Source organism: Pseudomonas sp. Marseille-P9899, from assembly GCF_903166565.1.
GTDB classification, from domain to species: Bacteria; Pseudomonadota; Gammaproteobacteria; order Pseudomonadales; family Pseudomonadaceae; genus Aquipseudomonas; species Aquipseudomonas huaxiensis.
The window spans coordinates 626,030-1,082,793 of record NZ_CAESCG010000002.1; the positions used below are offsets into that span (position 1 = coordinate 626,030).

419 protein-coding genes, 8 tRNA genes, 1 other RNA gene, 4 pseudogenes and 1 riboswitch (2 of these 433 running past the window's edge) are annotated in these 456,764 nt (G+C 62.1%); of the genes and pseudogenes, 271 read left to right on the forward strand and 161 right to left on the reverse strand.

Translation table 11 applies throughout. The features are described 5' to 3' along the window. Positions 1-160: the 5' portion of a hypothetical protein gene (locus HWV67_RS12155; protein WP_175651407.1), read on the reverse strand. 155 nt of this gene lie to the left of the window's left edge; the window shows 160 of its 315 coding nt (coding positions 1-160); its start codon is at positions 158-160; the stop codon falls past the left edge of the window. Positions 161-868: 708 nt separating this feature from the next. On the opposite strand from HWV67_RS12155, the gene HWV67_RS12160 reads away from it, so the two are divergent. The 3 genes from HWV67_RS12160 to cysC all read left to right on the forward strand — a co-directional run bounded on the left by HWV67_RS12160 (position 869) and on the right by cysC (position 3,411). Then, the gene (locus tag HWV67_RS12160) at positions 869-2,284 is read left to right on the forward strand and encodes an amino acid permease (RefSeq protein WP_175651408.1); all 1,416 of its coding nucleotides are present in this window, start codon (positions 869-871) and stop codon (positions 2,282-2,284) included. A gap of 99 nt (positions 2,285-2,383) precedes the next feature. Further along, a complete protein-coding gene (arfB, locus tag HWV67_RS12165) occupies positions 2,384-2,797 on the forward strand; it encodes an alternative ribosome rescue aminoacyl-tRNA hydrolase ArfB (protein WP_175651409.1) in 414 nt (137 codons plus the stop codon). A gap of 17 nt (positions 2,798-2,814) precedes the next feature. Then, positions 2,815-3,411, forward strand: a complete 597-nt coding sequence (cysC, locus tag HWV67_RS12170) for an adenylyl-sulfate kinase (protein ID WP_175651410.1) — start codon at positions 2,815-2,817, stop codon at positions 3,409-3,411. Positions 3,412-3,480: 69 nt separating this feature from the next. On the opposite strand, the gene HWV67_RS31680 is transcribed toward cysC, so the two are convergent. From HWV67_RS31680 to phhA, 4 genes are all read right to left on the reverse strand, one after another. After that, a complete protein-coding gene (locus tag HWV67_RS31680) occupies positions 3,481-3,612 on the reverse strand; it encodes a hypothetical protein (protein ID WP_256680101.1) in 132 nt (43 codons plus the stop codon). Positions 3,613-3,833: 221 nt separating this feature from the next. Next, positions 3,834-5,027 carry an amino acid aminotransferase gene (locus tag HWV67_RS12175; RefSeq protein WP_175651411.1) on the reverse strand — a complete coding sequence of 398 codons (1,194 nt, stop codon included), beginning with the start codon at positions 5,025-5,027 and terminating at the stop codon, positions 3,834-3,836. Then, positions 5,027-5,383: a 4a-hydroxytetrahydrobiopterin dehydratase gene (locus HWV67_RS12180; RefSeq protein WP_110969543.1), complete on the reverse strand. Its 357-nt coding sequence runs from the start codon at positions 5,381-5,383 to the stop codon at positions 5,027-5,029. Before HWV67_RS12180 ends, HWV67_RS12175 begins: the two co-directional genes overlap by 1 nt. 42 nt (positions 5,384-5,425) lie before the next feature. Continuing rightward, positions 5,426-6,214, reverse strand: a complete 789-nt coding sequence (gene phhA / locus HWV67_RS12185) for a phenylalanine 4-monooxygenase (protein ID WP_175651412.1) — start codon at positions 6,212-6,214, stop codon at positions 5,426-5,428. Between the two features lie 271 nt (positions 6,215-6,485). Here phhA and HWV67_RS12190 point away from each other — a divergent pair, with 271 nt between their 5' ends. After that, positions 6,486-8,045 carry a sigma-54-dependent transcriptional regulator gene (locus HWV67_RS12190; protein WP_110969541.1) on the forward strand — a complete coding sequence of 520 codons (1,560 nt, stop codon included), beginning with the start codon at positions 6,486-6,488 and terminating at the stop codon, positions 8,043-8,045. Positions 8,046-8,146: 101 nt separating this feature from the next. Here HWV67_RS12190 and HWV67_RS12195 read toward each other — a convergent pair whose 3' ends face one another. Continuing rightward, complete coding sequence (locus HWV67_RS12195) at positions 8,147-8,407, reverse strand: DUF2790 domain-containing protein (RefSeq protein ID WP_095156824.1); 261 nt, start codon at positions 8,405-8,407, stop codon at positions 8,147-8,149. A gap of 404 nt (positions 8,408-8,811) precedes the next feature. On the opposite strand from HWV67_RS12195, the gene acs reads away from it, so the two are divergent. The 13 genes and pseudogenes from acs to astE all read left to right on the forward strand — a co-directional run bounded on the left by acs (position 8,812) and on the right by astE (position 23,520). Continuing rightward, on the forward strand, positions 8,812-10,767 hold the full coding sequence (gene acs / locus HWV67_RS12200; protein ID WP_110969540.1) for an acetate--CoA ligase: 1,956 nt from the start codon (positions 8,812-8,814) through the stop codon (positions 10,765-10,767). 570 nt (positions 10,768-11,337) lie between these two features. Then, positions 11,338-12,123, forward strand: coding sequence for an ABC transporter substrate-binding protein (locus tag HWV67_RS12205; protein ID WP_175651413.1), 786 nt, complete (start codon positions 11,338-11,340; stop codon positions 12,121-12,123). A gap of 89 nt (positions 12,124-12,212) precedes the next feature. After that, a complete protein-coding gene (locus HWV67_RS12210; protein ID WP_110969538.1) occupies positions 12,213-12,902 on the forward strand; it encodes an ABC transporter permease in 690 nt (229 codons plus the stop codon). After that, positions 12,899-13,597: an ABC transporter permease gene (locus HWV67_RS12215; protein ID WP_175651414.1), complete on the forward strand. Its 699-nt coding sequence runs from the start codon at positions 12,899-12,901 to the stop codon at positions 13,595-13,597. The genes HWV67_RS12210 and HWV67_RS12215 overlap by 4 nt, the downstream gene beginning before the upstream one ends. A gap of 66 nt (positions 13,598-13,663) precedes the next feature. Continuing rightward, a complete protein-coding gene (locus HWV67_RS12220; protein ID WP_095156828.1) occupies positions 13,664-14,428 on the forward strand; it encodes an ABC transporter ATP-binding protein in 765 nt (254 codons plus the stop codon). A 135-nt stretch (positions 14,429-14,563) separates the two neighbouring features. Next, positions 14,564-15,544, forward strand: coding sequence for a transcriptional regulator ArgR (gene argR / locus HWV67_RS12225; protein WP_110969536.1), 981 nt, complete (start codon positions 14,564-14,566; stop codon positions 15,542-15,544). A gap of 341 nt (positions 15,545-15,885) precedes the next feature. Next, positions 15,886-17,106 (forward strand): aspartate aminotransferase family protein, encoded by a 1,221-nt coding sequence (locus HWV67_RS12230; RefSeq protein ID WP_175651415.1) that lies wholly within the window; start codon positions 15,886-15,888, stop codon positions 17,104-17,106. A gap of 132 nt (positions 17,107-17,238) precedes the next feature. Continuing rightward, positions 17,239-18,258: an arginine/ornithine succinyltransferase subunit alpha gene (aruF, locus tag HWV67_RS12235; protein WP_095156831.1), complete on the forward strand. Its 1,020-nt coding sequence runs from the start codon at positions 17,239-17,241 to the stop codon at positions 18,256-18,258. Between the two features lie 72 nt (positions 18,259-18,330). Beyond that, positions 18,331-19,356: an arginine N-succinyltransferase gene (gene astA, locus HWV67_RS12240; protein WP_175651416.1), complete on the forward strand. Its 1,026-nt coding sequence runs from the start codon at positions 18,331-18,333 to the stop codon at positions 19,354-19,356. Then, positions 19,353-20,818 (forward strand): annotated as a pseudogene (gene astD / locus HWV67_RS12245) (succinylglutamate-semialdehyde dehydrogenase). Before astA ends, astD begins: the two are co-directional and overlap by 4 nt. A 25-nt stretch (positions 20,819-20,843) precedes the next feature. After that, complete coding sequence (gene astB, locus HWV67_RS12250; protein ID WP_175651417.1) at positions 20,844-22,193, forward strand: N-succinylarginine dihydrolase; 1,350 nt, start codon at positions 20,844-20,846, stop codon at positions 22,191-22,193. A gap of 14 nt (positions 22,194-22,207) precedes the next feature. After that, a complete protein-coding gene (locus HWV67_RS12255; protein WP_175651418.1) occupies positions 22,208-22,498 on the forward strand; it encodes a topoisomerase II in 291 nt (96 codons plus the stop codon). 11 nt (positions 22,499-22,509) lie between these two features. Then, entirely contained in the window at positions 22,510-23,520 is a 1,011-nt protein-coding gene (astE, locus tag HWV67_RS12260; RefSeq protein WP_175651419.1) for a succinylglutamate desuccinylase, read from the forward strand. A gap of 69 nt (positions 23,521-23,589) precedes the next feature. On the opposite strand, the gene HWV67_RS12265 is transcribed toward astE, so the two are convergent. Next, positions 23,590-24,096 (reverse strand): 6,7-dimethyl-8-ribityllumazine synthase, encoded by a 507-nt coding sequence (locus HWV67_RS12265; RefSeq protein WP_110969529.1) that lies wholly within the window; start codon positions 24,094-24,096, stop codon positions 23,590-23,592. A gap of 96 nt (positions 24,097-24,192) precedes the next feature. Then, a riboswitch (FMN riboswitch) is annotated at positions 24,193-24,345 on the reverse strand. A 225-nt stretch (positions 24,346-24,570) separates the two neighbouring features. Between HWV67_RS12265 and alaS the strand changes: the two genes are divergently transcribed. The 8 genes from alaS to mgtE all read left to right on the forward strand — a co-directional run bounded on the left by alaS (position 24,571) and on the right by mgtE (position 31,354). Continuing rightward, entirely contained in the window at positions 24,571-27,195 is a 2,625-nt protein-coding gene (alaS, locus tag HWV67_RS12270) for an alanine--tRNA ligase (protein ID WP_175651420.1), read from the forward strand. A gap of 86 nt (positions 27,196-27,281) precedes the next feature. Beyond that, complete coding sequence (locus HWV67_RS12275; protein ID WP_095156839.1) at positions 27,282-28,517, forward strand: aspartate kinase; 1,236 nt, start codon at positions 27,282-27,284, stop codon at positions 28,515-28,517. A gap of 180 nt (positions 28,518-28,697) precedes the next feature. Continuing rightward, on the forward strand, positions 28,698-28,886 hold the full coding sequence (csrA, locus tag HWV67_RS12280) for a carbon storage regulator CsrA (RefSeq protein WP_010226667.1): 189 nt from the start codon (positions 28,698-28,700) through the stop codon (positions 28,884-28,886). 72 nt (positions 28,887-28,958) lie between these two features. Continuing rightward, positions 28,959-29,049, forward strand: a tRNA-Ser gene (locus HWV67_RS12285). Positions 29,050-29,157: 108 nt separating this feature from the next. Next, positions 29,158-29,234, forward strand: a tRNA-Arg gene (locus tag HWV67_RS12290). Positions 29,235-29,309: 75 nt separating this feature from the next. Beyond that, positions 29,310-29,386 (forward strand) — tRNA-Arg (locus HWV67_RS12295). Between the two features lie 77 nt (positions 29,387-29,463). Continuing rightward, a tRNA-Arg gene (locus tag HWV67_RS12300) sits at positions 29,464-29,540 on the forward strand. A 371-nt stretch (positions 29,541-29,911) separates the two neighbouring features. Continuing rightward, positions 29,912-31,354 (forward strand): magnesium transporter, encoded by a 1,443-nt coding sequence (mgtE, locus tag HWV67_RS12305; RefSeq protein ID WP_095156840.1) that lies wholly within the window; start codon positions 29,912-29,914, stop codon positions 31,352-31,354. 123 nt (positions 31,355-31,477) lie between these two features. On the opposite strand, the gene HWV67_RS12310 is transcribed toward mgtE, so the two are convergent. After that, on the reverse strand, positions 31,478-31,804 hold the full coding sequence (locus HWV67_RS12310; RefSeq protein ID WP_003254499.1) for an Arc family DNA-binding protein: 327 nt from the start codon (positions 31,802-31,804) through the stop codon (positions 31,478-31,480). A 339-nt stretch (positions 31,805-32,143) separates the two neighbouring features. Between HWV67_RS12310 and phnN the strand changes: the two genes are divergently transcribed. Beyond that, positions 32,144-32,740 carry a phosphonate metabolism protein/1,5-bisphosphokinase (PRPP-forming) PhnN gene (gene phnN / locus HWV67_RS12315; RefSeq protein WP_175651421.1) on the forward strand — a complete coding sequence of 199 codons (597 nt, stop codon included), beginning with the start codon at positions 32,144-32,146 and terminating at the stop codon, positions 32,738-32,740. Here phnN and HWV67_RS12320 read toward each other — a convergent pair. Next, complete coding sequence (locus tag HWV67_RS12320) at positions 32,737-32,925, reverse strand: hypothetical protein (protein ID WP_175651422.1); 189 nt, start codon at positions 32,923-32,925, stop codon at positions 32,737-32,739. The genes phnN and HWV67_RS12320 overlap by 4 nt on opposite strands. Positions 32,926-33,219: 294 nt before the next feature. On the opposite strand from HWV67_RS12320, the gene HWV67_RS12325 reads away from it, so the two are divergent. After that, a tRNA-Arg gene (locus tag HWV67_RS12325) sits at positions 33,220-33,296 on the forward strand. 183 nt (positions 33,297-33,479) lie between these two features. Here HWV67_RS12325 and HWV67_RS12330 read toward each other — a convergent pair. The 13 genes from HWV67_RS12330 to HWV67_RS12390 all read right to left on the reverse strand — a co-directional run bounded on the left by HWV67_RS12330 (position 33,480) and on the right by HWV67_RS12390 (position 42,654). Then, positions 33,480-33,794, reverse strand: coding sequence for a phage head closure protein (locus HWV67_RS12330; protein WP_175651423.1), 315 nt, complete (start codon positions 33,792-33,794; stop codon positions 33,480-33,482). Beyond that, on the reverse strand, positions 33,794-34,075 hold the full coding sequence (locus HWV67_RS12335; RefSeq protein WP_175651424.1) for a head-tail connector protein: 282 nt from the start codon (positions 34,073-34,075) through the stop codon (positions 33,794-33,796). The genes HWV67_RS12330 and HWV67_RS12335 overlap by 1 nt, the downstream gene beginning before the upstream one ends. Next, positions 34,072-35,568 (reverse strand): terminase large subunit, encoded by a 1,497-nt coding sequence (locus tag HWV67_RS12340; RefSeq protein WP_071552399.1) that lies wholly within the window; start codon positions 35,566-35,568, stop codon positions 34,072-34,074. Before HWV67_RS12340 ends, HWV67_RS12335 begins: the two co-directional genes overlap by 4 nt. Then, positions 35,565-36,026 carry a TerS protein gene (locus tag HWV67_RS12345; protein ID WP_175651425.1) on the reverse strand — a complete coding sequence of 154 codons (462 nt, stop codon included), beginning with the start codon at positions 36,024-36,026 and terminating at the stop codon, positions 35,565-35,567. The genes HWV67_RS12340 and HWV67_RS12345 overlap by 4 nt, the downstream gene beginning before the upstream one ends. A gap of 376 nt (positions 36,027-36,402) precedes the next feature. Beyond that, a complete protein-coding gene (locus HWV67_RS12350) occupies positions 36,403-37,638 on the reverse strand; it encodes a phage portal protein (RefSeq protein WP_175651426.1) in 1,236 nt (411 codons plus the stop codon). Then, on the reverse strand, positions 37,635-38,153 hold the full coding sequence (locus HWV67_RS12355; protein ID WP_169900650.1) for an HK97 family phage prohead protease: 519 nt from the start codon (positions 38,151-38,153) through the stop codon (positions 37,635-37,637). Before HWV67_RS12355 ends, HWV67_RS12350 begins: the two co-directional genes overlap by 4 nt. 2 nt (positions 38,154-38,155) lie before the next feature. After that, positions 38,156-39,370, reverse strand: coding sequence for a phage major capsid protein (locus HWV67_RS12360; protein WP_175651427.1), 1,215 nt, complete (start codon positions 39,368-39,370; stop codon positions 38,156-38,158). A 158-nt stretch (positions 39,371-39,528) separates the two neighbouring features. Next, a complete protein-coding gene (locus HWV67_RS12365) occupies positions 39,529-40,431 on the reverse strand; it encodes a hypothetical protein (protein WP_175651933.1) in 903 nt (300 codons plus the stop codon). A 257-nt stretch (positions 40,432-40,688) separates the two neighbouring features. Further along, complete coding sequence (locus tag HWV67_RS12370; protein ID WP_256680103.1) at positions 40,689-41,447, reverse strand: hypothetical protein; 759 nt, start codon at positions 41,445-41,447, stop codon at positions 40,689-40,691. Positions 41,448-41,561: 114 nt separating this feature from the next. After that, positions 41,562-41,942, reverse strand: coding sequence for a DUF3077 domain-containing protein (locus tag HWV67_RS12375; protein ID WP_175651429.1), 381 nt, complete (start codon positions 41,940-41,942; stop codon positions 41,562-41,564). Then, the gene (locus tag HWV67_RS12380; RefSeq protein WP_175651430.1) at positions 41,939-42,151 is read right to left on the reverse strand and encodes a hypothetical protein; all 213 of its coding nucleotides are present in this window, start codon (positions 42,149-42,151) and stop codon (positions 41,939-41,941) included. Before HWV67_RS12380 ends, HWV67_RS12375 begins: the two co-directional genes overlap by 4 nt. Positions 42,152-42,274: 123 nt before the next feature. Further along, the gene (locus HWV67_RS12385; protein ID WP_175651431.1) at positions 42,275-42,457 is read right to left on the reverse strand and encodes a hypothetical protein; all 183 of its coding nucleotides are present in this window, start codon (positions 42,455-42,457) and stop codon (positions 42,275-42,277) included. Further along, the gene (locus HWV67_RS12390) at positions 42,454-42,654 is read right to left on the reverse strand and encodes a helix-turn-helix domain-containing protein (RefSeq protein WP_175651432.1); all 201 of its coding nucleotides are present in this window, start codon (positions 42,652-42,654) and stop codon (positions 42,454-42,456) included. The genes HWV67_RS12385 and HWV67_RS12390 overlap by 4 nt, the downstream gene beginning before the upstream one ends. Positions 42,655-42,817: 163 nt before the next feature. Here HWV67_RS12390 and HWV67_RS12395 point away from each other — a divergent pair, with 163 nt between their 5' ends. Next, entirely contained in the window at positions 42,818-43,327 is a 510-nt protein-coding gene (locus HWV67_RS12395) for a hypothetical protein (protein ID WP_169900661.1), read from the forward strand. Here HWV67_RS12395 and HWV67_RS12400 read toward each other — a convergent pair. Further along, a complete protein-coding gene (locus HWV67_RS12400; RefSeq protein ID WP_175651433.1) occupies positions 43,320-44,531 on the reverse strand; it encodes a tyrosine-type recombinase/integrase in 1,212 nt (403 codons plus the stop codon). The genes HWV67_RS12395 and HWV67_RS12400 overlap by 8 nt on opposite strands. A 173-nt stretch (positions 44,532-44,704) precedes the next feature. After that, complete coding sequence (locus tag HWV67_RS12405; protein WP_306167779.1) at positions 44,705-45,394, reverse strand: MarR family winged helix-turn-helix transcriptional regulator; 690 nt, start codon at positions 45,392-45,394, stop codon at positions 44,705-44,707. Positions 45,395-45,430: 36 nt separating this feature from the next. Here HWV67_RS12405 and HWV67_RS12410 point away from each other — a divergent pair, with 36 nt between their 5' ends. The 5 genes from HWV67_RS12410 to HWV67_RS12430 all read left to right on the forward strand — a co-directional run bounded on the left by HWV67_RS12410 (position 45,431) and on the right by HWV67_RS12430 (position 51,395). Beyond that, positions 45,431-46,384, forward strand: a complete 954-nt coding sequence (locus HWV67_RS12410) for a PDR/VanB family oxidoreductase (RefSeq protein ID WP_175651434.1) — start codon at positions 45,431-45,433, stop codon at positions 46,382-46,384. A gap of 32 nt (positions 46,385-46,416) precedes the next feature. Continuing rightward, positions 46,417-47,496, forward strand: a complete 1,080-nt coding sequence (locus tag HWV67_RS12415; RefSeq protein ID WP_175651435.1) for an aromatic ring-hydroxylating dioxygenase subunit alpha — start codon at positions 46,417-46,419, stop codon at positions 47,494-47,496. 235 nt (positions 47,497-47,731) lie between these two features. Further along, on the forward strand, positions 47,732-49,060 hold the full coding sequence (locus HWV67_RS12420; protein ID WP_175651436.1) for an MFS transporter: 1,329 nt from the start codon (positions 47,732-47,734) through the stop codon (positions 49,058-49,060). A gap of 35 nt (positions 49,061-49,095) precedes the next feature. Next, complete coding sequence (locus HWV67_RS12425) at positions 49,096-50,373, forward strand: OprD family porin (protein ID WP_175651437.1); 1,278 nt, start codon at positions 49,096-49,098, stop codon at positions 50,371-50,373. A gap of 92 nt (positions 50,374-50,465) precedes the next feature. Next, positions 50,466-51,395, forward strand: coding sequence for a LysR family transcriptional regulator (locus tag HWV67_RS12430; protein WP_175651438.1), 930 nt, complete (start codon positions 50,466-50,468; stop codon positions 51,393-51,395). Here the strand turns inward: HWV67_RS12430 and HWV67_RS12435 are convergent. Both HWV67_RS12435 and HWV67_RS12440 read right to left on the reverse strand, forming a co-directional pair. Then, a complete protein-coding gene (locus HWV67_RS12435) occupies positions 51,386-51,829 on the reverse strand; it encodes a GlcG/HbpS family heme-binding protein (protein ID WP_175651439.1) in 444 nt (147 codons plus the stop codon). The genes HWV67_RS12430 and HWV67_RS12435 overlap by 10 nt on opposite strands. Before the next feature lie 2 nt (positions 51,830-51,831). Continuing rightward, on the reverse strand, positions 51,832-53,175 hold the full coding sequence (locus HWV67_RS12440; protein ID WP_175651440.1) for a metal-dependent hydrolase family protein: 1,344 nt from the start codon (positions 53,173-53,175) through the stop codon (positions 51,832-51,834). Positions 53,176-53,437: 262 nt separating this feature from the next. On the opposite strand from HWV67_RS12440, the gene HWV67_RS12445 reads away from it, so the two are divergent. Continuing rightward, positions 53,438-53,815, forward strand: coding sequence for a nuclear transport factor 2 family protein (locus tag HWV67_RS12445; RefSeq protein ID WP_175651441.1), 378 nt, complete (start codon positions 53,438-53,440; stop codon positions 53,813-53,815). A gap of 40 nt (positions 53,816-53,855) precedes the next feature. Here HWV67_RS12445 and HWV67_RS12450 read toward each other — a convergent pair whose 3' ends face one another. Continuing rightward, complete coding sequence (locus HWV67_RS12450; protein ID WP_175651442.1) at positions 53,856-54,794, reverse strand: LysR family transcriptional regulator; 939 nt, start codon at positions 54,792-54,794, stop codon at positions 53,856-53,858. A gap of 399 nt (positions 54,795-55,193) precedes the next feature. Here HWV67_RS12450 and HWV67_RS12455 point away from each other — a divergent pair, with 399 nt between their 5' ends. The 10 genes from HWV67_RS12455 to HWV67_RS12500 are packed head-to-tail and all read left to right on the forward strand — an operon-like array spanning position 55,194 to position 68,071. Beyond that, positions 55,194-56,873 (forward strand): DUF1302 domain-containing protein, encoded by a 1,680-nt coding sequence (locus HWV67_RS12455; protein WP_175651443.1) that lies wholly within the window; start codon positions 55,194-55,196, stop codon positions 56,871-56,873. A gap of 10 nt (positions 56,874-56,883) precedes the next feature. Next, positions 56,884-58,248 (forward strand): DUF1329 domain-containing protein, encoded by a 1,365-nt coding sequence (locus HWV67_RS12460; protein ID WP_175651444.1) that lies wholly within the window; start codon positions 56,884-56,886, stop codon positions 58,246-58,248. A 57-nt stretch (positions 58,249-58,305) separates the two neighbouring features. Further along, positions 58,306-59,406, forward strand: a complete 1,101-nt coding sequence (locus HWV67_RS12465; protein WP_175651445.1) for a WD40/YVTN/BNR-like repeat-containing protein — start codon at positions 58,306-58,308, stop codon at positions 59,404-59,406. Between the two features lie 5 nt (positions 59,407-59,411). Then, positions 59,412-61,835, forward strand: a complete 2,424-nt coding sequence (locus HWV67_RS12470; protein ID WP_175651446.1) for an efflux RND transporter permease subunit — start codon at positions 59,412-59,414, stop codon at positions 61,833-61,835. Further along, complete coding sequence (locus HWV67_RS12475) at positions 61,828-63,024, forward strand: MFS transporter (protein WP_175651447.1); 1,197 nt, start codon at positions 61,828-61,830, stop codon at positions 63,022-63,024. The genes HWV67_RS12470 and HWV67_RS12475 overlap by 8 nt, the downstream gene beginning before the upstream one ends. A 49-nt stretch (positions 63,025-63,073) precedes the next feature. After that, positions 63,074-63,646 carry a cupin domain-containing protein gene (locus HWV67_RS12480; RefSeq protein ID WP_175651448.1) on the forward strand — a complete coding sequence of 191 codons (573 nt, stop codon included), beginning with the start codon at positions 63,074-63,076 and terminating at the stop codon, positions 63,644-63,646. Continuing rightward, on the forward strand, positions 63,643-64,635 hold the full coding sequence (locus HWV67_RS12485; protein ID WP_175651449.1) for a fumarylacetoacetate hydrolase family protein: 993 nt from the start codon (positions 63,643-63,645) through the stop codon (positions 64,633-64,635). Before HWV67_RS12480 ends, HWV67_RS12485 begins: the two co-directional genes overlap by 4 nt. Next, a complete protein-coding gene (locus HWV67_RS12490; protein ID WP_175651450.1) occupies positions 64,626-65,612 on the forward strand; it encodes an NAD-dependent epimerase/dehydratase family protein in 987 nt (328 codons plus the stop codon). The genes HWV67_RS12485 and HWV67_RS12490 overlap by 10 nt, the downstream gene beginning before the upstream one ends. Before the next feature lie 11 nt (positions 65,613-65,623). Beyond that, entirely contained in the window at positions 65,624-66,418 is a 795-nt protein-coding gene (locus HWV67_RS12495) for a cyclase family protein (RefSeq protein ID WP_175651451.1), read from the forward strand. Between the two features lie 15 nt (positions 66,419-66,433). Next, positions 66,434-68,071 carry an arylsulfatase gene (locus HWV67_RS12500; protein ID WP_175651452.1) on the forward strand — a complete coding sequence of 546 codons (1,638 nt, stop codon included), beginning with the start codon at positions 66,434-66,436 and terminating at the stop codon, positions 68,069-68,071. A 202-nt stretch (positions 68,072-68,273) separates the two neighbouring features. Here the strand turns inward: HWV67_RS12500 and HWV67_RS12505 are convergent, their stop codons facing one another. After that, positions 68,274-69,209 (reverse strand): VOC family protein, encoded by a 936-nt coding sequence (locus HWV67_RS12505; protein ID WP_175651453.1) that lies wholly within the window; start codon positions 69,207-69,209, stop codon positions 68,274-68,276. Positions 69,210-69,230: 21 nt separating this feature from the next. After that, entirely contained in the window at positions 69,231-70,388 is a 1,158-nt protein-coding gene (locus HWV67_RS12510; RefSeq protein WP_175651454.1) for an alpha/beta hydrolase family protein, read from the reverse strand. Positions 70,389-71,640: 1,252 nt separating this feature from the next. On the opposite strand from HWV67_RS12510, the pseudogene HWV67_RS32090 reads away from it, so the two are divergent. Together HWV67_RS32090 and HWV67_RS32095 are read left to right on the forward strand one after the other, a co-directional pair. Then, positions 71,641-71,832: pseudogene (locus HWV67_RS32090) on the forward strand (HAMP domain-containing protein); the annotation flags it as partial. 75 nt (positions 71,833-71,907) lie between these two features. Then, positions 71,908-72,693 (forward strand): methyl-accepting chemotaxis protein, encoded by a 786-nt coding sequence (locus HWV67_RS32095; RefSeq protein ID WP_371929305.1) that lies wholly within the window; start codon positions 71,908-71,910, stop codon positions 72,691-72,693. Positions 72,694-72,702: 9 nt separating this feature from the next. Here the strand turns inward: HWV67_RS32095 and HWV67_RS12520 are convergent, their stop codons facing one another. Beyond that, on the reverse strand, positions 72,703-73,626 hold the full coding sequence (locus HWV67_RS12520) for a LysR family transcriptional regulator (RefSeq protein ID WP_175651456.1): 924 nt from the start codon (positions 73,624-73,626) through the stop codon (positions 72,703-72,705). A gap of 187 nt (positions 73,627-73,813) precedes the next feature. Between HWV67_RS12520 and HWV67_RS12525 the strand changes: the two genes are divergently transcribed. From HWV67_RS12525 to HWV67_RS12595, 15 genes are all read left to right on the forward strand, one after another. Beyond that, the gene (locus HWV67_RS12525) at positions 73,814-74,938 is read left to right on the forward strand and encodes an FAD-dependent oxidoreductase (RefSeq protein ID WP_175651457.1); all 1,125 of its coding nucleotides are present in this window, start codon (positions 73,814-73,816) and stop codon (positions 74,936-74,938) included. 61 nt (positions 74,939-74,999) lie between these two features. After that, complete coding sequence (locus HWV67_RS12530; protein WP_175651458.1) at positions 75,000-75,332, forward strand: Rieske (2Fe-2S) protein; 333 nt, start codon at positions 75,000-75,002, stop codon at positions 75,330-75,332. 422 nt (positions 75,333-75,754) lie between these two features. After that, entirely contained in the window at positions 75,755-76,753 is a 999-nt protein-coding gene (locus HWV67_RS12535) for an ATP-grasp domain-containing protein (protein ID WP_175651459.1), read from the forward strand. A gap of 74 nt (positions 76,754-76,827) precedes the next feature. Next, positions 76,828-77,967 (forward strand): trypsin-like peptidase domain-containing protein, encoded by a 1,140-nt coding sequence (locus HWV67_RS12540; protein ID WP_175651460.1) that lies wholly within the window; start codon positions 76,828-76,830, stop codon positions 77,965-77,967. A 70-nt stretch (positions 77,968-78,037) separates the two neighbouring features. Further along, entirely contained in the window at positions 78,038-79,165 is a 1,128-nt protein-coding gene (locus HWV67_RS12545) for a phosphoribosyltransferase domain-containing protein (RefSeq protein WP_175651461.1), read from the forward strand. Continuing rightward, a complete protein-coding gene (locus tag HWV67_RS12550) occupies positions 79,155-79,913 on the forward strand; it encodes a trehalose phosphatase (protein ID WP_175651462.1) in 759 nt (252 codons plus the stop codon). The genes HWV67_RS12545 and HWV67_RS12550 overlap by 11 nt, the downstream gene beginning before the upstream one ends. After that, positions 79,906-81,000, forward strand: a complete 1,095-nt coding sequence (locus HWV67_RS12555; RefSeq protein WP_175651463.1) for a cysteine protease StiP family protein — start codon at positions 79,906-79,908, stop codon at positions 80,998-81,000. The genes HWV67_RS12550 and HWV67_RS12555 overlap by 8 nt, the downstream gene beginning before the upstream one ends. Then, positions 81,000-81,950, forward strand: coding sequence for an HpcH/HpaI aldolase/citrate lyase family protein (locus HWV67_RS12560; protein WP_095156875.1), 951 nt, complete (start codon positions 81,000-81,002; stop codon positions 81,948-81,950). The genes HWV67_RS12555 and HWV67_RS12560 overlap by 1 nt, the downstream gene beginning before the upstream one ends. Next, the gene (locus tag HWV67_RS12565) at positions 81,947-82,660 is read left to right on the forward strand and encodes an HAD family hydrolase (protein WP_175651464.1); all 714 of its coding nucleotides are present in this window, start codon (positions 81,947-81,949) and stop codon (positions 82,658-82,660) included. The genes HWV67_RS12560 and HWV67_RS12565 overlap by 4 nt, the downstream gene beginning before the upstream one ends. A gap of 2 nt (positions 82,661-82,662) precedes the next feature. Then, on the forward strand, positions 82,663-83,253 hold the full coding sequence (locus tag HWV67_RS12570) for a TerD family protein (protein ID WP_175651465.1): 591 nt from the start codon (positions 82,663-82,665) through the stop codon (positions 83,251-83,253). Continuing rightward, positions 83,250-84,431, forward strand: a complete 1,182-nt coding sequence (locus tag HWV67_RS12575) for a TerD family protein (protein ID WP_175651466.1) — start codon at positions 83,250-83,252, stop codon at positions 84,429-84,431. The genes HWV67_RS12570 and HWV67_RS12575 overlap by 4 nt, the downstream gene beginning before the upstream one ends. Positions 84,432-84,481: 50 nt before the next feature. Next, positions 84,482-84,931: a tellurite resistance TerB family protein gene (locus tag HWV67_RS12580; RefSeq protein WP_095156879.1), complete on the forward strand. Its 450-nt coding sequence runs from the start codon at positions 84,482-84,484 to the stop codon at positions 84,929-84,931. 44 nt (positions 84,932-84,975) lie between these two features. Then, positions 84,976-85,980 carry a TerC/Alx family metal homeostasis membrane protein gene (locus HWV67_RS12585; RefSeq protein ID WP_175651935.1) on the forward strand — a complete coding sequence of 335 codons (1,005 nt, stop codon included), beginning with the start codon at positions 84,976-84,978 and terminating at the stop codon, positions 85,978-85,980. Between the two features lie 21 nt (positions 85,981-86,001). Then, entirely contained in the window at positions 86,002-86,577 is a 576-nt protein-coding gene (locus tag HWV67_RS12590) for a TerD family protein (RefSeq protein ID WP_110969486.1), read from the forward strand. Positions 86,578-86,608: 31 nt separating this feature from the next. Further along, complete coding sequence (locus HWV67_RS12595; RefSeq protein WP_095156882.1) at positions 86,609-87,187, forward strand: TerD family protein; 579 nt, start codon at positions 86,609-86,611, stop codon at positions 87,185-87,187. Positions 87,188-87,295: 108 nt separating this feature from the next. Here the strand turns inward: HWV67_RS12595 and HWV67_RS12600 are convergent, their stop codons facing one another. The 3 genes from HWV67_RS12600 to HWV67_RS12610 form a co-directional block, all read right to left on the reverse strand. After that, complete coding sequence (locus HWV67_RS12600; protein WP_175651467.1) at positions 87,296-88,546, reverse strand: VWA domain-containing protein; 1,251 nt, start codon at positions 88,544-88,546, stop codon at positions 87,296-87,298. Positions 88,547-88,676: 130 nt separating this feature from the next. Continuing rightward, positions 88,677-89,576 (reverse strand): DMT family transporter, encoded by a 900-nt coding sequence (locus HWV67_RS12605; RefSeq protein ID WP_175651468.1) that lies wholly within the window; start codon positions 89,574-89,576, stop codon positions 88,677-88,679. Positions 89,577-89,612: 36 nt separating this feature from the next. Continuing rightward, positions 89,613-90,239, reverse strand: a complete 627-nt coding sequence (locus HWV67_RS12610; RefSeq protein ID WP_175651469.1) for a glutathione S-transferase family protein — start codon at positions 90,237-90,239, stop codon at positions 89,613-89,615. Between the two features lie 85 nt (positions 90,240-90,324). Here HWV67_RS12610 and HWV67_RS12615 point away from each other — a divergent pair, with 85 nt between their 5' ends. Next, entirely contained in the window at positions 90,325-91,182 is an 858-nt protein-coding gene (locus HWV67_RS12615; protein WP_175651470.1) for an AraC family transcriptional regulator, read from the forward strand. 15 nt (positions 91,183-91,197) lie between these two features. Here the strand turns inward: HWV67_RS12615 and HWV67_RS12620 are convergent, their stop codons facing one another. Continuing rightward, positions 91,198-91,992, reverse strand: coding sequence for a hypothetical protein (locus HWV67_RS12620; RefSeq protein WP_175651471.1), 795 nt, complete (start codon positions 91,990-91,992; stop codon positions 91,198-91,200). Positions 91,993-92,063: 71 nt separating this feature from the next. Between HWV67_RS12620 and HWV67_RS12625 the strand changes: the two genes are divergently transcribed. Together HWV67_RS12625 and HWV67_RS12630 are read left to right on the forward strand one after the other, a co-directional pair. Further along, on the forward strand, positions 92,064-92,777 hold the full coding sequence (locus HWV67_RS12625; RefSeq protein ID WP_256680105.1) for a TraX family protein: 714 nt from the start codon (positions 92,064-92,066) through the stop codon (positions 92,775-92,777). A 70-nt stretch (positions 92,778-92,847) separates the two neighbouring features. Further along, complete coding sequence (locus tag HWV67_RS12630; protein WP_175651472.1) at positions 92,848-93,603, forward strand: FadR/GntR family transcriptional regulator; 756 nt, start codon at positions 92,848-92,850, stop codon at positions 93,601-93,603. On the opposite strand, the gene HWV67_RS12635 is transcribed toward HWV67_RS12630, so the two are convergent. The 4 genes from HWV67_RS12635 to HWV67_RS12650 are packed head-to-tail and all read right to left on the reverse strand — an operon-like array spanning position 93,582 to position 96,931. Continuing rightward, on the reverse strand, positions 93,582-94,457 hold the full coding sequence (locus HWV67_RS12635; RefSeq protein ID WP_175651473.1) for an aldose 1-epimerase: 876 nt from the start codon (positions 94,455-94,457) through the stop codon (positions 93,582-93,584). The two genes, HWV67_RS12630 and HWV67_RS12635, sit on opposite strands and share 22 nt — an antisense overlap. Beyond that, positions 94,450-95,328 carry an SMP-30/gluconolactonase/LRE family protein gene (locus HWV67_RS12640; RefSeq protein WP_175651474.1) on the reverse strand — a complete coding sequence of 293 codons (879 nt, stop codon included), beginning with the start codon at positions 95,326-95,328 and terminating at the stop codon, positions 94,450-94,452. Before HWV67_RS12640 ends, HWV67_RS12635 begins: the two co-directional genes overlap by 8 nt. A 12-nt stretch (positions 95,329-95,340) precedes the next feature. After that, positions 95,341-96,150 carry an NAD-dependent epimerase/dehydratase family protein gene (locus HWV67_RS12645; RefSeq protein WP_175651475.1) on the reverse strand — a complete coding sequence of 270 codons (810 nt, stop codon included), beginning with the start codon at positions 96,148-96,150 and terminating at the stop codon, positions 95,341-95,343. 52 nt (positions 96,151-96,202) lie between these two features. Continuing rightward, the gene (locus HWV67_RS12650) at positions 96,203-96,931 is read right to left on the reverse strand and encodes an oligogalacturonate-specific porin KdgM family protein (protein WP_175651476.1); all 729 of its coding nucleotides are present in this window, start codon (positions 96,929-96,931) and stop codon (positions 96,203-96,205) included. 362 nt (positions 96,932-97,293) lie between these two features. Between HWV67_RS12650 and HWV67_RS12655 the strand changes: the two genes are divergently transcribed. From HWV67_RS12655 to HWV67_RS12700, 10 genes are all read left to right on the forward strand, one after another. Beyond that, positions 97,294-98,448: a mandelate racemase family protein gene (locus HWV67_RS12655; RefSeq protein WP_175651477.1), complete on the forward strand. Its 1,155-nt coding sequence runs from the start codon at positions 97,294-97,296 to the stop codon at positions 98,446-98,448. A 71-nt stretch (positions 98,449-98,519) separates the two neighbouring features. After that, positions 98,520-100,130, forward strand: a complete 1,611-nt coding sequence (locus HWV67_RS12660; protein ID WP_175651478.1) for an ABC transporter substrate-binding protein — start codon at positions 98,520-98,522, stop codon at positions 100,128-100,130. A gap of 59 nt (positions 100,131-100,189) precedes the next feature. Next, positions 100,190-101,227 (forward strand): ABC transporter permease, encoded by a 1,038-nt coding sequence (locus HWV67_RS12665; protein ID WP_175651479.1) that lies wholly within the window; start codon positions 100,190-100,192, stop codon positions 101,225-101,227. A gap of 44 nt (positions 101,228-101,271) precedes the next feature. Next, positions 101,272-102,882, forward strand: coding sequence for an ABC transporter substrate-binding protein (locus HWV67_RS12670; RefSeq protein ID WP_175651480.1), 1,611 nt, complete (start codon positions 101,272-101,274; stop codon positions 102,880-102,882). Between the two features lie 34 nt (positions 102,883-102,916). Beyond that, a complete protein-coding gene (locus HWV67_RS12675) occupies positions 102,917-103,831 on the forward strand; it encodes an ABC transporter permease (protein WP_175651481.1) in 915 nt (304 codons plus the stop codon). A 12-nt stretch (positions 103,832-103,843) separates the two neighbouring features. Continuing rightward, positions 103,844-104,683: an ABC transporter ATP-binding protein gene (locus HWV67_RS12680; protein WP_095156898.1), complete on the forward strand. Its 840-nt coding sequence runs from the start codon at positions 103,844-103,846 to the stop codon at positions 104,681-104,683. Between the two features lie 10 nt (positions 104,684-104,693). Further along, positions 104,694-105,470: an ABC transporter ATP-binding protein gene (locus tag HWV67_RS12685; RefSeq protein WP_175651482.1), complete on the forward strand. Its 777-nt coding sequence runs from the start codon at positions 104,694-104,696 to the stop codon at positions 105,468-105,470. 24 nt (positions 105,471-105,494) lie between these two features. Next, the gene (locus HWV67_RS12690) at positions 105,495-105,863 is read left to right on the forward strand and encodes a 5-carboxymethyl-2-hydroxymuconate Delta-isomerase (RefSeq protein WP_175651483.1); all 369 of its coding nucleotides are present in this window, start codon (positions 105,495-105,497) and stop codon (positions 105,861-105,863) included. 34 nt (positions 105,864-105,897) lie between these two features. Then, positions 105,898-107,697 (forward strand): glycosyl hydrolase family 28 protein, encoded by a 1,800-nt coding sequence (locus tag HWV67_RS12695; RefSeq protein WP_175651484.1) that lies wholly within the window; start codon positions 105,898-105,900, stop codon positions 107,695-107,697. Positions 107,698-107,883: 186 nt separating this feature from the next. After that, positions 107,884-108,621: a FadR/GntR family transcriptional regulator gene (locus HWV67_RS12700; RefSeq protein WP_175651485.1), complete on the forward strand. Its 738-nt coding sequence runs from the start codon at positions 107,884-107,886 to the stop codon at positions 108,619-108,621. Positions 108,622-108,629: 8 nt separating this feature from the next. Here the strand turns inward: HWV67_RS12700 and HWV67_RS31685 are convergent, their stop codons facing one another. The 11 genes from HWV67_RS31685 to HWV67_RS12755 all read right to left on the reverse strand — a co-directional run bounded on the left by HWV67_RS31685 (position 108,630) and on the right by HWV67_RS12755 (position 123,943). After that, entirely contained in the window at positions 108,630-109,397 is a 768-nt protein-coding gene (locus HWV67_RS31685; protein WP_256680131.1) for a DUF6708 domain-containing protein, read from the reverse strand. A gap of 148 nt (positions 109,398-109,545) precedes the next feature. Continuing rightward, positions 109,546-110,451 carry a DUF6708 domain-containing protein gene (locus HWV67_RS31690; RefSeq protein ID WP_256680106.1) on the reverse strand — a complete coding sequence of 302 codons (906 nt, stop codon included), beginning with the start codon at positions 110,449-110,451 and terminating at the stop codon, positions 109,546-109,548. Beyond that, complete coding sequence (locus HWV67_RS32100) at positions 110,448-111,212, reverse strand: DUF6708 domain-containing protein (RefSeq protein ID WP_371929298.1); 765 nt, start codon at positions 111,210-111,212, stop codon at positions 110,448-110,450. The genes HWV67_RS31690 and HWV67_RS32100 overlap by 4 nt, the downstream gene beginning before the upstream one ends. Continuing rightward, positions 111,199-114,387: a T6SS effector BTH_I2691 family protein gene (locus HWV67_RS12720; protein ID WP_175651487.1), complete on the reverse strand. Its 3,189-nt coding sequence runs from the start codon at positions 114,385-114,387 to the stop codon at positions 111,199-111,201. The genes HWV67_RS32100 and HWV67_RS12720 overlap by 14 nt, the downstream gene beginning before the upstream one ends. Then, complete coding sequence (locus HWV67_RS12725; protein WP_175651488.1) at positions 114,384-115,328, reverse strand: hypothetical protein; 945 nt, start codon at positions 115,326-115,328, stop codon at positions 114,384-114,386. Before HWV67_RS12725 ends, HWV67_RS12720 begins: the two co-directional genes overlap by 4 nt. After that, the gene (locus tag HWV67_RS12730; protein ID WP_175651489.1) at positions 115,325-117,394 is read right to left on the reverse strand and encodes a type VI secretion system Vgr family protein; all 2,070 of its coding nucleotides are present in this window, start codon (positions 117,392-117,394) and stop codon (positions 115,325-115,327) included. The genes HWV67_RS12725 and HWV67_RS12730 overlap by 4 nt, the downstream gene beginning before the upstream one ends. 311 nt (positions 117,395-117,705) lie before the next feature. Then, on the reverse strand, positions 117,706-119,289 hold the full coding sequence (locus tag HWV67_RS12735; protein ID WP_175651939.1) for an aldehyde dehydrogenase (NADP(+)): 1,584 nt from the start codon (positions 119,287-119,289) through the stop codon (positions 117,706-117,708). 36 nt (positions 119,290-119,325) lie between these two features. Then, the gene (garD, locus tag HWV67_RS12740) at positions 119,326-120,879 is read right to left on the reverse strand and encodes a galactarate dehydratase (RefSeq protein ID WP_175651490.1); all 1,554 of its coding nucleotides are present in this window, start codon (positions 120,877-120,879) and stop codon (positions 119,326-119,328) included. 131 nt (positions 120,880-121,010) lie between these two features. Beyond that, complete coding sequence (gene kdgD / locus HWV67_RS12745) at positions 121,011-121,922, reverse strand: 5-dehydro-4-deoxyglucarate dehydratase (protein ID WP_175651491.1); 912 nt, start codon at positions 121,920-121,922, stop codon at positions 121,011-121,013. 252 nt (positions 121,923-122,174) lie between these two features. Continuing rightward, a complete protein-coding gene (locus HWV67_RS12750; protein WP_175651492.1) occupies positions 122,175-123,068 on the reverse strand; it encodes an alpha/beta hydrolase in 894 nt (297 codons plus the stop codon). Between the two features lie 89 nt (positions 123,069-123,157). Beyond that, positions 123,158-123,943 carry an AraC family transcriptional regulator gene (locus tag HWV67_RS12755; RefSeq protein WP_175651493.1) on the reverse strand — a complete coding sequence of 262 codons (786 nt, stop codon included), beginning with the start codon at positions 123,941-123,943 and terminating at the stop codon, positions 123,158-123,160. Between the two features lie 153 nt (positions 123,944-124,096). Between HWV67_RS12755 and HWV67_RS12760 the strand changes: the two genes are divergently transcribed. The 3 genes from HWV67_RS12760 (at position 124,097) to HWV67_RS12770 (ending at position 130,041) form a co-directional block, all read left to right on the forward strand. Next, a complete protein-coding gene (locus HWV67_RS12760) occupies positions 124,097-125,107 on the forward strand; it encodes a LacI family DNA-binding transcriptional regulator (protein ID WP_175651494.1) in 1,011 nt (336 codons plus the stop codon). A gap of 315 nt (positions 125,108-125,422) precedes the next feature. Further along, on the forward strand, positions 125,423-127,837 hold the full coding sequence (locus HWV67_RS12765; RefSeq protein WP_175651495.1) for a membrane-bound PQQ-dependent dehydrogenase, glucose/quinate/shikimate family: 2,415 nt from the start codon (positions 125,423-125,425) through the stop codon (positions 127,835-127,837). A 104-nt stretch (positions 127,838-127,941) separates the two neighbouring features. Then, positions 127,942-130,041: a TonB-dependent receptor family protein gene (locus tag HWV67_RS12770; RefSeq protein WP_175651496.1), complete on the forward strand. Its 2,100-nt coding sequence runs from the start codon at positions 127,942-127,944 to the stop codon at positions 130,039-130,041. A gap of 29 nt (positions 130,042-130,070) precedes the next feature. Here the strand turns inward: HWV67_RS12770 and HWV67_RS12775 are convergent, their stop codons facing one another. After that, positions 130,071-130,610: an RrF2 family transcriptional regulator gene (locus tag HWV67_RS12775; protein ID WP_110969474.1), complete on the reverse strand. Its 540-nt coding sequence runs from the start codon at positions 130,608-130,610 to the stop codon at positions 130,071-130,073. 246 nt (positions 130,611-130,856) lie between these two features. On the opposite strand from HWV67_RS12775, the gene HWV67_RS12780 reads away from it, so the two are divergent. After that, positions 130,857-132,059: an NAD(P)/FAD-dependent oxidoreductase gene (locus tag HWV67_RS12780; protein WP_175651497.1), complete on the forward strand. Its 1,203-nt coding sequence runs from the start codon at positions 130,857-130,859 to the stop codon at positions 132,057-132,059. A 49-nt stretch (positions 132,060-132,108) separates the two neighbouring features. Here the strand turns inward: HWV67_RS12780 and HWV67_RS12785 are convergent, their stop codons facing one another. After that, positions 132,109-132,735 (reverse strand): hypothetical protein, encoded by a 627-nt coding sequence (locus HWV67_RS12785; RefSeq protein WP_175651498.1) that lies wholly within the window; start codon positions 132,733-132,735, stop codon positions 132,109-132,111. A gap of 334 nt (positions 132,736-133,069) precedes the next feature. On the opposite strand from HWV67_RS12785, the gene HWV67_RS12790 reads away from it, so the two are divergent. Next, positions 133,070-133,936: a hypothetical protein gene (locus tag HWV67_RS12790; protein ID WP_175651499.1), complete on the forward strand. Its 867-nt coding sequence runs from the start codon at positions 133,070-133,072 to the stop codon at positions 133,934-133,936. Then, positions 133,933-134,655, forward strand: a complete 723-nt coding sequence (locus HWV67_RS12795) for a TylF/MycF/NovP-related O-methyltransferase (RefSeq protein ID WP_095156909.1) — start codon at positions 133,933-133,935, stop codon at positions 134,653-134,655. Before HWV67_RS12790 ends, HWV67_RS12795 begins: the two co-directional genes overlap by 4 nt. Before the next feature lie 142 nt (positions 134,656-134,797). Here HWV67_RS12795 and lpdA (HWV67_RS12800) read toward each other — a convergent pair whose 3' ends face one another. From lpdA (HWV67_RS12800) to HWV67_RS12815, 4 genes are read right to left on the reverse strand one after another with little or no spacing between them, the layout of a single operon-like run. After that, positions 134,798-136,186, reverse strand: a complete 1,389-nt coding sequence (lpdA, locus tag HWV67_RS12800; protein WP_175651500.1) for a dihydrolipoyl dehydrogenase — start codon at positions 136,184-136,186, stop codon at positions 134,798-134,800. 2 nt (positions 136,187-136,188) lie between these two features. Next, positions 136,189-137,472 (reverse strand): dihydrolipoamide acetyltransferase family protein, encoded by a 1,284-nt coding sequence (locus HWV67_RS12805; protein WP_175651501.1) that lies wholly within the window; start codon positions 137,470-137,472, stop codon positions 136,189-136,191. Further along, a complete protein-coding gene (locus tag HWV67_RS12810) occupies positions 137,473-138,531 on the reverse strand; it encodes an alpha-ketoacid dehydrogenase subunit beta (RefSeq protein ID WP_110969468.1) in 1,059 nt (352 codons plus the stop codon). A 1-nt stretch (position 138,532) separates the two neighbouring features. Continuing rightward, positions 138,533-139,765: a 3-methyl-2-oxobutanoate dehydrogenase (2-methylpropanoyl-transferring) subunit alpha gene (locus tag HWV67_RS12815; RefSeq protein ID WP_095156913.1), complete on the reverse strand. Its 1,233-nt coding sequence runs from the start codon at positions 139,763-139,765 to the stop codon at positions 138,533-138,535. A gap of 199 nt (positions 139,766-139,964) precedes the next feature. Here HWV67_RS12815 and bkdR point away from each other — a divergent pair, with 199 nt between their 5' ends. From bkdR to HWV67_RS12830, 3 genes are all read left to right on the forward strand, one after another. Beyond that, complete coding sequence (gene bkdR, locus HWV67_RS12820) at positions 139,965-140,456, forward strand: Bkd operon transcriptional regulator BkdR (protein WP_095156914.1); 492 nt, start codon at positions 139,965-139,967, stop codon at positions 140,454-140,456. A 252-nt stretch (positions 140,457-140,708) separates the two neighbouring features. Then, the gene (locus HWV67_RS12825) at positions 140,709-141,950 is read left to right on the forward strand and encodes a glutamine synthetase family protein (protein ID WP_175651940.1); all 1,242 of its coding nucleotides are present in this window, start codon (positions 140,709-140,711) and stop codon (positions 141,948-141,950) included. Between the two features lie 160 nt (positions 141,951-142,110). Further along, on the forward strand, positions 142,111-143,439 hold the full coding sequence (locus HWV67_RS12830; protein ID WP_175651502.1) for an MFS transporter: 1,329 nt from the start codon (positions 142,111-142,113) through the stop codon (positions 143,437-143,439). A gap of 40 nt (positions 143,440-143,479) precedes the next feature. Here HWV67_RS12830 and HWV67_RS12835 read toward each other — a convergent pair whose 3' ends face one another. From HWV67_RS12835 to flgA, 4 genes are all read right to left on the reverse strand, one after another. Beyond that, positions 143,480-144,223 (reverse strand): flagellar brake protein, encoded by a 744-nt coding sequence (locus tag HWV67_RS12835; RefSeq protein WP_256680107.1) that lies wholly within the window; start codon positions 144,221-144,223, stop codon positions 143,480-143,482. Positions 144,224-144,298: 75 nt separating this feature from the next. Continuing rightward, positions 144,299-144,766 carry a flagella synthesis protein FlgN gene (locus HWV67_RS12840; RefSeq protein WP_095156918.1) on the reverse strand — a complete coding sequence of 156 codons (468 nt, stop codon included), beginning with the start codon at positions 144,764-144,766 and terminating at the stop codon, positions 144,299-144,301. A gap of 48 nt (positions 144,767-144,814) precedes the next feature. Beyond that, entirely contained in the window at positions 144,815-145,132 is a 318-nt protein-coding gene (gene flgM / locus HWV67_RS12845; RefSeq protein WP_095156919.1) for a flagellar biosynthesis anti-sigma factor FlgM, read from the reverse strand. A gap of 180 nt (positions 145,133-145,312) precedes the next feature. Then, positions 145,313-146,065, reverse strand: a complete 753-nt coding sequence (gene flgA / locus HWV67_RS12850) for a flagellar basal body P-ring formation chaperone FlgA (protein WP_095156920.1) — start codon at positions 146,063-146,065, stop codon at positions 145,313-145,315. A 67-nt stretch (positions 146,066-146,132) separates the two neighbouring features. On the opposite strand from flgA, the gene HWV67_RS12855 reads away from it, so the two are divergent. Continuing rightward, positions 146,133-147,062, forward strand: coding sequence for a chemotaxis protein CheV (locus HWV67_RS12855; RefSeq protein WP_110969464.1), 930 nt, complete (start codon positions 146,133-146,135; stop codon positions 147,060-147,062). A gap of 55 nt (positions 147,063-147,117) precedes the next feature. Next, positions 147,118-147,945, forward strand: coding sequence for a protein-glutamate O-methyltransferase CheR (gene cheR, locus HWV67_RS12860; RefSeq protein ID WP_095156922.1), 828 nt, complete (start codon positions 147,118-147,120; stop codon positions 147,943-147,945). A 95-nt stretch (positions 147,946-148,040) separates the two neighbouring features. On the opposite strand, the gene HWV67_RS12865 is transcribed toward cheR, so the two are convergent. Further along, a complete protein-coding gene (locus HWV67_RS12865; protein WP_256680108.1) occupies positions 148,041-150,668 on the reverse strand; it encodes an autotransporter family protein in 2,628 nt (875 codons plus the stop codon). A gap of 382 nt (positions 150,669-151,050) precedes the next feature. On the opposite strand from HWV67_RS12865, the gene flgB reads away from it, so the two are divergent. From flgB to HWV67_RS13205, 68 genes are all read left to right on the forward strand, one after another. Next, positions 151,051-151,458, forward strand: coding sequence for a flagellar basal body rod protein FlgB (gene flgB, locus HWV67_RS12870; protein ID WP_095156923.1), 408 nt, complete (start codon positions 151,051-151,053; stop codon positions 151,456-151,458). A 3-nt stretch (positions 151,459-151,461) separates the two neighbouring features. Then, entirely contained in the window at positions 151,462-151,902 is a 441-nt protein-coding gene (gene flgC / locus HWV67_RS12875) for a flagellar basal body rod protein FlgC (RefSeq protein WP_009402938.1), read from the forward strand. A gap of 15 nt (positions 151,903-151,917) precedes the next feature. Beyond that, entirely contained in the window at positions 151,918-152,640 is a 723-nt protein-coding gene (flgD, locus tag HWV67_RS12880) for a flagellar hook assembly protein FlgD (protein WP_175651504.1), read from the forward strand. 30 nt (positions 152,641-152,670) lie between these two features. Then, positions 152,671-154,002 carry a flagellar hook protein FlgE gene (gene flgE, locus HWV67_RS12885; protein WP_110969462.1) on the forward strand — a complete coding sequence of 444 codons (1,332 nt, stop codon included), beginning with the start codon at positions 152,671-152,673 and terminating at the stop codon, positions 154,000-154,002. A 90-nt stretch (positions 154,003-154,092) separates the two neighbouring features. Then, positions 154,093-154,272 carry a hypothetical protein gene (locus HWV67_RS12890; RefSeq protein WP_175651505.1) on the forward strand — a complete coding sequence of 60 codons (180 nt, stop codon included), beginning with the start codon at positions 154,093-154,095 and terminating at the stop codon, positions 154,270-154,272. A 204-nt stretch (positions 154,273-154,476) separates the two neighbouring features. Further along, a complete protein-coding gene (locus tag HWV67_RS12895; RefSeq protein ID WP_110969461.1) occupies positions 154,477-155,217 on the forward strand; it encodes a flagellar basal body rod protein FlgF in 741 nt (246 codons plus the stop codon). A gap of 45 nt (positions 155,218-155,262) precedes the next feature. After that, positions 155,263-156,048, forward strand: a complete 786-nt coding sequence (flgG, locus tag HWV67_RS12900; protein WP_095156928.1) for a flagellar basal-body rod protein FlgG — start codon at positions 155,263-155,265, stop codon at positions 156,046-156,048. 33 nt (positions 156,049-156,081) lie between these two features. Beyond that, on the forward strand, positions 156,082-156,777 hold the full coding sequence (gene flgH, locus HWV67_RS12905; RefSeq protein WP_175651506.1) for a flagellar basal body L-ring protein FlgH: 696 nt from the start codon (positions 156,082-156,084) through the stop codon (positions 156,775-156,777). 12 nt (positions 156,778-156,789) lie between these two features. Beyond that, complete coding sequence (locus HWV67_RS12910; protein ID WP_095156930.1) at positions 156,790-157,899, forward strand: flagellar basal body P-ring protein FlgI; 1,110 nt, start codon at positions 156,790-156,792, stop codon at positions 157,897-157,899. Positions 157,900-157,911: 12 nt separating this feature from the next. Beyond that, complete coding sequence (flgJ, locus tag HWV67_RS12915) at positions 157,912-159,114, forward strand: flagellar assembly peptidoglycan hydrolase FlgJ (protein ID WP_175651507.1); 1,203 nt, start codon at positions 157,912-157,914, stop codon at positions 159,112-159,114. A 10-nt stretch (positions 159,115-159,124) separates the two neighbouring features. Further along, a complete protein-coding gene (gene flgK, locus HWV67_RS12920) occupies positions 159,125-161,182 on the forward strand; it encodes a flagellar hook-associated protein FlgK (protein ID WP_175651508.1) in 2,058 nt (685 codons plus the stop codon). A 13-nt stretch (positions 161,183-161,195) separates the two neighbouring features. Then, positions 161,196-162,764, forward strand: coding sequence for a flagellar hook-associated protein 3 (locus HWV67_RS12925; protein ID WP_175651509.1), 1,569 nt, complete (start codon positions 161,196-161,198; stop codon positions 162,762-162,764). A gap of 115 nt (positions 162,765-162,879) precedes the next feature. Continuing rightward, positions 162,880-166,467, forward strand: a complete 3,588-nt coding sequence (locus HWV67_RS12930) for a glycosyltransferase (protein WP_175651510.1) — start codon at positions 162,880-162,882, stop codon at positions 166,465-166,467. Between the two features lie 519 nt (positions 166,468-166,986). Further along, positions 166,987-167,760 (forward strand): glucose-1-phosphate cytidylyltransferase, encoded by a 774-nt coding sequence (gene rfbF, locus HWV67_RS12935; RefSeq protein WP_095156935.1) that lies wholly within the window; start codon positions 166,987-166,989, stop codon positions 167,758-167,760. Further along, entirely contained in the window at positions 167,742-168,824 is a 1,083-nt protein-coding gene (rfbG, locus tag HWV67_RS12940; RefSeq protein WP_175651511.1) for a CDP-glucose 4,6-dehydratase, read from the forward strand. Before rfbF ends, rfbG begins: the two co-directional genes overlap by 19 nt. Then, complete coding sequence (locus tag HWV67_RS12945) at positions 168,821-169,381, forward strand: dTDP-4-dehydrorhamnose 3,5-epimerase family protein (RefSeq protein ID WP_175651512.1); 561 nt, start codon at positions 168,821-168,823, stop codon at positions 169,379-169,381. Before rfbG ends, HWV67_RS12945 begins: the two co-directional genes overlap by 4 nt. Beyond that, a complete protein-coding gene (locus tag HWV67_RS12950; RefSeq protein WP_175651513.1) occupies positions 169,378-170,601 on the forward strand; it encodes a class I SAM-dependent methyltransferase in 1,224 nt (407 codons plus the stop codon). The genes HWV67_RS12945 and HWV67_RS12950 overlap by 4 nt, the downstream gene beginning before the upstream one ends. Next, positions 170,598-171,464 (forward strand): NAD-dependent epimerase/dehydratase family protein, encoded by an 867-nt coding sequence (locus HWV67_RS12955; protein ID WP_175651514.1) that lies wholly within the window; start codon positions 170,598-170,600, stop codon positions 171,462-171,464. Before HWV67_RS12950 ends, HWV67_RS12955 begins: the two co-directional genes overlap by 4 nt. Further along, positions 171,454-172,527: a class I SAM-dependent methyltransferase gene (locus HWV67_RS12960; RefSeq protein WP_175651515.1), complete on the forward strand. Its 1,074-nt coding sequence runs from the start codon at positions 171,454-171,456 to the stop codon at positions 172,525-172,527. The genes HWV67_RS12955 and HWV67_RS12960 overlap by 11 nt, the downstream gene beginning before the upstream one ends. A gap of 20 nt (positions 172,528-172,547) precedes the next feature. Further along, entirely contained in the window at positions 172,548-173,279 is a 732-nt protein-coding gene (locus HWV67_RS12965; protein ID WP_095156941.1) for a cephalosporin hydroxylase family protein, read from the forward strand. Between the two features lie 72 nt (positions 173,280-173,351). After that, entirely contained in the window at positions 173,352-176,234 is a 2,883-nt protein-coding gene (locus HWV67_RS12970; protein WP_175651516.1) for a TIGR00180 family glycosyltransferase, read from the forward strand. Between the two features lie 490 nt (positions 176,235-176,724). After that, positions 176,725-177,897, forward strand: coding sequence for a UDP-4-amino-4,6-dideoxy-N-acetyl-beta-L-altrosamine transaminase (gene pseC, locus HWV67_RS12975; RefSeq protein WP_175651942.1), 1,173 nt, complete (start codon positions 176,725-176,727; stop codon positions 177,895-177,897). Further along, positions 177,894-178,610 (forward strand): pseudaminic acid cytidylyltransferase, encoded by a 717-nt coding sequence (gene pseF / locus HWV67_RS12980; protein ID WP_175651517.1) that lies wholly within the window; start codon positions 177,894-177,896, stop codon positions 178,608-178,610. The genes pseC and pseF overlap by 4 nt, the downstream gene beginning before the upstream one ends. Further along, complete coding sequence (gene pseG, locus HWV67_RS12985; protein ID WP_175651518.1) at positions 178,607-179,683, forward strand: UDP-2,4-diacetamido-2,4,6-trideoxy-beta-L-altropyranose hydrolase; 1,077 nt, start codon at positions 178,607-178,609, stop codon at positions 179,681-179,683. Before pseF ends, pseG begins: the two co-directional genes overlap by 4 nt. Continuing rightward, on the forward strand, positions 179,670-180,722 hold the full coding sequence (gene pseI, locus HWV67_RS12990) for a pseudaminic acid synthase (RefSeq protein WP_175651519.1): 1,053 nt from the start codon (positions 179,670-179,672) through the stop codon (positions 180,720-180,722). Before pseG ends, pseI begins: the two co-directional genes overlap by 14 nt. A 247-nt stretch (positions 180,723-180,969) precedes the next feature. Further along, a complete protein-coding gene (locus HWV67_RS12995; protein ID WP_095156946.1) occupies positions 180,970-181,896 on the forward strand; it encodes a ketoacyl-ACP synthase III in 927 nt (308 codons plus the stop codon). 70 nt (positions 181,897-181,966) lie between these two features. Continuing rightward, on the forward strand, positions 181,967-183,259 hold the full coding sequence (locus tag HWV67_RS13000; protein ID WP_175651520.1) for a motility associated factor glycosyltransferase family protein: 1,293 nt from the start codon (positions 181,967-181,969) through the stop codon (positions 183,257-183,259). Beyond that, complete coding sequence (locus tag HWV67_RS13005; protein ID WP_175651521.1) at positions 183,256-183,516, forward strand: hypothetical protein; 261 nt, start codon at positions 183,256-183,258, stop codon at positions 183,514-183,516. Before HWV67_RS13000 ends, HWV67_RS13005 begins: the two co-directional genes overlap by 4 nt. A 218-nt stretch (positions 183,517-183,734) precedes the next feature. Further along, positions 183,735-184,589 carry a flagellin domain-containing protein gene (locus HWV67_RS13010; RefSeq protein WP_175651522.1) on the forward strand — a complete coding sequence of 285 codons (855 nt, stop codon included), beginning with the start codon at positions 183,735-183,737 and terminating at the stop codon, positions 184,587-184,589. Between the two features lie 69 nt (positions 184,590-184,658). After that, positions 184,659-185,024 carry a flagellar protein FlaG gene (locus HWV67_RS13015; RefSeq protein WP_095156950.1) on the forward strand — a complete coding sequence of 122 codons (366 nt, stop codon included), beginning with the start codon at positions 184,659-184,661 and terminating at the stop codon, positions 185,022-185,024. Positions 185,025-185,104: 80 nt separating this feature from the next. After that, positions 185,105-186,499, forward strand: coding sequence for a flagellar filament capping protein FliD (gene fliD / locus HWV67_RS13020; RefSeq protein WP_175651523.1), 1,395 nt, complete (start codon positions 185,105-185,107; stop codon positions 186,497-186,499). 126 nt (positions 186,500-186,625) lie between these two features. Then, positions 186,626-187,009, forward strand: coding sequence for a flagellar export chaperone FliS (fliS, locus tag HWV67_RS13025; protein ID WP_095156952.1), 384 nt, complete (start codon positions 186,626-186,628; stop codon positions 187,007-187,009). A gap of 23 nt (positions 187,010-187,032) precedes the next feature. Next, entirely contained in the window at positions 187,033-187,329 is a 297-nt protein-coding gene (gene fliT, locus HWV67_RS13030; RefSeq protein ID WP_095156953.1) for a flagellar protein FliT, read from the forward strand. A gap of 168 nt (positions 187,330-187,497) precedes the next feature. Next, entirely contained in the window at positions 187,498-188,973 is a 1,476-nt protein-coding gene (gene fleQ / locus HWV67_RS13035; RefSeq protein WP_175651524.1) for a transcriptional regulator FleQ, read from the forward strand. 202 nt (positions 188,974-189,175) lie between these two features. Next, positions 189,176-190,381 (forward strand): sensor histidine kinase, encoded by a 1,206-nt coding sequence (locus HWV67_RS13040; protein WP_175651525.1) that lies wholly within the window; start codon positions 189,176-189,178, stop codon positions 190,379-190,381. After that, the gene (locus HWV67_RS13045) at positions 190,378-191,769 is read left to right on the forward strand and encodes a sigma-54-dependent transcriptional regulator (RefSeq protein WP_175651526.1); all 1,392 of its coding nucleotides are present in this window, start codon (positions 190,378-190,380) and stop codon (positions 191,767-191,769) included. The genes HWV67_RS13040 and HWV67_RS13045 overlap by 4 nt, the downstream gene beginning before the upstream one ends. Before the next feature lie 116 nt (positions 191,770-191,885). Beyond that, entirely contained in the window at positions 191,886-192,212 is a 327-nt protein-coding gene (gene fliE, locus HWV67_RS13050; protein WP_095156957.1) for a flagellar hook-basal body complex protein FliE, read from the forward strand. A 16-nt stretch (positions 192,213-192,228) separates the two neighbouring features. After that, positions 192,229-194,010 carry a flagellar basal-body MS-ring/collar protein FliF gene (gene fliF, locus HWV67_RS13055; RefSeq protein WP_175651527.1) on the forward strand — a complete coding sequence of 594 codons (1,782 nt, stop codon included), beginning with the start codon at positions 192,229-192,231 and terminating at the stop codon, positions 194,008-194,010. Further along, positions 194,003-195,022, forward strand: coding sequence for a flagellar motor switch protein FliG (fliG, locus tag HWV67_RS13060; RefSeq protein WP_095156959.1), 1,020 nt, complete (start codon positions 194,003-194,005; stop codon positions 195,020-195,022). Before fliF ends, fliG begins: the two co-directional genes overlap by 8 nt. Positions 195,023-195,147: 125 nt before the next feature. Further along, the gene (gene fliH, locus HWV67_RS13065) at positions 195,148-195,945 is read left to right on the forward strand and encodes a flagellar assembly protein FliH (protein WP_175651528.1); all 798 of its coding nucleotides are present in this window, start codon (positions 195,148-195,150) and stop codon (positions 195,943-195,945) included. Next, positions 195,935-197,293, forward strand: a complete 1,359-nt coding sequence (fliI, locus tag HWV67_RS13070; RefSeq protein ID WP_175651529.1) for a flagellar protein export ATPase FliI — start codon at positions 195,935-195,937, stop codon at positions 197,291-197,293. Before fliH ends, fliI begins: the two co-directional genes overlap by 11 nt. Before the next feature lie 6 nt (positions 197,294-197,299). Continuing rightward, entirely contained in the window at positions 197,300-197,752 is a 453-nt protein-coding gene (gene fliJ / locus HWV67_RS13075; protein WP_175651530.1) for a flagellar export protein FliJ, read from the forward strand. Between the two features lie 95 nt (positions 197,753-197,847). Continuing rightward, the gene (locus tag HWV67_RS13080) at positions 197,848-198,153 is read left to right on the forward strand and encodes an STAS domain-containing protein (protein ID WP_175651531.1); all 306 of its coding nucleotides are present in this window, start codon (positions 197,848-197,850) and stop codon (positions 198,151-198,153) included. Between the two features lie 8 nt (positions 198,154-198,161). Beyond that, positions 198,162-199,865 (forward strand): ATP-binding SpoIIE family protein phosphatase, encoded by a 1,704-nt coding sequence (locus HWV67_RS13085; RefSeq protein ID WP_175651532.1) that lies wholly within the window; start codon positions 198,162-198,164, stop codon positions 199,863-199,865. A 25-nt stretch (positions 199,866-199,890) separates the two neighbouring features. Then, a complete protein-coding gene (locus HWV67_RS13090; protein WP_175651533.1) occupies positions 199,891-200,238 on the forward strand; it encodes an Hpt domain-containing protein in 348 nt (115 codons plus the stop codon). A 94-nt stretch (positions 200,239-200,332) separates the two neighbouring features. Further along, positions 200,333-201,646, forward strand: coding sequence for a flagellar hook-length control protein FliK (locus HWV67_RS13095; RefSeq protein ID WP_175651534.1), 1,314 nt, complete (start codon positions 200,333-200,335; stop codon positions 201,644-201,646). A gap of 150 nt (positions 201,647-201,796) precedes the next feature. Next, positions 201,797-202,303, forward strand: a complete 507-nt coding sequence (gene fliL, locus HWV67_RS13100; RefSeq protein ID WP_110969432.1) for a flagellar basal body-associated protein FliL — start codon at positions 201,797-201,799, stop codon at positions 202,301-202,303. A gap of 9 nt (positions 202,304-202,312) precedes the next feature. Next, on the forward strand, positions 202,313-203,281 hold the full coding sequence (gene fliM / locus HWV67_RS13105) for a flagellar motor switch protein FliM (protein WP_095156968.1): 969 nt from the start codon (positions 202,313-202,315) through the stop codon (positions 203,279-203,281). Positions 203,282-203,326: 45 nt separating this feature from the next. After that, a complete protein-coding gene (gene fliN, locus HWV67_RS13110; protein WP_095156969.1) occupies positions 203,327-203,788 on the forward strand; it encodes a flagellar motor switch protein FliN in 462 nt (153 codons plus the stop codon). Next, positions 203,789-204,250 (forward strand): flagellar biosynthetic protein FliO, encoded by a 462-nt coding sequence (fliO, locus tag HWV67_RS13115; protein ID WP_095156970.1) that lies wholly within the window; start codon positions 203,789-203,791, stop codon positions 204,248-204,250. After that, on the forward strand, positions 204,250-205,002 hold the full coding sequence (gene fliP / locus HWV67_RS13120) for a flagellar type III secretion system pore protein FliP (RefSeq protein ID WP_175651535.1): 753 nt from the start codon (positions 204,250-204,252) through the stop codon (positions 205,000-205,002). Before fliO ends, fliP begins: the two co-directional genes overlap by 1 nt. A 24-nt stretch (positions 205,003-205,026) precedes the next feature. Continuing rightward, the gene (gene fliQ, locus HWV67_RS13125; RefSeq protein ID WP_095156972.1) at positions 205,027-205,296 is read left to right on the forward strand and encodes a flagellar biosynthesis protein FliQ; all 270 of its coding nucleotides are present in this window, start codon (positions 205,027-205,029) and stop codon (positions 205,294-205,296) included. A 55-nt stretch (positions 205,297-205,351) separates the two neighbouring features. Then, positions 205,352-206,080: a flagellar biosynthetic protein FliR gene (gene fliR / locus HWV67_RS13130; RefSeq protein WP_256587797.1), complete on the forward strand. Its 729-nt coding sequence runs from the start codon at positions 205,352-205,354 to the stop codon at positions 206,078-206,080. Positions 206,081-206,082: 2 nt separating this feature from the next. Next, complete coding sequence (gene flhB / locus HWV67_RS13135; protein ID WP_175651536.1) at positions 206,083-207,219, forward strand: flagellar biosynthesis protein FlhB; 1,137 nt, start codon at positions 206,083-206,085, stop codon at positions 207,217-207,219. Between the two features lie 140 nt (positions 207,220-207,359). Then, the gene (flhA, locus tag HWV67_RS13140) at positions 207,360-209,489 is read left to right on the forward strand and encodes a flagellar biosynthesis protein FlhA (protein WP_175651537.1); all 2,130 of its coding nucleotides are present in this window, start codon (positions 207,360-207,362) and stop codon (positions 209,487-209,489) included. A gap of 11 nt (positions 209,490-209,500) precedes the next feature. Then, entirely contained in the window at positions 209,501-210,814 is a 1,314-nt protein-coding gene (flhF, locus tag HWV67_RS13145; protein ID WP_095156976.1) for a flagellar biosynthesis protein FlhF, read from the forward strand. 120 nt (positions 210,815-210,934) lie between these two features. After that, positions 210,935-211,768: a flagellar synthesis regulator FleN gene (gene fleN, locus HWV67_RS13150; protein WP_095156977.1), complete on the forward strand. Its 834-nt coding sequence runs from the start codon at positions 210,935-210,937 to the stop codon at positions 211,766-211,768. Further along, complete coding sequence (gene fliA / locus HWV67_RS13155; protein WP_095156978.1) at positions 211,765-212,505, forward strand: RNA polymerase sigma factor FliA; 741 nt, start codon at positions 211,765-211,767, stop codon at positions 212,503-212,505. Before fleN ends, fliA begins: the two co-directional genes overlap by 4 nt. Before the next feature lie 105 nt (positions 212,506-212,610). Further along, positions 212,611-212,985, forward strand: coding sequence for a chemotaxis response regulator CheY (locus HWV67_RS13160; RefSeq protein WP_175651538.1), 375 nt, complete (start codon positions 212,611-212,613; stop codon positions 212,983-212,985). Between the two features lie 18 nt (positions 212,986-213,003). Continuing rightward, complete coding sequence (locus HWV67_RS13165) at positions 213,004-213,792, forward strand: protein phosphatase CheZ (RefSeq protein WP_175651539.1); 789 nt, start codon at positions 213,004-213,006, stop codon at positions 213,790-213,792. Between the two features lie 12 nt (positions 213,793-213,804). After that, positions 213,805-216,021, forward strand: a complete 2,217-nt coding sequence (locus tag HWV67_RS13170; protein ID WP_175651540.1) for a chemotaxis protein CheA — start codon at positions 213,805-213,807, stop codon at positions 216,019-216,021. A gap of 45 nt (positions 216,022-216,066) precedes the next feature. Further along, a complete protein-coding gene (locus tag HWV67_RS13175; RefSeq protein WP_175651541.1) occupies positions 216,067-217,185 on the forward strand; it encodes a protein-glutamate methylesterase/protein-glutamine glutaminase in 1,119 nt (372 codons plus the stop codon). Beyond that, positions 217,185-217,925 carry a flagellar motor protein gene (locus HWV67_RS13180; protein ID WP_175651542.1) on the forward strand — a complete coding sequence of 247 codons (741 nt, stop codon included), beginning with the start codon at positions 217,185-217,187 and terminating at the stop codon, positions 217,923-217,925. Before HWV67_RS13175 ends, HWV67_RS13180 begins: the two co-directional genes overlap by 1 nt. A 2-nt stretch (positions 217,926-217,927) precedes the next feature. Continuing rightward, positions 217,928-218,815: a flagellar motor protein MotD gene (gene motD / locus HWV67_RS13185; protein ID WP_175651543.1), complete on the forward strand. Its 888-nt coding sequence runs from the start codon at positions 217,928-217,930 to the stop codon at positions 218,813-218,815. A 42-nt stretch (positions 218,816-218,857) separates the two neighbouring features. Next, entirely contained in the window at positions 218,858-219,646 is a 789-nt protein-coding gene (locus tag HWV67_RS13190) for a ParA family protein (protein ID WP_175651544.1), read from the forward strand. Beyond that, complete coding sequence (locus HWV67_RS13195; protein ID WP_175651545.1) at positions 219,646-220,572, forward strand: CheW domain-containing protein; 927 nt, start codon at positions 219,646-219,648, stop codon at positions 220,570-220,572. Before HWV67_RS13190 ends, HWV67_RS13195 begins: the two co-directional genes overlap by 1 nt. 65 nt (positions 220,573-220,637) lie before the next feature. Beyond that, the gene (locus HWV67_RS13200) at positions 220,638-221,117 is read left to right on the forward strand and encodes a chemotaxis protein CheW (RefSeq protein ID WP_175651546.1); all 480 of its coding nucleotides are present in this window, start codon (positions 220,638-220,640) and stop codon (positions 221,115-221,117) included. Position 221,118: 1 nt separating this feature from the next. After that, positions 221,119-221,511: a DUF2802 domain-containing protein gene (locus tag HWV67_RS13205; protein ID WP_095156988.1), complete on the forward strand. Its 393-nt coding sequence runs from the start codon at positions 221,119-221,121 to the stop codon at positions 221,509-221,511. 114 nt (positions 221,512-221,625) lie between these two features. Here HWV67_RS13205 and HWV67_RS13210 read toward each other — a convergent pair whose 3' ends face one another. Together HWV67_RS13210 and fliK are read right to left on the reverse strand one after the other, a co-directional pair. Next, positions 221,626-221,961, reverse strand: coding sequence for an EscU/YscU/HrcU family type III secretion system export apparatus switch protein (locus HWV67_RS13210; RefSeq protein WP_175651547.1), 336 nt, complete (start codon positions 221,959-221,961; stop codon positions 221,626-221,628). Continuing rightward, complete coding sequence (gene fliK, locus HWV67_RS13215; RefSeq protein WP_175651548.1) at positions 221,958-223,526, reverse strand: flagellar hook-length control protein FliK; 1,569 nt, start codon at positions 223,524-223,526, stop codon at positions 221,958-221,960. The genes HWV67_RS13210 and fliK overlap by 4 nt, the downstream gene beginning before the upstream one ends. Before the next feature lie 190 nt (positions 223,527-223,716). Here fliK and ccmA point away from each other — a divergent pair, with 190 nt between their 5' ends. The 12 genes from ccmA to HWV67_RS13275 all read left to right on the forward strand — a co-directional run bounded on the left by ccmA (position 223,717) and on the right by HWV67_RS13275 (position 232,741). Then, entirely contained in the window at positions 223,717-224,349 is a 633-nt protein-coding gene (ccmA, locus tag HWV67_RS13220) for a cytochrome c biogenesis heme-transporting ATPase CcmA (RefSeq protein WP_175651549.1), read from the forward strand. Beyond that, positions 224,346-225,014: a heme exporter protein CcmB gene (gene ccmB, locus HWV67_RS13225; RefSeq protein WP_110969416.1), complete on the forward strand. Its 669-nt coding sequence runs from the start codon at positions 224,346-224,348 to the stop codon at positions 225,012-225,014. Before ccmA ends, ccmB begins: the two co-directional genes overlap by 4 nt. Positions 225,015-225,058: 44 nt before the next feature. Further along, positions 225,059-225,829, forward strand: coding sequence for a heme ABC transporter permease (locus tag HWV67_RS13230; RefSeq protein WP_110969415.1), 771 nt, complete (start codon positions 225,059-225,061; stop codon positions 225,827-225,829). Next, complete coding sequence (ccmD, locus tag HWV67_RS13235; RefSeq protein ID WP_095156994.1) at positions 225,826-226,002, forward strand: heme exporter protein CcmD; 177 nt, start codon at positions 225,826-225,828, stop codon at positions 226,000-226,002. The genes HWV67_RS13230 and ccmD overlap by 4 nt, the downstream gene beginning before the upstream one ends. Next, a complete protein-coding gene (gene ccmE, locus HWV67_RS13240) occupies positions 225,999-226,451 on the forward strand; it encodes a cytochrome c maturation protein CcmE (RefSeq protein WP_175651550.1) in 453 nt (150 codons plus the stop codon). The genes ccmD and ccmE overlap by 4 nt, the downstream gene beginning before the upstream one ends. 11 nt (positions 226,452-226,462) lie before the next feature. Beyond that, on the forward strand, positions 226,463-228,436 hold the full coding sequence (locus HWV67_RS13245; RefSeq protein WP_175651943.1) for a heme lyase CcmF/NrfE family subunit: 1,974 nt from the start codon (positions 226,463-226,465) through the stop codon (positions 228,434-228,436). Continuing rightward, positions 228,433-228,969 (forward strand): DsbE family thiol:disulfide interchange protein, encoded by a 537-nt coding sequence (locus tag HWV67_RS13250; protein ID WP_110969413.1) that lies wholly within the window; start codon positions 228,433-228,435, stop codon positions 228,967-228,969. Before HWV67_RS13245 ends, HWV67_RS13250 begins: the two co-directional genes overlap by 4 nt. Continuing rightward, positions 228,966-229,442 (forward strand): cytochrome c-type biogenesis protein, encoded by a 477-nt coding sequence (locus HWV67_RS13255; protein ID WP_095156998.1) that lies wholly within the window; start codon positions 228,966-228,968, stop codon positions 229,440-229,442. Before HWV67_RS13250 ends, HWV67_RS13255 begins: the two co-directional genes overlap by 4 nt. Beyond that, entirely contained in the window at positions 229,435-230,637 is a 1,203-nt protein-coding gene (gene ccmI, locus HWV67_RS13260) for a c-type cytochrome biogenesis protein CcmI (RefSeq protein ID WP_175651551.1), read from the forward strand. Before HWV67_RS13255 ends, ccmI begins: the two co-directional genes overlap by 8 nt. A 12-nt stretch (positions 230,638-230,649) precedes the next feature. After that, positions 230,650-231,060 carry a hypothetical protein gene (locus tag HWV67_RS13265; RefSeq protein ID WP_175651552.1) on the forward strand — a complete coding sequence of 137 codons (411 nt, stop codon included), beginning with the start codon at positions 230,650-230,652 and terminating at the stop codon, positions 231,058-231,060. A 43-nt stretch (positions 231,061-231,103) separates the two neighbouring features. Continuing rightward, positions 231,104-232,042, forward strand: coding sequence for a 2-hydroxyacid dehydrogenase (locus HWV67_RS13270; RefSeq protein ID WP_175651553.1), 939 nt, complete (start codon positions 231,104-231,106; stop codon positions 232,040-232,042). 294 nt (positions 232,043-232,336) lie between these two features. Continuing rightward, positions 232,337-232,741, forward strand: a complete 405-nt coding sequence (locus HWV67_RS13275; RefSeq protein WP_175651554.1) for a GFA family protein — start codon at positions 232,337-232,339, stop codon at positions 232,739-232,741. On the opposite strand, the gene HWV67_RS13280 is transcribed toward HWV67_RS13275, so the two are convergent. Beyond that, positions 232,734-233,243, reverse strand: coding sequence for a M15 family metallopeptidase (locus tag HWV67_RS13280; protein WP_175651555.1), 510 nt, complete (start codon positions 233,241-233,243; stop codon positions 232,734-232,736). The two genes, HWV67_RS13275 and HWV67_RS13280, sit on opposite strands and share 8 nt — an antisense overlap. A gap of 140 nt (positions 233,244-233,383) precedes the next feature. Here HWV67_RS13280 and HWV67_RS13285 point away from each other — a divergent pair, with 140 nt between their 5' ends. From HWV67_RS13285 to HWV67_RS13295, 3 genes are all read left to right on the forward strand, one after another. Further along, positions 233,384-233,722 carry an FKBP-type peptidyl-prolyl cis-trans isomerase gene (locus HWV67_RS13285; protein ID WP_175651556.1) on the forward strand — a complete coding sequence of 113 codons (339 nt, stop codon included), beginning with the start codon at positions 233,384-233,386 and terminating at the stop codon, positions 233,720-233,722. A gap of 290 nt (positions 233,723-234,012) precedes the next feature. Then, a complete protein-coding gene (locus HWV67_RS13290; RefSeq protein WP_175651557.1) occupies positions 234,013-234,708 on the forward strand; it encodes a histidine phosphatase family protein in 696 nt (231 codons plus the stop codon). 44 nt (positions 234,709-234,752) lie between these two features. Beyond that, the gene (locus HWV67_RS13295) at positions 234,753-235,973 is read left to right on the forward strand and encodes a D-amino acid dehydrogenase (RefSeq protein ID WP_175651558.1); all 1,221 of its coding nucleotides are present in this window, start codon (positions 234,753-234,755) and stop codon (positions 235,971-235,973) included. A gap of 20 nt (positions 235,974-235,993) precedes the next feature. On the opposite strand, the gene HWV67_RS13300 is transcribed toward HWV67_RS13295, so the two are convergent. Continuing rightward, on the reverse strand, positions 235,994-236,431 hold the full coding sequence (locus HWV67_RS13300; RefSeq protein WP_110969404.1) for an Lrp/AsnC family transcriptional regulator: 438 nt from the start codon (positions 236,429-236,431) through the stop codon (positions 235,994-235,996). A gap of 135 nt (positions 236,432-236,566) precedes the next feature. On the opposite strand from HWV67_RS13300, the gene HWV67_RS13305 reads away from it, so the two are divergent. Together HWV67_RS13305 and HWV67_RS13310 are read left to right on the forward strand one after the other, a co-directional pair. Beyond that, positions 236,567-237,469, forward strand: a complete 903-nt coding sequence (locus tag HWV67_RS13305) for a DMT family transporter (RefSeq protein WP_110969403.1) — start codon at positions 236,567-236,569, stop codon at positions 237,467-237,469. 32 nt (positions 237,470-237,501) lie between these two features. Next, entirely contained in the window at positions 237,502-238,422 is a 921-nt protein-coding gene (locus HWV67_RS13310; RefSeq protein ID WP_175651559.1) for a class I SAM-dependent methyltransferase, read from the forward strand. Positions 238,423-238,485: 63 nt separating this feature from the next. On the opposite strand, the gene HWV67_RS13315 is transcribed toward HWV67_RS13310, so the two are convergent. From HWV67_RS13315 to gcl, 9 genes are all read right to left on the reverse strand, one after another. Beyond that, on the reverse strand, positions 238,486-240,504 hold the full coding sequence (locus HWV67_RS13315; RefSeq protein ID WP_371929306.1) for a mechanosensitive ion channel family protein: 2,019 nt from the start codon (positions 240,502-240,504) through the stop codon (positions 238,486-238,488). 124 nt (positions 240,505-240,628) lie between these two features. Beyond that, positions 240,629-241,630, reverse strand: coding sequence for a sulfate ABC transporter substrate-binding protein (locus HWV67_RS13320; protein WP_095157011.1), 1,002 nt, complete (start codon positions 241,628-241,630; stop codon positions 240,629-240,631). 91 nt (positions 241,631-241,721) lie between these two features. Continuing rightward, positions 241,722-242,546 (reverse strand): ion transporter, encoded by an 825-nt coding sequence (locus HWV67_RS13325; protein WP_110969400.1) that lies wholly within the window; start codon positions 242,544-242,546, stop codon positions 241,722-241,724. Between the two features lie 402 nt (positions 242,547-242,948). After that, entirely contained in the window at positions 242,949-243,815 is an 867-nt protein-coding gene (locus tag HWV67_RS13330) for an urea transporter (RefSeq protein ID WP_175651561.1), read from the reverse strand. 156 nt (positions 243,816-243,971) lie between these two features. Continuing rightward, positions 243,972-245,387 carry a pyruvate kinase gene (gene pyk, locus HWV67_RS13335; protein WP_110969398.1) on the reverse strand — a complete coding sequence of 472 codons (1,416 nt, stop codon included), beginning with the start codon at positions 245,385-245,387 and terminating at the stop codon, positions 243,972-243,974. Continuing rightward, a complete protein-coding gene (locus tag HWV67_RS13340) occupies positions 245,377-246,657 on the reverse strand; it encodes a glycerate kinase type-2 family protein (protein WP_175651562.1) in 1,281 nt (426 codons plus the stop codon). The genes pyk and HWV67_RS13340 overlap by 11 nt, the downstream gene beginning before the upstream one ends. Before the next feature lie 162 nt (positions 246,658-246,819). After that, on the reverse strand, positions 246,820-247,713 hold the full coding sequence (locus HWV67_RS13345; RefSeq protein ID WP_110969396.1) for a 2-hydroxy-3-oxopropionate reductase: 894 nt from the start codon (positions 247,711-247,713) through the stop codon (positions 246,820-246,822). A gap of 185 nt (positions 247,714-247,898) precedes the next feature. Continuing rightward, a complete protein-coding gene (gene hyi / locus HWV67_RS13350) occupies positions 247,899-248,681 on the reverse strand; it encodes a hydroxypyruvate isomerase (protein ID WP_175651563.1) in 783 nt (260 codons plus the stop codon). Positions 248,682-248,738: 57 nt separating this feature from the next. After that, a complete protein-coding gene (gene gcl, locus HWV67_RS13355) occupies positions 248,739-250,514 on the reverse strand; it encodes a glyoxylate carboligase (protein WP_175651564.1) in 1,776 nt (591 codons plus the stop codon). 256 nt (positions 250,515-250,770) lie between these two features. Here gcl and HWV67_RS13360 point away from each other — a divergent pair, with 256 nt between their 5' ends. After that, positions 250,771-251,211 (forward strand): GlcG/HbpS family heme-binding protein, encoded by a 441-nt coding sequence (locus HWV67_RS13360; protein ID WP_095157019.1) that lies wholly within the window; start codon positions 250,771-250,773, stop codon positions 251,209-251,211. A gap of 84 nt (positions 251,212-251,295) precedes the next feature. Here the strand turns inward: HWV67_RS13360 and HWV67_RS13365 are convergent, their stop codons facing one another. Next, positions 251,296-251,904, reverse strand: a complete 609-nt coding sequence (locus HWV67_RS13365) for a TetR/AcrR family transcriptional regulator (protein ID WP_175651944.1) — start codon at positions 251,902-251,904, stop codon at positions 251,296-251,298. Between the two features lie 177 nt (positions 251,905-252,081). Between HWV67_RS13365 and HWV67_RS13370 the strand changes: the two genes are divergently transcribed. Beyond that, on the forward strand, positions 252,082-252,990 hold the full coding sequence (locus HWV67_RS13370; RefSeq protein WP_175651565.1) for a DUF808 domain-containing protein: 909 nt from the start codon (positions 252,082-252,084) through the stop codon (positions 252,988-252,990). An 81-nt stretch (positions 252,991-253,071) separates the two neighbouring features. On the opposite strand, the gene HWV67_RS13375 is transcribed toward HWV67_RS13370, so the two are convergent. Beyond that, positions 253,072-255,021 carry an LTA synthase family protein gene (locus HWV67_RS13375; RefSeq protein ID WP_175651566.1) on the reverse strand — a complete coding sequence of 650 codons (1,950 nt, stop codon included), beginning with the start codon at positions 255,019-255,021 and terminating at the stop codon, positions 253,072-253,074. Positions 255,022-255,255: 234 nt separating this feature from the next. Between HWV67_RS13375 and HWV67_RS13380 the strand changes: the two genes are divergently transcribed. Together HWV67_RS13380 and HWV67_RS13385 are read left to right on the forward strand one after the other, a co-directional pair. Further along, positions 255,256-255,561 carry a hypothetical protein gene (locus tag HWV67_RS13380; protein WP_175651567.1) on the forward strand — a complete coding sequence of 102 codons (306 nt, stop codon included), beginning with the start codon at positions 255,256-255,258 and terminating at the stop codon, positions 255,559-255,561. A 51-nt stretch (positions 255,562-255,612) separates the two neighbouring features. After that, positions 255,613-257,304, forward strand: coding sequence for a phosphoethanolamine transferase (locus HWV67_RS13385; RefSeq protein ID WP_218585600.1), 1,692 nt, complete (start codon positions 255,613-255,615; stop codon positions 257,302-257,304). Here HWV67_RS13385 and HWV67_RS13390 read toward each other — a convergent pair. The 3 genes from HWV67_RS13390 to HWV67_RS13400 all read right to left on the reverse strand — a co-directional run bounded on the left by HWV67_RS13390 (position 257,288) and on the right by HWV67_RS13400 (position 260,717). Continuing rightward, positions 257,288-258,073: an outer membrane protein OmpK gene (locus tag HWV67_RS13390; RefSeq protein ID WP_175651568.1), complete on the reverse strand. Its 786-nt coding sequence runs from the start codon at positions 258,071-258,073 to the stop codon at positions 257,288-257,290. The genes HWV67_RS13385 and HWV67_RS13390 overlap by 17 nt on opposite strands. Positions 258,074-258,434: 361 nt before the next feature. Beyond that, positions 258,435-259,223 (reverse strand): outer membrane protein OmpK, encoded by a 789-nt coding sequence (locus HWV67_RS13395; RefSeq protein ID WP_095157025.1) that lies wholly within the window; start codon positions 259,221-259,223, stop codon positions 258,435-258,437. Between the two features lie 138 nt (positions 259,224-259,361). Then, positions 259,362-260,717 (reverse strand): nucleobase:cation symporter-2 family protein, encoded by a 1,356-nt coding sequence (locus HWV67_RS13400; protein WP_095157026.1) that lies wholly within the window; start codon positions 260,715-260,717, stop codon positions 259,362-259,364. Here HWV67_RS13400 and HWV67_RS31695 point away from each other — a divergent pair. Further along, positions 260,716-260,850, forward strand: a complete 135-nt coding sequence (locus HWV67_RS31695; protein WP_256680109.1) for a hypothetical protein — start codon at positions 260,716-260,718, stop codon at positions 260,848-260,850. The genes HWV67_RS13400 and HWV67_RS31695 overlap by 2 nt on opposite strands. A gap of 53 nt (positions 260,851-260,903) precedes the next feature. Here HWV67_RS31695 and HWV67_RS13405 read toward each other — a convergent pair whose 3' ends face one another. The 4 genes from HWV67_RS13405 to puuE form a co-directional block, all read right to left on the reverse strand. Next, entirely contained in the window at positions 260,904-262,256 is a 1,353-nt protein-coding gene (locus HWV67_RS13405) for a urate hydroxylase PuuD (protein WP_110969390.1), read from the reverse strand. 48 nt (positions 262,257-262,304) lie between these two features. Next, a complete protein-coding gene (locus tag HWV67_RS13410) occupies positions 262,305-262,808 on the reverse strand; it encodes an ureidoglycolate lyase (protein WP_095157028.1) in 504 nt (167 codons plus the stop codon). A 68-nt stretch (positions 262,809-262,876) separates the two neighbouring features. Continuing rightward, complete coding sequence (gene uraD, locus HWV67_RS13415; protein ID WP_175651569.1) at positions 262,877-263,392, reverse strand: 2-oxo-4-hydroxy-4-carboxy-5-ureidoimidazoline decarboxylase; 516 nt, start codon at positions 263,390-263,392, stop codon at positions 262,877-262,879. After that, positions 263,389-264,318: an allantoinase PuuE gene (gene puuE, locus HWV67_RS13420; RefSeq protein WP_175651570.1), complete on the reverse strand. Its 930-nt coding sequence runs from the start codon at positions 264,316-264,318 to the stop codon at positions 263,389-263,391. Before puuE ends, uraD begins: the two co-directional genes overlap by 4 nt. A gap of 389 nt (positions 264,319-264,707) precedes the next feature. Between puuE and uraH the strand changes: the two genes are divergently transcribed. Next, on the forward strand, positions 264,708-265,061 hold the full coding sequence (gene uraH, locus HWV67_RS13425; protein ID WP_095157031.1) for a hydroxyisourate hydrolase: 354 nt from the start codon (positions 264,708-264,710) through the stop codon (positions 265,059-265,061). Positions 265,062-265,233: 172 nt separating this feature from the next. Here the strand turns inward: uraH and HWV67_RS13430 are convergent, their stop codons facing one another. Further along, positions 265,234-266,469, reverse strand: coding sequence for an NCS2 family permease (locus tag HWV67_RS13430; RefSeq protein WP_225422462.1), 1,236 nt, complete (start codon positions 266,467-266,469; stop codon positions 265,234-265,236). A 468-nt stretch (positions 266,470-266,937) separates the two neighbouring features. Between HWV67_RS13430 and HWV67_RS13435 the strand changes: the two genes are divergently transcribed. Then, positions 266,938-267,708 carry a GntR family transcriptional regulator gene (locus HWV67_RS13435; protein ID WP_175651571.1) on the forward strand — a complete coding sequence of 257 codons (771 nt, stop codon included), beginning with the start codon at positions 266,938-266,940 and terminating at the stop codon, positions 267,706-267,708. A 201-nt stretch (positions 267,709-267,909) separates the two neighbouring features. Continuing rightward, positions 267,910-268,629, forward strand: a complete 720-nt coding sequence (gene aqpZ, locus HWV67_RS13440; RefSeq protein ID WP_175651572.1) for an aquaporin Z — start codon at positions 267,910-267,912, stop codon at positions 268,627-268,629. Here the strand turns inward: aqpZ and guaD are convergent. From guaD to xdhA, 4 genes are all read right to left on the reverse strand, one after another. Beyond that, on the reverse strand, positions 268,626-269,930 hold the full coding sequence (guaD, locus tag HWV67_RS13445) for a guanine deaminase (RefSeq protein WP_095157034.1): 1,305 nt from the start codon (positions 269,928-269,930) through the stop codon (positions 268,626-268,628). The genes aqpZ and guaD overlap by 4 nt on opposite strands. A 10-nt stretch (positions 269,931-269,940) precedes the next feature. Further along, positions 269,941-270,786 carry a xanthine dehydrogenase accessory protein XdhC gene (gene xdhC / locus HWV67_RS13450; protein WP_175651573.1) on the reverse strand — a complete coding sequence of 282 codons (846 nt, stop codon included), beginning with the start codon at positions 270,784-270,786 and terminating at the stop codon, positions 269,941-269,943. A 137-nt stretch (positions 270,787-270,923) separates the two neighbouring features. Next, complete coding sequence (gene xdhB, locus HWV67_RS13455; RefSeq protein ID WP_175651574.1) at positions 270,924-273,320, reverse strand: xanthine dehydrogenase molybdopterin binding subunit; 2,397 nt, start codon at positions 273,318-273,320, stop codon at positions 270,924-270,926. Further along, positions 273,313-274,767, reverse strand: a complete 1,455-nt coding sequence (gene xdhA / locus HWV67_RS13460; RefSeq protein WP_175651575.1) for a xanthine dehydrogenase small subunit — start codon at positions 274,765-274,767, stop codon at positions 273,313-273,315. Before xdhA ends, xdhB begins: the two co-directional genes overlap by 8 nt. A gap of 398 nt (positions 274,768-275,165) precedes the next feature. Here xdhA and HWV67_RS13465 point away from each other — a divergent pair, with 398 nt between their 5' ends. From HWV67_RS13465 to HWV67_RS13490, 6 genes are all read left to right on the forward strand, one after another. After that, positions 275,166-275,825: a GntR family transcriptional regulator gene (locus HWV67_RS13465; protein WP_095157038.1), complete on the forward strand. Its 660-nt coding sequence runs from the start codon at positions 275,166-275,168 to the stop codon at positions 275,823-275,825. 2 nt (positions 275,826-275,827) lie between these two features. After that, positions 275,828-279,316 carry a chromosome segregation protein SMC gene (gene smc, locus HWV67_RS13470; protein WP_175651576.1) on the forward strand — a complete coding sequence of 1,163 codons (3,489 nt, stop codon included), beginning with the start codon at positions 275,828-275,830 and terminating at the stop codon, positions 279,314-279,316. Between the two features lie 201 nt (positions 279,317-279,517). Continuing rightward, a complete protein-coding gene (zipA, locus tag HWV67_RS13475; RefSeq protein WP_175651577.1) occupies positions 279,518-280,384 on the forward strand; it encodes a cell division protein ZipA in 867 nt (288 codons plus the stop codon). A 230-nt stretch (positions 280,385-280,614) separates the two neighbouring features. Further along, positions 280,615-282,972, forward strand: a complete 2,358-nt coding sequence (ligA, locus tag HWV67_RS13480) for an NAD-dependent DNA ligase LigA (RefSeq protein ID WP_175651578.1) — start codon at positions 280,615-280,617, stop codon at positions 282,970-282,972. Between the two features lie 121 nt (positions 282,973-283,093). Continuing rightward, an RNA gene (ffs, locus tag HWV67_RS13485) (signal recognition particle sRNA small type) lies at positions 283,094-283,190 on the forward strand. A gap of 275 nt (positions 283,191-283,465) precedes the next feature. Further along, entirely contained in the window at positions 283,466-284,392 is a 927-nt protein-coding gene (locus tag HWV67_RS13490; protein ID WP_175651579.1) for an AbiTii domain-containing protein, read from the forward strand. Between the two features lie 425 nt (positions 284,393-284,817). Here the strand turns inward: HWV67_RS13490 and HWV67_RS31705 are convergent, their stop codons facing one another. Both HWV67_RS31705 and HWV67_RS13495 read right to left on the reverse strand, forming a co-directional pair. Then, entirely contained in the window at positions 284,818-285,120 is a 303-nt protein-coding gene (locus HWV67_RS31705) for a hypothetical protein (RefSeq protein WP_256680111.1), read from the reverse strand. 76 nt (positions 285,121-285,196) lie between these two features. After that, the gene (locus tag HWV67_RS13495) at positions 285,197-285,433 is read right to left on the reverse strand and encodes a helix-turn-helix domain-containing protein (RefSeq protein ID WP_175651580.1); all 237 of its coding nucleotides are present in this window, start codon (positions 285,431-285,433) and stop codon (positions 285,197-285,199) included. 289 nt (positions 285,434-285,722) lie between these two features. On the opposite strand from HWV67_RS13495, the gene HWV67_RS13500 reads away from it, so the two are divergent. Continuing rightward, the gene (locus tag HWV67_RS13500) at positions 285,723-286,187 is read left to right on the forward strand and encodes a hypothetical protein (protein ID WP_175651581.1); all 465 of its coding nucleotides are present in this window, start codon (positions 285,723-285,725) and stop codon (positions 286,185-286,187) included. A gap of 416 nt (positions 286,188-286,603) precedes the next feature. On the opposite strand, the gene HWV67_RS13505 is transcribed toward HWV67_RS13500, so the two are convergent. Next, the gene (locus tag HWV67_RS13505) at positions 286,604-287,314 is read right to left on the reverse strand and encodes a recombinase family protein (RefSeq protein WP_175651582.1); all 711 of its coding nucleotides are present in this window, start codon (positions 287,312-287,314) and stop codon (positions 286,604-286,606) included. Positions 287,315-287,813: 499 nt separating this feature from the next. Between HWV67_RS13505 and HWV67_RS13510 the strand changes: the two genes are divergently transcribed. After that, on the forward strand, positions 287,814-289,433 hold the full coding sequence (locus HWV67_RS13510; protein ID WP_175651583.1) for a YecA family protein: 1,620 nt from the start codon (positions 287,814-287,816) through the stop codon (positions 289,431-289,433). Positions 289,434-289,564: 131 nt separating this feature from the next. On the opposite strand, the gene HWV67_RS13515 is transcribed toward HWV67_RS13510, so the two are convergent. After that, positions 289,565-289,846 carry a helix-turn-helix domain-containing protein gene (locus tag HWV67_RS13515; RefSeq protein WP_306167781.1) on the reverse strand — a complete coding sequence of 94 codons (282 nt, stop codon included), beginning with the start codon at positions 289,844-289,846 and terminating at the stop codon, positions 289,565-289,567. A gap of 44 nt (positions 289,847-289,890) precedes the next feature. Between HWV67_RS13515 and HWV67_RS13520 the strand changes: the two genes are divergently transcribed. Continuing rightward, a complete protein-coding gene (locus tag HWV67_RS13520; protein WP_175651585.1) occupies positions 289,891-290,235 on the forward strand; it encodes a hypothetical protein in 345 nt (114 codons plus the stop codon). Positions 290,236-290,834: 599 nt separating this feature from the next. Here the strand turns inward: HWV67_RS13520 and HWV67_RS13525 are convergent. The 5 genes from HWV67_RS13525 to HWV67_RS13545 all read right to left on the reverse strand — a co-directional run bounded on the left by HWV67_RS13525 (position 290,835) and on the right by HWV67_RS13545 (position 294,890). Continuing rightward, on the reverse strand, positions 290,835-291,719 hold the full coding sequence (locus HWV67_RS13525) for a hypothetical protein (RefSeq protein ID WP_175651586.1): 885 nt from the start codon (positions 291,717-291,719) through the stop codon (positions 290,835-290,837). A 217-nt stretch (positions 291,720-291,936) separates the two neighbouring features. Then, entirely contained in the window at positions 291,937-292,176 is a 240-nt protein-coding gene (locus tag HWV67_RS13530; RefSeq protein WP_175651587.1) for a hypothetical protein, read from the reverse strand. After that, entirely contained in the window at positions 292,176-293,267 is a 1,092-nt protein-coding gene (locus HWV67_RS13535) for a Rha family transcriptional regulator (RefSeq protein ID WP_175651588.1), read from the reverse strand. Before HWV67_RS13535 ends, HWV67_RS13530 begins: the two co-directional genes overlap by 1 nt. A gap of 49 nt (positions 293,268-293,316) precedes the next feature. Then, positions 293,317-293,511 carry a hypothetical protein gene (locus tag HWV67_RS13540; protein WP_175651589.1) on the reverse strand — a complete coding sequence of 65 codons (195 nt, stop codon included), beginning with the start codon at positions 293,509-293,511 and terminating at the stop codon, positions 293,317-293,319. An 83-nt stretch (positions 293,512-293,594) separates the two neighbouring features. Next, on the reverse strand, positions 293,595-294,890 hold the full coding sequence (locus tag HWV67_RS13545; RefSeq protein ID WP_175651590.1) for a site-specific integrase: 1,296 nt from the start codon (positions 294,888-294,890) through the stop codon (positions 293,595-293,597). Between the two features lie 616 nt (positions 294,891-295,506). Between HWV67_RS13545 and HWV67_RS13550 the strand changes: the two genes are divergently transcribed. From HWV67_RS13550 to HWV67_RS13565, 4 genes are all read left to right on the forward strand, one after another. After that, positions 295,507-296,763 carry a PAAR domain-containing protein gene (locus tag HWV67_RS13550; protein WP_175651591.1) on the forward strand — a complete coding sequence of 419 codons (1,257 nt, stop codon included), beginning with the start codon at positions 295,507-295,509 and terminating at the stop codon, positions 296,761-296,763. Next, positions 296,744-297,331, forward strand: a complete 588-nt coding sequence (locus tag HWV67_RS13555) for a hypothetical protein (RefSeq protein WP_175651592.1) — start codon at positions 296,744-296,746, stop codon at positions 297,329-297,331. Before HWV67_RS13550 ends, HWV67_RS13555 begins: the two co-directional genes overlap by 20 nt. A gap of 50 nt (positions 297,332-297,381) precedes the next feature. Further along, positions 297,382-297,816: a hypothetical protein gene (locus HWV67_RS13560; RefSeq protein WP_175651593.1), complete on the forward strand. Its 435-nt coding sequence runs from the start codon at positions 297,382-297,384 to the stop codon at positions 297,814-297,816. Between the two features lie 192 nt (positions 297,817-298,008). Next, positions 298,009-298,353, forward strand: a complete 345-nt coding sequence (locus HWV67_RS13565; RefSeq protein ID WP_175651594.1) for a hypothetical protein — start codon at positions 298,009-298,011, stop codon at positions 298,351-298,353. 364 nt (positions 298,354-298,717) lie between these two features. On the opposite strand, the gene HWV67_RS13570 is transcribed toward HWV67_RS13565, so the two are convergent. Beyond that, on the reverse strand, positions 298,718-299,167 hold the full coding sequence (locus tag HWV67_RS13570) for a hypothetical protein (RefSeq protein WP_175651595.1): 450 nt from the start codon (positions 299,165-299,167) through the stop codon (positions 298,718-298,720). Positions 299,168-299,325: 158 nt separating this feature from the next. On the opposite strand from HWV67_RS13570, the gene HWV67_RS13575 reads away from it, so the two are divergent. Continuing rightward, positions 299,326-300,231, forward strand: coding sequence for a tetratricopeptide repeat protein (locus tag HWV67_RS13575; RefSeq protein ID WP_175651596.1), 906 nt, complete (start codon positions 299,326-299,328; stop codon positions 300,229-300,231). Positions 300,232-300,283: 52 nt separating this feature from the next. Here the strand turns inward: HWV67_RS13575 and HWV67_RS13580 are convergent, their stop codons facing one another. Together HWV67_RS13580 and HWV67_RS13585 are read right to left on the reverse strand one after the other, a co-directional pair. Continuing rightward, positions 300,284-300,628, reverse strand: a complete 345-nt coding sequence (locus HWV67_RS13580) for a hypothetical protein (protein WP_175651597.1) — start codon at positions 300,626-300,628, stop codon at positions 300,284-300,286. 71 nt (positions 300,629-300,699) lie between these two features. Beyond that, positions 300,700-301,077, reverse strand: coding sequence for a helix-turn-helix domain-containing protein (locus HWV67_RS13585; protein ID WP_175651598.1), 378 nt, complete (start codon positions 301,075-301,077; stop codon positions 300,700-300,702). A gap of 78 nt (positions 301,078-301,155) precedes the next feature. Here HWV67_RS13585 and HWV67_RS13590 point away from each other — a divergent pair, with 78 nt between their 5' ends. From HWV67_RS13590 to recR, 4 genes are all read left to right on the forward strand, one after another. Next, entirely contained in the window at positions 301,156-301,638 is a 483-nt protein-coding gene (locus tag HWV67_RS13590) for a DUF2938 domain-containing protein (RefSeq protein ID WP_175651599.1), read from the forward strand. A gap of 103 nt (positions 301,639-301,741) precedes the next feature. Next, the gene (dnaX, locus tag HWV67_RS13595) at positions 301,742-303,817 is read left to right on the forward strand and encodes a DNA polymerase III subunit gamma/tau (RefSeq protein WP_175651600.1); all 2,076 of its coding nucleotides are present in this window, start codon (positions 301,742-301,744) and stop codon (positions 303,815-303,817) included. A 64-nt stretch (positions 303,818-303,881) separates the two neighbouring features. After that, complete coding sequence (locus tag HWV67_RS13600; protein ID WP_028945400.1) at positions 303,882-304,208, forward strand: YbaB/EbfC family nucleoid-associated protein; 327 nt, start codon at positions 303,882-303,884, stop codon at positions 304,206-304,208. 93 nt (positions 304,209-304,301) lie between these two features. Then, positions 304,302-304,904 carry a recombination mediator RecR gene (recR, locus tag HWV67_RS13605; protein ID WP_095157050.1) on the forward strand — a complete coding sequence of 201 codons (603 nt, stop codon included), beginning with the start codon at positions 304,302-304,304 and terminating at the stop codon, positions 304,902-304,904. A 172-nt stretch (positions 304,905-305,076) separates the two neighbouring features. Here recR and HWV67_RS13610 read toward each other — a convergent pair whose 3' ends face one another. After that, positions 305,077-305,625, reverse strand: coding sequence for an adenine phosphoribosyltransferase (locus tag HWV67_RS13610; protein ID WP_095157051.1), 549 nt, complete (start codon positions 305,623-305,625; stop codon positions 305,077-305,079). A gap of 56 nt (positions 305,626-305,681) precedes the next feature. Then, positions 305,682-306,416 carry a Crp/Fnr family transcriptional regulator FnrA gene (gene fnrA, locus HWV67_RS13615; protein WP_095157052.1) on the reverse strand — a complete coding sequence of 245 codons (735 nt, stop codon included), beginning with the start codon at positions 306,414-306,416 and terminating at the stop codon, positions 305,682-305,684. A 154-nt stretch (positions 306,417-306,570) separates the two neighbouring features. Between fnrA and HWV67_RS13620 the strand changes: the two genes are divergently transcribed. Further along, entirely contained in the window at positions 306,571-307,029 is a 459-nt protein-coding gene (locus tag HWV67_RS13620) for a hypothetical protein (RefSeq protein WP_175651601.1), read from the forward strand. A gap of 14 nt (positions 307,030-307,043) precedes the next feature. On the opposite strand, the gene hemN is transcribed toward HWV67_RS13620, so the two are convergent. The 14 genes from hemN to ccoN (HWV67_RS13690) all read right to left on the reverse strand — a co-directional run bounded on the left by hemN (position 307,044) and on the right by ccoN (HWV67_RS13690) (position 321,176). Then, a complete protein-coding gene (hemN, locus tag HWV67_RS13625; protein WP_110971985.1) occupies positions 307,044-308,426 on the reverse strand; it encodes an oxygen-independent coproporphyrinogen III oxidase in 1,383 nt (460 codons plus the stop codon). 82 nt (positions 308,427-308,508) lie between these two features. After that, positions 308,509-309,192 (reverse strand): sulfite exporter TauE/SafE family protein, encoded by a 684-nt coding sequence (locus HWV67_RS13630; RefSeq protein WP_175651602.1) that lies wholly within the window; start codon positions 309,190-309,192, stop codon positions 308,509-308,511. Continuing rightward, positions 309,185-309,412 carry a cbb3-type cytochrome oxidase assembly protein CcoS gene (gene ccoS / locus HWV67_RS13635; RefSeq protein ID WP_175651603.1) on the reverse strand — a complete coding sequence of 76 codons (228 nt, stop codon included), beginning with the start codon at positions 309,410-309,412 and terminating at the stop codon, positions 309,185-309,187. Before ccoS ends, HWV67_RS13630 begins: the two co-directional genes overlap by 8 nt. Positions 309,413-309,424: 12 nt before the next feature. Beyond that, positions 309,425-311,878: a heavy metal translocating P-type ATPase gene (locus HWV67_RS13640; protein WP_175651604.1), complete on the reverse strand. Its 2,454-nt coding sequence runs from the start codon at positions 311,876-311,878 to the stop codon at positions 309,425-309,427. A 134-nt stretch (positions 311,879-312,012) separates the two neighbouring features. Beyond that, the gene (locus HWV67_RS13645; RefSeq protein WP_175651605.1) at positions 312,013-312,549 is read right to left on the reverse strand and encodes a FixH family protein; all 537 of its coding nucleotides are present in this window, start codon (positions 312,547-312,549) and stop codon (positions 312,013-312,015) included. A 12-nt stretch (positions 312,550-312,561) separates the two neighbouring features. Then, a complete protein-coding gene (gene ccoG / locus HWV67_RS13650; protein ID WP_110971980.1) occupies positions 312,562-313,980 on the reverse strand; it encodes a cytochrome c oxidase accessory protein CcoG in 1,419 nt (472 codons plus the stop codon). A 286-nt stretch (positions 313,981-314,266) separates the two neighbouring features. Continuing rightward, positions 314,267-315,247, reverse strand: coding sequence for a cytochrome-c oxidase, cbb3-type subunit III (ccoP, locus tag HWV67_RS13655; protein ID WP_095157060.1), 981 nt, complete (start codon positions 315,245-315,247; stop codon positions 314,267-314,269). Beyond that, entirely contained in the window at positions 315,244-315,447 is a 204-nt protein-coding gene (locus HWV67_RS13660) for a cbb3-type cytochrome oxidase subunit 3 (RefSeq protein WP_095157061.1), read from the reverse strand. The genes ccoP (HWV67_RS13655) and HWV67_RS13660 overlap by 4 nt, the downstream gene beginning before the upstream one ends. Before the next feature lie 5 nt (positions 315,448-315,452). Beyond that, the gene (ccoO, locus tag HWV67_RS13665) at positions 315,453-316,061 is read right to left on the reverse strand and encodes a cytochrome-c oxidase, cbb3-type subunit II (RefSeq protein WP_095157062.1); all 609 of its coding nucleotides are present in this window, start codon (positions 316,059-316,061) and stop codon (positions 315,453-315,455) included. After that, a complete protein-coding gene (gene ccoN / locus HWV67_RS13670; protein WP_175651606.1) occupies positions 316,061-317,503 on the reverse strand; it encodes a cytochrome-c oxidase, cbb3-type subunit I in 1,443 nt (480 codons plus the stop codon). Before ccoN (HWV67_RS13670) ends, ccoO (HWV67_RS13665) begins: the two co-directional genes overlap by 1 nt. Before the next feature lie 494 nt (positions 317,504-317,997). Further along, positions 317,998-318,933 carry a cytochrome-c oxidase, cbb3-type subunit III gene (gene ccoP, locus HWV67_RS13675; protein WP_175651607.1) on the reverse strand — a complete coding sequence of 312 codons (936 nt, stop codon included), beginning with the start codon at positions 318,931-318,933 and terminating at the stop codon, positions 317,998-318,000. Then, complete coding sequence (locus HWV67_RS13680) at positions 318,930-319,127, reverse strand: cbb3-type cytochrome oxidase subunit 3 (RefSeq protein WP_095157065.1); 198 nt, start codon at positions 319,125-319,127, stop codon at positions 318,930-318,932. Before HWV67_RS13680 ends, ccoP (HWV67_RS13675) begins: the two co-directional genes overlap by 4 nt. 5 nt (positions 319,128-319,132) lie before the next feature. Then, positions 319,133-319,741 (reverse strand): cytochrome-c oxidase, cbb3-type subunit II, encoded by a 609-nt coding sequence (gene ccoO / locus HWV67_RS13685; RefSeq protein WP_110971977.1) that lies wholly within the window; start codon positions 319,739-319,741, stop codon positions 319,133-319,135. A 10-nt stretch (positions 319,742-319,751) separates the two neighbouring features. Continuing rightward, on the reverse strand, positions 319,752-321,176 hold the full coding sequence (ccoN, locus tag HWV67_RS13690; protein ID WP_110971976.1) for a cytochrome-c oxidase, cbb3-type subunit I: 1,425 nt from the start codon (positions 321,174-321,176) through the stop codon (positions 319,752-319,754). 49 nt (positions 321,177-321,225) lie between these two features. On the opposite strand from ccoN (HWV67_RS13690), the gene HWV67_RS13695 reads away from it, so the two are divergent. Continuing rightward, complete coding sequence (locus HWV67_RS13695; protein WP_175651608.1) at positions 321,226-321,948, forward strand: alpha/beta family hydrolase; 723 nt, start codon at positions 321,226-321,228, stop codon at positions 321,946-321,948. Between the two features lie 10 nt (positions 321,949-321,958). On the opposite strand, the gene ppnP is transcribed toward HWV67_RS13695, so the two are convergent. Continuing rightward, positions 321,959-322,243: a pyrimidine/purine nucleoside phosphorylase gene (ppnP, locus tag HWV67_RS13700; RefSeq protein WP_095157068.1), complete on the reverse strand. Its 285-nt coding sequence runs from the start codon at positions 322,241-322,243 to the stop codon at positions 321,959-321,961. Between the two features lie 75 nt (positions 322,244-322,318). After that, positions 322,319-322,870, reverse strand: a complete 552-nt coding sequence (locus HWV67_RS13705) for an exonuclease domain-containing protein (RefSeq protein ID WP_175651609.1) — start codon at positions 322,868-322,870, stop codon at positions 322,319-322,321. A 203-nt stretch (positions 322,871-323,073) separates the two neighbouring features. Here HWV67_RS13705 and HWV67_RS13710 point away from each other — a divergent pair, with 203 nt between their 5' ends. Further along, positions 323,074-323,838 carry a substrate-binding periplasmic protein gene (locus tag HWV67_RS13710; protein WP_256680133.1) on the forward strand — a complete coding sequence of 255 codons (765 nt, stop codon included), beginning with the start codon at positions 323,074-323,076 and terminating at the stop codon, positions 323,836-323,838. Positions 323,839-323,869: 31 nt separating this feature from the next. Here HWV67_RS13710 and HWV67_RS13715 read toward each other — a convergent pair whose 3' ends face one another. The 4 genes from HWV67_RS13715 to dsbD all read right to left on the reverse strand — a co-directional run bounded on the left by HWV67_RS13715 (position 323,870) and on the right by dsbD (position 328,116). Continuing rightward, the gene (locus HWV67_RS13715) at positions 323,870-324,415 is read right to left on the reverse strand and encodes an RNA polymerase factor sigma-70 (protein ID WP_095157070.1); all 546 of its coding nucleotides are present in this window, start codon (positions 324,413-324,415) and stop codon (positions 323,870-323,872) included. A gap of 376 nt (positions 324,416-324,791) precedes the next feature. Next, complete coding sequence (gene dsbG, locus HWV67_RS13720; protein WP_175651611.1) at positions 324,792-325,550, reverse strand: thiol:disulfide interchange protein DsbG; 759 nt, start codon at positions 325,548-325,550, stop codon at positions 324,792-324,794. Further along, positions 325,547-326,389, reverse strand: coding sequence for a prolipoprotein diacylglyceryl transferase family protein (locus HWV67_RS13725; RefSeq protein WP_175651612.1), 843 nt, complete (start codon positions 326,387-326,389; stop codon positions 325,547-325,549). Before HWV67_RS13725 ends, dsbG begins: the two co-directional genes overlap by 4 nt. Further along, a complete protein-coding gene (gene dsbD / locus HWV67_RS13730) occupies positions 326,389-328,116 on the reverse strand; it encodes a protein-disulfide reductase DsbD (protein ID WP_175651613.1) in 1,728 nt (575 codons plus the stop codon). Before dsbD ends, HWV67_RS13725 begins: the two co-directional genes overlap by 1 nt. A 166-nt stretch (positions 328,117-328,282) precedes the next feature. Between dsbD and HWV67_RS13735 the strand changes: the two genes are divergently transcribed. The 3 genes from HWV67_RS13735 to pvdP all read left to right on the forward strand — a co-directional run bounded on the left by HWV67_RS13735 (position 328,283) and on the right by pvdP (position 331,991). Further along, positions 328,283-328,960, forward strand: coding sequence for a response regulator (locus HWV67_RS13735; RefSeq protein ID WP_110971972.1), 678 nt, complete (start codon positions 328,283-328,285; stop codon positions 328,958-328,960). After that, the gene (locus HWV67_RS13740) at positions 328,960-330,285 is read left to right on the forward strand and encodes an ATP-binding protein (RefSeq protein WP_175651614.1); all 1,326 of its coding nucleotides are present in this window, start codon (positions 328,960-328,962) and stop codon (positions 330,283-330,285) included. The genes HWV67_RS13735 and HWV67_RS13740 overlap by 1 nt, the downstream gene beginning before the upstream one ends. 83 nt (positions 330,286-330,368) lie before the next feature. Next, entirely contained in the window at positions 330,369-331,991 is a 1,623-nt protein-coding gene (pvdP, locus tag HWV67_RS13745) for a pyoverdine maturation tyrosinase PvdP (protein ID WP_175651615.1), read from the forward strand. A gap of 30 nt (positions 331,992-332,021) precedes the next feature. Here pvdP and HWV67_RS13750 read toward each other — a convergent pair whose 3' ends face one another. From HWV67_RS13750 to HWV67_RS13760, 3 genes are read right to left on the reverse strand one after another with little or no spacing between them, the layout of a single operon-like run. Next, complete coding sequence (locus tag HWV67_RS13750; RefSeq protein ID WP_175651616.1) at positions 332,022-333,428, reverse strand: efflux transporter outer membrane subunit; 1,407 nt, start codon at positions 333,426-333,428, stop codon at positions 332,022-332,024. Between the two features lie 3 nt (positions 333,429-333,431). Further along, the gene (locus tag HWV67_RS13755) at positions 333,432-335,396 is read right to left on the reverse strand and encodes a MacB family efflux pump subunit (RefSeq protein WP_175651617.1); all 1,965 of its coding nucleotides are present in this window, start codon (positions 335,394-335,396) and stop codon (positions 333,432-333,434) included. After that, complete coding sequence (locus HWV67_RS13760) at positions 335,397-336,575, reverse strand: efflux RND transporter periplasmic adaptor subunit (RefSeq protein WP_175651618.1); 1,179 nt, start codon at positions 336,573-336,575, stop codon at positions 335,397-335,399. It abuts the gene before it with no gap. Between the two features lie 369 nt (positions 336,576-336,944). On the opposite strand from HWV67_RS13760, the gene HWV67_RS13765 reads away from it, so the two are divergent. Both HWV67_RS13765 and HWV67_RS13770 read left to right on the forward strand, forming a co-directional pair. Continuing rightward, positions 336,945-337,430 carry a histidine kinase gene (locus HWV67_RS13765; protein WP_175651619.1) on the forward strand — a complete coding sequence of 162 codons (486 nt, stop codon included), beginning with the start codon at positions 336,945-336,947 and terminating at the stop codon, positions 337,428-337,430. A gap of 93 nt (positions 337,431-337,523) precedes the next feature. Next, a complete protein-coding gene (locus HWV67_RS13770; protein ID WP_175651620.1) occupies positions 337,524-338,834 on the forward strand; it encodes an MFS transporter in 1,311 nt (436 codons plus the stop codon). A 72-nt stretch (positions 338,835-338,906) separates the two neighbouring features. On the opposite strand, the gene HWV67_RS13775 is transcribed toward HWV67_RS13770, so the two are convergent. After that, the gene (locus HWV67_RS13775) at positions 338,907-340,568 is read right to left on the reverse strand and encodes an electron transfer flavoprotein-ubiquinone oxidoreductase (protein WP_175651621.1); all 1,662 of its coding nucleotides are present in this window, start codon (positions 340,566-340,568) and stop codon (positions 338,907-338,909) included. Between the two features lie 545 nt (positions 340,569-341,113). Between HWV67_RS13775 and HWV67_RS13780 the strand changes: the two genes are divergently transcribed. From HWV67_RS13780 to HWV67_RS13820, 9 genes are all read left to right on the forward strand, one after another. After that, a complete protein-coding gene (locus tag HWV67_RS13780) occupies positions 341,114-341,863 on the forward strand; it encodes an electron transfer flavoprotein subunit beta/FixA family protein (protein ID WP_009396278.1) in 750 nt (249 codons plus the stop codon). Beyond that, positions 341,864-342,793 carry an electron transfer flavoprotein subunit alpha/FixB family protein gene (locus HWV67_RS13785; RefSeq protein ID WP_175651622.1) on the forward strand — a complete coding sequence of 310 codons (930 nt, stop codon included), beginning with the start codon at positions 341,864-341,866 and terminating at the stop codon, positions 342,791-342,793. A 159-nt stretch (positions 342,794-342,952) separates the two neighbouring features. After that, positions 342,953-343,744: a substrate-binding periplasmic protein gene (locus HWV67_RS13790; RefSeq protein ID WP_256680112.1), complete on the forward strand. Its 792-nt coding sequence runs from the start codon at positions 342,953-342,955 to the stop codon at positions 343,742-343,744. Positions 343,745-343,753: 9 nt separating this feature from the next. Beyond that, complete coding sequence (locus tag HWV67_RS13795; protein WP_175651624.1) at positions 343,754-344,107, forward strand: DUF4398 domain-containing protein; 354 nt, start codon at positions 343,754-343,756, stop codon at positions 344,105-344,107. Next, complete coding sequence (locus HWV67_RS13800; RefSeq protein WP_175651625.1) at positions 344,104-344,913, forward strand: OmpA family protein; 810 nt, start codon at positions 344,104-344,106, stop codon at positions 344,911-344,913. Before HWV67_RS13795 ends, HWV67_RS13800 begins: the two co-directional genes overlap by 4 nt. Positions 344,914-345,125: 212 nt before the next feature. Then, positions 345,126-346,571 carry an aminotransferase-like domain-containing protein gene (locus HWV67_RS13805; RefSeq protein WP_095157086.1) on the forward strand — a complete coding sequence of 482 codons (1,446 nt, stop codon included), beginning with the start codon at positions 345,126-345,128 and terminating at the stop codon, positions 346,569-346,571. A gap of 69 nt (positions 346,572-346,640) precedes the next feature. After that, a complete protein-coding gene (locus HWV67_RS13810) occupies positions 346,641-347,165 on the forward strand; it encodes a translation initiation factor 2 (protein ID WP_175651946.1) in 525 nt (174 codons plus the stop codon). Between the two features lie 121 nt (positions 347,166-347,286). After that, complete coding sequence (locus HWV67_RS13815) at positions 347,287-347,541, forward strand: YkgJ family cysteine cluster protein (RefSeq protein WP_095157087.1); 255 nt, start codon at positions 347,287-347,289, stop codon at positions 347,539-347,541. A 35-nt stretch (positions 347,542-347,576) separates the two neighbouring features. Beyond that, a complete protein-coding gene (locus tag HWV67_RS13820; RefSeq protein ID WP_175651626.1) occupies positions 347,577-348,179 on the forward strand; it encodes an START domain-containing protein in 603 nt (200 codons plus the stop codon). Between the two features lie 108 nt (positions 348,180-348,287). Here HWV67_RS13820 and gltA read toward each other — a convergent pair whose 3' ends face one another. Further along, entirely contained in the window at positions 348,288-349,577 is a 1,290-nt protein-coding gene (gltA, locus tag HWV67_RS13825) for a citrate synthase (RefSeq protein WP_095157089.1), read from the reverse strand. Positions 349,578-349,928: 351 nt separating this feature from the next. Between gltA and sdhC the strand changes: the two genes are divergently transcribed. The 12 genes from sdhC (at position 349,929) to HWV67_RS13885 (ending at position 364,245) form a co-directional block, all read left to right on the forward strand. Then, positions 349,929-350,315, forward strand: coding sequence for a succinate dehydrogenase, cytochrome b556 subunit (gene sdhC / locus HWV67_RS13830; protein WP_170946391.1), 387 nt, complete (start codon positions 349,929-349,931; stop codon positions 350,313-350,315). Further along, the gene (gene sdhD, locus HWV67_RS13835) at positions 350,309-350,677 is read left to right on the forward strand and encodes a succinate dehydrogenase, hydrophobic membrane anchor protein (protein ID WP_009396297.1); all 369 of its coding nucleotides are present in this window, start codon (positions 350,309-350,311) and stop codon (positions 350,675-350,677) included. Before sdhC ends, sdhD begins: the two co-directional genes overlap by 7 nt. Positions 350,678-350,680: 3 nt before the next feature. Beyond that, positions 350,681-352,453, forward strand: coding sequence for a succinate dehydrogenase flavoprotein subunit (gene sdhA / locus HWV67_RS13840; protein ID WP_095157090.1), 1,773 nt, complete (start codon positions 350,681-350,683; stop codon positions 352,451-352,453). Positions 352,454-352,464: 11 nt separating this feature from the next. Then, positions 352,465-353,169, forward strand: coding sequence for a succinate dehydrogenase iron-sulfur subunit (locus HWV67_RS13845; protein ID WP_095157091.1), 705 nt, complete (start codon positions 352,465-352,467; stop codon positions 353,167-353,169). A gap of 234 nt (positions 353,170-353,403) precedes the next feature. Continuing rightward, complete coding sequence (locus HWV67_RS13850; protein ID WP_175651627.1) at positions 353,404-356,235, forward strand: 2-oxoglutarate dehydrogenase E1 component; 2,832 nt, start codon at positions 353,404-353,406, stop codon at positions 356,233-356,235. Positions 356,236-356,277: 42 nt separating this feature from the next. Continuing rightward, a complete protein-coding gene (gene odhB / locus HWV67_RS13855) occupies positions 356,278-357,501 on the forward strand; it encodes a 2-oxoglutarate dehydrogenase complex dihydrolipoyllysine-residue succinyltransferase (protein WP_095157093.1) in 1,224 nt (407 codons plus the stop codon). Positions 357,502-357,597: 96 nt separating this feature from the next. Further along, complete coding sequence (gene lpdA, locus HWV67_RS13860; RefSeq protein ID WP_095157094.1) at positions 357,598-359,034, forward strand: dihydrolipoyl dehydrogenase; 1,437 nt, start codon at positions 357,598-357,600, stop codon at positions 359,032-359,034. 175 nt (positions 359,035-359,209) lie between these two features. Beyond that, positions 359,210-360,376 (forward strand): ADP-forming succinate--CoA ligase subunit beta, encoded by a 1,167-nt coding sequence (sucC, locus tag HWV67_RS13865; protein ID WP_038613110.1) that lies wholly within the window; start codon positions 359,210-359,212, stop codon positions 360,374-360,376. Continuing rightward, the gene (gene sucD / locus HWV67_RS13870; protein WP_003254203.1) at positions 360,376-361,260 is read left to right on the forward strand and encodes a succinate--CoA ligase subunit alpha; all 885 of its coding nucleotides are present in this window, start codon (positions 360,376-360,378) and stop codon (positions 361,258-361,260) included. Before sucC ends, sucD begins: the two co-directional genes overlap by 1 nt. A gap of 296 nt (positions 361,261-361,556) precedes the next feature. After that, the gene (brnQ, locus tag HWV67_RS13875) at positions 361,557-362,870 is read left to right on the forward strand and encodes a branched-chain amino acid transport system II carrier protein (RefSeq protein WP_175651628.1); all 1,314 of its coding nucleotides are present in this window, start codon (positions 361,557-361,559) and stop codon (positions 362,868-362,870) included. Positions 362,871-363,106: 236 nt separating this feature from the next. Further along, entirely contained in the window at positions 363,107-363,847 is a 741-nt protein-coding gene (locus HWV67_RS13880) for a DUF599 domain-containing protein (protein ID WP_175651629.1), read from the forward strand. Continuing rightward, positions 363,844-364,245: an MAPEG family protein gene (locus HWV67_RS13885; protein WP_175651630.1), complete on the forward strand. Its 402-nt coding sequence runs from the start codon at positions 363,844-363,846 to the stop codon at positions 364,243-364,245. The genes HWV67_RS13880 and HWV67_RS13885 overlap by 4 nt, the downstream gene beginning before the upstream one ends. A gap of 48 nt (positions 364,246-364,293) precedes the next feature. On the opposite strand, the gene HWV67_RS13890 is transcribed toward HWV67_RS13885, so the two are convergent. Next, entirely contained in the window at positions 364,294-364,590 is a 297-nt protein-coding gene (locus HWV67_RS13890; protein WP_095157098.1) for a hypothetical protein, read from the reverse strand. 157 nt (positions 364,591-364,747) lie between these two features. Here HWV67_RS13890 and HWV67_RS13895 point away from each other — a divergent pair, with 157 nt between their 5' ends. The 4 genes from HWV67_RS13895 (at position 364,748) to HWV67_RS13910 (ending at position 368,610) form a co-directional block, all read left to right on the forward strand. Further along, complete coding sequence (locus tag HWV67_RS13895; protein ID WP_175651631.1) at positions 364,748-365,224, forward strand: PaaI family thioesterase; 477 nt, start codon at positions 364,748-364,750, stop codon at positions 365,222-365,224. Next, complete coding sequence (locus HWV67_RS13900) at positions 365,221-365,682, forward strand: PaaI family thioesterase (protein ID WP_175651632.1); 462 nt, start codon at positions 365,221-365,223, stop codon at positions 365,680-365,682. The genes HWV67_RS13895 and HWV67_RS13900 overlap by 4 nt, the downstream gene beginning before the upstream one ends. Positions 365,683-365,791: 109 nt before the next feature. Beyond that, positions 365,792-367,696, forward strand: coding sequence for a molecular chaperone HtpG (gene htpG, locus HWV67_RS13905; RefSeq protein ID WP_175651633.1), 1,905 nt, complete (start codon positions 365,792-365,794; stop codon positions 367,694-367,696). 188 nt (positions 367,697-367,884) lie between these two features. Then, positions 367,885-368,610 carry a dienelactone hydrolase family protein gene (locus HWV67_RS13910; RefSeq protein ID WP_175651634.1) on the forward strand — a complete coding sequence of 242 codons (726 nt, stop codon included), beginning with the start codon at positions 367,885-367,887 and terminating at the stop codon, positions 368,608-368,610. A 44-nt stretch (positions 368,611-368,654) separates the two neighbouring features. Here the strand turns inward: HWV67_RS13910 and HWV67_RS13915 are convergent, their stop codons facing one another. Next, positions 368,655-369,515: a pirin family protein gene (locus tag HWV67_RS13915; protein ID WP_175651635.1), complete on the reverse strand. Its 861-nt coding sequence runs from the start codon at positions 369,513-369,515 to the stop codon at positions 368,655-368,657. A 106-nt stretch (positions 369,516-369,621) separates the two neighbouring features. Between HWV67_RS13915 and HWV67_RS13920 the strand changes: the two genes are divergently transcribed. The 3 genes from HWV67_RS13920 to HWV67_RS13930 all read left to right on the forward strand — a co-directional run bounded on the left by HWV67_RS13920 (position 369,622) and on the right by HWV67_RS13930 (position 372,923). Beyond that, positions 369,622-370,626 carry an amidohydrolase family protein gene (locus tag HWV67_RS13920; RefSeq protein WP_175651636.1) on the forward strand — a complete coding sequence of 335 codons (1,005 nt, stop codon included), beginning with the start codon at positions 369,622-369,624 and terminating at the stop codon, positions 370,624-370,626. Between the two features lie 69 nt (positions 370,627-370,695). Further along, positions 370,696-371,160, forward strand: coding sequence for a DUF3859 domain-containing protein (locus HWV67_RS13925; RefSeq protein WP_095157105.1), 465 nt, complete (start codon positions 370,696-370,698; stop codon positions 371,158-371,160). Between the two features lie 137 nt (positions 371,161-371,297). After that, positions 371,298-372,923, forward strand: a complete 1,626-nt coding sequence (locus tag HWV67_RS13930; protein ID WP_175651637.1) for a methyl-accepting chemotaxis protein — start codon at positions 371,298-371,300, stop codon at positions 372,921-372,923. A 91-nt stretch (positions 372,924-373,014) separates the two neighbouring features. On the opposite strand, the gene fabB is transcribed toward HWV67_RS13930, so the two are convergent. The 5 genes and pseudogenes from fabB to HWV67_RS13955 all read right to left on the reverse strand — a co-directional run bounded on the left by fabB (position 373,015) and on the right by HWV67_RS13955 (position 379,925). Continuing rightward, positions 373,015-374,235: a beta-ketoacyl-ACP synthase I gene (fabB, locus tag HWV67_RS13935; protein ID WP_095157107.1), complete on the reverse strand. Its 1,221-nt coding sequence runs from the start codon at positions 374,233-374,235 to the stop codon at positions 373,015-373,017. An 11-nt stretch (positions 374,236-374,246) separates the two neighbouring features. After that, on the reverse strand, positions 374,247-374,762 hold the full coding sequence (gene fabA / locus HWV67_RS13940) for a 3-hydroxyacyl-[acyl-carrier-protein] dehydratase FabA (protein ID WP_095157108.1): 516 nt from the start codon (positions 374,760-374,762) through the stop codon (positions 374,247-374,249). A gap of 204 nt (positions 374,763-374,966) precedes the next feature. Beyond that, positions 374,967-376,892, reverse strand: a complete 1,926-nt coding sequence (locus HWV67_RS13945; protein ID WP_175651638.1) for a response regulator — start codon at positions 376,890-376,892, stop codon at positions 374,967-374,969. Further along, the gene (locus tag HWV67_RS13950) at positions 376,889-377,782 is read right to left on the reverse strand and encodes an ABC transporter substrate-binding protein (RefSeq protein ID WP_175651639.1); all 894 of its coding nucleotides are present in this window, start codon (positions 377,780-377,782) and stop codon (positions 376,889-376,891) included. Before HWV67_RS13950 ends, HWV67_RS13945 begins: the two co-directional genes overlap by 4 nt. After that, positions 377,782-379,925, reverse strand: a pseudogene (locus tag HWV67_RS13955) (TonB-dependent receptor plug domain-containing protein). Before HWV67_RS13955 ends, HWV67_RS13950 begins: the two are co-directional and overlap by 1 nt. Positions 379,926-380,024: 99 nt before the next feature. Here HWV67_RS13955 and HWV67_RS13960 point away from each other — a divergent pair. The 7 genes from HWV67_RS13960 (at position 380,025) to HWV67_RS13990 (ending at position 390,651) form a co-directional block, all read left to right on the forward strand. Further along, entirely contained in the window at positions 380,025-381,050 is a 1,026-nt protein-coding gene (locus HWV67_RS13960; RefSeq protein ID WP_175651640.1) for an NAD(P)H-dependent glycerol-3-phosphate dehydrogenase, read from the forward strand. 18 nt (positions 381,051-381,068) lie between these two features. Continuing rightward, complete coding sequence (locus HWV67_RS13965) at positions 381,069-381,416, forward strand: DUF4389 domain-containing protein (RefSeq protein WP_175651641.1); 348 nt, start codon at positions 381,069-381,071, stop codon at positions 381,414-381,416. Next, positions 381,413-381,868, forward strand: coding sequence for a phosphohistidine phosphatase SixA (gene sixA / locus HWV67_RS13970; RefSeq protein ID WP_175651642.1), 456 nt, complete (start codon positions 381,413-381,415; stop codon positions 381,866-381,868). The genes HWV67_RS13965 and sixA overlap by 4 nt, the downstream gene beginning before the upstream one ends. A 232-nt stretch (positions 381,869-382,100) precedes the next feature. Then, the gene (locus HWV67_RS13975; protein WP_175651643.1) at positions 382,101-384,050 is read left to right on the forward strand and encodes a hypothetical protein; all 1,950 of its coding nucleotides are present in this window, start codon (positions 382,101-382,103) and stop codon (positions 384,048-384,050) included. A 247-nt stretch (positions 384,051-384,297) separates the two neighbouring features. Further along, positions 384,298-386,490 carry an autotransporter outer membrane beta-barrel domain-containing protein gene (locus HWV67_RS13980; protein WP_256680113.1) on the forward strand — a complete coding sequence of 731 codons (2,193 nt, stop codon included), beginning with the start codon at positions 384,298-384,300 and terminating at the stop codon, positions 386,488-386,490. 167 nt (positions 386,491-386,657) lie between these two features. After that, a complete protein-coding gene (locus HWV67_RS13985; RefSeq protein WP_175651644.1) occupies positions 386,658-388,118 on the forward strand; it encodes a hypothetical protein in 1,461 nt (486 codons plus the stop codon). Positions 388,119-388,128: 10 nt separating this feature from the next. Further along, positions 388,129-390,651, forward strand: a complete 2,523-nt coding sequence (locus HWV67_RS13990) for a hypothetical protein (protein ID WP_175651645.1) — start codon at positions 388,129-388,131, stop codon at positions 390,649-390,651. Positions 390,652-390,727: 76 nt separating this feature from the next. Here the strand turns inward: HWV67_RS13990 and HWV67_RS13995 are convergent, their stop codons facing one another. Next, entirely contained in the window at positions 390,728-395,548 is a 4,821-nt protein-coding gene (locus tag HWV67_RS13995) for an RHS repeat domain-containing protein (RefSeq protein ID WP_175651646.1), read from the reverse strand. 41 nt (positions 395,549-395,589) lie between these two features. Further along, positions 395,590-396,111 carry a hypothetical protein gene (locus HWV67_RS14000; RefSeq protein WP_175651647.1) on the reverse strand — a complete coding sequence of 174 codons (522 nt, stop codon included), beginning with the start codon at positions 396,109-396,111 and terminating at the stop codon, positions 395,590-395,592. Between the two features lie 235 nt (positions 396,112-396,346). Between HWV67_RS14000 and HWV67_RS14005 the strand changes: the two genes are divergently transcribed. The 8 genes from HWV67_RS14005 (at position 396,347) to HWV67_RS14040 (ending at position 410,255) form a co-directional block, all read left to right on the forward strand. After that, positions 396,347-398,743, forward strand: a complete 2,397-nt coding sequence (locus tag HWV67_RS14005; protein ID WP_175651648.1) for a hypothetical protein — start codon at positions 396,347-396,349, stop codon at positions 398,741-398,743. Positions 398,744-398,819: 76 nt separating this feature from the next. Next, entirely contained in the window at positions 398,820-402,128 is a 3,309-nt protein-coding gene (locus HWV67_RS14010) for a hypothetical protein (RefSeq protein WP_175651649.1), read from the forward strand. Positions 402,129-402,210: 82 nt separating this feature from the next. Then, complete coding sequence (locus HWV67_RS14015) at positions 402,211-406,014, forward strand: RHS repeat domain-containing protein (RefSeq protein WP_175651650.1); 3,804 nt, start codon at positions 402,211-402,213, stop codon at positions 406,012-406,014. A 152-nt stretch (positions 406,015-406,166) separates the two neighbouring features. Next, positions 406,167-406,514, forward strand: a complete 348-nt coding sequence (locus HWV67_RS14020; protein ID WP_175651651.1) for a hypothetical protein — start codon at positions 406,167-406,169, stop codon at positions 406,512-406,514. Between the two features lie 120 nt (positions 406,515-406,634). Further along, positions 406,635-407,429 carry an alpha/beta fold hydrolase gene (locus HWV67_RS14025; protein WP_175651652.1) on the forward strand — a complete coding sequence of 265 codons (795 nt, stop codon included), beginning with the start codon at positions 406,635-406,637 and terminating at the stop codon, positions 407,427-407,429. Further along, positions 407,426-408,280, forward strand: coding sequence for an alpha/beta hydrolase (locus HWV67_RS14030; RefSeq protein WP_175651653.1), 855 nt, complete (start codon positions 407,426-407,428; stop codon positions 408,278-408,280). The genes HWV67_RS14025 and HWV67_RS14030 overlap by 4 nt, the downstream gene beginning before the upstream one ends. A gap of 117 nt (positions 408,281-408,397) precedes the next feature. Continuing rightward, entirely contained in the window at positions 408,398-409,192 is a 795-nt protein-coding gene (locus tag HWV67_RS14035) for a DUF4892 domain-containing protein (RefSeq protein ID WP_175651654.1), read from the forward strand. Between the two features lie 13 nt (positions 409,193-409,205). Next, positions 409,206-410,255, forward strand: a complete 1,050-nt coding sequence (locus HWV67_RS14040; RefSeq protein WP_175651655.1) for an AI-2E family transporter — start codon at positions 409,206-409,208, stop codon at positions 410,253-410,255. Between the two features lie 126 nt (positions 410,256-410,381). On the opposite strand, the gene HWV67_RS14045 is transcribed toward HWV67_RS14040, so the two are convergent. The 4 genes from HWV67_RS14045 to HWV67_RS14060 form a co-directional block, all read right to left on the reverse strand. Further along, a complete protein-coding gene (locus HWV67_RS14045) occupies positions 410,382-411,071 on the reverse strand; it encodes a GntR family transcriptional regulator (RefSeq protein WP_175651656.1) in 690 nt (229 codons plus the stop codon). Between the two features lie 17 nt (positions 411,072-411,088). Beyond that, positions 411,089-411,793 (reverse strand): FadR/GntR family transcriptional regulator, encoded by a 705-nt coding sequence (locus tag HWV67_RS14050; protein WP_095159144.1) that lies wholly within the window; start codon positions 411,791-411,793, stop codon positions 411,089-411,091. A 33-nt stretch (positions 411,794-411,826) separates the two neighbouring features. Next, positions 411,827-413,131 (reverse strand): C4-dicarboxylate transporter DctA, encoded by a 1,305-nt coding sequence (locus tag HWV67_RS14055; protein WP_175651657.1) that lies wholly within the window; start codon positions 413,129-413,131, stop codon positions 411,827-411,829. Positions 413,132-413,332: 201 nt separating this feature from the next. Then, a complete protein-coding gene (locus tag HWV67_RS14060; RefSeq protein WP_175651658.1) occupies positions 413,333-413,647 on the reverse strand; it encodes a helix-turn-helix domain-containing protein in 315 nt (104 codons plus the stop codon). A gap of 89 nt (positions 413,648-413,736) precedes the next feature. On the opposite strand from HWV67_RS14060, the pseudogene HWV67_RS32110 reads away from it, so the two are divergent. From HWV67_RS32110 to HWV67_RS14070, 3 genes and pseudogenes are all read left to right on the forward strand, one after another. Beyond that, a pseudogene (locus HWV67_RS32110) lies at positions 413,737-414,159 on the forward strand (PAS domain-containing protein); the annotation flags it as partial. 141 nt (positions 414,160-414,300) lie between these two features. Then, a complete protein-coding gene (locus HWV67_RS14065) occupies positions 414,301-415,398 on the forward strand; it encodes a methyl-accepting chemotaxis protein (RefSeq protein ID WP_371929309.1) in 1,098 nt (365 codons plus the stop codon). Between the two features lie 21 nt (positions 415,399-415,419). Further along, the gene (locus HWV67_RS14070; RefSeq protein WP_175651660.1) at positions 415,420-417,123 is read left to right on the forward strand and encodes a putative bifunctional diguanylate cyclase/phosphodiesterase; all 1,704 of its coding nucleotides are present in this window, start codon (positions 415,420-415,422) and stop codon (positions 417,121-417,123) included. Positions 417,124-417,175: 52 nt separating this feature from the next. Here HWV67_RS14070 and HWV67_RS14075 read toward each other — a convergent pair whose 3' ends face one another. The 8 genes from HWV67_RS14075 to folD form a co-directional block, all read right to left on the reverse strand. Continuing rightward, positions 417,176-417,670, reverse strand: coding sequence for an Lrp/AsnC family transcriptional regulator (locus tag HWV67_RS14075; RefSeq protein WP_095159149.1), 495 nt, complete (start codon positions 417,668-417,670; stop codon positions 417,176-417,178). Between the two features lie 12 nt (positions 417,671-417,682). Continuing rightward, on the reverse strand, positions 417,683-418,519 hold the full coding sequence (locus HWV67_RS14080; RefSeq protein WP_256680114.1) for an ABC transporter ATP-binding protein: 837 nt from the start codon (positions 418,517-418,519) through the stop codon (positions 417,683-417,685). 3 nt (positions 418,520-418,522) lie between these two features. Beyond that, positions 418,523-419,236, reverse strand: a complete 714-nt coding sequence (locus HWV67_RS14085) for an ABC transporter permease (RefSeq protein ID WP_110972870.1) — start codon at positions 419,234-419,236, stop codon at positions 418,523-418,525. Beyond that, positions 419,233-419,958, reverse strand: coding sequence for an ABC transporter permease (locus HWV67_RS14090; RefSeq protein ID WP_175651661.1), 726 nt, complete (start codon positions 419,956-419,958; stop codon positions 419,233-419,235). The genes HWV67_RS14085 and HWV67_RS14090 overlap by 4 nt, the downstream gene beginning before the upstream one ends. 64 nt (positions 419,959-420,022) lie before the next feature. Beyond that, complete coding sequence (locus HWV67_RS14095; protein ID WP_110972868.1) at positions 420,023-420,802, reverse strand: ABC transporter substrate-binding protein; 780 nt, start codon at positions 420,800-420,802, stop codon at positions 420,023-420,025. 267 nt (positions 420,803-421,069) lie between these two features. Next, positions 421,070-422,116 (reverse strand): ornithine cyclodeaminase, encoded by a 1,047-nt coding sequence (locus tag HWV67_RS14100; protein WP_175651662.1) that lies wholly within the window; start codon positions 422,114-422,116, stop codon positions 421,070-421,072. A gap of 25 nt (positions 422,117-422,141) precedes the next feature. After that, the gene (gene ctlX, locus HWV67_RS14105; protein WP_175651663.1) at positions 422,142-423,059 is read right to left on the reverse strand and encodes a citrulline utilization hydrolase CtlX; all 918 of its coding nucleotides are present in this window, start codon (positions 423,057-423,059) and stop codon (positions 422,142-422,144) included. 269 nt (positions 423,060-423,328) lie between these two features. Further along, positions 423,329-424,183, reverse strand: a complete 855-nt coding sequence (gene folD / locus HWV67_RS14110) for a bifunctional methylenetetrahydrofolate dehydrogenase/methenyltetrahydrofolate cyclohydrolase FolD (RefSeq protein ID WP_110972865.1) — start codon at positions 424,181-424,183, stop codon at positions 423,329-423,331. Between the two features lie 284 nt (positions 424,184-424,467). Here folD and HWV67_RS14115 point away from each other — a divergent pair. The 10 genes from HWV67_RS14115 (at position 424,468) to HWV67_RS14160 (ending at position 434,039) form a co-directional block, all read left to right on the forward strand. Beyond that, positions 424,468-424,544, forward strand: a tRNA-Arg gene (locus tag HWV67_RS14115). 42 nt (positions 424,545-424,586) lie between these two features. Further along, a tRNA-His gene (locus tag HWV67_RS14120) sits at positions 424,587-424,662 on the forward strand. 53 nt (positions 424,663-424,715) lie between these two features. Then, positions 424,716-424,800 (forward strand) — tRNA-Leu (locus HWV67_RS14125). A gap of 210 nt (positions 424,801-425,010) precedes the next feature. Then, a complete protein-coding gene (locus HWV67_RS14130) occupies positions 425,011-425,316 on the forward strand; it encodes a DUF6388 family protein (protein WP_175651664.1) in 306 nt (101 codons plus the stop codon). 252 nt (positions 425,317-425,568) lie between these two features. Next, the gene (gene tig / locus HWV67_RS14135; RefSeq protein WP_175651665.1) at positions 425,569-426,882 is read left to right on the forward strand and encodes a trigger factor; all 1,314 of its coding nucleotides are present in this window, start codon (positions 425,569-425,571) and stop codon (positions 426,880-426,882) included. 90 nt (positions 426,883-426,972) lie between these two features. Then, on the forward strand, positions 426,973-427,614 hold the full coding sequence (gene clpP / locus HWV67_RS14140) for an ATP-dependent Clp endopeptidase proteolytic subunit ClpP (RefSeq protein ID WP_095159205.1): 642 nt from the start codon (positions 426,973-426,975) through the stop codon (positions 427,612-427,614). Between the two features lie 109 nt (positions 427,615-427,723). Beyond that, positions 427,724-429,007 (forward strand): ATP-dependent Clp protease ATP-binding subunit ClpX, encoded by a 1,284-nt coding sequence (gene clpX, locus HWV67_RS14145; protein WP_095159206.1) that lies wholly within the window; start codon positions 427,724-427,726, stop codon positions 429,005-429,007. A gap of 152 nt (positions 429,008-429,159) precedes the next feature. Further along, entirely contained in the window at positions 429,160-431,556 is a 2,397-nt protein-coding gene (gene lon, locus HWV67_RS14150; protein WP_095159207.1) for an endopeptidase La, read from the forward strand. Positions 431,557-431,703: 147 nt separating this feature from the next. Beyond that, positions 431,704-431,976 carry an HU family DNA-binding protein gene (locus HWV67_RS14155; RefSeq protein ID WP_175651666.1) on the forward strand — a complete coding sequence of 91 codons (273 nt, stop codon included), beginning with the start codon at positions 431,704-431,706 and terminating at the stop codon, positions 431,974-431,976. Positions 431,977-432,167: 191 nt separating this feature from the next. Continuing rightward, positions 432,168-434,039: a SurA N-terminal domain-containing protein gene (locus tag HWV67_RS14160; RefSeq protein ID WP_175651667.1), complete on the forward strand. Its 1,872-nt coding sequence runs from the start codon at positions 432,168-432,170 to the stop codon at positions 434,037-434,039. A gap of 134 nt (positions 434,040-434,173) precedes the next feature. Here HWV67_RS14160 and fabI read toward each other — a convergent pair whose 3' ends face one another. The 8 genes from fabI to gloB all read right to left on the reverse strand — a co-directional run bounded on the left by fabI (position 434,174) and on the right by gloB (position 444,806). Continuing rightward, positions 434,174-434,968: an enoyl-ACP reductase FabI gene (gene fabI / locus HWV67_RS14165; protein ID WP_095159210.1), complete on the reverse strand. Its 795-nt coding sequence runs from the start codon at positions 434,966-434,968 to the stop codon at positions 434,174-434,176. Positions 434,969-434,982: 14 nt separating this feature from the next. Next, positions 434,983-436,599 carry an ABC transporter ATP-binding protein gene (locus tag HWV67_RS14170; protein ID WP_175651668.1) on the reverse strand — a complete coding sequence of 539 codons (1,617 nt, stop codon included), beginning with the start codon at positions 436,597-436,599 and terminating at the stop codon, positions 434,983-434,985. Position 436,600: 1 nt separating this feature from the next. Next, a complete protein-coding gene (locus tag HWV67_RS14175; protein WP_095159212.1) occupies positions 436,601-437,620 on the reverse strand; it encodes an ABC transporter permease in 1,020 nt (339 codons plus the stop codon). A 1-nt stretch (position 437,621) separates the two neighbouring features. Continuing rightward, positions 437,622-438,695 (reverse strand): microcin C ABC transporter permease YejB, encoded by a 1,074-nt coding sequence (locus HWV67_RS14180; protein WP_095159213.1) that lies wholly within the window; start codon positions 438,693-438,695, stop codon positions 437,622-437,624. Between the two features lies 1 nt (position 438,696). Continuing rightward, positions 438,697-440,550, reverse strand: a complete 1,854-nt coding sequence (locus HWV67_RS14185; protein WP_175651669.1) for an extracellular solute-binding protein — start codon at positions 440,548-440,550, stop codon at positions 438,697-438,699. Beyond that, complete coding sequence (locus tag HWV67_RS14190) at positions 440,547-442,376, reverse strand: extracellular solute-binding protein (protein WP_175651670.1); 1,830 nt, start codon at positions 442,374-442,376, stop codon at positions 440,547-440,549. The genes HWV67_RS14185 and HWV67_RS14190 overlap by 4 nt, the downstream gene beginning before the upstream one ends. Before the next feature lie 119 nt (positions 442,377-442,495). Continuing rightward, positions 442,496-443,926 (reverse strand): transglycosylase SLT domain-containing protein, encoded by a 1,431-nt coding sequence (locus HWV67_RS14195; RefSeq protein WP_175651671.1) that lies wholly within the window; start codon positions 443,924-443,926, stop codon positions 442,496-442,498. A 100-nt stretch (positions 443,927-444,026) separates the two neighbouring features. Continuing rightward, entirely contained in the window at positions 444,027-444,806 is a 780-nt protein-coding gene (gloB, locus tag HWV67_RS14200; protein WP_175651672.1) for a hydroxyacylglutathione hydrolase, read from the reverse strand. A gap of 79 nt (positions 444,807-444,885) precedes the next feature. Here gloB and HWV67_RS14205 point away from each other — a divergent pair, with 79 nt between their 5' ends. The 6 genes from HWV67_RS14205 (at position 444,886) to HWV67_RS14230 (ending at position 450,448) form a co-directional block, all read left to right on the forward strand. Beyond that, on the forward strand, positions 444,886-445,668 hold the full coding sequence (locus HWV67_RS14205; protein ID WP_095159217.1) for a class I SAM-dependent methyltransferase: 783 nt from the start codon (positions 444,886-444,888) through the stop codon (positions 445,666-445,668). Positions 445,669-445,676: 8 nt separating this feature from the next. Then, on the forward strand, positions 445,677-446,123 hold the full coding sequence (rnhA, locus tag HWV67_RS14210) for a ribonuclease HI (RefSeq protein WP_175651673.1): 447 nt from the start codon (positions 445,677-445,679) through the stop codon (positions 446,121-446,123). 91 nt (positions 446,124-446,214) lie between these two features. Then, positions 446,215-446,955: a DNA polymerase III subunit epsilon gene (gene dnaQ, locus HWV67_RS14215; RefSeq protein WP_256680134.1), complete on the forward strand. Its 741-nt coding sequence runs from the start codon at positions 446,215-446,217 to the stop codon at positions 446,953-446,955. 87 nt (positions 446,956-447,042) lie between these two features. Next, entirely contained in the window at positions 447,043-449,292 is a 2,250-nt protein-coding gene (locus tag HWV67_RS14220) for an Orn/Lys/Arg decarboxylase N-terminal domain-containing protein (RefSeq protein ID WP_175651675.1), read from the forward strand. Between the two features lie 58 nt (positions 449,293-449,350). Then, the gene (locus HWV67_RS14225; protein WP_175651676.1) at positions 449,351-449,920 is read left to right on the forward strand and encodes an SPOR domain-containing protein; all 570 of its coding nucleotides are present in this window, start codon (positions 449,351-449,353) and stop codon (positions 449,918-449,920) included. A 102-nt stretch (positions 449,921-450,022) separates the two neighbouring features. Then, entirely contained in the window at positions 450,023-450,448 is a 426-nt protein-coding gene (locus tag HWV67_RS14230) for a GTP pyrophosphokinase (protein WP_095159222.1), read from the forward strand. Between the two features lie 3 nt (positions 450,449-450,451). Here HWV67_RS14230 and HWV67_RS14235 read toward each other — a convergent pair whose 3' ends face one another. From HWV67_RS14235 to HWV67_RS14245, 3 genes are all read right to left on the reverse strand, one after another. Beyond that, positions 450,452-451,141, reverse strand: a complete 690-nt coding sequence (locus tag HWV67_RS14235; protein WP_175651677.1) for an endonuclease — start codon at positions 451,139-451,141, stop codon at positions 450,452-450,454. 5 nt (positions 451,142-451,146) lie between these two features. Then, positions 451,147-451,371 (reverse strand): DUF1654 domain-containing protein, encoded by a 225-nt coding sequence (locus HWV67_RS14240; protein WP_095159224.1) that lies wholly within the window; start codon positions 451,369-451,371, stop codon positions 451,147-451,149. 98 nt (positions 451,372-451,469) lie between these two features. Then, the gene (locus HWV67_RS14245; protein WP_175651678.1) at positions 451,470-451,670 is read right to left on the reverse strand and encodes a hypothetical protein; all 201 of its coding nucleotides are present in this window, start codon (positions 451,668-451,670) and stop codon (positions 451,470-451,472) included. A gap of 147 nt (positions 451,671-451,817) precedes the next feature. Here HWV67_RS14245 and HWV67_RS14250 point away from each other — a divergent pair, with 147 nt between their 5' ends. Together HWV67_RS14250 and rbsK are read left to right on the forward strand one after the other, a co-directional pair. After that, positions 451,818-452,834, forward strand: a complete 1,017-nt coding sequence (locus HWV67_RS14250) for a LacI family DNA-binding transcriptional regulator (RefSeq protein ID WP_175651679.1) — start codon at positions 451,818-451,820, stop codon at positions 452,832-452,834. A 9-nt stretch (positions 452,835-452,843) separates the two neighbouring features. Continuing rightward, the gene (rbsK, locus tag HWV67_RS14255; protein WP_175651680.1) at positions 452,844-453,755 is read left to right on the forward strand and encodes a ribokinase; all 912 of its coding nucleotides are present in this window, start codon (positions 452,844-452,846) and stop codon (positions 453,753-453,755) included. Between the two features lie 6 nt (positions 453,756-453,761). Here rbsK and HWV67_RS14260 read toward each other — a convergent pair whose 3' ends face one another. Continuing rightward, a complete protein-coding gene (locus HWV67_RS14260; RefSeq protein WP_095159227.1) occupies positions 453,762-453,962 on the reverse strand; it encodes a hypothetical protein in 201 nt (66 codons plus the stop codon). A gap of 176 nt (positions 453,963-454,138) precedes the next feature. On the opposite strand from HWV67_RS14260, the gene HWV67_RS14265 reads away from it, so the two are divergent. Continuing rightward, positions 454,139-454,441: a hypothetical protein gene (locus tag HWV67_RS14265; protein WP_175651681.1), complete on the forward strand. Its 303-nt coding sequence runs from the start codon at positions 454,139-454,141 to the stop codon at positions 454,439-454,441. Between the two features lie 138 nt (positions 454,442-454,579). Next, complete coding sequence (locus tag HWV67_RS14270) at positions 454,580-454,900, forward strand: I78 family peptidase inhibitor (protein WP_110970814.1); 321 nt, start codon at positions 454,580-454,582, stop codon at positions 454,898-454,900. Positions 454,901-454,962: 62 nt separating this feature from the next. On the opposite strand, the gene HWV67_RS14275 is transcribed toward HWV67_RS14270, so the two are convergent. Together HWV67_RS14275 and HWV67_RS14280 are read right to left on the reverse strand one after the other, a co-directional pair. After that, positions 454,963-455,175, reverse strand: a complete 213-nt coding sequence (locus HWV67_RS14275; RefSeq protein WP_003179963.1) for a cold-shock protein — start codon at positions 455,173-455,175, stop codon at positions 454,963-454,965. Positions 455,176-455,331: 156 nt separating this feature from the next. Further along, positions 455,332-455,634 (reverse strand): hypothetical protein, encoded by a 303-nt coding sequence (locus HWV67_RS14280; protein WP_175651682.1) that lies wholly within the window; start codon positions 455,632-455,634, stop codon positions 455,332-455,334. A 357-nt stretch (positions 455,635-455,991) separates the two neighbouring features. Between HWV67_RS14280 and thrS the strand changes: the two genes are divergently transcribed. After that, positions 455,992-456,764: the beginning of a threonine--tRNA ligase gene (thrS, locus tag HWV67_RS14285; protein WP_110970816.1), read on the forward strand. 1,150 nt of this gene lie beyond the right edge of the window; the window shows 773 of its 1,923 coding nt (coding positions 1-773); the start codon lies at positions 455,992-455,994; its stop codon lies off the right edge, out of view.

Below are 456,764 nucleotides of genomic sequence, written 5' to 3' on the forward strand. Positions count from 1 at the left end.
CTTTGGCTGCCCAGCGGATTTTCCGCAGGCCACCCGTTTCCTCAAGAAGAGCTCCGGCCGCAGGGTGCTTTGCGAGATAGCTCTGCAGAGCCCGGTACTCTTCATCGTCCAAATGCTCCTTCAGGTCGGAGGTGAAAATGGGTGTTTCGATGAAGATCATGCAATCCCTGCTATACGTCATTGGCGTAGTCGGATGATAGGGGGCGACTCAAAACTCTACAAGCATCCGCATGTGGTGTTTCCTGCTCAGGAGACGAGTGGTGTGAGGGGCTCCGGCCAGCACCAGCGCCGATAAGCCTTCCTTGGCCACCTAACAATCTCTCCCTGGCAATTTTTTGAACCACTTTGTAAATAATTTGTTACGAGGTCGGGCCGCTTCTCCAGCCAATCCGCAGCGCCATTCGTCTTGTAAACATTCCGTGCCGAAAATCCCCTTCCGACCCGCTTTACGTTCGCGTCAACACCTTGCTCCAGCCCCCGTAGCACGGTGTTATGTGCGCCATTGCCATGTGCCTGACCCGCCGCAGAGTGGGGCAGAAAAAAACAACAAAAACGGAGGGCGCCATGTACGCCATTCACCATCCCAGGCTTCATTTCTCCCGCTGGAACGCTGCGTGCCGTCAACAGAACGTTACGCGATGTGTTGACCCTTACGTCAATGCAAGGGTATACAGTGCGCCGCGTTTTACCTGTGACCCTATTGCGTACCGCGCAACCTTGCTGATTCCAGGCTGAGCGACCGGGCCCCATTGCCCGTGTCGAACCGCCCGTTTTCAAGCGCCAAGGTAACCACCTTGTCAATTCCGCTGCGCCACGAGCGTGGTGGGTCCGATCCCGTCACAGATAAAAACAACAGGTGACTTCGTTCATGAGTGGACAAAACCCACATTCAGGTGAGCTCAAGCGCGGCCTGAAAAATCGCCACATCCAGTTGATCGCCCTCGGCGGTGCAATCGGTACCGGTCTGTTCCTCGGCTCGGCCGGGGTGATGAAATCGGCCGGCCCGTCGATGATTCTCGGTTACGCCATCTGCGGCTTCATCGCCTTCATGATCATGCGCCAGCTCGGCGAGATGATCGTCGAAGAGCCGGTCGCCGGCTCCTTCAGCCACTTCGCGCACAAATACTGGGGCGGTTTCGCCGGCTTCCTGTCGGGCTGGAACTGCTGGATGCTGTACATCCTCGTGGGCATGTCCGAACTGACTGCGGTCGGCAAATACATTCACTACTGGTGGCCGGAGATCCCGACCTGGGCCTCGGCCGCGGCGTTCTTCATCCTGATCAACGCGATCAACCTGGCTAACGTGAAGGTGTTCGGCGAGGCCGAATTCTGGTTCGCCATCATCAAGGTCCTGGCCATCGTCGGCATGATCGCCCTGGGCAGCTACATGCTGGTCAGCGGCAGCGGCGGCCCTGAGGCTTCGGTCAGCAACCTGTGGGAACACGGCGGGTTCTTCCCCAATGGCGTTGGCGGTCTGGTGATGGCCCTGGCGATCATCATGTTCTCCTTCGGCGGCCTGGAAATGCTCGGTTTCACCGCAGCCGAGGCCGACAAGCCGAAGACCGTGATCCCGAAAGCGATCAACCAGGTCATCTACCGCATCCTGATTTTCTACATCGGTGCCTTGGTCGTGCTGCTGTCGTTGACCCCTTGGAACAGCCTGGTGGCCAACATCGACGCGTCCGGCGGTTCCTACAGCGGCAGCCCGTTCGTCCACGTGTTCTCGATGCTGGGCAGCAACACCGCGGCGCACATCCTCAACTTCGTGGTCCTGACTGCGGCGCTGTCGGTGTACAACAGCGGCACCTACTGCAACGCTCGCATGCTCTACGGCATGGCCGAGCAGGGTGATGCCCCGGCGGGCCTGGCGAAGATCGACAAACGCGGCGTGCCCGTGCGTTCGATCCTGGCGTCGGCGACGGTGACCCTGGTGGCGGTGCTGCTCAACTACTTCATGCCGCAGCACGCGCTGGAAATGCTGATGTCGCTGGTGGTCGCGGCGCTGGTGATCAACTGGGCGATGATCAGCTACTCGCACCTGAAATTCCGCCAGCATATGGACCGCACTGGCCAGAAGGCGCTGTTCAAAGCCTTGTGGTACCCCTACGGCAACTACATCTGCCTGGCGTTCGTGGTGCTGATCCTCGGCATCATGCTGCTGATCCCGGGCATCCGTAATTCGGTGTACGCGATTCCGGTCTGGTTGCTGGTGATGTGGGTGGGCTATGTGCTCAAGAGCAAGCGTTCCGCAGCGGCGCCTGCCGTGAGCACGGCGGTCAAGTAAGCTTGGGCGTGGCGGTTCGGTGCGCCGAACCGCCGCGAGAAGCCCCAAAACCAGCAACACCGAGTATCCTGACGCCCAGCCACCGATCTGGGCGTTTCCATGCTTGTCCTCTCCAACACTGTCCACATCCCCGACGAAGAAATCGAGTTGAATGCCATCCGCGCGCAAGGCGCGGGCGGGCAGAACGTCAACAAGGTTTCCAGCGCCGTGCACCTGCGTTTCGACAGCCAGGCGTCTTCCTTGCCGCCGTTCTACAAGGAACGTCTGCTGCAGGTCAGTGACAGCCGGATCACCCGCGACGGCGTGATCGTGATCAAGGCCCAGCAACACCGCACCCAGGAGCAGAACCGCGCCGATGCCCTCGAGCGCTTGCGCGAGCTGATTCTTGCGGCGGTCAAGGTGGAAAAGAAACGGCGACCCACGCGCCCGACCCTGGGCTCCAAGACCCGGCGTCTGGACACCAAGAGCAAGCGTGGGGTAATCAAGGCAGGCCGCGGAAAAATCGACTACTGATACGCGAAAGGACTCTCATGGCTTCTGAACGGAATCTGACCTGGCACCCGACTGCCCTCGATCCTGCCACCCGCAACGCCAGCGGCCAGCGCCCGCTGACCCTCTGGTTCACCGGTTTCAGTGGTTCGGGCAAAAGCACCCTGGCCTTTGCCATGGAGCGCGTGCTGGTCGGGCAGGGCATTGCCTGCTGCGTGCTGGATGGCGACAACATCCGTCATGGCCTGTGCAGCGACCTGGGTTTCGATGCCCACAGCCGGACGGAAAACATTCGGCGAGTGGCGGAGGTGGCGCGGTTGATGAACGATGCCGGGCTGGTGGTGATGGCCGCATTCATTTCGCCCTATCGACGTGATCGCGACACCGCGCGGGGGATCATCGGCGCTGAGCGCTTTCACGAAATCCACGTCAGTGCGCCACTCGACGTATGCGAGGAGCGTGATCCCAAAGGGCTGTATCGCAAGGCGCGGGCGGGGGTGTTGAGTGGGTTTACCGGGATCGATGATCCCTACGAAGCGCCGCTGACGCCGGACGAGGCGCTGAATACCGACAGCCTGTCGCTGGAGCGTTGCATGGAGATTCTGCTGGCGCGGGTGCGCGGGGGAGGTTGTTCTTGAGCGTGTGAAAACCGGTTGGTGGGGTGGTCCCCCGTTAACCGAGGTTTTCACACGTCCTGTGGTGCGCGGTTATTCCTGGTCGGCGCTCGGGTTTTCGTCGCCTTGTGGTTCAGCCGCTTGGGCTGTTTCGGCGCTGTGAGTGGCGGGCGTCTGTTCGACGGGGTTCAGGCTTGGGAAGGGAAGATTCGGGATTTCATGCATCTCGTCGTTCCTCGCAAGTTCGATAGTTGAAAGATTACGCGATGGCGCGTGGTTGGCTCCTGAGAAGCCGGGGGCAGGATACAGCAGTCTGCGTGACAGAATGAATTTTCCTGCTGTTTGGTAGGAAAATTACAACATTTGAGCTGTGAAGCTCGCTCCCGCGCACCGGGTGTGCGTAGGAGCGAGCTTGCTCGCGATGGCGGTGTTAACCCGCGACGACCTTAGCCACAGACGTCCGCGATCGCCGCCGCCAGCACATCCAGTCGGGCTTCGTCCGCGCCGGCGACGTTCGCCCGCCCGGTGCTCACCATGTAGATGCTGTGCCGTTCCCGCAGTGCCGCCACGTGCTGTGGCGACAGTCCGGTGTAGGAAAACATCCCGCGTTGCTCAGCGATATGGGCAAATCGCTCGCCCAGGCCGTGGGGCTTCAGCGCGTCCACCAGACCGACCCGCAGCTGGGCGATCCGCTGGCGCATGGCTTCAACTTCTTCGATCCACAGGCTTTTCAGCGCCGGGTCACCGAGAATCTCCGCGACCACCGCCGCGCCGTGATCCGGCGGGGTGGACCACAGGTTGCGGGCGATGAACGCCAGCTGGCTGCGCACATCCAGCAACTTCTGCGCATCAATGCTGCACACCAGCAGGGCGCCGGTGCGTTCACGGTAAAGGCCGAAGTTCTTCGAGCAGGAACTGGTGATCAGCAACTCGGGCAGTTCGGCGGCAAACAGCCGCACGGCCCAGGCGTCCTCTTCCAGTCCGTCGCCGAAGCCCTGGTAGGCGAAGTCGATCAGCGGCAGCAGCGAGCGCCGGCGCACCACCTCCAGCACCGCCTGCCAGTCATCCCGCGACAGGTCGAAGCCGGTCGGGTTGTGACAGCAGGCGTGCAGCAGGACGATATCGCCCTCCGGCGCCGTCTCCAGCGCGGCGAGCATGCCGGCGACATTCAGACGGTTGTCCGCGCCGACATAAGGGTAGTGGCTGACCGTGAGGCCGGCGCTGGCGAAGATAGTTTCGTGAATCGGCCAGGTCGGGTCGCTGAGCCAGATGCCGCGGCCAGGCAGGCACTGGCGGGCGAATTCCGCAGCCAGGCGGAGAGCGCCGGTGCCGCCCGGGGTCTGGGTGGCGCCGACGCGCTGTTCGGTCAGCAATGGCGAGGCGCTGCCCAGCACCAGTTCGCAGAGCAGCCGACCGAACGCGGCATCGCCGTGTCCGCCGACGTAACTCTTGCTGGCCTGCCGATCGACCAGACGCTGCTCCGCCTGTTTCACCGCCGCCGGCACGGGCGTCAGGCCCTGGGCGTCCTTGAACACGCCGACACCCAGGTCGAACTTGGCGGGATTGCTGTCCTTGGCGTACGCCTCCATGAGGCCGAGGATCGGGTCACCCGGAACCCGGGTGATGGCCTCGAAGTGCATCACTTGCGGCCTTCGGCGGTCTGGGCGACCTCGTCGGTGCGCGCGGCCATGATGAAGTCGTTACGGTGCAGGCCCTTGATCGAGTGGCTCCACCAGGTGACGGTGACTTTGCCCCACTCGGTCAGCAGGCCTGGGTGATGGCCTTCGGCTTCGGAGATTTCGCCGACGGCGTTGGTGAAGGCCAGGGCGTGCTTGAAATTCTTGAACAGGAAGACTTTTTCCAGCTGCATGATCCCGTCGCGGACTTCGATGTTCCAGTCAGGAATCTGCGCGATCAGTGCTGGCAGTTCGTCGTCGCTGACTTTCGGCGCATCGGCGCGGCAGGCTTCGCAGTGGGCTTGGTTCAAGGCGTTCATAAGGTTTTCCGCAAGTGGATTGTTATAGGTGTGCAGGGCGGCTCAAGCGGCCACCTTGGGTGGAAATTTCGGCGCGTGCAGGCCGAGCTGCATGGCCTGGCTGACGATGCCCATGATGTCTTCGTGCGCGAGGTCAAACAGGCGCTTGAGATTCGGCAGGGCAAAGTAGACGGGCTGCAGAATATCGATGCGGTAAGGCGTGCGCATCGCTTCACGCGGGTCGAATGGCTGGTGCTCGGGCTCGTCGGAGAGACTGTAGACCGTCTCTTTCGGCGAGGACAGGATGCCGCCGCCGTAGATCCTGCGGCCTTGCGGCGTATCGATCAGGCCGAACTCGATGGTCATCCAGTACAGGCGGGCGAGGTACACGCGCTGTTCCTTGGTGGCGGCCAGGCCGAGCGTGCCGTAGGTGTGGGTGAATTCGGCGAACCAGGGGTTGGTCAGCAACGGGCAGTGGCCAAAGATCTCGTGGAAGATGTCCGGCTCTTGCAGGTAGTCGAGTTCTTCTTCGCTGCGAATGAAGGTCGCCACCGGGAAGCGCTTGCTGGCCAGCAGTTCGAAAAAGGTCTGGAAGGGAATCAGCGCCGGCACCCGGGCAACTTGCCAGCCGGTGGTGGCGCCCAGTACGGCGTTGATTTCGGAGAGCTGCGGGATGCGGTCATGGGGCAGGTTGAGCTGTTCGATGCCGTCCAGGTATTCCTGGCACGCGCGCCCCTCGATCACCTTCATCTGCCGGGTGATCAGGGTGTTCCACACCGCATGTTCCTGCGGCGGGTAATCGATAAAACCTTGCGCATCGGGCTCACGGGCCACGTATTGCGTCTGTTTCATGCTGCTCTCCTGATGAGGGCTCTTATTGTTTTGAAGGCTTGCGCCGTGCCCTTAGAGATAGCCGCTGGCTTTGAATTTTTCAGCTACCTGCGTAGGTGAAGGTCCGCGCCAGCAGGCGGTTTTTGTAACGCAGATTTTACGAGTCGGGCCGTGATGCGCAAAAGCGCGGCCCTGTGGCCCTGTGAAAGCCGGTTTTTGTAACGTATTATTTACAAATTTTCCGACACTCAAGCAGAAAAGTCGTCGGTCTCACTGCTTTGTAGGACCTTTCATGCGTATCAAAGTGCATTGCCAGAACCGCATCGGCATCCTGCGGGACATCCTCAACCTGCTGGTGGCCTATGGCATCAACGTCGCCCGCGGCGAGGTGGGAGGCGAACACGGCAACGCCATCTATTTGCACTGCCCGAACCTGATCAACCTGCAATTCCAGGCGCTACGGCCGAAATTCGAGGCGATCACCGGGGTCTTTGGGGTCAAGCGCGTGGGGCTGATGCCGAGCGAGCGTCGGCACATGGAGTTGAATGCTCTGCTTGGCGCGCTGGATTTCCCGGTGCTGTCGATCGACATGGGCGGCTCGATCGTTGCCGCCAACCGTGCGGCGGCGCAGTTGCTCGGGGTGCGGGTCGATGAGGTGCCGGGGATTCCGCTGTCGCGCTATGCCGAGGATTTCGACCTGCCGGAACTGGTGCGGGCCAACAAGTCGCGGATCAATGGGTTGCGGGTCAAGGTCAAGGGCGATGTGTTCCTGGCGGATATCGCGCCGCTGCAATCCGAACACGATGACAGCGAGGCGCTGGCCGGCGCGGTGTTGACCCTGCACCGCGCCGACCGCATCGGCGAACGTATCTACAACGTGCGCAAGCAGGAACTGCGCGGGTTCGACAGCATTTTCCAGAGTTCGCGGGTGATGGCGGCGGTGGTGCGGGAGGCGCGGCGCATGGCGCCACTGGATGCACCGCTGCTGATCGAGGGCGAAACCGGCACCGGCAAGGAACTGCTCGCTCGCGCCTGCCACCTCGCCAGCCCGCGCGGCCAGGCACCGTTGATGGCGCTCAATTGCGCCGGATTGCCTGAGTCCATGGCCGAGACCGAGCTGTTCGGTTACGGCCCCGGCGCCTTCGAGGGCGCGCGCGCCGAAGGCAAGCTGGGGTTGCTGGAACTGACCGCAGGCGGCACGCTGTTTCTCGATGGCGTCGATGAGATGAGTCCGCGTTTGCAGGTGAAGTTGCTGCGCTTCCTGCAGGACGGCTGCTTCCGCCGCGTAGGTAGCGACGAAGAGGTTTATCTGGATGTACGGGTGATCTGTGCGACCCAGGTGGATTTGTCCGAACTCTGTGCCCGTGGCGAATTCCGCCAGGACCTCTATCACCGCCTCAATGTCCTGTCGCTGCACATTCCGCCGCTGCGCGAATGCCTTGATGGCCTGCCGCCGCTGGTGGAGCACTTCCTCGACCAGGCCAGCCGGCAGATCGGTTGCCCTCTGCCGCGCCTGGCGCCGGCGGCGCTGGAGCGGTTGAGCCAGTACCACTGGCCGGGCAACGTCCGGCAACTGGAGAACGTGTTGTTCCAGGCGGTTTCACTGTGCGAGGGCGGGGTGGTCAAGCCGGAACATATTCGTCTGCCGGACTATGGCGCCCGCCAGCCATTGGGTGAGTTCTCGTTGGAAGGCGATCTGGCGCAAATTGTCGGACGATTTGAAAAGGCGGTGCTGGAATGTTTGCAGGGTGACTATCCAACCAGCCGGGCACTGGGTAAACGGCTGGGCGTTTCCCATACAACCATTGCCAACAAGTTGCGTGATTATGCAATTGGAAAGTCCGGCGAATAATTCGCGGAACTATAAAAAGGCGGGAGTTTTATTAAGAGCGTGTTATCAGGGCGTGGCGCCTCTTTTTAGTAAAAAGAGGCGCGACAGCCACGCAAGGTTGATTAGCCGTTAGAGCAGCCGTTACCCATGACGCGGTATTCGAGGATGTGCTTCTGGCCTTGGGAATCTTCATAGGTCATGCGGGCTGGAACCACTTCGCAGACGTTCGGGATCTCGCTCATCGAAATGACTTTGGCGATGTCCAGATGTTGCGAGTAGCTGTACTGTTCAACCGGGATCTGCTCGGCGGTGGAGTTTGCAACTTCGTCGGCCATTGCCGCTGCGCAAAAACTACCGAGTGCCAATACCAGTAAAGCTTTCATCTTCAATTTACCTGTCCAGGGTCGAAAGAGGGGGCGTAGCGCTTGTGGCGCTACGTTGCAGCAAAAGTAAAACCGGAAAGTTATTTCGGGATTAACGTGCCTTCGTGGGGGCTGTTACCTGAGTTAATCTCGTTGCCGTTGCTGGCGAGGTGAATTTTAGGGCTGGACATGAAACTGAAACAGTCGGTGTTTTGATAAACACTGTTGGCAAATTTTGTAACAATCGACCCCAACGGGCCTTCTGTTTCTTTGGGAGTAGAGGGCGATGCCCGTTCTAGAGCGGTTCCGGCCACGTTGTGGCCGAAAAGACCGCCCTGTTACTACCAACGTCGAATGGCCTGAGAGGCTCTGTTACAGTTAAAACGAGGTCATACAAAAACAACTATTACACCGAGGTAACAAAGATGAGTGCGGCTTCCCTGTACCCCGTTCGTCCCGAGGTTGCGGCGAATACCCTGACTGACGAGGCTACCTACAAGGCCATGTATCAGAAGTCGGTGATCAACCCGGACGGCTTCTGGCGTGAGCAGGCTCAGCGCCTCGACTGGATCAAGCCATTCACCAAGGTCAAGCAGACCTCGTTCGACGATCACCACGTCGATATCAAGTGGTTCGCCGATGGCACCCTGAACGTTTCCTACAACTGCCTGGACCGTCATCTGGCCGAGCGTGGCGATCAGCTCGCAATCATCTGGGAAGGCGACGACCCTTCCGAACACCGCAACATCACCTATCGCGAACTGCACGAGCAGGTCTGCAAATTTGCCAACGCCCTGCGTGGTCAGGACGTTCACCGCGGCGACGTGGTAACCATCTACATGCCGATGATCCCCGAGGCCGTGGTCGCCATGCTGGCTTGTGCCCGCATCGGCGCGATCCACTCGGTGGTCTTCGGTGGCTTCTCGCCGGAAGCCCTGGCCGGCCGCATCATCGACTGCAAATCCAAGGTGGTGATCACCGCCGACGAAGGCCTGCGTGGCGGTCGCCGCACGCCGTTGAAAGCCAACGTCGATGACGCGCTGACCAACCCTGAAACCAACAGCATCCAGAAAGTCATCGTGTGCAAGCGCACTGGTTCCGACATCAAGTGGAACCAGCACCGTGACATCTGGTACGAAGACCTGATGAAGGTTGCCGGCAGCGTCTGCGCCCCGAAAGAAATGGGTGCCGAAGAAGCGCTGTTCATCCTCTACACCTCCGGTTCCACCGGCAAGCCGAAGGGCGTGCTGCACACCACCGGTGGTTACCTGGTCTACGCCGCCATGACCCATGAGCGCGTGTTCGACTACCGTCCGGGCGAAGTCTACTGGTGCACCGCCGACGTCGGCTGGGTCACCGGCCACAGCTACATCGTCTACGGCCCGCTGGCCAATGGCGCGACCACCCTGCTGTTCGAAGGCGTGCCGAACTATCCGGATATCACCCGCGTGTCGAAGATCATCGACAAGCACAAGGTCAATATCCTCTACACCGCCCCGACCGCCATCCGCGCCATGATGGCCGAAGGTCAGGCCGCAGTTGCCGGTGCCGATGGCTCCAGCCTGCGTCTGCTGGGTTCGGTTGGCGAGCCGATCAACCCGGAAGCCTGGAACTGGTACCACCAGGCGGTCGGCAAAGAGCGTTGCCCGATCGTCGACACCTGGTGGCAGACCGAGACCGGCGGCGTGCTGATCAGCCCGCTGCCAGGCGCAACCGCACTGAAGCCAGGCTCGGCGACCCGTCCGTTCTTCGGCGTGGTGCCGGCGCTGGTGGACAACCTGGGCAACCTGATCGAGGGCGCCGCTGAAGGCAACCTGGTGATTCTCGATTCGTGGCCAGGCCAGGCGCGTTCGCTGTACGGCGACCACGACCGCTTCGTCGACACCTACTTCAAGACGTTCCGCGGCATGTACTTCACCGGTGACGGTGCCCGTCGCGACGAAGACGGCTACTACTGGATCACCGGCCGCGTCGACGACGTGCTCAACGTTTCCGGTCACCGTATGGGTACTGCCGAGATCGAAAGCGCCATGGTCGCCCACCCGAAAGTCGCCGAAGCGGCGGTGGTCGGTGTGCCACACGACATCAAAGGGCAGGGCATCTACGTCTACGTCACCCTCAACGGTGGCGAGGAACCCACCGAGGCGCTGCGCCTGGAGCTGAAAAACTGGGTGCGCAAGGAGATCGGTCCGATCGCTTCGCCAGACGTCATCCAGTGGGCGCCGGGCCTGCCGAAGACCCGTTCGGGCAAGATCATGCGCCGTATCCTGCGCAAGATCGCCACGGCCGAGTACGACGCGCTGGGCGACATTTCCACCCTGGCCGATCCGGGCGTGGTTGCGCACCTGGTCGAGACCCACAAGACCATGAACGTCGCCTGAGGCGCCGAATGTTTCGCAGGGTAAGCCAGCAGTCGTTTCGCGGAAGAGCTGTGTAGTACCTCCCGAACGTGGCTTGCCCCGCGATCTTTCGAAGACAACCCAAGGCCCCGCCAGCATGAGCTGCGCGGGGCCTTGGGTTTTTTGTTACTTCGACTTTCATCGGTAACCTTTCTGTCACTGGATTCGTACGAAAACGGGGCATTAGGAAACGTGAATGTGCGCTATTGGTGCGTTATTTCATGAAATTTCCCACACTCAATCGGCTGGACTTGCCGTGATACAAGGCTTTGCCAATAATAGGCCCGCTTATTGCTTCGGTTACAGGTTATTTGTTTTTCGCTTTTGCATAATCCTCGAAAACTGTCAATATCCCCCGGCCATTCTTCCAGCGCTTCTGTAACTACTTGTCGCTTTGAAGAAATATCGGCTTCCGAGCTGTCGTTAAAATGCCGATCACTCGCTCGTGGCACCGGACCGGTGGTCAGGCCCCGCGCAGCTCTGCGTTGTACTCATTCGCATAGTGGGCAGTCGAACTGCCTGGCATTGCCCTTTACCGATTGGAGTTCCCAGATGAAAAAACTCGCACTGCTTGGCGCACTGGCGCTGTCCGTGTTTTCCCTGGCATCGCTGGCTGACGAAAAACCGCTGAAAATCGGCATCGAGGCCGCCTACCCACCGTTCGCTTCGAAAGCACCGGACGGCAGCATCGTCGGCTTCGACTACGACATCGGCAACGCCCTGTGCGCCGAGATGAAGGTCAAGTGCACCTGGGTCGAGCAAGAATTCGACGGCCTGATCCCGGCCCTGAAGGTCCGCAAGATCGACGCCATCCTGTCGTCCATGTCGATCACCGAAGACCGCAAGAAGTCGGTTGATTTCACCAATCGCTACTACCTGACCCCGGCTCGCCTGGTGATGAAGGACGGCACCGCCATCAGCGAAGGCCTGACCGAACTGCAAGGCAAGAAGATCGGCGTGCAGCGCGGCTCGATCCACGACCGCTTCGCCAAGGAAGTCCTGGCTCCGAAAGGCGCCACCATCGTTCCTTACGGCACCCAGAACGAAATCTACCTGGACATCACTGCGGGCCGTCTGGATGGCACCGTTGCCGATGCTACGCTTCTTGAAGACGGTTTCCTGAAGACCGACGCCGGCAAGGGCTACAGCTTCGTAGGCCCGGCCTTCACCGACTCGAAATACTTCGGTGACGGCATCGGCATCGCCGTACGCAAGGGCGACAAGGAAAACCTGGAGCGCATCAACGCCGCCATCGCCGGTATTCGTGCCAGCGGCAAGTACAAAGAGATCCAGGACAAGTACTTCAACTTCGATATCTACGGCCCGGAAAGCAAGTAACCGTCGTCGTGTCACCTGTTCAATGGTGCAAGCAGCAGAAGCGCTGAGGCTTGCACCATTTTTTCATCCCTAAGGTCGAGGACCTCATCATGTTGAAAGGCTACGGGGCAGTCATCCTCGATGGAGCGTGGCTGACGCTACAGCTCGCCTTGTCGTCCATGGCCCTGGCCATCGTGCTCGGCCTGATTGGCGTGGCCTTGCGCCTGTCGCCAGTGCGCTGGCTGGCCTGGCTGGGCGATCTTTATGCCACGGTGATTCGCGGCATTCCCGATCTGGTATTGATCCTGCTGATCTTCTACGGCGGCCAAGACCTTCTCAACCGCGTCGCGCCGCTGTTCGGCTTCGACGACTACATCGACCTCAATCCGCTGATGGCGGGTATCGGCACCCTGGGCTTCATCTTCGGTGCCTACCTGTCGGAAACCTTCCGCGGCGCGTTCATGGCCATTCCCAAGGGGCAGGCCGAAGCCGGCATGGCCTATGGCATGAGCAGCCTGCAGATCTTCTTCCGGGTGCTGGTGCCGCAGATGATTCGCCTGGCGATTCCCGGCTTCACCAACAACTGGCTGGTCCTGACCAAGGCAACCGCGCTGATTTCCGTGGTGGGCCTGCAGGACATGATGTTCAAGGCCAAGCAGGCGGCCGATGCCACCCGCGAGCCTTTCACCTTCTTCCTGGCAGTGGCGGCGCTGTACCTGGTGATCACCAGTGTTTCGCTGCTGGCCCTGCGTTACCTGGAAAAACGCTACTCGGTTGGCGTAAAGGCGGCTGAACTATGATTTTCGACTACAACGTCATCTGGGAAGCCCTGCCGCTGTACTTTGGCGGCCTGCTGACCACGCTCAAGCTGCTGACGATTTCCCTGCTGTTCGGCCTGTTGTCGGCCATTCCCCTGGGGCTGATGCGGGTGTCGAAACAGCCGGTGGTGAACTTCACCGCGTGGCTCTACACCTACGTGATCCGCGGGACGCCGATGCTGGTGCAGTTGTTCCTGATCTACTACGGCCTGGCCCAGTTCCAGGCGGTGCGGGAAAGCTTCCTCTGGCCATGGCTCTCCAGCGCGACGTTCTGCGCTTGCCTTGCGTTCGCCATCAACACCAGCGCCTACACCGCAGAAATCATCGCCGGCAGCCTCAAGGCCACGCCACACGGCGAGATCGAGGCGGCCAAGGCGGTCGGCATGTCGCGCTACAAGATGTACCGCCGGATCCTGCTGCCATCGGCCCTGCGCCGGGCGCTGCCGCAGTACAGCAACGAAGTGATCATGATGCTGCAGACCACCAGCCTGGCTTCGATCGTCCCCCTGATCGACATCACCGGTGCGGCGCGGACCGTCAACGCCCAGTTCTACCTGCCATTCGAGGCGTATATCACCGCCGGCGTGTTCTATCTGTGCCTGACGTTCATCCTGGTCCGCCTGTTCAAGCTTGCCGAACGCCGCTGGCTCGGCTACCTGGCGCCGCGCAAGGGCTGAGGCCCGCGGCAAATTTTTCGCCCTTGGCGTGTGTTCACGACTGAACGCTTTGTGAGAACCGACAGCATGTACAAACTCGAAGTCCAAGACCTGCATAAACGCTATGGCAGCCATGAAGTGCTCAAGGGCGTATCGCTGGCCGCCAAGGCCGGTGACGTGATCAGCATCATCGGCTCCAGCGGTTCTGGCAAAAGTACTTTCCTGCGTTGCATCAACCTGCTTGAGCAGCCGCACGCCGGCAAGATCCTGCTCAACAACGAAGAGCTCAAGCTGGTGCCCAACAAGGACGGCGCGCTCAAGGCGGCCGATCCCAAGCAGTTGCAGCGCATGCGTTCGCGGCTGTCGATGGTGTTCCAGCATTTCAACCTGTGGTCGCACATGACCGCGCTGGAAAACATCATCGAAGCACCGGTGCACGTGCTTGGCATGAGCAAGAAGGACGCGTTGGAAAAGGCCGAACATTACCTGGCCAAAGTCGGCGTTGCCCATCGCAAGGACGCCTATCCTGGACACATGTCCGGCGGCGAGCAGCAGCGCGTGGCGATCGCCCGCGCCCTGGCGATGGAGCCGGAGGTCATGCTGTTCGACGAGCCGACCTCGGCGCTGGACCCGGAGTTGGTGGGTGATGTTCTCAAGGTCATGCAGTCGCTGGCCCAGGAAGGCCGGACCATGGTGGTGGTGACCCACGAAATGGGCTTCGCCCGTGAGGTTTCCAACCAGCTGGTGTTCCTGCACAAAGGCCTGGTGGAAGAAACCGGCAACCCGCGCGAAGTGCTGGTCAATCCCCAGTCCGAGCGTCTGCAGCAGTTCCTTTCGGGTAGCCTGAAATAAGCGCGCGGTTTATCAGACTGCCGCTTTGCACCAAAATAGGTCATGCTGCGCCACCCGCGCAGCCTGCACCAGGCTTTCTCCCGCCCGTCTACGCTGACGGGCGCCAGACTCACTTCAGGTTTCGGACCGCACTTCATGACCAACCAGCGAATCGGTTTTCTCATCTGGCCCAGCACCAAGGCGCTGACCCTTGCGCTGGCCGAAGAGGTGCTGCGTGTGGCGCAGAAGGTGCACCCGGACGTGACCTACGAATTGGCTTTTCTCCAGGCCGAAGCCCCTGCCGAAGGTGACTGGCGTCTGCCGGGCGAGCCGTGGACCGGGCGCCTGGAAAACTGCCAGAAGCTGTTTTTGCTGGCTGATGAACCGCCGGCAGCGGTTGGCGCAGCACTGGCTGGCGCGCTCAAGCAACTGGTGCGTTCCGGTTGTGTCGTGGGCGGCTTGTCGGCGGGGGTTTATCCGCTGGCGCAGCTCGGGCTGCTGGACGGCTACCGCGCTGCGGTGCACTGGCGCTGGCAGGATGATTTTTCCGAGCGTTTCCCCAAGGTGATTGCCACCAGTCATTTGTTCGACTGGGACCGTGATCGCCTGACCGCATGTGGTGGCATGTCGGTGGTGGACCTGCTGCTCGCGGTGCTGGCGCGGGATCACGGCGCGGAACTGGCCGGGGCGGTGTCGGAGGAACTGGTGGTCGAGCGCATTCGCGAAGGCGGCGAGCGTCAGCGCATTCCGCTGCAGAACCGCCTTGGCTCCAGCCATCCGAAGCTGACCCAGGCCGTGCTGCTGATGGAGGCCAATATCGAAGAGCCGCTGACCACCGATGAAATTGCCCAGCATGTCTGTGTGTCGCGTCGGCAACTGGAGCGGATCTTCAAGCAGTACCTGAATCGTGTACCGAGCCAGTATTACCTGGAGCTGCGCCTGAACAAGGCGCGGCAGATGCTGATGCAGACCAGCAAATCGATCATCCAGATTGGTTTGTCCTGCGGCTTCTCTTCCGGTCCGCACTTCTCCAGCGCGTACCGCAATTTCTTCGGCGCCACGCCGCGGGAAGACCGCAACCAGCGCCGCAACAGCTCGCCGTTCGAACTGTCCTCGGTGCCTGCCGAGCGGGGTTGATCGTCAGGGCCTCATCGCGGGCTTGTCGGGGTGCCGAATCGTGGCGATGAGGCCGCAATAGGCACCCTTGTCCTCCAATTGCATCCCTCCTCATGACCGCTTGGTCATCTCCCCACAGAAAAACCCTCAATCCCTCGCAACGCGTCTCCCCGCCAACACCCCGCACCGTTTAAACTGCGCCTTTGCGACCCTATTTGTCGCATTGCCGAAAGCCTTGGAAAAACAGGGTTTGGCGCTATAAGAAGTTGTCGCTTGGCGGCAAGGCCGAGTGTTCATCTCTCCTTACAATCCCCCCCATCGCTCGCCAGTTCCAGGCAGGCGTTCCTCTTCAGGAGACTCCGATGTCCGTTGAGCAAGCTCCGGTGCAACGCGCCGATTTCGACCAGGTAATGGTTCCCAACTATGCGCCAGCAGCGTTCATTCCCGTGCGTGGCGCCGGTTCCCGAGTCTGGGACCAGTCGGGCCGCGAGCTGATCGATTTCGCTGGCGGCATCGCCGTAAACGTCCTGGGGCATGCCCATCCGGCACTGGTCGCAGCACTGACCGAACAGGCCAACAAGCTGTGGCATGTGTCCAACGTGTTCACCAACGAGCCGGCCCTGCGCCTGGCCCACAAGCTGGTCGACGCGACCTTCGCCGACCGTGCGTTCTTCTGCAACTCCGGCGCCGAGGCCAACGAGGCCGCATTCAAGCTGGCCCGTCGCGTTGCCCACGACCGTTTCGGTCCTGAAAAGAACGAGATCATCGCCACCGTCAACAGCTTCCACGGTCGCACCCTGTTCACCGTGAGCGTCGGCGGCCAGCCGAAGTACTCCGACGGTTTCGGCCCGAAGATCACCGGTATCAGCCATGTGCCGTACAACGATCTGGAAGCGCTGAAAGCGCAGATTTCCGACAAGACCTGCGCCGTCGTGATCGAGCCGATCCAGGGCGAAAGCGGTGTGGTTCCGGCCGACAAGGCCTACCTGCAAGGCGCCCGCGAACTGTGCGACAAGCACAACGCGCTGCTGATCTTCGACGAAGTGCAGACCGGCGTTGGTCGTACCGGCGAGCTGTTTGCCTACATGCACTACGGCGTGATCCCGGACATCCTCACCAGTGCCAAGAGCCTGGGCGGTGGTTTCCCGATCGCCGCGATGCTGACCACCGAAGACCTGGCCAAGCACCTGGCCGTCGGCACCCACGGCACCACCTACGGCGGTAACCCGCTGGGCTGCGCCGTCGCCAACGCCGTGCTGGACATCGTCAACACCCCAGAGGTGCTGGCAGGCGTCAAGGCCAAGCACGAACGCTTCAAGTCCCGTCTGGAACAGATCGGTGAGAAATACGGCCTGTTCAGCCTGGTTCGCGGTCGCGGCCTGTTGATCGGTTGCGTGCTGACCGATGCCTGGAAAGGCAAGGCCAAGGACGTGTTCAACGCCGCCGAGCAAGAGGGCCTGATGGTCCTGCAAGCCGGCCCGGATGTGGTGCGTTTCGCCCCGAGCCTGGTGGTGGAAGATGCCGACATCGATGAAGGCCTCGACCGTTTCGAGCGCGCTGCCGCCAAGCTGACCCAGGCCTGATACGCCTCTGCTGTACCGTCGCTGGCCGTCACCGGCCAGCGAACCGATTTCATGTGGCCTGTGCCTGTCGTGCACACGCCGCTTTTTTTGCGCCGACCGTTGTCGGCCCGTATACCCGAAAGGAGTGACACCATGCTGGTGATGCGCCCCGCGCAAATGGCTGACCTGGGTGAAGTACAGCGTCTGGCTGCGGACAGTCCCATTGGTGTCACGTCCCTGCCGGATGATGCCGGTCGCCTGAGCGACAAGATCGCCGCCTCCGAGACCTCGTTTGCCGCCGAAGTCAGTTTCAATGGCGAGGAAAGCTACTTCTTCGTCCTCGAAGACAGCGCCACCGGCAAGCTGGTCGGTTGTTCCGCCATCGTCGCCTCGGCCGGTTACTCCGAGCCGTTCTACAGCTTTCGCAACGAGACCTTCGTGCATGCGTCCCGCGAGCTGAAGATCCACAACAAGATCCACGTGCTTTCGCAGTGCCACGACCTCACTGGCAACAGCCTGCTGACCAGCTTCTATGTGCTGCCGGAACTGGTGAACAGCGCCTGGGCCGAGCTGAATTCCCGTGGTCGCCTGCTGTTCATGGCTGCCCATCCCGAGCGTTTCGCCGATTCGGTGGTCACCGAAATCGTTGGCTACAGCGACGAGAACGGCGACTCGCCGTTCTGGGATGCCATCGGCCGCAACTTCTTCGATCTCAACTACGCCGAGGCCGAACGCCTGTGCGGCTTGAAGAGCCGTACCTTCCTCGCCGAGCTGATGCCGCATTACCCGATCTACGTGCCACTGCTGCCGGACGAGGCGCAGGAAGCCATGGGCCAGGTTCATCCGCGGGCGCAGATCACCTTCGACATCCTGATGCGCGAAGGCTTCGAGACCGACCACTACATCGACATTTTCGACGGCGGCCCGACCCTGCATGCGCGGGTGTCCGGCATCCGTTCGATTGCCCAGAGCCGGGTTGTGCCGGTCAAGCTGCAGGAGCAGCCGACCAAAGGCGGCCGTCAGTACCTGGTATCCAACGGCCAGTTGCAGGATTACCGCGCGGTACTGCTGGAACTGGACTGGGTGCCGGGCAAGCCGGTTCACCTGAGCCCGGACGCCCTTGAAGCGCTGGGCGTAGGCGAGGGCGCCAGCGTGCGCCTGGTCGCGGTTTGATACTGCGGTTCTGATACCAAGAATTCGGCCGAGTTTCGCAGGTGCCAGCAGGTGCCTGCCCGAGGAGATAGCATGATCGTTCGTCCCGTACGCAGCAGCGACCTACCGGCGCTGATCGAGCTGGCGCGCAGCACCGGCACCGGCCTGACCACCTTGCCGGCCAACGAAGAGCGCCTGGCCCACCGGGTCGGCTGGGCCGAGAAGACCTTCCGCGGCGAGGCCGAGCGTGCCGACGCGGACTACCTGTTCGTGCTGGAAAACGACGACGGCATGGTGGTGGGCATTTCCGCCATCGCCGGTGCCGTCGGCCTGCGCGAGCCCTGGTACAACTACCGGGTCGGCCTGACCGTCAGCGCGTCCCAGGAACTGAACATCTATCGGGAGATCCCGACGCTGTTCCTGGCCAACGACCTGACCGGCAACTCGGAGCTGTGCTCGCTGTTCCTGCGGGCCGACAGCCGCACTGGCCTGAATGGCCGCCTGCTGTCCAAGGCGCGGATGTTGTTCATCGCCGAGTTCTCCGAGCTGTTCGGCAACAAGATCATCGCTGAAATGCGCGGCATGTCCGATGAACTGGGCCGTTCGCCATTCTGGGAAAGCCTGGGCCGGCACTTCTTCAAGATGGAATTCAGCCAGGCCGACTACCTCACCGGCGTCGGTAACAAGGCGTTCATTGCCGAGCTGATGCCCAAGTTCCCGCTCTATACCTGCTTCCTTTCGGAAGCGGCGCGCAACGTTATCGGGCGTGTCCACAGCGACACCGAGCCAGCGCTGGCGATGCTCAAGAGCGAAGGTTTCAGTTATCAGGGCTACGTCGACATCTTCGACGCCGGCCCGGCCATCGAGTGCCAGACCAGCAAGATCCGCGCAGTCCAGGACAGCCAGACCCTGGTACTGGCCGTCGGTACGCCGGGCGACGATGCCACGCCTTACATCATCCACAACCGCAAGCGTGAAGACTGCCGCATCGCCGCAGCACCTGCGCGCCTGGCGGCCGGCACTCTGGTGGTCGATCCACAGACTGCCAAGCGCCTGCGTCTGAGCGTTGGCGATCAGGTTCGTGCGGTTCCGCTGTCCGCTGCCCGGGAGGCCAAATAATGAGCACTCACTACATCGCAGGCCAATGGCTGGCCGGTCAGGGCGAGGCCCTTCAATCGCTGGACCCGGTCAGTCAGGCCGTGGTCTGGCAAGGGCAGGGCGCCACTGCGGAACAGGTCGGACACGCCGTTTCGGCGGCACGCCAGGCGTTCCCGGGCTGGGCCCGGCAGTCGCTGGACATGCGCATCGCCGTTCTGGAAGCCTTTGCCGCGCAACTCAAGGCCAACGCCGACGAACTGGCCCGTTGCATCGGTGAGGAAACCGGCAAGCCGCTGTGGGAAGCCACGACCGAAGTGACCAGCATGGTCAACAAGGTGGCGATCTCGGTGCAGAGCTACCGCGAACGTACCGGCGAGAAGAGCGGCCCGCTGGCCGACGCCACGGCCGTCTTGCGCCACAAGCCACACGGCGTTGTGGCGGTGTTCGGCCCTTACAACTTCCCGGGCCACCTGCCCAACGGCCACATCGTGCCGGCACTGCTGGCGGGTAACGCCGTGGTGTTCAAGCCCAGCGAACTGACGCCCAAGGTCGCGGAACTGACGGTCAAGTGCTGGAACGACGCCGGCCTGCCAGCGGGCGTGCTCAACCTGGTCCAGGGCGCGCGGGAAACCGGCGTGGCGCTGGCTGCCAATCCGGGTATCGACGGCCTGTTCTTCACCGGCTCCAGCCGCACCGGCAACCTGCTGCACCAGCAGTTCGCCGGCCGCCCGGACAAGATCCTGGCCCTGGAGATGGGGGGCAACAACCCGCTGGTAGTGGACGAGGTCAAGGACCTGGACGCTGCCGTTTACACCATCATCCAGTCCGCCTTCATCTCCGCCGGCCAGCGCTGCACCTGCGCGCGCCGCCTGCTAGTGCCGCAAGGCGCCGGGGCGACACGCTGCTCAAGCGCTTGGTGGAAGTGAGCAAGAACATTTCGGTCGGTGCCTTCGACCAGCAACCGGCGCCGTTCATGGGCTCGGTGGTTTCTCTGGCGGCGGCCAAAGCCTTGATGGATGCCCAGGCGCACCTGCTCGCCAACGGCGCCACCGCATTGCTGGAAATGACCCAGCCACAAGCCGGCGCCGCGCTGCTGACCCCGGGCATTGTCGATGTCAGTGCCGTGGCCGATCGCCCGGATGAGGAGTTCTTCGGCCCGCTGCTGCAAGTGATCCGTTACAGCGATTTTCCGGCGGCCATCGCCGAAGCCAACAACACCCAGTACGGCCTCGCCGCAGGCTTGTTGTCGGATTCCCATGCGCGTTACCAGCAGTTCTGGCTGGAAAGCCGCGCCGGTATCGTCAACTGGAACAAACAACTGACCGGCGCCGCCAGCAGCGCGCCGTTCGGTGGCGTCGGCGCCAGCGGCAACCACCGCGCCAGTGCCTATTACGCGGCGGATTACTGCGCCTACCCGGTGGCTTCGCTGGAAACCGCCAGCCTTGTACTGCCTGCCACGCTGACGCCCGGCGTCGCCCTATAACAACAGGTTCACGGAGCCTTAGCCGATGAAATCGTTTGAAGTGAATTTTGATGGTCTGGTCGGGCCGACGCACAACTACGGCGGCCTGTCATATGGCAACGTTGCTTCGCAGAGCAACAGCCAGCAGGGCTCGAACCCGCGTGAAGCGGCGCGTCAGGGTCTGGCGAAGATGAAAGCGCTGGCGGACATGGGCTTCAAGCAGGGCGTGCTGGCCCCGCAAGAGCGCCCGGACGTGGCCGCGCTGCGCAGCCTGGGCTTCAGCGGCAGCGATGCCGAAGTCATCCAGCGTGCGGCGAAAGAAGCCATGCCGCTGCTGGTCGCCAGTTGCTCGGCATCGAGCATGTGGGTGGCCAACGCCGCGACGGTCAGCCCCAGCGCCGACACCGCCGACGGCCGTGTGCATTTCACTGCCGCCAACCTGAACTGCAAATACCACCGCAGCATCGAGCACCCGACCACCAGTCGCGTGCTGGGCGCCATGTTCGCCAGCCAGCAGCACTTCGCCCACCACGCCGCGTTGCCGGCGGTGGCGCAGTTTGGCGATGAAGGCGCGGCCAACCACACCCGCTTCTGCCGTGCCTACGGCGAGCCGGGCGTCGAGTTCTTCGTTTTCGGCCGCAGTGCCTTCGATACCCGCTACCCGGCGCCGCAAAAATACCCGGCGCGGCAGACCCTCGAAGCCTCCCAGGCGGTAGCCCGCCTGCATGGCTTGAGCGATGACGGCGTGGTCTATGCTCAGCAGAATCCATCGGTCATCGACCAGGGCGTGTTCCACAACGACGTGATCGCGGTCGGCAACGGCGAAGTGCTGTTCTACCACGAAGACGCCTTCCTCGAGACCGAGCAGGTACTGGCTGAACTGAAGGCCAAACTGGCCGCGCGCGGCGGTGACTTCAAGGCGATCTGCGTGCCGCGTGCCCAGGTGTCGGTAGAGGACGCCGTGCGTTCCTACCTGTTCAACAGCCAGTTGTTGTCCCGCGAAGACGGTTCGATGCTGCTGGTGGTGCCGGAAGAATGCCGCAACAACGAGCGGGTCTGGGCCTACCTGTCGGCGCTGGCCGGCCAGGGCGGCGCGATCAGCGAGGTGCGGGTCTTCGACCTCAAGCAGAGCATGCAGAACGGCGGTGGCCCGGCTTGCCTGCGCCTGCGCGTGGCACTGAATGAAACGGAACTGGCGGCGGTCAATCCAGGGGTTATCATGACGGCGCCGTTGTACGACACCCTGACCCAATGGGTCGACAAGCACTACCGCGACCGCCTGGTCGAAAGCGACCTGGCCGATCCGCAACTGCTGGTGGAGTGTCGTACGGCACTGGATGAACTGACCCGGATTCTGCAACTGGGCTCGGTTTATCCGTTCCAACTCCAACCCTGAAAGAGCACTCGAACATGTCTGACGCCCTGCAACTGATCCTTGAAGATGAAGATGGCAACCAGCACGAAGCCTCCACCAGCCGCTTTGCGGTGATCTGGCAAGGCAAGGAAGTCTGGATTCAACAGGATGGCCGCGGCCAGTTGCTGATCGGCGTCGACGTGGACGAGGGCGACACTGAGTTCGCCACACTGCTGCTGCGCCCACTGGCCACCAACCTGGTCAGCCTGGAACTGGAAATGGAGCCGGCCGATGCCGGCGACGATGACGATCACGTCCACGGTCCCGATTGCGGACATCATCACTAAGGAACGACACCATGCTCGCCCTCGGCAAACTGCTTGAGCTGACCCTTGCCGGTCGTGAACCGGCAGAGAAGACCCAGTTGACGGTCGAGGGCGTGCGCTTGCGCTGGCTCGCCGAGGGGGCGCTGGAAGTCCGCCCGCCCGAGTCGCGGGATATCGGCCTGGACATCCTGCTGTCCGCCGGCATCCACGGCAATGAAACCGCGCCCATCGAACTGCTCGACGAGTTGCTACACGGCATCGCCCGCGGTGACGTCAAGCCCCGGGCGCGGATGCTGTTCCTGTTTGGCAACCCCGAGGCGATTCGGCGGGGTGAGCGTTACCTTGAGCAGGACGTCAATCGCCTGTTCAACGGCCGCCATGAGCTGTCCAGCGGATCGGAGGCGTTGCGCGCCTGCGAGCTGGAACGCCTGGCGACCACCTTTTTCAGTCTGCCGGGGCGTACCCGGTTGCACTACGACCTGCACACCGCCACCCGCGGTTCGAAGATCGAGCAGTTCGCCCTCTATCCCTATAAGGAAGGGCGTCAGCACTCCCGCCGCGAACTGGCCCGCCTGCGCGCCGCCGGCATGGAAGCGGTGCTGCTGCAGAGCAAGACCTCCATCACCTTTACGGCCTTTACCTATGAGCAGCTCGAGGCGGAGTCCTTCACCCTGGAGCTGGGCAAGGCGCGGCCTTTCGGGCAGAACGAGCAGGTCAATCTCGACCGGCTCCAGGCGCGGCTGATCCAGATCATCGAAGGCGTTGAGCCTGAGCAGCCGGACGGGCTGGATGGGTTGCAACTGTTCAGCGTCGCCCGCGAGATCATCAAGCACAGCGACAGCTTCCACCTGCATTTGCCGGCGGACATCGAGAACTTTTCGGAGTTGTCCAAAGGCTATCTGCTGGCCGAAGACCTGGCCGGGACGCGCTGGGTCGTGGAGGAGGAGGGCGCTCGCATCATCTTCCCCAACCCCAAGGTGAAGAATGGGCTTCGAGCCGGGATACTGATCGTTCCGGCCTCGGCTGAGGGCCTGGGGCAGTAATCGCGGGCTTGCCGGCGATCAGGTCAGGACAACGAAAAAGGCCGCGGATTACTCCGCGGCCTTTTTCATTTATACCGCCAGCTTCTGCGGTGTTTCGTTGCGGCGCAGTGCGCGCAGCTTCAACAGCGTATCAGCGCAGGTGGTCGCTGCTTCCTGGCCCTTGAGCACGAAATGCTCGAAGAAGAACTTCTGGTGCTCGTCGCCAGCATGGAAGTGGTGCGGGGTCAGGACCACCGAGAACACCGGCACTTCGGTTTCCAGTTGAACCTGCATCAGGCCGCTGATCACCGATTGGGCGACGAACTCGTGACGGTACAGGCCGCCGTCCACCACCAGGCCAGCGGCGACGATGGCGCCATAGCGGCCGCTGCGGGCCAGCAGTTTGGCGTGCAGCGGGATCTCGAAAGCGCCGCCGACTTCATAGAAATCGATATCGCCGGCCTGATAGCCGTGCTTGGCCATTTCCTCGACGAAACCTTTGCGGCTCTGATCAACAATATCTTTGTGCCAGCACGCCTGGACGAAAGCGATACGTTCGTTGCCGTGGGATTTGCTGTCGATTGGGGTAGGTTGCATTGAAACGGACTCCTGTTTGTATGAGAAACAGGGCAGATGGATCGAATGGGATGGTCGTCCTGCCAATGCGTGGACGAACGGACACAGCGGTGTCTATCCCGTTCTCTCTTTATCCGGACTATGACCGTCGGCCTCGGAATCACACCGGGTCTGCTGACCTTGCAGGCTGTGCCCACAAGCGCTCGCGGGCTATGCGCATTGCGCGCAATTACCGCCGGTGGGGAATTGCACCCCGCCCTGAGAACGTTGCCATCACCTGTGATGGCGACGCCGTTTGTAACATAGTTTTTGGCAGAACGTATAGCCTGCTAACTAAATCGCCTGGATAAACGTCATTTCATCCTGAATGCATGCTTCCATCGTATAAACACACTGCACCTGGCACTCAGGCTAGATATAATGCGGCCCTTTGCCGTCGTTTCGTCTATTTGACGCGCACATTTGCCTCAGGCCGCCGTTTCCGTGGAAGAACCTATGAAAAGCGCAGAAATCCGTGAAGCCTTCCTTCGATTCTTCGAAGAACAGGGACACACCCGAGTCGCCTCCAGCTCCCTGATTCCGGGCAACGACCCGACCTTGCTGTTCACCAACGCCGGTATGAACCAGTTCAAGGACTGTTTCCTCGGCCAGGAAAAGCGCGCCTACACTCGCGCGGTCAGCAGCCAGAAATGCGTGCGTGCCGGCGGCAAGCACAACGACCTGGAAAACGTCGGCTACACGGCGCGCCACCACACCTTCTTCGAAATGCTGGGCAACTTCAGTTTCGGCGACTATTTCAAGCGTGACGCGATCACCTACGCCTGGACCTTCCTGACCTCGGACAAGTGGCTGAACCTGCCGAAGGAAAAGCTCTGGGTCACGGTCTACGCCTCCGACGACGAAGCCTATGACATCTGGACCAAGGAAGTCGGCGTTCCGGCCGAGCGCATGGTCCGCATCGGCGACAACAAGGGCGCGCCTTACGCCTCCGACAACTTCTGGACCATGGGCGATACCGGCCCGTGCGGCCCGTGCACCGAGATCTTCTACGACCACGGCGCCGACATCTGGGGCGGCCCGCCCGGTTCGCCGGAAGAAGACGGCGACCGCTACATCGAGATCTGGAACAACGTTTTCATGCAGTTCAACCGCACCGCGGACGGCGTCCTGCACCCGCTGCCGGCGCCTTCGGTGGACACCGGCATGGGTCTGGAACGCATCAGTGCGGTCCTGCAGCACGTTCACTCGAACTATGAAATCGACCTGTTCCAAAGCCTGCTGGCCGCTTCGGCCAAGGCCATTGGCTGCAGCAACGACGCCCAGCCGTCGCTCAAGGTGGTCGCTGACCACATTCGCTCCTGCGGTTTCCTGATCGCCGACGGCGTGCTGCCATCGAACGAAGGCCGCGGCTACGTGCTGCGCCGCATCATTCGCCGCGCTTGCCGTCACGGCAACAAGCTCGGTGCCAAGGGCAGCTTCTTCTACCAGATCGTTGCCGCGCTGGCGGGCGAGATGGGCGAAGCTTTCCCTGAGCTGAAATCCCAGCAGGCGCACATCGAGCGCGTGCTGAAAACCGAAGAAGAGCAGTTCGCCAAGACCCTGGAGCAGGGTCTGAAGATCCTCGAGCAGGACCTGGCCGAACTCAAAGGCAACGTGGTACCGGGCGACGTGGTGTTCAAGCTGTACGACACCTACGGCTTCCCGATGGACTTGACCGCCGACATCGCCCGCGAACGCGAGCTGACCATCGACGAAGCAGGCTTCGAGCGTGAAATGGACGCCCAGCGCGAGCGCGCCCGTTCCGCCAGCTCCTTCGGCCTGGACTACAACAGCCTGGTCAAGGTCGACGTGGACACCGTGTTCACCGGCTACACCACCACTGAAGACAGCGCCAAGATCGTCGCCCTGTACAAGGACGGCCAGTCCGTCCAGCAACTGGGTGAAGGCGAGGAGGGCGTGGTGATCCTCGATCGCACGCCGTTCTACGCTGAATCCGGCGGCCAGGTGGGCGACACCGGCTACCTGCTGGCGGGCGCCGTGCGTTTCGACGTGCGTGATACCACCAAGACCGGTGGTGCGTTCCTGCACCACGGCATCGTTGCCAGCGGCAGCCTGAGCGTTGGCGCCCAGGTCGACGCCAAGGTAGATGCCGACGTCCAGCACGCTACCTCGCTCAACCACTCGGCCACTCACCTGCTGCACGCTGCGCTGCGTCAGGTTCTCGGCGATCACGTACAACAGAAAGGCTCGCTGGTGGACAGCCAGCGTCTGCGTTTCGACTTCAGCCACTTCGAAGCGATCAAGCCAGAGCAGATCAAGGCGCTGGAAGAGATCGTCAACCGCGAAGTGCGCAAGAACTCCGAGGTGCAAACCGAAGAGACCGATATCGAAACCGCCAAGCGCAAAGGCGCCATGGCGCTGTTCGGCGAGAAGTACGGCGACAATGTGCGCGTGCTGAGCATGGGCGGCGACTTCTCGGTTGAACTGTGCGGTGGTATCCATGCCAAGCGCACCGGTGATATCGGTCTGCTCAAGATCATCAGCGAAGGCGGCGTGGCCTCTGGCGTGCGTCGTATCGAAGCGGTCACCGGCGCTGCGGCGCTGGCTTACCTGAACGGCGCTGAAGAGCAGTTGAAGGAAGCCGCGCAACTGGTCAAGGGCAGTCGCGACAACCTGATCGACAAGCTGTCGGCTGTGCTCGAGCGCAACCGTCAGTTGGAAAAACAACTGGAGCAACTGCAGGCCAAGGCCGCCAGTGCCGCCGGTGACGACCTGGCCAACAGCGCGGTGGACGTCAAGGGCGTCAAGGTGCTGGCTGCGCGTCTCGACGGTCAGGATGGCAAGGCCCTGCTGGCGCTGGTCGATCAACTGAAGAACAAACTCGGCCGCGCAGTGATCCTGCTCGGCAGTGTCCACGAAGAGAAGGTCGTACTGGTCGCAGGCGTGACCAAGGACCTTACCGGCCAACTCAAAGCCGGTGATTTGATGAAGCAAGCCGCTGCGGCGGTGGGCGGCAAGGGCGGTGGTCGTCCGGACATGGCGCAAGGCGGTGGCGTGGACGCCGCGGCGCTGGACGGCGCACTGGCCCTGACCGTGCCATTCGTAGAGCAGGGGGTCTGAGGCGCCTGCGGCCCGTCGTCTAGTGGCGGGCCGTGGGCGTTGTGATTGTTTATTGGGTGCCCTTCACGGGCTGAGGCGGCTTTGAAATGGCGTTGATCGTACAGAAATTTGGCGGGACTTCGGTCGGCACAATCGAGCGAATCGAGCAGGTTGCCGAAAAGGTCAAGAAATTCCGCGAAGCTGGCGATGACCTGGTGGTTGTGCTGTCGGCGATGAGCGGCGAAACCAACCGCCTGATCGACCTTGCCAAGCAGATCAGCGATCAGCCGGTTCCGCGTGAACTGGATGTGATCGTTTCCACGGGTGAGCAGGTGACTATCGCCTTGCTCGCCATGGCACTGATGAAGCGTGGCGTTCCGGCGGTTTCCTACACCGGCAACCAGGTGCGGATTCTCACCGACAGCGCGCACAACAAGGCGCGCATTCTGCAAATCGACGATCAGAAGATCCGTGGCGACCTCAAGGCCGGCCGCGTGGTTGTGGTCGCAGGTTTCCAGGGTGTCGATGAGCACGGCAACATCACCACCCTCGGTCGTGGCGGCTCCGACACCACCGGCGTGGCCCTTGCGGCAGCGCTGAAGGCTGATGAGTGCCAGATCTACACCGACGTGGACGGTGTCTACACCACCGACCCGCGCGTCGTGTCCCAGGCCCAGCGCCTGGACAAGATCACCTTCGAAGAGATGCTGGAAATGGCCAGCCTCGGTTCCAAGGTGCTGCAGATCCGTGCCGTCGAGTTCGCCGGCAAGTACAACGTTCCGCTGCGCGTGCTGCACAGCTTCCAGGAGGGTCCGGGTACCCTCATTACTATTGATGAAGAGGAATCCATGGAACAGCCGATCATTTCCGGCATCGCCTTCAACCGCGATGAAGCCAAGCTGACCATCCGTGGCGTACCGGATACTCCGGGCGTTGCCTTCAAGATCCTCGGCCCGATCAGCGCCGCCAACATCGAAGTCGACATGATCGTGCAGAACGTTTCGCACGATAACACCACCGACTTCACCTTCACCGTGCACCGCAACGACTACGCCAAGGCGCAGCAAGTGCTGGAAAACACCGCACGTGAAATCGGCGCTCGGGAAATCATTGGCGATACCAAGATCGCCAAGGTGTCGATCGTCGGCGTCGGCATGCGCTCCCACGCGGGCGTTGCCAGCCGCATGTTCGAAGCGCTGGCCAAGGAGAGCATCAATATCCAGATGATCTCCACTTCCGAGATCAAGGTCTCCGTGGTCATCGAAGAGAAGTACCTGGAACTGGCTGTACGCGCGCTGCATACGGCTTTCGAGCTGGACGCTCCGTCCCGTCAGGGCGAGTAAGCGTTGGTCCCCAGGGGCGCGGCCAGGCCGCGCCCCTTCTTTTTTGGCTGGTGTGGAATCTGTTCTTTTGTCCGCGCTGGTCAATACTTAGGCGTAGGTCGATAGCCATCCTGGTTGTAGGCTGAAGCCCTTTTTTTTGCAGACTGTTGTCCCTGAACTGAATTGCGTGAGGAGAAAGGTATGTTGATTCTGACTCGTCGGTGCGCAGAGAGCCTGATTATTGGCGATGGCGAAATCACCGTGACCGTGCTCGGCGTCAAAGGAAATCAAGTGCGGATCGGCGTGAACGCCCCCAAGGAAGTGGCCGTACACCGTGAGGAAATCTACCTTCGGATCAAGAAAGAGAAGGACGAAGAACCAACCCATTAATTTTTATCGATTTTTTTTCAAAAAAGAGTTTGCAAACGGGGAAAGCTCTGGTTATTATACGCCCCGTGTTGCGGAGAGGTGGCCGAGTGGCCGAAGGCGCTCCCCTGCTAAGGGAGTATACCTCACAAGGGTATCGGGGGTTCGAATCCCCCCTTCTCCGCCATTATTCATGTAGGGCGCTGTAATCTGATTCAAATTGCTAAGTCGTTGAAATTAAACGAAAAAGCACTTGTAAAAACGATTAGGCGAACTATAATGCGCGGCTTCAAATGCACTCGTAGCTCAGCTGGATAGAGTACTCGGCTACGAACCGAGCGGTCACAGGTTCGAATCCTGTCGAGTGCACCATATAAAGAAGCGGTTTCCAACAGGAAGTTGCTTCTGCTTCAACCAGAGGTGATCTGGTCCATCAAGTACCACCCTGCACTCGTAGCTCAGCTGGATAGAGTACTCGGCTACGAACCGAGCGGTCACAGGTTCGAATCCTGTCGAGTGCACCATATAAAAGAAGTGGTTTCCATCAGGAAGTTGCTTCTGCTTCAACCAGAGGTGATCTGGTCCATCAAGTACCAACCCTGCACTCGTAGCTCAGCTGGATAGAGTACTCGGCTACGAACCGAGCGGTCACAGGTTCGAATCCTGTCGAGTGCACCATATAACGAAGAGCCCGCCTTAATGGCGGGCTTTTTGTTTTCCGCGATTATTTCTCCGATTAATAAAATGTCATCGAGCAATCGATAGGGCGTGCTAATTTTTAATTAGCGCATGTGCTCTTTTTCGAGCGCTTGCCGTCGCATTGATGGATTCGGGCGTTTGCGTCGGTCATTTCCGCAAACGATTGTTTTCGCCGATATTTTCAGCCTCTGGCAGCTCAAGCGGTGTATGATTGCGCCCGTCAGCCCCGCCGGGGCTTGTGGAATACCACCATGGACTTACCCAGTAGTTACTCAATAGCTCGTTTTGCCAATCACGATGTGACTGATTGATCTCCCGGCGTGCTCCGCTGCTGGGAGTGGAGTTCGCCTATGACTGAAGTCGAAGTAAAAAAGACGCAAGATAGCCTGCAGGATCGCCTGGCCCAGGTGGTCGAGTTGCTCCACCGCCAGCGCGTGGTGGAAGATCTCACTCACCGCCAGGAAGGCCATCATCAAGACCGGGTAGAAAACCTGGTTCACCGGCAGAATCTGGTCGAGCTGCAACGCAAGCTCGATGACCTGCACTCCGCCGACGTTGCCCACATTCTCGAAGCATTGCCCCTCGACGACCGCCTGACAGTCTGGCAGTTGGTCAAGGCTGAGCGAGACGGCGACATTCTCCTCGAAGTATCCGACGCAGTGCGTGAAACCCTGATCGCCGACATGGACGATCATGAGTTGCTCGCCGCCGCCAAGGAAATGGACGCCGACGAACTCGCCGACCTCGCCCCTGAACTGCCCCGTGACGTTGTCCATGAGTTGATGGAAACCCTCGATGGCCAGCAGCGTGAGCGTGTGCGCTCAGCCCTGAGCTACGACGAGGAGCAGGTGGGGGCGTTGATGGACTTCGAGATGGTCACCATCCGCGAAGACGTCAGCCTGGAAGTGGTTCTGCGTTACCTGCGCCGGCTCAAGGAGCTGCCAGGGCATACCGACAAGCTCTTCGTGGTCGATTACGACGGTATCCTCAAGGGCGTGCTGCCGATCAAGCGCTTGCTGGTCAACGACCCGGACAAGCAGGTTTCCGAAGTAATGGCCAGCGACCCGGTCAGCTTCCACCCGGACGAGGACGCCTATGACGCGGCCCAGGCGTTCGAACGTTATGACCTGGTATCAGCGCCCGTAGTCGACAAGAACGACCGCCTGATCGGCCGTCTGACCATCGACGAGATGGTCGACCTGATCCGCGAAGAAAGCGAAAGCGAAGTGCTGAACATGGCGGGTCTGCGCGAAGAAGAAGATATCTTCGCATCGGTCTGGCGTTCTTTGCGTAACCGCTGGGCATGGCTGGCGATCAACCTGATCACGGCCTTCCTGGCCTCGCGGGTGATTGGCCTGTTCGAGGGTTCGATCGAGAAGCTGGTGGCGCTGGCGGCGTTGATGCCGATCGTGGCCGGTATTGGTGGTAACTCGGGTAACCAGACTATCACCATGATCGTGCGGGCCATGGCGCTGGATCAGGTCAGTCCCGGCAACACCTCGCGCTTGATGCGCAAGGAGCTGGCGGTCTCGCTGCTCAACGGTCTGATCTGGGGCGGGGTAATCGGTGTAGTCGCCTTCCTGCTGTACAGCAGTTGGTCGCTGGGCCTGGTGATGATGGCGGCGATGACGCTCAACCTGTTGCTCGCGGCGCTTATGGGCGTACTCATTCCGATGACCCTGGTACGCCTCGGGCGAGATCCCGCCATGGGCTCCAGTGTGATGATTACCGCGGTGACCGACAGTGGTGGCTTCTTCATCTTCCTCGGCCTGGCTACGGTGTTCCTGCTGTAACGCCCAACTGAAGCAAAAGAAAGCCAGCAGAGATGCTGGCTTTTTTGTGGGCGCTGAAAAGCAAAACGCCCGGTGCAGTGCGCCGGACGTTTTGTTCTGAAGCGGGTTCAGGAATAAAGAGGGTCAGGAAGCGTCCGCTGCCATCTCTACGTCGTGGGCGATCAGAGCAACCAGGGCGTTTTGCTGGCGATGGGACAGTTGACGGAAGCGTTGCAGCAGCTCGCGTTCATGCAGGGACAGTTCCGGGCTGTCCAGGCGCATGCTCAGCTCGTCTCCCAGTGCGCCTTCCTGGATAAGGCTCTGCTCCAGGCGGGCAATGATCTCGGAGTTCATGCTGCGGTGATGGTTACGCGCAACCTCGGCAATGCGCTCACGCATTCCGTCGGGTAGGCGGACGACGAATTTGTCTGCGGTGCGGCTTGAGTAAATAGCCTGTTTCATTGGGCGCATATAATTGACCGGTTTAGTTCAGGGGAAGCGGTTCTTGAAATTGGCCGCGCGATGAGACTACGACCATCATCACGGTCAAATGTTCAACCTGAATTGTGAATGAGGCCGTTATGATGCCTCATTGTCGCCGGTTCCTTGGCGTCAATTCTGTGACAAATATTGAACCGGGTGGAGGCTTTTTGCCAGTACCAATTATCAGAAATGAGTACTGGTTTGAAAAGTTTCGTGTTCGCCACTTACCCGATTCAGACACCTTATTACCTGCCATCAGCAACAGGCGAAAAGGTCATGGAAAGCGCCTAGAATGCGCGGGCTTTCCTATCTATGAGCATAGTGGCTATGCAGCATGACGCAAGGGGCGACGGCCCGTTGGCCGCCCACGCCAGGTTGATCTACCTGATGGGACCCTCCGGGTCTGGCAAGGACAGTGTGATTGATCACGCACGACCTGCGTTGCAGGCGTTGGGGGTGGCTGTCGCCCGACGCGTCATTACTCGTTCCGCCGAGGCGGTGGGCGAAGTGGCGCATAGTGTATCGCCATGGCAGTTCGCCACGCTACGTTCGAATGGGGCTTTCGCGCTGGATTGGCAGGCCAATGGCCTTTCGTACGGCATCCCTGTGGAGATCGATACCTGGCTCGCTGAAGGCCGGCCAGTGCTGGTCAACGGCTCCCGTGCCCACTTGCCGGCGGCGCGTGCGAAGTATCCTGACTTGGTGCCGATTCTTCTTACGGTGTCTGCTGAAGTCTTGAGAGAGCGATTGCTTCGTCGCGCGCGGGAAGGCGTCGAGGAAATCGAGGAGCGACTGGCGCGCAACCTGCGGATTGCAGGTCAGTTCGATGAGGGCATTTATCTGCTGGATAATTCGACAACGCTGGACGCTGCCGTGCAGCGCTTGGTCGCGATACTGCGAGAGGTGGAAATCGCCGCCGCTTAGAAGGAGAGCGTGTGTTCCGCGACCGGTGTAGCGGACTGCTGTGGCGTCTCACCCAGAACTGCACGGCTCGGCTGCATCGAGGTCTGGTAATTGACCGTGTCGACAGCGGTTGCCGAGGGCATGAGGTTCAACCCGATCACGGCCGTCAGGGCAAGGGCGTTCAAGGCGATGAGGACGTGATTCATGGCGTGGGTTCCAGGGCTGTGGGATCAATACATTCCATTGTGGTTGATCCAGCAGTTGTCGTGCCAATCGAAATTATTAAATTTTTCCTTTTAAATCAACTAGTTAGTTGTTATTTGGGGTGACGGTTTCGTGCATCCTGCAATAATGGCCTTATGCTTTATTGCAGAATGCACGATTGGTTACGTAAGCCTCGCGACGTCGGCAGGCAAAAAGCCCGATTCACGGCATGACAAATAACGCCCTGCTGGTTAACATGCACGCCTTCCGCCGCGCGGTGTCCGCTGCCGGCTTGTGTCCCAGTAGCTCAATTGGATAGAGCATCCCCCTCCTAAGGGGAAGGTTGGCCGTTCGAACCGGCCCTGGGACACCATATAAATCAAGGGTTTCGCCGGATTTACCTACCAAATCCGGATCGACGTACCAGCAGCGTACCAGCGCCAGCATAAAGAAAGGCCCCGCACTGATTGACCAGGCGGGGCCTTTTTTAATTCTGTCAGGCTGACAGATTTGAATTCCGCGCCACGTTTTCGTGATTCGCAAAACGTGGCGCGGGTTACTTCCCGGTCTTGCACATAAGCTCTATCCGCCGGCGGCGACTGTCGGGCAGTACGGCGGTGATCTCGTACAGCTTCACGCCTTCCCGGATACGCCAGCTCGACACCAGGTCATCACGATAGCGCAGGGTGATCTTATAAATGGTCTGGGCTTGGGGCGCCTGGGCGGCCATGAACTCCTTACCGCTGACACTTTCGATATCGACCCATTCCCGGCTGACCTCTACCCAGGTGCGGATAAAGCCACCCAGCTTGTCCTGAACGTCTACCGGCTTCTCAATCGACACCGGATAGCGCAGTTTCCCGGCCTGCATCACACCACACTCATCGAGCGGTACGGTGCCAGTAGTAGCGTGTACGCCGTGCCCTCGGTCAGCGTCCGGTCGCCCTGGCGTTCCCGGTTCTCGTACAGATCGCCCACCAGTAGCAGGACAGCGGCCTTGATTGAGGCGGGCATAGGGTCGGGCAAGTCATCGCCCAGGTACATGCTGACGTGCCCCTCGGCAGCGAGGATCAGCGACGTGATGTAGTCGTCTTCAAAGTCTTGATCGACGCGCAGGTGTAGCTTGGCTTCATCCAGGGTCACGGTGGTCATACGAAAAATACCTCGGTGTCGCTATCAAAGGGAGTCTCAGCCACCAGCGAGGCACCGAACGCCATTGCCAGGGCTTGCAGACCGTCAATCCGTCCAGTGCGGCGGCTCTTGTCCAGCTTGCGGTTGCCGCTTGGGTCTTTCACTGCCACGGCGTTGGCGGCACACAGGGTCAGGACTGGGTGGCCACCGTGGGCAATCCGGCCATTCAGCAGCTCGCCTTCCAGGGCATCGAGGGCGGGCGCCATATCTCGGAAGCCCTGGCCGTGCGGCACCAGTGGCAGTTCCAGGCCCAGGCGCTCCAGTTCCTTTTTCAGCACGTCGATGCGCCAGCGGTCATAGGCGATTGCAGCCACGTCGCAGTCGCTCAATATCTCGGCCAGATCGAGGGCGACGGCTTCCAGGTCCACGGTGGCGCCTGGCGTGGTGCGGATGAATCCTTGTCGCGCCCACACGTCATAGGAGGCCCGGTCTTTGCGGGAGCGGTCGAATATCCCCTGCTCAGGCGTCCAGAAGTACGGGCGAACCTGCCACACGCCCCCGGCCTTGCCGATCAGCACCAGGGCTGTCAGGTCAGTTCGGGCAGACAAGTCGAGACCGGCGTAAACCAGTCCCTCGAAAGGTTCTGGCTCGGCATCACACAAGGCCCACACGTCCGGGCTAATGAATGGGCTGTCCAGACTCACACGCTGGTTAAGCAGCAGGTTGCGGGCGCTGTTGCTCATGCTCGGCATCCGCTCGGCCTGTTGCATCTGCTCGCGTAGGTCAGTCTCGGAACGGAACAGGCCCAGTGCCGGGTTGGCTGCTTTCCACGCTTCCTCGTCCATCAGGTCGCAGCCCTCGGCGCCAGCGTAGAGCCGACACACGATGCGCGGGTCTTTACTGCGCAGGGCATCGTCGATCCACTGACTCAGCAGATCGGCGTCGTTGGCGGCCTGGGTGCTGATGGCGATCAGCAGGGGCGCTTCGTGGGCACCCTGGCTGGTGGTGATGGCGTCAACGAAGTCAGACTGTGAACCGCGTATCTGGCCGATCTCATCCAGGATAGCCAGCACTGGCGACAGGCCGTGTGCCGTCTTGCCATCGGCGGCGAGGGCGCGAAACTCGGTGTTCAGGTTCAGCCCCAGCAGACGTTTGCCGCTGGGCACGATGCGGACAATCTTCGTTAGGGCGGGCGACAGTTGCACCATTTTGCTTGCCAGGTTGAATACCAGGGCGGCTTGGTCACGGCTCATGGCACCCGATACGAGCTGGCTATTCTGTTTGGCCTCGGGGCCGACCAGGTGCGCCAGCAGCAGTCCGGCAATCAAGCCCGACTTACCATTCTTGCGTGCTACGGAAAGGATGGCCCGCCGTGTGCCCGCTGGGTTGTCGTACACGTCGCGCAGGAACTGGCGTTGGAACTCAGCCAGCAGCATAGGCTTGCCCACGTCCGCCCCTTCGGGAGTGACACAGAAGCGCTCGATAAAGGCGATGATCTTTTCAGCGCGGGTCACTGGAGCGTCTCCAAGGTTGGGATCAAGTCATCGTCAATGTGTTGTCGCGCTCCCCGCTCCAGGGCGGCGCCCTTGTGAATGTCCTGGGCCTTGCCCACGGTGGCGATGGTGGCGACCATCAGTTGTCGGCCAGTCGCCAGGGCACGGCGGGTCATCTTATCCAGCAGGTCACACGCGGGATTGATCTTGCCCTCCACCAGCATTCCGTCGCGCTCGATACTCTCCTGCAGGGTTTCCATATCGGCATACGCCCGTGCGAGGCTCCCGGCCAGCACCAGGTCGGCGTCGGTCCAGGTATCGCGTGGGCGAGCGGTCACGATGGCATTCCAGAAAGGCCGGTCGCAGTCGCGCAGCCGAACGTGGGCGGGCGGCTGGAGCGGGCCAAGCGCAACGGCCTGGCTGGCGGCTACAGCGGCCTTGGCACTGTCGGAGCGGGTACGGCGGTCGGTCGTTTTCATGGGTTTTCAGGCAGTTAGCGTTTAAAGAGCAGGGAGGGGGCGGTCCTATCAACGGCGGTTGCTGGTGATCTTTTGGCCGTGTTCCAGTGGTGGTTCGGATCGAGCGGGAATCCGTTCACGTCATGGCCTCGGGTCGTGCTCTTGCCCATGTCCTGAGCAGTCTTAACCGAGTGACACGAGTGGCACATACCGGCAAGATTCACTCGCCTGTTGTCATCACCATCGTTGTTGATGTGGTCCACGTCAGTGCTGGCTACATACAGCCCACGGGCCAGGCACCAGCGGCACAGTGGCTCTTCTGCCAGGACACACGCACGTAGGCTCTGCCACGCTGCGCTATTGAGTGGGACTACCCTGGCCTTCGGTTTGTACTTGCTCATTCTTTCTCTCCTTTGCCCTTGCCTTCATTGCTTCCAGTGGGGTGGGTGCTTCCTTGAGGCGGGGCGGTAGGGTCTTGAGGCGGGGTCTCTTTGTCATCGTCGATACCTTCAATGGTTGGTAGGTTCTCAATGCGGCGGGCCTCACTCTTGAGCATCCACCCGGTGCTGATAGCGCTCTCATAGAACTGGGCACGGTTGAGGCTGTCACCACGTAACAGACCCTCTACGTTGAACTCCACAAAGAACGCCGGGCTGGTCAGGCACACACGGTTGATGGCCTGCTCCCATGCCACCAGGTGGCGGCGCAATGTGTGGGTAACGAAGTACCGGCCCAGCTCCACAGCGTTGGAGTAGTTGGCCTCGCGCAGATCACCAATCAGCACAGGCGGTACACGGAACAGGCGGGCCACTTCCTCAACGGACAGGCGGCGTGCCTCGATCCACTCCGCATCCTCCAAGGTCATCGAGACAGTTTTGAAGGTGGCGCCCTGGGGCAGCACGCCGGTCTTGCCGTGGTTGGCCACCGACGAATAACCCTCAGACCACGACTCGCGAATCTCCCTGGCCTGTACCTTGGTGGTGCCGGGTTGAGTCTCGATCACACCCGACAACTTGGTGCCCTGTGCAAACATCATGGCGCCGTGGGTACGCTCGGCCAGTGCTAGGCCCACCGTCTCCCTGGCTACCTGAATAGGCGAGCGACCGAGAATGCCGTCATCGCTGTGATAGCGCAGGTGCAAGACTTCATCAGCCAACAGGCGCTTGGTCCGGCCTTCCTTGTTGGTGGTCTCATAGAGCAATGCCCCGGTGCTGGTGCGCAGGATCGACACGCCGTCAGGATGCAGGGGCAGCAGGGCTTCGACTCGACCAGCAGACGACCAAACAATCTCGGCGTAGGCATTGCCGCGCAGCAGAATATGGCGCTGCATCTGCTCCCGGAACTCCAGGGCGGTTTGGTAGTGGTTGGGCGCGTCATGCAGCAGGCGATACAGCGGGTGGGTCTTGGCCTTCTCCCGTCCGTCCTCGGTGTTGCGGTACACGTCGAGCGGCAGACTGCCCACGGTTTCGCTGATGGCTGCTACAGCGGCATACACGGCACTGATTGACTCGGCGCTGTTCACATTGACCGTCACGCCCGCCACGTTTTGGGCAGTGGCGAAACGGTCGTAATAGGTGTCAAAAGCAGGTGTGTTGTTGCGGGTTTCAAACATCCGGCCAAGCCACTTTTTCATCGGATGCACTCCAGGATTTCCAGATACCGGCGAGCGTTCGCCAGGGCGTGCATGGGCTTGCGGCTACGCACCGAGACGGTGGTGGTCAGATAGACGGGATTGGCGGTAATGGTGATTTCGTGCAGATCGACGGATTGCAAACTCCGCTGCTCGCCTTCCCATTGCTCAGTGACCGACACAAAGCCAAATGAGCATCCGTCCAGGTCGCCACGCTTGACCAGTTCGGCCACGTCACGGCCCAGGGTGGTGTCTGGTAGGTCCAGCTCAAAGGCCAGGCCCACGTCATCCTCTTTAAGGCGCAGGGTGCCCGCTCCGACACGGCCCAACAGGGCTGCATCGTCGTGTTCGTAAATCGCTCGGATGCTGGCGGCGGCAGGTCCTGCAAGGGAGCGCGTGAACGCCCCCGGCTGGATAACCTCAGTGAACCCACCAATGGCAGCAGGTTCACCGAAGCGGGCGGCGTAACCGTGCAGCGTCCGGCCCTTTTGCGCGATGCTGAAGGTACGCCGTTCCATGATTAAGCCCCGGTCGCTACGACGAAGCCTTGCGGGTGACGCACGGCGGTATCGACGGTCGCCATAGCGCGAACCTGCACACCGCCACGGCTGTAGGCCGGTTCAGCGAATGGGTTGACCAGGATGTCTACCTCGGACCAGACGCCCAGCAGCACTTGGGAGAAGTCGCCCAGGATCAGCTTTTTCTCCGGTACGTTCTTGCTGGTGGTCAGTGGCAGGTCAGCCAGGGTGCCGCCTTGGTACAGGAAGCCGCTACCGGAACCCACGACCTTTTCAGTACCGGCCAACAGGGTGCGGATGGTCGAGGTGGTCAGCCAGCGACCGTTGGCGATTTCCACGTCATCGAGCTTCTGGAGCATCGCCAGCACTTCAAGCCAGGTATCTGGCATGTCGGCGGTCTGGATGCCCAGGGTGTTCAGGATGCCGCGTGGTTCACCAGCAGCACCGGAGCCGTTGATAATGGCGCGGTCGATTTGCTTGGCGATCAGGAACGACAGATCCTCACGTACCAACTGCTCGATACCGGGCGACGATTGCTGCAAGAGCTGGCGGGACATTTCGGTCTTGCCGCCAACGTGCTTGGGTGTGAGGGTCACGCCGTCGAAAGACATTTGGCCCTCGGGCACCGGCTGACCTTCGGTGATCCAACCTGTTTCCAGGCCGCTACCGAACTTCGGAATGGACACGTTGCCCACCAGGCCGGACAGGACGCGAACGCCCAGAGCACGGGCCACCAGGCTTTCGCGCAGCGGGCCAATGTAGTCTTGGGCGCGATGGTCAGTGCCGATCAATTCAGGCGCGGTCACGGTGGTGTTGGCGCGCTTCTCCAGGCTCTTGAACGGAACGAATGCGCCCTCGGCTTTACGGCCACTGCGCTTTTCGGCTTCCTTGGCATATTCACCTTCGGCGCCGTCCAGGCTACGGCCTTCCATTTGGGCTTTCAAAACCTTGACCACCGACACCGAACCGGCCAGGCGGTCGAAGTCAGCAGAAGGGTTGCCCGATACCGGCTCACCAGCAGAACGACGCTCAAGGTCGCCCAGGTACTCGGCACGCTCGACTTGAGCGGCCAGGGTGCGCTCTTCAACCTTGAGGGCGTCGAACTGTTGGATTTCTTCGGCAGACAGGTCGCGGCTCTCCGCTGCGGCTTTGTCCACCAATGCTTTCATGCTGGCGACTTTGGTGGATCGCTGCTCACGAAGGGCGTTGAGTTTCATGGGGTAATTCCTATGGGATGAGGGTTTCTCAGGGCTCACCATAGGCGGGTTTTACTTGTCAAAACAGGGGCTTATCGTGCGTCAGGCATAGGCTTTGTCTACTTGTGTACGGTAGTGTCTGAGGGTACGAATGGGCCTATATCCTTTCTGACGAACGGTCATCCCAGCAGGTTGTCGATGATGCGATCACAGTCCTGTCGATGATCGGCACGACCGCTGATGCTCAGGTACCGCATCACAATCTTGGCTTCGTCCTTGTGCCGTGGCCGGATATGCGCCAGCAGCTCAAAGACAAACCAGTCGCGGGCCGATGCTTCACGGATCGGGTCGCCACAGTGGCGCGTGCATGCATTGCGCAGCCAGTAGAGCGCGCTCCAGTATTCCAACTCGTGGATGCAGTCGCTCAGGGTGTTTGGCATCAGATCCGGCTTGGCCTTGAACCTGTCGGCTACCTCGGCCTTATCCAAATCCCAGTCTCCCACGGGCTCCAAGCCATCAAGGGCTGTCTCACAGAACACTTCGGCATCGGTCAGGCTGAAAATCCTGTCACCGAAACGCGACCTGGCTTCTGTCTGCCTTCGGAGTTTTTCCACTGACGACTCGGCCAAGCTCTCAAGGTTGCCCAGGTCGAACGACGACAGGGCGGCGAACATGTTGTTGGGATGCTTCACCCTGAGCCAATCCCGATACCGTTCCTCAAGCTGCTTGAGCGGCGTCTTGATGCGCTTAGCCGCTTCCATGGCGACCTCGATGTGTCCAGGGTGGCCAGTGCCGATCACCTCGCGAAGCCACAGCAGGGCGTCAACGTCACGATCCCCGGTCACGCCTTGCTGCGGTGGCAGCTCTTGCACGGCTGGCGAGGTTCCGGCGCTGACCTGGATCGGTGGCAGGCAGAACAGCGCCCGGTGGGCCTCATTGTCTCGAAAGGCACCCGACCGGCTGACGATGGTCTTGACCGTGCCGAGGGGTATCCCGGTGATTTGGGAGACTTCCCGGAACGAGTGACGGCGGCGCAGATCGAGGATGCGGGTTCGCTGATCCTCTGAAACCCCCTGTTTCATTGTGTTCAAGGTGAAACCCCCTGTTTCATGGTTTGAACTTGGTCACGTTTTAAATCGGGCCAAGTTTGGCTTGATTGAAGGGTGCGATTTCAAACTCGACCCTTGCCTGGGGCACTACCCGAAAAGTGCAGTAGACCTTTCGGATTTCAAATCGCGAGGTGGTACATGTGTGATTTTCCCGTATGTAAAACCGGCGAATCACCGGCTTTCCGGGTATTTGGCCTGGAGGTACATACCCGGAATTAGGGTGATGTGGATCAGACCGAATCGTAGGCATCTAGCCACTCATCCACACTCTGCTCCTGGGGTGGCTTAGGGGTATCTATAGGGGTGTAAGGAAAGGTCTTGTAACCTTCCTCCCTTATTACCTTGTTTCCGTAGTTTGAAGCGCCCGTAGTTGGAATCGGCTGTAACCCTTGTGGCTCGTGGTCTGTAGCCAATTCCTTGTGCCCTGACTTTGTGCCCTCCTTGTGCCCTCCTTGTGCCTTGGTTGTGCCCTCCTTGTGCCCTGAGAGTGCCCGGCTAACCTCCTCTGCGGAGAGGGTCAGAGGCTGAAGTGTCTGCACATCAAAACGGTCATTACTAACCGCGCCAGCCATCAAAACAGTCGATAATTTGCCCATGCATTTGTAGAACCGTTGCAACCGGTCTGGCATCTGCAGGCCGGCGCTCAACCAGAACCTGTAGAAATTGCTGCGCTTACCGATACGGAACTGTCCCTTGGGTAGCAGCGCGCCAGCCTTGCCAGTGGCAGTGTTGCGCTGACGTGTCAGATCGGCGTTGAACACGGCGTAGACAGATTGGCCGGACAGCACCGAGACAAATTGAAGCGTGATACCGGCGCTCCGGGTTTTGCCGTAGTGCCCAGTCGAATAGCCTACGTACTCGAATGCATCCAGGCCCACCGACATAAGCACTTCACGGCAAATTCTGGCCCGGTTGGTACTGATCCACTCCGGCGGTACGGGCTTGCCGCTCGCCGGTTGAATGGCGAGCTGCCCACGCTCAATGCTCACCGCGTCTCCACGGCGAAGTAGTTTTGTGGCTAGGCATTCCATTCAGCGGCTCACAGTCAGGCGCAAAGGGGGTGCAAGAAAACTGCACCCCCCTCGCTTAAGGTCAGAGGATTGTCAGGCTGCGCGCTGCGTGCCACACTCTGCCCCGACATCACTTGCCTGTGCATTGTCCTGATCCTGGCAGCGCGCCAACGCTGCCCGGATCTCCTCCTCGTCAATCATCCCCAGCAATACCGCATCCAGAAGTGCCTTAGCGCTTTCCAGAGTGTTGAGTAGCATCCAGGCATAATTTCCTTCGATCTTGAGGTTCCCAAATCCGGCGTCGACGATCATGTCGAAAGTCGTGGAAAGGATCGTGGATGCCTCTTCCAGTGCATCATTTGCATCAACGCCTTCTGGTACTTGGAATGTGTGCTTGACCTGCCCGTTAACCGATCCGCACTTACGGAAAGGCATGCTTGCCGTTTCAGAGCACTTGAATACCTGAGCCTTCATGCTGGGTTCCCCTCGAAAAATTTGATTACCTGTTCAGCGCTCAGATCGAAGCGCTGACCTGCTTTGACGAAACACGTCTCCGCGTCTACCACCTGGAACCCACCACCACCGTTCACCGGCAGCCGTTTGGTGGAGCGGACGGCAATGCAGCCGTGTCGCACTGCTACCTCCCGCGCTTGCGCTTCAAGAGCGCGCTGTTGCTTGCTCATGGATTACCTCTACTCGATAAGCGCCCAGTCGGCGCAGTGGTTCCAGATCGGCCAGAAGGGCCGTTACTGGCAGTTGAAGCGTGCCTAGGACATTCCCGGCACGGTCGATGATGCGGACGCGCATCAGTTGGTTACCTGCGCCAGGCGCTGGAAAAGCCAAGCGGCCAGTGCGCTTTTGTTCTCTTCCCAACTTGTGCGCAGACGGTCGTAATGCGGGTCAGTTGGCTCTGCGGCCAGCCACACGACATACATCTGCTCGACGTTAGAAACCCACGCCAGCTCGTCCAATGAAAGGTTGATGTTCACCGTGCACCTTCCTTGGCTACGCGGTTGATGTAGGCGTCCAGGTTCTTGACCAGGATCAGGCGGCGGCGACCGAGCTTGAAGCTCTCGATTTCGCCGCGGGCTACGATCTCGTACAGCATCGAGCGGGCTACTCCGATCACTCGAGCGGCGTCATCAATGCCTAGGGCGAGAGCGGGTGTTTGGTGAGGGTGGGTCATTTCGTTCTCCATCTGGCCGGGATGGCCGATGGAGAATCCTATTATCAAGACGTACTGCACGTCAACTGCATTACAGTACGGACGAAATAGGACAGATAGACGGCATGCACTTCTACCGCTACCATTCCGCCATCGACGAATTGGATGCTGGAGGGAGAGGGTCATGGTGAAGAACAAGCCGAACCAAGGGGCAAGGAAGACCGAGACTCTGACTTTGCGACTTGACCCAAAGATCAAGTACACAATTGAGCTCATGGCGCGCATAAAACGCCAATCGATCACCAGCGTGATCGAGGCGGCGATTGAGTCAGCTGCATTTGATCTGGATACACCAGTATTGATGGAAGGAAAGCGCGAGACGTGGTCACTTGCCAATGCAGTTTCTGAGTTCTATACAACTGACGAAGCCGCAAAATTTATCAATTTGTGTGCATTCATGCCGGAGTTACTTACTTATGAAGAGCAGCGTATATGGGAAACGATAAAGGCAACTCCTGAATTTTGGGACGAGAATATAGAGAGCTACCTGGCCCCATATCATCTTAGAGGTTTAGGTTTTATAGATAAATTTAAAGTAGGCTCTTATTTCATGTCTCTTACACTTCATGTGGAAGAACATAAAGATAGCAGAACTATAGTGCCTTTTGATTTCGTCCGGCGATTGCCTAAATAAGCTCTACTGCCGCCGCTTTAATGTCTGGCGCGAGGTGGGCATATCTCAATGTCATTTTTATATCGGTGTGCCCCAGCAGATCGCGCACGGTGTTCAAGGGAACCCCAGCCATCACCAGGCGTGAAGCGAAGTCGTGACGCATGTCATGCCAGCGGAAGCCGGTGATGCACGCCTCTTTCAGCAGCTTCAACCAGGCGCTTTTAACGTCCTCCATCCGCCCGCCCTCCAGGCCAGGGAATACAAAGGATGATTCTCCGCCTTGATCTTTCCATGCCTTCAACGTATTGAAGGTTTCGGCGTTCATCGGTATATGGCGAGTCTCAGAAGTCTTTGCGGTATCGCCGCCGACGGTGATTGTTTTAGTCTGGAAGTTGACCATCGGCCAAGTCAGGCTAAATAGTTCGCCGCGCCTCATTCCAGTATTCAGAGACACCAGTACCATTGGCTTTAAATGGTCGATGAATGCCATTTCTTTCAGGTCCGGAAAAAGGACTCTATTGCGCTCGGCGCGCCATTGGTTTGCACTGTCACGCTCCAGGCATGCGCGATGCTCTCTAACTTCCAGTGCGTTTCTGAGGTTCTTGGCTTCGTCTTTCAATAAGTATCGAACCTGGCCCTTAGTGTCCACCTTCAACGGCTTGATCTTGTCCAGGGGCGAGGAGGGCAGATACTCCCAATCGACCGCCCTGGAGAACACGCCGCCGATCGAACCCATCTTGCGATTGGCCGTCGAGGGCTTGTTGCCAGCATTGAGCCAGCCGGTGCGCAGTAGCTCCAGATCGCGCCCGGTGATCGCGTCTAAGCGCTGAGGCATGATCATGTCGAAGTTGTTGTCGAGGTTGTAGAGCGTCTTTTCGTCGCCACGGTGGTGTGCCCGGAACCATGGCATGTACGTGTCATCGATGAACTGGCGCAGGCTGGGGGTTGCTGACCCCCGTCTATCCCGTGTGACCGCCAGCGGCTCCCCATGCTCGTGAGCGTCCGCGAGGTATCGGGCAGCCTCGGTTCTCGCCTGGGCAAGCGTGAGAGTGCCTACACGGCCCAGGGATCGTTCCCGGTTGCGTGCCCACGAAACCATGTAGGCCATATGGCCGGTTGGCTGTACCCTGATGAAGAAGCCAGGCTGATCGGTATCGAACACCCGATAGTGCTTTTCCTCAGGCTTGAGGCTGTTGATTAGCTTCTGTGTGATCTTGGCTTTCATGTCCGTACCAGCAATGTACCAGCAGAAAGCACAATATCAGCCAGATTGACCGGATACAACCATACGGTAACTACCTGATTTATAAGGTAAGTGTATGATTGCTAAAGGTTATTTTCTACCCTCCTAAGGGGAAGGTTGGCCGTTCGAACCGGCCCTGGGACACCATCTCGATTTCACTCCTCCGGCTCAACCGCATTCACCTTGTCCAACTGAGCAGTCATCCGGTGCAGAAAACCGATGAGTGTTTCCACCTCTGTTTCTGTCAGATCCCCCAGCAACAAGCGCTCCCGCTCCAGCGCGGTAACCAGTACCCGATCATGCAGTTCACGTCCCGCAGTCGTGAGCGAGACGGTATAGCGACGCGCATCCTTTGCATCCACCTCAGTCGATACGTGCCCATCCCGTTCGAGCGTTTGCAGCGCCCGGCTGATGGCGCTCTTGTCCAGCCCGATGACCTGAACCATGCGGTTGGCGCTGATGTTGTTTTCAACCGCGAGCATCGCCAGCAGCCGCCATTCGACGATGCCAATCCCGAAATGCTTGCGGTAGCAGGCTGAGGCGCCGCTCGACATTTTGTTGGTCAGGAAGGTCAGCAGCGCCGGTACGTAGCGATCCAGATTCAGTGGCGTTTGTGGCATGGCAGGAAAGGTACCTGTGCAGTGCAGTGAAATGAAATTAGTTGACACCGCAACTAAAATGGCTAGGATGAAAATCACCTGAGAATTACGCGTCCGCATCATAAGCGCACGCGACACTACAACAAAAACCAGAGGTTCCGTGTCATGACTCGCCTGTGCCCTTCGTTCCTGCCTGATCCGTAAACCCCGCTCTCTCGCCGGTGTGCCCGGCATTTCCATACTCATTTTCAAACACTGCATAACCGTGGTGAGGGCAGGCTCATGCTCGAAGTTTGTGTGTCACAGAAAATCATCGAAGCCGACGGCGTTTGCAGCTTCGAACTGCTCGCCGCGAATGGGGCCGCGTTGCCCGCGTTCACGGCGGGTTCGCATGTCGATGTTCACGTTGCGCCAGGTGTGGTTCGGCAGTACTCGCTGTGCAATTCCCCTGAGGAGCAAGGTCGTTACGTGATTGCCGTGCTCTTTGAGGCCGAATCGCGTGGTGGATCAAGGGGCATGCACCTGGAGGTGGGGCAGGGTGCCCGGCTCACAATCGGCACGCCCAGAAACCTGTTTGACCTCGATCTGACAGGGCAGCGCTATCTATTGTTCGCGGGCGGCATCGGTATCACGCCGATCCTGGCAATGGCCCATGCCCTGATTGCCGCCGGCAAGGATTTCGAACTGCATTATTGCGGGCGTTCGGCGCAGCGCCTGGCCTTTGTTGAATTACTGAGCTGCGCACCTTTCAGTCACCACCTCCGGCTGCATGTGGACGACGGTCCTGTCGAGCAACGGTTCAACGCGGCGCAGGTGCTCGCGTGCCCTTCGGCGGGTGACCAGCTTTACGTTTGCGGCCCCGCGGGTTTCATGGCGCATGTGCAGTCCACGGCCCAGTCCTGCGGCTGGAGCGATCAGCAGATCCATCGCGAGGACTTCGCCGCACCGCCCCAGGTGCTTGAAGGCGACCGTGCTTTTGAAGTTGAACTCGCGCGTTCCGGTCGTGTGATCACCATTCCTGCCCGGCAGACCGTTCTTGAGGCGCTGCTGGAAAACGCCATCGAAATTGAAAGCTCCTGTGAGCAGGGCATCTGCGGCGCCTGCATGACAGGGGTGCTGGCGGGTGAGCCTGACCATCGCGATCAGTTCATGACTGCTGCGGAACACGCCCGCAATGACCGTTTCACCCCTTGCTGCTCCCGCTCGAACAGTCCGCGCCTGGTGCTGGACCTGTGAACCCCAACAAGAAACTGATGAAGGAGATCGTTATGAGTGCATCGCATGCTCAGGCCCTTGCCTATGAGGTTGGCGCGACTGCCGAAGAGCCGAAGTTCCCGCTGAACCAATGGTACGTCGCCGGGTTTGCCTGGGAGCTCAAGGACAAACCGCTTGGCCGGACCTTGCTGGGCAAGCCGGTGGTGCTTTTCCGCACCGCTGATGGCAAGGCCGCCGCACTGGAGGATCGCTGCTGTCACCGGGCGCTTCCGCTGTCCAGCGGGACGCTGGAGGAACAAGGCCTGCGTTGCGGTTATCACGGCCTTTTGTTCGACGCCATGGGGCAGTGTCTTGAAGTGCCGGGCCAGGCGAAGGTTCCGAGCAAGGCCAGGGTCCTGGCGTATCCCGTTCAAGAGCGCGACCAGATTATCTGGATCTGGTTCGGCAGTGCCTCGCAGCCACAGCCAACCAACGAGCCACCGGCTTACGAGGTTCACAGCAGCGGTGAGTACGTCTTCGAAGGCGGCATCTATCACTACGATGCGCCGTATCAACTGATCCACGACAACCTGCTGGACCTGAGCCACCTGGGCTACGTGCACCTGCGGACCATCGGCGGCAACGCCAGCGTGCACATGAATGCGCAGATGCGGGTCGACAGCGATGACACCTCGGTGAGAGTGGTCCGCCATATGCCCGGGTCGCAGCCGCCACCGACCTACAGCGCGGCGTATCCCTTCAAGGACAAGGTCGATCGCTGGCAGGAGATCGAGTTTCTGGTCACGCACCTGCGCATCTGGACCGGCGCGGTTGATGCCGGAACAGAGGCCCTCGACGACCCGCGTCGTGGCGGTTTCCACATGCGCGGTTTCCATGGCGTGACACCAGAAACCGAGACCACCAGCCACTACTTCTGGACCATTGCGACCAACCCCAAAAGCAATGTCGAAGCGATCAAAGCCAAGGTTGTAGAGCAGACCGAGATGACGTTCGACGAAGACAAGGTGGTGATCGAGGCCCAGTACAAGAACATGCTCGGTTTCGGTCCTCGGCCGATGATCGATATCCATGTGGATGTCGGTGCCAACCGCGCACGCAAGATCATCGAGCAGCTACGCCAGGCGTCTGCCTGATGGGGATCGACCCGCACAGGATGCCCGGTTCGGGTTGATCCGCGTCCCTGGCTGTCGATCAGATGTGGCATTGACCGGCAGCCATCCACGCTCGGCGATCCAGGCCGGGCCCTTGCGTTGCACACATAAGAAAAACAAGAAGGTCTCCAATGCAAATCTCATGTTCCCTCCATCGCAGGGTGATTACGGTCGCCCGCAACAATCCCGTCGTCTCTCGTAACCGGGAGGCAAAACCATGAATCAGCCTATCGCCGAACAACTGGACAGCAAGGACATGTACCGCTTCCAGTGGCTGGTCGTTTCCCTGTGTTTTCTGATCAACATGCTCGATGGGTTCGATGTGCTGGTCATGGCGTTTACCGCGTCCTCGGTGTCCAGTGAATGGGGGCTCAGCGGGATCGAAATAGGCTATCTACTGAGTGCCGGGCTGGTCGGAATGGCACTCGGCTCGCTGTTCATCGCGCCTTGGGCCGACCGCTTTGGGCGTCGTCCGTTGATCCTGCTGTGTATCTCGGTCGCAGGTATGGGAATGCTGGCTTCGTCCCAGGCATCGTCGGTGACCATGCTGGGTGCGCTGCGCTTGCTCACCGGGCTGGGAATCGGTGGCATCCTGGCGAGCAGCTATGTGATCGCCGGCGAGTACGCCAACAAGAAATGGCGAAGCCTGGCCATCAGCCTGCAATCCACGGCTTACGCACTGGGCGCCACGCTAGGCGGGATCTTCGCTGCGCAGATCATTCCTGATGCAGGCTGGCGCTCGGTGTTCCTGTATGGCGGCATCGCCACATTGCTGACGTTGCCGGTACTGTATTTCCTGCTGCCTGAGTCCATCGCCTACTTGCTGGCACGCCAGCCCCGTGATGGGTTGAGCAGGGTCAACCGGCTACTGCGCCGCACCGGTATCGAACCGGTCGAGGATCTGCCAAAGCCTGCTGCGCTTGCCCTGGCTTCGTCAGGCTTCACGGCGCTTTTCTCGAAACAGCTGTTGCGTTCGACCTTGCTGGTCTGGGCGGGCTTTTTCCTGGTCATGTTCGGCTTTTACTTCGTCATGAGCTGGACGCCCAAGCTGCTGGTTTCCGCAGGGCTGTCCAATCAGCAGGGCATCACCGGCGGGGTGCTGCTGAATCTCGGCGGTATCGTCGGAACGTCCCTGATCGGGCTGCTGGCGGCGCGGTATCGACTGTCCCGGGTCCTGATGAGCTACCTGATACTCAACGCGCTGTTGCTTGCGGTCTTCGTTCACTTCACCGCCATCCTCAACGTGGCATTTGTCCTGGTGCTGATGATCGGTGTGCTGGTGAATGGCTGTGTCGCCGGTCTTTACGCGCTTACCCCCGGCATCTACGGGCCGGAACAGCGCGTCACGGCGCTCGGCTGGGGAATCGGCGTGGGCAGGATCGGGGCCATCTTGTCTCCCCTGGTGGCGGGCGGACTGATCGACGCCCATTGGCAGCCAGCCGACCTCTACCTTCTGTTCGCCAGCGCATTCCTTGTCGCGGCCATTGCCGTGTGGCTGATGCACAGGCGTTCGCCGCAACCGGCTGTGCACCCGCTCGCCTCCTGAGTCCATCACCAATAACAACAATAAGGTGACGCTGAATGAGTACTCCCGTTTCCGCCCTCATGCCTGTCGGCTGGGGCATCCTCCTGGGCCTGCTGGCGCAAAGTGCGAGCGCCGGTTTCATCGACAACAGCAGTGCGACGCTCACTGCCCGCAACTTTTACCTGGACCGCGATTACAAGGGCGAGTCGCCTTACCCGGCTGCGCGTGAGTGGGCTCAGGGGTTCATCCTCAAAGCCAGTTCCGGCTTCACTGAGGGAACAGTGGGTTTCGGCCTGGATGCGACCGGCCTGCTGGGGCTCAAGCTCGACTCCTCGCCTGATCGCACGGCAACCCAACTGCTGTCCTACAACCCGGTGACGCGAGAGGCCCGGGATGAATACTCCGAACTGGGCATTACGTTCAAAGCCAAGGTTTCGAAGAGCAAGCTGTCGATAGGCACTCAGTTTCCGTCCTTGCCTGTGATAACCGCGAGCCCGGCTCGTCTGCTGCCGCAATCCTTCCGCGGTGCGTACCTGATCTCCGATGAGTGGGACGGAGTGACGATTCACGCAGGGCGAATGGACCGGGTGAACCTGCGCGACTCCACCGACTACGGGCCTATCGGGCTGGCCTCGCCGAACGGTCGCTTCCGCCCGGGCGCCACCTCCGAGCGTTTCGACTTCTATGGCGGGGAGTACCGGCCAGTGGCCAATCTGACCTTGCGTCTGCTGCGGGCCGAACTGGATGACATCTACACCCAGGATTTCCTCGGCGTGCTTCACCTGGCACCGATGGGAGAGGGCACGTTCAAGTCTGATATCCGGGTGTTCAACAGCCGCGAGGATGGTCGGGCCAAGGCCGGTAGCATCGACAACCTGAACGTTGGCGGCATGTTCAGTTATCGGTGGGGCGCTCACAGCCTGGGAGTGGGCCACATGCGCCAGTTTGGCGACAGTGCGTTCCCCTATATCGCTGGCGGAGAGCCTGCCGTGCTCAGCGATGGCACCATGAGCGCGGACTTCGTCAACCCTGGCGAACGCACCTGGGCGGTCAGGTATGACTATGACTTTGCCGGCGTCGGCATTCCGGGGCTCACCGGAATGATGCGTTACCTGCACGGCGACAGCATCGACCTGCCGGCCTTGGGCGGCCGCGACCTCAAAGAGTCGTCGAAGGATTTCGAGCTGTCCTATGTCATACAGTCCGGGCCGGCCAAAGACCTGGTGTTTCGGGTCAGGGAAGCGTTCTACCGAAATCAGCAGGACGTCGGTTCGACCTTCAGAAGTGATAACGAAACCCGGATCAACATCGACTACACCTTGAAGATCTGGTGAGTCCTGGCTGCTGTTCCAGGTATCGCCTGCCGCGATACCTGGCAGCGCGAAACAGGCGCGCATGCGGCTAACCGCCAAGGTATAAGTCGCCCATGCGCTACCGTCGTCTCGATCTGAACCTGCTGGTCGCTTTGAATGTGCTGCTGGAAGAATGCAGCGTCAGCAGAGCGGCCCAGCGCCTGAACCTTGGCCAGTCTGCAACCAGTGCCGCGCTGGCGCGGCTGCGCGAGCATTTTCAGGACCCGTTGCTGGTTCCTCTCGGCCGCGGCCTGCAGCTCACCCCGTTGGCGCGTCAGTTGGCACCCAAGGTGCGCGATGTTCTCGACCTGGCCGGCGAACTTGTGGAAACCACCGCCGACTTCGACCCCGCCCGCTGTGAACGGCGTTTCACCCTGGTGGCGTCGGACTATGTGGCGGCGACGCTGATACCCGCCGTCAGCCGCGAACTGCGCCGCCTGGCACCAGGCGCATCGCTGGTGGTGCGGGACTTGTCGCTGCCGCGAGACGGCGATCAGGTGGCCGAAGCGCTGGAGTACCGCCACAGTGATCTGGTGATCGTGCCGCAACGGCGGGTCAATCCCGCTTATCCCCATATTCCGCTGCTCGATGACGAACTCTGTTGCATCGTCTGCGCCGAGCACTGGCCACAGGGCAATGACCTGGACCTCGCCGGTTACCGCGCCGCCGAACATGTGCAGCGAGAGTTCGCCGACGGGCAGAGCCTTTCGCTGGACACCCAGCACCTGCGGGACATCGGTATCGAGCGGCGGGTGGTCGCGACGGTGCAGAGCTTCGCCTTGATGGCGGAGTTCGTGATTGAAACCCCACGGGTCGCCACGCTGTTCCGCCGCCAGGCCGAGGCGCTGGCGCGGCGTTATCCGTTGCGCCTGCTGCCGGCGCCCATCGAATTTCCGCCAGCCTCCCAGGCGTTGCAGTGGCACCCGCAGCAGGCGTGCGACCCGACGCTGGCCTGGTTCCGCCAGGTGCTGGTGGAGCAGGCCGCCTTGCTGAGTCAGGGCTGAGGGTCGCCGGTCTCGCCGTGCAAGCCGGCTTCTTCGATGGCCAGCAGCGCACAGCGCTCGTCGTTGTCCGAGGTGTCGCCGCTCACGCCGAGGGCACCGAGCAAGCGGCCTTCGGCATCGCGCAGCAGTATTCCACCGGCGACCGGGATCACCTCGCCATCGGTCAGGCTGTTGATCGCATCGAAGAATGCGGGCATCGCCTGGGCCCGGCGCGCCAGTTCCCGTCCGCCCATGCCCATGCCCAGACAACCGCGTGCCTTGCCGGTGGCGATTTGCGGGCGCAGGAAGCTGGCGTGCTCATCGCGCAGCACCGCCAGCGGGTGACCGGCGCTATCGAGTACCGCCGCAGCCAGTGGGCGCAGGCCCAGGTTACGCGCATGGCGAAGGGTGGCCGCCGCCAGGCGCGCGGCGTGTTCGACGTCGAGGAAGGTCATGTTCATTGGCTCCATTTACCGAGCTCCGCGACGCGGTTGCGGGTGTAGAGATCGGTCCATTTCAAGGTGTTGAAGTCCGACACCTGTTTGGGGTTGTAGGCGGTCCGTTGCAGGCTCACCGGCTCCCCGGCCTTGTAGACGGCCAGCAGGCGGTTGCGGTCCTGCAGGATGCGGATGTCATCCAGCGGCGAGCCGTCGAGTATCAGCAGGTCGGCCTGCTTGCCCGGCTCCAGGGTGCCGAGCGTTTCGCCACGGGGCATCAGGCGCGCGCCGACGTTGGTCGCGGCAAACAGGGCTTCTGCCGGAGTGAAGTCCAGGCGGCGGACCAGCAGTTCAAGTTCACGGGCATGCCACTCGCCGTAGGGCGTGACTGCAAATCCGCTGTCGCTGCCGCAGGCAAAGGGGATACCGGCGGCTTTGGCCCGCTTGAGCACCGGCGTGCCGACTTCCAGGGTGCGTGCGCAGTAACCGGCGTAGCCGGTGGTGATGGCCGGGTCGTGGGGCTGGCAAAAGTCCACGGTGTTTTGTGGGAAGGTCATTGTCGGGGCCAGTACGGTGCCGGCTTCGAGCAGTGCCTCGATGCAGGCGTCGTCCATGTAGAAGGCATGAAAGACCAGGTCCACGCCCGCCTTGGCCGCATACATCACCGCCTCGCGGCCGTAGGCGTGAGTGGCCACGCGGCAGCCGAGGCGATGGGCTTCTTCGACCATCTCCCGGGTTTCGTCGGCGGTGAAGGCGGCGATGATTTCGCCGTTGGGACGACGCTGCGTGCCGTCCATGGCGATCTTGATCAGGTCCACGCCATCCTTGGCCTGCTTGCGGATTTCCGCGATGGCGGCGGTGCGGCTGGTGACCAGGGCGGCGGTGAAATATTCCGGTGCACCGACGCGGCTCGGGAACCAGTCGTTGAGGCTCTGCCGGTTGGTGATCACGCGGCTGCTGGCGGCAATCCGCGGTCCGTCGAACAAGCCCGCGTTGACCGTGTTGCGTACGGCGATGCTGAGTTGGCCGCTGTCGCCGGGGCAGACCATGGACGTGACGCCGGCAGCCAGCACGTGCTGGGCGAAGAACAGCCCGCGCAAGGCGCGAAATTCGTCACTGGTCCAGATGTCGATGTCTTCCTCGCTCTGCGCGTTGCCGAACGCCAGGTGGGTGTGGACGTCCCCCAGGCCTGGCATAACGAAATTGCCACGGCCTTCCCGGTCGCCCGCCGCTGGCCGTGGTGCCTGGGCCGTCGGGCCGACATGGCGGATCACGCCGTTGTCGATGATCAGGGTCTGCTGCTGGCGGACGTCCAGGCCGGTGCCATCGAACAGGGTGGAGCAGTGCAGGTGCAGGGCGCTCATGGTCGGGAATCTCCTCGTCTTGTTTTTCCGCAGGCTAGAGCGCCGGTGCCACGGAGCACTATCAGATGCTGTCGATGGCCAACCATCGATGCCGTGGATAGCTGGCGACAAGCCGCGCAGCACCTGGGCGCGGGGGACATACGGCGGCGCACCGAAGCAGGTATCGGGAGTGGCGATGGCAGGCATGGGGATTGGCGATTTTTCCCCAGGGCGAGGGTGAGGCGAGGATGGGCCTCCCAATCACCCCGTAAGGAAAATGCCCATGAATACCGTTGATGACCTCCTGCGTCTGGAAGCCGAACGCCAGCGCGCACTGGTCGAAGAAGACCATGCCCGGCTCGACAGCCTGTTTGCCGATGAACTGCTGTATGTCCACACCACCGGACTGGTGCAGGACAAGGCGCAGTACCTGGACTATGCCCGCCAGGCGGTGCGTTACCTGGCGGTGGAGCGGGGTGAGCTGGTGGTGCGTCTGTTTGGCGACAGCCTGGCGTTGATGAGCGGGCCGCAATGCAACTTGCTGCAAAAGCGCGGAGGTGGTGAGCCGGTGCGCGCCGAGGGCTTTGCCACGCAAGTCTGGACACGGGATGAGGCGGGGTGGCGAATCGCGTCGTTCCACGGCACCCGCACCGCGGGATAGGCGAACGCCAGCCCGACGCTGGCGCCGTGATCAGTGCAGTTCAGCCAGTCGCCAACCAGTCGCCTTCCTGCTGGTCGATGCGCTGGATGCAGTCGCGAATGCGCTCGCGCAACCAACGGTGCATGGGGTCGCCCTCCATGCTCCGGTGCCAGAGCATGAATTCGCGCATCACCGGGATTTCCATCGGCGTGGGCAGGATGCGCAGCGGCAGGTAGCGCGCATAGAGCCGGGCCAGGCGGCGGTGCATGGTCGCCAGGCGCGGGGTGCCCACCAACAATTGCGGCAGGGTGTTGAAGTCGTTGCTGATCACCTCCAGCCGGCGGTTGACGCCGTACTGGTTCATGATCCAGTCCTCGATGCTGAGGTGCCGGTTGCGGCCGAAGCCCACCGAGATGTGGCCCATTTCCAGGTACTGCTCCAGCGTCAGGCTGTCGCCGACGGCGGGGTTGTCGCGCCACACCACGCAGACATGGTCTTCCTCGAACAGCAACTGCGCGGGATGGTCGTCGATGACGTAGCGTTCGGGGACGATCATCATGTCCACCTCGCCGCGCATCAGCAGTTCGCCACTGTTGTCGCCGGGGCTGATGATCTCGAAGGTGATGTGCGGCGCCTGCTGGTGGATCTTCTGAATGACCTGGGCAAACAGCACGCTGATCAGGTAATCCGAGGTCACCAGGCGAAAATGCCGCTTGCTGCTGGCGGGGTCGAACACCGGTCTGGCGGTGATCGACGAGCGGATGGTCAGCAGCACTTCACGCACCGGCCCCGCCAGTTCCAGCGCATAGGGTGTGGGCTGCATCTTGCGCCCGACCTGCACCAGCAATTCGTCTTCGAAGAACGTTCGCAGGCGGCCCAGCACACCGCTGGTGGCCGATTGGGTCATGTGCAGGCGCTCGGCGGTGCGGGTGATGTTCTGCTCTTCCAGCAACACATCCAGCGCGACCAGGAGATTGAGATCCAGGTGGTGAAAACGCATGGTGATGGCTCACGGTTCTTGTAGTTGTTTTGCCGATACCTTCCTGTCGCACCCTCGCGGCGTCAATCCCCGCCCTCTCCTGAAAACCGGCAAACGCCCGGCGCCATGGTCCGCCGAACAGGTATCGCGATTGTCGATGCCAGGAATCCCGGTTGGCGATGGTTCCGTTCGCTCACGCCCCGTGTAACAGCGCGTTTCAGGTATCGCGCTGCTCGATAGGTCACATCCCGACAAGCGATTAGTCAGAGACCGTGGCTCAAGTCAACCTGTGCCCGTCGCCCGGTCTATCCCGCCGGATGGCGCCACCTCGGCATTTCGACCGTACCGGTCCGGCTGCCTTACCGGCCGGTGGTGGCAGAGAAAAAATGCCAACAAAAACAATAAAAGAGGGTTAGTTCGATGGCTATTCGCTCCATCGCCGCATCGCGGCGTGCGCCCTTCACCCTGACGCTCGCAGCGGCGCTGGTCGTCGGTCTTCCGTCCGCCCAGGCGTTCGAGATCCAGACCGGCAACCCGGACCTGAGCCTGCGCTGGGACAACACACTCAAATACAGCGCCGCCTGGCGCACCCAGGACCAGAGCAGCAAGCTCACCACTGGCCAGGTCGCCCTGAACCAGGACGACGGTGACCGCAATTTCAACAAGGGCCTGATCTCCAATCGCCTGGACATCCTCTCCGAGCTGGATATCGGTTATCGCGATTTCGGCGCGCGGTTCAGCGGCGCCGGTTGGTTCGACAACGAGTACCAGAAGGACAACGACAACAATGATCCGTCCCGGGCCAACGTGCGCTCGGTGGCGTATGACCAGTTCAGCGACGACACCCGCCACCTGCACGGCGGCGATGCCGAATTGCTGGATGCGTTCGTGTACTGGAACGGTGATGTGGCGGACCGCGCCGCCTCGGTACGGCTCGGTCGTCACGGCCTGATCTGGGGCGAGAGCCTGTTCTTCGGCGCCAACGGCATTGCCGGCGGCATGGCCCCGGTGGACGTGGTCAAGGCCGTGTCGGTGCCCAACACCCAGTTCAAGGAAATCACCCGCCCGGTCAGCCAGCTCTCCGGCACCTTCCAACTGACCGACGCGCTATCGCTCGGCGCTTACTACCAGTTCGAATGGGAAGAAACCCGACTGCCGGGGGCCGGCAGTTATTTCTCGGTCAGCGACACCATTGGCGAGGGCAACGAGCGGCTGATCACCGGCGCACCGTTCCCGGCGTTCCTCGGTGGCAACCCGAACAGCCCGGCGGCGTTCTTCCACGGCAACGACAAGGAAGCGAAAAGCTCGGGGCAGGGCGGCCTGCAGTTGCGCTACACCGCCGACACCGTCGAGTACGGCCTGTACGCGATCCAGTACCACGACAAGTCGCCCAAGCTGTACCTCAAACCCAACGCCACCGGTCCGAACTTCGCCACCGGGCAGATCGGCGAGTACTACTGGGTGTACCCGGAAAATATCCGCGCACTGGGTGCCAGCTTCGCCACCAGCCTCGATGAATTCAGCTTCGCCGGTGAAGCGTCGATGCGCTGGAACATGCCGCTGGTGTCCAACGGCCAGACCGTCACGCCGGGCATGGTCGCGGACAACGACGACCATCCGCTGTATGCCGTCGGCCGCACCGCGCACCTGAACCTCAACATGATCGCCTCGCTGGGCCCGTCGTTTGTCGCCAACGAAGCCAGCCTGGTGGGCGAGGTCGCCTGGAACCGTCTGCTCAGCGTGACCAAGAACCGCGCCTCGCTGGACCCCGGCGCCACCGACGATGGCGTCGGCCTCAAGCTGGTCTACACCCCGACGTATCGCCAGTTGTTCCCCGGCATCGACCTCAGCGTACCGCTGGGCATCAGCTACTTCCCCATGGGCAAGTCGGCGGTGGTCGGCAGTTTCGGCCCCGACCGCGGTGGCGATATGAATATCGGCGTCACCGCCACCTACCTCGACCGGGTCACCTTCGGCTTGACCTACACCCACTACTACGGCCCCGAGGACACCAACCTCAATTCGCTGTCGCAGTTCACCTTCAAACAAGCACTGAAAGACCGGGACTACCTGGCCTTCTCGGTTAAAACAACATTCTGAGGGGACGTTCATGACCTTGCCTTTTTCTCTCAAGACCTTCTGCGTCGCCGTGCTCGGCGCCGCGGCCCTGAGCCTGCAACCGGCCCAGGCCGCCAGCCCCGATGACCTCGGCAAGCAACTGACGCCCATGGGCGCCGAGCGCGCCGGCAACGCCGACGGCAGCATTCCGGCCTGGGACGGCGGCTACACCAAGGTGGACCCGTCCTTCAAACAGGGCGGCACGCGCAGCGATCCCTTCACCGCCGACAAGCCGCTGTACAGCATCACCGCGAAGAACCTCGACCAGTACGCCGGCAAGCTCAGCGATGGCACCAAGGCCATGTTCAAGCGCTACCCGGAAAGCTACCGCATCGACGTCTACCCGACTCGCCGCACTGCCGCCGCGCCGCAATGGGTCTATGACAACACCCTGAAGAACGCCCGAGAGGCCAGGCTGGTGGACAGCAGCGCCGGACCGGTACCGGAAAACGCCTATGGCGGCATTCCGTTCCCGCTGCCGAAAAATGGCGCGGAAGCGATGTGGAACCACCTGCTGAACTGGCGCGGCACCTCGCTGGCCATGGACTTCCGCCACTACCTGATGACCGCCGACGGCGCCCAGGTGATGACCACCGACGGCAAGGCCATCCAAGAAATGCCGTACTACTATCAGGACGGCAACGCCGCCAGTTTCGATGGCGATTACTGGCTGTTCCGCCTGCTCAACGTCGGTCCGGCGCTGCGTGCGGGCGAGCAGATCATGGGGCGCACCAACATTAATGGCGACAAGTCCCAGGCCCACGTCTACCTGACCGGCCAGCGCCGCGTGCGCAAGTTGCCCAACGCCTGTTGCGACACGCCGACGCCGGCCACCGCCGGGGTCATGTCGTTCGATGAACTCAGCGTGTTCCAGGGCCGCATGGACCGCTTCGACTGGAAGCTGGTGGGCAAGCAGGAGATGTATATCCCCTACAACACCAACAAGATCCAGACCGCCGCGAAGCCCGAAGACTTGTTCGCCAAGCACCACCTCAATCCCGACTACGTGCGCTGGGAACTGCACCGCGTCTGGGTGGTGGAAGCCGACCTGGCACCGGGCAAGCGCCATCAGTTGCCGAAAGGCCGTTACTACCTCGACGAGGACACCTGGCAGGCGATGCTCGGCGATCGCTGGGACGCCAATGGCCAACTGGCCAAGACCCTCTGGTCGCTGCCGTCGGTGATGCCTGACCTGCCGGCCGTGGCGCAGTTGTCCTCGGGCTTCTACGACCTGGTGTCCGGGGCCTGGTTTATCCAGAACCTCTACACCGGCAAGGACCAGCAATACGCCATCGTCGATCGCTACAAGGCCGCCGAGTTTTCTCCGGCAGCCATGGCCGGACGCGGCGTGCGCTGATGAGCCGAGGGGAGGGCGCGCGTCGCTCTCCCGCCCAGGACTGGATTCGAGGTAGATATGAACAGAGTGCTTCAGTTGAGCGGCCTGTTGCTGGCCCTCGCCTTGCCGATGGCGTCGCAGTGCTTCGCCCAGGCGTCGGTGCAGCGCCTGAAGGTCGGCGATGTGCTGGAGAGCCCGGCGAGCCAGGTGCCGAACCCGCAACGGGCGGTGTACACCGCGCTGGCCCGGGCCGGCGAACGGCTGGTGGCGGTGGGCGAGCGCGGGCTGGTCCTGCTGTCCGATGACAACGGCCGGCAATGGCGTCAGGTGCCGGTTCCGGTTTCGGTGGGCCTGACCGCCGTGCAGTTCGCCGATGCGCGCAGTGGTTGGGCGGTGGGGCATGCCGGGGTGGTGCTGGCGACCCGCGACGGCGGCGAAAGCTGGGCCCTGCAACTGGACGGCCGGGAAGCGGCTCGACTGGAACTGGAAGAGGCCAGCCGTGCCTTGCCCGGCGCGGCGGATGAGGCGGCGGCGCAGTTACGCCTGGACACCGCGCAACGCATCGCCGCGGAACAGCCGGACAAACCGTTTCTGGCCATCGCCGCCAGCGATGCCGCCAATGTACTGGTCGTCGGTGCCTATGGCCTGGCGATGCGCAGCACCGATGGCGGCAAGCACTGGCATTCGCTGATGGGCCGGATCGACAACACGGAGGGCCTGCACCTGTACGCGGTGGCTCGCCAGGGTGATGCCTGGGTGCTGGCCGGCGAGCAGGGTTACCTGGCCCGTTCCGCCGACGGCGAGGACTTCCATCCGCTGCCCAGCCCCTACAGCGGCAGCCTGTTCACCCTGGCCCCCCGGGGCGATGGCGCGCTGCTGATCGGCGGCCTCAAGGGCAATGCCTTCATCCTCGCCGCCGATGCGCAAGAAGCCGAAGCCCTGCCGGCGCTGGCCCCGGTGTCCTTCAGCGACGCCATCACCCTGGGCGACGGCCGCGTGCTGCTGGCCAACCAGGCGGGCGGCTTGTTCGCCAGCTCGCCCGACGGCTTTGCCGCCGTCTTCGAGCCGCTGCGCAAACCGGTGTCGGCCGCCATTCAGGCCGCCGATGGCAGCCTGGTGTTCGCCGGCTTTACCGGGCTTTCGCGCATCGCGCCGCCCGCTGTTTCCGCTTCGGAGTGACCCTCATGAATTGCGCAAGTCGCCCTCCCGCCCCCAGCGGCCCGGAGGCGTTCGATCCACGCTCCGGCTCGCTGGTCGAGCGGGCCCTGTTCAACCATCGCCACTGGGTCTTGCTGCTGTGCCTGCTGACCACCGTCCTGCTGGGCTGGCAGTCGGCACGCCTGGAACTCAATGCCAGCTTCGAGAAGATGATCCCCACCGGGCATCCCTACATCGCCAATTACCTGGAGCGGCAGCAGGAATTGTCGGGCCTGGGCAATGCCTTGCGCATTGCCGTGGCGAACCCCAAGGGCGATATCTATGACGCCGGCTACCTGCGCACGCTGCAGGCCCTGAGCGAGCAGATCTACCTGCTGCCGGGTGTCGATCGCGCCTACATGAAATCGCTGTGGACCCCGGCAACCCGCTGGGTTTCGGTCACCGAGGACGGCCTCGACGGCGGTCCGGTGATCCCCGACGACTATGACGGCAGCCCGAAGTCTCTGGGCGAACTGCGGCGCAATGTGCAGGTGTCCAACGAGATCGGCCAACTGGTGGCGTTCGACCAGCGCTCCAGCATCATTTACGTACCGTTGCTGGCGCGCACCCCTGACGGCCAGCCGCTGGACTACGCGGTGCTGTCCGAGCGCCTGGAAGCCTTGCGGGCGAAGTTCCAGGGCGACAGCGTCGACATCCACATCACCGGCTTCGCCAAGAAAGTCGGCGACCTGATCGAAGGGTTGCAACAGATCCTGCTGTTCTTCGCCGTGGCCATCCTGATCACCACTGCGGTGCTCTACGCCTACACCCGTTGTGTGCGCAGCACCCTGCTGGTGGTGGCCTGTTCGCTGGTGGCGGTGGTCTGGCAACTGGGTTTACTGCCGTTGCTGGGTTTCCAGCTCGACCCCTATTCGGTGCTGGTGCCGTTCCTGGTGTTCGCCATCGGCATGAGCCACGGCGCGCAGAAGATGAACGGCATCATGCAGGACATCGGTCGCGGCATGCACCGCGTCGTGGCGGCGCGCTTCACCTTCCGCCGCCTGTTCCTGGCCGGGCTTACCGCATTGCTCTGCGATGCCGTGGGTTTTGCCGTGCTGATGATCATCCAGATCAAGGTCATCCAGGACCTGGCGATCATCGCCAGCATTGGCGTGGCGGTGCTGATTTTCACCAACCTCATCTTGCTGCCGGTGCTGCTGTCGTATGTCGGCGTCAGTCCACGTGCCGCTGAACTGAGCCTGCGCAGCGAACGCGCCGAGGAGAGCGGCAAGGCGCGCCATCCGTTCTGGCGCTTTCTCGACCTGTTCACCCGCAAGCCCTGGGCGACGCTGTGCATCGGCGTCAGCCTGGTCATGGCCGTGCTCGGTTTTCTGGTCAGCCTGCACCTCGCCATCGGCGACCTCGATGCCGGCGCGCCGGAGCTGCGCGCCGACTCGCGCTACAACCGTGACGACGCTTTCATGACCCAGGCCTACGGCGCCAGCAGCGACCTGTTCGCGGTCATGGTGCAGACGCCTGCCGGTGCCTGCGCCCGCTACGACGTACTGCGCAAGGTCGATGAGCTGGATTGGCAACTGCGCAGCCTGCCGGGCGTGGACTCGACCAACTCGCTGGCGCTGCTCAATCGACGGATGCTGGTCGGGCTGTCCGAAGGCAATCCGAAATGGTACGAGCTGCAGAACAACCAGGCGATGCTCAACATGATCACCGCCAGCGCGCCGCGTGGTTTGTACAACGAGTCCTGCAGCCTGCTGACGCTGTACGTCTACCTCAGCGACCACAAGGCCGAGACCCTGACCCGGCTGGTCGAGCATGTCGAAGGATTCGCCGCGGCCAACAACACCGACGAGGTGAAATTCTTGCTCGCCGCCGGCAATGCCGGGATCGAGGCCGCGACCAATATCGTCGTGCGCGAGGCCAACCGCGAGATGCTGTTCTGGGTCTACGGGGCGGTGATCCTGCTCTGCCTGGTGACCTTCCGTTCCTGGCGCGCCACCGTGTGCGCGGTGCTCCCGCTGATGCTCACCTCGATTCTGTGCGAGGCGCTGATGGTCTGGCTCGGTATCGGGGTCAAGGTCGCCACGCTGCCGGTGATCGCCCTGGGTGTGGGTATCGGGGTCGATTACGCGCTGTACGTGATGAGCATCCTGCTCGGCCATCTGCGCCAGGGCGCCAGCCTTTCCGAGGCGTATTACCGCGCCCTGGTCTCCACCGGCAAGGTGGTGATGCTGACCGGCGTAACGCTGGCCATCGGCGTCGGCACCTGGATGTTCTCGCCCATCAAGTTCCAGGCCGACATGGGTGTGCTGCTGGCCTTCATGTTCGTCTGGAACATGGTCGGCGCGCTGGTGCTGCTGCCGGCATTGGCGCGCTTTCTGTTGCCGGTGCGCGACCGGTCCGCCGCAGACACTGTGCAAACGCCCGCCGCCCAGGAGGTGACCCATGCGTAATCAAACCCAGGCGGGCTTGCCGCAATCGTTGTTGCTGTTGCTCGGCAGTTGCCTGCCGGTGCTGGGTGCCGTGTTGCTGGCGCCGGTGCTGCCGCGCATGCACGAGCACTTTGCCAACGATCCGCTGGTCGCCGTGCTGGTGCCGGTGAGCCTGACCATTCCGGCGCTGGTGATTGCCTTGCTGGCGCCGTTCGCCGGGCTGATCGCCGACCGCCTCGGGCGCAAGCCTTTGCTGCTGGGCTCGATGCTGTTGTACAGCCTGTTCGGTCTGCTGCCGCTGTGGCTGGAATCGTTGCCGGCGATCGTCGCCAGCCGCGCCGGTCTGGGCCTGGCGGAGGCGGGGATCATGACCTGCTGCACCACCCTGATTGGCGACTATTACCAGGGCGCCCGGCGTGAGCGTTTGTTCGCCTTGCAGATGGTGTGCACCTCGCTGTCGGCGGCGGTGTTCATCAGCGTTGGCGGCGCATTGGGGCAGGACGATTGGCGCACTCCCTACAGCTTGTATGGCGTCGGCCTGCTTTTTGTGCCGCTGATGGCGTGGCTGTTGTGGGAGCGTCAGGCATCGGCGATTCAGGTCGAGGCCGAAAGCAGCGGGTTTCCCTGGAGCACCTTGTTGCCGCTTTACCTGTTCAGCCTGCTGGCCGGTGCCAGCCTGTTCATCGTGCCGGTGCAGGCGGGCTTTCTGCTGGGGCTGTTGCAGGTCGATTCGCCGCAGCAGATCGGCATGGTCATGGGCGCCAACCAGTTGGGCGTGATGCTCGGCGCCCTGAGTTTCCGCCTGTTCCATCGCTGTGCCCGGCAGCACCTGTTGCTGCTCGCGTTCGTCACTGCCGGGCTTGGTGGATGGCTGATGGCGCGGGCCGGGAGTCCGGCGTTGCTGACCCTGGCGGTCGCCCTCAACGGGTTGGGCATCGGGCTGATGTTGCCGACGCTGATCACCTGGATCATGTCCCGCGCCAGTTTCGCCCAGCGCGGGCGGGCGACCGGAGGCTTCACCTCCGCGCTGTTCGCCGGTGAGTTCGCGAGCCCGCTGCTGGTGCTCGGACTGACCGGCGGCAATCACCAGGCCCTGCCGGACGCACTCGCACTGGTGGGCATGGCGCAACTGCTGCTGGCCGTGAGCTGCCTGCTGTTGCCGCGCTTGATAGCGCCGCAGGCCGCGCCTTTATCGATAGACAGAATCTGACAGCTCGGGGTGCAACCACCCTCGGCGATGGCAATTGAACGGAGTACCCATGCAATCACTTCCCCCTTTCAAACGCGTTGTCACCCGCCACAGCGCCGAAGGCACAGCGCTGGCGGCGCTGGTCGGCGCGGTGCCCAACAGCTTTGATCTCAAGGCCGTGCCCGGTACGGTTTTCCATGAAATCTGGAACAGCGACACGAGCCCGGCCACCCTGGACAACGGCGCGGACCCGACACTCAAGCCGCTGGTGCTCAGCCCTTCAACCTTGGGCAGCCTGATCCGTGTCGTGGACATCCCGCCCGACAGCGTGCAGAACCAGGTCAGCGACGCCAGCGCCGCGGCGGTCTTTGCCGAAATCGGCGAAGCCCATGCCGGCACCGGCGAACGCGATTCGAAGCACAAGCTGATGCACCGGACCGAAACCCTCGACTACGGCATCGTCACCGAAGGTGAGGTGTGGCTGGTGCTGGACGATGAGGACGTGCACCTCAAGCGTGGCGACATCGTGGTCCAGCGCGGCACCAATCACGCCTGGAGCAACCGCACCGACGCGATGGCGCGGATGGTCTTCATTCTGCTCGACGGGCGCTATGCCGACAGCTTGCGCGAGGGGCTGCCATGAAGCTGGCAACCTTGGCCGATGGCAGCCGCGACGGTCGCCTGCTGCTGGTGTCCCGCGATCTGGAGAGGGCGGTGCAGGTCACTGATATCGCCGCAACGTTGCAGGCGGCCATCGACGACTGGGCCCGCGTCGAACCGGTGTTGCAGGCGCGCTATGAGGCCCTGAACCGCGACGATGTCGAAGGTGCTTTCGTCTTCGATCCCGAGCAGGTCATGGCGCCGTTGCCGCGGGCCTGGCAATGGCTGGATGGCTCGTGCTTTCTCAGTCATGGGGAACTGATGCAGCGGGCATTCCACCTCGACCCGATCGAAGGCGTCGAGGACACGCCGCTGATGTACCAGGGCGCGGGCGATGATTTCCTAGGGCCGCGCCAGGACATCGCGTTGCCCAACGAGGCCCATGGCATCGACTTCGAGGGCGAGCTCGCGGTGCTGGTGGATGAAGTGCCGATGGGCTGTTCCGCCGACGAGGCGCTGGCGCATGTGAGGCTGATTCTGCAGGTTAACGACGTCAGTTTGCGGGCCTTGGCACCACGGGAAATGAAGACCGGTTTCGGCTTTATCCAGGCCAAGTCGTCCTCCAGTTTTGCGCCGGTGGCGGTGACTCCGGACGAGCTGGGCGAGGACTGGCGCGACGGCCGCGTGCACCTGCCGCTGAACGTGACGCGCAATGGCGAGTGGTTCGGCCATCCCCATGGCGGCGCGATGCATTTCGGTTTTCATCGGTTGATCGCTCATGCGGCCCTGACCCGGCGCCTGAGCTCCGGCACCTTGATCGGTTCCGGCACGGTCTCCAACGCCGATCGCAGTGTCGGCTCGGCGTGCATTGCCGAGCGCCGCGCGGTGGAAATGATCGAGCACGGTGCGCCGCGCACGGCGTTCATGCGCTTTGGCGAGCGGGTGCGCATGGAGGTTCGCGGCGCTGACGGCACGGTGCTGTTTGGCAGCATTGACCAGCAGGTGGTCAAGGCGGGTGCACCATGCGCGTGATGGTCACTGGCGCCGCAGGCTTTCTCGGTCGCCAATTGGTGCAACGGCTGCTGGCGGACGGGCAACTGCGAGGGCGCCGCATTGAGGCGCTGATACTGCTTGATCAGCGCCTCGACGGTTTTCCGGATGATCGTCGTCTGCGTCATCTGAGCGGCAGCATCACCGACCCCGCGCTGCTGCGCCGGGGGCTGGCCGATGGCGTCGATGTGGTCTTCCACCTGGTCAGCATTGCCGGTGGCGCAGCCGAAGAAAACTATGGGCTGGGGCGGCAGGTGAACCTGCTCGCCACGCTGCAGTTGCTGGACCTGTTGCGTCATTCGCAGCAGCCTCCGGTGCTGGTGTACGCCAGCAGCGTGGCGGTCTACGGCGGCGACCTGCCGGTGCGGATGGACGAGCACTATCGGCCGCGGCCGGCGCTGTCCTATGGCGCTCACAAGCTGATGATCGAAAACCATCTGAGTGATCTCGGCCGTCGCGGAGAGGTCGATGGCCGCGCCCTGCGCCTGCCCGGCATCGTCGCTCGGCCGGGTGACGGCAACGGCCTGCGCTCGGCCTTTATGAGCGTGCTTCTGCAGCGTTTCGCTGCGGGTGAGCCCTATCAATGCCCGGTGTCAGCCGACGCCACGTCCTGGTGGATGTCCGCGTCCTGCTGCGTGGACAACCTGCTGCATGCCGCCGGGTTCGACCTCGCCGCAGACGCGCCGTCGCGGGTCTGGCAACTGCCGGTGCTGCACCTGTCCATTGGCAACGTGGTGGATGCCTTGGCCGAGGTGTTCGGCGAGGAGCGCCGGTCGCTGGTCAGCTTCCAGCCGGATGCGGCTCTCGAAGCGCTGTTCGGGCGCTTTCCACCGTTGCGAACCCCGCTGGCCCGCGAACGTGGCTTCCGTCACGACGGCACTGCGCGGGCGCTGGTTCGCCACGCGCTTGACCTTACTCAGCGCCCGCGCGTTTCGCGTGCCGTCGCTGCAACTGCTTGAGAGGAATTGCAATGACCCTGCCCCTGACCCGAAAGCGCCGCCTGGTCGATCTGTCGGTAACCCTGGACAACAACCCCTACACCGACCCGCCGCTGCTGCTGCCGAAAATCGACTACATGGACCACCAGCAAGGCTGGCCGGAAATGGCCGCGATGTTCCCCGGCCTGACCCTCGATCAGATGCCCGGCCAGGAATCCTGGGCTGCCGAGCGCCTGTCCATCACCACCCATAGCGGCACGCACATGGATGCGCCCTGGCATTACGCCTCGACCACCGACGGCGGCAAGCCGGCCTTCGGCATCGATGAGCTGCCGCTGGACTGGTGCTTGCAACCGGGGGTGAAGCTGGACTTCCGCCACCTGCCCGATGGCCATATCGTCAGCGCCGCCGAGGTCGAGGCCGAGCTGCAACGCATCGGTCACGCGCTGCAGCCGCTGGATATCGTGCTGATCAACACCCGCGCCGGCAGCCTGTTCGGCCAGCCGGGCTACCTGGATGCGGGGATCGGCATGGGCCGCGAGGCGACCCTGTATCTGCTCGATCGCGGGGTGCGCGTGGTCGGCACCGACGCCTGGAGTTGGGACGCGCCGTTCAGCTTTACCCGCCAGCGCTTCGCCGAAAGCGGTGATGCCTCGATCATCTGGGAAGGGCACAAGGCGGGTCGCGACATCGGCTACGGGCAGATGGAAAAGCTCGCCAATCTCGACAGCTTGCCGGGCAGTGGTTTTCTGGTGTCGTGCTTCCCGTACAAGATCAAACACGCCTCCGCCGGGTTTGTCCGTGCCGTTGCCATCTTCGAAGAATAAAAAAGTGAGGTTCGCGTGCGCTTTCCCTTTCTTCTGGCCGCGCTGGCATGCGCGGCGCCGACTTTTGCTGCGACTGCCGAGCGCCCCAATATCCTGCTGATCGTCGCCGATGACCTCGGCTATTCCGATCTCGGCGCCTTTGGTGGCGAGAACGACACGCCGGTGCTGGACCAACTGGCGTCCACGGGGCTGCAATTGACCAACATGTACGCGGCCCCGACTTGCTCGCCGACCCGCTCGATGCTGATGTCCGGCACCGACAATCACCTGGCCGGGCTGGGCACCATGGCCGAGGGCATCCAGCCGTTCCAGCAGGGCAAACCGGGGTATGAGGGCTACCTCAACCAGCAGGCCCATTCGATTGCCGAGCTGCTGCGCGACGGCGGCTATCGCACCAGCATGGTGGGCAAATGGCACCTCGGCCTGACGCCTGAGCAGGGCCCCGACCGACGCGGCTTCGAGCAGTCGTTCACCTTGCTTGAAGGCGGTGGCGTGCACTTCAAGCCACCGGCGCAGCCCACGGCGAAAATCGAGCAGATCACCTACCGCGAGAACGGCAAACCGGTGGAACTGCCGGACGATTTCTACTCCTCCGACTTCTACACCGACAAGCTGATCGACTACTTGCGCCAGGGGCAGGGCAGCGGCAAGCCGTTCTTCGCCTACGCCGCCTACACCTCGCCGCACTGGCCGTTGCAGGCGCCGGACGCCTGGCGTGATGTTTACCGCGGGCGTTACGACGAAGGCTACGACAAGGTCCGCGAGGCACGGATCGAGCGGCTGCGGGAGAAGGGCCTGCTACCGGCGGACTTTGTGGCGGCGCAGCGTTTGCCGGTCGCGCCGAACCTGCCTGGCTGGGAACAACTGAGCGCGGATCAGCGCCGCAGTGAGGCGCGCAAGATGGAGATCTACGCGGCGATGGTCGGCAACCTCGACCACAATATCGGTCGGCTGCTGGACTATCTGAAAAGCACCGGGCAGTACGACAACACCCTGATCGTGTTCATGTCCGACAACGGTGCTGCTGGCGAACGGCATGAGCAGTTCTACCCGGCGGGACCGGGCACCGACAACCGCCTGGAGAACCTTGGCCGGCGCGGTTCGCAGGTCGATTACGGGCTGCGCTGGGCGGAGGTGAGTGCCGCGCCGTTGCGCCTGTTCAAGGGCAGTACCGCCGAGGGCGGCATCAGCGTGCCGGCCATTATCCATCTGCCGCAGGCGCTGGCTCGCCAAGGGCTGGAACGTAGCGTGGCGCGGGTCGATGACCTGGCGCCGACCTTCCTCGCGCTCGCCGGCCTGCCAGATCCGGGTGATCGCTACCAGGGGCAGCCGAAACACCCGATCACCGGCCGCTCGATGTTGCCGATGCTGGAAGGCAAGGCGCCGGAATCGCCTGTGCTGGCGGGTGAATTGTTCGGCAGCCTATATTACCGCGAAGGCAACCTGAAACTGCTGGGGCTACGTCCTTGGACCATGCCGGGCGAGGCGCCGCAGCCTTTGCGCTGGCAACTGTTCGACGTCGCCCGTGACCGCGGCGAGGTCGAGGATCTTGCCGCGCGCGAGCCGGAAACGTTCGAGCGGCTGAAGCGTGCATGGCAGGTGTATGCGAAGGAGGTCGGGGTGGTGTTTCCACCTCAGGCCAAGGCGCCGTGATTCGTTATCTATCCATCTCGCAGGCAAACATAGCGGCTTGACGCATAACCTGTAGGCGCGGCTGTTAGCCGCTCCTACAGGTTCCGCGTCAAGCCGCCTGTGAGATGGGCTGAGGCTCATGCCCATCGCTGCGGTTCGGCGCCCAGACAAGCAAAAAAGGGGCGTCATCCGACGCCCCGATTCACCACGTTAAAACCCCGACTTAGTGCTTGGCAGGCGGCCCGCCAGGGAACCACTTCTCCTGATAGTGGAAGAGGAAATACTGCGAGTTGTCTGCGCCAGGAGCGGCGGTGCGGGCGGTCCAGTGTTCGTCATGCAGGTCCATGTCGGCGTCGTATTCGACATGGCAGCCCATGGGGCTGTTGAAGTACCAGAACCAGTTGGAACCCAGTTGGTGGCGTCCCGGTCCCCAGAACGATTCATAACCCTTTTCCACGAACCGGGTGCCGGCCACCAGCACTTCGGTCGGGCCGCCCATGTGGAAGGTGAAGTGCTCGATGCCTTTCATGAACGGTGGCGTCTGGATCAGGAACAGGGTGTGGTGGTCCTGGGTTCCGCCCGGGCGCAGGAACGGGCCGGTCTCGGCGAAACGGTCGGTGCAGACGAAGCCGAGGCGCTGGTAGAAGGCTTCCGCTCTGGCCGGATCGGGAACGAAATACACCACGTGGGAAAGGCTGCGCGGCAGCGCCGGCATGTCGTCGCTGGCGCCCAGCGCGTTGATCGGCCGTGCAGCAGGCGCGCCAGGTGCATGGCTGGCTTCACCAGGCAGGTCGAGGGTGCGGCGCTGGGTGATGCGAAAGCCCAGGGCGAAGCCCATGTCGTCCACGCAACGCAGAACACCGTCTTCGCCGCGCAGCACCGCGCGGTCCTTGCTCAGCTCGGCCTCTATGGCCTGCAGGGTGGCTTCGTCAGCCACGCCATAAACGGTTTCACGCAGGGTCGTTGCGGTTTCCATTGCTGCCGGCAGGCGCGGGTCGTTGCGCGGACGGATCAGCACGCCGGTGCCGTCCAGGGCTTCGAGGTAGCCGCCGTTTTCATCCAGGTTGCAAGGCTTGAGACCGTAGTCGGTCATGTACTGCACGCAGTCGGCGACGTTGTCGACGCCGAACACCAGGTAGTCGGGTCCGATGATGTTCATGATCTTTTATCTTCTCTGCATTCAGGCGGTGCGGCCGCCGAGGTTCTCGGCAACCCAGTCGGCGATGAACTGGCCGGCGTTGATGGAGTTGTCGAAGCTGGAGTGCTGCACGCCGCCTTCGCGGGAGGTGAAAATCTTCAGTTCGCGTTTCGGGCTGTTGACCAGTTGCTCGTAGGTGCGGTGCGCCCACTTGAGCGGAATCTGCGAGTCTTGTTCGCCGTGGGTCACCAGGAACGGCACGCGGATTTTTTCCACCACGCCGTCGAGGTGGACGTTCTCGGCGATCTGCATGAATTCTTCGATGTCCTTGCCACCCCAGACCCAGCGAACGTGCTCCCAGTAATGCGGAACCGGGAAGCTGCCTTCGCGCTCCAGGCGGCGTTTCTGCACGTCACGCCAGTCATGGTTGGCGCCCCACACCACGCCGCAGGCGAAGCGCGGTTCGAAGGCGACGGCGCGGGGGCAGTAGTAACCGCCGAGCGACACGCCTTCGCAGCCGATGCGTTTTGCATCGATGTCCTGGCGGTCTTCCAGCCAGTCGACCACGCGGCTGGCCCAGTGCTCGGCGTCGTAGCGCGCCTTGAGGTCATGCAGGCGCAGCGCCTCGCCGGTGCCCGGCTGGTCGATCAGCAGCGAGGCGACGCCACGCTTGGCCAGCCAGGCCGGCAGGCCGACGCGGTATTTCATCTCCTTGGTGGAATCCAGGCCGTTGAGCTGGACCAGGATCGGTGCCGGGCCGCTGACGCCTTCGGCACGGACATAGAGGCCGGAGATCACCTTGCCTTCGTACGGAATTTCGACGCGCTCGCAGTTCTCTTTCGACAGCGCCACGCCACGGGCGAAGGTGTCGAGAAAGCGCTGATAGAGCGCCATGCGCCCCGGAGCACCGTGGGCCTGGAGGCGTTCGCACGTCAGGTAATAGGTCGCGGCGCGGTTGTATTTTTCGCCGGCGGAGAGCAGCCGCCCGAGCGCTTCATCCTCGCGGGCCATGTCGCAGAGCTTGTCGGCCATTTCGGCCCAGGTCTGACGAAAGGCCCGCGTGCCTTCGGCGTCGGGTTGCTTGGCGGCCTCCAGCAGGGGTTCGCACATTTCGACGATCTCGCCGATGCGTGCGCCCATTTCCAGGGCCAGGTTCACCGACAGGTTCCAAACGTAGTTGGTCGGGAAGTAGCGGAACATAGTGTTTTCCTTCTTGTTATGCGGATCGCCAGCAGCTTCGGGCGCGCAAGGCAGGTATCGACGGCACGCCGTCAGGCCACCGCTGATGACGCGAAGCAGGCGACGACCACCCTTCGGGCGGTGATTGCAAGCTCGCATGGGGTCAGGAAGTGGACAAATCGCTTGTTCGGATGCCAGCTATCTGGGGCGGCGATACCTGGAGACGGGGCGGTCGCAGGCATGGCGATTGCCGATGGTTCGCATCGCCAGTCTCGATTGGTTGCCTCAAGGAGGGGGAGGCTAGGGTACGCGGCCGTGCACGACGCGCAGGTTCCCAAGGAGGATGCCCTTGTCTGTTACCACCGTATTCGAAACGCTCCCGACCACCACGATTGGCGCCACGCTGGGCCGGCTCAGTGTTGGCGGCAAGTTGTCGCTGGGTTTTGCCCTGGTACTGTTCTGCACCCTGGGCATGGGGCTGGCCGCCTGGTATGCGTTGCAGGTCAATCAGGCCAGCAGCGCCCGCTTGAGCGCGCTGGAGCGCCTGCACAATCACCTGGTGCAGGCGAGGCAAGCCGAGAAGGAATTCGCGCTGCTCGCCAGCCCCGAATCAGCCAATCGCCTGGAGGCCGCTTTGAGTCTGTTGCAGGGCCAGGTATCCGAGGCTCAGTCCGGGGAAGCGTTCGAGCGCACCCTGCGTGAGCGTAGCGCCGACTACCTGCAAGGCTTCCGCGCGTATGCAACCGCGAGGCTGCAAGCCCAGGACGCGCGGCTGCGCATGCAGGCGCTGGCGCAGAGTGCGGGTCAGCGGTTTGCCGCGCTGTTCATCGATCAACTGGACGATATCAATACCGGGCTGGAGCAGGACCGACCGCCAGGCGCGACGGCCATGCAGCTTCTGGAAGATGCCGCGACGTTGCGCGAGCGCCTGGCCAATCTGCGCGACAGCGAGCTGTATTTCATCCTAGATCCGCAGCAGCGTTATCGCGATGACTGGGTCAACCGGGTCAGTGAACTCGGCAGTGCCTTGAGCAATCTGGCCGCGCAACTGGAGGGCGATCGCCGGCTAAGCCTGGGCGAAGCCGCCACGGCGCTGGAGGAATACCGACAGGCGTTCCTGCGCTACATCAGCAGCGGCGAGCAGGCGCTGGCGCAGCAGGGCAGCATGAACACCTCGGCGCAGCAGGCGATTCAGGCACTGGATGATGAGCGCGCGCGGGCATCCAGCGCCTGGGAGGCGCAGCGCCGTCGCCTGGATCTGCAACTGGCAGGCATGCTGGTGCTGGCGTTGCTGTCGAGCGTGAGTGCCTGCGTGCTGATCCGCCGCTCGATTGCCGTGCCGGTGCGGCAGATGCTGGCGCTGGCCCAGCGGGTTGCTGCGGGGGATTTGCAGGGGCGTCCGCCGCGCCTGGGGCGCAGTGATGAGCTGGGGCAATTGAACGACGCGATTGGCGTGATGCTGCAGGCGCTGCGCGAGCTGGTCGGGCGGATCGGCGAGGATGCCGATCAGCTCGACGCCGCCGCCGAAACCCTGGCTGAGATGGTTGAGCGTACCGGACGGGGCGTGCGGGCTCAGCGCCAGCAAACCGGCGATGTGCTGCACGCCATGCAGGCCATGACCCAGGCGACCGTTCAGGTCAACCAACGGGTGGAGGGCAGCCAGGCCAGCCTGGGCGAGGCCAGCGCCTTGATTCACGAGGGCGACCGCCTGGTGCGCGAGGCCAGTCAGAGCCTGCAGCGTCTGTCGCGGGAAATGGGTGCTGGGAGCGTCGCCATGCAGCTTTTGCAAAGCCAGAGCGAGGCCATCACGGGCGTGCTGGATGTGATCAGCGCGGTCGCCGAACAGACCAACCTGCTCGCCCTCAATGCCGCAATCGAAGCGGCGCGGGCCGGTGAGCATGGTCGTGGTTTCGCCGTGGTGGCGGACGAGGTTCGCGGGCTGGCCAGTCGCACCCGCGCCTCCACGGGGGAAATCGACGACATGATCCAGCGCCTCGGCCAGGTGACCCGCGACGCCGCGGCGAGCCTGGATGACAGCCAGCGTCTGACTGGCGAAGGCGTCGAACTGACCGCGCGGGCCAGCGCGGTTCTGGCGGCGATCACCCGCAGCATTGTCGAGGTCGAGAACGCCGGCCGGCACATCGCCGAGGCGGCGCGGACCCAGCATCATCTGGCGGGTCGCGTGGACGGTGCGGCGGGGGAGGTCGAGCGGGTGGTGGAGCAGAATGCCGAAGATTGCGCCCGTCTCGAAGAGGCCTGCGGCAGCCTGCAACGCCTCAGCGCCAGCCTGGGGCAGGCGCTGGGGGCATTTCGGCGCGGCGCATAGTGCAGGTGTTCAAGCGGCCAGCGGCGTGGTCGGGCGGTTGGCCATCTCCAGCAGTTTTTCGCGCAGCCAGGCCAGCACCGGGTCGCGGTCCAGGCTGCGATGCCAGCTCATGTATTCCTGCATGGCGGGGAGATTGACCGGTGGCGGCACGATACGCAGCGGCAGGTTACGCGCGTAGAGACGGGCGAGACGGCTGTGAACCGTGGCGACCCGCTGGGTGCCGATCACCAGTTGCGGCAGGGTATTGAAGTCGTGGGTGATCACTTCGATGCGGCGCTTGCAGCCGTACTCGCTCATGAACCATTCCTCGATACCGGGGGTGCGGTTGCGGCCGAACACCACCGAGACATGGCCCAGTTCCAGATACTGCTCCAGCGTCAGGCGTTCACCCACCGCGTGGTTGTCCTGGCAGATCACGCAGACATGCTGCTCCTCGAACAGCAACTGCGACGGGTGTTCCTTCACGATGTAGTGGTCCGGGGCGATCATCAGGTCGACCTCGCCGCGCATCAGCATTTCCCGGGCGGTTTCGCCGGGGCTGATCAGTTCGAAGGTGACCATGGGCGCCTGCTGGTTGATCTCGCGGATCACCTCGGCAAACAACACGCTGATCAGATAGTCCGAGGCCATGATGCGGAAATGGCGCTTGCTCTCGGCGATGTCGTGCACCGGTTTGGCGGTGATCGAGGTCTGGATTTTCAGCAGCACTTCACGCACCGGAATCTCCAGGTCGCGGGCCAGGGGCGTGAGCATCATCTTGCGTCCGACCTGCACCAGCAAGTCGTCTTCGAAGTAGGTCCGCAAGCGACCGAGTACGCCGCTGGTGGCCGATTGAGTCATGTGCAGACGCTCGGCGGCACGCGTGATGTTCTGCTCTTCGAGCAATACATCCAGCGCCACCAGGAGGTTCAGATCCAGGTGTTTGAAGCGCATGGCAGGCAATCTCTTGTTGTATTTATTTTCGCGATACCCTGCATCCCCAGTAACGATTAGTCAAATTGTTCGCGTGTTTCTAGCCTGTGCTTCCAGGCTCCCGATGGTGGCCGTCGCGTGAGCCGGAAAAGGCTGTGGTGACGGCTCCGGAGGGCCGGTCCACACAACAAGAACAAAGGATTCACGCATGAGCGATATCAACAAAGTACTGATCGTGGGCGGAGGCATCGGTGGCCTATGCGCGGCGATTGCACTGCGCCGCCAAGGGATCGAGGTCGATCTCGTGGAGATCAAGTCCGAGTGGACGGTCTACGGCGTCGGCATCATCCAGCAGAGCAACGTGGTGCGGGAAATGGCCCGCCTCGGGGTGCTTGACCGCTACCTCGACGCCGCCTATGCCTTCGAGGATGTCGGGATCTACGACCTGCAGGGCAAGGCCCTGGCGCGCATCCCCGGACAACGCCTCGCGGGGCCGCAATACCCCGCCAACGTCGGCATCTCGCGGCTGGCCCTGCATCAGGTCTTGAGTGATACCGCCATCGAACTGGGCACCCAGGTGCGCCTCGGTGTGACGGTGGAAACGTACGAAGAATTCCCGCGTGACCTGAACGTCACGTTCACCGACGGCAGCTCAGGCCGCTACGACCTGATGGTCGGCGCCGACGGGGTGTATTCGAAGGTTCGCGGCATGCTCTACGGCGATACCTACACCCCGCGCTTCACCGGCCAAGCCGTGTGGCGCTACAACTTCCCGCGCCACCCCTCCATCGACCACCTCGCCAGCTACACCGGTGCCGAAGGCAACGCCGGACTGGTGCCGCTGGCCGACAACCTGATGTACATGTTCTCCACCTCCCACGAGCCGAACAACCCCTGGTACGAGCAGGACCAACTGGCCGCCACCATGCGCGACCGTCTTGCCGGTATCGGCGGGCTGGTGGGCGAGTTGCGCGAGCAGATCACCGACAACAGCCAGGTGATCTACAAGCCGATGGAAGTGTTGTTCGTCGATGATCCGTGGTTCAAGGACCGCGTGGTACTTATCGGTGACGCGGCCCACGCCACCACCCCGCACCTTGGACAGGGCGCCGGCATGGCCATCGAGGATGCGCTGGTCCTGGCTGAGGAATTGTTCGGCGAGGGCGATCTGCGTACGCGTCTGCAACGCTTCATGATGCGGCGGTTCGACCGCTGCAAATACATCGCGGAAAACTCGATCATGGCGGGTGAGCGGGAGATGGCGAAGGATGCCGCTTTCGATCGCATCGGCCTGACCAAGGCCATGCTGGCGCGCACTGCCGAGCCTATTTGACCCTGAGCGCGGCACTGCCGGCAGTGCCGCTTTTCTGTTCGCCAGATGCGAGAAGCCAGCCGTGGCCACATTTCTTTGCCACCGTGAGCAACTGCTGGAAGGTCAGGCCCGTGGCTTTGATCCTTGGCAGCAGGGGCGCGACACGGTCATCGGGCTGCTGTGGCAGGGGGAGGTGAAGGCTTACCGCAATCTTTGCCCCCACCTCGACGTTGCCATGCAATACCGCAAGGACCGCTTCATGTCGGGTGATGGCCGTCACATCGTCTGTTTTGCCCACGGTGCGTTGTTTGATCCCGCCGATGGTGTTTGCCTGCTCGGGCCGTGCCTGGGGCAGGCGTTGCAGGCGCTGGTGGTGAAAACTGATGACGATCTCAAGCTGTGGGTTCATGCCTGAGCGTGTCTGCCCAACTTTGCCGCACCCTTGTGATGGGGCTTTAGCCAAACCAGGCAGAGCCCCGTAATTACGTCACACAAGGGCAGTTACACTCCTCCTGCTTCAGGTCTCGTTTGACCTGTTTGTCTCATTGCTCATTCGCGACTTCTTGATCTCGGTATTTATTTTCTGAGTACCAGTAGAACTTTCCGACTTACACCCCTCTAACAGTCGATTGTCGCGGTGATGGGTAATCGCCAGCATGCCGTGGTCGTGGTTGTACACATTCAGTGGCAAAGTGTTCCTGCCCAACCAGGCGCACCGCGTTGACAGGTTGAGTAGAATGCTCGCCGGTAAAGAGCTGCTGACGTCAGTCAGTGCTTTTTCCTCGGTTTCAATCAGCGGCTGCCACTGTTCAGAACAAAACATTGAGGATCTACATCTTGATCTGGTTTCTTGAAGGACAGTCCAGTCAGCGTGACATTATTCTGGGCGCCCGTGATGCACTTCCTTCTGAAGTGAAAATCTTCGCATCGCATCGTCAGGATCGTCCGGAAATCACCAGCATCGCTGATGTAGCCTTTATGGAGCCCAAGGACGATCAGCAACGTATCGACTGGATTATCCAGACGTCTGAAGCCCATGGCATCAAGGTGATTCTGGCTGGAAGGGCAGGGCGTATCCATGAGGCTGAGCGGCATCGTTTCGAGTCCGCCGGCCTGAAGCTCGTCACTGGCGGCCTGTCATTGGAAACCTTTGATCTCGTCGACGACAAGAGCAGGTTCACCGCCGAGGCCGAGAAGGCCGGGTTGAACTGTGTTCCGGCGATCACCGTGAACAATGCCCGTGAACTGGTGGATGCCTATGAGATTCTCCGGGCACAGGGCGAGGTGTGCGTGAAGCCGGCAGTAGGCATCTATGGTCAAGGTTTCTGGCGGTTCAAAGAGTCGGTCGATCCATTCCGCTGCTTCGCCAACCCAGACGCACGGGATGTCGATTTCGAGACCTATCTCGCGGCTTACAGCACCAAGGCAGACCGGCCACCCATGCTTGTGATGCCTTATATGAACGGCTCGGAATGTTCTGTCGATATGGTGTGTGAGGCTGGGCGCCCCGTTGCCTATGTTGGCCGGCGCAAACAAGGCTTGCATCAAACATTCGAGAGAAATTCCGCTGCAGTTGAACTCGCGCTGAGCGCCGCTGCTCACTTCAAATGCGATGGTCTCGTCAATGTTCAGACACGGGATAACGCTGTTGGCGTCCCGCATCTGCTGGAAATCAACCCGCGTTATTCCGGGGGCATCGGATATACCCGCCACACAGGTATCAACCTCCCTGGAATCTTCGCCACTCGACAACTTGGTTTACCCGAGCCTGCGACCGATTGGCAGGCAAACGTCAGAGTCAAAGCTGTTACCGTTGCGGTGCCGGTGGCGAACTGATATCTAACCCAACTCAGCCTCGATATCACTTCGGCATGAGTTGGACGGATTCAAAATCAAGGAGCGATTCAGGCATGACAGCGCTAGCGCTTGGCGCGAATACCACGTTGGGATCGGCTCAGTGTTCCTGGACTATCGAGTGTGCGAATACTTCTGCTTTTGGGGAGTACGCTGCGATCGCACTACTTCCTACGGATGACAAGCGTCACTCCAAAGGCGAGCCCGCTCTGTTCCACCTTGAGCAGCCCTGGATGGATTGGGTCGGCAGACCTGAGCGCCCGGGTTGTACGCTGAATCTCGCTGCGCTGCCGGCCGGTGCGGACCGTTTGGTCCTTGTGGTCTACACCTTCTCTGCTGCGGGCCCGGTCAGCGAGCTTCGTTCGTTGCGGCTGCAGCTTGATGGCCAAGTCGAGTCCCATCTGGATCTCAGCGCGAATGGTGAATCAGCCATCATCATTGGCGAGTTCTATTCTCGTAATCAGGCTTGGAAGTTCCGGGCGTTGGCGGAAGGCTCTGCTTATGGGCTATCGGCCCTGGGGCGCAGGATCGGCCTGGAGATCGACGATGCCCATCCTCATCGGCGCTCGTCGCCTTCCGATGCAAACCGGTCACGTAGCAGCGCAACCGGGACCGGGTTTGCAGTAACCACCACACACATCCTCACCTGTGCACATGTCATTGAAGACATGCAGGAAATCCATGTTTCTTCGTTCGAGGGAAGGCACCGTGCCGAGCCGGTGGTAGTGGATCGCCGCAACGACCTGGCGCTGCTGCGAGTGCAGAACTCGCCGTTGCTCAAGCCCGCCTCATTCCGTGATGGCGCGCGTTGTGACCTGGGAGAACCGGTCGTAGCACTGGGCTTTCCCTTGGCGGGTCTGGCCGGGGGCGGGATCCATGCGACCCAGGGCGGAGTATCGGCACTGTTCGGTTTGCACAACGACGCCAGCGTATTGCAGTTCACCGCCCCCATTCAGCCAGGCTCCAGTGGCAGTCCGCTTTTTGATACTTCGGGTGCTGTTATTGGAATGGTGACTTCCACGGTACCTGACGCACAGAACATGAATTTCGCGGTGAAGGCCGGGCTCACTTTGGCTTTCTTGAATGCGTGTGGCATCCAGGCTCTTCGATCTGACTCCGACACTACCTTCACTACCGCGCAGATCACCCGCGAGGCGCAGCATGGCCTATGGAAAATCGAAGCGCGTAACCCTTAGCAACACTTGAGTTGAACCCCAGGAAAAGAGGTGTCAGGTCACCGACCTCGCACCCGATCAGGAAGCAGTCATGGAAAGCAACGTAGTACCCACATCCCTTAGCGCTCAACTCACGCGGGGAGTGCTCGAAGTCAATGTTGACGACGCTGTCCTGACGCCGGCCGAGTTGTTCGGCTTTGCCGAGCGCCGAAACCCCAAACGCGCATTTCTTTTTGTTTCAAAGGTGCTGGGGCGCCATATACCCGTGCGTCCGTCCATCATGCGCGCTTCTTTCGAAAGCCTGGCAGCTGAAATTCCGGCTGATCTTCCGGGGCCGGTGCTGGTAATCGGCATGGCCGAAACGGCGGTGGGCCTGGGCGCCGGTGTACACCGCGCCTACAGTGCGACGCGCTCGGACACCGTGTATCTGGTCAGCACGCGCCATCCGGTGGGCACCGAATTGTTCACCCGATTCGAGGAAGAACACAGCCACGCCAGTGCTCATCTCATCCACCTGCCTGTCGATCCGGATCTTCGCGAGCGCATGCTCAAGGCTCGATCACTGGTACTGGTTGATGACGAAGCCTCAACCGGAAAGACGTTCGTCAATTTGCACCGTGCCCTTGTCGATGCTGGCCTGAGTCATATCGAACGGGTGGTGACCTGCGTGCTGACGGACTGGTCGGTGGGTGCTGCGCAGCAAATCATCGGAGCGTCGGCAAGCTCGGTCGCACTCATGAAAGGGTCTTACCAGTTTCATGAGGACCTGCATGCCCCTTTGCCGGACATGCCGGACGTCGGCACTGTATCGATGGGCGACTGGCCGCTGTCGCCGGATCGCGACTGGGGGCGTCTGGGCGTGAGCCATGTGGAAGATAGCCTTGCGCCTGACCTGCAGGTTCGCGCCGGTGAGCGCATCATCGTGATCGGTACCAGCGAGTTTGTCTGGCGCCCGTTCCTGCTGGCTGAGCGCCTGGAGCGCGCGGGGGCCGATGTTCATTTCAGCTCCACCACACGCTCTCCCATCGCCATCGGCCATTCCATCAAGCATGCGCTGTCGTTTTCCGACAACTATGGCCTTGGTATCCCGAACTTCCTCTACAACGTCGAGCCCGGTCAGTTCGACCGGGTGCTGATATGCACGGAAACACCACTGCCGGCGGTTTCGGCGCAGTTGGTGGCCGCCTTGGGCGCGGAGGTAATCGTCGATGGCCAATAATCGCCCGCTGATCTTCGTTGACCTTGATGACACGCTGTTTCAGACCGCGCGCAAAATGCCGGAAGGGACGCCGAGAACGCCGGCGACCCTCGATGTGAACGGTCAACCCAACGGCTACATGAACCCCGTCCAGTATGCGTTCGTCAACTGGTTGCTGGACTGCGCCGATGTCGTTCCGGTAACGGCCCGCAGTGTCGAGGCATACAGTCGCGTGAGCCTGCCGTTTACCCACGGCGCCATTTGCTCGCACGGCGGCACCATGCTGCGCCGCGACGGCTCGCTTGATCAGGATTGGCACACGCGGATGAGCGATGCCCTGGGGGCATTTCAAGACCGCTTGCCGCTGCTGAGCGAGGCGACGTTGCAGATCGGCGAGGAACTTGGCCATTCCCTGCGTGGCTGGGTGGTGGAAGAGGAGGGGCTGCGCCACTACGTGGTGACCAAACATAACGAATCCGATGACGCGGTGCTGGCTGATGTGCTGGCTCACGTCCAGTCCCGGGGTTTGCTGAAGGGCATGCATGTCCATGGCAATGGCAACAACCTTGCGTTCCTGCCTGAGCACCTGGCCAAACGCATGGCTGTCGAGGAATGGTTGCGCCGTGATCGCGACGTGAATGGCGAGCGACCGGTATTGGGTTTTGGTGACAGCATCACCGATCTTGGATTCATGGACCTCTGTCACTGGTGGGCAACGCCGTCGCGCAGCCAACTGGCCGGTGCCGTGGAGAAAATGATCCGTGACTGACCTTCTCGCAAGCCTGATGACCGTGGGCAGCGGTAGCTACGCATCGGCAGACGTGCATTTTCTCCTGCAGGCCATGCAGATGCAGGTTACAGATGTCGAGGAAAAGGAGCGCCTGATCCAGACGAAGCAGAAACACTATTCAGACATGATCGGCATGGAGCATGTGCCGACGGCCATGCATATGACCCTGTATGCGCGAGCGCTGGCCCAGAACGGCAAACGCATGGCAACGGATGTTCAGGCGCTGGCCCAGGCACTGAATGCCGCTTGCCACGGTCCGTCCATTGCCTTGGTTTCCTTCGTTCGTGCCGGTCTGCCGCTGGGTGTCCTGTTGCGTCGTGCACTGACCGGAATGGGCCGCGATGCTCATCACTATGGCGTCAGTATCATTCGTGACCGCGGGATCGACCGTGTGGCCCTGGAGGCAATCATCCAGGCGCATGGCGCCGAGAATATCGTCTTCGTCGATGGCTGGACCGGGAAGGGAGCCATTTCGGGCGAGCTCAAGCGAACCCTGGCCGGGGACGAGCGCTTTGCGCCAGAACCTCGCCTCGTGGTTCTGGCCGATCCCTGCGGGCGTGCCTGGTTGGCGGCGTCCTCGGATGATTGGCTCATCCCTTCGGGAATTCTCGGCGCAACGGTCTCTGGCCTGGTGTCACGCTCCATCTGGCCAGCGCAGGGCGGACTGCATGGCTGCGTTGTCTACGACCACCTGCAAGCGCATGACGTGACCCGTGAGTTCGTCGACCAGATCGAAGTCGAGCGCCGCACGTTGGGCGAAACGTTGACGGCAACAGCCTGGACTGTTGAGCAGCGTCGGGAATTGCAATTGGGCGCGGACGGTGTGGTGACGGCCCTTGCCGCTCGGTTTGCCATCAGCAACCTCAATCGAATCAAACCGGGTATCGCCGAGGCCACCCGGGCGGTCTTGCGCCGCGTGCCTGAACACGTGCTGGTACGCAGCCGCGATGATGAGGACGTCCAGTTGCTGATGCACCTGACGGACAGCGCTGGAGTGACGGTCGAGGAAGCGGGTGCAGAGTTGGGGCCTTATCGCGCGGTGACCATTATCCGGAGCGTCAACTGATGAGGGTGATTTCACCGTTCGCCCTGGGCGCGACGCTTTATATGCCGGCCACTCGTGGTGACATGCTCGAGGTGGTGTTCGGCGCCAAATTTCCCGAGCTGCGCTCTCTCGTTGTTTGTCTGGAAGATGCCGTATCGTCAATCGATGTCGAGAGCGCGCTGGAGAACCTCAAGACGCTGCTCCTGGCCATCAATGCCTGTGGCGGGCGTCCCGAGCATGGGCCGCTGCTCTTCGTCCGACCGCGTGACGCGGCAATGGCCGCCATCCTCAATGACTGGCCATTGATGAAGCATGTCGATGGTTTCGTCGTGCCGAAGCTGACCCTGCTGTCGCTCCCGGCATGGGAGCAGGCAATCAGCAATCCGGACCTGTACCTGATGCCAACCCTGGAAACCGCTGACGTCTTTAACCCGGGTGCCATGGTGGAGTTGGGGCAGGCGCTCAAGTCCAGCCTGAACCAGCGGATCATCGCGCTACGCATTGGCGGCAACGACCTGATGGGTTGCCTGGGACTGCGTCGCAATCCTGTGACCACGCTGTACAGCACGCCGATGAGCTACGTCATTCCCATGCTCGCCGGAATCATGGGCGCGCAAGGTTTCGCGCTGACGGCGCCGGTGTTCGAGCAACTGGCGACGCCTCTGTTATTGAAGGAGGAGCTGGAACTGGATATCTCTCATGGGTTAGTCGGAAAAACCGCCATCCATCCCAGCCAGATCAGCCTCATTCAAGACGCGCTCCGGGTCAGCCTCGAAGATCTCAATTGCGCCCGGCTGATCGCCAATGACGTGGCCCCTGCCGTTTTTCGGCACAACGATGCCATGTGCGAGCCAGCCACTCATTACAAGTGGGCGACGAACATTCTCGAACGCGCCAAATGGCACGGGGTCAAGCCCGCGGAAGCGGGTGGCGGCGAACCCGGGTTCCGTCTCGCGGAGATCAATGGATGAGTCTGGATATGCTCGAAGCCGGCCCGGAAGGGGCAAAGGTGCTCTCGGTGTTCGACTTCGATGGCACGCTGACCCGGCACGATAGCTTCGTCCCGTTTCTGCGCTTTGCTTTCGGCAAGCGTGAGTTTTTACGCCGTGTCCTCAAGCTGGTGCTGCCCAGCCTCAGGTATGTCATGCGAGGCATGACCCGGGATGAACTCAAGGCTCATCTGATCAGTACTTTCCTGACCGGCGTGGAGGCTTCCTGGTTGAGAAGCCGGTCCGTGGCGTTCTGTGAACACAGTTGGTCTGGACTCATGCGCCCGTCCGGCCTGCGTGCGGTGGAGTCCGAGCTGGCCTCCGGGGCCGAGGTCACGCTGTGTTCTGCGTCGCCCGCGCTGGTGCTGCAGCCCTTTGCGAATCGCCTTGGGGTCAAGCTGATCGGCACCGAGCTTGAAGTGATTGATGACCGCTTGACCGGCCGAATCAACGGCAACAACTGCCGCTGTGAACACAAGGTCCTTCGGCTCGAAGCGGTCTACGGCCCATTGACCCAATACCGCCTCAGGGCCTGGGGCGATACCCGTGGCGACCACGAACTGCTGGCCGCCGCCCAGGATCCTCACTGGCGTCATTTTCACCCTGCGTGGCGGCGATCCCGCGCGCAATTTGGCAAAGCCGGGAACCTACCCGACTCTCAACGGAACACCAAAGATCAACATGGAGCGTAAGCATGGCACTCACCCTGAGCAAAAATCAGAGCATCTCGCTGGAGAAAACTGCCGGCACTGGCTTGACCTCGGTCAGCCTGGGGCTGGGTTGGGATCCCGTGAAACCGACAGGCTTCTTTTCCAAGCTATTGGGTGGTAACGAATCGATCGATCTCGATGCGTCGTGCATCGTTCTGGACGCTGGCCTGAATCCGGTTGATGTGGTCTGGTTCCGTCAGCTGCAGTCCCGGGACGGCTCGATCAACCATTCCGGCGACAACCTCACGGGCGAAGGCGATGGCGACGATGAAACCATCTACGTCGACTTGCAGCGCCTGCCCGCCACCGTTCAGTACCTGGTGTTCACCGTCAACAGCTTCCGCGGGCAGACCTTCGAGCAGGTTCAGAATGCCTACTGCCGCGTGTTGGACCAGTCCACCAACAAGGAACTGGCGCGTTTCAACCTGGCCGAGAAAGGCGGGCATACCGGTGTGGTAATGGCCAGCCTCAGCCGTGACAGCGGTGGCTGGCAATTCAAGGCCATCGGCCAGTCCACCAATGGCCGTACTGCCGAAGAGCTGGTCGACCTGGCCATCCGGGCGGTGCGCGGATGACTACCCTGACGCCTGGTGGTAATGCGCCGGTAGCCTCCGGCCAACTGCGTGTCGATATCAATTATTCGCCCATTCCTGGCGCTGATATCGACGTTTCCGCCTTCGCGCTGGGCAGTGCGGGCAAGGTCCGTGGTGACGGTGACATGTGCTTCTATGGGCAGACCGGCATTCTCGGTGGGGCGATCCAGTTGAGTGCGACCTCGCCGGGGCGGGCCGAATTTACCCTGGATCTCGCACGTCTCGATACGTCCGTGGAAAAAGTCGCGCTGACGGCGACCATCCACGAGAACAAGGCGAGTTTCGATCGTGTGTCCACGCTGTCGCTGGCGGTCAGCGGTGGTATCGAAGCACAGATTCCTACCCGTGGCATGAGCGAGACGGCGCTGATTCTCGGCGAGTTCTATCTGCGCCAGGGGTTGTGGAAATTCCGCTGCGTGGGCCAGGGCTTTGCCGGCGGCCTGGAACCACTGGCCAGGCATTTTGGCGTCGAGGTCGCGGCGCCGGCGAGCCCCGCGCCGGCTGCGAGCCCGACTCCGGCTCCGGCTCCGGTCCCGCCGGTACCTGCTGCGCCGAAGTCCTCGGTCAGTCTCAGTAAAGTCACCCTGGATAAAACCCGCTCCAGCATCAGCCTGGAGAAAACCGCTGCCGGTTTCGGCGAAATCAAGGTCAACCTGAACTGGCACCGTGGCAGCGGCGGCGGTTTCTTCAGTCGCAACAAATCCATCGACCTGGACGTGGGCTGTCTCTACGAACTTCAGGATGGTGAAAAAGGAGCGGTCCAGGCGCTCGGCAACAGCTTTGGCGATCTGGACTACGCACCCTTCATCCAGCTCATGGGGGACGACCGCACAGGATCGGTCGCCGGTGGCGAATGGCTGCATATCAACGGCAAGAAGTGGAGCGAGATTCGCCGCATCCTGATCTACGCCTTCATCTACGAAGGTGCGCCCAACTGGCGGGCTACCGACGGTGTCGTCACGATCTTCGTTCCCGGTCAGCCGGAAATCGAGGTTCGTCTCAATGAAGAAGGCGGCAGCCTGGGCATGTGCGCGATCGCGATGCTCGAGAACGTCGGCGGAGGCGTCAAGGTTACCCGCCGGGTCGACTTCCACCAGGGTCACCGCAAAATGGACGAAGCCTACGGCTGGGGCATGCGCTGGTCCGCCGGCTCGAAATGAACAACTGATCCAGCGCAGCCATCTGGCTGCGCTGAACGAGGGAACAAGCAATGCTCGAGTGGCTTAAAACCAACGCGGCGAAAGCCCGTGAAACCTTGACGACCGAAGTCGGCAAGATCAAGAACCGGTCCTTCATGGAGGCTGCGGCCAATGCCTGTGCATTGATCTCCGCTGCCGATGGCGAGATCAAGTCTGAAGAAAAGATGAAGATGGCTGGCTTCATCAACAATTCGCCTGAGTTGAAAGTCTTCAACCTCAACGATGTGATCAAGGTATTTACCGATGCCTGTGGCAAGTTCGAATTCGACTTCCAGATTGGCCAGGCTGAAGCCCTGAAAAGCATCAGCAAGATCAAGGGCAAGGATGCCGAGTCACGCCTGCTGGTTCGCGTTGCCTGTGCCATCGGTGCATCCGATGGCGACTTCGATGCGAAGGAAAAAGCCGCCTGCCGCCTGATCTGCCTTGAGCTGGGTCTGAACCCGGCTGATTTCGAACTCTGAGGAGCTGAAACGTGGAATCTCATATCGGCTTCCCACCGCTGACCATGGCGGTCTTTGTCGGTATCGCGCTCGGCGCGCTACTGCTGGACATGGTTACTCACCGTAATGACAAGCCAATCACCCTGGCCGGTGCGTCGATCTGGTCGGTGTTCTGGGTCGCGATTTCCCTCGCCTTCGCCGGTTTTCTGTACGTCCAGCATGGCCCTGAAGCGGCCAGCCTTTTCGTTACCGGCTATGCGCTGGAGAAGGTGCTGTCTGTAGACAACCTGTTTGTGTTCATGGCCATTTTCGCCTGGTTCAAGGTTCCGGATGGCTTGCGTCACCGCATCCTTTACTGGGGAATCATCGGCGCCATCGTCTTCCGTGGCGTGTTCGTGGCCATCGGTACCGGGCTGCTGGCCTTCGGTCCGTGGGTGGAAATCGTCTTCGCGCTGATCGTCGCCTGGACCGCAGTCATGATGCTCAGAAGCGGCGGCGACGATGAAGGCGAGGAGGACTACTCCCAGCATATCGCCTACCGTTTTGCCAAGAAGCTGTTCCCGGTATGGCCAAAGCTGTACGGTCACAACTTCTTCGTCAGTCGCAAAGCACTCGAAGTGGAAATTCAGAAGCCCGAGAACAAGGGCATGAGCCTGGCGGCCAAGGGTGGAATTTTCGCGACCCCGCTGTTCCTCTGCCTGGTAGTGGTCGAGGTTTCGGACGTCCTGTTCGCGTTCGACTCGGTTCCGGCGGTCATCGCCGTGAGCCGCGAGCCCCTGATCGTCTACTCCGCCATGCTGTTCGCGATCCTCGGCCTACGGACCCTGTACTTCGTTCTGGAAGCGCTGAAGCGTTATCTGGTACACCTGGAAAAAGCGGTTATCGTGCTGCTGTTCTTCATCGCAGCCAAGCTGGGCCTGAACGCCACCGATCACCTGTTCCACCACGGCATCAGCATCGATCCGAACACTAGCTTGCTTATCGTGATGGCCGTTCTGGTCATCGGCATCCTTGCCAGCGTAGCCTTCCCCGAAAAGGAAGATACGTCGGCTGACAGCAGTAATCAGTAGCAATCACAAGGAGTTGTATTCATGGCACTGACTCTTCAAAAAGGCGGCAACCTGTCCCTCTCGAAAACCGATCCGAGCCTGACCAAGATTCTGGTCGGCCTTGGCTGGGACCCGCGTGCTACCGATGGTACCGAGTTTGACCTGGACGCCAGCGCCTTCCTGCTGGGCGCCAGCGGCAAGGTTCGCGGCGAATCCGATTTCATTTTCTACAACCAGTTGAAAAGCCCGGACGGTTCGGTCGAGCACACCGGCGACAACCGCACGGGTCTCGGCGAGGGTGATGACGAAGTGGTCAAGGTTGACCTGAGCCGCGTTCCGGCTGACATCGACAAGATCGCGTTCACTGTCACCATCCATGACGCCGAAGCCCGCAAGCAGAATTTCGGCCAGGTCAGCAATTCGTTCATCCGCATCGTCAACGAGGTCACCGGCGCCGAAGTGGTTCGCTATGACCTGGCAGAAGACGCTTCGGTAGAAACCGCGATGATCTTTGCGGAACTGTATCGCAACAATGGCGAGTGGAAATTCCGTGCGGTCGGTCAGGGCTACGCCGGTGGCCTGCGTGCGCTGGCCAACGGCTACGGTCTGAACTTCTAATCGCCCTCTCAACTGAACAAGGAATCACATCATGGCTGTAAGTTTGTCCAAGGGCGGTAACGTCTCGCTGTCGAAAGAGGCACCAGGCCTGAGCGAAGTCATCGTGGGCCTGGGCTGGGACCCTCGCGTTACCGACGGCACCGAGTTCGACCTCGATGCCTCCATCTTCATCACCGGTGAAAGCGGCAAGGTGCTGAATGACAGCAGCTTCATCTTCTACAACAACAAGAAGTCGGCCGACGGTTCCGTCGAGCACCTGGGCGACAACCGCTCGGGTCAGGGCGAAGGCGATGACGAACAGGTTGTCGTGAAACTGACCAGCCTGGCTGCTGAAGTGAAGAAGCTGGTCTTCGCGGTCACCATTCACGATGCCGATGGTCGCAAGCAATCCTTCGGTCAGGTTTCCAACGCCTACATCCGTGTGCTGAACAAGGCTGATGGTAAGGAAATCGCGCGCTACGACCTGTCCGAGGACGCCTCCACCGAAACCGCAATGATCTTCGGTGAGCTGTATCGTCACAACGACGAGTTCAAGTTCAAGGCAATCGGCCAAGGTTTCGCCGGTGGCCTGAAGCCGCTGGCTGAAGCCCATGGCGTAAGCATTGGCTGATGCTCCCGATTGGCCTGAGTCCCGGTTAGGGATTTGAGTCAAACTCGGAGTTTCCAGAGAATCCGATACCAGCTCCTGGTATCGGATTTTTTATGTCCGCTCACCCGGTCAACGAATGATGTTTTTCGCGGCGGCTTCCTTGAGCCAGCCGGGGAACTCCTCCATCAACTGGTCGTAAAGCTGCTCTTCCGAGATTTGCTGGAGGTCGTCCAGCGCGAAGAAACCGCAGTTATCGACAACGCGTCCCTTCATGTCGTCGAGCTTTTCGAGGATGCCATAACCGTTTCCGCCCAGGCCGACGAACTGCCAATACAGCGGCAGCTTTGCCGCTTCGCTCATCAGTGCGGTGATCTTGCGATTCTCGTGGACGCCGCCATCACTGATGAACAACACATACACCGGGGAGCGATGGTTGGACGCCAAGTAATGCTGCATCACCTGTTCCATCACCTTGGGCTCGTCGTTGACCCGGCTGCCCAGGTCCCAGTCGCGCCAGCCGCCCTTGTCACGGGCGATGAAGTCCTTGTAGTTGGCGAGGGTGATCTCGGACAGCTTCTGCGGCCTGGAGGCGAACGCCCAGCAATCGATGGAGCCATCATCATCGAAGTGGACAGCCAGTGGCAGCAGACGGTTGACGACTTCCTGCACCCGCCCCTTGGAGTACTGGCCGTTCATCGAGCCTGATGCATCGAGTACCAGTGCCACGCGAGCCTTTACATGGGTGAGCTTGGCCTTTTCCAGACTGACCTGCGCCTTCTTCGCCAGGCTGAGCAGTTGCGGGGCTGCGGCCGCGACCTTTTTCTCCAGTGACACCGTGGACTGGATGACGGCAGGCGGTGCGACAGGTTCATCCGCGACCTCTCCACCGAAATGCTTCACTAGCGCCCCGAGGCCTTCGTTGAAGCCTTGCAGGTTGGACGCGAGTCGCCATTGCCCGTCCTTGCGGTAGATGTCCGCCACCATGATGGCTTTCTCGCCGCTGAACGTGCTGGCGCTGAACGGGCAGGTGGCAACCACTTGTCCGGCACTGTTCTTGATGCTGAACAAACTTGGCTGGATGTCACGCATCGCGCCATGGCCGTCGATGGCGGCGGTGAACACCAGGCGGTCGATCGAGGGCGGCAGGCTGCCGAGGTTCAGCGCGAAATCGCCAGGCCCGGTCTGGCGCACGCTGTTGCACGGCGTGGTGGGCTGGTTGAAGAAGGTCATGTAGCGATCATCGGACAGTTGGCCACGAGCATCCAGGCCAAAGCAGGCGAGATCGATGGTGTGCGGCGAGTGAATCTGGATCGCGAACGACAGGGTGTGACCCTGGATGAGGTTCGACAACGGCACACGTTGTCCTTGGCTGATCTGCATGAAGCACTTCCTTGAATGATCGAATAGGTCCTGAGGGCCGGGCGCAATAATAGCCTGTCATCGGGCGCGCTGCGCAGATCAGGCGCGGCCCCATGAACAGGCTCCCGGCGTGGTCGGTAGCAGACCTGCGTCAGGCTTCCCCCGTCACCGATCGCACCTTTTCCGGCGGCTTCAACGAGCCGATATACACCGCCACCACCGTCAACAGCGCCCCGCCGATCTGCACCGCAGAGCTGGGTTTGTGCAGGAACACCACGTCGACGAAGTAGGTGATGACCGGCTCCAGCAACAGGATCAGGCCGGCCAGGCCGAGGCTGATGAAGCCGATGGAGCGGTTGACCATCAGCCAGCCGACGAACTGCACCATGACGCCGTAGATCACCAGCATCAGCAGGGTCTGGCCGTCGACGATGGCCAGGCTTTCCCCGGTCAGCAGGGCATAACCAAGCATTACCAATCCGGCCCAGAGGCTCAGGTTGAGCATTTGCGCGATCTTGTCGCCGCCGCTGTCAGGCAGGTTGCTGGCGGCTTTGAGGTAGTAGACGCAGATGGCGTAGGCCAGGCCCGAGGCGATACCGAAGATCACGCCTTTGGTACCGAGGCTGCTGCTCATCTCCGGGGCCAGCAGCAAGTACAGGCCGAAGAACGCCAGGACGATGGCGATGGCGAAGTTCAGCGACGGCTTTTCCTTGAGCAGGTAAAGGCCGAGCAGGGTCATGAAGAACACCTGGCAGTTGGTCAGGATCGAGCCGATGCCGGGGCCGACGATGTAGATGCTGTGGTGCCAGAGGATCAGGTCGATGGCCAGGAAGACCCCGGCCAGCGCGGTGAGTATCACGGCCTTGCGGCTGGGCAGGCGCACCGGGACCTTGCGCCATTTAAGGCTGAGGTAGAACAGCACCGAGGCGAACAGCATGCGGTAGAACCCCGCACCGCCCGCGCCGATGTTGGCGAAGGCCACGGCCAGCGCCGAGAGGCTGAGCATCAGGCCGCCTAGGGTCAGTTCAAGTAAAGCGCGTTTGTTGTGCATGACAGTGACTCGACGTTAAGCGTCTTTCAATCCGGCTCAGGGCCGGGTGGAGGCCAGTTGCAGCCAGGTGCGGACGTGCGGGTAGGCAAGGATCGCGTCGGCGTAAGCCTGCAAGGGCGCCGGCAGGGCGATGCCGAAACGACGGAAACGGAACACGATTGGCGCGTACATAGCGTCGACGATGCCGAAGTGCTCGCCGCACAGGTAAGTGCCGTGGCCGCTGCGGGCGCGCAGGTCGCCCCAGATCTGGAAGATTCGCGCGATTTCTTCGCGGGTCGCGTCGAGCAGCGTTTCGCTGGTGTCGCCGGTGTTCAGGCCGAAGGACATCTGCGTGCGCAGGTTGACGAAGCCCGAGTGCATTTCCGCAGCGGCGGCCCGGGCGAGGGCGCGCAGTTCACGGTCGTCGGGCCAGAGGTCGGCCTGCGGATGGATTTCGGCGATGTATTCGGCGATGGCCAGGCTGTCGTTGATCACTAGGTCATCGACCTGCAGCGCCGGGACTTTGCCCGATGGCGACAGTTTGAGGATATTGGCGTGGGTGTCGTCCTGGTCGAGCAGGACCTGTTGGGTGTCGAACTCGACCCCGGCCGCGTGCAGCACCAGCCATGCGCGCAACGACCAGGAAGACTTGTTGAAATCACCGATTGCCAGCTTGATTGCCATGGGTGTGAGCCGCCTGTTAGGTTTGAATGGAAAGCAAACTTAACAAGCTGTTTCACACGGCGATTGTACGAAACTGGACAGCGACATGAATGACAGGCCGCACAACCGCAGTGTCGAGCCCACCGGCGACTTCTCCCGATTCCTGCGCATCCCTGAAGGGCGCTGCGAGCTGCTCAGCGCCCGCTACAGCAATCAGCATTTTGGCCGTCATTCCCACGACCGATACGCGCTGGGGGTGATTACCCAGGGCGTGGAAAAGCTCTACTACCGCGGCACCAATCATTTCGGCACGGCCGGCACGGTGGTGACCCTCACGCCCGGTGAAATCCACGATGGCGTGCCGGTGGACGAAGCCGGCTGGGTCTATCGCATGCTCTATATCGAGCCAACCTGGCTGAACGATGTGGTGCTGCAAGGGCGTGATGGTGCCAGTCATGTGCACTTGTTCCGCGAGCCGATGGCCGATGATCCCGCCTTGGCCAACGCCTTGCTCGCGGCCCACAGCACCCTCGCGACCTCGGCGATGCCGCTTGAGCGCGAGACGGTGCTGATCGAGGCGCTGGCCGGGTTGTTCCAGCGCCACGGTGTCGAGCTGGCCGGGCAGGGGCGCTCCGAACGCGATGCGGTGCGGCGGATTCGCAGCCGTCTGGACAGCGAACTGGAGCACAACCTGTCGCTGGAAACCCTCGGCCTGGAAGCGGGTATGGACCCGCTCTACCTGATCCGCGTGTTCAAGCGCGAGGTGGGGGTGGCGCCGCACAGCTACCAGATCCAGAAACGGGTGGCTCGGGTGCAGGCGCTGCTGCGTGCCGGCATGGACCTGGCGGAAGCCTCGGTGGCGTGCGGTTTCTTCGACCAGAGCCACATGGCCCGGGCCTTCAAGAAGGTCGTCGGGGTGACGCCGAAGGCCTTTCGCGACGGCCTGTTTCGCGCCGCGAGATAAGCCGTCGGCACAGGCTCACGGCTGCGGGTTGCTCCACCAGAAGGACGGGTATTCGTCGAGCGGGTAACGGTTGCCGTCGTAGCGCAGGGTCTTGCTGACCGTGCGCGACACCGGCTTGGCGTAGCCACTGCTGACCTGGGCCTGGACGATCAGGTCGGCGTAACCCTGCGAGCGCTGCGTGCCAACGCTGAAGGTCAGGGTGGCCTGCTCCATTTCGAAACCTTCGCTGCAACTGACGCCTTTCAGGGTGGTCCAGCTGCTCAGGTGGGTGGTGAGTACCGGGCGCAAGCGATTGGCGTCGGGCACCACGAGGGTGAGCAGGTTGCTGTAGCCGGCATCGGGGCAACTGGCGCCGCGGGCGGTGCTGGTCATGACCACGCCGAAGGCGCGTACTTCGGGGGCGAGGCGATAGCGGGCGGTGTCCAGCCACAGGCTGCTGGCGCCGAATTCCAGCGCGGCATCTTCCGCCATGTCCTGGTCGAGGCGTTCGCGCAGCTGCCCGCTGTCGGTATCGACTTTCGCCACCAGCAGGTGCGGGCTGCGTTCGCCGGGTGGCTGGTGATCGTCGGCATCACGGTAGGCCACCGCGACCACCGACAGCGCCGGGTCATCCGGCCAGCGCTTGCAGGCCGCCGCGAGCAGCGGGCCGTCACTGTCATCGGTCGGCGTGGTCCAGCCCTGCTGCTGCAGTTGCGTGGCCAGCGAATCGAGCAGTGGCTGCGGGCAAGGTTGCGGTTCTCGCGCCACGGCATCGGCGAGCGGCAGCAGGCAGAGCGTCAGGATGGGCAGGAGGCGGGGTAGACGGTCCATGTCGGGTCTCGATCAGCACGAAGGGTCGCGTATGCTACAGCGCTGATGGCCAACCCGCGAAGGAGCATTCATTGGTTCGACCCGCCCGCTCGGCTTCCCTTGATCTGCTGAAGTGGCTGGCGATCGTCACCATGGTCGGCGATCACCTGCGCTACCTCTGGCCCGAGCAGCATTGGCTGTTTGTGGTGGGACGGCTGGCGTTTCCGTTTTTCTGCCTGGCGATTGCCGCCAATGTCGCCCGTGCGCTTCCCGGCACGCTGTTCACTCCCGGCAACCTTCGTTATCTGGGCTGGTGCCTGGGTTTTTCGCTGCTGTCGGAGCTGCCGTACCGTTGGCTGGATAGCGGCTCGCTGACCCTCAACGTGATGCCGACCCTGACCCTTGGCCTGCTGGTCGCCTGGGGTGTGCACCACCGCACGCGGCAGGCCGGGCTGCTGGCGCTGGCGGCGGTGCTGGTCGCGGTCTTCGCCAGCGACCGGTTGATGTACGGATGGCCGGGGGTGTTGCTGCCGGCGGCGTTCGTTCTGGCCTTGCACGACCGGCGCTACGTGTGGCTGGCCGGCGCGCTGGCGGTGGGCGGCAACCTCACCAATGGCTGGATTCTGCACAACGCCTTGCAGCCTATATCGATCGTGGTCCTGGCCACGGCGTTTCTGTGTGCGCCGTTCGGGCTGGGGCTTTTGCGCCTGGACGTGCGCCATGCCGTGCGCCCCGTCGGGCGCTGGGGCTATGCGTTTTATCCACTGCATCTGGCGGCGATCAAGCTGTTGAGCGTTTTTAGTTGACTCCGGGGATGACCGGCCGCGTTTCCCTTGGCTATGATGCACCCCCTCGTTCCCACTAGCCGTGCACTCGATGAATAACAACAGCACCTTCTCGCAACCCTTGCGCAAACGCCGCAGCCTGGCCGAAGAGCTGGTGGCTGCCCTCACCGGGCAGATCCGCGACGGCCTGCTCAAGCCGGGCGAGAAGTTGCCGACCGAAGCGCAGGTCATGGAGCAGTTCGGCGTCAGTCGCACCGTGGTGCGCGAGGCGATTTCCCGGCTGCAGGCCGCCGGCCAGGTGGAAACCCGCCACGGCATCGGCACATTTGTGCTGGAACCGCCGAGCTCGGGCCTGTTCAACACCCCGAGCGATACCGTGATGACCTTGGCCGACGTGCTGGCGGTCATGGAATTCCGGATCAGCCTGGAAGTGGAGTCTGCGGCCCTGGCGGCGCAGCGCCGCACCGGCGAGCAACTGGCCAGCCTGCGCGAAGCGCTGGATGCGCTCAACGGGCTGATGGCCAGCGGCAGTGATTCGGCGGGCGCCGACTTCGCCTTCCACCTGCTGATTGCCGAGGCGACCGGCAACCGTTACTTCACCGATATCCTCGGCCATCTGGGGACCAAGGTTATTCCGCGGACCCGCCTCAGCACCCGTACTTATGCCCGCGCCGACGACCAGCGTCAGTATCTGGAGCGTCTGGAGCGTGAGCATGAGCAGATCTACAGCGCCATCGCTTCGCAGGATTCGGAGTCGGCCCGCGCGGCGATGCGTCTGCACCTGGGTAATAGCCGCGAGCATCTGCGCCAGGCGTATGAGAAGGCTCAGGCGTCCACTGACCGATAAGCCATCCGCCACCGCCCGCCAACGGACTGCCCCTCACTCAGCAGCACCAACCCCGGTCGTCCCGGCAGGTGATGCGCATTGACCGGATGACTCACCGGCTCAAAGCAGAAGAACGGCTGCCCCGGCGGGCAATACAGCAGGTAGTGGCCGAAACCCTCCGCCTGACAGTCGAGCCGATAGCCCGCATCGGGTTGCAGGATCCGGCACTGGCCGTCCCATCCCGTGAAGCAGTGATCGACTTTCCCCGCCGGCAACGCTGCCGGGTTCCGCAGATCCCATTCCTCCGGCACCGCACCGTGTTCTGTGGATAACTGCTGTCCGTCGCACCACCAGACTCCCTCGGCTTTCGCCTCGACGCGGGTGGCCGCCGTGCGCGGGAAGAACGGGTGCAGGCCGAGCCCATGCCACAGCGGGCGCGGGTCGAGGTGGGTGCCTTTCAGTTCCAGGGTGAGGCAGCCGTCCGCCAGATGGATGCGCTGCTCGGCACGGTAGGCGAAGGGCGTCGCGCTTTCCAGGCGCAGCAGCACCGTGTCGGCGCTCTGCCCGAGGATTTCCCACGGCTGTTGCCAGGCGCTGCCGTGGACCGCCAGCGTTGAGTCCGGCGTATTGGGCGACAGTTCGAACCAGCCGTCGGGCGCATCGAAACCACCACCGGCAATGCGGTTGGACCAGGGCACCAGCGGGAAGCAGGCCTGCTGGCGCGCCGTCAGTGGCCGCGCCTGCAGATTGCCTGGACGCAGCAGCGGCTGACCGTCGGCGCGGCGGCGCCAGTCCACCAGGCTGCCGCCCAGCCCTGGCGCCAACAGCAGGCGGGTGAGCCGGTCTTCCAGTACCAGCAGTTCCGGTTCAGCCATTGAACGACGGCTCTTCCAGACCCTTCACCCCGACGTTCAGGGCGAACAGCCCGCCCGCCAACGGCTGGTCGCTGAGGTCCACGCCTTGCGGCCGGATCGAGGTGACGAACAGGGTGTCCAGTCCCGGTCCACCGAACGCGCACATCGCCGGTTTTTTCACCGGCAGCGGCAGGCTGCGGTCGAGCTTGCCCTCGGGGGTGAAGCGCAGCACCAGCCCGGCGTCGTTGGCGCAGGTCCAGTAGCAGCCGTCGGCGTCCACCGCCGCGCCGTCCGGGCGACCGGGATGGGCGTTCATGTCGACGAAGACCCGGCGGTTGTGGGCGGTGCCGTTATCGGTGTCGTAATCGAAGGCCCAGATCAGTTGCACGCTGGCGTGGGAGTCGGACAGGTACATCGTCTTGCCGTCGGGGCTGAAGGCCAGGCCGTTGGGCACCAGCAGACCGTCGAGTTGCGGCACCAGGCCGTCGCGGGTGGTGTAGCGGTAGAGTTTGCCCACCGCTTCGCTGCCCATGTTCATCTGCATGGTGCCGGCCCAGAAGCGGCCCTGGCGGTCGCAGCGCCCGTCGTTGAAGCGCATTCCGGTGCGGGCGTGGCTGACCTCGGCCACCGACTCGCCGAGCAGGCGACCGTGGTCATCGGCGCGCAGGCGGAACAGACCGCTTTCCCGCGCCGCCAGCCAACTGCCGTTGGCGAGCGGGGCGACGCAGCCGAGCATTTCGTCGCCCTGCCAACTGTCCAGTGCTCCGTCGAGACGCCAGCGCTGCAGGCTGCCGCTGGGGATATCGACCCAGTACAGCGCCTGCTCGCTGGCGACCCACACCGGGCTTTCACCAACGCCGTTGCGTGCATCGACAATCAATTCAGCAGTCATGTTCAGGCTCCCTCACTCAAACGGGCCGGCGGCGGTAAAGGCGCCGCCCTGGTAGCGGGCTTCCGGCGAGTCGGCGGCGGGTTTGGGCTGGGCTTCCATTTGTGGGCGGAAGCGCTCGGAGCTGTCCTTCGGCACGAAGTCCAGGTGCGCGGCGTAACGGTTGTCCCACCAGGTGTCGCGGTTGGCGGACACGCCGTAGACCACGGTGTGGCCGGCGTCTGCGCTGAACAGCGCGCGTTCCACCAGATGCCCGAGGTCCGAATAACTCAGCCAGGTGCTGAGCATGCGCAGGTTGCGCGGTTCAGGGAACGACGAGCCGATGCGCAGGCTGACCGTCTCGATGCCGTAGCGATGGAAATAGAAGGTCGCCAGGTCTTCGCCATAGGACTTGGACAGCCCGTAGTAACCGTCCGGGCGGCGCTCGGAGCGCGCGTCGAGGCGGTCCTGCGGCGAGTGGAAACCGGTGACATGGTTGGAACTGGCGAACACCACCCGACGGATGCCGTGGATGCGCGCGGCTTCATAGATATGGAAGGTGCCGCGGATATTGGCGTCGAGAATTTCCTCGAACGGACGCTCCACGGACACACCGCCCAGGTGCACGATGGCGTCGACGCCTTCTACCAGGGCCAGCACGCCGGCTTTGTCGGCCAGGTCGCAGGGACGCACTTCTTCGTGGCTGCCCTCGGCCGGCGCCATGGCACTGATATCGGAAAGACGAACGACCTCGGCGTGGGCCTGCAGGCTCTGCCGCAGCACCTGGCCAAGGCCGCCGGCCGCGCCGGTGAGAAGGATGCGCTTGAAGGGTTTGCTCGCTGTCATGGGATTTCTCGAAAGGCAGGGAAGGGGAGAAGGCCGCTCGCGCGGCCCCGGCTTACATGAAGTTGTACTGGATGCCCAGGCGCCAGCGGGCCTGGCGGTCATCGGTGGTGGAGTTGACCTTGATATCACCGATTTCCATGAACGGCTGCCACTGCTTGGTCAGCTTGTACTTGATGATCAGGTTCTGCTCGTAGTCGCTCTTCTTGTCATCGAAGCGGATGTAGTCCGTCAGGAAGTGAATGTACTGGTACTCGTAGGCCAGTTTGCTGCCGGTCGGCGTGTAGCCCAGCCAGCCTTCGAAACGGTTGGTGTTCTGGTTGTTCTTGGCGCGGTTGTCCATGTCTTCGTTGATCTGGTCGCGGTCCAGGCGCTTGGCGTCGTAACGGTAGCGGGCGGCGACATACCACTGGTCGTCGATCTTGTAGTTGTACTTCAGACCGAACTTGTAGGTGGTGCTGTCCTTGGAGCTGTCCATCTGGAAGGCCGGGGTCAGCGTGGACTGCGGACTGAGCTTGTAGTTGTAGCTGACGGTCAGTTCGTGGCCGTTGTTGATGATGTTGTCGTAGGCAACATCTTTACGGTCGCCGGCGGTGCGGTACTTGATCTCGGCTTCGAAACCCAGGCCGCTGTCCATGCGATAGCCGAGCTTGACCCGGTCGGCGTGCTGGCGGTCGTCGTCGGTGTATTGGTGGCGATAGTTGATGTTGGCGGAGTCGGCATAGGCGTTGATCGACAGGGCGAGTGTGGTCAACGCAATAAACAAGCTGTGAGTGGTTTTCATGCGATCTACTTTTTTGTTTTTGTTGGGTAGGGGCGATGTTTTGAGCACTTGGTAAGGCGGTGAGCGGGGTGGGCGTCCTCTGTAGTTGTTTGAATATACGTTATCGTACAACAACGACAACTGTCTATGGTCGCCAGCACCAAGGTCGTATGTTTTTTTCAGATCATTGAAAAATAACAGAATTTACTTTCTTTACGGTCACGAAATGGGCGTTTCAAGCGGGTTTCAGGCCGGAAAATGACTGTAAAAAGGGGGTGAAAATGGGACGACATTGAGGGGTTGCAATTGTTATACGATGACGTATGATCGGCCTCACAACGTTACTCCAGACACAATTCCAAGAAGAAAGGCATACGGCGTCCATGAGAATTACATCAGTCAATGTGCAGGTTTTTTCCTACCCGACCCGCCGCTCGGTAGACAGCGCCGGGCATGCCCACCCAGGTGATGTCACCCAGGCCCGCATGGCCCTGCTGCGCATCCGTACCGAAGACGGTACCGAGGGTTACGCCTTTGGCCCTCCCGAATTGCTGCGTCCTTATCTGCTCGATGGTTTCGTGCGCAAAGTGCTGGTCGGGCAGAACGCCTTCGACCGTGAACGCCTCTGGCAAGACCTCGCCCACTGGCAGCGTGGCAGCGCCAGTCAGTTGACTGACCGCTCCCTGGCGCTGGTGGAGCAAGCGCTGTGGGACTGGGCCGGGCGCAAGCTGAATATCCCGGTGCACAAGCTGGCCGGTGGTTTCCGTGACAAGGTCCTGGCCTACGGTTCGACCATGTGCGGTGACGAACTCGAAGGCGGCCTGGCGACCCCGGAAGATTACGGCCGCTTCGCCGAAACCCTGGTCAAACGCGGCTACAAGGCGATCAAGCTGCACACCTGGATGCCGCCGGTGTCCTTCGCGCCAAGCCCGCGCATCGACGTCAAGGCCTGCGCCGCGGTGCGTGAAGCGGTCGGCCCGGACATCGCGCTGATGCTCGACGGCTACCACTGGTACAACCGCACCGACGCGCTGTACATCGGTCGCGAGCTGGAGAAGCTCAACTTCGCCTGGTTCGAAGAACCGATGATGGAAGAGTCCGCCGAGTCCTATGCCTGGCTCGCGGCCAACCTGGATATCCCGGTGCTTGGTCCGGAAACCCTTTCCGGCAAATACATGAGCCGCGCCAGTTGGGTGAAGAACGACGTCTGCGACATCCTCCGCGCCGGCGTTGCCGGGGTCGGCGGTATCGGCGCCTGCCTGAAAGTGGCGCACCTGGCCGAGTCCTTCGGCATGGATTGCGAAGTCCATGGCAACGGCGCGGCCAACCTCGCGGTGGTCGGCGCGATCAAGAACTGCACCTGGTACGAGCGCGGCCTGCTGCACCCGTTCCTCGACTACGACGAGGTGCCTGCCTACCTCAATCGTCTGGTCGACCCGATGGACAACGACGGCTTCGTCCACCTCTCCGACCTGCCTGGCCTGGGCGAGGACATCAACTTCGACTACATCGAGACCCACACCCTGCAGCAGTACTGACCTGTGCCCGCGGCACGGCCCTGGCGCCGTGCCGTTCGAGATGCGAATAACTACAACAAAGGTCTTCTCACATGCGTCGATTTCCACTCCTGTTCGCCGGGCTGTTCGCTGCGTCGTTGACGCTGGCGTCGCTCACCGCTGTCCACGCGAAAACCCCCGCCGACCAACTGATCGTCGGCATGAGCATGATCAACCTGCTGTCCCTCGACCCGGCCGCCGCCACCGGGCTGGACGTCTCGGAGGTCAACGCCAATCTCTACGACATGCTGCTGGTGCAGGACGTCAAACAGCCCGATCAACTGGTCCCGGCCCTGGCCGAAAGCTGGCAGATCAGCGATGACCGCCGCACCCTGACGTTCAAGCTGCGCGAAGGGGTCAAGTTCCAGTCTGGCAACCCGCTCAGCGCCGACGACGTCGCCTGGTCGCTGCAGCGCGTGCTCAAGCTCAACCTGGCCCTGGCCTCGACCTGGAAAGCCTACGGCTTCAGCGCCGAGAACGCCGAGCGCAGCCTGCGCGCGGAAGGCCCGAATACCTTTGTCGTCGAGTTGCAGCGGCCGACCGACCCGCAACTGGTGCTCAACACCCTCGCCACCTCGCCGAGCGCTTTCATCCTCGATCGTCAGGCCGTGCTCAAGCACGAGAAGAACGGCGACATGGGCGCCGCCTGGCTGACCACCCATGCGGCGGGCAGCGGCCCGTTCATCCTCAATGACTGGCGCGCCAACGACGTGATCCTGATGACCCGTTTCGACGGTTACTGGGACGGCCCGGCCAAGCTCAAACGCGTCGTCATGCGCAACATGACCGAATCGCAGTCGCTGCGCCTGATGGTTGCCCGCGGTGACCTCGACCTGGCCAAAGGCATGGCCGCGCCGGACATCGAAGCGCTGTCCCATGACGACAAGGTCCGTGCCCAGACCGTACAGCGCGGCACCCTCTACTACGTCGCGCTGAGCGTGAAATCCAAGCCGTTCGACGACGTCCGGGTGCGCAAGGCCGTGCGCTCGCTGATCGACTATCAAGGCATCAACCAGACCGTGATGCCGCACTACGGCCAGCTCAACCAGCGCCCGTTGCCGCTCGGTCTGGAAGCGCGCCTGGATGATCCGGGTTACACGCTGAACGTCGCCGAGGCGAAGAAACTCCTCAGCGAGGCCGGCTACCCCAACGGCTTCAAGACCACCATCCGCGTGCTCACCGAGCCGCCTTTCATCAACATCGCCTCCAGCCTGCAGGCGACTCTGGCCCAGGCCGGCATCCAGGCCAACATCATCACCGGCACCGGCAACCAGATCTACGGCGCCATGCGCGAGCGCAGCTTCGACATCCTCGTCGGACGCGGCGGTGGTGGGGCCGAGCGGCATCCGCATTCGAGCCTGCGCACTTTGGTGTACAACCCGGACAACCGCGACGAAGCCCGCTTGAGCAACTTCCAGGGCTGGCGCACCTCGTTCTTCAGCCCCGAGCTGAACAGCCTGATCGAGACTGCCGAAGTCGAGCCGGACCACGCCAAACAACTGGCCCAGTACCAGCAGATCCAGCAACGCCTGGACGAGCAGGTCGGCGCGATCCTGCCGGTGTCGCAGATGACCGACACCGTCGTCCTGTACCACGACGTGCAGAACTACCAGGGTCATACCGCCGCCACCACCCGATACAAAGACGTCTACAAGGCGCGCTGAGCCGGCCGGGCCGCGAGGCCCGCGCCACTGCCTGAGCGATCACTCTTCTGGAGCCCGTTATGTTCGTTTCGACTGCCTCCGTGCTGGGCACCCGCGTGTCCGGCACCGCCCGCCGGGCCAGTACGGTCCTCGTGACTTTGCTGGGCCTGCTGGCCATGACTTTCTTCATTGGCCGGGTAATGCCGCTGGACCCTGTGCTGGCGGTCGTCGGCCCGGACGCCGACAGCTCGACCTACGAACAGGTGTACCGCGCGATGGGCCTGGACAAGCCGATCTGGACCCAGTTCGGCCTGTACCTCAATGACCTGCTTCATGGTGATTTCGGCAACGCGCTGCTGACCGGCCACCCGGTGCTGGACGACATCCGCCGGGTGTTCCCGGCGACCATCGAACTGGCCACCCTAGCGATTCTCTTCGGTGTGGTGATCGGTCTGCCGCTGGGTGTTTTCGCCGCCAGCAACCAGGGGCGCTGGGGCGACCATGTGGCGCGGATGATCACCCTGTTCGGTTACTCAACCCCGATTTTCTGGCTGGGCATGATGGGCCTGCTGGTGTTCTACGCCATGCTCGGCTGGGCGGGCGGGGCAGGGCGCATCGACCTCGCCTACGACGGCATGGTCCCGGAAAGCACCGGCCTGCTGCTGATCGACACCGCCCTCGCCGGCGACTGGGAAGCCTTCAGCAGCGCGCTGCGGCATATCGTCCTGCCGGCGCTGATCCTCGGCCTGAACTCGGTGGCCTACATCAGCCGCATGACCCGCAGCTTCATGCTCGAACAGCTCTCGCAGGAATACATCATCACCGCCCGGGTCAAGGGCCTGTCGCGCCGCCAGGTGGTGTGGAACCACGCGTTTCGCAACATCCTCGTGCAACTGCTGACCGTCGTGGCGCTGGCCTACGGCTCGCTGCTGGAAGGCGCGGTGCTGATCGAGACGGTGTTCGCCTGGCCCGGCTTCGGCCAGTACCTGACCAGCAGCCTGATGCTCGGCGACATGAATGCGGTGATGGGTTGCGTGCTGATCATCGGCCTGATCTTCGTCGCCCTGAACCTGATCAGCGACGCGCTCTACAAGGTTTTCGACCCACGGACCCGGTGACTGCCCGCAGCCCTGTCAACAACTACAAGAAGAAGGACGCCCACATGAACCCGATCACCACTGCGCTGCGCCTGAGCCTGTTCGGCGCCATCCTTGCCCTGGCACCTGTCACCGCCGCCCAGGCCAAGACCCCGGCCGATCAACTGATCGTCGGCATGAGCCTGGTCAACCTGTTCTCCATCGACCCGGCCAACGCCCCCGGCCTGGATGCTTCCGGGGTCAACGCCAATCTCTATGACACCCTGCTCAAGCGTGACAACGGCAACCCCGAACAGCACTTGCCGCAACTGGCGAAAAGCTGGAGCGTCAGCGAAGACGGCAAGCAGATCACCTTCACCTTGCGTGACGACGTCAAGTTCCACTCCGGCAATCCGCTGACCGCCGACGACGTGGCCTGGTCGCTGTACCGGGTGATGAAGCTCAACTATGGTCTGGCCACCACCTGGAAGGCCTACGGCTACAGCGTCGACAACATCCAGTCGCTGATCCGCGCCAGTGACGCCCACACCCTGGTCATCGACCTGCCGCAGCCCACCGATCCGCTGCTGCTGATCGACTCGCTGGCGACCTCGCCGAGCGCTGTGGTGGTCGACCGCCAGACCGTGCTCAAACACGAGAAAAACGGTGACCTCGGCGCCGCCTGGCTGGTGACCAACGAGGCCGGCAGCGGCCCGTTCACCCTGACCCGCTGGAACGCCAACGACTCGCTGCTGATGACCCGCTTCGACGGCTACTGGGGCGGCGCGGCCAAGCTCAAGCGCGTGGTGGTGCGGCACATGACCGAATCGCAATCGCTGCGCCTGATGCTCGAACGCGGCGACCTCGACCTGGCCTACGGCATGGCCGCACCGGACATCAAGGCCATCGATGGCCGCGACACCCTGCAGGTGCAGTCGCTGCAACGCGGCACCATGTACTACGTCGCGCTGAGCATGAAGCAACCACAATTCGCCGACCCGAAAGTACGTGAAGCGGTGCGCAACCTGATCGACTACCAGGGCCTCGACCGCCAGGTGATGCCGTACTACGGCAAGCTCAACCAGCAGCCGATGCAACTGGGCCTCGCCGCGCGCCTGCCGGACCCGGGCTACGCCATGAACGTGGCCAAGGCCAAGACACTGCTCGCCGAAGCCGGTTATCCGCAGGGTTTCAGCACCACCATCCGCACCCTGTCCGAGCCGCCGTTCACCGACATCGCCGCGCGCCTGCAAGCGACCCTCGCCGAAGGTGGTATCAAGGCCAGCATCGTCAGCGGCACTGGCAACCAGGTCTACGGCGCCATGCGTGCGCGCAACTTCGACATCATCGTCGCCCGCGGCGCCGAGCGTTACCCGCACCCGTACTTCAGCCTGCGCACCTTCGCCTACAACCCGAACAACAGCGATGACGCCGGCCTGCCCAACTTCCAGGGCTGGCGCGCGTCGTTCTTCAGCCCGCAACTCAACACCCTGATCGACCAGGCCGGCGTCGAGCGCGACAGCGCCAAGCGTGTGGCGCTGTATCACCAGGCGCAGTCGCTGTACGACCAGCAGGTGGGGCCGATCATGATGATTTCGCAGATGACCGACACCGTGGTCAGCAGCGCCGAGATCAAGGGCTTCAGCGGCGATGACGCCGAAGCGACCCGTTACCTGGGCGTCTACAAGCAGCGCTGATCGCGCGCCCGTCCTTTCACTCGAGAACATGCCGATGATTGCCAACATGTCTTCTTCCGAAACCCGCGTCAAAGCGCAGCCGGACAGCCCCGGCTCCAGCTTCGATGCGTTCTGCAAAAGCAGCTTGCGGGTGCTGCGCCATCTGCTGCGCAACCCCATGACCCTGGTCGGTCTGGTGGTCGCATTGGTGCTGGTGGTGGTGGCGCTGTTCGCACCGCTGATCGCCACCCACGACCCGGTGGTGCAGAACCTCGCCAACGCCCTGAAAGCGCCGAGCGCGGAACACTGGTTCGGCACCGATGAATACGGCCGCGACATCTTCAGTCGGCTGGTCTTTGGCTCGCGCATCACGCTGTACATCATCGGCCTGGTGACGGTGATCGTTGGTCCGATCGGCCTGTTCATCGGCACCGTTTCCGGCTACTTCGGCGGCGTGGTCGACACGGTGTTCATGCGCCTCACCGATATCTTCATTTCCTTCCCCAGCCTGGTGCTCGCCCTGGCGTTCATCGCCGCCCTCGGCCCTGGCCTGGAGCATGCGGTGGTCGCCATCGCGCTGACCTCATGGCCGCCCATCGCCCGTCTGGCGCGGGCTGAAACCCTGTCGCTGCGCAAGGCCGACTTCGTCGTTGCGGTGCAGCTGCAAGGCGCTTCGGCCAGCCGCATCATCCTCAAGCACATCGTGCCGATGTGCCTGTCCTCGGTGATCATCCGCCTGACCATGAACATGGCCGGGATCATCCTCACCGCCGCCGCCCTCGGCTTCCTCGGCCTCGGTGCCCAGGCACCGCTGCCGGAGTGGGGCGCGATGATTTCCACCGGCCGGCGCTACATGCTCGAGTGCTGGTGGCTGGTGGCGGTACCGGGCGCGGCGATCATGCTCGTCAGCCTGGCGTTCAACCTGCTGGGCGACGGCCTGCGGGACATTCTCGATCCGCGCAGCGAGTAACCGGAGGCCGCTATGTCTGATATCAAACTCAAGGTGGACGGGCTCAATGTCCGCTTCGTCAACGGCAAGAAAGAAACCCACGCGGTGCGCGATGTGTCGTTCACCCTGGGGCGGGAGAAACTCGCCATCGTCGGCGAGTCCGGCTCGGGCAAATCGACGGTCGGGCGCAGCCTGCTGAAGCTGCACCCGGCCAGCGCGAAGATCACCGCGAAGACCTTGCAGTTCGGCGACCTGGACCTGCTCTCGGCCAGTGAAAAGGCCATGCAGCAAGTGCGTGGCCAGCGCATGTCGATGATCATGCAGGACCCGAAATACTCGCTGAACCCGGTGGTGAAAGTCGGCGAGCAGATCGCCGAGGCCTACCTCGCGCACCACAAGGCCAGCCGCGCGGAAGCCCGCGAACGGGTCATGGAAATGCTCGAAAAGGTCCATATCCGCGATCCCAAGCGGGTCTACAACCTGTACCCGCACGAAGTCTCCGGCGGCATGGGCCAGCGCATCATGATCGCCATGATGGTCATCACCCGCCCCGAAGTGCTGATCGCCGACGAGCCGACTTCGGCCCTCGACGTCTCGGTGCGCCAGCAGGTGCTCAGTGTGCTGGAGGAGCTGGTGGAGCAGCAGGAACTGGGGCTGATCTTCGTCAGCCACGACCTCAACCTGGTGCGCAACTACTGCGACCGGGTGCTGGTGATGTATGCCGGGCGGGTAGTGGAGTCCCTTGCTGCCTGCGACCTGCACCGTGCCGAACACCCCTATACCCGTGGCCTGCTGGCGGCGCTGCCGAGCATGGACAACCGCCGCGAGCGGCTGCCCGTGCTGCAACGCGACCCCCGCTGGCTGACCTGCTGAGGAACCCGTCATGTCCATGATCCAAGCACACGCGCTGAACCTGAGCTTCGGCAGCGGCCCGAGCCTCAACCAGGTGCTGCACGACGTCGAACTGAGCGTCGCCGACGGCGAATCCTTCGGCCTGGTGGGCGAGTCCGGCTCGGGCAAGACCACCGTCCTGCGCTGCCTGGCCGGCCAGTACCGGCACTGGAGCGGCGAGCTGAGCATCGCCGGCGTGGCCTTGCAGCACAAGATTCCCAAGGAGCATTACCGGCTGGTGCAGATGGTCTTCCAGGACCCCTACGGTTCGTTGCACCCGCGCCATACGGTCGACTCGGCGCTGCGCGAGCCGCTGGTGATCCACGGCATCGGCGACCGTGACGACCGCATCAACGACATCCTGCTCAAGGTCGGTCTCAACGACAGCTTCCGCTATCGCTACCCGCACCAGCTTTCCGGCGGTCAACGCCAGCGCGTCGCCATCGCCCGGGCGCTGATCCTCGAACCCCGCGTGCTGCTGCTGGACGAACCGACCTCGGCGCTGGACGTCTCGGTGCAGGCCGAAATCCTCAACTTGCTGGCCGACCTGCGCCAACGCGAAAAGCTCACCTACCTGATGGTCACCCACGACCTCGGCGTGGTCAGCCACCTGTGCGACAAGGTCGCGGTGATGCAGCAAGGGCGGATCGTCGAGCGCCTCGACAGCAGCGCCCTCAGCCAGGATCTCGCCAGCCACGAATACACCCGCATGCTGGTCCAGGCCAGCCGTGATTTCAGCCAGGACAGCGCGCCCGCGCTGGCCGGCTGAGCCCGCGCCTATCAAGGAAACGCCATGCCTCATTGTCAGATCGATTGCTCGCAGGGCGTGGCCCAGCGGGTTGGCGAACAGCGCCTGCTGGACGTCCTGCACGACGCGCTGGATGCCGGCGGGCTGTTCGCCCCCGGCGATATCAAGTTGCGGCTCAACGCCCACGCGCATTACCGCTGTGGCGCGACTCGCGAAGAGTTCGTTCACGTCACCCTGTACCTGCTCAGCGGGCGTGACGAGCAACAGCGCCGCGCCCTGGCTTCGGCCTGCGTCGGTGTGCTGGTGGCGCTGCTGCCGGAGGTGGCGGCGCTGTCGGTGGATGTACAGGAAATGCGCCGCGAGACCTTCGTCAACCGGCGCCAGTATCTCGAACAGCAACACGCGCCGGCCTGAACCGGCGCATCCTGGCAATTACAAGGACAAAAATATGCCAAGCCTCCACGCACTGAAACGCTCCCTTGCCGCCCTGGTCGCCGTCGCCGCGAGCCTGCCGGCCTGGGCCCTGCAACCACCGGGCAAGGTCCAGGTGCCGACCCTGGCCTACGACGAGCGCCAGATCATCCTGGTCTGGGAGAAGCCGGCAGAGTACCGCGACATCGTCGACTACCACGTCTACGCCAACGGCAAGCTGCTGGGCAGCGCCAACGCCAACAACGACCGGGTATCGCCGGCCAAGCCGTACATAGACCGCTTCTACGAGCAGGACACGGCCGGTTTCCATCACCGCATCGGCATCCACAGCTTCACTGCCGATGACCTGACCCCGGACAGCGAATACCGCTTCACCGTGCGGGCCGTGGGCGCCGACGGCAAGGAATCGGCGGACAGCCCGGTGCTGGTGCAACGCACCACGCCGCTGCCGGCGGTGTTCGATGTGCGTCGCTACGGCGCCAAGGGCGATGGCCAGAGCTTCGATACCCAGGCCCTGCAAAGCGCCATCGACGCCTGCACCACGGGCTGCAAAGTGCTGCTGCCAGCGGGCATCTACAAGAGCGGCGCGCTGTACCTCAAGAGCAACATGACCCTGGAACTGGCCGAAGGCGCGACCCTGCTCGGCTCCGAGCGGGCCGAAGACTATCCACTGGCCGGCTACATCCAGTACCCGTATTCCAGCACCGTGCGCCCGGCCTCTTTGCTTAACGCCTTGCCCCGTGACCCGAGCCAGCACCAGGCGTTCGAGAACATCCGCATCACCGGCAAGGGCACCCTCGACGGCAACGGCTGGAAGCGCCAGGCCGATACCCTCGACCAGCGTGGTCAGGCGCTGCCCAACTACCAGGCCAGCGACAACACCCGCTACATGACCGACGGCATCCTCGCCAAGGCCCAGGTGGAGCAGGCGGTGGCCCGCGGCATGCCGGTCAAGGATGCCTACGGACAGATGCGCTCGTCGCTGATCACCCTGCGCGACGTCAAGAACGTCTTCTACGGCGGCTTCACCGTCCGCAACCCGGCGTTCCACGGGATCATGAACCTGGAGACCGAGAACGTGGTGCTGGCCAACACCCGTCACCTGACCTACGACGCCAACAACGGAGACGGCATCGAGTTCGCCAACAGCCGCGGCGCCATGGTCTTCAACAACTTCTTCGACACTGGCGACGACTGCGTGAACTTCGCCGCCGGCACCGGCGCCGATGCGGTGAAACAGAAGCCCCAGGAAGAGGCGTGGATTTTCAACAACTACTTCCGTCGTGGCCACGGCATGGTGGTCGCCGGCAGTCACACCGGGGCCTGGATCCAGAACATCCTCGCCGAGGACAACGTTTCCGACGGCACCGATGTTGGCCTGCGCATGAAGAGCACCAACTTCATGGGCGGTGGTGCGCGCAATGTGGTGTTCCGCGATTCGGCGATCCGTAACAGCGTCAAGCAGGGTTTCATCTTCACCCTCGACTACAACGACCCCAACGCCAAGCTCGACTACCGTCGCTCGACGGTGCCGGGGCAATTCCGTGATGTGCGGATCAGTGATGTGACGGTGGAAAACGCCGGCGCTGCGGCGATCGAGGTCAAGGGCGATGGCAACCTGAATGCCTGGCACCAGGGCCTGAGTTTCGAGCGCGTGCGCTTCAGTGGCCCCGCGTTGGCGAAGATCGACGGGCTGAAGGACTCGCGTTTCGACAGCGTGAGCTTCGTCGGTCATGGCAGCGGCAACCCTTGGCAACTGGGCAAGGCCGGAGGGCTGCAATTCAATCAGGTAGAGCCGGCGCCTGAACCCCGCTGAGCACCGACAGTCCCACTTCACAGGCCGTGCGATTGACCTCGCGCGGCCGTTTTTCATCAAGATCGCCAGTAGTTGTCACACCTTCTGCGACCTTATGGCACAGAATCTGGCCATTTCAATGCCTGTTATCGTACAACCTCGTGGGCTATGATGCGGCTCATGGATACTTCGAGATCACTCTTCCTTATGCAAACACCTCCCCGCGCGCGCAAGCGCCGCAATCTGGCCGAGGAACTGGTGCTGGTGCTCACCGAGCGGATTCGCCAGGGCCAGCTCAAGCGCGGCGACAAGCTGCCCACCGAATCGGAAATCATGGAGGAGCAGGGCATCAGCCGCACCGTGGTGCGCGAGGCCATCTCCCGCCTGCAGGCGGCCGGCCAGGTGGAAACCCGCCATGGCATCGGCACCTTCGTCCTCGACACGCCGAGCCCGAGTGGTTTTCGTATCGACCCGGCGACCATCGTCACCCTGCGTGAAGTGCTGTCGGTGCTGGAGCTGCGGATCAGCCTGGAAACCGAATCCGCCGGCCTGGCCGCGGGCCGGCGCAGCGATGAGCAGTTGAGCGGGATGCGCGAGGCCCTGGATGCGATCGACGCCAGCGTGGCGCAGTCCAGCGACGCGGTGGGGGCAGACTTCCAGTTTCATTTGCAGATTGCCCAGGCCACGGGCAACCGCTACTTCACCGACATCCTCACCCACCTGGGCACCCGGATCATCCCGCGCACGCGGCTGAACTCGGCGCGACTGGCCCATGACGAGCAGTCGCACTACCTGAGCCGGTTGAGCCATGAGCATGAGGCGATCTACGAAGCGATCGCCCGGCAGGATTCGGAAGGGGCGCGAGCGGCGATGCGCCTGCACCTGACCAACAGCCGCGAGCGGCTGCGGCGGGCGCATGAAGAGGCGGAAGCGCAGGGCGTTTGAGTGTGGGTTTAGTGGGGCGCTGTTCTTGATTCCAGATCCATGTCTGTGGGCCATTTGACCTTCGGCGCCAGTAGCAGCGCGATGTTGACGCCCACATCGTCGTGGTCTTTTGGCGGGCCTGGTAGGGGGAGTACGTCGGGGCCTTGCTGCATGTAGGTGCAGATGTAAGCCCAGGCGTGGGCGTCGGCGCCCATGGTGGTGAGGGGGAAGCGGTCGATGACCTCGTTGGTGCCTGGCTTGACGATTGAGAGCACCACGCCGCCCTTGATGACGACCCCATGCGAAGTTGCACCGCGCTTTAGCCAGCGTTCGGCACGGACCTGTGACCAGTCGTAGGACACCGGCTCCACTCGCCAGCGTTCGAACGGGTTCCACCAGCGGTAGTTGAAGTTGTAGGCGTAGAGGCGTTGGCGGGCGCGGTTGAAGCGGAGGGGTTGATCTCGGGGAGGTACTGCATCGAATTTCACACAGAGCAGGAGTGACCAAACGCCGACGAAAGCTCCGAAGACAAACATGACCCATTCTTCAGAACTCAGCTCACGCCAGTCTGACAAGAAAAGCCATAACATCCATCCAGTCATCATGATTTGGACAGGAGCGAACCAAATCATCAATCCTCTGATAAGCGCAGATGCACGCGGCAGCTCAAGAAAGAAATCATCCTGATGGTTGGGTGTATCGAACCCAAGAGCAGGCATTACGATCGGCACTTCATCGGGATGAGGCAGATCTGCCTGCCATCCAGAGCAAGAGGGAATGAGGCGCGGTCTTTTCATACGACTCACTACTTCGCTCCCCCAGTGATCTTGTCTGCCTTTACGATCAGTCGGGCTACGTCGAATTCATCGTTTCTATCCGGCCAATACGGCACTTCGAGCTTGATAGTTTGAGTATCGAGAACCTCGAACTCCATCGACATATCACTCAAGGCGCCGTCCTCGATTCCCGGTCCATATCGGCGGGCCACTTGACCTTGGGGGCCAGCAGTAATGCGATATTGAAGCCCACATCGTCGTGGTCTTTCGGTGAGCCAGGTGGCGGAAGTGCGTCGGGGCCTTGCTGCATGTAGGTGCAGATATAAGCCCAAGCGTGGGCGTCGGCGCCCATGGTGGTGAGGGGGAAGCGGTCGATGACCTCGTTAGTGCCCGGTCTGACGATGGAGAGCACCACACCGCCCTTGATGACGACCCCATGCGAAGTCGCGCCGCGTTTCAACCAGCGTTCGGCTCGGACCTGTGACCAGTCGTAGGCCACCGGCTCCACTCGCCAGCGTTCGAAGGGGTTCCACCAGCGGTAGTTGAAGTTGTAGGCGTAAAGGCGTTGGCGGGCTCGGTTGAAGCGGAGGGGCTGATCGCGGGGAGGTGCTACATCGAACTTCCAGAAGATACAGATAGACCAGATACCAACTATCAAAGTGGCGATAACCATTAAATGCAACTCAAAGCGAATTGCCTGCATAGCCGGCAGATAGTCCCACAACAACATGGCAAGAAAGGCCAGCGATAATGGTACGAACCAAATCACCCATCCTCTGATAAGTGCTGAGGCACGCGGTAATTCCAGATAGATATCATCCTGATGGTTGGGCGTATCGAATCCAAGAGCCGGCATTACGATCGGCACTTCATCGGGATGTGGCAGATCTTCTTGCCATCCGGAACAAGAGGGAGCGAGTCGCAGTCTTTTTGTACGACTCACTACTTCGCGCCCCCAGAAATCTTGCCTTCCTTCACGATCGCCGGACTCATCGTGTCTGTCCGGCCAATAAGGCACTTCGAGCTTGATAGTTTGAGCATCGAGAACCTCGAACTCCATCGACACATCACTCATGGCGCCGTCCTCGATTCCTGGTCCATATCGACGGGCCACTTGACCTTGGGCGCCAACAGTAGCGCGATGTTGAAGCCCACATCGTTGTGGTCTTTCGGCGGGCCAGGTGGCAGCAGTGCGTCGGGGCCTTGTTGCATGTAGGTGCAAATATAGGCCCAGGCGTGGGCGTCGGCGCCCATGGTGGTGAGGGGGAAGCGGTCGATAACCTCGTTAGTGCCCGGCTTGACGATGGAGAGCACCACGCCGCCCTTGATGACGACCCCATGCGAAGTTGCACCGCGCTTCAGCCAGCGCTCGGCGCGGACCTGTGACCAGTCGTAGGCCACCGGCTCCACTCGCCAGCGTTCGAACGGGTTCCACCAGCGGTAGTTGAAGTTGTAGGCGTAGAGGCGTTGGCGGGGGCGGTTGAAGCGGAGGGGCATATCGCGGGGAGGCGATACATCAAATCTCCAACATATCGGGATCGCCCAGATCACCATGAGGACAGTGGAAATAAATATCACCCACACCTCAACACTTACAGCCCGCTCAACGGGAAAGAAAAATCGCGAATACACGACCAGATAAATGCACATAACCGGTACGGACCAGATTATCCAGCCCCTTGCGAGCGCCGAGGCACGCGGCAGTTCTAAAAAGACATCATCTTGATGATTGGGTGTGTCGAACCCAAGCGCCGGAATTATGACCAATGGCTCGTCAGGATCTGGCAAATCCTCTTGCCAGCCAGAACAGGGCGGAACGAGCTTAGGACTTTTCATACGAAGCTGCCCACCACCGCCATCCAGAAATCTTGTCTTCCCTTACGATAAGCCGGGCCATACCCGATTCATCACTCTTGTCGGGCCAGTAGGACACCTCAAGCACCAAAGCATGAAAATCAGGAGCACCCTGGAAGGCAATACAGCCTTTGATCTCGAGCGATTTTGACTCTGCATCGTAATCAATGGCTGGAGCCGTAGTATCAGGCTCGGAACCCGATTGCTTCCAAGAAACCGGGGCCGGCAAAGGACTATTCGCATCGCCAGTGCGCCCGGCTGCGATAATCGCTCCTGGTACTACGCCTGGACGGTAGGCCCACAACGCCCATTCATAGGATGACGCGACAGGGTCATACCCTGGTAGAACGAGCGCGTACTCGATGTTTCCAGCGACCCCTACTACTTTGCTGCCCTGTCTGTCGGCACGGTGAGTAACGTCAAGGTCTGCAGCCAGACCCAGCAGTGCAGCGTTCAAGGCGCCAATCGCCGTATCCATATCGTGCGAATCCCTCCAGCGACGGTGCTCCACCGGCAACCCCCAGCGTGAGTATCGCGCCCACAATTCCAGTGGTTGCGACTCCAGCCCTTTCGCCCACACCGCAAATCCATACGCAACAAAACCTAGTAATACGGCGATCGCGAGCGGGATAAGTAATACTGTTGTCGACGCCACTGAGCCTATAACTCCCGCCAGAGCTGAAAGGCCCGCTATGCCCGCTGCCCCGCCGTAAGCAGTGGCGGCGCTTTTATCACCAATCCTATGTGCACGCCCCGCCGCCAACGCATACTGCAACCCCTCCATCACACTCGCCACCGACACAATCGCCCCGCCAAACTGCAGAATCCGCGATCCCAATCCAACCGGTTGCACCCTCCCAGCGGAGGTAATCAATACCTCCAAATCAGGCCGCAACAACTGGATGGTTCCACCGACGATTTCGACACTCGCCCCCATTACTCCAACCGACGCCGACATGACCGCAGCCACCGCCTCGTCATGCTCGTCGCCTATCGTCTTGAGCATGTTCTGGTAGCTTCTGCGCAGGGCGTCCTGCTGGAAATACAGGCTACCCAGGGCCAGCCCCAGATTGACGCCCCCGGTCCCGCCGAGTGTCACGGTGTTGCGCATGTTGCGCATGGCGTCTCCGGCCAGCAGGCGGGCAGCCTCGGCATTGACGCTCAGGTGGCGGGCGAAGTCCTGCATGCCGCCCTTCAGAGCGGAGCCATCGATGCTCACGCTACGCAGGGCACTGTCGACGCCGTCGCCGAGACCGACCCGCAGCTTGTCCAGCCGGGCCTTGAGGTCCTCAGTGTTTTCCTTCGTCCATACGACGATATCGATCAGCTTGGCGTGATTGCTGGCCAGTGCCGGTGCAAAGTAGTTGCTCAGCAACATGGCGCGCACCTTGCGCTCGGCCGGTTTGCGAAATTGCTTGTCGAGCTGCGCGATATAGCGCTCGGTGCCCTCGTAAAGCGCTTCGTTGAGCAGCGTCAGGTACTCGCCCACCTTGAGGGACACGGTGATCCGGGTAAGCGCGACACCGTGGTAGTGCAGCCAGGCTTCCTGGTGCAGATGGGTCAACAGCGCCCTGGCCTGCCCTGATAACAGCTCCCCCAGGGCATTGCTGGCAGTGGCGGCAGCCCCGAGCAGTTGGCTGACGGCGGCCTTCGTCGACATGCCCAAGGCCTTGTCGCCTTCCATGGCGCCGATCAAGGTCTTGCCACCATGGAAGGCCCGGGTCTGCTCGTCTCCGGCCAGGTCGTGGGCGAATTGTTGCAAAGGTTTCCTGTCTTCGGTCAGCAGGGCCCTGTAAAGCAAGCTGCCTGGATTCTCCAGTTGTTGCTTCCACAGGCTCTGGGTGGCACCTGACACGCCGGTAGCAATGCGCTCGGTCGGACCACCGGCCTGGCACATTGCCAACATGCGGATAAAGGCCTCGGTCGAGTCACTGTTCGTGATGCTGTAGTCGTGACGGGCCGCCAACTGGAACGCCGCACTGCCGTGCTGGCTTACATAGGGTTCGGCGACGTCGTCGACGATTCTTTGCCAGGCCGCCAGTGTCTTGTTGTAGCTGTCCTCGAAGGCCTTGCGGGCTTTTTCGTTGTAGCGTTCGTCGAGCCGTTCGCGGGCATCAGTCTGTTCCTCGGAAATTCTGCGTTGTTTCTCCTTTTCAAGATCGAGACTCGGCAGGGGCGACCTGTAGCTCTGGGGCCTCGCGTTGTAGTTACGCCGACTCTCAACGGCCTCATTGGCCTCCTTGATCGCCCTGGCCTCGGCCCTGCTGACCTGCAACTGGCGGATGCCGAGCAAGGCCAGGGAGGTGAAGTGCTCGAAACGTCGCTGCGGTTCGGCGCACCACTCCTGCATGGCCTGGTAGCGGAACAGGCGCTGGGCGTTGAGTTCCTGCACCACGCCGACAGGGTCGGGCAGGACCAGAGCGAGCACCCCTTTGGCCAATTTGTATTCCTGGGTCACGGCGCGTACATGCCCGGCCAGGGCTCGCAGTCGGTGATTGCGCGGGTAGAAGCCGTGCACGCTGTGAAAATCGCCCGCCATGGGCTGGGCGTATTCGAGTACCTGATGCATCTGCAGGTCGGCTTCGGTCATGGCGATACCGATGCTGGCAGGGTCGTTGCGGGCGGTCTTGAGGTCGAGTTTGTAGAAGCGGTCCTCCAGCGCCATGCCATCGACCACGCCACCGCGCAGGTAGCTATTCAGCACACTCTCGGGCCAGGGGTCGTTGGCGAGCGCCAGCCAGGCGGTGGAGTATTTGTCGGTTTTGATGTTGATGAACGACGCGGGAATATCGTGATCCTGTTGAATACAGATTTCGCACAAGGACCGGGGCTCTTCGCGAGGGACCTGGTAGGGCCGAAACTGACGCAGCGCGCCCTCGGGGGAGATCTCGTAGGCCTGCCACTCCCTATTGTCGAGCATCACATAGAGATAACCGCTACGCAGGGTGCGCGGCTGGTCGGCCCGCAGGCGTACGGCTTTGACCTCGGAACCGCGGTTCAGCGGCAGCGCCTGGGTGTACCACGGTTCCGGGGCATAGGCAGCACGCAGGGGCAGGATGGGCAGGCCGCTACGCTGACAGGTGCTGCAGATGCCGGTGGGGACCGGGCACGCTTCGTTGGTGGCGATATCGGCGGCTTCGCTGAAGCTGAAAGTCATGAGTAGTCCTTCGCATGGGGGAGGTCGGCAGTGATGCGCTTCCATTTGGCTTCGCTGTAGTGGCTGGCGAAGTGGCTTTGCAGGTCGACGGCGCCTGCCCGCGCTTGGGCGATGAGTTGCTGGATGTCCGGGTGTTGGGGCAGATGGGGGTGGATAAACACCTGATGCAAGCAGAGAGCGATGATGTCGCGGCTATTATCGAGCCCCAATCTGTAGGCCTCGCGGACCAGGCGAAAGGCGTGGATGCCGGCCTGGGGCGGCAGGATGGAAGCGCCTTTCCAGCGCCACGGGGCGAAGCCGACAGGAAGTTTCAGCGTATGGCGCCAGGCATCCAGGAATTCGCTGACCACAGGCGCCATTCGCTGGGTGTCCCGAGCGGACAGAGGCAGCACAGGATCGATCGGATAGGTTGTGCCATGCACAAGTAAGTAACCTTTCCAACTGGTGGGACACAGCCAGATCCTGATCGGGTTCAGCAGGTCGCCTACCGCGGTACCCATAGAGCCCAATAGCAACTCCAGTCTCAGCGGCTCGAACCAAGCCGAACACTGTTCGTCGCCCGGTGCCGTGGTGTGGCATCGGGCTGCGATGTGCGCGGCGATGACATCGAGTGGCTGGGGACTGAGGAGCCAGCCGCAGATATAGCGCTTGTGATAGCCGAGGTCCCGGGAGGAGTAATCGGCACTAAGTTCGAGATAGTGCAGTGCCGGCGATTCGCCTGGCTTCGCCAGTTGGATCAGGGCAGGACACGCCTCGGGTGTGTGGGACAGGTCTGGCCGCAGTACGCGCGTGATGGCGGCGTCGCCCACAGAACGGCTCAAGGACGGTACGCTGAGAGGATGGTCCAGCGCACAGTCAGCCAGTCCATCCACCAGCAAGTAGAGGTAATCCTCAGGCGCACGGTAGTGCTCGGCAAAATGCGTGACGGGTTCGGCGGTCATCTGTTTTTCCCCACGCAATCGGCTTGCTGCGCTGTCAGGACCTGGCTGTCGAGCGTCAGGCTGTTACCGCCTCCACCGCTTGTCTTGGTCGCCGGCCCGTTGAGCGTGAGCGCGATGCCATCCAGCGTGATGCCCGTACTGTCGATACGCAGCGTGCCGCCGGGGCCCTTGATGACAAAGGCGTCGGCAGCGTGGATTTCATACACCTGGGTGTGGTGCGTAATGCTCTGGCCGGCCTTCACCGTGACGTCCCCTTGCACCTGCTGGTCCAGATGCCCGCCGATCTCCATCCGCTGGTTGGCGGTCGTGGTGTCATGGCGGTCATTGCCAACCTGTTCGGTACGGTCCTGGGCGGTGGTGATGGTGTGATGGCGGCCAATGCTCAGTTCGTCGTCCTGGCCGATCTGATGCCGCCGGTTCACGCCGATGACCACCTGCTCGTGATTGCCCACGGTGTCCTTGCGGTCGTGGCCGATGGTCAGGGTTTCGTCGTTTTCAACCTGCTCGCTGCGGTCATGGCCGACGAAGGTGGTTTCGTCATTCTTGACGATGTTGTTCTGGTCCTTCTGCGCATGGATGAACACCTCTTCCTGCCCGGCCTCATCCTCGAAGCGCAGCTCGTTGAAGCCATTACCCTTGTGGGTCTGGCTCTTCAGGGTCATGCGGGTCTTGTGCTTCGGCAGTTCGTAGGGCGGACGCTGCAGGGCATTGAAGCCCCGGCCGGTGATAACCGGTTGGTCCGGGTCGCCGTCGAAGTTGCTGACGATCACTTCCTGACCAATACGCGGAATCGCCATATGGCCCCAGAGCGCGCCGGCGATGTTCTGCGACACACGGATCCAGCAGGAGCTGTGTTCGTCCTCGTTACCCTCGCGGTCCCACGGGAACTGCACCTTCACCCGACCGAATTCGTCGCAGTAGATTTCCTCTCCGGGCGGACCAACGACTTTCGCCGGCTGCGGCCCGTCGATGCGCGGTTTGGGCAATGCCTCGGCGCGCCATTCGGCGTCGTCCGGCACCAAGGTGGCGGTGCAGTTGTAGTGGGTGCCTTGGCTGGCGTCAGCGCTGTCCTCGCCCTGGCTGACGTATTGCTTGCCGTGGTGCTCCAGGCGGATTGGGCGCCAGCCGCGGTTCAGGTCTTCGCGAGGGTGGCCGATGAGGTCGAAATAGATGCCCGGCACCAGCCGTGCGTCGTCACCCTCGGCGATGACCTGACAAGCATCGCCGCGCAGTCCAAGCAGGCGGTCGCGGGTGAAGGCTTCGCCCGATTCGCCTTTGTAGCGGCCGGGATAGTCGTAACGCTCGTAGCTCTTGGCCTGGTGTTCCAGGTCGGTGGCTTCGCGGCGGGTCTGCTGGTTGTAGAGCGGGTTCTTGAAGCTGTAGTCGCGCTGTGTCTGGCGGGCGCTGCGCACGTTTTCGGTGTAGGTGAAGTTGTGCAGTGCCGGGCCCGGACGATCGCCGCCAGGCTTGGGGTTGTATTCCACCGGCAGGCCGGGCTGCTTGCCGAAGATCCACAGGCGGTCGCAATGGACCAGACGGTGGCCTTCGGCGCTGTGCAGGAAGCCGTAGAAAAAACCTTCTTCGCGCATGATGCGTTCGACGAAGTGATAGTCGGTGTCACCCGCCTGCACGCAGTATTCCCGCGTTTCATGGGTGTTGGTGATGCGTTGTTCATAGTCCAGAGCAAGGGCGTGTTTCTTGAGCATCGCGGTGGCGATATCAGGCACGGTAAGGGTCTGGAAAATGCGCCAGTCCGAAGCCAGTCGCAGGCGGGCCAGGCGCGGTTCGACGATGGCGCGATAGCGGGGGCGGCGAAAGCCGGTCTCGCCTTGCTGGAACGAGCTGACTGAGCCGTGCACATAGCGCACGGGCTGGCCGCCTTGCCAGAGGGTGAGCAAAGCCGGTCGATCAAGGACCTGGCCAAAATCGACAGCGGAATTGGTGCAGCTCAGGTCGACTTCGAGGCGGAAGGTCTCGGACAGGCCTTCAGTGAGGTGGAACTCGACGACTTCGAAATCATCGGCGCCGGCGGTGAAGGTGAAGCGCAGGTCGGATTGGGCGGGCATGCAGTGCTCCCTGCAACTGCGCCCCCAACGCCAGATTCAGCGTGGGGGCGCATATGGACAGGTATCCACCAGGGCGCCAGCCAGGTACGTGCTGGCCGCTGACCGCAGGGGATTGCCTGAGGAATGAATTCCGCAGAAATCCTGAATGCCGGTCAGCGGCGGGTATATAGGAAAAATCCCAACTGAATGAATGAAATAGCTGCGCTTTGGAAAAGCGAGCTGCGTAGCGGATCAGCCGGGGGACGCTAGTGCTCAAACTACTGTCGAAACCCGTTCGATCAACCAGCCCTCCGGCTCCAAAAAACTGAAACTCAGCCAATCCCGCCGTCAGACCACTCTCCATTCACCAACCGCCGAATCCCTAGCGGATTGCTGTCCCGCAGCGCCGCCGGCAGCAGGGCCTGTGGATAATTCTGGTAGCACACCGGACGCAGGAACCGGTCGATGGCCAACGTGCCCACCGACGTGCCGCGCGCATCCGACGTCGCCGGATACGGCCCGCCATGCACCATGGCATCGCACACCTCGACACCGGTCGGATAGCCATTCACCAGAATCCGCCCGACCTTCTGCTCCAGCAGCGGCATGAGGCGCTGATACGCCTGCAGATCCTCCGGCTCGCCGATCAATGTCGCGGTCAACTGACCGCGCAAGCCACGCAAGGCCTCAAGCAACTGCGCATCATCCGCCGCCTCGATAACGATGGTGGCCGGACCGAACACCTCTTCCTGCAACAACTCATCGCCTTCGAGCAGCAGCGACACATCCGCCTTGAACAGTTGCGGCCGGGCCTGGTTGCCGTGTTGTGGCTGGCCGGCCAGGTGGCTGACGCGCGGGTGCTCGTGCAGGTGTTCCAGGCCCTTGGCGTAGCTGCGCAGGCCGCCGGCATTGAGCATGGTTTGTGGCGCCTGGTCGGCCATCTGTTCCTGCAACTGTTCGACGAAGGCGCTGAACGCCAGCGAGCTGACACCGATCACCAGCCCGGGGTTGGTGCAGAACTGACCGCACCCCAGCACCACCGACGCACTCAGCTCGCAGGCGATGGTTTCGCCGCGCACGGCCAGTGCTTCGGGCAGGACGATCACCGGATTGATGCTGCTCATCTCGGCGAATACCGGGATTGGCTGCGGGCGCTCGGCGGCCATCTTGCACAGGGCGTTGCCACCGTACAGCGAACCGGTGAAGCCGACCGCCTGGATGCCCGGATGACGCACCAGTTGCTCGCCAACGCCAGCGCCAAAAATCATGTTGAACACGCCCTTGGGCATGCCACTGCGCTCGGCGGCGCGGATGATGGCGCAGCCCACCAGATCGGCGGTGGCCATGTGGCCGCTGTGGGCCTTGAACACTACCGGGCAGCCGGCAGCAAGGGCGGCGGCGGTATCCCCGCCGGCGGTGGAGAAGGCCAGCGGGAAGTTGCTGGCGCCGAACACCGCCACCGGGCCGACGCCGATGCGCATCTGGCGAATATCCACCCGCGGCAGCGGTGTGCGTTGCGGCAGCGGCAGGTCGATGCGCGCACCGAGGAAATCACCGCGGCGCAGCACCTGGGCGAACAGGCGCATCTGGCCGCTGGTGCGGCCGCGCTCGCCCTGGATACGGCCGGCGGGCAGGGCGGTTTCGCGGCAGACCAGGGCGACGAAATCGTCATCCAGCAGGTCCAGTTCTTCGGCGATGGCGTCGAGGAACAGCGCACGCCGTTCCGGGCTCAATTGACGAAACTCGGCGAAGGCCGCCTCAGCCGCCTCGACCGCTGCATCCACTTCCGCTGGAGTGGCCTGGTGGAAGCTGTAGGGCAGGGCTTCGCCTGTGGTGGCATCGACGCTGTGCAAGGTGACGTTGCCGGCGGCGCTGCGGCTGCCGCCGATGAAGTTGTGACCGAGAACGCTGGGCATCATGGATCTCCAGGAAGGATGAGGACAGGCACCGATTCAGGTGACCGGTGCCGGGTTGAAAAGGGTGATGTGGTTGTGCAGGCGGTGTTGCTCGGCCCAGGTGCGCTGGCGGCCGCTGGCGACATCGAGGTAGTAGCGGAACAGTTCCCAGCCCAGCGACTCGATGCTCGCCTGGCCGCTGGCGATACGCCCGGCGTCGAGGTCGATCAGGTCCGGCCAGCGCTGCGCCAGTTCGCTGCGGGTCGAGACTTTCACCACTGGCGCCATTGCCAGGCCATAGGGCGTGCCGCGACCGGTGGTGAACACGTGCAGGTTCATGCCGGCGGCCAGTTGCAGGGTGCCGCAAATGAAGTCGCTGGCCGGCGTGGCGCAGAACACCAGGCCTTTGCCGGTGACCCGTTCGCCGGGGCCGATGACGCCGCTGATGGCACTGCTGCCGGATTTGACGATGGAACCCAGGGACTTCTCGACGATGTTCGACAACCCGCCTTTCTTGTTGCCCGGCGTGGTGTTGGCGCTGCGGTCGGCGGCGCCGCGTTGCAGGTAGTGGTCGTACCAGTCCATCTCCCGCACCAGCGCTTCGGCCACGGCCGGAGTGCTGGCGCGTGAGGTGAGCATGTAGATCGCGTCGCGCACCTCGGTCACTTCCGAGAACATCACCGTGGCCCCGGCGCGGACCAGCAGGTCGCTGGCAAAACCCAGCACCGGGTTGGCGGTAATGCCGGAAAAGGCGTCGCTGCCGCCGCACTGCATGCCGAGGATCAGTTCGCTGGCGGGGACAGTTTCGCGTCGGCGCCGGTCGAGTTTCGCCAGGCGGGCTTCGGCCAGGGCCATGATCTGTTCGATCATCTCGACGAAGCCCAGTTGTGCGTCCTGCAGGCGATACAGCCAGGGGGCGCGCAGGTCCACCGAGGCGTCGTTCTCGTGCATCACCTGATCGGCCTGGAGCTTTTCACAGCCGAGGCTGATGACCAGTGCTTCGCCGCCGAGGTTGGGGTTGCGCGCCAGGTTGCGCACGGTGCGGATCGGGATATAGGCATCGCGAGCGTTGATCGCCACGCCGCAGCCGTAGCTGTGGGTCAGGGCGACCACGTCGTCGACATGGGGATAGCGCGGCAGCAGTTCGGCGCGGATGCGCGCCACCGCATGTTCCAGCACCCCGGCCACGCACTGCACGGTGGTGGTGATGCCGAGGATATTGCGCGTGCCCACGGTGCCGTCGGCGTTGCGGTAGCCCTCGAAGCTGTAGCCGTTGAGGGGCGGTAGCGGCGTGGGGATGGCATCGGCCATTGGCAGGCTGTCCAGCGGCGGCGCCTCGGGCATGGCCAACTGGGTTTCCCGCACCCAACTGCCGCGGGGCAAATCCTCCAGGGCGTTGCCGATGACCTGGCCGTAGCGCCGGACTGCCTCGCCGCAGGCGATATCGGTGAGCGCGACCTTGTGGCTTTGCGGCACGTTTTCCACCAGGGTCAGACCGTCGCTGAAGCGGCTGCCGGTCGCGAGGCCCTGGTCGTTGACCACCACCACGACATTGTCGTCGGCGTGCAGGCGGACATAGCGCGGTGAGTCGGAATGTTCGATCAACTGCATGGGTTGGCCCTTGTCGTTATTGTCAGCCGGCGGGTTCGGGCCGCGGCGCGTCCTGACGTGACGCGCGGCAGCCCGCGGACAATGCCTGTGCCGCCGGCTCGCGCACGCAGGCGCGGCCGGGCGGCAAACCCTTACTGAGCGCCTTGCTTGTGCATCAGCGCGGCGAGCATTTCGTACTCTTCGCCGGTCAGGTCGGTCAGTGGCGTGCGCACCGGGCCTGCGTCGTAGCCGGCGATGCGCGCGCCGGCCTTGACGATGCTCACCGCGTAGCCGGACTTGCGGTTACGGATGTCCAGGTACGGCAGGAAGAAGTCGTCGATCAGCTTGCCGACGGCGGCGTGATCGTCACGGGCGACGGCGTGGTAGAAGTCCATCGCGGTCTTCGGCACGAAGTTGAACACCGCCGAGGAATACACCGGCACGCCCAGGGCCTTGTAGGCCGCGGCATAGACTTCGGCGGTTGGCAGGCCGCCGAGGTAGCTGAAGCGATCGCCCAGACGGCGACGGATCGACACCATCAGCTCGATATCGCCCAGGCCATCCTTGTAGCCGATCAGGTTCGGGCAGCGCTCGGCCAGGCGTTCCAGGTGGCTGGCGTTGAGGCGGCAGACATTGCGGTTGTAGACCACCACGCCGATGTTCACCGACTTGCACACCGCTTCGACATGGTCGGCGACGCCGTCCTGGCTGGCTTCGGTCAGGTAGTGCGGCAGCAGCAGCAGGCCCTTTGCGCCGAGGCGCTCGGCTTCCTGAGCGTATTCGATGGCCTGGCGGGTCGAGCCGCCGACACCGGCGAGGATCGGCACCGAGCCTGCGCAGGTGTCTACCGCAGTCTTGATCACTTCGCTGTATTCACTGGCGGCCAGGGAGAAGAACTCACCGGTGCCGCCTGCGGCGAACAGCGCGCTGGCGCCGTACGGGGCCAGCCATTCCAGACGCTTGATGTAGCCGGCGCGGTGGAAGTCGCCCTGGGCGTCGAAGTCGGTGACCGGGAAAGACAGCAGTCCGTGGGACAGGACGGATTTCAATTCTTGTGGCGTCATTGTTTGAAAACCTTGGGTCGGATGAGTGGGGTGTGGCTGAACTGTTGTCTTACGTTATCGTACAACTAGGCGGATGACTAGGGCTGCATCAGGAATTTTTCTGGGGGGAAGAGAGGGGTAGCTAAGGATTATCGGCGCTAAGACCAGTGCTAGAGCTGTTTGTGGCGGGTTGTAGAGGAGTGATGTTGTCGTATGACAAATGACGTTTCTGTGCGGCGGTAATGCTTGGGCCCGCGTTGCAGGCCCGATTCTTCAACCCAGAAACCGCACGAACCAGTCCAGCGCTTCCCGCTTCGCCAGCGGCGCATGCTTCACATAGGGATCGAAATGAGCATCCGCAAGCATGCACAGCCGCTTGGGTTCCAGTGCGCGACCGTAGGCGGCCAGCGCCAGGTCGGTGGGCGTGACGGTGTCCTTTTCCGCCACCAGCATCAGCAGAGGGGTTGGACTGACACGCTCTATCAGCAGTCCCGGCTCATACTCGCTGGCTTTCTCACTGGACCGCACCGTGACCCGATTCTGCCAGCCTTCGGCCAATGTCCAGGCCGCACTGAAAAACGCTTCCGCGCCATCGCTGGAGAAGATGCCAGGTTCACCGTCCTGGGCGATCACACGACGGTAGCCGGGCTGCTCTCCGCGATAGCGGGCGGCCCGGTCTTTCTGGAAACCTTCCAGTACGCTGTGAATATGAACGCCCGCGCGGCGGAGCAGGTTCTGATAGCCGCTGATTGTCGGGACCTGGGAAACGACACAGCGAATTCGGCGATCCAGCGCACCGAGGGTGATCGCATGCCCTCCGCTGAAACTCGATCCCCACACGCCAATTCGCTCGGCGTTCACCTCGGGTCGCAGCGAAAGCCAGGTCACCACCTCACGCATGTCGTCCACTTGCTCGGACGGGATGATTTCTCCACGAACCTCGCCGCCGCTCTTGCCGAAGTTTCGGTGGTCATACAGCACCACCACGAAACCGGCCAGGGCAAACGCCTCGGCGAAGGTGTCGATGTACAGCTCTTTGACGGCGGCAAAACCATGACTCATGACGATGGCTGGAAAGGGGCCCTGCGCCTGGGGCACATACAACCATCCATCAAGCGCTACGCCGTTGGCATTGATGCGATGGGTTTCGCGGACAAAGGAAACCATGGCTATCTCCTGAAGGTTATCGAGCCAGGGAAATCCTAATCAGCAAAGGCGCAGTACATGTTCGCCAGCCAGACAGATTGCTTGGCGCGTCAGCCAGATCGCCCGCGGTACTCACGCGGTGCGACGCCCATCAGGCGACGGAATGCGGTGGAAAATGAGCCGGCGGACTCGTAGCCCAAATCGGCGGCAATCCGCGAGATGGAAAGCCCTTGGTCCAGCATCGGGATGGCCGCGAATATCCTCGCTTGCTGTCGCCACAGCATGAAGGACAAACGCAATTCCGCCTGAAACAGGCGGGCAAGGGTTCTGCTCGATGCGCCGACCCAATGCCCCCAGTCCTCCAGGCTTCGAGCGTCACCGGGGGCTTGCAGAAGCGCGAGGCACACCCTCTGCAGCCTTGCGTCTTTGGGCATGGGCAGCCGTAGCGGCACTTCATGGGCCAGACGAATTTCATCCACCAGCAGATGCATCAGGTGCGTTTCCCGGCTGTCCGGTGGCGACGCCGACGTTACGTTCTCGGCACGCAGCACCAGCTCACGCAGCAGCGGCCTGACCATCAGGCTTTGCGGTGTTTCCGGCAGTCGCGCGTTCAGCGCCTCGGTCTTCAAGTAGACCGTGCGCAAGCGCACCGTTCCCCGCGCCTTGAGGCTGTGGGGCAGGCCAGCGGGCATCCACAGGGCCTGATTCGGTGAGATCACCCAGAACCCGCGAGCGCACGTCAGCTCCATGACACCTTCGCTGGCGTAGATGAGCTGGGCGCCTTCGTGCCAGTGCTCGGGCAGCCGTTGTCCATCCGCGTAGACCCGGGCAGTAACGCTGAGAATCTCGGCCGTCTCTTTGAAAACGGGGATGTGTTTCGTGTCGGTATCGGTCATGGGCGAATACCTTATCCGGGCTGATCTGCAGGAGTACAGGCTTGCCGAACCTGACCGGATGCTCAGGCGCTGACGGCGGACGCCGCGGCCTGCTGTGCTATCCTCCCGCCGCCCCGCGGTGCCAGGGGCTTTGCGCGGGAGTCGTCGAGAAAAATGGCCAAACCCTTCACCACCCTGGATGACGTTGCCAAGGCCGCCGGGATGTCCCGTGCCCAGGTCTCCCGTGCCCTGCGAGGCGATCCCGGGGTGCGTCCGGAAACCCGCGAACGCATCGATGCCATCGCCGCCCACCTGAATTACCGGCCCAACCTTGCGGCGCGCAGCCTGGCGGAGTCGCGTTCGTCGATTGTCGGCCTGATCATCGGCGACCCGAACAATCCCTTTCACATCCAGTTGGCCCAGGCGGTGGACCGGCATTTGCTGGCCGCCGGTTTCGACGCGATCACCTCGCTGCGCTCGGTGGACGACGGTGCCGCCTTGCAGGAAGTCGAGCGGCTGCTCAGCCTGCGAGCGGCGGGCATTATCCTGCTGGGTTCGGCCCATCATCCCAAGGTGATCGGCGAAATCGCCGACAAGTTGCCGTGCGTGTTCATCGGCAGCAAGCGGGTGGCGCATCCCGAGGTCATTTCGATTGCCGTGGATGATGACAGCGGCGTCCGCCTTGCCATGGAACACCTGTATGGCCTGGGCCATCGGCGTATCGCGCACCTGGCCGGTGGCCGCGAGCCGTCTTCGAAAGAACGGGCCAACGCCTACAGCCGTTTCATGCGCGAAGCCGGCCTTGAGCCGGTGCTGATTCGCGGCAAGCACAATGCCGCTTTCGGCAGGGCAGGGGTGGATGCGCTGTTCGCCAGTCAGACTCCGCCCACGGCGATTTTCGCGTCCAACGACTTCATCGCGCTGGGCGTGCTCGACCGGCTCAAGGGCATGGGGCTGTCGGTGCCGAGCGATGTGTCGGTGGTGGGTTTCGACGATATTCCCGACGCAGCCAATGCCCTGTTTTCCCTGACCACGCTCAAGCAGGACACCGAGGCGCAGGCCAAGGCCGCGGTGGAATCGCTGCGCACCATCCTGGCCGGTACTGCCGCGCGCAAGCGCAGGGTAGACATGTCGGCCGAGCTGATCGTGCGGACCTCCACCGCCGCGCCAGCACTCAGTCAATAATTATTCTCATTTTCTCCCTGCGTCAGATTGACTCAGAATGTAACAATCCATAACATTCCGCCCGTTTGCATGGCGACCAGGAACGGTCGCCATTTTTTGCCTCGATCATGAGAGCGCTCTCATTTATTTCGACACGTCTGCAACAGGCGTTGCGTGTCGTAATCCCACACAAAATGAGAGCGCTCTCATGGATTGCGGCGCTTAGGCCAAGGACCGGTCGGCTGCTTGTACGGCAGAGGCTTCCTGGGGATGCCCGTTCGCTGTAGCGGCTGGGCATCGATCTGAATGAATGGCTGAGGCCGCAAGAACGTAGGAATGAATATGAAATTGAAAGGCATCGTCCCGATAGCCATCGGCGCGATCTTGACCGTGCTCGGGGCCGGCCTGGCCCTGGGCGGCGGCAAACTGATCTCCTTGGGAGGCAGTTGGTATTACCTGCTGGCCGGCGTGCTGATGGCCGCCACCGGTATCTGCCTGATTCGGCGCAAGGTCGCGGCGACCTGGATAGCGCTGGCGCTGTTGCTGATCACCGCCGTCTGGGCGTTCGCCGAGGTCGGGGTCGACTTCTGGCAGCTGGTACCACGCCTGGTGACGTTCATCGTCATTGCCTTGGTCCTCACCTTGCTGGTGCCGCTGCTGGACGGCAACCGCGCGTTCCTGGGCAGCGGTACTCGCGCCGGCATCAGCCTGGCGCTGATCGCCAGCCTGGTCGGCTTTGGCGTTGGCATGTTCAAGCCGCACCCGACCGTGGTGGCCGAAAAGGGCAGCACGTCGCCCGTGGTGGCGGCGGACGCCGGTGAGGCCGATGGCCAGGACTGGACCGCCTACGGCCGTGGCACCCATGGCGAGCGCTTCGCGCAGTTCGACCAGATCAACAAGGGCAACGTCAAAGACCTGCAGGTGGCCTGGACTTTCCGTACCGGCGACATGGCCATCAACGGCGCTGAATATCAGGGCACGCCGCTCAAGGTCGACGACACCGTCTACCTGTGCACGCCGCTGAACAAGGTATTTGCCCTCGACCCGATCACCGGTGCCGAGAAGTGGAAATACGATCCGCAGGTCAAGGACACGCCGTCCAACAAGGCGTGGAAGCGCTGCCGTGGTGTGGGCTACTACGATGCCGACAAGGCGCCGCAGAGCGCCTCGACGCCTGCCGAACCGACCGTCGCCACCGCCGCGGCCGAGCCTGCCGAGTGCCGTCGTCGCATCATCACCACCACCGTCGATGCGCGCCTGATCGCCCTCGATGCGCAAACCGGCAAGCCGTGCGAAAGCTTCGGCGTGCACGGTGAAGTCGATCTACTCAAGGGCATCGGCCCTAACACCGACGGTTCCTACTACCTGACGTCGGCGCCACTGGTGGCCGGCAATGTGGTTATCGTCGGCGGCAAGATCAACGACAACCTCAAGACCGGCGAGCCATCGGGCGTGACCCGTGGTTTCGACGTGCGTACCGGCGAGCTGCTGTGGGCCTGGGACGCGCTGAATCCGAAGCGCGGCGTGCCGCTGCCGGAAGGCGAGAACTACCCGAGCGACTCGCCGAACTTCTGGGGCACTGCGTCCTACGATCCGGTGCTGGGCCTGGCCTACATCCCGACCGGCAACCAGACCCCGGACTTCTGGAACGGCGATCGCAACCCTGGCTCCGATGAGTACAACGACTCCATCGTGGCCATCGACGTCAATACCGGCGTGGACAAGTGGCACTTCCGCACCGCCAACAACGACATGTTCGACTACGACGTGTCGGCCCAGCCGATCCTCTACGACCTGCCCAACAAGCAAGGCGGCAAGACCCCGGTGGTAATTGCCCTGACCAAGCGCGGCCAGATCTTCGTGCTCGATCGTCGTGACGGCACCCCGGTGTTCCCGGTGGAGCAGCGCCAGGTCGCCACTGACGGCGTGCCGGGCATGCGCATCTCGCCAACCCAGCCGTACTCGCAGCTCTCCGTCGGTACCGAGCGCTTCAAGGAATCGGACATGTGGGGCGGCACCGTCTTCGACCAGTTGATGTGCCGTATCGACTTCAAGGCCATGCGCTGGGAAGGCGAGTTCACCCCGCTGGTGGAAGGCCAGGCGACCCTGATTTATCCGGGTTACTACGGCGGCTTCAACTGGGGCGGCGGTGCACTCGACGCCTCCACCGGCACCCTGATCGTCAACGATATCCGCATGGCGCAATGGGGCCGTTTCATCAAGCGTGAAGACGCCAAGCGCACCGGCCTGAAGCCGAGCACCGAGGGTGAATACTCCGAGCAACTGGGTACGCCGTGGGGCGTCGAGCGTTCGATGTTCGTCTCGCCACTGGGCGTCCCTTGCTTCAAGCCGCCGTTCGGCACCATGACTGCCATCGACCTGAACAATGGCAAGACCAAATGGCAGGTGCCGATGGGCAGCATCGAAGACGCACCGGTGAAAGGCATCGTCCCGGGTGTGCATATCCCGCTGGGCATGCCGACCATGGGCGGTCCGCTGGTGACCAAGGGTGGCCTGACGTTCTTCCACGGCACGCTGGACTACTACATCCGCGCGCTGGACAACGACACCGGCGAAGAAGTCTGGCGCGGCCGCCTGCCGGTCGGCGGGCAAGGTGCGCCGATGTCCTACGTTGGCCGCGATGGCAAGCAGTACATCGTCGTCACTGTCGGAGGCGCAACCCGCACCGGCACCAACGACAACCGTGGTGACTACGTGATCGCCTACGCGTTGCCCGGCGCGACGAAGTAGAATGCCAACCCGGCCGTGGCTCAGTGTTTTCGAGTCGCGGCCGTTCTCTGAAGCCCGCCTGCCCCGGCGGGCTTTTCCGATGTCGTTTTCGCAGATTTTTTTCCATGTCGATCCAACCTCAGGACCGCAGCGTCCGCGTTTCCCTTTATTTTGTCTGCCTCGCCGCCGGCGTTCCGGCGTTCGCCCAGGAACAGGCCGTCACCCTCGACCCGCTGGCTGTGACCGGCACCTACGTCCCGGCCTCCACCTTCGATGTGCCGGCTTCGCTCGACATCGTCACCCGTGACCAATTCGCCGAGGGTCAGGCTGGCGTCAACCTTTCCGAAGCCCTGTCCCGCGTGCCCGGCGTGGTGGTGCAGAACCGCCAGAACTATGCCCAGGACCTGCAAGTGTCGACCCGCGGCTACGGCGCCCGCGCCGCGTTCGGCATTCGCGGTATCAAGGTGCTCAGCGACGGCATTCCCGCAAGCACGCCGGACGGGCAGGGGCAGGCGGCCTCGCTCAACCTCGATGTGGCGGACCGCGTCGAAGTGCTGCGCGGCCCCGCGTCCGCCCTCTACGGCAGCAATGCCGGCGGGGGGATCCAGATGTTCAGCAAGGACGGCAGCGGCCCGGCGACGATCGGCGCGAGCACCTTGCTGGGCAGCGACGGGTTTCTCAAGAACCGCCTCTACAGCCAGGGCGGCAACGACCAGGCTGGCTTCGTGCTCGATGCGTCGCGCATGGACACCGACGGCTACCGCGACCACAGCGCAGCGCGGCGTGACCAGACGTTCGCCAAGGTCCATGTCCGCCCCGACGAAGACAGCCGCCTAGCGCTGATCTTCAACACCCTGGAGCAGAACGGCACCCAGGATCCGCTGGGTCAGACCTGGAGCGGCTACAAGCAGGATCCGCGTTCGGTGATCCCGCAGGCCGAGCAGTACAACACCCGCAAGAGCATCCACCACCAGCAGGTGGGCTTGAACTATGAACGCGATTTCGGTGACGCGACCTTGCAGTTCAACGCCTACGCCGGCAAGCGCAGCGTGATCCAGTACCTGTCGATTCCCAAAGGCACCCCGGCCAACGAGCGGGGCGGCGGCGTGGTCGACTTCGACCGTGAGTTCCACGGCGGTACATTGCGCTGGATCCAGCCGGTCACGGCCGTTCCGGGTGCGCTGACCCTGACCTTCGGCGCCGACTACGACCAGAGCCGCGACGACCGCCGTGGCTACCAGAACTACAGCGGCACCCAGCTCGGTGTGAAGGGCGAACTGCGTCGCGACGAAGTCGACACCGCTACCAGCCTTGATCCATACATCCAGGCCCATTGGGAGCTGGACCGCTGGACCCTGGACGCGGGCCTGCGCCGCAGCAGCATGGAGATGGAGGTGGATGACCACTACCTGTCCAATGGCGACTCCAGCGGTTCGAAGAAATACCAGCGCACCACCCCGAGCCTGTCGGTGATGTACGCCTTCACCCCGGACCTGCACGGCTATGTCAGCGCCGGCAAAGCCTTCGAAACCCCGACCCAAGCGGAAATGGCCTATGCCCCGGGCGTTTCCGAGACCTTCAACTTCGGCCTGAAACCGGCCACCAGCACCCAGTACGAGATCGGCCTCAAGGCCCGGCTCACCGAGCGGAGCCGCTTGAATGTGGCAGTCTTCGAGATCCACACCGACGATGAACTCGTGGTCGCGGGCTCCAATTCCGGACGGACCAGCTACACCAACGCCGGCAAGACCCTGCGTCGCGGCCTGGAAGTGGGCTTGCAACAGCAGTTGGCGGCGGATTGGGAACTGAACCTGGCCTACACCCACCTCGATGCCACCTACCGCGACGACGTCATTGGCGGCACCAGCCAGATCGAGAAAGGCAACCGCCTGCCGGGCGTGCCGAAAGACAGCCTGTTCGGTGAACTGGTGTGGAAGCCGGTGGCGGGTTTGAGCACGGCGCTGGAAGGCCAGTACCGCAGCCAGGTGTATGTCGAGGACAGCAACGACCAGAAGGCTGCGCCGGCGTACACCGTGTTCAACTGGCGGGCGCGGATGGAGCAGCAACTGGACCGCTTCACGGTCTATGAAATGGTGCGGCTGGATAACCTGCTGGACCGGCGCTATGTCGGCTCGGTGATTGTCGGTGACGGCAATGGCCGCTACTACGAGGCGGCGCCGGGCCGGTCGTGGTATGCGGGGGCGGGCGTGGAATACCGCTTCTGATCCAGAGCCTGGGTGACCGGAGTCTGTGATCAGACTTCGGTCAGCGGAATATCACCCGCATTTTTTTTCTCGCGCCGCTCGCTCATCCAGTCGCCGACTTTCGCACCGAAGCCGGCGGGGGCCTTGCGTCCGACCTTGCGCGCAAGGTCGAGCACGGTCTGCTGGGCCAGCGCTTCTTCCATGCGTTTCTGCGCGGTGATCATCGCCGCGTGAACCGCGCAGGGCCCCTCGGTCGCCCACTCAGGCGGCTCGCCGTCGAACAGCGCGCAGCGGCCACGAATCTCGCGGCAATCGAAGATCAGCTTGCGCCCGTCGATCGCGTTCACGATGTCCAGCAGGGTGATTTCGTCGGCAGGGCGGGCCAGGCGGAAACCACCGCGCACGCCTTCGGTGGCCGCCACCAGCTTGCCCTTGGCCAGCTTGGTGAAAATCTTCGCCAGGTAATCCAGCGGCACGCCTTGCAGTTCGGCGAGATCACGCACGCTGGCCTCGCGGCTCTCGCCGCCGTCACCGACCAGGAATATCAGGCAGTGAATGCCGTATTCGACACCCGCGCTGTAAAGCGACATCACGTTATCTCCGACTGAACTGGTCGCAAATACTACCAGCCTCTGTGGCTGCCGAGCAAAGCCGCCGGTCACCTTCCGTCTGCCCGAAAATTTTTCAGAGCGCCTATAGCCGCTGATTCTTTGGCTTCAAGGTGGTTTCCACGGCGCAACCTGGCGGCTGGCGACGAGTGGCGACTTGTTTTTATTAACTACGACCAATAAAGTCGTAGTTGTGAATTCGAACCCTTCTACAAGCGGAGCAGAACAATGCAACAGCACATCCTGATTCTCGGTGCCGGTTTTGGTGGACTGTGGAGTGCCCTGAGCGCCACGCGCCTGCTGGACATCCATGGCCGCACGGACGTTGCCGTGAGTGTCCTCGCACCCCAGGCCGAACTGCGTATCCGCCCGCGTTTCTACGAAGCGGATGTCGCCCGCACCGTGGCGCCGCTGGGCGCGTTGTTCGACGCGGTGGGTGTGCGTTTCATCCAGGGCGCCGCGCAGCGCATTGATGTGGCCGGCAAGCGCGTCGAGTACCGGGATGCTCAGGGCAACACGGCGGTCAGCCACTACGACAAGCTGGTGTTGGCCACCGGTAGCGTCCTGGCCCGGCCGGACCTGGCGGGTGTGGCCGAGCACGCGTTCGATGTCGATCAGCTCGAAGAAGCGCTGCGCCTGGAAACGCACTTGAAGTCACTGGCGCAACGCCCGGCTTCGGCGGCGCGCAATACCGTGGTGGTCGCCGGTGGCGGCTTCACCGGCATCGAGACCGCGGCCGAAATGCCGGCTCGCCTGCGTGCGGTGTTGGGCGAAGACGCCGAGGTGAACGTGATCATCGTTGACCGTGGTGAGGCCATTGGCGCGTCCATGGGCAACGAAATTGCCGGCTCGATAGCCGAGGCCAGTGCCGAGTTGGGTGTGCAGTGGCGCTTGAAGTCGTCGGTGGAGGCGGTGGATGCCGAGGGCGTGACCTTGTCGGACGGCCAGCGCATCGAGGCCAGCACCGTGATCTGGACCACCGGCGTCCGGGCCAGTGACCTGACCGCGCAGATTCCCGGCGAGCGTGATCGCCAGGGCCGGCTGCATGTGGATGGCACCTTGAAGGTGGTGGGACAGGCCGATATCTATGCCGCCGGCGATACCGCCTATGCGGCCAGTGACGACCTCGGCAACCACGCGCTGATGACCTGCCAGCACGCCATTCCGCTGGGTCGCCATGCCGGCAACAACGTCGCGGCAGATCTGCTGGGCGTAGCGCCGGTCACCTACAGCCAGCCCAAGTACGTCACCTGCCTGGACCTCGGCGCTTGGGGCGCAGTGTTCACCGAAGGCTGGGAGCGCGAAGTGAAACTGGTGAAGGAGGAGGGCAAGCAGCTCAAGACCCAGATCAATACCGTGTGGATCTATCCGCCGGTGGCGGAGCGGGCGGTGGCATTGGCGGCGGCGGATCCGTTGATTCCGATTGCTTGAGAGGGGCCATCGCTGGCAAGCGGCGTTCCGCTCGCCAGCGATGGAACTGTCACATATTCAACGGATCCTCCCGATCCTCCTTCTCCTTGCGCGCCTGCGCCGGATCGGCCGCGTCCTGCGGTCGTTCGCTCAGTGACGCGCTCAGGTTCTGCGCCGCCATCGTCGCCTGCATCTGTGGTTCTGCCTGGCCCATGGACTTCAGCTCGGTTTCATCCTTGATGCGCTGGGCGATCGCCAGGTCGATCTTCTCTTTCTTCTCCGGCGGCAACGCCTCGTAGTCGTCCTCGGTCAGCCCCAGCTCGTTGAGCATCTTCAGGCGGATCTTCTCGGCCGGCGACAGGGCCATGTAATCGCGAAACTCCTGGGCGGCGCTGCTGCCCGTGGTGCTGGCGCCGGACGCCCTCACGCCCGTGGATTCGTCAGACTCGCTGGTGGACCCCGAGTTCTGCAGGACCACCTTGAGCTTGGCGAAGGCCTCGTCCTGGGCATCCTGAGCGTCCTGGTACGTCGAGTTCGAAGCGCTGCCGGAGGCGGTCGCGCTGCTGACCGTGGAAACCGCCGACGCGGTGGCCGTTTCCGACTGGTAAGCTTGCGCGTCGGCGCCGGGGATGGCAGCGAGGGTGCGGTGCTGGCTCACCGCGATGTTCTGCCAGCCATGGCCATTGATGATGCTCACGGGATCATTCTCCTTGGAGTGGGACACTGGATCAGGCGCGATATCGCAATTGCTGTGCCAGTCTGGAGAGTCCCCGCAGCACGGGGCTTGCAGCCGTGCGGCCCGGTTGTACGGCGGAAGACGTTTGCCGCTTGCGGCAAGTCTTGTACCGCCGGGCGGCATTAAAGTTTGCGCACCCGGTGCCGATCCAAAGAGCACTACATCCGGGCCACGACCCGGACCCCCATGGGGTTGAAGTTCCCTGCCGAACAGGCAGAGTGACGTCGCCTTGCGTCCACTTCAATTCATGGTCCGTCCTGAGTGGCGGGCATTGGTCTTTATGAGGAAGAGGCGTATGAATCTTTACATCAACCAGTTGCAGAAGAAGCCGGCATTCCGCGAGCGCGTCTACGCGGGCGACATCTTCCTCGATACCAACCTGCGCAGCGCCCACGAACTGTGTGCGCTGGCCCGGCACAGCATCACCGAAGCCTTCGACGGCGAGCTCGATCACCTGTCGCTGCACAAGAAGATGCCGGTGGAAACCTTCGTCGAGCACGTCACCCGGCTCAAGCGCAAGTTCACCAATGGCCCGCAGGCCAAGGCGCTGATCCGCGACTACATCCTCGAACTCGGTGCCGATCCGAACGACTACATCTTCGACGTGCCACGGGTCCGAGTAGTGCCGAACTACGACTACCTGCACGCCGGCGTCAGCTACGCCTACAAGGCGCACCGCGACACCTGGTACGGCAGCGTCGATTGCCAGTTGAACACCTGGATGCCGATCTACAGCATCGAGCCCGAGCAGACCATGATGATCAACCCGGCTTACTTCACCAAGCCGGTGCAAAACTCCTCGCACACCTGGAGCCTGACCGACTGGATCAACAACCAGCGCCTGAAGGCCAAGGACAACATCACCGAGGAAGCCCGGGTGCACCCGGTGCCGCTGGAAGACATCGACAACAGCGCGGAAATCCGCGTCGCCGCCAACAGCGGCGAGATGCTGATGTTCTCCGGCTCGCACCTGCACGGCACCGTGGCCAACCACACCGACAGGATCCGGTTCAGCGTGGACTTCCGCCTGATCCACCTGCAGGACCTGATTCAGAAGCGCGGCGCGCCGAACGTCGACAACGGCTGTTTCGACGTCGAGGCCGGCTTCAAAGACCTTTTCCATGCCAGCGACTTTTCGCAATTCCAGGGAGTTAACCCATGACCAAGCGTCGCCTGACTGCTGCCGAGGTCGAGTACAACGAAAAGCGCGCCAGCGTGCTGAGCCGCGTCGATGCCCAATACGTGGCTGACGCCCCCTTCGTGTTCGCCAACCGCATCGCAGTGACCGCGGCCCTGTCACGCATCGAGCTGTTCAAGATGGTCCAGGACATTCCTGGCGCCATCGTCGAGTGCGGCGTCTACAAGGGCAATTCGTTGATGCTGTACATGCAGTTGTCGATGATTCTCGAACCGTATGCGATCAACCGTTCGATCATCGGTTTCGACACCTTCCAGGGCTTTGCCAGCATCGACCAGAAGGAAGACCCGGCGGACATCAACGAGAGCATGTTCTCCGATACCGACGAGACCCTGATCCAGGACATGATCGACGCCAACGACCTGGTTCGCCCGGTCAACCGCATCCCGCGTTGCGAGATCGTCAAGGGCGACATCCTTGAAACCGTGCCGGCCTTCGTCAAGACCCGTCCTGACCTGGTGGTGGCGATGCTGATCCTCGACACCGACCTGTACTCCTCGACCAAGGTCGCGCTGGAAACCTTCCTGCCGTACATGCCGAAGGGCGCCATCGTGGTGCTGGACGAAGTCGCCTACCGCAACTTCCCCGGCGAAACCGCTGCGCTGCGCGATGTGCTGGATCTGAACAAGGTCGAGCTGAAGCGCCTGCCGTTCGATTCTTCGGTGGGTTACTTCCGCGTCTGATCTATTCCAGATCAAATAAGCCGGGGCCGCTGCGCGGCCCTTCGCGAGCAAGCTCGCTCCTACAACAGCACATGCCTCTGTAGGAGCGGGTTTACCCGCGAAGGGCCGCACAGCGGCCCCGGCTTTTTCAAACGAACGCCGATCAGATATGCAACGCGTGCCCCAACGCCCGCAACGCCGCCTCCTGCACCGCCTCACCCAGCGTCGGATGCGCATGGATCGTCCCTGCCACATCCTCCAGCCGCGCGCCCATTTCCAGCGACTGGGCAAACGCCGTGGACAGCTCCGACACGCCAACCCCCACCGCCTGCCAACCGACGATCAAGTGATTGTCGCGGCGCGCCACCACGCGCACGAAGCCGCTCTTCGACTCCAGGGTCATGGCCCGGCCATTGGCGGCGAACGGGAATTGCGCCACCAGACAGTCGAGCCCTTCGTCCTTCGCCGCTTCCGGGGTCTTGCCGGCCACCACCAGCTCCGGATCGGTGAAGCACACCGCGGCAATCGCCGCCGGGGTGAAGGCGCGCTGCTTGCCGGCAATCAGCTCGGCAACCATCTCGCCTTGAGCCATGGCGCGGTGCGCCAGCATCGGCTCGCCGGTCAGGTCGCCAATCGCCCAGACGTTGCGCATGCTGGTCTGGCAGCGGGTGTCGATGGCGATGGCGGCGCCGTTCATCTTCAGCGCCAGGGCTTCGAGGTTGAAACCCTGGCTGCGCGGACGACGGCCTACCGCCACCAGCACCTGATCGGTTTCCAGCGAGAGTTCCGCGCCGTCCGGCGTGCGCACCCGCAGGCGTTTTTCGGCGGCGTCGAAGCCTTCGACGCTGTGCCCCAGGTACAGCTTCACGCCAAGCTTTTTCAGCGACTCGGCCACCGGCTGGGTCAGTTCGGCGTCATAGGTTGGCAGGATGCGCTCGCGCGCTTCCACCACGCTGACCTCGACCCCGAGCTTGCGGTAGACGATACCCAGTTCCAGGCCGATATAACCGCCGCCCACCACCGCCAGGCGCTTGGGCAACTGGCTCGGTGACAGGGCTTCGGTGGACGAGATCACCGCGCCGCCCAGCGGCAGCATCGGCAGCTCGACGCTGCTGGAACCGGTCGCCAGCAGCAGGTGTTCGCACTGGATGCGCAGGTCCTGGCCGTTGATCTCGACGTGCTTGCCGTCGATGACCTTGGCCCAGCCGTGGATCACCTTCACGTCGTTCTTTTTCAGCAGCGCGGCGACGCCGCTGGTCAGGCGGTCGACGATGCCGTTTTTCCAGGCAACGCTCTGGCCGATGTCCAGCGTTGGCGGCTGGACCTTGATGCCGAGGTTCGAGTGCTCGCTGTGCTGTTGGGTCTGGTGAAACTGCTCGGCGACGTGGATCAGCGCCTTTGACGGAATGCAGCCGATGTTCAGACAGGTGCCGCCCAGCGCCTGGCCTTCCACCAGGACCGTGGGAATGCCCAGTTGCCCGGCGCGGATCGCCGCGATGTAACCGCCGGGGCCGCCGCCAATGATCAGCAGCGTGGTATTGAGGGTCTGCATGGTCACTCCACAAACAGGCTGGCGGGTTGTTCGAGCAGGCCGCGAATGGCCTGGATGAAGAGCGCGGCGTCCATGCCGTCGACCACCCGGTGATCGAACGAGCTGGAGAGGTTCATCATCTTGCGGATAACGATCTGGCCGTTGACCACCATTGGCCGTTCGACAATGCGGTTGACGCCGACGATCGCCACTTCAGGGGTGTTGACCACCGGCGTGCTGACAATCCCGCCCAAGGCGCCGAGGCTGGTCAGGGTGATGGTCGAGCCGCTCAGTTCTTCGCGGCTGGCCTTGTTGTTGCGGGCCGCGTTGGCCAGGCGAACGATCTCGCTGGCGTTGTCCCACAGGCTGCCGGCTTCGGCATGCCGCACCACCGGAACCATCAGGCCGTTGTCGCCCTGGGTGGCGATGCCCACATGCACTGCACCGTGACGGGTGATGACCTGGCCTTCATCGTCGTAGGTCGCGTTGATCTGCGGGAACTCGCGCAGGGCCACCACCATGGCCCGGACCAGGAACGGCAGCAGGGTCAGCTTGCCGCGGCTGTCACCCCATTTCTTGTTCAGGTGCACGCGCAGCTCTTCGAGCGCGGTGACGTCGATTTCCTCGACATAGCTGAAATGCGCGACGCGGCGCTTGGCGTCCTGCATGCGCTGGGCAATCTTGCGGCGCAGGCCGATCACCGGGATCTGCTCGCTGTCCTCGCGCTTGGCGTAACCGCTTGGTGCTGCCTGGCTGCGGGTCGGCTGGGTGAGGAACGCGTCGAGGTCTTCGTGGAGGATGCGCCCGGCCGGGCCGCTGCCGTGCACATAACGCAACTCGATGCCGGCGTCCCAGGCGCGCTTGCGCACGGCCGGGGACGCCAGTGGACGTTCATTGGCCGCACGCGGCACGATCGCCGCCTCGGGCGCGCTGCTGCGGGCCGGGCTGGCGGCTGCGACAGGCGCGGCAGCCACGGGGGCCGACGTCTCGACCGGCGAGACGGGTTTCGCCTCGGGAGCGGCGGCGGGCGCCGGTTTGCTGGCGCCTTCCTGATGATTGCCGGCGCCTTCCACTTCAATGCGGATCAGCTCGCTGCCGACCGCCATGACTTCACCGGGCTGGCCGCCGAGGGCCAGGACCTTGCCGGTGACCGGCGAAGGGATTTCAACCGTGGCCTTGTCGGTCATGACATCGGCGACGATCTGGTCTTCGGTGACGGTATCGCCGACCTTGACGAACCATTCCACCAGTTCAACTTGTGCGATGCCTTCGCCAATGTCCGGCATCTTGATGACGTGCGTGCCCATTCAGACCTCCATGACCCGTTTCAATGCCGCGCCAACCCGTGAAGGACCGGGGAAGTACGCCCACTCCTGTGCATGCGGGTAGGGGGTGTCCCAGCCGGTGACGCGCTCGATCGGCGCCTCCAGGTGGTGGAAGCAATGTTCCTGGACCAGCGCCACCAGTTCGGCGCCAAAGCCGCAGGTGCGGGTGGCTTCATGGACGACCACGCAGCGGCCGGTCTTCTTCACCGACTCGACGATGGTTTCCAGGTCCAGCGGCCACAGGCTGCGCAGGTCGATGACTTCGGCATCGATACCGGTTTCCTCGGCAGCAACCTGGGACACATAGACGGTGGTGCCATAGGTCAGCACGGTGACGTCGTTGCCGGGGCGGGTGATTGCCGCCTTGTCCAGCGGCACGTTGTAGTAGCCGTCCGGTACGGCGCTGGCCGGGTGTTTCGACCAGGGGGTAACCGGGCGGTCGTGGTGGCCGTCGAACGGGCCGTTATACAGGCGCTTGGGTTCTAGGAAGATCACCGGGTCGTCGCATTCGATCGAAGCAATCAACAGCCCCTTGGCGTCGTAGGGGTTGGACGGCATCACCGTGCGCAGGCCGCAGACCTGGGTGAACATCGCTTCCGGGCTCTGGCTGTGGGTCTGGCCGCCATAGATACCGCCGCCGCAGGGCATGCGCAGGGTCAGCGGGGACACGAATTCGCCAGCCGAGCGATAACGCAGGCGGGCCATCTCCGAAACGATCTGGTCGGAGGCGGGGTAGAAATAGTCGGCGAACTGGATTTCCACCACCGGACGCAGGCCATAGGCGCCCATGCCCACGGCGGTGCCGACGATGCCGCTTTCCGAGATCGGCGCATCGAATACCCGCGACTTGCCGTACTTGGTCTGCAGGCCTTCGGTGCAGCGGAATACCCCGCCGAAGTAGCCGACGTCCTGGCCATAGATGACCACGTTGTCGTCGCGCTCGAGCATGATGTCCATGGCCGAGCGCAGGGCCTGGATCATGGTCATGGTGGTAGTCGCCATGGCGGTTTCCAACTGGATTGAAGTGTTGTGATCGTTCATCTCAGATCCCCAGTTCCTGGCGCTGCCGGCGCAGGTGCTCCGGCATTTCCTTGTAGACGTCCTCGAACATCGAGGCGGGGCTTGGCATCTGCCCACCGGCGAGGGTGCCGTACTGCTCAGCTTCCTTCTGCGCTTTGATGATCTCGGCTTCCAGTTCGGCGGTGACCGCCTGGTGCTCCTCTTCGGACCACTGGCCGGCGGCAATCAGGTGCTGCTTGAGACGGGCAATCGGGTCGCCCAGCGGGAAGTGGCTCCAGTCGTCGGCCGGACGGTACTTGGACGGATCGTCCGAGGTGGAATGCGGGCCGGCGCGGTAGGTGACCCACTCGATCAGGGTTGGGCCATGGCCACGGCGGGCGCGTTCGGCGGCCCAGCGCGAGGCGGCGTAGACCGCGATGAAGTCGTTGCCGTCGACCCGCAGCGACGCGATGCCGCAACCAACGCCGCGACCGGCGAAGGTGGTCGCTTCACCGCCGGCAATGGCCTGGAAGGTGGAGATCGCCCACTGGTTGTTGACCACGTTGAGGATCACCGGCGCGCGGTAGACGTGGGCGAAGGTGAGGGCGGTGTGGAAATCGGATTCGGCGGTGGCGCCGTCGCCGATCCAGGCCGAGGCGATCTTGGTATCGCCCTTGATGGCCGAGGCCATGGCCCAGCCGACAGCCTGGACGAACTGGGTGGCGAGGTTGCCGCTGATGGTAAAGAAGCCGGCCTCGCGCACCGAATACATGATCGGCAACTGGCGGCCCTTGAGCGGGTCGCGCTCGTTGGACAGCAACTGGCAGATCATTTCCACCAGCGACACGTCGCGGGCCATCAGGATGCTTTGCTGGCGGTAGGTCGGGAAGCACATGTCAGTGCGGTTCAGCGCTGCCGCCTGGGCACTGCCGATGGCTTCTTCGCCGAGGCTCTGCATGTAGAAGGACATCTTCTTCTGGCGTTGCGCGACCACCATGCGACTGTCGAACAGCCGGGTTTTCATCATGGTGCGCATGCCGCGGCGCAGCACCTGCGGGTCGATGTCTTCGGCCCACGGGCCGAGGGCATTGCCCTTGTCATCGAGCACGCGGATCAGGCTGTAGGCCAGGTCGGCGGTGTCGGCAGGTTCGACGTCGATAGCGGGTTTACGGACCAGGCCGGCATCGGCCAGGCGCAGGTATGAAAAGTCGGTCTGGCAGCCTGGCCGGCCTGTAGGCTCGGGCACATGCAGACGCAGGGGGGCGTACTCGTTCATGCTTTTTTACGCTCGCTCTGTCTTGTGTTTTTGTTGAGCTTTGAAGCGGTCGCTACTGATTCCGGCTTGTGACCAGAGAGTCAGTCTTGGCTACATGATATTCCGCCCCCGGAAGAATATTTTTCTGATGTTGGTTGCCTTTGCTGCTGCGCGCGGATAAATATTCTGCAAAACAACAATCGGCAGGGTAATTATTCTCATGCGGAAACTGGATCGGACCGACATCGGCATTCTCAACAGCCTTCAGGAAAATGCCCGCATCACCAACGCCGAGCTGGCGCGCTCGGTGAACCTCTCGCCCACGCCGTGTTTCAACCGGGTCAAGGCGCTGGAAGAGTCGGGGGTGATTCGCCAGCAAGTGACCCTTCTGGCCCCGGAAGTGCTCGGGCTGGATGTGAACGTGTTTATCCATGTCAGCCTGGAAAAGCAGGTGGAGCAGTCGCTGCACCGCTTCGAGGAAGAAATCGCCGAGCGCCCGGAAGTGATGGAGTGCTACCTGATGACCGGCGACCCGGATTACCTGCTGCGGGTATTGCTGCCGAGCATCCAGGCGCTGGAGCGGTTTCTCGATTACCTGACCCGGCTGCCGGGCGTGGCCAATATCCGTTCAAGCTTTGCCCTCAAGCAGGTGCGCTACAAGACGGCGCTGCCGTTGCCGGCGAATGGGTTGACGTTGCGTGAGGCTCGGTAGGTTTTTGACGGGAGCCAGCAGCGATCAGTCTCTGGGGAGTGTAGAAAATCACGATCAATTGGCCACTTATATGCTTGATATTTTTAACAGTGGCTGAGTATGTTGTGGGGGTCGCCGTTTCCGGCATGCGAAAACAACAAGGATAGAGTCATGACGACCAATGACCAGCGCTCCCTGGCCGAGCGTTTGACGGGCATTGATGAAATCGAATGCGTCACGCCAGACCTCAATGGCGTACCGCGCGGCAAGGTAATGACCGCCGAGGGTTTCCTCGAAGGCCGACGCCTGCAACTGGCCCGTGGCGTGTTGTTGCAATGCATCATGGGCGGCTACCCGCCGGCCCGCTTCTACGGCAGCGATGACGGTGACCTGGCGCTGGTCGCCGATCCGACGCAGATCCATTTGTTGCCCTGGAGCGATCAACCCCGCGCCCTGGCCATCTGCGACGCCAGCGAACTGACTGGCGAAGGCTCCGGCCTGTCGACCCGCTGCCAGCTCAAGGCGGTGATCGCCCGCTACGCCGCCCTCGGCCTGGCGCCGGTGGTGGCTACCGAGCTGGAGTTTTTCGTCTTCGCGCCCAACGCCGACCCCACTCAGCCATTCCAGCCACCCGTTGGCCTGGACCGACGCCGCGAGGACGGTCACTCGGCCTTCAGCATCAGTTCCAACAACGGCCTGCGGCCGTTCTTCCAGGAGGTCTACCGCTGCATGGCGGCGCTCGGACTGCCGCGCGATACCTTCATGCACGAAATGGGCGTGAGCCAGTTCGAGATCAACCTGCTGCACGGTGATCCGCTGTTGCTGGCCGACCAGACTTTCCTGTTCAAGCACCTGCTCAAGGAAGTCGCGCTCAAGCACGGGCTGACCGTGGTGTGCATGGCCAAGCCGCTGGCGAAAACCCCGGGCAGCTCAATGCACATCCACCAGAGCGTGGTGCACATCGACAGCGGCAAAAATGCCTTCAGCGATGCCGACGGCAAGCCGACCGATGCGTTCTATCACTTCATCGGCGGCCAGCAGGCCTGCCTGGCGGATTTCACCGCGCTGTTCGCGCCCAACGTCAACTCCTACCAGCGCCTGTGCCACCCGTATGCGTCGCCGAACAACGCCTGCTGGTCCGAGGACAACCGTGCCGCGGGCCTGCGGATTCCGGCCAGTTCGCCAGTGGCGCGGCGGGTCGAGAATCGCCTGCCCGGTGCCGATGCCAACCCGTACCTGGCGATCGCCGCCAGCCTCGCCGCTGGCCTGCACGGCATCGAGCAGCGTCTGCAACCGGCGCCGGCGATCCAGGGCGAGTTCGAAGTGCCGGACCACCTGTCGCTGCCATGCACCCTGCATGCGGCGCTCGACCGGCTCAAGCGCAGCGATCTTGCGCGCGAGCTGTTCGGCAAGGAGTTCATCGAGGGCTACCACGCCACCAAGACCCTGGAGCTGACCAGCTTCTTCGATGAAATCACTCCGTGGGAGCGTCGTGTGCTGGCCGCCCAGGCCTGACCGAACGCAGGCTGCGGTAAAGCCACCCAGTAGAAGAGGCCGATCCCGGTAACGTGATCGGCCTCTTGTTTTTTTCTCCGAGCCCGAGCCTGTGGCGGGAATAATCACTTATGCTTTCACGCAGTTTTTCCATCTGCTCAAGAGGCCGTTCGGGACGCTGATGCGCACTATCTGGAAGTCTTTTCGCGCGTTGTACTTCGCCGCTTTGATGATGTTGATCGGTTCTGGTCTGTTGAGTACGTACCTGGCCCTGCGCCTGAGTGCCGACCATGTGGACAGTCTCTGGGTCGGTGCGCTGATGGCGGCCAACTATTTCGGCCTGGCCCTTGGCGGCAAGATCGGCCACCGGCTGATCGCCCGGGTCGGCCATATCCGCGCCTACGCCACCTGTGCGGGGATCGTCGGCGCGGCGGTGCTCGGTCATGGTCTGGTCAGCTGGCTGCCGGCCTGGCTGTTTTTACGGGTCATCGTCGGCCTCGGCATGATGTGCCAGTACATGGTCATCGAGAGCTGGCTGAACGAGCAGGCCGACGCCAAGCAGCGCGGCGCGGTGTTCAGCGGCTACATGATCGCCTCCTACCTCGGTCTGGTGCTGGGCCAGTTGATTCTGGTGGCCCATCCGCAACTGGGTCTCGAACTGCTGATGCTGGTCGCCATGTGCTTCGCCCTGTGCCTGGTGCCGGTGGCGTTGACCCGGCGCATCCACCCGGCGCCATTGCGGCCGGCGGCCATGGAGCCGCGGTTCTTCATCAAGCGCGTACCGCAGTCCCTGAGCACGGTGCTGGGTTCGGGGCTGATCGTCGGGTCCTTTTATGGTCTGGCGCCGTTGTACGCCTCGCGGCAGGGCTTGAGCACCGAGCAAGTGGGTCTGTTCATGGGCTGCTGCATTTTTGCCGGCCTCTTGGTGCAGTGGCCGCTGGGCTGGCTGTCTGATCGCTATGACCGGGCGGTGTTGATCCGCAGCGTCGCGGTGGGCCTGGCAGTGGCGTCGTTGCCGCTTGCCGTGCTGCCGGAGGTGCCGATGGTGGTGCTGTTCGTCGCCGGGTTCGTGGTGTCGCTGTTGCAGTTCTGCCTGTACCCGCTGGCCGTGGCGTTTTCCAACGACCATGTGGAGAGCGAGCGGCGCGTGTCGCTGACCGCCATGCTGCTGGTCACCTATGGCGTCGGCGCGAGCATCGGGCCGCTGGCTGCGGGCGTGCTGATGAAGGTGTTCGGCGAGCAGATGCTCTATGCCTTCTTCACCTTCTTTGCGCTGGTGCTGGTCTGGCGGATTCGGCCCAAGGCGGTTACCGGGCTGCATCAGGTCGATGATGCGCCACTGTCCCACGTGGCCATGCCAGCCGCCAGCTCACCGCTTGCCGCAGCACTGGACCCACGGGTGACCGAGCAGGTGGTGCAGGATCAGATGCAGACGCCTGTGGCGGCCGAGGATACCGAGGAAGAAGAGGGAGAGGCCGGCAAGGAAGGGGAAGAACAGAAGCCGGTGTGATCCAGGAAGGCTGGGACCGCATCGCGGTCCCAAGGGGTACTCAGTAGTCGTCTTTGTCGAAACGGCGAGCTTCGCGCTGCAGTTGATAGACGAAACTTTCGATCTTGCGTTGCATCTGGCCGGTGACGTTGTGGAAGCGGATACCGGCGAAGGTAGCGCCCAGGCGCTCTTCGAAATGCAGGTGGCGCAGTTCGACCGACATGTTGCTCAAGCCCAGCGGGCTACCCGCAGCGAATTTCTCGTAGACCTGGCCCAATTGCAGACGCTCTTCGATATTGCCTTCGAAGCGCAGCTTGCAGCCGGTGGCGGAAACGTCCAGCAGCTTGCCGCGAATCGCGCCAGCGCCCTTGAGCTTCTCGCCGTCGAGAACAACGTCCACCAGTTGCGACAGCTTCAGCGCGGCACGGAAGGCGTTACGGCGCTGGTGATAGGTCACTTCGGTGGGCAGGGTGCCGCGGTAGAAACGGGCATTATCAGCCGTGACGACCGTCAGTGGCTCGTTGCATTCCCAGGCGATCCGTACGCCGTCATGGAAGCCTTCGACCCGGAAGGGTTCGCCGTTTTCCAGGAAACGCTCGCCGTCGCGAGGAATCATTTCGTCCAGGGACAGGACGTTGTTGTCGCGGTCGACGTCGACCACGTAACTCTGGAAACGCTGACTGCGCTCATGGAAGGTAATGATCAGCGGATCATGGCTCTCTTGCAGCATCCGCAAGTTGGCGGCAATTTCCAAAGGCGTGGTGAAGACCTTCGGAGGCTGCGGAGCTTCTACGTCATTGAACACGGTTGATGAATCTCCAGGCAAAAACGACACACGCAGCCAGCATTCTGCCAGCATGTGTTGTGCCTTGATAGAGGGTCACGCCTGGCTGAGCGCACGAGGCTTGGCAAGTGGCGAGGTAGAGCCCCGGCTGTCGTAGAGCGAAGGGGCTTCACCGCCCATGAGGATTCTGATCTGGTTGGCCGTGGTGGCCTGCTGCAAAACGATGGATTGACCGTTACGTTCGTTGATGGTCTTGCATTCGTTGAGCAGATTGCCCAGCACATCGAGTTGCTGCAGCAATTGCGCACCCAGGTGCGATTGGCTGGCCAGTTTCTCGACGCCGGTGCGGTCTGGGGGCAGGCCCAGACTGGTGAGCAGCTCACTGCGCCGACGGCCCTGCTGATCAAGTAGCACTACCAGCGATTGCTTGTAGGCCAGGATATTTTCCAGCACCGGCATGTCCCGGCCGTGCAGGGCGACGTATTCGTCCTGCAGGAGCTGGAGCAGTTGTTGTGCCGGGCCGATATCGTCTTCGATCAGTTGCAGCAGGGTAGTGTCGTGCATGGCTGGCTCTTGGAGTCGTAGCGTCCTTGAAGTCAGCGCGCCAGAGGGCTAGCGCTGAGCTTCGAAATTAAGCAGTTTGCTGGCGACACGGTTGGCGTCGACCTGGTAGCTACCGTCGGCGATCGCCTGTTTCAACGCGGCCACACGGTCGCTGTTGACGATAGGCTGGTCGCGCAGCTTGTCGCTGACCTGTTGCAACTGCTGTGCCTCGTGGCTGAGGTGTACCGTTTCCCCGCTCTGGGCGGTGCTGGCAACTGCTTCGGACTGGCCTGCGCGGTTGCTGGCGGCGCTTTCCTGGCTATTGCCAGTGCGCAGGCCGCCCGTCACTGACGGGGAATTATTCAAACGACTGAAGTCGATGACCATGATCAGAAAACCTCTGGGAATTTGGACGCTTGCCCTTTTTTCGGCCGACCCGAAAAAAACTTTAGGCGCGAATGAATGATCCTTCGCGGCAGGTCCATCAGCCCGTACTGGGACACAGTTTAGGAAATGCAGTCCCTGATCGCCAGCTTTCATCAGCCGTGCGTGCGATGCGGCACAAGGTCACATGGCAACCTCCACCTGGCCGGGACCGGTTACCCTGGCCTTCACCACGCGCTTGGAGTTGAGGTTGCGCACGCGAATTTGCTCGCTTATGCCGCCTTTGGTCAAGGCTTCGCCGGGCATGCGCACGCTCAACGTGCCGCTGCGGGCGGTGATGACAACATGGTCACCCTTGCGGATCACCTCGGCCTGTTCCAGGTGAACCGGGGTGATGACCTGGTCGATGACCATTGGTCGGATAACTTTCTGTCCCAGTGCCTGGTCGAGGCTGGCGAGGAAACCCTGGCCAAGCAGGCCGACGTCGCGCTCACGCAGGGCGATGTCCTCTTCGCTGACCACGGCTTCGCGCTTGAGCGGGCGGGTGACCACCACCACGTCGCGGTACAGCTTGACCTGGGCGGGAACGAACACCGTCCATGGCGAGCTGCCATCACAGCGCACCCGCACGGTTACCCGGCCCAGCGGTTGCGCCGGGCTTTCCAGGTTGGCGCCCAGTTGTTCGCTGCACAGCGGCATGCGCAGGCGCGGGTCGAGGTTGTTGACCTGGATCTCGTAGCGGCCTTCGGTCTGGCTCTTTTCCAAATAGTCTTCAACAGTGAATTCAAGAAACCCCTGGGTGACACCGATAAGCTGTTCAGGCAAGGTGAAGGCGTCAGCCAGAGTTCGAGCGCCGGGAGTCAACAAGCACAGCGCAGCAAGGAAGCCGGGCAGATGGCGGTGCAGGCGTCGGAAAAATGTCGTTTTCGTTTTCATACAGTTAAAAAAGCAAGGCGCGTGCCGACCCGGTGCGCTGCCCCGAGCTTCGGTTGAGGAGTCTGGCATGGCTGGTGTTATGGATTCGGTGAACCAGCGCACGCAACTGGTTGGTCAGAATCGTCTTGAACTGCTGCTGTTTCGCCTTAATGGCAATCAGTTGTACGGGATCAACGTCTTCAAGGTCCGGGAAGTGCTGCAATGCCCGAGCCTGACGCTTCTGCCCAAATCCAGCCGGGTTGTGCGCGGTGTTGCGAATATTCGTGGGGCGACCATCCCGATCCTGGATCTGGCGATGGCGACCGGCTTGCCCGGTCTGAATGAAGATTCGAGCAAGAGTTTCGTCATCATTACCGAGTACAACACCAAGACCCAAGGGTTCCTGGTGCATTCGGTCGAACGCATCGTCAACATGAACTGGGAAGAGATCCATCCGCCACCCAAGGGAACCGGCCGCGATCACTACCTCACGGCAGTGACCCGGGTCGACAACAAGATGGTCGAGATCATCGACGTCGAGAAGATCCTTGCCGAAGTGGCGCCAAGTTCCGAATCGGTGTCTTCCGGCGTGATCGATCCCGAGGTGCAGAGCAAGGCGGTGTCGCTGCGGGTGCTCACCGTCGACGACTCGTCGGTGGCGCGCAAGCAGGTGAGTCGCTGCCTGCAGACCGTCGGCGTCGAGGTGGTCGCGCTCAACGACGGTCGTCAGGCGCTGGAGTACCTGCGCAAGATGGTCGACGAGGGCAAGCGTCCGGAAGAAGAGTTCCTGATGATGATTTCCGACATCGAGATGCCGGAGATGGATGGTTACACGCTGACCGCGGAAATCCGCAACGACCCGCGCATGCAAAAACTGCACATCATCCTGCATACTTCGCTGTCTGGTGTTTTCAACCAGGCGATGGTCAAGAAGGTCGGTGCAGACGACTTCCTCGCCAAGTTCAGGCCCGACGACCTGGCTCAGCGCGTGGTTGACCGGATCAAGGCCACACACTAATAACGGCCAGGGGTCGCGGCCCCTGGTGTTGTACATGATTTAAGAGGCGGCACCATTGTCTACGGGTAATTTGGATTTCGAGCAGTTCCGGGTCTTCCTGGAAAAAGCCTGTGGCATCCTGCTGGGCGAAAATAAGCAGTACCTGGTTTCCAGCCGTCTCAACAAGCTGATGGAACAGCAGGGCATCAAGACGCTGACCGAACTGGTACAGCGCATCCAGAACCAGCCGCGCAGCGGTTTGCGCGAGCAGGTGGTTGATGCCATGACCACCAACGAAACGCTCTGGTTTCGCGATACCTATCCCTTTGAAGTGCTGAAGAACAAGGTGTTGCCGGAGTTGGTCCGCAACAACCCGGGTCAGCGCCTGCGCATCTGGTCGGCGGCCTGCTCGTCCGGTCAGGAGCCGTATTCGATTTCCATGACCCTCGACGAGTTCGAGCGTGGCAACCTCGGCCAAATGAAAGCGGGCGCGCAGATTGTGGCGACCGATCTTTCCGGTGCGATGCTGGCCAACTGCAAAACCGGCGAGTACGACAGCCTGGCGATCGCGCGCGGTCTGTCCCAGGAACGCCTGCAACGCTATTTTGATCCCAAGGGCGCAGGCCGCTTTGCGATCAAGGCGCCGATCCGCAGCCGCGTGGAGTTCCGCTCCTTCAACCTGCTCGACAGCTACGCTGCGCTGGGCAAGTTCGACGTGGTGTTCTGCCGCAACGTGCTGATCTACTTCTCGGCGCAGGTCAAGAAAGACATCCTGACTCGCATCCATGCAACGCTGAAGCCAGGTGGCTACCTGTTCCTCGGCGCCTCCGAGGCGCTGAACGGCCTGCCGGACCATTACCAGATGGTCCAGTGCAGTCCGGGCATCATCTACCAGGCCAAGTAAGCGGGATTGTCGGTTGCTGTTCTGAACCGCACCAAATGAAAAGCCCCCGGTCTCGCGACCGGGGGCTTTTTCATTTCAACTGACCGCAACCGGCATCAGAAGTCGTAACGAACCTTGGCACTGAACACGTCAGCGTCGAAGCCCGACTTGCCGACGTAGTCGTAGTTCACGCCCAGAGTCACTGCGCCTAGCTTGTAGTCGGTACCGATACCGGCTTCGTAGCTGTTGCGTACGGCTTTGGCGCCGGTGGTCACGAACGGCGTATTGCCCAGCAGGAAGGTCGAGGTGCTGCTGGACTGGTCGGCGGCGAAGTCGTGATAAGCCATCAGCTTGACCTGCGGCTCCAGCGTGCCGGCGCCCAGTGCGTAGCTGCCGGCAACCCGGACGCCTGCGCCCAGTTCGATGGCTTCGTAGCGCTGGTCTTCGACTTTCAATGCGGCCGAAGAACCCTTCTCGCGGTAGCCGTCGATGTTCACCTGGCTGTAACGCGCGGCCATACGTGGTTCGACCAGCAGTTGCGGGCTGATTTTCCAGGTGTAACCGCCGACCAGGTTCAGACCCAGCAGGTCGCTGTCATAGCTGGCCTTGGCCTGGGTGCCGGCGATGCTGCGTTTGCTGTCGTTGTCGTTGACGCCGTAGGTCAGGCTGGCATCGACGAAGTAGTTGCCCAGCTCGTAACCGCCGTACAGGGTGAAGGCGTGGCTGTCGACTTCGGTCTTGTTGCCGCTTTTGCCGTTCACGTCGGTGTTGATGAAGCTGTAGGCCAGACCCAGGGTCACCTGGTCGTTCAACTTGCCGTCAGCACCCACCGCGATACCGCGGCTGTAGGCGTTGTAGCCGGCCACGCCGTCACGCAGGTCTTGCGAGGCGTCGCTGTACAGGCTCTGAACCCAGACGCCGGCTTCCTTGAAGCCTTCGCCGGACGATGCGCCGCGCAGGCTGCTGGTGCGGCTGCCGGTGACGTTGCTGACCAGGCTCTGGCTGGTGGTTGCAGCCTGGGTGGCGCCGCCGTTCACTTCTGGCGACAGTTGCTCGGCCAGTTGAGTCAGTTGCGCTTCGTCGGTGTTGAGCAGGGCCTGCAGCAGCGGGTCGTTCGGGTTCTGCTGGCGGATGCGGTTGATCACGCCGTCGTTGACCAGGCTGCCAATGGCTTTCTGGCTATTGGCCGAACCGCCGTTGCCGACGATGATCTGCTCGACTTCTTCCTTGCCCTTGCCAGTGACGGTAGCCACCAGGGTGTTGTTCTCGACGCTGTAGCTGTCGATTTTCAGCAGGGCCGAGGAGCTGGCCAGGTTGAACTTGGCGTTCGGGTCGATTTTGTCGTTTTCGTCCAGCAAATCGATCCGGCCGGCTTCGATCAACTTGTAAGTGCTGCCATTGGCGGAGAAATCTTCGCCTTGGGCGGACAGCAGGACCTTCACATTCTTGTCGAACTCGGCGATGCCGGTGACGCTCAACACCGCGACATCCGGGTTGGTGGCGCTGCTCAGGTTCAGGCCCAGTGTCGAGTTGGTGGCCATGTACAGGTTGCCGTAGAGGCTGGTGTGCGTGCCGAGCAGGTTCAGTTGCGATGTCGGATTGCCTGGCGCATCACCCACTTCGAACCAGCTGCCGGTGTCTTTCATGCGGATGTTGTAGCCATCGGCCTCGGCGCTGGTGCCGGTGAAGTCGACATTGCCGAGCACGCCTACGTTGGACAGGTCGATCAGGTTGCCGACGACCTGGCTGCCGTTCTGCAGCACCAGAGTAACGCGGCCGCGGCTTTCGCTGGCGTCGACGGCTTCATCTTCGGAGATCAGTTTGCCGCTGTTGATGATCCGTAGCGGAGTGTATTGACCGCGTTGACCGGTTGGGTCGTTTTCCAGGTCGAGGTCAAACCCGCCAATAACGATGGCTGCATCGGTAGCCTGGATCGTGCCGGTGTTGATCAGATGATTTTCTTCGCTGGTGAAGCTGGCGCCATCGATGCGGATGCCTTCAGCGTCGTCGCCGCTGGCGATGATGGTGCCGTGGTTCTCGATGCCGGCCAGGTCGGTCATGTCGACCTGCGGCCAGCGCTCGTTCGAGGTGACGTCGATGGCGGTGGCGCCTGCACCGGTGACCTGGATCAGGCCGCGGTTGATGACTTTGCCGACGATCTCTCCGCCTTCCAGGTTGATGCCCTTGGCGTCACGGCCTTCGGCGATGATGCGGCCGGTCGCGGCGTTCACCAGGTCGCCCTTGATCGTGGTCGAGCCGCTCATGTCGATGGCGCGGGCCACGTCGGTGCCGCCATCGTCGGTCAGGGGTTCACCTTTGGCCAGCAGCAGGCCTTCGTTGATCACGCTGCCGCCGATGATGGCCGGGTCGATCATCAGGGCGTTGGCGCCGCCGCCGATCGCGCTGATGCTGCCTTTGTTGATGACGCTGCCGTCGATGCGGTTGTTGATCCAGATATTGCCGTCTTCGTAGACATCCATGTCCACGCCGCCGGCGAAGTCGCCGGTGCTATTGATAGTGGCGTTGAGGATCAGGTCTTTCTGCAGGTGGCTGCCATTGAATTCGATGGCGTCCTCGTCGCTACCGCCGGTGTAGGTGCCGGTGATTTCGAGGTTTTCGCTGTAGGTCTGGCGTTCGCTGAGGAAACCGGCATTGGTCAGCTGCACGGTCTGTGCCCAGGCGGGCAGGGTGGTGGCGGTTACCGCCAGGGCGAGCAGGGTCTTGCGGAAAATCGGGGAGGCCACAGTTCATTCCTTAAACGTCTTTGGAGTCACGGTGCGTCCTTGCGTGGTGCAGGCCTGGCTGGTAATGGCGGCGCTAGAGCCACGCAACGAGCGCGGCGGATGGTAACGAACCTGCCATTAAAATGACATCCTTTTGACGCCAGCTTTCCGTGAGGTTGGTTGCCACAAAAGGACCCTTTCAGCGGCGGCCATCGGCAAGCGGCAACTCGCGGCATTGCCGCTTTGCTGGCGGCAGGCGGAAATCCATTGCCGCTTTTCTGGCATTGCCGCCTGCGGCATTTCAGCAAAAGCCCCGGTTTTACTGGGGTTTAGTGTTTTGGCATGGGACTTGCTCTTTCATCGGCAACGAACCATCCGGCCAACCTTCGAAGGTTTCCCCGACATGAGCATCAGTTTCGACAAAGCGCTTGGCATCCATGAAAAGGCCCTCGGCTTCCGCGCCCAGCGCGCCGAAGTGCTGGCCAACAACATCGCCAACGCCGATACGCCGAACTTCAAGGCGCGGGACATGGACTTCTCGTCCGTTCTGCAGGCCGAGACCGACAAGGTCAAGAACGGCCACTTCGCCCTGGACCGGACCAACTCCAAGCACATCGAAGCCGAAGGCGTGACCCTCAGCGACGAAGCGCTGCAATACCGCACGCCGATGCAGCCGTCGATCGACCAGAACACCGTCGATGCGCAGCTTGAGCAATCGAGCTACGCCGAGAACTCGGTCGGTTTCCAGGCCAGCTTCACGCTGCTCAACAGTAAATTCAAAGGGCTGGTTTCGGCCCTGCGCGGAGAGTAATCCATGTCCCTCGCCAGTGTTTTCAACATCGCCGGTAGCGGCATGAGCGCCCAGACCACCCGTCTGAACACCGTCGCTTCGAATATCGCCAACGCCGAGACCGTCTCGTCGAGCATCGACCAGACCTATCGCGCCCGTCACCCGGTGTTCGCCACCACCTTCCAGCAGGCCCAGAACGGCAGTCAGTCGCTGTTCCAGGACCAGGATGCGGCAGGGCAGGGCGTGCAGGTGCTTGGCGTGGTCGAGGACCAGAGCAATCTCGAAGCCCGCTACGAGCCGAACCATCCGGCGGCGAACAAGGACGGCTACGTCTACTACCCGAACGTCAATGTCGTCGAGGAAATGGCCGACATGATTTCGGCCAGTCGTTCCTTCCAGACCAACGCCGAGTTGATGAACACGGCCAAGACCATGATGCAGAAAGTTCTGACCCTGGGTCAGTGATAAAGGACCACGCCAATGGCCAGCGTCAACGATACAACCGCAGGAGTTAACCTGAACGACGTCATCAAGGCGTCGGCGAAGACCACGACGACTCAAACGGGTGTCGCCTCCGCTACCAACAGCTCGACCGGCGGTAAGACGCTGGGCAAGGATGCGTTCCTGCAGTTGCTGGTTACCCAGATGCAGCATCAGAACCCGCTCGATCCGCAGGACAACAGCGAGTTCGTCGCTCAGTTGGCGCAGTTCAGCAGCCTGGAAGGCATCACCTCGCTTAACGAGTCGGTGACCGCGATTTCCGGCAACTACAAATCGTCGCAGGCGCTGCAGGCGTCGTCGCTGGTGGGTCGCTCGGTGATCGCCCAGACCGACAAGGCAGTGGTCGATACCACCAAGAGCCTGAGCGGTTCGGTCGTGGTGCCGCAGTCGGTGAGCAGTGTCACGCTCTCCATCACCGACAAGGACGGCAACGTCGTGCGTACCATCGACATGGGTGCACAAGCGGCCGGCAATGCCGCGTTCGTCTGGGACGGCAAGAACGGAAGTGGCGAAGTGCTTTCGCCGGGGACCTACAACTTCAAGGCCACCACCACTGTCGATGGCAAGGCCATGGAAATGTACACCTTGCTGCCGGCCACGGTCAGCAGCGTCACCATCAGTCAGACAGGGGGCGAGATGATGTTGAACCTCGCCGGTCAGGGCAGCGTCGCGCTGTCCAAAGTCCAAACCATCGGTATATAGAGCCGGCTAACGCGGCACAGGAGTGGAAAGATGTCTTTCAATATCGGCCTTAGCGGTCTCTATGCAGCCAGCAAGCAGCTCGACGTTACCGGCAACAACATTGCCAACGTCGCGACCACCGGTTTCAAATCCTCCCGCGCGGAGTTCGAAGACGTTTACTCGGCCAGCAAGCTGGGCGTCGGCAGCAAGACCGTCGGTAACGGCGTGCGTCTGGCTGCGGTCTCGCAACAGTTCGGCCAGGGTGACATCAACAACACCGGCAACGTGCTGGACATGGGTATCCAGGGTCAGGGTTACTTCATCCTCAGCGACAACGGTTCGCTGAGCTACACCCGTTCCGGCGCCTTCCAGACCAACAAGGACAACTACGTCGTCACCAACGACGGCGTACGCCTGCAGGGTTATGCCGCAGACGAAAACGGCACCATCCTCAAGTCCGGTCTTACCGACCTGAAAATCGACACCTCGGCACTGGCACCGAAGGCCACCAGCCTGATCGACCAGGGCATCAACCTGAACTCCTCGGCCGACAGCATTCCGCTGCCGACCGCAACGCCGGCCGGCCCGACCTTCGTGCCAACCGACGAGACCACGTACAACAAGAAGTTCTCGACCGAGATCTACGATAGCCAGGGTAATAAACACACCATGGAGCAGTACTATCGCAAGACCGATCAGAACACCTGGACCATGTACACCCTGGTCGACGGTCGCAACCCGCAGAACCCGGCGAGCACCACGCCGCTGGTGGGTAGCATGACCTTCAAGTCCGATGGCACCATCAACACCATGACCGGTACGACCGCTCCGGATGACAGCTTCGCGGTGGTCAACAACGTCTTCACCCTGAAGGGCTGGATTCCGTCGGCGTACAACGCTACTACCGGTACCTGGAGCCCGAACGGTTCGGTCGGCAATGCCGACGGCATCCGCGTGGACATGAACTCGACGTCCTCCTACAACACCGAGACCGCGCGCCTGTCGCAGTCCCAGGACGGCTATGCCACCGGTATCCTGTCGAGCCTGAGCATCGACTCCACCGGCGTCATGTTCGCAAGCTTCAGCAACCAGCAGTCTCGCGCCATTGGCCAGGTGGCAATTGCCAGCTTCGCCAACGAGCAGGGTCTGCAGCAGCAGGGCGGCACGCGCTGGAAAGAAACCTACGCGTCGGGCATTCCTGGCGTCGACACGCCGAAGACCGGCACCCTGGGTTCGATCCAGTCCAACTCCCTGGAAGAGTCCAACGTCAACCTGACCCAGGAACTGGTCGAGCTGGTGAAGGCGCAGTCCAACTACCAGGCCAACGCCAAGACCATCTCCACTCAGAGCTCCATCATGCAGACCATCATCCAGATGACCTGATGGCGGTGGCGCCGGTTCATCCGGTGCCCTGAGTGTTACGCGAGCCCCTTCCCGGTCCGGGCGGGGGTTCGTTGTTTTCGGAGGTATGTGATGAAGCGATCCCTGTGTCTTGTGCTGGTACTGTTGGCGGCCCAGTCCTGGGCGGCAATGGCGCCCTGGTACCGCTGGGAAAGCCAGGCCGACGGGCGTCTGGTGTGTTCGCAGCATTCGCCGGGCGAGGGCTGGAGGCAATTTGCCGGGCCCTTCAGCAATGCCGGGTGCCGTCCCTGAATGTCCGGGGGCGGGATCTTGCCGCCAGCGGCAGCCTGCCGCCGATAATTTGTCTTTCTCTCTCTCCCTGAAACGACCCTCAATCGACAAAGCCCCGAAAACACTGGGCTTTTGCACTCGTTTCATTAATTGGTTCGAAAATTGCTTCACCGTGCCAGAGCAGCGGTGAACGGCAAGTGTTCGCCAGCGCAGCGGAGGATGACTGTGGACAAGATGCTATACGTGGCCATGACCGGCGCCAGCCAGAACGCGCTGGCCCAGCGGGCCCACGCCAACAACCTGGCGAACATTTCCACCAGCGGTTTTCAGCGTGACCTGGAGCAGGCGCGTTCGATGCCGGTTTTCGGTGACAGCTTTCCGGCGCGGGCCTATGCCATGACCGAGCGCCCGGCGACCGATTTCAGCCCCGGTGCGCTGCAGGAAACCGGCCGTGACATGGACGTTGCCATCGGCGGCGACGGTTTCATTGCCGTGCAGGCGCCCGACGGCAGCGAAGCCTATGTGCGTACCGCGAGCCTGAACATTGACGCCGTTGGTGTCCTGCGCGCCGGCAATGGCATGCCGGTGATGGGCAACGGTGGTCCGATCGCCGTGCCGCCTGAGCAGAAGGTCGAGATCGGCCAGGACGGCACCATCAGCATCCGCGCCATGGGCGAAGGCCCGCGGGTGATGGCTGAGGTTGACCGGATCAAGCTGGTCAATCCGGACCTGAAGACCATGACCAAAGGCCTCGATGGCCTGATCCATACCAAGAGCGGCCAGCCTGCCGACGCCGATGCCAATGTGCAGGTGGTGTCCGGCTTCCTGGAGGCGAGCAACGTCAATGCCGTGGAAGAGATGACCTCGGTCCTCGCCCTGGCCCGGCAGTTCGAACTGCACGTCAAGATGATGAACACGGCCAAGGAAGGCGACGAAGCCATGGCTCGGGTTTTGCAAATCAGCTAATTACACAGGCGTAGCGCCGTAAAACAGGCGTACGAGGAGAACAGCATGCTTCCGGCTCTTTGGGTCAGTAAAACCGGTCTGTCCGCCCAGGACACCAACCTCACCGTCATCTCCAACAACCTGGCGAACGTCTCGACCACCGGTTTCAAACGTGATCGCGCCGAGTTCCAGGACCTGCTCTATCAGGTCAAGCGCCAGCCAGGTGCCCAGTCGACCCAGGACAGCGAACTGCCGTCGGGTCTGCAGGTCGGTACCGGTGTGCGCATCGTCGGCACCCAGAAAAACTTCATGACCGGCAGCCTGCAAACCACCGAGAACCCGCTGGACCTCGCGGTCAACGGCCGTGGTTTCTTCCAGGTTCTGCAGCCGGATGGCACCGTTTCCTACACCCGTGACGGCACCTTCCACCTGAACTCCGATGGCCAGGTCGTGACTGCCAACGGCTTCGCCCTGGAACCGGCTGTTGTCGTGCCGCCAGATGCGCAGACCTTCACCGTTGGCCAGGACGGCACCGTGTCGATCACCACCGCCGGCAGCCCTGCCGCACAGGTCATCGGCAACATCCAGACCGCCGACTTCATCAACCCGGCCGGTCTGCAGGCCATGGGTGGCAACCTGTTCCTGGAAACCGCCGCCAGCGGCGCGCCGCAGATCGGTACCCCGGGCCTCAACGGCTTCGGCACCACCCTGCAGCAAACCCTGGAAAACTCCAACGTCAGCACCGTGGAAGAGCTGGTCAACATGATCACCACCCAACGCGCCTACGAAATGAACTCCAAGGTCATTTCCACCGCCGACCAGATGCTCTCGTACGTTACCCAGAACCTGTAATTGAAGTAGCTGTTACACCGTGAGGTCAGAGTCATGAGCCGTTTGCTATCCGTATTCGCCCTGGGGGGGGCGGTGTTGCTGGCTGGTTGCGTCGCGCCGACGCCCAAGCCCAACGATCCGTACTACGCGCCGGTATTGCCGCGTACGCCCCTGCCGGCGGCGGCCAACAACGGCTCGATCTACCAGGCCGGTTTCGAGCAGAACCTGTACAGCGACCGCAAGGCGTTCCGGGTCGGTGACATCATCACCATCACCCTGAACGAGCGCACCCAGGCCAGCAAGAACGCCAACTCGCAGATCGGCAAGAACAGCAATGCCGAGCTGGGCCTGACCTCGTTGTTCGGTTCGAGCCTGACCACCAACAACCCGATCGGCAGCAACGACCTGAGCCTCAGCGCCGGCTACAGCGGCGACCGCACCACCAAAGGCGACAGCAAGGCGGCCCAGGGCAACACCCTGACCGGCTCGATCACGGTCACCGTGGCCGACGTGCTGCCCAACGGCATCATTGCCGTGCGCGGCGAGAAATGGATGACGCTCAATACCGGTGACGAACTGGTACGCATCGCCGGCATGGTTCGCGCCGACGACATCGCCACCGACAACACCGTGCCGTCGACCCGGGTCGCCGATGCGCGCATCACCTATTCGGGAACCGGTTCCTTCGCCGACGCCAGCCAGCCGGGATGGTTCGACCGCTTCTTCCTCAGCCCGCTTTTCCCGTTCTAGGTCCGGATGCCCATGTTCAACTTCAAGCAACTGCTTGCCGCGACCCTTCTGCTCAGTGCGGCGTTCAGCGCCCACGCCGAGCGCCTGAAGGACATCGCCAGCATTTCCGGCGTGCGCTCCAACCAGTTGATTGGTTACGGCCTGGTCGTGGGCCTGAACGGTACGGGTGACCAGACCACCCAGACCCCGTTTACCCTGCAGACCTTCAACAACATGCTCTCGCAGTTCGGCATCAAGGTGCCGGCCGGCTCGGGTAACGTGCAGTTGAAGAACGTCGCCGCAGTGTCGATTCATGCAGACCTGCCGCCGTTCGCCAAGCCGGGCCAGGTGGTCGACATTACCGTGTCCTCCATCGGTAACTCCAAGAGCCTGCGCGGCGGCAGCCTGCTGATGACGCCGCTCAAGGGTATCGACGGCAACGTCTACGCCATCGCCCAGGGCAACCTGGTGGTGGGCGGTTTCGACGCCGAAGGTCGCGACGGCTCGAAGATCACCGTCAACGTGCCGTCGGCCGGTCGCATTCCCGGCGGTGCTTCGGTGGAGCGGGCCGTGCCGAGCGGTTTCAACCAGGGCAACAGCCTGACCCTGAACCTCAACCGTCCGGACTTCACCACGGCCAAGCGCATCGTCGACAAGGTCAACGAACTGCTCGGCCCGGGCGTTGCCCAGGCGGTGGATGGCGGTTCGGTGCGGGTCACCGCGCCGCTGGATCCGGGGCAGCGGGTCGATTACCTGTCGATCCTCGAGAACCTTGAGATCGATCCGGGTCAGGCGGTGGCCAAAGTCATCATCAACTCGCGTACCGGCACCATCGTCATCGGGCAGAACGTCAAGGTGTCGCCGGCCGCAGTGACCCACGGCAGCCTGACCGTGACCATCACCGAAGACCCGATCGTCAGCCAGCCGGGCGCGTTCTCCAACGGCCAGACTGCCGTGGTACCACGCTCGCGGGTCAATGCCGAGCAGGAAGCCAAGCCGATGTTCAAGTTCGGCCCGGGCACCACGCTTGACGAGATCGTCCGTGCCGTCAACCAGGTCGGCGCCGCGCCGAGCGACCTGATGGCAATCCTCGAAGCCCTGAAACAGGCCGGCGCCTTGCAGGCCGACCTGATCGTGATCTGAGGCCTCGCGCGTATGGACATGCCAAAAAGCACCAACTACAGCGCCACCGATAGCGGTGCCTACACCGACCTCAATCGCCTCAACTCGATGAAGGTCGGCGACCGCGACAGCGAAGGCAACCTGCGCAAGGTGGCGCAGGAATTCGAGTCGTTGTTCCTCAACGAAATGCTCAAGTCCGTGCGTTCGGCCACCGATGTGCTGGCCAAGGACAACCCGCTCAACACCGAAACCACCAAGCAGTACCAGCAGATGTACGACCAGCAACTGTCGGTCAGCCTGTCCCGCGAGGGCGGCGGCATTGGTCTGCAGGACGTGCTGATGCGCCAGTTGTCCAAGCAGAAGGGCGTGAGCGTCAACACCAGCCCGTTCCCGCGGGTCGATGTGCAGCAACGTGCGCTGTGGGCGAGCAAAGTGGCCGAGCCGGTCCGAAATGCCGAAGAAACCGGCACCACCCGCAACGATGTGGCCGCGCTCAACTCCCGACGCCTGGCGTTGCCGGGCAAGCTGACCGACCGCCTGCTGGCGGGTATCGTGCCGTCCGCCGATGCTGCCGCTGCCACCACCAACACCGCCGCGCTGCCGCAGCGCACCACCGCCGCCACCGATGCGGTGGTCAAGGGCGACTGGGAGCCGGCGAAGAGTTTCGCAGCGCCGAATTCGATGCAGGTCTACGGTCGTGCCGTGGCCCAGCCACCGCTGGCACCGGCGAAAAAAGCGTTCTCGTCCAGCGACGAATTCGTCAGCACCATGCTGCCGATGGCCGAGCAGGCCGCCAAGCGCATCGGTATCGATCCGCGCTACCTGGTGGCCCAGGCTGCGCTGGAAACCGGCTGGGGCAAGTCGGTCATGCGTTCCTCCGATGGCAGCAGCAGCCACAACCTGTTCGGCATCAAGGCCACCGGTAACTGGCAGGGCGATTCGGCGCGGGCGATCACCAGCGAATTCCGCGATGGCCAGTTCGTCAAGGAAACGGCGGCGTTCCGTTCCTACGACTCCTACCAGGACAGCTTCCACGATCTGGTCAGCCTGTTGCAGAACAACAGCCGCTATCAAGAAGCGGTGAAGTCGGCCGATAACCCAGAACAGTTTGTGCGAGAGCTGCAAAAAGCCGGGTACGCAACCGACCCGGATTACGCCAGCAAGATCTCGCAGATCGCAAAACAGATGAAGTCGTACGATAGCTACGCGGCGATTGGCGCAACTACGAAACTATAAGGTTTGAACCATGGCGAGTTTGATCAGTATCGGGATGTCGGGGCTTGGGGCCGCTCAATCGGGGCTGCATACCACGGGTAACAACATCGCCAATGCCGATGTGGCGGGCTATTCGCGCCAGCAGAACGTCCAGACCACTAACGGCTCGGTCCGCTATGGCCAGGTGTTCATCGGTACCGGTACCACCCTGGCTGACGTGCGCCGGGTGTACAACGCCTTCCTCGACAACCAATTGCAGACCAGCACCTCGCTCAACAGCGATGCCGCGTCGTACCTGAGCCAGATCACCTCGGTGGACAACCTGCTGTCCGACGCCAACACTGGTGTCACCGGCGCGCTGACCAACTTCTTCACGTCGCTGCAGGGCCTTTCCGCCAAGCCCAACGACGATGCTTCGCGGCAGTTGCTGCTGACCAACGCGCAGAACCTGACCAACCGCTTCAACACCATTGCCGCGCAGTTCAAGGAACAGAACAGCAACATCAACGGCAACCTGAAGTCGATGACCGAACAGGTCAACAACCTGGCCAAGACCGTTGCTTCGCTCAACGACCAGATCGCCAAGGTGGCGGCCCTCAATGGCCAGCCCAACGACCTGATGGACCAGCGCGACGAGACCGTTCGCCAGCTGTCCGAGCTGGTAGGCGTGCAGACCAGCCAGCGCAACGGCAACATCGACATTACCCTGGCCAACGGCCAGTCGCTGGTACTGGGGACCTCCGTCAACACCCTCAGCACCGTGACCAGCACCACCGACCCGAGCCAGGTGTCGATCAAGCTCAGCTACAACAACTCCACCATCGATGTGACCAACTCCCTCACCGGTGGCGAAATCGGCGGTCTGCTGCGCTATCGCACCGAGACCCTGGTGCCTGCGCAGAACGAGATTGGTCGTATCGCGCTGGTCATGGCCGAGAAGATGAACTCGCAGCTGGCCCAGGGCATCGACAAGAACGGCGAGTTCGGCGCGGCCCTGTTCAGCGATATCAACAGCGCGGCGGCGATGGTCGGGCGCAGCATTGCCATGACCGGCAACGATGCCAGCTCGACCAACCTCAACGTGGTGATCAAGGACACTGGCCGGCTGACCACCAGCGACTACCAGGTGACCATCACCGACCAGCCGACCGCGGGCAGTTTCATCGTTCGCAAGCTGCCCGATAACACCAACATGGGCACCTTCAACATCAATGACGATCCACCCGCAGTGATCGACGGCTTCAGCCTCGACCTGAATGGCGGTACGGTCAAAGCCGGCGACAGCTTCAAGATCACCCCGACCCGCAACGCTGCCGCGTCCCTCGAAGTGGTGATGACCGACTCCAAGCGCCTGGCCGTGGCCGCACCGCTGACGGCGACGACCGGTGGCAGCAACACCGGTACCGGCGTGATCACCCAGCCGGTGCTGAAATCGGTGTTGGATATCGCCGACCCGGCCCAGCGCCTTGAATTGCAGAACGGCATCAAGTACTCGACGCCTGTGCGCCTGGTGTTCGGTGATGAAACTGTCACTCCGCAGACCTACTCGGTGGTCGACTCCAAGGGCGACCCGATTGGCAGCGGCACCTTCGTGCCTGGCCAGAACAACACCCTGCAGATCAACGTACCGATGGTCGATGCCAACGGTGCGGCAATCGAAGATGCCAACGGCGTCCAGAAAACCTTCAGCTTCCAGATCGATGTCGCCGGCTCGCCGAAGAAAAACGACAGCTACAGCATTGCCCTGACCGGCGCAGGCTCCTCGGATAACCGTAACGGCCTGTCGCTGCTCGAACTGCAAAAAGCCCAGACCGTCGATGTCGGCAGCGCTACCAAGGGCGTCAGCCTGACCGATGCCTACGGCAAACTGGTGGAAAGCGTTGGTGCCAAGACCAAGCAGGCTCAGATGGACAGCTCGGCGACCACTGCCATCCTGACCCAGGCCAAGGCCTCCCGCGACTCGCTGTCGGGCGTGCAGCTGGATGAAGAAGCCGGCAACCTGGTCAAGTACCAGCAGTACTACACCGCCTCGTCGCAGATCATCAAAGCGGCGCAGGAAATGTTTTCCACGCTGATCAGTGCTCTTTAAGGAGTCGTAGACCGTGCGTATTTCTACTTCCCAGTATTACGAAACCAGCGCTTCCAACTATCAGCGGAACTACTCCAACGTGGTGAAGACCGGCGAAGAGGCCAGCGACCTGATCCGCGTGCGTACCGCCGCTGACGATCCGGTGGGCGCGGCCCGTCTGTTGCAGCTCGATCACCAGAGTTCGATGCTGGCCCAGTACGACACCAACACCGGCATGATTCGCAACAGCCTGAGTCAGTCCGAGACCACGCTCAACTCGATCAACACCATCCTGCAGCGGGTCAACGAACTGGCGCTGGGCGCGGGTAACGCAGGCTTCACCGACACCGAGCGTAAAGCCACTGCCACTGAACTGGGCAAGCTCGAAGAGCAGTTGCTGAGCCTGATGAACACCCGCGATGAGAACGGTCAGTACCTGTTCTCCGGTTCCAAGGGTGACACCCAGCCGTTCGTGCGCAACGCCGATGGCACCTACAGCTACCAGGGCGACCAGACCCAACTGCAACTGCAAGTCGGCGACATGCTGACCATGGCTGGCAACGACAGCGGCTGGGCGACCTTCCAGCAAGCGCTGAACACCAGCCGCACCCAGACCACTGTCACCTCGCCGACCAACCCTGCGGATGTACGGGTGGCGCTGTCCAATGGCCAGGTGTCCGCTGATATCAACTACAACGATGCCTTCCGTGCCGACGAGCCGTACGTCATCACCATGGTCAGCCCGACCCAGTTCTCGATCAAGGACCAGGCGGGCAACGATTACACCTCCGAAGCAACCGGCGCCGGCGTGTTCAACTCAACCACTGCCGGCGGGGTCGCGGTGAGCTTCCGCGGTGTCGACCTGAAGTTGAACTTCAACCTGAAGAGCGGCGAGACCGACGCGTTGATCACGGGTCACCAGTTCACCCTGCAGTCCAAGCCGGACACCATCACTGGCACCGCAAGCCCAGGCAACGGTTCCGGCGTGCAGATGACCGGTACCTCGGTGGTCGACGCGGACCTCTACGCCAAGTCTTTCCCGGAAGGTGCGGTGATCAAGTTCGCCACTGGCGGCAACTATGAGCTTTATGCCCAGCCGCTGTCCTCCGGCAGCCGTCCGGTCGCCAGCGGTACGGTGGCGGCGGGTGCTACCTCCGTCACCGCCGCCGGGGTCAAGTTCGATTTCAGCGCTACGCCGGTGGACGGTGAGCAGTACAGCGTGACGGTCAACAAGCACCATACCCAGAACATCCTCGACACCGTCAGCCAGTTGCGCCAGGCGCTGGAGAAGCCGATCGACGGCAGCGAAAAGGCCTCGCAGGAACTGCGCGCCGCACTCGACTCGGCCATCGCCAACATCGGCAGCGGGCAGAACCAAGTGGCTTACACCGTCACCTCGATCGGTGCACGGGGCAAGGCGCTGGACCTGCAAGAGCTGGCCAACGAAAGCCTGAGCATTGCCAACTCCTCCACCCAGTCGTCGATTCGTGATTCCGATCCGGCCGAGGTGATGACCCGCCTGACCCTGCAAAAGACCATGCTTGAAGCCTCGCAAATGGCCTTCAGCCGCGTTAGCCAGTTGAGCCTGTTCAAGGTTCTGTAACTGCTGCATGCCCGCCGTCCCGTTCGTTCGGGACGGCGGGTCGCCTCCCTTATCCCCACGGTCCAGACTGTTCTGAATTTCCTCCGAGGGCAGTCACCGGTCGAGAGTCTTCGTCGTGAACCCAGCGCCTCTTGTCAGTCTCGTCATTCCCGCCTGCAATCCCCGTTTCTTCCGTGCGGCGCTGGTCAGTGCCCTGGCTCAGAACTACGAAAACCTCGAAGTCATCGTCTGCGACGATAGCGACGGCGATGAAATCAAGGCGCTGGTCGATGAACTGGACCCGCTCGCCCGCTGCCCGCTCTACTACCAGCGCAACCCACAGCCACTGGGCCTGGGCGGCAACCTGCTGGCGGGACTGGAACTGGCGCGGGGCGACTACGTGCAATTCCTCTGCGACGACGATCGGTTGATGGCCGATTGCATCAGCAGCGAGATGCGCCTGTTCCTCGCCAACGAAGACGTCAGCCTGGTCACCACTCGCCGCAACCTCGCCGACGGTCAGGACTTCGCGCTGTCCCAGCGCCTGGAAAACAGCTGGTTCAGTTGGGGCGCCACGGTTTACAACGGCGACGACCTGCTGGATTTCTTCGACAGCAATCCGCTGAACTTCATCGGTGGCTTCAGCAATACCCTGATGCGCACCAGCGACCTCAACGAACTGCTGCCGGCACTGGTGCAGGCGGGCTTCGTTGCGCTGCTCGACTTCGCGCTGTTCATCTGCCTGCTGCGTCGCGGCAATCTGGTGGTGACCGCGCAGATGCACTGCATCGAGCGCATTCACCCCGACCAGTTGCGCCAGCAACCGCAGATGGTGGCGGCACGCGTCGCCGAACTGCAGTGGCTGCGCAGCATGCTCGCTGCCCGTCCGCCGGCCACCGAGAGCTTCACCGGTTGGGCGCGGATTCATGTGTTGCCGGTAGATGGCCGGGTGGTGTCGCGGACATGGGAAAACCTGTTCCTGGTTCACGTGCTGCGCGGCTTGCAGGCGATCCAGGAATCGCAGGTGGGTTTCGACAGCGACACCTTTGCCGACCTCTATGGCAAGTGGCTGGGCTGCCGCCAGGATCCCCTTGTCCTGCGCCGGTTGATGCGCCTGAGCGAACACTGGGACTGGCGCCCGCGAATCGCCGTGGTGGTGATCGATGCCGAAGGCGACAGCCCGGCGCTGCAACGCACCGTGGAGAGTATCAACCGTCAATGCTACGGCGCCGCCAGCACGCTGGTGCTGTCCAGCGCTCGCGTGGCGTCCAGCCTCGACGACAGCCTGATCGGCCGCCCGCTGCAAGCGGACTGGGGGCAGCAACTCAATGAGCTGCTGCCCGAGCTGGAAGGCGTCGACTGGTTCTATCTGCTGCGAGCGGGCGACCGCCTGAGCGAATTCAGCCTGATGCTGCTGGCCGAGCGCGCGGTGCGCTTGCCGCAGATTGCCTGTTGCTATGGCGACGAGGGCGGGTTGCTGGAAGGCGAGTCGCAGGACCCAGTGTTCAAGCCTGATTTCAACCTCGACCTGCAACGGGCCTATCCCTTCACCGGCCGAGTGCTGGCATTCTCCCGCACGCATTTCCTCGCAGCTGGCGGCTTTGCCGCGGGCTATCGCGAACTGGCGCCCCATGACCTGCTGTGGCGTCTGGTCGAAAGCCACGGCCCGCAAACCATCGAGCACATTCCCGAAGTGCTGGTGGAGTGCGCGTTCGGCTACGCCGCGTGGCTGTCCTCGGCGCCGGTGGTCGCGGAAAACCCGCGTGTGTTGCAGGCCCACCTGCAGCGTCTGGGCCTGGACTACCGCCTGGAAAACGAAGCGGGCGGTGCGATCAACCAGATTCGCTACCTGCACGCCGCGCAGCCACTGGTCACTCTGATCATCAGCTTCCGCGACCAGGTGGCCGCGCTGGAACGCTGCCTGGAAAGCGTGCTGGGCAAGACCACTTACCCTCATTACGAAGTGCTGGTGCTGGACAACGCCAGTGAGCGCGAAGACTCCCGCGTCTGGCTGGCAGCCATGGCGCAGATGGGCGGCGAGCGCCTGCGGGTGTTGTCGCTGGACGAGGAAACCTCGTTCGCCGCGCAGCAGAACCTGGCGGCGCAGCATGCCCGTGGCGATTACCTGCTGATGCTCAACCCGTTCACCGTTGTCACCGATGGCGACTGGCTCGACGTGTTGCTCGCCCACGGCCAACGCCCGGAAGTGGGGATGGTCGGCGCCGAGCTGTGCAACGCCGAGGGCCTGGTGGTCAACGCGGGTGGCGTGCTGGGCCTGCGCGGCTCGGTGTATTCGCCGTTCGTGGGTGAAATGGTCCAGGCGGGCGGCTACATGCAGCGCCTGCAAGTGGCGCAGAACTACACGGTGCTCAGCGCCGAGTGCGTGTTGCTGCGCAAGCACCTGTTCCTGGAGCTGGGCGGCTTGAACGACGCCCGCTTCAACGCCGCGTTCAGCGATGTCGACCTCAGCCTGCGCATGCGTCAGGCCGGTTACCTCAGCGTCTGGACGCCGCGTGCGCGGCTGGTGCTGGACACCCCGCCGGGGCCGGCACCGGATCCGCAGAAAGAAGCGGCGCGGCAGGTGGTCCTGGCCGAACAGCATGAGGCGTTCCAGCGCGACTGGATGCCGATCATTGCCCGCGATCCGGCCTACAACATCAACCTGACCCTCAAGGGCTCGGCCTTCCGCCTGGAGCCTGGGCTCAAGGAAGGGTGGTTGCCGTTCCTCGGTCGCTCGCTGCCTCACGTGCTGGCCTTGCCGATGAACAAGACCGCGGTCGGCCATTACCGGGTGACCAAGCCGCTGACCGAACTGGAAGCGGCGGGCTGGGTCACCCAGCAGCAGTATTTCGAGATTCCCACCAGCGTCGAGCTGGAACGCAGTTCGCCGGATGTGGTGATTCTCCAGGGCCGTTACACCGAAGGTTTCATCAAGGAAATCGAGCGGCTGAAGATCTACTCCAAGGGCTTCGTCATCTACGAACTGGATGACTACGTGATCAAGGTGCCGAAGAAGAACGGTCACCTCAAACACACCCCGCGCGACCTCGAAGGCTCGCTGCGCCGCGGCATCGCCCGCTGCGACCGCCTGGTGGTTTCCACCGAGCCGCTGGCCGATGCCCTGCGCGACACCCACCACGACATTCGCGTGCTGCCCAACTTGCTCGCCGAAGAACTGTGGGTCGGTCGCCGTGGCCAGCGCCGCACCTCGAAAAAGCCACGGGTTGGCTGGGGTGGCGGCACCAGTCACACCGGCGACCTGGAAGTTATCGCCGATGTGGTCAAGACCCTGGCCAACGAGGTCGAGTGGGTATTCTTCGGCATGTGCCCGCCGGACCTGCGGCCGTACATCCATGAGTTCCATCCACCGGTGGGCCTGTCGGCCTATCCGGCCAAGCTGACCAGCCTCAACCTCGACCTGGCGCTGGCACCGCTGGAATTCCACATCTTCAACGACTGCAAGAGTAACTTGCGCCTGCTTGAGTACGGTGCCTGCGGTTACCCGGTGATCGTCACCGACACCGCGGCCTATCGCGGCTACCTGCCGTGCACCCGGGTCAAGAGCAACTCCACCGAGGAATGGCTGGAAGCGATCCGCATGCACCTGGCCGACCCCGATGCCAGCTACCGAATGGGCGACCAGTTGCATGACGAGGTGATGCGCAACTACGTGTTGCGGCCGGAGAATATTCAGGTCTGGTATGACGGGTGGATGCCGAGCTGACGGAGTTGTGATTAGTGTGGCGCCGAACCGCAGAGATGGCATACAGGAGGTCGAGTCACCGCGAACGGTGGGAGCGGATTCACCGGACGCCGGACCGCCGCGAAGGGCCGCAAAGCGGCCCCAAATCCATCCAGCACTCTGTTCCTGCCTGGCCCGGGTCTTACATTCAGGTGTCTCGGCAGTCAAAAGAAATGCCGGACTTAGACAGCCACCTCGTGCGGGATGGTTTTGGGGCCGCTTTGCGGCCCTTCGCGGATGAATCCGCTCCCACAGGATGGCAAGTGACTGACGGCTAGCGGTTGCTGCGCGATGTGTAGATACCCATGTAGCGATAAGGCCCTTGGCAGCCCCAATCTTTCACTGACCTGCCTCAATCCGCCGGCCTCACACCGCCCCCGGCTTGGCGCGTTTCCTGCAAGTCCCCTCTGATATCGCCATAAATCCCGCGCTGCCACGTCGCGCGGGATTTATAAGGACGGCCCGCCACGCGCGGGCCGGTGACGAACAAGAGGGGATGACATGAAGGCGGTAATACTGGCCGGTGGACTGGGCACGCGCATCAGCGAAGAGTCGCACCTCAAACCCAAGCCGATGATCGAGATCGGCGGGAAGCCAATTCTCTGGCACATCATGAAGCAGTACTCGGCCCACGGGATCCACGACTTCGTGATCTGCCTCGGCTACAAGGGCTACGCGATCAAGGACTTCTTCGCCAACTACTTCCTGCATACCTCCGACGTCACGTTCGACATGTGCAACAACCGCATGGACGTTCATCAGAACTACAGCGAGCCCTGGCGCGTCACCCTGGTCGATACCGGGGAAGAAACCATGACCGGCGGCCGTCTGCGCCGGGCCTCGCGTTACCTGGAAGGCGAACAGGCATTCTGCTTCACCTACGGCGATGGCGTATCAGACATCAACATTGGCGCGCTGGTGGATTTCCATCTGGAGCACGGCAAGCTCGCCACGGTCACTGCGGTGCAACCGCCCGGACGCTACGGCGCGCTGGAGCGTGACGGCGACAAGGTCAGCGGCTTCATCGAAAAACCACGCGGTGATGGCGGCTGGATCAATGGCGGCTTCTTCGTGCTCTCGCCGAAGGTGCTGCCGTATATCGCCGACGACCAGACCTCCTGGGAATCCGAGCCGCTGATTCAACTGGCCGCCGAAGACCAGTTGCAGGCGTTCCAGCACGACGGCTTCTGGCATCCGATGGACACCCTGCGCGACAAGAATCACCTGGAACAACTCTGGCAGAGCGGGGAGGCACCATGGAAACAGTGGGCGTGAGTCGTGAATTCTGGGAAGGCAAACGCGTCCTGCTGACCGGCCACACCGGCTTCAAGGGCAGTTGGCTGGCGCTGTGGTTGCGTGAGCTGGGGGCGGAGGTCACCGGCTTCGCCCTTGACCCCGCCACCGAGCCGAGCCTGTTCGAACTGGCCAACGTCGGCCGCGACATCAAGGACGTCCGCGGTGACCTGCGTGACCTCGGCGCGCTGCTGGAAGTGGTGGCCGAGGCCAAGCCGGAAATCGTCCTGCACCTGGCCGCGCAACCGCTGGTGCGCGAGGCGTACCGCGATCCGCTGGGCACCTATTCCAGCAACGTCATCGGCACCCTCAACCTGCTCGAAGCGATCCGCCAGATTGGCGGCGTGCGCTCGGTGGTGCTGGTCACTACCGACAAGGTCTACGCCAACCAGGAATGGCCGTGGCCGTACCGCGAGAACGAAGCGCTGGGCGGGCATGATCCCTACAGCAGCAGCAAGGCCTGTTGCGAACTGTTGGCGCAGTCGTACACCGCATCCTTCTTCCCGCCGGCAAGCCACGCCGAGCACGGCCTGGCGCTGGCCACGGCGCGGGCCGGCAACGTGCTCGGTGGCGGGGACTTCGCCGCCGAGCGGCTGATTCCCGATGTGCTCAAGGCATGGTCCGCCGGCGAGCCGGTGGTTCTGCGTTATCCACAAGCGGTGCGTCCGTGGCAGCACGCCCTGGAGCCGCTGGCCGGCTACCTGTTGCTGGCGCACCGGCTGTACAGCAATGGCCCGGAGTTTTCCGGTGCCTGGAACTTCGGCCCGAACGAAGGCGATATGTGCAGCGTCGGCGACGTCGTCACCCACTTGTCCCGGCAATGGCCGGACGCGCCGGGTATGCGGGTCGAGCCTAGCGAACTGCACGAAGCCGGCGTCCTGCGCCTGGACAGCGGCCGTGCCCGGCAACTGCTCGGCTGGCGCACCCGCTGGTCGCTGCGCGAATGCCTGGAGCACACCTTGGAGTGGCACCTGGCGTGGAAGCGCGGCGATGACTTGAGGGCCGTCACCCTCGACCAACTGAACCTGTACGCGGAGCTTTCGTGAGCGACCTGCTGTTGCAATCCCTGCCGTTGGCGGGGCTGTTCAGCGTCCAGCACAAGCGCCACGGCGATGCCCGTGGCCAGTTCGCCCGGCTGTTCTGCGAAGGCGGCCTGAGCGAATTGGGCACGCCGTTTCACGTGCGCCAGATCAACCATTCGCAGACCCTCGGCGCCGGCTCCGTGCGCGGCCTGCATTACCAGCAGGGCGACACCCCGGAAGCCAAGCTGATCACCTGCCTGCGCGGCGAGGTGTGGGACGTGGCGGTGGACCTGCGCAGCGGCTCGCCGACCTTCCTGCAGTGGCATGCCGAGCGCCTGAGCGCCGGCGACGGCCGCAGCCTGCTGATCCCGGCGGGTTTCGCCCACGGCTTCCAGGTGCTCAGTGAGGAAGCCGAGTTGCTCTACCTGCACAGCGCCGACTACGCGCCGGGCCGCGAAGGCGGGCTGTCGGTGCATGACCCACGGCTGGCGATCGACTGGCCGCTACCTGTCAAGAATCTGTCGGCCCGGGATGCCGCCCATCCCTGGCTGGATCACCATTTCACCGGAGTGCATGCATGAACTGCCGTGGCTGTGGCACCGCGCTGAGCCTGCCGTTGATCGACCTGGGCACCGCGCCGCCGTCCAACGCCTACCTGCGCGCCGAGCAACTGGCGCAGGCCGAGGCCTGGGTGCCGCTGAAAGTCGGCGTGTGCCAGCAGTGCTGGCTGGTGCAGACCGAGGATTACACCCGCGCCGACACCCTGTTCGATGCCGACTACGCCTATTTCAGTTCCTACTCCAGCTCCTGGCTGGCCCATGCCCGCCAGTATGTGGAAGACATGGCCGCACGCTTCGACCTCGGCGCAGGCAGCCGGGTGGTGGAGATTGCCGCCAACGACGGCTACCTGTTGCAGTACGTCGCTGCTCGCGGCATTGCCTGCCTCGGTGTCGAGCCGACCCGCAGCACCGCCCAGGCGGCGCGGGAAAAGGGTCTGGAAATCCGCGAGCTGTTCTTCGGCGAGCAGAGCGCCCGCCAACTGCTGGAGGAGGGTTGGGCAGCCGACCTGATGGCGGCCAACAACGTGCTGGCGCATGTCCCGGACATCAATGATTTCCTGCGCGGCTTCGCCACCTTGCTCAAGCCGGCCGGCGTCGCCACCTTCGAATTCCCGCACTTGCTCAGCCTGATGGCCGAGCACCAGTTCGACACGCTCTACCACGAGCACTACTCCTACCTGTCGCTGACCGCCGTGCAGACGCTTTGCGCACGCAACGGCCTGGCGATCTTCGACGTGCAGGAATTGCCGACCCATGGCGGCTCGCTGCGGGTTTTCGTCCAGCGTGCCGGTGGACCGCAGGCGACCCTGCCAGCGGTGCAGCACTTGCTGGAAATCGAAGACAAGGTCGGCGTGACCACCGCGGACTTCTACGCGACCCTCGCCCCGGCCGCCGAACGCATCAAGCACCAGTTGCTGCGCTTCCTGCTTCAGGCCCGCGCCGAGGGCAAGCGGGTGGTGGGTTACGGCGCTGCGGCCAAGGGCAACACGTTGCTCAACTACGCCGGCGTGCGTGCTGACCTGCTGGCCTGGGTGGCCGACGCCAACCCGCACAAGCAGGGTAAATTCCTGCCGGGCAGCCGCATTCCGGTGGTCGCGCCGGAACGCCTGGCCATCGAGCAACCGGACTACGTGCTGGTGCTGCCGTGGAACCTGCTCAGCGAAGTCAGCGAGCAACAAGCGCTGGTGCGCGAGTGGGGCGGCCGCTTCGTCATTGCCGTGCCGGAGTTGACGGTCCTGTGAGTGCGCCGACGGTACTGGTGACCGGTGCCAGTGGCTTCGTCGGCCAGCATCTGGTCGCGGCGCTGCTGGCGCGGGGTTTCCAGGTGCGGGCGGTGGCGCGACAGGTGGAGCCGGCGAAGCGCCTGGCATGGTTCGACCGGGTCGAATTCGTCGCCGCCGACATCCATGACCCGCTGCTGGACGTCGCCGGGCTGTGCGACGGTGTCGACGCGTTGGTCCACCTGGCCTGGCCGGGGTTGCCCAACTATCAGGGGCTGTTCCATCTCGAACACAACCTGATGGCCGACTACGCCTTTATCAAGCGCGCGGTTGAGAGCGGGGTAGGGCAGGTGCAGGTCACCGGCACCTGCTTCGAATACGGCCTGCAAAGCGGGCCGCTGGACGAAGCCGTCGAATGTCGGCCGGCCAATGCCTACGGTCTGGCCAAGCACAGCTTGCGGTTGTTTCTGGACACCTTGCGCCAGCAGGTGCCGTTCACCTTGCAGTGGGCGCGCCTGTTCTACCTGTACGGGCCGGGGCAGAACCCCAACAGCCTGCTGGCGGCGCTCGACCGCGCCATCGACAGCGGTGCCGAGCGTTTCGACATGTCCGGCGGCGAGCAATTGCGCGATTTCCTGCCCATCGAGACCACCGCAGACCATCTGGTGGCGCTGTTGCAACGGCGCGATTTCAGCGGCGTGGTCAATGTGTGCAGCGGCCGGCCCGTCTCCGTGCGCAACCTGGTGGAACGCCACTGCGCCGCACGCGGGTCGCGCATCGCCCTGAACCTCGGTCACTACCCTTATCCGGCGCACGAGCCGATGGCGTTCTGGGGTGATGCCCGACGCCTGCGCGACCTGTTGGGAGCAGAACATGAAGCATGAGTTGTACCGCGCCACCGACCTGCCGGTGTTGCAGAACCGCACCTTCGCCGATGCCGCCAGCGCCCGCGCCAGTGCCGGCGCCGACATGCGCCTGGTGCAGGACAGCCGCACCGGCCTGGTCTTCAACGACGCTTTCGATGCCGACAAGCTCAGCTACGACAGCGACTACCAGAACGAACAGGCCCATTCCGGGCAGTTCCAGCGCCATCTCGATGACGTCGAGGCGGTGGTCGCCCGCCACTTCAGCGGGCGCAGCCTGATCGAAGTGGGCTGCGGCAAGGGCTGGTTCCTCGAATTGCTGCGCGAGCGCGGCTACGCGGTGACCGGCATCGACCCGGCCTATGAAGGCGCCAACCCGGACGTGATCAAGGCGCCGTTCACCGCTGAACTGGACCTGCGCGCCGAAGCCATCGTGCTGCGCCATGTGCTGGAGCACATCGAGGATCCGATGAGCTTCCTCGGCGAGATCGCCAAGGCCAACGGTGGCAGCGGCCTGATCTACATCGAAGTGCCGTGCCTGGACTGGATCATCGAGCACAAGGCCTGGTTCGACCTGTTCTACGAGCACGTCAATTACTTCCGCCTCGCCGACCTGCAACGTGCCTTCGGTCGTGTGCTGGAAGCCGGGCGGCTGTTCGGCGGGCAGTACCTGTACATCGTCGCCGACCTCGCCAGCTTGCGTGAGCTGGACGCCAGCAGTGTCGAGCCGCTGCGCCTGCCGGGCGATTTCAGCGCCAGCCTGGCCCGCGCGGTGGACATCGTGCGCCGTGACGGCGAGCGCGGCTCGGCGATCTGGGGCGCGTCGTCCAAGGGCGTTATTTATTCGCTGTTCCTTCAGCGTGCCGGGGTTGCGGTCGATCAAGTGGTCGATATCAACCCGGCCAAGCAGGGCCGCTACCTGCCGCTCAGCGGCGCGCGGGTGTCCTCGCCGCAAGAGGCCATGGCCGCCTTGCCCGACGGCGCCCACCTGTTCGTGATGAATTCCAACTACCTCGAGGAAATCCGCCGCATGACCGATGGCCGTTTTGTCTATCACGCCGTCGACAGCGCCGCATTTCAATGACTATCCGAAGAGACAGCACCATGACCGACGTTAACAAAGCCTTCGAAGCCGAGTGCCAGGCCGAAATCGCCGCCCAGGGCCAGGATGAAAACCTCAAGGGCCTGGCCCGCGACTTCTTCAACGAGTCGGCAAAGCACAAGTACAGCTACCACTTCTCGTGGATGGGCCGCCCGATCATCCAGTTGCCGCAGGACATGCTGGCGATGCAGGAGATCATCTGGCGGGTCAAGCCGGACCTGATCGTCGAATGCGGCATCGCCCACGGCGGCTCGATCATTTACTACGCCTCGCTGCTGGAACTGCAGGGCCACGGCGAAGTGCTGGGCATCGACCGCGACATTCGCCCGCACAACCGCGAGGCCATCGAGTCGCACCCGATGAGCAAGCGCATTTCCATGATCGAAGGTTCGAGCATCGATGAGGCGACCATCGCCCAGGTGCGCGCGATCGCCGAAGGCAAGAAAGTCATCCTGGTATTGGACTCCAACCACACCCACGACCACGTTCTCGCCGAACTGCGCGCCTATGCACCACTGGTGGCGGTGGACAGCTACTGCGTGGTGATGGACACGGTGGTCGAGGACATGCCGGCGGAATTCTTCCCGGACCGTCCGTGGGGCCCGGGTGACAACCCGAAGACCGCGGTCTGGGAGTACCTGAAGGAAAACACCGACTTCGAAATCGATCAGCAGATGCAGGACAAACTGCTGCTGAGCGTGGCGCCGGACGGGTATCTGCGCCGGGTTCGCTGATTTTTTATGAGCTCTCGGCCAATCGCTGCGATTCGGCCAAAAGATCACCACAGAGTCCCTGTAGGTACAGATATGCAAAGCACCGCCCTGCGCGAGCACTTCACCCTCGTTCTGCTGACCCACAAACGCCCGGCCTTCCTGCGCCGTGCCTTGCAGTACTACAAGGATTTCCCCGGCACCCTGCTGGTGCTGGACTCGTCCCCCGAGCCTGTCGCGGGCATCGCCAGCCGCTTCCCGCGGGTTGATTACCAGCACCTGCCGCAGTTCAACTACCGCGGCTTCCAGGCCAAGATCAAACACGGCCTGAGCCTGGTGAAAACGCCCTACGTGGCGCTGGTGGCCGACGACGACTTCATCCTGACCGAGGCCATCGCCGAGTCCCTGGACTTCCTCGAAGCCCACCCTGACTACGGCATGTGCCAGGGCTACAGCATGATGTACCTGGCCGAGTCCGGGCACACCAACTACTACCGCCGCGACAAGAAGATCGCCCGCGAAGACTTCGACAGCGAAGACCCGCGCCAGCGCGTGCTCGATTACCTGTACGCGTTTATCCCGCCGTTCTATGCCGTGACCCGCACCGCGCTGCTGCAGGATTGGGCCGCGCAGATTCCCGACGCGTTGCGCTTCGAATGGCTGGAAGTCAGCCACACGTACTTCCTGCTGGCCAGCGCCAAGGCGCGGATGCTGCCGATTCCCTACGCGGTGCGCGAGGCCAACTACGGCACCTCGGAGCACAACACCGAGGTGACCTACGCCCTGGCCTTGCCGGACCCGGCCTCGGTTGCCAGTCGCGAGGAGTTCGCGGATGTGCTGGCCGGGCTGGATACGCCGCTCAAGGGTGAGCGCGAAGATATTCGCGCCTTCGCCCTGCAGACCTTCGCGTATATGTACGAAGGGCTGGCGGCCGGTCGCTCGCTGATCATCGAGCCGATTCTGTCGTCGATCCTGACGGGCATGGGTGAGCCATCGAAGCGGCATTTCCTGCCGACCCAGTACGTCGAGCTGCCGTTCTACAACAAGCCGTTCTTCGATCACCTGAGCGAAATCGAATTCCTTCTCCACGCCATGCCGGCCGGCCGCTTGCAGCTCGAAGAGCTGGAGCCGATCTGGCTGACGCAGGAGCGCCTGTTGCGGGTGAACGCCGGCGAGCACATCGATGTGGTCATCGACCGTGCGCGCAAAGCGCTGGAGTGCGGCGCCTACAACCTCAAGGTGGTCAAGCGCCTGATCGAACTGCTGCAGGACAACGGCGAGGCCGAAGAGGTGGAGCGCCTGTCCGCCTGGGCCCGGCGCCTGGAATCGGTCACCAGCGACGCCGGTCGTGCGCTGCTCAGCGCCCAGCCGTCCGGGCAGATGCTCGACTGGCTGGAAGCGCGGCGCCCCGACGACGCCAGCCAGGAGGCGATCACCGCCCATTTGGCGCAGCATCAGGGCGGGCCGCAGTTCGGCATCCTGCTGCTGGACCTGAACCACGACGAGAGCAAGTTGCAGGCAACCTTCGACAGTCTGCTCAGCGGCCTGAGCCGGTCGTTCCGCGTGGTGGTGTTCACCACCGCGGCGCTGCCGGCGGTGACGTCGCTGCACAACACCGTGCACTTCGTCCGGGTCAGTCAGGACGACTACGTCGACAAGATCAACCAGATCGCCCGGCAGACCTCTTGCGAGTGGTTGATGCTGGCCGAGGCCGGTGACGAGTTCACCTCCACCGGTCTGCTGCGGGCGGGCCTGGAACTGCTCGACGCGCCGGAGTGCCGCGCCGTGGCAGTGGATGAAATCCAGCAGTTGGTCGGTGGTGCGTGGCGCGAAATGCTTCGCCCGGGCATCAACCTCGACCTGCTGCAAAGCCTGCCGCTGATGATGGCCCCGCACTGGCTGGTGCGCCGCGAAGTGCTGGTCGAGGCCGGTGGTTTTGCCCGCGAGTACAGCGACGCCCTGGAATACGACCTGTTGCTGCGCCTGATCGAACAGGGTGGCCTGAACGGTCTGGCGCACCTCGACGAACCGGTGCTGGTCAGCAACGCTCCGCAGCTCAAGCACAATGAGCACGCGCGCCAGACACTGGCCCGGCACCTCGCTACCCGCGGCTACAAGGCCCAGGTCAGCTCGGCCTTCCCGGGCGCCTTGCGCATCGACTATCGCCATATGGAACGGCCGCAGGTGTCGATCATCCTGCACAGCGAAGACAACCAGGCGGCGCTGCAACGTTGCCTGGACAGCGTGCTGCAGCGCACCCGCTACCTGCGCTACGAAGTGCTGATCGCCGACAACGCCAGCCAGTCGCCGCAGCACCTGCAATGGCTGGAGCAATTGCAGCAGGCCGGCGGCCGGGTGCGCGTGCTGCAAAGCCCGCAGCGTCTCAGCGCCGCGGCGCTGGTCAACGCCGCCAGCGCCGAAGCCAGCGGTGAGTACCTGGTGCTGCTGTCGGCCGATGCCGAGGTGGTCAATGCCAACTGGTTGGAAGCACTGCTCAACCAGGCCCAGCGCCAGGAGGTGGGTGTGGTCGGCGCCAAGCTGGTGGATGCCCAGGGCAAGGTCACCCAGGGCGGCCTGCTGCTCGCTGGCGAAGGTCAGGTAGTGGCGGCCCATGTCGGGCTGGGCAAGGACGAAACCGGTTACCTCGGCCAGGCCGGTGTCGAGCAGAACTACCCGGCGGTGTCGGCTGCGTGCCTGATGGTGCGTACCGAGGTCTTTCGGGCGCTGGGCGGGCTGGACGAAGGTGAGTTCGCCAACAGCTACGCCGATGTCGACCTGTGCCTGAAAGTCGCCGACGCCGGTCTGCTGACCGTGTGGACGCCGCAGGTCCAGGTGCTCCATCCGGGCCACTTGCCGGACGATGCCGCCGCGCTTGCCGCGTTGCAACAGAAGTGGGCCGGCCTGTGGCAGAACGCTGCCCATGGCCGCAGCCTGAAGCCGGCCAGCGCCGCCTTCGACTGGAAAGCCCTGGTCGGCTGAGCCCGCGTCGCGGTCAGCGAATGGCCTGTATCTTGCTTCGGGCTTGCAGAAACAGGGCAGGGGTCAGAAAAACGTTGATCCCGGTCCCTGACCACAGCAAGTCCAGGTCGTCGCCAGCGCATGCCGGCGACGACCCAGCAAGGATTCAGGCATGTTCGATGACAAGTCACCCCTCAGTTCCAGCAGTGCTGGTGCTTTCAATCGCACGCTCATCACTGTGCCCGCCGAACTGACGGAGAGCCTGGTCTCCCCCGTGCTTCATGACAATCCGAACCTCTGCTCCGAGAACACAATGATTCCTTTGGTCAACACCCGAATGTCCCTGGAGTTCACCGAGCGCCTTGTCCACGAGGCGACGCCCGGTGCTGCCGAGGTTGATGTGGACCTCGGCGTGGACCGTCACGATCGGCTCAAAGGGCGGACCGGGAAAAACCCGAAAGCCGCCGCCGTCGCCAATCCGGGTGGGCTTGCGGCGCTTGCGGGTACAGAGGTGATTCCCTACGGGCGGCAGAATGTTGATCAGGCAGACATCGACGCGGTCGTCGAGGTCTTGCGTTCCGACTGGCTGACCCAGGGGCCGGTGCTCGAGCGCTTCGAGCAGGCAGTCGCCGAGCGTTGTCAGGCTACCTTCGCGGTGGCGGTGAGCAATGCCACTGCCGGGCTGCATTTGGCCTGCCTGGCGGCGGGGCTTGGCGCAGGTGACTGGCTGTGGACCAGCCCGAACAGCTTCGTCGCCTCGGCCAATTGCGCACGGTATTGCGGTGCCGAGGTGGATTTCGTCGACATCGACGTGCTGACCTGGAATATCGATGTCCGCGCACTGGCGACCAAGCTGGAACAGGCCGAGGCTGCGGGTCGGCTGCCCAAGGTGCTGGTGGCGGTCGCCTTTTCCGGGCAGAGCTGCGACATGGCTGAAATTGCCCGGTTGGCCCGCAAATATGGTTTCCGCGTGATCGAAGATGCCGCGCATGCCTTCGGTGCCAGCTATGCCGGTGAGCCCGTGGGAAGCGGTCGTTATGCCGACATGACGGTTTTCAGTTTCCATCCGGTCAAGATCATTACCAGCGGTGAAGGTGGCATGGTCTTGTGCAATGACCCGGAGCTGGCGCGGCAACTGCGCTCCTTGCGTAGCCACGGCATCACTCGCAACCCTGAGGAAATGACCGAGCCCGCGCACGGCAACTGGTACTACCAGCAGGTCGACCTGGGTTTCAATTACCGGATGTGCGATGTGCAGGCTGCCCTTGGGCTGTCGCAATTGCGCCGGCTGGATGAATTCCTGGAGCGCCGGCGTTTTCTGGCTGCCCGTTACCAACGACTGCTTGCCGATTTGCCGCTGCAGTTGCCGATGGCCCAGGCGAAGGCCGAGTCGGCCTGGCACCTGTATGTCGTGCGCCTGGATGGCCGGCTGGAAGGGAGCCATCGCGCCGTGTTCGATGGCATGCGTGCGGCCGGTATCCAGGTCAATCTGCATTACATCCCGATTCACCTGCAGCCCTATTACCAGGCCCTGGGCTTTGCGCCCGGTGATTTCCCCGAAGCGGAACGCTATTACCGCCAGGCCATTACCTTGCCGCTCTTCCCGCAATTGAGCGAAGCGCAGCAGGACCGCGTGGTGGACACCCTGCGCGCATTGCTGCTCGCAGAGGCAGACCGGGCATGAGTGACGTTGCAGTAGCGATCATTCCCGCCCGTGGTGACAGCAAGCGCATTCCGTACAAGAACCTCAAGCTGTTCAGGGGCGAGCCCATCATCGCTTACTCGATCCGGGCGGCTCTGGGCAGTGGTCTGTTCGAGCGAGTGGTGGTCAGCACCGACGATCCACGCATCGCTGACGTCGCGCTGAGCTACGGCGCCGAGGTGCCGTTCACCCGCCCCAAAGCGCTGGCAGATGATCATGCCACTACCGCGTCGGTCATCGTCCATGCCGTGCAGACACTGGCTGAGCAAGGGCAAAAAGTGGATCTGGCGTGCTGTATCTACGCCACCGCACCCTTGTTGCAGCAGCGTTACCTGCGAGCCGGGTACGAGGCGCTGCTAGGTCAGCCCGAGGGCTCCTTCGCATTTTCCGTGTGCAGTGCGGGTTTTCCGGTTCAGCGGGCATTGACCTTGACCGAAGAGGGCGCGTTGACGCCCCTTTATCCGCAGTACCGTGACACCCGCTCCCAGGACTTGCCCCACGCCTATCAGGATGCCGGTCAGTTCTACTGGGGAAGAACCGACGCCTGGCTGCGTGGAAACGGGCCGTTTTCCGAGCAGAGCCTGCCGGTGATCCTGCCGCGACATCTGGTCCAGGACATCGATACCGAAGACGACTGGCGACGTGTCGAGTACCTGTACGCCGCGTTGTTGGCGGCGGGGGAACTGCAGGGTTGAAGGTACTGTTTCGCGCCGATGCTGGCAGCCACCTGGGTATCGGGCATGTTGCTCGATGCCTGACGCTGGCGCAGGTGCTGGCGTCCGGGGGCGCACAGATCAGCTTCGCCTGTCGCGCGTTGCCGGGCCATCAAATGCAGAGGATCGCCGAAGCCGGGCATGAGGTGTTCAGCCTGCCCGCCGACACGCTGGACGAGATTCCGGCGTTGCAGGCGCTGCTGCCGGCCGAGGCCTGTTTCGACTGGATCCTCGTCGATCATTACCAGCTCGATGCCCGCTGGGAATCCGCAGCGCGGCGCTGGGGGCGGCGGGTTATGGCCATCGACGACCTGGCCGACCGGCCGCACGACTGCGACCTGCTGCTGGACCAGAATTTCACTGCCAGCGCGGCGCTTTACCATAGGTGGGTGCCAGCGGCCTGCCAGATCCTGGCGGGGCCGCGGCATGCGTTGCTGCGCCCGGCGTTCCGCCAGCTTCGTCCGGCCGCGCAAACAGGCCCGAGCCGAGTGCTGGTGAGCTTTGGTGGCTTCGATCAGGCCGGCATGACCTTGCGCACCTTGCAGGCGCTGGACGGGCTCGAAGGCGTCGAGGTGCAGTGCATTGCCGGGCACTCGAGTCCGGATCTCGCGGCATTGCAATCACTGGTCGCCCGTCATCCTGGCTGGGCGTTGCTGAATTTCGTCAACGACCTGCCCGAGCGCATGGCCGCAGCCACCTTGTTCATCGGTGCTGGCGGCGGGACCACCTGGGAGCGTGCGGCCATCGGCCTGCCGAGCCTGTGTATTGGCGTCGCGCCAAACCAGTACGCCAACGCCGAGGCGCTGGCGCAGGCGGGTCTGCACCTGTACCTGGGGCCGGCAGAACAGGTCACGATGGCAGCGCTGCATCAGGCAATCGCCGAATTACTGGGCAATCTGCCGCAGCGTCAACATTTTGCCGCGCGCGGCATGGCGCTGGTGGATGGCCTGGGTGCGCAGCGGGTGGCGCTGGCGCTGTTCCAGGCGGCGGGTTATACACAGGCCGCGGGCCATTTCGAACAGGTATTGAAGGATTCTCAGCATGAGCAGTTTTGACATCGGTCAGCGTCGTGTCGGCGTCGATGCCGCGCCCTTGGTGATCGCCGAAATGAGCGGCAATCACAACCAGTCGCTGGAGCGCGCCTTGCAGATCGTCGAGGCTGCCGCCAAAGCCGGTGCCCATGCATTGAAGCTGCAGACCTACACCGCCGACACCATGACCCTGGACCTGAGCCATGGCGAGTTCTTCATCGAAGACAAGAACAGCCTCTGGGCCGGCTCCTCGCTGTATTCGCTGTACCAGCAGGCGTACACCCCGTGGGAGTGGCACGAGCCGATTTTCCGGCGCGCGCGTGAGCTGGGCATGCTGGCGTTCTCCACGCCGTTCGATGAAAGCGCCGTGGACTTTCTCGAAAGCCTCGATGTGCCGGCCTACAAGATCGCCAGTTTCGAAAACACCGACCTGCCGCTGATCCGCAAGGTGGCCGCTACCGGCAAACCGATGATCATTTCCACCGGCATGGCCAGCCTGGCCGAGCTGGACGAAACCGTGCGCACGGCGCGCCAGGCCGGCTGCCGTGATCTGGTGCTGCTCAAGTGCACCAGCACCTACCCGGCAAACCCGGAGAGCAGCAACGTGCGGACCATTCCGCACCTGCGCGAACTGTTCGGCTGCGAAGTCGGGCTGTCCGATCACACCCTGGGTGTGGGCGCGGCGGTGGCGGCGGTCGCGCTGGGCGCCAGTGTGGTGGAAAAGCACTTCACCCTCAGCCGCGCCGAGGGCGGGGTGGATGCGGCGTTTTCGCTGGAACCGGAGGAACTGGCCTGCCTGGTGCAGGAGACCGAGCGGGCCTGGCAGTCGCTGGGTCAGGTGCGTTACGGCGCGAGCCAGGCCGAAGAGGCCTCGCGGCGCTTCCGGCGTTCGTTGTACGTGGTGCGTGACATGGCGGCTGGCGAGGTCTTCGATCAGAGCAATGTGCGCGCCATTCGTCCGGGGCTCGGCCTTGCGCCCAAGCACCTGGAATCCCTGCTCGGGCGCAAGGCCCGGCAGCCACTTGCCCGTGGAACCGCGCTGGACTGGTCGCTGGTGGAGTAGGGCTGCCGCCCGTCTGCCACGCAGCCTGGGGCGGCGCGCCCTAGGAAAATATGCCATTGTCTGTGAAAATCCGTGACCTATCAGTCAGACCGGGCATCTGTGTCTCTATCGTTAATGGGAGTGGCGGGCCGTGTCACCACCATTTCCACCGCTGTCCAAGTGATCGGGCAGCGGGAATCCCTGTTTTCTGGCGCCCCTCGAATCGTGCGAGCGGTGATATCTAGCGGTTATTTATTGGGAAGCCATGATGATTGGCATAAAAAGCATTGCGAGCTACGTTCCGGCTGCGGGCCTGGACAACTACGCACAAGGCGCCAAATTCGGTAAGGATGAGGATTTCATCCTTGGCAAGATCGGCTCGGCCTTCCTGCCGCGCAAATCCGACGAACAAGAGACCTCCGACCTGTGCGTCGAAGCGGTCAACGCACTGTTCGCGGCGAACCCCGAGCTGTCGCGCGATTCCATCGATGCGCTGATCGTCGTCACCCAGAACGGTGACGCCGAAGGTCTTCCTCACACCGCGGCAATCGTCCAGGACAAGCTCGGCCTGCCGACCCATGTCGCGGCGTTCGACATTTCCCTCGGCTGCTCCGGCTACGTCTACGGCATCTACGCGCTCAAGGGGTTCATGGAAGCCACCGGCCTGAAGAACGGCCTGCTGGTGACCGCCGATCCGTACTCCAAGATCGTCGATCCGGAAGACCGCAACACCACCATGCTGTTCGGCGATGCCGCCACTGCCACCTGGATGGGTGAAGACCCGGTCTGGGCGCTGGGCAAGTCCGCCTTCGGCACCGACGGTTCCGGCGCGCCGCACCTCAAGGTCAGCGATGGTGTGTTCTTCATGAACGGCCGCCAGGTGTTCAACTTCGCCCTGCTCAAGGTGCCGGCGCACCTACATGAGTTGCTTGAGCGCTCCGGCCTCAGCGCGGACGATATCGACGCGTTCTGCATCCACCAGGGCAGCGCGGCCATCGTCGATGCGGTCGCCCGCCGCTTCGAAGACAAGCCGGAGAAGTTCGTCAAAGATATGGTCGAGACCGGCAATACCGTGTCGTCGAGCATTCCCCTGCTGTTGGAAAAGCACGCCCTGGATACCACCTGGCAGCGAGTGGCCCTGAGCGGCTTCGGTGTTGGCCTGTCGTGGGGCTCGGCGATTCTCCACCGGCCTTGATCGCGGTGGCTGCTTAAAGCCGCTTGCTGGGGTAATCTCAGGCGTTTCGCAGGCAAGGGATGCTCAACCAATGAGCGAATTTTTCCAGCGCAACGCCGACATTATCCAGGCCCGTTGGCCGTCGCTGTTCGATCGCCTGATGCGTGAAGACAGCGACAAGGTCGACGCGGTACTGACTGAAGGGCTGGGCTCGACCCTGACGGTTGACGGTGTCCAGCTCACCAGCCGCCATGACCGCCTCGCCGAGGCGCGTTTCCAGGCTACCAGCCTGCCCGACGACAGCCCCGCGTTGCATCTCTACGGTACCGGTCTCGGTGATCTCCAGGCCGAGCTGCTGCGGCGTCCTTCGCTACGCCATCTGCACGTTTATATCCTCAATGGCGCGCTGTTCAAGCTGGTTCTGCAATTGCTCGACCACTGCGCATGGCTCGCCGACCCGCGTATCGAACTGGCGTATGCCGGCGATGCCGCGGAAATCGCCCTGCCATTCTTCGCCTTGCCGGCCGAGCTGGTGCTGGCCGACGATTTCAATGCCAAGGTTCGTGACCGCCTGATCGGCGAAGTTCACCTGACCTACAACAACCGCACTTTCGATATCGCCGACCCGGCACTGGTGGCGCTGCTCGATCAGAGCCTGCCGCTGCTGCGGGCCGACCGCGACGTTGCCGAGCTGTTCGGTAGCCGAGCGGGGGAGGGCGTTCTGGTGATCGCCACCGGGCCGACCCTGCAGGGCCACCTGCCGGCCCTGCGGCATCTTCGCGAGCAGCCAGGGCGGCCGCTGTTCATTTGCGTCGACACCGCCTACAAGCCCTTGTTGGCGGCCGGCATCGAGCCGGACATAGTGGTCAGCGTCGATCACAAGATCCGCCTGCATCACCTGCCGCCTGAGGCCTCGGCGCGAACCGCGCTGGTGTACATGCCGATGCTCGACGTCGACACGCTGGCGGCGTGGCAGGGACCGCGCTATGCCGCCTATTCCGACAGCGCCCTGTACGACCGGGTGCGTGACGACATCCCCCGCGGGCACCTGTTCGTTGGCGGCAGCGTCATTCATCCGGCGGTGGACCTGGCGGTGAAGATGGGCGTGAGCCGCATCACCCTGTTCGGCGCCGACTTCGCGTTCCCGATGAACCGCACCCACACCGGCTGGAATGACGGCGATCTTGGCCCGCAACTGGCCGTGGCACGCCACTGGGTACTGGACGGGCATGGCCAGCGGGTGCGCACGCAACTGAACTTCCGCGGCTACCTGATCGAGCTGGAGCGCTTCATTGCCCGTCACCCTGAGGTGGCGTTCTTCAATACCAGTCGAGCCGGGGCCTTGATCGCCGGCGCGCGCTTTGACCAGGAGTTCTGCCCATGACCGCCTGTCAGCAAGCCGCACATCAGTGCGCGGGGTTGTTCCGTCTGGGGCGGGACGTGGAGGCAGCAGTGGAAATGGTCAGCCTGTTCGAGGCGGTGATGCCGCTGTTCGAGCGGGCGCCGCAGGCGCTGCAAGCGCAATCCGCGACGCTGCTGGCGCAGATCCTTGCCGCGCAGCAGCGCCAGGACTGGCTTTGCGTAGCCGACAACCTGGAATACGAGTTGCTGGAATTGATCGAACGGACAGCTTCCAGCTGAAAGTGTGATGGCCATCACATTGCGTTCGCGGCTCGCGGCGTGGGTGGCTACCGGCAAGTGCCTGATTTGCAAGGGGTGGCTGGGTGATGGCACTTTTTTTTGAAAAAACCCTCAAGCAACCTGAAAACCCGACGATAAACATTACGAAGGTTCTCTAGGCCACACCCGGCGGATGCCAGGGCCGGAAGCCGCAGTATCCATCCAACGAGGAATTCGTCATGGCATTAACCGTAAACACCAACACTACCTCCCTGGCCGTCCAGAAGAACCTGAACCGCGCTTCCGACAGCCTGAGCACCTCCATGACTCGTCTGTCGTCCGGCCTGCGCATCAACAGCGCTAAAGACGACGCCGCTGGTCAGCAGATCGCCAACAAGCTGCAAACCATGGTTACCGGTTCGGCCGTAGCCATCAAAAACGCCAACGACGGTGTTTCGATCACTCAGACCGCTGAAGGCGCTCTGTCTGAAATGACCAACATCCTGCAGCGTATGCGTGAACTGGCTCTGCAATCGCGTAACGACTCCAACGGCACCACTGAACGCGCTGCTCTGAACAAAGAGTTCGCGGCCAAGTCCGACGAGATCACTCGTATCGCTTCGTCCACCACCTACGGCACCAGCAAACACCTGCTGGACGCCAGTGCTGGCACCATGCAGTTCCAGGTCGGTGCAATGACCGGTACTGACCAGGTCATCAGCGTTGTAATGAGCACCAGCTTCGCCGCTTCGACCCTGGCGGTAGGTACCGGTACTCTGGCGATCTCGGGTACTTCCGACTCCGCTGTACACACCTCGGTTGACGCTGCTATCACCGCCATCGACGCTGCTCTGCAGAAGATCGACGACAAGAAATCGGAACTCGGTGCTGTTCAGACCCGTTTCCAGAGCACCATCAACAACCTGCAAAGCATGGCTGAGACCGCCACCGCCGCTCAAGGCCGCGTTCAGGACACCGACTTCGCAGCAGAAACTGCTCAGCTGACCAAGCAGCAAACTCTGCAGCAAGCGTCCACCGCAGTTCTGGCCCAGGCCAACCAACTGCCATCCGCTGTACTGAAACTGCTTCAGTAATAGCGCGATGAAGTTCGGCGAGGGGGTGCGTGAGCATTTCCTCGCCTTTTACTTTGGAGGTGATGGGCGATGGACATAAGCGTCAGATTGAATGCGTCTTATCCGGCCTCGACGACCGCGGCTCAGCACGACAAGACTGCTGAACAAGGTGCGTCCGACAAGGTCTACAACAAGCCGTCCCTGTCAGCCGTAGCGACAGAAAAAGAATCCGATGCCACTGAGTTGCAATCAGCGGTCAAGGAAATCCAGGATTTTGTCCAGTCGTTGCAACGCAACCTGGAATTCTCGGTGGATGATTCCACCGGAACCGTCGTCGTGAAGGTCGTTGCTCGCGACAGCGGTGAGGTCATTCGGCAGATTCCATCGCAAACGGCGCTGGAGTTGGCGAAAAGCCTGCATGACGTAAACAGCCTTCTATTCGACGAAAAGGTCTGAAGGCGGTACGAAAATTGAAGGGTTTGCGGCTCGTGCGGTAATGGTCAAGCGTTTGGCGTGAACCAAAAAAGGAGAGAAACATGGCAAGTCCAATTCTGCCGGCCCTGGGTCTGGGTAGTGGCCTGGATACCAGTGCGATTGTAAAGGCCTTGGTTGACGCCGAAAAAACGCCTAAACAGAGCCAGATCGATCGGCAAACCAAGTCCAACACGGCGACGATCTCGGCGATCGGCAGCCTGAAAAGCGCATTGGCTGCCTACAAGACCGCCCTTGAAAAGCTGAGCAGTACCACTTCGCCACAGTTTCTTGCCTACAACGCGACCAGTGCGGATGAAAAGACCGTCAAGGCAACCGCCGGTAACGGCGCTGTCGGCGGCATGTACAACGTCAAGGTGACCGAGCTGGCAACGGCGTCGAAAGTTGCCAGCCAGCGTTTTGGTTCCAGTGCCGATGCGATCAGCGAAGGTGTATTGACCATTTCGCAGGGCGACCAGGACTACACGGTCGAGATCGGCCCGAATGCCACGCTGCAATCGGTGCGCGACACCATCAATGGCCAGGTCAACAACAAAGGCATCATGGCCAACATCATCAATGATGGCACTGGCTCGCGCCTGGTTTTGACTTCGACCAATACCGGCCTGGATTCCGATATTTCCGTTGACGGCATTCCCGAGCTGAAAATCGACGGCACCCAGCAAATGTCTGGCACTGGCGCGGGCTTCATCACTGCTTTGGCGAAGGATGCGACATTCGAAGTTGATGGCATGAAGCTCACCAGCAAGTCGAACAAGGTCGAAAATGCGGTAAGTGGCTTGACGATTGACCTGGTTGCCAAGGGCGAAACCACCGTCACCGTAGGTACCAACACCGACGGCCTGAAGAAGTCGGTGCAGTCCTTCGTGGATGCCTACAACACGCTGGTCAAGACGGTCACCAGCCTCAGCCAGGCTACGAAGAACGCCGACGGCACGATGGGCACCGCGCCTGCGCTGTCGGGTGACTCGGCGGCTCGCAACATGCTCAAGACCCTGCGTGACCAGTTGGTAGTGCCGGCTGGGGGTACCGATAACTTGCAGGTGCTGTCGCAGTTGGGCATCAACACTGTTCAGGAAACCGGCCTGCTTGAACTGGACTCCACCAAGTTCACCAAGGCTGTAGAAGTGCAGAAGCTGGGTGGTGGTATTCAGGCGCTGTTCGGCGGAGATGACGGTCTTTTGGCCCGTATGACCTCGGCGTTGGACCCCTATTCGAAATCCGGCGGCTTGCTGGACGACCGCTCCAAGATTCTCGAGCAGGCGAAAAAGAGCCTGGAATTGCAGCAGTCGTCGCTGGATGCGCGGGTTACTGCGATGACCGCGTCGTTGACCAAGAAGTACAACACCATGGACACCCTGGTGGGTAAACTCAACGCCCAGCGCGACAACATCACTTCGATCTTCGAGGCGATGGCCGCTCAGTCCAAGTCGTCCTGATCTACTGACTGACGCCAAAAGCCCGGCAGTGCCATACCAGCATGTCGGGCTTTTTGCATCTTCCTTAAAGTTTTTTGACGCGGGGTCGATAGCCCGGTCATACAGCAATTGTGGTGAGGTACACGCATGAATCCGATGTTGGCCCTTCGGCAGTATCAGAAAATCAGTGCACAGGCCCAGACCTCTGAAGCCAGCCCGCACCGCCTGGTGCAGATGCTGATGGAGGGTGGCCTGGATCGTGTTGCCCAGGCAAAAGGCTCGCTCGAGCGCAATGACATCGCAGGCAAGGGCATTGCCATCGGCAAGGCCATCGGCATCATTGGCGGTCTTCGCGAAGGTCTGGATCGCGACAACATGACGCCGGAACTGGAGCGCCTCGATGGGCTCTACCTGTATATGAACCGCCGCCTGATCGATGCCAACCTCAAGAACGACATCGCTGCGCTCGATGAGGTGACCGATCTGTTGATCACGGTCAAGGAAGGGTGGGACGCGGTTGTCGCACAATAACCAGTTGCAATGAGGATGTCGTGATGAGTGCTGTGCTCAAGCGAATCGAGGAAACCCGTGACGCATTGGTCGGTGCATTGGCCAATCGGGATTGGGAGGCGGTAGGTGAGCTGGATCAAGCTTGCCGTGCCTGCATGGATGAAGTATTGAGTGCGCAGCCGTCCGACGAAGAAGCGCTGCGGGATAACCTTCAGGATCTGCTCGGGGTCTATCGGCAATTGATCGATGTGGCGACCGAAGAACGCCAGGCTATCGCTGACGAGATGTCGAAGATCAAGCAAGCGCAGCAGGCGTCGAAGGTATACCATCTGTACCGCTGACGGTTGATCGAAAATCAGTTGCGCGCCATAAATTTGACTGTGAAGTGTTTTTTGACTTAACTAGTGGCTGTTTTCTAATTTCAGACGTCGGAACACTGACCGTTCAGTCGGAATGATGTCGAGCATGCCCTCGCTGGGCCTCGAGTTGACTAGGGAAGTTGCTATTGCATGTGGCGTGAAACCAAAATTCTCTTGATCGATGACGATAGTGCTCGCCGCCGTGACCTGGCGGTGGTGCTGAATTTTCTTGGGGAAGAAAATCTGGCGTGCTCCAGTGAAGACTGGCAGCAGGCTGTCGAATCGTTGTCGTCGAGCCGTGAAGTACTGTGCGTTCTTCTCGGGACAGTAAATGCTCCGGCAGGCTTGTTGGGCTTGCTTAAGACAGTGGCTGCCTGGGATGAGTTCCTTCCGGTTCTGCTTTTGGGCGAAAATTCTTTGCCCGAGCTTCCCGAAGACTTACGTCGCCGGGTGCTCTCCAACCTTGAAATGCCGCCGAGCTACAGCAAATTGCTGGATTCGCTCCACCGTGCCCAGGTCTATCGCGAGATGTACGACCAGGCGCGCGAGCGTGGCCGGCAGCGCGAGCCCAACCTGTTCCGCAGTCTGGTCGGCACCAGCCGGGCGATCCAGCATGTCCGCCAGATGATGCAACAGGTTGCCGATACCGACGCCAGCGTGCTGATCCTCGGTGAGTCCTGCACGGGCAAGGAAGTGGTGGCGCGTAACCTCCATTACCATTCCAAGCGCCGCGAAGCGCCGTTCGTGCCCGTCAATTGCGGTGCGATCCCGGCCGAGTTGCTGGAAAGCGAACTGTTCGGCCATGAGAAGGGTGCCTTCACCGGCGCCATCACCAGCCGTGCCGGGCGTTTCGAGCTGGCCAATGGCGGCACCCTGTTCCTCGACGAGATCGGCGACATGCCGCTGCCGATGCAGGTCAAGCTGCTGCGCGTATTGCAGGAGCGCACCTTCGAGCGCGTGGGCAGCAACAAGACCCAGAGCATCGACGTGCGGATCATCGCCGCGACCCACAAGAACCTCGAAAGCATGATCGAGGTCGGTTCGTTCCGCGAAGACCTGTACTACCGCCTCAACGTCTTCCCGATCGAGATGGCGCCGCTGCGTGAGCGGGTCGAAGACATTCCGCTGCTGATGAACGAATTGATCTCGCGGATGGAGCACGAAAAACGTGGTTCGATCCGTTTCAATTCGGCAGCGATCATGTCGCTGTGCCGACATGGCTGGCCGGGCAACGTTCGCGAGCTGGCCAACCTGGTGGAGCGCATGGCGATCATGCATCCGTACGGCGTGATCGGTGTGGCCGAGCTGCCAAAGAAGTTCCGTTACGTGGACGACGAAGACGAGCAACTGGTGGACAGCCTGCGCTCCGACCTCGAAGAGCGCGTGGCGATCAACGGCCATACGCCGAGCTTCCCGACCAATGCCATGCTGCCGCCGGAAGGCCTGGACCTGAAGGATTACCTGGGTAGTCTCGAGCAGGGCCTGATTCAGCAGGCACTGGACGATGCAAACGGTATCGTGGCGCGCGCCGCCGAGCGTTTGCGGATTCGTCGGACCACCCTGGTGGAAAAAATGCGCAAGTACGGCATGAGCCGTCGCGAAGGGGACGAGCAGGCGGAGGATTGACGCCTGCTCACCCACCGCCCGGCTTCCGTCTGGGCGCTCTGCTTCAAGCAACCTTTCTTTTTGTGAGGTAAATGCCCGTCATTGCGGGCTTTGTCGGCACCCCTCGCTTACTCCCTTCATGACGAAAATGTTTCCGGCATGGCTATTGCTATACCGCTTTCAACATACCGTTTTATGACGGTGAGCCACGCGAGAGAGCACGATGCCCCACGCAGCCACTACCTCCCTTGAACCGCCACGCCCCGATGTCGCCGAACAGCAGGGCCGTGAAGGTCTGGAGCAGGCGTTTGCCCTGTTCGATCAGATGTCCAGTCAGCTCACTCAGTCCTACAGCCTGCTTGAAGCGAGGGTTACCGAGCTGAAAGGCGAGCTGGCAGTGGTCAGCGCGCAGCGCATGGCCGAGCTGGCGGAGAAGGAGCGACTGGCCAATCGTTTGCAGAACCTGCTCGACCTGCTGCCCGGTGGCGTCATCGTTATCGATGGCCACGGCAAGGTCCGCGAGGCCAACCCGGCCGCTGGCGAACTGCTGGGCGAACCGCTGGTGGGCGAGTTGTGGCGGCATGTGATTGCCCGCAGCTTCGCGCCGCGCGAGGACGACGGTCACGAAGTGTCGCTGCGCGACGGCCGGCGCCTGTCGATCGCCACCCGCTCCCTCGATGCCGAACCCGGCCAGTTGGTGTTGCTCAACGACCTCACTGAGACCCGCCGCTTGCAGGATCAACTGGCCCGCCATGAGCGGCTGTCGACCCTCGGCCGGATGGTCGCTTCACTGGCCCATCAGATCCGCACGCCGCTGTCGGCGGCGCTGCTGTATGCCAGCCACCTTGCTGAACAGGCGTTGCCGCTGGAAACCCAGCAGCGTTTTGCCGGCAACCTCAAGGAACGCCTGCACGAACTGGAGCGCCAGGTGCGCGACATGCTGGTGTTCGCCCGTGGCGAACTGCCGCTGACCGATCGCCTGACGCCCAAGGCACTGTTCCAGGCGCTGCAGCAGGCCGCGCAGGTTCAGGTGCAGGGGCATAACGTGCGCTGGCAGTGCGACAGTCATCTAGGCGAACTGCTGTGCAATCGCGACACCTTGGTGGGCGCCGTGCTCAATCTGGTGGAAAACGCCCTGCAGGCCAGCGAAGGTCCGGCGCGGATCAAGGTGCATCTCTATCGTCGTGATGACAGCCTGCGTTTGTGTGTCAGTGATGCGGGCCCGGGAATCGACAGCACGTTGCTCCAGCGTCTTGGCGAACCTTTCCTGACCACCAAATCTACCGGCACCGGCCTCGGTCTGGCGGTGGTCAAGGCGATTGCACGGGCTCACCGCGGCGAGTTGCACCTGAGTTCGCGTCAGGGGCGCGGCACTTGCGCCATGATCATCTTGCCGTTGATGGGTGCGTCGACGGAGGTGTCGGCATGAGCGGGATCAAGGTGCTACTGGTCGAGGATGACCGTTCACTGCGTCAGGCCTTGGGTGACACCCTGGAGCTTGGCGGTTTCACCTATTGCGCGGTGGGTTCGGCGGAGGAGGCCCTTGATGCGGCCTCGAAAGAAACCTTCAGCCTGGTGGTCAGCGACGTCAACATGCCGGGCATGGACGGCCACCAGTTGCTCGCCCGCCTGCGCGCCACTCAGCCGCAGTTGCCGGTCCTGCTGATGACCGCTCACGCGGCGGTGGAGCGCGCGGTGGATGCCATGCGCCAGGGCGCCGCGGACTATCTGGTCAAGCCGTTCGAGCCGCGTGCCTTGCTTGAACTGGTTGCCCGCCATGCGCTGGGTGCCGCCAGCGGCGCGGATGCCGAGGGGCCTGTCGCCTGCGAGCCGGCCAGTGCGCAGCTGCTGGAGTTGGCGGCGCGCGTCGCCCGCAGTGAATCCACCGTGTTGATTTCCGGCGAGTCCGGGACCGGCAAGGAAGTGCTGGCGCGCTATATCCATCAGCAATCGCTGCGTGCCAGCCAGCCTTTCGTGGCGATCAACTGTGCGGCGATTCCGGACAACATGCTCGAAGCTACGCTGTTCGGCCACGAAAAAGGCTCGTTCACCGGCGCCATTGCCGCGCAGGCGGGCAAATTCGAGCAGGCCGATGGCGGCACGCTGCTGCTTGATGAGATTTCCGAAATGCCGCTGGGCCTGCAGGCCAAGTTGTTGCGCGTGTTGCAGGAGCGGGAAGTGGAGCGGGTTGGTGGGCGCAAGCCGATTGCCCTGGATATCCGCGTGGTGGCCACCACCAACCGTGATCTGGCGGGCGAAGTGGTGGCGGGGCGTTTCCGCGAGGATTTGTTCTATCGTCTCTCTGTGTTTCCGTTGGCGTGGCGCCCGTTGAGAGAACGGAGCGCCGATATTCTGCCACTGGCCGAGCGTTTGCTATTGCGCCACGTCAATAAAATGAAGCACGCACCCGTCAGACTGTCGGAGGAGGCTCGGGCCTGCCTGCAAAGCTATCCGTGGCCGGGCAACGTGCGGGAATTGGACAACGCCATCCAGCGGGCGCTGATATTGCAACAGGGTGGGGTCATTGCTGCTGCTGACTTCTGCCTCGCCGGCGTGCTGCCAGCCCTGACGCCACAGCCTGTGCGGGCTGCAGCGCCAGCGGTGGTGAGCGAGGCGCAGGAAGTGGGTGGCCTTGGAGATGACTTGCGTCGGCACGAGTTCCAGATGATCATCGACACCCTTCGCGCCGAGCGCGGTCGCCGCAAGGAAGCCGCCGAGCGACTTGGCATCAGTCCGCGGACCCTGCGCTACAAATTGGCGCAGATGCGCGATGCCGGGATGGATGTCGAGGCCAGCCTTTATGCCACGGGGCTTTGAGGTGCAGGATCAGCGTTTTGTCGAATTGTCGGGCGTAGCTGGCACTCTTGTTGCTAAGTCCTGTTCACCCGCTGCATGAGTGTCAAAAAAATGCGGGCCGTCGGAGAGAGAAGACCATGAGCCAAGGTGTTGAATTCAATCGTTTGATGTTGGACATGCGGGCCATGCAAATGGACGCGATGTCGGCGCCGAAGGCTGTCCAGGCTCCTGAGCTGGGGTCGAGCAATTTTGCCGACATGCTCGGGCAGGCCATCAACAAGGTCAACGACACCCAGCAGGCCTCCAACCAACTGGCCACAGCATTCGAAATCGGCAAGAGCGGCGTCGACCTGACCGACGTGATGATCGCGTCACAGAAAGCCAGCGTCTCGTTCCAGGCGCTGACCCAGGTGCGCAACAAGCTGGTCCAGTCGTATCAAGACATCATGCAGATGCCGGTTTAAGGGCGGGATTTGATTCATGGCCGATGCAGTCGTCGATAACGTGCCCGCCAAGGGCGGTCCGCCAGCGCCAAAACCGCCGCTGTTCGGCCTTTCGTTCCTGGAAAATATTTCACAGATGCCCATGTTGCGTCAGGTCGGCCTGCTGGTCGGCCTGGCTGCCAGCGTGGCCATCGGCTTCGCCGTGGTGCTCTGGTCGCAACAGCCTGACTACCGTCCTCTCTACGGCAGCCTCAGTGGCATGGACACCAAGCAGGTCATGGAAACCCTGGCCGCTGCGGACATTCCCTACAACGTCGAGCCTAATTCCGGCGCCTTGCTGGTCAAGGCCGAGGATATTTCCCGTGCCCGTCTGAAGCTCGCCGCCGCCGGGGTTGCACCGAGCGATGGCAACGTCGGTTTCGAAATCCTCGACAAGGAGCAGGGCCTGGGCACCAGTCAGTTCATGGAGGCCACCCGTTATCGTCGCGGCCTCGAAGGCGAACTGGCGCGCACCGTCTCGAGCCTGAACAACGTCAAGGGTGCCCGTGTGCACCTGGCGATCCCGAAAAGCTCGGTTTTCGTGCGCGATGAGCGCAAGCCAAGCGCCTCGGTGCTGGTCGAGCTGTACCCCGGTCGCAACCTCGAGCCCGGCCAGGTCATGGCCATCGTCAATCTGGTGGCGACCAGCGTTCCTGAACTGGACAAGTCCCAGGTCACCGTGGTCGACCAGAAGGGCAACCTGCTCTCCGACCAACTGCAGAACAGCGAGCTGACTGTCGCCGGCAAGCAGTTCGACTACAGCCGCCGCATGGAAGGCCTGCTCACCCAGCGTGTGCACAACATCCTGCAGCCGGTGCTGGGTAACGACCGCTACAAGGCCGAAGTGTCCGCCGACGTCGATTTCAGCGCAGTCGAGTCCACTTCCGAACAGTTCAACCCTGATCAACCGGCGCTGCGCAGCGAGCAGTCGGTCAACGAACAACGCTCCAGCAGCATGGGCCCGCAGGGCGTTCCCGGTGCGCTGAGCAACCAGCCGCCAAGCCCGGCTTCGGCGCCGCAGACCACCGGTGGTGCTGCGCAAGGTGCGGCTGCCGCGATCCAGCCCGGCCAGCCGCTGCTCGACGCTAACGGCCAGCAGATCATGGACCCGGCCACCGGCCAGCCGATGCTTGCACCTTATCCGGCGGACAAGCGTCTGCAGTCCACCAAGAACTTCGAACTGGACCGCTCCATCAGCCATACCCGTCAGCAGCAGGGCCGTGTGACCCGTCTGTCGGTGGCGGTGGTGGTCGACGATCAGGTCAAGCTCGACCCGGCCAATGGCAACGCAACCAGCGTGCCATGGAGCGCCGAGGACCTGGCCCGCTTCACGCGGCTGGTCCAGGACGCGGTGGGCTTCGATGCCAGCCGTGGCGACAGCGTCAGCGTGATCAACGTGCCGTTCGCCGCCGACCGTGGCGAGGCCATCGCCGAGATTCCGTTCTATTCGCAGCCGTGGTTCTGGGACATCGTCAAGCAAGTGCTCGGCGTCCTGTTCATCCTGGTGCTGGTGTTCGGTGTGCTGCGTCCGGTGCTCAACAACATCACCGGCAATGGCAAACAGTCGACAAGCGACGGCGACATGGAACTGGGCGGCATGTTGGGGTTGGACGGTGAACTGGCCAACGACCGCGTGAGCCTGGGTGGTCCGCAAAGCATCCTCTTGCCTAGTCCGAGCGAGGGCTATGACGCCCAGCTCAACGCTATCAAGAGTCTGGTAGCAGAAGATCCGGGTCGTGTGGCCCAGGTCGTGAAAGAGTGGATCAACGCCGATGAGTGACAATCGAGCCCTGACTGCGAAACTGACCCGTGTCGACAAGGCCGCGATCCTGCTGCTGTCGCTGGGCGAGACCGATGCCGCGCAAGTGCTGCGGCACATGGGGCCGAAAGAGGTCCAGCGTGTAGGCGTGGCCATGGCGCAGGTGGGCAACATCCACCGCGAGCAGGTCGAGCAGGTCATGAGCGAGTTCGTCGAGATCGTCGGCGACCAGACCAGCCTGGGCGTCGGCTCCGACGGCTACATCCGCAAGATGCTCACCCAGGCCCTGGGCGAGGACAAGGCCAACGGCCTGATCGACCGGATCCTGCTGGGTGGCAACACCAGCGGTCTGGACAGCCTCAAATGGATGGAGCCGCGTGCGGTTGCCGACGTTATCCGCTACGAGCACCCGCAGATTCAGGCGATCGTCGTGGCGTATCTCGATCCGGACCAGGCAGGCGAAGTCCTCGGCAATTTCGACCACAAGGTGCGCCTGGACATCATCCTGCGCGTCTCGTCGCTGAACACCGTGCAACCGGCCGCGCTCAAGGAACTCAACCAGATCCTCGAGAAGCAGTTCTCCGGCAACTCCAACGCCGCGCGCACCACCCTGGGTGGTATCAAGCGTGCTGCGGACATCATGAACTTCCTCGACAGTTCGGTCGAAGGCCAGCTCATGGATTCGATCCGCGAGATCGACGGCGATCTCTCCGAGCAGATCGAAGACCTCATGTTCGTCTTCAACAACCTGGCCGATGTCGATGACCGCGGTATCCAGGCGCTGTTGCGGGAAGTCTCCTCCGACGTCCTGGTCGTCTCGCTCAAGGGCGCGGACGAGAAGGTCAAGGACAAGGTCTTCAAGAACATGTCCAAGCGTGCCTCGGAACTGCTGCGCGACGACCTCGAGGCCAAGGGCCCGGTCCGCGTCAGCGATGTCGAGACCGCGCAGAAGGAAATCCTCACCATCGCCCGCCGCATGGCCGAAGCCGGCGAAATCGTGCTGGGCGGCAAAGGTGCCGAAGAGATGATCTGACCCGTCGGCCCCGGTCGGTTTTCGCGCCCGCGAAACCGCACCGGCCCCGATGGGGCTTCGTCGGGCGGCACCCGCCGCCGACGCTGCCTGATCATCCGTAACCCGACTTTTGAGCGCATGGAATCATGTCGACCAACGAGCATTTGAGTGAACTGATCCGCGCCCGCGACGTAGAGGATTTCGACCGCTGGGCGCTGCCCAGTTTCGATCCTGAACCGGAGCCCCAGGCCGAACCCGAGCCTGAGCCGGAACTGGTCGAAGAAGTCGAGGAAGTACCGCTGGAAGAAGTCCAGCCGCTGACCCTCGAAGAACTCGAGAGTATCCGCCAGGAGGCCTACAACGAAGGCTTCGCCACCGGCGAACGTGAAGGTTTCCACAGCACCCAGCTCAAGGTCCGTCAGGAAGCCGAAGTGGCGCTGACCGCCAAGTTGGCCAGCCTCGAACAACTGATGGGCAACCTGCTGGAGCCGATCGCCGAGCAGGATGCGCAGATCGAAAAGCAGTTGGTGCAACTGGTCAGCCATATCGCCCGCGAGGTGATCGGCCGCGAGCTGCAAACCGATTCCAGCCAGATCACCCATGTCCTGCGTGAAGCCCTCAAGCTGCTGCCCATGGGCGCCGAGAACATCCGCATCCACGTCAATCCGCAAGACTTCGCCCTGGCTAAGGCCCTACGCGAGCGTCACGAGGAAAACTGGCGCCTGCTCGAAGACGACAGTCTGCAAGCGGGCGGTTGCTGGATCGAAACGGCCCATAGCCGCATTGATGCCACGGTGGAGACCCGCATCGAAAAAGCCATGAAGCAGTTGTTCGACCAATTGCACGACCAGGGCTTGCACCCGGCCGCGCCGGACTTGCACATCGAGCTGGAGGCGCCAACCGAGGCGCCGGTCGAAGAGACGGAAACCAGCGATGCGCCTTGAGCGAACCAGTTTCGGCAAGCGCCTTGAAACCTATGTCGATGCCATCCGCCTGCCGAGCCAACCGGTGGTCGAAGGCCGCCTGCTGCGGATGGTCGGCCTGACCCTCGAAGCCGAGGGCCTGCGCGCCGCGGTCGGCAGCCGCTGCCTGGTGATCAATGACGACAGCTATCACCCGGTCGAAGTAGAGGCCGAGGTCATGGGCTTTGCCGGCGGCAAGATCTTCCTGATGCCGGTGGGCAGTGTTGCCGGTATCGCGCCTGGCGCGCGGGTGGTGCCGCTGGATGACAGCGGCCGCCTGCCCATGGGCATGAGCATGCTCGGGCGGGTGCTGGATGGCGCTGGCCGGGCACTCGACGGCAAAGGCGGGATGAAGGCCGAAGACTGGGTGCCGATGGACGGTCCGACCATCAACCCGCTCAATCGCGACCCTATCAGCCAGCCGCTGGACGTGGGTATCCGCAGTATCAATGGCCTGCTCACGGTCGGCCGAGGCCAGCGTCTCGGCCTGTTCGCCGGTACTGGCGTCGGTAAGAGTGTGCTGTTGGGGATGATGACCCGCTTCACCGAGGCCGACATCATCGTCGTCGGCCTGATCGGCGAGCGGGGTCGCGAGGTGAAGGAGTTCATCGAGCATATTCTTGGCACCGAGGGCCTCAAGCGCTCGGTGGTGGTGGCTTCGCCTGCGGACGACGCGCCGCTGATGCGTCTGCGCGCGGCGATGTACTGCACGCGGATCGCCGAGTATTTCCGCGACAAGGGCAAGAACGTCCTGCTGCTGATGGACTCGTTGACCCGTTTCGCCCAGGCCCAGCGGGAAATCGCCCTGGCCATCGGCGAGCCGCCAGCGACCAAGGGTTATCCGCCATCGGTGTTCGCCAAGCTGCCCAAGCTGGTGGAGCGCGCGGGTAACGGCGAGGCGGGCGGCGGTTCGATCACCGCGTTCTATACCGTGTTGTCCGAGGGCGACGACCAGCAGGACCCGATCGCCGACTCGGCGCGGGGCGTGCTCGACGGCCACATCGTGCTGTCACGCCGCCTGGCCGAAGAAGGGCATTACCCGGCCATCGATATCGAAGCGTCCATCAGTCGGGTCATGCCGCAGGTGGTGACGCCGGAGCAGATGACCCAGGCCCAGCAGTTCAAGCAGCTCTGGTCGCGGTTGTCGCAAAGTCGCGACCTGATCAGCGTCGGCGCCTATGTCGCCGGTGGCGACAAGGAAACCGACCTGGCGATTTCCCTGCAGCCTCGGCTCGTGCACTTCTTGCGTCAGGGGCTCAACGACAACGTTGGCCTGGTCCAGAGCCGAGAGCACCTGGCGAGCGTCTTCACGCCGCTGGCTGCGGGCTGATAGCGTATGGCCCAGCCCAGTCGCGCCGCCCGCCTGGTCCCGGTGGTGGAAATGGCCGAGGATGCCGAGCGCAAGGCCGCCCAGCGCCTCGGGCAATTCCAGCAGCAGGTCAATATGGCCAAGGCCAAGCTCGCCGAACTCGACCAGTTCCGTTCCGATTACCAGCAGCAGTGGATGCAGCGGGGCGGGCAGGGTGTGAGCAGCAACTGGCTGGTGGGTTTCCAGCGCTTCCTCGGCCAGCTCGACACCGCGGTGGCCCAGCAAAACCAGAGCCTGATCTGGCACCAGAACAACCTCAATAGCGCCCGCGTAACCTGGCAGGAGGCGTACGCGCGCGTCGAAGGCCTGCGCAAGCTGGTCCAGCGCTATATCGAAGAAGCCCGCCTGATCGAAGACAAACGCGAGCAGAAATTGCTCGACGAGTTGTCCCAGCGCCTCCCCCGACACGACCGTTTCTAACGCTGAAGGCATTGGTCGGCGCGGGTTGCCGGGCCGCTGGCGGACTGCTAAACCTAAATACAGTCTGCAACCGTCATCATCGAAGGAACGCCAGCATGACCGTTGAATCCGTGTACTCAAAGGATGAGAACAAGCTGACGATCAGGGTCAAGGGTCGTTTCGATTTCGGTAATCATCAAGTCTTTCGTGACGCCTATGAGCGTCAGACGGTCAAGCCCGAGAGCGTGGTGGTGGACCTGAAGGACGCTACTTACCTGGACAGCTCGGCGCTAGGCATGTTGCTGCTGCTGCGCGATCACGTTGGCGGTGACGAGCCGAGGGTTAGTGTGGTCAATACCAGCTCCGACGTACGCAAGATCCTCGCCATTTCCAATTTCGAAAGACTGTTTGATATCAGTTGAGTACGGCCATGAGCAGTTCCCCCGCGCTCACCGTCCTGATTGCCGAAGACGGAGCAACTGACCGTCTCCTGCTGGCGACCATCGTCCGCAAGCAGGGGCACCGGGTGCTCACCGCCGAGAACGGCGAGCGCGCCGTGGCGCTGTTCGTCGAGCAGCGCCCGCAACTGGTGTTGCTCGATGCGATCATGCCGGTGATGGACGGTTTCGAGGCGGCGCGGCGGATCAAGGCGCTGGCCGGCGAGGAGCTGGTGCCGATCATCTTCCTCACGTCGCTGACCGAGGATGAAGCGCTGGTGCGCTGCCTGGAGGCGGGTGGCGACGACTTTCTGGCCAAACCCTACAGTCCGGTGGTGCTGGCCGCCAAGATCAAGGCCATGGATCGCCTGCGCCGCCTGCAGGCCACGGTGCTGGAGCAGCGTGACCAGATTTCCCGGCACCACAATCACCTGCTCAACGAGCAGCGGGTGGCCAAGGCGGTATTCGACCAGGTGGCCCACGCCGGCTGCCTGAGCGCGCCGAATATCCGCTACCTGCAATCACCGTATGCGCTGTTCAACGGCGACCTGCTGCTGGCGGCGTTCACCCCGACCGGCGAAATGCACGTACTGCTCGGTGACTTTACCGGCCACGGTTTGCCGGCGGCGGTCGGCGCCATGCCGCTGGCCGAGGTGTTCTATGGCATGACCGCCAAGGGCTACGGCCTGGCCGAGACCCTGCGGGAGATGAATGCCAAGCTCAAGCGCATCCTGCCGGTGGACATGTTCTGCTGCGCGCTGTTACTCAACCTGAGTTTCGAGCGGCGCATGGTGGAGGTGTGGAACGGTGGCATGCCCGACGCCTACTTGCTGCCTGCCGCCGGCGGCCAGGCGATGCCGTTGGTGTCCCGACATTTGCCGCTGGGCATCCTGCCGTCCGAGCAGTTCGACGAACACACCGATGTCTTGCCATTGACGCTCGGTGACCGCTTGTTCCTGCTGTCCGATGGGGTGGTGGACACCTGCGATGAGAGCGACCAGTTGTTCGGCGTCGAGCGTTTGCAGCAGGTGTTCGCCGACAATCGTGAGCCCGAGCACCTGTTCGAGGACGTGCTGCAAGCGCTGGAGCGCTTTCGCGGACGCTCGCGGGATGACGTCAGCATGCTGGAAATCACCGTGGTCGCTCCGGGTCAGTTGGCGCCGCCGCCGGTGGTGTATTCCGATAGCGGCCAGTCCAGCCCGCTGGATTGGTCGCTGTCATTCGAATTTCGTGCCCAGACCCTCAAGCGTTTCAATCCCTTGCCTTACCTGATGCAGGTGCTGCAGGAAATCCATGGTCTGCGCGGGCAAAGCGGTGCGTTGCACAGTGTGCTCACCGAGTTGTATTCCAACGCGCTCGAGCATGGCGTGCTGGGGCTGGATTCGGCGCTCAAGCGCGACGCCGATGGCTTTGCCGCGTATTACCAGGAGCGCAACCGGCGTTTGCAGGCCCTCGACAGCGGTCATATCCGCCTTCATTTGAAGGTGGAACCGTGGGAAGGAGGCGGGCGTCTCATTCTTGAAGTCGAGGACAGCGGCAAGGGCTTCGATGTGAGTAAAGTACGCGGGCCGCCCGAAGTGGAGCAGCGTCTGTGTGGCCGGGGACTGAACCTGGTACGCCGCCTTGGCCGGCAGGCCGAGTGGGCCGATGGCGGACGCCGCGCGCGCGTGGAGTTCGCGTGGGACGCTCTGGCATAATCCAACTTGATCAAGGAGTGAACAAGTGTCCGATATTCATATTGACCGCAAGGTGTTGAGCGACCTTCAGGAGGTCATGGAAGGTGGCTACCTCAACCTGCTCGAAACCTTTCTCGCCGATTCCGAGGAGCGTTTGCGCCAGCTCTACAAGGCCCGTAACGCCGAGCAACTGGGTCAGGCCGCGCACAGCCTCAAGGGCAGCAGCAGCAACATGGGCGCGGTCGAACTGGCCGAACTGTGCCGGCAACTCGAAGAGCGGGTCAGGCAGCAATCGCTGTTTGGCATCGAGGACCTGATCAACCGCATCGACCGCGAATTCACCGCGGTCCGTCAGCTCTACCGCGCCGAACGGGAACGTGTCCTGGTCGGCTGATCCGATGAAGTCGCGCCAGGTTGCTAACCTGGCGCGACTTTTGCGTAGGCTTCGCTATTCGTGATGACGAGCTTCTGTAGCGGAGACCTTTTTCATGCCCGTCGCTTCAAACCCATTGCTGCAAACCGGTGTCGCGGCCAAAACCGCACGCGCCCAGGCCAGCAACCTGGACAAGGCCTCGCAAGCCCTCAACGACAAGGGCCCGGACTTCTCCAAGGTCTATGCGCAGCACTCGCGGGACAAGGTCGACGTCAAGGCCGACGCGCCCGTTCGCGACCGCGATGGCGTCGACAAGCCGGCGGCAAACACCGGCAAGGCTGACGACAAGGACAACGGCAAGGTTGCCGATAGCGGCAACGATTTGCCTGACGACAAGGACACCCAGGCGCAGAGCGTGGACAAGGTCGACGACGCCTCTGACGCCTCTGGTACCGCGAGCGCCGATGGCCAGTCGCTGGACGCCAATCTGGTAGCCGGGCAACTCACCGATGCACCGCAGGGCGCGCAGTTGTTGCAGGCGCAGGCTCAGACCATGGCCCCGGTGATCCAGGCTGCCGCTCAGCAGCCTGCCGCGGCACTGCCGGCCACGCCGGCGGAAGACGCATTCGATCCCGACAGCGATCCCCTGGCCGACCTGCCGGTGCTGCGTCTGGCTCTGGAGCAGAATGCCCAGGCCCAAGGCACCACCTCTACCCATGCTGCCAAACCCAACGCTCAGCCGGAGACCGCGTCCGGTCAGCCAGCCGTCAATACACTGGCGCAGATGCTTGACCCGAGCGAGGCCGAGGGCGGGAAGTCCGAAAGCGGCGAGAAAGCCTTTGCCGGGCTGATCGACGATGGCCTGAAAGACCTCAAGGGCGCGAGCAGCGACACCCGTGTCGACGACTTCGCCAACCGCCTGGCTTCCCTGACCCAGGCCGCCACTCCGAAGACCGCCAATGCCGTGGCGCCCGCGCCGCTGCACCAGCCGCTGGCCATGAACCAGGGCGGCTGGACCGAGGGGCTGGTCAACCGGGTCATGTACCTCTCCAGCCAGAGCCTCAAGTCGGCGGATATCCAGCTTGAACCTGCCGAACTCGGTCGCCTCGACATCCGCGTCAACCTGGCGTCGGACCAGGCGGCGCAGATCACCTTCACCAGCGGTCACGCCGGGGTGCGCGATGCCCTCGAAGGCCAGGTGCACCGTCTGCGCGAGCTGTTCAACCAGCAGGGCCTGGCCCAGCCGGACGTCAACGTTGCCGATCAATCCCGCGAGCAGCAGAACGGCCGCCAGGATGACACGCCGAAGATGAGTGGCGTGGCAGCCCGCCGCAATGCCGACGGTGCGGACACCGATGTTGCCGCTGCCACTGCGGCCGTGGAGCAGCAGGTGGTGGTCGGTTCCAGCACGGTGGATTACTTCGCCTGACCGCCCCGCGACGGTCCCGTCAGTGCCGTGTTGGCGCGGTCGGGATCGTCGGGTGGCCTTGCCGCGAAGCGCGGTTCCGAATCTGGCATAACACTTGCTCGCCCACTCGCCATAGTGGAACAAACCTCCTGTGAGTGACGGATTATTGGCATGGCGAAGAGCGAAGCAGTAAAAGACCCCGCCGCAAAAGGCAAACTCAAGCTGATCCTGTTGTTGGTGCTGGCCCTGGTGCTGGCGATCGGTCTCTCGGTGGGCGCGACCTGGTTCTTCCTGCACAAGTCCGACAGCAAGCCGGAAGTCGATCCGGCCGCCGCCGCAGCGGCCGCCAATGTCAAGCAGGCGGCCATCTACGAAAGCATGGCGCCGGCCTTCGTCGTCAACTTCAACCAGAACGGCCGTCAGCGCTACATGCAGGTGAGCATCACCATGCAGGCGCGCGATCAGGCTGCGCTGGATGCCCTGAAAGTGCACATGCCGGTGATCCGCAACAACCTGGTCATGCTGTTCTCCGGTCAGGCGTTCGAATCGCTGGCGACGCCGGTCGGCCAGGAGATGCTGCGCCAGAAGGCGACCGCCAGCGTTCAGGAAGTGGCCCAGAAGGAAGTCGGCAAGCTGGTCGTGGACCAGTTGCTGTTCACCAATTTCGTATTGCAGTAGGAGCCGAAGATGGCCGTGCAGGACCTGCTGTCCCAGGATGAAATCGATGCCCTGTTGCACGGGGTCGACGATGGACTGGTGCAAACCGAAGCCAGTGCCGAACCCGGTAGCGTCAAGAGTTACGACCTGACGAGCCAGGACCGGATCGTCCGTGGTCGGATGCCGACCCTGGAAATGATCAACGAACGGTTCGCCCGTTACACCCGCGTCAGCATGTTCAACCTGCTGCGTCGCTCCGCCGATGTGGCGGTGGGCGGGGTACAGGTGATGAAGTTCGGCGAGTACGTGCATTCGCTGTACGTCCCCACCAGCCTCAACCTGGTCAAGATCAAGCCGCTTCGCGGCACCTCGCTGTTCATCCTCGACGCCAAGCTGGTGTTCAAGCTGGTGGACAACTTCTTCGGCGGTGACGGCCGTCACGCCAAGATCGAAGGTCGCGAATTCACCCCGACCGAGCTGCGGGTGGTGCGGATGGTGCTGGAACAGGCCTTCGTCGATCTCAAGGAAGCCTGGCAGGCGATCATGCCGGTCAACTTCGAGTACATAAACTCCGAGGTCAACCCGGCCATGGCCAACATCGTCGGCCCGAGCGAGGCGGTGGTGGTGTCGACCTTCCACATCGAACTCGACGGCGGCGGCGGTGACCTGCACGTGACCATGCCGTATTCGATGATCGAGCCGGTGCGGGAAATGCTCGATGCCGGCTTCCAGTCCGACCTGGACGACCAGGACGAGCGTTGGGTCAAGGCCCTGCGCGAAGACGTGCTGGACGTCAGCGTGCCGCTCAGTGCCACCGTGGCCCGCCGCCAACTGAAACTGCGCGACATCCTGCACATGCAACCGGGCGACGTAATTCCCGTGGAGCTGCCGGAAGACCTGATCGTGCGCGCCAACGGCGTGCCGTCGTTCAAGGCCCGGCTGGGTTCGCACAAAGGTACCCTGGCTCTGCAGATCCGCGAGCCGATCGGTCGGCGCTGAGCGCCGACCCTTCATTAACCGATTTGATTGCCCGTCGAGGACAAGATGGCTGACGAAAACGATATTACTTCCCTGGAAGAGCAGGCTCTGGCCGATGAGTGGGCTGCAGCCCTGAGTGAAACCGGTGATGGCCAGTCCGACATCGACGCCCTGATGGCGGGTGGCGGCGCATCCGGCGGCGCGAGCCGTCTGCCGATGGAAGAGTTCGGCAGTTCGCCGCGTTCCAACGAGGCGGTCAGCCTGGAAGGCCCGAACCTGGACGTGATCCTGGACATTCCGGTGAACATCTCCATGGAAGTCGGCAGCACTGAGATCAACATCCGCAACTTGCTGCAGCTCAACCAGGGCTCGGTGATCGAACTCGACCGCCTGGCCGGTGAGCCGCTGGACGTGCTGGTCAACGGCACGCTGATCGCCCATGGCGAGGTGGTGGTGGTCAACGAGAAGTTCGGCATCCGCCTGACTGACGTGATCAGCCCGAGCGAACGCATCAAGAAGCTGCGCTGAGTGAAACGGCTCTTCTCCTTGGGAGTGGCCGCGGCCGGCCTGCTCTGGCTGCCGCTGGTCAGCGCCGCGCAAGTGGGTGCCACGCCGGCGGCAACCGTGGCGGTTCCAGCCGCCACCGGTAGCGTGGCGGGGCAACTGACGCAACTGGTGCTCGGCCTGCTGCTGGTGCTGGGGCTGATTTTCTTCCTCGCCTGGCTGCTGCGCCGCATGCAGAACGCCGCGCCGGCTGCCAACCAGGTGATCCAGGTGATTGGCAGCCGTCAGGTCGGTCCGCGTGACCGCCTGTTGCTGGTGCAGGTGGGCAATGAGCAAGTGCTCATCGGCCACAGCCCCGGCAGCCTGACCACCCTGCATGTGATGAACGAGCCCGTCGCGGCGCCGGCCAACGCCCGCCCGACCACGCCAGAATTCGCCCAGCGCCTGATGGAGTTGTTGGGCAAGGATCAGAAGGACAAGCCGTAATGGCCCCATTGCGAATGATGTTGACGCTGCTGTTGCTGTTGGCAGCGCCGCTGGCGATGGCGGCCGACCCGCTGTCGATCTCGGCGATCACCCTGTCCAACGGGGCCAACGGCCAGCAGGAGTACTCGGTCAGCCTGCAGATCCTGCTGATCATGACGGCGCTGAGCTTCATCCCGGCGTTCGTCATCCTGATGACCAGCTTCACCCGGATCATCATCGTCTTCTCGATCCTGCGTCAGGCCCTGGGCCTGCAACAGACGCCATCGAACCAGATCCTGATCGGCCTGACGCTGTTCCTGACCATGTTCATCATGGCCCCGGTGTTCGATCGGGTGAACAAGGACGCCCTGCAGCCCTATCTGGCTGAAACCATGACCGCACCGCAAGCCATCGAAAAGGCCCAGGTGCCGCTCAAGGACTTCATGCTTGCGCAGACCCGGCAGAGCGACCTCGACCTGTTCATGCGCCTGTCCAAACGCACCGATATCGCCAGTCCCGAGCAGGTGCCGCTGACCATCATGGTCCCGGCGTTCGTGACTTCGGAGCTGAAGACCGCGTTCCAGATCGGCTTCATGATCTTCATCCCGTTCCTGATCATCGACCTGGTAGTGGCCAGTGTGCTGATGGCCATGGGTATGATGATGCTGTCGCCGCTGATCATTTCCCTGCCGTTCAAGCTCATGCTGTTCGTGCTGGTGGACGGCTGGGCGCTGATCATCGGCACCCTGGCGGGCAGCTTCGGCGGCGTATAGCCCTCGCAGGCACTGGAGAAGAACATGACCCCTGAAGTCGCTGTCGACCTGTTCCGCGATGCGCTGTGGTTGACCACCATGATGGTCGCCGTGCTGGTCATTCCGAGCCTGGTGGTGGGCCTCCTGGTTGCGATGTTCCAGGCCGCCACCCAGATCAACGAACAGACCCTGAGCTTCCTGCCGCGCCTGCTGGTGATGCTGACCACCCTGATCGTCGCCGGACCGTGGCTGGTGCAGAAGTTCATGGAATACATCCTGTCGTTGTACGGCAGCATCCCGCAGTTGATCGGCTGAGCGGCCCGTGCTCGAACTGACGGACACGCAGATCGCCACATGGGTGGCCAGCTTCATGCTGCCGCTGTTCCGTGTGGCGGCGGTGCTGATGACCATGCCGGTGTTCGGCACCACCCTGGTGCCGACGCGGGTGCGCCTGTATTTCGCCGTAGCGATCACCGTGGTCATCGCTCCGGCCCTGCCGCCGATGCCGCCGGTGCAGGCGCTCGACCTCAGTGCGCTGCTGCTGATCGCCGAGCAGATCATCATCGGTGCGCTGTTCGGCTTGGCCCTGCAACTGCTTTTCCAGGCGTTCGTGATCGCAGGTCAGGTCGTCGCGATCCAGATGGGCCTGGCGTTCGCCTCCATGGTCGACCCGGCCAACGGCGTCAACACCACGGTGATCAGCCAGTTCCTGACCATGCTGGTGACCTTGCTGTTCCTGGCGATGAACGGGCACCTGGTGGTGCTGGAAATCCTTACCGAAAGTTTCACCACGCTGCCCGTGGGCGGCGGCCTGGTGGTCAATCACTTCTGGGACATGGCCGGGCGCCTCGGCTGGGTGCTGGGGGCGGCGCTGTTGCTGGTGCTGCCGGCGATCACCGCGCTGCTGGTGATCAACATCGCCTTCGGCGTGATGACCCGCGCCGCGCCGCAACTGAATATCTTCTCTATCGGTTTTCCCATGACCCTGGTGCTGGGCATGGCGATTTTCTGGATCGGCCTGGCCGATATCCTTTCCCACTACCAGTCAATGGCGTCCGAGGCGCTGCAATGGCTGCGTGAACTGGCACGGGCGCGCTGAGCATGGCAGAGAGCGAAAGCGGTCAGGACAAAACAGAAGACCCCACCGAGAAGCGCAAGAACGACTCGCGGGAGAAGGGCGAGATTGCCCGTTCCAAAGAGCTGAACACCGTGGCGGTGATGCTCGCCGGGGCGGGCGGGCTGCTGTCGTTCGGCGGTTACCTGGCCGAGGCGCTGATGGAAATCATGCGCAGCAATTTCAGCCTGTCCCGCGAAGTGCTGATGGATGAGCGTTACATGGGCATCTTCCTGCTGGCGTCGGGCAAGCTGGCGATCCTCGCGACCCAGCCGGTGCTGCTGGTGCTGCTGCTGGCCGCCTTGCTCGGGCCGATCGCCCTCGGCGGCTGGCTGTTTGCTGCGGGCACCATGGCGCCCAAATTCAGCCGGATGAACCCGCTCGCGGGGATCAAGCGCATGTTCTCCATGCACTCGCTGGCCGAGTTGCTCAAGGCCCTGGCCAAGTTCTTCGTGATTCTGCTGGTGGCGCTGGCGGTATTGTCCTCGGACCGCGATGACCTGCTGGCGATCGCCAACGAGCCGCTGGACCAGGCGATTATCCACAGCGTTCAGGTGGTGGGCTGGAGCGCCCTATGGATGGCCTGCGGGCTGTTGCTGATCGCGGCGGTGGATGTGCCGATCCAGCTTTGGCAGGCGAAGCAGAAGCTGATGATGACCAAGCAGGAAGTGCGCGACGAATACAAGGACACCGAGGGCAAGCCCGAGGTCAAGCAGCGTATCCGTCAGGTCCAGCGCGAGATGTCGCAGCGGCGGATGATGGCCGCGGTGCCCGAGGCCGACGTGATCATCACCAACCCGACCCACTACGCCGTGGCGCTCAAATACGACCCGGACAAGGGCTCGGCGCCGCTGTTGCTGGCCAAGGGCACCGACTTCATCGCCCTGAAAATCCGCGAGATCGCGGTGCAGCACAACATCCAGTTGTTGGAGTCGCCGGCGCTGGCGCGGTCGATCTACTACTCCACCGAGCTGGAAGAAGAGATTCCCGCAGGGCTGTACCTGGCGGTGGCCCAGGTGCTGGCCTACGTCTATCAGATCCGTCAGCACCAGGCGGGCAAGGGCAAGCCGCCGGAGCCGCTCAAGGATCTGCCGATTCCGCCGGATTTGCGGCGCGATTCCTGATTTTCTGTTGTCCTTCCCGGCCGAACCGCAGCGATAGGACCCAACAGAACACCACCCCCTGCAAAGTTGGAAAGGTTCTTGCAAAGAGCAGCGCCAAGCGCCTCCGTGGCGTCAAAAGTTTTGCTTGATGAGGACAGCCGGTGGATCGCACTCAGTTAATCAACAGCGCGCGGAGCAATCTCAGCGGCCTGGGCAAGGGCAACCTCGGGGTGCCGGTGCTGCTGCTGATCATGCTGGCAATGATGATGTTGCCCATCCCGCCGTTTCTGCTGGACGTGTTCTTCACCTTCAACATCGCATTGTCCATCGTCGTCCTGCTGGTCTGCGTATACGCCCTGCGCCCACTGGATTTCGCCGCATTCCCGACCATCCTGCTGGTAGCGACCTTGCTGCGCCTGGCGCTGAACGTGGCGTCCACCCGGGTTGTACTGCTCCACGGCCATGACGGCCACGCCGCCGCCGGTAAGGTGATCCAGGCCTTCGGTGACGTGGTTATCGGCGGTAACTACGTGGTCGGTATCGTGGTCTTCGCGATCCTGATGATCATCAACTTCGTCGTGGTGACCAAGGGTGCCGGCCGTATCTCCGAGGTGAGCGCGCGCTTCACCCTCGATGCGATGCCTGGCAAGCAGATGGCCATCGACGCCGACCTCAACGCCGGCCTGATCGACCAGAACCAGGCCAAATCCCGCCGTGCCGAAGTAGCCCAGGAAGCCGAGTTCTACGGTTCAATGGACGGTGCGAGCAAGTTCGTCCGCGGTGACGCCATCGCCGGCCTGCTGATTCTGTTCATCAACCTGATCGGTGGTATGGCCATCGGTATGGTCCAGCATGGCATGACCTTCGGCGACGCCGGCAAGGTCTACGCCCTGTTGACCATCGGTGACGGTTTGGTGGCGCAATTGCCATCGCTGCTGCTGTCCACCGCCGCCGCGATCATGGTGACCCGTGCTTCCGGTTCGGAAGACATGGGCAAGCAGATCAACCGGCAGATGTTCGATTCGCCGAAAGCGCTGGCGGTGTCCGCCGCGATCATGATCGTCATGGGCCTGGTGCCGGGCATGCCGCACGTGGCCTTCCTCAGCCTCGGCGCGATGGCCGCAGGTGGCGCGTACCTTGTGTGGAAGAAGCAGAATCAGGTCAAGGTCAAGGCCGCCCAGGAAGTCCAGCGCCAGCAAGACCTGCTGCCGTCGCCACAGCGCGCCGCCGACACCAAGGAACTGGGCTGGGACGACGTGACGCCGATCGACATGATCGGCCTGGAAGTGGGGTACCGGCTGATTCCGCTGGTGGACCGCAACCAGGGCGGTCAATTGCTGGCGCGGATCAAGGGCGTGCGCAAGAAGCTGTCACAGGACCTGGGCTTCCTCATGCCCACCGTGCACATCCGCGACAACCTCGATCTGGCGCCCAGCACCTATCGCCTGACCCTGATGGGGGTGATCCTGGCCGAGGCGGAGATCTACCCGGAGCGCGAGATGGCGATCAACCCGGGGCAGGTGTTCGGCACCCTCAACGGTATCGCTGCGCGGGATCCGGCCTTCGGTCTGGAGGCGGTGTGGATCGACGTCAGCCAGCGCGGTCAGGCGCAGTCGCTGGGCTACACCGTGGTGGACGCCAGTACCGTGGTGGCCACCCACCTCAACCAGATTCTCTACAAGCACTGCCATGAGCTGATCGGCCACGAAGAAGTCCAGCAACTGCTGCAGGTGCTGGCCAAGGGTTCGCCGAAACTGGCCGAGGAAATCGTGCCCGGCGTGCTGCCGTTGTCGGGGTTGCTCAAGGTGCTGCAGGCGCTGCTCTCGGAACAGGTTCCTGTCAGGGATATCCGTACGATCGCCGAGGCAATCGCGAACAACGCCAGCAAGAGTCAAGATACCGCCGCGCTGGTCGCTGCAGTCCGCGTCGGATTGTGTCGCGCTATCGTGCAAAGCATTGTCGGGACTGAGTCCGAGCTTCCTGTGATCACCCTTGAACCAAGGTTGGAACAGATTTTGCTCAATAGTCTGCAAAGGGCCGGGCAAGGTCAGGAAGACGGTGTTCTTCTTGAGCCAAGCATGGCTGAAAAGCTTCAGCGTTCGTTGATCGAGGCAGCCCAGCGTCAGGAGATGCAGGGTCAGCCGGCCATCCTGCTGGTTGCAGGACCGATCCGGGCCATGCTGTCGCGCTTCGGTCGCCTGGCTGTACCGAATTTGCATGTTTTGGCGTATCAGGAAATACCTGACAACAAGCAAGTCACCATCGTTGCCACAGTAGGCCCCAACGGCTGAGGTAGTGGGTTATGCAAGTTAAGCGTTTTTTCGCCGCCGATATGCGTCAAGCCATGAAGCTGGTTCGTGATGAGCTGGGGGCTGATGCCGCCATCATCGGCAACCGACGGATTGCTGGCGGTGTCGAGCTGACGGCTGCGCTGGACTACAAGCTGTCTGCCTTGTCGCCGCGGGTGCCGAACGTCGAGCTGGAAGACGAGCTGCGCAAGACCCAATCGCGCATCGCTACCGCCCAGGCCGAGCTGACCACCCGCAACGAAAGCGACACGGGCAACCGCCAGTTGTTCGCCGGCCTGCCGCTGACCGCCTCCGAGCCGCTGGTCGAGTCCCGCGCCGCAGAGCTGCCACCAGCGCCTGTCGCACCGGTAGCCGCGCCGATCGACCAGCGCCTGTTCGACACAATGCGTTCCGAGTTGTCCGGCCTGCGCGAACTGCTGGAAGTTCAGCTCGGCTCGCTGGCCTGGACCCAACTGCAAGGCAGCAAGCCGCACCAGGCCAACCTCTGGCGCCGTCTGCAGCGGATCGGCCTGTCCGGCCCGCTGTCGCGCGACCTGCTCAACCTGACCGTCGATATCGAAGACCCGCGCCACGGCTGGCGGATGCTGCTCGCTCACTTGGCGCGCATGATCCATGTGCCGGAAGTCGAGCCGATCGAAGAGGGCGGGGTGATTGCCATGGTCGGCCCGGCCGGCATGGGCAAGACCACCACCCTGGCCAAGCTGGCTGCGCGTTACGTGCTCAAGTACGGCGCGCAGAACCTGGCGCTGGTCAGCATGGACAGTTTCCGTATTGGTGCCCAGGAGCAGCTCAAGACGCTCGGGCGCATCCTCAACGTTTCGGTAACCCACGTCGATCCTGGCCAGTCGCTGGCCCAGGCGCTGGAACCGTTGCTGCGCAAGCGCGTGGTGCTGATCGATACCGCCGGCCTGCAGGCCAGCGATCCGGCCCTGCGCATGCAGCTTGAAACACTGGCCGGGCGCGGTATCCATGCCCGGAACTATCTGGTGCTGGCAACGACCAGCCAGAAGCAGGTGCTGACCGCCGCCTACCACAGCTACAAACGCTGCGGCCTGGCCGGTTGCATTCTGACCAAACTTGATGAAACCGCCAGCTTGGGCGAAGTCCTGAGCCTGGCCATCAGTCACGAATTGCCAGTGGCCTATCTCACCGATGGCCCGCGCATTCCTGACGACTTGCACCTGCCGCGCCGTCACCAGTTGGTGAGCCGCGCGGTCAGTGTGCAGATGCAGGACGAGCCGAGCGAGGAGGCCATGGCCGATATGTTCGCCGACCTGTACCACAGTGACGGCAAACGCGTCGGCTGAGGTGGATATGTTTCAGTTGCAAAGTACCTACATCGCAGGGTCTGCCGGGCATTTTTCAGTTGTTCCAGGGGCAGCCAGTCATGTGGCCTCGGTCTAAGCAAGACAAGGTAAAGAACAAATATGGGTAGCATGCATCCCGTACAGGTGATCGCCGTGACCGGCGGCAAAGGTGGCGTCGGCAAGACCAACGTGTCAGTGAATCTGTCGCTGGCGCTGGCCGAACTCGGCCGTCGCGTCATGCTGTTGGACGCCGACCTTGGCCTGGCCAATGTCGACGTACTGCTCGGGCTCACCCCCAAACGCACCCTGGCTGATGTCATTGAAGGCCGTTGCGAGCTGCGCGATGTGCTCCTGCAGGGGCCTGGCGGCGTGCGTATCGTGCCGGCCGCTTCCGGTACCCAGAGCATGGTGCACCTGGGGCCTGCCCAGCACGCCGGCCTGATCCAGGCATTCAGCGAGATCGGCGACAACCTCGACGTGCTGGTGATCGACACCGCTGCGGGGATTGGCGAGTCGGTGGTCAGCTTTGTCCGCGCTGCCCAGGAAGTACTCCTGGTGGTCTGCGACGAGCCGACTTCGATCACCGACGCCTACGCCCTGATCAAGCTGCTCAACCGTGATTACGGCATGAACCGTTTCCGCGTGCTGGCAAACATGGCGCAGAGCCCGCAGGAAGGTCGCAATCTGTTCGCCAAGTTGACCAAGGTCACGGATCGCTTCCTGGATGTGGCCCTACAATACGTCGGGGCAGTGCCCTACGACGAGTGCGTGCGCAAGGCTGTGCAGAAGCAGCGAGCGGTCTATGAAGCCTTTCCGCGTTCCAAGTGCGCGCTGGCGTTCAAGGCGATCGCCCAGAAGGTCGATAGCTGGCCGCTGCCAGCCAACCCGCGCGGGCACCTGGAGTTCTTTGTCGAGCGTCTGGTGCAGCCTACCAGCGCGGGTCCTGTGCTATGAGCGCGAGCGGTTATCGGATGTACAGCAAGGCCTCGCGTGACGCCCAGTACGAACTGATCGAGCGTTATGCGCCGTTGGTCAAGCGTATCGCCTACCACCTGCTGGCGCGGTTGCCAGCCAGCGTGCAGGTGGAAGACCTGATCCAGGCCGGGATGATCGGCCTGCTCGAAGTCTCCAACAAATACGATTCGAGCAAGGGCGCCAGTTTCGAGACCTACGCTGGCATCCGCATCCGCGGCGCCATGCTCGATGAAGTACGCAAGGGTGACTGGGCGCCGCGTTCGGTACACCGCAATACCCGTATGGTAAGCGACGCGATTCGTGCAATTGAGGCAAAAACCGGTCGTGACGCTAAAGATCACGAGGTTGCTGCCGAACTTCAATTGAGTCTCGATGATTACTACGGGATTTTGAACGATACCTTGGGCAGCCGCCTGTTCAGTTTCGACGACCTGTTGCAGGACGGCGAACATGAAGGCCTGCACGAGGACGGTGCCAGTGCCCAGCTCGAGCCTTCGCGCGATCTGGAAGACGAGCGCTTTCAGGCAGCCTTGGCCGATGCCATCGCCAACCTGCCTGAACGTGAACGCCTGGTGTTGGCGCTGTACTACGACGAAGAGCTGAACCTCAAGGAAATCGGTGAGGTCCTGGGGGTCAGCGAGTCGCGCGTCAGCCAGTTGCATAGCCAGTGTGCGGCGCGTCTGCGCAGCCGGCTGGGGGAATGGCGGGCGCGTTGAGCACAGCTTCGATGCAGTCGTAATACCGTGGTGCCGGAATTGATTGAACGCGCGTTCAGCGCTGAGCGCGTTAAAGACTGCTTGGAGGTCTAATTGAACAAAGAAATGAAAATCCTCATCGTTGACGATTTTTCGACGATGCGGCGGATCATCAAGAACCTGTTGCGTGACCTGGGCTTCACCAACACCAGCGAGGCCGATGACGGTACGACTGCGCTGCCCATGCTTGAAAGCGGCAATTTCGATTTCCTGGTGACCGACTGGAACATGCCAGGCATGTCCGGTATCGATCTCTTGCGTACCGTTCGTGCCCACGACCGTCTGAAACACTTGCCTGTGCTGATGGTGACCGCCGAAGCCAAGCGCGAACAGATCATCGAAGCTGCCCAGGCCGGCGTTAACGGTTATGTGGTCAAGCCTTTCACTGCCCAGGTGCTGAAAGAAAAAATCGAGAAGATCTTCGAGCGCGTCAATAGCTGATGTACGCACGGGGGCGCTATGGAGCATAAACAATCATCTTTGGACGACTTTGAGTCGACGCTGAAGAAACACGCCCAGGAGCTGGTGAAAAGCCTCGAACGAGGCAATTTCGGCGACGCGGTGCAACTGATCCATCAGCTGAACCAGACCCGTGACCGCGGCCTGTATCAGGAAGTCGGCAAGCTCACGCGAGAGCTGCACAGTGCGATCGTCAGTTTCCAGATCGATCCGCACATGCCGCAGGCCGAGGAAGTTTCGCAAATCACCGACGCCACCGAGCGCTTGTCCTATGTGGTCAAGCTGACCGAGGCGGCGGCAAACCGTACGATGGATCTGGTCGAGCAGGGTACGCCCGTGCTCCACGATCTCACCACCGAAGCCCGTGAGCTGCACGACGACTGGCAGCGCTTCATGCGCCGCGAAGTCGCGGCGCCGGAGTTTCGTGAGCTGGTCCAGCGTGTCGACAGGTTTCTGGCGCGCAGCGCCGAGGGTACCCACACCGTAACCGGGTACCTCAACGATATTCTCCTGGCACAGGACTATCAGGACCTGACGGGCCAGGTGATCAAGCGGGTGACCTCGTTGGTCACCGAAGTCGAAAGCAATCTGCTCAAGCTCGTACTGATGGCCAGTCAGGTCGACCGCTTCGCCGGTATCGAACATGACCACCAGCAGCTGCGTGCCGAGCAAGACCAAGATAAACATCCGACCCGGGGTGAAGGACCGCAAATTCATGCCGATAAACGTGAAGATGTCGTGTCCGGTCAAGACGATGTCGATGATCTGCTGTCCAGCCTGGGTTTTTAGGGAGCACGTTTGATGAGCTTCGGCGCCGATGAAGAAATCCTTCAGGATTTCCTGGTAGAGGCCGGCGAAATTCTTGAGCAACTGTCCGAGCAACTGGTCGAGCTGGAAAGCCGCCCGGATGATTCCGACTTGCTCAATGCGATCTTTCGCGGTTTTCACACTGTAAAAGGGGGCGCCGGCTTCCTCCAGCTCCATGAGCTGGTGGAGTGCTGCCACATCGCCGAAAACGTATTCGACATCCTGCGCAAGGGAGAGCGTCGGGTCGATTCCGAACTGATGGACGTGGTCCTGGAGGCACTGGATACCGTCAACAGCATGTTCGGTCAGGTTCGCGAGCGCACCGACATCACCCCGGCCACGCCTGAGCTGCTGGGCGCCCTGGCGCGTCTGGCCGAGCCGGGCGGTGCCACTGCTCCGGCAGAGGCTGAGCCTGTGGCCGAAGCAGCGCCTGAAGTGGCCGCCGTTTCCGGCGACATCACCGACAGTGAGTTCGAGCAACTGCTCGACTCGCTGGGTGCGGTCAAGGAAGAGGCCGAAGCGTCTGCTGCTGCCAGCGACGAAATCACCGACGCCGAGTTCGAATCCCTGCTCGATCAGTTGCACGGCAAAGGCCAGTTCGCTGCCGACAGCCTGCCAAGCGCCGCTGCGTCCGCGCCGGTTGCCGAAGTGGCGGGTGCCGCCAGCGACGAAATCACCGATGCCGAATTCGAAGCGCTGCTCGATCAACTTCACGGCAAGGGTTCCTTTGCCGTGGACGCATTGCCAGGTGCCGTGGCCGCCGCGCCAGAAGCCAGCGAGCCCGCCGTGGCTGCCGGTGGCTCGGGCGATCACATCACCGAACACGAATTCGAAGCGCTGCTCGATGAGTTGCACGGCAAAGGCAAGTTCGTGCCTGACAGCGTGAGCGCCGCCGCGCCGGCCGTTGCAGTCGCCGCCAAACCGGCAGCCAAACCTGCCGCCGCCGCGCCTGCTGCTGCCGCCAAACCTGCCGCGCCTGCGCCGGCACGCCAGGCCGCTCCGGCTGCTGCCGCTGCTGCCGACAAACATCCGGTCAACGAGACGGAAACCACCGTGCGGGTCGATACCGCGCGGCTGGATGAAATCATGAACATGGTGGGCGAACTGGTACTGGTGCGTAACCGCCTGGTCCGCCTGGGCCTGAACAGCGGCGACGAGGCCATGTCCAAGGCCGTGTCGAACCTCGACGTGGTCACCGCCGACCTGCAGACCGCGGTCATGAAGACCCGCATGCAGCCGATCAAGAAGGTCTTCGGGCGCTTCCCGCGCCTGGTTCGCGACCTTGCGCGGCAGTTGAAGAAAGACATCACCCTGGAGCTGGTCGGCGAAGAAACCGACCTCGACAAGAACCTTGTCGAGGCCCTGGCCGACCCGCTGGTCCACTTGGTGCGCAACGCCGTCGACCATGGTGTCGAAACGCCGGAAGAGCGCGAAGCTTCTGGCAAGTCCCGTGGTGGCAAGGTGGTGCTGTCGGCCGAGCAGGAGGGTGATCACATCCTTCTCTCGATCTCCGACGACGGCAAGGGCATGGACCCCGCCGTGCTACGCGCCAAGGCCGTGGAAAAGGGCCTGATGGACAAGGACGCGGCCGACCGCCTGAGCGAGTCGGACTGCTACAACCTGATCTTCGCCCCGGGCTTCTCGACCAAGACCGAGATTTCCGACGTGTCCGGCCGCGGCGTCGGCATGGACGTGGTGAAGACCAAGATTGCCCAGCTCAACGGCTCGATCAACATCTACTCGGCCAAGGGTCAGGGCTCGAAGATCGTCATCAAGGTGCCGTTGACCCTGGCGATCATGCCGACCCTGATGGTGATGCTGGGCAACCAGGCCTTCGCCTTCCCGCTGGTCAACGTCAACGAGATCTTCCACCTCGATCTGTCGCGCACCAACGTGGTCGACGGCCAGGAAGTGGTGATCGTCCGCGACAAAGCGTTGCCATTGTTCTACCTCAAACGCTGGCTGGTCAGTTCTGCCGCTCATGAAGAGCAGCATGAAGGCCATGTGGTGATCCTTTCGGTGGGCACTCAGCGGATCGGCTTCGTCGTCGATCAACTGGTTGGCCAGGAAGAAGTGGTCATCAAGCCGCTGGGCAAGATGCTCCAGGGCACCCCGGGCATGTCGGGCGCGACCATTACCGGTGACGGGCGCATTGCGCTGATCCTCGACGTCCCGAGCATGCTCAAGCGTTACGCCGCACGGCGAATTTGATCCCGGTGGCGCGGCCTCGCGGTCGCGCTACCTAATGGAGTGTTTATGGCAGTCAAGGTCCTGGTGGTGGATGATTCCGGTTTCTTCCGCCGCCGTGTCTCGGAAATTCTCTCGGCGGACCCGACCATCCAGGTCGTCGGCACCGCCACCAATGGCAAGGAAGCGATCGACCAGGCACTGTCGCTCAAACCCGATGTCATCACCATGGACTACGAGATGCCCACCATGGATGGCATCACCGCAGTTCGTCACATCATGCAGCGCTGCCCGACCCCGGTGCTGATGTTCTCCTCGCTGACCCACGAAGGCGCCCGGGTAACCCTCGATGCGCTGGATGCCGGCGCCGTCGATTACCTGCCGAAGAACTTCGAAGACATCTCGCGCAACCCGGACAAGGTCAAGCAGATGCTGTGCGAGAAGGTCCACACCATCTCCCGCAGCAACCGTCGTTTCAGCAGCTACGCCAGCACGCTGCCAGCGGTGACCACCACTTCTTCCAGCCCGGTGTCGTCCCTCGGCGCCGCGCGCGCCAGTGCGCCGCTGCCGACCCGTCAGCCGACCCAGGCGCCGGCGGCAAGCAATTCGCCAGCGCCCAAGCGCAAGGCCTACAAACTGCTGGCTATCGGCACCTCCACCGGTGGCCCGGTCGCGCTGCAGCGGGTGCTGACCCAACTGCCAGCCAATTTCCCGGCGCCGATCGTGCTGATCCAGCACATGCCGGCGGCCTTCACCAAGGCGTTCGCCGAGCGTCTGGACAAGCTGTGCAAGATCAACGTCAAGGAAGCCGAGGACGGCGACATGCTGCGTCCGGGCCTGGCCCTGTTGGCGCCTGGCGGCAAGCAGATGATGGTCGACGGTCGCGGCATGGTGAAAATCCTTCCGGGCGACGAGCGCCTGAACTACAAGCCGTGCGTGGATATCACCTTCGGTTCGGCGGCCAAGTCCTACGGTGACAAGGTGCTGGCGGTGGTGTTGACCGGCATGGGCGCCGACGGCCGCGAAGGCGCGCGCCTGCTCAAGCAGGGCGGCAGCCAGGTGTGGGCGCAGGATGAAGCGAGCTGTGTGATCTACGGCATGCCGATGGCGATCGTCAAAGCCAACCTGGCTGACGCGGTCTACGGTCTCGACGACATCGGTCGTCATCTGGTTGAGGCGTGCGTCTGATGGATGTTCTCAGCCTTCTCGGTATCATCCTCGCCTTCGTCGCAATCGTTGGCGGCAACCTGCTCGAAGGCGGTCATGTCGGCGCGCTGCTCAATGGCCCGGCAGCACTGATCGTGCTCGGTGGCACCCTGGCGGCGGCGCTGCTGCAGTCGCCGCTGAGTTCGTTCAAGCGCGCCCTGCAGATTTTCGGCTGGATTCTGTTCCCGCCACGGGTCGATCTGGCCGGCGGTATCGACCGGGTCGTCAACTGGAGCCTCACCGCGCGCAAGGAAGGCCTGCTGGGCCTGGAAGGCGTGGCCGATGCCGAGCCTGATCCTTACGCCCGTAAAGGCCTGCAATTGCTGGTGGACGGCTCGGAGCCCGAGGCGATCCGCAGCATTCTCGAAGTGGACTTCCTCACCCAGGAAAGCCGCGATATCCAGGCCGCCAAAGTGTTTGAAAGCATGGGCGGCTACGCGCCGACCATCGGCATCATCGGTGCGGTCATGGGCCTGATTCACGTCATGGGCAACCTGGCCGACCCGTCGCAACTGGGTAACGGTATCGCGGTGGCGTTCGTCGCCACCATCTATGGCGTGGCCAGTGCCAACCTGATCCTCCTGCCCGTGGCCAACAAACTCAAGGCGCAAGTCATGCGGCAATCGCGCTATCGGGAGATGCTCCTTGAGGGCCTGCTGTCGATCGCCGAAGGCGAGAACCCGCGCTCGATCGAACTGAAGCTTCAGGGCTTCATGGAGTAACCATGGCCCGTCGCCGCAAAGTCGAGGAACACGAGAATCACGAACGCTGGCTGGTGTCCTACGCGGACTTCATCACCTTGCTGTTCGCGTTTTTCGTGGTCATGTACTCGATTTCCTCGATCAACGAGGGCAAGTACAAAATCATGTCCCAGGCGCTAATCGGCGTGTTCACCGATGCCGAGCGCAGCACCAAGGTGATTCCCATCGGCGAGGAGCGGCCACTGAGCGTGCGTCCGGCCCAGCCGTTGATCAAGGACAGCGAGCAGGTCGATGCCGGCCTCGCCCAGACCAGCTCAGATCCGTTGAAGACCATCACTGATGAAGTGATGCAGGCCTTCGGCGACCTGATCAAATCCGATCAGATGACCGTGCGCGGCAACGAACTGTGGATCGAGATCGAGCTGAGCTCCTCGCTGCTGTTCGGCAGCGGTGACGCGATGCCCAGTGATGTCGCGTTCAACCTGATCGAGAAGGTAGCGAACATCATCAAACCGTTCGCCAACCCGGTGCACGTCGAAGGGTTCACCGATGACCAGCCGATCCGTACCGCGCAGTACCCGACCAACTGGGAGCTGTCGTCGGCGCGGGCGGCGAGTATCGTTCGTCTGCTGGCCATGGAAGGGGTCAATCCGGCGCGCATGGCGTCCGTCGGCTATGGCGAGTTCCAGCCGATCGCCAGCAACACCACCCAGCAAGGGCGGGCGAAGAACCGCCGCGTCGTGCTGGTGATTTCGCGCAACCTGGAAGTGCGCCGCAGCCTGACCGGTACCGGCACCGCCAATGCGAGCCCGGATGCTGCGCTCAAGCGCGCTGGCACACAAACTGCACCGCCCGTGGTATCACCGACGGCCGGGAGCAATCCCGTCAATTCTCCGTCGTCGACCTTTTAATCGATCCCGGCTGGCTACGGTCGGACCGGGAGGAAGCAGCGCATGAGAGTCTGGGCAGTAGCCAATCAAAAAGGTGGCGTCGGCAAGACCACCACGTCCATCGCCCTGGCAGGTTTGCTGGCCGATGCCGGGCGGCGCGTGGTCGTGGTCGACCTCGACCCGCACGGGTCGATGACCAGCTATTTCGGGCACAACCCCGACACCCTGGAGCACAGCAACTTCGACCTGTTCCAGCACAAGGGCACGGTGCCCGACGGCTTGCCGGGGCAATTGCTGCTGCCCACCAGCCACGAGAAGATTTCGCTGTTGCCGTCCAGTACCGCGCTGGCGGTGCTGGAGCGCCAGTCGCCCGGGCAGAACGGCCTGGGCCTGGTAATCGCCAAGAGTCTGGCGCAGCTCTGGCAGGATTTCGATTACGCCCTGATTGACAGCCCGCCGCTGCTCGGCGTGCTGATGGTCAATGCGCTGGCGGCCAGCCAGCAACTGGTTATCCCTGTGCAGACCGAATACCTGGCCGTGAAGGGCCTGGAACGGATGGTCAGCACGCTGGCGATGGTCAACCGCTCGCGCCGCCAGGCGCTGCCGTTCCACATCGTGCCGACCCTGTTCGACCGTCGCCCCCAGGCGTCCATGGGCACTCTCAAAGTGCTGCGTGACGGCTATCCGGACGACATCTGGCAAGGTTACATCCCGGTCGATACCCGCCTGCGCGATGCCAGCCGGGCCGGGGTGACACCGTCGCAATATGACGCCAAGAGCCGGGGCGTGGTGGCATACCGCGCCTTGCTCAAGCACCTGCTGACGCAGAAATCCGTGGCGCAGGTGGCTTGATGAACCGTCCGCAAAACCTCGCCACCCGGCCACAAATGGCCTTGCAGTCGTACCTCGACGGGCTGCTGCATGAAGCCACTGAAGAACTGCCTTACGCGGAACCGGTGGTTGTACCAACGCTGCCGCCGGTAATCCCGGTGGCGGCCGAGCCGCCCGCGCCACCGGTCTCCACCGAGGTGCTGGATGAATTCCAGGCTGCGGTGCTGGAAGAGCAGGCCCGCGATGCGCGCCGCGAAACTACCGCCGCACCGACCACCTTCGCCGAGCCTGCACCGGCCAGGGTCGTGGTCGCGCCGCCGGTCCTGAAGGTTGCACCGGTGGTAGAGCCGGTGGTCGAGAAGGTCGTCGCGCCGGTCATCGAACCGGTTGTCGAGGCGCCTGCGCTGATCGAGCCGCTCGTGGACGTCCACCTGGCTCCGGATGTGCCGCAGCCGCCGAAGACAGTGGATGGTCGTCCGTCCTGGGCCGCCGAGCCGTTCGAGTGCCTGCTGTTCGATGTCGCCGGGTTGACCCTGGCGGTGCCGTTGGTGTGCCTTGGGTCGATCTATTCGCTGCACGGTCACGAGCTGACGCCGCTGTTCGGCCAGCCGGACTGGTTCCTCGGCATCCTGCCGAGCCAGGCGGGTAACTTGAAGGTGCTGGACACCGCGCGCTGGGTCATGCCCGAGCGCTATCGCGATGATTTCCGCGACGGCCTGCAATACGTGATTTCGGTGCAGGGCTACGAGTGGGGGCTGGCGGTGCATCAGGTCAGCCGCTCGTTGCGCCTGGACCCGACCGAGATCAAGTGGCGTACCCACCGCGGCCAGCGGCCGTGGCTGGCCGGCACGGTGATTGAACACATGTGTGCACTGCTTGACGTCGCCGAGCTGGCCGAGTTGATCGCCAGCGGTGCGGTCAAGAAGATGCAGTTAAACCATAAATGATCGGTCGCGCACCGGCGCGATCGCACTGAGCACTCCGCCGACGGCGGTTTTTGAGGGTTAGGGGAATGAAAAAGACGTCTGGACAGGGTTCCGAAGATCCGATCCTGCAGTGGGTAACCTTCCGCCTGGACAACGAGTCCTACGGCATCAACGTGATGCAGGTCCAGGAAGTGCTGCGCTACACCGAGATCGCGCCGGTTCCGGGTGCACCGAGCTACGTGCTGGGCATCATCAACCTGCGCGGCAACGTGGTCACCGTGATCGACACCCGTCAGCGTTTCGGCCTGGCGCCAAGCGACATCACTGACAACACCCGGATCGTCATCATCGAGGCCGACAAGCAAGTGGTCGGCATCCTCGTCGACAGCGTGGCCGAAGTGGTCTACCTGCGTCAGTCCGAAGTGGAAACCGCGCCGAACGTCGGTAACGAAGAGTCGGCCAAGTTCATCCAGGGCGTTTGCAACAAAAACGGCGAACTGCTGATCCTGGTCGAGCTGGACAAGATGATGACCGAGGAAGAGTGGTCCGAGCTGGAGAACATCTGAGTTGATCCTGGAGGTTGCGGTTGTATTCCTGGCGATGCTCTGGGCGTTGAGCGTGTGGCTGTTCATCGGCTACAGCAAGCGCCAGCGCGAAATGGCCTCGCAGCAGGCTCAGGGCGATGCGTTGCGTGACCAGCGCATCAAGGACCTGGGCAAGCGCCTGGACGACTACCAGAACAGCTCGGTGGCGATGGGCGAGGCGTTGCACGAACTGCGTGCGGCGGTCGCGCCCCTGCCGGAGAAGATGTTGCAACTGGAGCAGCGTGATCCCAACAGCCTGTCGTTTGCTCAGGCGGCGCGGCTGGTGGGCATGGGCGCCAGCGTCGACGAACTGACCCAGACCTGCGGTTTGACCCAGGCCGAGGCGGAGTTGATGAGCAAACTGCACAAGGGCTGAAGGTTTTTTGTCGCGTTTTGCGGACTCATCGCCGGCAAGCCGGCTCCCACAGGTGTTGTGTCAGCCCCGAGAACCCTGTGTGAGCTGGCTTGCCAGCGATGAATCCATGCCGGCTTATCGAGGCCCGGGCAAGCGCTTCAAATCCGGTGTGATATCCCGTTCCACCGGCCCCTCGTCGTTGAACCCCACCGGCATCTTGCCTTTCAATTGCCAGGCAAACGCGATGATCTCGGCAATGGTCAGGTACAGCGCTTCCGGAATGCTGTCGCCCAGTTCCATGCGCGTCAGCAATCTCACCAGCTCGGCATTCTCGTAGATCGGTACTTCGTGCTCGCGGGCGATCGCCAGGATCGCTTCCGCCAGTTCGTCGTCGCCCTTGGCCGTCAGGGTCGGGGCGCGGGCGCCGTCGTAGTTCAGGGCAATGGCCTGGCGGGGTGCTTTCTTGCTCATGCGTTTTCATCCACCCAGCGTTGTTCCAGATGCGTGCGCGGCCCCAGCGGCGGTACGCCCTGGTGGCAGTGCAATTCGCTGACGTTGACGCCACGTGCCACCAGTCGCGCACGCAGGTCGCCCAATTGGCTTTCGATCAGTTGCGCGGTGGCCGGCAGTTCTGCCCAGAGCTGGCTGGACAGGTTGCCCTGGGTGATCTGCGCCTGGACCTGCAAAGGCCCCAGCGGGTGCAGGTCGAACGCCAGCTCGACACGCCAGAGCATTTCCAGCGGATCACGCCGCTCGCGCTCGGGATCGGCCTGCTGCTCCTTGGTTTCTTCGCGCTGCACCTTGACCTGCATCGGCATGAATTCCGGGCCGGTGCGCAGGGGGATTTCCAGTTGCCAGGTGGTTTGCAGGTTGCCGTCGGGGGTGGTGCCGGTCTGTTCCAGGCTTGCCAGTTGATGGCTCTGCACCCGCGAAATGGCCGCGGCGGCGAGGCGCAACAAGTGTTGCAGGTCGCCTTCTTCTTCGAGGTTCTGCAACAGCCGTGTGGGCAGCGGGAAGCTGCCGGGGTGCGGTTTCGGTGCTACCTGGCCGAGGGCGCCGAGGGCGCTGCGCACCATGCCCGGCAGGGCCTGGGCCACGATCGCCGCCGTGCTCGGGCTGAACAGGGTGCCGCCCGGCACGTTGGGCAGCAGTTGTGCCACCAGCCGCACCATCTGTGCCTTGAGGTCGGGCGCCAATTGGCCGGTGGCGCCGTTGAACAGCCGCGCTTCAAGGAACGAGCCACTGTTGCTGAGGGCCTGGGCCACCTGGCGGGCGTCGCTGAACTGGCGGACATCCGGCAGGCTGGCGAGCAGTTTGTCCACCGCTGCGCGCACCTGCTCCGGCTGGCCGTCGTCGCTGGCGATGCGCTGCATGGCCGCGAGCATGCCCTGTAGCGAGGCCTGGCGGTTTTGCTGGGCGCTGAGGTTCTGGGCAATCGCCATCTGATCCTGTCGCCCGCTCAGGGGCACGAAGCTCAGCGCCTGGTCGCCCTGCACCCGCGCGCTGAGCAGGCTGCCCAGCGGTAGAGGGCGAGGGGAGTCGATGGCCAGGGTCGCGCCCGCCTGAGCGGTATTGAGCAGGCTGACCAATGAGCGGTAGACCGCTGGCAGATTGCCGGTCTGTGGCTGCAACTGGGTGGTCAGCACCTTGCCCTGCACCAGCGTGCCTTCCGGGAATCCACGGCTGTCGAGGCGGGTGAGGGTGGCGACATTGCTGGCGATGGCCTGTTGCAGCGTCAGGCTCAACTGGTTCGACGTCGGCTGGCTGATCAGTAACTGGCTGCCCTGTGCCAGTGGCTGGTTGGCGGTGGTCTGCACCGTCACTTGCTGGCCGTTGGCCTGCATCAGGCGCAGGAGCAACTGAAACTCCTGGCCCACCTGACGCAGCGACAGCACTTCGCCCTTGGTCGTTTCGCCGGCGGGCACCAGGTCGGGCTGGGCTTCCACCAGCTTTACCAGCTCGCCGGTCATTGCCGCAGCACGCACCTGCGCATTGGCGGGAACCTGTGGGCCAAGGCTGTTTATTTCGCCTGTCATTCGCGTTGCGACCTGTTCAAATAGCCCTCTTTACAGTAGGACATGGCATGTATAATGCCGGCCGATTTCTTCCGCGAGCGCAGGATCCGGCGGCGCTCGCGACCAGACCGGTCGGCCAGGTTTTCGTTGTCACTATAACGGCCAGGCCTGTACCGACTTGAGACAGTCTGCGAAACCATAAGGCGAATCTGTGACTCCTCAACTCCAAGCCGTGGGCCTGGCCTGCGAGCGCGACTGGCGGATGCTCTTCGAACACCTCGAATTGCAGGTGTCGGCCGGCGACATGCTGCAGATCAGCGGTCCCAACGGCAGCGGCAAGACCAGCCTGCTGCGCCTGCTGGCCGGCCTGATGCAACCGACCCATGGCGAGGTGCTGCTCAACGGCAAGCCGCTGGCCGGGCAGGGCACGGAACTGGCCCGCGCCCTGGTGTGGATCGGCCACGCGGCCGGGATCAAGGACCTGCTCACCCCGGAAGAAAACCTCACCTGGCTCTGTGCCCTGCATCGCCCCGCCAGCCGCGACGCCATCTGGCAGGCGCTGGAAGCGGTGGGCCTGCGCGGTTTCGAAGACGTCGCCTGTCACACCCTGTCCGCCGGTCAGCAGCGCCGCGTGGCGCTGGCCCGGCTGTACCTGGACAGCCCGCCGCTGTGGATCCTCGACGAGCCCTTCACGGCCCTCGACAAACAAGGCGTCGCCCAGCTCGAAGCGCACCTGGCGCGGCACTGCGAGAACGGCGGCATGGTCGTGTTGACCACCCACCACACGCTGGAACGTACGCCGTCCGGTTACCGTGATATCAACCTGGGGCAGTGGGCCGCATGAGTGTATTTGTCCTGTTGTTGCGTCGCGAAGCCCGACTGCTCTGCCGCCGTCCGGCGGAACTGGCCAACCCGCTGGTTTTTTTCGCGATAGTCATCGCATTGTTTCCACTTGCGGTCGGACCTGAGACACAATTGTTGCAAAACTTGTCTCCAGGGTTAGTCTGGGTGGCTGCACTTTTAGCCGTCCTGCTCTCGCTGGACGGGCTGTTTCGCAGTGATTTCGAGGACGGATCGCTCGAACAGTGGGTCCTTTCGCCGCACCCGTTGCCCCTACTGGTATTGGCCAAGGTGCTGGCACACTGGATGTTTTCCGGGCTGGCACTGGTATTGTTGTCGCCGCTTCTGGCGGTGATGCTCGGATTGCCCGTGGAATGTCTGCCGGTCCTGCTGGCATCACTCTTGCTCGGTACTCCGGTGCTGAGCCTGTTGGGTGCCGTGGGTGCGGCCCTGACCGTCGGATTGAAACGAGGTGGACTGCTTCTGGCGCTACTGATTCTGCCGCTATATATCCCGGTGTTGATCCTGGGCAGTGGCGCCTTACAAGCAGCAGTGCAAGCTATGCCTGCAACCGGATACCTGCTCTGGCTCGGTAGTCTGGCCGCCCTGGCAATCACCCTTGCACCTTTCGCAATAGCCGCCGGCCTGAAAATCAGCGTCGGCGAATAACGAGGTCTGGGCCCCTGCCCAGCAAAGACCCTGGATGTACCGTGATGAAAAGCAGCGCAATAAGCTGGACATGGTTTCACAAGCTCGGTTCCCCCAAATGGTTCTACGGCATCAGCGGTCGCATGCTGCCCTGGCTCGCCATCGCCGCGGTGCTGTTGATCGGCACGGGCGTGGTCTGGGGCCTGGCCTTCGCGCCGCAGGATTACCAGCAAGGCGATAGTTTCCGGATCATCTACATCCATGTGCCGGCGGCAATGCTGGCGCAGTCCTGCTACGTCATGCTGGCAGTGGCCGGGGTGGTTGGCCTGGTCTGGAAGATGAAGATCGCCGACGTCGCCTTGCAGAGCGCCGCGCCCATCGGCGCCTGGATGACCGCGCTGGCGCTGGTCACCGGCGCCATCTGGGGCAAGCCCACCTGGGGCAGCTACTGGGTCTGGGATGCCCGCCTGACGTCCATGCTCATCCTCCTTTTCCTGTACTTCGGTCTCATTGCCCTCGGCCACGCGATCAGCAATCGTGAGAGCTCGGCCAAGGCCTGCGCGGTGCTGGCCATCGTCGGGGTGATCAACATCCCGATCATCAAGTACTCGGTGGAGTGGTGGAACACCCTGCACCAGGGCGCCACCTTCACCATCACCGAGAAACCGGCGATGCCGGTGGAAATGTGGCTGCCGCTGCTGCTGACCGTGCTTGGTTTCTACTGTTTCTTCGGCGCCGTGCTGCTGGTGCGCATGCGCCTTGAAGTGCTCAAGCGCGAAGCTCGCGCAAGCTGGGTCCGGGAAGAAGTACTCAATAGCCTGGGGAACGCACGATGAGCTTTGCATCCTTCGGCGAGTTTCTCGCCATGGGCCGTCACGGCCTTTATGTCTGGTCTGCCTATGGCATCTGCCTGCTGGTACTGGCCGTCAACGTCGCTTCGCCGCTGCTGGCACGGCGCCGTTACCTGCAAGCAGAGGCGCGCCGTCTGCGCCGGGAGAACGCCAAGTGAATCCGCTACGCAAGAAGCGCCTGTTCATCATCCTCGGCCTGCTCGCCGGCCTCGGTGTCGCCGTGGGCCTGGCCCTCAGCGCGCTGCAGGAAAACATCAACCTGTTCTACACCCCGACCCAGATCGCCAACGGCGAAGCGCCGCTGGATACCCGCATTCGCGCTGGCGGCATGGTCGAGAAGGGCTCGGTGCAGCGTTCCAGCGATTCGCTGGATGTGCGCTTCGTGGTCACCGACTTCGCCAAATCAGTGCCGATCACCTACCGAGGCATCCTTCCGGACCTGTTCCGTGAAGGCCAGGGCATTGTGGCCCTGGGCAAGCTGAACTCCGACGGCGTGGTGGTGGCCGATGAAGTGCTGGCCAAGCACGACGAAAAATACATGCCGCCGGAAGTTACCAAGGCCCTCAAGGAAAGCGGGCAGACGGCCTCTGGAGCACCTGCGCAATGAACGCTTCGCTGATCATTCCCGAACTCGGCCAGTTGTCGATGATCCTGGCCATCTGCTTCGCCTGTGTGCAGGCCAGCGTCCCGCTGCTCGGCGCCTGGCGCGGCGACAGCCTGTGGATGAGCCTGGCGCGGCCGGCGGCCTGGGGCCAGTTCGCCTTCCTCGCCTTCGCCTTCGCCTGCCTGACCCATGCCTTCATGACCGACAACTTCTCGGTCGCCTATGTCGCCAGCAACTCCAACAGCGCCTTGCCCTGGTACTACAAGTTCAGTGCGGTGTGGGGCGCTCACGAAGGTTCGCTGCTGCTCTGGGCGTTGATCCTCGGCGGCTGGACCTTCGCCGTGTCGATCTTCTCCCGGCAATTGCCGCAAGTGATGCTCGCCCGCGTGCTGGCGGTGATGGGCATGATCAGCGTCGGCTTCCTGTCGTTCCTGATCGTCACCTCCAACCCGTTCATGCGCCTGCTGCCGCAGGTGCCGGGTGACGGCCGCGACCTCAACCCGCTGTTGCAGGACATCGGCCTGATCGTTCACCCGCCGATGTTGTACATGGGCTACGTCGGTTTCTCGGTTGCCTTCGCCTTCGCCATCGCCGCGCTGCTGGGCGGTCGCCTTGATGCCGCCTGGGCGCGCTGGTCGCGGCCGTGGACCATCGTCGCCTGGGCCTTCCTCGGCATCGGCATCACCCTCGGTTCGTGGTGGGCCTATTACGAACTCGGCTGGGGCGGCTGGTGGTTCTGGGACCCGGTGGAAAACGCCTCGTTCATGCCTTGGCTGGTCGGCACTGCGCTGATCCACTCGCTGGCGGTGACGGAAAAACGCGGCGTGTTCAAGAGCTGGACCGTGTTGCTGGCCATCGCGGCATTCTCGTTGAGCCTGCTCGGCACCTTCCTGGTCCGTTCCGGCGTGCTGACCTCGGTTCACGCCTTCGCCTCGGACCCCGAGCGCGGCGTGTTCATCCTGTTCTTCCTGTTGTTTGTGGTCGGTGGTTCGCTGACCCTGTTCGCCCTGCGCGCGCCGGTGGTCAAGAGCCAGGTCGGCTTCGCCCTGTGGTCCCGCGAGACGCTGTTGCTGGCCAACAACCTGGTGCTGGTGGTGGCGGCTTCGATGATCCTGCTCGGCACCCTGTATCCGCTGGTGCTCGACGCCCTCAGCGGCGCCAAGCTGTCGGTCGGCCCGCCGTACTTCGACGCGCTGTTCATCCCGTTGATGGCGCTGCTGATGGTGGTGATGACGGTGGGTGTGCTGGTGCGCTGGAAAGACACCCCCGTGCGCTGGCTGCTGGGCATGCTGACCCCGGTGCTGATCGGCAGCGCGGTGCTGGCGCCGATCTGTGGCCTGCTGGTGGATGATTTCGACTGGGCCGTGCTGACCACCTTCGCCCTGGCGGCGTGGATTGTCCTCGGCGGCGTGCGCGACATCTTCGACAAGACCCGCCACAAAGGGCTGCTCAAAGGCGTCCGTGGCTTGAACCGCAGCTACTGGGGCATGCACGTCGCGCACCTGGGCCTGGCGGTCTGCGCCCTGGGCGTGGTGCTGTCGAGCAACAACAGCGCCGAACGCGACCTGCGCCTGGCGCCGGGCGAGTCGGTGGAGCTGGCCGGTTACCAGTTCGTCTTCGAAGGCGCCAAACACTTCGAAGGGCCGAACTTCACTTCCGACAAAGGCACCGTGCGTGTGCTCCAGGACGGCCGCGAAATCAGCGTGCTGCACCCGGAAAAACGCCTGTACACCGTGCAGCAGTCAATGATGACTGAGGCCGGCATTGATGCCGGTTTCACCCGCGATCTGTACGTCGCCCTCGGCGAACCGCTGGAAAACGGCGCCTGGGCCGTGCGGGTGCACGTCAAGCCGTTCGTGCGCTGGATCTGGCTGGGCGGTCTGCTGACCGGCCTGGGTGGTTTGCTGGCGGCGCTGGACCGGCGTTATCGGGTCAAGGTCAAGAGCAAGGTACGTGACGTACTCGGTCTGGAAGGAGCAACTGCATGAAGCGTTGGATCATGGTGCTGCCGCTGGCGGTGTTTCTGCTGGTGGCGGTGTTCCTCTACCGCGGTCTGTACCTGGACCCGGCCGAGCTGCCGTCGGCGATGATCGACAAGCCGTTCCCGGCGTTCTCGCTGCCCAACGTGCAGGGCGACCGCACGCTGACCCAGAACGACCTGCACGGCAAGCCGGCGCTGGTCAACGTCTGGGGTACCTGGTGCGTGTCGTGCCGGGTCGAGCACCCGGTGCTGAACAAGCTGGCCGAGCAGGGCGTGGTGATCTACGGCGTCAACTACAAGGACGACAATGCCGCCGCGCTGAAATGGCTGGCCGAGTTCCACAACCCCTATCAACTGGATATCCGTGACGAGCAGGGCACCCTGGGCCTGGACCTCGGTGTGTACGGCGCGCCGGAAACCTTCCTGATCGACGCCGAAGGCATCATCCGCCACAAGTTCGTCGGCGTGGTCGACGAAACTGTCTGGCGCGAGCAACTGGCGCCGCTGTACCAGGGTCTGGTCGATGAGGCCCGCCCATGAAGCGCTGGCTGGCAGCCGCTGTCCTCGGCCTGAGCCTGTGCGGCGTGGCCAAGGCGGCAATCGACACCTACCAGTTCGCCGACGAGGCCGAGCGCGAGCGTTACCGCGAGCTGACCAAGGAACTGCGCTGCCCCAAGTGCCAGAACCAGGACATCGCCGACTCCAACGCGCCCATCGCCGCCGACCTGCGCCGGGAAATCTTCCGCATGCTCGGCGAAGGCAAGAGCAACCAGCAGATCGTCGACTTCATGGTCGATCGCTACGGCGACTTCGTGCGCTACAAGCCGGCCCTGACCGCCCGCACCTGGCTGCTCTGGTTCGGCCCGGCGCTGCTGCTGGCCGGTGGCTTCGGCGTGCTGGTGGTGATCGTCCGCAAACGCCGCGTACCGGCGGCCGCTGGTTCGGCCGACCTTTCTCCCGAGGAGCGTGAGCGCCTCGCCAAACTGCTGGACAAAGAACAGACCCATGACTGATTTCTGGCTCGCGTCAGGCCTGCTGTTGCTGGTAGCCCTGAGCTTTTTGCTGATTCCGGTGTTGCGTGGCCGTCGTGCGCAGCAGGAAGAAGACCGTACCGCCCTGAACGTCGCCCTGTATCAGGAGCGTGTCGCCGAACTGCAGGCCCAGGGCGAGGAGGGCGTGCTCAACGCTGACCAACTCTCCCGCGGTCGCGACGAAGCGGCCCGCGAGCTGCTGGCCGACACCGACAATGCCGAGCCGACCCGCAGCGCCCGGCTGGGCAAGGCGCTGCCGGTGGTGGCGGCGTTCCTGGTGCCGCTGATGGCGGTCGGGCTGTACCTGCATTTCGGCTCCAGCGACAAGGTGAAGCTGGCCCAGGAATTCTCCCAGGCCCCGCAATCGCTGGACGAAATGACCTCGCGCCTGGAGCGCGCCGTCGCCGCCCAGCCGGAGAATGCCGAGGGCCTGTACTTCCTCGGCCGGGCCTACATGGCACAGGAGCGGCCAGCGGACGCCGCCAAGGCCTTCGAACGCGCCGTCGGCGTGGCGGGTCGTCAGCCGGAGTTGCTTGGCCAATGGGCCCAGGCGCTGTATTTCGCCAACAACAAGCAGTGGACGCCGCAGTTCCAGGCGATCACTGATGAAGCCCTGAAAGCCGACCCGAACGAAGTCACCAGCCTCGGCCTGCTGGGCATCGCCGCCTTCGAGGGCGAGCGCTACCAGGAAGCGGTCGATTACTGGAACCGCCTGCTGGTGCAACTGCCGGAAGGTGACGCCTCGCGCACCGCGTTGTTGGGCGGCATCGACAAGGCTAAGGAAAAACTGGCGGCCGGCGAAGGCAAGGCGTCCGCACCGGCCACTGCGGCCAGCGGCGCCAAACTTACCGTACGGGTCGAGCTGGCGGCGGCGTTGAAAGACAAGGTCAAGCCGGACGACACCGTGTTCATCTTCGCCCGCGCTGCATCCGGCCCGCCGATGCCGCTGGCGGCCAAGCGGGTCACCGTGGCGCAGTTGCCCATCGAGGTGGAACTGAGCGACAGCGACGCGATGATGCCGAACATGAAACTGTCGAGCTTCGCCGAAGTCCAACTTGTGGCGCGCATCTCACGCTCCGGCCAGCCCACCAAGGGTGAGTGGATCGGCAGCGGTTCACCGCTGGCTACCAGCACCGAGGCGCCGCAACACCTGACCATCGACAGCCCGGATCCGTAAGAGAGCGCCCTCATGAACAGCACCGTACGCCTGACCCTGATTTCACTGGCCCTGGGGCTCAGCGCATGTACGGTGCATCAGCCCGAGCGCGAGCCGCTGCCGCCGATCCAGACCACACCCCCGCCGGGCCCGGTGATCAAACCGGGCCCGACCAAGCCAGTCCCGACCAAACCGGTCACCCCATCGCAGAAACCCATGCCGCGCACCTCCGCCAGCTTCGCCCCGCCACCGGGCGGCGCCAGCCATTGGGACCCGCGCCTGGGCGTCTACGTGCTGGAAGGCAAGAGCAACACCTTCTACCGCCAGCGCACCTATTACCGCTGGAACAACGGCTGGAGCTGGGCGACCAGCGCTGATGGCCCGTGGCAGGACACCGATAGCAGCGGTGTACCGGGCGGTCTGGGACGGGCTTTTGGCCAGTGACCGGAGCATAATGCTGCCTCGCTGAAATGCCTGGGAGCCTGAAATGACAAAGACGGTACTGGTGCTGGTCGAGACGGTCGACGACTACCTGCCCCTGCTGGAAAACAACGGTTATCGCCTGATTCGCGCGCAGACCCCGGCCTTGCGCGCCGAGGCCATCGCGCGCCACGGCGGCGAGATCGACGCGGTGCTGACCCGCGGCCCGCTGGGCTTGTCCGCCGCTGAAATCGCCGCGTTGCCGGCCTTGCAGATCATTTGCGTGATCGGCGCCGGCTATGAGCAGGTCGACCTGGCTGCCGCTGCGGCGCGGGGTATCACCGTCACCAACGGCGCTGGCGCGAATGCCGTGGCGGTGGCGGATCACACCATGGCCTTGTTGCTGGCTGTGGTGCGCAATATTCCCCAGGCCGATGCCACTACTCGTCAGGGCCAATGGAACCGGGTGATCAGCCCGTCCATCTCGGGCAAGCGCCTGGGCATTCTCGGGTTGGGCGCAGTGGGGCTGGCGATCGCCCGGCGCGGCGCCCTCGGGTTCGATATGCAGGTGAGCTATCACAACCGTTCCCGGCGGGACGACGTGGCCTATTCGTACTGCGACAGCCCGCTGGCGCTGGCGCGGGAGTCGGACTTCCTGATCGTCGCCACGCCCGGTGGCGCCAACACCCGGCAACTGGTGGACAGCGCGGTGCTCGATGCGCTGGGGCCGGAGGGGTTTCTGGTGAACATTGCCCGGGCCAGCGTGGTGTTCACGGCGGATATGGTTGCGGCGTTGCGTGAGCGGCGGATTGCCGGCGCGGCGCTGGATGTGTTCGATGACGAGCCCAATGTCCCGGATGAGCTCAAGACGCTGCCCAACGTGGTGCTGACGCCCCATGTGGCTGGGCAGTCGCCGGAAGCAGCGCGGGATACGGTGGCGTTGGTGTTGAAGAACCTGCAGGCGTTTTTTGCGGGGGAGCCGGTGTTGACGCCGGTGACGGGTTAGGACATTTCAGGGTCCTTGAGATTGAGCGCCGCTCGCGCGGCGCATCGCGAGCAAGCTCGCTCCTACAGTGGTTACATCGTGCCATGGCCATCAGATTGGCAATTGGCGAGGAATCGCGGGGGATGTTGTTGAGACAAGCATAGGCACGCTCAAACCACCGGAGGAGCGAGCTTGCTCGCGATGCGCCGCGCGAGCGGCGCTCGATCTCAAGAGCGTCAGATAACATTCGGCCTGCGCCTTCCATCCACACTGCTAGACTCCCTCGCCACCTCATAAACGCAAGGAGCACCCCTCATGCCAACCCACCAAGGCACCTGCCTCTGCGGCGCCATCCAGCTCTCCGTCACCCTCGATGAAACCCGTGTCAGCGCCTGCCATTGCAGCATGTGCCGCAAGTGGAGCGGCGGCCCGCTGCTGGTGGCGCACAGCACGCAGCCCCTGCAGTTCAGCGGCGCCCAACCTGCGGTCTACGATTCGTCCGACTGGGCCCAGCGCGGTTTCTGCCCAAGCTGCGGCACCCATCTGTTCTACCGCCTCAAGGCCGGTGGCTTCGATGCGGTGCCGGTCGGCGTCCTCGACGGCGACACCGCCTGGACCTTCGATCTGCAGGTCTACATCGACGAGAAACCGGCCTTCTACTGCTTCTCCAACCCGACCCAGAACATGACCGGCGCCGAAGTCATCGCGCAGTTCAGTTGACCGCCAGCAAGGTCGTGCCGTAGCACCAGTGCCACGGCTCGAACTGGTAGCCCAGCGGGTTGTTTCGTGGGTAGGACAAATGGAAGTCGAACCGCTGCGCATGACGGCTCAGCCACTGGTACGCGCGGCTGTGCTCGAAGTCGATTTCCAGCGAATTGATATCGATCGCCCGGCCGGTGTGGTGCTCGCTGTAGCCGGGCGGGGCGTTGACCGCGAGGATCTGCTCCAGCGACAGGCCGCGCTTGAGCTTGGTGCGAATGAGATTGGCCTGGTAGGTGACGCTGCGGTACGCCGACATCAGCCATAGCTCCACGCCGGCGGCCGCGGCTTCAGCCTTCATCTGCTTCCAGGCTGCGGCGGCGTCCGGCTCCAGCTCGAACCGCCGCGCGTCGGCGTTGATCTCGGCAATCGCCAGCACCCGCGCTTCGGGGTAGGCGACAAAACCCCGCGCCAGCAACAGGTCTTCACTGATCCCCAGTTCTTTGCATAGCTCCTTGCTCATGTCGCTTCCTGCCGCTGGTAGGTGGTTGTCAGAGCTACCCAGTGTAAGACCGATAACCAAAGGCTGCCTGCTCCTTGCAAAACCAGGGCAATCCTGCGAAAAGGCTGCGGTTACGATTACCGCGCTTGAATGAGGTCACTATGAGCGGCGAACTGCAAATCACCGACGTCCAGCTGGGCGACGGCAAGGAAGTGGTCAAGGGCGCCCTGATCACCACCCATTACACCGGCACGCTGGCCGACGGCAGCGTGTTCGATTCGTCCCACCAGCGCGGCAAGCCGTTCCAGTGCGTGATCGGCACCGGCCGCGTGATCAAGGGCTGGGACCAGGGCCTGATGGGCATGAAAGTCGGCGGCAAGCGCACGCTGTTCGTGCCCGCGCACCTGGGCTATGGCGAACGCAGCATGGGCTCGATCACGCCGGGTTCCGACCTGCAGTTCGAGATCGAGCTGCTGGAAGTGCTGACCCGCGACGACTGAAGGCGCCAGATACCCCAAAAAGCCCTCGGTACCTACTACCGGATCGATTTCCGACGCATGAAACCGAAATGGTTTATCGCGGTTGAGGCATCGTCTTAATTTCGTAACAGCCAGGGACTACATTCGACTCTGCTTACGGATAAGCACCCAGGGACAGAACCAAACGGGCTTGCTGCACTCTCAAGGATGCCCGCTTCCATGGAAGGAGCGACAGACAGGGATGCTCCGCGGCTTCGGCCGCGGGGCAGCACTGACGGGTCAAACTCGATTCTTTCCGCCAAGGGTTCATCATGAAGTTGCCCGTGACGCTTTCTTTCCGCCGCCAGGCGCTGTTCTGCGCCGCGCTCGCCGCCAGTGCGGCCCTTCTCGGTTTTACCACCTTCGACAGTTTCGCCAAACCGGTGGACGGCACCCAGACGCTGGTCTTCCTGCGCCATGCCGAAAAGCCCGGTGAAGGTCTCGGCCAACTCAACTGCCAGGGCCTGAATCGCGCCCTCGACCTCGCCACGCTGTTGCCGGAAAAATTCGGCAAGGCCGATTACGTCTTCGCCGCCAACCCCACCCGCGAAGTGGAAGAAGGCGCCAATGACGACAGCTACAGCTACCTGCGCCCGCTGATGACCATCAGCCCCAGCGCCATCAAGCTCGGCCTGCCGGTGAACATCGAGTATGGCGCCAACGACACCAGCGCCCTGGCCAGCGAACTGCTGAGCAACAAGTACCGCAACGCCACCGTGTACACCGCCTGGTCCCACGGCTACCTGCCCGAGCTGATCAACACCGTGGCCGGCAAGGCCCTGGGCGAGGATCGGGTGATTACCAAGGACTGGGAGAACAGCGACTTCGATTCGCTGTACGTGCTGACCCTGACCTGGCGCGATGGCAAGGCGACGATGCTCAGTCGCAATGTGAAGCAGGGGCTGGACGGTGGGGATGTGCAGTGCCCGGGCAAGACGCATGAGGCTTCCGGGTTGGCGATGCGGTAGAACACCCTTACTCTGACCCCCGTTTTGGCAAATGGATTGCGGGCATGACGAGTCGGGTAACAGTCATCGGCGGCGGTGTGATCGGCCTGGCCACGGCCTACGCGTTGGTGCGCGAAGGTTTCGAGGTGGAGCTGATCGAGGCCGGTGAAGCGCTGGCCAGCGGCGCCAGCTTCGCCAACGGCGGACAACTTTCTTATCGCTATGTCGCGCCACTGGCGGATGCCGGTGTGCCGTGGCACGCGCTCGGCTGGATGTTGCGCGGCGATTCGCCGTTGCGCTTGCGCCCGCGCATGGACCCGGCGCAGTGGCGTTGGCTGCTGGCGTTCATGGCCGCGTGCCGGGGCTCGGTCAACCGCACCAACGCCGCGCGCCTGTTGCGGCTGGCGCTGCACAGTCAAGACACATTGACGAGCTGGCGCGAGGAAGACGGCCTGGACGGTTTTGCCTGGCGGCGCAATGGCAAGCTGGTGGTTTTCCGTGAGTCCGCCAGCTTTGCCCAGGCCCGGCAGCGGCTCGATGCGGATCACCAGCAAGCGCTCGCTGCCGATGAGCTGGCGGGGCTGGAGCCGGCCTTGGCCGGTGTGCCGTTCATGGGGGGCGTATTCACGCCCAGCGAAGAAGTCGGTGACTGCCATCGCTTTTGCCTGACCCTGGCGGCGCGCTTGCGGGCCTCGGGGCGTTGCCATTTTCGCTTGGGCCAGCGTGTCAGCAAGATCCGTCACAGCAAGGGTGTGATCCAGGCGCTGGAGTTGGGTGACGAAGTGCTGGCGGTGGAAAATCTGGTCCTCTGCGCGGGCTATCGAGCTACGCAACTGGGCCTGCCGGGGTTGCGATTGCCGGTGTATCCGCTCAAGGGCTACAGCCTGACCGTACCGGTCGGCGCGCATGCGCCCGAGGTGAGTGTCACCGATTACGACCGCAAGATCGTTTACGCCCGCATCGACCAGCAACTACGGGTCGCGGCCATGGTGGACATTGTCGGTTTCGATGAAACGCCGGACCCGCTGCGTCTTGCCAGCCTGCGTCGCCAGGCCGCCGCCAGCTTTCCCGACGCCGGGTATTACGCCCACGGGCAGGATTGGGCCGGCATGCGTCCGGCCACGCCGACCGGGGTGCCGCTGCTGGGAGCGAGCCCGTACCGCAATCTGTGGCTGAACCTCGGCCATGGCGCCCTGGGTTTCACCCTAGCCTGCGGCAGCGGGCAACTGTTGGCGCGGACCCTGGCTGGAGGGCCGCCCGCGCTGGAACTGCCGGGTCTTGTCTGATCGCTGCCGGTTGCAATCCTTCAGTCCATCGGCGGCAGGCGGCGTTTCACCGGGGTCTTCTTGACGATCGCGGTGCTGGTCTCGGCGTGGCTGTTGAGCTTGTCCAGCAGGGTATCGAGCTGCTCCATCGAACGCACATGCAGGCGGGCGATAAAGCAGTCGTCACCGGTGACCTTGTCGCACTCGGTGAACTCCGGGATGGCGATGATCTGCCGTTCCACTTCATGCAACTGCCCCGGCAGCGGGCGAATGCGCACGATGGCCTGCAACTGGTAGCCGAAGCTGCGCGGATCGACTTCGACGGTGTAGCCCTTGAGCACGCCGCGCTCTTCGAGGCGACGCAGGCGTTCGCTGACGCTGGGTGAGGACAGCCCGGTCAGGCTCGCCAGCGCTTTGAGCGAGCGTCGCGAGTCTTCCATCAGGGCGTTGAGCAGCAGTTGGTCGATGGCATCGGTCATGAAAAATCCCTCGTTAGGCAATCTTCGTAAATCGCCTTGATAAAAAAGGTCGGCGTCGGCTTCAGCCTGATTAATTCCATGGAATGGCCCCGGACACCCTCGGCATACTTTGTCACATATTCCCGGAGGTGAGTGATGGACAGTTCGATACGTCGCGGTTCGCTGGAAATGATCGGGGCCATGCTGATTTCCGGCACCATTGGCTGGTTCGTGCTGGTGTCCGGGCAACCGGTGCTGGATGTGGTGTTCTGGCGCTGCGTGTTCGGCGCCGGCACCTTGTTGCTGATCTGTGCGGCCATGGGCTTTTTGCGTCCGGGCATCCTTACTCGCGCCACCTTCGCGCTGGCGGTGCTCAGCGGGGTGGCCATCGTCGGTAACTGGGTGCTGTTGTTCGCTTCCTATTCGCGGGCGTCCATCGCCATTGGCACGGCGGTGTACAACGTTCAGCCGTTCATGCTGGTAGGGTTGGCGGCTTTGTTCCTCGGCGAGAAAATCACCGTGCCCAAGCTGTTCTGGCTAGGCGTGTCCTTTGCCGGGATGCTGGCAATCGTCAGTGCACACGGCAGCCAGGGCGAGAGCGGCGACGAGTACCTGCTGGGCATCGCGCTGGCGCTGGGTGCGGCGTTTCTCTATGCGGTGGCGGCGCTGGTCATCAAGCGTTTGAGCGGTACGCCGCCGCACCTGATCGCGTTGATTCAGGTGAGCACCGGCATCCTGTTGCTGGCGCCGTTCGCCAACCTCGGCGGGCTGCCCAGCGGGCAAGCGGAGCTGGGCAGTCTGGTGACCCTGGGCATCGTTCACACCGGCGTGATGTATGTGCTGCTCTACGGCGCGATCCAGAAATTGCCCACCGCGCTGACCGGCGCCTTGTCGTTCATCTACCCGATCGCCGCGATCCTGGTGGACTGGGTGGCCTTCGGTCACCGCCTGCAACCGCTGCAATGGCTGGGCGTGGCGGCGATTCTGCTGGCGGCTGCGGGGATGCAGCGTGGCTGGTGGTTCAAATCCGCCACCCGCGGGCGCGGTGCGAGGGCGTAGAATACGCCGCTTTAGCTCAACGACTGCCCGCCATGACCGCTGCCATCGACACCCTGCATCAACACCTGCTCACCGCCCTGAACCCGCCGCCGACCGAAACCCGGCGGCTGTTCCACGGGCGCGGGCGCTGCTGGCCGGGGTTGGAGCAGATCACCGTGGACTGGCTGCAGGGCGTGCTGCTGGTATCGCTATTCCGCGAGCCGCCCGAAGGTCAACTGGCTGAGCTGGAAAGCCTGTTGCGCACACTGGCCGCCAGCGCCGACTGGCCGGGCGCGGCGGTGTTGATCCAGCACCGCTATCTGCCGGAAAGCCCCGGCCAGTGGCTGTTGGGCGAGGTTTGCGAAACCCGGGTGATCGACGAAGACGGCCTGCGTTATCAACTGGACCTGGGCCTGAAGCAGAACAGCGGCCTGTTCCTCGATATGCGTTACGGCCGGCGCTGGGTGCGCGAGCAGTCGGCGGGCAAGCGGGTGCTGAACCTGTTCGCCTACACCTGCGGGTTCTCGGTGGCGGCCATCGCTGGCGGCGCGGAGCAGGTGGTGAATCTGGACATGTCCCGGGCGGCGCTGTCGCGGGGGCGGGACAATCACCGGCTCAATGGCCACGACCTGGCGCGGGTCGGTTTTCTCGGCCATGAACTGTTCAAGTCCTGGGGCAAGGTGCGCAAGGGCGGGCCGTACGACCTGATCATCATTGACCCGCCGACCTTCCAGAAAGGCAGCTTCGCCCTGACCCAGGATTACGCGAAGATCCTGCGGCGCCTGCCGGAGCTGTTGACCGAGGGCGGCACGGTGCTGGCCTGCGTGAATGATCCGGCGATCGGGCCGGAGTTCCTGATCCAGGGCATGGCCGAGCAGGCGCCGCAGTTGACGTTTGTCGAGCGGTTGGAGAACCCGCCGGAGTTTCCGGATGCGGATGTGGCGGGTGGGTTGAAGGCTCTGGTCTTCCGGTGAGTGCCGGGGCCTCATCGCTGGCGTGTCGGGGCGCCGAACTGCAGCGATGAGGCCTCCAAAAACCTACTGAGCCGGATCCCCAACCCTGGCCGGCACCGGGTTGTACTGCGCAAAACTCACATCGTCGGTCTGGTCCACCAGCTTCTTCAGCCGCTCATTGAACGCACGGTTCACCGCGTACTGCCCGCCCGAGGTGGTGCGGAATTGCGCGGTCAGGGTCATGCCGTTGAGGTTCATGCTGTCGACCCCGAACACCTGCAATGGCCCTTGCAGGCTGTGCCGCAGGATCGGGTCTTCGCTGATGGACTGGCCCACTTCGCGGATCAGCTTCAGCGCCGTGTCCACATCCGTCTCGTAACTGAACTGCACCGAGAAGAACGCGTAGGCGAACTGCCGTGACTGGTTGGTGACCGCCTTGATCTGGCCGAACGGCACCGAATGCACGAAGCCTTTGCCGTCGCGCAGGCGCAGGGTGCGGATGGTCAGGCTTTCCACCGTGCCGGCGTGGCCCGAGTCGAGCACCACCCAGTCGCCGATGGCGATGGTGTCTTCGATCAGGATGAACAGCCCGGTGATCACGTCCTGCACCAGTTGCTGCGAACCGAAACCGATGGCCAGGCCCACCACCCCGGCACCGGCGAGGAACGGCGCGACGTTGATCCCCAGGTTAGCCATGGTGGTGATGGTGCAGATCACCACCAGCACCACTTTGATAGCGTTGCGCAGCATCGGCAGGATAGTCCGCAGGCGCGTGCTCGGCTGGCGCGAGGCGCGGCGGCCGGGCGTGGGTTTGAGGGCTTCCTGGATCGCGGTGTCGATCACCACCCAGAGCAGCCAGGTCACCAGCAGGATCAGGCCGATGCTGCTCAATGAGTCGCTGATCGCCCGGCCCAGGGTGTTGCGCAGGGCGAACTCCAGCACCGAGATGCCCCAGATCCGTCCCAGCAGCTCGATGAAGGCGATTGCCATGGCAATTCGCAGTAGCGCGTGGGCCAAGCTGTAGAGCAGTTCCTTGTAGGGTCTCAGGTGTTGTTCGGCGTTGGCGCGGTGGGGCTTGAACAGATGCTGCAACGTGATGCTCAGGAACACTGTGCCGATTAGCAGCACCGTGGTCAGCAGCGCCTTTTGCAGGGCGCGCTGGCTCTCTTCGCCGGCGCCGATCAGGTTGATCGCCGAGACCAGGATCATCATCAGGATCGGCAGGTACCACAGCGCCGAGAAGATCCGCAGGGTTTCCTGCACGGCGCGGTGCTGCAGGCGGTCCTTGAGGCTGCGGTTGCGGATCAGGTGCGCCACCGGGCGGCGCGAGCGCAGCACCAGTACGGCGAAGGCCACAGTGGCCAGCAGGCCGGTGATGACTGCGGCGCTGCTGGTCAGGTTGCCGCCCAGTTGCCGGGCGATCTGCGGGCTGGTCAGGGCGTCGCTCCAGGCGGCGAGGAAGCCGATCAGGAACAGCGGCCGCGGGGCCGCCTGGCGGATGATCCGCACTGCTGCGCGTTTGTGCCCGACGTCGAACAGGGTGATCAGGCACAGGATGATCGAGGTGGAGAAAATCCCGCTGCTGGTGGCGTAGGCCAGGCTCATGCCCAGCGCGCGGCCCACTGACGGGTCAAGCTGGCGGCTGATGAACAGGGTCATCGGCAGGCTGATCATTGCTGGCAGGGTGTAGGGCAGCAGGTAGGCCAGCAGTTTTTGCGGGCGAGGGCGTTCGCGCAAAAAGCGGGTGTGCTGGACGTAACGGGTGGCGAGGCGGCCGAGGTAGCAGAGCACGGCGAAGGTCAGGGCCCAGGTGACGGTGAGTAGCAGAAAGTCGCCGATCATCTCCAGCGCGTCGCTGCCGTTGTGGCGGGTGACCAGTTGATCGACTTCATTGGCAGCCCGGTCGGCGCGCAGGCGCCAGGCGTCTAGCAGGTGATTGTCGATGTTCAGTTCCTGGGAAACATCGTCCAGGCCATTGGCCAATGCCCCGAGCAGACCGCCCTGGACTACGGGTTCGGCTTCGGCGGGCTTTTCTTCGGTGAGGGTAGACAGCGGCCCGGCGGCCAGCGCGGAGGTACCGAGCAGGGCGCAGAACAGCAGCATGAGTACGGATCGGATCACGGGGTACTCCTTCGGCCGGGGGTGACGGAAAGGGTAGACAATGATCGGCGGGGGATTACTGCGAGGAATTAGGGAGGGGGCCTGAAGACAGGCCCCTGACTACCGATTACTTGCCGGTATAGATCTGGTCGAAGATGCCACCGTCATTGAAGTGGGTCTTCTGCACGGTGCGCCAGTCACCGAAGGTTTTCTCGACCGAGAGGAAGTCGACTTTCGGGAAGCGGTCGGTGTACTTGGCGAGGATCGCCGGGTCACGCGGGCGCAGGTAGTTGTTGGCGGCGATTTCCTGGGCTTCCGGCGACCACAGGTATTTCAGGTAGGCCTCGGCGGTAGCGCGGCTGCCTTTCTTGTCGACTACCTTGTCGACCACGCTCACCGGCGGCTCGGCTTCGGCGGAGACGCTTGGGTAGATCACTTCGAACTGATCACGGCCGAATTCGCGGGCGATCATCTCGGCCTCGTTCTCGAAGGTCACCAGCACATCGCCGATCTGGTTGGTCATGAAGGTGGTGGTGGCGGCACGGCCACCGGTGTCCAGCACCGGCGCCTGCTTGAACAGCTTGCCGACGAAGTCCTTGGCCTTGTTCTCGTCGCCGCCGTTTTTCAGCACGTAGCCCCAGGCCGACAGGTAGGTGTAGCGGCCGTTACCCGAGGTTTTCGGGTTGGGCACGATCACCTGGACGCCGTCCTTGAGCAGGTCGGGCCAGTCTTTCAGGGTCTTCGGGTTGCCCTTGCGGACGATGAACACGGTGGCCGAGGTGAACGGCGCGCTGTGGTTCGGCAGGCGGGTGACCCAGTCGTTCGGCACCAGTTGGCCGTTGTCGGCGAGGGCGTTGATGTCGGTGGCCATGTTCATGGTGATGACATCGGCAGGCAGGCCGTCGATGACCGAGCGCGCTTGCTTGCTCGAACCGCCGAAGGACATCTGCACGGTGATCTTCTCTTTGTGCTCGGCTTCCCAGTGCTTCTGGAACGCGGCGTTGTAGTCCTTGTAGAAGTCACGCATCACGTCGTAGGAGACGTTCAGCAGTGGGGCCGGAGCGGCCTGGGCAAAACTGCCCACGGCCAGGCTCGCGGCCAGCAGCGAGGCACTGAAGAGTTTTTTCACTGTGCATTCCTTGTTGGAGTTAATTGACGGCATTGTGCCAGCGACTATAGCCAAAGCGCCTTAGGCACAAAAAGATTAAAAGCTGCTTTGCTTATTCCTCTTTTCTGAACAACGCATTGCCACACCGCGAACAGAAGGCCGCGCCATGTTCGTGCTGATTCTTGCGGCACACCGGGCAGTCATGACGCAGTTGCTCGCCGCGCATCGCGTTGGCCAGTTCGGCGGTAAAGATACCTGTGGGCACGGCGATGATCGAGTAACCGGTGATCATCACCAGCGAAGAAATGACCTGGCCCAGCGGCGTCTTCGGCACGATATCGCCGAAACCCACCGTGGTCAGGGTGACGATGGCCCAGTAGATGCCCTTGGGAATGCTGGTGAAGCCGTGCTCCGGGCCTTCGACCACGTACATCAGGGTGCCGAACACCGTGACCAGGGTGGAGACGCTGACCAGGAACACGATGATCTTCTGCTTGCTGCCGCGCAGGGCGTCGAGCAGGTAATGGGCCTGCTTGAGGTACGGGCTGAGCTTGAGCACGCGGAAGATCCGCAGCATCCGGATGACCCGGATGATCAGCAGGTATTGGGCGTCGCTGTAGTACAGGGCGATGATCCCCGGCACGATCGCCAGCAGGTCCACCAGCCCGTAGAAGCTGAAGGCGTAGCGCAGCGGCTTGGGCGAGCAGTACAGGCGCATCAGGTATTCGATCAGGAATACCGCAGTGAAGCCCCATTCGATTATGGCCAACAGCCCGGCGTAGCTCTGGTGAACCTCGTCGATGCTGTCCAGGATCACGATGACCAGGCTGGCGAGGATGATCAGCAGCAGGGCGGTGTCGAAGCGGCGGCCGGCGACGGTGTCGGTTTGGAAGATGATGACGTAGAGCTGCTGGCGCAGGCTCTGAGGGGTGTTCATGAGGGGATGTGTTCCGGGCGGGTGATGCCGGGAAGCCTAGGGGTTGGCTGCTGCTTTGTGCAAGTTTCGGGTGCCTCATCGCTGCATGGGTATCTACACATCTCAGGCAACCCATGGCGTCAGGTCACCGCGAACTGTGGGAGCGGATTCATCCGCGAAGGGCCGCACAGCGGCCCCAAAACCATCCAGCACGAGGTGGCGGTCTATAGCCGACATTTCTTTCGACTGCCAGCATGCTTGAATGTGACATCCAGACTAGGCAGAAACAGTGTGCTGGATGGATTTAGGGCCGCTGTGCGGCCCTTCGCGGATGAATCCGCTCCCACAGGATCGCAAGTGGCTGACGTTTTGCGTTTGCCTGCAAGATGTGTAGATACGCATGCAACGATGAGGCCCATGACATCAGCCCAAAGCCGCTGCTTTCACCTTGCGAAACCCACCCAGCCGCACCATCCAGCACGCCACGATAAACGGCGCGGTCAGCCCCGAAATCGGCAGCAGGTTGAACAGCGGCTGCACGGCAATCGCCAGGACGATGGCCAGTAGCGGTTTCCACGGCTGGGCACGGGTGCCGCTGAAGGCGAGGGCGGCCAGCGCTGCATTGAAGCCATAAAGGCCCATGTAGGCCGCAGTCGCTTCACCGCCCACCAGCGCGACGCTGCCGCCAATGGCGGCGCCGACAAAGGCCCAGGCCGCCGCATAGCGATCCGACAGCAGCAGGCCCAGGGCAATCAGCAGGCCCGCCAACGGCTGGTCCAGCAGGAAGATCTGCCCCAGCCCCCGCGCCAGTGCATCCAGCGGGTTGGCCGGGACCGGCGCATTGGCGACCGTCGCCGGATCGGCGATGACCAGCAAGGCCCAGCCGATCAGCACGAACGGCAAGGTGTAGGCCGGCAGCAATACCGAACCACCACGCTTGAGCCACTGGTGCACCAGCATGCTGCTGAGTCCGGCGGCGGCGATGATGAGCGGTGCGAGCAGCGAGGACCACGGCAGCAGGTAGCTGAACAGCACGCCGATCAGCACGCCGTTGTAGCTGTACAGCCCGGCCTGGCGGTCGGCGCGGTCGTAGCCGCGGCGCTGGGCCACCAGCAGCCCGGAAAGGGCGCCCAGCAGTGCGCCGCCGAGCAGGTGCGGGGCGGTGAGAAGGATGGCCAGCAGGCAGCACAGGCCGCACAGCGGGTTACGCTGCAGCAGCACCTGACTGAAACCGTTGAGCAAGGCGGTCGCCCAGTCGGGGCAGGGGTTAACTAGATTTTTGGTGTACATGGCAGTAGGTCTGAGTGAAGTGGGTCGCCTCTTTGGGCGAAACTTTTCCCACGGTTTAGGGGTATTTCTTTTTTAGCGCTCTGGATCGCGGAGCAAGCCCGCGGCCACAGATTCACGCGGATGAATCGGCGGCCGCGGGCTTGTCCCGCGAAGACGTCAAAGCAGGGTTTCGATACGCAGCGAGTTAGTCGATCCCGGCTGGCCAAAAGGCACACCGGCAGTGATCAGCAGGGTGTCGCCACGGTTGGCCATGCCCTGGGCCTGGGCGATTTCCAGTGCGGTGGAGCACACTTCGTCAACCTGGCGCAGGCGATCGTTGACCACCGAATGCACGCCCCAGACCACGCTCAGGCGGCGAGCGGTGATGAGGTTCGGCGTCAGGTTGAGGATCGGTGCCCGTGGCCGCTCGCGCGAGGTGCGCAGGGTCGAGTTGCCCGACTCGCTGTAGTTGACCAGCACCGCCACCGGCAGGATGCCGCTGATACGGCGGATGGCGCAGCTGATGGCGTCCGAGACCGTGGCTTCGGCCTTTGGCCGGCCGACGTCGAGCTGGGTCTGGTAGTCCGGACCACCTTCGACCTGGCGGATGATCTTGCTCATCATCTGCACCGCTTCGAGCGGGTATTCGCCGGAGGCGGTTTCCGCCGACAGCATCACCGCATCGGCGCCTTCGCCGATGGCGTTGGCGACGTCGGTGACTTCAGCGCGGGTCGGCGCCGGGGAGAAGCGCATCGATTCGAGCATCTGCGTTGCCACCACCACTGGACGGCCGAGCTGGCGGCAGGTGGCAATGATGTTCTTCTGAATCTGCGGCACGCTTTCGGCCGGCACTTCCACGCCCAGGTCACCGCGGGCAACCATGATCGCGTCGCTCAGTTCGGCGATTTCGCGCAGTTTGGTCACGGCCGAAGGTTTCTCGATCTTGGCCATGAGGAAGGCGCGGTCGCCGATCAACTGGCGCGCTTCGATGATGTCTTCAGGGCGCTGCACGAACGACAGCGCCACCCAGTCCACACCCAGTTCCAGGCCGAAGGTCAGGTCGCGACGGTCTTTTGGGGTCAACGGGCTGAGGTCCAGCACCGCCTGCGGAACGTTGACGCCCTTGCGGTCGGACAGCTCGCCGCCGTTGAGCACGGTGGTGTCGATGGCGTCGACGTGCTTGGCGGTCACGCGCAGGCGCAGGCGCCCATCGTCCACCAGCAGGTCCATGCCCGGCTCCAGCGCGGCGATGATTTCCGGGTGGGGCAGGTTGACGCGCTGGCCGTTACCCGGCGTCGGGTCGAGGTCCAGGCGCAGGGCCTGGCCGCGTTGCAGTTGCACCTTGCCCTCGGCCAGACGGCCGACGCGCAGTTTCGGACCTTGCAGGTCCATCAGGATGCCCAGCGGGTAGTTGAGCTGGCTTTCCACCTCGCGGATCCACTGGTAGCGCATCGCGTGGTCGGCATGCTCGCCGTGGCTGAAGTTGAGGCGGAAGATGTTGACCCCGGCCTCGACCAGTTGGCGGATGTCGTCGATGCCTTTGGTCGCTGGGCCGAGGGTGGCGAGAATCTTGGCTTTTTTGTCAGGCGTCATGTTGAGCGGTCTCAAGGATGAGGATGGCGCGGAAGTCGTTGACGTTGGTGCGGGTCGGTTCGGTGACGATCAACCCGTCGAGCGCGGCGAAGTAGCCGTAGCCGTTGTTGTTGTCCAGTTCGTCCGAGGCCGACAGGCCCAGCGCCTGGGCGCGGGCGTAGCTGTCCGGGGTCATGATGGCGCCGGCGTTGTCTTCCGAGCCGTCGATGCCGTCGGTGTCACCGGCCAGGGCGTAGACGCCCGGCAGGCCCTTGAGGCTTTCGGTGAGGCTCAGCAGGAACTCGGCGTTGCGTCCGCCACGGCCATTGCCGCGCACGGTCACGGTGGTTTCACCGCCGGACAGAATTACGCAAGGCGCCGGCAGCGGCTGGCCATGCAGCACCACCTGGCGGGCGATACCGGCGTGGACCTTGGCCACTTCCCGCGACTCGCCTTCCAGGTCGCCGAGGATCAGCGGGCTGAAGCCGGCCTGACGGGCTTTCACCGCGGCGGCTTCGAGCGACTGCTGGGGCCGGGCGATCAGTTGGAAATGGCTGCGGGCGAGGGCCGGGTCATCGGCCTTGACGGTTTCCGAGGCGGGGTTGTTCAGCCAGTCAATCACCGCTTTTGGCGCCTCGATGTTGTAGCGCTTGAGGATCGCCAGCGCTTCGGCCGAGGTGCTCGGGTCGGCCACGGTGGGGCCGGAGGCGATGACCGTGGCGAGGTCGCCCGGCACATCGGAAATCGCGTAGGTGTAGACGGTGGCCGGCCAGCAGGCCTTGGCCAGACGGCCGCCCTTGATCGCCGAGAGGTGCTTGCGCACGCAGTTCATCTCGCCGATGGTGGCGCCGGACTTGAGCAGGGCTTTGTTGATCTGTTGCTTGTCCGCCAGGGTCAGGCCCTCGGCGGGCAGGGCGAGCAGTGCGGAACCGCCGCCGGACAGCAGGAAGATCACCCGGTCGTCGGCGCTGAGGTCACTGACCATTTCCAGTACGCGCTTGGCGACGGCGAGGCCGGCGGCGTCGGGGACCGGGTGGGCAGCTTCGACCACTTCGATCTTCGAGCAGCTGGCGCCGTGGCCATAACGGGTCACGACCAGGCCGCGGACTTCGCCTTGCCAGGTACGTTCGACCACTTCGGCCATGGCTGCGGCGGCCTTGCCGGCGCCGATGACGATGACGCGACCGGTGCGGTCGGCGGGCAGGTGTGCTTCAAGGACCTGACGCGGGTGCGCGGCGTCGATGGCCGTTGCGAACAGGTCGCGGAGAAATTGTTGCGGATCGACCGACATCTCAGGCTCCCAAATCTTATTGTTCTTCAAAATCGAAAACGCCCCTGGAACGGCCTCCGTGCAGGCTGAACCAGGGGCGGTGTTGCGCTGTTGCAACTGCCAGCCACGCGGGTGGAAGGGAACGATGCGCGGCCCCTTCGCCGCGCGGCGTGCAGCTCTTGCTTACTTGTCGCCGCGGATCGAGAAGTTGGCCATGTGTTCCAGGCCTTTGATCAGCGCCGAGTGGTCCCAGTTGGCACCACCGATGGCCGCGCAGGTGCTGAACACTTGCTGGGCGTTGGAGGTGTTGGGCAGGTTGATGTTCAGTTCCTTGGCGCCTTGCAGGGCCAGGTTCAGGTCCTTCTGGTGCAGGCTGATGCGGAAGCCTGGATCGAAGGTGCCTTTGATCATGCGCTCGCCGTGCACTTCGAGGATCTTCGAGGACGCGAAGCCGCCCATCAGTGCTTCACGCACCTTGGCTGGATCGGCGCCGTTCTTGGAGGCGAACAGCAGGGCTTCGGCAACGGCCTGGATGTTCAGCGCAACGATGATCTGGTTGGCGACCTTGGCGGTCTGGCCATCACCATTGCCACCGACGCGGGTGATGTTCTTGCCCACGGCCTGGAACAGCGGCAGGGTGCGTTCGAAGGCATTCGGGCAACCGCCGACCATGATGCTCAGGGTCGCCGCCTTGGCACCGACTTCGCCGCCGGAAACCGGTGCGTCGAGGTAGGCAGCGCCAGTGGCCTTGATCTTCTCGGCGAAGGCTTTGGTGGCGGTCGGCGAGATCGAGCTCATGTCGATCACGACCTTGTTCGGGCCAACGCCTTCGGCGACGCCGTTTTCACCGAACAGGACGGCTTCGACCTGTGGGGTATCGGGGACCATGACGATGATGAATTCGGCTTCCTGGGCCACTTCCTTCGGATTGGCCAGGGCCACGGCACCGGCGGCGATCAGCTCGGCTGGCGCGACGTCGTGGTGGGTGGACAGGAACAGGCTGTGACCCGCTTTCTGCAGGTTCTGCGCCATTGGGCGGCCCATGATGCCGGTGCCGATGAAACCGATTTTAGCCATGAGAATTTGCCTCTTTTATTTGTGTGTCCCGGAACCCTGATCGAGCCTGGATTCAACTGTGGGAGCGAGCTTGCTCGCGAATGCGATAGACCGGACAACGGTGTCGCCTGGGATGGGACTGCTTTCGCAGTCCTTCGCGAGCAAGCTCGCTCCCACAGTGTTTGGGTGGAAACAGAGATAGAGCGTTAGATAGCGTTATGCGTCTTCAGCCAGCCCAGACCTTCTTCGGTGGTGGTCTTCGGCTTGTATTCCGCGCCGACCCAGCCCTGGTAACCGATGCGGTCCAGGTGCTCGAACAGGAAGCGGTAGTTGATCTCGCCAGTGCCCGGCTCGTGGCGGCCCGGGTTGTCGGCCAGCTGGATGTGGTTGATCTTGGCCAGGTTGGTTTCAACGGTACGGGCCAGGTCACCTTCCATGATTTGCATGTGGTAGATGTCGTACTGCAGGAACAGGTTGTCGCTGCCCACTTCAGCCTGGATTTCCAGGGCTTGTTGGGTGGTGTTCAGGTAGAAACCCGGGATGTCGCGGGTGTTGATCATTTCCATGACCAGCTTGATACCGGCGGCCTTCAGCTTGTCGGCGGCGAAGCGCAGGTTCTCGACAAAGGTCTTGCGTACGGTGGCGCAGTCCGGGCCTTGCGGGCGGATGCCGGCCAGGGCGTTGACCTGGGTGTTGCCCAGGACCTTGGCGTAGGCAATGGCGAGGTCGACACCGGCGCGGAATTCCTCGACCCGGGCCGGGTCGCAGGCGATACCGCGATCACCCTTGGCCCAGTCGCCGGCCGGCAGGTTGAACAGCACCTGGGTCAGGCCGTGGGCGTCGAGCAGTTGCTTGATCTCGGTCGAGCTGTAGTCGTAAGGGAAGAGGTATTCGACCCCGCTGAAACCCGCGTCGGCGGCGGCCTTGAAACGGGCCAGGAAGTCCTGTTCGGTGAACAGCATGGACAGGTTGGCGGCAAAGCGTGGCATGGTGGTCTCCTTGCTGGGATGGGCCCCGCGCCGTGAAGGGCGGGGCCGCACAGACGATCAGTCGAGCAGCGAAATCGCGGTTGGCGCGTCGTTGCCGACCAGCGCCAGGTCTTCGAATTCGTTGACCGCGTTGATTTCGGTACCCATGGAAATGTTGGTGACGCGCTCGAGAATCACCTCGACCACCACCGGCACGCGGTGCTCTTCGGCCAGCTTCTGCGCCTTGAGCAGGGCAGGGGCGATTTCTTCCGGCTTGAACACGCGCAGGGCCTTGCAACCCAGGCCTTCAACCACGGCAACGTGATCGACGCCGTAGCCGTTCAGGTCAGGCGAGTTGATGTTCTCGAACGCCAGTTGAACACAGTAATCCATCTCGAAGCCACGCTGCGCCTGGCGGATCAGGCCGAGGTAGGCGTTGTTCACCAGCACGTGGACGTAAGGCAGGTTGAATTGCGCGCCCACTGCCAGTTCTTCGATCATGAACTGGAAGTCATAGTCGCCCGACAGTGCCACGACCTTGCGGGTCGGATCGGCCTTGACCACGCCCAGCGCAGCCGGAATGGTCCAGCCCAGCGGGCCTGCCTGGCCGCAGTTGATCCAGTGACGCGGCTTGTACACGTGCAGGAATTGCGCGCCGGCGATCTGCGACAGACCGATGGTGCTGACGTAGGTGGTGTCCTTGCCGAACACCTCGTTCATTTCCTGGTAAACGCGCTGTGGCTTGACTGGCACGTTGTCGAAGTTGGTCTTGCGCTGCAGGCTCGATTTGCGCGCCTGGCAGTCTTTCAGCCATTCGCCGCGGCACTTCAGCTTGCCGGCGGCTTTCCACTCGCGGGCCACTTCCAGGAACACGTCCAGTGCGGCGCCGGCGTCGGAAACGATGCCCAGGTCCGGGGTGAACACGCGGCCGATCTGGGTCGGTTCGATGTCGACGTGGATGAAGGTGCGGCCTTCGGTGTAGACGTCCACGGAACCGGTGTGACGGTTGGCCCAGCGGTTGCCGATACCGAACACCAGGTCGGATTTCAGCATCGTGGCGTTGCCGTAGCGGTGCGAGGTTTGCAGACCAACCATGCCGACCATCAGTTCGTGATCGTCAGGGATGGTGCCCCAGCCCATCAGGGTCGGAACGACCGGTACGCCGGTCAGTTCGGCGAACTCGACCAGTTTTTCGCTGGCGTCGGCGTTGATGATGCCGCCACCGGCAACCAGCAGTGGGCGCTCGGCGTCATTCAGCAGTGCCAGGGCTTTCTCGGCCTGGACGCGGGTTGCGGCAGGCTTGTGGATTGCCAGCGGCTCGTAGGCATCGATGTCGAATTCGATTTCGGCCATCTGCACGTCGAACGGCAGGTCGATCAGCACAGGGCCCGGACGGCCGGTGCGCATTTCATAGAAGGCTTTCTGGAAGGCGTAAGGCACTTGGCCCGGTTCCAGAACGGTGGTCGCCCACTTGGTCACCGGCTTGACAATGCTGGTGATGTCGACGGCCTGGAAATCTTCTTTATGCAGGCGAGCGCGCGGCGCTTGGCCAGTGATGCAGAGAATCGGGATGGAGTCGGCGGAGGCACTGTACAGACCGGTGACCATGTCGGTGCCGGCTGGGCCCGAGGTGCCGATGCACACGCCGATGTTGCCGGCCTTGGTGCGGGTGTAGCCCTCGGCCATGTGCGAGGCGCCTTCAACGTGGCGAGCGAGGACGTGATCGATACCACCGACTTTCTTCAGCGCCGAGTACAGCGGGTTGATCGCTGCACCAGGAATGCCAAACGCGGTGTCCACACCTTCACGGCGCATCACCAGAACGGCTGCATCGATTGCTCTCATTTTGCTCATGGTTTTGTGCCTCATTGATTTTGTAATTGTATACAAACTGCTTTTTGCCAGAGTTTATTCATGGGACGCAGTGCTGGTCAATCCATTTTCATCGGCGGTCTGTGCTTTCGTCTGAATGCCTTGAAAAAAGGCTTTGGCGACGATCAGGGGCGTGACGATGAAAATATTGTATACAAAAATATTCACCATTGTGTTCTATTTGTTCTATCAGTTTTCACTTGCCCGCCTGGGCTTCTAACAAAAAGAGGACCGTTTCATGAATGCATTGAGCTTGAAAGTCGCTGTCAGCCTGGTGAATGGCGCGCTGGCTGCGGGTCGCAAGATTTCCGCTGCGCCGCTGACCGTGGTGGTGCTGGATGCCGGTGGCCACGTGCTGGCCTTGCAGCGCGAGGACGGCGCCAGCCTGCTGCGTCCGCAAGTGGCGATGGGCAAGGCGTGGGGTGCGATCGCCCTGGGCAAGGGCTCGCGTTTGCTGGCGCTGGACGCACAGCAGCGCCCGGCGTTCTTCGCCGCGCTCAATGGCCTGGGTCAGAGCGCGGTAGTGCCGGCGCCGGGTGGCGTGCTGATTCGCAATGAAGCGGGCGTGGTGCTGGGGGCGATCGGGATCAGTGGCGATACGTCGGATATCGACGAGCAGTGCGCGATCAGTGCGATCGAAGAGGCGGGGTTGCGGGCTGATGCCGGGGTTGCGGCCTGATTTGATAGCGGGTTAGTTGTTGATGGCCTCATCGCCGGCTTGTCGGAGTGCCGAACCGCGGCGATGAGGCCCTTGAACCGGACATCAGTTGTCCGGCGCACACCCTTTCAACACCAGCCGAATGATGGTCTGCGCTGCGGCCTCGTAGTCACTGTCATCGAGCTTAGCCTTGCCGGTCACCACCGAAATCTGCCAGTCGAAATCAGCGTAGGTCTGGGTCGCCGCCCAGATGCTGAACATCAGGTGATGCGGGTCTACCGGGGCGATCTGGCCGTGGTCGATCCAGCGCTGGATGCAGGCGATGTTGTGCCGGGCCTGGACGTTCAGCTGCTCCACCTGCCGCGCACTCAGGTGCGGTGCGCCGTGCATGATCTCGCTGGCAAATACCTTCGACGCAAACGGTAGATCCCGGGAGATCCGCACTTTGGAGCGGATATAGGCGCTGAGCACTTCCTCGGGATCACCCTCGGCGTTGAACGGGGTCGACGCCTGCATGATCGGCTCGATGATGCTCTCGAGCACCTCGCGGTAGAGGTTTTCCTTGGACTTGAAGTAGTAGTAGACGTTGGGCTTGGGCAAGCCGGCCTTGGCCGCGATGTCGCTGGTCTTGGTGGCGGCGAAACCCTTGTCGGCGAATTCTTCACTGGCCGCACGCAGGATCAGTTCTTTGTTGCGCTCGCGAATGCTGCTCATGGTTTGGCGCTGTTCCTTGGTCTCGGCCCGCACCGCGGCAGGCCCGGGCAGGCGGTGGCGCATGGTAGCACCGGGCTCGCGCGGGGCTCAAGGCGGCGTCCCAAGCGGTTCGCAGGTGTATCGCAAGCGGCAACCGGCTATCCTTCTGTAACTATTCTTTACGCGAGATACATGCAAATGGCAGGAAGCAGCCTTCTTCTACTGATCGACGATATCGCGGCAGTACTCGATGACGTTTCCTTGATGACCAAAGTGGCGGCCAAGAAAACCGCCGGTGTGCTGGGCGACGACCTGGCGCTCAATGCCCAGCAGGTCACGGGCGTAAAGGCGGACCGGGAAATTCCGGTGGTGTGGGCGGTCGCCAAGGGCTCCTTCCTCAACAAGCTGATCCTGGTGCCGGCGGCGCTGCTGATCAGTGCATTTATTCCATGGGCGGTCACGCCGCTGCTGATGATCGGCGGCGCCTACCTCTGTTTTGAAGGCTTCGAGAAGCTCGCCCACAAATTCCTTCATGGCGCCGACGAAAAGCACGCCGAGCACGCGGCATTGAGCGACGCCGCGGCCAATCCGGCGGTGGACCTGGTGGCCTACGAGAAAGACAAGATCAAGGGCGCGATCCGCACGGATTTCATCCTGTCCGCGGAGATCATCGCCATTACCCTCGGCACCGTCGCGGGTGCGCCGTTGACCCAGCAGATCATCGTGCTCTCGGGTATCGCCGTGGTGATGACTGCAGGCGTCTACGGGCTGGTGGCGGGGATCGTCAAGCTCGATGACCTGGGCCTGTGGCTGACCAGGACCTCCAAGGGCATCGGCAAAACCATCGGTCGCGGCATCCTGCATTCGGCGCCGTGGTTGATGAAGACGCTGTCGGTGGTGGGCACGGCGGCGATGTTCCTGGTGGGGGGCGGGATTCTGGTGCATGGCATCGAGCCGCTGCATCACGCGATCCAGGGCTTCAGCGAAGGCCGTGGCGGTGGATTGACGTCGGCGCTGCTCAGCGGCGTGGCCGGTATTGTCGCCGGCGCCGTGGTGTTGGCGGTGGTCGGTGGGGTGAGCAAGGTCTGGCGGGCGGTGAAGGGCTGAGGTTCGCCCACGGTCTGCGCCGTGGGCAACGCTGTGAGGCATGACGTGAAAACGGCCACCGAGGTGGCCGTTTTCATTTCTTCAAGGCGTTGCGGCCGTCTGCGGTGTGTGGTTCTCCGGCACCCAGTCCAGCAGGCGCTGCTTGAAGCCGTAGCTGGCACTTTCGTAATAGGCGATGGCCCGCTTGATCAGCGGATTGTCCGCGTCGCTCGCGACTTCATGGCTTTCACCCAGCGCCTGTTGGTGCAAACGCAGGCCGCCACGCGGGCTGAGAATCGCCAGGTCCTGGCCGTCGAACAGGCCCAGGTGCTGGTAGTTGCCGATCAGCACCCGCGGCGGCAGGTTGTCTTCAAGCAGCAGGTTGCGGCCAAAGAACGTCGAGGTGTAGCTCATGTTCAACAGCCCGAGCAGGGTCGGCGCCAGGTCGATCTGGCTGGCCAGCTTGCCTTCCTCGCGGGCCTCGATCAGCTTCGGTCCATAAATGAACAGCGGGATCTGGTAGTTCTGCACCGGCAGGTCTTCCTTGCCCGCGCTGCCGGCCGTGTGGTCGGCGACGAAGATGAACAGGGTGTTGTCGAACCACGGCTTTTTCCGGGCGTCGGCGAGGAACTGGCCGATGGCGTAGTCAGTGTATTTCACCGCGCCGTCGCGACCATTGCCTGACTTGATGTCGATCTTGCCGTCGGGATAGGTGTAAGGGCGGTGGTTGGAGGTGGTCATCAGTTGCAGGAAGAACGGCACCTGATTGGCATGATCGGCGTCAGCCAGTTTCACCGCTTGCCGGTAGAGATCCTCGTCGGACATGCCCCAGGCGTTCTTGAAGCTGATATCGCTTTCATCGACGCTGGTCTGGTCGACGACCCGATAGCCGTTGCCGCTGAAGAAGGCGTTCATGTTGTCGAAGTAACCGCGACCGCCATACACGAACACGCTGTCGTAACCGACCTCGCTCAGGTGCTGGCCGAGGCTGGCGAAGCCGCTTTCGCGACCGATGCGCTTGACGATCGAGCGCCCGGGGGTTGGTGGCATCGACAGGGTGATGGCTTCCAGTCCGCGATCGGTGCGGGTGCCGGTGGCGTAGAAGTTGTTGAAGTACAGGCTCTCTTTGCGCAGCGCATCCAGGTTGGGTGTGAGGTTGCGCGGATCACCGTTGCTGCCGAGGTACTTGCCGCTCAGGCTCTCGATGGTGACCAGAACGATGTTGGGCGTGCGCGGCGTGCCGGGGTTGCTCACGGTGCGGCGGATGTCCAGGGGTTCCTTGCCGATGAAGGTCACGCCAGGCTGGTTGAGTTCGGCATGGATCTGCTCGGCGGTCGCCGCTTCGGGCAGGGTGCCGTAGAACTGCTGGTAGTCGAGCTCGTTGTTCCTGAAGGCGGCGAAGAACTGGTACGGACCATTACTGGCCAGCTCGCGCTGGTAGGTGTTGCCACCCTGGCTACGCAGGCTGTTCTGGTCGAGGAACTGCATGCTCAGGAGCACCAGCACCGCAACGCCGGCGGCCTGCGCGGCGCGTTGCCGGAAGGTGGGGAACGGTGCGTGCAGGGCGCGCAGCAGCGGCTTGCGCAGAAGCACGCAGATCACCAGGGTCAGTACACCGAGACCGCCCAGAAGGGCGCCGATGGGGTAGGACTCGAGAATGTTGTTCAGCACTTCGTCGGAATAGACCAGGTAGTCCACCGCGATGAAGTTGAAGCGCACACCGAATTCGTCCCAGAACAGCCACTCGGCGACGGCGGTGAAGAGCATCGCGTAGATGCTCACCGCCAACACGCCCTGCAGCAGCCAGCGATTGAACCGCGATACCCAGAGCCGTCGAGGGCAGAGCAGCACGAACAGGGTCAGTGGAAGTGCGGCGTAGACCAGGAAGGCCAGGTCGTTGAGCACGCCGATGGCGAAAATCGACAGGTACGCATGCCCGGCTTCGTCCAGGTGAGTGAACAGCAGGACAGCGCGGGTCAGTGTGAAAATCCCCAGCCAAGTGGCGGTCAACAGCAGCAAATAGCGCATGGGCGCTGATTTGGGTGTGTACATCGTTAATTCCCTTTTTCTAATTGTGTCCATTGCCTGGAACGGATGTGACGCTCATTCAGGCACTGGCGAGTGTAGGCGGTGAAACCTAACAAGTGGAAAGAGAAAGAAATGTAAATGTCATGTCTGGAAAGTATGAAAGGTTCGTCTAAAATTCGTTGCGCACAGGCTGGGCAGGGAAGTTCGGCTAGAAGTGATAATAGTTTCCACTACCGCCTTGCGCAGGGAAGTCGCGCCATGCCCGTTCTGAAGTTGTCCTACGATGTTTATCATCTGGGCGTTTACCTTGCCGCCGCGTTGATGTGGCTGTTCTTGTGTTTGTTGCTTGCCTTCAATTCACGCCTGATCTTTCGCCAGCCACGCACGGTGGGACAGTGGGGTGCGCCCGTCCTCGCCGTGCTCGTCAGCTTCGGTCTGTTGCTGCTGGATGTGCTGATCTTCCTCGATCGCTCGGGCATGCTGCTGGCCCTTCTTTTTGCAGGCTTCGGCGCTCCGGCGCTGGCCATCTGGTGCGTGCGTCAGCGTCTTCGCGCCGCTCGCTGAGCGAGTGATCCGGTGTTTCAGGGATAGTCGAACAAGTGTCAGGAGACACGCATGAATGTTGAGCCGCTTGAGCGGGCGACCTGGAAAATTCCAGCGCCGATGTTGGTCTTTCTGGTTTCGGTGTGGCTGACCCTGGTCATGAACGCATCCTTCTGGCGACACCTGTGGGGTGCGGTGGACGGTTGGAATAATGAACATGTTTTCTTTCTCGTCAGCCTTCCTCTATTAGTTTGTCTGTTTAACTTTGTAGTCCTCGGTTTACTGGCGTGGGGGAAGTTGACCCGCGTTGTTCTAATTTTGATGATGTTGTTGTCTGCGGTCGTCAGTTACTTCATGAGTAACTTCGGAATAATGATCGACTATTCCATGTTGATTAATGCTATGCAGACCGACCGCCGTGAAGTATTCGATCTGCTGGGACCGGGCCTGTTGGTCTGGGTGCTGCTGGTCGGGGTACTGCCGGCGATCGTGGTCAGCCGGATTCCGCTGGCCAGGCATCGCCCGACGCGCGCCGCGCTACTGAAGCTGGGCAGCCTGCTGGGGGCATTGCTACTGATAGCACTTATCCTGGCGCTGGCCTACCAGTCCTACGCGTCCTTGCTGCGCAATAACCGGGAACTGCGCCTGATGCTGGTGCCGTCGAACCTCGTCGGCGCCGTGCACAGCTATGCCAAACGGCAATTGCGTACGCCCGCCGCCTTCGAGCCGGTGGGGCTGGATGCGGTGCGGGTGGCCGAAGCCGGGCAGCGGGGGCGGCACAAGGTGTTGGTGCTGGTGGTCGGGGAAACCGCGCGGTCGGCCAGTTTCTCCCTCAATGGTTACCCTCGGCAGACCAACCCGGCGCTGGCGTCGCGTGAGGTGGTCAGCTTCACCGATGTCAGTTCCTGCGGCACGGCAACGGCGATTTCGGTGCCCTGCATGTTCCAGGACCTGGGGCGTCGCGAGTACAAGAGTTTTCATGCCCGTGGCCGCGAAGGGTTGCTCGACGTATTGCAGCGTGCCGGCGTGGCGGTGCTCTGGCGCGACAACAACTCAGGCTGCAAGGGCGTTTGCGACCGGGTGCCGAGCGAAGACGTCGGCAAGCTGGGGATCAGCGAGCTGTGCAATGACGATGGTTGCTTCGACGAGGCACTGTTGCACGGGCTGGCCGAGCGGATCGATCGCAGTAGCGACGATACGGTGATTGTCCTGCACATGCTGGGCAGCCATGGCCCGGCCTACTTCAAACGCTATCCCGAGGCGTTTCGCCGGTTCACGCCGACCTGCGACACCGGTCAGTTGGACAAATGCAGCAACGAGGCCATCGTCAACGCCTACGACAACTCGATTGCCTACACGGACCATGTGCTGGCAAGCGTCGTCGATCTGCTGAAAAGCCGGGAGGCGCAGTTCGACACGGCCATGCTGTACGTATCCGATCACGGTGAGTCATTGGGCGAGAAGGGCGTTTACCTGCATGGCCTGCCTTACGCGATGGCGCCCAGTGAACAGACGCGGGTGCCGATGGTGGCCTGGCTGTCCGACGCCTTTTCGACTCGGACCGGCATTACCCAAGGCTGCCTGCGGGCGCAGCGGGAAGTGCCGTTGTCCCATGACAACCTGTTCCATTCGACACTGGGCCTGATGAGCGTGCGAACGGCGGTCTATCGAGAGCAACTGGACCTCTTCAGGCCCTGCATGCAGGGGCCTGTAGAGGTTGCCGCCGCCGAAGCGGCGGGAGATGCGCTTAGAAGTGCACCTTGACCAGCAGGCTGGCGGTGTTCTGGTTGGTGTCGAAACCAGAGCTGTTTTCGATGCCGTACTTGTCTTTCCAGTAGTCGTATTCGATACCGACGTAGAGCTGTTTCTCACCCAGGTCCAGCGCCTTGCCGAGGTCGTACTTGATCTGCGGGTTGAAGTGCAGGTTGGCGTGGTAGGTGCCGCGCTTCTTGGTTTCGTCGTTGTCGACGACCCAGTCCATGAAGCCGTCGATGAGGATGTCGGACTTGCCCACGGGGATGGTGTAGGCCCACACCGGGGTGATCTGCCAGACGTTGTCGCCGGCGCGGCTGCCTTCGGTGTTGCGCTGGTAGAAGTTCAACTGGAAGTAGTCGAAGCCGGGGATGTCCAGGTCGAAGCCCGGGCCGATCAGGTAGGACTCGGTGTCACCCTCGCCGAACTCGTAGGTCATGGCCAGCAGCACATCCTTGACCGGGCCGAACGACAGGTTCTGGTCGAAGATCTTGCCGAACGACAGGCGCGGGCTGAACTCGCCGTAGTAGGTGTTCGGGCCGTTGCTGCCGTCTTTCTTGCCGTTGTAGAAGATCTTGTCGATGAACAGGAAGTTGTCACCGTACTTCCAGGCATCGGCGTGCTCGAAGGTGAAGGTCTGCTGGATTTCCGGGTTAACTGCGAAATCCTTGCCGTACAGGTAGGTCAGGCTGTTGTTCTGCCATTGCAACAGGTCGCCGGCCATGGCGGAGCTGGCGGCCAGCAGGCCACCTGCGAGGATCAGGCTGTTGGTAAAGCGCATCGGGTTGCTCCCTTGATTGATTCTGTTAGCGACGCTCTTGGGTCGGCGTCGTCGGGTTGATCGAGTTGCCTTCCGGGTCAGGTTTTTGCGATCGCCCACGAAAAAAGGGCAAGCGCTGGCCCCGTCTTTCCGGAAGGGTGCAGCAATCCTGCTCGACGTCTTTCTGAACAGTTCAAAGCGGTTACGACTGTTGGCGCTTACATCTACCAACCGCCCGTATTCATTGACTGAGCGGTCAGTAAACGGGGGCGGAATCCTTCCGCCCCGGTCGAGGGGGCGCGCAGGTTACTGGCTTGCGCGCTGGCCCTCAAGTGCTCCGTCCTGGAGCCGGTGGAACAAAATCCTTTCACCTGGTCAGGTTTTAGAAGTGCACCTTCACCAAAGCACTGGTCACGCTCTGGTTGGTATCGAGACGACCGCTGTTCTCGATGCCGTATTTGTCTTTCCAGTAGCTGTACTCGAAACCGACATAAAGCTGCTTGGCGCCGAGGTTCAGGGCCTTGCCCAGGTCGTATTTGACCTGCGGGTTGAACTGCAGGTTGGCGTGGTAGGTGCCGCGCTTTTTGGTTTCGTCGTTGTCGACGACCCAGTCGATGTAGCCGTCGATGAGGATGTCGGACTTACCTACGGGGATGGTGTAGGAGAAGGTCGGAGTGATCTGCCAGACGTTGTCACCCGCACGGCTGCCTTCGGTGTGACGGTTGTAGAAGTTCAGGGTGAAGTAGTTGAAGCCGGGAATCGCCAGGTCGAAGCCGGGGCCGATCAGGTAGGCCTCGTTGTCGCCTTCGCCGGACTCGTAGCTGACGGCCAGCAGCACGTCCTTGATCGGGCCGAGTTCGACCTTGGTGTCGAAGATCTTGCCGAACGAGAAGCGCTCGGTGAACTCACCGTAGTAGGTGCGGTAGCCTTTGCCGCGGTCGGCCTGGCCGTTGTAGAAAATCTTGTCGACGAACAGGAAGGTGTCGCCGTACTTCCACTTGTTGGCGTGTTCGAAGGTAATGGTCTGCTGAATCGCAGGGTTGACCTGGAAGTCCTTGCCGTACAAATAGCTGAGGCTGTTGGATTGCCACAGCAGAAGATCCCCCGCTACCGCTGGAAGTGTTGCCAGCAAGCTGCTGCCCAGGAGGAGGGAAGTGGTGATGCGTTTCATGTTGTGATTCCCGGCTAATTGTTATTGTTCGTTGCGGTTTTTTCGGCGCGAAGCGCCCCGGCCGACCCGCTCCCACGGGTCGACGGTCCTGCGTATTGCTCGGGTTTGCCGGGGCGGCGAAAGCGCCGCCCAAAAGGCTCAATGGTGGGCGGAGGCTTCGTTGTGCGCAGCGCGCTCGGCGCCGCCGAGGATGTTGAACAGCAGGTTCAGCACCAGGGCGCTGACCGTGGCCATGGCGATACCGCTATGGGTGATCGGTTCCATCCACTGCGGCATTTGCGCGAAGAACTCCGGACGCACGACGGGGATCAGGCCCATGCCGACGCTGACTGCGACCAGCAACTGATTGCGTCGGTCGGCGATGTCTGCTTCCTGGAGGATTTTGATGCCGGTGGCGGCGACCATGCCGAACATGGCGATCGACGCACCGCCCAGTACCGCCGGCGGAATCGAGGCAATCAGGAACGCGGCCTTCGGCAGCAGGCTGAGCAGAATCAGCAAGCCACCCGCCACCACGGTCACGTAGCGGCAACGCACGCCGGTCATTTGCACCAGGCCGATGTTCTGGGCAAACGAGGAGTGGGTGAAGGTGTTGAAAAAACCGGCGACAAAGGAAGCGCCGGCGTCGCACATCAAGCCGCGACGAAGCATGCCGGGGGTGACTTCGCGATCGGTCACCTTGCCCAGGGCGATGAACATGCCGGTGGATTCAACGAAGATGATCACCACCACCAGGCACATGGACAGGACCGGTGCGAGGCTGAAGGTCGGCATGCCGAAGTGCAGCGGCGTCACGACCTGGAGCCAGGGGGCTTCGTCGAGACCGGAGAGGTCGACCATGCCGATCGAGCCGGCCAGGATGTAGCCCAGGCCCATGCCGATCAGTACCGAAACGTTGACCCAGAAACCGCGCATGAAGCGGTTGACCAGGAGAATGGTGGCCAGGACCAGGCCGGCGACGATCAGGTAGATCGGCGAGCCGAAGGTGCTGGCGGAGGCACCGCCACCGGCCCAGTTGACGGCAACCGGGAACAGCGACAGGCCGATCGAGGTGATGACCGTGCCGGTCACCAAAGGCGGGAAGAAACGCACCACCTTGGACATGAAGGGCGCGATCAGCATGCCGAAGAACCCGGCGGCGATGGTCGCGCCGAAGATCCCTTGCAGGCCGACGCCCGGCATCCCGGCCATGGCCACCATGCTGCCGACGGCGGCGAAGCTGGCACCCATCATCACCGGCATGCGGATCCCTACAGCACCAATGCCGAACGACTGAACGATGGTGGCGACACCGGCGACCAGCAGATCGGCATTGATCAGGAAAGCAACTTCTTCACGGGAGAGTCCGGCAGCCTGTCCGATGATCAGCGGCACCGCGATGGCGCCTCCGTACATCAGCAACACATGCTGCAGACCGACGAGGATCAATTGCAGCAAGGGCAGGGGCTGTCGTGGCGGCGCAACGGGAATGTACGCCTTGCGAGACTCGGACATGCAGCACCTCAACGGTTTTGTTCTTGTTTTTAGCTGCACGCCTCAGGCGGCAAGCTTCAAGAAGAAGCCGCCGCCTTCAGGCGTGCAGTTGTTGCTGGTATCTCGACCGCAAGCCGAAGCGGACACCTCCTGACGAAGGAGGGCCGCTCTGACGTGCAGCGTGTAACGTGAAGCTCGCGACTGCTGTCAGTTGACCGGAGCGCCCTTGGCGATCCAGTCACCGACCAGCTTGCGTTCCTCGGCAGTCATCTGGGTGATGTTGCCCAGGGGCATGATCTGGCTGGCGACGGCCTGGGCCTGGATACGCGGTGCCAGTTGCTGGATCTGTTGCGGGGTGTCGAACATCACGCCGGCTGGCGCGGTGCTGAACAGCGGGCTGGTCGGCTTGGCCGAATGGCACACGGTGCAACGTTCCTGGATGACGCTGTGGATCTTGTCGAAACCACCGCCGGCAGCCTGGGCCGCGGCGGTTGCCTGGGCAGGTGCATCGACGGGTGCGGCAGGGGCGGCTGGCGCCTGGGCTGCCTGTTCGGCTGCGGCTTTGTCTTCAGCGGCTTTCTCGGCAGCAGTCTTGCCACCCAGTGCGGTTTCCGGCAGCGGCTGGTATTCGACTTTAGCGGCGGCTTGCTCAGGCGCGGTCGAGACCGGCTTGGGGCCGGTGACGTAGGCCAGGCAGATCATCGCCAGTGCGCCGGCGGGCAGGGCCCAGGCGTACTTGTTGCTGTCGTGACGGGTGTTGAAGTAGTGACGGATCAGGACCGCGGCCACTGCGATACCTGCCAGGATCAACCAGTTGTACTGGCTGCCGTAGGTGCTCGGGAAGTGGTTGCTGATCATGATGAACAGCACTGGCAAGGTGAAGTAGTTGTTGTGGCGCGAGCGCAACAGGCCCTTGGCCGGCAGGACCGGATCCGGGGTCTTGTTGGCTTCGATGGCGGCGACCAGCTGACGCTGGGCCGGCATGATGGTGCGGAACACGTTACCCACCATGATGGTGCCGATGATGGCGCCGGTGTGCAGGTACGCGCCACGACCGCTGAACACCTGGCTGAAGCCGTAGCACGCCGCGATGATCAGGACGAACAGCACCAGACCGAGCAGGGCAGGGTGTTTGCCCAGTTGCGAGTCGCAGAGGAAGTCGTAGATGAACCAGCCGGCGATCAGCGAACCGACACCGATGGCGATCCCTTCAGCGCCCGACAGGCTGCTGCCAGGGGCCAGCAGGTACAGGGTCGGGTTGAAGTAGAACACCACGCACAGCAGCGCGATACCGGACATCCAGGTGAAGTAGGCTTCCCATTTGAACCAGTGCAGGTTCTCCGGCATTTTTGGCGGGGCCAGCTTGTACTTCTCCAGGTGGTAGATACCGCCACCGTGGATCGCCCAGAGATCACCGGACAGCCCTTCACGCGGGTTGGAGCGATTCAGGTTGTTTTCCAGCCAGACGAAGTAGAACGACGCGCCGATCCAGGCCACGCCGGTAATCATGTGAACCCAGCGCACGCTAAGGTTCAGCCATTCCAACAGATGTGCTTCCACAGTCTTTACCTCTTGCCGGTCACCGGAAAACCGATGGCCAGCCTTTTCTTATTGGTGGGGATTGAGGACCAGTTGCTCGTCCTCGGTGAAGAAATGCTCGTCGCAGTTGTTGCCGGAACCACTGCGATCAACCACCAGGAAATCATCCCGCTTTTCGATCGTAAGCACCGGGTGGTGCCAAACGCCGCGATGGTAATTGACGCCCTGCTTTCCATTGCTCAGGAAGGCGCGGACGAGACCCGATACAGGTGCGTCGCCAACAGGCGCGACCACGATCAGAAAGGGGTTGCCGAGCAGCGGAATGAAGGCCTGGCTGCCCAGCGGATGGCGTTCCAGCATGCGCACGGTCAGCGGCATGTCCAACGCGTCGGCGCGGAAGATGCTGATGATCGCCTTGTCTTCCGGCTGCGCGGTTTCGACCGTCGCCAGCTTGTGGAAGCGCATGGTCGAGCCGTTGTTGATCATGAAGTGGTCGCTGCCGTCGGTTTCGATCACGTCACCGAAAGGGGCGAAGGCTTCTTTGCTCAGGGGCTCAATCACTAAAGTGCGCATGCGTAGGTCTCTTGATTCTGTGTGTTGTTATCAGGCTGTAGCCGCCGGCCGGGCCGGCGCGCAAGGTCTTACAGTTGCAGCAGGCGGAACAGGGCAATCAGGTTGATCTGCGCCAGGGCTTCCTTGAACTCGGTCTCGGCATCGTTATGGATGCGGGTTTCGAAGGCTGCGAGGATCTGGTGCCGGTTGCTGCCCTTCACCGCCATGATGAACGGGAAGCCGAACTTGTCTTTGTAGGCATCGTTGAGCGTGGTGAAGCGCGTGAACTCTTCGGCGGTGCACTGGTGGATACCGGCGCCGGCCTGTTCGTTGGTGCTCGACTCGGTCAGTTCACCCTTGATCGCGGCCTTGCCGGCGAGGTCCGGGTGAGCGTTGATCAGCGCGAGTTGGGCGGCGTGGTCGGCGCTCAGCAGGATGTCGCTCATGCGCTGGTGCAGGTTTTCGATCTGATCCACTTCTTCGAGCTGGCCCAGGTCAAAGGCTTTCTCGGCGACCCATGGCGAGTGTTCGTAGATGTCGGCGAAAGCCTCGACGAACGCGGCGCGGTCCAGGGACGAAGGGGTCAGGGTCTTGAAAGCGGTCATTGGGCGTTCTCTGCGGTGTAAGGGTGGTTGGTGTGCCAGTGGCGCGCGATGTCCTCGCGGCGGGCAAACCAGACCTGGTCATGGCTTTTTGCGTAGTCGATGAAGCGCTTGAGCGAAGCCAGGCGTGCCGGACGACCGATCAGGCGGCAGTGCAGGCCGATGGAAAGCATCTTCGGCGCTTCGGCACCTTCTTCGTACAGCACGTCGAAGGCGTCCTTGAGGTACTGGAAGAACTGCTCGCCGCAGTTGAAGCCCTGGACCTGGGTGAAGCGCATGTCGTTGGTGTCCAGGGTGTAGGGGATCACCAGATGCGGCTTGTCGGTCGGGTTGTTGCGCTCCCAGTAGGGCAGGTCGTCGTCGTAGGTGTCGCTGTCGTAGAGGAAGCCGCCTTCCTCCATCACCAGGCGACGGGTGTTCGGGCCGGTACGGCCGGTGTACCAGCCCACCGGGCGTTTGCCGGTCAGGTCGGTGAGGATACGGATGGCTTCGAGCATGTGCTCGCGCTCCTGGGCCTCGTCCATGTTCTGGTAGTCGATCCAGCGGTAGCCGTGGCTGCAGATCTCATGGCCGGCTTCGACCATGGCGCGGATCACGTCGGGGTGGCGCTGCGCGGCCATGGCCACGGCGAAAACGGTCAGCGGTACGCCGCTGTCCTTGAACAATTTCAGCAGGCGCCATACGCCGGCGCGGCTACCGTATTCGTAGAGCGATTCCATGCTCATGTTGCGCGCGCCTTGCAGCGGCTGGGCGGAGACCATCTCGGAGAGGAAGGCTTCGGATTCCTTGTCGCCGTGAAGGATGTTGCGTTCACCGCCTTCTTCATAATTGAGCACGAAAGACAACGCGATACGGGCATTCCCCGGCCAGCGTGGATGGGGTGGGGTATTGCCGTAACCGATCAGGTCGCGAGGATAATCAGCGCTCACTGCAGTCTTCCTTCTTGTACGTAAACACGGGAGGGTGGCGGTCGCAGGTTGCGTTGGGCCACGTCGATGGGTGTGATTGTATACAACTTTGTTGACGATTTGTAAGCCTGTTTTTTCGCATTTCTTCCAGTGTTCTTATAGAGAAAGGTCTGCAAGAAACTTGCCTGATTGGTCAGCAAATGACGCTGGCGTCTGCCAACACCCTGGCTTTGCGACTGATGGCGTATTTACAGAAGGCTGATTGGCTGAAGCCCAATCTGGTCGGAAAAATTGTGTACAATTTTTCAGGAAAGTGTCTTAATAGTCCACCTTCCGCACACCGCCGTGGTCTACCTTGGTGCCGTGCGGGTATTTTTTGCCCACAGATTGAACAATGAGGCGAGCAAGCAATGGGACGTTTGACCACGCATGTACTGGATGCCGCACATGGCTGTCCTGGTAGCTCGATCAAGGTCGAGCTCTATCGTGTCGAAGGCCAGCAACTGGAGCTGGTGAACACTGCCCTGACCAACAGCGATGGCCGCGTCGACGCGCCGCTGCTGCAGGGTGATGACTACCGCAGCGGTGTTTACCAGTTGCAGTTCAGCGCAGGTGACTACTACCGCGCCCGTGGTGTGCAACTGCCGCAGCCGGCCTTCCTTGATGTGGTTGTGCTGCGTTTCGGCATCAATGCCGAGCAGGAGCACTACCACGTTCCGCTGCTGATCTCGCCTTACAGTTACTCGACCTATCGCGGAAGCTAGTTGGTCGCTAGAAGAATCTTCGTAGGTCCTTGCCCGCTCACACTGGCGGGCTTTTTTTCGTCTGCTGTTTTTGTGCCGGGCTGCCCAGCTTGTCTGATCGCTTGCCGCTTACAACGTGCACCCACAAAAAAGCCCCACCCGAAGGTGAGGCTCCTGTCCCGCCATCTATCTCTTAAAGGAAGATGAACTTGGCAATGAAGATCGCGCACAGCACCCACAGGCTGGCCGAGACTTCCTTATGCCGGCCAGTACATGCCTTGAGCACCACATAAGTAATGAAACCCAGGGCAATGCCGTCCGCGACCGAGAAGGTCAGCGGCATCATGATCACCGTGACGATCGCGGGAATAGTGTCGGTCGCTTCGTCCCATTCGATATGGGCCATGCTGCCCATCATCAACATGGCGACGTAGATCAGCGCACCCGCCGTGGCATACGCGGGGATCATGCCGGCCAACGGGGCGAAGAACATCGCCGCGACGAACAGCAAGCCCACCACCACCGCCGTCAGGCCGGTGCGACCACCGGCGGCGACACCTGCGGCACTCTCCACATAGCTGGTCACCGGCGGCACGCCGACCACCGCGCCGAACACGCTTGACGCACTGTCTGCCTTGAGCGCACGGGACAGGTTTTCGATGCGGCCGTCAGCATTCACCAGGTTGGCGCGCTGGGCGACGCCCATCAGGGTGCCGGCGGTGTCGAACATGTGCACGAAGAGGAACGCCAGAACCACGGCGATCATGCTGACGTTGAACACCCCGGCGACATCCATCGCCATCCAGGTTGGCGCCAGGCTCGGTGGCAGCGAGAACACGCCGCCGTACTCCACCAGGCCCAGGCCCCAGCCGGCGAGAGTGACGGTGATGATGCTGATGAGGATGGCGCCGAACACCCGGTGGTAGCTGAGCACGGCAATCATCAGGAAGCAGATGGCTGCCAGCAGCGGGCCGGGTTCGTTCAGGTGACCGAGCTTGATCAGGGTGGCCGGGCTGTCGACGACGATACCCGCAGTCTTGAGGCCGATCAGTCCGAGAAACAATCCGACGCCGGCGCCCATTGCATGACGAAGGCTGACCGGGATGCTGTTCAGCAGCCATTCGCGCACGCGGGAAAGGGTCAGGAACATGAACAGCACCCCGGAGACAAATACTGCCCCCAGCGCCGCCTCCCAGGTGTAACCCATGGTCCCGACCACGGTGTAGGTGAAGAAGGCGTTCAGGCCCATGCCGGGTGCCAGCCCGACCGGCCAGTTGGCGTAGAGCCCCATCAGCAGGCAGCCCAGGGCGGCGGCTATGCAGGTGGCGACGAAGGCGGCACCATGGTCGATTCCGGCGTCGGCCATGATGTTGGGGTTGACGAAGATGATGTAGGCCATGGTGATGAAGGTCGTCAGGCCGGCGATCATTTCAGTCTTTACGGTAGTGCCGTGTAGCTTGAGTTTGAAAATCCGCTCCAGCCAGCTCGTTTCGAGCGGTGGGGCAAGATCCAGCGTAGGTGCGTCGGATTTGCGGCTTTCCACAGCGTGTACTCCTCAAGTCTTTCTTGTTTTTCAGAGCTGGTCCTGCACGATCACTCGGGGCTCTGCGAGGGAAGGGTTGGCAAGGCGACCGACTCGAATGTTGACCTTTGAGTCAGGAAGTTGCCCGGTGGATTATGCGTTTGTATACAAAGAATGCAAATACTGTTTTATTAGGTGTGCGCACATTAGAGGTGGCGGGCGCTATAACGGAGATCGCCGCCTGCAGAAATGCAGTTTGCTGTGTACAATGCGGCAATACCTTTAGCCGTTAATTTTTACCCAGGACTTGCCATCGCCCCACTGGCTGGTATTACAGTCGAGGTCCGATAGGCGAATCTTCGTGCGCGAGTGCCCATGAACGAACAGCTACAACCCCTCAAGAAAGCCCCGCGGGCCGGCAAGACCGGTGGCCGCAGCGGTACCCAGGATGACATCGTCTACGCGCATATCTTCGAGGCCATTCTCGAACAGCGATTGGCGCCGGGTACCAAGTTGAGTGAGGAAGCCCTGGGCGAGATCTTCGGCGTCAGCCGCACCATCATCCGCCGCGCCCTGTCGCGTCTGGCCCATGAAAGTGTGGTGTTGTTGCGCCCCAACCGCGGCGCCGTGGTTGCCAGCCCAACCGTGGAAGAAGCGCGTCAGGTATTCTTTTCCCGGCGCATGGTGGAGCGGGCGATCACCGAACTTGCCGTACAGCACGCCACCGTCGAGCAACTGAACGAACTGCGCGTGATGGTCCGTGAAGAGCGCGACAGCTTCTCCCGCGGTGACCGTGGCGCCGGCATCCGTCTCTCCGGCGAATTCCACCTCAAGCTGGCCGAAGCCGCCGCCAATGCGCCGCTGGTGAGTTTCCAGCGCAGCCTGGTATCGCAAACCTCGCTGATCATTGCCCAGTACGAAAGCGGCAACCGCTCGCACTGCTCCTATGACGAGCACATGCAGTTGATCGATGCCATCGAGGCCCGCGACGCGACGCTCGCAGTGAACCTGATGATGCATCACATGGATCACATCGACAGCAAGCTCAACCTCGACGAGGAAAGCGCCTCGGACGACCTGCACGCGGTGTTCTCGCACCTGCTGCAAAGCAAGAAGCGCGGTGGTTCGACCCAGGCCAAGAGCTGATCCCCGACCTTCGGCAACACCCACGCGGGACCCGCTTCACCAGCCGATATCACAGCTGGTGAGGCCGGTCCCGCGTTGCGTTGTGCGGCCCTCTGGCGCCGTTTCCAGCCTCTGCTAGATTGTTTTCTGATCCACACCGCAAACCTTCATCAAGCAGTTGGGCTTGCGCTTTCCGGCGTACCACTTCTTGAGGACTGACAAATGTCTATGCCCCTGGGTAAACGCATGGCGGCTGAACTGATAGGGACGTTCTGGCTGGTGTTGGGCGGTTGCGGCAGCGCGGTGCTGGCCGCGTCTTTTCCGACCGGGACCAACCTGGTCGGTATTGGCCTGGTAGGCGTGTCCATTGCCTTTGGCCTGACGGTACTGACCATGGCGTTCGCCATCGGTCATATTTCCGGTTGTCATCTCAATCCCGCGGTTTCCGTCGGGCTGGTGGCGGGCGGGCGTTTCCCGGCGCGGGAACTGCTGCCCTACATCGTCGCCCAGGTAGCCGGCGCGATCATCGCCGCAGGGCTGATCTATGTGATCGCCAGCGGCAAGGCCGGTTTCGAGTTGTCTTCGGGACTGGCGTCCAATGGCTACGGCGAGCACTCGCCCCAGGGCTATTCGATGGCGGCCGGCTTTGCCAGCGAAGTGGTGATGACCGCGATGTTCATCCTGATCATCATGGGCGCCACCGATCCGCGGGCGCCGGCGGGGTTCGCGCCGATCGCCATCGGCCTGGCGCTGACCCTGATCCACCTGATCTCGATCCCGGTCACCAACACATCGGTCAACCCCGCGCGCAGCACCGGTCCGGCGCTGCTGGTGGGCGGTTGGGCGTTGCAGCAATTGTGGCTGTTCTGGGTGGCGCCGCTGATCGGGGCGGTGATCGGCGGCGTGTTGTATCGCGGCGTGCTGTCAGCGCCTAAACCCTAGCGCTGGTGCACGCAGTTGCCAGCCGCGAAGGTCTGGCGAATGGTGCGGTCGTCGCCCAGAGTGGTCAGCACGAACAGGGTTTCCTCGATGCTGTTGGACTGCTGCAGGCGGTAGTCCAGCAGCGGCGTGGCCTTGTAGTCGAGGACCACGAAGTCGGCGTCGTTACCGGCCCGCAGGCTGCCGATCCGGTCATCCAGGCTCAGTGCGCGAGCGCCGCCGAGGGTGGCCAGGTACAGCGACTTGAACGGATGCAGGCGAGTGCCCTGTAGCTGCATGACCTTGTAGGCCTCGTTCAGCGTATTGAGCAGCGAGAAGCTGGTGCCGGCACCGACGTCGGTGCCCAGGCCGACCTTGACCTTGAACTGCTCGGCCTGTGACAGGTTGAACAGGCCGCTGCCGAGGAACAGGTTGGAGGTCGGGCAGAAGGCGACCGCCGAGCCGGTTTCGGCCAGGCGCTGGCATTCGGCGTCGCACAGGTGCACGCCGTGGGCGAACACCGAGCGCTGACCCAGCAGCTTGAAGTGGTCGTACACATCCAGGTAGCCGCTGCGCTCCGGGAACAGCGATTTCACCCAGTCGATTTCCTTGAGGTTCTCGCTCAGGTGGGTGTGCATGTACAGGTCCGGGTACTCGCCCAGCAGTTGCCCGGCCAGTTGCAGTTGCTCCGGGGTGCTGGTCGGGGCGAAGCGTGGGGTCACCGCATAGTGCAGGCGGCCCTTGCCGTGCCAGCGCTCGATCAGCGCCTTGCTTTCGGCGTAGCCGGATTCGGCGGTGTCGGTCAGGTAGTCCGGGGCGTTGCGGTCCATCATCACCTTGCCGGCGATCATCCGCAGGTCCAGGCGCTCGGCTTCCTCGAAGAAGGCGTTGACCGACTCCGGGTGAACGCTGCCGAACACCAGCGCAGTGGTGGTGCCGTTGCGCAGCAGCTCTTCGACGAAAATCTTCGCCACCTTGTCGGCATGTGCCTTGTCGGCGAACTGGCGTTCGCACGGGAAGGTGTAGGTGTTCAGCCAGTCCAGCAGTTGCTCGCCGTAGGAGCCGATCATGCCGGTCTGTGGGAAGTGGATATGGGTGTCGATGAAGCCGGGGGTGATCAGGCTGTCCTGGTAATGCACCACTTCGATGTCGGCGGGCAGCGTCGGCAGCAGGTCGCTGGCGTGGCCGAGGCGGCTGATCTTGCCGTTGTCGACCACCAGCAGACCGTCTTCGAAATACTCGAACGAGGCCTCGATGCCGACTTCGGCCGGGTCGGCGACGCTGTGCAGGATGGCGGATCGGTAGGCTTTGCGGGTTGCGCTCATAACACTCTCGTCAAATGGCGTGGCTGCGCCGTGAGGGCGGCGGCAGTTGGGCGATGGGTTCAGCGTTCGCGGCCGGGTTGTGCAGGCCGAAACTGGCGTTGTAGGTGGCGATGATTTCGGCGGCGATGGACACGGCGATCTCGATCGGCAGCTTGCCCTTGACCTCGGCCAGCCCCATCGGGCAACGCATCCGTTGCATGCGCTCGGCTTCGAAGCCGCGGTCGCGCAGGCGGTGCTCGAACTTGGCGCGTTTGGTCTTCGAACCGATCAGGCCGAACCAGGTGAAGTCATTGCGCTTGAGGATGGCGGCGGTGAGTTCCAGGTCGAGCTGATGGTTGTGGGTCATGACGATGCAGTAGCTGCCTGGGGGCAGCTCGTCGACCTCATCCACCGGCTCCTCGCTGACGACTTTCCAGACGCCGGCGGGAATGTTCTCGGGGAATTCCTGCTCGCGCGAGTCGATCCAGCGCACCCGGCAGGGCAGCGCGGCGAGCAAGGGTACCAGAGCGCGGCCGACGTGGCCCGCGCCGAACACGGCGATCTGCGCCTGCACCGCGCCCATGGGCTCGAACAGCAGCACTGTGACACCGCCGCAGCACTGGCCGAGGCTGGCGCCGAGGCTGAAGCGCTCGAGGTGCGGCGATTCACGGCCTTCGGCGAGCATCTCGCGGGCGATGTGCATGGCCTTGAATTCCAGGTGCCCGCCGCCGATGGTGTCGAACAGACGGCTGGCGCTGACCACCATCTTCGAGCCGGCATTGCGCGGGGTCGAGCCGCGCTCCTCGATGATGGTCACCAGGACGCAGGGCTCGCCCTGTTCCTGCAATTCGGCGAGGGCGTTGATCCATTGGTGCATGATTGGGTCCTCGGTTGAATGTCCTGCGACCGCTTCGCGGTCGTTCGCGAGCAAGCTCGCTCCCGCAGTGGAATGCATGCATCAGCGTTATCTGTGGGAGCGAGCTTGCTCGCGAAGGCCTGCAAAGCAGGCCCCTCTTACTCAGTTACAGCCTCAACCTCAACCGAGGCTGCCCGTGCCGCCACCACCTTGCGCATCTGCTCACACCCCCACAGCACCCGCTCCGGGGTCGACGGCGCGTCGATCTGCGGATGCTCGCGGTAGTCGGCGATGCTCGCCACGGCGTCCTTGATCGCGCACCAGGCGGCGATGCCGAGCATGAACGGCGGCTCGCCTACGGCCTTGGAGTGGAACACTGTGTCTTCCGGGTTCTTGCGGTTTTCCACCAGCTTCACCCGCATATCCAGTGGCATGTCCGCCACCGCCGGGATCTTGTAGCTCGCCGGGCCGTTGGTCATCAGCTTGCCCTTGGCGTTCCACACCAGTTCTTCGGTGGTCAGCCAGCCCATGCCCTGAACGAAGCCGCCTTCCACCTGGCCGATGTCGATGGCCGGGTTCAGCGAGTCGCCAACGTCGTGGAGGATGTCGGCGCGGAGCATCTTGTACTCGCCGGTCAGGGTGTCGACGATCACCTCGACGCAGGCGGCGCCGAAGGCGAAGTAGTAGAACGGCCGGCCACGCGCCTGGTTACGGTCATAGAAAATCTTCGGCGTCTTGTAGAACCCGGTGCTCGACAGCGATACCTGGGCGAAGTACGCCTGTTGCACCAGTGTCTCGAAGCTGACGATCTCGTCGCGGATGCGCACGTGACCGTTGCGGAATTCCACGTCTTCCTCGGTAACCTTCCACTGCCGCGCGGCAAACTCGACCAGGCGTTTCTTGAGGATCTCGGCAGCGTTCTGCGCGGCCTTGCCGTTCAGGTCGGCGCCGCTGGAGGCCGCGGTCGGCGAGGTGTTCGGCACCTTGTCGGTGTTGGTGGCGGTGATCTGGATACGGTCGAAATCGACCTGGAACACTTCGGCCACCACCTGGGCGACCTTGGTGTTCAGGCCCTGGCCCATCTCGGTGCCACCGTGGTTCAGGTGGATGCTGCCGTCGGTGTAGATGTGGATCAGCGCACCGGCCTGGTTGAGGAAGGTCGCGGTGAACGAGATGCCGAATTTGACCGGGGTCAGCGCCAGGCCTTTCTTCAATACCGGGCTGTGGGCGTTGAAGCGGCGGATCGACTCGCGGCGCTCGGCATAGTCGCTGCTCGCTTCGAGGTCGGCGGTCATTTCCTCGATCAGGTTGTGTTCGACGGTCTGGTAGTAATGGGTGACGTTGCGCTCGGTCTTGCCGTAGTAGTTGGCCTTGCGCACGTCCAGCGGATCGCGGCCCAGATGGCGGGCGATATGGTCCATCACTTCTTCGATGGCGACCATGCCTTGCGGGCCGCCGAAGCCACGGTAGGCGGTGTTGGATGCGGTGTTGGTCTTGCAGCGGTGGCCGTGCACCGTGGCATCGCCCAGGTAGTAGGCGTTGTCGGAGTGGAACATGGCGCGGTCGACGATCGAGCCCGAAAGGTCCGGCGAATAGCCGCAGTTGCCGGCCAGGTCGAAGTTGATGCCGTGCAGGCGACCGTTGTCGTCAAAACCAACGTCGTACTCGACGTAAAACGGGTGACGCTTGCCGGTCATCATCATGTCTTCGACGCGCGGCAGGCGCATCTTGGTGGGCTGGCCGGTCAGGCGTGCAACCACCGCGCACAGGCAGGCGGGGCTGGCCGCCTGGGTTTCCTTGCCGCCGAAGCCGCCGCCCATGCGGCGCATGTCGAGGACAATCTTGTTCATCGGCACGTCGAGCACTTCGGCGACCAGTTTCTGCACTTCGGTGGGGTTCTGGGTCGAGCAGAACACGATCATGCCGCCGTCTTCGGTGGGCATCACCGAGGAAATCTGGGTCTCCAGGTAGAAGTGTTCCTGGCCTCCGATGTGCAAGGTGCCTTGCAGACGGTGCGGGGCGCTGGCCAGGGCGGTAACGGAGTCGCCGCGCTGGTGGGTGTGGCTGTCCAGCACGAAGTGTTTCTTGCGGTACGCCTCGACCACGTCGAGCACCGGCTCCAGGTCTTCGTACTCGATGATCGCCGCCATCGCCGCGCGACGCGCAGTGTCGAGGTCGCGGGCGGCCACGGCGAGCACCGGCTGGCCGAAGAACTCCACCTTGTCGATGGCCAGCAGCGGGTCGCCGGCCACGACCGGGCCGATGTCCTTCAGGCCCGGAATGTCTTCGTGGGTGATGACGATGCGCACGCCTTCGAAGGCGTAGCACGGCGTGGTGTCCACCCTGAGGATGCGCGCGTGGGCGCGGTCGGCGGTGCGGGCGTAGACGTGCAGCTGGTTGGGGAATTCCAGGCGGTCATCGATGTACACGGCCTCGCCGGACACCTGCTTGTCGGCGCTGTCGTGCTTGACGCTGCGACCGACACCGGTGGTCAGGTCCTGGGCGAACAGCTCGGCCATTTCCGCCTGGCTCTTGGGCGCGTGGTGGTTAGACATAATCGGTCACCCGGGTCTCGATGTGCGGTGTTTGCAGTTCGATGAAGTACTTGCGCAGCAGGTTCTGCGCGCCCAGCAGGCGGTATTCCTTGCTGGCGCGGAAGTCCGAGAGCGGCGTGAAGTCTTCGCTCAGGGCCTGGCAGGCTTTCTCCAGGGTGGCCTGGTTGAACGGCTTGTCGGTCAGCGCCGCTTCACAGGCGCGGGCGCGTTTCGGGATCGCCGCCATGCCGCCGAAGGCGACCCGGGCATGCTCGATCACACCGTTGTCGATGCGCAGATTGAAGGCGGCGCACACCGCGGAAATATCGTCGTCCAGCCGCTTCGACACCTTGTACGCGCGGAAGACCCAGTTGGCCTTGGCTTTCGGCACGATGATGCGCTCGATGAACTCGCTCTCCTGCCGCGCGGTGATGCGGTAGTCGATGAAGTAGTCTTCCAGCTTGAGAGTGCGGGTGCTGTCGCCCTTGCGCAGGACGATCTGCGCATCGAGGGCGATCAGCAGCGGCGGCGAGTCGCCGATCGGCGAGGCGTTGCCGATGTTGCCGCCAAGGGTGCCCTGGTTGCGGATCTGCAGGGAGGCGAAGCGGTGTAGCAGTTCGCCGAAGTCCGGGTATTCAGTGTGCAGGGCTTCGTAGCAGTCGGTGAGCGGGGTGGCTGCGCCGATCTCGATGCGGTCGTCGAAATGCTCGACGCGCTTGAGTTCGGCGACGTTGCCGACGTAGATCATCACCGGCAGCGTCCGGTGGAACTGGGTCACTTCCAGCGCCAGGTCGGTGCCGCCGGCCAGCAGCCGGGCTTCCGGGTGCGAGCCATAGAGATCGGCCAGGTCAGCCACGGTCAGCGGCACCAGGCAGCGCTTGTCGCCGCTGTTGAGTTCTCCGGTCTCCGTCGGCGTGATGGCCTTGAGGCGGGCGATGGTCTGCGCCTGGGCGGCGTCGAACTGGTCGGGCGGGGCCTGGCAGCAGGCCTGCTCGGCGGCGGCGAGAATCGGCCGGTAGCCGGTGCAGCGGCACAGGTTGCCGGCGAGGGCTTCGTGGGCTTTGTGCAGGTCGGGTTGGTCGCTGTTCTTTTGCAGGGCGAACAGCGACATGACAAAGCCCGGCGTGCAGAAACCGCACTGCGAGCCGTGGCAGTCAGACAGCGCCTGTTGCACGCTGTGCAGCTTGCCTTGGTGCTTGAGGCCTTCGACGCTGATCAACTGTTTGCCGTGCAACGACGAGACGAACGTCAGGCAGGAGTTCAGGCTGCGGTATTGCAGGCTGTCCTGGCCGTTTTCGTCAGTAATGCGTTCGGCGACCACCACGGAGCACGCGCCGCAGTCACCACTGGCGCAGCCCTCCTTGGTGCCGGTTTTACCCAGGTGGTCGCGCAGATAGTCGAGCACCGTCAGGTTGGGGTCCAGGGCATGCTCACTGCGCAACTCCTGGTTCAAGAGAAACTGGATCACGGAAGGGCCTCACAAGCGAATTATTGTTGTTGAGCGGACTGAGGCGAAATGTATTCAGCCTTGACTTTCCGGTCAATGATTTTCTGACCTGTAGGTCAAGAAAATCCATTCGGCCGCGCTCCCAATGCGCTAATCCCTGTGTTTCAGTTAAGCAGGCTTTCTGTAGCTGAATTCCTAAATAGACGAGTGAAACGGCTGATGCGGGCTATTGAAGCGTCAGCTAGCCTTGTGGGGATCCTTTCTCGAAGGGTGAAGCGCGCACGGCGAGAGGCCGTTCCACAGGGGGAGAGCGTGTTGTAGGAAAAGCCTCGCGGGGATGACGGCTCCAGCATGCTGGCAGTGGGCATTTGCGTTACACTTCCGCGTTTTTAGCCGTTCAACGATTTTGAAGGAAAACCATGACGTTCAAGGCGCCGGACAGCCTCTCCGAGCAAATTGCCCACTACCTGGCCGAACGGATCATCCGGGGTGAACTCAAGCCTGCCGAACGCATCCAGGAACAGAAGGTCACCCAGGCACTGAATGTCAGCCGTGGCTCGGTGCGCGAAGCCCTGTTGATTCTCGAACGCCGTCATCTGGTGACCATCCTGCCGCGCCGTGGCGCCCACGTGACCGTTCTCAACGAACTCAACGTGCGCAGCCTGTGCACCCTGATGAGCGAGCTGTACATCCTGCTCGGCAATGCCGTCGCCACGCGGCGCACCAGCGATGCCGAGCTGGCGCCGTTCCTGGCCATTCAGCAGCGCCTGCAGGAGGCTTGCGCGCGTCAGGACATCAAGGCCTTCGTCGAAGAGAGCTTCGCGGTGATGCGCGCCGCCTATCCGTTTGCCAACAATCCCTATCTGCAGGAAACCGTCGAGAACCTGCAGCCGGCCATGAGTCGCACCTATTACCTGGCCCTGGACCAGCGTAAGGCGGAAATGAACGACTTCCTGGTGCTGTTCACCGAATTGCTGCAGGCGGTGGTCGCCGGTGATCTGGCGCGAATCCGCCAGGTGCTCACCGAGTACTGCGGACGCAGTTGTGAACTGGTGCTGTCGGCCCTGGTGACTGACTGACCATGCGCCTGAAGTGCATTCGCCTGGCGGGGTTCAAGTCGTTCGTCGACCCGACCACCGTCAATTTTCCCAGCAACATGGCCGCGGTAGTCGGCCCTAACGGCTGCGGCAAGTCCAACATCATCGATGCGGTGCGCTGGGTCATGGGCGAAAGCTCGGCGAAGAACCTGCGCGGCGAATCGATGACCGACGTCATCTTCAACGGCTCCACCAGCCGCAAGCCGGTCAGCCAGGCCAGCATCGAACTGGTCTTCGACAACAGCGACAACACCCTGGTGGGCGAATACGCCGCCTACGCCGAGATCTCGATCCGACGCAAGGTCACCCGCGACGCGCAGAACACCTATTACCTCAACGGCACCAAGTGCCGGCGCCGCGACATCACCGACATCTTCTTGGGCACCGGCCTGGGCCCGCGCAGCTACTCGATCATCGAGCAGGGCATGATCTCCAAGCTCATCGAGGCCAAGCCGGAAGAACTGCGCAACTTCATCGAAGAAGCCGCGGGCATCTCCAAGTACAAGGAACGCCGCCGCGAAACCGAGAACCGCATCCGCCGCACCCATGAAAACCTCGAGCGCCTGACCGACCTGCGCGAAGAGCTGGAACGCCAGCTCCAACGCCTGCACCGGCAGGCCCAGGCGGCGGAGAAATACAAGGAATACAAGGCCGAAGAGCGCCAGCTCAAGGCGCAACTGTCGGCCCTGCGCTGGCGCGCGCTGGACACCCAGGTCAGCCAGCGCGAAAGCGTTATCGGTGACCAGGAAGTGTCCTTCGAGGCGCTTGTGGCCGAGCAGCGCAATGCCGATGCGAGCATCGAGCGCTTGCGCGATGGCCATCACGAACTGTCCGAGCGTTTCAATCTGGTTCAGGGCCGCTTCTACTCGGTTGGCGGCGACATTGCCCGGGTCGAACAAAGCATCCAGCACGGCCAGCAGCGCCTGCGCCAATTGCAGGACGACCTCAAGGAAGCCGAGCGCTCGCGCCAGGAAACCGAATCGCACCTGGGGCACGACCGCACCTTGCTGGCGACCCTTGGCGAAGAACTGGAGATGCTCGACCCGGAACAGGAAATGACCCTGGCCGCGGCCGAAGAAGCCTCCGCGACACTTGAAGAAGCCGAAACCACCATGCACGGCTGGCAGGAACAGTGGGACAGCTTCAACGCCCGTTCCGCCGAGCCGCGCCGCCAGGCCGAGGTGCAGCAGTCGCGCATCCAGCAACTGGAACACAGCCTCGAGCGTCTGGCCGAGCGCCAGCGCAAGCTGGGCGAAGAACGCGATCAGCTCAGCGCCGACCCGGAAGACGCGGCGATCCTCGAGCTGGCCGAACAAGTTGCCAGCAGCGAACTGCTGCTGGAAGACCTGCAACTGGAAGAACAGCAGTCTGCCGAGCGGCTCGATCACCTGCGCGAACGTCTGCAACAGGCCACCCAGGCCCAGCAGCAAGCGCAGGGCGAGTTGCAGCGTCTCGGTGGTCGTCTGGCATCGCTGGAAGCCTTGCAACAGGCTGCGCTGGAACCCGGCAGCGGCGCCGCCCAGTGGCTGCGTGAACATGGCCTGGAGCAGCGCCCGCGATTGGCCGAAGGCCTGCGGGTCGAGCCGGGCTGGGAACTGGCAGTGGAAACCGTGCTGGGCGCCGATCTGCAAGCGGTGCTGGTGGACTCGTTCAGCGATCTCGGCTTCGACGGTTTCGACCAGGGCGAACTGCGCCTGCTGGATGCCGGCCTTGGCGCCGCGCACGTGCCGGGCAGCCTGCTGGACAAGGTCGAAAGTGCGGTGGACCTGTCGCCGTGGCTGGGCCGGGTCAAACCGGTGGAGAGTCTTGATCGGGCGCTGGCGTTGCGCGGACAACTGGCCGAGGGCGAGAGTCTGGTCAGTCGCGACGGTTATTGGGTCGGTCGCAACTTCCTGCGGGTCAGCCGTGCCAGCGATGCCCAGGGCGGCGTGCTCGCCCGCGGGCAGGAGCTGGAGCGTCTTGGCCTGGAACAGGAAGAACAGCAAGCCCGGCTGGGGCAACTGGACGAAGAACTGAACGACCAGCGCGACCAGCAGCGCCAGCTTGAAGACGGCCGTGAACAACTGCGCCGTCGTGCCCAGGACGAAGCTCGCCAACAAGGTGAACTGAAGGCGCGCCTGTCCGCTGGCAAGGCCCGCGCCGAGCAACTGGGCCTGCGTCGTCGGCGTCTTGAAGACGAACTGGCGGAATCTGCGGAGCAGCGCGGGATCGAGCAGGAACAACTGGGCGAGTCCCGTTTGGTGCTGCAGGAAGCGCTGGAACTGATGGCGCAGGACACCGAGCAGCGGGAAATGCTTCTGGCCCAGCGCGATGGCCTGCGTGAACACCTCGACCGGGTGCGTCAGGAAGCGCGCCAGCACAAGGATCACGCCCACCAGCTCGCGGTGCGCCTCGGCTCGCTGCGGGCCCAGCACGATTCCACCCGCCAGGCCCTGGAACGCCTGGAGCTGCAATCCGAGCGCCTGAGCGAAAAACGCGAACAGTTGAGCCTGAACCTGGAAGAGGGCGAGGCACCTCTGGAAGAGCTGCGACTCAAGCTCGAGGAACTGCTGGAAAAGCGCATGAGCGTCGACGAAGAAATGCGTCTGGCGCGTCTGCACATGGAGGATGCCGACCGCGAGTTGCGTGACGCCGAGAAGCGCCGCAGCCAGGCCGAGCAACAATCCCAGTTGCTGCGCGGCCAGCTCGAGCAGCATCGCATGGAATGGCAAGGCCTGAGCGTGCGGCGCAAAACCCTGCACGAGCAACTGCATGCCGACGGCTACGACCTGGACGGCGTGCTGGCGACCCTGACCGAGGAGGCCAACGAACAGGAGGCCGAAGCCGAGCTGGAGCGCCTCGACGGGCGCATCCAGCGTTTGGGCGCAATCAACCTCGCGGCCATCGAGGAGTACCAGCAACAGTCCGAGCGCAAGCGCTACCTCGATGCCCAGGACGCCGATCTGGTCGAAGCCCTGGACACGCTGGAAAACGTCATTCGCAAGATCGACAAGGAAACGCGTAATCGTTTCAAAGATACCTTCGATCAGATAAATGCCGGTTTGCAGGCACTTTTTCCAAAAGTTTTCGGTGGCGGCAGTGCGTATCTGGAACTGACGGGCGAAGATTTACTCGATACAGGGGTAACGATCATGGCGCGCCCGCCAGGAAAGAAGAACAGCACTATTCATTTGCTCTCCGGCGGTGAAAAAGCGCTGACCGCCCTGGCGTTGGTATTTGCCATCTTCAAATTGAACCCGGCACCGTTCTGCATGCTCGATGAAGTCGATGCACCGCTCGACGATGCCAACGTCGGCCGTTATGCGCGGCTGGTAAAAGAGATGAGTCAGACCGTGCAGTTCATCTATATCACCCATAACAAGATCGCCATGGAAATGGCCGATCAACTGATGGGGGTAACCATGCACGAGCCAGGCTGCTCGCGGCTGGTGGCGGTGGATGTGGAGGAGGCGATGGCCATGGTCGACGCCTGATACGAGATATGAAGCACGAACCCGGGCTAAATGAACCTGTCCGTTGCGACAGACGGTGTAAAGTTATCTTTGGTCGTGCTAGCTTAATGTCAATTTTTCGTACGTGGGTAAAACGTCAGTCAGAACATAGAGTTGGCGCCACGTTTTAAAGGGTTTTAACCCTTTTATTTTTCAGCATTTTTCACAGAGGCACGGGATTACATGGAAATCGGTCTGCGCGAATGGCTGATCGTCATCGGCATCATAGTCATTGCCGGTATTCTCTTTGACGGCTGGCGCCGCATGCGCGGCGGCAAGGGCAAGTTGAAGTTCCGTCTGGACCGCAGTTTGTCCAATATCCCGGATGAAGAAACCAGCGCCGAAGTATTGGGGCCACCCCGCGTACTCGACACGCACAAGGAGCCGCAACTCGACGAGGATGATCTGCCGTCGATGAGCGCGCCTGCACGCGAGCCAAAGGCCGGCAAGGCCAACAAACGCGGCAAACGTGGCACCGAGCCACAGCAGGGCGACCTGAACCTGAGCGCCGATTCGCGCGAGCCTGATCTGTTCGGTGATATCGACGACGACTTCCCAGCGGAAAACACCAAGACCACCGGCTACGGTTCCGCCAGCGAAGGCAAGGAACTGCCGCAAGTCGAGGAAGTGCTGGTGATCAGCGTGATCTCCCGTGACGATGGCGGCTTCAAGGGCCCGGCCCTGCTGCAGAACATCCTCGAAAGCGGCCTGCGCTTCGGCGAAATGGACATTTTCCACCGCCACGAAAGCATGGCGGGCAATGGCGAAGTCCTGTTCTCCATGGCCAACGCGGTCAAGCCGGGCGTATTCGACCTGGACGACATCGACCACTTTAGCACCCGCGCCGTCAGCTTCTTCCTAGGCCTGCCGGGTCCACGGCATCCGAAGCAGGCGTTCGACGTGATGGTCGCCGCCGCGCGCAAACTGGCCCACGAACTGAACGGCGAATTGAAAGATGATCAGCGCAGCGTCATGACCGCCCAGACCATCGAGCACTACCGTCAGCGCATCGTCGAGTTCGAGCGCCGCGCCCTGACCCAGAAACGCTGAAGCTTCGCTTCGTAGAGAAAAACGCAAGAGCAGTCCTGGCCCATGCCAGTCAGTTGGACTCATTGGGGCCGCTTTGCGGCCCTTCGCGAGCAAGCTCGCTCCCACAGGTAATGTGCGCAGATCCTGTAGGAGCGAGCTTGCTCGCGAAGGGCTGCACAGCAGCCCCAAGGTGCCGCAGCACTGACAGGTATCAGCCCGGCTGCTCTTTTGCTTTGCACGAGAATCCTGCCATGAATGCCGAAACCCGAATCCTCGAACTGCGTGCCGAACTCGACCAGCACAACTACCGCTACTACGTGCTCGATGAGCCCAGCGTGCCGGATGCCGAGTACGACCGCCTGTTCCGCGAACTGCAGGCGCTGGAAGCCGAGCACCCGGAACTGGTCAGCGAGGATTCGCCGACCCAGCGTGTAGGCGGCGCGGCGCTGTCCGCCTTCAGCCAGGTGCGTCATGAAGTGCCGATGCTCAGCCTGGGCAACGCCTTCGAGGAGACCGACCTGCGTGAATTCGACCGCCGCGTGGTGGAAGGCCTGGACCTGCCGGCGGGCGATCTGTTCGGTGGCGGTGCGCCCGTCGACTACAGCTGCGAACCCAAGCTCGATGGCCTGGCCGTGAGCCTGCTGTACCGCAACGGTCAACTGGTGCAAGGTGCCACCCGCGGCGACGGTACCACCGGCGAGGACATCAGCGTCAACGTGCGCACCATCCGTAATATCCCGCTCAAGCTGCACGGCACCGGCTGGCCCGAAGTGCTGGAAGTGCGTGGCGAAGTGTTCATGAGCAAGGCCGGCTTCGACAAGCTCAACGCCGCCCAGGCCGAGATCGGCGGCAAGACCTTCGCCAACCCGCGCAACGCCGCTGCCGGCAGCCTGCGCCAACTGGATTCGAAGATCACCGCCAGCCGCCCGCTGGAATTCTGCTGCTATGGCCTGGGCCAGGTGTCCGAGGCGATCGCCGACACCCATATCGGCATCCTCGAAAAACTCAAGACCTGGGGCATGCCCATCAGCCGCGAGTTGCGACACGCCGCAGGGATCGAGGAGTGCCTGGCCTACTACCACGACATTGGCGCGCGACGTAACGATCTGCCCTACGAAATCGACGGCGTGGTATTCAAGGTCAACAGCCTGGCCTCCCAGCGCGAGCTGGGCTTCCGCGCCCGCGAGCCGCGCTGGGCCATCGCCCACAAATTCCCGGCCATGGAAGAGCTCACCGAAGTCCTCGATGTGGAATTCCAGGTCGGCCGGACCGGCGCCGTCACGCCGGTGGCGCGCCTTAAGCCGGTCAAGGTGGCGGGCGTCACCGTGGCCAACGCCACCCTGCACAACATGGATGAGGTGGAGCGCCTGGGCGTGATGATCGGCGACACGGTGATCATCCGCCGTGCTGGCGACGTCATTCCGCAGGTCATGCAAGTGGTCATCGAGCGGCGTGATCCGGCCAGCGTCCGTCCGGTGCAGATTCCCACCGAGTGCCCGGTGTGCGGCTCGCAGGTCGAGCGCACGCAACTGGTCAAACGCAGCAAAGGCAAGGAAACCGTCAGCGAAGGCGCGGTGTACCGTTGCGTTGGCCGCCTGGCCTGCGCCGCGCAACTCAAGCAGGCGATCATTCACTACGTCTCGCGCCGCGCCATGGACATCGAAGGCCTGGGCGAGAAGAGCGTCGAGCAACTGGTGGACGAGGGCCTGATCGCCTCGCCGGCGGATCTGTATCGCCTGACCTATGAGCAGGTGGTCGAGCTGGAAGGCTTCGCCGAAGTCTCCAGCAACAAACTCCTGGCCGCCATTGAAGACAGCAAGCGTCCGGGCCTGGCGCGCTTCATCTACGCGCTGGGCATCCCTGATGTGGGCGAGGAAACCGCCAAGGTGCTGGCCCGCTCGCTGGGCTCGTTGCAGCGCGTGATGAAGGCGTTGCCGCAGGTACTCACCTACCTGCCGGACGTGGGTCTGGAAGTGGCCTACGAGATTCACAACTTCTTCGAAGACGAGCACAACCGCAACGTCATCCAGCAACTGCTCGATTGCGGCATGCAGCTTCAGGACGAAGGCGAACTGAGCGCCGAGTTCGCCGCCAGCACCACCCTTGCCGGAATGATCGCCAAGCTGGATATTGCATCGGTCGGCCCGACGGGTGCGGAAAAACTGGTGGCCAAGCTGGGCAGCCTGGACAAGATCATCGAAGCCGACGGCATCGACCTGCGCCAGGCCCTGGCGGCCAAGCAAGCCGAAGCCGTGCGGGAATTCTTCCTGATCGAAGCCAACCGCGAACTGGCCCGTGCCATCGAAGCCCAGTTGTTGGAGTTCGGCATGCACTGGGCCTGCGAGAAGAAGGTCGCCGAAGGCTTGCCCCTGGCCGGCCAGACCTGGGTGCTGACCGGTACGCTGGAACGCATGAGCCGTGATATCGCCAAGGACAAACTGGAAAGCCTCGGTGCGAAAGTGGCCGGTTCCGTGTCAGGCAAGACCCACTGCGTCGTTGCCGGACCCGGTGCCGGCTCCAAGCTGGCCAAGGCCAGTGAATTGGGGGTGAAGGTGATGGACGAGGACGCATTCGTGGCCTTTTTGGCGGAGCAGGGCATCAGCGTCTGACCGGTCAGCGGGACAAGTCATTGAGAAATGATGGTTTTTTCTCGCGCTGGAGGTTGTAACTCCCTCTCAGACCGGTACAATGGCGCGGCTCGCCACTTGGCGAGTCGCGTAGTGGTGGCCCCATCGGTCCCCCCGCAACGATTACCCGTTAACCTGGTCAGGCCCGGAAGGGAGCAGCCACAGCGGGAACATTGTGTGCCGGGGTGTGGCTGGTGGGGCCGCCTCCATTCTATAAGTCCTTGAATTTTCAAGGATTCTTCGCAAGAAAATCCAGAAGTGGACCAGCGTTTAGGCACACCATAGTGGTACGCCGTGCTGGAATTCTAATCGCCCTCAGCATCCACGCCAACATCTTTGGGTATCCAGCCCGCATAGATGAGCAGAATCGTACTCACTGGTTGTACAATCAGTGACAAGCGCTGCCGGTGCGTCGTTCCGCTCATCTTGTTCTGAGCCTTGGGTGTGGATCGGCTCTGTATGTAAAGGATTGACTATGACCTCGTTAGTTCATGAACTTGTCAATATGGCGAGCACACCCGGAGTTTCTACTGGTGATTTGCTGCGTCGATCTCTGGTAATTGCGCGACGATTGGCAGTGCCTGAGGCTATCGATTGGATTAACTGTGAATTAACTGGATATAGGATGCGAGAAGTCCCGGACTATCGGCGTCTACATGGTCAGTTGAAGGTTAAAAGCTACAATGGGTGGGTGCCCTTCTTTCTTCCGGTCGATATGACTGAAAAGCTGGCGTACTATCATGCAGGCCAATCTATTCCCGAACTCCAACAGCTTATAAGTGGCGCTGACAGCTCCAACGAAATAATTTGTTCGTTTGAAGAAGGGATGGAGGCAATCCTCATAAGGATGGTCAAGCAAGCCGCTGGAACTGCGTTGCAGCCCGCTTTGGTCATATCTCCTGTGCAAGTTGAAGGTGTGATTGAGACTGTTAGGAGCCGCATTCTTGATTGGGCGCTTGATCTTGAAGGTCAAGGAATTATCGGTGAGGGGATGACGTTTACAATGGAAGAGAAGAAGGTTGTGCAGGCGCAGCACTATCACTTTGGTGATGTCAGTGGGTCTCAGATCCAGATTGGTTCCAACGGGTCGACCCAAAACCAAAATAAGACTTCGGTAGTAAATGATGTTGAATCACTACGTGGCTTGATTGATGCTCTCGGGGAGGTGTTAGAACGGGCAGTGGTTAGCGAAGATGTCATCGAGGAGTTAAATGCTGAACTGGCTACCCTAAGAGCCCAAGCTGCATCCCCAAAACCTAAGTGGGAAATAATCAAGATGACTGCCCGAGCCATTAAGGTAGTGGCTGAAGGGGCAGCAGGCAACATTTTAGGCGAGCTTGCTAAGCCTCATGTTCAAACGCTCTTGGCTCTTGCAGGAGCGTCGGTGGGCGTCGGTGGCTAGGGGGCTAGGGGGCTAGAGTGGTCGATCAGTAATCTGGGTTACTCGTTTATATGCCTCAGTCTTTAACCCCGTAGCTGGTAGGTGCCAAGTAGCACTTCCTGCGATTTCAAAATATCAGCAGGCACGAAAAAGCCGCCCGTAGGCGGCTTGTAAGCGTGCTCAGGAGCGTAGACGCTCGATGCCCGAGGTTATGGCCTCGGCGTGTTGATCGAGGGTCTGAAGGGCTGTCAGGACGCTATCGTGAACCTGTGTCGATCCTCGTTGGCCTGCCCACAATGACACTTCTTCCAAGGCTGCTCTGAGAGCTATCTGGTTCATCAGTAGCAATTCCAGTGTGTCTGCGGCTACTGCGGCCTTGTCGTCCATGTGTGCGTACCAGTGATGTGGGGAAACACGGGGCTAGGTCTTGGTTGCTTTCGAAGAGTTCATGGTTGTGACTGGCGTGTTCTGCTGGAGTACTCTTTCCCTTTGGTAGCTAGGTGCCTAGCGCGCTGCACACCCCACGCCATCGCCTTAGTCATGGATTCACCTGGGCGAGAGTCGTACCCCTCTTCATGGATCAAGGTGCCATCGGCATCGTATATGCCGACGAACAGTTGTGTCGCTCCGACTCTGGAGAGTCTGACTTGAATGTCAATTAGCGTGCCGTCGTCCAGCCTCTCTTCGTGTGTTCGGCTGTGCAGCTTTGGATCAGCCCACTGCCAGAACACTTCTCCTCGGATTCTCATCGCTAGCGCGTCTTGTAGGTTGATTGATTGTCGAGCCCAGCATCACCCGGATACAGCCGGATTGATTCGACGTAACTCAAGTCTGGTTCATTGTAGTCATCGCTTCGACTTCGGCTATGAGTAATGACGCAGGGCAACCCAGAGCTGTCGCCAATTTGAAGATGACTCCGAGAGTAGGCTGGTTCACCCCCCGCTCGATCAGGCTGACGTAATTCCGCTGAATGTCGGCCTCTGCCGCCAATTGTTCCTGGCTGAGCCCCGTACGCTTCCGTCGCTCGCGTAGAACCTTCCCGAATGCCAAACCTACGTCCAAGCCAGACTCCCCCTATAAGAGGGGTGAACTGTCGGTTGCGGGAGGTGTGCGGGTCTTCACAGTATATTGTGAATTTTTTCGGTTCCGTGGCACCATTGCTGTCGCAACGAATTGGTGGTCTACCGCCATCTCCGGGTAGCGCGGCTAATCGTTGATCAAGCGTAGAAAGGGGGGCGTCGCAAGGTCTGCGGATTGCTACTTGGGCATGGGGAAGGGCGGAGACTGTGTTGATGGGCTGGCTGATAGATGCCTGCTCAAGTCGAAAGCGGGTATTGAAATCGAGGGAAATATGAAGGTTCTGAAATGGATTGGTGTGATATGCCTGGTTCCGGTAGTGCTGGTCGCTGGCTCTTATATAAGGAATAAGATAATCGGACCGGTTGGGTGGGCCACAGATGATGTTGAAAAGGCGCTTAGGGCGCAGATGAAAGATCCTGGCTCGATGGTGATCCGCTCATCTTATGTGGTTAAAAGGCAGACAGAGCGTGGCCAAGAAATATCTATCTGTGGTTTCGTAGATGGTCGCAATAGCTTTGGTGCCTACTCTGGCCCTGTGAGGTTTGTGTCTAAGAGCTTTTCGAATAGGCAACTCAAGGTTTTCCAAACATCCATGGTCAAGCTTGAGAACTCTTCAGAAACCAAGGAGGCTCATGAGGCGAATATGCTGTCAGCATTCGAGCATGTGTATTGGAATAAGTATTGCGTAGATGAAGCGCATCCAGCGTTAACTGTAAGCTCTGTGGTGGAAGGTTAGAATACATCCTGATCTGCGAAAGCCTCTGAGGCGGCATCTAGTTCTCACGTCGATACACGAGCTACAGGACCAGCGGGAAAACAGAATATCTGAGGAAAGCAAAAAGCCGCCCGAAGGCGGCTTTAAACTACGGTATTCTTTCTAGCTTACGGTCATTCTGAATTTCTGGCTCTCGGTCTTTAGGCCTTGCAGTCTTTCTGTCTTACGCACCGCGCTTCTCCCTTGAGCTTACAGGCCGGCTATATACGTTTCAAGAGGCTACGAAATCTCCAAAACCCAGCCATCAGTGGGGCGGTGTTAAGTGCCATTGGAAGCCCCGCAGGGAGCCCTATAGCACGATTTTAGAATATCGTTGGGTAGGGGCAGCCTAGTCCGTAAAGTCGCTGCAATCGTGTTGTACGAGGCTCCAGAGCTTGTCAGTTGCCGGCGGCGAAGGACAACTGAAGCCGAGCCATCAGGCGGGATACAGTCATAGGTTGAAATGCACTGCTCCGAGCTGTGGTCACGCCCTTGGAGTTGAGGCACTGAGCGATGGCTGCAAACGAAGTGCACCCATCGTACAAGCACGCCTTGATATGGTGAGCGACAGCGTCAGCCCTGGTGTCTGCATTGACCTTCTTTGCCTTCACTGCCGCTCCATTGCCTATTGCCCACGCCTTCGCACGACCTGCATCACGGCGGGCGATCTTCTGCTGGGCTTCGGCATCGCCATTGGTGGCGAGGTTCTTCAGCTCGGCCAAGCCAGCCTTTGTGCGGGCACGGATTTTCAGCAGCTCTTCTTCAGCGAGTAACGACTTGATGTTTCTCAGCAGGCCGCTGCTATGTACATCTTCGGCTTCTATGAACGTGTATTTCTTCTGCAAGGTGACGAAGTGGGCATGGTCGCGTGTCAAGCGGTCGATACGATGCACGACAACCGGGCAGTCCAAACCTTTCGCCATGGCAAGGGCAAGCCGGCATTGAGGACGGTCCTGTGGATCGACGGCACCCGATACGCCTTCGTCAGTGAAGTGAGCAACGACCTCCCATCCGTGCGTCTCCGCTGCGATCTTGATAGCCGCAAACTGACCACCTACCGACAGGCACTGATCGTCTGTACTCATCCTTGCGTAGGCCACTACCTGCATCGCTTCCTCGGCTTATCATCTGGGGTGCGCCAATTTTAACATATTGCTGATGACCGTCTACGATATGTTAAGTTTGTTGGCTCGAGCTTTGTGGTGGGTGAAGGAAGGTTGGCGTCAAGCATCGGAAGGTTCTTGGCTCTGCTTTGATTTGCTCCCTGGAGTCAAAGGTGTGTGAGAGCCTATTCGTATGACTGTCCCGGATAGCGTAGTGAGTGATGTGAAATGGGGTGGCGTGCTATCAGGCTCGTCTACTTTTCTGATAGGCGGGGGAGCCTTCATCCTCAGCCTTGCTGGCGGTGCTGACTCGCTTGAGCCGACGCTACTTGTCTCGCGGCGCAGATCGATGATGCTGTGTAGTTTTTCTGGTAGAGGTAAAAGAATACTCGGATCCTATACATCATCAGTCCCTCCAGCTTATGCGTCACATGTCTAATATTCTCCGATAATGGGCGCAGGCAGATCCCTGCTCCTTGCGGATCAGATTTTCAGGACTGCCCGAATGCTTACCAAGCCAGGTCGTAACGCCCCATGCCCTTGCGGAAGCGGGTTAAAGTTCAAGCGCTGCCATGGCACTGCTGATGGCCTAGGCCAAGAGCATCAGGTAGAGGAATCACATATGCGGGACGCGTTAGAAGCAGCGATCTCGCGTCATCAGGCACAAGAGTTTCAGCGACGCGAACAGCAGGGGCTTGGCAAGCCGATCATCTCTTCAACATTCAATGATCACAGGCTCGTCGCCGTTGGTAGGAAGATTCATTATTCAGCCAAGTGGCGGACATTCCATGACTTCCTATATGACTATCCCAAGGTGGTTCTAGGTCGTGATTGGTGGCATGCCGAGATTGATAAGCCAGTGGAGCAGCGCCATAAAATCCTCCACTGGGCGACCCGTAGCTATGAACAATCCAGAGCACACGTTGAAGCCGTAGGGCCGTGCAGTGCTCAGCCGATGACAGGGGCCATCGAGTCATATATGCGATTGGCTTACGATCTCTATAGCTTAGAGCACGCTGTGGAGGTTCAGCGATTATTGATCGACCGTATCAGGTGCTCTGACAACTTCCCAGGTGCGCTCTATGAGGTGCGAGTGGCCGCTGCTCTTCTTCGAGCGGGCTTTAGCTTGGATCACCAAGATGAAACTGACAGGCGTAGTACCCATGTTGAGTTCATTGCGACTCATACATCATCAGGGGCGATATACGCTGTTGAAGCGAAGCGCCGAGAAGGCAAGCGGATGAATATAAATAGGCAGATGAGTCGAGCCTTAAGTAAGCATTCGGATCATCCCCGCATAGTCTTCATTGACACGAATGACGGGCGCTTAGAGGAGGGGAGGAAGCGGCCCGCTCCTGTGGTTCTGGTAGAGGCTGAAGCTATGCTCAAAAGGTTTGAGCTGGACCCCTTAGCGAAGGCGCTCCCAGAGGCTTACATCATCGTAACGTATGACCCGCACGAGCATCATCTTGATGCTGTTGACCTACCTTCTGGTCTGCTGCTGTGGGGATTTCATATTGCGGATCTGTACCCTGGGGCTAAAACCCTTCTTCAGCAGGTTGAGATTCAGCGGCGACACGCCCCGGTCTTCGCCTTGATAGAGTCGATGCAGAAGCACAGACGCATTCCCGTGACGTTCGATGGACAGCCCGATGCATTCATTGATGGTCCCCCTGGAGCTAGGCTTCAGGTTGGTCAGCTGCTAAAGGTTCCAGGCCCAGATGGAGCATTGGTGGAGGTAAGGCTGGAGAGTGGCGTTGTCATGGCCGAGCAGAGAGAAGCTTGGTGTGTTGTGTGCGGCAATGAACAGCGTTTTATTACCAAGATTCCGCTGTCCGATGAAGAGTTACATGCCTACGCTCAGCATCCTGCAACCTTCTTTGGTGTCATTGACAGGAATGCAGCCCGCTCGGCTCCGAGAACTGAATTGGACTGGTTCAACTTTCTCTGGGAATCCTATTCGAACACCGCTAAAGATACCTTGATTGAGTTCATGGGGCAGGCACCAGATATCGAGTGCTTAAAAGCGCTGACTCAGGTGGATTTGGCCACTGAATTCTGTGCCCGCATGGCGTGCGTGATGCTAAAACAGATGGGTGATAGTACAGGCGGGGACTTGGCTTAGTCTCTTCGCCTTCAATCCCAGCAATCCCGTGGAGTGTGCTGCGAGTAACCCACTCGACCGAGGCGTTCAGGGCGGCCCGTCAAATAGCTATCAATTAGCTTCAAGTATGGTTCTTAAGTCGGATGTGCTGCTCACATGCCTTTGAAGAGGTCCGCGATGCTGACGCCCAAGGCGTCGGCCAGCACCTTGATGGCGTTGATAGATGGGTTGGCACCGCCCGTCTCAATGCGAGACATGTACGTCCTGGCGAAGCCGCAACGATCAGCAAACGCTTCCTGGCTCATGCCCATAGCCGTACGCAGCTCCCTGACTCGGGTGCCGAACTGGTGCTGAAGCGCTGGTGATGGTGGTGGTGCTGGCATTCCCCATGGTCGGGTGATGTGCTCTAATCGGACACACACTAATCGTGACATCCACCGAAGGGTTGCCTTCACAGGGTGCGTTAAGGATCACGTCGATGACTGAGCTAGCTTCAAATTCTCCTGCGTTGCAGGATTGTGTGTACTTCAAGCCCGAGGCCATGACGCACATGCTAAGGCTGGTGCTGTCCGACCGCTCTTGTGGTGCAGTCATGCTTGCACTGTGGTCGAAGGTCGGTGAAGGCGGAACAGTACGGGTTACACAGGCAGCCATCGCCCATGAGTGCGACATCACCCTACGCAGGCTATCCAAGGAGCTCGCACACCTCGTCGATGGCAGCTGGATAGAATTGGTAGATGTAAGCATCGAACCGGGCGGTCCACTTGTATGCACCGTCAACCCATCCGTTCTTCAGGTGATGAGTCACGAACAGCAGGCTTGAGTGTGAACTGGTTGATGTGATCCTAGTGGGCATTCTCGACAGGATGTAGGAGCATGACCTGCGTGCATCAACCAGCAGCTCTTTAGTTCAAAGGTCAGCATCAAACAGGGTTCGCCATGTGAGGCGGTAGCTACAGTACTCAAGAAACTATGTGACACTTCGTCACGAGTTGATAGTCTTCTACGCTCTCTTAATAAGAGTGGGGGGTAGTGATGCACCACACCGCTCTGCACAGTTAGGCTGACTTTGATGCCTTGCGGCATGGTCGTGATAGAGGCGGGGCAGAGGCGAAAGCCCCCGAACCGCTAAAGCTTAACTGTAGTTTACATGTAACCTACCGTTACTAGGGTATTCTGCAAGTGATGCCTATAGAGTTAGAAGCAAGATCAAGAGCGGGGGAGGGGGTCACCCCTTTCTTCCCCTGCATTATAGAGTTGTTATCCGTGCTTCAGGCACTATTGATTAATCGTGGCGTAGACGCCACAGCAATAGACTGACTATAGAGGTGGTTAATCTCAAAGCTCCGCTTTGGCGATTCGCTCACTCACCATGCTAGGCATGGCGAGCTTCACTCTCTATTATCTGTCGTTAATTGCATATTACTGACCCACCCCACAAGGCGAATTTCCTGCCTGTACCTCGCCCCATTTCTTCACCGTGTTCCTAGCGACCCCTAGAGCGTTTGCGATCGTCCTGAAGTGTCCTCCGGCCTCTAGCATCGCCAGAGCCTGCTGTTTCTTAGGGTGCTCTTTGACCAGCTTAGGTTCTGGAGCAGTGCCTGCCCAGAATTGCTCGAAGTCAATCATGACATCTACAGACTGTAGGATATGAGGGTTCCGTTCAAGGTGAAGTGCAATTCCGCGCAACGTAACTCTCGCTGCCTCAATGACCCTCTGTAGTTGCCGAGTGGACATAGGTTCCCTGTCGTGGTTGAGTAGAACCTGTGCTGCATTTGTTACTGAAATCTCCTGAAGCATCAGTAACTTCTTGACATCCGCAAGAGCTACACTGTGTTTGCCACCAACGACACCTGGGCCTATATAGATTCCTCCGAAAGCGAAATCGTCGAACCAAGATAATGGCTTTCCTTCGACTTTGAGCATCCACAGTGCAGTGGCAAAGGGGTTGTTTAGGGCCTGTGGCTTTCTCCCCGCGATGGCTTTCTTCGTCGGCTGAGTCATTCTCTCCGGAAACAGCTCTGTAACGGGGGCGACTTGGTTCGCTCGCCTCTCCGTCCTCTCCGGGGGTAAAGGCGTGCCATCTTCCTTGATATCCCAAAAAGCCTTGGTGGAATGTGAGGTTTCAGGCTGGTCTTCCTCCTCTTCCGGTGTGAACGGGTTTCTGACATAGATGCCGTAACATTCTCCCGTAGATTTGTCGTAGACGTAGTTCTGGTGAACTGTAGTTCTTGCACTTGCGACCTGAATGCGTAATTGCTCAACTACGCATTCGCTAGGGGCAGGTAGGGTGATGATCTTGTTCATTATATTCCTCTAGGTAGCTTTCATCAGTTCATATGTAAACCCTCCTGTGCTCCGGTTATTTGGTGCTAGCTAACGCATTGCCATATTGCAGGCAGCACAAAGCCCGCTGTGGTCAGTGGCCTTTTGGCTTGAACACGCGAGTGCGATGTAGAGAGGTTAAGGTTTTGCAGGCCAGCGTCTTAGCTGGATGGCAAGAATATAGACGATTGAAGATCTGTCAAGGGTTTTTCATTATCACGCCTTTGTCGTTTTGTAAACGATTGAGTTCGGTTGGAGTGGCAGGCCAGTTGCTGGCAACAGTCACAATCCCATTACCCATCTTGCGACCATCACGGGTTTCCAACTGAGCATACTGCTCCGGAACACCGTTCAGGCGGGCATCAGCCCAAGGCGGTAAGTACCGCTCGTGATAGAGGGCGTACAGGTCTTCTGCGTTACGCTTGTCTTGCTCTGTCATCACTTGTCCGCCTTTTTCTCTAACTTTCGAACGTAGCTAGGGGCCTTCTCACTTGCGTAAGTTACAGCTTTACCGGTGAACCAGATTCGCTGTACCAACTTCCCACCATCAGTTGTGAAGTTGCGGATCTTGCAGTAACCAGAGTCAACCGCAGTAGCTGTTGGCAGTGGATTAACTGCGTACTGGTGAGCACGTAGCCAACCAATCTCCCGCATCCAGTGCTTCACTTCGCTCTGCTTCAGGTTCAACTGAGTGCAGAACTTCTGGAAGCCGATCAGCCCGGTGGAATCAGCGATCTTGTGGTAGACCTCGACCTTCGGGGCATCCTCCTGGATCTTTACCGCCTGAACCTCGACCTGGTGGCTGAGCTGCAAGCGTTTCTCCTCCAGCTCGGTAGCCAACTTCATCGCATCCAGGAACGAGGTGGGCACCTTGTGGACTGGTTTGGCTGCCTCGGCTTCCAACTCACGCCAACGATCGATCACCGCCGCACGCATGGTTGTGCTGTAGCCGGTGAGCAGGATGTCTACCTCACGGCGTGGCAGGTCGAAGCACTCGTAGGTATTGCCGCGATCCGTCTTATACGCTCCTGAAAAGTCAGGAGCGTTTAGGCCCAGGTCGGTGATCATCTTGCGAATGTCACTCATCACGTTGTCGTGCCGCTTCCCCGTCAGCGTCGCAATCTCCCGGCTGCTCATGGTCAGCTCATCAGCCGCTGGACTCACGATCCGCGTCACGCCGGCACTCACCGGGTGGCTGACACTGATGTTCGCCACGTTGAACACGATTGGCTTCGGCGCCTCTTCAACTTCACCAACAGGTCGCTGGGACTGGACATACTCTGCCCACGCTCGCTGGTACTTCTCCCCAAGCCGACCATTAAGCAAGGTCGCATCGGTAAGCTTCAGGTGATACTCATCAAACTTCTTTCCACCGGGCTTGTTCCGGTATTGCGATACACGCAGGTTCAGCTCACCACGCTTCAGCATTCCTTCAAGAATACGGCAGATATTGCCGTGAGAATGGCCCACAATAGCTGCAAACTCACGGGTGCTGATGGTCTTGGTGCTGATTGTTTCAGTCTTACTCAAATTGCCCTCCGGGGCAGGAATGGCGCCTGCGAGGCAGGCGCTCTATTGTTTAATCAGCTTCGTCAAACAACTGTTGCATTTCAGCCATTACTTCAGCTTGGTACTCGGCTTCACGCTCTGCACGATATTCTGCATATCGTGGTAGACGCTCACGCAGATCATCTGCGTAGAAGTACAAGTCCTTCCCGTTGTCCAAGATTTGTTCAAACTCATCTTCAGTCAGGAAGCCGGCGTATGTACGCAACACCCATTCACGGTTAATGCGTTCGGTGTAAGCAACGCCTGCACGGACATCTGACTCTTTGCCGTAGCCTGGGGAGTAGGGGGCTACAGCCTGATGTACTGGAGTGCATCCGCCATTGCCTTGAGCGGGCTACGGCTGCCGTAGATGCTGAACGTGACGGCCCCATCCTCGTGACCAGCTATCCGCTTGATGAGCGAGTCCTGCACCCCAGCATCCCGTAGGTCGTCGATCAGCGTGTGGCGGAAGCTATGGAAGGTCTTCCTCGGGTCAGCGATGCCTAGGCGAGTCTTGTAGCGACCGAACCACTTCGAAGGGGCGTGGCCCAGCTTGCCTCTGACGGCTTCCAGTTCGGGGAAGAGGCGGTCTGCTCCAGTGGCTCTGACAGACTCGACGTGTAGCAGTAGGCCCAAGTCGATCAGGGCTGGGTGGAGGGGAAGGATTCTCCGGCTGCTGGCGTTCTTCAGGTTCTGGCCCTCCCTGCTGTCGTCAATGCGGATGCACGGGATGCCCTGTTGCTCGATGAAGTCGTCTACCCGCAACTGGCAGATTTCCTCCAGCCTTGCCCCTGTGGCTCGACCTAGGAGTGGCAGCCAGTATCGCCATGGATGCTTGCGGCCTTCCTTTAATAGCTGCTGCTTGTCGAGCAGGGCGGTCAGGTCGTGCTGGTCGAAGGACAATCGAGCTTCCTTGGCAGATCCCGTCATCACCCTCAGCCCCGCCAGCGGGTTTTCTTCTATATACCCGTTGGCCTTGCACCAGTTCATGAACGCGGTGAGCTTGCGGAGGCGGTTGTTCACCGTGACGGCGGTAATGGTCTTGTACGTGCCACCCGACTCCACGACCTGCTTCAGCGTCCTCCCTTTGAACTCGGGCCGTAGGGCGAAGTACTGCGGGCAAAGGCTCAGCCGTTCTTTCAGCAGTCGGGCTTGTTGCACGTCGAAGGCATCGGCAGGCATATCGCCCATCAGGTCGAACAGATCGGCCAACGCACGTTCGACTTCCTCGGTGCTGCCCTGACGCCATGTGCCGCCGCGTTTCCCTTCTTCTATATAGAGCTTTGAGAGCGATGCGAGGGTTGGGCCGTCGCCGACCTGCTTCGCTGTAGCTGCTTGAGCTGGTCTTGGAGTGAGCCGAACGAGTGGTGCGGGGGTGGCATCCTTCCACTCCCTGCACAGCACACGAAGCGTTCGAAGGTCTGTTAGAGGGTGCTCAGAGAGGTGGGCATGCAGCCGCTGAACGAGAGATGTGGCAACGAACAAGGCACTTTGACGGTGCCGAATATTCAGACTTAATCGCAAAGTGTTACACCTCGGGAAGAGGTGCTTCGGCAGCTTGAGATTCAGGTAGTAGAGCGCCCCGCGCTTGATGATGTAGGCCATGGGTGTGACACCAAAGTGTTACAGCAAAGTGTGACAGTGCTGGCCACACCCCTGGTGTCACCTTGCCCGTGCCTCGTGTTTGCACGGTAGAACTATTGGAGTCCCATCAGCCTGAAACCCTTGCCCCGTAAGGCCCGCAACGATTACCCGAGCATGCTGGCATGCCACCTGGTCAGAGCCGGAAGGCAGCAGCCATAGCGGGAACATCGTGTGCCGGGGTGTGGCTGGTGGGGCCGCCTCCATTTCCGGGGTCCGAAAATCTTCTGGACCCTGTCTCTGCATAAATCTTCACCTGCGGGTTGGGTAGCATTGCCTGTTCCGTCGTCTTCTCTTTTCTGAGTTCCTTTGTCCCGATAAAAGCGATGAATCCGTAATGGAGTCTGGCCTGTGGCTGTGCCGAATCGCTTTGGCGTCGCATGTCACCCTGAACGGGTAGGGGCGCAGGCATTATCCTGCGGACCTTTTTTACGGTGACTGATAGCGCTATCGGAAAGATCCTGCTTAGCGCTCGGAATCAGCCTGCTGACCGTCAAGCTGCCCTCTTGCAAGCATCTGCCCTTGGCCTTGGAAGCTATTTCCCAGGAGGTTTTTGGACAAAGCAGAAGGACGCAGATTCATGGTGCTCGGCTACCTCATACGCATTGGCGACAAGACCACCTGTGGTGGTCAGGTGCTAACCGGCGACAGCGAATTCATCATCGAGGGCTTGCCTTCGGCCCGCCAGGGTGACTCGGTGACGTGCGGCGTGACCGGGAAGACCTATCAGATTCAGGGCGGCATTCCATCATTTATCAACGAAGGCGTACTGGTCGCGGGAAGCCTGGACAGCTTCAGTGGCTGTCCGTGTTACGCCGGGTTGATTCCCTCGGACTTCGGCTTCTCTTACGAGTCCACCAACAGCGTCATGGCGCCGAGGCACAATCAGCCCTCGACCACGGTGCTGCCCAGCTCGGCCAGTCCAGCCTGGGGGCAACAATCCTTTTCTAGCCACCAACAGGCGGTGATCGCTTCGGCAGAGGCCAACAAGGCGCGCTCGAAAGCGTCTGGCAAACCACTGACGCCCGAACTGATCGCCGTCGCCGGCAGCCAGCACGACAATAGCTCGGGCAACAAGATGATGTTCATTGGTCAGGCCGTACGCGAACTGGCCCAGTTCAAGCGCTTCAATCCTGCGTTGACCCGGACGCTGGTGGTGTTCACGCCTTCGTACAACGAAGACATGCTCAGTGCTGCATGGGGCTCCGCAGAGGCCTATGGCGCGGATATCATTGAGATCACCACGACTCAGGAACTGATTGACTATCTGAACCACGGAAAGGAGAGGCGGCAATCGCCGATCGAGCGACTGTCGATCTTCAGTCATGGCTTACCCCAGCAAATTGCCTTTGGCTACCAACTCCCGGGGGACTTCCAGATGTCGCTGGATGTGCTGGATTACCACGATATCTCGCCGGAAGCCTTCTCAAAAACGGCACGGCTCGACAGCTATGCCTGCCGCTCGGGCATGGGTAATCTCTCGGACAATCCAATCGACGACGTCCTCCAGCTTTCCCCACAGATCAATGAAAGTCTGGCCCAGCTATTGGCTAACCATGTTCGGATCAAGGTGGGCGCTTTCGTTCGTCGTTCGGACTACAAAAATACTTGGGGGTCGTTCAGCGAGCGTCGGATGGGGAGTGCTTGTGAGGTCAGCAGTAACGTAATACCTCAGCAAGAGTGGTGCAGTAGCTGGAATGCATTGAATGAAGAGCGCACTAAGAATCACCGTGAACTTGATTTTGCCTACCAAAAGTTCGGTGCGATCAATCCTGTTGTGTCAGGCGATACTCCATTGGGCGCTCCGGAGGGGTATATTGAATTTCTTCCAAAATAAAACCTTGTGGATTGCAGTAATAATTGCATCCCCTCTAATGCTGCTCATGGGCAACTATGGGCTGAACGTGGTGTTCAGCGTTTACAATACTGACCTGGGGAATGGTGTGGTGATCTATGGTGACCAATACGTAAAAAGTGGTCGCTGGGTCTTCGATTGCAAGTACTCCCGCGCGATTAGTCGGAAGCACTTACCGGCACCACTGACGGAGCTAAGTGCGCTAGAAAAGCTGAATTTGGGAGAGATGTATTTTCTTAATCGTCGTGATGTGCCTTTCGCCAAGGAAGCGATCACGGCTATCACTGCAGTGCCGGAGTGGTACAAAGACCTTCAATATATTTATTCTGGTGTGGGCGAAAACAGCAAGATCGGGAGCCACAAGTTTTTTGTACTGGCGAATTATGCGGGGGTTACATGGGCTGTAGAGGTTTCCGAGTCACTTCGCCTGAGTGGAAGCTCCCGATTCGTTTTAACAGGAAGGCCCTACAATCCAGAAACCTATGTTGATCACACCAAGGCAATTGAGGTGGCCGTGAAGAGCTGTCCTGCTCCGCAGCAAGGTTTTTGATCCGCCGCTTTCCGTAATGGAGGGATTCTTTAATGCGTCGAAGGGGTGCTTTGAGTTTCATCAAAAATAAAGTCTTTTGGAGTGTGGTAATAATCTTATTCCCTCTGGCACTGCTCGTGGGTAACTATGGGCTTAAAGTCGCGTTCAGTGTTTACAATACTGATCTCGGGAATGGTGTGGTGATCTATGGCGATCAATACGTAAAAAGTGGCCGCTGGGTCTTCGACTGCAAGTATTCTCGCGCAATTAGTCGAGAGCGCTTGCCCGCACCATTAGCGGAGCTGAGTGTGCTGGAAACGCTAACTTTTGGGCAGATGTATTATTTCAATGGCCGTGATGTCGACTCTGCCAAGGAGGCGATCACGGCTATCACTAATGGTACAAAGGCCTTCAATATATCTATTCTGGTGTGGGCGAAAACAGCAAGATTGGGAGCCACAAATTTTTTGTATTGGCGGATTATGCGGGTCTTACATGGGCTGTAGAAGTTTCCGAGTTACTTCGTTTGAGTGGAAGTGCCCGCTTCGTTTTAACAGGAAGGCCCTACAATCCAGAAACCTATGTTGATCACGCCAAGGCAATTGAGGCGGCCGTGAAGAGCTGTCCCGCTCCGCAGCAAGGTTTGTGATCTATCGCTGTCCGTCGAGGGGGATTCTCTAATGCTCCGGAGGGGTACTTTGAGTTTCTCCCAAGATAAAGGCTTATGGATTGCAGTTGCTATTTTCTCCCCGCTGCTACTGCTCGCAGTCAATTATGGAATTAAGGTGATGACCAGCGTATATAAGAAAGACTTGGGCAACGGTGTGGTGATCTATGGCGATGATTATGTGAAGACTGGGGAGTGGGTTTTTGACTGCAAATATGCGCGGGTGATCACTCGCGAGCGCGAGCGCGTTGCTGTGCCATTCGCAGAGCTAGGTAAGCTGGACGTCATAACTGTCGGGACGATGTATTATTTGAATAAGCAAGATGTCGTTTCCGTCAGGGAGGTGATCAATACTATTACCGCGAGGCCTGAGTGATATAAAAACCTGAGGTATCTCTATTCCGGGCTTGGCGAGAACAGCAAGCTTGGGCTGCACAAGTTTTTTTATTGGCGGAGCATGCAGGGCGGGCATGGGCTATAGAGGTTTACCACCACCCCCCAATCGAACGGAAAATCCCGCTTCGTTGTAATTGGTAGGCTTTACAATCCAGAAACTTATGTTGATTACCCCAAGGCATTCGAGGCGGCCGTTAGGAGCTGTCCTGCTCCGCAATAAACTTCTGATCCATTGCCACTCGGTAGCGACTGCAAGCGGATTGGCCGTTCGGAAACATGGAGTCCGGAACACCCCAAGGTGCCCACGCGCACAGTCGCCATGACAGGCTTGTGGGCTCCCGGTCTTACTTATCCAGGTCAGCAAGAATGGCGTCGTACAGCGCCTTCCCTTTTTCCTTATAGCCAGGGTCCTCGTAGCGCTTTTGCATCAGCGTCACCAGCTTTTCCATCGCTGGCTTCTGCTCCGCGCTGGGTTGCTGGCCGGCCATGATGCGTTCCCGGGCGTCCATGATCTGGGTGAATTCGGTGTCGGTGAAGTTTTCCTCGCTGTAGAGCGCAAGGATGTCCTGGCGCCCTTGCTCCAGGTTGCGGTGCTTCTTGATGGTCTCGCGGACTTTGCTCTCCGGAATGTTCTCGCGAAGCGCTGCAAAGCTTTTCACGGACTGTTCGGTTTGTTCGTTATAGGTCTTTTGAAAATCGAACCGCGATTCGACCAGTTTTTCCCGATCACTTTTGCAACCCACAAGGGCGGCGGCGAGGGTGAGTGCCACGCCCAACTTGTACAGCGACTTCATCGATTACTGCTCCATTTCGATCGATTGAATAGGGGGCGCGATTCTACAGGCATCAGTAATGAACGCAGCGTTCAGATTCGACGGCGCAGGAGGGGGTGAGCGGTAGCGGGGCTTGAACAGTATGATGGCGTTTTTTCATGAATGAGTGCAGGGAAGCCATGTTCAAAGCGATGTCTTTATTGTTGGTTCTGGCCGCAATCACGGGCTGTCAGTCCCTGACCCGGCCTGGTGATTTCGACAGTCCGATCGTTGGTGTGCGATGCATGGTGCTTGCCGGCAAGAAGCCGTTCGAACGGGGCAATCTGCTTTACATCAAAAGCTATGCCAATTACGGCAATCCCAAGTGCAAGGCAATGCTGGGCAAGATGTATCAAGAGGGCGGATACGGCGTTGATCAGGATTTCAGCAAGGCCCGGGCGCTGTTCGTCGAGGCCGCCCAACTGAATCCGTCCAGCAACGTTCTTCTGGGGGGTATGGCCGAACGTGGCGAGGGTGAGCCTGCGGATTACGCCAAGGCGCGCGCGTTCTATCGCCTCTCGGGCAAGAATGCCGCATTGCCGCTGGGACGATTGATGGAGGAAGGGAAGGGCGGCCCGCAGGATTTGGCGGGTGCCCTGGCGGTCTATCTGGAAGCGGTCGAGTACTTTGGTGACGATGCCTGGAAGGCGATGAGTCGTTTGCATAAGCAGGGGCAAGCGCTCGATGAGGTGCAGGCGCAGCGGTATCAGCAAATCTGGATGACAGGGTTCGTGAGGCTGCAACAAAGTCGTCTGGCTGTTCGGGAAGTGTTCGAGGCGGTCAATGCAACGGGCGCAACCTGGAAGGTGACGTTGTCCTATCGCTTCAAGGCAGACAGTGGCGTGCCTCAGGTCACGATGATTGAGCGCTCGGGTGATGCCAATGTCGATGACTGGATCATGAAGGCGGCGTCGCGGATCACAATGCAGGACTCAGGGCCACTGACCGATGAATCGGGTGAAAGGGAGATTCGAGCGCCGCTTGTGTTCTCGCCTCAGGACACCCGGTACATGTTCGGGCTGTGCGGAAGAAAGCCCTGCAGTTAATGGTGCGGCGGCCCCTCGCAAATGAGCCCCGCAAGAACGCGTGCCCAGCCCTCTATTGCTCGACCTTTTCGATCCTGCCGCCGCACGCGATGAATTTCTCGCGGTAATCATCGCGGCAGTAGTTGGCCACAGTGGTCCGGCTCGGTACGGGCGGGCAGGCATTGGGCGTGTTCAGGGTGTTGAAGTGCTCGCACTGTTGGGCATTGCGAGCCTGGAATTCACGCAGGCCGTCGAAGTTGTCCTGTTGGTTCTTGATTCTGGTTTCGCATGCATTCACCTCGGCGTCGAGCTTGTGCAGGCAGGCCAGCCCTTCGGGCGTCTGTGGGTCGATATAGCGATAGTGAGTGCAGCCAGCCAGCAGTATCGCCAGCGACAGGGTTGCCAAGCGCATGGGCATCGATCGGGTCCATCCGGTAGTGAACGTGCCGTTTGGACCCTGTCAGGCCGCTTCGGTTCTCCAGTGAGGGCTCAGCGCTTGAGCAGCGAAACCGTCATGAGTCGACGGAACGTCGGGCAGGCCAGGTGATCCTGCTCGGGGCACGCCGCCGCATGCCGCAGTCCCTTGCTCATCGCCTGCAAGCGCTTGACCTGCGCATCGATTTCGTCCGCCTTGGCCGCCAGCTTCTCGCGATCGACCTGCAGATTGACCAGCATCGCTCCCACTTCATCCAGGGAAAATCCCGCCGCTTGTCCCAGCGCGATCAAGGCCAGCCGATCTCCCACGTCCGCCGCGAACTGCCGGCGCTGTCCCGGTCCGGCCAGTGATTCGAGCAAGCCCTTCTTCTGGTAGTAACGCAGCGTCGAGGCCGGTACTCCGGTGCGTTTGGCGACGTCGGCAATGTCCATCGGCAGGTCCTTGACTTGAAGTTGACTTCAACTTCTATGCTGCGCGGCATGTTTCGTCAACGTGCCGAGGAGTTTTCCATGTCCATCCTTCTTTCCACTCTGCTGGTCGGTATCGGCGCCACGCTGGTCATGGACCAGTGGGCGCTATTGCTCAAGCGCCTGGGTATCACCACGCTCAATTTCGCCATGGTCGGGCGCTGGGCGGGGCATCTGTTTCGCGGTCGTTTTCACCATGCGGCGATTGCCCGGGCTGAGCCTGTGGCAAACGAATTGATGTGGGGCTGGATCATCCATTACGCGGTGGGTGTGCTGTTCGCCGCGCTGTTGGTGGCGGTGATGGGGGAGGGCTGGCTGCGGGCGCCGACGCTACTGCCTGCGCTGTTGTTCGGCATTGTATCGGTGATTGCGCCGTTTTGTGTCATGCAGCCGGCGATGGGCGCGGGGTTCTTTGCAGCGCGAACGCCGACACCGGGGAAAAACCGTCTGCGTAGCCTGATGACCCACGGTGTGTTCGGTCTGGGACTGTATCTGGCAGCGTTGTTGCTGACGTGCAGCCCTTGATGCCGCGATTTCCGGGCTCGAGACGGAATGGCAGGATGCAATTTTGCCCCCGCTCCGCTAGCATTAGCGATCTTCCCGCTCGTTCAGGCTGCGATGGTTTTTCATGAGTTATCAGGTTCTTGCACGTAAATGGCGTCCGCGCTCGTTCCGCGAAATGGTCGGCCAGACCCATGTGCTGAAGGCCCTGATCAATGCGCTGGACAATCAGCGCCTGCACCACGCCTACCTGTTCACCGGTACCCGCGGTGTCGGCAAGACCACCATCGCGCGGATCATCGCCAAATGCGTCAACTGTGAAACCGGCATTACTTCGACCCCCTGTGGCACCTGCTCGGTGTGCCGGGAGATCGACGAGGGCCGGTTCGTCGACCTGATCGAGATCGACGCCGCGAGCCGGACCAAGGTCGAGGACACCCGCGAACTGCTGGACAACGTGCAGTACGCGCCGAGCCGCGGGCGCTTCAAGGTCTACCTGATCGACGAAGTGCACATGCTCTCCAGCCACTCGTTCAACGCCTTGCTCAAGACGCTTGAAGAGCCGCCGCCCTACGTCAAGTTCATCCTGGCTACCACGGATCCGCAGAAACTTCCTGCGACCATCCTGTCGCGTTGCCTGCAGTTTTCCCTGAAAAACATGACCCCCGAGCGCGTGGTCGAGCACCTGAGCCATGTGCTGGGTGTCGAGAACGTGCCGTTCGAGGACGATGCGCTCTGGCTGCTGGGCCGCGCCGCCGATGGCTCGATGCGCGACGCGATGAGCCTCACCGACCAGGCCATCGCCTTTGGCGAAGGCAAGGTGCTGGCCGCCGACGTACGGGCGATGCTCGGCACGCTGGATCACGGTCAGGTCTACGGTGTGCTCCAGGCGTTGCTGGAAGGCGATGCCCGCGCGTTGCTCGAGGCGGTAAGGCACCTTGCCGAGCAGGGGCCGGACTGGAGCGGCGTGTTGTCGGAAATGCTCAATGTGTTGCACCGCGTGGCCATCGCCCAGGCGCTGCCCGAGGCGGTGGACAACGGCCAGGGCGATCGCGAGCGGGTGCTGGACCTGGCCCAGGCGCTGCCCGCCGAAGATGTGCAGTTCTACTACCAGATGGGCCTGATCGGTCGCCGCGACTTGCCGTTGGCGCCGGACCCGCGTGGTGGTTTCGAGATGGTGTTGCTGCGCATGCTGGCGTTCCGGCCGGCGGACAGCGGCGATGCTCCGGGCACGACGCTAAAGCCAGTGGGAATCAGCCAGGCCACAACTGATTCCCCAGCGCCGGTGGCTCCGGTTGCGATCGCCGCACCAGCCCCCGAGCCTGTTGCAGCTCCAGCTCCAGCTCCAGCTCCAGCTCCAGCTCCAGCTCCAGCTCCAGCTCCAGCCGTCGAGCCGGAGCCTGCGCCTGAGCCGTTTGCCGAGGTTCAGCTCGAGCCCGAGCCGGTGGCGGAGAAAGTCGATCTTCCGTGGGACGAGCCGAGCCCGGTGCCGGTCGCTGAAGCTGTTTCCGAGCCCGAGCCCGAGCCTGAAACACAGCCCGAGCCGGCCCCTGTTCCCGAGCCCGCACCAGTCGCTGCTCCCGCACCAGCCGCCGAGCGGCACGACGAGCCGCCGCCGGACGACCACAGCTACAGCCCAGCCGGTATGGACCGCGATGACGAGCCGCCGCTGGATGATGATTACTATGGCGGCGAGGTCGATCCGGCCAGCTACAGCTATCTGGACGAACTCGCCATCGAGCATGCCGTTGAGCCGGCAGCCGAGCCTGAGCCCGAACCGGCGGCACAGCCAGCGACCGGCCTGGCTCTGCAATGGTTGGAAATGTTCCCGAGCCTGCCGATCTCCGGCATGACCGGTAACATCGCCGCCAACTGCACGCTGATGGCTGTGGATGGCGATCACTGGTTGCTGCACCTGGATCCGGGCCACAGCGCGCTGTTCAACGCGACCCAGCAGCGCCGCCTGAATGACGCGCTGAACCAGCACCTGGGTCGCAACCTGACGCTGACCATCGAGCTGATCCGCCCCGAGCAGGAAACGCCGGCCCAGGCCGCGTCCCGCAAGCGCGCCGATCGCCAGCGCGAGGCGGAGGAATCGATAGAGAACGATCCGTTCATCCAGCAGATGATCCAGAAGTTCGGTGCCACCGTGCGCCACGATACTATTGAACCTGTCGATGCCCTGGCCAGCCAGGGCGAATAACCGGATACCCAGCGCCGCGCCTGGTGCGCGGCGTGCCAAGTAACTTGATACCGAGGTGATTCCCATGATGAAAGGTGGCATGGCCGGCCTGATGAAGCAGGCACAGCAGATGCAGGAAAAAATGGCCAAGATGCAGGAAGAACTGGCCAACGCCGAAGTGACCGGTCAATCCGGCGCCGGTCTGGTCAGCGTGGTCATGACCGGTCGTCATGACGTCAAGCGCATCAGCCTGGACGACAGCCTGATGCAGGAAGACAAGGAAGTGCTGGAAGACCTGATCGCCGCCGCCGTCAACGACGCGGTGCGCAAGGTCGAGCAGAACAGCCAGGAAAAAATGGGTGGCATGACTGCGGGCATGCAGTTGCCGCCAGGCTTCAAGATGCCGTTCTAAGACGCATCTGTTTCACCCGGTGGGAGCACGGCCGCGAGGCCGTCGCTCCCATCGTCGTTTCTCCCCATTCGATGAGTTGCCAGGCCTTTTACCATGAGCTTCAGTCCCCTGATTCGCCAGTTGATCGATGCCTTGCGCACCTTGCCGGGCGTGGGTCAGAAAACCGCCCAGCGCATGGCCTTGCAGTTGCTCGAACGTGACCGCAGCGGCGGCGTTCGCCTGGCCCAGGCCCTGAGCCAGGCCATGGAAGGGGTCGGCCACTGCCGGCAGTGCCGCACCCTCACCGAGCAGGAGCTTTGCCCGCAATGTGCCGATCCACGGCGCGACGACACGCTGTTGTGCGTGGTGGAAGGGCCGATGGATGTGTATGCGGTGGAGCAGACCGGTTACCGCGGTCGCTACTTCGTGCTCAAGGGGCATTTGTCGCCGCTGGACGGGCTTGGGCCGGAGGCGATCGGGATTCCGCAGTTGATGGCGCGGATCGCGGAGCAGGGCACCTTCACCGAGGTGATCCTGGCGACCAACCCCACCGTTGAAGGCGAGGCGACCGCGCATTACATCGCGCAGTTGCTGGCGGACAAGGGTCTGGTGGGTTCGCGGATCGCCCATGGTGTGCCGCTGGGTGGCGAGTTGGAGCTGGTGGATGGCGGGACGCTGGCGCATTCGTTTGCGGGGCGCAAGCCGATGTCGCTCTGAGTCTGACGCGGGCCCTGTAGGAGCGGATTTATCCGCGAACGGCGGCGAAGCCGTCGCAGAATCTAAGCCCCGAGTGTGTCTGGCACACCCGGGGCTCAGGTTTTATGGCCGCTGCGCGCCCAATCGCGGATCAATCCGCTCCTACCGGGCAGCGGCCTGCGTTATCGCGGGATCAGTATTCGCTCAGCGAAAACTCGGTCAGGCAGAAGGTCGAAATCCCGGCGTCCTGCAGTTTCTGCGAACCGCCCAGCTCTGGCAGGTCGATGATCGCCGCCGCTTCAAATACCGCCGCGCCCATGCGCCGAACCAGATTGGCGGCCGCCAGCAAGGTACCGCCGGTGGCGATCAGGTCATCGAAGATCAGCACCGCGTCGCCTTCGCACAGGCTGTCGGCATGTACTTCCAGGAAGGCTTCGCCGTACTCGGTCTGGTAACCCTCGGAAATCACGTCAGCCGGCAGCTTGCCCTGTTTGCGGAACAGGATCAGCGGCTTGTTCAACTGGTGGGCGATGATCGAGCCGATCAGGAAACCGCGGGCATCCATGGCGCCGATATGGCTGAACTCGGCCTCGACGTAGCGCTCGATGAACTGGTCGGCAACATGGCGCAAGCCTCGCGGCGACTGGAACAGCGGGGTGATGTCACGGAAGATCACGCCGGGCTTGGGGAAGTCCGTAACCGGGCGGATCAGGGATTTGAGGTCAAAGCTTTCGCTGGGCATGGAGCGGGTATCCTGAAAGGCAAAACGCCCGCCAGTATACCCGTTTGCCGAGGATTTCAGGCTTCCAGTGCGCCACCGGCCAGCGCGCAGAGCTGGATCGGGTCGAGAATTCGCACTTCCTTGCCTTCGGCTTCGATCAGGCCGTTCTGCTGGAAGCGGGTAAACACGCGGGACACGGTTTCCACCGCCAGGCCCAGGTAATTGCCGATTTCGTTGCGCGACATGCTCAGGCGGAACTGGTTGGCCGAGTAGCCTCGGGCGCGGAACCGCGCGGAGAGGTTGACCAGGAAGGTGGCGATCCGCTCGTCGGCGGTCTTTTTCGACAACAGCAACATCATTTGCTGGTCGTCGCGGATTTCTCGGCTCATCACCCGCATCAATTGCCGACGCAGTTGCGGCAATTGCACCGACAACTCGTCCAGTCGTTCGAAGGGGATTTCGCATACCGACGTGGTCTCTTGCGCCTGGGCCGAGACCGGGTAGGTTTCGGTGTCCATGCCCGACAAGCCCACCAGTTCGCTTGGCAGGTGGAAGCCGGTGATCTGTTCTTCGCCGCCGTCGCTCAGGCTGAAAGTTTTCAGGGCGCCGGAGCGCACCGCGTAAACCGAACCGAAGTTGTCACCCTGCCGGAACAGAAACTCGCCTTTCTTCAGCGGGCGCCCACGTTTGACGATTTCATCCAGCGAATCCATGTCTTCCATGTTCAGTGACAGAGGCAGACACAGAGGCGCCAGGCTGCAATCCTTGCAATGGGCCTGGTTGTGAGGGCGCAGTTTAACAGGCTCAGACATTTCATCATTCCTTGTGGGAAAGCACACATAGAACACAAGGGTAACTCAGCCGGGACCGTTGAGGCCAGCGTGCTCTGTTTTGGTGCGCTCCCCGCTCAAGTTCGCGGGTTTCAAGCCGATAACAATTGCATCACGTCTCTCAGGCAGAACCAGCATGTTGACCGTCGATCTTCAGGCCACTCGCCAGGCCTCTGTTTCCGGGCATTCCGAGCCTGTTCAGGCGAAGCGCGGAGAACAAGGTGAGGGCACCACGACACCGGGTGAAGGGGTGAAGGTCAGCCTTTCTCTCAAGGGGCTGGAGGTGTCGGGCCAGCGTCAAGATGACGCGGATATCGACGAAAGCGGCTTGCCGGAGTCGGTTCGCCAATTGTTGAAGATGATCCGCAAATTGCAGCGGGAGTTGGCTGAAGCTCAGCGTCAGTTGCAGTCCTTGACGCGGGATCGCTCCCTTGATCCGGTGGAAATGCAGAAAAAGACGGCGGCCCTGGAAGCCCGGGTCAGTGCGTTGTCTGCCTCGTTGAACACCGCCAACTTCGGTCTGGTCCGGGCCATGGGGCAGTTGGCGTTGACGCCGGACCAGGTCGGCAAGGCAATCAAGTTGCTCAATGCCTGAGCCGCGCCCGCGGCTCAGATTACTCGCGAAAAACGCTGGCGGTTGTTCAGGTCCAGGTACGCGTCGAACACCATGCACACCGAGCGCACCAGCAGGCGACCGGCCGGCAACACGCTGATGCCGTCATTGCGCAGCTCGATCAGGCCGTCCTTGGCCATGCCTTCCAGTGCTGGCCACAAATCGTTGAAGTAGCCCCGGAAGTCGATGGTGAACGCCTGTTCAATGCGCTCGAAATCCAGTTCGAAATGGCAGATCAGATCCTGGATTACGGCCCGGCGCACGCGGTCGTCCTGGGTGCAGATCAGCCCGCGGCTGGTGCCCAGTTGCGCGGCGTCCAAGGCGTTCTGGTATTCGTTGAGGTCACTGCTGTTCTGGCAATAGAGGTCGCCGATCTGACTGATGGCCGACACCCCGAGGCCGATCAGGTCGCAATGACCGTGGGTGGTGTAGCCCTGGAAGTTGCGCTGCAGGGTCGACTCTTCCTGGGCGATGGCCAGTTCGTCGTCAGGCAGGGCGAAGTGGTCCATGCCGATGTAGCGATAGCCGGCGCGGGTCAGTTGCTCGATGGTGTTGTGCAGCATTTCCAGCTTCGCCGCCGGTGCCGGCAGGTCGCTGCTGTCGATGCGTCGTTGCGGCATGAAGCGTTCGGGCAGGTGCGCATAGTTGAACACCGACAGCCGGTCCGGCTGCAGCTTGATCACTTCTTCGACGGTGCGGGCGAAGCCTTCCGGGGTCTGCTTGGGCAGGCCGTAGATCAGGTCGAGGTTGATCGAGCGGAATTGCAGGGTGCGCGCCGCTTCGATGATGGTGCGGGTCTGTTCCAGGCTTTGCAGGCGGTTGATCGCCCGTTGGACGACCGGGTCGAGGTCCTGCACGCCGAGGCTGACGCGGTTGAAGCCCAGTTCACGCAGCAGGCCCATGGTCGACCAGTCCGCCTCGCGGGGGTCGATCTCGATGCCGTAGTCGCCCGAGTCATCGTCCAGCAAGTTGAAGTGCTTGCGCAATTGCGCCATCAACTGGCGCAGTTCGACGTGGCTGAGGAAGGTTGGCGTGCCACCGCCCAGGTGCAGTTGCTCGACGGTCTGGCCGGGGTCGAGGTGGCAGGCGATCAGCTGGATTTCCTGTTCCAGCCGCTGCAGGTAAGGCTGTGCGCGGGCGCGGTCCTTGGTGATGACCTTGTTGCAGGCGCAGTAGTAGCAAATGTTGGCGCAGAACGGCACATGGACGTAGAGAGACAGCGGACGCGCCGCTCGGCGGCTGTCACGCAGGGCGTGCAGGAGGTCGAAGGAGCCGATTTCGCTGTGCAGTTGCACTGCGGTCGGATAGGAGGTGTAGCGCGGGCCGGCCAGATCGTAACGGCGAATCAGGTCAGAGTCCCATTGGAGGGCGTCGTGCATGGTGGCAGTCCCAGGAATTGCGGCAGTGTCCGGAGTCTAGGGAGCCACACGTACATCAGTGTTGATTTGTATCAAATCCGCTTCAGTGACCCATCAGCCAGTGCTGGTGCGGGCCGGGCAGGGTCCACAGGCCAAACAGGATCACCAGCAGGCCCCCGGCCACCCGCACGCCACGGCGACGCAACAGGGCGTTGCTGCGCTCGGCGGCAAGGCCCGTGGCGAGCAATACCGGCCAGGTGCCGACACCGAAGGCCAGCATCAACAGGGCGCTGTTCACCGCGCTGCCCTGGCTGGCGGCCCAGAGCAGGGTGCTGTAGACCAGACCGCAGGGCAACCAGCCCCACAGCGTGCCCAGCAGCAAGGCCCGCGGCACGCTGGACACCGGCAGCAGGCGCGTCGCCACTGGCTGGATATGCCGCCACAGGCCGCGGCCGAGGCTTTCTATGCGGGTCAGGCCGCTCCACCAGCCGGCCAGGTACAGGCCCATGCAGATAAGCAGCAGCGCCGCGACCACGCGCATCGCCGTGGCCAAGGGGCTCCCGGCCAGCGCCCAGCCGGCGAGGCCCAGCAGCAGCCCGGCGCTGGCGTAGCTGAGTACGCGGCCGAGGTTGTAGGCCAGCAACAGTTGCAGGCGGCGGCCGCGTTGTTCCGGCGGGATCGCCAGGGTGAGGGCGCCCATCAGGCCGCCGCACATTCCCAGGCAATGGCCGCCGCCCAGCAGGCCGAGGATCAGTGCCGAACTCAGCAGGGGTAGCAGGTCAGGCACGGGGCGTGGGCTCTTTCGGCTCGTCGGGGTTGGGGTTCTGTTGTTCTTGCTGCGCTTGTACTGCGGCCTGGTGCTTCGGGTCCTGGTCGTCGAACAGGATGCTGTGGGCCGGGCCGTCGAGGTCTTCGTACTGGCCGCTGTCCACCGCCCAGAAGAAGATGTACAGGGCGATGCCGACGAGCACCAGGGCGGCGGGAATCATCACGTAGAGGGCGGGCATGGGATCTCCTGGTCAGGCCGTGGCGGGGTGGGTGGCGCTGGCCGGACGGTTTGACGCCGGCGCGCCGCGCAGCCGGGTCAGGCGCAGGGCATTGAGGACCACGATCAGCGAGCTGACCGACATGCCGACCGCCGCCCATATCGGTGTGATCCAGCCCAGGGCGGCGAACGGCAGCATGAGGCCATTATACAGGCCGGCCCAAAGCAGGTTTTCGATGATGATCCGCCGTGTGCGCCGCGCGAGGCTGAACGCCTGCACCAGGGTGTCGAGGCGATTGGACAGCAGCACCGCGTCGGCGCTGGTCTTGGCCAGGTCGGTGGCCGAGCCCATGGCGATGCTGATGTCGGCGGCGGCCAGTACCGGCACGTCGTTGACCCCGTCACCGAGCATCAGCACCTTGCGGCCTTCGGCCTGCAGGGCTTTCAGCTGTTGCAGCTTGTCGTCCGGGCGCAGGCCGCCGATGGCCTGGTCGATGCGCAGTTCGGCGGCGACGCTGGCAACCATCGGCGAGCTGTCGCCGGACAGCAGCAGGGTTTTCCAGCCACGGGCGCGGCAGGCGTCCAGCAGGTCGGCGGCATCGACGCGCAGGCGATCATCGAGGACGAACCAGGCCAACGGGCCCTGGCTATCACCCAGCAACAGCCATTGTCCGGGTTCGTCCGGCATCGCGGGCACTGCCGCACCGCTCAACTCGCAGACGAAAGCCGGCTGGCCGATACGCAACAGGCGCTCTTCGACTCGGCCTTCCAGACCCAGGCCGGGGCTGCTCTGAACTGTGTCCGCCACCGCCACGGTGTGGCCGAAGGCGCGGGCGATGGGGTGCTCGGAGCGGTTTTCCAGGGCGGCGGCAAGGCGCAGGCAGTGATCGGCGTCCAGCGCGCCCAGCGGGCGGATCGAGCGCAGGGTCAGACGGCCTTCGGTGAGGGTGCCGGTCTTGTCGAAGATCACCGTGTCGATCTGGTTCAGGCCTTCCAGCACATGGCCGCGGGTCAGCAGCAGGCCGAGGCTGTGCAGGGTGCCGGTGGCGGCGGTGAGGGCGGTCGGGGTGGCGAGGGAGAGGGCGCAAGGGCAAGTGGCCACCAGCATCGCCAGAACAATCCAGAAGGCCCGTGACGGATCAATCTGCCACCACACCAGGCCGATGCCTGCGGCGGCGATCAGGCTGAACAGCAGGAACCATTGCGAAGCGCGGTCGGCGATTTCCGCCAGTCGTGGTTTTTCCGACTGGGCCCGCTCCAGCAGGCGCACGATCGCCGAGAGCCGGGTGTCGTGGCCGAGAGCCATAACTTGCACGGTCAGCGCGCTTTCCACGTTGAGGGTGCCAGCGGTGACGGCATCGCCGCGCTGGCGCGGATGGGGCAGGTATTCGCCGGTCAGCAGCGATTCATCGACGCTCGACTGGCCGTCGACGATCCGTCCGTCCGCCGGCAGTACCGCGCCCGGCTGGACCAGGATGCGGTCGCCGATCTGTAGTTCGCGCAGGAGGATTCGCTCGCTGTTGCCGGTGTCGTCTAGCCGCAGGCACGAGGCCGGCAGCAGGTTGACCAGTTGCGCGGTGGCGGCGGCGGTGCGCTCGCGGGCGCGGCGTTCCAGGTAGCGCCCGGCCAGCAGGAACAGGGCAAACATGCCCACCGCGTCGAAGTACAGCTCGCCGCTGCCGGTAATCGCGGTCCAGATGCCGGCACCGTAGGCCAGGCCGATGGCCAGCGAGACCGAGACGTCCATGGTCAGGTGGCGGGTGCGCAGGTCGCGGGCGGCGCCGCGGAAGAACGGCGCGCAACTGTAGAAGACGATGGGTGTGGTCAGAAACATCGCCACCCAGCGCAGGATGATGTGCAGCTCGGGGCTGAGGTCGATGTTGAATTCCGGCCAGGTGGCCATGGTCGCCATCATCGCCTGGAACCACAGCAGCCCGGCGACGCCGAGTTGGCGCAGGGCGGTGCGGTTTTCGCTGGCCAGTTGTTCGGCGGCGCGGTCGGGCTGGTACGGATGGGCGGCGTAGCCGATGTGGCGCAACTCGGCGAGCAGTTTCGACAGGGGCAACTGGCTGTCGGCCCAGCTCACCAGCAGACGGTGGTTGGACAGGTTCAGGCGGGCCTCGGCCACGCCCGGCACGCCGCGCAGGTGTTTTTCGATCAGCCAGCCACAGGCCGCGCAACTGATGCCTTCGATCAGCAGGGTGGTTTCCGCCAACTCGCCTTCATGTCGGACGAAGGGTTGCTGGACGTCGGCGCGGTCGTACAGGGCCAGTTCGTCCACCAGTTGGCGTGGCAGGGCGTCGGGGTTGGCACTGGCTTCGCTGCGGTGCTGGTAGTAGCTCTCCAGCTTGCCGGCGACGATGGCTTCGGCCACGGCCTGGCAGCCGGGGCAGCAGAATTCCCGCGATTGGCCGAGGACCACGGCGGTGAAGCGGCTCCCGGCCGGTACGGGCAGGGCACAGTGGTAGCAAGGCGTGGGGGTGGTCATGGCTGTCTTATCGCAGTTTTTCGGTGGCGGCTTCATCGCTGGCAAGCCAGCTCCCACAAGGTCCGGTACACGACGATCCTGTGGGAGCTGGCTTGTCGGGGCGCCGAACCGCAGCGATGCGGTCTGGCGGTCACTTACTGATCGAGGTGCTCAGCCCCCTTGAGCGCCTCGTCACCCAGCATCAGGCTCACGTCGTGGGCAACATCTTCCTCTTCGAACAGCCGCCAGGTCTTGCCTTCCTGGGTTCCCAGCAGTTCGACGAAGCGACGACCTTCGACCCGATCATCCAGTTGGCCCAGATACCGGCCCGGCTCGCTGCTCAGGGTCAGGGCAATCTTGCGGTCCTTCTCCGGTTGAGTTGGCGAGATCAGGTTGAGTTCCAGGGCCTGCGGCTGGCTGTCACCGCTCAGGCGCAGCTCGACTTCGCCGGTGACTTCGTCCAGGTGCACGCTGGCCTTGAGATTGAGGGTCTGCGCCAGCAGTTCGCGGTCCAGCGAGCGGTTGATGCCCTTGCCGGCCTCGTAGTAGTTGTCGTTGACCAGGTTGTCCGGGTTGTTCACGGCAATGGTGACCATGGTCAGGCTCAAGGTCACCGAGGTGGTCAGGATGCCGATGATGATCCAGGGCCAGAGGTGCTTGTACCAGGGGCTGTGAGCGCTTACTGCAGGCATTGAAAGACTCTCTTAGCGGATTTGCGGGCCGATGAACCGGCTCTTGGCTTCAACCTCGGTGCCGCTGTCGTCAGCGTCCTTGAGAATGAAGGTGACGTCGTTGGTGGTCGACGGCAGTTGTTCCGGCGCCACCGACAGTTGTACCGGCAGGCTGACGATATCGCCGGCTGCCACGCGGATCTCCCGTGCACCTTCCAGGCGCAGTCCCGGCAGGCCCTCGGCTTCCAGCACGTAGACGTGGTCGTGCTGGTCCTTGTTCATCACTTTCAGGCTGTAGACGTTCTCGATTCGGCCCTGGGCGTTCTCGCGGTAGAGCACCCGGTCCTTGCTGACGTCGAAGCCTACCAGCGAACGCATGAAGAAGGCGCTGGCGAGCGCGCCGATCATCACCAGCAGGACCACGAAGTAGCCGATCAGCCGCGGCCTCAGCATGTGGGTCTTCTGCCCGGACAGGTTGTGTTCGGTGGTGTAGCTGATCAGGCCGCGCGGGTAGTTCATCTTGTCCATGATGTTGTCGCAGGCGTCGATGCAGGCGGCGCAGCCGATGCACTCGATCTGCAGGCCGTCGCGGATGTCGATGCCGGTCGGGCAGACCTGGACGCACATGGTGCAGTCGATGCAGTCGCCGAGGCCCTTGGCTTTGTAGTCGACGTCTTTTTTACGCGGGCCACGGGTTTCGCCGCGACGCGGGTCGTAGGAAACGATCAGGGTGTCCTTGTCGAACATCACGCTCTGGAAGCGGGCGTACGGGCACATGTAAATACACACCTGTTCGCGCAGCCAGCCGGCGTTGCCGTAGGTGGCGAGGGTGAAGAAGCCGACCCAGAAGTAGGCCCAGCCGTCCGCTTCACCGGTGAAGAAGTCCACCATCAGTTCGCGGATCGGTGCGAAATATCCGACGAAGGTGATGCCGGTAACGAAGCCGATCAGCAGCCAGAGGGTGTGCTTGGCGGTCTTGCGGGCAGCCTTGTTGGCGCTCATCGGCGCCTTGTCCAGTTTCATGCGCTGGTTGCGGTCGCCCTCGGTGACCTTTTCGCACCACATGAAGATCCAGGTCCAGACGCTCTGCGGGCAGGTGTAGCCGCACCAGACGCGCCCGGCGAATACGGTGATGAAGAACAGGCCGAAGGCGGCGACGATAAGAATGCCGGAGAGGAGGATGAAGTCCTGCGGCCAGATGGTGGCGCCGAAGATGTAGAACTTGCGCTCCGGCAGGTTCCACCAGACGGCCTGGTGACCGCCCCAGTTCAGCCAGACGGTGCCGAAATAGAGGAGAAAGAGGAGTGCGCCGCCTGCCATTCGCAGGTTGCGGAAAATACCGGTGAAGGCTCGGGTGTAGATTTTTTCCCGCGCGGCGTAGAGGTCCACGCTCTCGTTTTTCTTCTTGTTGGCAGGCGGGGTGATGTCTTGTACAGGAATCTGCTTGCTCATCGTTTACAGTCCCACGGCAGTGGAAAGATGCCGCGGTCAGTGCATGCCGACCGCAGTCAGAAGTGTTTCTGCTCTGGCCCGCATGATACGCCTGTGCTGGCATTCTGGGGCGCGGGTGCGACACTGGGTCGCGTTGGGTAATGCTCGACAATGGTGTATTGGCGGTGTCAATTGATCCAGGTCATGACCAGGGTGATTGAGCCCCTGAAAAAACACCTCTGCATCCCCACCAAGAAAAAAGGCCCCACCAGTCTGCACTGACGGAGCCTTTTGTCAGCCGTGAAACTTACTGAGCCTCAGCCGGTTTCTGGTCTTTCTGCGACAGGCTCCAGACATACGCCGCCAGCAGGTGGACCTTGTCGTTGCCCTGGATTTCCTGCTGTGCAGGCATCTGGCCCTGACGGCCGTAACGGATGGTCTGCTGCAGTTGGGCGAAGCTCGAACCGTAGATGAACGCCTGCGGGTGAGTCAGGTTCGGTGCGCCCATTGCTGGAGTGCCCTTGCCTTCCGGACCGTGGCAGGCCACGCAGTTGGCGGCGAAGATTTTCTGGCCGTTGGCGGCGTCGGCCTTGGTGCCTTCCGGCAGGGTGCGGCCATCGAGGTTGGTCAGCACGAATGCCGCAACGTCGGCCACGCCTTGCTCGCCGATCACTTCAGACCACGCCGGCATCACGCCGTGGCGGCCAGCCATGATGGTCTGCTTGATGGTTTGCGGCTCGCCGCCCCAGCGCCAGTCGCTGTCGGTGAGGTTGGGGAAGCCGTAGGAACCCTTGGCGTCGGAACCGTGGCAGACCGAGCAGTTGGAGGCGAAAAGGCGCCCGCCCATTTTCAGGGCTTGCGGATCTTTCGCTACTTCTTCGATGGGCATGGCTGCGAATTTGGCGAAGATCGGCCCGAACTTGGCGTCGGCCCGCTGCATCTCCTTTTCCCACTCGTGAACGCCCGTCCAGCCGGCCTGACCGTTGGCGAAGTCGGTCTTCTTGTCGGTGTCCAGGTACTGGTAGCCGGGCAGGATACCTTTCCAGTTGCCCAGGCCCGGGTACAGCGCCAGGTAGCCGAGGGCGAAGATGATGGTGCCGACGAACAGCATGAACCACCATTTCGGCAGCGGGTTGTCGTACTCCTCGATGCCATCGAAAGAGTGGCCCACGGTTTCTTCGGTGGTTTCGCTACGCTGGCCCTTGCGGGTGGACAGCAGCAGCCAGGTCAGGGCAAAGATGGTGCCCAGACTCAGAACGGTGACGTACAGACTCCAGAAGGTAGTCATTCGTTGTTACTCCTAGACGCTTTCGCTTGCGCTTGCGCTTGTTCGACGTGCTCGCTGGCTTCGGGATCATCCGCGAAGGGCAGCAGTGTCGCTTCGTCGAACTCGGACTTGCGCCGAGAACTGAACACCCACAACGCCAGGCCCACGAAGGCCACCATCACCACGACGGTGCCCAGGCCACGAATCATCCCGATATCCATCGCAATCACCGTTTGCTTTTGATGATGGTGCCCAGACCCTGCAGGTAGGCGACCAGGGCGTCCATTTCAGTCTTGCCCTTGACCGCGTCGCGAGCACCGGCGATGTCAGCATCGGTGTACGGCGTGCCCAGGGTGCGCAGGACTTCCATCTTCTTGGCGGTGTCTTTGCCGTCGAGCTTGTTCTCTACCAGCCACGGGTAGGACGGCATTTTCGACTCGGGTACGACGTTGCGCGGGTTGTACAGGTGCGCGCGGTGCCAGTCATCGGAGTAACGACCACCCACCCGTGCCAGGTCCGGACCGGTACGCTTGGAACCCCACAGGAACGGGTGGTCCCACACGCTTTCACCGGCCACCGAGTAGTGGCCGTAGCGCTCGGTCTCGGCGCGGAACGGACGGATCATCTGCGAGTGGCAGCCTACGCAGCCTTCGCGGATGTACACGTCACGGCCTTCCAGCTCCAGCGCGGTGCGCGGCTTCATGCCTTCGACCGGCTTGTTGGTGACGTCCTGGAAGAACAGCGGAACGATCTGGGTCAGACCGCCGATGCTCACGGCGATGACCATGAAGAAGGCCAGCAGGCCAATATTCTTCTCGACTACTTCGTGCTTCATCAGTGGGCTCCCACTACGACGATCTGAGCGGCGGCTTCAGCTTCGGCCGGTTTCGAGGCGCGAACAGTGCGCAGGACGTTGTAGGCCATCAGCAGCATGCCGGAGGCGAAGAACGCACCGCCCAGCGCGCGGACGATATAGCCCGGGTGGCTGGCCTGCAGGGCTTCGACGAAGGAGTAGGTGAGGGTGCCGTCATCGTTGATCGCACGCCACATCAGACCTTGGGTGATGCCGTTGACCCACATCGAGGCGATGTAGAGCACGGTACCGATGGTGGCGAGCCAGAAGTGCGCGTTGATCAGGCCGACGCTGTGCATCTGCACACGGCCATAGACCTTCGGAATCATGTGGTACAGGGCGCCGATGGAGATCATCGCAACCCAGCCCAAGGCGCCTGCGTGTACGTGGCCGATGGTCCAGTCGGTGTAGTGCGACAGCGAGTTGACGGTCTTGATCGCCATCATCGGACCTTCGAAGGTCGACATGCCGTAGAACGCCAGCGAAACCACGAGGAAACGCAGGATCGGGTCGGTGCGCAGCTTATGCCAGGCGCCCGAGAGGGTCATCATGCCGTTGATCATGCCGCCCCAGCTTGGCGCCAGCAGGATGATCGACATCACCATGCCCAGCGATTGTGCCCAGTCGGGCAGGGCGGTGTAGTGCAGGTGGTGCGGACCGGCCCAGATGTACAGGGTGATCAGCGCCCAGAAGTGCACGATGGACAGGCGATAGGAGTAGATCGGGCGCTCGGCCTGCTTCGGTACGAAGTAGTACATCATCCCGAGGAAGCCGGTGGTCAGGAAGAAGCCTACGGCGTTGTGGCCGTACCACCACTGGATCATCGCGTCGGTCGCGCCGGCATAGGCCGAGTACGACTTGAAGAAGCTCACCGGCAACGAGATGTGGTTGACGATGTGCAGCATCGCGGTGACCAGGATGAAGGCACCGTAGAACCAGTTACCGACATAGATGTGTTTGGTCTTGCGCTTGACCACGGTTCCGAAGAACACCACGGCGTAGGTCACCCAGACAATGGCCAGCAGGATGGCGAGCGGCCATTCCAGTTCGGCGTATTCCTTGGTGGTGGTGTAACCCATGGGCAGGGTGATCAGAGCGCCGACGATGACCGCTTGCCAACCCCAGAAGGTGAAGGCCGCGAGGCTGTCGGAGATCAGTCGCGTCTGGCAGGTACGCTGCACGACGTAATAGGAGGTGGCGAACAGTGCACAACCGCCGAAGGCGAAGATCACCAGGTTGGTGTGCAGGGGGCGCAGGCGTCCAAAGCTCGTCCACGGCAGGTCAAGGTTGAGTTGCGGCCAGACCAGTTGCGAGGCGATGAAGACACCGAGGGCCATGCCAAGGATCCCCCAGACCACCGTCATGATGGCGAACTGGCGGACGACCTTATAGTTATAAGCAGTCGGACTGATAGCTGTGCTCATTCTAAGGTTCCACGGTTTTATAGGTGTTTTTGTAGGTAGAAAAATCGGCGCAAGTATCTACAAGCAGTGTGGGTATTGCAACGCAAGGGAATCTGTTCCACACCCCGCCAGGGCCTGTTTTACGGCCCTTCCGACCCGTCTACCGCGCAAATTGTACACAATATTGTCTTGTTTATGTGCACCATTTTTAGAGTGGATTGCACGCTTCTCAAGGCCTGGAAAACCCTGTGAGACGCCGCTTTTTCACCCCGTGAAAACGGAGCAAAGCCGGCAATCGCCAGCCTTTGCGCTGGCACGATGACATGTGATGAACCAAACAGAGGTGCATGCGCGACATCGCTTCCAGCCACATGTGGCAACAAGCTTAGTCCCGTTCAGAGGGGGTGCAAGGAGGGGGTACGGAGGGGTGCGACACTTGGTCGCACATACAAACAGGAACGCCGCACCCGGTTCGGATGCGGCGTTTTCAGTCAATGCTCAGATGGACTGAAGTGTCACCGTGCAGAAGTCTTGTCGCCGTCCTGCGAAAGGCTATAGACGTAGGCGGCCAGCAAGTGGACCTTGTCGTTGCCTTGAATATCCTGCTGTGCAGGCATCTGGCCCTGACGGCCGTAACGGATGGTCTGCTGCAGTTGGGCAAAGCTCGAACCGTAGATGAACGCTTGCGGGTGAGTCAGGTTCGGTGCGCCCATTGCTGGAGTGCCCTTGCCTTCCGGACCGTGACACGCCACGCAGTTGGTCGCAAAGATCTTCTCGCCGTTGGCGGCGTCAGCCTTGGTGCCTTCCGGCAGGCTGCGGCCATCGAGGTTGGTCAGCACGAATGCAGCAACGTCTGCCACACCTTGTTCACCGATCACTTCGGACCAGGCCGGCATCACACCGTGACGACCGAGCATGATCGAAGCCTTGATGGTTTCCGCTTCGCCGCCCCAGCGCCAGTCCTTGTCGGTCAGGTTGGGGAAGCCGTAGGAACCCTTGGCGTCGGAACCGTGGCACACCGAGCAGTTGGAGGCGAACAGGCGGCCCCCCATTTTCAGTGCTTGCGGATCCTTGGCCACTTCTTCCACGGGCATGGCGGCGAACTTGGCGAAGATCGGGCCGTACTTGGCGTCGGCGCGTTCCATTTCTTTCTGCCATTCGTTGGCGCCGGTCCAGCCATTTTCATAGCCGGGCAGGATGCCTTTCCAGTTGCCCAGGCCCGGGTAGAGGACCAGGTAACCGACGGCGAACACCAAAGTGCCGACGAACAGCCAGAACCACCAGCGTGGCAGCGGATTGTCGTATTCCTCGATGCCATCGAAGCTGTGGCCCATGGTCTGGTCCGTGGTGCCTGGCTGCTCACCCTTGCGGGTGGACAGCAGCAACCAGGTCAGGCCGATCAGGCTACCGATGGTCAGTACGCTGATGTACGTACTCCAGAAGGTGGTCATTGCCGGGTACTCCTCAAGGCGTTTTCTTTTTCGGCGCCAGGCAGGCGCTCGTCGGCAAAGGGCAGCAGGCTCGCTTCGGCGAATTCACGGTCACGGCGACGGTTGAAAACCCAGAGCGACAGGCCGATGAAGGCGATGGCCACCACCAGGGTGCCCAGGCCTCGCAACTGGCCGATATCCAGGGTGAAGTCCATGGCGCTTACCTCTTGTTCTTGATCGCGGTGCCGAGCACCTGCAGGTAGGCGACCAGCGCGTCCATTTCGGTTTTGCCCTTGACCGAGGCGACGGAACCGCTGATGTCGTCGTCGGTGTACGGCACGCCGAGGGTGCGCATTGCTTTGAGCTTGGCTTCGGTGTGGCTGGTATCGACCTGTTGGGCGACGAGCCACGGGTACGAAGGCATCTTCGACTCAGGCACGACGTTGCGCGGGTTGTACAGGTGCGCACGGTGCCAGTCATCGGAGTAGCGACCGCCGACACGGGCCAGGTCCGGACCGGTACGCTTGGAACCCCACAGGAACGGGTGGTCCCAGACGCTTTCACCGGCCACCGAGTAGTGGCCGTAGCGCTCGGTCTCGGCGCGGAACGGACGGATCATCTGCGAGTGGCAGCCCACGCAGCCTTCGCGGATGTAGATGTCGCGGCCTTCCAGTTGCAGCGCGGTGTAGGGCTTCATGCCTTCGACCGGCTTGTTGGTGACGTCCTGGAAGAACAGCGGAACGATCTGGGTCAGGCCGCCGATGCTGACGGCCAGGACCATCAGCAGCACCAGCAGGAAGACGTTCTTTTCAATAGCTTCGTGTTTCATGTCCTAGTCCTCAGGCCAGCTGCGCGGAAGCGTCTGCGGTTGCCGGAGCCGGGGCACGCACGGTGCGCCAGGTGTTCCAGGCCATCAGCAGCATGCCGGTCAGGAAGATTGCACCACCGACGAACCGCACGATGAAGCCAGGGTGGCTGGCCACCAGGGTTTCAACGAAGGAGTAGGTGAGGGTGCCGTCGGCGTTGACTGCACGCCACATCAGGCCCTGGGCAATACCGTTGACCCACATCGAGGCGATGTAGAGCACGGTGCCGATGGTGGCGAGCCAGAAGTGCGCGTTGATCAGGCCGATGCTGTGCATCTGCTCGCGACCGAAGACTTTCGGAATCATGTGGTACAGCGCGCCGATGGAGATCATCGCTACCCAGCCGAGAGCGCCGGCGTGTACGTGGCCGATGGTCCAGTCGGTGTAGTGGGACAGGGCGTTGACGGTCTTGATGGCCATCATCGGACCTTCGAAGGTCGACATGCCGTAGAACGCCAGCGAAACCACGAGGAAGCGCAGGATCGGGTCGCTGCGCAGCTTATGCCAGGCGCCCGAGAGGGTCATCATGCCGTTGATCATGCCGCCCCAGCTTGGTGCCAGCAGCACCAGGGACATGATCATGCCCAGCGATTGTGCCCAGTCCGGCAGCGCGGTGTAGTGCAGGTGGTGCGGACCGGCCCAGATGTACAGGGTGATCAGCGCCCAGAAGTGCACGATGGACAGGCGATAGGAGTAAACCGGGCGTTCAGCCTGCTTCGGTACGAAGTAGTACATCATCCCGAGGAAGCCGGCGGTGAGGAAGAAGCCTACGGCGTTGTGGCCGTACCACCACTGCACCATGGCGTCGGTGGCGCCGCTGTACAGCGAGTAGGATTTGGTCAGGCTGACCGGCAGTTCCATGTTGTTGACGAGGTGCAGGATCGCCACGGTGATGATGAACGCACCGAAGAACCAGTTACCCACGTAGATGTGCTTGGTATTGCGCTTGATCAGCGTACCGAAGAACACCACGGCGTACGCCACCCAGACGATGGTGATCAGGATATCGATCGGCCACTCCAGCTCAGCGTATTCCTTGGAGCTGGTGTAACCCAGCGGCAGGGTAATGGCGGCCAGCAGGATCACCAGTTGCCAGCCCCAGAACACGAACGCCGCGAGGGCGGGCGCGAACAGTTGGGTTTGGCAGGTACGCTGCACCGAGTAGAAAGAACTGGCAAACAGCGCGCAACCACCGAAGGCGAAAATCACCGCGTTGGTATGCAGAGGGCGCAGGCGCCCGAAGCTGGTCCAGGGAAGGTCGAAGTTGAGGGCAGGCCAGACGAGTTGCGCGGCGATGAAAACGCCGAGCCCCATCCCGACGATTCCCCACACCACCGTCATAATGGCGAATTGGCGGACCACCTTGTAGTTGTAGGCGGTACTGCAGGTTGTGTTCATGTATGGGTTCCCATCCACGGTTATAGGCAGGCTAAACAGCGAGGCAAGCATGAGTAATGGGCGAATCTCCGGTATTGACGGGGATCAATGGGCGCAGCGGCTGAAAATGCGGGGGTGGTTATGGAATGCCCCGGAAAATCAGGCAGATGGCGGTGCCAGGGGCTGTCTGATCCTGGCCCACGGCGCGGGCGCGCCGATGGACAGCGATTTCATGCAGGACATGGCGCAAAGGCTTGCCGGGCAAGGGCTGGGTGTACTGCGCTTCGAGTTTCCCTACATGGCTCAGCGCCGCTCGGGTGGTGGCAAAAGGCCGCCGAATCCCCAGGCGGTATTGCTCGACTGCTGGCGGGAGGTCTATCGGGAGGTGCGACCATTGGTCGCTGGGCCGCTGTTCATTGGAGGCAAGTCCATGGGCGGGCGGATGGCCAGTTTGCTGGCGGACGAATTGGGCGCGGATGCGCTGATTTGCCTGGGGTATCCGTTCTATGCCGCCGGCAAACCGGAGAAGCCACGGGTGGCGCACCTGGCGCAACTGCGCACGCCGACGCTGATTATCCAGGGCGAGCGGGATGCGTTGGGCAATCGGCAAACGGTGGAGGGGTATGAGCTGTCGCCAGCGATCGAGGTGTGCTGGCTGGAAGCGGCGGACCATGACCTCAAACCGTTGAAGGCTTCAGGGTTCAGTCATGCGGATCATCTGCGGACGGCGGCGCAGAGGATAGTGAACTATGTGGGCCAGCTCCCACGGGGGGAGCTGGCTTCGAGCAAATGAGCGAGCTGAATCAGTCGCGGTATTCGCACAGGTAAGCGGTGTCGACCGCGACCTTCAGCTGGAACTTGGCGTTGGCCGGTACGTTGAACTGGCTGCCGCTGGAGAAGGTTTCCCAGTTGTCGCTGTCAGGCAGCTTCACGGTCAGCGCGCCGGACACCACGTGCATGATTTCACGCTGGGCAGTGCCGAACTCGTATTCGCCCGGGGCCATGACGCCGATCGTGGCCGGACCTTCGGCAGTGCCGAACGCGATGGATTTGACCGTGCCATCGAAGTACTCGTTGACCTTGAACATGGGCGACTCCTGCAAGAAAAAGGGACCAAAAAGGCCGGCCAGTATGCCCAAGCCTTCTGGTCCCGTCATCCGCTTTCAGGTGCCCTGGACCGGGAGTGTCAGCGGTAGCAGCCGGGCGGTATTGCGGGCGTCTTCGAGGGCCCGGTGCTGCTGCCCGCTGAACTGCAGACCGGCCAATTGCAGCGCGCTGTTCAGGCCCATCGGCCGCTTCAACTGGCGGGCCTTGGCAAAGCGCTGCTTGAGGTTGAGATGGGGGACGCTGCTCAGCAGGCTTTCGAGGCCATTGGTCTGCCATTCCTGCAGCAACTGCTTGCGATCATAGTCGCCCCAGCTGGTCCAGCCCTCCAGGCGCGGCTGGTAATGGCCGAGCCAGCGCTCGAATTGCGCCCAGACCTCGTTGAACGGCTGTGCTCCATCGACGTTGGCCTGGCTGATGTGCGTCAGCTCACGGCAGAACACCGTGAGTTGCGGACGCCGCCGCGGTTTCACGAAACGCTGGAAATGATCCACCTCCCGGCCTTCGCGATTGACCAGGCTGGCGCCTATTTCGATAACTTCCATATCCGTGATCGGCCAGCCACCGTCGTCGGTGGTGGCTTCCAGGTCGATCACCAACCAATGGCCCATAACAGATTCCCTACCCAAGATGTCGTCCAAGCGTAGCCAAACACGGGCGTCTGCGATATCCCATGGCGTTTTGCCCCGATGCTCGAAAATGGCGCATGCGGCGGGTTGTACTACCCCGTGAAAACGCCTAGCTTAGACAGATCCACCCTCTGAGAGTCGTCATCTTGATTCCAGCGCCAATACCGCGGGTATTGTCCTTGCTATTGTGTTTTGCCCTGGCCTGGCAGGCCGACGCGGCTCTCGCCCTCGACACCGTCGAAATCAGAATCGGCGCGGCACATTTTCCCCCGTATACGGTGCGCCCGGAGCAGGGCGATGACACGGGTCTGTTGCCGCAACTGGCGCAAGCGCTGAACAGCGCGCAAAGCCTGTATCACTTCGTGCTGGTCCCGACCTCGATCCCGCGACGTTTTCGTGATTTCCAGGAAGGCCGGGTCGATATGGCGATCTTCGAGAACCCCGACTGGGGTTGGCAGGATATCCCGCATGTCGCCGTCGACATGGGGTTGGAGGATGCGGAAGTCTTCGTTGCCCAGCGCACCCGCGATCACGACCAGCAGTATTTCGCCCGCCTGGACGGCAAACGTTTGGCGCTGTTCAACGGCTATCACTATGCCTTTGCCGGCTTCAATCCTGATGGCCGCTACCTGGCCAAGACCTTCAACGCCACGCTGACCTATTCCCACGACAGCAACCTGCTGATGGTGCAGCGTGGACGCGCCGATATCGCGCTGGTCACGCGTTCGTACCTGAGCGACTACATGGTGCGAAATCCGGAAAGCGTCGGGCAGTTGCTGGCGTCGGAGCGGATCGATCAGGTCTATCACCACTACGCCCTGCTGCGTCCGCAGGCGAAAATCAGTGGCGAGGAGTTCGCGGCGTTGCTGGATCGACTGCGGGCCAACGGCGAGTTGCTGAGAATCTTCAATCCCTACCAGATCCAGGTGATCGAGCCGCACCGTCACTGAGCGGGCCCTGATCATCCGAACGGCTGTGGTTTCAGTTCAGCGGGCCCGCCCCGCGAGCGTTGGAAACCTTGCGGCAATGCACCAGGGCATCGCGAATCATGAAGTTGACCAGGGTGGGCGAAACGCCCAGTTCCTTGGCGATGTCTTTCTGCGGAACACCGTGCAGACGGTACATCTCGAAGGCGTAGCGGGTGCGTGGGGGCAGTTCGGTCAGGGCTTCGGCGATATGTTCGAGGGTGGCGAAGTTGATGTGCGCAGCCTCGGGCGATGCGCCGTGGATGACGACATTCATGCCTTCTTCTTCAGTGCCTGAATATTTCATCTCCATTGCCTGCTTGCGGTAATGGTCGATTGCCAGGTTGCGCACGATCTGGAACAGGTAGCTCAGTTGCGCCTTGAACGACGAGGTGATCTGCGGAGCGGAGTTGAGCCGGAAAAAAGCGTCCTGCACGACATCTTCGGCCCGTGAGCGGCAGCCGGTAATGCGCGCTGCGATTTTGACCAGGATGCTGCGGTTGTCGACGAAGGCTTGGAGTAACGGTGAATCGCACTTACCTGTGGATAGTTGTTCCGCCATGGAAATCACCTTTTCTCTAAGTGGATAGCGAACCTCCCGAGGGACCTGTTCGCTGCGACGTGCGACAAACTAGTATTAATGATAATTATTGTCAATTGCGAAAGTTAATAACTCTATATACGTTTTGGTTCTAAGATCATCAGCCTGTTTCATGACCCCACAAGTGTCATTCGTGGACGCCTTGTGCTGCCTCGCTTCAGAGCGACTTCGGCGTTTTGGACGACGACGGGCTGGTGTGCGTCCGGCACTTTTATCCCACAGCCAAGTGACGGATTTGTGCGCGTGCTCACGTCTTTTCGATGACGAAAAAAAGCCGCCTGAGCGGCGGCCAAGGATGCCGGCGTGCGACTGAATGCACGCCGGGCGGGAGGAGGGCTCAGCGCTTGCCGAGGATCTTGCCGAGCAGTTCCGGACGCGGTGCGCCTTGCTGTTGCTGCAGGCGCTGCTGATCGTCCAGATAGAAAATCGCCGGGGTGGCGGACAGCCCCAGTTCGTTCATCAGGGCCAGGTTGGCATCGAGTTTGGCCTGCACATCCGCCGGGATTTTTTCCAGCGCCTTGAGCGTGCTGGCCTTGCCGGCGCTTTCGTGGTCATGCAGGGCTTTTTGCGGGTCCTTGCTGGCCAACAGCGATGCGGACTTGGCCGGGCTGTCTTCGCGAATGATGCCGACCATGATGTGGCGCAACTGCACTTTTCCCGACTCGACCCACGGCCGCGCCTGTTCCCAGAACATGTTGCAGTAAGGGCAGTTGGGGTCGCTGAACAGGTAGACGATGCGCGGCGCATCCGCTTTGCCGTCGGCGATCCAGGCGGTCTTTTCCATCTTTGCCCAGACTTCCTTGGCCATGGGCGCGTACACCAGTTGTTCCAGCGGTTTCTCGCTCAGGTCGCGACCTTCCTGGTCGAACAGGCTGCCCACCAGTACATGCTTGCCGTCCGGCGTCAGGTACAGCGCCACGCCGCGGTTCTGGAACTGCGCGGCATAGCCTTTCAGGCCGTTGGGGGCATCGAAGCTGCCGACGATCTTCGCGCCCTTGGCTTCGATCTGCTTGACCGCTGCGGGCAGTTCCTCGGCCAAGACCAGCGGGCTGGCGAAAATGCCCAGGGCCAGGCCCAGGTAGATCGGGATCCTCATGGTGTATTCCTTGTTTCTGAAAGGGGAGCGCTCGGCACGTTCTCGAACGACTGCAGCGCGTGACGCAGGCTGGCGCGGGACAGCTCGCCGAGATGGCTGCCGACCAGGCGCCCGTCGGCGTCGTAGAACAGTGTGGTAGGCAGGGCCATGGAGCCGACCTGCGCGGCCAGTTGTCCGCCGGCATCGAACAGCACGTGGGACAGGTTCAGGCCGGTGGTGGCGAGAAAATTGGTGACGATCTGTGGCGTTTCACCCTGGTTGACGAAGAGGAAGGTGACGTCCGGGTATTCGTGTTGTGCCTGTTGCAATACCGGCATTTCGCGGCGGCAGGGCGGGCACCAGGTCGCCCACAGGTTGATTACCAGCGGGCGGCCGCGATGGCTGTCGAGGGCGACGGACTGACCGCGGGCATCGAGCAGGCTCAGTTGCGGCAACTGCGTGCCTTGTTCGTAAAGATGGCTGCCCCAACTGGCCAGCAGCCAGAACAGTGCGCCGCTGAACAATCCCCAGCCCAGCGGGCGGCGGCGCGCCGGTTTGCGCCAGCCGGTCCAGACGGCGCCGATCAGCACTGCCAGCAGGCCGGCCCAGGGCGAGAAACCACCGTCGCGGATATCGATGATTTGCAGCGGATCGTCCCGGTACATCGACCAGTAGGCGAGGACGAAACCGACCCGGGCGCCGAGCAGGCCGAGCAGAAACAGGCCGAACAGCGAGGACTCCGGATTGTCGCCGCCACGCTTGGCCACGCGCCAGCCGATCAGGGTCGCCAGGCCCAGTGCCGCAAGCAGCAGCACGTGATCGAGGGCCATGGCCACGGGGCCGATATTCACCGTCAGCATCAGCCTTGGCTCCTGGTTGCATTCCAGTGTTGCAGGAAAGTCGCGGCGTCCACTTCACCCACCAGCCGGCGGCTGCGCCGTTCTTCGCCATCGGGACCGATCCACAGCATGCTGGGCGGGCCGGGCACCTGGTAACGCGACAGCAACTCGCGAGCGGCCGGCGCGTCGGCGGTGACATCCAGGCGCACCAGACGCACGCCACTCAGCGCCGCGAGCACATCAGCGCGGGCGAACACCTGCTTTTCCATGACCTTGCAGGACACGCACCAGTCGGCATAGTAGTCGAGAAACACCCACTGGCCCTGGCTGCGCGCCGCATCCAGCTCAGCCTGCAAGGCCTGCGGGGTACTGACGGTGGTGAAGGCGTCGACCGGGGCGGTCACCGCGCCGGCAGTGGCGCGAGAGGCGCTGTAAGGCTGCAACGGTTGCCAGGGATCGCTGCCACCGCCGGCAGCGCCGATGATCGACAGCAGGCCCCACAGCCCGGCGATAAGCATCAGGGGTTGCGCCGCGCGCCACCGGTGCAGGGCCGGCCAGGCGCTCCAGGCCAGGGCCAGCAGCCAGGCGCCCGCCAGTCCGAGCCACAGCGCGGGCTCCAGCACCACGCGCAGCGTGTACAGGGCCATGGCGAGGAAGACGAAGCCGAAAAGACCCTTGACCAGATTCATCCACGCGCCCGGACGCGGCAGGTAGCGATTGCCCACTGTGACCAGCAACAACAGCGGCAGGCCCATGCCCAGCCCCAGGCTGAACAGCACCAGCGCACCGTGCAGAGCATTGCCGCTCTGCGCGATATACAGCAGGGCGCCGGCCAGCGGTGCGGTCATGCACGGCCCCATCAACAAACCGGACAGCGCGCCCAGCGCCGCTGCGCCAAACAGGCTGCCGCCGCGGGTGTGGCGCCCGGCGCGCTCCAGGCGATCGCGGAGGAACATCGGCAATTGCAGTTCAAAGGCGCCGAACATCGGCAGGGCCAACAGCACGAACAACCCGGCCAGACTGCCCAGCAACCAGGGTTGTTGCAGCCAGGCCTGCAGGTTCGAGCCGAGCAGGGCGGCGACCACGCCGAGGGCGGCGTACACCAGCGCCATGCTCAACACATATGTACCCGCCAGCGCCCAGCCGCGGCGGCTGCTGGCGTTGTTGCCCATCACCAGTCCGGCGAGGATCGGCAGCATCGGCAATGAGCAGGGCGTAAAGGCGAGCAACAGGCCAAGGCCGAAGAACACCAGCAGCCCCCAACCCAGGTTCCGCTGTTGCAGGGTGCCGGCGAGGGCCTGATCGCTGGCCTGGGTCTGGGGAGTGTCGGCGCTGGCACCGCCGAGGTTCACCGGCGAAGTCTGCGGTGGATAGCACAGCCCGGCATCGGCGCAGCCCTGCCAGCCCATGCGCAAGGTGCCCTGGGCCGAGGCGGGCAGCACCAGCTCCAGTTCGCTGCGGTAGACCGGCGTTTCACCGAAGAACTCATCGTGGTGCGGCAGCGCCTGGGGCAGCGGAGGAATCTGCTCCGGTGCGAGGCCGTCGAACTTCAGGCGCTTCTGGTACAGGTAATAGCCGTCGGTGATTGCCCAGTGCAGGCGGGTCTGACCGGACGGCAGGCGTTCGCTGGTAAAGACGAAGGCCTTTTCCACCGGGAGGAAGTCGCTCTGGGCGAAGGGGTTGGCGAAGCTCTGCGCCTGGCTCAGGGAAGTGAACAGGCAGAGGATCGCCAGCAGCAATACACGCATGTCGAAGCCTTGGAAGGTCATGAGCGAACAAGGCTGCCGACCCTGGATTAACCCAGGGTTAAGCCGCTGGCCGGCAGGCGACGGGGCGTGCGGCGCAGGGCATAATCCCCGGTTAATCCTGCTCTGGCCCACTGCAGGCCTTCTCCGTCGATGACCGAATCCGCCCATGCATGTACTGCTCTGTGAAGACGACGACCTGATCGCCAGCGGCATCATTGCCGGCCTGAGCGCCCAGGGCCTGACCGTGGACCGCGTGGCCAATGCCGGTGCCGCGCGCGCCATGCTCCAGGCCGCGCACTTCGATGTGATGGTGCTCGACCTCGGGCTTCCCGACGAAGACGGTCTCAAGCTGTTGCAGCGCTTGCGCCAGCAAGGCGAACGCCTTCCGGTGCTGATTCTCACCGCGCGCGACGCGGTGACCGACCGTGTCGACGGCCTGCAGGCCGGAGCCGACGATTACCTGCTCAAACCCTTCGACCTGCGCGAACTCGCCGCCCGCCTGCACACCCTGGTGCGGCGCATGGCCGGGCGCTGCGTGAACGTTATCGAACACGGTCCGCTGAGTTTCGACCCAAGCAGTTGCGAAACCAGCCTGGGCGGCCAGCCGGTAGACCTGTCGCGGCGCGAGCAGGCGTTGCTCCAGGCGCTGCTGAACAACCCCGGCCGGGTGCTTTCCAGCGAGCAACTCAAGGACAGCGTCTACGGCTTTGGCGACGAAGTGGAGAGCAATGCCCTGAACGTGCACATCCACCACCTGCGCCGCAAGTTGGGCAACGGCATTGTCGAGACCGTCCGCGGTCTGGGCTACCGTTTGGGCCCGGCGCAATTGCCCGAGTCGCCGTGATGAGCCTGCGCCTGCGCCTGAGCCTGATTCTCGGCACCGCCTTCGTCCTGATCTGGGCCCTGGCCGCCGCCTGGATGCTGCGCGACCTGCGGCAGCAGATGATGTTTTCCCTCGACCAGCGCCTGGTAGCGTCGGCGCGGATGGTCGCCGGGCTGATCGACCAGTTGCCGCAGCCGTTGACCAGCAAGGGCGAAGGCACCCATCTCAGTGCCGATCAGTTGAGCGTCCCCGACGGCATGGCCTGTCAGGTCACCTCGCTACGCGGCGAGATCCTCGCCCGCAGCCATCAGAATGCCGACCAGCACCTGGACGACGGGCGCGGCGGCTTCCATGACCAGATGATCGATGGCGCGCGCTGGCGCAGTTTCACCTTCGCCCATGGCGATATCCGCATTACCACCGCCGACCGTCATCTCGAACGCGAGGCGCTGAACCGCTCGATTCTGCTGGCGGCGTCGGCGCCGGTGCTGGTGGCCCTGCTCGGCAGTCTTGGCTTGCTCTGGGTCGGTATCGGCAAGGGCCTGGCGCCGCTGAACTGGATGCGAGACGCCTTGCGCAGGCGTAGCCCGGACTCCGTCGAACCCCTGCAAATCAAGGCGGTGCCCAGCGAGTTGCAGCCGTTGCTGGACACCCAGAACCAGTTGTTCCTGCGCATTGGCCAGACCATCGAACGCGAGCGCCGCCTGACTGGCGATGCCGCCCATGAACTGCGTAGCCCACTGACTGCAATCAAGACCCACCTGCAAGTGGCGCGGATGACCGATGGCAGCGTGCGCGAGCAGGCCCTGGAGCATGCCGAGCAGGGCGCCGACCGCCTGCACCGGACCCTCGAACAGTTGCTGCTGCTGGCGCGGGTCGAGGGCAGCCTGTCGTTCGACGATGGCATGCAGTGCAGCGCCGAACAGGCCGCTCGCCAGGCTATTCAGGATACCGGCGATAACCGTCGTATCGTCTTGCAGGCGCCGCAACGGGCCGCAGAGGTGCAGTTGGACATGCCAGCGGGTTTGGCGGTGGCGGCACTGCGCAACCTGCTGGATAACGCTCTGCGCCACAGCACCGGCGAAACCCCGGTGGAACTGGAGGTGCACGTGGAGGAGGGCCGGGTCGGATTCCTCGTCCGCGACCATGGCCCCGGCATTCCCGAGCAGCACCTGCAACACCTGACCCAGCGCTTCTGGCGCAATGGTCAAAGTGAGGGCAGCGGCCTGGGGTTGGCAATCGTCCAGGCGATCGTCCAGCGCTGCGCCTGTTCATTGCATTTCGACAGCCGTCCCGACGGTCTGCGGGTGCTGCTGCAGATGCCGTTGCGCGCTGAGGCCGTGTGATGAGCAATAACCCCTAAATTTCCCACCCAATTCAACGTTCTAGCTTGGACATAAGTGGTTTCCATGGCTGGCACGGGTGGGCAATGACGATATCTCGACGGGGATTCATAGCAGGTCTGGCGTTGACCAGCGCGGCGGTGCCGGCGGTCTACTACGGCCATCGCAAGCTGACCCACGACCCCGAGGACGACATCGTCACCCCAGGCGAAGCCAGCGTCGAACTGGCGGATATCGCCGGTCAGCAACTGGCCAATCAACTGCGGGGTGTCTGGGATATCCGCTTTACCGGCGCCGATGGCGGCTTGCCGGGGCTACCGCGCGAAGGCGCGCAGTTGTACCTGGATATCGCCGCCAAAGGCCGCGGCCTGCGCGGCGTGCTGGACACCGGTGAGCGGCTGGAACAACCCGGCTCGGTGGCCTATCGGGTGCTGGGCGATCTGGTCGGCGCTTCCAGCAAGCAAGTGCGCTGGCGTCTGCTGAGCAACCAGGGCGGCCCAGGTTTCGAGTGTATTGCCTCGCTGGATGAGGTCTGGGGCAGTTTCGGTAACGCCGGAAGCGGAACCCTCAGCGGTAACCTGCAGCGCCTCGACCGGTCCATGGCACTGCCCCTGCAAGACAGCCATTTCGTCGCCGTTAAGCGGATGTTTCCCGAAGCGCGCGAGCGCATTGCCTACACCCCTGAACTACGCGACTGGCTGATCGGCGCCGAGCACCGGTTGTTCCACCAGCTCTGGCATTCGACCCGGGACAAATGGCACAGGCTCTCCGAAGAGCAGCATGGCGCCCTGCGCGGCCTCGGCTGGCAGCCCGGGCCGCGGGATAAAGAACGTGATGCCCGCGGGCCACGCAAGCACCGCAACGGCTCCGGTGTGGATTTTCTGTTCATGCACCGGCACATGCTCAACACCGCGCGCACCTTCCAGGCATTGCCGTCCTGGACCCACTTCCCCTTGCCGCAGCCCAACGTCGAGTTCGATCGCCACGGTTTCGCCCGCTACTTCGATAACCACGATGGCTACAGCGTCCCGCCGACCTGGCTGGCCTCGGGGGACAGCGAATACACCCAGTGGGTGGCGGCGATCAAGGCGCAGGAGACTTTCTGCAGCAACTTCCAGGTCTGGGAATCGCAATACCAGGACCCGGAGTACCTGTCGCGCATGACCCTCGGCGAGTTGGGTTCGGAACTGGAAATGAACCTGCACGACTGGCTGCACATGTGCTGGGCGTCGGTCCCGCGTGACCCGTCCAACGGCGCGCCGGTGCCGTTCGCCCGCAATCCGTCGGACTTTGCCGCCCGTTGGTATGGCGCCGACAATGACTTTCTCGGCGACCCTTTCTCATCCCATGTGAACCCGGTGTTCTGGGGCTTTCATGGCTGGATCGACGACCGCATCGACGACTGGTTCCGCGCCCAGGAACGGCACAACCCGGGCCAGGTTCGGCGCCTTCAGATCAATGGCGTGGAGTGGTTCGCGCCGGGGCGCTGGAATGAGGTCGAGGATCCGTGGCTGGGGCCGACCACCCATGGCTGCAGCACCACGCCGGGCATGTTTCCGGGCAAATCGGTGGAGATGGATATCGAGACGATGAAGCTGGCGTTGCGCCTCATCTTTGCCGACGAAGACAAGCTCAAGCCGCTGTTCAAGCGCGTGCCGCAACGGCCGTGGTATGCGCGGCATTTGTCGATGAAAGGGATTGCCTCGTAAGGGACCGCGAGCGGTCCCCCCCCCTCTAGCTCAGCGAACTTCCGTCACCTGCCATCCACCACCCAACGCCTTGTACAGAGCCACGCTGCCCTGTACCCGCGCCAGGCGCAATTGCACTTGCTGGTCCTGGGCCTGGTAGAGGGTGCGCTGGGTTTCCAGCACCGTCAGCAGCGTCTCCGCCCCCGCGCGATAGCGCCGCTCCGCCAGTTCGAAGGCGGTGCGTGCCTGGCGCACTTCTTCGTCCTGCCACTGCCGCTGGCGATCGACGCCACCAATGCTGTTCAGCGCCTTCTCCACATCACCGAAGCCGGAAACGATGCTGGCGTGATAGCGCTGGAGCAGCTCTTCCTGCTCGGCGCGGGCCCGGTCGCGTTCGGCCTTGAGCCGGCCGCTGTCGAAAATCGGCGCCGCCAGCCCAGCCGTCAGGTTGTAGTAGGGGCTGCGCAACAAGCGGTCGAAGACCTGCGAGCCGGACGCGAGGTTGGCGCCCAGGGTCAGGCTCGGCAGCATCGCCGCGCGGGCCACTTGCACATTGGCCTGGGCCGCCGCCAGCCGTGCTTCGGCGGCGGCGATGTCCGGGCGGCGGCTGAGCAGGTCACTGGGCACGCCGGTGCCGATGTGTGGCCAGTTGATCGCGGCGAAGTCTTCGCCGGTCAGCGGCAACGCTTGAACCGGTTCGCCCAGCAGGGTCGCCAGGGTGATGCGGGTGTCCTGCAGTTGTTGTTCGAGCAGCGGCACCTGGCGCTCTTGCGCCGCCACCAGGCTGCGTTGTTGCGCCAGTTCCAGGGCGGTTGCTGACCCTGCGTCGTGGCGAGTCTGCACCACTTGCAGTACGTCGCGGGCATTGCTCAGGTTCAGCCGGGCGATACGCACTTGTTCGATCAGCGCCAGGCTTTGCAGGTAGCTGCTGGCCACGCCGCTGAACAGCGTCAGTTCCACGGTCTGGCGGTCGAAGCGGCTGGCATCGAGGCTGCGCAGCGCGCTGTCGCGGGCCGCGGCCTTGCCGCCCCAGAAGTCGATTTCGTAACTGGCGTTCAGCCCGGTGCTGTAAGCGGTGTAGGTGCGTTCGCGGCTGGTCGCATCGATGCCGTTGTAGCCGCTGCCGTGCAGCAGTCGCTCGCGGCTGGCATTAAGGCCGAACTTCACCTCCGGCAGCAGCGGCGCGCCGGCGATGATCGCGCTGGCCTGGGCCTGGCGGATCCGCGCCACGGCCGCGGCGAGGTCGAAACTGTTGCCGCGCGCCTGCTCGATCAAGGCGTTCAGTTGCGGGCTGGCGAAGGCCTGCCACCACGGCCCGTCGGCAATCGCCGTGGCCGGGTCATGCTGGCCTTGCCAGTGTTCGGGGGCCGCTGGCGGAGCTGCGTCGGGGGCGCTGTTGGCGCAGGCGCCGAGCAATACACACAGGGACAGAAGGCTGAGACGGCTGGGCAATGTCATCGATTATTCGCTTGTCAGGGCTTTGACCGGATCGAGCCGGGCCGCTTTGCGTGCCGGCATGAAGCCGAACACCACGCCGGTGATGACGGCGCAGGTGAAGGCGCCGAGCACGGCACCGAGGGAAAACGCCACGGCAATGTCTGCCAGCATCAGGCCGCCGCCGATCAGCATGGCCACGGCGATGCCGGTAACGCCGCCGACCATCGACAGCATCACCGCCTCGGTCAGGAACTGGCGCAGGATGTCGCGCTGGCGGGCGCCGGTGGCCATGCGGATGCCGATCTCGCGGGTCCGCTCGCGCACGGTCATCAGCATGATGTTCATCACCCCGATGCCGCCCACCAGCAGAGAGATCGCCGCGATCGCGCCGAGCATCAGCGACAGGGTGTTCTGCGTGCGGGCCTCGGCCTGGATCAGCGCCGCATAGTTGGTCAGTTCGTAGTCGTGCTTGCCGCGGTGCAGCTTGCGCATCAGTTGGTCGATGGCTGCTTCGGTTTCCTTGACCCGGGCCGAATCGGCAGCGGCGATGGTCACGTATTCCGGGTCGCGGCTGCCGAACAGGCGGATGGCGGCGGCGGAGTAGGGCACCACGATGCGCCCGTCGCTATCCTGGTCGCCGGAGCTGGAACCCTTGCCGGCGAGCACGCCGAGCACCTGGAACGGCACGTTGCCGATCAGGATGTACTGGCCGATGGGGCTGCGTTCGGCGAACAGCTTCTCCTTGACCTTCTGCCCGATCACCGCCACCGATGCCGCGCTCAGTTCGTCGGACTCGGTGAAGAAGCTGCCCTCGACCACCGGCCAGTTGAAGATCTCCGAGAACCAGGTGTTGTTGCCGCCGACGTAGAACTTCTGGCTGTTGTTGGCGTAGCGCACCATCAACTGGTTGCCGATCACCGGCATGATCTTCTTCACCTGCGGCAGGCCGCCGACCGCCTCGACATCGTCGAGAGTGATGATCCCGGCGGGCTCGTGCATGCTCGCCGACTTGCCGCTGAGGTAAAGAATGTTCGAGCCGAAGGCGGCCATCTGCGCCACCACCTGGCGCTTGCTGCCTTCACCGACTGCCAGCATCACCACCACCGACGCGACGCCGATCACGATGCCGAGCAGCGTCAGCGCGGTACGGAAGCGATTGATCCACATGACCCGCCAGGCAGCCTGCAGGGCTTCCACCAGTTCGCCTTTCCAGGCGCCGGTCTGGGTCGAGCCGTGGTCGAGGTAGCGGCGCAGTTCTTCGGCTTTCGGGCCGGCTTTGGCCGGCTGCCGTTCGGATTGCTCGTTGGCCGAGTCACTGATGACCAGACCGTCGCGAATCTCGATGACCCGCTGGGCCCGGGCGGCGACCTCGCGGTCATGGGTAATCAGGATGATCACGTGGCCCTGGCTGGCCAGCTCGTCGAGCAGCGCCATGACCTCGGCGCCGCTCTTGCTGTCGAGAGCGCCGGTGGGTTCGTCGGCGAGAATGATGTGGCCGCCGTTCATCAATGCGCGGGCGATCGACACCCGTTGCTGTTGGCCACCGGAGAGCTGGTGCGGGCGGTTGCCGGTGCGGTCGCCGAGGCCGAGGCGGTCGAGCAGGGCGGCGGCGCGGGCGTGACGCTCGGTGGCGGGCGTGCCGGCATAGATGGCCGGCATCTCGACGTTTTCCTGGGCCGAGCCCGAGGTAATCAGGTGATAGCCCTGGAAGACGAAGCCGAACGCCTCGCGGCGCAGCCAGGCCAGTTCGTCGCTGTCCAGGTCGGCGACGTCCTTGCCGGCGAAGAAGTATTCGCCGCTGGTGGGGCGGTCGAGGCAGCCAAGGATATTCATCAGCGTCGATTTGCCGGAGCCGGAGGCGCCGACGATGGCGACGAATTCACCGGGATGGATGGCCAGGCTCACGCCGCGCACCACTTCCACCTTGGGCGTGTCGATACCGCCGTAGGACTTGCGGATGTCCCGCAGTTCGATCAGGGGCGTACTCATTCAACCCCCGCTGGCGATGGGGGCGCCGATCAGCAGGTGATCGCCTTCGGCCAGGCCGTCGAGGATCTGCACCCGCAGGCGATCGCTCAGGCCGGTACGGACATGACGCTGCTCGATCTTGCCATCGCGGTTCACCACCTGGACCAGGCGCTGGTCGGCCTTGTCACCGTCGTCTTCCAGCGCCGCGACGGGCGCGGTCAGTACGTTTTGTGCCTGGCCGGCGACGAAGAACACCTGGGCGGTCATTTCCGCCATCAGGCTGTGGTCCGGGTTGTCCACGTCCAGCAGCACGGTGTAGAGCACCACTTTGCCGCTGCTGCCACTGGCGCTGCGCGAGCCACTGCCGCCACCGCTGCTCTGCGACGAGGTGTCCAGCGGCTTGGGCGGAATCGGCAGAATCTGCCGCACGGTGCTGTTCCAGCGCCGTTTGCCGCCGCTGAGGGTGGTGAAGTAGGCGGTCATGCCGGGTTTGACGTGACCGATATCCGCTTCCGAGACCTCGGCCCAGACCGTCATCGGCGACAGCTTGGCGATGCGCAGGATCAACGGCGTCTGCTGCTGGGCGTTGAGGGTCTGGCCTTCGCGGGCGTCCACCGCGACCACGGTGCCGGACATCGGTGCGTAGATGCGCGTGTAGCCGAGTTCCGCTTCGTCACTGCGAAGGCTCGCCTGGGCTTGAAGGATTTGCGCGCGGAACATGTCGATGCGCGCCTGGGTCACCTTGAGCTGTGCCTGGGCGGTCTGCACGTCTTCCTCGCGGGTGGCACCACCGGCGGCGAGGCTTTGCTGGCGCTTGTACTGCTGCTCGGCGAGTTTGTACTGGGCTTGCTGTTCGGCCAACTGCGCCTTGAGGTTGTCGATGGAATAGCGGCCCGCATCGAGCCTGGCCTGTTGCGTCGAGGGGTCGATCTCCACCAGCAACTGGCCTTCCTGCACTTCATCGCCGGGCTCGACATGCAGCTTGCGGATCTGCCCGGACGCCTGGGCACCGACGTCCACATAGCGCCGCGGTTGCAGATTGCCCAGCGCGGTGACGCTACTTTCGATATCGCCACGGGTGACCGCAACGGTACTCAGCGGGTCGTTGCCCGGCAGTGTTTTCCAGGCAACCAGGGCACCCAGGCTGACCAGCCCCAGGGCACAGATCAGCAGGCGGCGTTTGAAAGTTGGACGTCTCATGCGGGGTTCCAGCCAGAGGGATTCGGCCCGCGCGGCATTTGACACCGGTACGGGAGGCTCCCAGATAAACGAGAGGGGCACGCTGTAATTTACCCGCGGCGCTGGCCGTCGAGGGCCCTTCCGGGGGAGGGCAATACTATGCTGAAATGGCTAAATCTTTGTGAGAACCATTTTCATTTGCGGGTATTATCTGCGGCAGCTACGAGCGGCCTGAAAACGGGCATCCCAACAATATATTGACGCTCGCTTGATTTCCGACGGTTTCCCGACAACTATCAGTAAAAGTTCCTACGGAATTGCTGCCCGATTCGTCGGCGTGGTGAGTGGTCAAGGAGTGTTCCCCAACAACTATCACCTTGGTCATTCACCATGGCTGACAAAACCCTGCGAATCCTGTTGGCCGACGCGCATCCCATGCAGTTGCTGCAACTGGAGAAGATGCTCAACGGCATGGGCTACTACCGCATCGCGCCGGTACAGTCCTTCGAAGACCTGCGCCACCTTGTGCAGAACGCACTGCTGCCGTTCAACCTGCTGATCGGCAACATCGACCTGGCCAGCCATGCCGGGGTCGACCTGGAGCGTTTCTGCCGGGTCAATGTGCAGATTCAGCATGCGCTGCTGTACGAGTCGCAGCACCTGAAGATGCCCGGCGTGCCTATGGGGCAGCGCCAGCCGGTGACCGTCAGTCTGGCGAAGGTTCCGGACGACGAGACGCTGCATGCGTTCATGGCGATCATCGATACCCCGCGCCTGCTCGGTCAGTTGCCCAGCCCCAAGGGCAAGAACGCGCCGCGCGCGCCTTCCCGGCAAAGACTGGGCCTGGGGCAGACGGTGTTCTCCCGGCCCTCCTGAAACGCCTGCGTCCGGGTTCATTTTGTTATGCTCTGGCGCTCGTTCAGGCGCGCCTGGCTGCGCGCGGTCCCGTTCATCCCTGCGGAAACCCCTATGACTGCCAACGACTCCGCGCGCCTGTCGCGCGGTGACCACAAGACCCTCGGCCTGGCGGCCCTGGGCGGCGCGCTGGAAATCTACGATTTCATCATCTTCGTATTCTTCGCCCTGACCCTCAGCCAGCTGTTCTTTCCGCCGGAAATGCCCGAGTGGCTGCGACTGTTGCAGAGCTTTGGGATTTTCGTCACCGGCTACCTGGCGCGTCCGCTCGGCGGCATCCTCATGGCGCATTTCGCCGATCATCTCGGGCGCAAGAAGGTCTTCAGCCTGAGCATTCTGATGATGGCGCTGCCTTGCCTGCTGATCGGCCTGATGCCGACCTACGCCGATATCGGCTATGCCGCGCCGCTGATCCTGCTGGCGCTGCGGATCTTGCAGGGCGCGGCGGTCGGCGGTGAGGTGCCCAGCGCCTGGACCTTCGTCGCCGAGCACGCGCCATCTGGCCGGCGCGGTTATGCCCTGGGCTTCCTGCAGGCCGGTTTGACGTTCGGCTATCTGCTCGGCGCATTGACCGCCACGGCGCTGGCGCAGATGTTCACCCCTCAGGAAATCCTCGATTACGCCTGGCGTTATCCGTTCCTGCTGGGTGGTGTGTTCGGGGTGATTGGGGTGTGGCTGCGTCGCTGGCTCAGCGAGACGCCGGTGTTCCTCGCCCTGGCGCGCCAGAGCAGCGACCGGCCGAAGGAGTTTTCGCTGCGGGCGGTATTGCGAGAGCACCGTCAGGCGCTGCTTCCGGCCGTGCTGCTGACCTGCGTATTGACCTCGGCGGTGGTGGTGTTGGTGGTGATCACCCCGACCGTGATGCAGCAGCGCTTCGGCATGACTGCCGGGCATACCTTCGCCTTGAGCAGCCTGGGGATTGTCTTCCTCAATATCGGTTGTGTGCTGGCTGGCTTGCTGGTGGACCGCATCGGCGCCTGGCGGGCGCTGCTGCTGTATTCGCTGCTGCTGCCGCTGGGCATTGGCGCGCTGTACGGCAGTCTGGTTGCCGGCTGGGACACGGTTGGCATTGCCTACGCCCTGGCCGGACTTGGCTGCGGGGTAGTGGGGGTGGTGCCTTCGGTGATGGTCGGATTGTTCCCGGCGCGGATCCGGGTATCCGGCATCTCGTTCACCTACAACGTCGCCTACGCGCTGTGGGCCAGTACCACGCCGCTGATGTTGATCGCGCTGATGCCCTGGAGTCCGTGGGTGTGCGTGGCGTTTTGCGCGGTGATGGGCTTTGTCGGCGTGCTGACGTCGCTGTACTTCAGTGGCCGCGAGCGCCTGTGCAGCGAGGAAGACCTGTTGCTGGCCAAGGGCTGACGCGGCTTTTTCGCCCGGATGTAAAAAGCCCCTCACACCTTGCGGTGGAGGGGCTTTTTCGTGGCCGCCGTCTTACATGTTCGGGTAAGTCGGGCCGCCGGCGCCTTCCGGAGTGACCCAGGTGATGTTCTGCGAAGGGTCCTTGATGTCACAGGTCTTGCAGTGCACGCAGTTCTGGGCGTTGATCTGGAAGCGCTTGTTGCCGTCTTCCTGGGTGATCACTTCATACACGCCCGCCGGGCAATAGCGCTGCGCCGGTTCATCGTAGAGCGGCAGGTTGGTGCCGATCGGGATGCCGGCGTCGGCCAGCTTCAGGTGGCACGGTTGCTCTTCTTCATGGTTGGTGCTGGAGAGGAATACCGAGCTCAGCTTGTCGAAGCTCAGCTTGCCGTCGGGTTTCGGGTAGTCGATTTTCTTCGAGTCGGCCGCGAGCTTGAGGCAGGCGTAGTCCGGCTTGGTGTCGTGCAGGGTGGGCAGCTTGCCGCCGAACCAGTTCTGGTCCAGATAGTTGAATGCCGCGCCGAACAGCGGGCCGAACTTGTGCATGGCTGGGCCGAAGTTACGGCTGGAGAACAGTTCGTCGTGCAGCCAGCTGGCTTTGAACGCTTCGACGTAGCTGTTGAGCTGGTCACCGCCTTCGCTGCCGGCCAGCAGGGCAGCAGCCACTGCATCGGCGGCGAGCATGCCGGACTTCATCGCGGTGTGGCTGCCCTTGATCTTGGCCACGTTCATCGTGCCCAGGTCGCAGCCGATCAGCGCGCCACCGTTGAAGACCATCTTCGGCAGCGAGTTCAGGCCACCCTTGGCCAGGGCGCGGGCGCCGTAGCTGATGCGCTTGCCGCCTTCCAGGTACTGGCTGATCACCGGGTGGTGTTTCAGGCGCTGGAATTCATCGAACGGCGAGAGGTAGGCGTTGCCGTAGGACAGGTCGACGATCAGGCCGACTACTACCTGGTTGTTTTCCAGGTGATAGAGGAAGGAGCCGCCGGTGTTTTCGGTGCTGACCACATCCAGCGGCCAGCCGGCGGTGTGGACCACCAGGCCTTGCTGGTGCTTGGCCGGATCGACTTCCCAGATTTCCTTGAGGCCGATGCCGTAGTGCTGCACGTCGGAATCGCTGTCGAGGTTGAAGCGCTTGATCAACTGCTTGCCGAGGTGACCACGGCAGCCTTCGGCGAAGAGGGTGTACTTGCCGCGCAGTTCCATGCCGGGGGTGTACATGCCGTCTTTCGGCTGGCCTTCGCGATCGACACCCATGTCACCGGTGATGATGCCGCGAACCACGCCGTTGTCGTCGAACAGCACTTCCTGGGCGGCGAAGCCCGGGTAGATTTCCACGCCCAGGTTCTCTGCCTGCTGGGCCAGCCAGCGGCACAGGTTGCCGAGGGAGATGATGTAGTTGCCCTGGTTGTGCATGGTCTTGGGCACGAACAGGTCAGGGACTTTCACCGAGCTGCTGCCATCCTTGAGCACATAGATGTCGTCGCGCTTGACCTCGGTGTTCAGCGGCGCGCCCAGTTCCTTCCAGTCGGGGAACAGTTCGTTCAGGGCGCGCGGCTCGAAAATGGCGCCGGAGAGGATGTGGGCACCGACCTCGGAGCCTTTCTCGACCACGCAGACGCTGATTTCGCTACCGGCTTCGGCGGCCTTCTGCTTCAGTCGGCAGGCGGCGGACAGGCCCGCCGGGCCAGCGCCGACGATGACCACGTCGAATTCCATGTATTCGCGTTCCACAGGTTCTCTCCTACTCAAGGCTCATCGGTTTTTCTTTGTTGGCGGGTTGTCAGTGCGGTCATTTCGAAGGGCCGGGTATGTAGCTCCGGAAGATGACGCACTACACCGCTTTCTCTTGGCCGCGCATTATATCTACACCACTTGCGAGGTCCAATACAAACGTTTGTTTGAATTTGCCGCAGGCCAGTAAAATCAAAGAGGCGCGGCTGGAAGCTGGCGGTTTTGCCGTATTGACCGGATTGGGCGTTACGGTCAAGATACGGGCGGTTTTACGCTCGCCGTAGGCTGACCGTCGGATGCAGGAGCACCCCTAAAGACCTGGCAAAGAGCAGGGCAGTTACGCCAAACCGGGGTTTTGTAGTGGAGTTTACACGCCACCACAAAGAATGACCCACGGGTTTTGTGATGAAGGGTCGGAACGCGACTATCGAGTCAGCTTAAATTCGACCGGCTGCAATCGTTTTTAGAGGTGCCCTTGTACCCACGCGCAATCGCCGGGTTCGGCCCAGGCGACATTCTTTTCACCGGAGAGTAACGAGGAATCCATGAAGGTTCTTGTAGCTGTCAAACGAGTGGTCGACTACAACGTCAAGGTTCGCGTCAAGGCGGACAACTCCGGCGTCGACCTCGCCAACGTCAAAATGTCCATGAACCCCTTCTGCGAGATCGCCGTCGAAGAAGCCGTCCGCCTGAAAGAGAAAGGCGTGGCCAGCGAAATCGTCGTCGTTACCGTCGGCCCGGCTACCGCCCAGGAACAACTGCGCACCGCCCTGGCACTGGGTGCTGACCGCGCCGTGCTGGTGGAGTCCGCCGAAGAGCTGACCTCCCTGGCCGTGGCCAAGCTGCTCAAGGCTGTTGTCGACAAGGAGCAGCCACAACTGGTGATCCTCGGCAAACAAGCCATCGACAGCGACAACAACCAGACTGGCCAGATGCTGGCTGCGCTGACCGGTTTCGCTCAAGGCACCTTCGCTTCCAAAGTGGAAGTGGCGGGCGACAAGGTCAACGTTACCCGTGAAATCGACGGCGGCCTGCAGACCGTTGCCCTGAACCTGCCGGCGATCGTCACCACCGACCTGCGCCTGAACGAGCCGCGCTACGCGTCGCTGCCGAACATCATGAAGGCCAAGAAGAAGCCGCTGGAGACCGTTACTCCAGACGCGCTGGGCGTTTCCACCGCCTCCACCAACAAGACCCTGAAAGTCGAAGCGCCGGCTGCACGCAGCGCAGGCATCAAGGTCAAGTCGGTTGCTGAACTGGTCGAGAAACTGAAGAACGAGGCGAAGGTAATCTAAATGACTATCCTGGTTATCGCTGAACACGAAAACGGTGCCGTTGCGCCCGCTACCCTGAACACCGTTGCTGCTGCCGCGAAGATCGGTGGCGATGTCCACGTCCTGGTCGCTGGCCAGAACGTGGGTGGTGTTGCTGAAGCCGCCGCGAAAATCGCCGGTGTCGCCAAGGTGCTGGTAGCCGACAACGCCGCCTACGCCAACTTCCTGCCGGAAAACGTCGCGCCGCTGGTAGCCGAGCTGGGCAAGGCTTACAGCCACGTGCTGGCGCCTGCCACCTCCAACGGCAAGAACGTTCTGCCACGCGTTGCCGCGCTGCTGGACGTCGACCAGATCTCCGAGATCATCGCGGTCGAGTCGGCTGACACCTTCAAGCGTCCGATCTACGCTGGCAACGCCATTGCCACCGTGCAATCGACCGCTGCCATCAAGGTCATCACTGTGCGCGCCACCGGCTTCGACGCCGTTGCCGCCGAAGGTGGTTCGGCTGCTGTTGAAGCCGTTGCTGCCGTTCACGACGCAGGCAAATCGTCCTTCGTCGGCGAAGAGCTGGCCAAGTCCGACCGTCCTGAACTGACCGCTGCCAAGATCGTCGTTTCCGGCGGCCGCGGCATGCAGAACGGCGACAACTTCAAGCACCTGTACGCCCTGGCCGACAAGCTGGGCGCGGCAGTCGGCGCTTCCCGCGCCGCGGTCGACGCAGGCTTCGTGCCGAACGACATGCAGGTCGGCCAGACCGGCAAGATCGTTGCGCCACAGCTGTACATCGCCGTCGGTATCTCCGGCGCGATCCAGCACCTGGCCGGCATGAAGGACTCCAAAGTGATCGTTGCGATCAACAAGGACGAAGAAGCGCCGATCTTCCAGGTGGCCGATTACGGCCTGGTGGCTGACCTGTTCGAAGCCATTCCTGAGCTGGAGAAGCTGGTTTAATCCAGTCGCTTCACTTATAAAGAGCCCGGTTGTTCCGGGCTGTGCGCAGGCGATCCTCCGGTCGCTTCGCCGCAGCCCGCGACAACCGGGCTTTTTGATTTTCCGCGATTGAGAAAGGGCGCTGGCATGGGGTGGTTTGCTCGAAAAGGAACAGTGGCGATGCTCGGGCTCGCGTGTTTGCCATCGATGGCCATGGCGGTCGGCAAATGCGAGCGGCTGGTGGTGACCGGCAGTCCGGATGCGCCGCCTTATTCCTGGCGTGACCCGCAGGATCCCCGGCACCTGATCGGTGCCAATGTCGAGTTGTTGCAGCATATCGGTAGCGAGCTGGGGCTCAAGGTCGAAGTGTTGTATGCCGGCAAGCGCAGCGACGCTCAGGCCGAGGTGCGCAGTGGGCGCATGGATCTGCTGGTGGATGCGCCTCTGGCGGTCGCTGAGCTGACAGCCCTGGACTACATTCACCCGCCGGTGCTGCAGAACGAATATTTGGTCTGGACTCGCCACGACGCAGCATTGGCTTATGAAAACCTGGCCGATCTGCATCAGCATCAGGGCGCGATCTCCGAGAAGGCGCGTTTGACCCCTGAATTCGAGGCGTTCAGCAAGACCGAGCTGAAACTGACCCGTGTCCCGAACCTCACCCAGGCATTTCAGAAACTCTTGCTGGGGCAGGTGGATTATGTGCTCGCCGGCCGCTACGCCGGCATGGCCATGGCTCAGAGCCTGGGGATGGCCAACGACCTGATTGCGCGCGGTCTGCCGTTGGACCGGCCGGGGTTGTATCTGGCGCTGTCTCACAATTCCGCCTGCAATGACGCCTGGTTACGCGGACAGTTGGCGAAAAAACTGACAGAATTGCCGGCCTCTGGCGTAGCCCAGGAGGTCCTGCAACGCAACATCGAGCGTTGGCAAGCGCAGTTGCAGGCGCCGCTTGACGCCCCTAAACAGTAGGAAACTTGTGTGAGAACTCGACCCCTATTCGCCGTCCTGGCATTGCTGGCCCTGGGCGGCTGTGCGTCCGATCCGGCGCCTCATGAACAGTTGCGTTTGTCCGAGCAGGCGCTGGAGCAGGCCAAGGCCGTTGGTGCCACCGATGAAGTGGCCGAGCTGAAGCTGGCTGAAGAGAAGCTGACGCGGGCCCGCAGCAATATGCTCAGCGAGTCGTTCCGCGATGCGCGCATGCGTGCCGAACAGGCCGAACTGGATGCGCGCCTGGCCGAGGCCCGGGTACTGACCCTGAAAAGTCAGGAGCAACTGACCCTTCTGCAGTCGCGGGTGGATCGTCTTCGCAAGCAGTTGGGGGAACAGAAGTGAGTTCGATCAAGCCTCTGGCTTTGCTGGCGATTGCCGGTGTTCTCGGGTTGCAGGGCTGTGCCAGTGAGCGCAGTGAAGTCGCGCTGGAACAAGCGACGACCAGCTTTCAGTCGGTGAAGGACGATTCAAACGTGCTGCGCAGTGCGCCGCGGGATGTCATCCGTGCAGGCGAGTCGCTGGCGCGGGCGGAGCGTCTGGCCAGCTATATCGGCACCGGCTCGGATGTGCGGCATTACGCCTATCTGAGTCAGCGCTACAGCGAGATTGCTCGCGAGCACAGCAATCTGGTGCTCAATCAGGAGCGTCAGGCCAAGCTGGAGCTGGAGCGTCAACGCCTGCAACTGGCGCTGCGCGAGGCCAAGCTGTCCAGCGTGCAGCAGCAGGGCAAATGGCTCGAGGAGCAGATCGTCAGTCTGGCCACCACGGACAGTGATCGCGGTCTGGTCATGACCTTGGGTGATGTGCTGTTCGATCCCGGGCAGGCGGATCTGAAAAACTCCGCGAGCCGTACGGTGCTCAAGCTGGTGCAGTTCCTTCAGTTGAACCCCAAGCGCGTTGTTCGCATCGAGGGTTACACCGACAGCACCGGCAACCCTGAGGACAACCTGAAGCTGTCGCGTGACCGCGCGCAGTCGGTGGCTGACATGCTGGTTGACCTGGGTGTCGATGAGAAGCGCATCCAGGTTCGCGGCTATGGTGACCAATACCCGGTCGAGGTGAATGCCTCGGAGCGTGGCCGGGCGCAGAACCGTCGTGTGGAAATCGTGTTCTCGGATGAGAAGGGCAGGCTCGGCGCCGAGCGCTGATACGTCCCTGACACGAAAACCCGGTGATCGAAAGACACCGGGTTTTTTATTAGCAGCTATTTTTTTATGCACTTTCGGCGCTTTGATGCGTCGTCACATAACGGTATTGTCGACGAGTCTGCAATCTGTCCCAGTACACTTGGGAACTGTTCCGGTATTCTGTGCCGGCTTGTACAAGAATAACCAGATTGCCTGCGTGCCGAGAGTGGATCATGACCAACCTGTTGCTTTATCAGCGTATCGCTCAGCAGCTCGCCGAAGATATTCGGCGTGGTGTCTATCAGCCGGGTGAGCGCGTGCCGTCCGTGCGCAAGATGAGCTCACAGTTGAATGTCAGCCATGCAACCGTCCTCCAGGCCTACGCCAATCTGGAAGACCAGGGGCTGATCCGGGCTCGGCCGCAATCGGGTTATTACGTTCACCAGACTCCGGCATTGACCGCGTCGACCCCGGATATCGCGCGGGTTGAGCGCCCAGGGCTGGTCACTCGCGCCAGCATCATCCAGCAGGTCCTGGACGAAGCGCGCCGGGACGGCGTTTTTCCGCTGGGCGCGGCGGTCCCCCATGTCGATTATCTACCGGTGCGGGCGCTGCACCAGCAATTGGCCAAGGTCACGCGTTTCCAGAGTCCGCGGGCCTTCAGCTATATGTTCAGCCCAGGCTTCGAGCCGCTGCGCCGACAGATTGCAATTCGCATGCGTGATGCCGGGGTGATTGTCGATCCTTCCGAGATCGTGGTGACGCACGGGTGCGTTGATGCGCTGCAAATGTCACTGCGCGTGCTGACCCGGCCGGGAGACCTGATCGCGGCCGAATCCCCAACCTACTACGGTCTGTTGCAACTGGCCGACCTGCTGGGCTTGAAAGTGATCGAAATCCCCAGTGATCCGTCCACCGGCATCAGTCTGGAAGCCCTGCAGCTCGCGGCGAATCAATGGTCCATAAAGGCGCTGGTGCTCACGGCGCGGCTGAGCAATCCGCTGGGCGGCACCATTCCTGAAGATCGGCAGAAACAACTGCTGCGCCTGGCCTCGGATTTCAATATCCAGATCATCGAAGACGATATCTACGGCGAGCTGATGTTCGAGCAGGGCAAGAGCAAATCGCTCAAGGCGTTCGACCGGCTGGATCGTGTCATCTACTGTTCGAGTTTTTCCAAGACCCTGTCGCCAGGCGTGCGGATCGGCTGGATGATCGCTGGCAACTACCAGCAGGAGATCCAGCGGCTACAGACATTCAGCACCCACTCCGCGTGCAGCGTGACGCAAATGGGCGTAGCGGCTTATCTGGAAAACGGTGGCTACGATCGGCACCTGCGCTTTATTCGCCAGGAATACCGCAAGAACCTCAGTGCCTATCAGTTGGCGGTTCAGCAGTATTTCCCGGAAGGCACCCAGATGACCCGGCCCACGGGTGGTTTCATTCTGTGGGTCAGTCTGCCTGGACGGGTCAATACCCAGGAGTTGCATGTGCGCGCGCTGCAGCAGGGCATCAGTATCGCGCCGGGGCTGATCTTTAGTAACACCGAACAGTTCAATCACTGCATTCGCCTCAATTGCGGCATTCCGTGGAATCGGGAGGCGGAGCGGGTATTGATGACGCTGGGGATGCTGGCCAATCAGTTATGTCAGGAAACTGCAAATAATGGCTATCTGTAGCTGACGGACTTGTCAGGCGCGCTTGGAACGCGGAGCATAGCGGCTTTCATGGAGTGCTTCTTGTTGTCTATGACTGTATTACGGCGTGGCGGATTGGTATTAATTGGGCTGTTCGCGGTATCGCTGATGGACTCCGCGATGGCCGCGTCCGCTCCTCAGTCCGTTTTGCTGGCCGAAGCAAAGCCTCAAGAGCAGAAAGCCAGCACTGCCAGCCAGAAGAAACAGCCCGCGCAGCCGGCGGCAAAAGCCCAGCCCGCAGCTCGGCAGAAGGCCGCACCTGCGAAAAAGGCGCCGGTCAGAGCCAGCAAGACCGCTAGCCGAAAAAAGGCGGACGCGATTGCCGCGCCGCTGCCCAAAGCCAAGCTCGATCTAACCTTGCCGCCTGACATGGTCAAGGAAATGAAGTCTGTCGAGCAGATCGAGGCGGAAGTGCGCAAGCCACTGCTGCCTTCGATGTTCGGGGAAAAACCTGCGGTCGAAAGTCCATTCCAGCTCAACGGGCGTTTGCTGAGCAACGAAATGCAATTGCAGTTGCGCAACGATAGCCGCCAGGACATCGAAGGCGCTGCGATCGATTTCGAATTCAAGCAATAGCGTCAAAACGAGAACCGCCCAGTCAGCAATATTTCATTTGGCCGGTAATTTCAAACGGTTGTTTTAGTCGTTACTATCCTTCCTATCTGCATCATTTGCTCTTTTCGAGGTCTACCACGTCATGAAGTGCCGCGAAGGCTGTGGCGCCTGCTGCATAGCTCCGTCGATCAGTTCGTTCATTCCTGGAATGCCTGATGGCAAGCCGGCTGGCGAACGCTGTATTCATCTGTCCGCCATCAATCTGTGTGATTTGTTCGGCAAGCCGGAAAGGCCGGCAGTCTGTTCGGGCTTCAAGGCGGACACAGAGGTATGCGGCAGTGACCGTGACGAGGCTATCAAGCTCATCGGCTGGTGGGAGCAAATGACGGCGGCCTGAATGCTGGATCACCGACCAATAAGGAAAACAACCGGATGAGATCGTTCAAGCGTGTAGCGGTAATCGTGGGTTTGAGTGCGTTGTCGACTTTGGCTTTCGCTGAGCAATGGGAAGAGGTCAAGAGTGCGGACGGTATCAAGGTCTCCCTCAGCAAGGTGGAGGGCTCCGATTACAAGGCATACCGCGGCGTAGCCCTGATCAAGGCGCCCGTGGCGAAAATTCGGGCGCTGCAGGAGGACGTTGCCGGTTCTTGCGCGTGGATTCACGAGTGCAAATTGCAGAAGCTGCTCAAGCACGAAGGCGACCAGAGCTGGACCTACGCACAGTTCAACACGCCATGGCCGGTGACGCCGCGTGATTCCGTGTTGCATGTGACGACCACCCAGGACGCTGATGGCAGTGTGACGCGCAAGATCGAAGGCGTGCCCGCCTATCTGCCGGAAGAGAAGGGCTTCGTGCGGGTGACGGCTGCCAATGGCTACTGGAAGCTGGTGCCCAAAGGCGATGCCACCGAAGTGACGTATCAGTTGCACACCAACCCGGGCGGTAGCGTGCCTTCCATGGTTGCGAACAAATTCGTCGTGGATGCGCCCTTCAATACGCTCAAGGCATTGAAAGAGAAAGCTGAAAAACCCTAATGTGAGCATTACAGTTATCGATAGGTGTAGCCTTATCGATAACTGTACGTTTCAAGGCCAATAAAAAAGGCTGCCATCAGGCAGCCTTTTTTTGCGTTCGGCCGAAGCTTACTTGCGGTCTTCCAGCTTGATCAGGTCGCGGGACTCGTAGCCGGTGTACAGCTGGCGAGGGCGGCCGATCTTGTAAGGGCTGGAGAGCATTTCTTTCCAGTGCGAGATCCAGCCGACGGTACGCGCCAGGGCGAAGATCACGGTGAACATGCTGGTTGGAATGCCGATTGCCTTCAGGATGATGCCCGAGTAGAAGTCGACGTTCGGGTACAGCGAGCGCTCGATGAAGTAAGGATCGGTAAGGGCGATCTCTTCCAGGCGCATGGCCAGTTCGAGCTGCGGATCGTTGGTGATGCCCAGCTCGCGCAGGACTTCGTCGCAGGTCTGCTTCATCACGGTGGCACGTGGGTCGCGGTTTTTGTAAACGCGATGGCCGAAGCCCATGAGTTTGAACGGGTCGTTCTTGTCCTTTGCCTTGGCGATGAATTTGTCGATGTTCGAAACATCGCCGATTTCATCCAGCATGGTCAGTACGGCTTCGTTCGCACCGCCGTGGGCAGGGCCCCACAGTGCGGCGATACCGGCGGCGATACAGGCGAACGGGTTGGCACCCGACGAGCCGGCCAGACGCACGGTGGAGGTGGAAGCATTCTGTTCGTGGTCGGCGTGGAGGATGAAGATCCGGTCCATTGCCTTGGCCAGTACCGGGCTGATCGGTTTGATCTCGCACGGGGTGTTGAACATCATGTGCAGGAAGTTCTCGGCATACGACAGGTCGTTGCGCGGGTACATCATGGGCTGGCCCATGGAGTACTTGTAGACCATCGCGGCCAGGGTCGGCATCTTGGCGACCAGGCGAACGGCGGAGATTTCCCGGTGCTGCGGGTTATTGATGTCCAGCGAGTCATGGTAGAACGCCGACAGGGCGCCAACCACGCCGCACATGACGGCCATCGGGTGGGCGTCGCGGCGGAAGCCGTTGAAGAAGGACTTCAACTGCTCATGCACCATGGTGTGGTTCTTCACGGTGCTGACGAACTGAGCCTTCTGCTCGGCATTCGGCAGTTCGCCGTTGAGCAGCAGGTAGCAGGTTTCGAGGTAGTCGGATTGCTGGGCGAGCTGTTCGATCGGGTAGCCGCGATGCAGCAGGATGCCCTTGTCGCCATCAATGTAGGTGATCTTCGACTCGCAAGATGCGGTCGCCATGAAACCAGGGTCGAAAGTGAAGTGACCCGTGGCCCCCAACCCTCTGACGTCGATAACATCTGGACCAACGGTGCCGGTTAAAATGGGCAGCTCGACGGGGGCTGCGCCCTCGATGATCAACTGCGCTTTTTTGTCAGCCATGTGGCCTCCTATTAATGCTTGAAATCATCTGACAGACCCCCCACGCAGGGCCCGCACCACTATAGTGAGATAAATTCGAATGTCAATTTGCCTAAAGCACGGTTGTAATGGGCCTTAGGCCCTGTTTTTCCTCGAAATTGGCGCCCATTTACGCCTTTTGTTCGGTAAAGGCAATGCGCTATTTGGGCTAGCCCTTCACGTTGTCATTAGTAGCCTAACTGTCTATACTCGGCACCCGACCGCCAGGGGCTTTCTTGCCCGTCTCACTGGGGGTCGCCGCTCCCTGGGTGGTGGGTACCTGACCAGTACACTTACCAACAACTTTGCCCTGATTGCTAGGGGCTCTTCAGTGTGAAAAAAGCCGTGAAAAGCCAACGACCTGTAAACCTAGACCTAAGGACCATCAAACTCCCGATCACCGCTTACACGTCCATTCTCCACCGCATCTCCGGCGTTATTCTGTTCCTGGGCCTGGCCATCATGCTTTATGCATTGGGCAAATCCCTGGGTTCGGAAGAAGGCTTTGGTGAGGTGAAGGCGTGTCTGACCAGTCCGCTGGCCAAGTTCGTGTTCTGGGGCCTGCTGTCCGCCTTGCTGTATCACCTGGTGGCCGGTGTGCGCCATCTGATCATGGACATGGGCATCGGTGAGACGCTGGAAGGCGGCAAACTGGGCTCGAAAATTGTCATCGTCATCTCCGTGGTGGTGATCGTTCTGGCGGGAGTTTGGATATGGTAACCAACGTCACGAACCTTTCGCGTTCGGGCCTCTATGACTGGATGGCGCAGCGCGTTTCTGCGGTCGTTCTCGCGGCTTACTTCATTTTCCTGATCGGCTACCTGGTGGCGCACCCTGGCATCGAATATGCCCAGTGGCACGCCCTGTTCTCCAATAACGCGATGCGTATCTTCAGCTTGCTGGCACTGGTTGCCCTGGGCGCTCACGCTTGGGTCGGCATGTGGACCATTGCAACCGACTACCTGACGCCAATGGCGTTCGGCAAGTCGGCTACAGCGATACGTTTCCTGTTCCAGGCGGTATGTGGTGTCGCGATGTTCGCGTACTTCGTCTGGGGTGTGCAGATTCTCTGGGGTATCTGATTCATGGCTATCATTCCAACGATTTCTTTCGACGCCATCATTGTTGGTGGCGGCGGTGCCGGCATGCGCGCTGCGCTGCAACTGGCCCAGGGCGGTCACAAGACGGCCGTGATCACCAAGGTGTTCCCGACCCGTTCGCACACCGTATCGGCTCAGGGTGGCATCACCTGCGCAATCGCTTCGGCTGACCCGAACGATGACTGGCGCTGGCATATGTACGATACCGTCAAGGGTTCCGACTACATCGGTGACCAGGACGCTATCGAATATATGTGCCAGGAAGGTCCTGCCGCGGTATTTGAACTGGACCACATGGGTCTGCCGTTCTCGCGTACCGAAACCGGCCGTATCTATCAGCGTCCGTTCGGCGGTCAGTCCAAGGACTTCGGTAAAGGTGGCCAGGCCGCCCGTACCTGCGCCGCTTCCGACCGTACCGGTCACGCGCTGCTGCACACCCTGTACCAGGGCAACCTGAAAGCAGGCACCACCTTCCTGAACGAGTACTACGCTGTTGACCTGGTGAAGAACCAGGACGGCGCGTTCGTCGGTGTGATCGCAATTTGCATCGAAACCGGCGAAACCCAGTACATCCGTGCCAAGGCAACGGTGCTGGCTACCGGCGGTGCAGGTCGCATCTACTCGTCGACCACCAACGCCCTGATCAACACCGGTGACGGCGTTGGCATGGCACTGCGTGCTGGCGTTCCGGTGCAAGACATCGAAATGTGGCAGTTCCACCCAACCGGCATCGCCGGCGCAGGTGTACTGGTCACCGAAGGTTGCCGCGGTGAAGGCGGTTACCTGATCAACAAGCACGGCGAGCGTTTCATGGAACGCTACGCGCCAAACGCCAAGGACCTTGCCGGTCGTGACGTTGTGGCCCGTTCCATGGTCAAGGAAATCATCGCCGGTAACGGCTGTGGCCCTAACGGCGACCACGTGATGCTGAAACTCGACCACCTCGGTGAAGAAGTTCTGCACAGCCGCCTGCCAGGCATCTGTGAACTGTCCAAGACCTTCGCTCACGTTGACCCGGTCGTTGCCCCGGTTCCAGTCGTTCCAACCTGCCACTACATGATGGGCGGCGTTGCCACCAACATTCATGGCCAGGCGATGACCCAGGATGCCGACGGTGTGGATCACATCATTCCTGGTCTGTTCGCCGTAGGCGAAGTGGCGTGCGTATCGGTTCACGGTGCCAACCGCCTGGGCGGCAACTCGCTGCTCGACCTGGTGGTCTTCGGCCGCGCTGCTGGCCTGCACCTGGAAAAAGCGCTGACCGACGGTATCGAATACCGCGACGCCAGCGACACCGACATCGAAGTTGCCCTGAACCGTCTGAACAAGCTCAACGAGCGTACTTCCGGCGAAGACGTTGCAACCCTGCGTCGCGAGCTGCAGAGCTGCATGCAGAACTACTTCGGTGTGTTCCGTACCGGCGAATACATGCAGAAGGGCATCGAGCAACTGGCTGGCCTGCGTGAGCGTATCGCCAACGTCAAGATCAGCGACAAGTCCCAGGCCTTCAACACCGCGCGTATCGAAGCGCTGGAGCTGCAGAACCTGCTGGAAGTTGCCGAAGCAACCGCCATCGCGGCCGAAGTTCGTAAAGAGTCCCGCGGCGCTCACGCCCGTGAAGACTACGAAGACCGTGACGACGAAAACTGGCTGTGCCACACCCTGTACTTCCCAGGTGAGAAGCGGGTTGCCAAACGTGCAGTCAACTTCGCGCCGAAGACCGTACCGGCGTTCGAACCAAAAGTCCGGACTTACTAAGGGTGGCCGCTATGTTGCAAGTCGAAGTTTATCGTTACAACCCGGACACCGACTCGGCACCTAAAACCCAGGTGTTCCAGGTCGATACCGGTGGCAAGGACCTGATGGTGCTGGACGTACTGGCACTGATCAAGGAGCAGGACGAGGGCTTCTCCTATCGTCGCTCCTGCCGTGAAGGCGTTTGCGGTTCCGACGGCATGAACATCAACGGCAAGAACGGCCTGGCGTGCATCACGCCGCTGTCCGCTGTCGTAAAAGGTAACAAGTTGGTCGTGCGTCCGCTGCCTGGTTTGCCGGTTATCCGTGACCTGGTCGTCGACATGAGCATCTTCTACAAGCAGTACGAGAAGGTGAAGCCATTCCTGCAGAACGACACGCCGGCTCCGGCCATCGAGCGTCTGCAGTCGCCGGAAGAACGCGAAAAGCTGGACGGTCTGTACGAGTGCATCCTGTGCGCTTGCTGCTCGACTTCCTGCCCGTCGTTCTGGTGGAACCCGGACAAGTTCCTGGGTCCAGCCGCTCTGCTGCAAGCTTATCGCTTCCTGGCCGACAGCCGTGACACCAAAACCCAGGAGCGCCTGGCGTCCCTGGATGACCCGTTCAGCGTATTCCGCTGCCGCGGGATCATGAACTGCGTAAACGTTTGCCCGAAAGGTCTGAACCCGACCAAAGCAATCGGCCACGTTCGTAACATGCTGCTGCAAAGCGGCACCTGATTCAAAAAGTGTTGTAGCCGTAGAACGCCAAGGTGCGGGCATCAGCCCGCACCGAGGTGAAACCCGAGCAAGGGCCAAAAGCCCGCGCTTGACCTATGAAGATATGAGACCAGCAGGGGCATCCGGGCTGGTACCCGGTACATCTGCGGGATCCTTGGTGGCTTGGTTTGCTGACGTGATTCCAGGCTTTCGTGGTTCTTGCCGATCGAGGCCCCTAACCGAGGGTGACCAAGCATGCAAGAAAGCGTGATGCAGCGCATGTGGAACAGCGCCCACCTTTCAGGTGGTAATGCTGCATATGTGGAAGAGCTCTATGAGCTCTACCTGCACGACCCTAACGCTGTGCCAGAAGAGTGGCGCACCTACTTCCAGAAGTTGCCCGCTGAAGGCAGCACTGCTACCGATGTATCGCACTCTACAATCCGCGACCATTTCGTACTGCTGGCGAAGAACCAGCGCCGCGCCCAACCGGTGTCTGCCGGTAGCGTGAGCAGCGAGCACGAGAAGAAGCAGGTTGAAGTGCTGCGTCTGATCCAGGCCTACCGTATGCGCGGCCACCAAGCGGCCAAGCTCGACCCGTTGGGGTTGTGGCAGCGCCCTGCGCCAGTAGACCTGTCGATCAATCATTACGGCTTGACCAATGCCGATCTTGATACGACCTTCCGTGCCGGCGACCTGTTCATCGGCAAAGAGGAAGCGAGCCTACGCGAAATCTTCGACGCTTTGCAGCAGACATATTGCCGCACCATTGGCGCCGAGTTCACCCACATCGTCGACTCCGAGCAGCGTAGCTGGTTCCAGCAGCGTCTCGAGAGCGTGCGTGGCCGTCCGGCGTTCTCCGCCGACATCCAGAGCCACCTGCTCGAGCGCGTCACTGCCGCCGAAGGTCTGGAAAAATACCTGGGCACCAAGTACCCGGGCACCAAGCGTTTCGGTCTGGAAGGTGGCGAAAGCCTGATTCCGATGCTGGACGAACTGATCCAGCGTTCCGGTTCCTACGGCACCAAGGAAATCGTGATCGGCATGGCCCACCGTGGCCGTCTGAACGTGCTGGTTAACACCTTCGGCAAGAACCCGCGCGAGCTGTTCGACGAGTTCGAAGGCAAGAAGAAGGTCGAGCTGGGCTCCGGTGACGTGAAGTACCACCAGGGCTTCTCGTCCAACGTGATGACCGCAGGTGGCGAAGTCCACCTGGCCATGGCCTTCAACCCGTCCCACCTGGAAATCGTCTCGCCAGTAGTGGAAGGTTCGGTCCGTGCCCGTCAGGATCGCCGCAACGATACCGTTGGCGACAAGGTTCTGCCGATTTCCCTCCACGGTGATGCCGCGTTCGCGGGGCAGGGCGTGGTCATGGAAACCTTCCAGATGTCGCAGACCCGCGGTTTCAAGACCGGCGGTACCGTGCACATCGTGATCAACAACCAGGTTGGTTTCACCATCAGCAACCCGCTGGACTCCCGCTCCACCGAGTACTGCACCGACGTCGCCAAGATGATTCAAGCGCCGATTCTGCACGTGAACGGTGATGACCCGGAAGCGGTGCTGTTCGTGACCCAACTGGCGGTCGATTACCGCATGCAGTTCAAGCGTGACGTGGTCATCGACCTGGTCTGCTACCGTCGTCGCGGCCACAACGAGGCCGACGAGCCGAACGGCACCCAGCCGCTGATGTACCAGCAGATCGCCAAGCAGCGCACCACCCGTGAACTGTACGCCGACAGCCTGATCCAGGCCGGTCGTCTGGACAGCGATCGCGTCCAGGCCAAGGTCGATGAGTACCGCAGCGCACTGGACAACGGTCTGCACGTGGTCAAGAGCCTGGTCAAAGAGCCGAACAAAGAGCTGTTCGTCGACTGGCGTCCGTATCTGGGCCACGCCTGGACCGCGCGTCACGACACCCGTTTCGACCTCAAGACCCTGCAGGAGCTGTCGGCCAAGCTGCTCGAGCTGCCGGAAGGCTTCGTGGTCCAGCGTCAGGTTTCGAAGATCTACGAAGACCGCCAGAAGATGCAGGCCGGTGGCTTGCCGATCAACTGGGGCTACGCCGAAACCATGGCCTACGCGACCCTGCTGTTCGAAGGCCATCCTGTGCGCATCACCGGCCAGGACGTAGGTCGCGGCACCTTCTCGCACCGCCACGCGGCGCTGCACAACCAGAAGGACGCCGGTACCTACCTGCCGCTGCAGAACCTGTTTGCCGGTCAGCCGAAATTCGACCTGTACGACTCCTTCCTGTCGGAAGAAGCGGTACTGGCCTTCGAATACGGTTACTCGACCACCACGCCTGAGGCGCTGGTGATCTGGGAAGCCCAGTTCGGTGACTTCGCCAACGGCGCGCAAGTGGTTGTCGACCAGTTCATCACCAGCGGCGAGCACAAGTGGGGCCGTCTGTGCGGTCTGACCATGCTGCTGCCACACGGTTATGAAGGTCAGGGCCCTGAGCACTCCTCGGCACGTCTTGAGCGTTACCTGCAACTGTGCGCCGAGCACAACGTTCAGGTGTGCGTACCGACCACCCCGGCGCAGATCTACCATCTGCTGCGTCGCCAGGTAATTCGTCCGCTGCGCAAACCGTTGATCGTACTGACGCCGAAGTCGCTGCTGCGCCACAAGCTGGCCATCTCGACCCTGGAAGATCTGGCCGAAGGCTCGTTCCAGACCGTGATCCCGGAAATCGATACCCTCGATCCGAAAAAGGTCACTCGCCTGGTCCTGTGCAGCGGCAAGGTTTACTACGATCTGCTGGAAAAACGCCGTGCCGAAGGTCGTGAAGACATCGCCATTGTGCGTATCGAGCAACTGTATCCGTTCCCTGAAGACGATCTGGTTGAAATCCTCGCGCCATACACCGAACTGAAGAACGTGGTGTGGTGTCAGGAAGAACCGATGAACCAGGGCGCCTGGTACAGCAGCCAACACCACATGCGCCGTATCCTCGGTCGTCACAACAAGGCGCTGGTCCTTGAGTACGCCGGTCGTGATGCGTCTGCGGCTCCAGCCTGTGGTTACGCTTCGATGCACGCCGAGCAGCAGGAAAAACTGCTGCAAGATGCTTTCACTGTTTAATGCCTTCGCGCACCAGAAACCGAATTTAAGGAACCACTGATAATGGCTATCGAGATCAAAGCCCCTACTTTCCCGGAATCGGTTGCCGATGGCACCGTTGCCACCTGGCACAAAAAACCGGGCGAAGCCGTCAAGCGTGACGAACTGATCGTCGACATCGAGACCGACAAGGTCGTCCTGGAAGTACTGGCCACCGCTGATGGCGTCCTGGGCGCAATCGTCAAGAACGAAGGCGACACCGTTCTGTCCGACGAAGTTCTGGGTTCGATCGAAGCCGGTGGCGCTGCCGCCGCTCCTGCCGCCGCTGCTCAAGCTGCCGCGCCTGCCCAGGCCGCTGCTGCCGACGCTGGCGAAGACGACCCGATCGCTGCTCCAGCCGCGCGCAAGCTGGCTGAAGAAAACGGCATCGACCTGGCCAGCGTTGCCGGCACCGGTAAAGGCGGTCGCGTGACCAAGGAAGACGTCGTGGCTGCTGTTGCCGCCAAGAAGTCCGCTCCAGCCGCCGCGCCTGCTGCCAAGCCGGCCGCAGCTGCTGCCGCTGCTCCTGTTGTCGCCACCGGCGACCGCACCGAGAAGCGCGTTCCGATGACCCGCCTGCGTGCCAAGGTTGCCGAGCGTCTGGTTGAAGCACAGTCGAACATGGCCATGCTGACCACCTTCAACGAAGTCGACATGACCGAAGTCATGGCCCTGCGTTCGAAGTACAAGGACCTGTTCGAGAAGTCCCACAACGGCGTACGCCTGGGCTTCATGTCGTTCTTCGTCAAGGCCGCTACCGAAGCGCTGAAGCGTTTCCCGGCAGTCAACGCGTCGATCGACGGCAGCGACATCGTCTACCACGGTTACGCTGACGTCGGTGTTGCTGTCTCCAGCGACCGTGGTCTGGTGGTACCGGTTCTGCGCAACGCCGAGCTGATGAGCCTGGCCGAGATCGAGAACGGCATCGCCACCTTCGGCAAGAAGGCCCGTGACGGCAAGCTGTCCATCGACGAGATGACCGGCGGCACCTTCACCATCACCAACGGCGGTACTTTCGGTTCGATGATGTCGACCCCGATCGTCAACCCGCCGCAAGCCGCCATTCTCGGCATGCACAACATCATCCAGCGTCCTATGGCCATCAATGGCCAGGTCGTGATCCGTCCGATGATGTACCTGGCGCTGTCCTACGATCACCGCCTGATCGACGGTAAAGAAGCTGTGACTTTCCTGGTGACCATCAAGAACCTGCTGGAAGACCCGGCGCGTCTGCTGCTGGATATCTAAACACGCAGTTGCACGCTACAGGCGGCGAGCTTCGAAACAGAAGCCGCTTGCCTTGTAGCGTGTGGCTTGCTGCTTGTAGCTATAAAGGAATCTTTTATGAGCCAGAAGTTCGACGTAGTAGTAATTGGTGCAGGTCCTGGCGGCTACGTGGCCGCTATCAAGGCCGCGCAACTGGGCCTGAAGACCGCTTGCATCGAGAAGTACACCGATGGCGAGGGCAAACTGGCCCTGGGCGGCACCTGCCTGAACGTTGGCTGCATTCCATCCAAGGCGCTGCTGGACAGCTCCTGGAAATACAAGGAAGCGAAAGAGAGCTTCAACGTCCACGGTATCTCCACCGGTGAAGTCAAAATGGACGTCGCCGCGATGGTTGGCCGCAAGGCCGGTATCGTCAAGAACCTGACCGGTGGTGTTGCCACCCTGTTCAAGGCCAACGGCGTTACTTCGATCCAGGGCCACGGCAAGCTGCTGGCTGGCAAGAAAGTCGAAGTCACCAAGGCTGACGGTACTACCGAAGTCATCGAAGCCGAAAACGTGATCCTGGCGTCCGGCTCCCGTCCGATCGACATTCCGCCAGCTCCGGTTGATCAGAACGTCATCGTCGACTCCACTGGCGCCCTGGAATTCCAGGCCGTGCCGAAGCGCCTGGGCGTTATCGGTGCCGGTGTGATCGGTCTGGAACTGGGTTCGGTCTGGGCTCGCCTGGGCGCGGAAGTTACCGTCCTGGAAGCTCTGGACACCTTCCTGATGGCTGCTGACGCTGCCGTCTCCAAGGAAGCGCTGAAAACCCTGACCAAACAAGGTCTGGACATCAAGCTGGGCGCTCGCGTAACCGGTTCCAAGGTCAACGGCGAAGAAGTCGAAGTGACCTACACCGACGCCAACGGCGAACAGAAAATCACCTTCGACAAACTGATCGTTGCGGTCGGCCGTCGTCCGGTGACCACCGATCTGCTGGCTGCCGACAGCGGCGTGACCATCGACGAGCGCGGCTTCGTCTTCGTCGACGATCACTGCGCTACCAGCGTTCCTGGCGTTTTCGCCATCGGTGACGTGGTTCGCGGCATGATGTTGGCGCACAAGGCCTCGGAAGAGGGCATCATGGTCGTCGAGCGCATCAAGGGCCACAAAGCCCAGATGAACTACGACCTGATCCCTTCGGTTATCTACACCCACCCGGAAATTGCATGGGTCGGCAAAACCGAGCAAACCTTGAAGGCTGAAGGCGTTGAGGTTAACGTGGGCACCTTCCCGTTCGCGGCCAGTGGCCGTGCAATGGCCGCAAACGACACCGGTGGTTTCGTCAAGGTCATCGCCGATGCCAAGACCGACCGCGTCCTGGGTGTACACGTGATTGGCCCAAGCGCTGCCGAACTGGTTCAGCAGGGTGCAATCGCAATGGAATTCGGCACCAGTGCCGAAGACCTGGGCATGATGGTCTTCTCCCATCCGACCCTGTCCGAAGCGCTGCATGAAGCCGCGCTGGCTGTGAATGGCGGTGCCATCCACGTAGCCAACCGTAAAAAGCGTTAACTATAAGAAAACCACGGCGGGCGGCCCGTCGTGAGTCTTGCGTGCATGACTCACCGCGGAAAGTCCGCCGGACTCGAACTCCCGGAGCATACCGGGAGCAAGCGGTCACAGGTGGCGCGGCACTCCAGTGGAGCGCAGCGCCGAAGCGCAGTACCTAACGAAGACGGTAAAAAGCATGAATCTTCACGAGTATCAGGGTAAGCAGCTGTTCGCTGAATACGGCCTGCCAGTTTCCAAGGGTTTCGCAGTCGACACCCCTGAAGCAGCAGCAGAAGCCTGCGAAAAAATCGGTGGCACCGAGTGGGTTGTCAAAGCCCAGGTTCACGCCGGTGGTCGCGGTAAAGCAGGCGGCGTCAAGCTGGTTCGCAGCAAGGAAGACGCCAAGGCGTTCGCTGCGCAATGGTTGGGCAAGCGTCTGGTGACTTACCAGACCGACGCCAACGGTCAGCCAGTGACCAAGATCCTGGTCGAATCCTGCACTGACATCGCCAAAGAGCTGTATCTGGGCGCTGTAGTCGATCGTTCGAGCCGCCGTATCGTGTTCATGGCTTCCACCGAAGGTGGCGTGGACATCGAGAAAGTCGCTCACGACACTCCCGAGAAGATCATCAAGGCTACTATCGATCCACTGGTCGGCGCTCAGCCGTTCCAGGGTCGTGAACTGGCTTTCCAGCTGGGTCTGGAAGGCAAGCAAGTTGCTCAGTTCGCCAAGATTTTCGTAGGCCTGGCCAAGCTGTTCAAAGAACACGACCTGGCCCTGCTGGAAGTCAACCCGCTGGTGATCAAGGCTGACGGCGATCTGCATTGCCTGGACGCCAAGATCAACATCGACGCCAACGCCATGTACCGTCAGCCTAAGCTGAAAACCTTCCACGACCCGTCCCAGGACGACCCTCGTGAAGCCCACGCTGCCAGCTTCGAGCTGAACTACGTGGCGCTGGAAGGCAACATCGGTTGCATGGTCAACGGTGCTGGCCTGGCCATGGGTACCATGGACATCGTCAACCTGCACGGCGGCAAGCCAGCCAACTTCCTCGACGTGGGCGGCGGTGCTACCAAAGAACGCGTTACCGAAGCATTCAAGATCATTCTGTCCGACAGCAATGTCGCGGCCGTTCTGGTCAACATCTTCGGCGGCATCGTTCGTTGCGACATGATTGCCGAAGGCATCATCGGTGCAGTGAAAGAAGTTGGCGTCAAGGTACCGGTTGTTGTTCGTCTGGAAGGCAACAACGCTGAACTGGGCGCTAAAGTACTGGCAGAAAGCGGTTTGAACATCATTGCGGCCACCAGCCTGACCGACGCTGCTCAACAAGTTGTCAAAGCTGCGGAGGGCAAGTAATGAGCGTCCTGATCAATAAAGACACCAAAGTTATCTGCCAGGGCTTCACCGGCTCGCAAGGTACCTTCCACTCCGAACAAGCCATCGCCTACGGCACCAAGATGGTCGGCGGCGTTACTCCAGGCAAGGGTGGCACCACCCACCTGGGCCTGCCGGTGTTCAACACCGTCAAGGAAGCTGTGGAAGCTACCGGCGCTGACGCTTCGGTCATCTACGTTCCGGCTCCTTTCTGCAAAGATTCGATCCTGGAAGCGGCCTTCGGCGGCATCAAGCTGATCGTCTGCATCACCGAGGGTATCCCTACCCTTGACATGCTGGATGCCAAGGTCAAGTGCGACGAGCTGGGTGTTACCCTGATCGGCCCTAACTGCCCAGGCGTCATCACTCCGGGCGAGTGCAAGATCGGCATCATGCCTGGTCACATCCACTTGCCAGGCAAGGTCGGTATCGTTTCCCGTTCCGGCACCCTGACCTATGAAGCGGTCAAGCAGACCACTGACGCCGGTTTCGGTCAGTCCACCTGCGTTGGTATCGGTGGTGACCCGATCCCAGGCTCGAACTTCATCGACATCCTGAAGCTGTTCCAGGAAGACCCGAAAACCGAAGCCATCGTCATGATCGGTGAAATCGGTGGTTCGGCTGAAGAAGAAGCGGCTGCCTACATCAAGGCACACGTGACCAAGCCAGTGGTTTCCTACATCGCCGGTGTGACTGCCCCAGCGGGCAAGCGCATGGGCCATGCTGGCGCCATCATCTCTGGCGGCAAAGGCACTGCGGACGAGAAGTTCGCTGCCCTGCAGGACGCGGGCGTCAAAACCGTGCGTTCGCTGGCCGACATCGGTAAGGCCCTGGCCGAGCTGACCGGTTGGGAAGCCAAGAAGTAATCCTTCTTCGCTGATGCAGTAGAGAAAGGCCACCTTCGGGTGGCCTTTTTCGTTGGGGTAAATTTTGATTCAGCGCAACCGTTTGCGACATAGAGATTCGCTTATCGGACAAGCCGCCTTGCGGTCGTGCGCCCGCCCGGCAAATTCGTTAACATGCGCACTCTTTTTGTGCCCGCTCCCCAAAAGGGAGCGCCACGCGTTAAAGGTCCGCCTCATCCGGGTGGATAAAACATTTCCCTAATCCAAGGGGAAATCCCTCTCTAAATTCCGATTTCAGTAGTGTGGTATTTCCTTAAATGAAAGTGTTGAAAGGCCAGGACATCCTGGCGCTTGGCTTCATGACGTTCGCGTTGTTCGTCGGGGCCGGCAATATTATTTTCCCGCCAATCGTTGGTTTGCAGTCCGGTCCGAACGTGTGGATGGCGGCCCTGGGCTTCCTGGTCACCGCAGTAGGCCTACCGGTCGTTACCGTCGTCGCGCTGGCCAAGGTCGGTGGTGGCATGGACGCGCTGAGCAGTCCGATCGGCAAGGTGGCCGGTGGCCTGTTGGCGGCGGCTGCGTACCTGGCTGTCGGCCCGCTGGTCGCCACGCCGCGTACCGCCACCGTGTCCTTCGAAGTGGGCGTGGCGCCGTTGACCGGTGAAAGCCCGATCGCCTTGTTCATCTACAGCCTGGTGTATTGCACCGTCGTGCTGGCGGTGTCGATGTATCCGGGCAAGCTGCTGGATACCGTCGGTCGCTTCCTCGCGCCGCTGAAGATCATCGCCCTGGCGGTGCTTGGCATCGCGGCGTTCGCGCTGCCTGCTGGCACCATCGGCGAGGCGCAGCCGGCCTACGTGGCGGCGCCGTTCTCGCAGGGGTTCATTCAGGGTTACCTGACCATGGATACCCTGGGTGCACTGGTGTTCGGCATCGTTATCGTCAACGCGATCCGCTCCCGTGGGGTTGAGTCGCCGCGTCTGATCACCCGTTACGCGATCATTGCCGGCCTGATCGCCGGCCTTGGCCTGACCCTGGTGTACGTCAGCCTGTTCCGCCTGGGTGCCGGTAGCCATGACATCGCGGCCAACGCCGGCAATGGCGCGGTGGTCCTGCATGCTTACGTGCAACACACCTTCGGCTCGCTGGGCAGTGGCTTCCTTGCCGTGCTGATCGCGCTGGCATGCCTGGTGACTGCGGTTGGCCTGACCTGTGCCTGCGCCGAGTACTTCAGCCGTATCCTGCCGCTGTCCTATCGCGCGCTGGTGGTCCTGCTGGCGGCGTTCTCGCTGGTGGTCTCGAACCTCGGTCTGACCAAGCTGATCATGTTCTCCGTGCCGGTACTCACCGCGATCTATCCGCCGTGCATCGTGCTGGTAGGCTTGAGCTTCTGCAAAGGCATGTGGCACTCGCAAACCCGGATCATGGCGCCTGTCATGGCGGTCTCCCTGCTGTTCGGCGTGATCGACGCCCTCAAGGGCGCGAAGCTGGATGCCTGGATGCCGGCGTCGTTCGCTCACCTGCCGCTGAGCGAGCAGGGGCTGGCCTGGCTGGTGCCATGCGTAGCGACCCTGCTCGTCGCCGTGGTCTGCGACCGCATGCTAGGCAAGCCGCGTGAAGTGATTGCCTGACTGAATCGCCAAGGGGCAGGGTAAGGCCACAAGCCACTGATACCCGCCCCGGGCGCTTCCAAAAGCCCCGTCTCCTACCCAGGAGACGGGGCTTTTGCTTTCTGGAGGGCAGGCCTTTTCTTGTCGCTTGCAGCTATAAGCTCGAAGCTGCCTTTTTAGTGTCTTTTTTTGTTCGTTGGCGTCGAAACCCGGTCGCTGCACTTTACTGTGCAGGCCATCTTCTTCCGGGAATGTCCATGAGCTTCATTCAAAACAATCTGATCAATCTTCTGGCTGCCATCTGGTTCATCGCCTGCTGGGGCGGTTACACCCGTTACGCGACCTGGAAGGGCCGCGACACCGCGTGCCTGGCCAGCGTGATGCACCTCTACCGTGAAGACTGGATGCGCCGCATGCTGCTGCGCGACAACCGGATCGCCGACGCCAGCGTGATCGGCAACCTTGAGCGCAACGCCTCGTTCTTCGCCTCCAGCACCCTGATCATTCTCGCCGGTATTCTCACCGTGCTCGGCTCTTCGGATCGGGCGCTGTCGTTGCTGGCCGACCTGCCATTGGTGCAGCAGGCGTCCCAGAGCATGTCCGAGATCAAGCTGCTGTGCCTGGCCATGGTCTTCGTCTACGCCTTCTTCACCTTCAGTTGGTGCATGCGCCAGTACAACTTCGCGGCAGTGCTGGTGGGCTCGGCGCCGATGATCGGTGAGCGCCAGGTCAGCGAGATGGAGCGCAAGGCCTTTGCTTCGCGGGGCGCCCGGGTCATTTCGATGGCGGCGAACCAGTTCAACTTCGGCCTGCGTTCCTACTACTTCGGAATGACCATGCTCAGCTGGTTCATCAGCCCGTGGATGTTCATGGTGATGAGTGCGGGCGTGGTGCTGGTGCTCTACCGCCGGGAGTTTCATTCCGACGTGCTCGACGTGATGGTCTATACCCCTACAGACGTATCATCGTCCGAGCCTGGCAAGGAGGCGCTTCCGTGAGTATTCCGTTCTGGTGTGTATTGATCAGTGCCGTGCTGATTTTTGTCGCGCGAATCCCGGTGAGCCGGGCCATGAAAGAGCAGGGCGGTTATGACAACCATCTGCCGCGGGAGCAGCAGGCGCGCTTGACTGGCCTCGGTGCCCGGGCCGTAGCGTCGCACCAGAACAGTTTCGAGGCGTTCATGCTATTTGCGGTGGGTGTGCTGATGGCGCATACCACCCAGACCCAGGGTTTTCTGATCGATGCCCTGGCGATCATCTTTGTTCTGGCGCGGATTATTTATTTGCCGCTGTACTGGTATGACTTTGCCTGGCAACGCACACTCGTCTGGAGTGTTGGCCTGATCTGTTCACTCTTGTTGATGTTGAGCCCAACGTTCAGACAGCTTTTGATATGAATAAAAAAACCCGACCTGAGTCGGGTTTTTTTATTCCAGCAAGAACGCTTACTTGGCAGGTTCTGCAGGAGCAGCTGGTGCAGCAGGCGCGGCTTCTGGTGCTGGAGCCGGAGCGGCTGGAGCGGCTTCTTCAGCAGCTTTCTGTTGCGCTTCGGCACTGTCTTTGGCGGCTTCGGCGTTTTCTTTGGCAGCCTCGTTCACTTTATCCTGAGCTTCGTCCATCTTCTGCTGGGCTTGCTCGGCATGTTGTTGGGCGTCTTGAGCCTTGTTCTCGCTGGCTTTATCGCAAGCGGCGAGGCCCAGAGCAGCGGCGAGCATAACGGCATAAGCAAAAGGTTTACGCATGGGGTGTTTCTCCTTGTGGAATAACTTTACTTAAACCATTCGAGTTGTCTCTGCCGGTTTAAGTTCCGCGCACCATACACATATATAAGTTACGGATCCATATAGACTTTTTGCTGGTCTTATGCAGGTCCGCACAAGGCTCGAGGAATAACCAGAAATGAATGAAACGCCGTTGATGGGGCGTGCCAGGCGCTTCCTTTCCGCCTTGCGCCACTGCCAGGTACTGAACATGCAAGTTCAAGCCGCGGACGACACAGGCATCACACTGCTGCTGCCTTATTCACCCTCTATTGTTGGCAACCCGCAGACCGGATCGATCCATGGCGGCGCCATCACCACGCTGATGGACACCGCGCTCGGGATGGCCACGCTGTGCGTGCTGCCTGAATTCGAGGTGTGCCCGACCCTCGATCTGCGCATCGACTACATGAGCCCGGGTGTCGCCGATCAGGATGTGTACGGCCATGCCCATTGCTATCGGGTCAGCCGCGATGTGATCTTCATCCGTGGCACCGCCTACCAGGACGATCCCGCGCAACCGATCGCCGAGGTGGTCGGCACTTATATGCGCCTGGGCAAGGACATCAAGGGCGGCCTGGGCTTCTCCCGCAAGTTGAAGGAGGGTACGCAATGATCCCGACCGATATCCACGCTCAACTGCGCGAAGCCCATGCCCGGGGCGATTACTCGCAGCTGCTGCAATTCATTCCTTATGCCGGGCTGATCGGCATCCAATGCAGTCGCGACGGCGATGACCTGCTGTTTCGCCTGCCGGCCAACCCGGACAATATCGGCAACCCCTTGCTGCCGGCGATCCACGGCGGCGTGATCGCCGGCTTCATGGAATTGTCTGCGGCGCTCTACCTGCTGATCTTCAGCGAGAGTGCGAGCGTGCCGAAAATCATCGACTTCTCCATCGACTACCTGCGTGCCGGATATTTCCGCGACACCTACGCGCGCTGCCAGTTGTGGCGCCAGGGGCGGCGGGTAACCAACGTGGCGATTACCGCCTGGCAGACCGATCCAAGCGAGCCGATCGCCACTGCCCGCGCGCACTTCAAGATCAAAGAGCTGACCGCGCCCTTGAAATAGCCCGGTGCGTCCCCCATCTGCTGTTCATCCCGCCACGCAAGGCCGGGCGAGTGCCTTCGGGCCCGTCAGCCAGCGTGACCAATGCCATCAGATCGGAGTTTTGAAGACCATGAGCGTGGAGTCACAAAAAGAAACCCTGGGCTTCCAGACCGAGGTGAAGCAACTGCTGCACCTCATGATCCACTCGCTGTACTCGAACAAGGAAATCTTCCTCCGGGAGCTGATTTCCAACGCCTCCGACGCCGTGGACAAACTGCGTTTCGAAGCGCTGTCCAAGCCTGAGCTGCTGGAAGGCGGCGCGGACCTGAAAATCCGCGTCAGCTTCGACAAGGATGCCGGTACCGTCACCCTCGAAGACAACGGCATCGGCATGAGCCGCGAAGACGTGATCGCGCACCTGGGCACCATCGCCAAGTCCGGCACCGCCGACTTCATGAAAAACCTCACCGGCGACCAGAAGAAAGATTCGCACCTGATCGGCCAGTTCGGTGTGGGCTTCTATTCGGCGTTCATCGTCGCCGACAAGGTTGACGTATTCAGCCGCCGCGCCGGCCTGCCGGCCGCCGAGGGCGTGCACTGGTCGTCGAAGGGCGAGGGTGATTTCGAAGTTGCCACCGTCGAAAAAGCCGAGCGCGGTACCCGCATCGTCCTGCACCTGAAAAAAGACGAAACCGAGTTCGCCGATGGCTGGCGTCTGCGCAACGTCATCAAGAAATATTCCGACCACATCGCCCTGCCGATCGAGCTGCCGAAGCAGGTCGAAGTTGCCGAGGGTGAAGAAGCACCGGCCGAAGAATGGGAAACCGTCAACCGCGCCAGCGCCCTGTGGACCCGTCCGCGTACCGAGATCAAGGACGAGGAATACCAGGAGTTCTACAAGCACATCGGCCACGATTTCGAGAACCCGCTGGCCTGGAGCCACAACAAGGTCGAAGGCAAGCTGGAATACAACTCGCTGCTGTACGTCCCGGCCCGCGCGCCGTTCGACCTGTACCAGCGCGAAGCGCCACGCGGCCTGAAGCTGTATGTGCAGCGCGTGTTCATCATGGACCAGGCGGAATCCTTCCTGCCGCTGTACCTGCGCTTCATCAAGGGTGTGGTCGATTCGAACGACCTGTCGCTGAACGTCTCCCGTGAGATCCTGCAGAAAGACCCGATCATCGACTCGATGAAATCGGCGCTGACCAAGCGTGTCCTGGACATGCTGGAGAAGCTGGCGAAGAACGAGCCTGAGCAGTACAAGTCGTTCTGGAAGAACTTCGGCCAGGTGCTGAAGGAAGGCCCGGCGGAAGACTTCGCCAACAAGGAGAAGATCGCCGGCCTGCTGCGCTTTGCCTCCACTGGCGACGACAGCGGCGAGCAGAGCGTGTCCCTGGCTGACTACCTGGCGCGCGCCAAGGAAGGTCAGGACAAGATCTACTTCCTCACCGGCGAGTCCTACGCGCAGGTCAAGAACAGCCCGCACCTTGAAGTCTTCCGCAAGAAAGGCATCGAAGTGCTGCTGCTGACCGACCGTATCGACGAGTGGCTGATGAGCTACCTGAGCGATTTCGACGGCAAGGGCTTTGTCGATGTCGCCCGCGGCGACCTGGACCTGGGCAAGCTGGACTCCGAGGAGGACAAGAAAGCCCAGGAAGAAGTCGCCAAGGACAAGGAAGGCCTGGTGGAACGCCTCAAGGCCGCGCTGGGTGACAGCGTCAGTGAAGTGCGCGTCTCGCACCGCCTGACCGACTCGCCGGCGATCCTGGCCATCGGTGAACAGGACCTGGGCCTGCAAATGCGCCAGATCCTCGAAGCCAGCGGGCAGAAGGTGCCGGATTCCAAGCCGATCTTCGAATTCAACCCGAGCCACCCGCTGATCGAGAAACTGGATCACGAGCAGAGCGAAGACCGTTTCGCCGACTTCTCGCACATCCTCTTCGATCAGGCTGCACTGGCTGCGGGCGATAGTCTGAAAGACCCGGCGGCCTATGTTCGCCGCTTGAACAAACTGCTGGTCGAACTCTCGGTTTGATCTAGTGTTGGAAAAGCCCGCCTCGGCGTGATGCCAGTCAGTTAGGGCAGTTGGGGCCTTCGCGAGCAAGCTCGCTCCTACAGAATCGACACTGAACCTGTAGGAGCGAGCTCGCGAAGGGCCCCAATCGCTTTAACTGACAGGCACTACGCCTCGGCGGGCTTTTTTCATGGTGCAAGGAGGATTGAATGAGCAAGGTGACAATCGAGTCGCTGGTTTACCACATCGCCGGCAAAGCCTATGAAAGCCGTCTGGTCTACACCCATGGTGCGTTGCAGCAGCCCGGGTTGGTGATGGCGCCGAACTGGATGGGTATCAGCGAAGGCGCCGAGCGCATCGCCAAGGCCGTGGCCGAGCAAGGTTATGTGGTGTTGATCGCCGACCTCTACGGTCAGTCGGTACGGCCACAGAATGCGGATGAGGCGGGGGCGGCGATGATGCCGCTGAAAAACGACCGTGCCGAGTTGCGCAAACGCATGCAGGGCGCTCTGGCCCAGCTGCTTGGGCAGTCGAAGGCGGTGCTGACGCCCGGCAAGCTGGCGGCGTTCGGTTTCTGTTTCGGCGGTTGCTGCGCGCTGGAACTGGCCCGCGATGGCGCGCCACTGAGTGCTGCCGTGTCGTTCCACGGCACGCTGGACACGCCGAACGCCGAGGATGCCCGCAACATCAAGGGCTCGGTGCTGGTGTTGCACGGTGCGTCGGATCCGTTGGTGCCGCGCGAGCAGTTGCCGGCGTTCGAGGCGGAAATGAATGCTGCCGGCGTCGACTGGCAGTTGCTCAGCTACGGCGGCGCAGTGCATTCCTTCACTGACCCGGCAGCCAATGTGCCGGGCAAGATGAAGTACGACGCGCGCACGTCCAAGCGGGCATTCCATGCGATGCACAACCTGTTGGACGAAGTGTTCAAGGCCTGACGTGATCGCTGCGGTTCGGCGCCCCGAACCGCAGCGATGCAGACTCAAGGCAGCTCGATTCTCCCGGTCTCCCCCTCGACCACCGGCCAATCCCCGGCCGCCCATTTTTCCCGGGCGTTCTCAATCAGCGCCGGATCACTCGCGACAAAATTCCAGTTCATCCGCCTTGGCCCATCCAGCGGCGCGCCGCCGAACACCACCAGATGGCTTTCGCTCTCGGCGTACAGGCTTGCTTCCTCTCCCTCCGGCAAGACCACCAGCGTGGCGGGCTCCAGTCGTTCATCGTTCAGTTGTACTTCCCCGGCCAGCACATACACCGCCCGCTGCTGATGCTCCGTGGGTACGCACAGCGTAGTCGCCGCCTGCATCCGCACCTCGGCGTAAAGGGTGGGGGAGAGCACCGGCACCGGTGATTCAAGGCAGAAGCCGCTGCCCGCGATCATACGGATCTTCACGCCCAATGCATCACTGGTCGGCAGGCTGTCGGCCGTGTGATGGCTGTAGTGGCCGGCACCTTGTTCCGCGGACTTCGGCGACGCCAGCCAGACTTGCAGCCCATGCAGCCGCGAGCCCGTTTCCAGCAGATCGGCCGGGGTGCGTTCGACGTGGGCGATGGCGGCGCCAGCGGTCATCCAGCTCACCTCGCCGGGCCGGACCCGCTGATGCGAACCGAGGCTGTCCTTGTGCAGCAGCTCGCCTTCGAACAGGTAAGTCAGGGTCGACAGGCCGATATGCGGGTGCTGGCGGATATCCATGCCATGGCCCGGGGCGTAGGTGGTTTGCAGCATGTGGTCGAAGAACACGAAGGGCCCGACGCTACGGCATTTTGCCGACGGCAGCGGGCGCAGGATGGGCTGGCCTTCCACCGACTCAGCGCGGGGACGGATTACCAGGGGCGAGGTCATGCGGGGCTCCAGGCCGAAACGGATGGGCCTAGCATAGCCCGACCGCCGAACCCCGGGGAGAGGCCTGCTGTCTACCCTGTCCGAAGAATGGCAAAGGAGCGTGGGAATGCTCGCAAGACACCTGAGTGGATTCATGCTGAGCGGGCTGCTGATCGCCGGGGCCGAGGCGCGTGAGTACCACTACAGCGACGCGCACCTGCACTACGTCGATTTCTTTCAGGAAAGCGAGGGCATGCCGGCACTGCTGGAGGCGATGGACAAGGCGCGGATCGACCAGGCGATGATCAGCGGCATCCCGGTGGCCAAGAAGTGGCACGAAGACGAACCCAAGCGCCCGCGTTACTACGCGGGTGACGACGCCGATGCCTATTGGTACAGCGCCACGGATATCTACGTGGCGGCGGCGTTGCAAAAACTCACCCCGGAGCAACGCAAGCGTTTTCACCCTTTCCTGTCCGGCTTCAATCCGGTGGACAAGAATGCCGTGGCCCATATCGAGCGCATGCTGGAACTGCATCCCGGCCTCTGGCAGGGCATCGGCGAGGTGTTCACCCGGCACGACGACCTCACCGCGCTGACCAGCGGCGACACGCCACGGGCCAACAACGAGGCGATGACGCGGATCTACCACCTGGCCGCCGAGCAGGACATGCCGGTGCTGCTCCACTCCAACATCACCTCCAAGCGCGAGCGCAACCCGCTGTACCTGGCGGAGATCGAGGAGCCGCTGCGCAATCATCCGCACACACGCTTCATCTGGGCCCATGCCGGCAGCAGCCTGGAGATCCATCGCCACCAGACGCGGATGGATTTTCTCCTGCCGACCCTGGAACGCCTGCTGGAGACCTATCCCAACCTTTATGTCGATCTGTCCTGGAGCGTCCTGCAACCTTATCTGCTGGATGAGCAGGGCACGCCTGACCGCCAGTGGCTGGCGCTGGTGGAGCGCTTTCCCGAGCGTTTCATGCTTGGCTCCGACGTGGTCGGACGTTTCGGCAGACTGGGTGAGCAATTGCACGGTTTCGATCCGTTTCTCGACGCGCTGCCCGAAGGCATCGCGCGCAAAGTCGCGCGGGAAAACTTCCTCGCGGTGTTGCCGAAACCGCGTTGAGCGGGATTGTCATCAGCCTGTCATGCCCGAGTCATAGTCTGCCGCGATCCACTACAGAGGAAGCGCAGTATGTTGACTAGCCGTTTGAGCGCCCTGGTCGGGCTGATGTGCATCGCAGGCGTTGCCAGTGCCGAGGTGCGGGTGCAGGGACCGGTTGAATATGGCGTGTTCGAAACCAAGCTGCAAAACGCCCAGCCGGGCGAGCGGGTGCTGACCATGAACAGCCAGACCATCCAGTCGACAGATGAGGTTCCGGCCAAATTGGGCAGCAAATTTGGCATCCGCTACCGGCTGGAAGGCAAAACCGCCGAGGACACCCCGCTGACACTGCTGTATCTGACCCCCGGTATTGTCACCCCCGATGGCAAGCGCCACGACAAGTTCGAAGTGGTGCAGAAACTGGTGCCGGGCGCCGCGATGGACGTGATGGCCTATGAGTTTACCGAGCACCACGAAGCGGTGCCGGGCACCTGGCATTTCATGGTGTTCCAGGGCGACCGCCTGCTCGCGGAGAAGCAATTTACAGTTCGCTGAGTTCCGCCCGCTGCTGTTCCGGCAATCATTAGGCGTTTTGATATCACCAATTCTTCTTACGCAAAACTCCAACGGCCCGATACCGTCTAAGCATGTCGGCTGCAGACCTGAGCAGCGCTTGCGGAAGGAACCGTTCGATGAGTCTGAGAAGCTTGAACATAGCGCCCCGGGCCGGATTGGGGTTCGGCCTGTTGGCGCTGTTGGTGATTGCCCTGGGGACATTCGCGCTGTCGCAGATGGCGAGCATGCGCGAGCAGTCCGACCAGGTGGAGAACAACTGGTTGCCCAGCGTGATCAACGTCGGGCAGATGAGCCAGGACATGCTGCGGGTGCGCGCCTTGACCTTGCGGCTACTGGTGAATCGTGACCCCAAGGCGCAGCAGCAAAACATTTCCCGCATCGAAACCCTCAAAGAAAATCTCGCCAAGGCGCAAAAGACCTACGACGCACTGATCGTGCTGCCGGAGGAGCGCACGCTGTTCGACCGCTACCTGGAGCTGCAGAAACAGTACTTCGTCTTGCAGGGGCAGGTGATGAGCGAGGCGTCCCAGGGGCGGGTCGAGGCGGCGGTGGAGGTGGTCAATGGTGAGATGAACCAGTTGGCCGACACCCTGACCGCGACGCTGAATGAACTGATCGATCTCAATAACCACTACGCCAACGTCGCCACCGATCTGGCACAGACGGTGTACGTCGGGGCGCGCTTCTGGGTGATTACCCTGTTGCTCGGTGCGCTGGTCCTGACCGTGGTGCTGGCCCTGGTGCTGACCCGCAGCATCGTCCATCCGCTCGCGCAGTCGCTGCAGGTCGCCGAGGTGGTTGCCACCGGCGACCTGACCCCGCAGATCACCATCAACGGTAAGGATGAGCCGGCGCGTCTGCTGGTGGCGCTCAAGACCATGCAGCAAAGCCTGCGTGACACCATCGGGCGGATCTCCGACTCGTCCAATCAACTGGCCTCGGCCTCCGAGGAGCTTAGCGCGGTGACCGAGGACGCGACCCGCGGCCTGCAGCAGCAGACCCAGGAAATCGAGCAGGCGGCGACCGCAGTCAACCAGATGACCGCGGCGGTGGAGGAGGTGGCCAGCAACGCCGTGGCGACCTCACAGGCTTCCCAGGAGTCCGATCGCATCGCCCGTCAGGGGCGTGAGCAGGTGCGCCTGACGGTGGTGTCCATCGAGGAGCTGGCGGCGGGTGTCAGCACCAACGCTGATGAAGTCGGGCAACTGGCGGAGCGGGTGCACGGCATTTCCAAGGTGCTGGACGTGATTGGCTCGATTGCCGAACAGACCAATCTGCTGGCGCTCAACGCTGCGATCGAGGCGGCGCGGGCGGGTGATGCCGGGCGCGGTTTCGCCGTGGTGGCCGACGAGGTGCGGGCGCTGGCCCATCGCACCCAGCAATCGACCCGGGAAATCGAGCAGATGATCGATGGCATCCAGCAGGGCAGCGACCGGGCGGTGGGTGGCATGCAGCAGACCCGCGAGCGGGCACGCCACACGCTGGACGGCGCGCATGCCGCCGGAGAGGCGCTGGAGGAAATCGCTCAGGCCATCAGCCGGATCAATGAACGCAACCTGGTGATCGCCAGTGCGTCGGAGCAGCAGGCGGCGGTGGCGCGGGAAGTGGACCGCAACCTGACCAATATTCGCGACCTGGCGTTGCAGAGTTCGGCGGGGGCCAGCCAGACGGTGGAGGCGAGTCAGGCGTTGTCGCAGTTGGCGGTGGAGCTGAATGCGTTGGTGGGGCGGTTTTCGGTGTAGGGGGGGGCTGACCGCAACCCAAAAATCCGGTCCTCAAAATGAAAAACGCCCCGAACCAGTCGGGGCGTTTTTCATGCAAGAGCGTCAGCCCTTACTTGCCTTCCCAGCGCTTGAGCACGAGGGTGGCGTTGGTGCCGCCGAAACCGAAGCTGTTGCTCATCACGGTATCGATCTTGGCGTTTTCGCGGGTTTCGCGCAGGACCGGCAGGTCGGCGACTTCCGGGTCCAGCTCGTCGATGTTGGCGGAGCCGGCAATGAACTTGCCTTCCATCATCAGCAGGCAGTAGATCGCTTCGTGAACGCCAGCGGCGCCCAGGGAGTGACCCGACAGGCTCTTGGTGGAGCTGATGGCCGGAGCCTTGTCGCCGAACACGTGACGCACACCTTTCATTTCCGCGACGTCGCCGACCGGGGTCGAGGTGCCGTGGGTGTTCAGGTAGTCGATCGGGGTGTCGACGGTGGACAGCGCCTGTTCCATGCAGCGGATTGCGCCTTCGCCGCTTGGAGCGACCATGTCGTAGCCATCGGAAGTGGCGCCGTAGCCGACGATTTCCGCGTAGATCTTGGCGCCGCGGGCCAGAGCGTGTTCCAGCTCTTCCACGACGACCATGCCGCCACCGCCAGCGATGACGAAGCCATCACGGTCGGCGTCGTAGGCGCGGGAGGCCAGCTCAGGGGTTTCGTTGCGCTTGGTGGACAGGGCGCCCATGGCGTCGAACAGGAACGACTGGCTCCAATGCTCTTCTTCACCGCCGCCGGCGAAGACGATGTCCTGCTTGCCCCACTGGATCTGCTCCATGGCGGTGCCGATGCAGTGTGCAGACGTCGCGCAGGCCGAGGAGATCGAGTAGTTGATGCCCTTGATCTTGAACGGAGTGGCCAGGCACGCCGAAACGGTGCTGCCCATGGTGCGGGTGACACGGTACGGGCCGACGCGCTTGACGCCTTTCTCGCGCAGGGTGTCCAGCGCTTCCATCTGGTTCAGGGTCGAAGCGCCGCCGGAGCCGGCAACCAGGCCGGTACGCGGGTTGGAAACCTGCTCTTCGGTCAGGCCGGAGTCCTTGATCGCGTCCTGCATCGCCAGGTAGGCGTAGGCAGCGGCGTGACCAACGAAGCGGTAGACCTTGCGGTCGATCAGTTCTTCGAGGTTCAGGTCGATGGAGCCGGAAACCTGGCTGCGCAGCCCCATTTCCTTGTATTCCGGGTTGAAACGGATGCCCGGACGGCTTTTACGCAGGTTTTCGGAGACGGTCTCTTTGTCATTGCCCAGGCAAGAAACGATGCCCAGACCTGTGATTACGACGCGGCGCATGCGAATAACCCTTAGAAATTTTCAGTGGAAGTGAATACACCGACGCGAAGGCCTTCGGCGGTGTAGATCTCGCGACCGTCAACGCTGACCGAACCATCGGCGATGGCCATGTTCAGCTTGCCCTTCAGGACGCGCTTGATATGGATGTTGTAGGTAACCTTCTTCGCCGTCGGCAGTACCTGGCCGAAGAACTTCACTTCGCCCGAGCCCAGCGCGCGGCCGCGGCCCGGCAGACCTTGCCAGCCGAGGAAGAAGCCGACCAGTTGCCACATGGCGTCGAGGCCCAGGCAGCCCGGCATTACCGGATCGCCTTCGAAGTGGCAGGCGAAGAACCACAGGTCCGGAGTGATATCCAGCTCGGCGACCAACTCACCTTTGCCGTACTTGCCACCCTCTTCGCTGATGTGGGTGATGCGATCCACCATCAGCATGTTGGGGGCGGGCAGTTGCGCGTTACCTGGGCCGAACAGCTCACCGCGACTGCAGCGCAGCAGGTCTTCCCGAGTAAAGGCGTTTTGTTTGGTCATGCGAGCTCCTCAATAGTCCCCGTGCGGCAAGGGGCGAATCTTCCCGACCGACCCAGACCTTTCGGCCTTGGGCGGTAGCCTACCCATAGACTATTGCGTTGTAGTGAAAGTCACAGCACAAGGGACGAAGATGTACACTTGTGCACTGAAATTTTTCCGACAGACCTTTCTTAGGCCACTTCCGGCCTCTAAGACTGCCGCAATTTAGCATTTATCGCCAGTCACGACTGCCTGACCGGGCAGCCAACGCTGCAGAATCTGCTGTAGATCATTACGTTTGAACGGCTTTGTCAGGTAGTCGTTCATTCCCGCCTCCAGACAGCGCTCCCGATCACCCTGCAAGGCATTGGCCGTCAGGGCGATGATCGGCAGGTCACGACCCTGCGGCATCTGGCGGATTCGCCGGGTCGCTTCGTAGCCATCGACGATCGGCAGCCGGCAATCCATCAACACCGCCGCGAACGGTTGCCGTGCCACCAGGCTGATGGCCTGGGCGCCGTCCCCCGCAGTAAACACCTCGAAGCCCAGGCTGCGCAGCATGGCCTGGATCACCGTCTGGTTCACCGGGTTGTCTTCCACCAGCAGAACCGACTGGCCCTCGGCGTCGTTCGGCGCCGTAGTGGCGGCGATGGCCAGCAGCGCCGGGCGCGCCTGCAATGTCAGCGGCATTTCCAGGGTGAAGGTCGAGCCCACGCCCACGCGGCTTTCGGCACGCAGGCTGCCGCCCATGCGTTCGGCCAGGTTACGGGCGATGGACAGGCCCAGCCCGGTACCGCCGTAGCGGCGGGAAATCGAGCTGTCGGCCTGCTGGAAGGCGACGAACATGGTTTCCAGGCGCGAATTGTCGATGCCGATGCCGGTGTCGCGCACGGCGCAGGTGAACCAGATCAGTTGCCGGTCGAGGATCTGCCAGCGCGGAATGACCTGGACGCGGCCCGCTTCGGTGAACTTGAGGGCGTTGCCGATCAGGTTGACCAGCACCTGGCGGATACGGGTCGGGTCGCCGCTCACCTGGAGCGGTTCCATGCTCTCCGGCATTTCCAGCTCCAGCGTCAGGTTGCGCTGCTGGGCGGTGTGCAGGAACGACTGCACGCTGTTGCCGATCAGTTCGGCGAGGTTGAAGTCGATGTGCTCCAGCTCCAGCGCGGTGCGCTCGATGCGGGAGAAGTCGAGGATGTCGTTGATGACCTTGAGCAGGTGCCCGGTGGACTCGCTGGCGACGCTGGTGTAGTCGGTCTGTTCGTCGCTCAATTCGGTGGTTTGCAGCAGTTGCAGCATGCCCAGCACGCCGTTCATCGGGGTGCGCAGTTCGTGGCTCATCATCGCCAGGAATTCCGACTTGGCCTTGTTCGCCTGCTCGGCTTCTTCGCGCGCCTGGGTCATCTGCGCCATGGCTTGTTCCTGCTCGCGGGAGGCCTGGGCCAGACCGCTGGCGAGGTTGTTGATGTGCCGGGCCAGGTGCCCCAGTTCGCTGTCATCGACCTCTGGCAGCGGGGTGTTGAAGTCGCCTTTCTGGATCGCCTTGACTGCATGCCCCATGTCGCGGATCGGCTCCGACAGGCTGCGCGCCAGGCGCCGGGCCAGAAGGAAGGTGAAGAGCAGGGCGAACAGCGCGAGGATCCCGGCCTTGATCACGATCTCCTGCTGGCGCTGGCTGAAGGCGTCATTGGACATGCCGACGATCACCCGGCCCAGGTAGTCGTCCGCGATGATGCTCGGCGGTTCTTCCCCTTCTTGCAGGAAATCGGCGTCGAGGTTGATCCGTTGCAGGCGGATCGGTGCCTGGAACACTTCGACCTGTTGGGCGCGGTTGACGTGTTCATCGGGCTGCTCGACGTACACCAGGATGTGATTGGCGTTGTCCTGCACTTCCAGGAAACGCACATGGGGAATGGTCAGGGTGGCGCGCATCAGGCTTTCCAGCACTTCGTCGTTGCCGGCGATCACCCCGTATTCCGAGGCCGGTGCCAACTGGTTGGCGATCAACTGACCGGTGTGGTTCAGCTCCTGACGCAGGTCCTGGATACGCACAAAGGTGAAAAAACTGATCAGCAGCAGCGTCAGCACCAGGGCCGGGCCGAGGCTGATGATCTGGGTGCGGGTGCTGATGTCCCAACTCACGGCTTTCATCGGGTGGATTCTCCTGCGGCCACGGCCTGGCTGGCGGCATCAGGGTCGATTGCCTCGACGCCCAGGGCCCGGGCGACCTGCTGGTTGCCGGAAACGCTGAAATATTCCGGGTAATGCGTGCGCGGCCATTGGTCCGCAGGCTTGTCGAGCAGGTGGTCGAGCACCGCGAGCCAATCGTTCTGGTCGCTGTAAGTACTGGCCAGGGCGCCGGCGCGGACGAAGCCGGCGTTGGGGCCGATCAGCGCCATCTGCCGGGCGTAGCTGCTGAGCAGCAGGTTTTTCGCGGTCTTCGGGTTGTAGAGCTGAGGGTCGTCGAGGCCCAGCAGGACATCGGTGTCCCGCAGCAGGGCCTGCAAGGGCCGGTTGTCCTTCAGGTCGGGCCACGGCTGTGCGTCGATTTCCAGGCCCAGTGGCTGGGCGGCATGGCGCAGTTCATCGAGCAGAAACTGGCTGTGTTCGCTGTAAAGCACGCCCACCCGCCGCGCTTGCGGCAGCAGGTAGCGGATCAACTGCAATTGCCGAGGCAGCGGCGGATCGCTCCACAGCAGGCTGAGGTAAGGCGGGCGCAGATCGCCCAGGCGCTGATAGGCCTGGACCCGGCTGATACGCAGCACCAGCGCCGGTGGGCCAGCCGGCTCGCGCAGGCGCCAGTCCAGTGCGGGCAGATCGAGCAGGATCAGCCGCGTGCCGGTTTTGACCTGGCCGGGGGCGGGCAGTTGTTCGATCGGGATGAAGCGCACGGTGTCCGCCGGGCGCCGCGCGGCCAGTGCTTCGACGAAGTCGCGCACGCTGTCGTTGTCTTGAGCGCCGGTGAGCAGAATTTCGCCGGCAGCGAGCGATGCCAGAGGCCACAGCAGGACCAGCAACAGGCAGCGCCGCAACCTGCGCATCAGAATTCCAGCTCCGCGCTGAAATACAGCAGGTGCCGGCTGTCGTAGCGGTTGTCGGCTTTGGTCAGGGGCTCATCGTCAAGGCGCTGTTGCAAGGTGCCGGCCAGCTCCAGGCTGGCGCGGGGCAGGGCGAAACGTTTGGCCACGCGCAGATCGACCCGCTCGAAACGGTACTGGTTCAGTGCATCGTCCCCGTAATAGAAGAGGGCGCTCGACCAGCCCCGCCCAAAGTCGTGCATCCAGCCGGCCGAACCGCTGTTGCTGGCGGTCAGGCGCTGGTCGTCGGGGTTGCTGGCCTGGGCGTCGACGTAAGCGTAGGTCAGGCGCACGCGGTCGGCGGTGCCCAGGCGCCAGTCCAGTTGGGTTTCGCTGCCGGTGAAGCGGGCGTTGTTGCTGTTGCTGGCGATGTACTGGTTGTTGCGCAGCGGCTCGCTGATCATCCCGCTGATTTCGTCGTAGAACAGCTTGAAGTCGACGCTCAGGTCCACTTCGGCGAAATAGCCGTTGTAGCCCAGCTCCCGCGAGCGCATGCGTTCCTGGTCGAGGTTGCCGGGGCCACGGGTCTTGACGAAGTATTCGCCGGTGCCCTGGCCAAGGGCGGGAGGATTGAGGTTGGTGACCCGGTAGCTCCAGTTGACGTTGTTCTCGAACATGTCCGCCGAGCGCACGGCTTCGGAGTACACCGCGCGCAGGCCGTGGCGCGGGGTAATCAGGTAGTTGACCGCCATGCGCGGGGTCAGCGAGTCGCCCGCCAGTTGCGAATACTCGTACATCGCGCCGCCCTGGACGATCCAGTGCTCGTCGGCCCGCCATTCGAGCTGGCCGAACAGGCGCCAGGTCTGGTCATCGAGGCTGCCGTTGAAGTAGGTCTGCGAGTTGGCACGGTCGTAGCGGTAATTGACTCCGCTGAGCAGGCGCAGGTTGTCGGTGAGGCTCAGGGTGTCCTGGATTTCCAGGTCGTAGCGGGTTTCGCGGGTGCTCTGGTCGATGTCGCCACAGACCGGCTGTTTGCCGCCGTTCTCCCACTGTTGCTTGACGATGCCGGCCAGGCGCTGTTCTTCGTTGGTGCCGCGTGGAATCGGCGCGGTGATGTTGCGCGCCAGTTGCTCGGTGTAGTTGGGGTTCAACTGCCAGAGCCGGGTGAGCTCCTGGCTGAAGGAAATCGCTGCATCGCAGGCGCGCACACCTGCTGGCGGTCCCAGTGCTGGGCCGAGCCCTGGACGTACAGGCTGTGCTGCGGGCTGAAATCGATGTTCCAGCGCAGCGAACCGGCGTAGTCCTTGGCGTTGACGTCGGAGTTGTCGCCGTTGTCGGTGATGCCATAGAACACCGGCTTGTAGGTGTAGGGGCGTTGGTCGCTGCCTTCTTTTGCCGAGAGCTGCCAGTCCAGGCTCTGGCTCGCGTCCAGGGTGTGGCTGGCGCTGATGTTGAAGCGGGTCAGGCGGCGGCTGTCACGGTAGTCCGCGCCAGACAGGTTGTTGTCGAAGCCGTCGTCCTGCATGCCGGACAGCGACAGGCGCAGGTCGCCGCCATCCCAGCCGATACCCTGGCTTGCGTAGAAATCGTCGATGCCGCGTTGGCCACGGGTGATCTTGAGGCGCGTGCCATGGCTGTCGGCCGGGCTGCGGGTGAGGATGTTGACCACCGCCATCAGCGCGTTGGCGCCGTAGCTGACGGTGTTGGGTCCACGGAACACCTCGATGCGCTCGATGTCTTCCATGGCCAGCGGAATGTCGCTCCAGTCCACGGTGGCCAGGCCCGCGCGGTACACCGAGCGGCCATCGATCAGCACCTGCATGCGCCGGGCGTCGTTGACGTTGCTGCCGTGGTAGTTGACCGTCGGCTGGTTGCCGGCGCCGTAGCCGATCATCATGCCCGGCACCAGGCGCAGCAGCTCGGGGATATCGCGGGCACCGCTGGCCTTGATCAGCTCGCTGTCGAGCACAGTCATGCTGCCGGGCACCGCAGCCGGGGATTGTTTGAGGCGGGTGGCGGTCAGAACTTCCGGCACCGCCTGGCTGTCGATGAACAGGTCGTCGGCCACGGCGGGGCCGCCGAGCAGGGCGGCCAGCAGCAGATAAGGGTGTGAAGGGCGAGGGCCAGAGGACACAAGGCGGCCTTGATCGGAAAGACAAGCGGGCATGTTAACCGACCGCCCGGCATTTTCCAGTGATCTGGCGCTGGTCGCGGCGCTCCGTATAATGCTGGCTTCGCCACTTTTTATGGTTTTAACGGATTGGATATGACTGAACAGCAGCCTGTTGCGGTTCTGGGAGGCGGAAGTTTCGGCACTGCCGTGGCGAACCTGCTGGCCGAAAACGGTATCGGGGTACGGCAATGGATGCGCGACCCCGAGCAGGCCGAGGCCATGCGCACCACCCGCGAAAACCCGCGTTACCTCAAGGGCATCAAGATCCATCCGGCGGTCGAGCCGGTCAGTGACCTGCTCTCCACCCTGCAAGGCAGCGAGCTGATCTTCGTCGCGCTGCCGTCCAGCGCCCTGCGCAGCGTGCTGGCGCCGCATGCCGAATTGCTCGGCGGCAAGATGCTGGTCAGCCTGACCAAGGGCATCGAAGCGCAGACCTTCAAGCTGATGAGCCAGATCCTCGAAGAGATCGCCCCCAAGGCGCGCATCGGCGTGCTTTCCGGGCCGAACCTTGCGCGGGAAGTGGCCGAGCACGCGCTGACCGCCACCGTCGTCGCCAGTGAAGACGAAGCGCTGTGCCAGCGCGTCCAGGCCGTGCTGCACGGTCGCACGTTCCGCGTCTATGCCAGCGCCGACCGCTTTGGTGTCGAGCTGGGCGGTGCGCTGAAGAACGTCTACGCGATCATTGCCGGCATGGCGGTCGCCCTCGGCATGGGCGAAAACACCAAAAGTATGCTGATCACCCGGGCCCTGGCGGAAATGACCCGGTTCGCCGTCAGCCAGGGCGCCAACCCGATGACTTTCCTCGGCCTTGCCGGCGTCGGCGACCTGATCGTCACCTGTTCCTCGCCCAAGAGCCGCAACTACCAGGTGGGCTACGCTCTCGGCCAGGGCTTGAGCCTGGACGAAGCGGTCAACCGCCTGGGCGAGGTGGCCGAAGGCGTCAACACCCTCAAGGTGCTCAAGGCCAAGGCGCAGCAGGCGCAGATCTACATGCCGCTGGTGGCCGGGTTGCACGCGATCCTGTTCGAAGGGCGGACCCTCGCCCAGGTGATCGAGTTGCTGATGCGCGGCGAGCCCAAGACCGACGTCGATTTCATTTCCACCAGCGGTTTCAATTAAGCGATTCAGGAGCACGACATGAGTGAGTCACCCAAACAGGCGCAACGTGAGTCGATCGTTTTGCGCGTTCTCTGGATGCTGCTGTTCCTGCTGGTCTGGCAGGTTGCCCAGACCCTGCTCGGCGTGCTGGTGCTGTTGCAGTTGATCTACCGCCTGGTCTACGGCGCACCGAATGGCAGCCTGATGAATTTCGGCGACAGCCTGAGCCAGTTCCTCGCCCAGATCGGTCGCTTCGGCAGCTTCCACACCGAGCAGAAACCGTGGCCGTTCGCCGATTGGCCGACCCCGCGTCCGGCCGAGGGCGAAGCGCCGCACAGCGTGCCACCTGCGGCCCATCCGGTGCGTGACGAAGAGCCGAAGCTGTGAAGGTTTGGGTATTGCGCCACGGCGAAGCCGAGCCGCACGCCCGCAGCGACGACCAGCGCAACCTGACCGCCCATGGTCGCCAGCAGGTGTTGCGCAGCGCCGCGCACCTGCTGGGTCAGCCGCTTGATGCGATCCTGGTCAGCCCTTATGTCCGCGCCCAGCAGACGGCCGGGCTGGTGCATGAGGCGCTGGGGTTCGCCAAGCCGCTGGTCACCGTGCCCTGGCTCACCCCGGAAAGCGACCCGCTGCGGGTCATCGAAGAGCTTGACGGGCTCGGTCTCGACCACGTTCTGCTGGTCAGCCATCAACCGCTGGTGGGGCAACTGATTGGTCTGCTGACCAAGGGCTCTCGCCAGGACAGCGCGCCGATGAGTACCGCGAGCCTGGCGGAGCTGGAAGGTGACTTCCCGCTGGCTGGGCTGATGAATCTGCGTAATTTGCGCCACGCCTGATCGCCTTTCTCCTCTCTCCGCTGTAGCCCACCGATGCCGTGTTTCACGGCGTCGCGTGGGCGCGCTACCTAGCATTTTTGTCAGTTTCGGGCCTTGGGTCTTTGGCGTTTACTCGTCGTCATGCAGTCGCCGGTCAAGGCACTCGCCTGTGTCGGCGTCCATTAGTGCCTCCAGTCACCCCACCAGGAATGCGTTGCAGGTGCAGACGGCGAAACCCCAAGGAGAAACAACCATGAACATTTTCAATCCACTCACCACCGCGCAGCAGGTGCGTTCGGATTACCGGCGCAAGCTGATGGACAGCCGGAACGAGATAGCGGCACCCACCGTGCCGGATATCATCCCCGGCGATCCCGATGGCCTGATTCTGGCCTCTGTGCTCGCCAATCCGCTGAAAGTCACCATCCCGACCTGGCGCGTCGGGCCCTTTCCTCCGGGGTTTTCGGAAACGTTAACGCTGCGCTGGGCCCAGCAGGGGACCGGCCAGTACCTGACAATTCTTGAACAGACGGTACCCAGGGACGCTATTTTTCCCTTGGAGCTGTTCATTCCAGTCGAGAACTTCATTGAGGGCCGCAGGCTGCTCGGTTATGAAGTGAGTACCTGGGATAACTCCGACCTGGTCTCGCAAGACCTCCCGTTGAGACTGGACACCACGCCACCTTACGACCTTGAGTCCCCTGTTGCGCTGACGCTCGAAGCTGCCGTGATCACGGACGCCTGGCTCGATGAGAATCAAGGGGAACTGTTGGCAACCATCACCGCGTACGCTGACAAAGAGCCAGGTGATTCCGCCTTTCTGTTCTGGCTCAGAGAAGTACCGGACGACGTGGGCGATATCCCTATCGATGGCATGATCGAGCTGGACACGGTCATGGACTTCAAGCTCACTCGGGAATTTCTGGCTGCGGCAGGTGATGGTGACTGGTATGCCCTGTACATCATCAGGGACAGGGCCGGAAACCTCAGCCGGGTCTCCTACCCAACCAAGGTATCGGTAGCCTTGGGCGCGCTGCCGAGTAACCTTCAGGATCCGGTAGTACCGCTGGCCTTGGGCGATGGCATCGACCGTGATGACGCGTTTCTTGGCGTCGTGGTGGAGATTCCGCAGTTCGATGGCGGCAAGAACGGCGACCTTATTCAAGTGAAGTGGGGCACGACGGCGCTGGAAGAGTATCCACTGGGCCCGTCACCGAGCTTCCCGCTGACAGTGCAAGTGCCGTGGTCGGTGATGAGAGATCTCTACGATTTCAACACCGGGGGCGCTCAGCCTGTTGTGGTGAGCTATGAGGTGAAACGCGGCAGCCTGTCATTCCCGGGAGCACCGCTGACTACAGAGTTTCAAGTCAACTTCGAAGTGGTCGGGCCAGAGAATCCTGCGGCACCTGATCCCGTCAACCCCAGCCTGCCGGCGGTAGTAGTCAGGGGCGAATCGGGGCAGGACAACAAGCTGATCCAGAGTGACAACGGAAATGACGCCACGGCCTACATTCCCCTTTACGACTCGGCCAAAGCGGGCGACATGATCTGGCTTTACTGGAATGGGGTGCGGATTCCCGAATTTTACGATGTCAAACCGGGTGACGTGCCTGGGGACATAGTGGAAATGACCATCCCATGGGCGTGGATCGAGCAGACCGGCAACCGTACGGACCTGCCCGTTCATTACCTGATCACTGACCTGGCTGAAGTCAACCACCAGAAATCAGCAGTCACCCGCGTTGAGGTGCTGGTCGAAGTCATCAGCTTCCCGGCTCCTACGTTCCCGCATATTTATTCAGGCGTGGATGGCCTTAAAGTCCTGAACTGCTCTTCGATTCGCAGCCACAACGGCGAGCATGGTTTCTTCGTTCATATCGCGCCTGATGGCAAATACCTCAAGGCCGGTGTGGAAGTGACCCTGGACTGGTGGGTGACCGAATGGCTGGAGGACGGTGAGGGGGGGATAGTTCCGAATACCGAATTCACTGCCCAAGTCATCCTTGATGCCTCCCATGAGGCCAATGGCGTCGATATCTTCGTTCAGCCCTACGAAACACGCATCCTGCCCGCTTATACCCAGACAACCAATGGCGTCGGGCTTTCCAGTGCACATTTTCGCCTGATTGCGGGCGGTGAACTTGTCGCGTCGCAGACGGCGGTGGAATACATCGGGGTCAACCTTCAGTGTCCGATGCCATGACAGGTCCGCTGAGCGGACAGTGAGCAGGCAATAACGATGGTGCGATCAGGTGTTACAGGAAAGACCTGGTCGTGCTGTTGTTGCTGATTGCGACAGGAGGACTGTCGACTTGACCCATGGTCTGTGTTGAAAAGCCCTACATATATTCGAGCAGTTGGTACTTATTCTTTCGGGCTTTTCCGGAAGGGGCGTTGGTCATTCAGCAGTGCGCCTGACGGTCGAACCCCAACCAGTGAAGGATATGTTCATGGATAGCTCGTCAGCGTTTGTTTCGCGCCGTTTGCCATTTGCCCGCAAGCTCATGTATTTCGCACCGTTGCTGTTCGCAGGACAGCAGGCAATGGCGCTTGAGCTGGACAACCGGACATTCAACTCGATCGACCGTGACATCGCCGAGCCGATCAACATGAAAAACCAGGCGGTACTGAACATGACCCGCGGCAGCGGGCAGGACATCACCGCGCGAAATGGCTCCTCCGTCAATCTCAATGGTACGACTATCAAGGCCGGGACAGGTCAGGACGGCGTCTGGCTGAGCAACAGCCACGCGACGATCATTGGCGGGTCGATTACTGCCGACGCAACCGGCCTGCTGCTGGCCCGAGTCAACGGTTCGGGCACCGGATCCACCGCTTCGGTGACAGGCACAGTCATTACCGGGGCGACCGGAGCTTCGGTTTCGATGGACAGCGTCCTGCAGTTGAGTAACGCGCAAGTTACCGGCACCACCCAGGACGGCCTGCGCATGTTTACCGGTACAGTCATGGCCAGCAATGGCACGATCATCCGGGGCGCGGAGAATGGTGTGCAGATCTTCGGCGAGTCGACTGGCACCGGCCTCGGTAACCTCACTCTGGACAACAGCACGGTGATCGGCGAAAGCGGCGCGGCCATTCTGGTCAACGGTATCGCGGGCGATCCGCAGGCCACCATCAACGTCAACAATGGCTCGCAACTGCAAGGTGCCGACGGCGTGCTGCTGCAGGTGGCCGGTAACGGCAGTGCGACGTTCAACGTGTCCAGCAGCGTACTCACGGGCGATGTGGTCGTGGAGGAGGGCAGCACGGGTGCCGTCAACCTGCTCAACGGCTCGGTACTGACCGGGCGGCTCGAGAACGTCGAGGCACTGAGCGTCAACAGCGCGGCGCAATGGGTGATGGTCGAGGACTCGACCGTGCAGAACCTGGAAATGGGCAGCGGTGGCAGCATCAAGTTCGGCAACCCGGGCGACTTCTACACCCTGTCGGTAGAAAACCTTTCGGGCAACGGCATTTTCGAAATGGAGGCTGACTTTTCCCAAGGCCTGTCCGACAAACTCGAGGTGACCGGTGTCGCCGACGGCAATCATGAAATCCTGGTGCACAGCAGCGGCGCCGACCCGCTCTCCGACGCCCGCCTGTTACTGGTGGAAATCGCCGGCGGCAATGCGCAGTTCGCCTTGTTGGGCGGTGAAGTGGACCTGGGTACCTGGTCTTACGGCCTGGCCCAGGACGGCAACAAATGGTACCTCGATGCCAGCACCCGCAAGATCAGCCCTGGCGCCCGCACCGCGCTGGCCATTTTCGAAGCCGGCCCGACCGTGCTCTACGGCGAACTGAGCACTCTGCGCAGCCGCATGGGCGAGATCCGCATGAACGACAGCAAGGCCGGCGGCTGGATGCGCACCTACGGCAACAAGTTCAACGTGTCTGCCCAGGGCAGCAGCTACAGCCAGGTGCAGCAGGGACTTGCGTTCGGTGTCGATGCGCCGCTGCCCTACGGCGACGGCCAGTGGCTGATCGGCCTGCTCGGCGGCTACAGCACCTCCGACCTGGACATGAGTCGCGGCACCTCCGGCAAGATCGACAGTTACTACGCGGGTGTCTACAGCACCTGGCTGCAACCGGAGTCCGGCTACTACGTCGATGGCGTGCTGAAATTCAACCGCTTCCAGAACCAGGCCGATGTGCACTTGAGCGACGGCGCCACGGCCAAGGGCGATTTCGACAATGGCGCGGTCACGGCCTCGGTGGAAGCCGGTCGGCATATCAAGCTGAACGACGACTGGTTCGTCGAGCCCTATGGCCAGTTGGTCGGCGCGCTCATCCAGGGGCAGAGCTACGACCTGGACAACGGCATGCAGGTGGACGGCGACCGCAGTCGTTCGCTGCTCGGCAAGGTCGGTGTGACGGCCGGCCGTGACATTCTCATGAGCAACCAGATGCGGGTTCAGCCCTATGTCCGCGCAGCGTTGGCCCATGAGTTCGTCAACGGCAACGAGGTCGAGGTCAACGACAACCGCTTCGACAACGACCTGTCCGGCTCGCGCGGTGAACTGGGCGCGGGCATCGCGTTGTCGCTGACCAATCGCATCGCTGTGCATGCGGACTTCGACTACAGCAATGGCGAAACGATCGAGCAACCCTGGGGTGCCAATTTCGGCGTTCGCTACAACTGGTAAGCAACCTTGAAGGCCGGAGCCCGGTGCCCTTGAAGGCATTGGGCTCCGGCCTTTTTTTGCTTTGCGCAAGGGCCGTTACCCTGCCAGCTACCTGATATTTTTGTCAGTTTCGGCACTTCCCTCCCTATTGTTCAATGAGCGCTCCAGACTCCGACGAGTGAGCAGCCATGACCGATTTCAACCCTCCTTCCGACTCTGCCTCGACACCCGTGGCTCAGCTTCTCGAACTACCGGCACCCAGGGTGACGGCGGCCCTGGACCCCATTCCAGGCGGTGAAGAAAACCTGCTGCCGATCACTGCACTCAGTGCACCCCTGAGGGTCGGTTTCGACAAGTGGCCGACATCCAGCCCCGGGCTGGGCGAGGAGCGCCTTGACCTGCTGTGGGACGGTCGGGTGGCGGCCAGCAAAAGCTGGACGGCGCCCATTCCCGACAATGATCTGTTCATCATGCTTCCCGACGAGAACCTGGCGCCGGATGGCCCTCATCAACTGCTTTACGAGGTGGTTGACTGGGCGGGCAACAGCCATCGTTCCTTGCCGCTAACGATCACCATCGACACCAGGGCGCCAGTGCACCCTGGGAATCCCGCCAAGCTGGTCTTCCCCACGGAAGTCATTTTTGGCGGGATCACCAACCAGTATCTGGAGGCCAACAACAACAGGGTCGAGGCCACCGTGCCCAAGACCTCCTATACGTTCAAACCGGGCGACCGTCTCAAAGGGTTCTGGGAGGAGGGCCCGTACGGCCAGAACCAGGTCATTGATGTCGAACTGACCCCGGACCTGACCGTCTGCTTCGATGGCGAGATGATCGAGCGAGAGGGCAATGGTGAGCGGGTGATTACTTACCTATTGCAGGACCGTGCAGGCAATGACTCCAAGCTGTCCTTATCCGCACAGCTCACAGTGAACATCCTTCCCCCTGAGCCACGACCGCTGGTAACGGTGGTGCAGGCCCAGCCCGGTAATCCGGGTGAAGGCACCCTCGATCCGAAAAACACTACCAGCGGCGTCACCGCTCGGGTTCCCGCGCAGCAGGACGACATCAGCGGCGCCACCCTGACCCTGCACTGGCGTGGTTTCGGCGACTCCGGTTCGTTCCAGACCACTACGCCCAGCTCGCCGGATGGCATGGACTTCAAGATCCCCGCGAGCGCCATTCCCGCCAATATGGGGCGTAAGGTCGAGGTCTATTACAGCGTGAAATGGCCGACCGGCGAGCCGGAAATCTCGGCGACTTATTTCCTCACCGTACAGAAGCTGGCGACCACCACCATGATGTTGCTCAGTTGCTCGCAGGCGGGGAGCGGCAAGCTCAGTCTCGCCAGCGTGCCGCAGGGCGCCAACCTGTCGATGGCCCCCTGGCCGTACAAACCGCTGGCAGACGGCATGCGCATCAACCTCTGGGTCACCGGGCTGGATCAGCAGGGGGCGTCGATCCGTTTCGACCTGCTGAAAGCTCAGGTCGTGCCCAAGAACGCCTCTCCGGTGACCGCGGTATTGCCCAGGGCCGACCTGCTGAAGCTGCAATTGGACAAGATCTTCGCCACACGTGTTGCCGTCAGTTTCGATGATGGGGAGACCTATCTGGATTTCCGGTTCCTTGACCTCAATCTGGTGAGCTAGGAGGTAAGTCATGAGCACCCTGGCTGAGTTGTTGTCCGTGATGAAGGGCAAATCGCTGACCCTGGGCTGGGGTGCGATCGTGGTGTATGGCCGGGACAAGGCCAATGCGTTGCTGCTGGAGCAGACGATCGAGCGCCTGCAATCGACCGACAGCTACATTCAGCCCATCAGCGGCGAGTTGTATCTGGAGGACATTGTCCGCACCCGCATGTACCTGCACGGGTTACAGCTTTCGGCGCCGATACTGTCGTTCGAAGCGGCGCGACGGCGCAGTCAGGGTGCGACCTTGCGTTTTCCTGTTGAGGGCGGAATGGTGGTGACCGCCATAGCCCCCGCTGGCAGTTTCGAGCGTGTGGTCAGGCTGGAGCAGCAATTGCCGCTGGCGCAGGCAACCCTGAGCATGCACCTCGACCTGCGCCGTACCACCGGCGGCAGCAACGCCGGCAGTGTGTTCATCGAGCTGCATGAAGGCACGGAGATCACCACCTCGTTCGGCTATGACGACGCCACGCGCAAGGCCGTGGCGGCGTTCTTCGAGAAGAAATTCCAGGACCTCGACAGCACACGCCGGCGCTTCGACCTGGGCAGCATCGGCAAGGAGGAGGTGCCCGAGCTGACCCCGGAAACCTTCGATCTGCGGACGGCAACCCGCGGCGATGGCGCACAACCCGGATCGCCGGATTACGGCGACGGCGCCATCGAGTTGTATGTCCGTTTCAAGGGCGGGCCAGCGGGCGATGCTCCCGGCCCGTCCTTTCCGTATTTGCTGCCTGACGGTTTCAGCGGCAGCCTGGTGCTATCCAGCCGTGTGCTGTTCGACAAGGTGCTCAAGCCGCAACTGCTGAGGGATATTGGCTATGGCATCGGTTTCGCCGACTACGCCGGCGGCAAGGACACGGCCTGGGTGCTCAAGGCCAATGCCGGCGAATTTGCCGCGCCGTTCGATTACCACTACACGGTGCGCAATGGCGATTTTGATGCGGTTTTTTCCAGCGATATGAAAACCACCTTCGGCCCCGAAGGCAGTCACCCGCCGTTGACCGTGAGTACCGACGGCTCGCTCCTGAGCGTGTACTGGAAGAAAACCACCTCCACGCCCTTCGCGCGGGTCATCCACTGGGACTGGCCGTCCGGTGACGAATGGGACTACGGCAACCTGAACTTGAGCTACGAGTTCTATCTAGCCTTCTCCGCACAGTTGATGAGTGATGGCGTGGTCGGTTTTTTTCCACACATGACCTCCAGCAACTCCCTGATCGTGAGCGGTCACGACTGGCTGCCCGACCTGGGCGCTGGGCATCAGTCGCGGATCAACGAGGTCGCCAAGGAGCATTTCCTGCCGGTGGTGCTGAAGATGTTCGAGGGCGTGAAACCACCCGCCGTCGATACGTTCATCACCCGCAATCTGCTGTTTCCCGGGCGCAACGCTTTGCTGCCGAACCGGGTGTTTTTGCCCGGCGACCTGTTGCTGGTCGGTGAGGTCCAGCAGCCTTTCGTGGTGCAGCCCGCAGAGGCCATGCTCGCGGCGGGGGGGAGTCTGGTGTTCACCACCCACCCGGCGCAATCCGGTATCACCTGGAGCCTGGCGGGGGTGCGTGGCCAGCAAGACGGGTTCGGCAGTATCGACAGCGGCGGGCGCTACACGGCGCCTGCGGCCAATACGCTGGTCCAGGGTTTTATCAGTGTGGTGGTGACCGCCAGCAAGGGCGCGGGCTCGGCCAAGACCACGGCCTCGACATTGGTCCATGTGGTTCGCGAAACCGTGGCGGTCAGCCCGCTGTTCCAGGTGTGCGATGCCGGCGCATCGCAGATCTTTTCCGCGTCCGCATTGGGCGCGGGTACGCTGCGCGCTGTCCTCGACAACCCGGGCAATGGCGGCAGCCTGACGGCGGACGGCCACAATCAGTGGCGTTATACCGCCGGGCCCAGGGACCCGCGCGAGTATTTCGTGCTGGATCCCGTCACCCTCACCGACAGTGCCAGCGGGGCCAGCAAGAAGAACTTCATCCTGGTGATTCACGACGTGCTTACCCTGCGCATCCAGCTCGATGAACCATCGCCGGGACAGGGCGGACAATTGCGCGCGTTCGTGGGCCCCACCGAGGTACCGGCTGCCCAGGTGGAGTGGAAGGTGATCGGCGATGGCCGGGTCGATGCTGGCGGGCGTTACTCGCCACCGGCCAGTGGGATTGCCGGGTTTGACCTGATCACCGGGTTGACCGGCAAGAGCGAATTCATTCCGCCCAGCGGCTATCTGGTGATTCCGCGCACGGCGGCGTTTCCAAAGGGGCTTCAGGCGAGGCGGGATCCCTCTTTCACTATCTACGTCAGTTGGGACGCGGTGCTTGGTGCAGTGGAATACGAGGCATGGGGGTTCCAGCGCAAGACCACCACGACGGCGCTGAAATGCACGTGGTGGTTCGCGGTGGTAGGCATCGGGTCGATTTCGCTGAAATGGCGGTACGCGGATGGGCAGTGGTCGGAGGCGACGGTGATTCGGTTTGCCAATATGCCGGAGGCGAAACGCGAGTGATGCACGTGGCTGACCGTTGCCAGAAACATTCCTGGGCCAAAGAGCCTGACGACCGGGTCGTCAGGCTCTTTGGGTTTCAGGTAGTTGGACCCGTGAGTTGGAGCCGTACTTGCTTAGCAGTTTCAGCTATTGTGTTGCCCTTTTTGTGAGTCGCATTAAAGGCTTTCAGTTCCGCAATGCCTAACTCATCAAGGACTGGGCGTTTAGTAAGGGGGGCATTTGGCTTAGGGGCGAAGACTTGGGCAACGGGTGTATCTGGCAACGGCCTTTGTGTCCTGGGCGGTGGAGGTGGGGGAACATTGGACGCGGCCACTGAGGCCGTTGTTCGGGTTGTTTGGGTTGTTTGGGTTGCTTGGGTTACTTGAGTTGCTTGAACTCGAAGAAAACGGTTAGGTACAAGTCCTTGGTCCAAGTAATTGCTACCGTTGGCCAGTGGATTTCTAAAGCCGGTTCGCGTGTCATCGATTGACGATGAGCTGCTTTTCCCCCCATTGAACTTCAACGAACCCAACCCTGCGGCCATCGAAACGATCCCCAACCCGAAGCTTATCTGGCCCAGGACCTTCTTTGTCTGCTTGTCACTGACCAGTGACTGTGCCACCCCCGTGCCCAGCGCTGCCACGCCGGCAGTAATGGCTGTCACGGCGAGGCCACCCTGTGCCGCAGTCGCGAGGCTGCCGCTTATCATCAGTGCATAGGCGGGTGCGAAACCGCCGAACGACAGCACGGTCAGCCCCGCCCCGAGGACACCCAGGCCAAGACCTACCCAGCTCGCGCCTTCCCAGAACTGCCCGGTTGGGTCGCGCAGGTTCACCGAATCGCCCCCGCAGTACATATACGGGTTGAGGCCCCCGGCGCCGAACGGGCTCAGCCCGTCGGGGCTGTGGAAGCACTTCAGTTCCGGGTTGTAGGCACGGTAGCCCTTGCCCAGCAGGTACCAGCCGGACAGGCTGTCGCGCACTTCACCGTTGAAGCCCAGCACGGTGTTCATGCCGTCGTCGCGGCGCTCGCCATAAGCGCTGTAGGCGGTTTCGCGCAGTGTCTGTTGCTGGCTTTCGCCGCGCACGCTGCGGTTGGCGTCCGTCAGCAGCAGCAGGGTTTCGGCGGGCGCACTCATCTGTTGCTGGCCCAGCGGCCGATCGCCGTCATACAGGTAGCTGATGCGGGTGTTGCCTTGTACCGTGCAGCCCAACTGATTGCCCTGGTAGAAGCGCCGGGTCTGTGCCTCCTCGCCGTGGGTGACGCCGGTCAACTGGTTGTGCCCGTCGTAGCGGTATTCGCTGATGTCTTGACCGTTCTCGTCGGTGACCCGTAGCAGGCGACCCTGGCTGTCGTAGTGCAGGCCGTTGCCGTTTTCGTCGGCGAGCAGGTGGCCGTCGGCGTCGTAGCTCAGGTCCTGGCTCTTCAGGTAGTCGGCGTGGGTGTGGGTGATACGCACCAGTTGGCACGGATCGTCGTCGGCGAAGCTGCGCGTCGATTCATCGTTGCTGCCGTCGGCGAAGCGGGTGCTCACCTGCAGCAGGTTGTCCAGGCCGTCGTATTTGAAGGTCTGCGAGGCGATGGCGTTGCCGTAGCGGTCCGTCGGCAGGGTTTGGCCCGAGCAGTCGTGCTGGATCAGCCGCCCGCGCACGTCGTAATCGAACACTTCCTTCAGCAGCGAGGTGCCGGCGCTTTGCTGGTGCCGGCTCTGCAGGCGGTTGTCGAGGCGCCAGGTTTGGGCGAGGGTCTGTGTAGGCTGGCCGCTCAGGGCCAGGGCGCGTTCGATTTCCCGGCCATGGTCGTCGAAGGTCAGCGAGGTGACCAGTTCGGTGCCGGCGTCCAGATCACGGGTGGTGGTGCGCCACGCCCGGCCCAGGCTGTCGTAGGCAAAGCTGGCTCGCAGCCGGCCTTGGGTGACGGTCTCGACGCGGCCTTGTGGGTCGTACGCGTAAACGCTTTGCTGGCCGTTCACGTCCGTGTGCTGAATCAGGCGACCGGCCAGCGAATACGTGGACAGCGCTTCCCAGGTCGTGCCGTCGACGATCCAGCGTTCATGGCTGAGGTAGCTGGCGCTGTCGTAGTCGAACTCGCGGCGGCCCTGGTTGTTTTTGGTCGCGATCAACTGCGCGTTGTCAGGGTCGTAGGTGTAGCTGGCGTCTTCGTCCAGGGCGATCAGGGCGACCGGCTGCTGGGTGAGGTTCGGGGTGTATTCGTAGTGGATGCTCTGGCCGCCGGCGGTAATCCGTTCATCGGGCTGCAACTGGCCGTTCGTGTACCGGTACTGCTGACTGCGCGGACCGACATCGGCGCGGGTCAGGCGCTCGAGGCCATCGAACTGCTGTTCGCCCAGGCGCAGGGTGGCGCGGTTGCTACCGCCCAGGGTCACATCAATGCTGACCGCCAGTTCGGCGCTGCTGTGCTCGGCGTAGTCGCGGACGATCTGGGTTTCGTCCGGCAGCACGGTCAGGCTGACGCGGTCCCATGGGTCGTAGCGGTAGAAGGTGCTTTTGCCGAGGACGCTGATTTCCTGGCGGCAATGGCCTAGGCCGTCGTAGCGGAATTCCGCGGTGCTGACCACCTTGTCCTGGCTGTCGAGCACTTCGCTTTTCAGCGGTTTTTCGAACAGGTTGTAGGCCACTCGATCGACGTTGCTGCGCTTGCCGTCGGTGCCTTCCTGCCAGGTGCGACGGGTCATGCTGACCGGGTCGTAGAGCGCATGGGCGATGACCCCGTCCGGCCCGGTCACGCTGTCCTGTTCGCCCCATTCATCGTAGGTGTAGCGGCTGGTCAGGGCTGCGGTCTGGCTGCCCAACCAGTCGAATTCGGTGCTCTCGCTCAGTTGCCCGAAGGCGTCATAGGTGGCGCTGTAGGTCTGGCGCAGCGGCTTGGTCGCCGGGTTGCCGTCGACGTCCTGGCGCAATTCGCTGACTACCCGTTGCAGCCCATCCAGCACGCTGCGGGTCTCTACGCCCTTGACGTCGATAGCGGTCTGGGTTGGTTGCCCGGTGGCCTGATTGACCAGCAGGTAGCGGTACTCGCGCAGCGCTTCGACCGAGCTGCCCGGTGCGACTTTCTCTTCAATCACCCGCCCCAGTTTGTCGTACGTGTAGGCAATTTCCACATCGTTGTCATCCCGCTCCAACAGCGCGCGGCCATTGAGCAACGAGTGCTCGAGGATGATCACCTTGCTCACCGCGTCGAAGCTGGTTTTCAAGGTTTCCATGGTCCGCAGCACCGGCTGCGCGGCGTACTGGCCGGTGGCTTTGACGTAGGCGTAGTCGGTGGTGGTGGTCTTGCCGTTGAGGGTCACCGCGGTCTGCGACCTGCGCCCATGTTTCAGGCTGTCGGTCGGCGCGTTGATGTAGGTGTGGCGGGTCTTTTGCAGCTCGGCGTTGCCGCCGCTGACGTGGACCAGCGTTTCCTGTTCCAGCGCCAGCCACGGCCAGATGCTGCCGCTCAGCCCCGGCTGGCTGATGTAACGGTGCTGAGTGCGCAATACCGGGGCGTCGTTGAAGTCGCTTTTGGCCGAAGTCACGGTTTTCTGTTTCAGGTGCCGGACGAATTTATGCGGATCAGCCGGGCAGCCGTCGCTGGCAGCTGCCGGATAGTACTCGCTGGCTTCGCTGATGCCGTTGGCTTGCACCTGCAGGGTGAGGTTGCCGTGGATGTCGTACTCGCTGCGCACCACTTCGTCGCGGGACTGGCCCGAAGTGCTCTTGCGGTACCAGGTGGTGGTCACGGTCTTGGGCAACTGGCACTGCGCTGGTTGCTGATCGAACGGCAGGCTGCTGTCGTCAGCGTAGTAGTGGGTGCGCACACGCTTGACCGCATCGCCCTGCTCGGTGAGCTCTTCACTGGTCAGGTGGAAGCGGTTGAAGGTGCGGGTGATGCTGCGCCGCGCGCGGTTGTTGGCGGCGTCCCAGAGTTGCTCGACGGTACTGTAGGTGTAGGCGCCGGAGACTTTGTAGAGGTTGTCCAGGCCGTCGTCGTCCCAGCTCAGGTTGGGGGCGTTGCGGCCGAGGAAGTTGTTGTCGGAATACTCGTAGCGGGTGTCGATGGTCGGCTGGTCGGCGCCGGGGTCGTGCAGGTGACGGCTGACCCGCGGCAGGGTGCGTCCGCTGTTGCCGGGGAACTGGTGCGGCTTGTTGTCGTATTCGATGGTCTCGTGTCCGCCCAACGGCCCTTCGACGCGGTTGATACACAGCAGGGTGCTGTGGGTGGCGTAGGCAAAGCGCCAGGAGGCAGGGGCGGTGGGCAGCTCGACGCGGATGACCCGCGAATCGCTGCCTTCGAAGATCAGGTTGAAGCTCGCTTCATGTGAGGTGCCCGGGTGCAGTTTCACGCTTACGTTACTGGAGCCGCGGACGATGCCGAGCAGGCGGACGCCGTCGGCATTGGCGATGCTGCTGAGCAGGCGGCTACCGGAGAAGGCGGTGTAGCTGAGGGTGATGCGGTGGCCCTGGGGCGAATACTGAACCACCGGTAAAGCCACGGGGTCGCCGGTTTCAGTGGCCAGTTCTTCGACCAGGCCGGATTTGTGCACCACGCGGAAGCGGTTATCGGCGAGTTTGAACAGACGGAAGGAGGGGATTTTCTGCTCCTTCATCAGCAGTTGCCCACTGCCGTCAGTGGTGGTGCTGGTGACCTTGAAGGTTTCGCCGGAGGACAGGGAGACGATGCCAGTGTCGGTGTCGTACTGGCTCAGTTGCAGGTTCCAGCCTTTGCCGAAACCCGAGTCAATGGTGTTGAGCGGGCTGTAGGAAAGGCGCAGGGGAACATTGGGGCCGCTGAGATCATTGCCCTCAAGTTCCGGCAGCGACAGGCTGCAGGTGTATTGGCCGGTACGCGGATCGACGCCGGTTTCGACGAAGCTGAGGAAGTTGAAGGCATTGGAGTGGATATTGGAGGACGTGGTCATGGTGGCGTTCCTTCAGGTATCAGAGGGCGGGTAATGTCCGATCAATCGGGAGCGGCGGAGCGTTTGATGGTGACGCACGACAGCTTTCCGTCGATTTGCCCGGTGGTCATTTTTTTCTCCATTCGTAGTAAACCGCCCGAGCCGGCCACGATCCTGCCGACGGCGGTCGCTGCGGTAATAGTGAGGCTGAGTGGGGTTTCGAATGAAAAGTTGTGTTTTACAGTCTTGAAATATAAGTAAAAGTTCTGATCGTTCTTCTCATTGCAGTCCGGGCTGTCATGGAATGAAATAGTCGTCGCGGAAGGAGCATTGAGTAATTTAAAGAAGTAGATCTCGTCGTTTTCGCAGTTTTCCGATTCGTGGAAGTTATGCTCTCCGGTCACTAAGTCAATGGAGCACGACAAGTTTCCAGGAACACCGTCTTGTTGGCCTTTTTTATAAAGCTCCAATGTTCCATTGCTGCGCGTATCAGCAAGGGCAGGCAGTGCTGCGGCGATTGCCAGAAGCAGCAAGAGTGCCCTCAGGTAGCGCGACGGCGCGGGGAGTTTCCGGATGACTTGCATGGGCTGTTACTCCGTTGTTTTGAAAAGACTTTCATGGGTAAGTGATGAAGCCCGATGGCCGTGTTCGCAACTACGGTAGCACTGCGGCAAAGGCGGCGAACCTAGCATTTTTGTCAGTAGGCGGCCCCCGGCAAGTGGCGTAGCGTGGTGACCGTATTCACGTCCAGGCCGGTGCGAAAGTGTTCACTTGAATGAAACACTCCGCACAGGAAAGCCATAAACAAGGAGAACGACGATGAGCAATAACAATCACAGTGTCGATGAACTGTTGGCCTGGTTGGATGGCAAATCCAAGACCTATGGGTGGGGCGCCGTCGTCGCCTATGATCGGCGCAGGACTAACCGGCTGCTGGACCAGCTCTATATAGAACGGTTTAATTCCAAAAGTTTTCTGCCGTTGATAAACGAAACAATGGAGTCCAGCGCTTATTCCAAGGAGCACCTCACCAACTTGAAGTTGAGCGCACCCCGGTTGGCATTCTCCAATGCCGATCTGGAGAGCTCCCGGTCCACCCTGACCATGGACTTCGTGGGCGGGATGATCATGACCGAGCTGGCCGCCAGCGGCGCACCGGCGCGAATTGACAGAATCCTGAAAATTCTCCCTGTGGGTGGGCCGCAATTGACCATGGTGATGGACCTCAGGCAAGTAAGCGGCACTGTCGGTACTGTGGGCGAGGTGGGGTTGAGCATCGCAGAGGGCCGGGAGTTCAAGGCCAACTTCGTGCTGGGCGATTTGTCCCAGGAACAGGTGGGTTCTCGTTTCAAGGTCCTGTTCGAGGAACTGGAAGACCATCAGAAAATCTTTCCACTGGGCGAACTGACCGGCGACCTGAATGGCCCGCTGACGCCGGAAGCCTTCGCCATTCGCACCATGCCAGCGCCGGGCGCCACAAGGGCGTCGGCGAACAACTACGGCGATGGTGCGGTGCTGTTGTTCGTTCGACTCAAGGGCGGTACCAGCGGTGATTACCCCGGGAAAGGGTCGGGCTTCAAATACCTGATCCCGGCGGACAAGAACGGCAAGGAATATACGGGCAGCATGTTACTTTCGAGTCGTACGTTGTTTGATCAGTTGTTGCGAGAGCATGCCGAGTCAGCGGTAGGCCAGGGATTGAAGTTTGCTCCTTACACGGGCGGTATTGATATCGCCTGGCGGTTGGCAGCAAACGCGGGAAGTATTTCCTGTGATGTGGATATCACTGTGCCCGGGCAAAACTCTCCGGATGCCTCCTGTAATTTGAAGTCCTCGCCTGGCTTCGCGTTCAACTCAAGCAAATCACCCTATACCGTGCAGGCAAATGCCATGGGGTTGTCCGTAACATGGAATGTAGAGGTGGGCGCCGATTACAAGTACAAAGCAGATAAGCCGGGTTGGTGGGACGAAAACAAGGAAGGTGTCATGGCGTGCTCACTCGCGTGGAGCTCCGGATTCGATGCGCGGCTGGATGCGCAGGGGGTTGTTTACTTCGAGCCCAAAACTGACGACTTGAAGCTGAGTTTTAAAATTGATGAATACCTGGACGGTTTCCTGACCGGACACAATGATTTTGATGACCGGTCAGTGAGTATGCGCGTTCAGGAAAAAGTGAAACCGCTGCTGGTTTCTTATTTGAAAAAGTTCAGTGCGCCCAATGTTGACACTTTTCTGATTCGCAACTTGTTGTTCCCTGGCCAGAATGCCTTGCAACTTCACGACGTCTATGTTCCTGGCGATCTAGCCTTGTTCGGCCATATTGATCCGCTGCGCACCTCCGCTGCGGTGTCGCCGCAGCAAGTGAACCTCCAGCCGGGAGGCACCCAGAAATTCACCCTCGAGCCGGCACTCAGTGGCGTCACCTGGAGTGTGCGCAACACGGACCCTGGCGAAGCCGATGTCGGCACCATCGATGCCAGCGGCTCGTACAAGGCACCCGCAGCCAATACCCTGAAAGAGGGCTACCGGACAGTGGTGGTGACCGGCAAAGGCAAGCTCGATGGCCAGGATGTCAGCGCCTCGGCCCTGGTTTCGGTGATGGCCAGCACCATCAGCGTGTCGCCCATCTTCCAGGTGTGCGGTGCAGGGGACAACGTTACGCTGACCGCCGCGATCATGGGCGGCGGCAATCCGGCGTGGTCCCTGAAAACCCCGGCACTGGGCGGCAAGCTCAGCACTACCACGGGCGCTGAATGTGTGTACACCGCTGCGGCCAGCAGTGCCGACCGCGCGAAGATTTACATCGAGGCGATTCAGGTCAAGAACGCGGCCGCCAACGAGACGGTCGAGGCGTTACTGCTGGTACTGAACACCCTGATCAATCTCCCCGTGGTTATCAGCGAGGCGAGCAAGCCGGAGACCGGGCAGGTGCAACTGCAGGCGGTGGGCAAAAATGGCCCGGTCAATCCGCCGCCTGATGCCACCTGCACGTTGCTTGTCAGTGGCGGAGGCACCCTCAGCCCGTCGGGCGTCTTCACAGAGCCGGCCAATGCCAACGGCTTTGCCGTTGTCTCCGTGGTGATCCCGGGAAACTTTTCCGATGACATCGGATTCATCGTCTTGCCATTGCCGTTGTCGACCTACGCCGACATTTCCCGCCGGGTCAGTGACTCGATCCAGGCGCACTCCAGGGCGTTTGCCCCAGACCTGCCTTGAGCCCTCTGCTTTACCCCAAGGCCGCTGCCGTTGCTTGAACGGCGGCGGTGCTTATACACCGACAGGATGAAATGAAATGTCCGACCAATCCCTCAATGGCCTCCTGCAATGGATGCAAGGCACATCTGTCACCCGTGGCTGGGACGCCGTTGTCACCATGAACCGGCCCAAGGTCAATCAACTGCTGGAGCAGCAGTACATCTCGCAGTTCAACCAGAACAGTTTCCTCAAGCGCATCCACGGCAGTGTGCCGCTGACCAGCAGTGGTTATGAGGTGCTGGAACTGACCGGGCTGTTGCTCAGTCAGCCGCGGCTGTCGTTCGAAACCGCCTCGCTGAGTGACTCCCGTGCCCACCTGACGATGGACATCGTCTCCGGCATGGTCGCCTACAAGGTCAAGGCACCCGGTGTGTCGGAGCGAATCACGTCGAGCTTTGCGATCACCGAACAGCACCTGTTCACCCTGGTGATGGAAGTGGACCTGCACGCGGTGATCGGCTCCGTGGGCCGCAAAGGCGAGGTGGTTCTCGATATTGCCGAGGGCTATGACTTCAGTTGCAACCTGGTGGACCAGCCGCTGGCGCAACAGGCGCTGGGTGAGTTCTTCCATGCGCTGTTCAAGCGCCAACCCGCCAGCGCCCGCCGCTATGTGCTGGGCATGCTGGATTTCGACCCGGACGACAAACTGGCGCCGCGCAATTTCCAGGTGCGTACCCAGGCTGCACCCGGCGCGAAAGTCGCAGGCTCCGACAGCTATGGCGAAGGCGCGGTGGTGCTGTTTGTGCGTACCCGCGAGAACCTCCTCGACGGCTCCACCCCGGGTGACGACAGTGATTTCCGCTACCTGATCCCCGACGACCGCGAGGCCGGCTCGGGCAAGCCGCGGTATTCCGGCTCGTTGATTCTGGCCAGCCGTGCGGTCTTCGACTGGTTCATTCAGGGTTACCTGGAGCGCAATATCGGTCGCGGGCTGTCGTTGTTGCGCACCTCGGACTCCAACGACCTGGCGCGGGGGCTGAAGGCGCGTGCGGGGAGCTGGACGGTGGACGATATCGAACTCTCGCATTCCGGTGGCGGTTACAGCCAGAGCGCGTCGAACAATGTGCCGCTGACCTTCGATTTCGCCAGCAGCGCAGCAGGCTCCGCGCCGTTCGAGGTGTCGGTGGGAGCCGGCGGGCTGCTCAGGTTCGCCTGGAAAGGGGTGAATACTTTTTCGTTTCACTTCACCCGCAAGGAGTTGCTGGGGGGGGATGTAAGGAAAGAGGACGCCAATGTCCGCTTTACCCACAATCTGGAGTTCTTCCTGAAGGCCAGTGTCGATCCGCTCACCAGCGTCGTGATCTTCGCTTCGGCGCCAGGTGGTTCCAGTTCGGCCTCGGTGGAGAAAATCAGCGGTGATATCGATCTCTTCAACGGCTTCGCGAATGTGTTCGAGGCGAGGCTGAAAGGCCTGATCGACAGCATGCACGACCAGCTCAAGGAGATCCGCCTGCCGGAGCTCGACCTGTTTGCCATAAACCACCTGCTGTTTCCTGAGCAGAATGCGCTACTGCTGACCCACGCCGCGCTGCCTGGCGACCTGGCGCTGTTCGGGCATATCAATCCCAAGCACACCGCACTCAAACTTGAGCCCTCCATCGTGCATGTCCTGGCCGGCACCACGAAACAGTTCGCGGTGCTCGAACAGCAGCTCAAGGGCAGGGCGGGCAAGCTCACCTGGTCGGTGCGCAGTATCGACGGCAGCCGTGCCTTGGGCGACATCAACCAGAGCGGCATGTTCACCGCACCGCCGCGCGAGCGCATGGTCGGCCAGGCGGTGCGCAATGTGGTCACCGCCACCCTCGAGGACGGCGGCAACACCTTCAGCGCTTCGGCGCTGGTGGTGGTGGTGGCCGAAGCGCTGGTGGTGACACCGGGGATGGCCACCGTCGACCTGCAACGCCCCGAGCCGGTCACGTTGAAGGCTTCGACCCTCGACGGAGGAACCATCAAGTGGACACTGCGCAGCGGTGGCGGCTCATTGCAGGCCAACGGCAATCAGGCGGTCTACACGCCACCGACCAGCATCGGCCAGCCGGTGGCCGCGGCCCATATCGAGGCCGAGGACACTTCGACCGGCGCGAAGGTCGTGGCGACGGTCTTGTTGCTGCAGTCGATTTTCGCGCTGGCGCTGGCCCCGGCCTTCCACCCCGGCCTGCCGCCGGGTGCCTCGACGCGGGTGCGGCTGGCCGATGAAGACTTGCCTTCCGATGCCATCCGCTGGTCGGTCAGTGCCGGGGAGGGCACGGTCAATGCCGAGACGGGCGTGTTCACCGCGCCGGCCAGGATCACCCTGCCTTACAGCGTGGTGCAGGCCACGGCGGAGGATGATTTCAACGACTACTACGGCTACAGCATCATCTATCAGTCCGAATACGCCAGCGAAGCGCGCTGGAGCGAGTTGCTGAAGTTCGAGCTCAAGGCGATGTCTTCGCTGCAGTTATTTGCCAACGGCCAGCAGCAGGTCGAGGTGGAGGTTGAAGTCCAGCCGAGGGATGTCGATGAGGTTCTTGTGGATCTGTCGGACGCTGAGCTGAACAGCATCGTGCTGGTCAATGCGCACACCCTCGAGCCGTTGCCCCGGGTTGATAGCGAAGGTGTGCCGGTGGACGGTGATTGGGCTTACAACGAGTCGCACAATGATTATCTGTTTCATCCGGGTGGTCGTGATCGCACCAATGGTGTGAACGCCCGGATCAAAACGCTCTACGTGCAGACTCGCGCGGGTTCGAAGACGACCATCGCCGCCATGCTGACGCGCGATGACCTGATGCCGTTCTACTCCAACGAAAAGGGCAACGGAAGCGACAAAACCATCGAGCCGATTCCGGTGCAGCCACCGAAATTCGACAATGCCAGCTACAAGTTCGAGGTGACGCGGGTCATTGGTGAGGAGGACAACGACTACCACCTGGACACCGTCGACTACTACATCCTGCAGCTGACCCATAACAGCGAAAACATCCACTTCCGCCATATCGAGTTCGAAGAACGCAGCGGCATGGTGCAGTGGGAGAGCCGCCAGTTCGAGGAGGACGTGGTCAGCTACACCGGCTACGCCTTGCGCGGCGATACCGAGTTGCGCTTCGACACCGGTCTGTATGACCACATCCCCGATGCGGTCAGGCCCGAGCCTGGAGTGGTGCCGGGTGAGGAATGTCCGGAGGGCGCGTTGTTGATCAGCCTGCACCGCAGCCAGTACTGGCGCTTCGACCTGGCCTGTGAACAGACCTATGCCCGGCCGGTGAAGCTGCGGATCCTCGATGACTACGGCAACCAGCACCGTCTCCAGGTCAATTTCCGTTCACCGAGCAATCGCAACGAGTTGCGCATCACCGTTCTCTGATCGGCCTGTCTCGATAGCCGTGACCCTGGCCTCGGTGGCCGGGGTCACGGTGTGATGATTGCCCTGTATGGAGTTCCTTGTCATGACCACGTCCTCCAACATCCATTCCAATGCCTTCAACTTCCTCAGTTTCGTTGAAACCGGCGTCGACCCGCGTACCGGCCAATACACCTGCAGCCTGTCGCTGCCGGAACTCGAGGGCAACGACCTCAGCGGCCCCAATGTTCCCCTGCGCCTTTCCTACAACCCGCTCAACACCGTCGACTCGGGTTTCGGCAAAAGCTGGAACCTGCAACTGAGCCAGTACGACACCTTCAGTGGCATCGTCTCCCTGGCTTCTGGCGAAACCTTCAAAGTCACCAGCACCAGCTCCGACGGCAGCGGGCAACTGCTGATGAAGGAGCAGAAAATTCCCTCCTTCCGCCTGTTTGACATCGGCAACAATCGCTTCCGCGTGGTGCACAAATCCGGCCTGGTCGAAGAACTGGCCACTGAAACCGGTGACCCCGTTGCCTTGCCGGTGATCCAGTATTCACCCCAGGGCCACCGCATCACCCTCAGTTACACCGCCTTCTCCGGTGGCCGCCTGCTCAACAGCATTACCAATGCCGACGGTGTTCGTCTGCTTGGCATCATCCGCGGCGCCAGTAACGTAAGCGTGTCGCTGCACGGAGGCCTGCATCAAGCGAGCTTCAAGCTGATCTTCGAGGGCAGTGACGCTCGGGTCATCCGCGTCGAGCTGCCCACCGACCCTGTCGCCTCCTGGCGTTTCGGCTACGCCACCCATAGCACCCTGCTGTGCATCAACCGCGTCGAAGGGCCGCTCGGTGGGCGCGAGACCATTGAATACGACAACAGGCCGCACCAGTTCCCCGGCGACAGTGGACGCACCCTGCCGCGGGTCAGTCGTCACCTGCACGACCCCGGCGCCGACCAGCCGACCATCGACACCCGCTACGAGTATTCCGACAACAACTTCCTCGGCCGCAACGCCCCCGGCTTGAGCTGGGATGACGACGGCCTGGACAACCTCTACAAGATCCCCGGCACCTACACATACAGTACCGTCGAGCAACTCTGGGATGCCGCCAACAACCGCGCGCGGCGCAGCATCACCCGCACCTTCAACCGTTTCCACCTGATCAGTGAAGAACTCACCGAGCAGGGCGATGCGGTCAAGCGCGTTCGCACCCACTACTACGCTGACGACAGCAGCCTGCCATTCGATCAGCAACCGGCGCAGTGCCAACTGCCCAAGACCGTGACCACCACCTGGTACCGCAAAAGCACCTCGGGGCAGACCCGCGACGAAGTGGTGCGCAGCGAATACGACATCCACGGTAACCTCACCCTGCAGGTGCAGGCCAATGGCATCAGCGAAGCCAGCGAGTACTACCCGGCTAGCGCCAGCGACGGCTGCCCGGCCGACCCGCATGGTTTCGTCCGGCACCTGAAACAGAAAACCGTGACGCCGGGTCAAGGCGACGTCAGCGACGCTCCGGTGTTGCGCACCCAGCACCGCTACATCAGCCAGCCGGCCCTGGTCGGCAGCGGCAGCACCTGGCCGTGGCTGGCGCTGGAGCAGGAGACGCTGGTCCACGTCAACGGCGGCAATGCCGAGCTGCAAAAGACCCGGCACACCTACATCAACATGCCAACCGACAACCTGACGCACGGGCGCAAAGCGCAGACCGCGGTGACCCTCAACGGCAAGACCACCAGCACTGACTACGCCTACGCCAAAGTCATCGGCCAGTACGCCGGGCAACTGGTGCTGCGGACCCTGGAAACCCTGAAAACCAGCTTCGACGCGGTGAGCAAGGTGATCATCCTGGAGCACTCGCTGCTCAATGGCCGCCCGCTGCTGGAGCGTGACGACAACGATGTGGAAATTGCCTACGCCTACGACAAGCTGGGGCGGGTGACCGAAGAGAAAGTCGCACCGGGCAGCTCGGTCGAAGCGCTGCGCGAGTACCGCTACCTGCTAGTCAACCAGGTCACCGGGCAGCCAACCCAGACGGCCATCGACGTCAAGGGAGTAGAGACCCGCAGCGTGCTGGATGGCCTGCAACGAGTGGTGAGCGAACTGCGCCAGGACGTCGACGGCAACCCGGCGACCAGGCCGCTACGCCAGACTTACAGCGCCACCTACGATGCCTTCGGGCAACTGAGCGAGAGCACCGAATTCGACTGGCTGGGCAGCCAGACCACGGCCCTGACCAGCCGCTACACCTATGACGAGTGGGGCGAGCAAGACAGCGTGACCGGACCGGACGGCGTAACTGACTACACCCGCACCGACCCCGTGGCGCTGCGCGTCGAAACCTGGCGCGAGGGCATGGGCAAGACCGTGACTCAAAACAACCTGTTCGAGAAACCGGTCACGGTTGAACGGTTCGATCTGGCGGGAGGGAAGGTCAGTCTGTACGAGTATTTCTATGACGGCCTGGGCCGGACTTCGCATGAATACGACGAACTGCGGCAGTTCCGCTTCTATCAATACGATGCGTTCGACCGCATGACGCTCAACGGCCTCCCCGACAGCGCACAGGTCGAGCGGCGCTACGCCGACCACAGTACCGAGGACTTGCCGACCTGGATCGGCGTCGACGGAGTCGTGCTCGGTGAGCAGGCGTTCGACGGGCTCGAACGCCTGTACCGCTCCGTGACCGGTGGGCGCGAGCGCACGTTCGCGTTCGACGGCGGCCAGCAGCAGCCGTCCAGCGTCACCACGCCCAAGGGCGAGGTCATCGCGTACGAGTACAACCCGAACCTCGGCGAAGAGCCTATCCAGCGGCGTATTCAGGGGGCCACCGCCGACTATGAGTACGACAAGGACAACGCCCAACTGCTGTCCAGCCGTGAAAGCGACCAGAGCCTCAATTGCACCTACTACAGCACCGGTGAGCTGAAGACCGAACAGCGCGTCAATGCCGGCAAGACTCACGAGATGGCCTACGAATACAGCCTGCGCGGACGCTTGCTGAGCTACACCGATGTGCTCGGTCAGCAACAGCGCTATGAGTACGATGGCGGCGGCCGGCTGGAGTCGACCACCCTGGGGCAGACCGAATCGCACTTCAGCTACAACAGCAGTGGCCTGACCTCGCGCATCGTCACCGAAGACACGGCCGAGGGGCACAGCGTGCGCATTGATCTGGAATACGACGATTTCGGTCGCGAGATCCTGCGTACCTTCACCTTCGACGATGGCGTGGTCCAGACCCTGGAGCAACGCTACACCGTCCGCGACGCCCTGGAGCAGCGAATCCTGCGCCAGGGCAGCACGCTGCTGCGTGACGAGACGTATGCCTACGACGCGCGAGGGCGGCTGGAGGATTACCGTTGCACCGGTAGCGACCTGCCGCTGGACCCCTGGGGCAAATCGATCCAGCGCCAGGTGTTCGAATTCGATGCGCTGGACAACCTGATCACGGTGCGCACGGTGTTTCCCGGTGGCGAGAACCTGGCCACGTACCTGTTCGAAGACCAGGACCCGACCCAGCTCAGTGCGGTGCGCAACAGTCATGCCGACTATCCCGCGCTCATGAGTCTGGACTACGACGAGGATGGCAACCTGGTCCGCGATGAACAGGACCGCAGCCTCGAATACGACGCCCTGGGGCGGCTGCTCAGCGTCAGTGACGCCAGCACCGGAATCCTTCAGTACCGCTACGACGCGCAGGACATCCTCAGTGGCAGCGTCGGCGGCGAGGGTGATGAGCAGCGCTTCTACTGTGATGGACAATTGGTCAATCAGTTGCAGGGTGACGAGCAGCGCACCTTCATCCGGGGCGGCGAGCATGTGCTGGCCGAAAGGCTGACCGGCGAGGGCGATCTGCTGCTGGTGACCGATGCAAAAAAACACGGGACTGGCCGAGCGTGACAACCAGACCCGTGGCGGTTGCCCTGGCGCGGGTGTGGCTGCTGGGCCTTGCCTGTTGTCTCCGCCACACCTGACATTTTTACCAGTTGTTGCCTCACCACCACCTTGTTAGCGTGACCTCATCGTGGTGCCACTGCCCGGGGAGAAACACAATGAATGGACAAAACGGTGTTCAAGCCTGTGCGGCCGATCTGCGACAGGTGCTCGACGAGGTGAACCTGAACTGCAACCTCGACTTCGCCGAGTTCCAGGTGCTGCACGACGCCGCCGATGCGCGCCTCGACGCGTTGGTTCGGCGGCATCAGAATCGCCGCGAATCACAGCACCTGGAGCAATTCCAGATGGCCTGCGACCAGATGGCGAAGATGCTTCAGGTTTCGTGCCTGGCGCTGCAACGGGCACACCTGAACGAGAACGAGCGCGATCAGGTACGCGAGGCCTACGAGTTCCAGGTGGCTTACATCCAGGCCTGCCTGCACCGTTCTTTCCAGGACTTCTGAACCCCGCCGGGCGGGCCTGCCTGACCGGAGTGCCGTCACGGATGGCTGTTCCGGTCATTGCCGGGTTGTAAGTGGTTGCGGACAATCCCTGTCAGTCTTTTCCGCAACGGACAGCCCGGTATGTCGCAACAGGTCTTCTTCGCTCACGCCAACGGCTTCCCTTCGGCCACCTACGGCAAGCTGTTCAGCGCCTTGGCGCCGGACTATCAGGTTTGCCATCTGCCCCAGCACGCCCATGACCCGCGTTTTCCGGTGAATGACAACTGGCTGCAACTGGTCGACGAACTGATCCATCACCTTGAACAGCAACCCGAGCCGGTCTGGGGCGTTGGCCACTCGCTGGGCGGCGTGCTGCACCTGCACGCGGCGCTGCGTTGCCCGCAGCTCTATCGCGGGGTGGTGATGCTCGACTCGCCGGTGCTGACCCTGGCGGACCAGTGGCTGATTCGTCTCGCCAAGCGCTGGGGCTTCATCGACCGCATCACTCCGGCCGGGCGCACTGAGGGGCGGCGCGAGGCTTTCGCCGATCTCGATCAGGCCCGCGCCTATTTCGCCAGCAAGACGCTGTTCCGCGCATTCGACCCGGAGTGCCTGGAAGCCTATCTGCAACATGGCCTGAAACAGGAGGGCGATGCCTTGCGGCTGAGCTTCGATCCTTCTATCGAAATGAGCATCTACCGCAGCATCCCGCATACCCGTCCGGCCCATCCCGGGCAGTTGCAAGTGCCGCTGGCGATGGTCCGCGGCAGTCACAGCCGCATCGTCAAGGCCCACCACGCCCAGGCGGTACGACGCATGCCCCGGGGCGAAAACCATAGCGTCGTCGGTGGACACATGTTTCCCTTGGAGCGCCCGGATGAAACCGCGCAACTGATCAGAAACGTCTTTCAGCGCTGGCAGGAGAAACAGGTATGAGCAATCCGGTCGAAGAGGTCCGCCTGGACCTGGGCCATGTCGAACTGGCTGCGCACCTCTACGGCCCGGCGGATGGCCGCCCGGTGATCGCCCTGCACGGCTGGCTCGACAACGCCAACAGCTTCGCCCGCCTGGCGCCGAAGCTGGACGGGCTGCGCATCGTCGCCCTGGATTTCGCCGGGCACGGTTATTCCGGGCATCGCCCGCCGGGTGCCAGCTATGCGCTGTGGGACTACGCCCACGATGTGCTGCGGGTCGCCGCGCAACTGGGCTGGGAGCGCTTCGGGTTGCTCGGGCATTCGCTGGGCGCCATCGTCTCGGTGGTGCTGGCGGGCAGCCTGCCGGAACGGATCACCCGCCTGGCGCTGATCGACGGGGTGATCCCGCCGGGCGCCAACGGCCAGGACGCCGCCGAGCGCATGGGCATGGCGCTGCAGGCACAACTGCGCCACGACAGCAAGCGCAAGTCGGTCTACCCGGTGCTGGAGCAGGCGGTGGAGGCGCGGATGAAGGGCATGGTCGCGGTCACCCGCGAGGCTGCCGAACTGCTGGCCCAACGCGGGCTGGTGCCGGTGCCGGGTGGCTTCAGTTGGCGCAGCGACAGCCGCCTGACCCTGCCGTCGCCGCTGCGCATGAGCGAAGAGCAGGCCATGAGCTTCGTGCGCCGCGTCGCCTGCCCGACGCAATTGATCGTCGCCGACGATGGCATGCTGGCGCGCAACACGACCCTCCTTGAGCAGCTACCCTTTAGCCTGGAACACTTGCCCGGCGGTCATCACTTGCACTTGAACGATGAGGCCGGCGCAACGCTTGTTGCAGACTGTTTCAATCGCTTCTTTGCCATTCCTTGACTTGTATCGGGCAACTGTCGAGGCTTGGCGGGTTTTGATCAGGGAGACAATCATGACCCAGCACGACTTACGCCCCCTTCGCCTTGCCCGCGCCGCACCCGTCGGCGGGGTTCGCCGATGAATGCCATTCATACGTTGCGTGCCGGTCTGGCCGGCCTGTTGCTGGTAACCGGTGCGGTTCAGGCCGGTGGCGAACTGCCGGTTCCGCAGGACGCCAAGATGGTTGATGAACGCCCTGCGACGGAAGTGGAGCGCGTCTACCCGTTGGGCGGGCTGCGCAAGATCAGCGGCCAGGTGCGCATGGACGGCAAGATCGAGGCCCGTGGCCAGCTCCATTCGGTCACCTGGGAATTGCCCGCCGAACGTAGCGCCGCCGAGGCGTTCAAGGCCGCTCGCGAAGCCTTGCAGGCCGATGGCGGTTACCCGCTGTTCTGGTGCGAGGCCCGTGACTGCGGCGAGAACAGCCTGTGGAACGAGCTCTTCGGCAACGCCCGGCTGTCCGGCTCGGATCAGGACCAGTTCTTCATTCTGCTGCGTCGCACCGGCGCCGACTCCGACACGCTGGTCGCCCTCTACGCCATCACCCGCGGTAACAAACGCATCTACCTGCACACCGAACAGTTCGAAGCCAACGCGCCCCTGGGCGAATTGCTGCCGACGCCTGCCACCGTCCTGCGCGAGCTGCGCAGCAATGCCAGGCTCGACTACCCTGATCTGAACGCCGAGCCGCCCCAGGCCTGGGTCAATCTGCTGGCCCGCAGTCTTAACCTGGACAGCACGCTGCGCGTGGTCCTCACCGGCGCCCAGGCCCAGGCCTGGCTGGACCAGTTGACCGCCGCTGGGGTCCGTTCGGCCCGGCTCGAAGTCGGTGGCCAGGCGGCGAACGGCCTGCATGTCGAACTGATTCGCTGAGCCGGGAGGCGTGATGCTCAACAATGATCGGCTGCTGGTGCAGATTCTGTTGCTGGCGCTGCTGGGCGCCGGCCTCTGGGTCATGGCACCGTTCATCTCCGCGCTGCTCTGGGGCGCGATCCTTGCGTTCGCGGGCTGGCCGCTGATGCGTCTGGTGCCCCGCCTCTGCGGCGGGCGCGAAACCCTCGCCGCGAGTTTCCTTACCTGTTTATGGTTGCTGCTGGTGGCGCTGCCGCTGGTGTGGCTGGGTTTCAACCTCGCCGACCATGTGCGCGATGCCACCACCTTCATTCGTGACGTACAGGTCGACGGCCTGCCCGATGCGCCGTCCTGGTTGGGCAGCGTGCCCTTTGTCGGCGAACGGCTGGTGCGCTTCTGGGACACCATGGACCAGCAGGGCGCCGCCTTGCTGGCGACGGTCAAGCCTTACCTCGGCCAGGTTGGCAACTGGCTGCTGGCCCGCAGCGCGCAGATTGGCAGCGGGATTCTCGAATTGATCCTCAGCCTGGTCTTCGTGTTCTTCTTCTACCGTGACGGGCCGCGTCTGGCGGCGTTCGTCCTGCGCCTGCTGGAGCGGCTGATCGGCGAGCGTGCCGATTATTACCTGGGACTGGTGGCGGGGACCGTGCAACGGGTGGTCAACGGCGTGATCGGCACTGCCGCCGCCCAGGGCTTGCTGGCGCTGATCGGCTTTCTTATCGCCGGGGTGCCTGGGGCGCTGGTGCTCGGGTTGGTGACCTTCATGCTCAGCCTGATCCCCATGGGCCCGCCGCTGGCCTGGATTCCCGCCACTGCCTGGCTGGCGTGGAAGGGCGACTACAGCATGGCGGTGTTCCTTGGAATCTGGGGCACCTTTGTCATCAGTGGCGTGGACAACGTGCTGAAGCCTTACCTGATCAGCCGCGGTGGGGATTTGCCGTTGGTGATCGTGCTGCTTGGGGTGTTTGGCGGGTTGTTGGCGTTTGGCTTTATCGGGTTGTTTATTGGCCCGACCTTGCTGGCGGTGGCCTACAGCTTGTTGCTGGATTGGTCGCGGCATACGCCGGTGGTTGATCGGCCTTAGGCCTTGAGCGTTCGAGGCCATTCGCGAGCAAGCTCGCTCCTACAGAGTTCGGTGTCATATCTGTAGGAGCGAGCTTGTCGGGGCGCCGAACCGTCGCGAAGGGCTGCAAAGCAGCCCCAAAACCTCTCAATCCAGATCCAGCTTCGCCTCGATCCGATCCAGATGCAGATGCATCAACCGCAACGCCGCCTCACTGTCTCCATCCTCCAGCGCATCCACCAGCGCCGCATGTTCTTCCCACGCGCAATGCTCGCAGGCCCGGCTTTCGTATTTGGCGATGATCAGCGAGGTCATCGGCACCAAACCGTTAAGGAAACGCGCGAGCGGGGCATTGTCGGCAATCTCCGCCAGCTTCAGGTGAAACTCGCCGCCCAGGCGGATCGCCGTGCAGCGTTGGCCTTGTTCATGGGACTGCCGCTCGCGGGAAATCAATTCGCGCAACTGGCGCAACTGCGCCGGACGCGAGCGCCGCGCCGCCAATTCAATCAGGGTGGTTTCCGCCAGCCGCCGTGCGCTCAATACCTGCCGCGCCTGCTCCGGGTCCGGCGCCGCCAGCCGTGCGGTGTGGGCCGGACGCTGGACGATCACCTGCTGGTCCGAAAGCCGCCCCAGCACGCGGCGGATCACCGTGCGGCTGACCCCGAACGCTTCGCCCAACGCCATTTCGGTCAGCGGCGTGCCAGGGGCCAGGCGCTGTTCGAGAATCGCATCGAACAGCCGCGGATAGATTTCCGCGGCCGACAGGCGCCGCTCGCCAACGGCCAGCAGCGCGGGCAGGGCGGACGCGGTGGAAGTGACGGGGGCAACGGCTCTCATCTGTGCTCTCCTGGAAGTCAGTAACCGGGCTGTTCGTCCGGAATCTTCAGTTCAATACCCATGCGCCGGCCTTCCTGCAGGATGTGCCGGCGCATTTGCGCGCTGGCCTGGGCGCTGTCCTTGTTGCGGATGGCGCGCACCACTGCTTCGTTTTCTTCAAGGCGCGCGGCCAGGTGTTCGGGGGATTTGCGCAGCATCTGCGCGCTCTGCTTGAGGGCATTGCCGGTCTGCTGCACCACGCTCTGGAAAATCGGGTTGGAGGTCAGGGCAAACAGCGCCTCATGGAAGGCGATGTAGGCGTTGACCCCAGCCTCGCCGTCGCCGGCGTCCAGGGCTTCGCGCATGTCCATCAGGGTCAGGCGCAACTGGCCGGTTTCCTGGCTGCTGATGGACTGCGCCACCAGCCCGACGATGAACGGCTCCAGGGTGTAACGCAGTTGCAGCACGTCTTCGAGGCTGGCCTCGGCCACGCCGGCCGGCGCCATGACCAGCTCGTTGCTGTCGGCGTCGAGTACCAGCACGCCTTTGCCGGGCATCGAGCGCACCAGACCGAGGGTTTCCAGCACCGTTACCGCTTCACGCAGGCTGGGCCGGCTGATGCCGAGTTGCTCGGCCAGCTCGCGCTGACCGGGAAGCATCTCACCGGAGCGCCACTGGCCGCGGGCCAGGGCCTGGCGCAGTTTGTCCACTACCGCATTCACTACTGTCGAGGAGGTAATCACAGTTCGCTCCGTGAGAAGTCGTTCATTGGCTTCCTAGAATTCCTGCTGATGGGCCGTCTTGCGCGTCTGGAAGGCGAAGCCCTGCTTGCCTTCGAGCACGTTGTGCGCGCGCTCCAGGTCGATGTCCTTCTCCCAGCGGGCGATGGCCACGGTGGCGACGCAGTTGCCGATCAGGTTGGTCAGCGCCCGGCCGATGCCCATGAACCAGTCCACCGCCAGCACCAGCACCAGGCCCACCACCGGAATCGCGGGAACGGCGGTCAGGGTTGCGGCCAGAATCACCAGCGCCGAGCCGGGAATGCCGTGGGCACCTTTGGAGGTCACCAGCGACACCAGCAGGATGGTCATCAGATCGGTCATGGCCAGCGGCGTGCCGGTGGCGTTGGCGATGAACACGATGGCCAGGGTCAGGTAGATGGAGAAGCCGTCGAGGTTGAAGGAGTAGCCGGTGGGAATCACCAGCCCGACGGTGGAACTGCCGATGCCCAGGTGCTCCAGCTTGCGCATGATCTGTGGCAGCACGGCGTCGGAAGAAGCGGTGCCGAGGACGATGGTCAGTTCTTCACGCAGGTACTTGAGGAACGGCAGCATCTTGAGACCGGACACACGCATCACCAGGCCGAGAACCAACAGCACGAAGCCGGCACAGGTGAGGTAGAACAACGCCACCAGACCGCCCAGGTGTTGCAGCGATTCCAGGCCATATTTGCTGGTGGTGAAGGCGATGGCGCCGAACACACCGATGGGGGCCAGGCGCACGATCATGCCCATGATGCGGAAGATCACATGGCTCAGTTCGTTGATCAGTCGCGAAATGCCCGAGGCCGATTCGCCCACCAGGTTCAGCGCACTGCCGAACAGCACCGAGAACAGCAACACCTGAAGGATGTTGTTGTCGGCGAAGGCGCCGATCACCGAGGTGGGGATCAGGTCCATGAGGAAGGCTGTGGTGCTGTGGATATGCTGCCCACGCTCGGCGAGGCTGCTGGCGTCCGTCGCGGAAAGTTGCTCCAGATGGATGTTGGCGCCGCTGCCGATGCCGGTGGAGAAGGCGAGCACCAGACCCAGGACCAGGGCGACGGTGGTGAGGACTTCGAAATAGATCACCGACTTCAGGCCGATGCGCCCGACTTTCTTCAGGTCGCCGGCACCGGAAATGCCGCTGACCACCACGCAGAACACGATCAGACCGATCAGCATCTTGATCAGTTTGATAAAGCCGTCACCAAGGGGTTTGAGTTGCAGGGAAAGGTCGGGGAAGCTCAGGCCGCAGGCGATGCCAAGCATCAGGCCGAGCACTACTTGCAGGAAGATCGAACGCGAGCACCATTTGAGCATGGGAGGGATCTCTGGTCGGTGTCCTGGCTGCCGGGGTGACGGCGCGTCGGACTTAATTATTGTGGTCTTACCGGTATGTCCAGTGCGCGGGCAGTGTAAGCGCGTATTTTCGGTTTTCGCAAGAGGTGGCGCGATAATTGGTTTTACCGGTCTGACCAGTTGGCGTACCAGGCAAGAATCGGCAGAAATGCCAGGGGTCGGTCAGTGCTTGGACAAGACCTGATCCACCGCGGCGATCAGCCGTCCCAGGTCGTTCGGAGGGGCTTTGTGAATGACGCCAAACAGATAGGCGCGTTGTTCGTCTTCAGTGTCCAGATCGGTGAAGAAGGCAGTGAGCTTGACGCCCAGCACCTTGGCAAAGACGAACAAGGCTTCAACGCTGGGAGTGTAGGTACCGGTTTCGAAGCGGCTTATGGTCTTGGGGTCGAACCCGGCTTTTTCGCCCAGTTCAGCCTGGGTAAGCCCGGCGACCTTGCGACAGCGTCTGATGGCTGAGCCCAAACTTGAAATTTCCATCGCTCAATTCCCATTTAGAATCAAGAACTTAACGACAAAAAATTTTAATAGACAACCTCTCCTGCCATCACCCTGGATTACAAAAGGTGATGTATCTCGTAGACTTTGCAGCTTGGACAGATTTTCCCGCAGTGGGTTTGGCAGAGAGCAACCCGCAATTTTCCTGCGGCTCATGGAGCTTTATCGTGCGTCTCAACTTACCGATTACCGCGGTGGAACAGACATTTCCCGATCAGCAACGGCTGATTTCCGCCACCGACACCGCCAGTAATATCACTTACTGCAATGCCGAATTCGCCGCCATCAGCGGCTTCAGCCACGCTGAACTGATCGGCGCCTCGCACAACCTCGTTCGCCATCCCGACATGCCCGCCCAGGTCTTCGAGCAGATGTGGCAGTACCTCAAGGCCGGCCAGAGCTGGATGGGGATCGTCAAGAACCGCTGCAAGAACGGCAATTTCTACTGGGTCAGCGCCTACGTCACACCGATCCTGGAGAACGCGCGGCTGGTAGGTTACGAGTCGGTGCGGGTCAAGCCGACCCGCGAACAAGTGCAGCGCGCCGAAGCCCTTTACGCCCGGCTGCGCGAGGGCAAGACGCCGGTGCCGCTGGCGCGTCGCCTGGTGCAGCAGGCCCAGGTGCTGGCCGTGCCGGTGTTGGCGGCAGGCGCTGCACTGGCCGCCAATCAGTTTGTTCCCGGTCTTGTCGGCCAAGGCATCACCCTCGGCCTGTTCGTGGCGGTCGGGTTGTGGGGCCACAGCCGCTTGCGTGGCGAATTGCGGCGAATCGTTCGCGGTGCCGAAAACACCTTCTGCGATCCGATTTGCGCCCTGGCCTACAGCGACACCCTGGGCCCCGCCGCGCAGTTGCAGATGATCCTCATCAGCGAAGAAGCCCGGCTGAAAACCGCGCTGACCCGCCTCAGCGACCTCGCCAACCAGATGGCCCACGCCGCCAGCGATTCCAGCCGCCTCTCCGGCGCCACCGAATCGGCGCTGCTGGAGCAGCGCGCCGAAACCGACCAGACCGCCGCCGCCATGACCGAGATGGCCGCGTCCATCGCCGAGGTCGCCGCCCATGTGCAGCAGACCGCTGGCGAAGCCCACACTGCCAACCAGCTTGCCGACCAGGGCAGCCAGGTTGCCGGCACTTCGCGCCAGGCGATCCAGGTGCTGGCGTCCACCGTTACCCAGATCAATCAGGCGGTGGGCGAACTGGCCGGGCAGACCCAGGACATCATGTCCGCCGCAGGCGTGATCCAGGCGATTGCCGAACAGACCAACCTGCTGGCACTGAATGCCGCCATCGAAGCCGCCCGTGCCGGCGAGCAGGGCCGTGGTTTCGCCGTGGTGGCCGATGAAGTGCGTGCGCTGGCGGGCAAGACCCGGCAGTCGACCCAGCAGATCCAGGGCGTGATCGAAAACCTGCGCAAGGGCGCCGATGAAGCGGTGTCCATCGCCGACCTCGGTATCCGCGAGGCCGAGCAGGGCGTGGCCCAGGTGGTCGAGGCGCAAGAGGCGCTGCAGGGCATTCGCGTGGCGGTTGAGCGCATCACCGACATGACCCGGCAGATGGCCGCCGCTTCGCAGCAGCAATCCCATGTCGCCGAAGACGTCGCCTGCCAGATCAACAACGTCGCCGGCACCGTGCAGCGCACCGCCGACAACGCCAACGCGGCCGCCACCCGCGGCGCTGAATTGGAACATATTTCATCCGGCCTGCGTGCCTTGGTCGAACGCTTCAACCGATAGCCGTCGGACAGGTTTTATTTCATGGATGACAACTACCGCGCGGCCGTCGACGCGGCCGCGATCTTTTCCGAAACCGATCTGGCCGGGCGTATCACCTACGTCAACGATCAGTTCTGCACCATCTCTGGCTACAGCCGCGAAGAACTGCTGGGCGCCGACCACCGCATCCTCAATTCCGGCCAGCACGAGCCGGGGCTGTTTATCGACATGTGGCAGAGCCTGGCGGCGGGCGAGGTGTGGAAGGGCGAAATCTGCAACCGGTCCAAGGACGGCTCGCTGTACTGGGTCGACAGCACCATGGTGCCGCTGTTCGATCCGCTCAGCGGCGAGGTGTGCAAGTTCGTCTCGATCCGCTTCGATATCACCCAGAAACGCCAGTTGCTCCACACCTTGCAGTGGCGGGTCGGGCACGACGTGCTGACCGGTCTGCCTAACCGCTCATTGCTTGGCGACCTGCTCGGGCAGGCCATCGAACGTTCGCGCAACGACGATTCGGCGCTGGCGGTGTGCATGCTCGACCTCGACGGCTTCAAGGCGGTCAACGACGGCTATGGCCATGCCAGTGGCGACCTGTTGCTGGTGGAGGTGTCGCGGCGCTTGAAGCGCGTGTTGCGTGAGGGCGATGCGGTAGGGCGGTTGTCCGGCGATGAGTTCGTGCTGATCCTGGGTGATATTCAGGGCCTGCCGACCTTGCAGGGCGTGCTTGAGCGGGTGCTCAAGGCGATCGCCGCACCCTGTGTCATTCGCGGGCGGCCAATCAGTGTTAGCGCCAGCATCGGCGTGACCCTGTTCCCCAACGACAACGATGACGCCGACACCCTGCTGCGCCACGCCGACCAGGCCATGTACCTGGCCAAGCAACGGGGGCGCAATCGTTTTCACCTGTTCGACGTGTCGCTGGACCAGGAAGTCAAGGCCACTCACCAGACCGTGGAGCGCCTGCGCCGGGCGCTGCATAACGGCGAACTGTGCCTGTATTACCAGCCCAAGGTGAATATGCGCAGCGGCATGGTGGTGGGGTTCGAGGCGCTGTTGCGCTGGCGCCATCCCGTCCGCGGCGTGGTCGCGCCGGGCGAGTTTCTGCCGTTGGTGGAGCGCACTGACCTGATCGTCGATATCGGTGAATGGGTGATCGATGAAGCCCTGGCGCAGATGCAGCAGTGGCAGACGCAGGGTTGCCGTTGGCCGGTGAGCGTGAACATCGCCGCGCGGCATTTTCAGCGCACCGATTTTGTCGTCCGTCTTCAGCGTTTGCTGTCCCGCCATGCCACGGTGGCGCCGCAGATGCTCGACCTGGAAATCGTCGAGTCGGTGGCCATCGAGAATATCCAGCGGGTCTGCGAATGCCTGGAGGCGTGCCAGCGGCTGGGGGTGCGTTTTTCGCTGGATGACTTTGGCACCGGGTACTCGTCCCTGAGCTACCTCAAGCGCTTGCCGACCCAGACCATGAAAATCGACAAATCCTTCGTCCAGGACATTCTCCACGACCAGGACGACCTGGCCCTGACCCGCGCGGTGATCGGCCTGGCCCAGGCGTTTGGCCGGCAGGTGATTGCCGAGGGTGTGGAGACGGTGGCCCACGGCGAATGGCTGATGGAACTGGGCTGCGACGTGGCCCAAGGCTACGGCATCGCCCGGCCAATGCCGGCGCAGGAGGTGGTGGAGTGGGTGCGAGGATTCGTGCAGCCGCGGGAGTGGCGGGTGCGGGCGCGCGGGGCGGGGTGATTGTGGGCCTGTCTCGCGACGGTTCGGCGCGAGACAGGCCCACTCGGTGAACCTACATCTGCGGTGCGGTGTTCTTCACCACCGCCAATTCCGGATGCGCCACCAGTTTGTCGATATGCAGCTCATCGTTGTTCATCCAGGTCTCGGTCAGCACCCGGTAGTGCTCCATATCCCGGCAACGCATGCGCAGGCTGTAGTCGAAATGGCCGCTGATCAACTGGCACTCGAACACCTGCGGGCAGGCGCGCACGCAGGCTTCGAAGGCTTTTTGCGCAGCGCGGCCGCTCTGGTTGGACAGCGCCACCAGGACCAGCAGCGACAACCCCGGCGAGACCATCTGCACATCGATGATTGCGCCGTAACCGCGGATCACGCCGCGCCGTTCGAGCTTGCGCACCCGCTCCAGGCAGGGCCTGGGCGTCAGGTGGACCAATGACGACAGCTTCTCGTAGGTGATGCGCCCGTTGTGGCGCAGCACGTCGATGATCGCTTCGTCGATGCGGTCCAGCGGCGGCGCGGCGTGGGAGGAGTTGGCCTTGGTATCCATGGTGGCGTTGCTTCACTTCAAGCGGTTGGAAAGAAATTGCTGCAGGCGCTCGCTTTGCGGCTGGTCGAGAATCTGCGCGCTTCCCTGTTCTTCGACCCGGCCCTGATGCAGGAACAGCACCTGGCTGGACACCTGGCGGGCAAAGCCCATCTCGTGGGTGACCATGAGCATGGTACGACCTTCCTCGGCCAGCGTCTGTATGACCTTGAGGACTTCTCCTACAAGCTCTGGGTCAAGGGCTGACGTTGGTTCGTCGAACAGGATGATCTCCGGCTCCATCGCCAGCGCCCGGGCGATCGCGACGCGCTGTTGCTGGCCGCCGGAGAGGAACGCCGGGTACTGATCGGCGGCGCGGGCCGGCAGGCCGACCTTGTCCAGGTACGCGCGGGCGCGGGCCTCGGCGTCCTGCTGGCTGACCCCCAACACCCGGCGCGGCGCCATGGTGATGTTCTCCAGCACGGTCATGTGGCTCCACAGGTTGAAGTGCTGGAACACCATGGCCAGCCGCGTGCGCAGGTTCTGCAACTGTGCCGGGTGCGGGGCGCGGGCGCCGGCGCGGCCTTGGCGCATTTCGATGGTCTGGTCGTCGAGGGTGATGACCCCGGCGTCCGGCTGCTCGAGGAAATTGATGCAGCGCAACATGGTGCTTTTGCCCGAGCCGCTGGCGCCGATCAGGCTGATGACGTCGCCTTTGCGTGCTTGCAGCGAGACGCCCTTGAGCACCTCGTGATCGCCGTAGCTTTTATGCAGCGAGTCCACCGTCAGCTTGATCGCGGCGCTGGCAGCGGCGGCGACAGGTGGCGCGGCGAAGTCGGGTTGGATCGACAAGGCGTGTGCGGAAGTGGTCATGGGTCAGCCTCGGGAAGGAACGAGAAAACGCATCCAGCGTCGTTCAGCCAGGCGGAACAGCCCGACCAGTGCGAAGGACAGCAGCATGTACAGCAGGGCGGCGATGCCGAAGGCCTGGAACGTCAGGAAGGTCGCGGCATTGGCGTCGCGGGCGACTTTCAGGATGTCGCCGATGGTCGCGGTGAAGGCCAGTGAAGTCGCGTGCAGCATCAGGATCAGTTCGTTGCTGTAGGCCGGCAACGAACGCCGCAGAGCTGCGGGCAGCACCACGAACAGGTTGAGTTTCCAGCCGTGCAGGCCGTAGGCGTGAGCCGCCTCGATCTCGCCGTGGGGAATGTTGCGGATCGCCCCGGCGAAGATTTCCACGGTGTAGGCGCAGGTGTTGAGCACGAAGGCCAGCAGGGTGCAGTTCAGCGCATTGCGGAAGAAACGGTCGAGCATTTCGTGGTCGCGCACCACTTCCAGGCCGTAGAGCCCGGTGTAGCAGATCAGCAACTGGATATAGAGCGGCGTGCCGCGGAACAGGTAGGTGTAGAACTCCACCGGCCAGCGCAGCCAGAGCTTGCGCGAAACCCGCGCCAGGGCCAGCGGCAGCGACAGGAAAAAACCGACAACCATGGTCACCACGAACAACCACAGGGTCATGGCCAGTCCGGACAGGCCGGCGCCATCGTTGTACAGGTAGGCCAGGCCGTATTCCTGGATCAGTTCGATCATGACGTCAGCCCCTTGATGCCGGTGTTGTAGCGCCGCTCCAGACGTTTGAACAGGCGGTTGGAAAGGGTGGTGATCAGCAGGTAGACCAGCCCCGCGATAATCAGGAAATACAGAACGTTATTGGTGCTCTTGCCGGCGTTCTGCGCGGCTTTCACCAGGTCGGCGAGGCCGATGATCGACACCAGCGCGGTGGACTTGAGCAGCACCAGCCAGTTGTTGCCAAGTCCCGGCAGGGCGAAGCGCATCAGTTGTGGGAACAGCACCAGCCGGAAGCGCTGGGCGCGGCTCAGACCGTAGGCGGTGGCGGCTTCCAGTTGCCCGGCGGGCACGCTGAGGATTGCGCCGCGGAAGTTCTCGGTGAAATAGGCGCCGTAGATGAAACCGAGGGTCAGGACCCCGGCGGTGAACGGGTCGATCTCGAAGTAGCCCCAGCCCATCCATTCGGTGAAGTCGTTGAGCCAGATCTGGAAGGTGTAGAAGATCAGCAGGATCAGCACCAGGTCCGGCACGCTGCGGATCAGGGTGGTGTAGAGCGTCGCGGGAAGGCGCAGCAAGCGCAGTGACGAAAGCTTGGCACTGGCGCCGACCAGGCCGAGCACCAGGCTCAGGGCCAGGGACAGCAGCGCCAGTTTTACGGTCATCCAGGTACCTTGCGCCAACAGCGGGCCGAAGCCCTGCAGGCTCAAGGCCTGCAAGCCGACAGAGTGAAGGAAGTCGTTCACGGGGAAAATCTCGATGGGCACCAGCGCTGGCCCGGCATCGGCTGCCGGGCCAGCGACGGGGGGGTTACTCGTTGTAGATGTCCAGGTCGCCGACGTACTTCTGCTGGATCCTGGCGAAGGTGCCATCGGCCAGCACTGCGGCGATGCCCTTGTTGATCAGGGCCTTGAGCTCGGCGTCGTTCTTGCGCACGCCCATGGCGATGTCCAGCGGCAGGGTCGGGTCCTTGATCGCCGGGCCGCTCTGGAAGTCGGCGCCTTCAGGCTTGGTGAGGAAGTTGAGCTGGGCTTCGAGCTTGTCGGTGACAGTGGCGTCGAGGCGGCCGTTCATCAGGTCGGCGTAGTTCTGGTCCTGAGCCTGGTAGGCCTTGACCGTGGCCCCCAGCGGCGCCAGTTTGGCGCGGGCGTAGGCTTCCTGCAGCGAGCCTTGCAGCACGCCGACGGTCTTGCCTTTGAGCGATTCTGGGGTGTCGCCGAAACCGGCGCCCTTGCGGGTGATGACGGAGGTGGGGCTGAGGAACAGGCGGTCGCTGAAGTCGATCTGTTTCAGGCGGGCCGGGGTCACCGCCATCGACGACATGATGGCGTCGAATTTGCGCGCGCGCAGGGCCGGGATCATGCCGTCGAATTCGTTGTGCACCCAGGTGCATTTGACTTCCAGCTTGGCGCAGATCGCGTTGCCCAGCTCGATGTCGAAGCCTTGCAGGCTGCCATCGGCGGCGACGGATTCAAACGGTGGGTATTCGGGGAAAACGCCGAAACGGATTTCTTTCCATTCCTGCGCCTGGGCCACGCTGGCGCAGAGTGGCAGGAGCAGCACGCCGAGAAGCTTTCGCAGCGAAGTCATATGAGTGGATCCCTGTGTTTTGTAGTTGATGTAGGGCAGTAGAACGCTTCGTGGGCCTTGGCCTTGTGGTCTTGTCGTGACTCTTCGGTCGGGGCTCAGAATGCGCGATGACAGCGGTTTTTTTGTGTCGTTTGGGCCGGCGCTGGCTACCGGAATATGCTGTTAGTGCGGCTGCTCGCAGCCGATTCTGTCGAGGCGCCTCCTGTTTTGGCTTTGTCACAGCGTTTTCCGATCCGCTGCGCGCTGGGCGCAGCGGATTCGGTTGTGTCAGGCTCGTCGCTTCTGCACGTCGGCAACCGCCGGCTGAAGCAGGGCGTAGAGGTCTTTCGGGTTTTTCAGGTCCGGTACCAGGCCGATCTCGCTACCGATGTCCAGGGCCTTGGCTACGTCCAGCACATACCGCAGCGCCGAGTAGTCCTCGATGGCAAAGCCGACGGAGTCGAACAGGGTGACCTGGGCGGCGTTCTCGCGGCCGGCGATCTCGCCGTTCACCACCTGCCAGAACTCGGTCACCGGCGAATCCGCAGGCATCTGCTGGATCTCGCCTTCGATACGGCTCTGCGGTTCGTACTCGACGATCACCCGCGCGCGCTCGACGATGTCGCGGTGCAGTTCGGTCTTGCCCGGGCAGTCGCCGCCCACCGCGTTGAGGTGCATGCCCGGCTCGATCATCTCCGGGGTGAGGATGGTGGCGTAGGCCTTGTCGGCGGTGACCGTAGTGACGATGTCCGCACCGCGAACCGCTTCAGCCACCGAGCCGGCGATGACCAGGCGAATGCCTGGGTAGGCGGCGAGGTTGGCGGCCAGCTTGGCGGTGGCCTGCGGGTCGAGGTCGTACAGGCGGATTTCTTCGATGCCCAGCAGGGTGTGGAAGGCGATGGCCTGGAACTCGCTCTGCGAGCCGTTGCCGATCAACGCCATGCTGTGGCTGTCCGGGCGGGCCAGGTAGCGCGCGGCCAGGGCCGAGGTGGCGGCGGTGCGCATCGCGGTGGTCAGGGTCATTTCGCTGAGCAGCAGCGGCTTGCCAGTATCGACATCGCCCAGGGCGCCAAAGGCCATCACTGTGAGCATGCCGCGGTGGGTGTTCTTCGGGTGGCCGTTGACGTACTTGAAGGCATATAGATTGGCATCGGACGCCGGCATCAGCTCGATCACGCCGTCGGGGGAGTGGTTGGCCACCCGTGCGCATTTCTCGAAGTCATTCCAGCGCAGGTAGTCCTGGCGGATGTACTCGGCCATTTCTTCAAGGCAGGTGGTCAGGCCTTTGCGGGCAACCAGGCGGCTCAGGTCGGTAACGTCGATATAGCGGGTCATGATGCTCTCCTTCTTGTAGTCGGGATCAGTTGCGAACGGGCAGGTGGACTTCGGCGAGCATGCAGCGCGCGCTGCCGCCGCCGATGCGTTCGATATGGTCGATGTTCACCACCACCGGGTGGCTGTGGCGCTCGGCCTGGCGGCGTTGTTCGGCGCTTAGCGAATGCCAGGCGCTGCGCGACATCACCAGCAGCGGCTGGCCTTGTTTGTCGTGGACTTCGAGCATGTTGCCGGCGAAGCCTTCGAGCTGGTCGAAGTCCAGCGCCAGGATGTCCTTGCCGGTGTCGCGCAGGCTGTGTTCCAGGGCGCGGCGCTCGGCGGCGTGGGGCAGGGCATCGAGGCAGACCACGGAAAGGTTGCGGCCTACGCTCATCATCACGTTGCTGTGATAGATCGGTGACTGGTGGCGATCGACGGCATGGAACACGCAGAGGCGGTAGTCCATGTTCTCCGCGAACTGGCGCAGGGCCTCGCCATGGGTGCGCCCGGAGTGGCAGGCGTAGCTGATGCGGTTTTCGCGGTCCAGCACCATGCTGCCGGTGCCTTCGAGAAAGATGTTCTGCGCTTCCAGCGGGCTCAGGTCGAGGGTCTTGTGAATCGCGAAGCGCTCGCCGAGCACCTGCAGCACGCCCTTGTCACGCTCCAGTCGACGGTTCTGGCCTTCCATGGGATAGAGCACCAGGCTGCCGTCGGCATGGCTGCTCCACCAGTTGTTGGGGAAGATCGAGTCAGGGGTGTGCGGGGCCGGGGTGTCCTGCACCACCAGTACATCGACGCCATGCTGGCGCAGCGTATCGACATAGCCGTCGAATTCTTCCAGCGCTTTCTGCTGCGCTTGTTCCGGTTCCAGCACGGGCTTCTGGAAACGGTTGTTCACAGCGGTATCCGGGTTGAAGGCGAACCGCGCCGGGCGGATCATCAGGACGGTATTGGTGGTTTGCATCGGGGCACGCATCCAGGGGTTGGCAGTGCGTACATTGTGTTACCGATGGCTTTGCAATCCCGGCTGAAGCACGTCGGGCGCCCAGCCGGGAAAGCTGAAACGGGTGGTTTGGCAGCGGAATCGGCTGTGGTGGCTTAGTGGCCTTCGCGACGGATCGGCGTCCCTGTGGGAGCGAGCTTGCTCGCGAAGGGCTGCAAGGCAGCCCCAAAGGGCGGTGATAAAAAAACGGCACCGCGAAGGGTGCCGTTCTTTTGGAGCGCGCTACTGATTTACTTGTGCAGTTCTTCAGCCGCGTACAGGGTGTTCTCCAACAGGCAGGCGCGGGTCATTGGCCCGACGCCGCCCGGGACTGGCGTGATCCAGCCGGCGCGAGGCAGGGCGGTCTCGTAGACCACGTCGCCCACCAGCTTGCCATCTTCCTGGCGGTTGATGCCGACGTCGATGACGATGGCGCCTTCCTTGATCCACTCACCCTTGACCAGGCCCGGCTTGCCGGCGGCCACGACCACCAGGTCAGCGCGGCCAACGTGGCCGGCGAGGTCCTTGGTGAAACGGTGGGTGACGGTGACGGTGCAGCCAGCCAGCAGCAGCTCCATGGCCATCGGGCGGCCAACGATGTTGGAAGCGCCGACGACGACTGCATCCATGCCGTACAGATCCTGGCCGGTGCTTTGCAGCAGGGTCATGATGCCTTTTGGCGTGCACGGGCGCAGCAGCGGGATGCGTTGGGCCAGGCGGCCGACATTATAAGGATGGAAACCGTCGACATCCTTGTCCGGACGAATGCGCTCGAGCAGCAGCGAGGCATCCAGGTGAGCGGGCAGCGGCAGTTGCAGCAGAATGCCGTCGATGTTCGCGTCATTATTAAGACGGTCGATCAGATCGGTCAGGTCTTGCTGGGTGGTGTTGCTCGGCAGGTCGAAAGCCTGGGAGATGAAGCCGACTTCTTCGCAGTCTTTACGCTTGTGCGAAACATAGACTTGAGAGGCAGGGTCGTTGCCAACCAGGATCACCGCCAGGCCGGGAGTCCGCAGACCTTGCTGGCGACGTTCCACGACACGTTGGGCGATCTGCTGGCGCAGGCTGGCGGCGATCGCCTTGCCGTCGATAAGTTGTGCAGTCATGACGGGTGATTAACCATCGAGAGGGAAAAAAAGAGCGCGCATTCTCGCATGACCACGGCGCAGGGCAAAGGCGCTTGGTCCGGCAAATCCCCTAAGCCCTTAAATAAAATGAATTTTTTTGAAAAAAGAGTTGACGACCTTACCGGCCGTCTATAACATTCGTCGCACTTGTCGGGCAGGGCCTAGCACTGGTTAGCAAGGTCGGGCAGAATGAGCGGATTTGTTAGCTTGTTCGGTAAGGCTAAAAGTTAATTTGTAATCTTAAACGAAAGCAGATTAAATATGCGCCCGTAGCTCAGCTGGATAGAGCATCCGCCTTCTAAGCGGATGGTCGCAGGTTCGAGTCCTGCCGGGTGCGCCATACAAGGCAGCTTTGGCACAAGTAAAGCAGTAACGCAATATGGTGGGCGTAGCTCAGTTGGTAGAGCACAGGATTGTGACTCCTGTTGTCGTGGGTTCGATCCCCATCGTCCACCCCATATTCCAGAAGGCGCCTGATGAAAATCCGGCGCCTTTGCTTTAAAAGCGTTATGCGGACGTGGTGAAATTGGTAGACACACTGGATTTAGGTTCCAGCGGCGCAAGCTGTAAGAGTTCGAGTCTCTTCGTCCGCACCATCTTTAGTTTCGCCGCCTTCCGCTGAATGCCGCGAAACTTCAAAAAAAGGCCGCCTTGAGCGGCCTTTTTCTTTTTCCGTCCTTCGCTTCCTTTATTACTGCTGTTTGTTGCAGTTCCTGCCGGGTCCCATGACTAGCAAGACCTGAACAAAAGCTGATAGATTTCAGCCGGTTGATAAAATGCCGGTGAGTCGGCGGGCGGATGGAAAGATGATTGCGAAAGAGTCCCGGCAGGCTGTTGCGCTGGAGCGCTTCATTCAAGCCAATCCACAGTTGCTGGCGGAGATTGCCGCGCTAAGCGAGTCCGAGCAGCAGCAACAGATCCAGTGGGCATTTGAAGATGAAGCCCAAGAGCAGGGTATCGAGCCTTGGGAGCTGACCTTGCGTCTTGTCGCCGAGTCGCCAGAAGAGCTTCAGGTCATGCGCCTGGAAGTTCATCGCGAAGTGGCCGAGGCGTTGGGAATGAGCTGGGAAGAGTACTGCGATTTCAACGAGATCGATGGTCCTGCTTCCTGATACGTTGAATTGTTTCGCCGGAGAGTTGACGCAGATCCGCACAGGGCTTGCGAGTGGGGTGGAAGATCCCTGTTTCGCGGGCGTTGCAGGTCTGTTCCGCCGCTGTCCGGCCATTGTCGAAAATCATGAGAGCCGGCGCCATTTGCCTCCGGGTCGAACAGGGTGACTTCTGGTGTGTGAGCTACTAGAATGCTTGCCCTTGATTCTGGAGTCGGGTTTCGCCGGCTAACGTCTGTGCAACGAGGAATATCCATGCAAGTTTCTGTTGAAAATACTTCCGCTCTCGAGCGCCGCATGACTATCGGCGTTCCAGCCGAGCGCATCGAGACCGAAGTCAACAAGCGTCTGCAACAGACTGCCCGTCGCGCCAAGGTCCCAGGTTTCCGTCCTGGCAAGGTGCCAATGAGCGTGATCCGTCAGCGCTACGAAGATGCAGCCCGTCAGGAAGCCCTGGGCGACCTGATCCAGGCCACCTTCTATGAAGCTGTTGTCGAGCAGAAGCTGAACCCGGCTGGCGCCCCTGCCGTCGAGCCAAAAATCTTCGAAAAAGGCAAGGACCTGGAATACGTCGCCACTTTCGAAGTCTTCCCTGAGTTCACCGTTGCCGGTTTCGACTCGATCGCTGTCGAGCGCCTGAGCGCCGACGTGACCGACGCCGACCTGGACAACATGCTGGAAGTGCTGCGCAAGCAGAACACCCGTTTTGAAGTGGCCGAACGCGCTGCCCAGAACGAAGACCAGCTGAACATCGATTTCGTTGGCAAGATCGACGGCGAAGCCTTCGCTGGTGGTTCGGCCCAGGGTACCCAGCTGGTTCTGGGTTCCGGCCGCATGATCCCGGGCTTCGAAGAAGGTCTGGTTGGCGCCAAGGCTGGTGAAGAGCGTGTGCTCAACCTGACCTTCCCTGAGGACTATCAGAACCTGGACCTGGCTGGCAAAACCGCCGAGTTCACCGTTACCGTCAACAGCGTTTCCGAGCCGAAGCTGCCTGAGCTGACCGAAGAGTTCTTCGCCCAGTTCGGTATCAAGGAAACCGGTCTGGAAGGTTTCCGCACCGAAGTTCGCAAGAACATGGAGCGTGAACTGCGTCAGGCCATCAAGACCAAGGTCAAGAACCAGGTAATGGACGGCCTGCTGGCTGCCAACCCGGTCGAAGTGCCGAAAGCCCTGCTGGAAAACGAAGTGAACCGCCTGCGCGTTCAAGCCGTACAGCAGTTCGGTGGCAACATCAAACCTGAGCAACTGCCGGCCGAGCTGTTCGAAGAACAAGCCAAGCGCCGCGTCGTGCTGGGCCTGATCGTCGCTGAAGTGGTCAAGCAGAACGAGCTGAAGCCAGACGAAGATCGCGTTCGCGAGCTGATCCAGGAAATGGCTTCGGCCTACCAGGAGCCTGAGCAGGTCGTGGCTTGGTACTACAAGAACGACCAGCAACTGAACGAAGTTCGCTCGGTTGTGCTGGAAGAACAAGTTGTAGATACTGTCCTGCAGAAAGCGACTGTGACCGACAAATCGGTCTCGTACGAAGAGGCCGTCAAACCAGCACAGGCACCTGCCGACGCTGAGTGATTTCCTCCTTCGTAGGAAAACCCCACAAGCCAGCCTTCGCGCTGGCTTGTGCGTATTCAAGCCACGACTATTTGGGAGTGAGTGCAGGACATGTCCCGCAATTCTTATATTCAGCAGAGCTCTGACATCCAGGCCGCAGGCGGCCTGGTCCCGATGGTTATCGAGCAGTCCGCCCGTGGCGAACGTGCCTATGACATTTACTCGCGCCTGTTGAAGGAGCGTGTGATCTTCCTGGTGGGTCCTGTAGAGGACTACATGGCCAACCTGGTTGTGGCGCAACTGCTGTTCCTTGAAGCGGAAAACCCGGACAAGGATATCCATCTCTACATCAACTCCCCAGGCGGGTCGGTGACTGCCGGTATGTCGATCTACGACACCATGCAGTTCATCAAGCCGGACGTCTCGACTATCTGCATTGGCCAGGCCTGCAGCATGGGCGCCTTCCTGTTGGCGGCCGGTGCCGCTGGCAAGCGCCACTGCCTGCCAAACTCGCGGGTGATGATTCACCAGCCGCTGGGTGGCTTCCAGGGCCAGGCGACCGATATCGAGATCCACGCCCAGGAAATTCTCAGCATCAAGGCGCGCCTGAATGAGCTGCTGGCTCATCACACGGGCCAGGAGCTGGAAACCATCAAGCGTGATACCGAGCGCGACAACTTCATGAGCGCCTCGCGCGCAGCCGAGTACGGCCTGATCGACTCGGTCTACGACAAGCGGCAACTGGTGTCCTGATCCCGGGTCCCCAGAGCAGGTAGGCGCGGAAAGCGCCTACCTGCGGACTTGAAAAAGCCCGCAATTGCCTTCATCTTGTGTTGCAAGCCTACCGGATTGGATCGATCGAATGACTGACACCCGTAACGGCGAGGACAACGGCAAATTGCTCTATTGCTCCTTCTGCGGCAAAAGCCAGCATGAAGTGCGCAAGTTGATTGCCGGCCCCTCGGTATTTATTTGCGACGAGTGCGTCGACCTGTGCAATGACATCATCCGTGAGGAGGTGCAGGAAGCCCAGGCCGAAAGCAGTGCGCATAAATTGCCTTCGCCGAAAGAAATCAGCGGCATCCTGGACCAGTACGTCATTGGTCAGGAGCGTGCGAAAAAGGTTCTGGCTGTAGCGGTATACAACCACTACAAGCGCCTGAATCAACGTGACAAAAAGGGCGACGAGGTTGAACTGGGCAAGAGCAACATCCTGCTCATCGGCCCAACGGGTTCGGGCAAGACCTTGCTCGCTGAAACCCTCGCTCGTCTGCTGAATGTGCCCTTCACCATCGCTGACGCTACCACGCTGACCGAAGCCGGTTATGTGGGCGAAGACGTTGAGAACATTATTCAGAAGTTGCTGCAAAAGTGTGATTACGACGTAGAGAAAGCCCAGATGGGTATTGTCTACATCGATGAAATCGACAAGATTTCGCGCAAGTCCGATAACCCGTCGATTACTCGTGATGTTTCGGGTGAAGGCGTGCAGCAGGCCTTGCTCAAGCTGATCGAAGGCACCGTTGCTTCGGTTCCACCACAAGGTGGCCGCAAGCATCCGCAGCAGGAATTCCTGCAGGTCGATACGCGCAACATCCTGTTCATCTGTGGTGGTGCATTCTCCGGTCTGGAGAAGGTCATCCAGCAGCGCTCTACTCGCGGCGGTATCGGCTTTGGTGCTGAAGTCCGTAGCAAGGAAGAGGGCAAGAAGGTTGGCGAGTCGCTGCGTGAAGTCGAGCCGGACGATCTGGTCAAGTTCGGTCTGATTCCTGAGTTCGTCGGTCGTCTGCCAGTCCTGGCAACGCTTGACGAGCTGGATGAAGCCGCATTGATGCAGATTCTGACCGAGCCGAAGAACGCCTTGACCAAGCAATATGGCAAGTTGTTCGAGATGGAAGGTGTGGACCTCGAGTTCCGCAGCGACGCGCTCAAATCGGTTGCCCGCAAGGCACTGGAGCGCAAGACCGGTGCTCGTGGCCTGCGTTCGATCCTGGAAGGCATTCTGCTCGACACCATGTACGAGATTCCTTCGCAGAAGGATGTCAGCAAGGTGGTTATCGATGAGAGCGTCATCGAGGGTACTTCGCAGCCGCTGCTGATCTACGAGAACAGCGAGCCGCAAGCCAAAGCCGCGCCAGACGCCTGAGTCCGGCAACGCAGCGAAACATGCAAGGGGCCTACGGGCCCCTTTGCTTTTCCTGTTGCAGAGCTTGTTTTTTTCCGGGGCTGCCCCCACATTAACCCCAAGCTCAAATTTCCATCGGATTACGGCCATATGGCCGCTGTAGAGGCGAAATCATGAAGACAACCCTCGACTTGCCTCTTTTGCCATTGCGCGATGTCGTTGTTTACCCGCACATGGTCATCCCGCTGTTCGTGGGACGTGAAAAGTCGATCGAGGCCCTTGAGGCCGCGATGACAGGTGAGAAGCAAATCCTTTTGCTGGCTCAGAAGAACCCCGCCGATGATGATCCGGGTGAAGACGCCCTCTATCGCGTCGGCACCATCGCTACCGTCCTCCAATTGCTGAAACTGCCTGATGGCACCGTCAAGGTGCTGGTCGAAGGCGAGCAGCGTGGTTCGGTCGAGCGCTTTGTCGAGGTAGACGGTCATATCCGCGCTGATGTCGCCCTGATCGATGAGGTCGATGCGGCTGATCGCGAGTCCGAAGTTTTCGTCCGCAGTCTGCTTTCCCAGTTCGAACAATATGTGCAGTTGGGCAAGAAGGTGCCGGCTGAAGTACTGTCGTCGCTCAACAGCATCGATGAGCCGGGTCGCCTGGTCGATACCATGGCCGCCCACATGGCGCTGAAGATCGAGCAGAAGCAGGAAATTCTCGAAATCATCGACCTGGCCGCCCGCGTTGAGCACGTGCTCGCGTTGCTGGATGCCGAGATCGATCTGCTGCAGGTCGAGAAGCGCATTCGTGGCCGCGTCAAGAAACAGATGGAGCGCAGCCAGCGCGAGTACTACCTGAATGAGCAGATGAAGGCCATTCAGAAAGAGCTGGGTGATGGCGACGAAGGCCACAATGAAATCGAGGAACTGAAGAAGCGCCTCGAGGCTGCGGGCCTGCCGAAAGACGCCTACACCAAGGCTCAGGCCGAGCTGAACAAGCTCAAGCAGATGTCGCCGATGTCGGCTGAGGCTACCGTGGTGCGTTCGTACCTCGACTGGCTGGTGCAAGTGCCGTGGAAGGCGCAGAGCAAGGTCCGTCTTGACCTGGCCAAGGCCGAAGAAATTCTCGATGCCGACCACTACGGGCTGGATGAGGTCAAGGAACGCATCCTCGAGTACCTCGCCGTGCAGAAGCGCGTGAAGAAAATTCGCGGTCCTGTGCTGTGCCTGGTGGGTCCGCCCGGTGTCGGCAAGACATCGCTGGCTGAGTCCATTGCCAGCGCCACCAACCGCAAGTTCGTGCGCATGGCCCTGGGTGGCGTGCGTGACGAGGCTGAAATTCGTGGTCACCGTCGCACCTACATCGGTTCGATGCCGGGCCGCCTGATCCAGAAGATGACCAAGGTTGGCGTACGCAACCCGCTGTTCCTGCTCGATGAAATCGACAAGATGGGTAGCGACATGCGTGGCGATCCGGCTTCCGCCTTGCTGGAAGTGCTTGATCCCGAGCAGAACCACAACTTCAACGACCACTATCTGGAAGTCGACTACGACCTTTCCGATGTGATGTTCCTGTGCACCTCCAACTCGATGAATATCCCGCCGGCGCTGCTCGACCGGATGGAAGTGATCCGTCTGCCGGGCTACACCGAAGACGAGAAGATCAACATCGCGGTCAAGTACCTGCTGCCGAAGCAGATCAAGGCCAACGGTCTGAAGAAGGCCGAGCTGGAAGTCGACGTGGCGGCGATCCGCGACATCGTTCGCTACTACACCCGCGAAGCCGGCGTACGTGGCCTGGAGCGCCAGATTGCCAAGATCTGCCGCAAGGTGGTCAAGGAGCACGCCGGGCAGAAACAGGTTGGGGTCAAGGTCGGTAGTGACCGCCTGGAACACTTCCTGGGTGTGCGCAAGTTCCGTTACGGCCTTGCCGAACAGCAGGATCAGGTAGGCCAGGTCACCGGGCTGGCCTGGACCCAGGTAGGCGGCGAGTTGCTGACTATCGAAGCTGCGGTGGTACCGGGCAAAGGTCAGCTGATCAAGACCGGTTCGCTGGGTGATGTGATGGTCGAGTCGATCACCGCCGCGCAAACCGTGGTTCGCAGCCGGGCGAAGAGCCTGGGGATTCCTGCGGACTTCCACGAGAAGCGCGACACCCATATCCACATGCCTGAAGGCGCGACGCCGAAAGATGGCCCGAGTGCCGGTGTCGGCATGTGCACGGCCCTGGTTTCCGCGCTGACCCAGATTCCGGTGCGTGCTGATGTCGCCATGACAGGTGAAATCACGCTGCGTGGTCAGGTGTTGGCGATTGGTGGTTTGAAGGAGAAATTGCTCGCTGCTCACCGTGGTGGAATCAAGACAGTCATCATTCCGGAAGAGAACGTGCGTGATCTGAAAGAAATTCCTGACAATATTAAGCAGGATCTTCAGATTAAACCTGTCAAATGGATTGACGAAGTCCTCCAAATTGCGCTGCAATACGCCCCGGAGCCCTTGCCGGATGTGGCTCCTGAGATTGTCGCCAAGGATGAAAAACGCGACAGTGATTCCAAGGAACGAATCAGCACACATTAGTAAGTATTTAGCGGGGTGGCCTCGCTGACCGTTTTCAAGGTCCTTGTCGTAAAAGGCACTTAAGTGTCACAGGCCACTCGGCAGTTGTTTAAGCTTTTCCATTACATAGTTAGAAACAAACTCAATAGAGATATAAGGGGACTTAGAGTGAACAAGTCGGAACTGATTGACGCTATCGCTGCATCTGCTGATATCCCGAAAGCTGTTGCCGGCCGTGCGCTGGATGCAGTCATCGAATCTGTCACTGGCGCCCTGAAGGCTGGTGACTCGGTGGTTCTGGTAGGTTTCGGTACCTTCTCGGTAACCGATCGTCCTGCTCGTACCGGCCGCAACCCGCAAACCGGTAAGACTCTGGAAATCGCTGCTGCCAAGAAGCCTGGCTTCAAGGCCGGCAAAGCGCTGAAAGAAGCCGTCAACTAAGACGTTCTCTTCAGGCTTTCGCCTGGCTGGAATGGCCCTCGCGGCCAGCCCGCTTGTGAAGCACGAGCGATCAACAATTCGCCTGCTTCGCGCGTTACGAGAAGGCGCATCCCCGGATGCGCCTTTCTTCTATCAGGACTCTACCCACGCTCCGCGGTTGTGCTTTTGACACAGCCGTTTCTGGGGGACGCATGCTGCAGAATATCAGGGACAATTCACAAGGTTGGATTGCCAAGACCATCATCGGTGTCATCGTGGTACTGATGGCGCTGACCGGCTTTGACGCCATCTTCCAGGCCGTCAACCACAACAAGGATGCTGCCAAGGTCAACGGTGACACCATCAGCCAGAACGAGCTGAGCCAGGCTGTCGACACGCAACGTCGGCAACTGATGCAACGACTGGGCAAGGACTTCGACGCCTCCCTGCTTGACGACAAGATGCTGCGCGAAGCTGCGCTCAAGGGCTTGATCGAGCGGCAACTGCTGCTTCAGGGCGCCCGCGATGCCAAGTTCTCCTTCTCCGAAGCCGCGCTGGATCAGGTGATCCTGCAAACGCCCGAGTTCCAGGCGGACGGCAAGTTCAGCCCCGAGCGTTTCGATCAGGTCATTCGCCAACTGGGCTATGGCCGTCTGCAGTTCCGCGAAATGCTCGCTCAGGAAATGCTGATTGGCCAACTGCGCGCTGGTCTGGCGGGCAGTGGTTTCGTTACCGACTCGCAAGTTGAAGCGTTCGCTCGCCTCGAAAAGCAGACCCGTGATTTCGCTTCGCTGACCTTCAAGGCCGACCCTGCAGCCAGCAAGGTCACCGATGAACAGATCAAGGCGCATTACGACGAGCACGCCAAGGAGTTCATGAGCCCGGACCAGGTGGTCATCGACTACATCGAGCTGAAGAAGTCCGCGTACTTCGACCAGGTCAATGTCGACGAAAACGAGCTTCAGGATCTGTACCAGAAAGAAATCGCCAACCTCGCCGAACAGCGCCATGCCGCGCACATTCTGGTGGAAGTCAACGACAAGCAGGACGAGGCCAAGGCCAAAGCCCGCATCGAAGAAATCCAGCAGCGTCTGGCCAAGGGTGAAGACTTCGCGGCGCTGGCCAAAGAGTTCTCGCAGGATCCTGGCTCGGCCAACAGCGGTGGTGACCTGGGTTACGCTGGCAAGGGCGTCTACGATCCAGCCTTCGAAGACGCGCTGTATGCGTTGAACAAGGGTCAGGTTTCCGCGCCTGTGCGTACCGAGTTCGGCTTCCACCTGATCAAGCTGGTGGATGTGCAGGCGCCAGAAGTGCCGACCTTCGCCAGTCTGAAGGACAAGCTGAGCCGCGAGCTGAAGACCCAGCAGGTCGAGCAGCGCTTTGTTGAAGTCACCAAGCAACTGGAAGACTCGGCGTTCGAAGCCTCTGACCTGGCCCAGCCGGCCCAGGACCTGGGCTTGAAAGTGCAGACCTCGCAGCCTTTCGGCCGTGAAGGTGGCGACGGCATTGCTGCCAATCGTCAAGTGATCCAGGCGGCGTTCAGCCCGGAAGTGCTGGACGAGGGCTCCAACAGCTCGGCTATCGAGCTGGACCCGGAAACCATCGTGGTTATCCGTGCCAAGGAGCACCGCAAGCCTGAGCAACTGCCATTGGAAGCCGTTTCCGATGCCATCCGTGCTCACCTGGCTCGCGAGCAGGCCACTGCCGCGCTGAAAGCCAAGACCGAGGCCCTGATGGCTGGCCTGAGCGATGGCAAGATCGCTTACCAGCCGGTGCAGGACGGTCAGGCGTGGAAGGTCCAGGAAGCGGTCTCCCGCAGCCAGGACGGTATCGATCCGGTTACTCTGCAGGCGCTGTTCCGCATGAGCAAGCCTGAGGCCAAGGACAAGCCGGTTTACTCCAGCGTCATCCTGGCTGACGGTAGTGTCGTCGTGCTGCGCCTGAACGGCGTCAACGAAGGCACTGCGGCGAGCGAAGAGGAGAAGGGCCAGTACCGTCGCTACCTCGCTTCCCGTGCCGGCCAGCAGGACTTCGCGGCTTACCGCAAGCAGCTGGAAGCCAACGCGGAAATCACGCGTTACTGAGTGCTGTCGCGTTATTGAAAAAGGCCGCTGATGCGGCCTTTTTCATGTCTGCGGAACATGCCGCGCGTGCCCCGAGTGGTTATGTACGGGCAAAAGAAAAGGCCGCATTAGCGGCCTTTTCCGTTCCCGGGGAATTACTCCGAGATATCGCCCATGGCGGTGGTGTTGAAGCCACCGTCCACGTACATGATTTCACCGCTGACACCCGACGCCAGGTCGGAGCAGAGGAACGCGCCGGCGTTGCCGACTTCCTCGATGGTGACATTGCGGCGCAGTGGGGTTTGCGCTTCGTTGGCAGCCAGCATTTTGCGGAAGCTCTTGATGCCGGAAGCCGCCAGGGTGCGGATCGGGCCGGCGGAAATGGCGTTGACGCGGGTGCCTTCCGGGCCGAGGCTGCCGGCCAGGTAGCGTACACCGGCTTCCAGGCTGGCTTTGGCCATGCCCATGACGTTGTAGTTCGGCATGGTGCGCTCGGCGCCCAGGTACGACAGGGTCAGCAGGCTGCCGTTGCGGCCTTTCATCAGTTCACGACCGGCCTTGGCCAGGGCGACGAAGCTGTAGGCGCTGATGTCGTGGGCGATGCGGAAGCCTTCGCGGGTGGTGACTTCGGTGAAGTCGCCGTTGAGCTGGTCGCCCGGTGCGAAGCCTACGGAGTGCACGATGCAGTCCAGGCCGTCCCACTTCTTGCTCAGTGCTTCGAAGACGCTGGCGATGTCGTCATCGTTGGCAACGTCACAAGGGAAGCACAGCTCTGGGTTGGAGCCCCAGCCGGCGGCGAACTCTTCGACGCGGGCCTTGAGCTTTTCGTTCTGGTAGGTGAAGGCGAGTTCTGCACCCTCGCGATGCATGGCGGCAGCGATGCCGGATGCGATGGACAGCTTGCTTGCGACACCGACGATCAGTACGCGCTTACCAGCGAGAAAACCCATGTGTTGTTCCTCATTCAGGTTATATCGACAGCTGTGGGAGCCAGGAAAGCGGCCTCCAGCAACTGCTGTGTGTAGGGATGTTGTGGTTCGGCGAAAATACCCGCAGCCGGACCTTGTTCCACCACCTGACCCTGCTTGACCACCATCAGTTGGTGGCTCAGCACCTTGACCACCGCCAGATCGTGGCTGATGAACAGGTAAGTCAGGTTGTACTTGGTCTGCAGCGCACGCAGCAGTTCCACCACCTGACGCTGCACGGTCCGGTCGAGCGCCGAAGTGGGCTCGTCCAGTAGTATCAGCGCCGGTTTCAATACCAGTGCACGGGCAATGGCAATCCTTTGTCGCTGGCCTCCGGAAAACTCGTGAGGGTAGCGGTGCCGGGTTTCCGGGTCCAGACCTACTTCCCTCAGTGCCTCCATGATGGCTTCTTCCTGTTCCGCCTCCGTGCCTATCCGATGAATGCGCAGGCCCTCTCCGACGATGTCCCCCACGCACATGCGCGGGCTCAGGCTGCCGAAGGGGTCCTGGAAGACCACCTGCATCTGCCGCCGCAGCGGCCGCACCTGTTGTTGCGTCATGCCGTCCAGGGCCTGGCCCTCGAAGCGGATGGCGCCCTTGCTGGCGATCAACCGCAGGATCGCCAGACCCAGCGTAGACTTGCCGGAACCACTTTCGCCCACGATGCCCAGGGTCTGACCCTGAGGCAGGCTGAAGTTGATGCCGTCCACTGCCTTGACGTAATCGACGGTCTTGCGCAGGAACCCCTTCTTGATCGGGAACCAGACGCGCAGGTCCTCGACCTCCAGCAGCGGCGGGCCAACCGGGTTGGCGGCAGGCGTGCCGCTAGGCTCGGCGCCGAGCAGCATTTGCGTATACGGATGCTGCGGAGCGCGAAACAGTTCGTCACACGACGCCTGTTCGACGATGCAACCGCGCTGCATGACACATACGCGGTGTGCAATTCTTTTCACCAGGTTCAAATCGTGACTGATCAGTAACAGCGCCATGCCCAGCTTTGCCTGCAAACGCTTGAGCAATTCGAGGATTTTCAGTTGGACGGTGACGTCCAGGGCGGTGGTCGGTTCATCGGCGATCAGCAGTTCCGGCTCGTTGGCCAGGGCCATGGCGATCATCACCCGTTGCCGTTGGCCGCCGGACAGCTCGTGGGGCAGGGCCTTGAGGCGCTTGGCCGGCTCGGGAATGCCGACCAGCTCCAGCAATTCCAGGGTCCGCGCGGTCGCTTCCTTGCCGCGCAGCCCCTTGTGCAGCATGAGCACTTCGTTGATCTGCTTCTCGATGTTGTGCAGCGGGTTCAGCGAGGTCATCGGTTCCTGGAAGATCATCGCGATGCGGTTGCCACGGATGTGGCGCATCTTTTTCTCGTCCAGGTGCAGCAGGTCCTGGCCCTCGTAGCGAATGCTGCCGGAGGGATGGCGAGCCAGCGGGTAGGGCAAGAGGCGCAGGATCGAGTGCGCGGTGACTGACTTGCCCGAGCCGCTTTCGCCGACCAGGGCGAGGGTCTCGCCGCGGCGAATATCGAAACTGATGTTTTCCACCACCCGTTGCTGCTGCGAGCCGGTGACGAACTCGACGGCAAGGTCGCGTACTTCGATCAAGGTGTCCTTGTTCATTTCATTTCCTCGGGTCGAAGGCATCGCGGGCGGACTCGCCGATGAACACCAGCAGGCTGAGCATCACGGCCAGGACGGCGAAGGCGCTGATACCGAGCCAGGGCGCCTGCAGGTTGGACTTGCCCTGGGACACCAGCTCACCGAGGGATGGCGAGCCGGCCGGCAGGCCGAAGCCAAGGAAGTCCAGTGCGGTCAGGGTGCCAATGGCGCCGGTGAGAATGAAGGGCATGAAGGTCATGGTCGAGACCATGGCGTTGGGCAGGATGTGCCGGTACATGATCGCGGCGTTCTGCATGCCCAGCGCCCGCGCGGCGCGGACATATTCCAGGTTGCGTCCGCGCAGGAACTCGGCGCGGACCACGTCCACCAGGCTCATCCAGGAGAACAGCAGCATGATCCCCAACAACCACCAGAAGTTGGGCTGGACGAAGCTGGCGAGAATGATCAGCAGGTAGAGCACTGGCAGGCCTGACCAGATTTCCAGGAAGCGCTGCCCGGCAAGGTCCACCCAGCCGCCATAGAAACCCTGCAATGCACCGGCAATCACGCCGATGATGGAGCTGAGAATGGTCAGCGTCAGGGCGAACAGTACCGAGATGCGGAAGCCGTAGATCACTCGCGCCAGCACATCGCGGCCCTGGTCGTCGGTGCCCAGCCAGTTCTGCGCGGACGGCGGGGCGGGCGCCGGGACTTTCAGGTCGTAGTTGATGCTCTGGTAGCTGAACGGGATCGGAGCCCAAAGCACCCAGCTCTGCTTCTTCTCCAGCAGGTCGCGGATGTACGGGCTCTTGTAGTTGGCTTCCAGTGGGAATTCGCCGCCGAAGGTGGTTTCCGGATAGCGCTTGAACGCCGGGAAATAGAACTCGCCGTCGTAGCGCACGACCAGCGGTTTGTCGTTGGCGATCAGCTCGGCGCCGAGGCTCAGCCCGAACAGGATCAGGAACAGCCACAGTGACCACCAGCCGCGGCGGTTGGCCTTGAAGCGCTCGAAGCGGCGGCGATTGAGAGGGGACAGGTTCATCTCATTGCTCCCGGCTTTCGAAGTCGATACGTGGGTCGACCAGGGTGTACGTCAGGTCGCCGATCAGTTTCACCACCAGGCCGAGCAGGGTGAAGATGAACAGTGTGCCGAACACCACCGGGTAATCGCGGTTGATGGCGGCCTCGAAGCTCATCAGGCCCAGGCCGTCGAGGGAGAAGATCACCTCGACCAGCAGAGAGCCGGTGAAGAAGATGCCGATGAAGGCCGAAGGGAAGCCGGCGATCACCAGCAGCATGGCGTTGCGGAACACATGGCCATAGAGCACGCGGTTCGGCGTCAGGCCCTTGGCCTTGGCGGTGACCACGTACTGCTTGTTGATCTCGTCGAGGAAGCTGTTCTTGGTCAGCAGGGTCATAGTGGCGAAGTTGCCGATGACCAGCGCAGTGACCGGCAGTGCCAGGTGCCAGAAGTAATCGATGATCTTGCCGGTGGTGCTCAGCTCGTCGAAGTTGCTCGACGTCAGCCCCCGTAGCGGGAACCAGTCCAGGTAGCTGCCGCCGGCGAACACGACGATCAGCAGGATGGCGAACAGGAACGCGGGAATGGCGTAGCCGACGATGATCGCCGAACTGGTCCAGACGTCGAAGTGGCTGCCGTGGCGGGTGGCCTTGGCGATGCCCAGGGGGATCGACACCAGGTACATGATCAGCGTGCTCCACAGCCCGAGGGAAATGGACACCGGCATCTTCTCGGCGATCAGGTCGACCACCTTGGCGTCGCGGAAGAAGCTGTCGCCGAAGTCCAGGCGAGCGTAGTTCTTGATCATGATCCACAGGCGTTCCGGCGCCGGCTTGTCGAAGCCGTACATGCGCTCGATTTCCTGGATCAGGGCGGGGTCGAGGCCCTGCGCGCCGCGGTAGTTGGAGCCGGCAACCGACACTTCCGCGCCGCCACCGGCGATGCGGCTGGTGGCGCCCTCGAAGCCTTCGAGCTTGGCGATCATCTGTTCTACCGGGCCGCCGGGTGCGGCCTGGATGATGACGAAGTTGATGATCAGGATGCCGAGCAGGGTGGGAATGATCAGCAGCAGGCGCCGCAGGATGTAAGCCAGCATGTCACTGCTCCCCGTTCGCGGATGCCGCATCGCTCGGCGGTGTGACCGGGATGGCCGGCTTCACCTCTGGCTTGATCCACCAGGTCGTGATGCCGATATCGTACTTGGGCGGCGTTTCCGGGTGGCCGATATGGTTCCAGTACGCCACGCGCCAGGTCTTGATGTGCCAGTTGGGGACAACGTAGAAGCCCCACAGCAGCACGCGATCAAGGGCGCGGGTGTGAGCGACCAGGCTCTGCCGCGAATCGGCGTTGATCAGCGACTCCACCAGGCTGTCGACGGCAGGGTCCTTGAGCCCCATGAAGTTGCGGCTGCCGGGGTTGTCGGCGCTGCTGCTCTGCCAGAACTCACGTTGTTCGTTGCCCGGCGAGTTGGACTGCGGGAAGCCGCCGACGATCATGTCGAAGTCCCGCGAGCGCAGGCGGTTGATGTATTCCGCGACGTCGACCCGGCGAATGTTCAGGGTGATGCCGAGGTCGGCGAGATTGCGTTTGTAGGGCAGCAGGATGCGTTCGAACTCGGTCTGCGCCAACAGGAATTCGATGGTCAGCGGCTTGCCCTGGGCATCGACCATCTTGTCGTTCTCGATACGCCAGCCGGCTTCCTGCAGCAGCTTGTAGGCCTGGCGCTGCTGTTCGCGGATCATCCCGCTGCCGTCAGTTACCGGATTCTTGAAGGCTTCGCTGAACACCTGTTCGGGGACTTTCCCACGCAGCGGCTCAAGGATTTTCAGCTCTTCCGGACCCGGCAGGCCGCTGGCGGCCATTTCGGAGTTCTCGAAGTAGCTGCCGGTGCGGGTGTAGGCGCCGTTGAACAGTTGCTTGTTGGTCCACTCGAAGTCCAGCAGCAGGCTCAGTGCCTGGCGAACCCGCACATCCTGGAATACCGGGCGGCGCAGGTTGAAGACGAAGCCCTGCATGCCGGTCGGAGTGCCGTTGAGGATTTCTTCGCGGATCAGGCGTTTTTCCCGCACCGCTGGAATGTTGTAGGCGGTAGCCCAGTTCTTCGCGCTGGTTTCGAACCAGTAATCGAACTGGCCGGCCTTGAGCGCTTCGAGGGCGACGGTGTTGTCGCGGAAGTAGTCGACGGTGATGGTGTCGAAGTTGTAGAAGCCGCGGTTGATGGGCAGGTCCTTGCCCCAGTAGTCCTTGTCGCGCACCAGGCGGATCGTGCGGCCGGCTTTTACGTCGGCGACACGGTACGGACCGCTGCCAACCGGGACTTCCAGGCCGCTCTTGGTGAAATCGCGGCCTTCCCACCAGTGTTTCGGCAGGACGGGCAGTTGGCCGAGGATCAGCGGCAGCTCGCGGTTGTTGCTGTGCTTGAACTTGAACAGCACCCGCAGCGGGTCTTCGGCGACGACTTCGGCCACGTCGGCGTAGTAGCCGCGATACATGGGGGCGCCGTTCTTGATCAGGGTGTTGAAGGTGAACACGACATCTTCTGCGCGGATCGGCTTGCCGTCGTGAAAGCGGGCTTCGGGGCGCAGGTAGAAGCGTACCCAACTGTTGTCCGGGGCTTTCTCGATCTGTCGTGCGACCAGTCCGTATTCGGTGAAGGGTTCGTCAAGGCTGGCGCGGGCGAGGGTGTCGTAGATCAGCTCGATGTTGTCCGCCGGGACGCCCTTGCTGATGAACGGGTTGAGGCTGTCGAAGCCGCCAAAGCCGTTCTGGCGGAACGTGCCGCCCTTGGGGGCGTCGGGGTTTACGTAGTCGAAATGCTTGAAGTTGGCCGGGTACTTCGGCGCTTCGTTGTACAGGGTCACGGCGTGCTGCGGCGCGGCCAGGGTCGACAGGCTCAGGCTGGCCAGCAGCAGGCCGCCGAACAACTGGCGCAGACGAGGCATTGGCATCATTGGGCGTTCTCCGAAGGCGTGAGCCACCAACTATTCAGCCCGAGGGTGTAGGGCGGCGTGGCGACGAAGGCGAACCGGTTGCGGTAGGCCAGGCGGTGATAGTCGAGATACCAGTTGGGAATCATGTAGTGCTGCCAGAGCAGTACGCGGTCCAGGGCGCGGGCGGCGGCCACCTGGTCATCGCGGCTCTGGGCGGCAAGCAGGGCTTCGAGCAGGTGGTCGACCACCGGGCTGCTCACGCCAGCGTAGTTCTTGCTGCCTTTGGTCGTCGCCTGGCTGGAGTGAAAGTACTGCCACTGTTCCAGGCCCGGGCTGAGGGTCTGGGTCAGGGTCATCAGAATCATGTCGAAGTCGAACTGGTCCAGTCGCTGCTTGTACTGGGCGCGGTCGACTGTGCGCAGGCGTGCGTCGATGCCGATGCTGGCGAGGTTTTCCACGTAGGGCTGGAGGATGCGTTCCAGGTTCGGGTTGACCAGCAGGATTTCAATTTTCAGCGGTTGGCCGTTGCTGTTGAGCAGGCGCTGGCCGGACAGCTTCCAGCCAGCCTGGCCGAGTAAATCCAGGGCCTGGCGCAGGTTGTCGCGGCCGATGCCTCGGCCGTCGGTGCGGCTGACGCTGTAGGGCTGGGTCAGCAGCGCGGCGGGAAGCTGGTCGCGGTAGGGCGCCAGCAGCAGCCATTCCTTGCCCACCGGCAGACCTTCGGCGCTGAATTCGCTGTTGGGGTAGAAGCTGGTGGCGCGTCGATAGGCGTTGCTGAACAGCGCGCGGTTGGTCCATTCGAAATCCAGCATCAGGCCCAGCGCCTGGCGCACGCGGCGGTCGGCGAAGGCGGCGCGGCGGCTGTTCATGAACAGGCCTTGGGTCTGGGTCGGGATCTGGTGCTTGATCTGCGCCTGGATGACCTCGCCACGGCGCACGGCCGGGAAGTTGTAGCCGTTGGCCCAGTTTTTCGCCTGGTGCTCGATATAGATATCGAATTCGCCGGCCTTGAAGGCTTCGAAGGCCACATCGCTATCGCGGTAGAACTCGTACTCCACTCGGTCGAAGTTGTACTTGCCGCGGTTGACGGCGAGGTCCTTGCCCCACCAATCCTTGACCCGCTCGAACACCAGGCGTCGCCCCGGCTGCACCTGGGTGATGCGATAGGGGCCGCTGCCCAGCGGCGGCTCAAAGGTAGTGGCCTTGAAGTCGCGTCCTTTCCAATAGTGCTGGGCGAGCACCGGCATCTCGCCCAGGCGCAGGATCAGCAAGGGGTTGCCGGCGCGCTTGAAGACGAAGCGAATGCGCTGCGGGTTGAGAATGTCGACCCGCTGCACTTCCTGAAGGTTGGTGCGGTAGATCGGGTGACCGTCCTTGAGCAGGGTGCGGTAGGAGAACGCAACGTCTGCCGCGGTGATGGGGCTGCCATCGTGAAACCGGGCTTCGGGGCGCAGGTTGAACACCACCCAGCTGCGGTCCTCGCTGTACTCCACCGAGCGGGCGATCAGGCCGTAGCTGGACGTTGCTTCATCACCGGACGGGTCGTACTGGCCGGTGCCGACCATAAGGGTTTCGTTGAGCTCACTGACCCCGTATTGCAGGAAGTTCGGCGTGGTTACCGGACTGCTGCCCTTGAAGGTGTAGGGGTTGAGCGTATCGAAGGTGCCGAATGCCATGGCCCGCAAGGTGCCTCCCTTGGGAGCTTGCGGGTTGACCCAGTCGAAGTGGGTGAATTTGGCAGGGTACTTGAGCGTGCCGAACTGGGCGTAACCGTGACTTTCGGTGATGGTCGCGCCCGCGGGAAAGCTCAAGGCCAGGCTGAGTGACAGCAGGAGGGGACGTATCAAGTCGGCGATCCGATCCAGGCGGCTTGGGCTTTATTGTCCCTACAGTAACAGCTTGTATCAGCAGGAAAAAGGGCGCATCCCCAGACGTCAACGCACCGCTCCATGGCGGTGCGTTCCACTTAATGAGGCAGATAGACGGTGAGGGTCTGGCCGGGCTTCAGCGCCTGGCCGCTGCGTGGGTTCCAACGCTTGAGGTGCTGCATTTCCACGTTGAAGCGTTTGGCGACCAGATACAGCGAGTCACCCTTGCGAACCTTGTACTGGGTGGCGCGTTTTTTCGCATCAGCGGCGGAGAGTGAGGCGACCGTGGTGGCGGGCTGAACGCCCTGCATGACCAGGGTCTGGCCGGGCTTGAGGCGGTTGCCGCTGAGCTTGTTCCAGCGCTGCAGGTCGTTGACGCTGACGCGGTTGGCCTTGGCGATGCTGCCCAGGCTGTCGCCGCGCTTGACCCGGTAGCGGGTGCTGCGGGCCGGTGCCGAGGCTTCCGCCAGGGCGGCTTCGAACACTGCGGACTTCGGCCGCAGGGTGAGCAGTTCTTCGGGTCTCATGTTCGACAGGCTGGTGGTGAGTAACTGCGCCTTGGCAGTGGGCACCAGCAGTTGCTGCGGACCGTCCACGGTCATGCGCTTCTTGAAGGCCGGGTTGAGCTGGAACAGTTCGTCTTCGTCGATCTCGGCCAGGGCCGCGACCCGTGACAGGTCAACACGGTCCTTGATCGCGACGGCTTCGAAATACGGTTCGTTGGCGATCGGGTTGAGGTTCACGCCGTAGGCCTGCGGGGTCAGGACCACTTGCGACAGGGCCAGCAGCTTGGGCACGTAGTCGCGGGTTTCCTGGGGCAGGGGCAGGTTCCAGTAGTCGGTGGGCAGGCCGAGGCGCTCGTTGCGCTCGATGGCCCGGCTGACGGTGCCTTCACCGGCGTTGTAGGCCGCCAGGGCCAGTAGCCAGTCACCGTTGAACATGTCATGCAGGCGGCCCAGGTAGTCGAGGGCGGCGTTGGTCGACGCGGTGATGTCGCGACGGCCGTCGTAGAAGTTGGTTTGACGCAGGTTGTAGTGGCGCCCGGTGGACGGAATGAACTGCCATAGCCCGACAGCGTGGGCGCGAGAGTAGGCCATGGGGTTGTAGGCGCTCTCGATGGCTGGCAGCAGTGCCAGTTCCAGCGGCATGTCGCGCTCTTCGAGGCGTTCGACGATGTAGTGGATGTAGAGGCTGCCGCGATCACCCGCGGTTTCGAGGAAGGTCGGGTTGCTGGCGAACCACAGGCGCTGCTGCTCGATGCGCGGGTTGACGTTGATGTCGTCCTGCAACTGGAAGCCCTGGCGAATGCGCTCCCAGACGTCCTGCGGCGCCTGCTCGACCGGCTTGGCCTGGACGAACACAGGCTTTTGCTTGATACGAGGCTGGACGTGCATGCGAACGCTTTCGGCGTCGCCCATTTGACTGGTGCTCTGGCAGCCCACGAGAGTGGCTGACAGGCCGAGCGCGATGGCCTGTGCCAGGCGCGTCAGGGCGACGGTTTTGAAGGTTCTGCGGCAAGTGGACGACATTGGCTGGGATAAAGTTCCGGGCGAAAATGTCGGGCGATTCTAGAAAGCGGCCCACACTCGGTCAACCTTTCAGAACTGTACGGTCATCAAGCGGCAATCCTTAGAACGTATCCTTCCAGGCCCGCAAGCCAGCAAAAACAGCACTTGGCGTAGGGTTTATAGCCCCTGTCCGTTCGTCTGCTTTTTCTTTAACGGATGTTTCCCCGGTGCGTAAAAAGGGGTTGGTGAGCCTTTCCAGCGCGATGGTTGATGGCAACGTGATGCGATTTTCCGCACGCAAGCGGGTAACTTCCTCGAATCGCTGGGCAACATGCGGGTTTTCCGGCTCAACGGCGCGAGCGAAGCGCAGGTTGCTCAAGGTGTATTCATGAGCGCAGAAGACGAGGGTCGCCTCAGGCAGCGCCGCCAACCGTTGCAGCGAGCCGTGCATTTGCACCGGCGTGCCTTCGAACATCCGGCCGCAGCCGGCGGCGAATAGCGTGTCGCCGCTGAACAGAAGGGGCGTTGGCGTGCGCTCGGTGAAATATGCAATGTGTCCGAGGGTGTGGCCGGATACCGCGAATACCAGGAAGTCCACGCCCAGCACCTGGACCTCGGCATTGTCCTCCAGGGCCACGTCGCGGGCCGGGATTTGCTCGTGGGCCGGCCCGCAGACCCGCGCGCCAGTGGCGGCCTTCAATGCTTCGACACCGCCAACATGGTCATGGTGATGGTGGGTGATGAGGATGTCCTCAAGGCGCCAGTCCGGATGGCTTTCCAGCCAGGCCAGCACGGGTGCCGCGTCGCCCGGGTCGACCACCGCGCAGCGACGACTGGCGGGATCCTGCAACAACCAGATGTAGTTGTCGCTGAAAGCGGGCAAGGCTTCTATCTGTATCATCGAGCGATTCGCCAAACGTGGGACAAGGGTGCATCTTAGTAGCTATGTGCTCTGTCGAGAACCTTCCAGGGAGATTGCAATGACCGATCAAGCCTTCGCCCAGGCCGATCCGGAGTGGCTCGAACTGATCAGCCAAGCCCGTGACTGGTTCGCCGGGCCCTTGGGGCAACTGATGCTCAAGGAGGAGCAACGCCTGCTGGAGGAAGAACTGGGGCGCTATTTCGGTGGCTACCTGGTGCACTACGGGCCCAGTGCCGAGCCGCCGCCGACCGCGCCGCAGGTGCAGCGTAATGTTCGTCTCGGCGCGCCGCTGCCCGGAGTGGAGATCGTCTGTGAGGAACAGGCCTGGCCGCTCAGCGAGCATGCCGCTGATGTTGTCGTGTTGCAGCACGGGCTGGATTTCTGCCTGTCGCCCCACGGCCTGCTGCGTGAAGCGGCGAGCAGCGTGCGTCCTGGCGGTCACTTGCTGATCGTCGGGATCAATCCCTGGAGCAGTTGGGGCATGCGCCGGGTGTTCGCTCATGATGCATTGCGCAAGGCGCGCTGCATCTCGCCTTCGCGGGTTGGCGACTGGCTTAACCTGCTGGGTTTCGCGCTGGAGAAACGCCGTTTCGGGTGCTATCGTCCGCCGCTTGCTTCTCCAGCCTGGCAAACCCGGTTGGCGGGGTGGGAACGCGTTGCCGGGCGCTGGCAGAGTGCCGGGGGCGGGGTCTATCTGCTGGTGGCGCGCAAAATGGTGGTCGGCTTGCGGCCCCTGCGCCAGGCGCGTCGCGAACCGATGGGCAAGCTGCTGCCGCTGCCGCTGGCCAAGGTCAACCGCCAGTCTCCCCACCCTGAAGGCAGAACCTTCAACGATGAATAAGGCTGTACATGAGCGATAGCGTCGAGATCTACACCGATGGCGCCTGCAAGGGCAATCCTGGCCCTGGCGGCTGGGGCGTCCTGATGGTTTGCAAGGGCGTCGAGAAAGAGCTCTGGGGTGGCGAGCGCGACACCACCAACAACCGCATGGAATTGATGGCGGCGATCAAGGGCCTGGAGGCATTGCGTCGTGAATGCGAGGTACTGCTGGTGACCGACTCGCAGTACGTCATGAAGGGCATCACCGAGTGGATGACCAACTGGAAGAAGCGCGGCTGGAAGACCGCTGCCAAGGAGCCGGTGAAGAACGCCGACCTCTGGCAACTGCTCGATGAGCAGGTCAACCGGCACAAGGTCACCTGGCAATGGGTTCGCGGGCATATCGGTCATCACGGCAACGAGCGTGCCGATCAGTTGGCCAACCGCGGCGTTGACGAGGTGCGCGGCGTTCGCTGACACGCTCCGCCGATGAATCCGGGACGCGACGGCGAAGGTGGGGTAAGATTCGCCGCTTTGAGCAACACGGCAGGAGATCACCGACGTGGATTTGCAAAACAACAGGTCGGTCGTCCTCGATACCGAGACCACCGGTATGCCGGTCACCGACGGTCACCGGATCATCGAGATCGGCTGCGTCGAACTGGTTGGCCGGCGGCTGACCGGGCGTCACTTCCACGTTTACCTGCAGGCGGACCGTGACAGCGACGAGGGCGCCATCGGCGTCCACGGTATCACCGACGAATTCCTCAAGGACAAACCGCGCTTCGCCGAAGTCGCCGACGAATTCTTCGAGTTCATCCAGGGTGCGCGGCTGATCATCCACAACGCGGCGTTCGACGTTGGCTTCATCAACAACGAATTCGCCCTGCTCGGCCAGCAAGACCGCGCCGACATTTCCCAGCATTGCGAAATCCTCGACACCCTGGTGATGGCGCGTGGTCGCCACCCGGGTCAGCGCAACAGCCTCGACGCGCTTTGCAAACGCTACGGCGTCGACAACTCGGGCCGTGAACTGCACGGCGCGTTGCTCGACTCCGAGTTGCTCGCCGATGTCTTCCTGACCATGACCGGTGGCCAGACCAGCCTTTCGCTGGCGGGTCACGATGGGGAAGGCGAGGGCGGGTCTGACCAGGGCAGCGAGATTCGTCGTTTGCCGGCTACACGCCAGGCAGGACGAATCATCCGCGCCAGTGCCGCTGAGCTGGAAGGCCACGTGGCGCGTCTTGGCGCCGTCGCAAAGTCAGCGGGCGGCCCCGCCCTCTGGCAGCAACTGGCCGAGGCCAACTGAGGCATTTTCCGCGCGTCATGGCGGCAACCTTCTACCCTGAAATGAACGGCCCACGGGGCCTGTCGCAGGAAGAAGGTAGCGCCGCCCATGTACAAGGACCTCAAGTTCCCCGTTCTTATCGTTCATCGTGACATCAAGGCCGACACCGTGGCCGGCGACCGCGTGCGTGGCATCGCTCAGGAGCTCGCGCAAGACGGTTTCACAATCCTCAGCGCCACCGATTACGCCGAAGGCCGGCTGGTAGCCGCGACCCATCATGGCCTCGCTTGCATGCTGATCGCCGCCGAAGGGGCTGGCGAAAACACCCACCTGCTGCAGAACATGGTCGAGCTGATTCGACTGGCCCGCTCACGTGCGCCGCATTTGCCGATCTTTGCCCTCGGTGAGCAGGTCACCCTGGAAAATGCCCCGGCCGATGCCATGAGCGAACTGAACCAGTTGCGCGGCATTCTCTACCTGTTCGAAGACACCGTGCCCTTTCTCGCCCGCCAGGTCGCGCGGGCGGCACACAATTACCTGGACGGTCTGCTGCCGCCGTTTTTCAAGGCGCTGGTGCAACACACGGCCCAGTCCAACTATTCCTGGCATACCCCGGGGCACGGTGGCGGTGTGGCCTACCGCAAGAGTCCGGTGGGGCAGGCGTTTCATCAGTTCTTTGGGGAAAATACCCTGCGCTCGGACCTCTCGGTATCGGTGCCGGAGTTGGGTTCCCTGCTGGATCACACCGGCCCCTTGGCGGAGGCGGAGGCCCGCGCGGCGCGTAATTTCGGCGCCGACCATACCTTCTTCGTGATCAACGGCACGTCGACCGCGAACAAAATCGTCTGGCATTCCATGGTCGGTCGCGACGATCTGGTGCTGGTGGATCGCAACTGCCACAAGTCGGTGTTGCATGCGATCATCATGACCGGCGCCATTCCGTTGTACTTGTGCCCGGAGCGCAATGAACTGGGCATCATCGGGCCGATTCCGCTCAGCGAGTTCAGCGCCGAGTCGATCCGCGCGAAGATCCTCGCCAACCCGCTGGCCCGTGGGCGCGAGCCGCGGGTGAAGATGGCGGTGGTGACCAACTCCACCTATGACGGCCTGTGCTACAACGCCGAACTGATCAAGCAGACGCTTGGCAGTAGCGTTGACGTGCTGCACTTCGACGAGGCCTGGTATGCCTATGCGGCCTTCCATGAATTCTTTGCCGGGCGCTACGCCATGGGCACATCGCGCGGCGCCGACAGCCCGCTGGTGTTCAGCACCCACTCAACCCACAAGCTGCTGGCGGCTTTCAGCCAGGCGTCGATGATCCATGTGCAGAACGGCGGCAGCCGGCAACTGGATCGCGATCGCTTCAACGAAGCCTTCATGATGCATATCTCCACCTCGCCGCAGTACAGCATCCTCGCCTCGCTGGACGTGTCCTCGGCAATGATGGAGGGTCCGGCGGGTCGTTCGCTGCTCCAGGAAATGTTCGATGAGGCGCTGAGTTTTCGCCGGGCCCTGGCCAATTTGCGTGAACACATTGATGCGCAGGACTGGTGGTTCAGCGTCTGGCAGCCGCCGCGGGTCGAAGGGATTCACCGCATCGCCACCGAGGACTGGTTGCTCGAACCCCAGGCGCAGTGGCACGGGTTTGGCGATGTCAGCGAGGACTATGTGCTGCTCGATCCGATCAAGGTGACGCTGGTCATGCCTGGTCTGGATGCGGGCGGCAGCCTCGATCGCCAGGGTATTCCCGCTGCGGTGGTCAGCAAGTTTCTCTGGGAGCGCGGGTTGGTGGTGGAGAAGACCGGGCTGTATTCCTTCCTGGTGCTGTTCTCCATGGGTATCACCAAGGGCAAGTGGAGCACGCTGCTCACTGAGTTGCTGGAGTTCAAGCGCAACTACGACGCCAACACCGACCTGCTGCAAAGCCTGCCCTGTGTCGCCGCGCAGGATCCGCAGCGCTACCGCGGCATGGGCCTGCGCGACCTCTGCGATCAACTGCACGCCTGCTACCGCAGCAACGCCACCGCCAAACAGCTCAAGCGCCTCTACACCCGTCTGCCGGAAGTGGCGATGAAGCCTGCCGACGCCTACGACAAGCTGGTTCGCGGAGACGTCGAGGCGGTGCCCATCGATCAATTGTTAGGGCGTATTGCTGCGGTGATGCTGGTGCCTTATCCGCCGGGCATTCCGCTGATCATGCCGGGTGAGCGTTTCACCGAAGAAACCCGCTCGATCGTCGACTATCTGGCCTTTGCCCGGGCGTTCGACAGCGGTTTTCCCGGCTTCGTTGCCGATGTGCACGGCTTGCAGCAACAGGAGGAGGGTCGCGTCTACACCGTGGACTGCGTCAAGGAGTAGCGGACCCTGGCAACGGCCAGATGCTAGAATCCGCCGCTTGAATTCAGGAGGTAGACGCGTGCGCAAAGTGGCGATGGTAATGGCGGTGCTGGCCCTGGCCGGTTGTGACAACGATGCCGAGCGAGTGCACAAGCAGGTCGCCGAGCATCTGCAGAACCCCAAGACGGCCAAGTTCGCCAACGTGCGCTTCAACAAGCAGGGCGATATCTGTGGCCAGTTCCGCGGCAAGGACGACACCGGTACCTTCCTGCCGTATCGCAGTTATGTGGCGATCAAGGAAGGCACGGACTACCGCATCATCATTGACGAAACCGGCAACGACCTGCGTATTCGTGAAATCTGCGGCGGCGCCGACCTTCAGCGCCGCGCCGATGCCCTGGTCGCCGAACCTGCTCCACAAGGCTGGGACGTGGAAATCATTCAGGGCCCGAACATGGGTGCGCTCAGCGACATGACCGCGCGCCTGATCGAGAAGGGCATTCCTTCCTCGGTGGTCTACCGCGACGGCAAGCCAGTGGTGCTGTTGGGACCTTTCGCAGACAAGGCCGAGGCTGAAGCCAGCAAAAACGATGTCATGGCGCGCCTGGGTACCGACTCGGTGGTCATCCAGCACGACGCTCCTCGCTGAATCACTATTGCGGCGCTCTGCGACCGGTACTTGCGCGTTTGTCGGGCTATGCTCTGGAAGAGGGGTTCCATCGACGAATGCAGCAACGGTGAGGAGGGGGCCATGTCCACGCTGGAGCGAGCCATTACGGTTGCAGCCCGGGCCCATGAAGGGCATTGGGATAAAGGGGGCGCTGCATACATCCTGCATCCATTGCGGGTGATGCTGCGGGTATCGACCACTGAACAGCGGATCGTCGCGGTGCTGCACGAAGTCCTGCAGGAGTCGCCCATGACCCTGTCGGACCTTGCTCGCGAGGGGTTCGCCCTGAAGATCCTCGCGGCGGTCCAGGCCCTTAGCCAGCGTAGCGACGAAAGCTATGAAGATTTCGTCGTCAGGGTTGGCTCCGATCCGCTGGCGCGGACGGTAAAGCTGGCGGACCTGGCCGACGAGAGCGATGCCTCGCGGATTGCCATCCCTGGCCCCGCCGACATCGCTCGTTTGCAGCGTTACCAGCAGGCCAGCGCCTACCTGCAGGCGCTGAACTGAGTTTCAGCCGCAGGCCTTGAGGTTCACCGGGCCGACGAACTCGTTGCCGCGGCCCATCACGCAGGCCACGCGCTGGTTGCGCTGAAGCTCCCAGGCCTGGGCGGGGTAGGTCTTGTTCCAGGCTTCATACAACTGCCGGTCCTGCTTGGACAGGCGCAGGTTGTACTGCTTGCTCATGTAGAAATAAGTACGCGCGATCATGCCGCGAATGGACGGTCGCGGCATGACCTTTTTCGCCTTGAAATCGACCTGGGTCAGGCATGAGCCATATTGCCCGGGCTGCTCCGGCAGCCAGCCGAAGCTGAAGTTGCTGCGATCCCCATTCACCTCGCCGATGCTCGGCACCAGGTTGTGCAGGTCGGCCTCGGCGCGCTGATAGACCGTATCGTTGCGTGAGCAATTCTTGCGTCCGCCATCCTGCCAGCACTGGCGCTGATGGCCGATCTGCCAGGCCGGAACGATATGTTCCCATTCAATGCGTGATGCCCGGTTGGCGTTCTTGCGCGGTACATAACCACAGCCGGCCAGGTCGACTTTGTTGCCGGTGTACTTGCAGCCGCAATAGAACTCGGTGGACTGCGGCGCATACAGGCGCCAGGCGACTTTCTTGGCTTCGGTAAAGGTGCGTGGTGCGTCGGCTTGGGCGCTGATACTGAACAACAGGCAGGTAGCTGCCAATACAGTGAATCTCATCCGGGTCAGTCTTCCTTCGGCACAGTCCAGAACAACTGCACACCGCCGTCATCACGGTGGGCGAGGGTAACGTTGTCGTTCTCGGCAATTTCTTCGAGCAGGGTTTCCCAGTCGGAGGTCGATTCATGTTCGAGGCGGAAGATCAGTGCGGCCCTGGCGCGCTGCGCGGTAGGTGCGTTGATGATTTTCTGGATCCGGACGCCCAGTTGCTCATAGCTGCTGACAGACATGGATGCTGAGGATGAGGTGGCCACGAAAGTGTTTCCCTTGTTTTTGCTGTATGCGCATACAGTATTTTACTGTAAGGCATTTCGCAACAGATCGTCAGTTAAAGAGCGCATGTGACCGCGCCGCGCCATGTTTGCTGCGCAGTGGTGAAAATAAATTCAAGAGGGTTTTCGAGGGTCGGCTGTTCTTCGCGGAACGGGCCTTCGGATGGCTTCTTTGCGGGGTTGGAATTCGGCTTCAGTTTCGGAAAGCCGAACGCTTGTAACAAATTGTTCGGTTTTCCGACCGGGTTGAGCGACAATTCCGAAACTCTCGTGCCTGCCTCACGCGTTTCGGCGAATTTGACAAGGCCACATTGCATTCGCATAGTTGGCTATCGCAAACGTTTGCTATCTCATAAAAATCACAACTTATCGCAGCCGGTGTGCAGACCGGCGGAACTGAAAGCATGGCAACCATTAAAGATGTAGCGGCGCTGGCCGGCATTTCCTACACCACCGTGTCCCACGTGCTGAACAAGACCCGGCCGGTCAGCGAGCCTGTTCGACTGAAGGTCGAAGCGGCGATCGCCGAGCTCGATTACGTGCCCAGCGCCGTGGCGCGCTCACTCAAGGCCCGGAGCACGGCCACCATCGGCCTGCTGGTGCCCAATAGCGTCAACCCGTATTTTGCCGAGCTTGCCCGTGGCATTGAGGATGCCTGCGAGCGTAACGGTTACTGCGTGATCCTCTGCAATTCCGATGACAACCCGCAAAAGCAGCGCAGCTACCTGCGCGTCTTGCTGGAAAAACGCGTCGACGGTCTGGTCGTCGCTTCAGTGGGCGAGGAGCGTGACTTGCTCGACAGCCTGGCCTCTGTGCGCACGCCAATGGTGATCGTTGACCGCGCGCTGGACGGCGTGGATGCAGACCTGGTGCGAGTCGATCATGAGCAGGGCGCTTACCTGGCGACCCGTCACCTGCTTGATCTGGGGCATGTGGATATTGCCTGCATCAACGGTCCGGCCAATACCAGCGTCGCCAAATTGCGCCTTGCGGGTTTTCGTCGAGCCCTGCGGGAGGCGGGTGTAGGGCTGCGTGAGGGGCGGGTGCTGGACGGTGACTTCACCAGCCTTGGCGGGTATGAGGCTGCGGCCCAATTGCTGAGTCGGGACCGGCCTACTGCCATTTTCGCGGCTAACGACTTGATGGGTATAGGTGTGCTGCGAGCAGCCGCGGAGCGCAGCATCAGTGTCCCCGGTGAGCTGTCGGTGATTGGATTCGACGATATCCAGATGTGCCCGTACGTGTATCCGGCACTGACCACTGTCGGACAGTCCATTCGCGAGCTGGGGGAAATGGCTGCGGCGTTACTGCTGCGGCGTATTGTCGGGTCGGGTTCTGCGGCATTGGAGCAGCGCATCATTGCGCCGAAAATCGTTCTGCGCGAGTCGACCGGGCCGAGTCCGGACTTGTTCAGTGGTTGAGGGCTTGTCATGCACGCGAAGGTCGTAGTGGTCGGAAGTCTCAACATGGATCTGGTCACGCGTGCGGAGCGCCTGCCGCGAGCGGGCGAGACGCTGGCGGGGGAGTCGTTCGAGACGGTGCCGGGCGGCAAGGGCGCCAATCAGGCGGTAGCGGCGGCGCGGCTGGGCGCGTCGGTGGCGATGGTCGGTTGTGTTGGCGACGATGCCTATGGCCAGCAGTTGCGCGGTGCGTTGCTAGCGGAGGGCATTGACTGTCTGGCGGTGGAGGTGGCGGCCGGTGTGTCCAGTGGTGTTGCCCTGATCATGGTGGATGCGGCTAGCCAGAACACAATTGTCGTTATCGCAGGGGGCAATGGTCGGCTGCTGCCGGCGTCGGTCCAGCGTTTCGAGGCTTTATTACGCGACGCTGAGGTGATTGTTTGCCAGATGGAGGTCCCGCCGCAGACGGTTGAGTATGTGCTGGGGCGTGGGCGGGCATTGGGGAAGACGGTGATTCTCAACCCGGCTCCGGTCAAAGGCCCTTTGCCGGTGGAGTGGTTCGCCACTATCGACTACCTGATTCCGAATGAAAGCGAGGCGTCGGCGTTGACCGGCTTGCCGGTGGACGACTTGCCGTCGGCACAAGCGGCGGCCGATCACCTTATCGCGCTCGGCGCGGGCAAGGTCATCATCACTCTTGGCGCGCAGGGTGCGCTGCTCGTCAGCGGGGAGGGCAGTGAGCATTTTCCCGCCCCGGTCGTGGCGGCGGTGGATACCACCGCGGCGGGGGATACCTTCGTTGGTGGTTTTGCCGCGGCATTGGCGCAGGGGCGGAGCGAGCGCGAGGCGATTGTCTTCGGTCAGCGGGCCGCAGCGATTTCTGTCACTCGTCCCGGCGCGCAGCCGTCGATTCCTTCGCTGGCTGAGGTCGGGAATTTGTAACCTGGGTTACGGATGCCCGGCAGCGGTGTCATGCCGGTAGCGTTCGAATACTTGGTCGACGAACCCGCGGGCGGCGTCGCTGCCCATTTCCTTGACCAGCAGGTCGAGTGCAATGAGGGTCAATTCTTCCGCTGTGCCCGGGCTGTAGGCGCTCTGGCCTTCGGGCCATTTCACCTTGATGTCGGCATCGATGCTGTGGCTGGTCATGGAGTTCTCGAAACGGCCCGTACTGTTGAGGGGGGAAACGCTGGGCCACTGGCGTTTCGGCAAGGTATGGTCGCAAGCCTTCAGTTAATCATGTCCGCTCGCGCGCGGCTCTGCGACTTAGGCATAACGATGGCGGCGTGGCAAACTAACGGTATTTTCGCTGGCAGGAAAGCACTATGCAGATCGACCTGAACGACCCGAACCAGTTCACTCTGGAGCAGGTGCGCCAATTGATCGCCAGTGGCAACGGCGCGATCCACAATCAACTGCGGGTCGATCGTGCGGGGCATGCCTGGCTCTCCAATGTGGTGGGTGGCGCGCAACTTGATGGTCTGCTGTTTCGCCTGGAAACCTGGTCAGCCGGATCGGGTTGCGTAGGGAGTATGGCTGCGGAGGATGAGCGTTGGGTTCGGCAGGTATTCAAGGTGCTGCAGGACAACTGGCCTAAGGCCTCAACCGACTACATCGACCTGTACTGAGAGTCGTCGTGGCGCAAAATCCGGACACTATTGGCATTTCCCCTTCAAGAACGAGTCAGGCAGACTGACCCGCTTTGCAACAACTGGCATCAAGTGCTGTCGGATCTGGCAGCATTCCCGTATCCCTAAGGAGGATTCATGTTCCCCATGCGTGCATCATTGGTGAGCCTGCTGGCTGCCGTCATTCTGGTCGGTTGCAGCAGTGGTGGCACTGCGTCGAAAGCGCCTGAAGTTGCTGCTGCACCTAATCTGGACGGTCGTTGTGAGGCCAGTGGCGCAGCATTTGCCGTGGGCAAGCCGGCTTCTGCCGAACTGCTGGAGCAGGCGCGCAAAGCGAGCGGCGCGCAGTTGGCCCGCGTGCTCAAGCCGGACGATGCCGTGACGCTTGAGTACCGCTCCGAGCGCTTGAACCTTCATGCTGATGAAAAAGGGGTGATTGCTCGCGTCAATTGCGGCTGATCCCGAATTGCGGACACAAAAAACCCGTCGCAAGCGACGGGTTTTTCAATTCGGCAGAGTTATTACTCTGGGCGAACCTGTGCAGCCTGCATGCCCTTCTGGCCTTTTTCGGCTACGAAGGATACGGTCTGACCTTCTTTCAGCGACTTGAAGCCGTCGCTTTCGATGGCCTTGAAGTGTACGAACAAGTCGTCGCCGCCACCTTGTGGAGTGATGAAGCCGAAGCCTTTTTCATCGTTGAACCATTTGACAGTGCCGGTTTGGCGATTGGACATGGGTGTATCTCCAGGAATCTTGATTTTTTTCAGTAGTGCGGTGTCGCCGAGAGCCACAGGGTGCACCCCGACATCATAGTCTAATTCTCAGCGTGTGGTGACTTTTAGCTTCAGCTAATGCTGATCTGGCGCAAATATTTGAAAGAATCGGCCTCATTACTTCGACGCGCATGCCGTTTTCACGGCGTTTTGGGCGCGGCTGACCAATTGAGCGTCCACGCCAGTCTTGCTGTCCAGTTGCTGGATTTCCTCGGTGGTAAAGTTCTTCTCGATGGCATTTGCGCCACATTTGCAGTGCTTATCCGCCTCGTCGGCTTTAACTCCCTGCCCTGTGGCGACTTGTACACATTGGTCCATGTACTCGCCTTTTTTGCCTGCGGGCCACGGACCGGCATTGGCCCCCACAGGTAGCATCATGGCTCCGGCGGCAGCCAGGGCCAGAAGAGTCTGAAATCGCATAACCAGGCACTCCTTGGTAATCGGGTCTCATGAAGAGTAGGTCGCTTCAGTCACTCTGAGCGGAAAAAATCCGCAGGAGTTCACTCCAGGGGGCTTTTTCCAAATATTTCCGCTTGTTGGCTGTCCAGTCCGTCGTCTGCGCCGATGCTTGTGCTAGCATGCCGGGCGCGGGATAGCTGAACGCTTGCCCCGCATTTATTTCTGTTCCAGTCACTCTGGTTCGTTCCCCTGGCAGGCATCCGACTTCTGCCACTGTGAGGCAGGCTTTCCGTCAGGAAAGACAGGGGCGAATCGCGTACTGGCTCATCCCAACCCACGTGACCTTTGGTAGGGGTCACCACTAGGAGAGGAGGCGCCATGCCCGTAATTACTCTTCCCGATGGCAGTCAACGTACGTTCGACAAGGCGGTTACCGTCGCTGAGGTCGCCGCATCCATTGGTGCCGGTCTGGCCAAGGCTACTGTGGCCGGCAAGGTCGACGGCAAGCTGGTCGACGCGTGCGACCTGATCGAACACGATGCCCGTCTGCAAATCATTACGCCCAAGGACGAAGAGGGGCTGGAAATCATTCGCCACTCGTGCGCCCACCTGGTCGGCCATGCGGTCAAGCAGTTGTACCCGACGGCAAAAATGGTGATCGGTCCGGTCATCGACGAAGGCTTCTATTACGACATTGCCTACGAGCGTCCTTTCACGCCTGAAGATATGGCGGCGATCGAACAGCGTATGCAGCAGTTGATCGACACCGACTACGACGTCATCAAGAAGGTCACCCCGCGTGCCGAGGTGATCGAAGTGTTCAAGGCTCGCGGCGAAGACTACAAGCTGCGCCTGGTCGAGGACATGCCGAATGAACAGGCCATGGGCCTGTACTACCACGAAGAATACGTCGACATGTGCCGTGGCCCGCACGTGCCGAATACCCGTTTCCTCAAGTCGTTCAAGCTGACCAAGCTGTCTGGCGCCTACTGGCGCGGTGATGCCAAGAACGAACAGCTGCAGCGCGTCTATGGCACTGCCTGGGCGGACAAGAAGCAGCTGGCGGCGTACATCCAGCGTATTGAAGAAGCCGAAAAGCGCGATCACCGCAAGATCGGCAAGCGCCTCGGCTTGTTCCATCTCCAGGAAGA

Coding starts and splice junctions, on each gene's coding strand:
- HWV67_RS12335 (WP_175651424.1), bottom strand. CDS start 34,075: ATGACCACCGTGACCCTGGATGAAGCCAAGCTACACCTGCGCGTCGAT.
- HWV67_RS12805 (WP_175651501.1), bottom strand. CDS start 137,472: ATGGGCACGCACGTCATCAAGATGCCGGACATTGGCGAAGGCATCGCA.
- guaD (WP_095157034.1), bottom strand. CDS start 269,930: ATGAGCGCAACCCGCAAAGCCTACCGATCCGCCATCCTGCACAGCGTC.
- HWV67_RS13915 (WP_175651635.1), bottom strand. CDS start 369,515: ATGACCTCGCCCCTGGTAATCCGTCCCCGCGCTGAGTCGGTGGAAGGC.
- HWV67_RS13435 (WP_175651571.1), top strand. CDS start 266,938: ATGAACGAACAGCTACAACCCCTCAAGAAAGCCCCGCGGGCCGGCAAG.
- HWV67_RS13770 (WP_175651620.1), top strand. CDS start 337,524: ATGACTGCCAACGACTCCGCGCGCCTGTCGCGCGGTGACCACAAGACC.
- HWV67_RS12760 (WP_175651494.1), top strand. CDS start 124,097: ATGGCCAAACCCTTCACCACCCTGGATGACGTTGCCAAGGCCGCCGGG.
- HWV67_RS14045 (WP_175651656.1), bottom strand. CDS start 411,071: ATGAGAGCCGTTGCCCCCGTCACTTCCACCGCGTCCGCCCTGCCCGCG.
- pvdP (WP_175651615.1), top strand. CDS start 330,369: ATGACGATATCTCGACGGGGATTCATAGCAGGTCTGGCGTTGACCAGC.
- HWV67_RS12770 (WP_175651496.1), top strand. CDS start 127,942: ATGTCGATCCAACCTCAGGACCGCAGCGTCCGCGTTTCCCTTTATTTT.
- ligA (WP_175651578.1), top strand. CDS start 280,615: ATGAATGCCGAAACCCGAATCCTCGAACTGCGTGCCGAACTCGACCAG.
- HWV67_RS13600 (WP_028945400.1), top strand. CDS start 303,882: ATGATGAAAGGTGGCATGGCCGGCCTGATGAAGCAGGCACAGCAGATG.
- HWV67_RS32095 (WP_371929305.1), top strand. CDS start 71,908: ATGGTTGAGCGTACCGGACGGGGCGTGCGGGCTCAGCGCCAGCAAACC.
- HWV67_RS12400 (WP_175651433.1), bottom strand. CDS start 44,531: ATGAAAGCCAAGATCACACAGAAGCTAATCAACAGCCTCAAGCCTGAG.
- rbsK (WP_175651680.1), top strand. CDS start 452,844: ATGCACGCGAAGGTCGTAGTGGTCGGAAGTCTCAACATGGATCTGGTC.
- HWV67_RS13465 (WP_095157038.1), top strand. CDS start 275,166: ATGACGTTCAAGGCGCCGGACAGCCTCTCCGAGCAAATTGCCCACTAC.
- HWV67_RS13005 (WP_175651521.1), top strand. CDS start 183,256: ATGACCGCCTGTCAGCAAGCCGCACATCAGTGCGCGGGGTTGTTCCGT.
- bkdR (WP_095156914.1), top strand. CDS start 139,965: ATGCGGAAACTGGATCGGACCGACATCGGCATTCTCAACAGCCTTCAG.
- HWV67_RS13000 (WP_175651520.1), top strand. CDS start 181,967: ATGAGCGAATTTTTCCAGCGCAACGCCGACATTATCCAGGCCCGTTGG.
- HWV67_RS13230 (WP_110969415.1), top strand. CDS start 225,059: ATGAAAAGCAGCGCAATAAGCTGGACATGGTTTCACAAGCTCGGTTCC.
- HWV67_RS12490 (WP_175651450.1), top strand. CDS start 64,626: ATGCGCGTGATGGTCACTGGCGCCGCAGGCTTTCTCGGTCGCCAATTG.
- ccoO (WP_110971977.1), bottom strand. CDS start 319,741: ATGAAACACGAAGCTATTGAAAAGAACGTCTTCCTGCTGGTGCTGCTG.
- flgC (WP_009402938.1), top strand. CDS start 151,462: ATGTCCCTCGCCAGTGTTTTCAACATCGCCGGTAGCGGCATGAGCGCC.
- HWV67_RS13305 (WP_110969403.1), top strand. CDS start 236,567: ATGGACAGTTCGATACGTCGCGGTTCGCTGGAAATGATCGGGGCCATG.
- HWV67_RS13040 (WP_175651525.1), top strand. CDS start 189,176: ATGCCCCACGCAGCCACTACCTCCCTTGAACCGCCACGCCCCGATGTC.
- HWV67_RS12255 (WP_175651418.1), top strand. CDS start 22,208: ATGTCTGACGCCCTGCAACTGATCCTTGAAGATGAAGATGGCAACCAG.
- HWV67_RS12480 (WP_175651448.1), top strand. CDS start 63,074: ATGCAATCACTTCCCCCTTTCAAACGCGTTGTCACCCGCCACAGCGCC.
- HWV67_RS12425 (WP_175651437.1), top strand. CDS start 49,096: ATGAGTACTCCCGTTTCCGCCCTCATGCCTGTCGGCTGGGGCATCCTC.
- HWV67_RS13390 (WP_175651568.1), bottom strand. CDS start 258,073: ATGCGCTTTACCAACAGCCTGATCCTCGCAGGTGGCCTGCTGGCCGCC.
- HWV67_RS12810 (WP_110969468.1), bottom strand. CDS start 138,531: ATGAACGATCACAACACTTCAATCCAGTTGGAAACCGCCATGGCGACT.
- smc (WP_175651576.1), top strand. CDS start 275,828: ATGCGCCTGAAGTGCATTCGCCTGGCGGGGTTCAAGTCGTTCGTCGAC.
- HWV67_RS12375 (WP_175651429.1), bottom strand. CDS start 41,942: ATGAAGGCTCAGGTATTCAAGTGCTCTGAAACGGCAAGCATGCCTTTC.
- HWV67_RS12365 (WP_175651933.1), bottom strand. CDS start 40,431: ATGAAACAGGGGGTTTCAGAGGATCAGCGAACCCGCATCCTCGATCTG.
- pyk (WP_110969398.1), bottom strand. CDS start 245,387: ATGACGCCTGACAAAAAAGCCAAGATTCTCGCCACCCTCGGCCCAGCG.
- HWV67_RS13210 (WP_175651547.1), bottom strand. CDS start 221,961: ATGAGCAAGAAAGCACCCCGCCAGGCCATTGCCCTGAACTACGACGGC.
- lpdA (WP_095157094.1), top strand. CDS start 357,598: ATGAGCCAGAAGTTCGACGTAGTAGTAATTGGTGCAGGTCCTGGCGGC.
- HWV67_RS13620 (WP_175651601.1), top strand. CDS start 306,571: ATGTTGACCGTCGATCTTCAGGCCACTCGCCAGGCCTCTGTTTCCGGG.
- HWV67_RS12525 (WP_175651457.1), top strand. CDS start 73,814: ATGAGCGATATCAACAAAGTACTGATCGTGGGCGGAGGCATCGGTGGC.
- HWV67_RS12700 (WP_175651485.1), top strand. CDS start 107,884: ATGCAAACACCTCCCCGCGCGCGCAAGCGCCGCAATCTGGCCGAGGAA.
- HWV67_RS13520 (WP_175651585.1), top strand. CDS start 289,891: ATGACTGAGCTAGCTTCAAATTCTCCTGCGTTGCAGGATTGTGTGTAC.
- HWV67_RS12965 (WP_095156941.1), top strand. CDS start 172,548: ATGACCGACGTTAACAAAGCCTTCGAAGCCGAGTGCCAGGCCGAAATC.
- HWV67_RS13525 (WP_175651586.1), bottom strand. CDS start 291,719: ATGAACAAGATCATCACCCTACCTGCCCCTAGCGAATGCGTAGTTGAG.
- HWV67_RS13290 (WP_175651557.1), top strand. CDS start 234,013: ATGAAGTTGCCCGTGACGCTTTCTTTCCGCCGCCAGGCGCTGTTCTGC.
- ccoP (WP_175651607.1), bottom strand. CDS start 318,933: ATGACCACCTTCTGGAGTACGTACATCAGCGTACTGACCATCGGTAGC.
- HWV67_RS12160 (WP_175651408.1), top strand. CDS start 869: ATGAGTGGACAAAACCCACATTCAGGTGAGCTCAAGCGCGGCCTGAAA.
- HWV67_RS12685 (WP_175651482.1), top strand. CDS start 104,694: ATGTCCATGATCCAAGCACACGCGCTGAACCTGAGCTTCGGCAGCGGC.
- HWV67_RS14025 (WP_175651652.1), top strand. CDS start 406,635: ATGTCGCAACAGGTCTTCTTCGCTCACGCCAACGGCTTCCCTTCGGCC.
- lon (WP_095159207.1), top strand. CDS start 429,160: ATGAAGACAACCCTCGACTTGCCTCTTTTGCCATTGCGCGATGTCGTT.
- flgD (WP_175651504.1), top strand. CDS start 151,918: ATGGCCAGCGTCAACGATACAACCGCAGGAGTTAACCTGAACGACGTC.
- fliQ (WP_095156972.1), top strand. CDS start 205,027: ATGACCCCTGAAGTCGCTGTCGACCTGTTCCGCGATGCGCTGTGGTTG.
- ccoG (WP_110971980.1), bottom strand. CDS start 313,980: ATGAGCAAGCAGATTCCTGTACAAGACATCACCCCGCCTGCCAACAAG.
- HWV67_RS13515 (WP_306167781.1), bottom strand. CDS start 289,846: ATGTCACGATTAGTGTGTGTCCGATTAGAGCACATCACCCGACCATGG.
- hemN (WP_110971985.1), bottom strand. CDS start 308,426: ATGCACGACGCCCTCCAATGGGACTCTGACCTGATTCGCCGTTACGAT.
- HWV67_RS12660 (WP_175651478.1), top strand. CDS start 98,520: ATGCGTCGATTTCCACTCCTGTTCGCCGGGCTGTTCGCTGCGTCGTTG.
- ccoN (WP_110971976.1), bottom strand. CDS start 321,176: ATGAACACAACCTGCAGTACCGCCTACAACTACAAGGTGGTCCGCCAA.
- HWV67_RS13575 (WP_175651596.1), top strand. CDS start 299,326: ATGTTCAAAGCGATGTCTTTATTGTTGGTTCTGGCCGCAATCACGGGC.
- sucD (WP_003254203.1), top strand. CDS start 360,376: ATGAGCGTCCTGATCAATAAAGACACCAAAGTTATCTGCCAGGGCTTC.
- HWV67_RS13890 (WP_095157098.1), bottom strand. CDS start 364,590: ATGCGTAAACCTTTTGCTTATGCCGTTATGCTCGCCGCTGCTCTGGGC.
- HWV67_RS14270 (WP_110970814.1), top strand. CDS start 454,580: ATGTTCCCCATGCGTGCATCATTGGTGAGCCTGCTGGCTGCCGTCATT.
- dsbG (WP_175651611.1), bottom strand. CDS start 325,550: ATGAGGATCCCGATCTACCTGGGCCTGGCCCTGGGCATTTTCGCCAGC.
- HWV67_RS14220 (WP_175651675.1), top strand. CDS start 447,043: ATGTACAAGGACCTCAAGTTCCCCGTTCTTATCGTTCATCGTGACATC.
- HWV67_RS14075 (WP_095159149.1), bottom strand. CDS start 417,670: ATGGATACCAAGGCCAACTCCTCCCACGCCGCGCCGCCGCTGGACCGC.
- HWV67_RS13990 (WP_175651645.1), top strand. CDS start 388,129: ATGAGCACCCTGGCTGAGTTGTTGTCCGTGATGAAGGGCAAATCGCTG.
- HWV67_RS13920 (WP_175651636.1), top strand. CDS start 369,622: ATGCTCGCAAGACACCTGAGTGGATTCATGCTGAGCGGGCTGCTGATC.
- HWV67_RS12330 (WP_175651423.1), bottom strand. CDS start 33,794: ATGCAGGCCGGGAAACTGCGCTATCCGGTGTCGATTGAGAAGCCGGTA.
- HWV67_RS13780 (WP_009396278.1), top strand. CDS start 341,114: ATGAAGGTTCTTGTAGCTGTCAAACGAGTGGTCGACTACAACGTCAAG.
- HWV67_RS13255 (WP_095156998.1), top strand. CDS start 228,966: ATGAAGCGCTGGCTGGCAGCCGCTGTCCTCGGCCTGAGCCTGTGCGGC.
- HWV67_RS13200 (WP_175651546.1), top strand. CDS start 220,638: ATGAAAAAGACGTCTGGACAGGGTTCCGAAGATCCGATCCTGCAGTGG.
- HWV67_RS31685 (WP_256680131.1), bottom strand. CDS start 109,397: ATGAAAAGACCGCGCCTCATTCCCTCTTGCTCTGGATGGCAGGCAGAT.
- HWV67_RS13805 (WP_095157086.1), top strand. CDS start 345,126: ATGACCAACCTGTTGCTTTATCAGCGTATCGCTCAGCAGCTCGCCGAA.
- flhF (WP_095156976.1), top strand. CDS start 209,501: ATGCAAGTTAAGCGTTTTTTCGCCGCCGATATGCGTCAAGCCATGAAG.
- HWV67_RS12275 (WP_095156839.1), top strand. CDS start 27,282: ATGGCGTTGATCGTACAGAAATTTGGCGGGACTTCGGTCGGCACAATC.
- HWV67_RS12230 (WP_175651415.1), top strand. CDS start 15,886: ATGTCCGTTGAGCAAGCTCCGGTGCAACGCGCCGATTTCGACCAGGTA.
- acs (WP_110969540.1), top strand. CDS start 8,812: ATGAGTGCGGCTTCCCTGTACCCCGTTCGTCCCGAGGTTGCGGCGAAT.
- HWV67_RS12495 (WP_175651451.1), top strand. CDS start 65,624: ATGACCCTGCCCCTGACCCGAAAGCGCCGCCTGGTCGATCTGTCGGTA.
- argR (WP_110969536.1), top strand. CDS start 14,564: ATGACCAACCAGCGAATCGGTTTTCTCATCTGGCCCAGCACCAAGGCG.
- HWV67_RS12610 (WP_175651469.1), bottom strand. CDS start 90,239: ATGGCAATCAAGCTGGCAATCGGTGATTTCAACAAGTCTTCCTGGTCG.
- HWV67_RS13755 (WP_175651617.1), bottom strand. CDS start 335,396: ATGAGTACGCCCCTGATCGAACTGCGGGACATCCGCAAGTCCTACGGC.
- ccoP (WP_095157060.1), bottom strand. CDS start 315,247: ATGACTACCTTCTGGAGTCTGTACGTCACCGTTCTGAGTCTGGGCACC.
- HWV67_RS12175 (WP_175651411.1), bottom strand. CDS start 5,027: ATGCACTTCGAGGCCATCACCCGGGTTCCGGGTGACCCGATCCTCGGC.
- dnaX (WP_175651600.1), top strand. CDS start 301,742: ATGAGTTATCAGGTTCTTGCACGTAAATGGCGTCCGCGCTCGTTCCGC.
- HWV67_RS12390 (WP_175651432.1), bottom strand. CDS start 42,654: ATGACCCACCCTCACCAAACACCCGCTCTCGCCCTAGGCATTGATGAC.
- HWV67_RS13910 (WP_175651634.1), top strand. CDS start 367,885: ATGAGCAAGGTGACAATCGAGTCGCTGGTTTACCACATCGCCGGCAAA.
- HWV67_RS13490 (WP_175651579.1), top strand. CDS start 283,466: ATGACCTCGTTAGTTCATGAACTTGTCAATATGGCGAGCACACCCGGA.
- HWV67_RS13900 (WP_175651632.1), top strand. CDS start 365,221: ATGATCCCGACCGATATCCACGCTCAACTGCGCGAAGCCCATGCCCGG.
- HWV67_RS12645 (WP_175651475.1), bottom strand. CDS start 96,150: ATGACAGCGAGCAAACCCTTCAAGCGCATCCTTCTCACCGGCGCGGCC.
- HWV67_RS14070 (WP_175651660.1), top strand. CDS start 415,420: ATGGATGACAACTACCGCGCGGCCGTCGACGCGGCCGCGATCTTTTCC.
- HWV67_RS13985 (WP_175651644.1), top strand. CDS start 386,658: ATGACCGATTTCAACCCTCCTTCCGACTCTGCCTCGACACCCGTGGCT.
- HWV67_RS14260 (WP_095159227.1), bottom strand. CDS start 453,962: ATGACCAGCCACAGCATCGATGCCGACATCAAGGTGAAATGGCCCGAA.
- fabB (WP_095157107.1), bottom strand. CDS start 374,235: ATGCGCCGCGTCGTAATCACAGGTCTGGGCATCGTTTCTTGCCTGGGC.
- HWV67_RS14040 (WP_175651655.1), top strand. CDS start 409,206: ATGCTCAACAATGATCGGCTGCTGGTGCAGATTCTGTTGCTGGCGCTG.
- HWV67_RS13400 (WP_095157026.1), bottom strand. CDS start 260,717: ATGTCCGAGTCTCGCAAGGCGTACATTCCCGTTGCGCCGCCACGACAG.
- HWV67_RS12630 (WP_175651472.1), top strand. CDS start 92,848: ATGAATAACAACAGCACCTTCTCGCAACCCTTGCGCAAACGCCGCAGC.
- HWV67_RS14080 (WP_256680114.1), bottom strand. CDS start 418,519: ATGACCACTTCCGCACACGCCTTGTCGATCCAACCCGACTTCGCCGCG.
- dsbD (WP_175651613.1), bottom strand. CDS start 328,116: ATGCGTGTATTGCTGCTGGCGATCCTCTGCCTGTTCACTTCCCTGAGC.
- HWV67_RS13965 (WP_175651641.1), top strand. CDS start 381,069: ATGAGTGAGTCACCCAAACAGGCGCAACGTGAGTCGATCGTTTTGCGC.
- HWV67_RS12545 (WP_175651461.1), top strand. CDS start 78,038: ATGGAAAGCAACGTAGTACCCACATCCCTTAGCGCTCAACTCACGCGG.
- HWV67_RS12780 (WP_175651497.1), top strand. CDS start 130,857: ATGCAACAGCACATCCTGATTCTCGGTGCCGGTTTTGGTGGACTGTGG.
- HWV67_RS12855 (WP_110969464.1), top strand. CDS start 146,133: ATGGCTGGTGTTATGGATTCGGTGAACCAGCGCACGCAACTGGTTGGT.
- fliT (WP_095156953.1), top strand. CDS start 187,033: ATGAGTGCTGTGCTCAAGCGAATCGAGGAAACCCGTGACGCATTGGTC.
- HWV67_RS12265 (WP_110969529.1), bottom strand. CDS start 24,096: ATGCAACCTACCCCAATCGACAGCAAATCCCACGGCAACGAACGTATC.
- HWV67_RS14240 (WP_095159224.1), bottom strand. CDS start 451,371: ATGTCTGTCAGCAGCTATGAGCAACTGGGCGTCCGGATCCAGAAAATC.
- HWV67_RS13950 (WP_175651639.1), bottom strand. CDS start 377,782: ATGCGCAGGTTGCGGCGCTGCCTGTTGCTGGTCCTGCTGTGGCCTCTG.
- HWV67_RS14180 (WP_095159213.1), bottom strand. CDS start 438,695: ATGCTGGCTTACATCCTGCGGCGCCTGCTGCTGATCATTCCCACCCTG.
- HWV67_RS14010 (WP_175651649.1), top strand. CDS start 398,820: ATGTCCGACCAATCCCTCAATGGCCTCCTGCAATGGATGCAAGGCACA.
- HWV67_RS13590 (WP_175651599.1), top strand. CDS start 301,156: ATGTCCATCCTTCTTTCCACTCTGCTGGTCGGTATCGGCGCCACGCTG.
- HWV67_RS12215 (WP_175651414.1), top strand. CDS start 12,899: ATGATTTTCGACTACAACGTCATCTGGGAAGCCCTGCCGCTGTACTTT.
- HWV67_RS12640 (WP_175651474.1), bottom strand. CDS start 95,328: ATGACTGCTGAATTGATTGTCGATGCACGCAACGGCGTTGGTGAAAGC.
- clpP (WP_095159205.1), top strand. CDS start 426,973: ATGTCCCGCAATTCTTATATTCAGCAGAGCTCTGACATCCAGGCCGCA.
- flgH (WP_175651506.1), top strand. CDS start 156,082: ATGAGCCGTTTGCTATCCGTATTCGCCCTGGGGGGGGCGGTGTTGCTG.
- HWV67_RS13375 (WP_175651566.1), bottom strand. CDS start 255,021: ATGTACACACCCAAATCAGCGCCCATGCGCTATTTGCTGCTGTTGACC.
- flgE (WP_110969462.1), top strand. CDS start 152,671: ATGTCTTTCAATATCGGCCTTAGCGGTCTCTATGCAGCCAGCAAGCAG.
- HWV67_RS12405 (WP_306167779.1), bottom strand. CDS start 45,394: ATGAGTATGGAAATGCCGGGCACACCGGCGAGAGAGCGGGGTTTACGG.
- HWV67_RS14020 (WP_175651651.1), top strand. CDS start 406,167: ATGAATGGACAAAACGGTGTTCAAGCCTGTGCGGCCGATCTGCGACAG.
- HWV67_RS13080 (WP_175651531.1), top strand. CDS start 197,848: ATGACCGTTGAATCCGTGTACTCAAAGGATGAGAACAAGCTGACGATC.
- HWV67_RS13610 (WP_095157051.1), bottom strand. CDS start 305,625: ATGCCCAGCGAAAGCTTTGACCTCAAATCCCTGATCCGCCCGGTTACG.
- HWV67_RS13275 (WP_175651554.1), top strand. CDS start 232,337: ATGCCAACCCACCAAGGCACCTGCCTCTGCGGCGCCATCCAGCTCTCC.
- flhB (WP_175651536.1), top strand. CDS start 206,083: ATGGCAGAGAGCGAAAGCGGTCAGGACAAAACAGAAGACCCCACCGAG.
- HWV67_RS13810 (WP_175651946.1), top strand. CDS start 346,641: ATGACTGTATTACGGCGTGGCGGATTGGTATTAATTGGGCTGTTCGCG.
- HWV67_RS13175 (WP_175651541.1), top strand. CDS start 216,067: ATGGCAGTCAAGGTCCTGGTGGTGGATGATTCCGGTTTCTTCCGCCGC.
- zipA (WP_175651577.1), top strand. CDS start 279,518: ATGGAAATCGGTCTGCGCGAATGGCTGATCGTCATCGGCATCATAGTC.
- HWV67_RS12735 (WP_175651939.1), bottom strand. CDS start 119,289: ATGCCCAGCGTTCTCGGTCACAACTTCATCGGCGGCAGCCGCAGCGCC.
- HWV67_RS12730 (WP_175651489.1), bottom strand. CDS start 117,394: ATGCCCGCCCAATCCGACCTGCGCTTCACCTTCACCGCCGGCGCCGAT.
- HWV67_RS14035 (WP_175651654.1), top strand. CDS start 408,398: ATGAATGCCATTCATACGTTGCGTGCCGGTCTGGCCGGCCTGTTGCTG.
- HWV67_RS12310 (WP_003254499.1), bottom strand. CDS start 31,804: ATGCGCCCAATGAAACAGGCTATTTACTCAAGCCGCACCGCAGACAAA.
- HWV67_RS12410 (WP_175651434.1), top strand. CDS start 45,431: ATGCTCGAAGTTTGTGTGTCACAGAAAATCATCGAAGCCGACGGCGTT.
- brnQ (WP_175651628.1), top strand. CDS start 361,557: ATGAAAGTGTTGAAAGGCCAGGACATCCTGGCGCTTGGCTTCATGACG.
- sdhA (WP_095157090.1), top strand. CDS start 350,681: ATGGCTATCATTCCAACGATTTCTTTCGACGCCATCATTGTTGGTGGC.
- HWV67_RS12570 (WP_175651465.1), top strand. CDS start 82,663: ATGGCACTCACCCTGAGCAAAAATCAGAGCATCTCGCTGGAGAAAACT.
- HWV67_RS14060 (WP_175651658.1), bottom strand. CDS start 413,647: ATGGAAATTTCAAGTTTGGGCTCAGCCATCAGACGCTGTCGCAAGGTC.
- ccmI (WP_175651551.1), top strand. CDS start 229,435: ATGACTGATTTCTGGCTCGCGTCAGGCCTGCTGTTGCTGGTAGCCCTG.
- HWV67_RS13995 (WP_175651646.1), bottom strand. CDS start 395,548: ATGACCACGTCCTCCAATATCCACTCCAATGCCTTCAACTTCCTCAGC.
- HWV67_RS12675 (WP_175651481.1), top strand. CDS start 102,917: ATGATTGCCAACATGTCTTCTTCCGAAACCCGCGTCAAAGCGCAGCCG.
- HWV67_RS12995 (WP_095156946.1), top strand. CDS start 180,970: ATGATTGGCATAAAAAGCATTGCGAGCTACGTTCCGGCTGCGGGCCTG.
- ctlX (WP_175651663.1), bottom strand. CDS start 423,059: ATGCAAACCACCAATACCGTCCTGATGATCCGCCCGGCGCGGTTCGCC.
- kdgD (WP_175651491.1), bottom strand. CDS start 121,922: ATGACGCCACAAGAATTGAAATCCGTCCTGTCCCACGGACTGCTGTCT.
- HWV67_RS12360 (WP_175651427.1), bottom strand. CDS start 39,370: ATGAAACTCAACGCCCTTCGTGAGCAGCGATCCACCAAAGTCGCCAGC.
- HWV67_RS12540 (WP_175651460.1), top strand. CDS start 76,828: ATGACAGCGCTAGCGCTTGGCGCGAATACCACGTTGGGATCGGCTCAG.
- gltA (WP_095157089.1), bottom strand. CDS start 349,577: ATGGCTGACAAAAAAGCGCAGTTGATCATCGAGGGCGCAGCCCCCGTC.
- HWV67_RS12505 (WP_175651453.1), bottom strand. CDS start 69,209: ATGAACATCATCGGACCCGACTACCTGGTGTTCGGCGTCGACAACGTC.
- HWV67_RS13880 (WP_175651629.1), top strand. CDS start 363,107: ATGAGCTTCATTCAAAACAATCTGATCAATCTTCTGGCTGCCATCTGG.
- HWV67_RS13695 (WP_175651608.1), top strand. CDS start 321,226: ATGAGTAATGGGCGAATCTCCGGTATTGACGGGGATCAATGGGCGCAG.
- HWV67_RS12210 (WP_110969538.1), top strand. CDS start 12,213: ATGTTGAAAGGCTACGGGGCAGTCATCCTCGATGGAGCGTGGCTGACG.
- HWV67_RS14100 (WP_175651662.1), bottom strand. CDS start 422,116: ATGACCCGCTATATCGACGTTACCGACCTGAGCCGCCTGGTTGCCCGC.
- pseF (WP_175651517.1), top strand. CDS start 177,894: ATGAGTGACGTTGCAGTAGCGATCATTCCCGCCCGTGGTGACAGCAAG.
- HWV67_RS13325 (WP_110969400.1), bottom strand. CDS start 242,546: ATGAACACCCCTCAGAGCCTGCGCCAGCAGCTCTACGTCATCATCTTC.
- HWV67_RS12320 (WP_175651422.1), bottom strand. CDS start 32,925: ATGAATCACGTCCTCATCGCCTTGAACGCCCTTGCCCTGACGGCCGTG.
- HWV67_RS12815 (WP_095156913.1), bottom strand. CDS start 139,765: ATGAACGAGTACGCCCCCCTGCGTCTGCATGTGCCCGAGCCTACAGGC.
- HWV67_RS12355 (WP_169900650.1), bottom strand. CDS start 38,153: ATGGAACGGCGTACCTTCAGCATCGCGCAAAAGGGCCGGACGCTGCAC.
- flgB (WP_095156923.1), top strand. CDS start 151,051: ATGAGCATCAGTTTCGACAAAGCGCTTGGCATCCATGAAAAGGCCCTC.
- fleQ (WP_175651524.1), top strand. CDS start 187,498: ATGTGGCGTGAAACCAAAATTCTCTTGATCGATGACGATAGTGCTCGC.
- HWV67_RS12470 (WP_175651446.1), top strand. CDS start 59,412: ATGAATTGCGCAAGTCGCCCTCCCGCCCCCAGCGGCCCGGAGGCGTTC.
- HWV67_RS12440 (WP_175651440.1), bottom strand. CDS start 53,175: ATGAGCGCCCTGCACCTGCACTGCTCCACCCTGTTCGATGGCACCGGC.
- HWV67_RS13980 (WP_256680113.1), top strand. CDS start 384,298: ATGGATAGCTCGTCAGCGTTTGTTTCGCGCCGTTTGCCATTTGCCCGC.
- xdhB (WP_175651574.1), bottom strand. CDS start 273,320: ATGTCTAACCACCACGCGCCCAAGAGCCAGGCGGAAATGGCCGAGCTG.
- ccmD (WP_095156994.1), top strand. CDS start 225,826: ATGAGCTTTGCATCCTTCGGCGAGTTTCTCGCCATGGGCCGTCACGGC.
- fleN (WP_095156977.1), top strand. CDS start 210,935: ATGGGTAGCATGCATCCCGTACAGGTGATCGCCGTGACCGGCGGCAAA.
- HWV67_RS14095 (WP_110972868.1), bottom strand. CDS start 420,802: ATGACTTCGCTGCGAAAGCTTCTCGGCGTGCTGCTCCTGCCACTCTGC.
- garD (WP_175651490.1), bottom strand. CDS start 120,879: ATGCAGTTGATCGAACATTCCGACTCACCGCGCTATGTCCGCCTGCAC.
- HWV67_RS13735 (WP_110971972.1), top strand. CDS start 328,283: ATGCATGTACTGCTCTGTGAAGACGACGACCTGATCGCCAGCGGCATC.
- lpdA (WP_175651500.1), bottom strand. CDS start 136,186: ATGCAGACCCTCAATACCACGCTGCTGATCATTGGCGGCGGCCCCGGC.
- HWV67_RS14170 (WP_175651668.1), bottom strand. CDS start 436,599: ATGAACAAGGACACCTTGATCGAAGTACGCGACCTTGCCGTCGAGTTC.
- HWV67_RS13815 (WP_095157087.1), top strand. CDS start 347,287: ATGAAGTGCCGCGAAGGCTGTGGCGCCTGCTGCATAGCTCCGTCGATC.
- fabA (WP_095157108.1), bottom strand. CDS start 374,762: ATGACCAAACAAAACGCCTTTACTCGGGAAGACCTGCTGCGCTGCAGT.
- folD (WP_110972865.1), bottom strand. CDS start 424,183: ATGACTGCACAACTTATCGACGGCAAGGCGATCGCCGCCAGCCTGCGC.
- HWV67_RS13660 (WP_095157061.1), bottom strand. CDS start 315,447: ATGGATATCGGGATGATTCGTGGCCTGGGCACCGTCGTGGTGATGGTG.
- HWV67_RS13850 (WP_175651627.1), top strand. CDS start 353,404: ATGCAAGAAAGCGTGATGCAGCGCATGTGGAACAGCGCCCACCTTTCA.
- HWV67_RS12830 (WP_175651502.1), top strand. CDS start 142,111: ATGCGCACTATCTGGAAGTCTTTTCGCGCGTTGTACTTCGCCGCTTTG.
- HWV67_RS13570 (WP_175651595.1), bottom strand. CDS start 299,167: ATGAAGTCGCTGTACAAGTTGGGCGTGGCACTCACCCTCGCCGCCGCC.
- HWV67_RS12205 (WP_175651413.1), top strand. CDS start 11,338: ATGAAAAAACTCGCACTGCTTGGCGCACTGGCGCTGTCCGTGTTTTCC.
- fliJ (WP_175651530.1), top strand. CDS start 197,300: ATGGCCCAGCCCAGTCGCGCCGCCCGCCTGGTCCCGGTGGTGGAAATG.
- HWV67_RS14250 (WP_175651679.1), top strand. CDS start 451,818: ATGGCAACCATTAAAGATGTAGCGGCGCTGGCCGGCATTTCCTACACC.
- pseI (WP_175651519.1), top strand. CDS start 179,670: ATGAGCAGTTTTGACATCGGTCAGCGTCGTGTCGGCGTCGATGCCGCG.
- HWV67_RS12600 (WP_175651467.1), bottom strand. CDS start 88,546: ATGCAGATCAGCCAAGGACAACGTGTGCCGTTGTCGAACCTCATCCAG.
- mgtE (WP_095156840.1), top strand. CDS start 29,912: ATGACTGAAGTCGAAGTAAAAAAGACGCAAGATAGCCTGCAGGATCGC.
- HWV67_RS13820 (WP_175651626.1), top strand. CDS start 347,577: ATGAGATCGTTCAAGCGTGTAGCGGTAATCGTGGGTTTGAGTGCGTTG.
- HWV67_RS14185 (WP_175651669.1), bottom strand. CDS start 440,550: ATGATGCCAATGCCTCGTCTGCGCCAGTTGTTCGGCGGCCTGCTGCTG.
- HWV67_RS13895 (WP_175651631.1), top strand. CDS start 364,748: ATGAATGAAACGCCGTTGATGGGGCGTGCCAGGCGCTTCCTTTCCGCC.
- HWV67_RS13530 (WP_175651587.1), bottom strand. CDS start 292,176: ATGACAGAGCAAGACAAGCGTAACGCAGAAGACCTGTACGCCCTCTAT.
- HWV67_RS13725 (WP_175651612.1), bottom strand. CDS start 326,389: ATGCTGACGGTGAATATCGGCCCCGTGGCCATGGCCCTCGATCACGTG.
- ccoN (WP_175651606.1), bottom strand. CDS start 317,503: ATGAGCACAGCTATCAGTCCGACTGCTTATAACTATAAGGTCGTCCGC.
- HWV67_RS12520 (WP_175651456.1), bottom strand. CDS start 73,626: ATGCGCTTCAAACACCTGGATCTGAACCTCCTGGTGGCGCTGGATGTA.
- HWV67_RS12565 (WP_175651464.1), top strand. CDS start 81,947: ATGAGTCTGGATATGCTCGAAGCCGGCCCGGAAGGGGCAAAGGTGCTC.
- fliI (WP_175651529.1), top strand. CDS start 195,935: ATGCGCCTTGAGCGAACCAGTTTCGGCAAGCGCCTTGAAACCTATGTC.
- HWV67_RS13250 (WP_110969413.1), top strand. CDS start 228,433: ATGAAGCGTTGGATCATGGTGCTGCCGCTGGCGGTGTTTCTGCTGGTG.
- HWV67_RS13945 (WP_175651638.1), bottom strand. CDS start 376,892: ATGAAAGCCGTGAGTTGGGACATCAGCACCCGCACCCAGATCATCAGC.
- HWV67_RS13265 (WP_175651552.1), top strand. CDS start 230,650: ATGAACAGCACCGTACGCCTGACCCTGATTTCACTGGCCCTGGGGCTC.
- HWV67_RS13715 (WP_095157070.1), bottom strand. CDS start 324,415: ATGGCGGAACAACTATCCACAGGTAAGTGCGATTCACCGTTACTCCAA.
- HWV67_RS12615 (WP_175651470.1), top strand. CDS start 90,325: ATGAATGACAGGCCGCACAACCGCAGTGTCGAGCCCACCGGCGACTTC.
- aruF (WP_095156831.1), top strand. CDS start 17,239: ATGCTGGTGATGCGCCCCGCGCAAATGGCTGACCTGGGTGAAGTACAG.
- HWV67_RS13345 (WP_110969396.1), bottom strand. CDS start 247,713: ATGGCTAAAATCGGTTTCATCGGCACCGGCATCATGGGCCGCCCAATG.
- HWV67_RS13085 (WP_175651532.1), top strand. CDS start 198,162: ATGAGCAGTTCCCCCGCGCTCACCGTCCTGATTGCCGAAGACGGAGCA.
- HWV67_RS13740 (WP_175651614.1), top strand. CDS start 328,960: ATGAGCCTGCGCCTGCGCCTGAGCCTGATTCTCGGCACCGCCTTCGTC.
- phhA (WP_175651412.1), bottom strand. CDS start 6,214: ATGAAACAGACGCAATACGTGGCCCGTGAGCCCGATGCGCAAGGTTTT.
- fabI (WP_095159210.1), bottom strand. CDS start 434,968: ATGGGTTTTCTCGCTGGTAAGCGCGTACTGATCGTCGGTGTCGCAAGC.
- HWV67_RS13975 (WP_175651643.1), top strand. CDS start 382,101: ATGAACATTTTCAATCCACTCACCACCGCGCAGCAGGTGCGTTCGGAT.
- HWV67_RS13330 (WP_175651561.1), bottom strand. CDS start 243,815: ATGTACACCAAAAATCTAGTTAACCCCTGCCCCGACTGGGCGACCGCC.
- HWV67_RS12465 (WP_175651445.1), top strand. CDS start 58,306: ATGAACAGAGTGCTTCAGTTGAGCGGCCTGTTGCTGGCCCTCGCCTTG.
- HWV67_RS14000 (WP_175651647.1), bottom strand. CDS start 396,111: ATGCAAGTCATCCGGAAACTCCCCGCGCCGTCGCGCTACCTGAGGGCA.
- HWV67_RS12595 (WP_095156882.1), top strand. CDS start 86,609: ATGGCTGTAAGTTTGTCCAAGGGCGGTAACGTCTCGCTGTCGAAAGAG.
- ppnP (WP_095157068.1), bottom strand. CDS start 322,243: ATGTTCAAGGTCAACGAGTACTTCGATGGCACGGTCAAATCCATCGCG.
- HWV67_RS12445 (WP_175651441.1), top strand. CDS start 53,438: ATGAATACCGTTGATGACCTCCTGCGTCTGGAAGCCGAACGCCAGCGC.
- HWV67_RS12455 (WP_175651443.1), top strand. CDS start 55,194: ATGGCTATTCGCTCCATCGCCGCATCGCGGCGTGCGCCCTTCACCCTG.
- HWV67_RS13510 (WP_175651583.1), top strand. CDS start 287,814: ATGCTTACCAAGCCAGGTCGTAACGCCCCATGCCCTTGCGGAAGCGGG.
- HWV67_RS31680 (WP_256680101.1), bottom strand. CDS start 3,612: ATGCATGAAATCCCGAATCTTCCCTTCCCAAGCCTGAACCCCGTCGAA.
- HWV67_RS12960 (WP_175651515.1), top strand. CDS start 171,454: ATGAAGCATGAGTTGTACCGCGCCACCGACCTGCCGGTGTTGCAGAAC.
- HWV67_RS13295 (WP_175651558.1), top strand. CDS start 234,753: ATGACGAGTCGGGTAACAGTCATCGGCGGCGGTGTGATCGGCCTGGCC.
- motD (WP_175651543.1), top strand. CDS start 217,928: ATGGCCCGTCGCCGCAAAGTCGAGGAACACGAGAATCACGAACGCTGG.
- HWV67_RS31695 (WP_256680109.1), top strand. CDS start 260,716: ATGCAGCACCTCAACGGTTTTGTTCTTGTTTTTAGCTGCACGCCTCAG.
- flgA (WP_095156920.1), bottom strand. CDS start 146,065: ATGAAAACGAAAACGACATTTTTCCGACGCCTGCACCGCCATCTGCCC.
- HWV67_RS14160 (WP_175651667.1), top strand. CDS start 432,168: ATGCTGCAGAATATCAGGGACAATTCACAAGGTTGGATTGCCAAGACC.
- aqpZ (WP_175651572.1), top strand. CDS start 267,910: ATGTCTATGCCCCTGGGTAAACGCATGGCGGCTGAACTGATAGGGACG.
- HWV67_RS12890 (WP_175651505.1), top strand. CDS start 154,093: ATGAAGCGATCCCTGTGTCTTGTGCTGGTACTGTTGGCGGCCCAGTCC.
- HWV67_RS14005 (WP_175651648.1), top strand. CDS start 396,347: ATGAGCAATAACAATCACAGTGTCGATGAACTGTTGGCCTGGTTGGAT.
- alaS (WP_175651420.1), top strand. CDS start 24,571: ATGAAAAGCGCAGAAATCCGTGAAGCCTTCCTTCGATTCTTCGAAGAA.
- HWV67_RS14280 (WP_175651682.1), bottom strand. CDS start 455,634: ATGCGATTTCAGACTCTTCTGGCCCTGGCTGCCGCCGGAGCCATGATG.
- HWV67_RS13285 (WP_175651556.1), top strand. CDS start 233,384: ATGAGCGGCGAACTGCAAATCACCGACGTCCAGCTGGGCGACGGCAAG.
- flgJ (WP_175651507.1), top strand. CDS start 157,912: ATGGACATGCCAAAAAGCACCAACTACAGCGCCACCGATAGCGGTGCC.
- HWV67_RS13360 (WP_095157019.1), top strand. CDS start 250,771: ATGAATGCATTGAGCTTGAAAGTCGCTGTCAGCCTGGTGAATGGCGCG.
- HWV67_RS13500 (WP_175651581.1), top strand. CDS start 285,723: ATGAAGGTTCTGAAATGGATTGGTGTGATATGCCTGGTTCCGGTAGTG.
- rfbG (WP_175651511.1), top strand. CDS start 167,742: ATGGAAACAGTGGGCGTGAGTCGTGAATTCTGGGAAGGCAAACGCGTC.
- HWV67_RS13505 (WP_175651582.1), bottom strand. CDS start 287,314: ATGCAGGTAGTGGCCTACGCAAGGATGAGTACAGACGATCAGTGCCTG.
- HWV67_RS13165 (WP_175651539.1), top strand. CDS start 213,004: ATGGAGCATAAACAATCATCTTTGGACGACTTTGAGTCGACGCTGAAG.
- HWV67_RS13370 (WP_175651565.1), top strand. CDS start 252,082: ATGGCAGGAAGCAGCCTTCTTCTACTGATCGACGATATCGCGGCAGTA.
- HWV67_RS13750 (WP_175651616.1), bottom strand. CDS start 333,428: ATGACATTGCCCAGCCGTCTCAGCCTTCTGTCCCTGTGTGTATTGCTC.
- HWV67_RS13550 (WP_175651591.1), top strand. CDS start 295,507: ATGGTGCTCGGCTACCTCATACGCATTGGCGACAAGACCACCTGTGGT.
- HWV67_RS12420 (WP_175651436.1), top strand. CDS start 47,732: ATGAATCAGCCTATCGCCGAACAACTGGACAGCAAGGACATGTACCGC.
- flgK (WP_175651508.1), top strand. CDS start 159,125: ATGGCGAGTTTGATCAGTATCGGGATGTCGGGGCTTGGGGCCGCTCAA.
- HWV67_RS14085 (WP_110972870.1), bottom strand. CDS start 419,236: ATGATCGAACTGATCCAGGAATACGGCCTGGCCTACCTGTACAACGAT.
- HWV67_RS12350 (WP_175651426.1), bottom strand. CDS start 37,638: ATGAAAAAGTGGCTTGGCCGGATGTTTGAAACCCGCAACAACACACCT.
- HWV67_RS13170 (WP_175651540.1), top strand. CDS start 213,805: ATGAGCTTCGGCGCCGATGAAGAAATCCTTCAGGATTTCCTGGTAGAG.
- sucC (WP_038613110.1), top strand. CDS start 359,210: ATGAATCTTCACGAGTATCAGGGTAAGCAGCTGTTCGCTGAATACGGC.
- HWV67_RS13705 (WP_175651609.1), bottom strand. CDS start 322,870: ATGGGCCATTGGTTGGTGATCGACCTGGAAGCCACCACCGACGACGGT.
- HWV67_RS12190 (WP_110969541.1), top strand. CDS start 6,486: ATGCGTATCAAAGTGCATTGCCAGAACCGCATCGGCATCCTGCGGGAC.
- HWV67_RS13845 (WP_095157091.1), top strand. CDS start 352,465: ATGTTGCAAGTCGAAGTTTATCGTTACAACCCGGACACCGACTCGGCA.
- HWV67_RS12345 (WP_175651425.1), bottom strand. CDS start 36,026: ATGAAAACGACCGACCGCCGTACCCGCTCCGACAGTGCCAAGGCCGCT.
- gcl (WP_175651564.1), bottom strand. CDS start 250,514: ATGAGCAAAATGAGAGCAATCGATGCAGCCGTTCTGGTGATGCGCCGT.
- HWV67_RS13010 (WP_175651522.1), top strand. CDS start 183,735: ATGGCATTAACCGTAAACACCAACACTACCTCCCTGGCCGTCCAGAAG.
- xdhC (WP_175651573.1), bottom strand. CDS start 270,786: ATGCACCAATGGATCAACGCCCTCGCCGAATTGCAGGAACAGGGCGAG.
- fliD (WP_175651523.1), top strand. CDS start 185,105: ATGGCAAGTCCAATTCTGCCGGCCCTGGGTCTGGGTAGTGGCCTGGAT.
- astA (WP_175651416.1), top strand. CDS start 18,331: ATGATCGTTCGTCCCGTACGCAGCAGCGACCTACCGGCGCTGATCGAG.
- HWV67_RS14230 (WP_095159222.1), top strand. CDS start 450,023: ATGTCCACGCTGGAGCGAGCCATTACGGTTGCAGCCCGGGCCCATGAA.
- cysC (WP_175651410.1), top strand. CDS start 2,815: ATGGCTTCTGAACGGAATCTGACCTGGCACCCGACTGCCCTCGATCCT.
- HWV67_RS13315 (WP_371929306.1), bottom strand. CDS start 240,504: ATGCTGCTGTTCTGCGCCCTGCTCGGTACCTCCGCGCTGGCCGCCGGG.
- phnN (WP_175651421.1), top strand. CDS start 32,144: ATGCAGCATGACGCAAGGGGCGACGGCCCGTTGGCCGCCCACGCCAGG.
- clpX (WP_095159206.1), top strand. CDS start 427,724: ATGACTGACACCCGTAACGGCGAGGACAACGGCAAATTGCTCTATTGC.
- HWV67_RS31690 (WP_256680106.1), bottom strand. CDS start 110,451: ATGAGTGATGTGTCGATGGAGTTCGAGGTTCTCGATGCTCAAACTATC.
- HWV67_RS13585 (WP_175651598.1), bottom strand. CDS start 301,077: ATGGACATTGCCGACGTCGCCAAACGCACCGGAGTACCGGCCTCGACG.
- HWV67_RS12665 (WP_175651479.1), top strand. CDS start 100,190: ATGTTCGTTTCGACTGCCTCCGTGCTGGGCACCCGCGTGTCCGGCACC.
- HWV67_RS13385 (WP_218585600.1), top strand. CDS start 255,613: ATGAATGTTGAGCCGCTTGAGCGGGCGACCTGGAAAATTCCAGCGCCG.
- HWV67_RS12560 (WP_095156875.1), top strand. CDS start 81,000: ATGAGGGTGATTTCACCGTTCGCCCTGGGCGCGACGCTTTATATGCCG.
- HWV67_RS12970 (WP_175651516.1), top strand. CDS start 173,352: ATGCAAAGCACCGCCCTGCGCGAGCACTTCACCCTCGTTCTGCTGACC.
- HWV67_RS12575 (WP_175651466.1), top strand. CDS start 83,250: ATGACTACCCTGACGCCTGGTGGTAATGCGCCGGTAGCCTCCGGCCAA.
- HWV67_RS12430 (WP_175651438.1), top strand. CDS start 50,466: ATGCGCTACCGTCGTCTCGATCTGAACCTGCTGGTCGCTTTGAATGTG.
- HWV67_RS12605 (WP_175651468.1), bottom strand. CDS start 89,576: ATGCACAACAAACGCGCTTTACTTGAACTGACCCTAGGCGGCCTGATG.
- HWV67_RS31705 (WP_256680111.1), bottom strand. CDS start 285,120: ATGAGAATCCGAGGAGAAGTGTTCTGGCAGTGGGCTGATCCAAAGCTG.
- odhB (WP_095157093.1), top strand. CDS start 356,278: ATGGCTATCGAGATCAAAGCCCCTACTTTCCCGGAATCGGTTGCCGAT.
- HWV67_RS12620 (WP_175651471.1), bottom strand. CDS start 91,992: ATGGACCGTCTACCCCGCCTCCTGCCCATCCTGACGCTCTGCCTGCTG.
- HWV67_RS12435 (WP_175651439.1), bottom strand. CDS start 51,829: ATGACCTTCCTCGACGTCGAACACGCCGCGCGCCTGGCGGCGGCCACC.
- HWV67_RS13365 (WP_175651944.1), bottom strand. CDS start 251,904: ATGAGCAGCATTCGCGAGCGCAACAAAGAACTGATCCTGCGTGCGGCC.
- HWV67_RS12670 (WP_175651480.1), top strand. CDS start 101,272: ATGAACCCGATCACCACTGCGCTGCGCCTGAGCCTGTTCGGCGCCATC.
- HWV67_RS13580 (WP_175651597.1), bottom strand. CDS start 300,628: ATGCCCATGCGCTTGGCAACCCTGTCGCTGGCGATACTGCTGGCTGGC.
- HWV67_RS13765 (WP_175651619.1), top strand. CDS start 336,945: ATGGCTGACAAAACCCTGCGAATCCTGTTGGCCGACGCGCATCCCATG.
- HWV67_RS14015 (WP_175651650.1), top strand. CDS start 402,211: ATGACCACGTCCTCCAACATCCATTCCAATGCCTTCAACTTCCTCAGT.
- HWV67_RS12475 (WP_175651447.1), top strand. CDS start 61,828: ATGCGTAATCAAACCCAGGCGGGCTTGCCGCAATCGTTGTTGCTGTTG.
- HWV67_RS13925 (WP_095157105.1), top strand. CDS start 370,696: ATGTTGACTAGCCGTTTGAGCGCCCTGGTCGGGCTGATGTGCATCGCA.
- HWV67_RS12450 (WP_175651442.1), bottom strand. CDS start 54,794: ATGCGTTTTCACCACCTGGATCTCAATCTCCTGGTCGCGCTGGATGTG.
- HWV67_RS12460 (WP_175651444.1), top strand. CDS start 56,884: ATGACCTTGCCTTTTTCTCTCAAGACCTTCTGCGTCGCCGTGCTCGGC.
- arfB (WP_175651409.1), top strand. CDS start 2,384: ATGCTTGTCCTCTCCAACACTGTCCACATCCCCGACGAAGAAATCGAG.
- HWV67_RS14030 (WP_175651653.1), top strand. CDS start 407,426: ATGAGCAATCCGGTCGAAGAGGTCCGCCTGGACCTGGGCCATGTCGAA.
- HWV67_RS14265 (WP_175651681.1), top strand. CDS start 454,139: ATGCAGATCGACCTGAACGACCCGAACCAGTTCACTCTGGAGCAGGTG.
- fliN (WP_095156969.1), top strand. CDS start 203,327: ATGGCTGACGAAAACGATATTACTTCCCTGGAAGAGCAGGCTCTGGCC.
- HWV67_RS13930 (WP_175651637.1), top strand. CDS start 371,298: ATGAGTCTGAGAAGCTTGAACATAGCGCCCCGGGCCGGATTGGGGTTC.
- HWV67_RS13380 (WP_175651567.1), top strand. CDS start 255,256: ATGCCCGTTCTGAAGTTGTCCTACGATGTTTATCATCTGGGCGTTTAC.
- HWV67_RS12775 (WP_110969474.1), bottom strand. CDS start 130,610: ATGTCGCTTTACAGCGCGGGTGTCGAATACGGCATTCACTGCCTGATA.
- fliP (WP_175651535.1), top strand. CDS start 204,250: ATGGCCCCATTGCGAATGATGTTGACGCTGCTGTTGCTGTTGGCAGCG.
- HWV67_RS12590 (WP_110969486.1), top strand. CDS start 86,002: ATGGCACTGACTCTTCAAAAAGGCGGCAACCTGTCCCTCTCGAAAACC.
- HWV67_RS12680 (WP_095156898.1), top strand. CDS start 103,844: ATGTCTGATATCAAACTCAAGGTGGACGGGCTCAATGTCCGCTTCGTC.
- HWV67_RS13190 (WP_175651544.1), top strand. CDS start 218,858: ATGAGAGTCTGGGCAGTAGCCAATCAAAAAGGTGGCGTCGGCAAGACC.
- htpG (WP_175651633.1), top strand. CDS start 365,792: ATGAGCGTGGAGTCACAAAAAGAAACCCTGGGCTTCCAGACCGAGGTG.
- HWV67_RS32100 (WP_371929298.1), bottom strand. CDS start 111,212: ATGAAAAGTCCTAAGCTCGTTCCGCCCTGTTCTGGCTGGCAAGAGGAT.
- HWV67_RS12485 (WP_175651449.1), top strand. CDS start 63,643: ATGAAGCTGGCAACCTTGGCCGATGGCAGCCGCGACGGTCGCCTGCTG.
- ccmB (WP_110969416.1), top strand. CDS start 224,346: ATGAGTGTATTTGTCCTGTTGTTGCGTCGCGAAGCCCGACTGCTCTGC.
- HWV67_RS12720 (WP_175651487.1), bottom strand. CDS start 114,387: ATGACTTTCAGCTTCAGCGAAGCCGCCGATATCGCCACCAACGAAGCG.
- HWV67_RS12585 (WP_175651935.1), top strand. CDS start 84,976: ATGGCGGTCTTTGTCGGTATCGCGCTCGGCGCGCTACTGCTGGACATG.
- HWV67_RS13960 (WP_175651640.1), top strand. CDS start 380,025: ATGACTGAACAGCAGCCTGTTGCGGTTCTGGGAGGCGGAAGTTTCGGC.
- HWV67_RS13790 (WP_256680112.1), top strand. CDS start 342,953: ATGCTCGGGCTCGCGTGTTTGCCATCGATGGCCATGGCGGTCGGCAAA.
- astE (WP_175651419.1), top strand. CDS start 22,510: ATGCTCGCCCTCGGCAAACTGCTTGAGCTGACCCTTGCCGGTCGTGAA.
- HWV67_RS14235 (WP_175651677.1), bottom strand. CDS start 451,141: ATGAGATTCACTGTATTGGCAGCTACCTGCCTGTTGTTCAGTATCAGC.
- fliG (WP_095156959.1), top strand. CDS start 194,003: ATGAGTGACAATCGAGCCCTGACTGCGAAACTGACCCGTGTCGACAAG.
- HWV67_RS13045 (WP_175651526.1), top strand. CDS start 190,378: ATGAGCGGGATCAAGGTGCTACTGGTCGAGGATGACCGTTCACTGCGT.
- HWV67_RS13785 (WP_175651622.1), top strand. CDS start 341,864: ATGACTATCCTGGTTATCGCTGAACACGAAAACGGTGCCGTTGCGCCC.
- HWV67_RS12840 (WP_095156918.1), bottom strand. CDS start 144,766: ATGCACGACACTACCCTGCTGCAACTGATCGAAGACGATATCGGCCCG.
- ccoO (WP_095157062.1), bottom strand. CDS start 316,061: ATGAAGCACGAAGTAGTCGAGAAGAATATTGGCCTGCTGGCCTTCTTC.
- csrA (WP_010226667.1), top strand. CDS start 28,698: ATGTTGATTCTGACTCGTCGGTGCGCAGAGAGCCTGATTATTGGCGAT.
- HWV67_RS12395 (WP_169900661.1), top strand. CDS start 42,818: ATGGTGAAGAACAAGCCGAACCAAGGGGCAAGGAAGACCGAGACTCTG.
- fliH (WP_175651528.1), top strand. CDS start 195,148: ATGTCGACCAACGAGCATTTGAGTGAACTGATCCGCGCCCGCGACGTA.
- hyi (WP_175651563.1), bottom strand. CDS start 248,681: ATGCCACGCTTTGCCGCCAACCTGTCCATGCTGTTCACCGAACAGGAC.
- HWV67_RS14130 (WP_175651664.1), top strand. CDS start 425,011: ATGATTGCGAAAGAGTCCCGGCAGGCTGTTGCGCTGGAGCGCTTCATT.
- rfbF (WP_095156935.1), top strand. CDS start 166,987: ATGAAGGCGGTAATACTGGCCGGTGGACTGGGCACGCGCATCAGCGAA.
- HWV67_RS12580 (WP_095156879.1), top strand. CDS start 84,482: ATGCTCGAGTGGCTTAAAACCAACGCGGCGAAAGCCCGTGAAACCTTG.
- HWV67_RS12690 (WP_175651483.1), top strand. CDS start 105,495: ATGCCTCATTGTCAGATCGATTGCTCGCAGGGCGTGGCCCAGCGGGTT.
- HWV67_RS13160 (WP_175651538.1), top strand. CDS start 212,611: ATGAAAATCCTCATCGTTGACGATTTTTCGACGATGCGGCGGATCATC.
- flgG (WP_095156928.1), top strand. CDS start 155,263: ATGCTTCCGGCTCTTTGGGTCAGTAAAACCGGTCTGTCCGCCCAGGAC.
- HWV67_RS12725 (WP_175651488.1), bottom strand. CDS start 115,328: ATGACCGCCGAACCCGTCACGCATTTTGCCGAGCACTACCGTGCGCCT.
- HWV67_RS12510 (WP_175651454.1), bottom strand. CDS start 70,388: ATGTTCCGCTACTTCCCGACCAACTACGTTTGGAACCTGTCGGTGAAC.
- fliM (WP_095156968.1), top strand. CDS start 202,313: ATGGCCGTGCAGGACCTGCTGTCCCAGGATGAAATCGATGCCCTGTTG.
- HWV67_RS12380 (WP_175651430.1), bottom strand. CDS start 42,151: ATGAGCAAGCAACAGCGCGCTCTTGAAGCGCAAGCGCGGGAGGTAGCA.
- HWV67_RS12795 (WP_095156909.1), top strand. CDS start 133,933: ATGACCAAGCGTCGCCTGACTGCTGCCGAGGTCGAGTACAACGAAAAG.
- HWV67_RS13340 (WP_175651562.1), bottom strand. CDS start 246,657: ATGTCGGTCGATCCGCAACAATTTCTCCGCGACCTGTTCGCAACGGCC.
- HWV67_RS14275 (WP_003179963.1), bottom strand. CDS start 455,175: ATGTCCAATCGCCAAACCGGCACTGTCAAATGGTTCAACGATGAAAAA.
- uraD (WP_175651569.1), bottom strand. CDS start 263,392: ATGACCGCTTTCAAGACCCTGACCCCTTCGTCCCTGGACCGCGCCGCG.
- fliF (WP_175651527.1), top strand. CDS start 192,229: ATGGCCGATGCAGTCGTCGATAACGTGCCCGCCAAGGGCGGTCCGCCA.
- HWV67_RS12550 (WP_175651462.1), top strand. CDS start 79,155: ATGGCCAATAATCGCCCGCTGATCTTCGTTGACCTTGATGACACGCTG.
- HWV67_RS13410 (WP_095157028.1), bottom strand. CDS start 262,808: ATGCGCACTTTAGTGATTGAGCCCCTGAGCAAAGAAGCCTTCGCCCCT.
- HWV67_RS12635 (WP_175651473.1), bottom strand. CDS start 94,457: ATGGCTGAACCGGAACTGCTGGTACTGGAAGACCGGCTCACCCGCCTG.
- HWV67_RS12950 (WP_175651513.1), top strand. CDS start 169,378: ATGAACTGCCGTGGCTGTGGCACCGCGCTGAGCCTGCCGTTGATCGAC.
- HWV67_RS12765 (WP_175651495.1), top strand. CDS start 125,423: ATGAATATGAAATTGAAAGGCATCGTCCCGATAGCCATCGGCGCGATC.
- HWV67_RS13395 (WP_095157025.1), bottom strand. CDS start 259,223: ATGAAACGCATCACCACTTCCCTCCTCCTGGGCAGCAGCTTGCTGGCA.
- HWV67_RS14055 (WP_175651657.1), bottom strand. CDS start 413,131: ATGCTCAAATGGTGCTCGCGTTCGATCTTCCTGCAAGTAGTGCTCGGC.
- flgM (WP_095156919.1), bottom strand. CDS start 145,132: ATGGTCATCGACTTCAGTCGTTTGAATAATTCCCCGTCAGTGACGGGC.
- HWV67_RS12220 (WP_095156828.1), top strand. CDS start 13,664: ATGTACAAACTCGAAGTCCAAGACCTGCATAAACGCTATGGCAGCCAT.
- HWV67_RS12655 (WP_175651477.1), top strand. CDS start 97,294: ATGAGAATTACATCAGTCAATGTGCAGGTTTTTTCCTACCCGACCCGC.
- recR (WP_095157050.1), top strand. CDS start 304,302: ATGAGCTTCAGTCCCCTGATTCGCCAGTTGATCGATGCCTTGCGCACC.
- HWV67_RS12695 (WP_175651484.1), top strand. CDS start 105,898: ATGCCAAGCCTCCACGCACTGAAACGCTCCCTTGCCGCCCTGGTCGCC.
- HWV67_RS13760 (WP_175651618.1), bottom strand. CDS start 336,575: ATGAGACGTCCAACTTTCAAACGCCGCCTGCTGATCTGTGCCCTGGGG.
- uraH (WP_095157031.1), top strand. CDS start 264,708: ATGGGACGTTTGACCACGCATGTACTGGATGCCGCACATGGCTGTCCT.
- fliK (WP_175651548.1), bottom strand. CDS start 223,526: ATGACAGGCGAAATAAACAGCCTTGGCCCACAGGTTCCCGCCAATGCG.
- HWV67_RS12750 (WP_175651492.1), bottom strand. CDS start 123,068: ATGGTTTCCTTTGTCCGCGAAACCCATCGCATCAATGCCAACGGCGTA.
- HWV67_RS13310 (WP_175651559.1), top strand. CDS start 237,502: ATGACCGCTGCCATCGACACCCTGCATCAACACCTGCTCACCGCCCTG.
- HWV67_RS12790 (WP_175651499.1), top strand. CDS start 133,070: ATGAATCTTTACATCAACCAGTTGCAGAAGAAGCCGGCATTCCGCGAG.
- HWV67_RS12755 (WP_175651493.1), bottom strand. CDS start 123,943: ATGACCGATACCGACACGAAACACATCCCCGTTTTCAAAGAGACGGCC.
- fliE (WP_095156957.1), top strand. CDS start 191,886: ATGAGCCAAGGTGTTGAATTCAATCGTTTGATGTTGGACATGCGGGCC.
- HWV67_RS14175 (WP_095159212.1), bottom strand. CDS start 437,620: ATGAACCTGTCCCCTCTCAATCGCCGCCGCTTCGAGCGCTTCAAGGCC.
- HWV67_RS12180 (WP_110969543.1), bottom strand. CDS start 5,383: ATGAACGCCTTGAACCAAGCCCACTGCGAAGCCTGCCGCGCCGATGCG.
- gloB (WP_175651672.1), bottom strand. CDS start 444,806: ATGATACAGATAGAAGCCTTGCCCGCTTTCAGCGACAACTACATCTGG.
- HWV67_RS13015 (WP_095156950.1), top strand. CDS start 184,659: ATGGACATAAGCGTCAGATTGAATGCGTCTTATCCGGCCTCGACGACC.
- sdhD (WP_009396297.1), top strand. CDS start 350,309: ATGGTAACCAACGTCACGAACCTTTCGCGTTCGGGCCTCTATGACTGG.
- fliL (WP_110969432.1), top strand. CDS start 201,797: ATGGCGAAGAGCGAAGCAGTAAAAGACCCCGCCGCAAAAGGCAAACTC.
- HWV67_RS13095 (WP_175651534.1), top strand. CDS start 200,333: ATGCCCGTCGCTTCAAACCCATTGCTGCAAACCGGTGTCGCGGCCAAA.
- HWV67_RS13280 (WP_175651555.1), bottom strand. CDS start 233,243: ATGAGCAAGGAGCTATGCAAAGAACTGGGGATCAGTGAAGACCTGTTG.
- HWV67_RS13195 (WP_175651545.1), top strand. CDS start 219,646: ATGAACCGTCCGCAAAACCTCGCCACCCGGCCACAAATGGCCTTGCAG.
- HWV67_RS12195 (WP_095156824.1), bottom strand. CDS start 8,407: ATGAAAGCTTTACTGGTATTGGCACTCGGTAGTTTTTGCGCAGCGGCA.
- rnhA (WP_175651673.1), top strand. CDS start 445,677: ATGAGCGATAGCGTCGAGATCTACACCGATGGCGCCTGCAAGGGCAAT.
- HWV67_RS13430 (WP_225422462.1), bottom strand. CDS start 266,469: ATGATCGCCGGCCTGACGACCTTCATCACCATGGCCTACATCATCTTC.
- fliA (WP_095156978.1), top strand. CDS start 211,765: ATGAGCGCGAGCGGTTATCGGATGTACAGCAAGGCCTCGCGTGACGCC.
- HWV67_RS12825 (WP_175651940.1), top strand. CDS start 140,709: ATGACCGCCGAGGGTTTCCTCGAAGGCCGACGCCTGCAACTGGCCCGT.
- fliS (WP_095156952.1), top strand. CDS start 186,626: ATGAATCCGATGTTGGCCCTTCGGCAGTATCAGAAAATCAGTGCACAG.
- HWV67_RS13545 (WP_175651590.1), bottom strand. CDS start 294,890: ATGGCCTACATCATCAAGCGCGGGGCGCTCTACTACCTGAATCTCAAG.
- astB (WP_175651417.1), top strand. CDS start 20,844: ATGAAATCGTTTGAAGTGAATTTTGATGGTCTGGTCGGGCCGACGCAC.
- HWV67_RS14205 (WP_095159217.1), top strand. CDS start 444,886: ATGACCGATCAAGCCTTCGCCCAGGCCGATCCGGAGTGGCTCGAACTG.
- HWV67_RS14195 (WP_175651671.1), bottom strand. CDS start 443,926: ATGTCGTCCACTTGCCGCAGAACCTTCAAAACCGTCGCCCTGACGCGC.
- HWV67_RS13640 (WP_175651604.1), bottom strand. CDS start 311,878: ATGACCACCCCCACGCCTTGCTACCACTGTGCCCTGCCCGTACCGGCC.
- HWV67_RS12910 (WP_095156930.1), top strand. CDS start 156,790: ATGTTCAACTTCAAGCAACTGCTTGCCGCGACCCTTCTGCTCAGTGCG.
- HWV67_RS13180 (WP_175651542.1), top strand. CDS start 217,185: ATGGATGTTCTCAGCCTTCTCGGTATCATCCTCGCCTTCGTCGCAATC.
- HWV67_RS12415 (WP_175651435.1), top strand. CDS start 46,417: ATGAGTGCATCGCATGCTCAGGCCCTTGCCTATGAGGTTGGCGCGACT.
- fliR (WP_256587797.1), top strand. CDS start 205,352: ATGCTGCCGCTGTTCCGTGTGGCGGCGGTGCTGATGACCATGCCGGTG.
- fnrA (WP_095157052.1), bottom strand. CDS start 306,416: ATGTCTGAGCCTGTTAAACTGCGCCCTCACAACCAGGCCCATTGCAAG.
- ccoS (WP_175651603.1), bottom strand. CDS start 309,412: ATGCCCGCCCTCTACGTGATGATTCCCGCCGCCCTGGTGCTCGTCGGC.
- HWV67_RS13680 (WP_095157065.1), bottom strand. CDS start 319,127: ATGGACTTCACCCTGGATATCGGCCAGTTGCGAGGCCTGGGCACCCTG.
- tig (WP_175651665.1), top strand. CDS start 425,569: ATGCAAGTTTCTGTTGAAAATACTTCCGCTCTCGAGCGCCGCATGACT.
- HWV67_RS13270 (WP_175651553.1), top strand. CDS start 231,104: ATGACAAAGACGGTACTGGTGCTGGTCGAGACGGTCGACGACTACCTG.
- HWV67_RS12650 (WP_175651476.1), bottom strand. CDS start 96,931: ATGAAAACCACTCACAGCTTGTTTATTGCGTTGACCACACTCGCCCTG.
- HWV67_RS13645 (WP_175651605.1), bottom strand. CDS start 312,549: ATGCCTGCAGTAAGCGCTCACAGCCCCTGGTACAAGCACCTCTGGCCC.
- HWV67_RS13300 (WP_110969404.1), bottom strand. CDS start 236,431: ATGACCGATGCCATCGACCAACTGCTGCTCAACGCCCTGATGGAAGAC.